The 451,241-nt window shown below is 70.6% G+C and carries 418 protein-coding genes, 6 tRNA genes and 13 pseudogenes (1 of these 437 cut by a window edge); 161 read left to right on the forward strand and 276 right to left on the reverse strand.

What is annotated here, in order from left to right; all coding sequences use genetic code 11:
- Positions 1–128: 128 nt before the first annotated feature.
- The 3 genes from ACH4U7_RS13440 to ACH4U7_RS13450 all read left to right on the forward strand — a co-directional run bounded on the left by ACH4U7_RS13440 (position 129) and on the right by ACH4U7_RS13450 (position 2,003).
- Positions 129–506: a DUF5753 domain-containing protein gene (locus ACH4U7_RS13440; RefSeq protein ID WP_398528101.1), complete on the forward strand. Its 378-nt coding sequence runs from the start codon at positions 129–131 to the stop codon at positions 504–506.
- Between the two features lie 14 nt (positions 507–520).
- A complete protein-coding gene (locus ACH4U7_RS13445) occupies positions 521–706 on the forward strand; it encodes a DUF397 domain-containing protein (protein ID WP_398528512.1) in 186 nt (61 codons plus the stop codon).
- 874 nt (positions 707–1,580) lie between these two features.
- Positions 1,581–2,003: a hypothetical protein gene (locus tag ACH4U7_RS13450; RefSeq protein WP_398528102.1), complete on the forward strand. Its 423-nt coding sequence runs from the start codon at positions 1,581–1,583 to the stop codon at positions 2,001–2,003.
- A 43-nt stretch (positions 2,004–2,046) separates the two neighbouring features.
- On the opposite strand, the gene ACH4U7_RS13455 is transcribed toward ACH4U7_RS13450, so the two are convergent.
- The 6 genes from ACH4U7_RS13455 to ACH4U7_RS13480 form a co-directional block, all read right to left on the reverse strand.
- Complete coding sequence (locus ACH4U7_RS13455; RefSeq protein ID WP_398528513.1) at positions 2,047–3,255, reverse strand: serine hydrolase domain-containing protein; 1,209 nt, start codon at positions 3,253–3,255, stop codon at positions 2,047–2,049.
- A gap of 73 nt (positions 3,256–3,328) precedes the next feature.
- Entirely contained in the window at positions 3,329–4,141 is an 813-nt protein-coding gene (locus ACH4U7_RS13460; RefSeq protein ID WP_398528103.1) for an energy-coupling factor ABC transporter ATP-binding protein, read from the reverse strand.
- Entirely contained in the window at positions 4,138–4,902 is a 765-nt protein-coding gene (gene cbiQ / locus ACH4U7_RS13465; protein ID WP_014176985.1) for a cobalt ECF transporter T component CbiQ, read from the reverse strand. Before cbiQ ends, ACH4U7_RS13460 begins: the two co-directional genes overlap by 4 nt.
- A 1-nt stretch (position 4,903) precedes the next feature.
- Positions 4,904–6,247 carry an energy-coupling factor ABC transporter permease gene (locus tag ACH4U7_RS13470; RefSeq protein WP_398528104.1) on the reverse strand — a complete coding sequence of 448 codons (1,344 nt, stop codon included), beginning with the start codon at positions 6,245–6,247 and terminating at the stop codon, positions 4,904–4,906.
- Positions 6,248–6,464: 217 nt separating this feature from the next.
- A complete protein-coding gene (locus tag ACH4U7_RS13475; protein WP_398528105.1) occupies positions 6,465–8,708 on the reverse strand; it encodes an MMPL family transporter in 2,244 nt (747 codons plus the stop codon).
- A 142-nt stretch (positions 8,709–8,850) separates the two neighbouring features.
- On the reverse strand, positions 8,851–9,453 hold the full coding sequence (locus ACH4U7_RS13480; protein WP_398528106.1) for a TetR/AcrR family transcriptional regulator: 603 nt from the start codon (positions 9,451–9,453) through the stop codon (positions 8,851–8,853).
- A 166-nt stretch (positions 9,454–9,619) separates the two neighbouring features.
- On the opposite strand from ACH4U7_RS13480, the gene ACH4U7_RS13485 reads away from it, so the two are divergent.
- The gene (locus ACH4U7_RS13485; RefSeq protein ID WP_398528107.1) at positions 9,620–13,252 is read left to right on the forward strand and encodes a S41 family peptidase; all 3,633 of its coding nucleotides are present in this window, start codon (positions 9,620–9,622) and stop codon (positions 13,250–13,252) included.
- A 49-nt stretch (positions 13,253–13,301) separates the two neighbouring features.
- On the opposite strand, the gene ACH4U7_RS13490 is transcribed toward ACH4U7_RS13485, so the two are convergent.
- The 4 genes from ACH4U7_RS13490 to ACH4U7_RS13505 form a co-directional block, all read right to left on the reverse strand.
- A complete protein-coding gene (locus tag ACH4U7_RS13490) occupies positions 13,302–13,508 on the reverse strand; it encodes a hypothetical protein (protein ID WP_398528108.1) in 207 nt (68 codons plus the stop codon).
- A gap of 67 nt (positions 13,509–13,575) precedes the next feature.
- Entirely contained in the window at positions 13,576–14,466 is an 891-nt protein-coding gene (locus tag ACH4U7_RS13495; RefSeq protein WP_398528109.1) for an SDR family oxidoreductase, read from the reverse strand.
- Positions 14,463–15,461 carry an alpha/beta fold hydrolase gene (locus ACH4U7_RS13500; protein ID WP_398528110.1) on the reverse strand — a complete coding sequence of 333 codons (999 nt, stop codon included), beginning with the start codon at positions 15,459–15,461 and terminating at the stop codon, positions 14,463–14,465. Before ACH4U7_RS13500 ends, ACH4U7_RS13495 begins: the two co-directional genes overlap by 4 nt.
- Complete coding sequence (locus ACH4U7_RS13505) at positions 15,458–17,008, reverse strand: flavin-containing monooxygenase (RefSeq protein WP_398528111.1); 1,551 nt, start codon at positions 17,006–17,008, stop codon at positions 15,458–15,460. The genes ACH4U7_RS13500 and ACH4U7_RS13505 overlap by 4 nt, the downstream gene beginning before the upstream one ends.
- Before the next feature lie 147 nt (positions 17,009–17,155).
- Here ACH4U7_RS13505 and ACH4U7_RS13510 point away from each other — a divergent pair, with 147 nt between their 5' ends.
- The 3 genes from ACH4U7_RS13510 to ACH4U7_RS13520 all read left to right on the forward strand — a co-directional run bounded on the left by ACH4U7_RS13510 (position 17,156) and on the right by ACH4U7_RS13520 (position 19,874).
- Positions 17,156–17,977, forward strand: a complete 822-nt coding sequence (locus tag ACH4U7_RS13510) for a MerR family transcriptional regulator (RefSeq protein ID WP_398528112.1) — start codon at positions 17,156–17,158, stop codon at positions 17,975–17,977.
- Between the two features lie 25 nt (positions 17,978–18,002).
- Positions 18,003–18,872: a YwqG family protein gene (locus ACH4U7_RS13515; RefSeq protein WP_398528113.1), complete on the forward strand. Its 870-nt coding sequence runs from the start codon at positions 18,003–18,005 to the stop codon at positions 18,870–18,872.
- A 126-nt stretch (positions 18,873–18,998) separates the two neighbouring features.
- Positions 18,999–19,874, forward strand: coding sequence for an SDR family oxidoreductase (locus ACH4U7_RS13520; RefSeq protein ID WP_398528114.1), 876 nt, complete (start codon positions 18,999–19,001; stop codon positions 19,872–19,874).
- A 9-nt stretch (positions 19,875–19,883) separates the two neighbouring features.
- On the opposite strand, the gene ACH4U7_RS13525 is transcribed toward ACH4U7_RS13520, so the two are convergent.
- From ACH4U7_RS13525 to ACH4U7_RS13550, 6 genes and pseudogenes are all read right to left on the reverse strand, one after another.
- Positions 19,884–21,554 (reverse strand): immunity 49 family protein, encoded by a 1,671-nt coding sequence (locus ACH4U7_RS13525; RefSeq protein WP_398528514.1) that lies wholly within the window; start codon positions 21,552–21,554, stop codon positions 19,884–19,886.
- A gap of 528 nt (positions 21,555–22,082) precedes the next feature.
- A pseudogene (locus ACH4U7_RS13530) lies at positions 22,083–22,346 on the reverse strand (NAD(P)-binding domain-containing protein); the annotation flags it as partial.
- A 107-nt stretch (positions 22,347–22,453) separates the two neighbouring features.
- Positions 22,454–23,392, reverse strand: a complete 939-nt coding sequence (locus ACH4U7_RS13535; RefSeq protein WP_398528115.1) for a carbohydrate ABC transporter permease — start codon at positions 23,390–23,392, stop codon at positions 22,454–22,456.
- Positions 23,389–24,375 carry a carbohydrate ABC transporter permease gene (locus tag ACH4U7_RS13540; RefSeq protein ID WP_398528515.1) on the reverse strand — a complete coding sequence of 329 codons (987 nt, stop codon included), beginning with the start codon at positions 24,373–24,375 and terminating at the stop codon, positions 23,389–23,391. Before ACH4U7_RS13540 ends, ACH4U7_RS13535 begins: the two co-directional genes overlap by 4 nt.
- A 237-nt stretch (positions 24,376–24,612) precedes the next feature.
- On the reverse strand, positions 24,613–25,857 hold the full coding sequence (locus ACH4U7_RS13545; protein WP_398528116.1) for an extracellular solute-binding protein: 1,245 nt from the start codon (positions 25,855–25,857) through the stop codon (positions 24,613–24,615).
- Positions 25,858–26,016: 159 nt separating this feature from the next.
- The gene (locus tag ACH4U7_RS13550) at positions 26,017–27,108 is read right to left on the reverse strand and encodes a LacI family DNA-binding transcriptional regulator (protein ID WP_398528117.1); all 1,092 of its coding nucleotides are present in this window, start codon (positions 27,106–27,108) and stop codon (positions 26,017–26,019) included.
- 132 nt (positions 27,109–27,240) lie between these two features.
- Here ACH4U7_RS13550 and ACH4U7_RS13555 point away from each other — a divergent pair, with 132 nt between their 5' ends.
- The 4 genes from ACH4U7_RS13555 to ACH4U7_RS13570 all read left to right on the forward strand — a co-directional run bounded on the left by ACH4U7_RS13555 (position 27,241) and on the right by ACH4U7_RS13570 (position 31,432).
- The gene (locus ACH4U7_RS13555) at positions 27,241–29,397 is read left to right on the forward strand and encodes a glycogen debranching N-terminal domain-containing protein (protein WP_398528118.1); all 2,157 of its coding nucleotides are present in this window, start codon (positions 27,241–27,243) and stop codon (positions 29,395–29,397) included.
- 85 nt (positions 29,398–29,482) lie between these two features.
- On the forward strand, positions 29,483–29,992 hold the full coding sequence (locus tag ACH4U7_RS13560; protein ID WP_398528119.1) for a winged helix-turn-helix transcriptional regulator: 510 nt from the start codon (positions 29,483–29,485) through the stop codon (positions 29,990–29,992).
- Between the two features lie 67 nt (positions 29,993–30,059).
- Complete coding sequence (locus ACH4U7_RS13565) at positions 30,060–30,296, forward strand: hypothetical protein (protein ID WP_398528120.1); 237 nt, start codon at positions 30,060–30,062, stop codon at positions 30,294–30,296.
- Positions 30,297–30,385: 89 nt separating this feature from the next.
- On the forward strand, positions 30,386–31,432 hold the full coding sequence (locus ACH4U7_RS13570; RefSeq protein WP_398528121.1) for a helix-turn-helix domain-containing protein: 1,047 nt from the start codon (positions 30,386–30,388) through the stop codon (positions 31,430–31,432).
- Between the two features lie 12 nt (positions 31,433–31,444).
- Here ACH4U7_RS13570 and ACH4U7_RS13575 read toward each other — a convergent pair whose 3' ends face one another.
- The 3 genes from ACH4U7_RS13575 to ACH4U7_RS13585 are packed head-to-tail and all read right to left on the reverse strand — an operon-like array spanning position 31,445 to position 34,001.
- On the reverse strand, positions 31,445–32,635 hold the full coding sequence (locus ACH4U7_RS13575) for a barstar family protein (protein WP_398528122.1): 1,191 nt from the start codon (positions 32,633–32,635) through the stop codon (positions 31,445–31,447).
- A gap of 23 nt (positions 32,636–32,658) precedes the next feature.
- The gene (locus ACH4U7_RS13580; RefSeq protein ID WP_398528123.1) at positions 32,659–33,171 is read right to left on the reverse strand and encodes a tetratricopeptide repeat protein; all 513 of its coding nucleotides are present in this window, start codon (positions 33,169–33,171) and stop codon (positions 32,659–32,661) included.
- 32 nt (positions 33,172–33,203) lie between these two features.
- Positions 33,204–34,001 carry an exodeoxyribonuclease III gene (locus ACH4U7_RS13585; RefSeq protein WP_398528124.1) on the reverse strand — a complete coding sequence of 266 codons (798 nt, stop codon included), beginning with the start codon at positions 33,999–34,001 and terminating at the stop codon, positions 33,204–33,206.
- Between the two features lie 65 nt (positions 34,002–34,066).
- Here ACH4U7_RS13585 and ACH4U7_RS13590 point away from each other — a divergent pair, with 65 nt between their 5' ends.
- On the forward strand, positions 34,067–34,543 hold the full coding sequence (locus ACH4U7_RS13590) for a GNAT family N-acetyltransferase (RefSeq protein ID WP_398528125.1): 477 nt from the start codon (positions 34,067–34,069) through the stop codon (positions 34,541–34,543).
- Between the two features lie 95 nt (positions 34,544–34,638).
- On the opposite strand, the gene ACH4U7_RS13595 is transcribed toward ACH4U7_RS13590, so the two are convergent.
- Positions 34,639–35,181 (reverse strand): DUF1269 domain-containing protein, encoded by a 543-nt coding sequence (locus ACH4U7_RS13595; protein ID WP_398528126.1) that lies wholly within the window; start codon positions 35,179–35,181, stop codon positions 34,639–34,641.
- 87 nt (positions 35,182–35,268) lie between these two features.
- Positions 35,269–36,438 carry a trypsin-like serine peptidase gene (locus ACH4U7_RS13600; RefSeq protein WP_398528127.1) on the reverse strand — a complete coding sequence of 390 codons (1,170 nt, stop codon included), beginning with the start codon at positions 36,436–36,438 and terminating at the stop codon, positions 35,269–35,271.
- A 285-nt stretch (positions 36,439–36,723) separates the two neighbouring features.
- Here ACH4U7_RS13600 and ACH4U7_RS13605 point away from each other — a divergent pair, with 285 nt between their 5' ends.
- Positions 36,724–37,380 (forward strand): TetR family transcriptional regulator, encoded by a 657-nt coding sequence (locus tag ACH4U7_RS13605; RefSeq protein ID WP_398528516.1) that lies wholly within the window; start codon positions 36,724–36,726, stop codon positions 37,378–37,380.
- Complete coding sequence (locus ACH4U7_RS13610) at positions 37,377–37,751, forward strand: VOC family protein (RefSeq protein ID WP_398528128.1); 375 nt, start codon at positions 37,377–37,379, stop codon at positions 37,749–37,751. The genes ACH4U7_RS13605 and ACH4U7_RS13610 overlap by 4 nt, the downstream gene beginning before the upstream one ends.
- A 30-nt stretch (positions 37,752–37,781) precedes the next feature.
- On the opposite strand, the gene ACH4U7_RS13615 is transcribed toward ACH4U7_RS13610, so the two are convergent.
- Positions 37,782–38,384: a DUF4240 domain-containing protein gene (locus ACH4U7_RS13615; protein WP_398528129.1), complete on the reverse strand. Its 603-nt coding sequence runs from the start codon at positions 38,382–38,384 to the stop codon at positions 37,782–37,784.
- 47 nt (positions 38,385–38,431) lie between these two features.
- On the opposite strand from ACH4U7_RS13615, the gene ACH4U7_RS13620 reads away from it, so the two are divergent.
- A complete protein-coding gene (locus ACH4U7_RS13620) occupies positions 38,432–39,460 on the forward strand; it encodes a hypothetical protein (RefSeq protein ID WP_398528130.1) in 1,029 nt (342 codons plus the stop codon).
- A gap of 40 nt (positions 39,461–39,500) precedes the next feature.
- Here ACH4U7_RS13620 and ACH4U7_RS13625 read toward each other — a convergent pair whose 3' ends face one another.
- Positions 39,501–39,926, reverse strand: a complete 426-nt coding sequence (locus tag ACH4U7_RS13625) for a DUF6210 family protein (protein WP_398528131.1) — start codon at positions 39,924–39,926, stop codon at positions 39,501–39,503.
- 132 nt (positions 39,927–40,058) lie between these two features.
- On the opposite strand from ACH4U7_RS13625, the gene ACH4U7_RS13630 reads away from it, so the two are divergent.
- Together ACH4U7_RS13630 and ACH4U7_RS13635 are read left to right on the forward strand one after the other, a co-directional pair.
- Entirely contained in the window at positions 40,059–41,309 is a 1,251-nt protein-coding gene (locus ACH4U7_RS13630) for a hypothetical protein (RefSeq protein WP_398528132.1), read from the forward strand.
- Positions 41,310–41,442: 133 nt separating this feature from the next.
- Positions 41,443–42,123: a hypothetical protein gene (locus ACH4U7_RS13635; protein WP_398528133.1), complete on the forward strand. Its 681-nt coding sequence runs from the start codon at positions 41,443–41,445 to the stop codon at positions 42,121–42,123.
- A gap of 40 nt (positions 42,124–42,163) precedes the next feature.
- On the opposite strand, the gene ACH4U7_RS13640 is transcribed toward ACH4U7_RS13635, so the two are convergent.
- The 3 genes from ACH4U7_RS13640 to ACH4U7_RS13650 are packed head-to-tail and all read right to left on the reverse strand — an operon-like array spanning position 42,164 to position 43,592.
- On the reverse strand, positions 42,164–42,538 hold the full coding sequence (locus ACH4U7_RS13640) for a hypothetical protein (RefSeq protein WP_398528134.1): 375 nt from the start codon (positions 42,536–42,538) through the stop codon (positions 42,164–42,166).
- 8 nt (positions 42,539–42,546) lie between these two features.
- Positions 42,547–43,254, reverse strand: coding sequence for a hypothetical protein (locus tag ACH4U7_RS13645; protein ID WP_398528135.1), 708 nt, complete (start codon positions 43,252–43,254; stop codon positions 42,547–42,549).
- On the reverse strand, positions 43,251–43,592 hold the full coding sequence (locus ACH4U7_RS13650) for a PadR family transcriptional regulator (RefSeq protein WP_398528136.1): 342 nt from the start codon (positions 43,590–43,592) through the stop codon (positions 43,251–43,253). The genes ACH4U7_RS13645 and ACH4U7_RS13650 overlap by 4 nt, the downstream gene beginning before the upstream one ends.
- An 82-nt stretch (positions 43,593–43,674) precedes the next feature.
- Here ACH4U7_RS13650 and ACH4U7_RS13655 point away from each other — a divergent pair, with 82 nt between their 5' ends.
- From ACH4U7_RS13655 to ACH4U7_RS13665, 3 genes are read left to right on the forward strand one after another with little or no spacing between them, the layout of a single operon-like run.
- Complete coding sequence (locus tag ACH4U7_RS13655) at positions 43,675–44,220, forward strand: hypothetical protein (RefSeq protein ID WP_398528137.1); 546 nt, start codon at positions 43,675–43,677, stop codon at positions 44,218–44,220.
- 5 nt (positions 44,221–44,225) lie between these two features.
- Positions 44,226–44,474 (forward strand): hypothetical protein, encoded by a 249-nt coding sequence (locus ACH4U7_RS13660; RefSeq protein WP_398528138.1) that lies wholly within the window; start codon positions 44,226–44,228, stop codon positions 44,472–44,474.
- Position 44,475: 1 nt separating this feature from the next.
- Positions 44,476–45,171: an HD domain-containing protein gene (locus tag ACH4U7_RS13665; RefSeq protein ID WP_398528139.1), complete on the forward strand. Its 696-nt coding sequence runs from the start codon at positions 44,476–44,478 to the stop codon at positions 45,169–45,171.
- Positions 45,172–45,262: 91 nt separating this feature from the next.
- Here the strand turns inward: ACH4U7_RS13665 and ACH4U7_RS13670 are convergent, their stop codons facing one another.
- A complete protein-coding gene (locus ACH4U7_RS13670) occupies positions 45,263–45,406 on the reverse strand; it encodes a hypothetical protein (protein WP_398528140.1) in 144 nt (47 codons plus the stop codon).
- Between the two features lie 306 nt (positions 45,407–45,712).
- Here ACH4U7_RS13670 and ACH4U7_RS13675 point away from each other — a divergent pair, with 306 nt between their 5' ends.
- Entirely contained in the window at positions 45,713–45,925 is a 213-nt protein-coding gene (locus tag ACH4U7_RS13675) for a GntR family transcriptional regulator (protein ID WP_398528141.1), read from the forward strand.
- A 96-nt stretch (positions 45,926–46,021) separates the two neighbouring features.
- On the opposite strand, the gene ACH4U7_RS13680 is transcribed toward ACH4U7_RS13675, so the two are convergent.
- Positions 46,022–47,188, reverse strand: coding sequence for a nuclear transport factor 2 family protein (locus tag ACH4U7_RS13680; protein WP_398528142.1), 1,167 nt, complete (start codon positions 47,186–47,188; stop codon positions 46,022–46,024).
- Between the two features lie 95 nt (positions 47,189–47,283).
- Here ACH4U7_RS13680 and ACH4U7_RS13685 point away from each other — a divergent pair, with 95 nt between their 5' ends.
- Complete coding sequence (locus tag ACH4U7_RS13685) at positions 47,284–48,189, forward strand: LysR family transcriptional regulator (RefSeq protein ID WP_398528143.1); 906 nt, start codon at positions 47,284–47,286, stop codon at positions 48,187–48,189.
- 126 nt (positions 48,190–48,315) lie between these two features.
- Entirely contained in the window at positions 48,316–48,669 is a 354-nt protein-coding gene (locus ACH4U7_RS13690) for an antibiotic biosynthesis monooxygenase (protein WP_043486995.1), read from the forward strand.
- 78 nt (positions 48,670–48,747) lie between these two features.
- Here ACH4U7_RS13690 and ACH4U7_RS13695 read toward each other — a convergent pair.
- From ACH4U7_RS13695 to galU, 7 genes and pseudogenes are all read right to left on the reverse strand, one after another.
- Positions 48,748–48,821: transfer RNA gene (locus ACH4U7_RS13695), tRNA-Ala, on the reverse strand.
- Between the two features lie 88 nt (positions 48,822–48,909).
- Positions 48,910–50,091 carry a gephyrin-like molybdotransferase receptor GlpR gene (gene glpR / locus ACH4U7_RS13700; RefSeq protein ID WP_398528144.1) on the reverse strand — a complete coding sequence of 394 codons (1,182 nt, stop codon included), beginning with the start codon at positions 50,089–50,091 and terminating at the stop codon, positions 48,910–48,912.
- A 150-nt stretch (positions 50,092–50,241) separates the two neighbouring features.
- Positions 50,242–50,844: a GNAT family N-acetyltransferase gene (locus ACH4U7_RS13705; RefSeq protein WP_385625121.1), complete on the reverse strand. Its 603-nt coding sequence runs from the start codon at positions 50,842–50,844 to the stop codon at positions 50,242–50,244.
- Between the two features lie 170 nt (positions 50,845–51,014).
- Positions 51,015–51,515, reverse strand: a pseudogene (locus ACH4U7_RS13710) (molybdenum cofactor biosynthesis protein B); the annotation flags it as partial.
- Complete coding sequence (gene moaC, locus ACH4U7_RS13715; RefSeq protein WP_089505281.1) at positions 51,512–51,994, reverse strand: cyclic pyranopterin monophosphate synthase MoaC; 483 nt, start codon at positions 51,992–51,994, stop codon at positions 51,512–51,514. The gene moaC and the pseudogene ACH4U7_RS13710, both read right to left, overlap by 4 nt.
- A 71-nt stretch (positions 51,995–52,065) precedes the next feature.
- Positions 52,066–53,328, reverse strand: a complete 1,263-nt coding sequence (gene glp / locus ACH4U7_RS13720) for a gephyrin-like molybdotransferase Glp (RefSeq protein WP_398528517.1) — start codon at positions 53,326–53,328, stop codon at positions 52,066–52,068.
- A 166-nt stretch (positions 53,329–53,494) separates the two neighbouring features.
- Positions 53,495–54,397, reverse strand: coding sequence for a UTP--glucose-1-phosphate uridylyltransferase GalU (gene galU / locus ACH4U7_RS13725; RefSeq protein WP_398528145.1), 903 nt, complete (start codon positions 54,395–54,397; stop codon positions 53,495–53,497).
- 84 nt (positions 54,398–54,481) lie between these two features.
- Here galU and ACH4U7_RS13730 point away from each other — a divergent pair, with 84 nt between their 5' ends.
- Complete coding sequence (locus ACH4U7_RS13730; protein ID WP_398528518.1) at positions 54,482–55,075, forward strand: 5-formyltetrahydrofolate cyclo-ligase; 594 nt, start codon at positions 54,482–54,484, stop codon at positions 55,073–55,075.
- A 138-nt stretch (positions 55,076–55,213) separates the two neighbouring features.
- On the opposite strand, the gene ACH4U7_RS13735 is transcribed toward ACH4U7_RS13730, so the two are convergent.
- The gene (locus ACH4U7_RS13735) at positions 55,214–57,958 is read right to left on the reverse strand and encodes a penicillin acylase family protein (protein WP_398528146.1); all 2,745 of its coding nucleotides are present in this window, start codon (positions 57,956–57,958) and stop codon (positions 55,214–55,216) included.
- A 210-nt stretch (positions 57,959–58,168) separates the two neighbouring features.
- Between ACH4U7_RS13735 and ACH4U7_RS13740 the strand changes: the two genes are divergently transcribed.
- The 5 genes from ACH4U7_RS13740 to mscL all read left to right on the forward strand — a co-directional run bounded on the left by ACH4U7_RS13740 (position 58,169) and on the right by mscL (position 62,554).
- Positions 58,169–59,677, forward strand: coding sequence for a potassium/proton antiporter (locus ACH4U7_RS13740; protein WP_398528147.1), 1,509 nt, complete (start codon positions 58,169–58,171; stop codon positions 59,675–59,677).
- Between the two features lie 181 nt (positions 59,678–59,858).
- Positions 59,859–60,209 carry an FmdB family zinc ribbon protein gene (locus ACH4U7_RS13745; protein WP_398528148.1) on the forward strand — a complete coding sequence of 117 codons (351 nt, stop codon included), beginning with the start codon at positions 59,859–59,861 and terminating at the stop codon, positions 60,207–60,209.
- 99 nt (positions 60,210–60,308) lie between these two features.
- Positions 60,309–61,169, forward strand: coding sequence for an S-methyl-5'-thioadenosine phosphorylase (locus tag ACH4U7_RS13750; protein ID WP_398528149.1), 861 nt, complete (start codon positions 60,309–60,311; stop codon positions 61,167–61,169).
- Between the two features lie 416 nt (positions 61,170–61,585).
- Positions 61,586–62,026: an RcpC/CpaB family pilus assembly protein gene (locus ACH4U7_RS13755; protein ID WP_398528150.1), complete on the forward strand. Its 441-nt coding sequence runs from the start codon at positions 61,586–61,588 to the stop codon at positions 62,024–62,026.
- A gap of 57 nt (positions 62,027–62,083) precedes the next feature.
- Positions 62,084–62,554, forward strand: coding sequence for a large conductance mechanosensitive channel protein MscL (gene mscL / locus ACH4U7_RS13760; RefSeq protein ID WP_398528151.1), 471 nt, complete (start codon positions 62,084–62,086; stop codon positions 62,552–62,554).
- A 19-nt stretch (positions 62,555–62,573) separates the two neighbouring features.
- On the opposite strand, the gene ACH4U7_RS13765 is transcribed toward mscL, so the two are convergent.
- Together ACH4U7_RS13765 and ACH4U7_RS13770 are read right to left on the reverse strand one after the other, a co-directional pair.
- Positions 62,574–62,771, reverse strand: coding sequence for a hypothetical protein (locus ACH4U7_RS13765; protein ID WP_398528152.1), 198 nt, complete (start codon positions 62,769–62,771; stop codon positions 62,574–62,576).
- A 21-nt stretch (positions 62,772–62,792) separates the two neighbouring features.
- Positions 62,793–63,323 (reverse strand): AMP-binding protein, encoded by a 531-nt coding sequence (locus ACH4U7_RS13770; protein ID WP_398528153.1) that lies wholly within the window; start codon positions 63,321–63,323, stop codon positions 62,793–62,795.
- A 154-nt stretch (positions 63,324–63,477) separates the two neighbouring features.
- On the opposite strand from ACH4U7_RS13770, the gene ACH4U7_RS13775 reads away from it, so the two are divergent.
- A complete protein-coding gene (locus ACH4U7_RS13775; RefSeq protein WP_398528154.1) occupies positions 63,478–64,698 on the forward strand; it encodes a P1 family peptidase in 1,221 nt (406 codons plus the stop codon).
- Between the two features lie 57 nt (positions 64,699–64,755).
- Positions 64,756–65,817 (forward strand): pyridine nucleotide-disulfide oxidoreductase, encoded by a 1,062-nt coding sequence (locus ACH4U7_RS13780; protein WP_398528155.1) that lies wholly within the window; start codon positions 64,756–64,758, stop codon positions 65,815–65,817.
- A gap of 100 nt (positions 65,818–65,917) precedes the next feature.
- Here ACH4U7_RS13780 and ACH4U7_RS13785 read toward each other — a convergent pair whose 3' ends face one another.
- The 3 genes from ACH4U7_RS13785 to ACH4U7_RS13795 all read right to left on the reverse strand — a co-directional run bounded on the left by ACH4U7_RS13785 (position 65,918) and on the right by ACH4U7_RS13795 (position 69,870).
- Positions 65,918–68,074 carry a fructose-specific PTS transporter subunit EIIC gene (locus tag ACH4U7_RS13785; protein WP_398528156.1) on the reverse strand — a complete coding sequence of 719 codons (2,157 nt, stop codon included), beginning with the start codon at positions 68,072–68,074 and terminating at the stop codon, positions 65,918–65,920.
- A gap of 93 nt (positions 68,075–68,167) precedes the next feature.
- Positions 68,168–69,112 carry a 1-phosphofructokinase gene (gene pfkB, locus ACH4U7_RS13790; RefSeq protein WP_398528157.1) on the reverse strand — a complete coding sequence of 315 codons (945 nt, stop codon included), beginning with the start codon at positions 69,110–69,112 and terminating at the stop codon, positions 68,168–68,170.
- Positions 69,109–69,870: a DeoR/GlpR family DNA-binding transcription regulator gene (locus ACH4U7_RS13795; protein WP_014179044.1), complete on the reverse strand. Its 762-nt coding sequence runs from the start codon at positions 69,868–69,870 to the stop codon at positions 69,109–69,111. Before ACH4U7_RS13795 ends, pfkB begins: the two co-directional genes overlap by 4 nt.
- Before the next feature lie 267 nt (positions 69,871–70,137).
- On the opposite strand from ACH4U7_RS13795, the gene ACH4U7_RS13800 reads away from it, so the two are divergent.
- Positions 70,138–70,875: a 3-oxoacyl-ACP reductase family protein gene (locus ACH4U7_RS13800; protein ID WP_385625081.1), complete on the forward strand. Its 738-nt coding sequence runs from the start codon at positions 70,138–70,140 to the stop codon at positions 70,873–70,875.
- 145 nt (positions 70,876–71,020) lie between these two features.
- Here ACH4U7_RS13800 and ACH4U7_RS13805 read toward each other — a convergent pair whose 3' ends face one another.
- Positions 71,021–72,022, reverse strand: a complete 1,002-nt coding sequence (locus ACH4U7_RS13805) for an RNA polymerase sigma factor RpoD/SigA (protein WP_014179042.1) — start codon at positions 72,020–72,022, stop codon at positions 71,021–71,023.
- A gap of 444 nt (positions 72,023–72,466) precedes the next feature.
- Between ACH4U7_RS13805 and ACH4U7_RS13810 the strand changes: the two genes are divergently transcribed.
- On the forward strand, positions 72,467–72,898 hold the full coding sequence (locus tag ACH4U7_RS13810) for a hypothetical protein (RefSeq protein ID WP_398528158.1): 432 nt from the start codon (positions 72,467–72,469) through the stop codon (positions 72,896–72,898).
- Between the two features lie 112 nt (positions 72,899–73,010).
- Positions 73,011–74,186, forward strand: coding sequence for a questin oxidase family protein (locus tag ACH4U7_RS13815; RefSeq protein ID WP_398528159.1), 1,176 nt, complete (start codon positions 73,011–73,013; stop codon positions 74,184–74,186).
- A gap of 42 nt (positions 74,187–74,228) precedes the next feature.
- Here ACH4U7_RS13815 and ACH4U7_RS13820 read toward each other — a convergent pair whose 3' ends face one another.
- On the reverse strand, positions 74,229–75,032 hold the full coding sequence (locus tag ACH4U7_RS13820) for a dioxygenase (RefSeq protein WP_398528160.1): 804 nt from the start codon (positions 75,030–75,032) through the stop codon (positions 74,229–74,231).
- A gap of 111 nt (positions 75,033–75,143) precedes the next feature.
- Between ACH4U7_RS13820 and ACH4U7_RS13825 the strand changes: the two genes are divergently transcribed.
- On the forward strand, positions 75,144–75,644 hold the full coding sequence (locus tag ACH4U7_RS13825; protein WP_398528161.1) for a MarR family winged helix-turn-helix transcriptional regulator: 501 nt from the start codon (positions 75,144–75,146) through the stop codon (positions 75,642–75,644).
- A 140-nt stretch (positions 75,645–75,784) separates the two neighbouring features.
- On the opposite strand, the gene ACH4U7_RS13830 is transcribed toward ACH4U7_RS13825, so the two are convergent.
- The gene (locus ACH4U7_RS13830; protein WP_398528162.1) at positions 75,785–77,293 is read right to left on the reverse strand and encodes an MFS transporter; all 1,509 of its coding nucleotides are present in this window, start codon (positions 77,291–77,293) and stop codon (positions 75,785–75,787) included.
- 246 nt (positions 77,294–77,539) lie between these two features.
- On the reverse strand, positions 77,540–78,193 hold the full coding sequence (locus ACH4U7_RS13835; protein WP_398528163.1) for a TetR/AcrR family transcriptional regulator: 654 nt from the start codon (positions 78,191–78,193) through the stop codon (positions 77,540–77,542).
- Positions 78,194–78,551: 358 nt separating this feature from the next.
- Here ACH4U7_RS13835 and ACH4U7_RS13840 point away from each other — a divergent pair, with 358 nt between their 5' ends.
- Positions 78,552–79,877 (forward strand): M6 family metalloprotease domain-containing protein, encoded by a 1,326-nt coding sequence (locus tag ACH4U7_RS13840; RefSeq protein WP_398528164.1) that lies wholly within the window; start codon positions 78,552–78,554, stop codon positions 79,875–79,877.
- Here the strand turns inward: ACH4U7_RS13840 and ACH4U7_RS13845 are convergent.
- Positions 79,843–80,598, reverse strand: a complete 756-nt coding sequence (locus tag ACH4U7_RS13845) for a TetR family transcriptional regulator (protein WP_398528165.1) — start codon at positions 80,596–80,598, stop codon at positions 79,843–79,845. The two genes, ACH4U7_RS13840 and ACH4U7_RS13845, sit on opposite strands and share 35 nt — an antisense overlap.
- Before the next feature lie 148 nt (positions 80,599–80,746).
- Here ACH4U7_RS13845 and ACH4U7_RS13850 point away from each other — a divergent pair, with 148 nt between their 5' ends.
- The 10 genes and pseudogenes from ACH4U7_RS13850 to ACH4U7_RS13895 all read left to right on the forward strand — a co-directional run bounded on the left by ACH4U7_RS13850 (position 80,747) and on the right by ACH4U7_RS13895 (position 91,529).
- A complete protein-coding gene (locus tag ACH4U7_RS13850) occupies positions 80,747–80,902 on the forward strand; it encodes a hypothetical protein (protein ID WP_398528166.1) in 156 nt (51 codons plus the stop codon).
- Between the two features lie 3 nt (positions 80,903–80,905).
- On the forward strand, positions 80,906–81,208 hold the full coding sequence (locus ACH4U7_RS13855) for a DUF4190 domain-containing protein (protein ID WP_398528167.1): 303 nt from the start codon (positions 80,906–80,908) through the stop codon (positions 81,206–81,208).
- 119 nt (positions 81,209–81,327) lie between these two features.
- A complete protein-coding gene (locus ACH4U7_RS13860) occupies positions 81,328–82,470 on the forward strand; it encodes a Rieske 2Fe-2S domain-containing protein (protein WP_398528168.1) in 1,143 nt (380 codons plus the stop codon).
- 122 nt (positions 82,471–82,592) lie between these two features.
- The gene (locus ACH4U7_RS13865) at positions 82,593–83,669 is read left to right on the forward strand and encodes a PDR/VanB family oxidoreductase (protein ID WP_398528519.1); all 1,077 of its coding nucleotides are present in this window, start codon (positions 82,593–82,595) and stop codon (positions 83,667–83,669) included.
- A gap of 172 nt (positions 83,670–83,841) precedes the next feature.
- Complete coding sequence (locus ACH4U7_RS13870; RefSeq protein ID WP_398528169.1) at positions 83,842–84,876, forward strand: ABC transporter substrate-binding protein; 1,035 nt, start codon at positions 83,842–83,844, stop codon at positions 84,874–84,876.
- Between the two features lie 35 nt (positions 84,877–84,911).
- Complete coding sequence (locus tag ACH4U7_RS13875; RefSeq protein WP_398528170.1) at positions 84,912–85,868, forward strand: siderophore-interacting protein; 957 nt, start codon at positions 84,912–84,914, stop codon at positions 85,866–85,868.
- Positions 85,869–86,041: 173 nt separating this feature from the next.
- Positions 86,042–87,634: a pyridoxal phosphate-dependent decarboxylase family protein gene (locus tag ACH4U7_RS13880; RefSeq protein ID WP_398528171.1), complete on the forward strand. Its 1,593-nt coding sequence runs from the start codon at positions 86,042–86,044 to the stop codon at positions 87,632–87,634.
- Positions 87,635–87,661: 27 nt separating this feature from the next.
- The gene (locus tag ACH4U7_RS13885; protein ID WP_398528172.1) at positions 87,662–89,008 is read left to right on the forward strand and encodes a lysine N(6)-hydroxylase/L-ornithine N(5)-oxygenase family protein; all 1,347 of its coding nucleotides are present in this window, start codon (positions 87,662–87,664) and stop codon (positions 89,006–89,008) included.
- Positions 89,005–89,565 (forward strand): annotated as a pseudogene (locus tag ACH4U7_RS13890) (GNAT family N-acetyltransferase); the annotation flags it as partial. The gene ACH4U7_RS13885 and the pseudogene ACH4U7_RS13890, both read left to right, overlap by 4 nt.
- A gap of 167 nt (positions 89,566–89,732) precedes the next feature.
- Positions 89,733–91,529 (forward strand): IucA/IucC family protein, encoded by a 1,797-nt coding sequence (locus ACH4U7_RS13895; RefSeq protein WP_398528173.1) that lies wholly within the window; start codon positions 89,733–89,735, stop codon positions 91,527–91,529.
- A gap of 1 nt (position 91,530) precedes the next feature.
- On the opposite strand, the gene ACH4U7_RS13900 is transcribed toward ACH4U7_RS13895, so the two are convergent.
- Positions 91,531–92,553 (reverse strand): hypothetical protein, encoded by a 1,023-nt coding sequence (locus tag ACH4U7_RS13900; RefSeq protein WP_398528174.1) that lies wholly within the window; start codon positions 92,551–92,553, stop codon positions 91,531–91,533.
- Positions 92,534–93,052, reverse strand: coding sequence for a SigE family RNA polymerase sigma factor (locus ACH4U7_RS13905; RefSeq protein WP_398528175.1), 519 nt, complete (start codon positions 93,050–93,052; stop codon positions 92,534–92,536). Before ACH4U7_RS13905 ends, ACH4U7_RS13900 begins: the two co-directional genes overlap by 20 nt.
- A 201-nt stretch (positions 93,053–93,253) precedes the next feature.
- Between ACH4U7_RS13905 and ACH4U7_RS13910 the strand changes: the two genes are divergently transcribed.
- Positions 93,254–93,326: transfer RNA gene (locus ACH4U7_RS13910), tRNA-Arg, on the forward strand.
- A gap of 197 nt (positions 93,327–93,523) precedes the next feature.
- Here the strand turns inward: ACH4U7_RS13910 and ACH4U7_RS13915 are convergent.
- Positions 93,524–93,820 carry a GYD domain-containing protein gene (locus ACH4U7_RS13915; RefSeq protein ID WP_398528176.1) on the reverse strand — a complete coding sequence of 99 codons (297 nt, stop codon included), beginning with the start codon at positions 93,818–93,820 and terminating at the stop codon, positions 93,524–93,526.
- A 157-nt stretch (positions 93,821–93,977) separates the two neighbouring features.
- On the opposite strand from ACH4U7_RS13915, the gene ACH4U7_RS13920 reads away from it, so the two are divergent.
- Positions 93,978–94,367 carry a VOC family protein gene (locus ACH4U7_RS13920; RefSeq protein WP_398528177.1) on the forward strand — a complete coding sequence of 130 codons (390 nt, stop codon included), beginning with the start codon at positions 93,978–93,980 and terminating at the stop codon, positions 94,365–94,367.
- 572 nt (positions 94,368–94,939) lie between these two features.
- Here the strand turns inward: ACH4U7_RS13920 and ACH4U7_RS13925 are convergent.
- From ACH4U7_RS13925 to ACH4U7_RS13955, 7 genes are all read right to left on the reverse strand, one after another.
- Complete coding sequence (locus ACH4U7_RS13925) at positions 94,940–95,506, reverse strand: hypothetical protein (RefSeq protein ID WP_398528178.1); 567 nt, start codon at positions 95,504–95,506, stop codon at positions 94,940–94,942.
- Between the two features lie 110 nt (positions 95,507–95,616).
- Positions 95,617–97,422 (reverse strand): alpha/beta fold hydrolase, encoded by a 1,806-nt coding sequence (locus tag ACH4U7_RS13930; protein WP_398528179.1) that lies wholly within the window; start codon positions 97,420–97,422, stop codon positions 95,617–95,619.
- A 170-nt stretch (positions 97,423–97,592) separates the two neighbouring features.
- Positions 97,593–97,850, reverse strand: a complete 258-nt coding sequence (locus tag ACH4U7_RS13935) for a hypothetical protein (RefSeq protein WP_398528180.1) — start codon at positions 97,848–97,850, stop codon at positions 97,593–97,595.
- A 125-nt stretch (positions 97,851–97,975) separates the two neighbouring features.
- Positions 97,976–98,698: a ferritin-like domain-containing protein gene (locus ACH4U7_RS13940; protein ID WP_398528181.1), complete on the reverse strand. Its 723-nt coding sequence runs from the start codon at positions 98,696–98,698 to the stop codon at positions 97,976–97,978.
- A 254-nt stretch (positions 98,699–98,952) separates the two neighbouring features.
- On the reverse strand, positions 98,953–100,443 hold the full coding sequence (locus ACH4U7_RS13945) for an FG-GAP-like repeat-containing protein (protein ID WP_398528182.1): 1,491 nt from the start codon (positions 100,441–100,443) through the stop codon (positions 98,953–98,955).
- Positions 100,444–100,607: 164 nt separating this feature from the next.
- Complete coding sequence (locus tag ACH4U7_RS13950; RefSeq protein WP_398528183.1) at positions 100,608–100,931, reverse strand: hypothetical protein; 324 nt, start codon at positions 100,929–100,931, stop codon at positions 100,608–100,610.
- Positions 100,928–102,103, reverse strand: coding sequence for a Shedu anti-phage system protein SduA domain-containing protein (locus tag ACH4U7_RS13955; RefSeq protein ID WP_398528184.1), 1,176 nt, complete (start codon positions 102,101–102,103; stop codon positions 100,928–100,930). Before ACH4U7_RS13955 ends, ACH4U7_RS13950 begins: the two co-directional genes overlap by 4 nt.
- Positions 102,104–102,484: 381 nt before the next feature.
- Here ACH4U7_RS13955 and ACH4U7_RS13960 point away from each other — a divergent pair, with 381 nt between their 5' ends.
- Positions 102,485–103,615 carry an FAD-dependent oxidoreductase gene (locus tag ACH4U7_RS13960; RefSeq protein WP_398528185.1) on the forward strand — a complete coding sequence of 377 codons (1,131 nt, stop codon included), beginning with the start codon at positions 102,485–102,487 and terminating at the stop codon, positions 103,613–103,615.
- A 33-nt stretch (positions 103,616–103,648) separates the two neighbouring features.
- On the opposite strand, the gene ACH4U7_RS13965 is transcribed toward ACH4U7_RS13960, so the two are convergent.
- The 6 genes from ACH4U7_RS13965 to ACH4U7_RS13990 form a co-directional block, all read right to left on the reverse strand.
- Positions 103,649–104,440, reverse strand: coding sequence for an ABC transporter permease (locus tag ACH4U7_RS13965; protein WP_398528186.1), 792 nt, complete (start codon positions 104,438–104,440; stop codon positions 103,649–103,651).
- Positions 104,437–105,447 carry an ATP-binding cassette domain-containing protein gene (locus tag ACH4U7_RS13970; protein WP_398528187.1) on the reverse strand — a complete coding sequence of 337 codons (1,011 nt, stop codon included), beginning with the start codon at positions 105,445–105,447 and terminating at the stop codon, positions 104,437–104,439. The genes ACH4U7_RS13965 and ACH4U7_RS13970 overlap by 4 nt, the downstream gene beginning before the upstream one ends.
- Before the next feature lie 411 nt (positions 105,448–105,858).
- Positions 105,859–106,287 carry an SHOCT-like domain-containing protein gene (locus ACH4U7_RS13975; protein WP_398528188.1) on the reverse strand — a complete coding sequence of 143 codons (429 nt, stop codon included), beginning with the start codon at positions 106,285–106,287 and terminating at the stop codon, positions 105,859–105,861.
- A gap of 22 nt (positions 106,288–106,309) precedes the next feature.
- A complete protein-coding gene (locus ACH4U7_RS13980; RefSeq protein ID WP_398528189.1) occupies positions 106,310–106,576 on the reverse strand; it encodes a hypothetical protein in 267 nt (88 codons plus the stop codon).
- Entirely contained in the window at positions 106,573–106,935 is a 363-nt protein-coding gene (locus ACH4U7_RS13985; protein WP_398528190.1) for a DUF2089 domain-containing protein, read from the reverse strand. Before ACH4U7_RS13985 ends, ACH4U7_RS13980 begins: the two co-directional genes overlap by 4 nt.
- A gap of 124 nt (positions 106,936–107,059) precedes the next feature.
- Positions 107,060–107,605 carry a hypothetical protein gene (locus ACH4U7_RS13990; protein ID WP_398528191.1) on the reverse strand — a complete coding sequence of 182 codons (546 nt, stop codon included), beginning with the start codon at positions 107,603–107,605 and terminating at the stop codon, positions 107,060–107,062.
- Positions 107,606–107,681: 76 nt separating this feature from the next.
- On the opposite strand from ACH4U7_RS13990, the gene ACH4U7_RS13995 reads away from it, so the two are divergent.
- Positions 107,682–108,185, forward strand: coding sequence for an SRPBCC domain-containing protein (locus ACH4U7_RS13995; RefSeq protein WP_398528192.1), 504 nt, complete (start codon positions 107,682–107,684; stop codon positions 108,183–108,185).
- Between the two features lie 67 nt (positions 108,186–108,252).
- Here the strand turns inward: ACH4U7_RS13995 and ACH4U7_RS14000 are convergent, their stop codons facing one another.
- The 3 genes from ACH4U7_RS14000 to ACH4U7_RS14010 form a co-directional block, all read right to left on the reverse strand.
- Positions 108,253–108,660, reverse strand: coding sequence for a hypothetical protein (locus tag ACH4U7_RS14000; RefSeq protein WP_398528193.1), 408 nt, complete (start codon positions 108,658–108,660; stop codon positions 108,253–108,255).
- A gap of 156 nt (positions 108,661–108,816) precedes the next feature.
- A complete protein-coding gene (locus tag ACH4U7_RS14005; protein ID WP_398528194.1) occupies positions 108,817–110,607 on the reverse strand; it encodes a hypothetical protein in 1,791 nt (596 codons plus the stop codon).
- Positions 110,608–110,662: 55 nt separating this feature from the next.
- Positions 110,663–110,881, reverse strand: a complete 219-nt coding sequence (locus tag ACH4U7_RS14010) for a hypothetical protein (protein ID WP_353587927.1) — start codon at positions 110,879–110,881, stop codon at positions 110,663–110,665.
- A gap of 128 nt (positions 110,882–111,009) precedes the next feature.
- On the opposite strand from ACH4U7_RS14010, the gene ACH4U7_RS14015 reads away from it, so the two are divergent.
- Together ACH4U7_RS14015 and ACH4U7_RS14020 are read left to right on the forward strand one after the other, a co-directional pair.
- Positions 111,010–114,150 (forward strand): AfsR/SARP family transcriptional regulator, encoded by a 3,141-nt coding sequence (locus ACH4U7_RS14015; RefSeq protein ID WP_398528195.1) that lies wholly within the window; start codon positions 111,010–111,012, stop codon positions 114,148–114,150.
- A gap of 310 nt (positions 114,151–114,460) precedes the next feature.
- Positions 114,461–115,498, forward strand: coding sequence for a S8 family serine peptidase (locus ACH4U7_RS14020; RefSeq protein WP_398528196.1), 1,038 nt, complete (start codon positions 114,461–114,463; stop codon positions 115,496–115,498).
- A 270-nt stretch (positions 115,499–115,768) separates the two neighbouring features.
- Here ACH4U7_RS14020 and ACH4U7_RS14025 read toward each other — a convergent pair whose 3' ends face one another.
- Positions 115,769–116,344 carry a TetR/AcrR family transcriptional regulator gene (locus tag ACH4U7_RS14025; RefSeq protein ID WP_398528197.1) on the reverse strand — a complete coding sequence of 192 codons (576 nt, stop codon included), beginning with the start codon at positions 116,342–116,344 and terminating at the stop codon, positions 115,769–115,771.
- Positions 116,345–116,454: 110 nt separating this feature from the next.
- On the opposite strand from ACH4U7_RS14025, the gene ACH4U7_RS14030 reads away from it, so the two are divergent.
- Positions 116,455–117,339, forward strand: a complete 885-nt coding sequence (locus ACH4U7_RS14030) for an SDR family oxidoreductase (RefSeq protein WP_398528520.1) — start codon at positions 116,455–116,457, stop codon at positions 117,337–117,339.
- 150 nt (positions 117,340–117,489) lie between these two features.
- Here the strand turns inward: ACH4U7_RS14030 and ACH4U7_RS14035 are convergent.
- Positions 117,490–118,612: pseudogene (locus ACH4U7_RS14035) on the reverse strand (IS630 family transposase).
- A gap of 96 nt (positions 118,613–118,708) precedes the next feature.
- Between ACH4U7_RS14035 and ACH4U7_RS14040 the strand changes: the two are divergent.
- From ACH4U7_RS14040 to ACH4U7_RS14055, 4 genes and pseudogenes are all read left to right on the forward strand, one after another.
- Positions 118,709–119,260 (forward strand): hypothetical protein, encoded by a 552-nt coding sequence (locus ACH4U7_RS14040; RefSeq protein WP_398528198.1) that lies wholly within the window; start codon positions 118,709–118,711, stop codon positions 119,258–119,260.
- Between the two features lie 63 nt (positions 119,261–119,323).
- Positions 119,324–119,551 (forward strand): annotated as a pseudogene (locus ACH4U7_RS14045) (prevent-host-death protein); the annotation flags it as partial.
- Positions 119,479–119,901, forward strand: coding sequence for a PIN domain-containing protein (locus tag ACH4U7_RS14050; RefSeq protein WP_398528199.1), 423 nt, complete (start codon positions 119,479–119,481; stop codon positions 119,899–119,901). The pseudogene ACH4U7_RS14045 and the gene ACH4U7_RS14050, both read left to right, overlap by 73 nt.
- Before the next feature lie 94 nt (positions 119,902–119,995).
- A complete protein-coding gene (locus ACH4U7_RS14055; RefSeq protein ID WP_398528200.1) occupies positions 119,996–120,646 on the forward strand; it encodes a hypothetical protein in 651 nt (216 codons plus the stop codon).
- Positions 120,647–120,669: 23 nt separating this feature from the next.
- On the opposite strand, the gene ACH4U7_RS14060 is transcribed toward ACH4U7_RS14055, so the two are convergent.
- Complete coding sequence (locus ACH4U7_RS14060) at positions 120,670–121,098, reverse strand: ATP-binding protein (protein WP_398528201.1); 429 nt, start codon at positions 121,096–121,098, stop codon at positions 120,670–120,672.
- 180 nt (positions 121,099–121,278) lie between these two features.
- On the opposite strand from ACH4U7_RS14060, the gene ACH4U7_RS14065 reads away from it, so the two are divergent.
- The 3 genes from ACH4U7_RS14065 (at position 121,279) to ACH4U7_RS14075 (ending at position 123,382) form a co-directional block, all read left to right on the forward strand.
- The gene (locus tag ACH4U7_RS14065; protein WP_398528202.1) at positions 121,279–122,193 is read left to right on the forward strand and encodes a Scr1 family TA system antitoxin-like transcriptional regulator; all 915 of its coding nucleotides are present in this window, start codon (positions 121,279–121,281) and stop codon (positions 122,191–122,193) included.
- Positions 122,156–122,284 (forward strand): DUF397 domain-containing protein, encoded by a 129-nt coding sequence (locus ACH4U7_RS14070; protein ID WP_398528203.1) that lies wholly within the window; start codon positions 122,156–122,158, stop codon positions 122,282–122,284. Before ACH4U7_RS14065 ends, ACH4U7_RS14070 begins: the two co-directional genes overlap by 38 nt.
- A 282-nt stretch (positions 122,285–122,566) precedes the next feature.
- Positions 122,567–123,382, forward strand: a complete 816-nt coding sequence (locus tag ACH4U7_RS14075) for a hypothetical protein (RefSeq protein WP_398528204.1) — start codon at positions 122,567–122,569, stop codon at positions 123,380–123,382.
- Between the two features lie 331 nt (positions 123,383–123,713).
- Here ACH4U7_RS14075 and ACH4U7_RS14080 read toward each other — a convergent pair whose 3' ends face one another.
- Entirely contained in the window at positions 123,714–124,142 is a 429-nt protein-coding gene (locus ACH4U7_RS14080; protein ID WP_398528205.1) for a hypothetical protein, read from the reverse strand.
- 560 nt (positions 124,143–124,702) lie between these two features.
- Between ACH4U7_RS14080 and ACH4U7_RS14085 the strand changes: the two genes are divergently transcribed.
- Positions 124,703–125,713 (forward strand): ArsR/SmtB family transcription factor, encoded by a 1,011-nt coding sequence (locus ACH4U7_RS14085; RefSeq protein ID WP_398528206.1) that lies wholly within the window; start codon positions 124,703–124,705, stop codon positions 125,711–125,713.
- Positions 125,714–125,845: 132 nt separating this feature from the next.
- A complete protein-coding gene (locus ACH4U7_RS14090) occupies positions 125,846–128,773 on the forward strand; it encodes a hypothetical protein (protein ID WP_398528207.1) in 2,928 nt (975 codons plus the stop codon).
- 3 nt (positions 128,774–128,776) lie between these two features.
- Here ACH4U7_RS14090 and ACH4U7_RS14095 read toward each other — a convergent pair whose 3' ends face one another.
- Both ACH4U7_RS14095 and ACH4U7_RS14100 read right to left on the reverse strand, forming a co-directional pair.
- A complete protein-coding gene (locus ACH4U7_RS14095; protein ID WP_398528208.1) occupies positions 128,777–129,238 on the reverse strand; it encodes a pyridoxamine 5'-phosphate oxidase family protein in 462 nt (153 codons plus the stop codon).
- 152 nt (positions 129,239–129,390) lie between these two features.
- Positions 129,391–129,846, reverse strand: coding sequence for a nuclear transport factor 2 family protein (locus ACH4U7_RS14100; RefSeq protein WP_398528209.1), 456 nt, complete (start codon positions 129,844–129,846; stop codon positions 129,391–129,393).
- A 114-nt stretch (positions 129,847–129,960) separates the two neighbouring features.
- On the opposite strand from ACH4U7_RS14100, the gene ACH4U7_RS14105 reads away from it, so the two are divergent.
- The 4 genes from ACH4U7_RS14105 (at position 129,961) to ACH4U7_RS14120 (ending at position 132,855) form a co-directional block, all read left to right on the forward strand.
- Positions 129,961–130,578, forward strand: a complete 618-nt coding sequence (locus ACH4U7_RS14105) for a TetR/AcrR family transcriptional regulator (RefSeq protein WP_398528210.1) — start codon at positions 129,961–129,963, stop codon at positions 130,576–130,578.
- 151 nt (positions 130,579–130,729) lie between these two features.
- Positions 130,730–131,371 (forward strand): GNAT family N-acetyltransferase, encoded by a 642-nt coding sequence (locus ACH4U7_RS14110; protein ID WP_398528211.1) that lies wholly within the window; start codon positions 130,730–130,732, stop codon positions 131,369–131,371.
- A gap of 130 nt (positions 131,372–131,501) precedes the next feature.
- Complete coding sequence (locus ACH4U7_RS14115; protein WP_398528212.1) at positions 131,502–132,377, forward strand: GyrI-like domain-containing protein; 876 nt, start codon at positions 131,502–131,504, stop codon at positions 132,375–132,377.
- 178 nt (positions 132,378–132,555) lie between these two features.
- A complete protein-coding gene (locus ACH4U7_RS14120; RefSeq protein WP_398528213.1) occupies positions 132,556–132,855 on the forward strand; it encodes a hypothetical protein in 300 nt (99 codons plus the stop codon).
- A gap of 9 nt (positions 132,856–132,864) precedes the next feature.
- Here the strand turns inward: ACH4U7_RS14120 and ACH4U7_RS14125 are convergent, their stop codons facing one another.
- Positions 132,865–133,596, reverse strand: coding sequence for a TSUP family transporter (locus ACH4U7_RS14125; RefSeq protein ID WP_398528214.1), 732 nt, complete (start codon positions 133,594–133,596; stop codon positions 132,865–132,867).
- A gap of 47 nt (positions 133,597–133,643) precedes the next feature.
- Positions 133,644–134,588: a beta-ketoacyl-ACP synthase III gene (locus ACH4U7_RS14130; protein WP_398528521.1), complete on the reverse strand. Its 945-nt coding sequence runs from the start codon at positions 134,586–134,588 to the stop codon at positions 133,644–133,646.
- A gap of 136 nt (positions 134,589–134,724) precedes the next feature.
- Here ACH4U7_RS14130 and ACH4U7_RS14135 point away from each other — a divergent pair, with 136 nt between their 5' ends.
- Positions 134,725–135,339 (forward strand): TetR/AcrR family transcriptional regulator, encoded by a 615-nt coding sequence (locus ACH4U7_RS14135; RefSeq protein WP_398528215.1) that lies wholly within the window; start codon positions 134,725–134,727, stop codon positions 135,337–135,339.
- Here the strand turns inward: ACH4U7_RS14135 and ACH4U7_RS14140 are convergent, their stop codons facing one another.
- Positions 135,340–135,915 (reverse strand): TetR/AcrR family transcriptional regulator, encoded by a 576-nt coding sequence (locus ACH4U7_RS14140; protein WP_398528216.1) that lies wholly within the window; start codon positions 135,913–135,915, stop codon positions 135,340–135,342.
- 92 nt (positions 135,916–136,007) lie between these two features.
- On the opposite strand from ACH4U7_RS14140, the gene ACH4U7_RS14145 reads away from it, so the two are divergent.
- Positions 136,008–136,652: an NAD(P)-dependent oxidoreductase gene (locus tag ACH4U7_RS14145; RefSeq protein WP_398528217.1), complete on the forward strand. Its 645-nt coding sequence runs from the start codon at positions 136,008–136,010 to the stop codon at positions 136,650–136,652.
- Between the two features lie 35 nt (positions 136,653–136,687).
- Here ACH4U7_RS14145 and ACH4U7_RS14150 read toward each other — a convergent pair whose 3' ends face one another.
- Positions 136,688–137,194: a MarR family winged helix-turn-helix transcriptional regulator gene (locus tag ACH4U7_RS14150; protein ID WP_398528218.1), complete on the reverse strand. Its 507-nt coding sequence runs from the start codon at positions 137,192–137,194 to the stop codon at positions 136,688–136,690.
- A gap of 234 nt (positions 137,195–137,428) precedes the next feature.
- Between ACH4U7_RS14150 and ACH4U7_RS14155 the strand changes: the two genes are divergently transcribed.
- Positions 137,429–138,610, forward strand: a complete 1,182-nt coding sequence (locus ACH4U7_RS14155) for an MFS transporter (protein ID WP_398528219.1) — start codon at positions 137,429–137,431, stop codon at positions 138,608–138,610.
- Between the two features lie 20 nt (positions 138,611–138,630).
- Here the strand turns inward: ACH4U7_RS14155 and ACH4U7_RS14160 are convergent, their stop codons facing one another.
- The 9 genes from ACH4U7_RS14160 to ACH4U7_RS14200 form a co-directional block, all read right to left on the reverse strand.
- Entirely contained in the window at positions 138,631–139,095 is a 465-nt protein-coding gene (locus tag ACH4U7_RS14160; RefSeq protein ID WP_398528220.1) for a hypothetical protein, read from the reverse strand.
- Between the two features lie 81 nt (positions 139,096–139,176).
- On the reverse strand, positions 139,177–140,436 hold the full coding sequence (locus ACH4U7_RS14165) for an HNH endonuclease (RefSeq protein ID WP_398528221.1): 1,260 nt from the start codon (positions 140,434–140,436) through the stop codon (positions 139,177–139,179).
- Between the two features lie 42 nt (positions 140,437–140,478).
- Positions 140,479–143,037: a hypothetical protein gene (locus ACH4U7_RS14170; protein WP_398528222.1), complete on the reverse strand. Its 2,559-nt coding sequence runs from the start codon at positions 143,035–143,037 to the stop codon at positions 140,479–140,481.
- Positions 143,034–144,215, reverse strand: a complete 1,182-nt coding sequence (locus ACH4U7_RS14175; protein WP_398528223.1) for a formylglycine-generating enzyme family protein — start codon at positions 144,213–144,215, stop codon at positions 143,034–143,036. Before ACH4U7_RS14175 ends, ACH4U7_RS14170 begins: the two co-directional genes overlap by 4 nt.
- 28 nt (positions 144,216–144,243) lie before the next feature.
- Positions 144,244–145,626 (reverse strand): radical SAM/SPASM domain-containing protein, encoded by a 1,383-nt coding sequence (locus tag ACH4U7_RS14180; RefSeq protein ID WP_398528224.1) that lies wholly within the window; start codon positions 145,624–145,626, stop codon positions 144,244–144,246.
- Positions 145,627–145,645: 19 nt separating this feature from the next.
- On the reverse strand, positions 145,646–146,356 hold the full coding sequence (locus tag ACH4U7_RS14185; RefSeq protein ID WP_398528225.1) for a hypothetical protein: 711 nt from the start codon (positions 146,354–146,356) through the stop codon (positions 145,646–145,648).
- Positions 146,357–146,358: 2 nt separating this feature from the next.
- Positions 146,359–146,940 (reverse strand): effector-associated domain EAD1-containing protein, encoded by a 582-nt coding sequence (locus tag ACH4U7_RS14190; RefSeq protein ID WP_398528226.1) that lies wholly within the window; start codon positions 146,938–146,940, stop codon positions 146,359–146,361.
- A 5-nt stretch (positions 146,941–146,945) separates the two neighbouring features.
- Positions 146,946–148,007, reverse strand: coding sequence for a trypsin-like peptidase domain-containing protein (locus ACH4U7_RS14195; protein ID WP_398528227.1), 1,062 nt, complete (start codon positions 148,005–148,007; stop codon positions 146,946–146,948).
- A gap of 62 nt (positions 148,008–148,069) precedes the next feature.
- Positions 148,070–149,713, reverse strand: a complete 1,644-nt coding sequence (locus ACH4U7_RS14200; protein WP_398528228.1) for a serine/threonine-protein kinase — start codon at positions 149,711–149,713, stop codon at positions 148,070–148,072.
- A gap of 223 nt (positions 149,714–149,936) precedes the next feature.
- Between ACH4U7_RS14200 and ACH4U7_RS14205 the strand changes: the two genes are divergently transcribed.
- Positions 149,937–150,773, forward strand: coding sequence for a class I SAM-dependent methyltransferase (locus ACH4U7_RS14205; protein ID WP_398528229.1), 837 nt, complete (start codon positions 149,937–149,939; stop codon positions 150,771–150,773).
- Positions 150,774–150,853: 80 nt separating this feature from the next.
- Here the strand turns inward: ACH4U7_RS14205 and ACH4U7_RS14210 are convergent, their stop codons facing one another.
- Entirely contained in the window at positions 150,854–151,642 is a 789-nt protein-coding gene (locus ACH4U7_RS14210; protein WP_398528230.1) for a helix-turn-helix domain-containing protein, read from the reverse strand.
- 188 nt (positions 151,643–151,830) lie between these two features.
- Between ACH4U7_RS14210 and ACH4U7_RS14215 the strand changes: the two genes are divergently transcribed.
- On the forward strand, positions 151,831–152,778 hold the full coding sequence (locus ACH4U7_RS14215) for a 1-aminocyclopropane-1-carboxylate deaminase/D-cysteine desulfhydrase (protein ID WP_398528231.1): 948 nt from the start codon (positions 151,831–151,833) through the stop codon (positions 152,776–152,778).
- A gap of 87 nt (positions 152,779–152,865) precedes the next feature.
- Here ACH4U7_RS14215 and ACH4U7_RS14220 read toward each other — a convergent pair whose 3' ends face one another.
- The gene (locus ACH4U7_RS14220; RefSeq protein ID WP_398528522.1) at positions 152,866–153,786 is read right to left on the reverse strand and encodes an ATP-dependent DNA ligase; all 921 of its coding nucleotides are present in this window, start codon (positions 153,784–153,786) and stop codon (positions 152,866–152,868) included.
- Between the two features lie 283 nt (positions 153,787–154,069).
- On the reverse strand, positions 154,070–154,972 hold the full coding sequence (ligD, locus tag ACH4U7_RS14225) for a non-homologous end-joining DNA ligase (RefSeq protein ID WP_398528232.1): 903 nt from the start codon (positions 154,970–154,972) through the stop codon (positions 154,070–154,072).
- A 32-nt stretch (positions 154,973–155,004) separates the two neighbouring features.
- Here ligD and ACH4U7_RS14230 point away from each other — a divergent pair, with 32 nt between their 5' ends.
- Positions 155,005–156,024, forward strand: coding sequence for a Ku protein (locus ACH4U7_RS14230; protein ID WP_398528233.1), 1,020 nt, complete (start codon positions 155,005–155,007; stop codon positions 156,022–156,024).
- Positions 156,025–156,064: 40 nt separating this feature from the next.
- Here ACH4U7_RS14230 and ACH4U7_RS14235 read toward each other — a convergent pair whose 3' ends face one another.
- Entirely contained in the window at positions 156,065–156,886 is an 822-nt protein-coding gene (locus ACH4U7_RS14235) for an NAD(P)H-binding protein (protein ID WP_398528234.1), read from the reverse strand.
- 123 nt (positions 156,887–157,009) lie between these two features.
- Here ACH4U7_RS14235 and ACH4U7_RS14240 point away from each other — a divergent pair, with 123 nt between their 5' ends.
- Positions 157,010–157,621, forward strand: a complete 612-nt coding sequence (locus ACH4U7_RS14240; RefSeq protein ID WP_398528235.1) for a TetR/AcrR family transcriptional regulator — start codon at positions 157,010–157,012, stop codon at positions 157,619–157,621.
- Between the two features lie 216 nt (positions 157,622–157,837).
- Positions 157,838–160,000, forward strand: coding sequence for a GTP-binding protein (locus ACH4U7_RS14245; protein ID WP_398528236.1), 2,163 nt, complete (start codon positions 157,838–157,840; stop codon positions 159,998–160,000).
- A gap of 14 nt (positions 160,001–160,014) precedes the next feature.
- Here ACH4U7_RS14245 and ACH4U7_RS14250 read toward each other — a convergent pair whose 3' ends face one another.
- Positions 160,015–160,104 carry a toxin-antitoxin system HicB family antitoxin gene (locus ACH4U7_RS14250; RefSeq protein ID WP_398528523.1) on the reverse strand — a complete coding sequence of 30 codons (90 nt, stop codon included), beginning with the start codon at positions 160,102–160,104 and terminating at the stop codon, positions 160,015–160,017.
- 126 nt (positions 160,105–160,230) lie between these two features.
- On the opposite strand from ACH4U7_RS14250, the pseudogene ACH4U7_RS14255 reads away from it, so the two are divergent.
- The 6 genes and pseudogenes from ACH4U7_RS14255 to ACH4U7_RS14280 form a co-directional block, all read left to right on the forward strand.
- A pseudogene (locus ACH4U7_RS14255) lies at positions 160,231–161,054 on the forward strand (RNA-guided endonuclease InsQ/TnpB family protein); the annotation flags it as partial.
- Between the two features lie 77 nt (positions 161,055–161,131).
- On the forward strand, positions 161,132–162,844 hold the full coding sequence (locus ACH4U7_RS14260; protein WP_398528237.1) for a serine protease: 1,713 nt from the start codon (positions 161,132–161,134) through the stop codon (positions 162,842–162,844).
- 81 nt (positions 162,845–162,925) lie between these two features.
- Positions 162,926–165,271 carry a tetratricopeptide repeat protein gene (locus tag ACH4U7_RS14265; protein WP_398528238.1) on the forward strand — a complete coding sequence of 782 codons (2,346 nt, stop codon included), beginning with the start codon at positions 162,926–162,928 and terminating at the stop codon, positions 165,269–165,271.
- 195 nt (positions 165,272–165,466) lie between these two features.
- Positions 165,467–166,987: a VWA domain-containing protein gene (locus ACH4U7_RS14270; protein ID WP_398528239.1), complete on the forward strand. Its 1,521-nt coding sequence runs from the start codon at positions 165,467–165,469 to the stop codon at positions 166,985–166,987.
- A complete protein-coding gene (locus ACH4U7_RS14275) occupies positions 166,984–167,949 on the forward strand; it encodes a hypothetical protein (RefSeq protein ID WP_398528240.1) in 966 nt (321 codons plus the stop codon). Before ACH4U7_RS14270 ends, ACH4U7_RS14275 begins: the two co-directional genes overlap by 4 nt.
- Positions 167,946–169,298: an ABC transporter substrate-binding protein gene (locus ACH4U7_RS14280; protein ID WP_398528241.1), complete on the forward strand. Its 1,353-nt coding sequence runs from the start codon at positions 167,946–167,948 to the stop codon at positions 169,296–169,298. The genes ACH4U7_RS14275 and ACH4U7_RS14280 overlap by 4 nt, the downstream gene beginning before the upstream one ends.
- Before the next feature lie 83 nt (positions 169,299–169,381).
- On the opposite strand, the gene ACH4U7_RS14285 is transcribed toward ACH4U7_RS14280, so the two are convergent.
- Both ACH4U7_RS14285 and ACH4U7_RS14290 read right to left on the reverse strand, forming a co-directional pair.
- The gene (locus ACH4U7_RS14285; protein WP_398528242.1) at positions 169,382–171,376 is read right to left on the reverse strand and encodes an MFS transporter; all 1,995 of its coding nucleotides are present in this window, start codon (positions 171,374–171,376) and stop codon (positions 169,382–169,384) included.
- A 265-nt stretch (positions 171,377–171,641) separates the two neighbouring features.
- The gene (locus tag ACH4U7_RS14290; RefSeq protein WP_398528243.1) at positions 171,642–174,014 is read right to left on the reverse strand and encodes a D-alanyl-D-alanine carboxypeptidase; all 2,373 of its coding nucleotides are present in this window, start codon (positions 174,012–174,014) and stop codon (positions 171,642–171,644) included.
- 259 nt (positions 174,015–174,273) lie between these two features.
- On the opposite strand from ACH4U7_RS14290, the gene ACH4U7_RS14295 reads away from it, so the two are divergent.
- The 3 genes from ACH4U7_RS14295 to ACH4U7_RS14305 all read left to right on the forward strand — a co-directional run bounded on the left by ACH4U7_RS14295 (position 174,274) and on the right by ACH4U7_RS14305 (position 176,886).
- Entirely contained in the window at positions 174,274–175,020 is a 747-nt protein-coding gene (locus ACH4U7_RS14295; RefSeq protein WP_398528244.1) for a GPP34 family phosphoprotein, read from the forward strand.
- A 582-nt stretch (positions 175,021–175,602) separates the two neighbouring features.
- Positions 175,603–176,481: a helix-turn-helix domain-containing protein gene (locus ACH4U7_RS14300; protein WP_398528245.1), complete on the forward strand. Its 879-nt coding sequence runs from the start codon at positions 175,603–175,605 to the stop codon at positions 176,479–176,481.
- A gap of 195 nt (positions 176,482–176,676) precedes the next feature.
- Entirely contained in the window at positions 176,677–176,886 is a 210-nt protein-coding gene (locus tag ACH4U7_RS14305; RefSeq protein WP_385622728.1) for a DUF397 domain-containing protein, read from the forward strand.
- A gap of 114 nt (positions 176,887–177,000) precedes the next feature.
- On the opposite strand, the gene ACH4U7_RS14310 is transcribed toward ACH4U7_RS14305, so the two are convergent.
- Positions 177,001–177,852 (reverse strand): hypothetical protein, encoded by an 852-nt coding sequence (locus ACH4U7_RS14310; protein ID WP_398528246.1) that lies wholly within the window; start codon positions 177,850–177,852, stop codon positions 177,001–177,003.
- Between the two features lie 147 nt (positions 177,853–177,999).
- On the opposite strand from ACH4U7_RS14310, the gene ACH4U7_RS14315 reads away from it, so the two are divergent.
- From ACH4U7_RS14315 to ACH4U7_RS14325, 3 genes are all read left to right on the forward strand, one after another.
- Positions 178,000–179,181, forward strand: coding sequence for a PLP-dependent aminotransferase family protein (locus ACH4U7_RS14315; RefSeq protein WP_398528247.1), 1,182 nt, complete (start codon positions 178,000–178,002; stop codon positions 179,179–179,181).
- Between the two features lie 125 nt (positions 179,182–179,306).
- Positions 179,307–180,089 (forward strand): SDR family oxidoreductase, encoded by a 783-nt coding sequence (locus ACH4U7_RS14320; RefSeq protein WP_398528248.1) that lies wholly within the window; start codon positions 179,307–179,309, stop codon positions 180,087–180,089.
- A gap of 386 nt (positions 180,090–180,475) precedes the next feature.
- Positions 180,476–182,047, forward strand: coding sequence for a sodium:solute symporter family protein (locus ACH4U7_RS14325; protein WP_398528249.1), 1,572 nt, complete (start codon positions 180,476–180,478; stop codon positions 182,045–182,047).
- A gap of 34 nt (positions 182,048–182,081) precedes the next feature.
- Here ACH4U7_RS14325 and ACH4U7_RS14330 read toward each other — a convergent pair whose 3' ends face one another.
- From ACH4U7_RS14330 to ACH4U7_RS14345, 4 genes are all read right to left on the reverse strand, one after another.
- Complete coding sequence (locus tag ACH4U7_RS14330) at positions 182,082–182,609, reverse strand: DUF1772 domain-containing protein (protein ID WP_398528250.1); 528 nt, start codon at positions 182,607–182,609, stop codon at positions 182,082–182,084.
- 98 nt (positions 182,610–182,707) lie between these two features.
- Positions 182,708–183,145, reverse strand: a complete 438-nt coding sequence (locus ACH4U7_RS14335) for a nuclear transport factor 2 family protein (RefSeq protein ID WP_398528251.1) — start codon at positions 183,143–183,145, stop codon at positions 182,708–182,710.
- A 101-nt stretch (positions 183,146–183,246) separates the two neighbouring features.
- A complete protein-coding gene (locus tag ACH4U7_RS14340) occupies positions 183,247–184,389 on the reverse strand; it encodes an ADP-ribosylglycohydrolase family protein (RefSeq protein WP_398528252.1) in 1,143 nt (380 codons plus the stop codon).
- 250 nt (positions 184,390–184,639) lie between these two features.
- Positions 184,640–185,524, reverse strand: coding sequence for an NAD(P)-dependent oxidoreductase (locus ACH4U7_RS14345; protein WP_398528253.1), 885 nt, complete (start codon positions 185,522–185,524; stop codon positions 184,640–184,642).
- Between the two features lie 166 nt (positions 185,525–185,690).
- Here ACH4U7_RS14345 and ACH4U7_RS14350 point away from each other — a divergent pair, with 166 nt between their 5' ends.
- From ACH4U7_RS14350 to ACH4U7_RS14365, 4 genes are all read left to right on the forward strand, one after another.
- Entirely contained in the window at positions 185,691–186,263 is a 573-nt protein-coding gene (locus ACH4U7_RS14350) for a hypothetical protein (protein WP_398528254.1), read from the forward strand.
- A gap of 58 nt (positions 186,264–186,321) precedes the next feature.
- On the forward strand, positions 186,322–187,062 hold the full coding sequence (locus tag ACH4U7_RS14355) for a Clp protease N-terminal domain-containing protein (RefSeq protein ID WP_398528255.1): 741 nt from the start codon (positions 186,322–186,324) through the stop codon (positions 187,060–187,062).
- Positions 187,063–187,309: 247 nt separating this feature from the next.
- Positions 187,310–187,612 carry a hypothetical protein gene (locus tag ACH4U7_RS14360; RefSeq protein WP_398528256.1) on the forward strand — a complete coding sequence of 101 codons (303 nt, stop codon included), beginning with the start codon at positions 187,310–187,312 and terminating at the stop codon, positions 187,610–187,612.
- Complete coding sequence (locus tag ACH4U7_RS14365) at positions 187,609–188,337, forward strand: type 1 glutamine amidotransferase (RefSeq protein WP_398528257.1); 729 nt, start codon at positions 187,609–187,611, stop codon at positions 188,335–188,337. The genes ACH4U7_RS14360 and ACH4U7_RS14365 overlap by 4 nt, the downstream gene beginning before the upstream one ends.
- Positions 188,338–188,410: 73 nt before the next feature.
- Here the strand turns inward: ACH4U7_RS14365 and ACH4U7_RS14370 are convergent, their stop codons facing one another.
- A complete protein-coding gene (locus tag ACH4U7_RS14370) occupies positions 188,411–191,014 on the reverse strand; it encodes a bifunctional FO biosynthesis protein CofGH (RefSeq protein WP_398528258.1) in 2,604 nt (867 codons plus the stop codon).
- Positions 191,015–191,204: 190 nt separating this feature from the next.
- On the opposite strand from ACH4U7_RS14370, the gene ACH4U7_RS14375 reads away from it, so the two are divergent.
- Positions 191,205–192,740, forward strand: a complete 1,536-nt coding sequence (locus ACH4U7_RS14375) for a CehA/McbA family metallohydrolase (RefSeq protein WP_398528259.1) — start codon at positions 191,205–191,207, stop codon at positions 192,738–192,740.
- A gap of 90 nt (positions 192,741–192,830) precedes the next feature.
- Here ACH4U7_RS14375 and ACH4U7_RS14380 read toward each other — a convergent pair.
- The 8 genes and pseudogenes from ACH4U7_RS14380 to ACH4U7_RS14415 all read right to left on the reverse strand — a co-directional run.
- A pseudogene (locus ACH4U7_RS14380) lies at positions 192,831–192,947 on the reverse strand (LAETG motif-containing sortase-dependent surface protein); the annotation flags it as partial.
- 103 nt (positions 192,948–193,050) lie between these two features.
- On the reverse strand, positions 193,051–193,848 hold the full coding sequence (locus ACH4U7_RS14385; protein WP_398528524.1) for an SDR family oxidoreductase: 798 nt from the start codon (positions 193,846–193,848) through the stop codon (positions 193,051–193,053).
- 110 nt (positions 193,849–193,958) lie between these two features.
- Positions 193,959–195,698 (reverse strand): amidohydrolase family protein, encoded by a 1,740-nt coding sequence (locus ACH4U7_RS14390; RefSeq protein ID WP_398528260.1) that lies wholly within the window; start codon positions 195,696–195,698, stop codon positions 193,959–193,961.
- A 45-nt stretch (positions 195,699–195,743) separates the two neighbouring features.
- Positions 195,744–196,871, reverse strand: a complete 1,128-nt coding sequence (locus ACH4U7_RS14395) for an LLM class flavin-dependent oxidoreductase (protein WP_398528261.1) — start codon at positions 196,869–196,871, stop codon at positions 195,744–195,746.
- 101 nt (positions 196,872–196,972) lie between these two features.
- Complete coding sequence (locus ACH4U7_RS14400; RefSeq protein ID WP_398528262.1) at positions 196,973–197,755, reverse strand: SDR family NAD(P)-dependent oxidoreductase; 783 nt, start codon at positions 197,753–197,755, stop codon at positions 196,973–196,975.
- A 32-nt stretch (positions 197,756–197,787) separates the two neighbouring features.
- Complete coding sequence (locus tag ACH4U7_RS14405; protein ID WP_398528263.1) at positions 197,788–198,750, reverse strand: TIGR03619 family F420-dependent LLM class oxidoreductase; 963 nt, start codon at positions 198,748–198,750, stop codon at positions 197,788–197,790.
- A gap of 163 nt (positions 198,751–198,913) precedes the next feature.
- The gene (locus ACH4U7_RS14410; protein WP_398528264.1) at positions 198,914–199,516 is read right to left on the reverse strand and encodes a hypothetical protein; all 603 of its coding nucleotides are present in this window, start codon (positions 199,514–199,516) and stop codon (positions 198,914–198,916) included.
- A 94-nt stretch (positions 199,517–199,610) separates the two neighbouring features.
- Positions 199,611–200,837, reverse strand: coding sequence for an amidohydrolase family protein (locus ACH4U7_RS14415; protein ID WP_398528265.1), 1,227 nt, complete (start codon positions 200,835–200,837; stop codon positions 199,611–199,613).
- Positions 200,838–201,015: 178 nt separating this feature from the next.
- Between ACH4U7_RS14415 and ACH4U7_RS14420 the strand changes: the two genes are divergently transcribed.
- The 8 genes from ACH4U7_RS14420 (at position 201,016) to ACH4U7_RS14455 (ending at position 214,811) form a co-directional block, all read left to right on the forward strand.
- A complete protein-coding gene (locus tag ACH4U7_RS14420) occupies positions 201,016–203,913 on the forward strand; it encodes an AfsR/SARP family transcriptional regulator (protein ID WP_398528266.1) in 2,898 nt (965 codons plus the stop codon).
- 93 nt (positions 203,914–204,006) lie between these two features.
- Positions 204,007–206,484 (forward strand): ATP-binding protein, encoded by a 2,478-nt coding sequence (locus tag ACH4U7_RS14425; protein WP_398528267.1) that lies wholly within the window; start codon positions 204,007–204,009, stop codon positions 206,482–206,484.
- A gap of 111 nt (positions 206,485–206,595) precedes the next feature.
- A complete protein-coding gene (locus tag ACH4U7_RS14430) occupies positions 206,596–209,526 on the forward strand; it encodes an AfsR/SARP family transcriptional regulator (RefSeq protein WP_398528268.1) in 2,931 nt (976 codons plus the stop codon).
- A gap of 211 nt (positions 209,527–209,737) precedes the next feature.
- Entirely contained in the window at positions 209,738–210,058 is a 321-nt protein-coding gene (locus ACH4U7_RS14435; protein WP_398528269.1) for a hypothetical protein, read from the forward strand.
- Between the two features lie 654 nt (positions 210,059–210,712).
- Positions 210,713–211,564, forward strand: a complete 852-nt coding sequence (locus ACH4U7_RS14440; RefSeq protein ID WP_398528270.1) for a TIGR03619 family F420-dependent LLM class oxidoreductase — start codon at positions 210,713–210,715, stop codon at positions 211,562–211,564.
- 109 nt (positions 211,565–211,673) lie between these two features.
- The gene (locus tag ACH4U7_RS14445; protein ID WP_398528271.1) at positions 211,674–212,285 is read left to right on the forward strand and encodes a TetR family transcriptional regulator; all 612 of its coding nucleotides are present in this window, start codon (positions 211,674–211,676) and stop codon (positions 212,283–212,285) included.
- 111 nt (positions 212,286–212,396) lie between these two features.
- Positions 212,397–213,851: an FAD-dependent monooxygenase gene (locus ACH4U7_RS14450; RefSeq protein ID WP_398528272.1), complete on the forward strand. Its 1,455-nt coding sequence runs from the start codon at positions 212,397–212,399 to the stop codon at positions 213,849–213,851.
- Positions 213,852–213,974: 123 nt separating this feature from the next.
- Positions 213,975–214,811, forward strand: a complete 837-nt coding sequence (locus ACH4U7_RS14455) for an alpha/beta fold hydrolase (RefSeq protein WP_398528273.1) — start codon at positions 213,975–213,977, stop codon at positions 214,809–214,811.
- A 30-nt stretch (positions 214,812–214,841) separates the two neighbouring features.
- Here ACH4U7_RS14455 and ACH4U7_RS14460 read toward each other — a convergent pair whose 3' ends face one another.
- The 6 genes from ACH4U7_RS14460 to ACH4U7_RS14485 form a co-directional block, all read right to left on the reverse strand.
- Positions 214,842–215,228 carry a hypothetical protein gene (locus tag ACH4U7_RS14460; protein WP_398528274.1) on the reverse strand — a complete coding sequence of 129 codons (387 nt, stop codon included), beginning with the start codon at positions 215,226–215,228 and terminating at the stop codon, positions 214,842–214,844.
- Positions 215,229–215,302: 74 nt separating this feature from the next.
- Positions 215,303–216,025, reverse strand: coding sequence for a DUF3558 family protein (locus ACH4U7_RS14465; protein ID WP_398528275.1), 723 nt, complete (start codon positions 216,023–216,025; stop codon positions 215,303–215,305).
- 31 nt (positions 216,026–216,056) lie between these two features.
- Positions 216,057–216,281: a hypothetical protein gene (locus ACH4U7_RS14470; protein ID WP_398528276.1), complete on the reverse strand. Its 225-nt coding sequence runs from the start codon at positions 216,279–216,281 to the stop codon at positions 216,057–216,059.
- A complete protein-coding gene (locus ACH4U7_RS14475; protein ID WP_398528277.1) occupies positions 216,278–216,448 on the reverse strand; it encodes a hypothetical protein in 171 nt (56 codons plus the stop codon). The genes ACH4U7_RS14470 and ACH4U7_RS14475 overlap by 4 nt, the downstream gene beginning before the upstream one ends.
- A gap of 20 nt (positions 216,449–216,468) precedes the next feature.
- A complete protein-coding gene (locus ACH4U7_RS14480; protein WP_398528278.1) occupies positions 216,469–216,603 on the reverse strand; it encodes a hypothetical protein in 135 nt (44 codons plus the stop codon).
- On the reverse strand, positions 216,600–216,851 hold the full coding sequence (locus ACH4U7_RS14485; protein WP_398528279.1) for a hypothetical protein: 252 nt from the start codon (positions 216,849–216,851) through the stop codon (positions 216,600–216,602). Before ACH4U7_RS14485 ends, ACH4U7_RS14480 begins: the two co-directional genes overlap by 4 nt.
- 268 nt (positions 216,852–217,119) lie before the next feature.
- Here ACH4U7_RS14485 and ACH4U7_RS14490 point away from each other — a divergent pair, with 268 nt between their 5' ends.
- Positions 217,120–217,983 carry a helix-turn-helix domain-containing protein gene (locus ACH4U7_RS14490; RefSeq protein WP_398528280.1) on the forward strand — a complete coding sequence of 288 codons (864 nt, stop codon included), beginning with the start codon at positions 217,120–217,122 and terminating at the stop codon, positions 217,981–217,983.
- Between the two features lie 2 nt (positions 217,984–217,985).
- Entirely contained in the window at positions 217,986–218,195 is a 210-nt protein-coding gene (locus tag ACH4U7_RS14495; RefSeq protein ID WP_398528281.1) for a DUF397 domain-containing protein, read from the forward strand.
- Between the two features lie 22 nt (positions 218,196–218,217).
- On the opposite strand, the gene ACH4U7_RS14500 is transcribed toward ACH4U7_RS14495, so the two are convergent.
- Positions 218,218–219,816 (reverse strand): FadD3 family acyl-CoA ligase, encoded by a 1,599-nt coding sequence (locus tag ACH4U7_RS14500; protein WP_398528282.1) that lies wholly within the window; start codon positions 219,814–219,816, stop codon positions 218,218–218,220.
- A 111-nt stretch (positions 219,817–219,927) separates the two neighbouring features.
- On the opposite strand from ACH4U7_RS14500, the gene ACH4U7_RS14505 reads away from it, so the two are divergent.
- From ACH4U7_RS14505 to ACH4U7_RS14515, 3 genes are read left to right on the forward strand one after another with little or no spacing between them, the layout of a single operon-like run.
- Complete coding sequence (locus ACH4U7_RS14505; RefSeq protein WP_398528525.1) at positions 219,928–221,079, forward strand: lipid-transfer protein; 1,152 nt, start codon at positions 219,928–219,930, stop codon at positions 221,077–221,079.
- An 8-nt stretch (positions 221,080–221,087) separates the two neighbouring features.
- Positions 221,088–221,591 (forward strand): Zn-ribbon domain-containing OB-fold protein, encoded by a 504-nt coding sequence (locus tag ACH4U7_RS14510; RefSeq protein WP_398528283.1) that lies wholly within the window; start codon positions 221,088–221,090, stop codon positions 221,589–221,591.
- Positions 221,588–222,358 carry an enoyl-CoA hydratase/isomerase family protein gene (locus ACH4U7_RS14515; RefSeq protein WP_398528284.1) on the forward strand — a complete coding sequence of 257 codons (771 nt, stop codon included), beginning with the start codon at positions 221,588–221,590 and terminating at the stop codon, positions 222,356–222,358. The genes ACH4U7_RS14510 and ACH4U7_RS14515 overlap by 4 nt, the downstream gene beginning before the upstream one ends.
- A gap of 70 nt (positions 222,359–222,428) precedes the next feature.
- On the opposite strand, the gene ACH4U7_RS14520 is transcribed toward ACH4U7_RS14515, so the two are convergent.
- The 4 genes from ACH4U7_RS14520 to ACH4U7_RS14535 form a co-directional block, all read right to left on the reverse strand.
- Positions 222,429–222,986 (reverse strand): hypothetical protein, encoded by a 558-nt coding sequence (locus ACH4U7_RS14520; protein WP_398528285.1) that lies wholly within the window; start codon positions 222,984–222,986, stop codon positions 222,429–222,431.
- A gap of 157 nt (positions 222,987–223,143) precedes the next feature.
- Complete coding sequence (locus ACH4U7_RS14525) at positions 223,144–223,731, reverse strand: hypothetical protein (RefSeq protein WP_398528286.1); 588 nt, start codon at positions 223,729–223,731, stop codon at positions 223,144–223,146.
- Positions 223,732–223,847: 116 nt separating this feature from the next.
- Positions 223,848–226,631 (reverse strand): PQQ-binding-like beta-propeller repeat protein, encoded by a 2,784-nt coding sequence (locus ACH4U7_RS14530; protein WP_398528287.1) that lies wholly within the window; start codon positions 226,629–226,631, stop codon positions 223,848–223,850.
- Positions 226,632–226,826: 195 nt separating this feature from the next.
- Positions 226,827–227,723, reverse strand: coding sequence for a VOC family protein (locus tag ACH4U7_RS14535; RefSeq protein ID WP_398528288.1), 897 nt, complete (start codon positions 227,721–227,723; stop codon positions 226,827–226,829).
- A gap of 392 nt (positions 227,724–228,115) precedes the next feature.
- On the opposite strand from ACH4U7_RS14535, the gene ACH4U7_RS14540 reads away from it, so the two are divergent.
- Positions 228,116–228,763: a TetR family transcriptional regulator gene (locus ACH4U7_RS14540; RefSeq protein WP_398528289.1), complete on the forward strand. Its 648-nt coding sequence runs from the start codon at positions 228,116–228,118 to the stop codon at positions 228,761–228,763.
- 290 nt (positions 228,764–229,053) lie between these two features.
- Here the strand turns inward: ACH4U7_RS14540 and ACH4U7_RS14545 are convergent, their stop codons facing one another.
- Complete coding sequence (locus tag ACH4U7_RS14545; protein WP_398528290.1) at positions 229,054–229,554, reverse strand: nitroreductase family deazaflavin-dependent oxidoreductase; 501 nt, start codon at positions 229,552–229,554, stop codon at positions 229,054–229,056.
- Complete coding sequence (locus tag ACH4U7_RS14550; protein ID WP_398528291.1) at positions 229,554–230,924, reverse strand: acyl-CoA dehydrogenase family protein; 1,371 nt, start codon at positions 230,922–230,924, stop codon at positions 229,554–229,556. The genes ACH4U7_RS14545 and ACH4U7_RS14550 overlap by 1 nt, the downstream gene beginning before the upstream one ends.
- 151 nt (positions 230,925–231,075) lie before the next feature.
- On the opposite strand from ACH4U7_RS14550, the gene ACH4U7_RS14555 reads away from it, so the two are divergent.
- A complete protein-coding gene (locus ACH4U7_RS14555; protein WP_398528292.1) occupies positions 231,076–232,257 on the forward strand; it encodes a thiolase C-terminal domain-containing protein in 1,182 nt (393 codons plus the stop codon).
- An 85-nt stretch (positions 232,258–232,342) separates the two neighbouring features.
- Positions 232,343–233,044, forward strand: a complete 702-nt coding sequence (locus tag ACH4U7_RS14560; RefSeq protein ID WP_398528526.1) for a pyridoxal 5'-phosphate synthase — start codon at positions 232,343–232,345, stop codon at positions 233,042–233,044.
- A 64-nt stretch (positions 233,045–233,108) separates the two neighbouring features.
- Here ACH4U7_RS14560 and ACH4U7_RS14565 read toward each other — a convergent pair whose 3' ends face one another.
- The 3 genes from ACH4U7_RS14565 to ACH4U7_RS14575 all read right to left on the reverse strand — a co-directional run bounded on the left by ACH4U7_RS14565 (position 233,109) and on the right by ACH4U7_RS14575 (position 234,570).
- Complete coding sequence (locus tag ACH4U7_RS14565) at positions 233,109–233,552, reverse strand: hypothetical protein (protein WP_398528293.1); 444 nt, start codon at positions 233,550–233,552, stop codon at positions 233,109–233,111.
- 104 nt (positions 233,553–233,656) lie between these two features.
- Positions 233,657–234,121, reverse strand: coding sequence for a Zn-ribbon domain-containing OB-fold protein (locus tag ACH4U7_RS14570; RefSeq protein ID WP_398528294.1), 465 nt, complete (start codon positions 234,119–234,121; stop codon positions 233,657–233,659).
- Positions 234,118–234,570 (reverse strand): DoxX family protein, encoded by a 453-nt coding sequence (locus ACH4U7_RS14575; RefSeq protein WP_398528295.1) that lies wholly within the window; start codon positions 234,568–234,570, stop codon positions 234,118–234,120. The genes ACH4U7_RS14570 and ACH4U7_RS14575 overlap by 4 nt, the downstream gene beginning before the upstream one ends.
- Before the next feature lie 177 nt (positions 234,571–234,747).
- On the opposite strand from ACH4U7_RS14575, the gene ACH4U7_RS14580 reads away from it, so the two are divergent.
- From ACH4U7_RS14580 to ACH4U7_RS14595, 4 genes are all read left to right on the forward strand, one after another.
- Positions 234,748–235,902, forward strand: coding sequence for a flavin-containing monooxygenase (locus tag ACH4U7_RS14580; protein ID WP_398528296.1), 1,155 nt, complete (start codon positions 234,748–234,750; stop codon positions 235,900–235,902).
- Positions 235,903–236,106: 204 nt separating this feature from the next.
- Positions 236,107–238,338, forward strand: a complete 2,232-nt coding sequence (locus ACH4U7_RS14585) for an acetate--CoA ligase family protein (protein ID WP_398528297.1) — start codon at positions 236,107–236,109, stop codon at positions 238,336–238,338.
- Between the two features lie 97 nt (positions 238,339–238,435).
- Positions 238,436–239,260, forward strand: a complete 825-nt coding sequence (locus tag ACH4U7_RS14590; RefSeq protein WP_398528298.1) for an enoyl-CoA hydratase/isomerase family protein — start codon at positions 238,436–238,438, stop codon at positions 239,258–239,260.
- A gap of 166 nt (positions 239,261–239,426) precedes the next feature.
- Positions 239,427–240,092, forward strand: a complete 666-nt coding sequence (locus ACH4U7_RS14595) for a flavin reductase family protein (protein WP_398528527.1) — start codon at positions 239,427–239,429, stop codon at positions 240,090–240,092.
- A 319-nt stretch (positions 240,093–240,411) separates the two neighbouring features.
- On the opposite strand, the gene ACH4U7_RS14600 is transcribed toward ACH4U7_RS14595, so the two are convergent.
- Positions 240,412–241,728, reverse strand: a complete 1,317-nt coding sequence (locus ACH4U7_RS14600) for an MFS transporter (protein ID WP_398528299.1) — start codon at positions 241,726–241,728, stop codon at positions 240,412–240,414.
- A gap of 106 nt (positions 241,729–241,834) precedes the next feature.
- Here ACH4U7_RS14600 and ACH4U7_RS14605 point away from each other — a divergent pair, with 106 nt between their 5' ends.
- Positions 241,835–242,845: a GlxA family transcriptional regulator gene (locus ACH4U7_RS14605; RefSeq protein WP_398528300.1), complete on the forward strand. Its 1,011-nt coding sequence runs from the start codon at positions 241,835–241,837 to the stop codon at positions 242,843–242,845.
- Positions 242,846–242,868: 23 nt separating this feature from the next.
- Here the strand turns inward: ACH4U7_RS14605 and ACH4U7_RS14610 are convergent, their stop codons facing one another.
- The 4 genes from ACH4U7_RS14610 to ACH4U7_RS14625 form a co-directional block, all read right to left on the reverse strand.
- On the reverse strand, positions 242,869–243,918 hold the full coding sequence (locus tag ACH4U7_RS14610; protein ID WP_398528301.1) for a Zn-dependent alcohol dehydrogenase: 1,050 nt from the start codon (positions 243,916–243,918) through the stop codon (positions 242,869–242,871).
- 146 nt (positions 243,919–244,064) lie between these two features.
- Complete coding sequence (locus ACH4U7_RS14615; protein ID WP_398528302.1) at positions 244,065–245,588, reverse strand: aldehyde dehydrogenase family protein; 1,524 nt, start codon at positions 245,586–245,588, stop codon at positions 244,065–244,067.
- Positions 245,585–246,844 carry an acyl-CoA dehydrogenase family protein gene (locus ACH4U7_RS14620; RefSeq protein WP_398528303.1) on the reverse strand — a complete coding sequence of 420 codons (1,260 nt, stop codon included), beginning with the start codon at positions 246,842–246,844 and terminating at the stop codon, positions 245,585–245,587. The genes ACH4U7_RS14615 and ACH4U7_RS14620 overlap by 4 nt, the downstream gene beginning before the upstream one ends.
- A gap of 86 nt (positions 246,845–246,930) precedes the next feature.
- Positions 246,931–247,842 (reverse strand): SDR family oxidoreductase, encoded by a 912-nt coding sequence (locus tag ACH4U7_RS14625; protein ID WP_398528304.1) that lies wholly within the window; start codon positions 247,840–247,842, stop codon positions 246,931–246,933.
- 111 nt (positions 247,843–247,953) lie between these two features.
- On the opposite strand from ACH4U7_RS14625, the gene ACH4U7_RS14630 reads away from it, so the two are divergent.
- Positions 247,954–248,880 (forward strand): cyclase family protein, encoded by a 927-nt coding sequence (locus ACH4U7_RS14630; RefSeq protein WP_398528305.1) that lies wholly within the window; start codon positions 247,954–247,956, stop codon positions 248,878–248,880.
- Positions 248,881–249,192: 312 nt separating this feature from the next.
- On the opposite strand, the gene ACH4U7_RS14635 is transcribed toward ACH4U7_RS14630, so the two are convergent.
- From ACH4U7_RS14635 to ACH4U7_RS14645, 3 genes are all read right to left on the reverse strand, one after another.
- Entirely contained in the window at positions 249,193–249,756 is a 564-nt protein-coding gene (locus tag ACH4U7_RS14635) for an ATP-binding protein (protein WP_398528306.1), read from the reverse strand.
- Between the two features lie 507 nt (positions 249,757–250,263).
- A complete protein-coding gene (locus ACH4U7_RS14640; protein ID WP_398528528.1) occupies positions 250,264–251,346 on the reverse strand; it encodes an acyl-CoA dehydrogenase family protein in 1,083 nt (360 codons plus the stop codon).
- Positions 251,347–251,354: 8 nt separating this feature from the next.
- Positions 251,355–252,518, reverse strand: coding sequence for an acyl-CoA dehydrogenase family protein (locus ACH4U7_RS14645; RefSeq protein ID WP_398528307.1), 1,164 nt, complete (start codon positions 252,516–252,518; stop codon positions 251,355–251,357).
- Between the two features lie 137 nt (positions 252,519–252,655).
- Between ACH4U7_RS14645 and ACH4U7_RS14650 the strand changes: the two genes are divergently transcribed.
- On the forward strand, positions 252,656–254,242 hold the full coding sequence (locus tag ACH4U7_RS14650; RefSeq protein WP_398528308.1) for an AMP-binding protein: 1,587 nt from the start codon (positions 252,656–252,658) through the stop codon (positions 254,240–254,242).
- Positions 254,243–254,265: 23 nt separating this feature from the next.
- On the opposite strand, the gene ACH4U7_RS14655 is transcribed toward ACH4U7_RS14650, so the two are convergent.
- Positions 254,266–257,187: a protein kinase gene (locus ACH4U7_RS14655; protein WP_398528309.1), complete on the reverse strand. Its 2,922-nt coding sequence runs from the start codon at positions 257,185–257,187 to the stop codon at positions 254,266–254,268.
- A 145-nt stretch (positions 257,188–257,332) separates the two neighbouring features.
- A complete protein-coding gene (locus ACH4U7_RS14660) occupies positions 257,333–259,312 on the reverse strand; it encodes a protein kinase (protein ID WP_398528310.1) in 1,980 nt (659 codons plus the stop codon).
- Between the two features lie 284 nt (positions 259,313–259,596).
- On the opposite strand from ACH4U7_RS14660, the pseudogene ACH4U7_RS14665 reads away from it, so the two are divergent.
- Positions 259,597–260,857 (forward strand): annotated as a pseudogene (locus ACH4U7_RS14665) (serine hydrolase domain-containing protein).
- 49 nt (positions 260,858–260,906) lie between these two features.
- Here ACH4U7_RS14665 and ACH4U7_RS14670 read toward each other — a convergent pair.
- Positions 260,907–262,628, reverse strand: coding sequence for a glycerol-3-phosphate dehydrogenase/oxidase (locus tag ACH4U7_RS14670; protein ID WP_398528311.1), 1,722 nt, complete (start codon positions 262,626–262,628; stop codon positions 260,907–260,909).
- Positions 262,629–262,907: 279 nt separating this feature from the next.
- Here ACH4U7_RS14670 and ACH4U7_RS14675 point away from each other — a divergent pair, with 279 nt between their 5' ends.
- On the forward strand, positions 262,908–264,179 hold the full coding sequence (locus ACH4U7_RS14675) for a nucleotide sugar dehydrogenase (protein WP_398528312.1): 1,272 nt from the start codon (positions 262,908–262,910) through the stop codon (positions 264,177–264,179).
- Between the two features lie 149 nt (positions 264,180–264,328).
- On the opposite strand, the gene ACH4U7_RS14680 is transcribed toward ACH4U7_RS14675, so the two are convergent.
- On the reverse strand, positions 264,329–266,734 hold the full coding sequence (locus ACH4U7_RS14680; protein ID WP_398528313.1) for a DUF6049 family protein: 2,406 nt from the start codon (positions 266,732–266,734) through the stop codon (positions 264,329–264,331).
- A gap of 70 nt (positions 266,735–266,804) precedes the next feature.
- Positions 266,805–268,028: a rod shape-determining protein gene (locus ACH4U7_RS14685; protein ID WP_398528314.1), complete on the reverse strand. Its 1,224-nt coding sequence runs from the start codon at positions 268,026–268,028 to the stop codon at positions 266,805–266,807.
- Between the two features lie 381 nt (positions 268,029–268,409).
- Between ACH4U7_RS14685 and ACH4U7_RS14690 the strand changes: the two genes are divergently transcribed.
- Positions 268,410–269,075 carry a hypothetical protein gene (locus tag ACH4U7_RS14690; protein WP_398528315.1) on the forward strand — a complete coding sequence of 222 codons (666 nt, stop codon included), beginning with the start codon at positions 268,410–268,412 and terminating at the stop codon, positions 269,073–269,075.
- A gap of 98 nt (positions 269,076–269,173) precedes the next feature.
- On the opposite strand, the gene ACH4U7_RS14695 is transcribed toward ACH4U7_RS14690, so the two are convergent.
- From ACH4U7_RS14695 to ACH4U7_RS14710, 4 genes are all read right to left on the reverse strand, one after another.
- On the reverse strand, positions 269,174–270,301 hold the full coding sequence (locus ACH4U7_RS14695; protein ID WP_385614006.1) for a GuaB3 family IMP dehydrogenase-related protein: 1,128 nt from the start codon (positions 270,299–270,301) through the stop codon (positions 269,174–269,176).
- A gap of 59 nt (positions 270,302–270,360) precedes the next feature.
- Positions 270,361–271,863, reverse strand: coding sequence for an IMP dehydrogenase (gene guaB, locus ACH4U7_RS14700; RefSeq protein WP_398528316.1), 1,503 nt, complete (start codon positions 271,861–271,863; stop codon positions 270,361–270,363).
- Positions 271,864–271,974: 111 nt separating this feature from the next.
- Complete coding sequence (locus ACH4U7_RS14705; RefSeq protein ID WP_089509638.1) at positions 271,975–272,586, reverse strand: sigma-70 family RNA polymerase sigma factor; 612 nt, start codon at positions 272,584–272,586, stop codon at positions 271,975–271,977.
- Between the two features lie 257 nt (positions 272,587–272,843).
- Complete coding sequence (locus ACH4U7_RS14710) at positions 272,844–273,455, reverse strand: response regulator transcription factor (RefSeq protein ID WP_003948568.1); 612 nt, start codon at positions 273,453–273,455, stop codon at positions 272,844–272,846.
- Positions 273,456–273,843: 388 nt separating this feature from the next.
- On the opposite strand from ACH4U7_RS14710, the gene ACH4U7_RS14715 reads away from it, so the two are divergent.
- Positions 273,844–274,164, forward strand: a complete 321-nt coding sequence (locus tag ACH4U7_RS14715) for a WhiB family transcriptional regulator (RefSeq protein WP_398528317.1) — start codon at positions 273,844–273,846, stop codon at positions 274,162–274,164.
- A gap of 125 nt (positions 274,165–274,289) precedes the next feature.
- Here ACH4U7_RS14715 and ACH4U7_RS14720 read toward each other — a convergent pair whose 3' ends face one another.
- Positions 274,290–275,240: a LysR family transcriptional regulator gene (locus ACH4U7_RS14720; protein ID WP_398528318.1), complete on the reverse strand. Its 951-nt coding sequence runs from the start codon at positions 275,238–275,240 to the stop codon at positions 274,290–274,292.
- Between the two features lie 214 nt (positions 275,241–275,454).
- Between ACH4U7_RS14720 and ACH4U7_RS14725 the strand changes: the two genes are divergently transcribed.
- Complete coding sequence (locus tag ACH4U7_RS14725) at positions 275,455–276,177, forward strand: MOSC domain-containing protein (RefSeq protein ID WP_398528319.1); 723 nt, start codon at positions 275,455–275,457, stop codon at positions 276,175–276,177.
- Positions 276,178–276,225: 48 nt separating this feature from the next.
- The gene (locus tag ACH4U7_RS14730) at positions 276,226–277,020 is read left to right on the forward strand and encodes an SDR family NAD(P)-dependent oxidoreductase (protein ID WP_398528320.1); all 795 of its coding nucleotides are present in this window, start codon (positions 276,226–276,228) and stop codon (positions 277,018–277,020) included.
- A gap of 118 nt (positions 277,021–277,138) precedes the next feature.
- Here ACH4U7_RS14730 and groL read toward each other — a convergent pair whose 3' ends face one another.
- The 3 genes from groL to ACH4U7_RS14745 form a co-directional block, all read right to left on the reverse strand.
- Positions 277,139–278,761, reverse strand: a complete 1,623-nt coding sequence (groL, locus tag ACH4U7_RS14735; protein WP_398528321.1) for a chaperonin GroEL — start codon at positions 278,759–278,761, stop codon at positions 277,139–277,141.
- Between the two features lie 92 nt (positions 278,762–278,853).
- A complete protein-coding gene (gene groES, locus ACH4U7_RS14740; RefSeq protein WP_014178834.1) occupies positions 278,854–279,162 on the reverse strand; it encodes a co-chaperone GroES in 309 nt (102 codons plus the stop codon).
- Positions 279,163–279,436: 274 nt separating this feature from the next.
- A complete protein-coding gene (locus tag ACH4U7_RS14745) occupies positions 279,437–280,345 on the reverse strand; it encodes a polysaccharide deacetylase family protein (RefSeq protein ID WP_398528322.1) in 909 nt (302 codons plus the stop codon).
- 99 nt (positions 280,346–280,444) lie between these two features.
- Here ACH4U7_RS14745 and ACH4U7_RS14750 point away from each other — a divergent pair, with 99 nt between their 5' ends.
- A complete protein-coding gene (locus tag ACH4U7_RS14750) occupies positions 280,445–281,632 on the forward strand; it encodes an SAM-dependent methyltransferase (protein WP_398528323.1) in 1,188 nt (395 codons plus the stop codon).
- Here ACH4U7_RS14750 and ACH4U7_RS14755 read toward each other — a convergent pair.
- Positions 281,629–282,108 (reverse strand): ATP-binding protein, encoded by a 480-nt coding sequence (locus tag ACH4U7_RS14755; RefSeq protein ID WP_398528324.1) that lies wholly within the window; start codon positions 282,106–282,108, stop codon positions 281,629–281,631. The genes ACH4U7_RS14750 and ACH4U7_RS14755 overlap by 4 nt on opposite strands.
- A 164-nt stretch (positions 282,109–282,272) precedes the next feature.
- On the opposite strand from ACH4U7_RS14755, the gene ACH4U7_RS14760 reads away from it, so the two are divergent.
- Both ACH4U7_RS14760 and ACH4U7_RS14765 read left to right on the forward strand, forming a co-directional pair.
- The gene (locus ACH4U7_RS14760; RefSeq protein WP_398528325.1) at positions 282,273–283,127 is read left to right on the forward strand and encodes a Scr1 family TA system antitoxin-like transcriptional regulator; all 855 of its coding nucleotides are present in this window, start codon (positions 282,273–282,275) and stop codon (positions 283,125–283,127) included.
- A gap of 30 nt (positions 283,128–283,157) precedes the next feature.
- Entirely contained in the window at positions 283,158–283,361 is a 204-nt protein-coding gene (locus ACH4U7_RS14765; protein ID WP_385613982.1) for a DUF397 domain-containing protein, read from the forward strand.
- Here ACH4U7_RS14765 and ACH4U7_RS14770 read toward each other — a convergent pair.
- Positions 283,324–284,874, reverse strand: coding sequence for an MFS transporter (locus ACH4U7_RS14770; protein ID WP_398528326.1), 1,551 nt, complete (start codon positions 284,872–284,874; stop codon positions 283,324–283,326). The genes ACH4U7_RS14765 and ACH4U7_RS14770 overlap by 38 nt on opposite strands.
- 77 nt (positions 284,875–284,951) lie before the next feature.
- Between ACH4U7_RS14770 and ACH4U7_RS14775 the strand changes: the two genes are divergently transcribed.
- Together ACH4U7_RS14775 and ACH4U7_RS14780 are read left to right on the forward strand one after the other, a co-directional pair.
- The gene (locus ACH4U7_RS14775) at positions 284,952–285,704 is read left to right on the forward strand and encodes a TetR/AcrR family transcriptional regulator (protein ID WP_398528327.1); all 753 of its coding nucleotides are present in this window, start codon (positions 284,952–284,954) and stop codon (positions 285,702–285,704) included.
- An 88-nt stretch (positions 285,705–285,792) separates the two neighbouring features.
- Positions 285,793–286,170, forward strand: coding sequence for a hypothetical protein (locus tag ACH4U7_RS14780; RefSeq protein WP_398528328.1), 378 nt, complete (start codon positions 285,793–285,795; stop codon positions 286,168–286,170).
- A 34-nt stretch (positions 286,171–286,204) separates the two neighbouring features.
- Here ACH4U7_RS14780 and ACH4U7_RS14785 read toward each other — a convergent pair whose 3' ends face one another.
- The 5 genes and pseudogenes from ACH4U7_RS14785 to tsaB all read right to left on the reverse strand — a co-directional run bounded on the left by ACH4U7_RS14785 (position 286,205) and on the right by tsaB (position 289,691).
- On the reverse strand, positions 286,205–286,957 hold the full coding sequence (locus ACH4U7_RS14785; protein ID WP_398528329.1) for a hypothetical protein: 753 nt from the start codon (positions 286,955–286,957) through the stop codon (positions 286,205–286,207).
- 110 nt (positions 286,958–287,067) lie between these two features.
- Positions 287,068–287,313: pseudogene (locus tag ACH4U7_RS14790) on the reverse strand (hypothetical protein); the annotation flags it as partial.
- Positions 287,310–288,440 carry a tRNA (adenosine(37)-N6)-threonylcarbamoyltransferase complex transferase subunit TsaD gene (tsaD, locus tag ACH4U7_RS14795; RefSeq protein WP_358705994.1) on the reverse strand — a complete coding sequence of 377 codons (1,131 nt, stop codon included), beginning with the start codon at positions 288,438–288,440 and terminating at the stop codon, positions 287,310–287,312. The pseudogene ACH4U7_RS14790 and the gene tsaD, both read right to left, overlap by 4 nt.
- Complete coding sequence (gene rimI / locus ACH4U7_RS14800) at positions 288,433–288,963, reverse strand: ribosomal protein S18-alanine N-acetyltransferase (protein ID WP_398528529.1); 531 nt, start codon at positions 288,961–288,963, stop codon at positions 288,433–288,435. The genes tsaD and rimI overlap by 8 nt, the downstream gene beginning before the upstream one ends.
- A 59-nt stretch (positions 288,964–289,022) precedes the next feature.
- Positions 289,023–289,691: a tRNA (adenosine(37)-N6)-threonylcarbamoyltransferase complex dimerization subunit type 1 TsaB gene (tsaB, locus tag ACH4U7_RS14805; RefSeq protein WP_014178821.1), complete on the reverse strand. Its 669-nt coding sequence runs from the start codon at positions 289,689–289,691 to the stop codon at positions 289,023–289,025.
- 216 nt (positions 289,692–289,907) lie between these two features.
- Between tsaB and ACH4U7_RS14810 the strand changes: the two genes are divergently transcribed.
- Positions 289,908–290,483 carry a hypothetical protein gene (locus ACH4U7_RS14810; protein ID WP_398528330.1) on the forward strand — a complete coding sequence of 192 codons (576 nt, stop codon included), beginning with the start codon at positions 289,908–289,910 and terminating at the stop codon, positions 290,481–290,483.
- Positions 290,484–290,496: 13 nt separating this feature from the next.
- Here ACH4U7_RS14810 and ACH4U7_RS14815 read toward each other — a convergent pair whose 3' ends face one another.
- From ACH4U7_RS14815 to alr, 4 genes are all read right to left on the reverse strand, one after another.
- Complete coding sequence (locus tag ACH4U7_RS14815) at positions 290,497–290,718, reverse strand: hypothetical protein (protein WP_398528331.1); 222 nt, start codon at positions 290,716–290,718, stop codon at positions 290,497–290,499.
- A 207-nt stretch (positions 290,719–290,925) separates the two neighbouring features.
- On the reverse strand, positions 290,926–291,453 hold the full coding sequence (gene tsaE / locus ACH4U7_RS14820) for a tRNA (adenosine(37)-N6)-threonylcarbamoyltransferase complex ATPase subunit type 1 TsaE (protein ID WP_398528332.1): 528 nt from the start codon (positions 291,451–291,453) through the stop codon (positions 290,926–290,928).
- Positions 291,454–291,539: 86 nt separating this feature from the next.
- Positions 291,540–292,769: an alpha/beta fold hydrolase gene (locus ACH4U7_RS14825; RefSeq protein ID WP_398528333.1), complete on the reverse strand. Its 1,230-nt coding sequence runs from the start codon at positions 292,767–292,769 to the stop codon at positions 291,540–291,542.
- 2 nt (positions 292,770–292,771) lie between these two features.
- Complete coding sequence (gene alr, locus ACH4U7_RS14830) at positions 292,772–293,926, reverse strand: alanine racemase (protein WP_398528334.1); 1,155 nt, start codon at positions 293,924–293,926, stop codon at positions 292,772–292,774.
- A 65-nt stretch (positions 293,927–293,991) separates the two neighbouring features.
- On the opposite strand from alr, the gene ACH4U7_RS14835 reads away from it, so the two are divergent.
- Entirely contained in the window at positions 293,992–295,440 is a 1,449-nt protein-coding gene (locus ACH4U7_RS14835; RefSeq protein ID WP_398528335.1) for an NAD(P)H-hydrate dehydratase, read from the forward strand.
- A 205-nt stretch (positions 295,441–295,645) separates the two neighbouring features.
- Here the strand turns inward: ACH4U7_RS14835 and ACH4U7_RS14840 are convergent, their stop codons facing one another.
- From ACH4U7_RS14840 to ACH4U7_RS14865, 6 genes are all read right to left on the reverse strand, one after another.
- Positions 295,646–296,209 carry a GNAT family N-acetyltransferase gene (locus ACH4U7_RS14840; RefSeq protein WP_398528336.1) on the reverse strand — a complete coding sequence of 188 codons (564 nt, stop codon included), beginning with the start codon at positions 296,207–296,209 and terminating at the stop codon, positions 295,646–295,648.
- A gap of 310 nt (positions 296,210–296,519) precedes the next feature.
- On the reverse strand, positions 296,520–296,735 hold the full coding sequence (locus ACH4U7_RS14845; protein ID WP_398528337.1) for a DUF2283 domain-containing protein: 216 nt from the start codon (positions 296,733–296,735) through the stop codon (positions 296,520–296,522).
- 51 nt (positions 296,736–296,786) lie between these two features.
- On the reverse strand, positions 296,787–297,293 hold the full coding sequence (locus ACH4U7_RS14850) for a hypothetical protein (protein ID WP_398528338.1): 507 nt from the start codon (positions 297,291–297,293) through the stop codon (positions 296,787–296,789).
- Between the two features lie 43 nt (positions 297,294–297,336).
- The gene (locus ACH4U7_RS14855; RefSeq protein WP_398528339.1) at positions 297,337–297,846 is read right to left on the reverse strand and encodes a hypothetical protein; all 510 of its coding nucleotides are present in this window, start codon (positions 297,844–297,846) and stop codon (positions 297,337–297,339) included.
- Positions 297,847–297,911: 65 nt separating this feature from the next.
- Positions 297,912–298,811, reverse strand: coding sequence for a serine hydrolase (locus tag ACH4U7_RS14860; RefSeq protein ID WP_398528340.1), 900 nt, complete (start codon positions 298,809–298,811; stop codon positions 297,912–297,914).
- Positions 298,808–299,689: a LysR family transcriptional regulator gene (locus ACH4U7_RS14865; protein WP_398528341.1), complete on the reverse strand. Its 882-nt coding sequence runs from the start codon at positions 299,687–299,689 to the stop codon at positions 298,808–298,810. Before ACH4U7_RS14865 ends, ACH4U7_RS14860 begins: the two co-directional genes overlap by 4 nt.
- Before the next feature lie 129 nt (positions 299,690–299,818).
- On the opposite strand from ACH4U7_RS14865, the gene bla reads away from it, so the two are divergent.
- Complete coding sequence (gene bla, locus ACH4U7_RS14870; RefSeq protein WP_398528342.1) at positions 299,819–300,748, forward strand: class A beta-lactamase; 930 nt, start codon at positions 299,819–299,821, stop codon at positions 300,746–300,748.
- Between the two features lie 219 nt (positions 300,749–300,967).
- Here the strand turns inward: bla and ACH4U7_RS14875 are convergent, their stop codons facing one another.
- Positions 300,968–301,336, reverse strand: coding sequence for a holo-ACP synthase (locus ACH4U7_RS14875; protein WP_398528343.1), 369 nt, complete (start codon positions 301,334–301,336; stop codon positions 300,968–300,970).
- Positions 301,337–301,343: 7 nt separating this feature from the next.
- Positions 301,344–303,191 (reverse strand): glutamine--fructose-6-phosphate transaminase (isomerizing), encoded by a 1,848-nt coding sequence (glmS, locus tag ACH4U7_RS14880; protein ID WP_398528344.1) that lies wholly within the window; start codon positions 303,189–303,191, stop codon positions 301,344–301,346.
- 156 nt (positions 303,192–303,347) lie between these two features.
- Here glmS and ACH4U7_RS14885 point away from each other — a divergent pair, with 156 nt between their 5' ends.
- From ACH4U7_RS14885 to ACH4U7_RS14895, 3 genes are all read left to right on the forward strand, one after another.
- A complete protein-coding gene (locus ACH4U7_RS14885) occupies positions 303,348–304,169 on the forward strand; it encodes a hypothetical protein (protein ID WP_398528345.1) in 822 nt (273 codons plus the stop codon).
- 118 nt (positions 304,170–304,287) lie between these two features.
- The gene (gene coaA, locus ACH4U7_RS14890; protein WP_398528346.1) at positions 304,288–305,337 is read left to right on the forward strand and encodes a type I pantothenate kinase; all 1,050 of its coding nucleotides are present in this window, start codon (positions 304,288–304,290) and stop codon (positions 305,335–305,337) included.
- Between the two features lie 21 nt (positions 305,338–305,358).
- Positions 305,359–306,297: a DUF389 domain-containing protein gene (locus tag ACH4U7_RS14895; protein ID WP_398528347.1), complete on the forward strand. Its 939-nt coding sequence runs from the start codon at positions 305,359–305,361 to the stop codon at positions 306,295–306,297.
- On the opposite strand, the gene glmM is transcribed toward ACH4U7_RS14895, so the two are convergent.
- From glmM to ACH4U7_RS14920, 5 genes and pseudogenes are all read right to left on the reverse strand, one after another.
- The gene (glmM, locus tag ACH4U7_RS14900; protein ID WP_398528348.1) at positions 306,294–307,652 is read right to left on the reverse strand and encodes a phosphoglucosamine mutase; all 1,359 of its coding nucleotides are present in this window, start codon (positions 307,650–307,652) and stop codon (positions 306,294–306,296) included. The two genes, ACH4U7_RS14895 and glmM, sit on opposite strands and share 4 nt — an antisense overlap.
- A 156-nt stretch (positions 307,653–307,808) precedes the next feature.
- Entirely contained in the window at positions 307,809–308,312 is a 504-nt protein-coding gene (gene rpsI, locus ACH4U7_RS14905; RefSeq protein ID WP_398528349.1) for a 30S ribosomal protein S9, read from the reverse strand.
- A 40-nt stretch (positions 308,313–308,352) separates the two neighbouring features.
- Entirely contained in the window at positions 308,353–308,796 is a 444-nt protein-coding gene (rplM, locus tag ACH4U7_RS14910) for a 50S ribosomal protein L13 (protein ID WP_319687995.1), read from the reverse strand.
- Positions 308,797–309,066: 270 nt separating this feature from the next.
- Positions 309,067–309,424, reverse strand: a pseudogene (locus tag ACH4U7_RS14915) (ABC transporter ATP-binding protein); the annotation flags it as partial.
- 6 nt (positions 309,425–309,430) lie between these two features.
- On the reverse strand, positions 309,431–311,050 hold the full coding sequence (locus ACH4U7_RS14920) for an ABC-F family ATP-binding cassette domain-containing protein (protein ID WP_398528350.1): 1,620 nt from the start codon (positions 311,048–311,050) through the stop codon (positions 309,431–309,433).
- A 72-nt stretch (positions 311,051–311,122) separates the two neighbouring features.
- Between ACH4U7_RS14920 and ACH4U7_RS14925 the strand changes: the two genes are divergently transcribed.
- A complete protein-coding gene (locus tag ACH4U7_RS14925) occupies positions 311,123–311,992 on the forward strand; it encodes a hypothetical protein (protein WP_398528351.1) in 870 nt (289 codons plus the stop codon).
- A 61-nt stretch (positions 311,993–312,053) separates the two neighbouring features.
- On the opposite strand, the gene ACH4U7_RS14930 is transcribed toward ACH4U7_RS14925, so the two are convergent.
- Positions 312,054–312,821, reverse strand: a complete 768-nt coding sequence (locus ACH4U7_RS14930) for a hypothetical protein (protein WP_398528352.1) — start codon at positions 312,819–312,821, stop codon at positions 312,054–312,056.
- Between the two features lie 693 nt (positions 312,822–313,514).
- Between ACH4U7_RS14930 and ACH4U7_RS14935 the strand changes: the two genes are divergently transcribed.
- On the forward strand, positions 313,515–315,614 hold the full coding sequence (locus ACH4U7_RS14935; RefSeq protein ID WP_398528353.1) for a glycosyltransferase: 2,100 nt from the start codon (positions 313,515–313,517) through the stop codon (positions 315,612–315,614).
- A 4-nt stretch (positions 315,615–315,618) separates the two neighbouring features.
- Here the strand turns inward: ACH4U7_RS14935 and truA are convergent, their stop codons facing one another.
- The 32 genes from truA to rpsJ all read right to left on the reverse strand — a co-directional run bounded on the left by truA (position 315,619) and on the right by rpsJ (position 333,502).
- Positions 315,619–316,497: a tRNA pseudouridine(38-40) synthase TruA gene (gene truA / locus ACH4U7_RS14940; protein WP_398528354.1), complete on the reverse strand. Its 879-nt coding sequence runs from the start codon at positions 316,495–316,497 to the stop codon at positions 315,619–315,621.
- A gap of 121 nt (positions 316,498–316,618) precedes the next feature.
- Positions 316,619–317,134 carry a 50S ribosomal protein L17 gene (rplQ, locus tag ACH4U7_RS14945; RefSeq protein WP_398528355.1) on the reverse strand — a complete coding sequence of 172 codons (516 nt, stop codon included), beginning with the start codon at positions 317,132–317,134 and terminating at the stop codon, positions 316,619–316,621.
- Between the two features lie 132 nt (positions 317,135–317,266).
- A complete protein-coding gene (locus tag ACH4U7_RS14950) occupies positions 317,267–318,289 on the reverse strand; it encodes a DNA-directed RNA polymerase subunit alpha (RefSeq protein ID WP_003966937.1) in 1,023 nt (340 codons plus the stop codon).
- A 135-nt stretch (positions 318,290–318,424) separates the two neighbouring features.
- Positions 318,425–319,051, reverse strand: coding sequence for a 30S ribosomal protein S4 (gene rpsD, locus ACH4U7_RS14955; RefSeq protein ID WP_398528356.1), 627 nt, complete (start codon positions 319,049–319,051; stop codon positions 318,425–318,427).
- A gap of 28 nt (positions 319,052–319,079) precedes the next feature.
- A complete protein-coding gene (rpsK, locus tag ACH4U7_RS14960; RefSeq protein WP_009715860.1) occupies positions 319,080–319,484 on the reverse strand; it encodes a 30S ribosomal protein S11 in 405 nt (134 codons plus the stop codon).
- A 66-nt stretch (positions 319,485–319,550) separates the two neighbouring features.
- The gene (rpsM, locus tag ACH4U7_RS14965) at positions 319,551–319,931 is read right to left on the reverse strand and encodes a 30S ribosomal protein S13 (RefSeq protein WP_060945198.1); all 381 of its coding nucleotides are present in this window, start codon (positions 319,929–319,931) and stop codon (positions 319,551–319,553) included.
- Positions 319,932–320,125: 194 nt separating this feature from the next.
- Positions 320,126–320,239: a 50S ribosomal protein L36 gene (gene rpmJ / locus ACH4U7_RS14970; RefSeq protein ID WP_003956441.1), complete on the reverse strand. Its 114-nt coding sequence runs from the start codon at positions 320,237–320,239 to the stop codon at positions 320,126–320,128.
- A 28-nt stretch (positions 320,240–320,267) separates the two neighbouring features.
- Positions 320,268–320,489 carry a translation initiation factor IF-1 gene (gene infA, locus ACH4U7_RS14975; RefSeq protein WP_003956442.1) on the reverse strand — a complete coding sequence of 74 codons (222 nt, stop codon included), beginning with the start codon at positions 320,487–320,489 and terminating at the stop codon, positions 320,268–320,270.
- Between the two features lie 149 nt (positions 320,490–320,638).
- On the reverse strand, positions 320,639–321,475 hold the full coding sequence (map, locus tag ACH4U7_RS14980) for a type I methionyl aminopeptidase (protein WP_398528357.1): 837 nt from the start codon (positions 321,473–321,475) through the stop codon (positions 320,639–320,641).
- A 140-nt stretch (positions 321,476–321,615) separates the two neighbouring features.
- On the reverse strand, positions 321,616–322,272 hold the full coding sequence (locus tag ACH4U7_RS14985; protein WP_398528358.1) for an adenylate kinase: 657 nt from the start codon (positions 322,270–322,272) through the stop codon (positions 321,616–321,618).
- Entirely contained in the window at positions 322,272–323,585 is a 1,314-nt protein-coding gene (gene secY / locus ACH4U7_RS14990; RefSeq protein ID WP_398528359.1) for a preprotein translocase subunit SecY, read from the reverse strand. The genes ACH4U7_RS14985 and secY overlap by 1 nt, the downstream gene beginning before the upstream one ends.
- A 218-nt stretch (positions 323,586–323,803) precedes the next feature.
- Positions 323,804–324,262 carry a 50S ribosomal protein L15 gene (rplO, locus tag ACH4U7_RS14995; protein ID WP_014178784.1) on the reverse strand — a complete coding sequence of 153 codons (459 nt, stop codon included), beginning with the start codon at positions 324,260–324,262 and terminating at the stop codon, positions 323,804–323,806.
- Between the two features lies 1 nt (position 324,263).
- Positions 324,264–324,446, reverse strand: coding sequence for a 50S ribosomal protein L30 (rpmD, locus tag ACH4U7_RS15000; RefSeq protein ID WP_014178783.1), 183 nt, complete (start codon positions 324,444–324,446; stop codon positions 324,264–324,266).
- A gap of 2 nt (positions 324,447–324,448) precedes the next feature.
- Positions 324,449–325,054, reverse strand: coding sequence for a 30S ribosomal protein S5 (rpsE, locus tag ACH4U7_RS15005; protein ID WP_144380951.1), 606 nt, complete (start codon positions 325,052–325,054; stop codon positions 324,449–324,451).
- A gap of 46 nt (positions 325,055–325,100) precedes the next feature.
- The gene (rplR, locus tag ACH4U7_RS15010; RefSeq protein WP_398528360.1) at positions 325,101–325,484 is read right to left on the reverse strand and encodes a 50S ribosomal protein L18; all 384 of its coding nucleotides are present in this window, start codon (positions 325,482–325,484) and stop codon (positions 325,101–325,103) included.
- A gap of 3 nt (positions 325,485–325,487) precedes the next feature.
- The gene (gene rplF, locus ACH4U7_RS15015; protein WP_311726662.1) at positions 325,488–326,027 is read right to left on the reverse strand and encodes a 50S ribosomal protein L6; all 540 of its coding nucleotides are present in this window, start codon (positions 326,025–326,027) and stop codon (positions 325,488–325,490) included.
- Between the two features lie 21 nt (positions 326,028–326,048).
- Complete coding sequence (gene rpsH, locus ACH4U7_RS15020; RefSeq protein WP_014178779.1) at positions 326,049–326,447, reverse strand: 30S ribosomal protein S8; 399 nt, start codon at positions 326,445–326,447, stop codon at positions 326,049–326,051.
- 211 nt (positions 326,448–326,658) lie between these two features.
- Positions 326,659–326,844, reverse strand: a complete 186-nt coding sequence (locus tag ACH4U7_RS15025) for a type Z 30S ribosomal protein S14 (protein WP_003948630.1) — start codon at positions 326,842–326,844, stop codon at positions 326,659–326,661.
- 2 nt (positions 326,845–326,846) lie between these two features.
- Entirely contained in the window at positions 326,847–327,407 is a 561-nt protein-coding gene (gene rplE, locus ACH4U7_RS15030; protein ID WP_014178778.1) for a 50S ribosomal protein L5, read from the reverse strand.
- Positions 327,407–327,730, reverse strand: coding sequence for a 50S ribosomal protein L24 (rplX, locus tag ACH4U7_RS15035; RefSeq protein ID WP_319688008.1), 324 nt, complete (start codon positions 327,728–327,730; stop codon positions 327,407–327,409). The genes rplE and rplX overlap by 1 nt, the downstream gene beginning before the upstream one ends.
- A 3-nt stretch (positions 327,731–327,733) precedes the next feature.
- Positions 327,734–328,102, reverse strand: a complete 369-nt coding sequence (rplN, locus tag ACH4U7_RS15040; protein WP_003998823.1) for a 50S ribosomal protein L14 — start codon at positions 328,100–328,102, stop codon at positions 327,734–327,736.
- A 101-nt stretch (positions 328,103–328,203) separates the two neighbouring features.
- On the reverse strand, positions 328,204–328,494 hold the full coding sequence (rpsQ, locus tag ACH4U7_RS15045) for a 30S ribosomal protein S17 (RefSeq protein ID WP_014178775.1): 291 nt from the start codon (positions 328,492–328,494) through the stop codon (positions 328,204–328,206).
- Positions 328,494–328,718 carry a 50S ribosomal protein L29 gene (gene rpmC / locus ACH4U7_RS15050; RefSeq protein ID WP_065963002.1) on the reverse strand — a complete coding sequence of 75 codons (225 nt, stop codon included), beginning with the start codon at positions 328,716–328,718 and terminating at the stop codon, positions 328,494–328,496. Before rpmC ends, rpsQ begins: the two co-directional genes overlap by 1 nt.
- On the reverse strand, positions 328,718–329,137 hold the full coding sequence (gene rplP, locus ACH4U7_RS15055; protein ID WP_065963000.1) for a 50S ribosomal protein L16: 420 nt from the start codon (positions 329,135–329,137) through the stop codon (positions 328,718–328,720). Before rplP ends, rpmC begins: the two co-directional genes overlap by 1 nt.
- Positions 329,138–329,142: 5 nt before the next feature.
- Positions 329,143–329,976 (reverse strand): 30S ribosomal protein S3, encoded by an 834-nt coding sequence (rpsC, locus tag ACH4U7_RS15060; protein WP_361792261.1) that lies wholly within the window; start codon positions 329,974–329,976, stop codon positions 329,143–329,145.
- Positions 329,976–330,323: a 50S ribosomal protein L22 gene (rplV, locus tag ACH4U7_RS15065; protein ID WP_059148970.1), complete on the reverse strand. Its 348-nt coding sequence runs from the start codon at positions 330,321–330,323 to the stop codon at positions 329,976–329,978. The genes rpsC and rplV overlap by 1 nt, the downstream gene beginning before the upstream one ends.
- A gap of 46 nt (positions 330,324–330,369) precedes the next feature.
- Positions 330,370–330,651, reverse strand: a complete 282-nt coding sequence (gene rpsS / locus ACH4U7_RS15070) for a 30S ribosomal protein S19 (protein WP_014178772.1) — start codon at positions 330,649–330,651, stop codon at positions 330,370–330,372.
- Between the two features lie 12 nt (positions 330,652–330,663).
- Positions 330,664–331,500, reverse strand: a complete 837-nt coding sequence (rplB, locus tag ACH4U7_RS15075; RefSeq protein WP_065962996.1) for a 50S ribosomal protein L2 — start codon at positions 331,498–331,500, stop codon at positions 330,664–330,666.
- A 47-nt stretch (positions 331,501–331,547) separates the two neighbouring features.
- Positions 331,548–331,874, reverse strand: coding sequence for a 50S ribosomal protein L23 (rplW, locus tag ACH4U7_RS15080; protein ID WP_065962994.1), 327 nt, complete (start codon positions 331,872–331,874; stop codon positions 331,548–331,550).
- Positions 331,874–332,527, reverse strand: coding sequence for a 50S ribosomal protein L4 (rplD, locus tag ACH4U7_RS15085; RefSeq protein WP_014178769.1), 654 nt, complete (start codon positions 332,525–332,527; stop codon positions 331,874–331,876). The genes rplW and rplD overlap by 1 nt, the downstream gene beginning before the upstream one ends.
- Before the next feature lie 8 nt (positions 332,528–332,535).
- Entirely contained in the window at positions 332,536–333,180 is a 645-nt protein-coding gene (gene rplC, locus ACH4U7_RS15090) for a 50S ribosomal protein L3 (RefSeq protein ID WP_398528361.1), read from the reverse strand.
- A gap of 13 nt (positions 333,181–333,193) precedes the next feature.
- Positions 333,194–333,502: a 30S ribosomal protein S10 gene (rpsJ, locus tag ACH4U7_RS15095; RefSeq protein ID WP_003948644.1), complete on the reverse strand. Its 309-nt coding sequence runs from the start codon at positions 333,500–333,502 to the stop codon at positions 333,194–333,196.
- 725 nt (positions 333,503–334,227) lie between these two features.
- Here rpsJ and ACH4U7_RS15100 point away from each other — a divergent pair.
- Both ACH4U7_RS15100 and ACH4U7_RS15105 read left to right on the forward strand, forming a co-directional pair.
- The gene (locus tag ACH4U7_RS15100; protein WP_398528362.1) at positions 334,228–335,052 is read left to right on the forward strand and encodes a DUF3152 domain-containing protein; all 825 of its coding nucleotides are present in this window, start codon (positions 334,228–334,230) and stop codon (positions 335,050–335,052) included.
- Between the two features lie 99 nt (positions 335,053–335,151).
- Positions 335,152–335,637 carry a MarR family winged helix-turn-helix transcriptional regulator gene (locus ACH4U7_RS15105; RefSeq protein ID WP_398528363.1) on the forward strand — a complete coding sequence of 162 codons (486 nt, stop codon included), beginning with the start codon at positions 335,152–335,154 and terminating at the stop codon, positions 335,635–335,637.
- A gap of 49 nt (positions 335,638–335,686) precedes the next feature.
- Here the strand turns inward: ACH4U7_RS15105 and ACH4U7_RS15110 are convergent, their stop codons facing one another.
- On the reverse strand, positions 335,687–336,346 hold the full coding sequence (locus tag ACH4U7_RS15110) for an FMN-dependent NADH-azoreductase (protein ID WP_398528364.1): 660 nt from the start codon (positions 336,344–336,346) through the stop codon (positions 335,687–335,689).
- A gap of 149 nt (positions 336,347–336,495) precedes the next feature.
- Here ACH4U7_RS15110 and ACH4U7_RS15115 point away from each other — a divergent pair, with 149 nt between their 5' ends.
- Entirely contained in the window at positions 336,496–337,164 is a 669-nt protein-coding gene (locus ACH4U7_RS15115) for a nitroreductase (protein WP_398528365.1), read from the forward strand.
- A gap of 98 nt (positions 337,165–337,262) precedes the next feature.
- Positions 337,263–337,991: an SDR family oxidoreductase gene (locus ACH4U7_RS15120; RefSeq protein WP_398528366.1), complete on the forward strand. Its 729-nt coding sequence runs from the start codon at positions 337,263–337,265 to the stop codon at positions 337,989–337,991.
- 5 nt (positions 337,992–337,996) lie between these two features.
- Here the strand turns inward: ACH4U7_RS15120 and ACH4U7_RS15125 are convergent, their stop codons facing one another.
- The 3 genes and pseudogenes from ACH4U7_RS15125 to ACH4U7_RS15135 form a co-directional block, all read right to left on the reverse strand.
- On the reverse strand, positions 337,997–338,185 hold the full coding sequence (locus ACH4U7_RS15125; RefSeq protein ID WP_398528367.1) for a DUF397 domain-containing protein: 189 nt from the start codon (positions 338,183–338,185) through the stop codon (positions 337,997–337,999).
- Positions 338,182–339,002 (reverse strand): annotated as a pseudogene (locus tag ACH4U7_RS15130) (helix-turn-helix transcriptional regulator). Before ACH4U7_RS15130 ends, ACH4U7_RS15125 begins: the two are co-directional and overlap by 4 nt.
- A gap of 166 nt (positions 339,003–339,168) precedes the next feature.
- Complete coding sequence (locus ACH4U7_RS15135; protein ID WP_398528368.1) at positions 339,169–339,687, reverse strand: ATP-binding protein; 519 nt, start codon at positions 339,685–339,687, stop codon at positions 339,169–339,171.
- Between the two features lie 423 nt (positions 339,688–340,110).
- On the opposite strand from ACH4U7_RS15135, the gene ACH4U7_RS15140 reads away from it, so the two are divergent.
- A complete protein-coding gene (locus tag ACH4U7_RS15140; RefSeq protein WP_398528369.1) occupies positions 340,111–341,079 on the forward strand; it encodes a helix-turn-helix domain-containing protein in 969 nt (322 codons plus the stop codon).
- A 235-nt stretch (positions 341,080–341,314) separates the two neighbouring features.
- On the forward strand, positions 341,315–341,911 hold the full coding sequence (locus ACH4U7_RS15145; RefSeq protein ID WP_398528370.1) for a Uma2 family endonuclease: 597 nt from the start codon (positions 341,315–341,317) through the stop codon (positions 341,909–341,911).
- Between the two features lie 12 nt (positions 341,912–341,923).
- On the opposite strand, the gene ACH4U7_RS15150 is transcribed toward ACH4U7_RS15145, so the two are convergent.
- Together ACH4U7_RS15150 and ACH4U7_RS15155 are read right to left on the reverse strand one after the other, a co-directional pair.
- A complete protein-coding gene (locus ACH4U7_RS15150; RefSeq protein ID WP_398528371.1) occupies positions 341,924–342,769 on the reverse strand; it encodes an alpha/beta hydrolase family protein in 846 nt (281 codons plus the stop codon).
- A gap of 84 nt (positions 342,770–342,853) precedes the next feature.
- Complete coding sequence (locus tag ACH4U7_RS15155) at positions 342,854–345,208, reverse strand: PQQ-binding-like beta-propeller repeat protein (RefSeq protein ID WP_398528372.1); 2,355 nt, start codon at positions 345,206–345,208, stop codon at positions 342,854–342,856.
- A 267-nt stretch (positions 345,209–345,475) separates the two neighbouring features.
- Between ACH4U7_RS15155 and ACH4U7_RS15160 the strand changes: the two genes are divergently transcribed.
- Entirely contained in the window at positions 345,476–347,593 is a 2,118-nt protein-coding gene (locus tag ACH4U7_RS15160; protein ID WP_398528373.1) for a PIG-L family deacetylase, read from the forward strand.
- 102 nt (positions 347,594–347,695) lie between these two features.
- Here the strand turns inward: ACH4U7_RS15160 and tuf are convergent, their stop codons facing one another.
- The 14 genes from tuf to ACH4U7_RS15230 form a co-directional block, all read right to left on the reverse strand.
- Positions 347,696–348,889, reverse strand: a complete 1,194-nt coding sequence (gene tuf, locus ACH4U7_RS15165; RefSeq protein ID WP_358631128.1) for an elongation factor Tu — start codon at positions 348,887–348,889, stop codon at positions 347,696–347,698.
- Positions 348,890–349,112: 223 nt separating this feature from the next.
- On the reverse strand, positions 349,113–351,236 hold the full coding sequence (fusA, locus tag ACH4U7_RS15170; RefSeq protein ID WP_385613834.1) for an elongation factor G: 2,124 nt from the start codon (positions 351,234–351,236) through the stop codon (positions 349,113–349,115).
- 38 nt (positions 351,237–351,274) lie between these two features.
- Positions 351,275–351,745, reverse strand: a complete 471-nt coding sequence (gene rpsG, locus ACH4U7_RS15175; protein WP_014178748.1) for a 30S ribosomal protein S7 — start codon at positions 351,743–351,745, stop codon at positions 351,275–351,277.
- A 2-nt stretch (positions 351,746–351,747) separates the two neighbouring features.
- Positions 351,748–352,119, reverse strand: a complete 372-nt coding sequence (rpsL, locus tag ACH4U7_RS15180; protein WP_003948652.1) for a 30S ribosomal protein S12 — start codon at positions 352,117–352,119, stop codon at positions 351,748–351,750.
- Between the two features lie 349 nt (positions 352,120–352,468).
- The gene (locus ACH4U7_RS15185; RefSeq protein ID WP_398528374.1) at positions 352,469–356,368 is read right to left on the reverse strand and encodes a DNA-directed RNA polymerase subunit beta'; all 3,900 of its coding nucleotides are present in this window, start codon (positions 356,366–356,368) and stop codon (positions 352,469–352,471) included.
- 101 nt (positions 356,369–356,469) lie between these two features.
- Positions 356,470–359,952: a DNA-directed RNA polymerase subunit beta gene (rpoB, locus tag ACH4U7_RS15190; RefSeq protein ID WP_398528375.1), complete on the reverse strand. Its 3,483-nt coding sequence runs from the start codon at positions 359,950–359,952 to the stop codon at positions 356,470–356,472.
- Positions 359,953–360,541: 589 nt separating this feature from the next.
- On the reverse strand, positions 360,542–360,928 hold the full coding sequence (gene rplL, locus ACH4U7_RS15195) for a 50S ribosomal protein L7/L12 (protein ID WP_089509708.1): 387 nt from the start codon (positions 360,926–360,928) through the stop codon (positions 360,542–360,544).
- A 78-nt stretch (positions 360,929–361,006) separates the two neighbouring features.
- Positions 361,007–361,564 carry a 50S ribosomal protein L10 gene (gene rplJ, locus ACH4U7_RS15200; RefSeq protein ID WP_065962956.1) on the reverse strand — a complete coding sequence of 186 codons (558 nt, stop codon included), beginning with the start codon at positions 361,562–361,564 and terminating at the stop codon, positions 361,007–361,009.
- Positions 361,565–361,844: 280 nt separating this feature from the next.
- The gene (locus ACH4U7_RS15205) at positions 361,845–362,693 is read right to left on the reverse strand and encodes a hypothetical protein (RefSeq protein ID WP_398528376.1); all 849 of its coding nucleotides are present in this window, start codon (positions 362,691–362,693) and stop codon (positions 361,845–361,847) included.
- Positions 362,694–362,927: 234 nt separating this feature from the next.
- Positions 362,928–363,644: a 50S ribosomal protein L1 gene (gene rplA, locus ACH4U7_RS15210; protein WP_385613819.1), complete on the reverse strand. Its 717-nt coding sequence runs from the start codon at positions 363,642–363,644 to the stop codon at positions 362,928–362,930.
- A 73-nt stretch (positions 363,645–363,717) separates the two neighbouring features.
- Positions 363,718–364,152: a 50S ribosomal protein L11 gene (rplK, locus tag ACH4U7_RS15215; RefSeq protein WP_030412999.1), complete on the reverse strand. Its 435-nt coding sequence runs from the start codon at positions 364,150–364,152 to the stop codon at positions 363,718–363,720.
- Between the two features lie 160 nt (positions 364,153–364,312).
- A complete protein-coding gene (gene nusG, locus ACH4U7_RS15220) occupies positions 364,313–365,191 on the reverse strand; it encodes a transcription termination/antitermination protein NusG (RefSeq protein WP_398528377.1) in 879 nt (292 codons plus the stop codon).
- Positions 365,192–365,268: 77 nt separating this feature from the next.
- Positions 365,269–365,559, reverse strand: a complete 291-nt coding sequence (gene secE, locus ACH4U7_RS15225; RefSeq protein ID WP_043487404.1) for a preprotein translocase subunit SecE — start codon at positions 365,557–365,559, stop codon at positions 365,269–365,271.
- Positions 365,560–365,664: 105 nt separating this feature from the next.
- Positions 365,665–365,737: transfer RNA gene (locus tag ACH4U7_RS15230), tRNA-Trp, on the reverse strand.
- 182 nt (positions 365,738–365,919) lie between these two features.
- Here ACH4U7_RS15230 and ACH4U7_RS15235 point away from each other — a divergent pair.
- Together ACH4U7_RS15235 and ACH4U7_RS15240 are read left to right on the forward strand one after the other, a co-directional pair.
- Positions 365,920–367,158, forward strand: a complete 1,239-nt coding sequence (locus tag ACH4U7_RS15235; RefSeq protein ID WP_398528378.1) for a pyridoxal phosphate-dependent aminotransferase — start codon at positions 365,920–365,922, stop codon at positions 367,156–367,158.
- Between the two features lie 186 nt (positions 367,159–367,344).
- The gene (locus ACH4U7_RS15240) at positions 367,345–368,361 is read left to right on the forward strand and encodes an adenosine deaminase (protein ID WP_398528379.1); all 1,017 of its coding nucleotides are present in this window, start codon (positions 367,345–367,347) and stop codon (positions 368,359–368,361) included.
- A 194-nt stretch (positions 368,362–368,555) separates the two neighbouring features.
- On the opposite strand, the gene ACH4U7_RS15245 is transcribed toward ACH4U7_RS15240, so the two are convergent.
- From ACH4U7_RS15245 to ACH4U7_RS15270, 6 genes and pseudogenes are all read right to left on the reverse strand, one after another.
- The gene (locus ACH4U7_RS15245) at positions 368,556–369,611 is read right to left on the reverse strand and encodes a UDP-N-acetylmuramate dehydrogenase (RefSeq protein WP_398528380.1); all 1,056 of its coding nucleotides are present in this window, start codon (positions 369,609–369,611) and stop codon (positions 368,556–368,558) included.
- Between the two features lie 92 nt (positions 369,612–369,703).
- Positions 369,704–370,138 (reverse strand): MaoC family dehydratase, encoded by a 435-nt coding sequence (locus ACH4U7_RS15250; protein ID WP_089509716.1) that lies wholly within the window; start codon positions 370,136–370,138, stop codon positions 369,704–369,706.
- A 107-nt stretch (positions 370,139–370,245) separates the two neighbouring features.
- Positions 370,246–370,692, reverse strand: a pseudogene (locus ACH4U7_RS15255) (MaoC family dehydratase N-terminal domain-containing protein); the annotation flags it as partial.
- Positions 370,693–370,792: 100 nt separating this feature from the next.
- Complete coding sequence (rpmG, locus tag ACH4U7_RS15260; protein ID WP_065962933.1) at positions 370,793–370,957, reverse strand: 50S ribosomal protein L33; 165 nt, start codon at positions 370,955–370,957, stop codon at positions 370,793–370,795.
- A gap of 83 nt (positions 370,958–371,040) precedes the next feature.
- Positions 371,041–371,113 (reverse strand) — tRNA-Met (locus ACH4U7_RS15265).
- Positions 371,114–371,169: 56 nt separating this feature from the next.
- Positions 371,170–371,242: transfer RNA gene (locus ACH4U7_RS15270), tRNA-Thr, on the reverse strand.
- A gap of 222 nt (positions 371,243–371,464) precedes the next feature.
- Between ACH4U7_RS15270 and ACH4U7_RS15275 the strand changes: the two genes are divergently transcribed.
- A complete protein-coding gene (locus ACH4U7_RS15275; protein ID WP_398528381.1) occupies positions 371,465–372,763 on the forward strand; it encodes an amidohydrolase family protein in 1,299 nt (432 codons plus the stop codon).
- 15 nt (positions 372,764–372,778) lie between these two features.
- Here the strand turns inward: ACH4U7_RS15275 and ACH4U7_RS15280 are convergent, their stop codons facing one another.
- Positions 372,779–373,987, reverse strand: a complete 1,209-nt coding sequence (locus ACH4U7_RS15280; protein WP_398528382.1) for a hypothetical protein — start codon at positions 373,985–373,987, stop codon at positions 372,779–372,781.
- Positions 373,988–374,090: 103 nt separating this feature from the next.
- On the opposite strand from ACH4U7_RS15280, the gene ACH4U7_RS15285 reads away from it, so the two are divergent.
- Positions 374,091–374,750 carry an NAD(P)H-binding protein gene (locus ACH4U7_RS15285; RefSeq protein WP_398528383.1) on the forward strand — a complete coding sequence of 220 codons (660 nt, stop codon included), beginning with the start codon at positions 374,091–374,093 and terminating at the stop codon, positions 374,748–374,750.
- Between the two features lie 52 nt (positions 374,751–374,802).
- On the opposite strand, the gene ACH4U7_RS15290 is transcribed toward ACH4U7_RS15285, so the two are convergent.
- The 4 genes from ACH4U7_RS15290 to ACH4U7_RS15305 all read right to left on the reverse strand — a co-directional run bounded on the left by ACH4U7_RS15290 (position 374,803) and on the right by ACH4U7_RS15305 (position 378,289).
- Positions 374,803–375,276 carry a DUF3574 domain-containing protein gene (locus ACH4U7_RS15290; protein ID WP_398528384.1) on the reverse strand — a complete coding sequence of 158 codons (474 nt, stop codon included), beginning with the start codon at positions 375,274–375,276 and terminating at the stop codon, positions 374,803–374,805.
- A gap of 53 nt (positions 375,277–375,329) precedes the next feature.
- Positions 375,330–376,496 (reverse strand): cytochrome P450, encoded by a 1,167-nt coding sequence (locus ACH4U7_RS15295; protein ID WP_398528385.1) that lies wholly within the window; start codon positions 376,494–376,496, stop codon positions 375,330–375,332.
- Positions 376,497–377,529: 1,033 nt separating this feature from the next.
- On the reverse strand, positions 377,530–378,132 hold the full coding sequence (locus ACH4U7_RS15300) for a UTRA domain-containing protein (protein WP_398528386.1): 603 nt from the start codon (positions 378,130–378,132) through the stop codon (positions 377,530–377,532).
- Positions 378,133–378,207: 75 nt separating this feature from the next.
- A tRNA-Tyr gene (locus ACH4U7_RS15305) sits at positions 378,208–378,289 on the reverse strand.
- 192 nt (positions 378,290–378,481) lie between these two features.
- On the opposite strand from ACH4U7_RS15305, the gene ACH4U7_RS15310 reads away from it, so the two are divergent.
- Positions 378,482–378,970: a YajQ family cyclic di-GMP-binding protein gene (locus tag ACH4U7_RS15310; protein ID WP_398528387.1), complete on the forward strand. Its 489-nt coding sequence runs from the start codon at positions 378,482–378,484 to the stop codon at positions 378,968–378,970.
- Positions 378,971–379,085: 115 nt separating this feature from the next.
- On the opposite strand, the gene ACH4U7_RS15315 is transcribed toward ACH4U7_RS15310, so the two are convergent.
- From ACH4U7_RS15315 to ACH4U7_RS15370, 12 genes are all read right to left on the reverse strand, one after another.
- Positions 379,086–379,484 (reverse strand): YccF domain-containing protein, encoded by a 399-nt coding sequence (locus tag ACH4U7_RS15315; RefSeq protein WP_398528388.1) that lies wholly within the window; start codon positions 379,482–379,484, stop codon positions 379,086–379,088.
- Complete coding sequence (gene htpX / locus ACH4U7_RS15320; protein WP_089509729.1) at positions 379,481–380,344, reverse strand: zinc metalloprotease HtpX; 864 nt, start codon at positions 380,342–380,344, stop codon at positions 379,481–379,483. The genes ACH4U7_RS15315 and htpX overlap by 4 nt, the downstream gene beginning before the upstream one ends.
- Before the next feature lie 161 nt (positions 380,345–380,505).
- Positions 380,506–382,137 carry an NADH-quinone oxidoreductase subunit N gene (locus tag ACH4U7_RS15325; protein ID WP_398528389.1) on the reverse strand — a complete coding sequence of 544 codons (1,632 nt, stop codon included), beginning with the start codon at positions 382,135–382,137 and terminating at the stop codon, positions 380,506–380,508.
- Positions 382,137–383,864 carry a NuoM family protein gene (locus ACH4U7_RS15330; RefSeq protein ID WP_398528390.1) on the reverse strand — a complete coding sequence of 576 codons (1,728 nt, stop codon included), beginning with the start codon at positions 383,862–383,864 and terminating at the stop codon, positions 382,137–382,139. The genes ACH4U7_RS15325 and ACH4U7_RS15330 overlap by 1 nt, the downstream gene beginning before the upstream one ends.
- A 3-nt stretch (positions 383,865–383,867) precedes the next feature.
- Positions 383,868–385,883, reverse strand: coding sequence for an NADH-quinone oxidoreductase subunit L (locus ACH4U7_RS15335; RefSeq protein ID WP_398528391.1), 2,016 nt, complete (start codon positions 385,881–385,883; stop codon positions 383,868–383,870).
- Entirely contained in the window at positions 385,880–386,290 is a 411-nt protein-coding gene (nuoK, locus tag ACH4U7_RS15340) for an NADH-quinone oxidoreductase subunit NuoK (RefSeq protein WP_398528392.1), read from the reverse strand. Before nuoK (ACH4U7_RS15340) ends, ACH4U7_RS15335 begins: the two co-directional genes overlap by 4 nt.
- Positions 386,290–386,976 carry an NADH-quinone oxidoreductase subunit J gene (locus ACH4U7_RS15345; protein ID WP_398528393.1) on the reverse strand — a complete coding sequence of 229 codons (687 nt, stop codon included), beginning with the start codon at positions 386,974–386,976 and terminating at the stop codon, positions 386,290–386,292. Before ACH4U7_RS15345 ends, nuoK (ACH4U7_RS15340) begins: the two co-directional genes overlap by 1 nt.
- Positions 386,973–387,614 carry a NuoI/complex I 23 kDa subunit family protein gene (locus tag ACH4U7_RS15350; RefSeq protein ID WP_398528394.1) on the reverse strand — a complete coding sequence of 214 codons (642 nt, stop codon included), beginning with the start codon at positions 387,612–387,614 and terminating at the stop codon, positions 386,973–386,975. Before ACH4U7_RS15350 ends, ACH4U7_RS15345 begins: the two co-directional genes overlap by 4 nt.
- Positions 387,614–388,573, reverse strand: coding sequence for a complex I subunit 1 family protein (locus ACH4U7_RS15355; RefSeq protein ID WP_089509735.1), 960 nt, complete (start codon positions 388,571–388,573; stop codon positions 387,614–387,616). Before ACH4U7_RS15355 ends, ACH4U7_RS15350 begins: the two co-directional genes overlap by 1 nt.
- Positions 388,570–390,483: an NADH-quinone oxidoreductase subunit C gene (locus ACH4U7_RS15360; protein ID WP_398528395.1), complete on the reverse strand. Its 1,914-nt coding sequence runs from the start codon at positions 390,481–390,483 to the stop codon at positions 388,570–388,572. Before ACH4U7_RS15360 ends, ACH4U7_RS15355 begins: the two co-directional genes overlap by 4 nt.
- A complete protein-coding gene (locus ACH4U7_RS15365) occupies positions 390,480–391,124 on the reverse strand; it encodes an NADH-quinone oxidoreductase subunit B (protein WP_398528396.1) in 645 nt (214 codons plus the stop codon). The genes ACH4U7_RS15360 and ACH4U7_RS15365 overlap by 4 nt, the downstream gene beginning before the upstream one ends.
- Entirely contained in the window at positions 391,115–391,528 is a 414-nt protein-coding gene (locus tag ACH4U7_RS15370; RefSeq protein WP_089509737.1) for an NADH-quinone oxidoreductase subunit A, read from the reverse strand. Before ACH4U7_RS15370 ends, ACH4U7_RS15365 begins: the two co-directional genes overlap by 10 nt.
- A 191-nt stretch (positions 391,529–391,719) precedes the next feature.
- On the opposite strand from ACH4U7_RS15370, the gene ACH4U7_RS15375 reads away from it, so the two are divergent.
- The 5 genes from ACH4U7_RS15375 (at position 391,720) to ACH4U7_RS15395 (ending at position 398,727) form a co-directional block, all read left to right on the forward strand.
- The gene (locus ACH4U7_RS15375) at positions 391,720–392,919 is read left to right on the forward strand and encodes a sensor histidine kinase (protein WP_398528397.1); all 1,200 of its coding nucleotides are present in this window, start codon (positions 391,720–391,722) and stop codon (positions 392,917–392,919) included.
- Positions 392,920–393,084: 165 nt separating this feature from the next.
- Positions 393,085–394,425 carry a sensor histidine kinase gene (locus ACH4U7_RS15380; protein WP_398528398.1) on the forward strand — a complete coding sequence of 447 codons (1,341 nt, stop codon included), beginning with the start codon at positions 393,085–393,087 and terminating at the stop codon, positions 394,423–394,425.
- A 251-nt stretch (positions 394,426–394,676) separates the two neighbouring features.
- Positions 394,677–395,336, forward strand: coding sequence for a response regulator transcription factor (locus ACH4U7_RS15385; RefSeq protein WP_014178710.1), 660 nt, complete (start codon positions 394,677–394,679; stop codon positions 395,334–395,336).
- A 336-nt stretch (positions 395,337–395,672) separates the two neighbouring features.
- Positions 395,673–397,625, forward strand: coding sequence for a 2-oxoacid:acceptor oxidoreductase subunit alpha (locus ACH4U7_RS15390; RefSeq protein WP_398528399.1), 1,953 nt, complete (start codon positions 395,673–395,675; stop codon positions 397,623–397,625).
- Positions 397,618–398,727: a 2-oxoacid:ferredoxin oxidoreductase subunit beta gene (locus ACH4U7_RS15395; protein ID WP_385613757.1), complete on the forward strand. Its 1,110-nt coding sequence runs from the start codon at positions 397,618–397,620 to the stop codon at positions 398,725–398,727. The genes ACH4U7_RS15390 and ACH4U7_RS15395 overlap by 8 nt, the downstream gene beginning before the upstream one ends.
- Before the next feature lie 92 nt (positions 398,728–398,819).
- On the opposite strand, the gene ACH4U7_RS15400 is transcribed toward ACH4U7_RS15395, so the two are convergent.
- A complete protein-coding gene (locus tag ACH4U7_RS15400) occupies positions 398,820–399,236 on the reverse strand; it encodes a winged helix-turn-helix transcriptional regulator (RefSeq protein WP_398528400.1) in 417 nt (138 codons plus the stop codon).
- A gap of 100 nt (positions 399,237–399,336) precedes the next feature.
- On the opposite strand from ACH4U7_RS15400, the gene ACH4U7_RS15405 reads away from it, so the two are divergent.
- The 3 genes and pseudogenes from ACH4U7_RS15405 to ACH4U7_RS15415 form a co-directional block, all read left to right on the forward strand.
- Positions 399,337–400,194, forward strand: a complete 858-nt coding sequence (locus ACH4U7_RS15405; protein ID WP_398528401.1) for an SDR family oxidoreductase — start codon at positions 399,337–399,339, stop codon at positions 400,192–400,194.
- Positions 400,195–400,313: 119 nt separating this feature from the next.
- Positions 400,314–401,312 carry an EamA family transporter RarD gene (rarD, locus tag ACH4U7_RS15410; RefSeq protein ID WP_398528530.1) on the forward strand — a complete coding sequence of 333 codons (999 nt, stop codon included), beginning with the start codon at positions 400,314–400,316 and terminating at the stop codon, positions 401,310–401,312.
- 285 nt (positions 401,313–401,597) lie between these two features.
- Positions 401,598–402,581 (forward strand): annotated as a pseudogene (locus ACH4U7_RS15415) (M28 family metallopeptidase); the annotation flags it as partial.
- 159 nt (positions 402,582–402,740) lie between these two features.
- Here the strand turns inward: ACH4U7_RS15415 and ACH4U7_RS15420 are convergent.
- The 6 genes from ACH4U7_RS15420 to ACH4U7_RS15445 all read right to left on the reverse strand — a co-directional run bounded on the left by ACH4U7_RS15420 (position 402,741) and on the right by ACH4U7_RS15445 (position 410,025).
- On the reverse strand, positions 402,741–403,652 hold the full coding sequence (locus tag ACH4U7_RS15420) for an ABC transporter permease (protein WP_398528402.1): 912 nt from the start codon (positions 403,650–403,652) through the stop codon (positions 402,741–402,743).
- On the reverse strand, positions 403,639–404,661 hold the full coding sequence (locus ACH4U7_RS15425) for an ABC transporter ATP-binding protein (RefSeq protein ID WP_398528403.1): 1,023 nt from the start codon (positions 404,659–404,661) through the stop codon (positions 403,639–403,641). The genes ACH4U7_RS15420 and ACH4U7_RS15425 overlap by 14 nt, the downstream gene beginning before the upstream one ends.
- A gap of 22 nt (positions 404,662–404,683) precedes the next feature.
- Complete coding sequence (locus tag ACH4U7_RS15430) at positions 404,684–405,901, reverse strand: outer membrane lipoprotein carrier protein LolA (protein WP_398528404.1); 1,218 nt, start codon at positions 405,899–405,901, stop codon at positions 404,684–404,686.
- A gap of 284 nt (positions 405,902–406,185) precedes the next feature.
- Complete coding sequence (locus tag ACH4U7_RS15435; protein ID WP_398528405.1) at positions 406,186–407,196, reverse strand: polyprenyl synthetase family protein; 1,011 nt, start codon at positions 407,194–407,196, stop codon at positions 406,186–406,188.
- A gap of 311 nt (positions 407,197–407,507) precedes the next feature.
- Positions 407,508–408,710, reverse strand: coding sequence for an FAD-dependent oxidoreductase (locus ACH4U7_RS15440; RefSeq protein ID WP_398528406.1), 1,203 nt, complete (start codon positions 408,708–408,710; stop codon positions 407,508–407,510).
- A 55-nt stretch (positions 408,711–408,765) separates the two neighbouring features.
- Positions 408,766–410,025: an ATP-grasp domain-containing protein gene (locus tag ACH4U7_RS15445; protein WP_398528407.1), complete on the reverse strand. Its 1,260-nt coding sequence runs from the start codon at positions 410,023–410,025 to the stop codon at positions 408,766–408,768.
- 219 nt (positions 410,026–410,244) lie between these two features.
- On the opposite strand from ACH4U7_RS15445, the gene ACH4U7_RS15450 reads away from it, so the two are divergent.
- Both ACH4U7_RS15450 and ACH4U7_RS15455 read left to right on the forward strand, forming a co-directional pair.
- Complete coding sequence (locus tag ACH4U7_RS15450; protein WP_398528408.1) at positions 410,245–411,597, forward strand: fumarylacetoacetate hydrolase family protein; 1,353 nt, start codon at positions 410,245–410,247, stop codon at positions 411,595–411,597.
- A 49-nt stretch (positions 411,598–411,646) separates the two neighbouring features.
- Positions 411,647–412,144: a hypothetical protein gene (locus ACH4U7_RS15455; protein ID WP_398528409.1), complete on the forward strand. Its 498-nt coding sequence runs from the start codon at positions 411,647–411,649 to the stop codon at positions 412,142–412,144.
- An 87-nt stretch (positions 412,145–412,231) separates the two neighbouring features.
- Here the strand turns inward: ACH4U7_RS15455 and nuoN are convergent, their stop codons facing one another.
- The 14 genes from nuoN to ACH4U7_RS15525 form a co-directional block, all read right to left on the reverse strand.
- Complete coding sequence (gene nuoN, locus ACH4U7_RS15460) at positions 412,232–413,887, reverse strand: NADH-quinone oxidoreductase subunit NuoN (RefSeq protein ID WP_385613723.1); 1,656 nt, start codon at positions 413,885–413,887, stop codon at positions 412,232–412,234.
- Positions 413,884–415,533 carry an NADH-quinone oxidoreductase subunit M gene (locus tag ACH4U7_RS15465; protein WP_398528410.1) on the reverse strand — a complete coding sequence of 550 codons (1,650 nt, stop codon included), beginning with the start codon at positions 415,531–415,533 and terminating at the stop codon, positions 413,884–413,886. Before ACH4U7_RS15465 ends, nuoN begins: the two co-directional genes overlap by 4 nt.
- A 3-nt stretch (positions 415,534–415,536) precedes the next feature.
- A complete protein-coding gene (gene nuoL, locus ACH4U7_RS15470) occupies positions 415,537–417,432 on the reverse strand; it encodes an NADH-quinone oxidoreductase subunit L (protein WP_398528411.1) in 1,896 nt (631 codons plus the stop codon).
- A gap of 15 nt (positions 417,433–417,447) precedes the next feature.
- Entirely contained in the window at positions 417,448–417,747 is a 300-nt protein-coding gene (gene nuoK / locus ACH4U7_RS15475) for an NADH-quinone oxidoreductase subunit NuoK (protein ID WP_014178692.1), read from the reverse strand.
- The gene (locus ACH4U7_RS15480) at positions 417,744–418,700 is read right to left on the reverse strand and encodes an NADH-quinone oxidoreductase subunit J (RefSeq protein WP_398528412.1); all 957 of its coding nucleotides are present in this window, start codon (positions 418,698–418,700) and stop codon (positions 417,744–417,746) included. Before ACH4U7_RS15480 ends, nuoK (ACH4U7_RS15475) begins: the two co-directional genes overlap by 4 nt.
- Positions 418,697–419,353, reverse strand: coding sequence for an NADH-quinone oxidoreductase subunit NuoI (nuoI, locus tag ACH4U7_RS15485; protein WP_398528413.1), 657 nt, complete (start codon positions 419,351–419,353; stop codon positions 418,697–418,699). Before nuoI ends, ACH4U7_RS15480 begins: the two co-directional genes overlap by 4 nt.
- A complete protein-coding gene (gene nuoH, locus ACH4U7_RS15490; RefSeq protein ID WP_398528414.1) occupies positions 419,346–420,710 on the reverse strand; it encodes an NADH-quinone oxidoreductase subunit NuoH in 1,365 nt (454 codons plus the stop codon). Before nuoH ends, nuoI begins: the two co-directional genes overlap by 8 nt.
- Entirely contained in the window at positions 420,707–423,202 is a 2,496-nt protein-coding gene (locus tag ACH4U7_RS15495) for an NADH-quinone oxidoreductase subunit G (protein WP_398528415.1), read from the reverse strand. Before ACH4U7_RS15495 ends, nuoH begins: the two co-directional genes overlap by 4 nt.
- Positions 423,199–424,581 (reverse strand): NADH-quinone oxidoreductase subunit NuoF, encoded by a 1,383-nt coding sequence (gene nuoF / locus ACH4U7_RS15500; RefSeq protein ID WP_398528416.1) that lies wholly within the window; start codon positions 424,579–424,581, stop codon positions 423,199–423,201. Before nuoF ends, ACH4U7_RS15495 begins: the two co-directional genes overlap by 4 nt.
- Positions 424,581–425,423, reverse strand: a complete 843-nt coding sequence (gene nuoE / locus ACH4U7_RS15505) for an NADH-quinone oxidoreductase subunit NuoE (protein WP_398528417.1) — start codon at positions 425,421–425,423, stop codon at positions 424,581–424,583. The genes nuoF and nuoE overlap by 1 nt, the downstream gene beginning before the upstream one ends.
- 142 nt (positions 425,424–425,565) lie before the next feature.
- Positions 425,566–426,900, reverse strand: coding sequence for an NADH-quinone oxidoreductase subunit D (locus ACH4U7_RS15510; protein WP_398528418.1), 1,335 nt, complete (start codon positions 426,898–426,900; stop codon positions 425,566–425,568).
- Positions 426,900–427,634 carry an NADH-quinone oxidoreductase subunit C gene (locus tag ACH4U7_RS15515; protein ID WP_398528419.1) on the reverse strand — a complete coding sequence of 245 codons (735 nt, stop codon included), beginning with the start codon at positions 427,632–427,634 and terminating at the stop codon, positions 426,900–426,902. The genes ACH4U7_RS15510 and ACH4U7_RS15515 overlap by 1 nt, the downstream gene beginning before the upstream one ends.
- A complete protein-coding gene (locus tag ACH4U7_RS15520; protein ID WP_089509763.1) occupies positions 427,631–428,185 on the reverse strand; it encodes an NADH-quinone oxidoreductase subunit B family protein in 555 nt (184 codons plus the stop codon). Before ACH4U7_RS15520 ends, ACH4U7_RS15515 begins: the two co-directional genes overlap by 4 nt.
- Positions 428,186–428,222: 37 nt before the next feature.
- On the reverse strand, positions 428,223–428,582 hold the full coding sequence (locus ACH4U7_RS15525; protein WP_089509764.1) for an NADH-quinone oxidoreductase subunit A: 360 nt from the start codon (positions 428,580–428,582) through the stop codon (positions 428,223–428,225).
- Positions 428,583–429,300: 718 nt separating this feature from the next.
- Between ACH4U7_RS15525 and ACH4U7_RS15530 the strand changes: the two genes are divergently transcribed.
- Positions 429,301–430,125 (forward strand): C40 family peptidase, encoded by an 825-nt coding sequence (locus ACH4U7_RS15530; RefSeq protein WP_398528420.1) that lies wholly within the window; start codon positions 429,301–429,303, stop codon positions 430,123–430,125.
- Positions 430,126–430,423: 298 nt separating this feature from the next.
- Here the strand turns inward: ACH4U7_RS15530 and ACH4U7_RS15535 are convergent, their stop codons facing one another.
- The gene (locus ACH4U7_RS15535) at positions 430,424–430,840 is read right to left on the reverse strand and encodes a CBS domain-containing protein (RefSeq protein ID WP_385613697.1); all 417 of its coding nucleotides are present in this window, start codon (positions 430,838–430,840) and stop codon (positions 430,424–430,426) included.
- Positions 430,841–431,151: 311 nt separating this feature from the next.
- Here ACH4U7_RS15535 and ACH4U7_RS15540 point away from each other — a divergent pair, with 311 nt between their 5' ends.
- The gene (locus ACH4U7_RS15540; protein WP_398528421.1) at positions 431,152–431,937 is read left to right on the forward strand and encodes a VOC family protein; all 786 of its coding nucleotides are present in this window, start codon (positions 431,152–431,154) and stop codon (positions 431,935–431,937) included.
- A 15-nt stretch (positions 431,938–431,952) separates the two neighbouring features.
- Here ACH4U7_RS15540 and ACH4U7_RS15545 read toward each other — a convergent pair whose 3' ends face one another.
- From ACH4U7_RS15545 to ACH4U7_RS15570, 6 genes are all read right to left on the reverse strand, one after another.
- Complete coding sequence (locus ACH4U7_RS15545; protein WP_398528422.1) at positions 431,953–433,359, reverse strand: geranylgeranyl reductase family protein; 1,407 nt, start codon at positions 433,357–433,359, stop codon at positions 431,953–431,955.
- Between the two features lie 124 nt (positions 433,360–433,483).
- Positions 433,484–434,176 (reverse strand): demethylmenaquinone methyltransferase, encoded by a 693-nt coding sequence (locus ACH4U7_RS15550; RefSeq protein WP_398528423.1) that lies wholly within the window; start codon positions 434,174–434,176, stop codon positions 433,484–433,486.
- 66 nt (positions 434,177–434,242) lie between these two features.
- A complete protein-coding gene (locus ACH4U7_RS15555; RefSeq protein WP_398528424.1) occupies positions 434,243–434,692 on the reverse strand; it encodes an imidazolonepropionase-like domain-containing protein in 450 nt (149 codons plus the stop codon).
- A 49-nt stretch (positions 434,693–434,741) separates the two neighbouring features.
- Positions 434,742–435,941 carry a cyclic dehypoxanthinyl futalosine synthase gene (gene mqnC, locus ACH4U7_RS15560; RefSeq protein ID WP_398528425.1) on the reverse strand — a complete coding sequence of 400 codons (1,200 nt, stop codon included), beginning with the start codon at positions 435,939–435,941 and terminating at the stop codon, positions 434,742–434,744.
- Positions 435,942–436,097: 156 nt separating this feature from the next.
- Positions 436,098–437,822 carry a protein kinase gene (locus ACH4U7_RS15565; protein WP_398528426.1) on the reverse strand — a complete coding sequence of 575 codons (1,725 nt, stop codon included), beginning with the start codon at positions 437,820–437,822 and terminating at the stop codon, positions 436,098–436,100.
- Between the two features lie 322 nt (positions 437,823–438,144).
- Positions 438,145–439,080 (reverse strand): menaquinone biosynthetic enzyme MqnA/MqnD family protein, encoded by a 936-nt coding sequence (locus ACH4U7_RS15570; protein WP_398528427.1) that lies wholly within the window; start codon positions 439,078–439,080, stop codon positions 438,145–438,147.
- Positions 439,081–439,382: 302 nt separating this feature from the next.
- Between ACH4U7_RS15570 and ACH4U7_RS15575 the strand changes: the two genes are divergently transcribed.
- Complete coding sequence (locus ACH4U7_RS15575) at positions 439,383–439,586, forward strand: cold-shock protein (protein WP_009715975.1); 204 nt, start codon at positions 439,383–439,385, stop codon at positions 439,584–439,586.
- A 106-nt stretch (positions 439,587–439,692) separates the two neighbouring features.
- Here the strand turns inward: ACH4U7_RS15575 and ACH4U7_RS15580 are convergent, their stop codons facing one another.
- Positions 439,693–441,675: an AMP-dependent synthetase/ligase gene (locus tag ACH4U7_RS15580; RefSeq protein WP_398528428.1), complete on the reverse strand. Its 1,983-nt coding sequence runs from the start codon at positions 441,673–441,675 to the stop codon at positions 439,693–439,695.
- Positions 441,676–441,919: 244 nt separating this feature from the next.
- Here ACH4U7_RS15580 and ACH4U7_RS15585 point away from each other — a divergent pair, with 244 nt between their 5' ends.
- A complete protein-coding gene (locus tag ACH4U7_RS15585; RefSeq protein WP_256982053.1) occupies positions 441,920–442,426 on the forward strand; it encodes a matrixin family metalloprotease in 507 nt (168 codons plus the stop codon).
- Positions 442,427–442,434: 8 nt separating this feature from the next.
- A complete protein-coding gene (locus ACH4U7_RS15590) occupies positions 442,435–443,097 on the forward strand; it encodes a hypothetical protein (protein WP_398528429.1) in 663 nt (220 codons plus the stop codon).
- A gap of 33 nt (positions 443,098–443,130) precedes the next feature.
- Here the strand turns inward: ACH4U7_RS15590 and ACH4U7_RS15595 are convergent, their stop codons facing one another.
- The 3 genes from ACH4U7_RS15595 to ctaD form a co-directional block, all read right to left on the reverse strand.
- Positions 443,131–443,778, reverse strand: a complete 648-nt coding sequence (locus ACH4U7_RS15595; RefSeq protein ID WP_398528531.1) for a TetR/AcrR family transcriptional regulator — start codon at positions 443,776–443,778, stop codon at positions 443,131–443,133.
- Positions 443,779–443,928: 150 nt separating this feature from the next.
- Positions 443,929–444,294 carry a hypothetical protein gene (locus ACH4U7_RS15600; protein ID WP_089509778.1) on the reverse strand — a complete coding sequence of 122 codons (366 nt, stop codon included), beginning with the start codon at positions 444,292–444,294 and terminating at the stop codon, positions 443,929–443,931.
- Positions 444,295–444,300: 6 nt separating this feature from the next.
- The gene (ctaD, locus tag ACH4U7_RS15605) at positions 444,301–445,971 is read right to left on the reverse strand and encodes a cytochrome c oxidase subunit I (protein WP_398528430.1); all 1,671 of its coding nucleotides are present in this window, start codon (positions 445,969–445,971) and stop codon (positions 444,301–444,303) included.
- Positions 445,972–446,130: 159 nt separating this feature from the next.
- On the opposite strand from ctaD, the gene ACH4U7_RS15610 reads away from it, so the two are divergent.
- The gene (locus tag ACH4U7_RS15610) at positions 446,131–447,762 is read left to right on the forward strand and encodes a GMC oxidoreductase (protein WP_398528431.1); all 1,632 of its coding nucleotides are present in this window, start codon (positions 446,131–446,133) and stop codon (positions 447,760–447,762) included.
- 16 nt (positions 447,763–447,778) lie between these two features.
- Here ACH4U7_RS15610 and ACH4U7_RS15615 read toward each other — a convergent pair whose 3' ends face one another.
- Both ACH4U7_RS15615 and ACH4U7_RS15620 read right to left on the reverse strand, forming a co-directional pair.
- A complete protein-coding gene (locus tag ACH4U7_RS15615) occupies positions 447,779–448,906 on the reverse strand; it encodes an NAD(P)/FAD-dependent oxidoreductase (RefSeq protein ID WP_398528432.1) in 1,128 nt (375 codons plus the stop codon).
- A 272-nt stretch (positions 448,907–449,178) separates the two neighbouring features.
- On the reverse strand, positions 449,179–451,241 hold the 3' portion of the coding sequence (locus tag ACH4U7_RS15620) for an ATP-binding protein (RefSeq protein ID WP_398528433.1). The gene runs 628 nt beyond the window's last position; 2,063 of the gene's 2,691 nt are visible here — the last part of the coding sequence; its start codon lies off the right edge, out of view; its stop codon occupies positions 449,179–449,181.

The following is a 451,241-nucleotide window of genomic DNA, read 5'->3' on the forward strand; positions in this document are numbered from 1 at the left end:
AACAGCTCCTGTCTGTTGGCTGATTGGCCCGGGATGGCGTCGCATGCCGTCCTGGGGCGTTTCTGTGTTGGGACGCAGGGGCCCCGCCTGCGGAGTTGCGAGGCCCCTGCGCGCGCACCCGTTACGCGGTGACTGCCTGTTATGCGGCGATCATTTGGGAACCGGTGGTTACCCACCCGCTCGTTCCTCGCGACATCCACTTTGAACAATTGAAGCGCCTACTTGAAGTTGGAAAGCGGCAGAACGCCTCCATCCAAGTCCTGCCCTTGTCTGCTGGACTGAAAGCGGGAATGACATACCCGTTCTCGTCGTTTTCTTTCGATAGACAGCCGAATGTTGAAGCTGTCGCAATTGACAACCTAAGGGGCGCGTCAATCCTCGAAGGTGCTGAGGATCTAGCAGCTTACACACGCGCTTTTGATCAGCTACGATCTGCAGCACTGGCACCGGATGCGAGCGCAAGAGTCATCCGGCGCACACTGCGGAGCAGCAAGGAAGACGAATAGTGACCCCTGAAGTCATGGGCACCTTCGTTAGATCGTCCTACTCGGGTCAGAACAATAACTGCGTAGAGATTGCGGCTATGACCGGAGGCGGCCGTGCCGTGCGGGACAGCAAGGATCAGCGCGGCCCGCATCTGACGTTCACACATTGGGCATGGCAAGCGTTCCTCCTGGGCGTCAAGCAGCGGGAGTTCGACCGCTAGGCAGCGCAGCTCAGACGCACGAGGGCATCCTGCGAGCCGTTGCCGGGGGCGTAGCTCAGTCCACCACGCGCCCCCCGCGGGGGAAGGGTGCGGCCGACCCGGTGTCCAGGCTCCTTGGCCCGGTGGGTGGCTGGGCTCACGACAGGCTCCGCTGCGCTCCGCCGCGACTGCTGCCGCGCGGTGGCCGACCGGTCAGCCCAGCGGTGCGCTCGACTGGGGGCGCGGGAGCACGACGAACGGGCCAACGCTGCTGGACGGCATGGTCCGGTCGCCGAAAGCAGGCATCATCTCGCGCCTTCGGCGCAATGCGGCCAGCAGCGGGAAGGGAGGGGCGCCAGAGGCATCGTCGCCGTCCCGCCCAAGGGGTCGTCACCGGTTGGCGAGCGGGGCACGGTAGATGGTCGCCCCGGAGCGGTAGACGCCGGTCCGGTTAGGGGCCTCCCCTCACCCCCTCTCAAAAAATACTTGCGCTACATCAAACGTTTTTCTAAGAGGGGGTGGGGGAGGCCCGATCCCGTCCGGTAGCTCGCCCGTCCGTCGCACTCCCAGGCCCCGACTCAGCGCACCGCTGGACTGACAGACCGGCCACCACGCGGCAGCAGTCGCGGCGGAGCGCAGCGGAGCCTGTCGTGAGCCCAGCCACCACCGGGCCAAGGACCCGGGGCACCGGGTCGGCCTCCCCCTTCCCCCTTCTCGCTGGCGCTTTGGACCCGGAGGGTCCGAGACGAAAGCCGCACCCGTGCGAGCCGAATGCCGCGAGACGGCGCACAGGCGCAGCGCAGCCACCCGCAACGCGCAGCGCGGCCTGATGCGCCGCAGCTTTATGCGAGAGGCCGACGCCTCGAAACACACCCCCCGACTACGCTGCAGGCGCATGGACCCGATCTTCCGACTTCCGCCCAGCTCCCCGCTGGCCGTTACGGTTTCCGAGGACTGGGGCCTGATCCCGTTGCGTGTTCCGGCCGGTTGGAACGTCATCTACAACCAGTTGTCGGCCCGACGCTTGCCGGATGGAAGGGTCGAGGCCAACGACTCCGAGGATCTGTACTGGGCGCGTACGGCACCACCGCCGTGGCTGACCGCGGAGGAGGTGGCGGAGGAGGGCGGCCTGCGGGCTCGGGAGATCAACATAGACGCCGGCTGGTACGGCGGCTACGGCTTCCGCGTCGTGGTCCTCGACCCCGACTGGGACCATGAGCGGGCCTCCTACACCACTCCCGACCTCGGCGAGTTCGTCGCCACCCTGGAGGCGTGGATGTGGGTGATCACCCAGCGAGGGCAGTTCCCCAAGTCGTGAGCCGGGCACCGGTTTACCCCCGGGACCCCCCGGGAGTAGCGCGTCACCGCAGAGCGGCCCGCAGTGCCCGCACCAGCGCCTGTGGGCGCGGGTCGGCCGTCACGCCGCGCTGCATTCCGTTGGTGACATAGCCGAAGCCGATGCCCGATTCGGGGTCGGCGAAGGCGAGGGAGCCGCCGCGGCCCGGGTGGCCGAAGGAGCCGGGGGTCAGGAGCGGGGAGGCCGGGCCGTGCAGCATGTAGCCGAGGCCGAAGCGGGTGCCGACGACCAGCACCTCGTCCGGGCCCGCGGACTCCTCCGTACGGGCCAGGGTCAGCGTCGCGGGTGCGAAGAGGCGGCCGCCGGATCGCAGGGGGCCCGCCGAGGGCAGCGGGCCGATGAGCGCCGCGTAGAAGCGGGCCAGCGCGTCGGCGGTGGCGACGCCGCCCGAGGCGGGCAGTTCGGCCTCGAGGTAGGCGGGGTCGTTCTCGTCCGGCGCCGGGCTGATCGCCCCGAAGGCGCGCCGGGTGAGCGAGTCGGGGTTCTGGTACGCCTCGGCGACCGACCGCTTGGGCCGCAGCCGCGGGCCCTGTGCGGCGGGCACGGGCGGGGCCTCCACGGGCCCGATCCGGCCGACGCGGGCGCGCTGCTCGGGTGGCAGCCCGAGCCACAGGTCGAGCCCCAGCGGCCGGGCTATCTCCTCGGCTATCCAGCGGCCGATGGTTCGCCCGGTGACCCGTCGGACGAGTTCGCCGATCAGCCAGCTGTAGGTCTGCGCGTGGTAGCCGTGGGCGGTGCCCGGCTCCCATACGGGCTGCTGGGCGGCGACCGCCCGCGGGCCGTGGAAGCCGTCGATGGCCTGGACGGGGGCCAGCGGGGTGTCCAGTACGGGCACCCCGGCGCGGTGGCTGAGCAGATGCCGGACGAGGACCCGCTCCTTGCCGTTCGCCTTGAACTCCGGCCAGTACGTGCCGACCCGGCCGTCCAGGTCGAGCTGGCCGCGCTGGTGGAGCAGCAGCGGTACGGCGGCGGCGATGCCCTTGGTGACGGACCGGACGACCTGCGCGGTGTCCTGGGCCCACGGCTCGCCGTCGGGGTCTCCAGCCCCTCCCCCGCCGTGGGCGTCCTTCGTACCGCCCCACAGGTCGACGACCTTGTGGCCCTCCCGGTACACCGTCACGGCCGCGCCGCGGTCGCCGCGCCGGGCGAAGTTGTCCACGAAGGCGTCCCGGACCGGTTCGAATCCGTCGGCCACCGTGCCCTGGACGTCCACCACTGATCCGTACTCCCACCATGCCGAGGGCGAAGTGTGCTCCCCCCATGGTGCATCGCCCCCGCCGGATACCTCAGACCGGGGCCGTCACCGAGCGGGGGTCGAAGCCGAAGGGCAACTCCAGTCGATGTTCCCTCATCAGGGCCTCGTCGCACAGCAGGTCCTGGGTGCGGCCGTCGGCGGCGATCACTCCGCCGCTGAGCACCACGGAGCGCGGGCACAGCTCCAGCGCGTACGGCAGGTCGTGGGTGACCATCAGCACCGTGACGTCCAGGGAGCGCAGGATGTCGGCCAGCTCGCGGCGCGAGGCGGGGTCGAGGTTGGAGGAGGGCTCGTCCAGCACCAGGATCTCCGGCTCCATGGCCAGGACGGTCGCCACCGCCACCCGCCGCCGCTGTCCGAAGGAGAGGTGGTGCGGCGGGCGGTCGGCGAACTCGGCCATGCCGACCCGCTCCAGGGCCGTGATCACCCGCTGTTCCAGCCCCGCGCCGCGCAGTCCGGCCGCGGCCGGGCCGAACGCGACGTCCTCGCGCACCGTCGGCATGAACAGCTGGTCGTCGGGGTCCTGGAAGACGATCCCGACGCGGCGGCGGATCTCGGCCAGATTCCGCTTGGCGACCGGCAGCCCGGCCACGGTGACCGTCCCCGCGCCCGCGTCCAGGATCCCGTTGAGGTGCAGGACCAGGGTGGTCTTGCCCGCGCCGTTGGGCCCGAGCAGCGCGACGCGCTCACCGCGGGCCACGGTCAGGTCGACGCCGAAGAGGGCCTGGTGGCCGTCGGGGTAGGCGTACGCCAGGCCGGATACCCGGAGGGAGGGCGCGTGCGAGGGCGGGGCGGTCCGGGAGGTGTTCTCGGGAGTGGTCTCCGCGGGAGACGATCCGGTCATATCAACATCCATCCGGTCAGGCAGACCACCAGCGCGGTCAGGGGAAGGGCCGCGGCGGACAGCCACTGGGCCCGGGTCGCCGTCATATCGTCGATCACGGGCATGGTGCCCGCATAGCCCCGGCTGATCATCGCCAGGTGGACCCGCTCGCCGCGCTCGTACGAGCGGATGAACAGCGCCCCGGCGGACTTGGCGAGCACGCCCCAGTGGCGCACCCCGCGCGCCTCGAAGCCGCGCGACTGACGGGCGATCCGCATCCGCCGCATCTCGTCCGTGATGACGTCCCCGTAGCGGATCATGAACGACGCGATCTGGACCAGCAGCGACGGCATCCGCAGCCGCTGGAGCCCCAGCAGCAGGGCGCGCAGCTCGGTCGTGGAGGCCAGCAGCACGGAGGCGGCGACCCCGAGCGTGCCCTTGGCCAGAATGTTCCAGGCGCCCCACAGGCCGGGGCGGCTGAGCTCCATCCCGAGCACCGCGACGCGCTCGCCGTCCGCGACGAACGGCATCAGCACGGCGAAGGCCACGAAAGGGATCTCGATCAGCAGCCGCCGCAGCACATACCCCGCCGGAATCCGCGCCACCGCCGCGACCGCCGCCAGCGCCACGGCGTACGCCCCGAAGGCCCACACCGCCTCGCGCGGGGTGGAGACGACGACCAGTACGAAGCAGAGCACCGCGGCGATCTTGCACTGCGGGGGCAGGGCGTGCACCGGTGAGCGGCCCTCCCGGTACAGCTTGTGGGCGTGACCCGCGCCCATGTCAGACCGTCTCGGAGGGGTGCGCGGACGGAACGGCGGCAGGCCCGGCGGCGGCCTTCTTGGCGCGGCGCCGTACGACGATGAACAGCCCCGAGCCCACGGCGAGGGTCGCGCCGACCCCGATCACCCCGGCCAGGCCGCCGGAGAGCCGGGCGTCGGAGATGTCCTTGACGCCGTAGTCGGCGAGCGGGGAGTCCTTGCCGGCGTGGTCCTCGGTCTTCTTGTCGATGCCGTTGTCGTGGGCGACCTTCTCCAGGCCGTCCGGGCTGGCGGACGCGTAGAAGCTGACCACCCCGGCACACAGCAGCGCCGCCGCGACCCCGATCGCCCACACCCGCCGCGCCGACCGCCGCGCCGTCGGCGCGGAGGCCGGGGCTGCGGCGCCCCCCGACGCCGCACCCCCTGCTCGTGCGGCGGCGCCGAGCGGCACGCCGGGCGCCGCCGCAGGGCCGGAGGCCGCCGGGGCGGCCGCGTCGGCCGCGGCAGGCGCCGTCCCCGCCACGGCGCGTGCGGCCTGGCCGGTCGCGGGCGCCCCCGTCTCGTCGCCGGGTTCCACAGCCCGCCCGGCGGCCCCGCCCGCGGCCGATACGGCCGTCGCCGTGAGGCCCGGCGCCGCCGGGGTGGCCACGGCAGCCGTACGGATCTCCAAGGTGCGTGTCAGACCGCGCGCGCCGTATACGAGGTCGGGGCGGACGGACACCACCGCGCTGACCGTCAGGGCGGTGATCACGGCCTCGCCGATGCCGATCAGTACGTGGACGCCGACCATCGCGGTGAAGACCTTGCCGAGCGAGACATGCGTCGTGCCGCCGAGCGCGTAGATCGCGGTGAAGGCGACGGCCGCGGCCGGTACGGAGAGCAGCGCGGCGACGAAGGAGGCGACGGTCACGGAGCGGCGCCGGCGGGGCGTGAGCTTGAGGACGACGCGGAAGACGGCGTACGCCACCACCGTGGTGACCACCGCCATGTCCGTGATGTTGACACCGAGGGCGGTGAGACCGCCGTCCGCGAAGAGCACGCCCTGCATGAGCAGCACCACGGAGACGCACAGCACGCCCGTGTACGGGCCGACGAGTATCGCGGCCAGCGCCCCGCCGAGCAGATGCCCGCTGGTCCCGGCCGCGACCGGGAAGTTCAGCATCTGGACGGCGAAGATGAACGCGGCGACGAGACCGGCCAGCGGCGCGGTGCGCTCACCGCCCGAGCCGCCCAACCCGCCCGAACCGCCCCCGGCGTCCCCCAGCTCCCGCCGGGCGCCACGCAGGCTGACCGCTACCGCCGCCGCCGCGACCACGCCCGTCGCCACGGACACCGGGGCGTCGATAAATCCGTCGGGGACATGCATGACGGGGCTCCGCTTCTGCGCCGGGGGTGTCCGCTACATCCACGGAATCCGCCAATCCGGTTATCCGCCCGATGATGGTAACCCGTTATTGCAACCTATTCGCAAGAGCGCTCTACCCGCGAAAGTCAGCGCACACACGTGCCGCACACATCAACCCCGCACACGACGGCGGCCCTCCGCGCATTCGCGAAGGGCCGCCACAACATCGGGGCCGGGCTTACACCCGGGTCAGATCCGCATCGGGATCCCGTTCATCCCGCTCCACACGCACCGCCGAGTCCGGGGCGAGCTGCTTGCGCAGGCCCTCGCCTTCCACGTCCACGTTCGGCAGCGCCTTGTCCAGCCAGCGCGGCAGCCACCACGCGGCCTTCCCGAGCAGCGCGAGCACCGCCGGAACAATGGTCATACGGACGATGAACGCGTCGAAGAACACCGCGGTGGCGAGGCCGAAGCCGATCATCTTCACCATCGACTCGGACGAGCCGATGAACCCGGCGAAGACGCTCATCATGATGACCGCGGCGGCGGTGACCACCCGGGCCCCGTGCTTGAAGCCCGTGACCACGGCCTGGCCCGGCCGCTCGCCGTGGACGTACGCCTCGCGCATCCGGGTCACGAGGAACACCTCGTAGTCCATCGCCAGACCGAAGACCACACCGATCATGAAGATCGGCATCATGCTCATGATCGGGCCGGGCTCCTCGACGTTGAACAGGCTCCCGCCCCAGCCCCACTGGAAGACCGCGACGACCGCGCCCAGCGCCGCCACGACGGACAGCAGGAAGCCGAGGGCCGCCTTGAGCGGCACCAGCAGCGACCGGAAGACCACCATCAGCAGCAGGAAGGCCAGGCCGACGACCAGCCCCAGGTAGGGCAGCAGCGCGTCGTTCAGCTTCTGCGAGATGTCGATGTTCATCGCCGTCTGGCCGGTCACCAGCATCTCGGCGCCGGTCCCGGACTTGAGGGACGCGGCCTCGTCCCGGATGTGGTGCACCACATCCTCGGTGTCGACGCTGCTCGGCTTGTACTTGGAGATGACCGTCAGCATCGCGGTGTCATTGGCCTTGTTGAACCGAGCCGGGCTGACACTCGCGACGCCGTCGACGTCGTGGATGGCCTTGCGGGCCTGCTCCACGGCGCCCTTGGGATCGTCGCTGCCCTTGGCGTCGACGACCACCATCAGCGGTCCGTTGAAGCCCGGGCCGAAGCCCTCGGACATCAGGTCGTACGCCTTGCGCTTGGTGGTGTCGGTGGGCTGCGACCCGTCGTCGGGCAGGCCGAGCTCCAGGCTGGCCGCGGGGAGCGCGGCGGCGCCCAGGCCGAGCACGGCCACCAGCAGCACCATCACCGGGCGGCGCAGCACGAAACGGGCCCAGCGGGTCCCCGCGTTGGGCTTCTCCTCGCCCGCGGCCTCGTTCTCCGCGCCCTTCTTGGCGGCCTTGCGGACCTTACGGCTGAGCACCTTGCTGCCCGCGAAGCCGAGCAGGGCCGGGATGAGGCTGATCGCGATGAGGACGGCGATGACCACCGTGCCCGCCGCGGCGAAACCCATCTTGGACAGCATCGGGATGTTGACGACCGCGAGGCCGGCGAGGGCGATGACGACGGTGAGTCCGGCGAAGACCACCGCGGATCCCGCGGTGCCCACCGCACGCCCGGCGGCCTCCTCCCGCTCCTGCCCCTCGGCCAGTTCGGCCCGGTAACGGGAGACGATGAACAGCGCGTAGTCGATGCCGACCGCGAGGCCGATCATCATCGCCAGCGTCGAGGTCGTACTGGAAAGGCCCAGGGTGGTGGCGAGCGCGGTGATCCCGGAGATGCCGATGCCGACGCCGATGATCGCGGTGAGCAGCGGCAGTCCGGCGGCGACCAGCGAGCCGAAGGTGATCAGGAGGACGACCGCCGAGATCGCGATGCCGATGATCTCGGTGGCGCCGGTCTCCGGCATCTGCTGCAGAGCGTCACCGCCGATCTCGACCGTCAGCCCCGACTTGCGGGCGTCCTGGCCCGCCTCCTTCAGGGCGTCCCGCGTCTTGTCCTCCAGCTCCATGGCGCTGACCTTGTAGGTGGTCAGGACGTATGCCGTGGTGCCGTTCTTGCTGACCCCGCCCGCCTTGTACGGGTCGGCGACCGAGGCGACCTCGTCCGAGCCCGACTGGAGCTCACGGACGGTCTTTTGGACCGTGGCCTTGTTGGCCGCGTCGGTCATCTTCTCGTTGGCCGGTGCGCGGAAGACCACGCGCGCGGTGGCGCCCTGCGCGTTACCTCCAGGGAAGCGCTGTTCCAGCACGTCGAAGGCCTTCTGGGCCTCCGTACCGGGGATGGAGAAGCTGTCGTTGGAGGGTGGTGAGGCGGTGGCGGCCCCGACACCGGCGACCGCGAGGAGCGCCACCCATATCAGGGCGACGAACCGACGTCGCCGAAAGGCGAATCGGCCGAGTTTATAGAGGAACGTGGCCACGAGGAGAGGTGCTCCCGTCGAGTAGGCGTTACTGGCAGGGGTGGGGAACCAGACGGCGACGAGAGCGGCGCGCCGGCTGGAGCTCTATGGGGTTGTGTGGTGGTGGGGCCGTGGTGCGGGGAGAGTGTGGGGGAGGGGCGCCTCAGGGGGAGGCCGGGGACCGGACGCCGAGGGCGGGGAGGACGACGGCGTCGATGTAGTCGAAGAGATAGTCGGTGTCGGGCTCCTGGGCCTCGACCATGAGCCGGGTGGTGAAGGCGCCGACCAGCATGTGCACGGTGTAGCGGAGGGCGGGGCGGTCCGGGGCGACCTCACCGCGGTCGACGGCCCGCCCGAGCACCGTCTCGAAGGCGGAGAGTTCGTGTTTGACCATGAGTTCGCGCAGCGCCTCGAGCAGATCCGGGTTCTGGTGGGCGGCCAGGGCCAGCCCTCGCATCAGGGCCGCGTCCCGCTCCCGGGCCTGGTCCCCGCACCGCACCATCTCGCGCAGATCGCCGCGCAGCGAGCCGGTGTCGATGTCTTCGAGCGAGACGGGCTTGGTGTGCCGCAGCGCGGTGGCGACCAGCTGCGGCTTGCTCTTCCACTGCCGGTAGAGGGTGGCCTTGCTGGAGTGGGTACGGGCCGCGACGGCGTCCATGGTGAGCGCGTCATAGCCGACCTCGGTGAGAATGCCCATGACGGCTTCGTACAGCTCGCTCTCCCGCTCGGGGGACAGCCGGCTGCGGCGTCGGTCCAGTGCCTGCATCGTGCCCTCCTTCCCGAACATGGGAGCGTCGCGAACGAAACGGTTTCGTACACCAATAGCGTAAGCGCGGTTCTGAGTGGCACTGTACGAAACGAGCCCGTTTCGCTCGTGGGATGCGTCACAAGACCGAGTTGCCCTGAAGGGGCAGCCCCGGAAGGATGGTCAGGTGAAGGATGCTTTGTCGAACGCGTCGGGCCAAGGCGACGGCGCGTATCTCCGGTTTCCGCACCTGCACGACGACTTGCTCTGCTTCGCCGCCGAGGACGACCTCTGGGTGGCGCCGCTGGCCGCGCTGGGAGAGCCACCGGGGCGGGCCTGGCGGCTGACGGTCGACCGCACCCGCGTCGGGCATCCCCGCTTCTCCCCCGACGGCTCGCAGATCGCGTTCACGACCTGGCGCAGCCTCGACCCGGAGATCCATCTCGTCCCGGTCGACGGCGGCGCGGCGCGGCGCCTGACGTACTGGGGCGGCGTCGACGCCCGCGTCTGCGGCTGGACGCCGCCCGACCAGGACGGCACCTCGCACATCCTGGCCGTCTCCTCCCACGACCAGCCGCTCTCCCACTTCTCCTGGGCCTACAGCCTGCCCACCGACGGCAGCCCCGGCGGGCGGCTGCCCTGGGGCCCGGTCTCCGATATCGCGGTCACCGACGTCGGCGGCGAGCGCCGCACCCTCCTGCTGACCGGCACGCCCCCGCACGAGCCCGCCTCCTGGAAGCGCTACCGCGGCGGCGCGACGGGTCGGCTGTGGCTGCACGGCACGCGCCTGGTACCGGAGTTGAACGGACACCTGGCCTCGGCGATGTTCGTCGCGGGCCGGATCGCGTTCCTCTCCGACCACGAGGGCATCGGCAACCTCTACTCCGTTCTGCCCGACGGCTCCGACCTGCGGCGCCACACCGACCACACCGACTTCTACGCCCGCCACGCCTCGACCGACGGCTCGCGCATCGTCTACCAGTGCGCCGGCGACCTGTGGCTGATCGACGATCTGAGCCCGCGCGCCGAGCCGCGCCGGCTGGACGTACGGCTCGGCGGGGCGCGCACCGGGCGCCGCCCGTACCAGGTCCCCGCCTCCTCGCACGTCAACTCGCTGTCCGTGGACACCACGGGCCGGGCGAGCGCGGTATGCGTACGGGGCAGCCTGTACTGGCTGACCCACCGCGACGGCCCCGCCCGCACCCTCGCCGACACCCCGGGCGTACGGGTCCGGCTGCCGGAGATGCTGGGCGACACCGGGCGCGTGGCGTATGTGACGGACGCCGAGGGCGAGGACGCCATCGAGATCGCGTATCTGCCGCGCGCGAGCGGTCCGCGGGAGCGGCGGCGGCTGGCGGTGGGCCGGCTCGGGCGGGTGCACGAGATGGTCGCGTCGCCGGACGGCAAGCGGCTGGCGGTGGCGGCACACGACGGGCGGCTGCTGCTGGTGGACACGTCGGTGGACGCGGCGGAGGACGTGTCGGAGGAGACGGAGGAGACGGAGGAGGAGGACACGTCGGCGGACGCGTCGGAGAACGGCGCGCCCGAGGCGGAGGACACCTCGCCGGACAGCGCGGCCGAGGCGCCGGACCCCGGACCGGACGCAGCCGCGGACACCTCCCCGGAGGCGGCGTCGGACGCGGCGCCGGACACCGCGCCCGACCCCTCAACCGACCCCGCACCCGACCCCTCAACCTCGGCCGAAATACCGGACGTCGACGAGGTCAGCGAGTTGATCCGGTCGACGAACGGGCCGGTGCGCGACCTCGCGTTCTCCCCCGACTCCGGCTGGCTGGCCTGGTCGCACCCCGGTATCGGCCGCTCGCTGCGCCAGATAAAGATCGCCCGCCTCGCGGACCGTACGGTCGTGGACGTGACCAGCGGCCGGTTCGAGGACGAGGAGCCGGTCTTCACCCGCGACGGCCGGTATCTGGCGTTTCTGTCCTGGCGCGGCTTCGACCCGGTCTACGACGTGCACACCGGCGACCTGTCCTTCCCGCTCGGCTGCCGCCCCTATCTCGTACCGCTGTCCTCCGCGACCCCGTCCCCCTTCGCGCTCTCCCCCGAGGGCCGCCCGGCGGCGGGCGGCCTCGACCTGGACAGCGCGTACCCGGGCGGCAGCGACGACGGTGACGGCGAGGCCGCCGAGGGCACGGTCACGATCGAGGTGGAGGGCCTGCCGAGCCGGGTCACCGCCTTCCCGGTGGCCGCCTCGAAGTACTCGACGCTGTACCCGGTCAGCGGCGGCGGGCTGGTGTGGCTGCGCTGGCCGATCTCCGGCGCGCTCGGCGAGACCTTCGCCAATCCGGCCGAGACCTCCTCCCGCCCCACCCTCGAACACTTCGACCTGGTCAAGGCCAAGCGCACCGAACTCACCGACGACCTGGACTGGTTCGCGGTCAGCGGCGACGGCACCCGACTGGTGGTCAACGACGAGGGCGATCTGCGGGCGGTGCCCGCCACCGAGACCGCCGACAGCGACGCCACCGTCCATATCGACATGCGGCGCATCCAGCACACCGTCGACCCGGCCGCCGAGTGGCGGCAGGCCTACGACGAGGCGGGGCGGATCACCCGCGCCTACTACTGGGAGCCGGGCATGTGCGGCGTCGACTGGGACGCGGCGCTCGAGCAGTACCGTCCGCTGGTCGAACGCGTCGCCTCCCCCGATGAGTTCGCCGATCTGCTGCGCGAGGTGCAGGGCGAGCTCGGCACCTCGCATGCGTACGTCATGCCGGCCCGCCGCAACGAGGGCCCGGCCCACTACCAGCGCCCCATCGGGCTGCTCGGCGCCAACTTCGCCCGTACGAAGGACGGGCGCTGGATCATCTCCCGCATCCTGCCCGGCGAGTCCTCCGACTCCCGGGCGCGTTCACCGCTGGCCGGCACCGGCATCCGCGAGGGCGCCACGCTCACGCATGTCGACGGCCGCCCCGTGGACCCGGTGGCCGGCCCCTTCCCGCTGCTCACCGCCGCGGGCGGGACGACGGTCGAGCTCACCTTCCAGCCCGCCGACGAGGCCGGGGACGACGGGGCCGGTGACAGCAAGGCCGGGGACAGCTCCACCGACGGCGACGGGGCGGGTCCGCCGCGCCGCGTCGCGGTCCAGCCACTCATCGACGACCGGCCGCTGCGCTACCAGGACTGGGTGGCCAAGCGGCGCGCGGTGGTGCGCGAGTTGAGCGACGGGCGGTGCGGCTATCTGCACATCCCCGATATGGGCGGCTCCGGCTGGGCCCAGTTCAACCGCGATGTGCGCAGCGAGATGTCGCTGCCCGCGCTGATCGTGGACGTACGGGGCAACGCGGGCGGCAATATCAGCGAGCTCGTCGTCGAAAAGCTCACCCGCACCATCATGGGGTGGGACCTGACCCGCCACGCCGAACCCGTCTCGTACACCAGCAACGCGCCGCGCGGCCCGATCGTCGCGGTCGCGGACGAGGCGACCTCCTCCGACGGCGACATGATCACGGCCGCCTTCAAGATCCAGGGCATCGGCCCGGTGGTGGGGTTGCGCACCTGGGGCGGGGTGGTCGGCATGACCGGCCGGCACCGGCTCGGGGACGGTACGTCGATCACGGTGCCGATGAACGCCGCGTGGTTCGACGCGTATCGGTGGGGAGTCGAGAACTACGGCGTGGAGCCGGACATCGAGGCGCTGCGCTCGCCGCTCGACTGGGCGGAGGGCCGCCATCCGCAGCTGGGTGTCGCGGTGCGTACGGCGCTCGACCTGCTGGAACGCCATCCGGCGGCAACGCCGCCCGGCTACTCGGACGTACCGGACCTGCGGCGCCCGAAGCTGCCGCCGAGGAGCGGCTGAGCGGAGCGCGTGGGGCGCGCCCATGCCGCATGGGGGCGCCCCACCGAGGTCACATCTCCTCGTAGGGCTCCTGGTCCTCGATCCCTTCCTCCCGGTCCCGCATCGGGCGCTGCTCACGGCTCTCGCGCGGCGGCTGCTCACGCCGCGGCTGCTGCGCCTGCTGCGCCTCCCGGCCCCGGTCGTCCTGCGCCTTGCGCCTCGCCTGACGGGCCTTCTCGTTGAACTGGTCCTTGCTGGCCATCGTGTCGCCTCTCATGGGGTGGCGGAGGATAGGCCAAACCAGCGTGACATGTGCGAACATTCCACGCATTTCGGCCCGGAGGTCAATCAATCCCCCGCGCCTTGTTGTCCGCCTCGCCACCGGCCCCCACCAGCCCGGTCCGCCGCTCGCGCGTCGCCGCGAACCGAGGCTCGAAGCGCCGCACATCGCGCTGCGCGAAGGTGCCGATCAGCGCGGGCAGAGCCCCCCGCACGGGCTGCATACCGCGCAGCCACCACTGCCCGTACACATGCGCCGACCGGCGCTCGATCCCGGCCACCAGCCGGTCGACCGCCGGGCCGAGCGGACAGGTGCGGTTCACCGGCCAGGGCAACCGCCGCCGAAACTCCCACAACACATCGTCCCGCTCGAAGCCGCGCACCATGTCCGTATCGGTGAAGCTGAGGTAGGCCACGCCGACCCGTACGCCGCGGTGGCCCACCTCGGCGCGCAGACAGTGCGCGAACGCCTCGACACCGGACTTGGACGCGCAGTACGCGGACATCATCGGCCCGGGCGTGAGCGCGGCGAGCGAGGCGATCTGCAGCAGATAGCCGCGGCGCGCGACGAGCGCGGGCAGAAACGCGCGGGCCGTGGCGGCGCTGCCCAGCAGATTGACCTCGATGACCCGCCGCCAGGCCGTCTCGTCGGTGTCGGCGAACGGACCGGCCTGAGCCACTCCGGCGTTGGCGACGACGATGTCCACACCGCCGAAGCGCTCGACGACCTCCCCGGCCACGCGGGCCATCGCCTCCTGGTCGGTGACATCGGCGTGCCAGTGGGCGGACTCGGTATGCAGCCCCTCCGCCACCCGCCGCAGCCCGTCGGGCTCCAGCCCCACCAACGCCACCTTGGCCCCCCGCGCGGACAGCTTCCGGGCCAGCGACTCCCCCACGCCCCGCGCCGCGCCCGTTACGACGGCGACCCGGCCTTCCAGACTCCTGCGCGCATTCATGTCGTCGGCTCCTCGACGGTGTCGTCGTCCGTGGCGCCCAGCGCCCTCTGCCTCGTGCCCTGCGCCGTCCCCTCGTGCCCGTGTGCCTGCCCGTACTCCGCCACCAGCCCGCGGATCACCCCGCTCACCGCCGCCGGATCCTCGACGGGCGCCATATGCCCGAGCCCGTCCAGCTCCGTGAGGCCGACACACCGTGGCAGCGAAGCCGACAGGGCTCGGGCGTGGTCCAGTGGGGTCAACCGGTCGGCCGTGCCGGCGAGCACGGCGGTGGGCAGGGCCAGCCGGCCGACTTCCGCGTCGAGATCGAGGTCGCTCATGACCCGTCCCCACGCGGCCCGTACCGCCCGCGGGCAGGCGTACACGATGCGCGCGCACGCCTCCACCACGGCGGGGCCCGCCGCCGGGCCCATCGTCACGTACTTCAGCAGCCGTCTGGAGACCGGTGTCACCGGCCCGAGCGGCGCGCGCGAGCACAGCAGCGCGCGCTGCACCCGCGTCCGCAGACGCTCACCGCGCAGCGGTATGACGCGGCCCCGCGCGGGCAGCCGCGAAGCGCCGGTGTTGCACAGCAGCAGGGCCGTCGCGCGCTCGCGCAGCTGCGGCCGGTCGGCGGCGGCCATCAGCGTCATACCGCCCATGGAGTGGCCCACGACGACGGCCCGCTCCCCGGGCGCGAGCGTCTGGTCGAGCACCGCCGCCAGGTCGTCGGCGAGCGTGTGTGTGCTGTAGCCGCCGGGATCGACGACCGGGCTGCGGCCGTGGCCGCGCTGGTCGTACAGGACGATCCGGTGGTCGGCGGCCAGTTCGCGGACGATCGGCGCCCAGAAGGCGGTCGAGCAGGTCCAGCCGTGCACCAGCACGACGGCCGGGGCGCCTTCGGGCCCGTGCAGTTCGGCGTGCAGGCGGGTGCCGTCGGAGGAGATGACGGTCAGTTCGCTCACGGCGACGGGCGGCGCGTACGGACCAGCGGCCTGCCGCGCCGGACGGCGGCTCACCGGGCCTCCCGCCCCGCGCCCGTACCGACACCCACGACATCCGGCGCGGCGCCGGGCGGCGCTTCGCGCTCCGGCCGCAACACCCGGTACTCCGTGACGTCCACCCTCCGCGTCACCCTGCGGAACTCCGTCGTCGTCCCCGGCCACACCGTCGTATTGCGCCCGCCCATCAGGTACCAACTGTCGCAGCCGCCCACGTTCCACACCGTACGGCTCAGCCGCTCCTGCATCCGGTCGGTCCACGCCCGCACCGCCGACGGCCGGGCGTCCAGCGCCACCTTCCCGCCCAGCACGTCCAACTGCCGCATGAAGTCAACGAGATACGCCAGCTGCGCCTCGATGATGAGGATCATCGAGCTGGTGCCGAGCCCGGTGTTCGGCCCGATGATCGTCAGCAGGTTGGGGAAACCCGCCGCGCTGGTGCCGCGCAGCGCCTCCATACCGTCCCGCCACTCCTCCGCGAGCGTCGTCCCGTACGCCCCGGTCACCCGTCGCGCGATCGGCATATCGGTCACATGGAAGCCGGTCCCGAAGATGATCGCGTCCGCCTCCACCTCCGTACCGTCGCCGGCGACGAGCGTCGAGCCGCGTACCTCCTCCAACCCCGCCGCGACGACGTCGACATGCGGCTGGGCGAGCGCCGGGTAGTAGTCGCCGGACAGCAGGATGCGCTTGCAGCCGATCCGGTAATCCGGCGTCAGCCTGGCCCGCAGGGCCGGGTCCTCGATGGCCCGCCGCATATGGCGGACGGCCATCCGCTCCACCAGCCGCAGCGAATCTGGGCGTTTGGTGAACGAACCGGTCTGCAGCTCCCGCACCCCCCACAGCACCGCCCGCCGCAGCGCGCGGGTCGCGGGGACCTTGGTGTGCAGCCAGTGTTCGGCGGCGGAGATACGGCGGTCCATACGCGGCAGCACCCAGGCCGGGGTGCGCTGGAAGAGGGTGAGCCGGTCCACCTCCCGGTGGATGGCGGGCACGATCTGGATGGCCGAGGCACCGGTGCCGATCACCGCGACGCGCTTGCCGCGCAGATCGTAGCCGTGGTCCCAGCGCGAGGAGTGGAAGACCCGGCCGGGGAAGTCCGCCAGGCCCGGGATGTCCGGGATCTTGGGGTCGGAGAGCGGCCCTGTGGCGCTGACCACGACATCGGCGGTCAGCGCACCTGACGCGGTGTCGATCTCCCAGTGCAGCGCACGCGAGTCCCAGCGCATGGCCCGCACCTCGGAGTCGAAGCGCAGATGCGGGCGCAGCCCGAACGTATCGGTGACCCGCTCCAGATACGCGCGGATATGCGGCTGTCCGGAGAAGTTGCGCGGCCACTCGGGGTTGGGCGCGAAGGAGAAGGAGTACAGATGGGACGGCACATCACAGGCGCAGCCCGGATAGGTGTTGTCCCGCCAGGTGCCCCCGACCGCCCCGGCCCGCTCCAGGACCACGAAGTCGGTGATCCCCGCCCGGCGCAGCCTTACGGCCGCCCCCAGCCCGCCGAATCCGGCTCCGATCACCGCCACCCGTACGTGCTCTCGCGTCACCTCAGCGCCAGTCATATGGCCGCCTCCCGCAACACTCGGAACGTTGCCAGCAATTACTGGCACGGTTTGAGCGTAGGACAGGGTGCTACCGAGCGGTAGGGGCCGGATGGAGGGAAGTTACCGGCGGTTCACCGCTCTGTGGTGCGGGCATAGGCTGCTGACGTGGCGACGAGCGAAGAACGCAAGGGTGCGGACGGCCCTGACCTGGGCGGTCCTGACTTGGGCGGCCCCGACCCCAACAGCCCCGAGAAAACCCGCGAATACGGTGAATACCGCGAATACCGCATAGCAGAGCTGGCCGAGAAGGCCGGGATCACCGTGCGCACCCTGCGCTTCTACCGGGAGCGCAAGCTCATCCCGCCGCCGCGCCGCGAGGGCCGCGTCGCCTGGTACAACGACCACCACCTGACCCGGCTCCATACGATCGCCGCCCTCCTGGAGCGCGGCCACACCCTCGGCGGCATCGCCGAACTCCTCGCCGCCTTCGACAGCGGCGCCCGCGACGTCGCCGACCTCCTCGGTCTGCGCTCCACCCCCATCCCCGTCCCCGCCTGGTCGCAGGAGACCCCGGTCCGGCTCACCCCGGAGGCACTGGCCGACTACTTCCAGGGGCAGGCGACGCCGGAAAACCTCGCGGCCTCCCTCGACCTCGGCTATCTCGCGGTCGACGGCGACCAGTTGGTGCATGTCAGCCGACGTCTGCTGGACGTCTCCCGCGATCTGGTCGACCGGGGCCTCCCGCTCGCCGCCGTCCTGGGGGCGGCCCGCGATGTACGCCACCATGTGGACGCGATCGCCGAGGTCTTCGCCGCCCTCCTGCGCACCACGGTCCTGGCCGAGCCCGCCTCCCGGATCGGCGCGACGCTGGAGGAACTGCGGCCGATGGCCAAGGGTGTTGTGGACGCCGAGCTGTCGATGGCCATGGACCGCCGCATCCGCGCGGAACTGGCGGCGTGGGCGGAGGCAGATCAGGACCGGGGGTGACAGTGGCCCCTGCCATCATCGGCCCATGCTCAGTCTTCCCCTCCTCAGCGAGTTGGCGCACGAACGGCTTCCCTCCGGCCTCGCGGACCGGTTCTGCTCCCTGCTGGAGCCGAGAGGTCAGATCCTCTCGGCCGCCCGTCCCGGAGACGAACACGTCGGCGTGCTCGGCGGTGAGCCGCAGCTTCCCGAGGCCGTCGAGTGGCCGGTGTGGGAGGGGCACGGCCCTCTGTCGTTCGTCGCCTCGCTCGACTGCGCCCAACTGTCGGCCGCCGCCACCGGACTGGCCCTGCCGGCCGACGGCACCCTGCTGTTCTTCTACTTCGACGGACAGGCCGACGAATACGAGTCGTGGGTGAATCCCTCGAACCCCGAGTCCCGCCCTGGGTCCCGCATCCTGTACGTCCCCGCCGGCACGCCCGTTCTGCCGCGCCCGGCCCCGGCCCCGCTCAAGCCGTACCGCCGCGTGCCGCTGCGCACCGATGCGGCCGTCGACCTGCCGCAACTCACCAACGCTGAACTCCACGAACCGCTGGGCCTCGACTACGAGACGGTGTCCACCGACCCGGTGTACGTCGAGTTCCAGGACGCCGTGTGGAATCTGCGCCGGGTCCACCACCAGGTGGGCGGCGAACCCTCCAACATCCAGGGCGAGGTCGCGTACGAAGTCGGCGACTTCCCCGAGGACTGGGACCTGGACGAATTCAATCCCGACAACCCCCACTTCGACGACATCCTCGCCGAGGAGGCACGGTGGCGGCTCCTTCTCCAGATCGCCTCCGACGACGACGCCGACATGATGTGGGGCGACGCGGGCGCCCTCTACTGGCTGATCGACCCCGAAGATCTCGCCGCCGGCCGCTTCGACCAGGCCCGCTTCACCTGGCAGTGCCACTGACGGCATCCGTCATATCGAGCACTTCAATGACGGTTTCCCGTATCTGGGCCCGGCTGGCTGGCACCGCTCCCTTCGTACGCCGATCGTGAAGCCGTGAGAACGGACGTACGGGCAAGGAGAGCGCGGATGGCTGCCGAGAGGACGATCCTCGTCACCGGGGCGAGCGGGAATGTGGGGCGGCAGGTGGTGTCCCAGCTCATGACCGGGCACATCGGCGAGGTGCGGGCGCTGACCCGCGATCCTCGCGCCGCCACCCTGCCCGGCGGGGTCGACGTACGCCAGGGCGACCTGGCCGACCCGGCCGCGCTGGAGGCGGCGTTGAAGGGAGCGGACGCCGTGTTCCTGATGTGGCCCTTCCACGGCGCCGATCCGGCCCCCGCCGTCGTGGACGCCATCAAGTGGCATGTCGGCCGGGTGGTGTTCCTGTCGTCCGGCGCCGTCCAGGACGGCGTGGCGCCCGAACGGCAGGCGCACCCCGTGGGCCGGTCCCATGCGTGCGTGGAACAGCTCATCGAGGGGTCCGGACTCGTCTGGACCCATCTGCGCCCGAGCACCTTCGCCGTGAACACCCTCTGGTGGGCCGACCAGATCCGCGCCGGGGACGTCGTGCGGGGCGCGTACGGGGCCCTGCCCATGGCTCTGCTCCACGAGGCGGACATCGCCGCCGTGGCGGTGCGGGCCCTCACCGAGGACGGCCACGGCCGCACCGCCTACGCCCTCACAGGACCCGAAGTCCTGACCCAGGCGGAGCAGGTGCGCACCATCGGCGAGGTGCTGGGGCGTCCCCTCCGGTGGCAGGAGCTGTCCCGGGAGGAATCACGTCAGCGGCTTCTGGCCGATGACTCCTTCCCCGACTCCTTCGTGGACCCGCTCCTCGACGGCTACGCCACGATGCTCGACGCCCCTCCCCCGGCCATCACCGGGGCCGTCGAGGCGGTCACGGGCGCACCGGCCCGCACCTACCGCGCCTGGGTGGCCGACCACGCCGCCGACTTCAGCTGACCCTGCGGCTCACCTGACGAGCAGACGCGGCGGCAGATAGGGGGAGACGACCCGGATGTTCCAGCCCCGGCGGCGGGCGTGGCAGGCCAGGGCCAGGATGTCGAGGTCGATGGCGGCGTCGGAGTCGTCGGCCCGGTCGGCGACCCGGTAGTGGTCGCGGTGCGCTTCGAGGGCGTCGATGAGGGCGAGGTTGAAGCTCTCCTCGTCGCCCTCGACGAGCTGGGAGAAGAGGACGCCGGGCGGCGGGAAGAAGCCCCAGGTCCTGGCCTTCTCGCAGTCCTCAAGCGCACGGTCCGTGGCGGGTTCGGGGTCCACGCCCCGGAAATAGTCGTGGAGCGCCCGGCGGTACGAGGCGAAGGCGGAGCCGTCGCCCTCCAGTCGGGCGGAACCGCTGAGGACGAGCGCGGCGATGTCCTCGCGCCGGCCGCCGATCAGGGCGAAGTTCATGGCGGTGTGCCAGGCGCCGGGCCCGGCCTGATCCCCGTGGTAGGCGGGGTAGCTGAGCGTGCTGCCGCCGATCGTCACCTCGACGTCCGTACCGGGCTCGGCGAGCGTGGCGCGGAAGAGGGCCGCGCCCAGTTCCGCGGCGAGGCGCAGGTTTTCCAGCTGCTGGTCCGTGACATCGGCGGTGAGCGAGGCGCGGGCCTTGAACAGGATGTCCTGGTAGCGCACGGCATCCGACAGGTTCCAGGCGGAGAGCGGCTTTCCGTCCTCCGACGTCAGGGCCTCCCTGGTGTACTGCTCGAACAGGGCCTCGCTCTCCGGGTGCATCTCCTGCGGGGCTTCGGGCCGCTCGACCACCACCGGCCCGGCGGCCAGCGCGGCGACCGCGTCCGGCCGCCGTACGCGGCCGTACGCCTGGACCCGTGGCCCCGCGGTCTCGAACCCGGTCACCAGCGCCCGCGGGAGATACCCGGTGTCGATGGGCGGCTGCCAGCCCTCGCGGCGGTACGCGAGCGCGGCCAGCGCCAGCGGCAGGAGCGGCAGCAGGGTGCGGGGCCTGGCGCCGGGGCCGGGGATGGCGCTGTGCGGAAGCAGCAGCTTGGCCAGCGCGGTGCGGAAGGAGTCCCGGTCTCCGGTGGTCAGGGCGCGCAGCGCGGCCAGCCCGATGGACTGCGGCTGGTCGAGCAGCCCGCCCTCGCCGGGCGCGGCGTCGAGGGCCCGTATCCGGGCCAGCGCGGCATCCAGCGCGGCGAGCTTCTGTTCCCTGGTCGGCGGGTATTCGGCGTCGTCTCCCGTATCCCCGATGACATACGCCATGAAGCCCTTGATGAGCTCGACGGCGGGCCGCCCGGCCCCGTCCTTCTCGAACGGCTCACGGGCGAAGTGGAACGCCTCGCCGTGCCATGAGGCCCTGTCGGCGAGGACCGCCAGGCAGAAGGCGTCGAGCCAGCGGTGCGCGGAGATGGACTCCGGGTCGCCCTCGGAACCGGGGTCGTAGGTCATCCCGAAGTTCACATAGTCGAGGAAGACCTGGAAGTGGTTGGTCGGGTAGTACGCGGCATACGCCACGGCACCGGCGGCGGCCTCGGTGGCGTTGTCGAGGACGGCCTTGGCCTCCGGGGTGTCGAGGTCGGGGGTCCCGACGGACAGAGCGCCCAGGTAGTCGAGGAATTCCTCCGCGATCAGGTCCCACTCGTAGGTGGAGATCCGGCCGGCCCTCGACATGGAGTGGACCATCGAACCGATCCGGTTGGCGAAGTCCTCAAGAGCCGCCGAAACCGCGGCCTCGCCTATCTGGTGTCGCTCTATCCGCACTGCCTTGCTCCCCGCTCACACAACTCTCGCGCCAACCTGTGCGGGGACGATTGTGTCCTAGGCGTTCGGCGCGCCCGGCGCCGCCATGGGTACTGGGAACGCGAACCGGGGTTCCGCGCCGTTCAGCCACATTCCGATGGCGAGGGCCGCCGTCGCCTCCACGTACACCGCGCGGGCGAGCCCGCCGCAGGGGATGGGCGTGCAGCCCATCGAGGTGATGAGCGCGGCGGTGCGGTCGAGGGCGCCCGGGTCGTCGCCGCAGTACGGGACGGCCAGCGGGGCACCCTCGAACGTCGGCTGCGGCAGGGTCCAGATGGAGTCGTGGCAGAGGTTGAACGCCTTGACCACATGGGCGCCCGGCGCGGCCTCCGCCATCCGCAGGGCGATGGAGGTCGTGCCGTTGGTGGACAGCGTCAGGCCGTCGTCGGTGGGCACGAGGGGGTTCGTGCAGTCGATCACCGTACGGCCGTCGAGGACGTCCACGAACCCCTTGACCAACTCGGGCGCCACGTCCGCCGGGACCGCCGCCAGGACGACGTCGCCGTACGCCGCCGCGTCGGCGAGCGTGCCGTGGCCGGTGGCGCCGATGCGCTCCGCCGTGGCCTTGGCCGCCGCGTGGTCGCGCCCGCCGACGAGGACGTCGTGCCCGGCGCGGACCCACGCGCCGCCCAGTGTGGTGGCTATCCCGCCCGTGCCCAGAATGCCGATGCGCATGGTGCTCCCGTCGTGAGAAACCGTGGTGACGACGGAGACTTTAGGCAGGCCGACGCACACCGCGCGGTGTGCGTCGGATCGGGCAGGATGCGGGCAGCGGCGGGCCACTACTCCTTGACGGCCCCCGAGTTCGCCCCCTGGACGAAGTAGCGCTGGAAGCAGAAGAACAGCGCCGCCACCGGCACCGTCGCCAGCAGGGCCGCCGCCAGTTTCAGCGGGTACTGCGTACCGCCGCCGAGGCCGCCCGAGATGAACCGCGCGAGCCCGGTCGTCAGCGTCTCGTACTCGCCGGACTGGGTGGACACCAGGAAGTGCGTGAACTCGTTCCACGAGCTCTGGAAGGACAGGATCGTCAGGGTGAGCAGCGCGGGCCGGGCCATCGGCAGCACCACCGACCAGAAGGTCCGGATCACCCCGGCGCCGTCCACCCGCGCGGCCTCCTCGACCTCCCGGGGGATCGACTCGAAGAACTGCTTCATGATGAAGATGCCCGCCGCGTCCACCAGCAGCGGAACGATCATGCCGGTGTAGGTGTCGAACAGCCCGAAGGTGTTCAGCACCAGGAACTTGGGGATCAGCAGCGCCACCCCGGGCACCGCCATCACCGCGAGGACGAAGCCGAACAGCAGTGAGCGGCCCCGGAAGCGCAGCCGCGCCAGCGCGTACCCCGCCATCGAGTCGAACAGCACCCGCCCGGCCGTGACCAGGACCGCGACAAACGCGGAGTTGCCCAGCCAGCGCAGGAACGGCACTCCGTCCCCGGCCTGGCTCAGCCCGAACAGCCGCTGGTAGGCGGCGGTCGTCGGGGTGGTGGGCACCAGCCCGAGGGGGTGCGCCGCCGCGTCGGGGTCCGTCTTGAACCCGGTGACCAACTGGAGGACGAACGGCAGCAGATACAGCAGCCCGAGCCCCACCACCAACGCATACCCCAGCACCCGCAGCGGCAGCGGGAACCGGCCGAGCACCGGGCGCCCCTGCGCCCGGGCGGCGGCCGCGGACTTGGCGTCGGACTTGGCGTCGGCCCGGGCGTTGGCCTTGGCGTTCATCGGTTCCTCCCGGGGCGGGGGCCGCGCTCCCGCAGCGCCCAGCGCTGCAGGGCGGTGATGCACAGGATCAGCGCGAGCAGGATGAAGGCGATGGCCGCGCCCTGCCCGAAGTCGGCGCCGTCGAAGGCCGCCGAGTACGACATGAAGGCCGGCGTCAGCGTGGTGTTGCCCGGGGCGCCCTGGCCCATCACATACACCTGGTCGAAGACCTGCCAGGTGGCGATCGTGCCCAGGGTGAGGACGAGGAAGAACACCGGACGCAGCGCGGGCAGCGTGACGTACCGCAGCATCTGGCGCCGGTTCACGCCCTCCAGGGCGGCCGCTTCCTCCAGCTCGCGCGGGATGTCCTGGAGGGCCGCGAGGAAGATCAGCATGAAGGTGCCTGAGGTCGTCCACACGGCGAGCAGGATGATCGTGCACATCGCGACGGACGGCCCGGACAGCCACTCGTACCAGGAAAGACCCATGAAGGAGTGGTCGGCCAGCGCGCCCGTGGGGTGGTCGGGGTCGACGATCCCCAGGCCGCCGAGCAGCAGCGAGAGCACCCCGCGCGAATCGGCGAACCAGTTCGGTCCCTTCATCCCGATCCAGGACAGCAGCGTGTTGACGGCCCCGCTGCCCTGGAAGAGGAAGAGGAAGACGGTGGAGACCGCGATCGAGCTGGTGACGGACGGGAAGAAGAAGGTGGTGCGCAGGGCGCCCCGCGCGCGCAGCAGCCGCTGGTTGACGATCAGCGCCAGCACCAGCGCGAGCCCGGTCTGCAGCGGCACGGTCAGCAGCACGTAGTAGGCGTTGTTGCGCAGCGAGGTCGCGAAGAGGGTGCGGTCGAGGCCGTCCTCGGTGAGCAGCGCCCGGTAGTTGTCCAGGCCGACGAACTTGGCCTGGCCGTCGAAGGGGTTCGACTGCCCGTCCCAGTCCAGCAGGCTCACCCACAGGGCCATCAGGATCGGCAGCACCAGGAACAGGCCGAGGATCAGCACCATGGGGCTGACGAACAGCCATCCCCAGGCGCCCTCTCCGCGGCGGCGCCCCGCGGACGGGGTGTTTGGGGTGCGGGGCGCCGCCTTGGGGCCGGACCCGCCGGGCGCGTCAGGTGCGCCCGGCGAGCCGACCGTACGGGGACCCCCGCCGCCGGCCTCAGGGGCCGGGCGGGGGCCGGACGACGCGCCGCGAGGGGTGCGGCGGGCCGTACGCGGGGTGGGGCGGAAGGGCATGGCGGCTCAGTTGCCCTTCGCGAGGGCCTGTTCGCCGTTGCGCTGGAGGTTGGCGAGGATCTTCTTCGGGTCGGTGGTGGGCAGCGACTGCAGTTCGGTGTTGAACTGGCTGAGCACCTTGTCGAATCCGGCGATGGTCACCGGGCCCTGTGCGTAGGAGTTGGCGTCGACCCAGGCCTTGGCGTCCGGCTCCTGCTTCGCGTACTCGGCGAGAGCGCTGGTGCGCGAGGGCATCACGCCGAAGCCCTCGGCGAACTTCAGCTGCTGCTCACCGGAGCTCAGGTACTTCACCAGGTCCACCGCCGCCGACTGGTGGGCGCTCTCGGCGGCCACGCCCCAGCAGTTGCTGAAGGCGAGCGTGCCCTTCCCGGCCGGGCCCGCGGGCAGCGGGACCACCTTGTACTTGACGTCCGGGTAGTCGAGCTTCATGGCGCCGGTCAGCCAGTTGCCCTCGATGGTCATGGCGGCCTTGCCCTTGCCGAAGGCCTCACCGCCCCAGCTGGTGTCGACCTGCTTGGCGTACTTCATCGAGCCGGACTTCAGCAGGGACTTCACAAAGCCGAGCCCTTCGGCGTTCTTCGCGCTGTCGGCGGTCATCTTCGTCTGCCCGGCGTCGGTGATCCACCCGCCCGCCTGCTTCATGAAGACGCCGAGCCGCTGGTACTCGTCGCTGGTGACCAGGCCGGTGACCCCGTCCCCGGTCAGCTTGCCCGCGACCTTGCGCAGCTGCTCCCAGGAGGTCGGGTAGTCCTTCTCGGTCAGCCCGGCCTTCTTCCACAGGTCGGTGTTGATGGCGAGGGCGAGGGTGGAGGTGTCCTTGGGCAGGCACACCAGCTTGTCGTCGTAGGTGAAGGAGGAGCGCAGCTGCTCGGCGAAGTCGTCCGCGTCCTTGATCTTCTCGCCGTACGCGTAGAGGGAGCCGCCCTTGGCGTAGTTGGCGAACATGTCGGAGTTGACATAGAAGACGTCCGGCGGCTTGTGCCCGGCGAAGGACTGCGCGAGCTGCTGGTTCATGTCCTTGGCGGCCTCGACGGTCACCTTGTTGCCGGACTTCTTCTCGTACGCGGCCGCCGCCTCCTTGACCGCCTTGGTCTCGGCGTCGCCCGAGGTGGCTATCAGCACCTTCAGGTGCTGTTTGGCGCTGGTGTCCTGCTCCTTCTCCTTGTCGCCGCCGAAACTCGACGAGCATCCGGTGGCGGTCAGAAGCGCCGCGCAGGTGAGGAGGGCGGCGGCGGCCGTGCGGGGGACCATGATTCCTCCGTGGATTCGGGGTGGTACGTGCGGCTCGAGGGGGGTGGAGGAGAGGTGATGTCGGTGGCGCGGCGCGTCGGGGCGTGCCGGCGTTTCAGGGGACCGGCGCGTCGGTGCGCCGGGGCGTCGGCGTGTCAGGGCATCGGACGCGTTGGTGCGTCAGGGGGCCGGTGTGTCAGGGGTCGGTGCGTCGGAACCCGGCGCCGTGGCGCTGTCTCGGACGACGAGGGACGGCTCCAACAGGACGCGCTCCGGTGCCGCGTCCTGGTTGGCCATCCGGGCCAGCAGCAGCCGTACGCACTCCCGGCCGACCGCCTCCAGCGGCTGGGCGACGGAGGACAGGGAGGGCGAGAGGATCCCGGCGGTCGGCGAGTCGTCGAAGCCGACCACCGCGACGTCCCGGCCCGGGACGGCGCCCCGCTCGCGCAGCGCGTGGTAGCAGCCGAGCGCCAGCATGTCGCTGGCCGCGACCACGGCCGTGGCACCCGCGTCCAGTAAGGGCTTCACGGCGATACGGGCCGCCTCGACGTCGCCCACGCTCTCCGCGCGCCGCCCGCGCGTCGGCAGGTCGTGCCGGCGCATGGCCCGCTGCCAGCCCTCGGCTCGGTCGTCGCCGACGCCGGAGCCGCGCGGCCAGCCGAGGAAGGCGATTTTGCGGTGTCCGAGGGCGACCAGGTGCTCCACGGCGGCGTCCGTGCCCGAAGCGCCGTCGACGTCGACCCAGTCGCCGATCTGCCGCCCCGACCACATCCGGCCGAAGCCGACGAACGGCACGCCCCGCTTGGCCAGCCACGCCTGGCGCGGGTCCTGGCGGGCGGTGTTGCTGAGCACGAAGCCGTCGACGTCGTGCTGGGCGAGCAGTTCGTCGTACCCCTCCAGGCTCGGGCCGCCGGGCGGGCAGGAGAACAGCAGGATCCGGTACCCGGCCTCGTCGGCCGCCTGGGAGAGGGCGTGCAGAAAGCGGTCCATGACCGGGGCGGTGTTGCCGCCCGGGGCGGGCTGGATGCCGTAGCCGATCAGCTTGCTGGAGCGGGTGCGCAGCGTCTGCGCGGCGCGGCTCGGGCGGTAGCCCATCTCGTCGATCGCCTGGCGGACCCGGTCCAGGGTCTCGGGGCGCAGCAGCTCCGGCGAGTTGATCGCGTTGGACACGGTCTGCGTGGAGACACCGGCCCGGCGGGCGACCATCGCGAGGGTCACCGGGCCGCCCTTGGTGCTGCCCTTGGGCGAGGAACTGCTGGTGGAGCGGGGCATACGGGTCTCCGGCCTACGAGGTTGCAAGCCCAGTCCCAAGGGCTTGATTTGAGCGTTACAAAGGCATTGTCAGCGCCCTGAAGAGGCCGTTAATGTCTTTTGAACGATCCAACGCTGAGAGGTTCTACTCTTTTGGACACCACTGTCAAGCCCCAGGACACCAACGACTCGGTCACGGCAACCACTTCGGTGGCCGCGGACCTGCAGCCGTTCCTGCACGACGCGGTCGTCACGCTGTACGCGCCGAGCTTTGTGATCTCGCGCGCGGACGGGCAGCTCGGCGGGGATGCGGACGGCTTCTACCACGGCGACAGCAGGGCGCTGTCCCATCTGACCGTCACGGCCGGGCCCATCGCCCTGGCCCCGGTCGGCGGCGGGCTCAGGGGGGCCGACCGGGCGGACTTCCGGTCGATCCTGCGGGGCCTCGGCGAGGTGACGCCCGACCCGGCGGTCACCCTGCTCCGCCGCCGGACCGTCGCCTCCGGGCGGTTGGAGGAGAGCTTCGAGGTCACCAACGCGGGCACCCAGCGGGTCCGCTTCCGGCTGACGGTCACGGCGGCCACGGACCTCGCCCTGATGGAGCGGGTCAAGTCGGGCCACGTCCTGGAGCCGGTACGGGCGCGGGTCGAGAGTGACGGACACGGTCTGGTGTGGTCCCGTGACGGGTTCTCCGTACGCCTGACCAGCGAGCCGGCGCCGGACGTGCTGGAGGCGGCGGAGGGCCGGGCGGCGGAGGGCCGGCTGTCGTACGACATCGAACTGGCCCCCGGCACCTCGTGGACGGCGAGGCTGCGCTGCACGGCGGCGTACGCGGACGGCGACCAGTTCCCGGCGCCCCCGGCGGACGCCGTGCCGTGGCGCACCCCGGCCCTGCGCAGCGCGGACCGCCGCTTCGACCAGTGGCTGGACCAGTCGGTCGCCGACGCGGACCGGCTGCGCCTGATGGACCCGCGATCCGACGAGAGGGGCGGGGCCGGCACGGGCGGTGTGGATCAGTTCCTGGCCGCGGGCGCCCCGTGGTTCCTGACCCTCTTCGGCCGCGACTCGCTGTGGGCCGCCCGGATGCTGCTGCCGCTCGGCACCGACCTCGCGGCCGGCACGCTGCGCACCCTCGCCCGCCGCCAGGGCGCGGCCGTCGACCCGGCCACGGAGGAGCAGCCCGGCAAGATCCTGCACGAGGTGCGGCGCGCCACCCAGGACTTCACGGACACCTTCTCCCTCCCGCCGGTGTACTACGGCACGGTGGACGCGACCCCCCTGTGGATCACCCTGCTCCACGACGCCTGGCGCTGGGGCCTGGCCCCGGCCGAGGTGGAACAGCTGCTGCCGCACGCCGAGTCGGCGCTCGGCTGGCTGCGCGACCAGGCGGACGCGGGCGGCGACGGCTTCCTCAAGTACGTCGACCGGACCGGCCGGGGCCTGGCCAACCAGGGCTGGAAGGACTCCGGCGACGCCATCCGCCACCGCGACGGCCGCCTCGCCGACCCGCCGATCGCGCTGTGCGAGGTGCAGGCGTACGCGTACGAGGCCGCGCGGGGCGGGGCGGCGCTGCTGCGCGCGTTCGGGCGGCCGGGCGCGGACGCATGGGAGGAGTGGGCGGAAGGGCTCGCCGACCGCTTCCGTAAGCGCTTCTGGGTGGAGGACGCGCGGGGCCCGTACCCGGCGGTCGCGCTGGACCGCGACGGCCGGCCGGTGGACTCGGTCACCTCGGGCTTCGGCCACCTCCTCGGCACCGGCCTGCTGAACCAGGAGGAGAGCGCGGCGCTGGCCGCCCGGCTGGCCGGCCCCGACCTCGACTCGGGCCACGGCCTGCGCACGCTGAGCAGCGACTCGGTGGGCTTCAACCCGTACGGCTACCACATCGGTTCGATCTGGCCGCACGACACCGCGATCGCCGTCCACGGCCTGGTCAGGGCCGGTTTCCCGGACGCGGCGGCGTCGCTGGCGGCGGGCCTGCTGACGGCCTCGGCGGCCTTCGACGCCCGGCTGCCGGAGCTCTTCGCCGGCCACGGCGCCGACGCGGGCCCGCGCCCCGCCCCCTACCCGGCGTCCTGCCGCCCCCAGGCATGGGCGGCCGCCGCCTCGGTCCAGGTCCTCGCGTCGGCCCTCGGCCTGGACGCGGACGTCCCGGGCGGCACGGTCACGGTGGCCCCCACCTTCGCCCGGGCGTACGGCCCGCTGACGGTGACCGGGCTCCAGGTCGGCGGCGGGCGGCTGGACGTCACGCTGGCGGCGGACGGGTCGGTGAGCGTGACGGCGCCGGAGGGGCTGACCGTGGTCACGGCCTGACGACCGGCGCGGTGGCCCGGGGCTCCGGGTCCGGGGCGGCCGATGCACACCGCGTGGTGTGCATCGGATCGGGCAGGATGCGCGTATGGAGAAGCCGAGCTGCCCGCGGGACGCCGCGCACGCGAACGCTACGCACGCAGACGCCGAGAACGCTGCGCATGCAGACGCTGAGAACGCTGCGCACGCAGACGCCGCGCACGCCGCCGACACGGGGGACACGGCGTACACCGCGGACTGTCATGCGCGTATCGCGTTCGAGGTGCTCGCGAACCGCTGGGACAGCGTCGTGGTCTACACGCTCGGCGCATGCGGCCCGATGCGGCCCCGGGCGCTGGTCGCCCGGATCGGCGGCATCAGCCCCAAGGTCCTCAACGACGCGCTGCGGCGCCTGGAGTACAACGGCCTGATCGAGCGCCGTACGTACGCGGAGGCGCCGCCGCGCGTCGACTACGCGCTGACCGAGGCCGGAACCGCCCTGCTCGTCCCCATGCGGGCGATGGGCGCGTGGGCGAAGCGTCATGCGGACGACGTGCTGGCCGCACAGGACCGGTTCGAGGCGCAGGGCCGCGCCCCTCGGCGTGCGGCGGGTGCCTGACGCCCGGGCCCTGTCCGGACCGTAACTCACGTGCCCGGGCCGGGCGCCGCCGGTACCGTACCGGGGCATGACAAAACGACTGTCATCGGAGGAGGTCTACGCGCTCCTCTACGAGCTGTGTGTCGACCTCGGTTTCTGTCTTCCACCGCACGACATACGGCGGCTGCGCGAAGCGCCGCCCGCCGATGTGGACAAGTTCACCGATTCCGTCTTCAAGGCGGAAGGGCTGGACCCGGGCGGCGAAGACGGGTGGCTGCGGCCTCGGGTGCGCGAGGTCGTCGAACGGCATATGCGCGGCAAGTGACCCTGATTCTTGGCGAGTTTTCATGGCAAGCCCTTTAAGCTCCCGGGGAGGACCGAGCTCCGACACAACAAAACACACGGGGGGCCGAGGTGGACGGAAGGATTCCACTGCCACACGACGTCAAGGACTCCACGGAGTTCGTGGCGGTGATGCGCCAGCTGCGCCAGTGGGCGGATCTGAGCTATCGCGAGTTGGAACGCCGGGCCGGGGCGGCGGGGGACGTGCTGCCGCGCGCCACCCTCGCCGGGGCGCTGAACAGACAGGAGCTGCCCCGCGAGGAGTTGGTGGCGGCCTTCGTCCGGGCCTGCGGCGGTGACGAGGCCACGGTCGAGGCGTGGGTGGGGGTCCGCAAGCGCCTGGCCGTCGAGGTCGAGCAGGAACCCTCCGACGCCGAGGAGCCGTCACCCACGGTGGAGGCGGAGTCGGTGGCCGAGGACCGTGGGCCGGTGGCCGAGGACCCCGGGCTGGTGGCCGAGGACCGTGGGCCGGTGGCTGAGGGTCCCGGACCGGTGGCTGAGGATCCCCAGCCGGTGGCTGAGGACCCCGAGCCCGTACCCCGAGATCCCGAGCCGCTGGCCGAGGATCCCGAACCCGTGGCCGAGAACCCGGACCCCGTACCGGCCCCGAAACCGGAGCCGCACCCCGAGGGGCCAACGCAGCCGAAGGGGCTGAAGGCGGCCGGGCGCCGCCTCCGGCGACCGGGCGTGATCATCGCCGCCACGGTCGCGATCGTGCTCCTGACCGCCGCGGCCACGGCGATTCTGCGCCCCGGCGACCGCCCCGACGAGCCGCGCGAGAGCAGCCGTACGGAAGCGCCGGCGAGCACGACCCCCTCGGGCACACCAAGCCGCCCCTCGGGCGGTGCCACTTCCAGCGCCGCCGACGCCAAACCCGTCAAGGACGAACCGTCGCCCACCGAACCGCGGGAGACCTCGTCGACGCCCACGCCCGCGAAGACGACGGCCCCCAAGGAGCCGAAGCCCACGCGGAGTTCGCCGACATCGACGTGGACCCCGTACGACCCGCCGTCGCTCCCCGACGACCCGCCGCCCACGACGGGCACCTCGCCGACGTCCGACGGTGGCGACCCCTTCCCGGAGGAGACCTGCTGGGACGCCACCAACGACTGCACCTGAGGCGGCTCGGGCTCAGTCCCTCAGCCGCACCTCGACCCGGCCGTCCTTCAAGACCTCAAGCACCAGGTCGAAGTAGCTGTACGGATCCCCCTGCGAGTCGAGGACCCGCCCCAGGCTCCGCCGCGCGATCCGCGCGTCGTGCCAGACCAGCGTGAACGGCGTGGTGACCCCGAAGCCTCCGCCGAGGCAGTCGTCCAGGGCGTCGGCGTTGCAGCCGTAGTAGCCGCCGGGGCCGCGCATGGCCTCGCCGAGCGCGAGATAGAGGCCGGGCACATCCGTGATGTGCCGCCCGTCCAGCTCGTACACGCGCCCGGGCGGCGCGGCCGGAACGGACGGGGCACACCCTCGTTCGAGCACGCAGTCGAGCCAGAGCTCACGGTCGCGGGTCCCGTACCCGGCCCATTGGTTGGGGGCCGTCGGCGGACCGTCGTACCACCGCTGCCAGAAGGGGCGGGCCCGCGGGGGCGGCGGGTCCCAGAGGCCCTGGGTGAGGCGGATGTCGAGGAGGCCGGGGCCGAGCGGTGAGGGCTTCCAGTCGGCGATCTCGGCGGTGACGTACCGGTACGCGTCCTCCGCGCCGTTCCGGTCGAGGACGAGCAGCTGGGCCTCCCCCAGCCGCAGCCGGCGGCGGGTCCCGGCGGCGAGGGCCGACCGGAGCCGGTCGCCGGGGGCACAGCCGAGGAGACACAGCGGGGTGTCCGGCGGCTCGTCGTCAGGGGCGTCCGGCGCGACGATGTCGGAGAAGTCGGCGCAGGTGCCGAGATGTTCACGGCCGTTGTGCAGCAGCAGGCCCGCCGCCAGGTACGGATCGTCGGGCGGGTCCGGGTAGCCGTCGGCGCCCTCGATGAAGACGTCGGTCAGGGCGGGGTCGGCGGGGTGGGGGCGATGGCCGATGACCCGTACGTCCTCCAACCGCCACGCATCGAGCCGTTCCGAATCCTCCGGGCACCGTTCGTCGCCGACGGGCCGCAGCCACAGGTCGCCCAGCGGCCGCGGCTCGTACGGCGCCTTTCCGCTCTCGTACAGCGCTTCGCGCAGCGGACCGGCGGGGGCGCAGGCCAGGAGCTGGTAGGAGCAGACGGGCGGGTCGACGAACAGGCCCGAGACATCGGCGCAGACCCCCCAGGCGCTCTGGTCATCCGAGTCGGCCAGGGCGAACGCGGGGGTGTCCCCCCGACCGACCCCGTCCGGCCAACGGTGCACACGCGCGCCGCTCGGCGCGGCGCTCAGCGTCCTGCTCCGTCCGCCCCGCCCGCGAGTTCGTCGGCGTAGCGCGCCAGCGAGCGGTTGTACATGGGCAGATGGCGGGACAGGGCCGACAGGGCGAGGCCCACCGCCTCCCGCTCCCGCCCGGCGTCGACGAGCGCCAGCGCGAGGAACGCGGCGACGGCGTCGTCGAGTTCATCGGATTCCGCTTCCCGTTCCGCGGTGAGCAGCGCGACGCCCTCCTCTGGCCGGCCGAGGTTGCGCACCGTGCTGGCCAGCTGGATCACCGCCTGGCGGCGCCGCGGCCCGGTGAGTCCGGCGGCCAGGGCCTCCCGGTAGCGCGGGGCGGCCTCCTCCTCGCGGTCGGTGGCGTCGTACGCCGAGGCCAGTTCGAAGGACGCGACGGGGTCGCCGGCGGGGAGTTCGGCCGCCAGTGCCGTCATGGCCGCCAGAAAGCCGGCGGGGTCGTGGTCGTCGAAGGCGGTCCACAGGTCCGCGACCCGCCGTTCCCAATCCGATGCCGCAGTGTTCACCGGCGCAGCATCTCAGCCCGGGGCCACCCGTGTCAGCCGCCGAAGACCGCCGTCACCGGGGCGTGGTCGCTCCACCGCTGGTCGTAGCTCGCCGCCCGCTCCACCTGCGCCTTCACGGCCCGCTCGGCCAGCCCCGGCGTGCCGACGAGCAGGTCGATGCGCCACCCGGCGTCGTTGTCGAAGGCCCTCCCGCGGTACGACCACCACGAGTACGGCCCCTCGACATCCGGGTGCAGCTTGCGCACCACGTCCACGTACGCCGCCTCGTCGTACACCCGGCTCAGCCATGCGCGCTCCTCGGGGAGGAACCCGGACTTCTTCCGGTTGGCCTTCCAGTTCCTGAGGTCCGGCTCCTGGTGCGCGATGTTCCAGTCGCCGCACACCAGCACCTCGCGCCCGCCGGCCGCGGCGCGCTCCCGCAGCTCCTTCAGATACGGCAGGAACTCGCCCATGAAGCGCTCCTTCTCCTCCTGCCGCTCCGTGCCGACCTCCCCCGACGGCAGATACAGGCTGGCGACCGTCACCCCGGGCAGGTCCACTTCCAGATAGCGGCCGCTGCCGTCGAACTCCGCGGACCCGAAGCCGACCCGTACGCCCTCCGGCTCGCGCCGCGTGTAGACGGCGACCCCGGCCCGGCCCTTGGTGTCCGCCGGGGCGTGCACGGTGTGCCAGCCGTCGGGCTCGCGGACCGGCGCGGTCAGCTCACCGGGCTCGGCGCGCACCTCTTGCAGGCACACCACGTCCGCGGCGGTGCCCGCGAGCCATGGCAGGAAGCCCTTCTTGGCTGCGGCGCGCAGCCCGTTTACATTCACGGTGGTCACGGTGAGCATTCCGGCACGATACGCCAGAAAAAACCGAGCGCCCCGCAGGTTCGCATGGAAGTACGATCTCTCGCATGAATATCCAGTCCGTCCCCTACGACCACCCCGACGCCGTCAAGCTCAACGACGAGGTGCAGGCCGAATACGTCGAGCGCTACGGCGACCCCGACCTGACAGTCATGGACCCGACGCACTTCGAACCGCCCCGGGGGCTGTACCTCCTCGCCTACGACGCACAGGGCCGCGCGGTGGCCAGCGGCGGCTGGCGCAGCCAGGAGCACAGCGAGGACGGCCACGTGGACGGCGACGCCGAGATCAAGCGGATGTTCGTGGTCCGGGAGGCGCGGGGGCAGGGGCTGGCCCGCCGGATCCTGGCCGCGCTGGAGGACAGCGCCCGGGAGGCGGGGCGGCAGCGGATGGTGCTGGAGACGGGGACCGAGCAGCCGGAGGCCATAGCGCTCTACACCTCCTGCGGCTATGTGCCGATCACCAAGTTCGGGCTGTACCGCTTCGAGGAGTCCAGCCGCTGCTACGGCAAGCCGCTGGCGTAGGCCGCAGCAGCGGGCTCGCGGCCGGGTGGCTGCCGGCGGGCTCGCGGCCGGGTGGCTGCCGGCGGGCTCGCGGCCGGGTGGCTGCCGGCGGGCGCCTAGGAACGTTCGGCTTTAGCCGACTCGATCTCCCTGCGCACCCGCCCGGCCGGATACCGGGCGACCGGGTGACCGTACGGCGCCAAGGCCCGGTCGGCCGCGTCAGGAGACGGCTCGCGTACGTCGGCGACCAGCACGGTGGTGCCCGGCGGGACCTCGGCGGCCAGCATCTCCAGGGCGGCACTCACGCCCGCCGCCCCGCCCGCACCCTCACCCTCACCCCCGCCTCGGCCCGCGCCCATACCCTCGCGGGTGTCCCGCGCCGCGCCGACGAACCCGCCCTCCCCGAAGCCGATCATGAGGCCAAGCGGCCCGCCCAGAACGCCCACGAGCCCGCCCATCAGGTCATCCATGGTGAAGCAGCGGGCGCCGCTGCTGTCCACACAGTCCGGCAGATCGAGCGTCCCGTCCACGGCCCGCGCGATCACCGCGCCCTCGCACAGCACCAGTTCGCCCTCGTCATCCGCGCGGAGCAGTGCGTCGAGCGCCCGAGGGGCCGCTTCCGGCCCCGGAAGATCCATAAACAAGATGTTCTCGGCCATACCCCCACTCTTGCCGCAGACCGGCCCCCACGCACCTCGTGACCACCGCATAAGCAGGGCACACGAGGTGCGCGGGGGCGCCGCCGGTCAGCCGTTGGCCGCGAACTTCCGGCTGATCGCGTCGAACACGCCCTTGGCCTCACTGCCCAGGTGCGGCCCCGCGAGCCAGGTGTGCGCATTGGAGCTGATGGAGGTGTTGGACACCAGCGCCGTCTTGCCACCGCGGTTCACCAGCCACCCGCCACCGGACGAGCCGCCGGTCATCGTGCAGCCGATCCGGTACATCGTCGGCGCGGTCGGCGAGAACGACAGCCGGTTGGGCCGGTCCAGGCAGTTGAACATCAGCGCCCCGTCGTACGGCGGCGCGGCCGGGTAGCCGTACGCGCCGATCGAGCTGACCTGGTTCGCCGACGGCGCGTCGAACCACACCGGGACCGCGGCCCCGACCGTCTCCTGCAGCGACTTGCCGCCGCCGTTCTCCGGCTTCAGATGGAGCACCGCGAAGTCGTACGACGAGGCGACATTGCCGGTGTGGGCGCCCCCGTCGATCCACTGCGAGGAGGTCTGCGACCAGTCCGCCCACCACACGCCGTACGGGGCGACGTCCTGGCTCGCGGCGGTCTCGGTCCGGTTGGCGGGCAGCCCGTTGTCGTTGTACGACGGCACGAAGACGATGTTCCGCATCCAGCCGCCCTGCTTGCCGGAGTGCACGCAGTGGCCCGCCGTCCACACCAGGTTGGACTTGCCCGGGTGGGCCGGGTCCTCGACGACCGTGCCCGAGCAGACCATCGGCCCGTCGGGGCTGTCGAAGAAGATCCTGCCGACCGGCGCCATGTTCTGGTGGTACGGCCGTGAGACCTGCTTGGCCTGGATCGCGGACGGCTCGGGGTCGGTGGCCGCCTGGCCCGCACCGGCGCTCTGCGTGGCGACGGTGCTCGGCGAGTCCTTGGCCTTCGCCATCCGGGACGGCTGCCAGAAGTCCTTGATGACGGGGTTGGCGAAATCGGAAGCCTTGCGGGCCCAGTCGTCCCAGTTCTTCCAGCCGCCGTCCTTCCACTTCTTCAGGTCGTCCAGACTGGTCGGCACCCCGTCCGGAATCCTCAGGCCTTCCTTCTCCTTGCCCTTGTCCCCGGTGGTGGCCGAAGCGCTCGGCTCGGACCCGGCGTTGTCGTCGCTCGGCCCGCAGGCCGTGGCGGTGACCGCGAGCAGGGCGGCCATGGCCGCGGCGGCCGCGGCGGAGCGGCGTATGGATGGCATGGAGCCTCGTCCCCCTGTGTGCTGTTGTGCCGCGCTTGTTGCTTGCGCGTGAAGCCGTCTTCCAGCTGCCCCTTCTCGGACAGACCCCCCACTATGCCCGCGCCTCAGGCCACAGCCGTCACCTGGTTCACAGCCCGCACACAACACAAACGGGGTCGGCACGATTCCATGACATCGCTTCAATGCGCATTGACGGAGTGAGTACTCACTCCGTACGGTGGGCGCATGGCAGAACCACCGGCCCGGCGACGTGCACCGGGCATGAGCACCGAGCAGCGCCGGGCGATGATCGTCGCGGCCGCGCTCCCGCTGGTCGCCGAGTACGGCGCCGCGGTGACCACGGCGCAGATCGCCCGCGCCGCCGGCATCGGCGAGGCGACGATCTTCCGCGCCTTCAAGGACAAGGAGGAGGTGCTGGCCGCCTGCACGGCCGAGGCGATGAACCCCAGCCATGTACTGCGCGAGCTGGCCTCCATCTCCCTCGACCAGCCGCTCGCCGACCGGCTGACCGAGGCGGCCGAGGCGATGCGGGCCCATCTGACGCGGATGGGCGCGGTCGCCGGGGCCCTCCATGCCTCGGGCCACCGCCGCGAACGCACCCCCGCCGCCCGACCAACCGGCGGCCGACCAACCGCCGCCCAACCGACCGCCGCCCGACCAACCGGCGGCCGAACCTCGACCTCCGACAACCCGCACGACGGATCCGACCGACCGGCGGACAGCCGGGAGACATCGATGCGGGCGACCCGCGACGCCCTGACCGAACTCGTCGAGCCCGACCGGGCGACCCTGCGCCTGCCCCCCGAAAGAGTCGCCTCGATCTTCCTCGGCATGCTCTTCACCCAGCTGCACTTCGGCGCCGAGGGCGCCGACGTCGATCCGGTGGAGTTCGTCGACGTCCTCCTGCACGGCACCCTCAACCAACCCGGGAGCGGCACATGAGCGTCACGCTGAACCACACCATCGTCCCCGCCGCCGACCACCGCGAGGCGGCCCACTTCTTCGCCTCCGTCATGGGCCTGGAGGAACTGCACCCCGCGGGCCGCAACGGCCACTTCGCCCCCGTACGGGTGAACAACACGCTCACCCTGGACTTCATGACCGTGACCGACCCCGAAGGGCACCACCTGGCCTTCGACGTGGACCCGGCCACCTTCGACGCGATCCTGTCCCGGATCCGTACGGCGGGCATCCCGTACGGCAACGACCCCACCCAGCCCGACAACAGCCGGATCGACCACCCCCTGTGTCCCCGGGGCCTGTTCTTCCAGGACGAGACGGGAAATCTGTACGAGGTGATGTCCTCGGCGTGACGGGCACGAGGCCCGTCATGCGGCAGCGTCTCAGGCCACGAGCTCATTCAGACACAGCGCCGCGAGGCGCGGCAGACGGCGGCTCATCTCCTCGCCGTCGTCGAAGTCGAAGTCCTCACCCATGTCCGCCTCGGCACCCGCCCCGAGGCCGCCGTCCCCGCTCTCCCCCTGAGCGCACCGATGACGCTTCCACTCCTCGTAGAAGTCCTCCCCGACCGCCGCGACCCGCTCGAACGCCGTGCTCGCCACGTAGTTGACCTCCTCGTAGAACAGGGCCTCATAGCCGCCGTCGGCCGCGGCCTCGATCACGGCCGGGTGCTCCGCGAGGCTGTCCGGGTCGGCGGCCGTGCGCTCGTACCACTCGCGGCCCAGCGCGATCAGCCCGGCGCGGAAGTCCATGAAGCTGTCGTCGGAGCAGCCGCCGCCGATGAGATAGGCGGCGGCCCAGACGTCCCATCGATAGACGGCGTCGTGTATCTCGTCGAACCGCGTCTGGAATTCGAGGATGTCTTCCTTCGAGAGCGCGGCGAGCAGGTCGACCAGCGCCTCGTCGAAAGGCTTGTCGCCAGGCTTTCCGTCCGGGCCGCCAGCCCGCGCGGATTCGATGACGGTCCAGAAGCGATCCGTGTCCATGTGGTCGACTGTGCCAGGGGGGTCTGACAACGCAGGGAGGACGCAGGGTGAAGATCGGCTCCGCACGTGCCGCCGCGGCCCGGTGGGTGGACCAGTACGCCCGCCCCGAACCCGGTTTCCGCGGGGCGTACTTCAGCGGCTCGACGGTCGGCCTGCCCGACGACGCCGAGCTGCCGCCGACCTCCGACGTCGATGTCGTGGTCGTCACCGCCGAGGACGATCCCCCGGCCAAACCGGGCAAACTCCGCCACCACGGCGCCCTGCTGGAGATCAGCTATCTGCCCTGGTCGCGGCTCGCCCCGCCCGACGCCGTGCTCGCCTCGTACCACCTGGCCGGCAGCTTCCGCACCGACACGGTCATCGACGACCCCACCGGCCGGCTGAGCGCACTGCACGCCCGCGTCTCGCGCGACTTCGACGCGACGCCCTGGGTGCGCCGCAGATGCGAGGACGCCCGGCGCCGGATCGAGCGCGGGCTCGCGGCGATCGACACGTCGGCGCCGTTCCACGAACAGGTGACGTCCTGGCTGTTCCCCACCGGCGTGACCACCCATGTGCTGCTCGTCGCCGCCCTGCGCAACCCCACCGTACGGCTGCGCTATCTGGCCGCCCGCGAAGTCCTCGCCGCCCACGGCCGTCTCGATCTCTACCCCGAACTCCTCGGCCTCCTCGGCTGCGCCCGCCTGCCCGCCGAGCGCGTCCGGCGCCAGCTGCGGGAGCTGGCCACGACGTTCGACGCCACCGCCGCCGTCGCGAGGACGCCGTTCCTCTTCAGCAGCGACATCACCCCGGCGGCGCGGCCCATCGCGATCGACGGCAGCCAGGCCCTCATCGACCGCGGCCGCCACCACGAGGCGGTCTTCTGGATCATCGCGACCTTCGCCCGCTGCCACACCATCCTGGCCACCGACGCCCCCGAGACCCACCAGGCGCTCACCCCGCCCTTCCGCGCCGCCCTCGCAGACCTCGGCATCGCCTCGACGTCCGACCTCCTCCACCGCGCCGAGGAGGTCGGACGCTTCCTCCCCCGCCTCTGGCAGACCGCCGAGGCCATCACCCGCGCATCGGCGCGCTGATCGCCCCGGCGAGGATCACGGCGGGATCAAGTCATGCGGCTCAGTCAGAGTTGCACCACAGCAGCACGCCCGGCCCGTCCGGCGTCGTGACGGGGACCCACGCCTCGTCGGCCTCGGCGAGCCGGTCCTCGTCGAGCCGCAGCGAACGCGGCTCCTCGTTCGTACCGTCGCAGGCCCAGAAGGTCACGCCCGCGACGATCTCCCGCAGCTTGGCCGACTCGTCGGCCGTCCACTGGTGATTCCAGGTCCCGGCCCCTCGGAAATGCCCCTCGAACATCTCGCACAGCCCGTCGAGCTCATCGGGCGCGTACACCGGCACCAGATACCCCTCGACCCGCCCCTGCCGACAGGCCGTTCCGCCGTACTGCTGCTGGTAGGACACCCCGGTGGCCGCCTCGACCACCACATAGATCCACTCCTCCGACGCCCCATCGGGGTCGAGGAAGACAAAACGCTGACCGGCCATGCCCGCAGTCTGTGGCCCAGCGCCCAGTGCCTCAACAGGATTTCCGCGGGCGGCACTGCGAGCCATCGGCACTGTCAGTGGTCGGACTGTCAGCCACCGGCACTGTCAGTAGCCGGGTGCACCATGGGCGACATGGCACGTACCGACTCGACCGCCACCGCCCCACCCGCGTGGGGCGTCCAGCACACCCTGTGTCTGCCCACCGAGGACGCGGCGCGGCAGGCCGCCGCGGAGCTGGCCGCGGGCGGGCATCGGCTGGTCGCGATACGGGCCCATGACCACTTCCGGTCGAATCCGTCGAGCTTCTGGTACGGCAAGCCGTCGCTTGACCCCGAACTGGCCGGCTGGTGGCAGGTGTTCTCGCTCGCGGTCCACTCCGGCCACGACCGGCGGGCGCTGGGGCCGTTCCTCCGGCATGAGCACATACGGATCGCCGGGGTCGCCCGGTCCCGCGGCGGGTTCCATCAGGGCCGCGCCGAGGGGCACGCGGTCACCCTGCAGCAGGTCTTCGCCCGGGACGGCCTGGTGCACGAGCGCACCACGGCCGAGGTCGCCCCGCCCGTCCCGCTGCCCAACGATCCGGCCCCGCCCGCCCCGGGGCCGCGGTGGACCGGTCTGGCCTCCGCCGAACCGCACCGGCCGGAGGATGTCGTCCGGGCTGTGGTGGCGGTGGCGGAGCGGATGTACGGCAGCTCGGACGGGGCCCCCGAAGCCGTCGGGTGGCTGCTGGAGGAGGACTTCGCCTTCGGGGAGCCGTACGAGACCACGGGCGCGTTCCTGGGCGACCTGGCCGATGCCGTGGCCCACCAGGGCGACTGCACCGATGACACCGTCGATGCAGTCCCCTTCCTGGCCGAGTTGGCGAGCGACGGCGCGATTCCGCCCGCGGCCCGGGTGATCGTGCTCGGCGACCTGCTCCAACTCTCGTCAGCCGGCGCCTCGCTCGCCGTCTTCACGGCCGACCGCGTCGCCGCGCTCGGCGGCGTATGGCAGGAGCCGGCCGACGTGCAGATGACGCGGCGGGCGATCGGCCGCGCGCTGCCGCGTCTCCTGGACCGCTGGGACGAGGAGACCGACGCGGCCCGGTTCGTACTCGCCGCGCTGGCCGCCACCACGGCACCGGAGGGCGTCGGCACCCACCTCGTCCCCCGCCTGAAGGATCTCCCCGCCCCGGCCGGCTCACCCCGCGCCGACACGGTCGCCCTGATCGCCGCGCTCCTGGACAACGAGAGGGGCCTCGGCACTGCCCTGCACCGCCTGACCTCCTGGCGCCCCGCCCTCGCGGAGCGGACCGCCTCGCCCCACGCCGTTCCCCGGCAGGTGGCCGTGGCCGTGCTCCCGGCCCTCGTCATGGAGGATGTCGGCCCGGCCGTCCACTCCTGAGCCTTCTACACCAAAGCTCTGGCCAGGGCCGATGACAAAGGTCTGGACCTCGTTGAACGGTTCGCCGCGCACGGCCGTATCTCGGCTGCGAAAGGCACCGCACAGCACGGACCGATCCAACGAGGAGTTCCGCATGTCCCGGAAGCGTCGTGTGACCCGGCCCCAGAAGCTAGCCCTGACCATCGGCGCGGTAGGTCTCGTGGGCGGCGGCCTCGCCGTCGGCGTCGGGGTCAGCCAGGCCTCGGAGACCACTCAGGCCAAGGCGCCCACGGAGAACTGCGCGGGGCTCGACACCGCGCTGCGGAACAATCTGAACTTCATCGCCGGCCAACAGGCCAACCCCGACGCCCAGTCGGAGGCGAGGATCGCCAATCGCCAGGAGGTGGTGACCCAGATCCAGCAGCGCCGCCAGGTGGCGGGCTGCACCGAGACCGTCACGCCCTCCACCCCCACCACCGCCCCGACCTCCGCCCCGACGGCCGCGGACCCCGAGACCACCGCCCCGGCCACCTCCCCTGCGACCGGCGGCGGCCAGCAGCCGGGCGGTGACACCGGCGGGGCCTCCGGCGAGGTGGTCTGCGCCGGCTCCACGGTCACCCTCTCCGGCGAGGAGGGCGCGCCCGCCGCCTCCAGCAACCAGTTCCCGATCGGCACCCGGCTCAAGGTCACCAATCTGGACAACAACAAGTCCACCACGGTCAGCGTGACCTCGGCCTCGGGCAGCTGCGCGCTGCTCAACAACGCCGCGTTCGAGCAGGTACGCGAGCCCGGGAAGTTCCTCATCCGCCGAGCCGTCATCGAGCGCGTGGGCTGACCGTCCGCGGATCAAGGCCGTTATGGCTCGTCATAGCCCGTCATGGCGCGGAGACGTCCATGGCGCGGACCCCGAGCACCACGGCGACGACGAGGCAGCCGACGGCGACCCCGGCGGCTGCCCGCCGCAGCGGCACCTTCCCGGGAAGCAACCGGCGCGGCAGGACGAGACTCAGCGCCGCGCCGACCCATGCGAGGGCCACCAGCCGCGGAAGCCATGCCTCCGCTCGGTCGTTCACCTGGTAGCAGTGCTCGGCTCGCGGTCCGGTCTCGCCGTAATAGAAGAGGCAGTCGCTGCCGAAGTTCTCGGTGCCGACCCCGGCGATCCCCCACCACACGGTGGCGAGGAAGGCCGCGGCCACCGCGATTCCGACGGCCGCGCGGTCGCTGCCGGCACGCGCCGCGGAGGTGCCCATATGCCGCCTCAGCCGCGCTGGGGAGAGATCGCGTACGGCACGACGACGGGAAGTCGGGCGCACTCGCGACAGGCGCGGGCGGAGGCCGCGATCCGTACGTGCGAGGCGATGGTGACGACGCCGACGCCCGTGCTGACCAGCCAGTTCCCGGCCAGAGCCGACGCCGTGGTGAGCGTCAACGCGCTGATCGCCAGGGCCGCACAGGCGGCGGTGCCGGTCCAGGCGACCATCAGCGGAAGCCGCCGCGGGGTGGGCAGCCGGCGGGCCAGGGCGCCGGTGGCGGCCAGCGACACCGCCGCCAGCAGCGCGGCGGCGGCCGCCACGCCGCCCACGTGGGCGGCCAGGACCTCGACGGGGCGGGGCAGGACCCGGCCACGGTCGACGATCACCAGCACATACCAACAGAGGATCAGGAACGGCACGATGAGCGCGACGCGGCGCGCGGTGTGGCGGGCCTGGGCGATGGTGAGCTCCCGCTGGAAGGCGGGCGCGATGTCCTTGACGCTCCCGAAGTCGTCGACCGCCTGGCGTGCGGCGCGGCCGTCGACGCTCCCCCCTTCGGCGATGTCGGCCGCGGCGTCGATGAGCGCGTCACGCGCCTCGGTCAGCATCCGCTCCTTGACCCGCACCGGACCGTGCAGGGCGCCCGCCAGCGCGGCGACATGCTCGTCGATCGGGTCGAGGCCGGGCGCGGCGCCGCGGTCGAGCGCCGTCATACAGCCGGCCTCGGCGCCGGGGCGGGGTCCAAAACAGCACCGATCGCGGCGGTGAGCTCGCGCCAGGCCGTACGCTCCTCGGCCAGGCTGCGCCGTCCGGCGTCGGTCAGCTCGTAGCAGCGGCGGCGGCGTTCGCCGACCGACTGCCAGTCGCTGCGCAGCAGCCCGAGCCGCTCCAGCCGGTTGAGCGCCGGATACATCGTGCCCGTCCGCAGTTCCAGGGCGCCGCCGCTGCGCTGCTGAACCGCCGTGATGATCGCGTAGCCGTGCAACGGCCCCTGCTCCAGCACGGACAGCAGCAGCGCGTCCAGGTGCCCGCGTACCGCATCTCCCTTCACAGTAGGCAGCCTACCTATCCACCTGTAGACGCGCTATATATTGGCAGCCAACATGTAGGCTGCTTACTCAAACGGAGTCGCAGTGACCAAGCTGCTGTTGTCCGTACACGTCCTGGCCGCGATCCTGGCGATCGGCCCGATCGCCGTGGCCGCCTCGCTCTTCCCTCGCTTCGCCCGAGACCCCGGCGACGCCCCGGAACCAGACGACCGGGAACCAGACGCCCAGGCCCCTGGCAACGCCCAGGAACCAGACGACGCCCGGGAACCAGACGACCGGCGCGACCCGGCGATAGCCGCGTTCCTGCACCGCATCTGTCGCGGCTACACCGTCGTCGGCCTGGCCGTCCCGGTCTTCGGCCTCGCCACCGGCGCCCAGCTCGGCGTCCTGGGCGATGCCTGGCTCATCACCTCGATCGTGCTGACCACCATCGCCGCCGCCCTGCTGGCGCTGGCCATCCTCCCCACCCAACAACGCCTGCTGGCCGCGCCGGACGGCACGGATACCGCCGGGAACACGCGGGCAGCGGCGGCGACCCGACTGGCCATGACCACCGGAATCTTCAATCTGCTGTGGGCGATCGTGGTCGTCCTGATGATCGTCCGCCCCGGCTCCACCACAGGAGCGTGACCGCCATGCGCACCCTGCGGATCGCGGCCGCCGTCGAGGCGATATCCCTCGTGGCCCTGCTGCTCAACCTGGCCACCATCCACACCAAGGCCATCACCGCCCTCGGCGGCCCCGTGCACGGCATGTGCTACCTCACCGTCATCGTCTGCACCTGGATGGCCCCCACTCCCACCCCCACCGCCCGCTGGCTCGCCGCCATCCCAGGCATCGGCGGCCTGCTCGTCCTCCGCCGAATCCAGCCCCAAGGAGCATGAGATGACCGACAAGGAACCTGAGATGACCGACCCGTACGCCGGGCTGCCGTTCCCGCGCACCGACCTGGCCCTAAAGGCCCTGCGCCACGCCCGCGACCTCGAATCCCCGGCGATCTTCAACCACAGCCTGCGCACCTATCTCTACGGGCGTTTCCTCGGCGAGCGTCAGGGCCTGCAGCCCGGCCACGACTACGACGACGAGTTGTTGTTCGTCGGCTGCGCACTGCACGACGCCGGACTGAGCCTCGAAGGCGATGGCGACCAGACCTTCAACGTCGACGGTGCCGACCTGGCCGCCCGCTTCCTCACCGACCAGGGGATGGCCGCCGACCGCGTCGAGGTCGTCTGGGACGCCATCGCCCTCCATCTGCACCCCGACCTGGCCGCCCGTAAACGCCCGGAGATCGCCCTGGTCACCGCGGGCGCCGGCTACGACCTCGGCCCGGACCCCGAACACCCCCTGCCACCCGGCTACGCCCACCAGGTCCACGCCGCACTCCCCCGCCTGCACGCCGCCGCCGTGCTCTACGACACGATCGTCGACCAGGCACTCGCCAAACCGCACAAAGCGCCGCCGTTCACCATGCCCGGCGAACTCCTCCGCCAGAAAACCGGCACCCCCTGGCCCACCTGGCAGCAACTGATGGCCCAAGAGCCGAGCTGGCACGACTACAACCAGTACCCGCCGGCCACCTGAACGCCACTGGTATGAGCCGAACCCCGCCTCCCGTCCGGCCGGTCGACGCGGCCTCAGCCGGACGGGAGCCAGCCCGAAGGGGCCGGGTGGGTTACTCTTCGCTGGCCCCGTCGCCCCCGGCGTCCGTATCCGGTACGGGAAGGCGGAGCCCGCGCGACTCGGCGACGCGCAAGGCATCGCTGAGGCACTCGGCAAGCCGGATTCCGGAGTACCGCACCTCGGTGTAGGGGGACATGGGATCACCCAGCACCTTGCGGGCGAGGCGGCGCGCGGGGTGGTGTCGGCAACTTGCGGGTCGGACGGGTGCCTGCGCGATGGGTTCCCGTCCCGGGGGTGAGCAGAAGGCTCAGCCAATGGGCGGCGTGGCGGATAAGGTTCCGCATGTCGACGCTCCTTGTCAGCGTTGGCCGCGCCCCGGGAGGTCTAGCCACCTCGCCGGGGTCTTCACCGGCCCGAGGCTGCATCGGGATATAGCCCCCTGTATACAAGTACAGAGGGATCTACTCGATTGTGTAGGTCGATGGATGCCTATGTTGGACAAATGAGCGATGCAGAGGAGACGAAGTCGTCCTTGGACCCGATGAGCGCGAGGCCGCTCTACGTCCAGCTGGCCGACATCATCGCCGGGAAGATCAAGTCCGGGGAGCTGGCCCCGGACAGGCCGATCCCCTCCGAGAACCACCTCGCCGACGAGTACGGAGTGGCACGCCTCACCGCACGGCGCGCCGCACAGGAACTCCGCGGCGAGGGCTGATCATCACCGTACGTGGCAAGGGCTCGTTCGTTATGGAGCCGCCAGTTGCCGACACTCCCGATGAGGACGAAACCGCCGACTAACGGCTCCACTCCTTCAGGAGTGCCGGTGATACGCCTTGTTGGCGATGCGCCAGCGGTCGTCGACGCGAGCCAACAGGAAGATGTCGGTGAATGTATCCGGACCGTGCCGGAGCGTCATGGTGGCGGTCGCGACGGTGCCGTGGACATCGATGGCGTCGATGCGGCGGGAGCGGGTCGGTTCATCCAAGGCCGGCCGTCCCTGGAAGAGAGCGCAGTACTCCTCCAGGCGCCACGAGACGAATGCGCCCTCCCGGATTCCCTCGATGTGGGCAGTGGGCAGGAACGCGTCGCGGAAGTGGGCGGGGTCGCCAGTGGCGTGTCCGCGGATGTACGCGCGAAGCGGTTCGAGCACGGCGTCCTCGACGGCGGGGACCGTGGCGGCGACCGCGATGTCAGCCTCACAGTCAGCAGGGGTGTCGGCCAGGCCGGCTGCGCTGCCCAAGGGGGTGCTCGACGCGGCGTTCAGCAAAGCCATGTCCTTGGCCAGCGCACCAATCGTGAATTCGGCCGTGGCAGCGGGCGGCTCGCCGAGGAGGAAGTGTCGCTTACGGCCCACGAGCTTGCCGAGCTGGCCGAGTTCGAGGACATCCAGCACCTGGGCACGGGGCAGACCGAGGGCGTCGCCTTGCCGCAGTGAGTCACGCAGCGCGAGGACGGCGCCGGCGAGGCTGTTGTTCGCGATCAGCTTGAGCGCGGCGGCGGTGGAGGCGTCGTTGACGCGTTGCACGGTGCCGAGCGTTTCCAGAACCGGTCGGACTCTGTCGAGCGTGTCCTGGTCGGTGGCGGCAAGGATCTGCAGGGTGCCGGCAGCAGCGGCCGGTACGGAGCCGAGCACGGGTGCGTGGACATAGGACGGGCCGAGTTGTCGGGCCAGTTTCGACGCCTCGGCGGGGGCGATCGTGCTCGTGTTCAGCACGATCGTGTCCGTGCGCAGCGAGTCGCGGACGTCGTCGAGGACCTGCTGGCAGGCAGGTCCGTCGAACAGTGACAGGAGCACGAGGTCGGCCTTCGCCACGGCGGCGCTCGGATCGCCGGTCACCTTGACGATGCCTGATGTGCGCCCGGAGCGTGTCCAGCCGACGATGTCCCAGCCCTGGGCGGCGAGTCGTGTCGCGAGCGCGGTGCCCATGCGCCCCAAGCCGAGGACGGCGAGGGTGCGGGGCGTGTGTGGTGCGGTCATGCGCGCCACAGTGGTTCACCGCGACGGCTGCGACAAGCGCAGATTTCGCAGGCCGGCCCTGCGAGATACGCATACCAGCTGCGCATACTGGCTCCATGGAACTGACCGTGTGGCGGACCTTCGTGACCGTGTGCCGACTCGGGTCGCTGTCGGCGGCGGCCACCGAGCTCAACCACACGCAATCGGCCGTCTCCCGGCAGATCGCCGGGCTGGAGCGGCAGATCGGCGTGCCTCTGGTGGATCGCCATGCGCGCGGTGTGCGTCCGACTGCCGCCGGCGAGGTGTTCCGGCGCCACGCCCTGGCCACGCTCAACGAGGCCGACCGTGCCGTACGCGCCGCACGAGACGTTCACGACGGGCCGTGCGGTCGGCCGCTGGCTGTCGGTGCCGCCCCCTCTCTGGCCTCCGGGGTCGTCCCCGAGGCCATCCGGGGCTTGCTGAAGCAGGCCGGATCCATCCGGTGGAGCCTGGTCCCCGGCCTGAGCGCGCCGCTGCACCAGCGTGTGATCGCCGGCGATCTCGACATCGCCGTCGTCACCGATGCACCGCCAGGGCTGCCCCATGACCCGCGGGTCGATCGGCGGTTCCTCGGCCTGGACGACATGGTCGTCGTGCTGCCCGTCAGCCATCCGCAGGCCGGGGGCGGTCCGGTGCACATACAGACGCTGGCCGACCAGACCTGGGTCGAGGACAACGACGGCTCGGCGGCACTCCTGCGCCAGCACGCCGCCCGTGCCGGAGTCAGCGCCCGCATCGACCTCACCGCGGCCGATCTGCACGGCAAGCTGGCCCTGGTCGCGACCGGTCATGCCATCGCGTTGATACCCGGGGTGCTGACGTGCGCGCTGCGGACCGACGTCACCACAGTGGGTCTCGTCGATCCCCCGACCAGGGGCATCTACACGGTCACACCACGGCGCGATCCCCACCCCTGTGCGGGGTCTCTCCACGATCAGCTCGCCGCCGCCTTCGCCTCGGGGATCCGCCTTCAGACCCCTTGATCCGTAGGCTGGGCGGTGGCCGGAGAACGTCAGCTCAGAGAGCTTTGGTCAAGAGCCGGATCCCTTATGTATCCCGTTCAGGAAAGACGCTTGATGGTTGGGCGCGTCCCGCCTCACAGTGTCGCCATGAGCAATCACTCCGAAGCGCCTGTCACGCCCGTCGAGGCCTTTGAACCCCCCTACTACGCCGCTGTCTTCACCGCGGTGCGCACCCAGGACCAGAGCGGCTACAGCGAGACCGCCGCACGCATGGAAGACCTGGTGAAGGACGTCCCTGGGTTCCTGGGGATGGACCAAGCGCATACTCCTGGTGGGCTTTCCATCACCGTCGGGTACTTCCGCGACGCCGACGCCCTCACGGAGTGGCGGACCAACGCCGAGCACCGCGCGGCGCAAAAGCGCGGGCAAGCCGAGTGGTACGAGAGCTACACGCTGCATATAGCGAAAGTGGAGCGGAGCCACGGGTTCACGCGAGCGTAGGTGCCCGCAGAGCCCAACAGCAGGCTGAGCAACTGAGAAAGCCCCCGCCGGATTTCCCGGCGGGGGCTTTGAGCTGTGTGGACCTGAGGGGATTTGAACCCCTGACCCCCTCGATGCGAACGAGGTGCGCTACCAGTCTGCGCCACAGGCCCTTGCAGCGAGTGAAACTCTAGCATCCCCTCCGGGGTGCTTGGAAATCCGTTCCTCGCGGCCCCCGGGCCGGTCCCCGCTGGTCAGCGGTCACTCGTTGGCGGCGCGCGGGCGGTCCTCGTCCGCGTACTGGTCGAAGAGGGGGGTGCGGCCCCGCTCGCGGGGGCCGCGGGCTGCGGGGGGCTGGTGGGTGGCGGGGTCGGGGGCGTGGGTGGGTTCGGCGGTGCTGGAGCGGGCGGAGCTCCAGGCGTCGGGGGCGCCCAGGTCGACGTTGCCGGTGGCGCGGGGGGCGACAGGCGCGGTGACGTAGGTGGGCAGCGGGACGGGCACCGGCTCCCAGCTCTCGCCGGTGGACGGGCCGCGGTCACGCTCGCGCTGCAGGTCCACCCACTCCGCATGGTCGGTCTGCTCGACCAGGGCGCGGCGGCCTGCCGCGTGCGGGGAGCCGGCCGGGGCCGGGCGGGCGGCCTCGGCGCGGGCGGGCGGCTCGGCGGGGCCGTCGTCGTCGGTGGGGTCCTCGGCGGGCGGGCGGGGGTGCGGACGGCGCTCACGGAGGCGCTGGGCGGCCAGCTCGGCGCGGCGCTGGTCCATGGTGAAGGCGAAGCGGCGGCGCTCCTGGGTGCGCAGATAGGCGATGTACGCGCTCAGCAGGACGGCCGGGAGGGCCGGGGCCCACAGGAAGGTGAGGCCACCGACCGCCGCGACGACCGCGCCGAGGGTGAAGGCGAGGAAGAGCACGATGGTGGTGCGCCGACGGCGCGCGAGCACCTTCGCGCGCCCACTGCGGGCCGCGGCCGTGGGAACCGACCCCGAAGGCCCGGAAGAACCGGAGGGCCCGGAAGGGCCAGAAGGACCGGAAGGGCCGGAGGAGGGGGCCGGGGCGGGGCTGTCGGCGGGTGGGGCGGGGGGTGGCACCGGCGTGCGCATGGTCACGGGGTCGGCGAACGCCCGGACGTCGACCGCGTCGGTCACGGCGTCCGGGTCGGCCACGCGCCGGTCCGGGGCGACGGGGTCTGCCCCGGCCTCGGGGCGGTCCGTATCGTCGGCGCGGCCCTCCTGGTCCTCCAGGCCCCCCAGGACCTCGAGCTCCGCCCGTTCCTTGGCGTATCGACGCTCCATTCCCGCGCGCCCGGACAACAGCCGGATGGCGGTACTGAAGCGCTCCGTGGGACGGGCTTCATTGAGCTCGTCCTGCCTACGGAGCCACATCGGCACCAAATAGGCGGCCCAGGCCCCGACGATGACTGCGTAGATGAGGCCACTGCTGCTCACGGTCACACGGTAGAGGGGTCTGCGCGAGGCCATCTGCCAATTGGCGCGGTGTGTCGCACGATCTGGCTGATATCTCGAGCTTTTTTTGTGATTGGTGGGATGACCAGGTTGGGAATGTGCTCAAATGCCGGGCGTTTTCGAACACATATTTTATTTCTGTGATGCGCTGGGCCTCATCCGGTGCCACCGGGCCAACAATCCCTCCGGAACCTCCTCCGCCGTGAGGGCGAAGACCAGGTGGTCACGCCAGGCGCCGTCGATGTGGAGGTAGCGGGGGCGCAGCCCCTCTTCGCGGAATCCCAGTTTTTCGACCACTCGCCGGCTCGGCCCGTTCTCGGGCCGGATACACACCTCGATGCGGTGCAGTCCGACCGTACGGAAGCAGTAGTCGGTGGCGAGCGCGACGGCGGTCGGCATCACTCCGCGGCCGGCGACCGCCTCGTCGATCCAATAGCCGATATGGCCCGAGCACATCGAGCCCCAGGTGATCCCGGCCACGGTCAGCTGTCCGGCCAGCCGTCCCCGGTATTCGACGACGAACGGCAGCATCCGCCCGGCGTGTGCCTCGGCGCGCAGATGGCGGACCATCTGGCGGTAGGTGGGCCGGTGGGTGACGGGGCCGGCGGGCGGGGGCGGCGGAATGGTGGCCTCCCAGGGGCGCAGCCATTCGCGGTTGCGCTGGTTGACCTCGCGCCAGGCGCGCTGGTCACGCAGCTTTATGGGGCGGAGGACCGTATCGCCGTCCGCCAGCATGACGGGCCAGGGCGCGTTCAGCTCGCGCTCCCAAGAGAACCGGCAGGACCCGGAAGACCAGCAGGACCCGCAGGACTCGTGGGGTCGGCAGGACCCGCAGGACTCGTGGGGTCGGCAGGACCCGCAGGATCCGTGCGGTCGGCAGCACCAGTGGAGCCGGCGGGATCAGGAGGGTCCGCGGGTCTGGGGTGGTCGCCGCCGTGCAGTTGCTCGACCGCGTGGACCAGGATCCGCCCCAGGACCGCGAGCCCGTCCCGTACGCCGCCGGTCGACCCGGGCAGGTTGACGATCAGGGTGGTGCCGGCGACCCCGGCCAGGCCGCGGGAGAGCGCGGCGGTGGGCACCTTGGCCAGCCCCTCGGCGCGGACTGCCTCCGCGATGCCCGGAATCTCGTAGTCGAGCACGCGGCGGGTCGCCTCGGGGGTGTGGTCGGTGGGCGAGATCCCCGTGCCGCCCGTGGTCACGACCACATCGTACGAAGCGGCCACCGCCTCGCGCAGGGCCGCTTCCACCGGGTCGCCGTCGGGGACCACCCGCGGCCCGTCGACCGCTAGGCCCAGCGCCGCCAGCCCGTCCACGAGCAGCGGGCCGCCCTTGTCGGCGTAGACCCCGGCTGCGGCGCGGTTGGAGGCGGTGACGACCAGGGCGCGGTAGGTCGGCGAGCCGTTCATGTCCGGCTCCAGTCGCCGGACTTGCCGCCCGTCTTCTCCTCCACCCGTACGTCCGTGATGACCGCGGACTTGTCCACGGCCTTGACCATGTCGATCACCGTCAGCGCGGCGACGCTGACCGCCGTCAGGGCCTCCATCTCGACACCCGTACGGTCGGTGGTGCGGACCGTGGCGGTGATCTCCACGGCATCGTCGGCGACCGCGAGGTCCACGGTCACGCCCGAGAGCGCGAGCGGATGGCACAGCGGGATCAGGTCCGGGGTGCGCTTGGCGCCCATGATGCCCGCGATGCGCGCGGTGGCGATGGCGTCGCCCTTGGGGACGCCATCGCCGCGCAGCAGCTCCACGACGCGCGGGGCGACGAGCACGCGGCCGGTGGCGCGGGCGGTGCGGGCGGTGACGTCCTTGTCCGAGACGTCGACCATGCGCGCCGCGCCCGATGGGTCGAGATGGGTGAGATGGTCCTGGGCGCTGCTCATCGTTCTCCCGGTCCGGGCCAGGTGGCTCCTGTGGGACGACACCGTACCCGCCGCGGGCGGCGGCCAGGCGCCTAGGTGAGCAGGACGACGTCCACTTCGGCACCGGCGGCGACCTCCGTGGTCTCCTCGGGGACCACGATCAGCGCATTGGCGTGCGCGAGCGCCTTGATCAGGTGGGATCCCGTGCCACCCACAGGGGTGACGAGGCCGGTCTCGGCGTCCATCCCCGGCGGCTCGTACCAGCCGCGCAGGAACTGGCGCCGCCCCCGCGGGGAGGACCCGACGCCCTCGGGGCAGCGCGCCCGCACGATGGGGCGGTGGACGGGGCCGGTGCCCATCAGGGTGCGGATCGCGGGCCGTACGAACAGCTCGAACGAGACATAGGAGCTGACCGGGTTCCCGGGGAGGGCGATGAACGGGACGCGGTCCGGGCCGACCCGCCCGAAGCCCTGGGGCTTGCCCGGCTGCATGGCCAACTTGCGGAAGTCGACCTCCCGCATGGCCTCCTTGACCACGTCGTACGCGCCGACGCTGACGCCACCGCTGGTGACCACGATGTCCGCCCGGCTCAGCTGGTCCTCGACGGTCGCCCGCAGCGTCCCGGCGTCGTCGGCGACCGCGCCCACCCGGAAGGCGATCGCCCCGGCGTCCCGCGCGGCGGCGGTGAGCTGGAAGCTGTTGGAGTCATGGATCCGGCCCGGGCCCGCCTCCTGGCCGGGCTGGACCAGCTCGCTGCCGGTCGACAGCACCACCACGCGCGGCCGCGGCCGCACCCTGACCGTGGCGCGCCCCAGTGCGGCCAGCAGCCCGATCTGCGGCGCCCCCAGGAGCGTGCCGGCGCCCAGCGCCAGCTCGCCCGCCCTGGCGTCGCAGCCGCGGGGACGCACATGCTGCCCGGTCGTGGCCGGGCGGTACACCCGCACCCTGCCGCTCGCGCCCTCAGGGGCCTCGCTGTGGGCGGGCATGGCGGTGACCGGCCCCTGGCCGAGGCCGCCGTCGGTCCACTCGACGGGCACGACGGCCTGGGCGCCGGGCGGCAGCGGGGCGCCGGTCATGATGCGCGCGGCCTCGCCGGGCGCGACGGCGGGCGAGGTCTCGCTGCCCGCCGCGATGTCTCCGATGACGGTGAGCACCGCGGGGTAGTCCTCGGTCGCCGCCGCGATGTCGGCCGTACGGACGGCATAGCCGTCCATGGAGCTGTTGTCGAACGGCGGGAGGGCGGTGGGGACGGTGATGTCCTCGACGAGGACGCAGCCCTGGGCTTCGAGTAGCTGCAGCTCGATCGGGTCGAGGGGATGGAGATGGTCGAGGATGTCGTCGAGATGCTCGGCCACCGTCCAGAAACGGTCCGCGCCCCGGCTCTCACCCCGGTCCTCGCCGCTCCGGCCCCCGCCCCGATCCTCGCCCCGCCCCGGCCCGGACGTGCCGGGCCGCGGGCCCGGCCCCGGCTCCTGGTCCGGGCCCTGGTCGGTGGCGCGTGCTGCGGTGCTGCTCACAGTGCTACATCTCCTCGGTGACGTAACGGCGAAGCCAGTCCCGGAAATCCGGGCCCAGGTCTTCACGTTCGCACGCGAGTCTGACAATGGCACGCAGATAGTCGCCACGGTCGCCTGTGTCGTAGCGGCGCCCCTTGAAGACGACCCCGTGGACCGGCCCGCCGAGGTCCGGATCGGCGGCGAGCGCCTGCAGGGCGTCGGTGAGCTGGATCTCGCCGCCGCGCCCGGGCTCGGTGGCGCGCAGCACGTCGAAGACAGCGGGGTCGAGGACATAACGGCCGATGACGGCGTAGTTGCTGGGCGCGTCGACCGGGTCCGGCTTCTCGACGAGCCCGGTCACCCGCACCACGTCGCCGTCCAGGGTCGGCTTGACCGCGGCGCAGCCGTAGAGGTGGATCTGGGCGGGGTCCACCTCCATCAGGGCGATGACGCTGCCGCCGTGCTCCTCCTGCACCTCGACCATATGGGACAGGAGCGGATCGCGGGCATCGATGAGGTCGTCGCCGAGGAGGACGGCAAAGGGCTGGTCACCGACGTGCGGGGCGGCGCAGAGCACGGCGTGGCCGAGGCCCTTGGGGTCGCCCTGGCGGACGTAGTGCATGGTCGCGAGATCGCTGGATTCCTGCACGCGGGCGAGTCGGGTCTCGTCGCCCTTGCGGCTCAGGGACTCTTCGAGCTCGTAGTTGCGATCGAAGTGATCCTCCAGAGGCCGCTTGTTACGGCCCGTGACCATGAGCACATCGGACAGCCCGGCGGTGACGGCTTCCTCGACGACGTACTGGATCGCCGGCTTGTCGACGACCGGCAGCATCTCCTTGGGGGTGGCCTTCGTGGCCGGCAGGAAGCGGGTTCCAAGCCCGGCAGCGGGGATGACAGCCTTGCTGATCCGAGTACGCGCTTGAGTCATGTACTGAACCCTATCGGGTGCCTTTAAGCGGTTGATGAGGATTCGGTGAATATGACATGAGACAGGAAGTTTGTGCACTCAGTGATCAATGCCGAAGGTAGTAAGCCGGAGTTGCGGCGAAGCCTCATCGCGGTGAGAGCCAGGTTGACGGCGGATGACATCGCGAACGCCCAGGCGCGTCTGGCGTGTCGCGCGCTGGAGCTGCCGGAGCTCGCGGAGGCGGGGACGGTGGCCGCGTATGTCTCGGTGGGCAGCGAGCCCGGCACACGGGACCTGAGGGAGGCGCTGCGCGCACGGGGCGTACGGGTGCTGCTCCCGGTTCTGCAGGAGGACAACGACCTCGACTGGGGCCAGGACGAGGGCCCCGAGCGGCTGGTGCGCGCCAGGCGGGGGCTGCTGGAGCCGGACGGACCGCGGCTGGGCCCCGAGGCGGTCACCAGGGCGGACGTCGTGCTACTGCCCGGGCTCGCGGTGAACCGGCGCGGGGTGCGCCTGGGCCGCGGCGGCGGTTCGTACGACCGGGTGCTGGCCCGGCTGGACCGGGCGGGGGCACGCCCGGCGCTGGTGGTGCTGCTGTACGACGGCGAAGTGCTCGACGAGGTCCCGGGTGAGGCCCACGACCGTCCGGTGCACGCGGCGGTCACGCCCTCGGCGGTGCACCGCTTCGAGTCCCTTTAGGCGAGCCTCTAAACGACTTAGGCAAGCCCCTATACGGCTAGGCAAGCCCCTATACGACCGCACGCCCCCCGCGAAACCTGTCCGCCGCATGGGCAGGGGTCTCGCGGGGGGCGTGCGGAGGCGTGCCGGCGGGAGGGGTCAGGGCGTGAGCGCCAGCTCGTCGTCCGTCGACTTCTTCACCGCGCTCTTGCTGAAGGACCAGGGCAGCAGCTCGCCCTTCGCCCACTTCTCCGTCTGGTCGGTGTAGTGCGCGTTGTAGGCGTGTCCGGAGGCGCCGGTGAGGTTGATCCACCGCGACTTGTCCAGATTGTCGAGGTTGACGACCATCCGCATGGACGGCACCCAGGTGACGCCGTAGCCGCCCGCCGCGTTCCACCCGGTGGCGTTGACCGCGGCCTCGCCGCCGGACAGGTTCCAGGGGCCGCGGTTGAGGAGCCACTGCACCACACCCGGGCCGTCGGTGCCCAGGGTCTGGTTCTTCAGCGTCAGCCGGTGCAGTCGGCCCCAGCTCCAGCTGTTGATGTCCTTGCCCAGCTTGGCGGTGAGCTCGGCGCGCGCGTCCTTCATGGCCTCGGCCAGGAGCTCGTCCCGGTTGGTGGCGGCGGGCTCCAGGCGGCTGCCGGTGGTCTTCCACCAGTGGTTCTTGGGGTCCTTGATGATCTTCCGAAGGACCTCGTACCAGCGGTCGCCGCCGTCCGGCTGGGCCGACGCCGCGTCGCGCTGACCGCATTCGCGCACCAGCCGCGCCTTGCCGTTCAGGTCGTCGGCGGGGCCGGAGTCATCGGCGGGCCGGACGCGCAGACACTGGCCCTTCACCCGCAGCTCCTTCGGAAGTTTATTTCCGAACGCGAGCATAAGGACGTTGCGATAGACGGCGTTGAAGTAGGCGGCGGCCGGGGAGTCCGAATCCTGGGTGTAGTCCCAGCCCTCCAGGAGCTTCTGCGCCTCCCTGACGAAGTCGTCCTTGACGCTGATCTTCAGCAGGTAGGGGGTCAGCAGTTCGGCGATCTCGCTGCTGTTGTCCATCTGCATGGACTGCATGTCATCGGTCGAGATCTTCCCGTTGTCCTTGATCTTCGACTCGATCAGGTCGGTTATCCGCTGGCTGCGCGCCCCGTATCCCCAGTCGTCGGTCAGCTTGTATTTGTAGTCCTTGCCTATGACGGCCTGGTTGGCGGTGACGATGTAGCCCCGCTTGGGGTCGTAGTCCCAGGGCAGCTCGGACTGCGGGATGTAGCCGTTCCAGTCGTAGCGCGAGTCCCAACCGGGCGCCGGGTAACGCCCGTCCCCCTTGGCGCGCGTGGGGATCTTGCCGGGCGCCTGGTAGCCGATGTGGTTCTTGGTGTCGGCGTAGATCAGGTTCTGGGACGGGACGGCGAAGTCGCGGGCCGCCTTGCGGAACTCGGTGAAGTTCTTGGCGGTGTTGAGCCCGAAGACCGCGTCCATGGTGTTGGACGGGTCCAGCGCGGTCCAGCGCAGCGAGACCGCGTAGCCGTCGCCGCGGTCAGGGGCCACATCGCCGACGTCGCTGCCGACCGGTGCACTCTTGCCGACATCCCCGAGCTCGTCATCGCGGTCGGAGACGATCGGGCCGTGCCGGGTCGAGCGGACGGTGATCGTCCGGGACTTGCCGCCGGCGACCTTGATGGTCTCCTCGCGGGTCTTGAACGGCGTCTGCTTGCCGTCGTAGAGGTAGCCCTGGTTGGTGACCTTCTCGAGGTAGAGGTCGGTCACGTCGGCGCCCAGGTTGGTCATGCCCCAGGCGATGTCCTGGTTGTGGCCTATGACGACCCCCGGCATACCGGAGAACGTAAAGCCCGCCACGTCGTACGGGCACGCGGCGCTGACCTGGTTGCAGTGCAGGCCCATCTGGTACCAGACGGACGGCAGCTGCGGGGCCAGATGCGGGTCGTTGGCGAGCAGCGGCTTGCCGGTGGTCGTGTACCGGCCCGCGATCACCCAGGAGTTGGAGCCGATGCCGGTGCCGTTCGGGCCGAGCAGCGCCGGTACGTCGTCGAGGGTCTTGGAGAGCGAGTTGAGCTGGGTCTGGAAGCCCTGGGTGGCGTCCGCGACCCCGTTCGCGGTGGAGTCGGCGGAGGTGCCCGTCGCGGTCGCCTTGGGGTCGAAGGCGCCGGCGGTCTCGTCCACCGCGCCCGCGTCCACGATCGGCTTGTTGCGGCTGTACGGGTAGGCCGGGTACAGCTCTTCGATCTCCTTGGCGGTCAACCGGTTGGAGGCCAGCGCGCGGTCGACCTCGTCCTGCATATTGCCGCGCAGATCCCACGCCATGGCCTTGAGCCAGGCCACCGAGTCGATCGGGGTCCATTTCTCGGGCTTGTAGTCGTTCTCGAACTCCAGAGCCGCGTACTCGACGGACAGCTCCTTGCCCTGGTGGTCCGCGAGATAGGCGTTGACCCCGTCGGAATAGGCCCGCAGATACTTCTTGGTGGTCGGCGACAGCTTGGTGTCGTACTCCTGCTTCGCGACCCGGTGCCAGCCCAGGGTGCGCAGGAACGCGTCGGTCTCCACCTGTCCGGAGCCGAACATCTCGGAGAGCCTACCGGCCGTCATGTGGCGGCGTACGTCCATCTCCCAGAAGCGGTCCTGGGCCTGGACGAACCCCTGGGCGCGGAAAAGATCCTCAGGGGTGTCGGCGTAGATCTGCGGTATCCCGTAGCCGTCGCGCTTGACCTGTACGGGGCCGGACAGCCCCTTGAGCTGCAGCGATCCCGTGGTCTCCGGGAAGGAGGCACGCACCGTACTGATGCTCCAGTACGTGCCGTATCCGACGCCCCCCACGAGCAGCAGCACGACTGCGATCACGATCAGGCGGGCACGTCGGCCCTTCTTCTTGCCAGAAGGGCCGTTTTTGTTGGCGGGCATCGCTGTCCTTCGGAGGGGCAGGGTGATCCTGGAGTGCTGGAGCAACCATAGGCGCAGCGCTGTCGCCGCCCCTACGCGGAGTCATGACTGGGGCCGCCCACCGGCCACCACCCGCAAAAAATCCATGTCAGCCACCCGCGTCAAGAACCCGTAAAATGTTAGGTAAGGCAATGAAGTTCCGGTCGGTCGGGGAGCCTTCCGGCCGCTCCCGTGAGAAAGGTTCGGCCGCTGACTGTCCACCACCTCAACGAACTCCTCCTGATCTGCTCTCTCGTCCTGCTCGTAGCGGTGGCGGCCGTCAGGGTCTCGACGCGCAGCGGGCTGCCGACCCTGCTCATCTACCTCGGCCTCGGCGTCGCGATCGGGCAGGACGGGATCGGCGTCGTCTTCGAAGACGCCGAGCTCACGCAGGTCCTCGGCTATGCCGCGCTCGTGGTCATCCTGGCCGAGGGCGGCCTCGGCACGAAGTGGCGGGAAATCAAACCCGCCCTCCCCCTCGCCGCGGTGCTGTCCACCATGGGGATCGCGGTGAGCGTCGGGGTCACGGCGGTGGCCGCGCACTATCTGGTCGGGCTCGACTGGCGGCAGGCGCTGATCATCGGCGCGGTGGTGTCGTCCACGGACGCGGCGGCGGTCTTCTCGGTGCTGCGCAAGGTGCCGCTGCCCAGGAGGCTCACGGGCACCCTGGAGGCGGAGTCCGGCTTCAACGACGCCCCGGTGGTGATCCTGGTGGTCGCCTTCTCCGCCCAGGGCGCGATAAGCCCTTGGTACGTGATGCTCGGCGAGATCGCCCTGGAGCTGGCCATCGGCGCCGTGGTGGGGCTGGCGATCGGCTGGCTGGGGGCGTACGGCCTGCGGCATGTGGCGCTGCCCGCCTCGGGCCTCTACCCGATCGCGGTGATGGCGATCGCCGTGATCGCGTACGCGGGCGGGGCACTGGCCCACGGCTCCGGCTTCCTCGCCGTCTACCTGGCCTCGTTGATCTTGGGGAATGCGAAGCTGCCGCACTGGCCGGCCACGCGCGGCTTCGCCGAGGGGCTTGGCTGGATAGCGCAGATCGGGATGTTCGTGCTGCTCGGCTTGCTGGTGACCCCGCACGAGCTGGGCGACGACGTCTGGCCGGCCATCGGCGTCGGAATGGCGCTGACCATGGTGGCCCGGCCGCTCTCGGTGCTGGTCAGCGCGGCGCCCTTCCGGATTCCGTGGCGGGAGAAGGCGCTGCTGTCATGGGCGGGGCTGCGCGGCGCGGTGCCGATCGTGCTCGCCACCATCCCGATGGTCTCGAACGTGCCCGACAGCCGCCGCGTCTTCAACATCGTCTTCGTGCTGGTGATCGTCTACACCCTGGTCCAGGGCCCGACGCTGCCCTGGGTCGCGCGCCGGCTGCGCCTGGGCGAGGAGGAGGCCGCGGCGGACCTCGGCATCGAGTCGGCGCCGCTGGAGCGGCTGCGCGGGCATCTGCTGTCGCTGTCGATCCCCAAGGACTCCAGGATGCACGGCGTGGAGATCGGCGAGCTGCGGCTGCCGACGGGGGCCGCGGTCACCCTGGTCGTACGGGACGGGAAGAGCTTTGTGCCGCAGCCCTCGACCGTGCTGCGGCGCGGCGACGAGCTGCTGGTCGTGGCCACGGACCCGGTGCGGGACGCGGCGGAGGAGCGGCTGCGGGCGGTGGGCCGGGGCGGCAAGCTGGCGGGCTGGCTGGGCACGAGAGGCGAGTGACGGGGCGGGCTGCGCGGCCGCCGGGCCGGGGCGCGTGGCCAAGCGGTCGGGCCGTGTGGCTGCCGGGCCGGGCCGCGTGGCCTGGGTCACCGTATGGCCCGCCGCAGTGGACTGGCGGGCCGGAATACTGCACTATGGAGCGTCGTTAGCACTCATTGAGTGAGAGTGCCAGGAGGAGTAAGTGCCGACCTATCAGTACCAGTGCACCGAGTGTGGCCAGGGCCTCGAGGCGGTGCAGAAGTTCACCGACGACGCGCTCACCGAGTGCCCCAACTGCAAGGGACGCCTGAAGAAGGTGTTCTCGGCGGTCGGCATCGTCTTCAAGGGCTCGGGCTTCTACCGGAACGACAGCCGCGGCTCCTCGTCCAGCAGCACGAGCGGCGGCTCGTCCAAGTCGACGCCCGCGAAGAGCGAGGGCTCTTCGTCCTCCTCCTCGGACACGTCTTCGTCGTCGTCGAGTTCTTCGTCGGGCTCGGGCTCGTCGTCGAGTTCTTCGTCGTCCACGTCGAGCAGCACCTCGTCGGCCGCCTGACGCGCGACCGTCTCAATCGCATACGACATCCCGCCGCTCTCCCTTGAGGGAGAGCGGCGGGATGTCGTATGCGCGGACGGCGCTGGCTAGGGTGATCGCATGGCGGAGACCACCAGCAGCACGTATGCGGAGATGGCGGAGATAGGGGTCATCGGCGGGTCGGGGTTCTACTCCTTCCTCGACAACGTGACCGAGATCACTGTCGAGACCCCCTATGGCGCACCGAGCGATTCGCTCTTCCTCGGCGAGGTCGCCGGGCGGAAGGTCGCCTTCCTCCCGCGCCACGGCCGTAAGCACCACCTGCCCCCGCACCGGATCAACTACCGCGCCAACCTGTGGGCGCTGCGCTCGGTCGGCGTGCGGCAGATCTTCGGCCCGTGCGCGGTGGGCGGGCTGCGGCCAGAGTACGGACCGGGCACGCTGCTGGTGCCGGACCAGTTGGTGGACCGTACGAAGGGCCGCGTCCAGACCTATTTCGACGGCGAGGCGCTGCCGGACGGGCGGGTGCCGAACGTGGTGCACACCACCTTCGCCGATCCGTACTGCCCGACAGGGCGGCAGATCGCGGTGGCGGCGGCACGTGGGCGCGACTGGGAGCCGGTGGACGGCGGCACGCTGTGCGTGATCGAGGGGCCGCGCTTCTCCACCCGGGCCGAGTCTCGGTGGCATGCGGCGCAGGGGTGGTCGGTGGTCGGCATGACAGGGCATCCGGAAGCGGTGCTGGCCCGTGAACTGGAGCTCTGCTACACGTCGTTGACGCTGGTCACGGACCTGGACGCGGGGGCGGAGACGGGCGAGGGGGTCTCGCACGGGGAAGTGCTGCGGGTGTTCGGGGAGAACCTGGAGCGGCTGCGCGACGTGCTGTTCGACGCTGTGGGCGCACTGCCGGCCACCGAGGCGCGGGACTGTCTGTGCGCGCATGGGCACGACGGCTGGGACCTGGGGATCGAACTGCCGTAGCGGACGGCGGACTTACCCGCAGGGGTGACGGAGTTATCCACAGCCTGGGGGTTGTGCACAGGCTCCAGCGGGATCCGGCGAGGACGGGCATCGTGAAGGGGCCAGAAGCTCCCGACCTCTCACGACAGGCGGTGATTGCCGTGTCCGACCCGTTCCTTCACTCTGCATCCCCTTCACCCTCCTCGCCCCCTCTATCGCCTCCATCCCTTCCGCCCCTTCCGTCCTCTCTATCGCCTGTTCCATCCCTCTCCTCACCTTCGGCGTCTTCGCCCGCATCCCGGCCCCGCTCGGCTCCGTCCTGGGCCGATCGGTCCCGTCGCACTCCCCCGACGTGCGCGGTGCCGCGGTTCGGCCCGGTGCGGGTGAGCCGAGGCGGAGATCGGCTGCGGCGCGCGTTACGGCGGCGACGGCGCTCGATGGCGGCGGGTCTGGCGATGAGCGCGGCCGCGCTGGCTGCCGCCGCGCCCTCCGGCGGCTCCGACCCGCGTCCGGCGGCGTCGTCGCCACCGGACGACGGCCGACGCGAGCCGCCTCCGGCCGTGGTGTCCGCGCCGGTGCGGATCGCCGACGCGGCGTCCGTACGGCTGCTGCGCCCCGGCGACCGAGTGGATGTGCTGGCCGCCCCGGGGTCCGATCAGGCCCGTGGCCCGGCCACCGCGCATGTGGTCGCTCGTGGCGCGCGGGTGACCGATGTGCCGCGGCCGGGGCGTGTGGCGGCGGCGGACGTCGAGACCGGAGATCTCGGACCGGCGGGTGGCGGAGCGCTGGTGGTGCTCGCGGTGCCGCGGCCGACCGCGGCGGCCCTGGCCGGTGCGGAGGCCACATCGAGGTTGGCGGTGGCGCTGTGCCGCTCTTGACCGTAGGTTGCGGAGCCGTCCGCTCCAGAATCGGTGCGGCAAGAGAGAGGCAAAGGGTTGAGCGAGGAAAAGAAGAGCGTCATGGAGGGCTTCAAGGCTTTCCTGATGCGTGGCAACGTCATCGATCTGGCTGTCGCGGTCGTGGTCGGAGCCGCGTTCACGAGTGTCGTGAACTCCATAGTGAAGGGCCTGATCAATCCGGTCGTCGGCGCCTTCGGCACCAAGGACCTGGAGAAGTACCGCTCCTGCCTGGAGGCCCCCTGCGAGGCGAACGCCGCGGGCGAGGTCACCAAGGGCATCCCCATCCTCTGGGGGACCGTGCTGAGCGCCGTGCTCACCTTCCTGATCACGGCAGCGGTGGTGTACTTCCTGATGGTGCTGCCGATGTCGCGCTATCTGGCGCGGAAGGCCGCCAAGGAGCGGCAGGAAGAGGAGAAGCAGGCCGAGACGGAGAGCGCCGAGATCGCGCTGCTCCGCGAGATAAGGGACGAGCTGATCGCGCAGCGCGGCAGCCGATCGAGCACCTGAGCCCTCGGGGTTCCAGAGCTCAGAGGTGGTGGGGCGGCTTCTCGTCGAGGAAGCGGGCCAGGTCCGCGGCGCTGTCGGTGCCATCGCCGGCGTCGCCGCCGGGCGACCGCTCACCCCAGCCGCGGTCCGTGTCGTCCGAGGACTGCTGCGCCAGCGGATCGTCGAAGATCAGCGCGGCTGCCGGGTCGCGCGGTCCGGGGTCAGGGGCGGTGCTCATGCGTCAAGAGTACGGCCGGTCTCACGGCGCGTCGGCGAGGGCGGCGGCCAGCTGCTCGTGCCACCACAGGTCCCGGCCGGGCGTCCAGGACACGGGGCGGGCCAGGCGGTGGACGACCAGGACCTTGGGGATCCGCGTGCTGCCCGCCAGCGCCCGGTCGATCAGCGGCTTGAGCGACTGCGGCTCCCCGCACCGCCAGTCGCCGTCCGCGGTGATCAGCACCTTCGCGTCCATCCCCGCCAGCCGGTCGCGCAGCTCATGGGCGCGCAGCCCGACGGGGAGGGTGGAGCGTACGGCGTCGAGGCGGCCGCAGGCGAGCGTGGCGATCACGGACTCGGGGATCAGCGGCAGATGCACCGCCACCCGGTCCCCCGCGCCTACGCCGAGCCGGGTCAGGGCCGCCGCCGCCCGACCCGCCTGGTCCAGCAGTTCGGCGTGCGTCAGCTCTTCCTCGCAGTCCGGCTCACTGATCCAGCGGAGGGCCACCCGGGGTATCTGCCGCGCGGCGGCGGCCAGGGTCGGGGGCTCCTCCGTCCGAGACGTACTGGGCACGTTGGTCTTCCTTCGGACGCGGGCGAACGGCATATCGCACAGCCTGCCGTCGGCCAATCAACGTCTGATGAACGTCCTGTTGATGAGGGCCCCGTCCAAAGGCTCCCGTGCCCGCGGGCCCTTCGCCACGGCTTCCGTGCTACGCATAGCGCCCATGGATACCGACCGGACAACACCCCGACCCGCCCGCCCCGGCCAGGTCGACGCCCTGACAGATGTACCCGGACTGCGCATCGGCCATGCGCAGCGGACCGACGGCGGATGGCTCACCGGCACAACCGTCGTACTGGCCCCCGAAGGAGGTGCGATCGCCGCGGTCGACGTCCGGGGCGGCGGCCCCGGCACCCGCGAGACCGACGCCCTCGATCCGCGCAATCTCGTCCAGCGCGTCGATGCCGTCGTGCTGACCGGCGGCAGCGCGTTCGGGCTGGACGCCGCCTCCGGAGTGGCCGCCTGGCTGGAGGAGCGGGGCCGCGGCTTCCGGGTCGGACCCGACCCGGCCCAGGTGGTGCCGGTCGTACCGGCCGCCGCCCTCTTCGACCTCGGGCGCGGGGGCGACTGGCGGGCCCGGCCGGGCGCCGCGCTGGGGCGCGAGGCCATCGACGCCGCAGCCGGTACGGACATGGGCGCGCCGGTCACGCAGGGCAGTGTGGGGGCCGGCACGGGCGCGGTGGCGGGAGGAGTCAAGGGAGGCATCGGATCGGCGAGCGTGGTCCTGCCGTCCGGGATCACCGTGGCCGCCCTTGCGGCGGTCAACGCGGCGGGCTCGGTGGTCGATCCGCTGACGGGTGCGCTGTACGGGGAGTGGTTCGGCGAGCCGTACGAGCCGTACGGGCCAGCTGAGTTGGCGCGGGACGGCGGCCGGGCGCGGCGCCCCGGCGAGGCAGAACACGCCAGGGCGCAGCGTCGACTGGCCGCCGCGCGGGCCGAGTCGGAGCGGCGCTCGGCGGCCTCCGTACGGCCCCCGCTGAACACCACGTTGGCGGTGGTTGCCACGGACGCGGTGCTCACCCGCGCCCAGGCGCACAAGCTCGCCGGCACGGCGCATGACGGCCTGGCGCGCGCGGTGCGGCCGGTGCATCTGCTGTCCGACGGCGACACGGTCTTCGCCTTGGCGACGGGCGACCGCCCGCTCGTGCCCGAGGGCGCCGACGGCGGGCAGGACCCGGCGTTCGGGGTGCATATGGAGGCCGGGGCGCTGAACGACGTGTTGACCGCAGGGGCGGATGTACTGACGCGGGCGGTGGTCAAAGGGGTACTGGCGGCCGAGGGGGTGGACGGGCCGGGGGGCGTGTTCCCCTCGTACCGCGACCTGTACGGCCCCGGACAGACCGGACCGGAGGACGAGACGGAGGACGGGGTCGGAGCCCCGTAGAGGGACCCGTAGGGAGAGCCCCGCGGAGACGGGGCGAGGGGAGTTGAGGGGAGCCCGATGACGGACACCACCGCGGCGGACACCACCGCCATGGATACCTCCGCTGTGAATACCACCGCTGTGGAGGCCGACTTGATCGTCGTCGGCGGTGGCCCGGCCGGCTGCGCCGCCGTGGTGATGGCCGCGGGCCTCGGTATGCGGTCCGTGCTCGTCGATCCGGGTGAGGCGCTGTGCCGGACGCTGGAGCGCATCCCGGTGGTCGGCAATGTGCTGGGCTTCTCCACCGGCCCGGCTCTGGCGGCGGCGATCACGGCCGATGTCGCCCGCAGCGGCCTGTGCCGGGTGGAGCTCGGTCGGCGCGCCGTGCGGATCGGTGCCTATGAGGACCGGGTGGAGGTCACCACCGTGCCCACGGAGGCGTCCGGTTCCGGTCTGCTGCTGACCGCGCCGTACGCCGTGGTCGCCACCGGTGTCGGGCCGCTGCGGCCGGAGGACGTGGGGTGGATCGACGGTCGCGAGGGGTTGGCGCTGCCTCCGCTGTGGGAGGCGGACCCAGCCGCGCTCACCGGCCGTACCGCGCTGGTCCTCGGCGCCGACCGGCCGCTCGGCACATTGCTGCGGGCCCATCCGGGCCTGGAGAGCCGGTTCGTCGTGGCCTGTCCGCCGGGTGACGCGTACAAGGCCGAGGAGATCGCCCAGGACCCGCGGGTCGAACTGGTGCCGGTGCGCCATCTGACCCTCGTACCGCCCTCGCCCGGGGATCCCCCCGTGCCCGAGGCACCACTCACGGCCGAGGCGCCACTCACAGCCGAGATGCCGCTTACGGCCGAGGTGTTGACCGTGGACGGCAACCGGCGGACCCTGACCTGCGACCGGGGGTTCCGGAACCTCGGCAGCGGCCCGACGCCGCCCGGCGGGGACCTCTCCGCCGACGCCTCGGGCTACTGTCCGCCCTCCCGTCAGCACCCGAGGGTCTTCACCGCGGGCGATCTGCGCTCCGCCCGCTTCCAGCGGATCGCGACCGCCATGGGGTCGGGCAGCGAGGCGGCGCTCGGCGCCTACTACGCATCGCGCGACCTGCCGACGGAGGTGACGGATGATGTATCGCCTCGCGCATGACTCGGCGGTGAGACGGAGGGGGTCCGTCTCACCGCCGAGGGGAGCACGCCGCGGATGGCGGCGGTGGATGTGGCAGTGGTTGTGGCGGAGGCCGACCAGGTCAGACCGTGACGGGCACCTTGGTCTCGCCGCCGGCACCGGCCCCGGTGGCGGGCTCACCGTCGGCGGCCGGGGTGGCCGTCTCGGGCCCGGTGGTCTTGCGCATCCCCTTGAGGACGATGACCAGACCGGCCGAGACCGCCGTGCCCGCCGCGATGGCCAGCAGGTACAGGAACGGCTGGCCGATCAGCGGGACCACGAAGATGCCGCCGTGCGGGGCGCGCAGCGTGCAGTCGAAGAGCATCGACAGCGCGCCGGTGACCGCGCCGCCCACCATCGAGGAGGGGATCACCCGCAGCGGGTCCGCCGCCGCGAAGGGGATCGCGCCCTCGCTGATGAAGGAGGCTCCCAGCACCCAGGCCGCCTTGCCGTTCTCCCGCTCGGTCTTGGTGAACAGCTGCCCGCGGACGGTGGTGGCCAGGGCCATGGCCAGCGGCGGGACCATACCGGCCGCCATCACCGCGGCCATGATCTTGAGGCTGCCGGTGCTCGGGTCCGACACCCCGATACCGGCGGTCGCGAAGGCGTACGCGACCTTGTTGACCGGGCCGCCCAGATCGAAGCACATCATCAGGCCCAGGATGACGCCGAGGATGATGGCGTTCGTGCCGGAGAGGCCGTTGAGCCAGTCGGTCATGCCCTTCTGCGCGGAGGCGATGGGCTTGCCGATCACCACGAACATCAGGAATCCGACGATTGCCGAGGAGATCAGCGGTATCACCACGACCGGCATGATGCCCCGCAGCGACGCCGGGACCTTGAACCGCTGGATGCCCATGACGACCGCGCCCGCGATCAGACCCGCGACCAGGCCGCCGAGGAAGCCCGCCTTGATGGTGGTCGCGATGTAACCGCCGACGAAGCCGGGCACCAGGCCGGGCCTGTCGGCCATGCCGTAGGCGATATAGCCCGCCAGGACCGGCACCAGGAAGGTGAACGCGGCCCCGCCGATCTGGAAGAGCAGCGCCGCCCAGCTGTCCTTCTCGGCCCACACGAAGTGGTCGGCGACGGACTTGGCGCTCGCGATCTCGTAACCGCCGATCGCGAAGGCCAGCGCGATCAGCAGACCGCCCGCGGCCACGAACGGGACCATGTAGCTGACGCCCGTCATCAGCCACTTGCGCAGCCGGGTGCCGAAGCGGTCGCCGGACTCGCCGGCCCGGTCCATCGGCGCCGAGCGGTCGGCGCCCGCGGAGGCGGCGACCGGTGCGCTGATCTCGCCGCGCGCGGCCTTCTCGCGCACCTCGGCGATCAGCTCCGCCGGGCGGTTGATGCCCGCCTTCACCCCGACATCCACGGTCGGCTTCCCGGCGAACCGCTCCTTGTCCCGCACCTCCACGTCATGCGCGAAGATCACCGCGTCGGCGGCGGCGATGGTCGCGGGGGCGAGTCTGTCGAACCCGGCCGAGCCCTGGGTCTCGACCACCAGCTCGATCCCGGCGTCCTGAGCCGCTCTCTCCAGCGACTCGGCTGCCATATAGGTGTGGGCGATGCCGGTGGGGCAGGAGGTGACGGCCACGATCCGGAAAGGCTCGGAAGCCGCAGCCGCCGCGGGCTCGGACCCGGCACCGGAAGCGGCCACACCCGACGCGACAGCCGACGCGACAGCCGACGCGACAGCCGGCTGGCCGCCCGACGTGGCGGTGGCCTGGTCGCTGGAGGCGTCGGCCGCCGGGGTCTTGGTGCTCGCCTCGGCGTCGGCCGCCGACGGCTCCGGCTGGTCGCCACGGATCAGGGCGGCTGCCTGTCGCGGGTCCTCGGCCGCGCGCAGGGCACCGGTGAACTCGGCGTTCATCAGCTGGCGCGCCAGGCTGGACAGGATGGTCAGGTGATCGCTGTCCGCGCCCGCGGGGGCGGCGATCAGGAAGATCAGGTCGGCCGGCCCGTCCGGGGCGCCGAAGTCGATGCGCGCGGCGCTCCGCCCGAAGGCCAGGGTCGGCTCGGTGACATGCTCACTGCGGCAGTGCGGTATGCCGATGCCGCCGTCCAGGCCGGTCGGCATCTGCGCCTCACGGGCTGCCACGTCGGCGAGGAAGCCGTCGAGGTCCGTGACGCGGCCGGCCGCGACCATGCGTTCGGCGAGCGACCGGGCAGCCGCTTCCTTGGTATCGGCGGACAGGTCCAGGTCGACCAGGTCCGCGGTGATCAGCTCACTCATCTCGCGGCTCCCTTGCGTGCGGTACCGCCCCGGGGAAGGTGGGCGGCAGAGTGGGGACTGGGGGTGGGAGGGGGTGGGACGGGGTCGGGCTGGTCACGCGGGCTCCGTGAGTGCGCGGTCCAGCGGGACGTCCGCGGTCGTGGTGACGGCGGACGGGTCCAGATCGGCCGGGGTGGGCATGACGCTGCCCGGCAGTTGTACGGCGGCCGCGCCGTGGGCCACGGCCGAGGCCAGGGCGGCCGGCCCGAGGCCGCCCGCCGCGAGGAATCCGGCGAGGGAAGCGTCGCCCGCACCGACATTACTGCGGACGGCGGCGACCTGAGCCACGCCGAAGTAGGTGCCCGTCTCGTCGACGAGCAGTTGGCCGTCCGCGCCCAGGCTGGCCAGGACGGCGCGCGCGCCGAGAGCGCGCAGCTCCTCGGCCGCCTTGACCGCGTCGCCGACGGTGGCCAGCGGGCGGCCCACGGCCTGGGCCAGCTCCTCGGCGTTCGGCTTGACGACGTCGGGGCGCTCGCGCAGGGCCGCCGTGAGCGAGGGGCCGGAGGTGTCCAGGGCGATCCGGGCGCCCGCGCGGTGGGCCCGCGCCACGAGCTCGGCGTACCACTCGGGGGCGAGCCCGCGGGGCAGGCTGCCGCAGCAGGCGATCCAGTCGGCGTCGGCGGACTGCGTCCGTACGGCCTCCAGCAGTGCCTCCGCCTCGGCGGCGGTCAGCTCGGGCCCGGCCGCGTTGATCTTGGTGAGGGTGCCGTCGGGCTCGGCCACGGAGATATTGACCCGGGTCGAGCCCTGCACGGGGACACCTGCGGCCTCGATCCCCAGCCCGCCGAGCAGCCGCGCCAGCAGCGCGCCCTCCGGCCCGCCCAGCGGCAGCACGGCGACCGTGCGGTGCCCGGCCGCGGCCACGGCCCGCGAGACATTGACGCCCTTGCCGCCGGGGTCGACCCGGTCGGCGGCGGCGCGCAGTACGGCGCCGCGCTCCAGCGCCGGAATCTCGTAGGTACGGTCCAGGCTGGGATTGGGGGTGACGGTGAGGATCATACGCGTGCTACTTCCGTGCCCTGCCGCTCGATGGCGAGGGCGTCCTGCGGGCTGAGCCCGGTGTCCGTGATGAGCAGATCGACGTGGCCGAGGTCGCCGAACCTGGCGAAGTGCTCCTGGCCGAACTTGGACGAGTCGGCGAGGAGGACGACCCGGCGGGCGGCGGCGACCATGGCGCGCTTGACGGCGGCCTCCGCGAGATCGGGGGTGGTCAGGCCGCCCTCGAGCGAGAAGCCGTTGGTGGCGAGAAAGACGACATCGGCCTTGATCTCGCCGTAGCCGCGCAGCGCCCATGCGTCCACCGCGGCGCGCGTGCGGTGGCGGACCCGGCCACCGACCAGGTGGAGGGCGATACCGGGGTGGTCGGCGAGCCGGGCGGCGATCGGCAGCGCGTGGGTGACGACCGTGAGGTCGGACTCCAGTGGGACCGCGGCGGCGAGCCGGGCCGAAGTCGAGCCCGCGTCGATGATCACGCTGCCGTCGGCGGGCAGTTCGGCGACGGCGGCGCGGGCGATGCGGTCCTTCTCGTCGGCGGCGGTGCTCTCGCGCTCGGCGAGGTCGGGTTCGAAGTCGAGACGGCCGGCCGGGATGGCGCCCCCGTGCACGCGGCGGACCAGGCCCGCCCTGTCGAGCGCCCGCAGGTCGCGCCGCACCGTCTCGGCAGTGACCTGGAACTCCTCGGCGAGGGACAGCACATCCACCCGGCCGCTCTCGCGGGCCAGCCGGAGGATCTCCTGCTGCCGCTCCGGTGCGTACATGTGGGTTTACGTCCTTTCCATGCCCGAACCTGTGATTTCGCGGCCAGATTACGTCCCTAAAGCCGGGAAGTAAACAGACTCGGGCAGGAAACAATCCCGTACGGACACCCTCGGACCGAAGCCGGACGCGATCGGGCATATGTGGCGCGCCAGCGCGACGTCCGAATGCCGCCGGAATCCCCGCTCCCGCTCCACGAGGATCGAGCCATGTCCTCCAGGACGGCTCAATCCACAACAAAGCAACTGAAGACAGGACGAGGAACACACATGGCACTCGACGGCAAGGCGGCACTGGTCACAGGCGGCAGCCGGGGCATCGGCGAAGCGGTGGCGCTCCGGCTCGCCGAAGACGGCGCCGACGTCGCGCTGACGTACCAGAACAACGAGGAGCGGGCGGCGGCCGTCGTCGACCGGATCAAGGCCCTGGGCCGCCGGGCCTTGGCCGTCCAGGCCGACAGCGCGGACCCGCGCGCGGTGCGCGAGGCCGTGGCCGCGGCCGCCGCGGAGTTCGGGCGGCTCGACATCCTGGTCAACAACGCGGGCGCCGGCGTGCTCGGCCCGTTCGGCGATCTGACGCTGGAGGACGTGGACCGCGTCCTCGCCGTCAATGTCCGCGCACCCTTCCTCGCGGCTCAGGCCGCCGCCCACCATCTGACCGACGGCGGGCGCATCATCAACATCGGCAGCTGCATGGCCGAGCGCGTCGCCTTCCCCGGCGGCTCGCTGTACGCGATGAGCAAGACGGCCCTCACCGGCCTGACCAAGGCGCTGACCCGCGAGCTCGGCCCGCGCGGCATCAACGTCAACCTCATCCACCCCGGCCCCATCGACACCGATATGAACCCCGCCGACGGGGAGAGCGCCGCCATGCAGAGCGGCTTCACCGCGCTCGGCCGCTACGGACAGCCGTCGGAGATCGCCGCGACCGTCTCCCACCTCGCCGGGGACGACGGCCGGTACATCACCGGGGCGTCGATCGCCGTGGACGGCGGCTTCGCCGTCTGAGCAGCCCAGGGTTGAGCCCCGGCGCCTGGGGGGGGGGAAGAGGCGCCGGGGCTCGGCCATGGGCGGCCACTGCGGACAGAGACCGGAGAGACGGACAGAGACCCAGAGATAGGGAAACGGGGAAAGGGATACGGGGGACGGTGGCTCAGGCCGCTTCGTCGAAGCCGGTCTGGCGCGCCATCTTCTTCAGCTCCAGCAGCGCGTGCTTCTCGATCTGGCGGATCCGCTCGCGCGTGAGGCCATGCTGCTTGCCGACCTCGGTGAGCGTGCGCTCCCGCCCGTCGTCGATGCCGTACCGGGCCTTGATGATGGAGGCCGTGCGGTCGTCGAGCCGGCCGATCAGATCCTCCAGCTCCTCGCTGCGCAGCAGTGTCATCACCGACTGCTCGGGCGAGACGGCCGAGGTGTCCTCCAGCAGATCGCCGAACTGGGTCTCGCCCTCGTCGTCCACAGACATGTTCAGACTGACGGGGTCGCGGGCCCAGTCGAGCACATCCGAGACCCGCTCGGTCGTGGAGCCCAGCTCCGCCGCGATCTCCGAGTGCTCCGGCTCACGGCCGTGCTCACGGTTGAACTCGCGCTGCACCCGCCGGATCCGGCCAAGCTCTTCGACCAGATGCACGGGCAGCCGGATGGTGCGGGACTGATCGGCGATCGAGCGCGTGATGGCCTGGCGGATCCACCACGTGGCATACGTCGAGAACTTGAAGCCCTTCGTGTAGTCGAACTTCTCCACCGCGCGGACCAGGCCCGCGTTTCCCTCCTGGATCAGGTCGAGAAGCGGCAGCCCGCTGCGCGGGTACCGGCGCGCGACGGCCACGACCAGGCGCAGGTTGGAACGGATGAAGACGTCCTTGGCGCGGGCGCCCTCGGCGGCTATCGCCTCCAGCTCCCCACGGCTCGCACCGGCCGCCGGGGCGTCCTCGATCTCACCGTCCAGGATCTGCTGGGCATAGACACCCGCTTCGATTGCCTGAGACAGCTCGACCTCCTTGGCCGCGTCGAGCAGCGGGGTGCGAGCGATCTCGTCGAGATACATGCCGACCAGGTCGCGATCGGCGATCTCCCCGCCTGTGGCGCGAACACTGTTGGCCCCATCAGCGCCACTGCTGGTGGCCTGATTGCGGGCGACGGCACGGGTTGCCATGCGTGCTCCCTTACAGATGGATCGGGCGCGGACTATGGACGGTGTTCCTGCCGGGTGCCCCGTCCGATGGAAACAACGACTGGAATCCGGACAGAATTCCCATGGCGCGCACACGTTTTCGCGATCATGCAGTACCCTGTCCCGACACACGGGGTCGATTTGCCCTCATAACACCCGGAAGTGCAGGTCAGGACGGGTGTCAGCCACGGCCATCACCCCCGTTTCCGACCGTTCACCGTCGGGCTGCGGCGCCCGCGATTGCTCTCACCTCCGAAGACGTCCGCGGCCGGATTCTGGTTGCGCGACCACTCCACCACGCAACACCTGGGCAACACCTACGCCGCGTCGACGCCCGCACCGGGCACCCGACCGAGTTGCCCGGCCCGTCACCCGGGTGTGCGCTGGAGGGAGACAGGTCAGGGCGTCGAGGAAGGAGAGCCCGCCATGAACGCTCCCACCGCCGCTCCGGCGCGCCACCGCCACCACCCGCACCTCCGCGTCCCCCACCCCCACGCCCAGGTCCGGCTGCATCCCTCCGCGTCCTGGGTGGTCCCGCTCGTCCTGGGCATCTTCGTCGGCGGGTACGCGATCTTCATCGACCACAATGAGGGGACCCCCATCCTCCCGGCCGGCCTGCTCGGCCTGGCGGCGGCCGTGGTCGTCGGGGCGCTGTGCTATCTGGTCGGCCGGGTCCAGTCCGCCCTGATGCCGGAGCTGAGGTCGGCCGCGTACGGGGCGCTCTTCGGCTGCGCCTTCGGCTTCCTGTACAGCCTGAGCGAGCACTCCGTGTTCCGCTCCTCCATGATGGGCCTCGGCGGCGGGCTCGCGATGTACGCCGTGTCCTTCTATATCTTCCGCACCCACCCGGCCGACTGAGAACGGCTGTCAGGCCGGTGGACCGGGGCCGCGCGGCGTAGGTCCGCGGACCCCACTCCCGTACATCGCCGGACCGTTACGAGGCCCGGCGCCCCTGCCTAGCGTGGCGTGCATGGACGACACGAGCGGCACACTCGACGAAGCACTGGACCGGCTGCACACCACGGGCCCCGAGCGCGGCGGCTGGCTGACCAACCACGCCCCGATGGCCGTCGAGGCCCTGGTCCGGCATGGACAGGGCCCGTCGGTGCACCGTTGGCTCGACCTCTACGCCAACAAGCTCGAGGACATGCCGACCCCGTACGCCACCGTCACCGCGGACAACTGGTCCGAGGCGCTCGGCGACCCGCGCCGGATCGCCGACTGGACCGCGTACTTCACCCGCGAGCTCGCCGACCGCCCCTGGCGCCAGGTCCTCGCCGAGTGGTGGCCGCGGCTGCTGCCCGGGATCGCCGGCGGGGCGACGCACCCGGTCATCCGCGTCGGCCACGCGGTACGCACCCTCCTCGGCGAGACGCACTCCGCCACTGTCCTCCAAAGCGCCCACTCCCCCGCCACCGTCCTCCCGAGCGCCCACTCCCCCGCCGACGAGTTCGCGACCGGCCCACGGGCCCATGAGCTGGCCCACGCCCTCGGCTACTGGGCCGCCCGCCACGCCCCGCTGCCCCCGCTCGACCGGCTGCCGGGGCCCGCCCCGCGCACCGCCGCCGAGGCGATGGCCGCCGTACCGCGCGTCGCGGACCAGAGCGGCGGCATCCGCGACCGGCTGGCGCAGATCACGACGTTCCCGGTGTGGCCCGGCCCCGCCTCCGGAGCGCTCGACCCCGCCTCCGGAGCGCTCGGCCCGGATCAGGCGCGCGAGCTGCTGACCGAGCTTGTACGGGCCGCCGCCCACCGCTACGCCACCCACGCCCACGGATCGCCGATCATGCTGGTCCACGCCGTGACCGCGCCCAACGCCGTGCTGCGCACCCTCCCCGCGCTCCCCCGCGAGCTGTGGGCGACCAGCCTGGACGCGGCGTGGGCGGCGAACGCCGCGGTGCTGGCCGCGTACGCGCCGCCCACCGGCCTTCCGCACGGCGAGCTGCCGTCCGTACCGGCCGGGGCCACGCCCGCCGAGCGGGCCGAGGAGATCTTCACGCGCGCCGCCGCGCACGGCGACGAGCACGCGATCAAGCTGACCGACACCGTGCTCGATGTCATGGCGACGGCCGGCGGGGGCGGGGGCGACGACCTCGCTGTGGCGGCGGCCCTGCGCGCATGCGCGCTCATCGAGCCGATCGCATGACCCCACGCGCGACCCCACGCGCGAACGCGCAACCTCGCGACCTCAGCCGAACTGCACCGACCGCTTGGCCAGCCCCATCCAGAAGCCGTCGATGACACTGCGCTGGTCGCCGAGGTCGGACTCCGCGGCGCCCAGGGTGACGAACAGCGGCGCGAAGTGCTCGGTGCGCGGGTGGGCCAGGCGGCCCGCCGGGGACTTGCGCTCGAAGTCCAGCAGCGCGTCGACGTCCTGGGCGTCCAGCGCCCGCTGCCCCCAGTCGTCGAACTCCGTCGACCAGCCGGGCGGCGTCGGGCCCGCGTTCCGCAACGCGGCCAGGTTGTGGGTGAAGAAGCCGCTGCCGACGATCAGCACGCCCTCGTCCCGCAGCGGGGCGAGCTTGCGGCCGATGGCCATCAGCTCGCTCGGGTCGAGGGTCGGCATCGACACCTGCAGGACGGGGATGTCGGCGTCCGGGTACATCTCGACGAGCGGGACGTAGGCGCCGTGGTCCAGGCCCCGGTCCGGTATGTCCTGGACGGGCGTGCCCGCCGTACGCAGCGTCTTGCGCACGCGCTCGGCGAGTTCGGGCGCGCCGGGGGCGTCGTACCGCACCCGGTAGTAGTGCTCGGGGAAGCCCCAGAAGTCGTACACCAGCGGCACGGCCTGGGTGGCCCCGAGGGCCAGCGGGGCCTCTTCCCAGTGGGCGGAGACCATCAGGATCGCCGTGGGCCGGGGCAGCCCCGCCGACCAGGCGGCGAGCTGACCGGGCCAGACCGGGTCGTCGGCGAGCGGCGGAGCACCGTGGCTGAGGTAGAGGGCAGGCATGCGCCCACCCGATACGGACGAGGACGGCGTGGCGGCGGACATGGCGGCTCCCGTAGCCATAACTTGAAGTCTCAAGAAAACTTTTCGGGACCACTGTAGCGTCCAGTAGTTTAAACTTCAAGAAATAGCTCTTACAATAAGATCGTGGAAGCGATGACGACCCCCGCAGACGCCGAAGAACCCCGCTGGCTGACCGACGATGAACAGCACGCCTGGCAGTCCTACCTCCAGGCGAACATGCTGCTCGAAGACCATCTCGACCGTCAGCTGCAGCGCGACGCGGGCTTGCCGCATGTGTACTACGGCCTGCTGGTGAAGCTCTCCTGGGCGCCTCGCCACCGGCTGCGGATGACCGAACTGGCCGCGGCCGCGAAGATCACCCGGTCCCGCCTCTCGCACGCCATCACCCGTCTGGAGAAGAACGGCTGGGTACGGCGCGAGGACTGCACCTCCGACAAGCGCGGGCAGAACGCCGTGCTGACGGACGAGGGGTTCGAGGTGCTGAAGAAGGCCGCGCCCGGCCATGTCGAGGCCGTGCGCGCGGCCATATTCGACCGGCTCACACCGGAGCAGATCGGCCAGTTCGGCGACATCTGCCGCATCATCGCCGACGGTCTTCAGCCGGAGGGCGCCGACCTCCCCTGGCTGCGCTGAACCCGGCCACTGAACCCGGCCAGAACCCGGCTGCGCTGACCTGAGCGCCGAAACGGGCGCCAGAACAGCGGAAAGCCCCGCTCCTCCCGAAGGAGCGGGGCTTTCCACGTCGCACAAGCGACGGCCGTGCCGTGCGCGTATCAGTGCGCCATGACCGGGATCGCGTCCTCGGCCGCGCCCTCGCCGGAGCCGCTGGCAGCGGAGCTGCCGTCCTGCCGCCCGGCGTTGACGAAGGTCACGGCGATCGCCGCGGCGACCACCAGGATGCCGACCGCCCACCAGATGGCGGTGGTGTAGCCGTGCACCTGGGACTGCAGCTGCAGCAGCTCGGGCGACTTGGCCGTGGCCGCGTGCGCCTTGCCGTACTTCTCCCCCGCGCTGGTGGCGATGGTGTTGAGAAGCGCGGTGCCGATCGCGCCGCCGACCTGCTGCGAGGTGTTGACCATCGCGGAGGCGACACCCGCGTCACGCGGCTGGATGCCGAACGTGGACAGGCTCATCGCCGGCATGAACGCCGTACCCATACCGAGGCCCAGCAGCAGGAACGCGGGCAGGATCAGGAGCGGGTACGAGGTGTCCAGGTCGATCTGGGTCAGCAGCAGCATGCCGACCGCGGCGACCAGGAAGCCCGGGCCCATCAGCATCCGGGCCGGGACCCGAGTCATCAGCCGGGTGCCGATCTGCGTGGACCCGGTGATCATGCCGACGATCATCGGCAGGAAGGACAGACCGCTCTTGACCGGGCTGTACCCCTTCACCATCTGCATGTAGTAGGTGAGGAACAGGAACAGACCGAACATGCCGATGACGGCCAGACCCAGCGCCATGTAGACACCGCCGCGGTTGCGGTTGGTGACGACGCGTAGCGGCAGCAGCGGCGCCTTGACCCGGGACTCGACGACCGCGAAGGCGGCCAGCAGCACGACGGCCGCGACGAACAGGCCCAGGGTGATGCCGGCGGTCCAGCCGTCGCTCTCGGCGCGGGTGAAGGCGTAGACCAGCGAGACCAGGCCCAGCGTGGCCAGCAGAACGCCGGGGATGTCGAGCTTGGCGGGGTTACGGCTCTCGGCGGGCTCGCGGATCACGGCGATCGCGCCGACCGCGGCGACGATGGCGAACGGGATGTTGACGAAGAACGTCCAGCGCCAGTTCATGTACTCGGTCAGCACACCGCCGAGGATCAGACCGACGGCACCGCCACCACCCGCGATGGCACCGAAGATGCCGAACGCCTTGGCGCGCTCCTTGGCGTCGGTGAACGTCACCGCCAGCAGCGAGAGCGCCGACGGGGCGAGCAGCGCGCCGAAGATGCCCTGCAGCGCACGGGCGCCCATCAGCATGGGCGAGTTGAGCGCGGCGCCGCCCAGCGCCGAGGCGGCCGCGAAGCCGATCAGGCCGACGATGAAGGTCTGCTTACGACCCCACAGGTCGGCGAGGCGTCCGCCGAAGAGCAGCAGACCGCCGAAGGCCAGCGCATAGGCCGTGATGACCCACTGCTTGTTGCCGTCGGAGATGTCCAGGGCGTCCTGGGCGGAGGGCAGCGCAATGTTCACGATGGTCGCGTCGAGCACGACCATCAGCTGGGCGAGGGCGATGAATATCAGCGCTTTCCAGCGCCGGGGATCGACGAACTGTGCCGTTTCAGGCATGGGTGGGCCTACCTAGCGGTGCGGAGAGTGGAAAACGGGACGCTTGATGGACTAAAGGACGTACGTAAGGAAGTACTAGCGCAACGGACTGACACAACAACGACGTAGCGGCGCACCGGAAGGTGACAACGCGCGGCGGCGCTACGGGTGGTTTCTGCCTAGGGGCCGTTACTGACGACGAAAAGACTGACTGGCGAGCGAACGGGAATTAATCGGTCCAGGTCACCGGACGACGCGTGATGTGCGTCACGGGCGACGCTTGAGATCCTCCAAAGTGGCGGCGGAGCCGGACAGTACGGAGCGCCCCGGGGCAGCCAGTCCGTCCAGGAACAGCTGTAGGTGCCGGTGCACAAAGATGTCGAAGTTCACACAGGCGCCGCCGGGCAGCGGCCTGGTGAGCTGAGTCAGGGCGACCATCAGATCACCGGCGTCGATGTCGGCGCGCAGCTGGCCGGAGTCACGCCCGGCGGCCATCAGGGCGTTGATGGCGCCGTCCAGGCGCGTATGCGCGGCAATGTGGTCAGGGTGCTCCTTGTCGATGCCGTCGGAGAGCAGCGGGCACAGTGCGCCGACGCGCTCGTCGGCCGCCGCGTGCACAAAGCGACGCAGCGCCGCGAAGGCGTCGGGCTCCTCCGCCAGGGCGACTTCGGCCTGGTCGGCGATGCGCTCCATCACCGAGACGGTGACATGACGCACCAGCTCGCCGCGGTCCGCGAAGTGCCGATAAAGGGTGGCATTGCCGACCCCTGCCCGTCGAGCGATTTCATCGAGCGAGATCTCCGCCCCGTGCTCGACGAGCACCTCGCGGGCCGCCGCGACGATCCGCTCCCTGTTGCGCAGGGCGTCGGCGCGCAGCCTGGGCCGCGCGGGCTGCTGGGTGGTGACGGCAACGGCTCCCACGACGGCACTCCTTCCGGCACGAAGATTCGGCGTTCAACATTTCCGGGGACTCGCTCCCCGTTTCGTACATCCGGTTGAACGGGGAGACCGTCCCCGGAAATTTCGCGAGCGGAGGTGACCTGCCTCACACCTGTCCGGCGGCCAAGCCGCCCGGACGGAGCAGCCTTTTCCCCCGCCCGGCCGCACCCCACGGGCGCCCGGACGGACGCGGCCACACGGTGGACTCGCCATGAAGCACTCACGCGAGACGCCCCGGAAGCACTCGGGCGAGACAACCGGCAAGCGCTCGGGCGAAACGCCCCGCCGTCGAGCGCGTGGCCGAGCTCGCCATCGAGCGCGCCACCGGATACCCCAGCGTATGCGCCACCGCGCGCGCCACCGAATACGCAGGCCCCGCCGGGGCAGCGCCTTCGCCGTGGCCGCCCTGGTCACGCTGGCCGCGGCGGCCACCCCGGCGGCGGTCCCCAGCCCGCCCTCCGCCCCCGCCCGCCCCGTACGCGCCCCGGCGCTGTCGGCCAATCCGGCGTACGGCGCCGCCCTCGCGCCCTGCGCGCTGGCCCCCGTCAAGAGGCTGCAGATGACCGAGGGACTGCCGACCGGGCACGGCTACGTCCGCAGCACCGGGACGGTCAAGGCCCTCACCCTCATGATCGACTTCCCGGACGTCAAGGGCCAGGGCACCGCCCGCAAGCGCTACGCGGAGTTCTTCCCGCAGACCTCGCGGTGGTTCAAGCGCAGCTCGTACGGCCGGCTGAAGTACCGGCCCGCGACCCCGATCAACCACTGGCTGCGGATGCCCCACACCTTCCGCAGCTACGGCATCAAGCGCGGCAGCCCCTTCGAACCGGGCTACCGCAAGCTGGTCGCGGACATCGCCAAGGCCGCCGACCCGCATGTCGACTTCGGCCGCTACGACCTGGTCAACGTCCTGGTCACGCCCAACGCCGGACCGCCCGCCGCACGCGCCGTGCTGTCCGTCACCTACGCCGACAACCAGCGCGCGCCCGTCGCCGACGGCGTGCCCCTGGCCAATGTCTCCTTCGTCTACAGCCGCCAGGACGACGGCTCCGGCACCCTCGCGAAGACCGGCTACCGCGTGCTCCCGCACGAGAACGGCCATGTCTTCGGGCTCCCCGACCTCTACACCAGGCACGGCGGGGACAGCGCGGGCCACTGGGACGTGATGTCCGAGGACTGGGGCGTCGGAAACGACCTGCTGGCCTGGCACAAGTGGAAGCTCGGCTGGCTCGGCACGGGGCAGGTCGAGTGCATCGCCCGCCCCGGCATCACACGGCGCACCCTGAGCCCGCTCGGCCGGCGGGGCGGAACCAAGCTGATCTTCGTCCCGGTCTCGAAGTACGCCGGGTACGCCGTGGAGGCCCGCACCAACAAGGGCAACGACGAAGCGGTCTGCAAGGCCGGCGTCCTGGTCTCCTGGGTGGACACCCGCATCGACTCAGGCCAGGGACCGATCACCGTCGTGGACAGCACCCCGGGCAGCGGCGGCTGTACGGACGAGCACAATGTGCACCCTGGGCTGAGCGACGCGGCCTTCGCCCCCGGCAAGACCTTCACCGGCGGCGCGCAGGGCACCGGCGTCCGGGTCCGGGTCACCGGGCGCGACGCCCGGGGCGACTACCGCGTGGAGATCACCCGGTACGCCAGTGGCGGCGGCCAAGGCTGATCAGCAGCAGCTGCCTGCGAGCGGTGGCCGCCACCCGCCGTACGGCCTCGGGGTCGCCGGCCCCTTCGCCGGGCTGTGCCGGCTGAGCCTCGGGCTGATCGCCTGGCCGAGCTCCGGGATCGCCGGGCTGGGCCCCGGACGGCTCACCGGACGGCTCACCGGACTGATCACCGGACGGCTCACCGGGCTGGGCCTCCAGGAACGCTGTCGCGGTCATCACCATATGGTCCACATACAGCTCGGCCAGCATCCGGACGTCCTCCAGCGACCAGCCCTCCGCCGTGAGCTGCGGGGCGAACGCCTCGGCGACCTCGTCGGCGAAACGACTCAGCTCGGCGGCTATCGCCTCCCGTACGGGCCGTACACCGCCGTGGCGCTCGCGCGCGATGAAGCGGATATGCGCCGGATAGCCACGCACCAGCTCGGCGACGGCCTCGACGGTGGCGTCGATCAGCTGCTCGTCCCCGTCCCGCTCGGCGAGGATCACCCGGACCACCCCGTGCAGGCTGCCCAGGGACTCCTCCACGAGCGCCACGCCGAGGTCGCTCATATCGCGGAAGTGCCGGTAGAAGGCGGCCGGAGCCACACCCACCACGCGCGTCACCTCGCGCAGGCCCAGGCTGCTGAGGCTCTGGTCCTCCAGCAGCCGCAGCCCCGCGTCCAGGAGCGCCCGCCGGGTCTTCTGCTTCTGGGCCTGCCGGACCCCGAGGGTGTGACTCATGTCATTCAGTAAACAACCGTTCGCCGACTTTTTCCAGCGGTGTGCAGGGGTATCCTGAAGTCAGTGAACAGTTGTCATCTCAAGTGTTCACTGAAGCTGCACCCGCACGCCATCCGCACCTCAGATCCGGCTCCCGAGAGAGGCACCCATGCTCTTCATCGTCGCGGCTCTCGCCCTGGTGGGGATCCTTCTGGGAGCGGCGGCCCACACCCCGCTCCCGATCTTCCTCACCGCGTCCGCCGCCATCGCCACCTGGCTGTTGATCTTCTTCATCCGCGAACGCGCCGGGCACAAGGAGAGCTGACCCATGGCACTGACCGCACCCACCACCAACACCCCGTCGGCCACCCCCTCGGCCGCCCCGTCGGCCGCGCGGCGCCGGGACGCCGACGGCATGGCCGTGGCCTCGTTCGTCCTCGGCCTGATCGGACTGCTGCTCTTCAACGCCGTCTTCGGACCGTGCGCGATCGTCCTGGGCGCACTGGCGATCGCCCGGCAGACCCAGCGCCGCGGCCGGGCCCTGCTCGGCCTCGCCCTCGGGGTCGCCGATGTGGTCCTGCTGATCACCCTGGTGACGCTGGACAACTCGGTCTTCTGGCAGTTCGGCTGACCCTCCGTAAGCCCCGAAGGCCCCGCAGGCCCTGTCGCCCCCCTGTCTCCGCCCAACGGCCCTTCCACCCAGCGGAAGGGCCGTTGCCCGTACGTGACGCACGTCACCACGCTGATGCCATGACCGCATTCGCACGGAATCAGTGGTACGTCGCCGCCTACGGACGCGAGATCGGCCGCGAACTGCTCGGCCGCACCATCCTCGGCGAGCCCATCGCCTTCTACCGCAGCGAGTCCGACGGGGCGGTCGTCGCCCTCCATGACCGCTGCGTCCACCGCCGCTATCCGCTGTCGGCCAGTCGGCTCGACGGCGACCGCGTCGTCTGCGGCTACCACGGCTTCACCTACGACACCACCGGCACCTGCGTCTTCGTCCCCGGCCAGAAGCGCATCCCGCGCACCGCCCGGGTCGCCTCGTACCCGGTCGTGGAGCAGGACTCCCTGGTGTGGGTGTGGATCGGCGACCCCAAGTCGGCCGACCCCACCGCCGTACCGCGCGCGCCGTGGCTGGCCGACCCGCGCTGGACGACCGTCGGCGGCATGGAGCCGATCGACGCGGACTACGGGCTGCTCGTGGACAACCTGATGGACCTGTCCCACGAGACGTATCTGCACGGCGGCTACATCGGCACCCCCGAGGTCGCCGAGACCCCCATCACCACCACCGTCGACGAGGGCGCGGGGGTGGTGCGGGTGAGCCGGCACATGGACGACGCTGAGTGTCCGCCCTTCTACGCCCGCTCCACCGGCATCGAGGGCCGCATCACCCGCTGGCAGGACATCGAATACCACGCCCCCTGTCTGTATCTGCTGCACAGCCGCATCGCCCCGGTCGGCGTGCTGCCCGGGCCGGACGGCGACGACTCCAACGCCTTCCATGTCGAGATCACGTACGCGATCACACCGTCCACGGAGCACTCCGTGTACGACTTCTGGGCCGTCTCACGGGACTTCGCGCAGGACGACGAGGACGTCACCACGTTCCTCCACGACTTCAACCGCACCGTGGTCATGCAGGACGTCGACGCGCTGAACCTGCTGCAGCGGGCCCTGGACACCGAGCCCGAGGACTATCAGGAGCTCAGCATCAACATCGACACCGGCGGCCTCGCCGCGCGCCGTATCCTCGCCCGCCTCGCCGCCGAGGGCGCGGGCGAGGGCGAGCGCCCGGTCGCCGCCCTGGACGCCACCCAGCCTGCCTCTCCCAGCACACCCGGCGCACCCGGCGCACCCGCCGCATCCGCCTCGGTGACCGGGCGATGAGCGGCCCGCCCACCGCCGAGGTCTACCGGATCGACTGGCTGCCGGGCACCGACCTTCTGCACGGCGTCTGCCACTGCGGCGCCGAGCGCTCGGCGGAGGACCCGGTGGAGCTGTGGAAGTGGATGCTGGCCCACCCCACGGGCCACGACGGCCTCACCACCGTCCCCTCGCGGCCATCGGCAGGCCCGGAGGGCGAGTTCACCGACACCCTCGTCGTCACCGGCAGAGCCGACGCCGCGACCGACGTCGTCATCCTCACCCTTCGCCACCCCACCGGCCGCGAACTGCCCGCCTGGCAGCCCGGCGCGCATATCGACCTCCTCCTCGGCGAGTCCCTGACCCGTCAGTACTCGCTGTGCGGCGATCCCGCCGACCGCGCCCGCTGGCAGATCGCGGTGCAGCGCGCCCCCGACGGACGCGGCGGATCCGCGTACGTCCACGAAGCCCTCACCGAGGGCGCCGCCGTCCAAGTGCGCGGCCCGCGTAACCGCTTCGCGCTGCGCCCCGCCGCCCGCTACCTCTTTATCGCAGGCGGCATCGGGATCACGCCGCTGGTCCCGATGACGGCCGCGGCCGAGGCGGCGGGTGCCGACTGGACGCTGCTGTACGGAGGGCGGACCCGCGCCTCGATGGCCTTCGCCGGCCAACTCGCCGACCGCTACGGGCCGAAGGTACGGCTCGTTCCGCAGGACGAGTCGGGCCTGCTCGACCTCGCGTCCTTCCTCGCCGCGCCCACCCCGGAAGCCCCGAACACCCCGAACAACCCGGACACCCCGCACACCCTCGTCTACTGCTGTGGCCCCGAGCCGCTGCTGCGGGCGGCCGAGGAGCGCTGCCGCGCCTGGCCCTCCGGCTCGTTGCGCACCGAGCGCTTCCAGCCCCGTACGGAAATCGCGGGCCCCGAGACAGCGGACGGCCCCCAAGCCAAGGCCGGATCCTTCGAGTTGGTCCTCGCCCGCTCCGGGCTGACCCTGACCGTGCCGCCGGAGCGGAGCGTGCTGCGGACGGTCGAGGCGGCGGGGGTTTCGGTTCTGTACTCGTGCGGGGAAGGGACGTGCGGGACGTGTGAGACCGATGTCGTCGAGGGCGAGGTGGACCACCGGGATTCCGTACTCACCGACGAGGAGCGGGAGTTGGGCGAATCGATGATGATCTGCGTCTCGCGCTGCCGCGGCCGCCGCCTCGTCCTCGACCTCTGACGGACCCCTGACGGGCCTCTGCACGAATTTCCGACGTACCCCTGACGCGCCGCATGTGATGCGTACCGCCTCGGGCCCCTGCCCACTGGACATCAAGGTTGGTTAGGCTAACCTAACTATGACCTCGGGCGATGTCCGTGGCTGCCCCCGTACGCATCGAGAGAGGCGTCCCATGCCCCACCCCAGAGCCCTCCCCCTCTCCCGCCGCGGTCTGCTGGCCGCCGGCGGCCTCGCCGGACTCGGCGCCCTCGTCACCGCGTGCGGCAGCAAGGACGGCTCGGGGTCCTCGGGCAAGGAGGGCAAAAGCGGCGGCGGGTCCTGGTCGTTCACCGACGACCGCAAGACGAAGATCGACCTCGGCGGCCGCCCCGAGCGCATCGTCGCGTACATCGGCTCGGCGGCCGCGCTGTACGACTTCGGCATCGACGACCAGATCGTCGGCGTCTTCGGCCCGACCAAGCTGAAGAACGGCAAGCCGGACGTGCAGGCCGGGGACATCGACGTCGACAAGGTGACCATCCTCGGCAGCGCCTGGGGCCAGTTCAACGTCGAGAAGTACGCCTCGCTCAACCCGCAGCTGCTGATCACCAACATGTACGACCCGGGCGCCCTGTTCTACGTCCCGGACGACTCCAAGAACAAGATCCTCGCCCTGGCCCCCAGCGCCGCCCTCACCACCGGCCGGGTCTCCATGGTCGAGCCCATCAAGCGCTACGCCGAACTCGCCGCCGCCCTCGGCGCCGACCTCAACGCCAAGAAGGTCACCGACGCCAAGGCTCGCTTCGAGGCCGCCGCCGAGACGCTGCGCAAGACCGTCAAGTCGAAGAAGATCAAAGTCCTGGCCTGCTCCGCCAGTGCCGACCTCTTCTATGTCTCCAGCCCGTCGGTCAACGCCGATCTGATCTACTTCCGCGAGCTCGGCGTCGACTTCGTCGTCCCGCAGAAGACCGACAAGGGCGGCTACTTCGAGAGCCTGAGCTGGGAGAACGCCGACAAGTACGGTGCCGATCTGCTGTTCCTCGACAACCGCACCGCCACCTTGCAGCCCAAGGACCTGACCGCCAAGCCGACCTGGTCCAAGCTCCCCGCGGTCAAGGCCGGCCAGATCGTCCCCTGGAGCAGCGAGCCGCGCTTCTCGTACGCGGGCGCCGCACCGCATATCGAAGCCCTCACCAAGGCCATCCAGGACGCGCAGAAGGTCAGCTGACCAGGCAGGGCAAGCGAAGGGAAGAGACCGCTCCCATGACCACCGCCGCCACCCCCCACACCTCCACCGCATCAGTCGAGACCCCGTCCCCGTCCCCCGCCTCCGTCCCGTTCCGCTTCTTCGACGTACGGGTCGTCCGCACACAGGTCCTCGGACCGTCCATGGTGCGGATCACCTTCGGCGGCGACACCCTGAAGGACTTCGCCTCCGGCGGCCGTGACCAGCGCTTCAAGCTGTTCCTGCCGCACCCCCACCAGGACGCCCCCATCGTGCCGGTCGAGGCGGGCGAGGAGTGGTTCCCGGTGTGGCGGGCCATGGACCCCGCCGTACGGGCCGTCATGCGCTCGTACACCGTGCGCGAGCAGCGGCGCGAACCCGAAGAGGTCGACGTGGACTTCGCGCTGCACGGCGCCGACCCGACCGGCGCTGATGCGTCGGGCGGTCCGGCCGGCGGTCCGGCCTCCCGCTGGGCCGTGCGCGCCCGGCCCGGTGACCGCGCCATGCTCCTCGGCCCGGTCGCCCCCGACAACGGCGGCGTCGACTTCCGCCCGCCGCCCGGCACCGACTGGGTGCTCATCGCCGCCGACGAGACCGCGCTGCCCGCCGTCGCCGGAATCCTGGAGTGGCTGCCCGCCGGCATCGGGGCCAAGGTCTGGATCGAGGTGCAGCACGCCGAGGACCTGCAGCAACTGCCCACCGATGCGGACGCCGAGATCGTCTGGCTGGTCCGCGACGGCGCCGACCCCACCGCCCCGCGCTCGGCCCTCCTCCTGGACGGCGTACGCGACGCGGCGCTCCCCGAGGGCACCCCGTACGCCTGGATCGCGGGCGAGGCCGGTACGGTCCGCGCACTGCGCCGCCACCTCGTACGCGAGCGCGGCTACGACCGCAAGGCGGTCACCTTCACCGGCTACTGGCGGCTGGGCGCGACCGACGACCAGCTCGTCGAGGAGGCCGTGAGCGGCACCGGCCCAGCGTCGGACGACGACTGACCAGCGCAGAACCAGCGGCACACCAGCACCACAGCACCAGGCACCCCGCACCGCTCAACCACCCCCGCACCGCTCGTCACTCCCGCACGCCCGCACCCCCGTCCAGGGCACACCCATGCCGTGTCCAGGGCACACCCATGCCCGCAAGCAGCCCAACCCAGAAGGGACAGACCGTGAGTCTCCTCGCGCACCCCGCCGCTGAGGACCCGTCGTCAGGGCCGATACCCGGGGCGGCGGATGGCAGGGCCCACCTCTTCAACGACCGTACGGTGGAACGCTATCGGCGGTCAGTGTCCGACGGCGTCGGACTGGTGGCCTCCACCGTCGCCCGCACCACCCGCCCGTTCACCGGAGTCACCCCGGCCGAACTCGCCCCCGAGATCACCGGGATCGACCTGGAACGGCCGCTGGGCGACCCGGCCGCCGCCCTCGACGAGCTCGAACGCGTCTATCTGAAGGACGCCGTCTACTTCCACCACCCCCGCTATCTCGCCCACCTCAACTGCCCCGTGGTCATCCCCGCGCTGCTCGGCGAGGCGATCCTCTCCGCCGTCAACTCCTCACTGGACACCTGGGACCAGAGCGCCGGCGGCACGCTCATCGAACGGCGCCTGATCGACTGGACGGCGGCGCGCCTCGGGCTCGGCGAGGCCGCGGACGGCATCTTCACCAGCGGTGGGACGCAGTCCAATCTGCATGCGATGCTGCTCGCCCGCGACGAGGCCTGCAAGCTGGTGGAGAAGGAGACGGCGGCGGCCGGGACGCCGCTCACCAAACCACAGATCCTGCCCCGGCTGCGCATCCTCGCCTCCCAGGCGAGCCACTTCTCCATCGCCAAGGCAGCCGCCGTCCTCGGGCTCGGCTACGAGGCGGTCATCGCCGTGCCCTGCGACCAGGACCGGCGGATGCGCACCGTCGCGCTCGCCCGCGAACTCGACCGCTGCCGCCGCGAGGGCCTGGTCGTCATGGCGGTCGTGGCCACCGCCGGGACCACCGACTTCGGCTCCATCGACCCGCTGCCCGAGATCGCCGACCTGTGCGCACGGGCCGGGGCCTGGCTGCACGTCGACGCGGCGTACGGCTGCGGCCTGCTGGTCTCCCCGCGCCGCCGGCACCTCCTCGACGGCATCGAGCGCGCCGACTCGGTCACCGTCGACTACCACAAGTCCTTCTTCCAGCCGGTCAGCTCCAGCGCGGTCCTGGTGCGCGACCGTACGACCCTCAGCCACGCCACGTACCACGCCGACTACCTCAACCCGGCCCACAGCGTGGAGCGGCTGATCCCCAACCAGGTGGACAAGTCGCTGCAGACCACCCGGCGCTTCGACGCGCTCAAGCTGTGGCTGACGCTGCGGGTCATGGGCGCGGACGCCGTCGGGAAGCTGTTCGACGAGGTGGTGGACCGGGCGGCCGAGGCGTGGCGGCTGCTGGACGCCGATCCGCGGTACGAGGTGGTCACCCGGCCGCAGCTGAGCACGCTGGTCTTCCGCTACACCGGTGGGCCGTCAGCCGCACTGCTCGACGCCGGACTACTGGACCGGGCGAATCTGTACGCGCGCGAGGCGCTGGCCGCCTCCGGCGAGGCCGTCGTGGCCGGGACGGTCGTGGACGGGGCGCACTACCTGAAGTTCACGCTGCTCAACCCCGAGACCTCGCTCGGCGATATCGCCCACGTCCTCGACCTGATCGCCGGCCACGCCGACCAGTACCTGTCGTCCTCCCCGCACGCCGCCGAACCGGAGTTCACCCGGGCCCGGGCCAGCTGACCGCCTTCCACCCCACCGGAGACCCACGTGTCCACCGTGTCTTCCCCCGCCCCCGACTCATACGACTTCATCGCCATCGGCCTGGGCCCCTTCAACCTCGGCCTGGCCGCGCTCACCGACCCGATCGACGAGCTGAACGGGCTGTTCCTGGAGCGCAAGCCGGACTTCGACTGGCACTCGGGGATGTTCCTCGAGGGCAGCACGCTCCAGACGCCGTTCATGTCCGACCTGGTCACCCTCGCCGACCCCACCTCCCCGTACTCCTTCCTCAACTACCTGAAGGAGAACGGCCGCCTGTACTCCTTCTACATCCGCGAGAGCTTCTATCCGCTGCGGGAGGAGTTCAACGACTACTGCCGCTGGGTGGCCGCCCGGCTCGACTCCGTCCGCTTCGGCCAGGAGGTCACCTCCGTCGAGTACGACGAGGCCGAGGGCCGGTACGTGGTCCACACCACCGAGACCGCGACCGGTGAGCGCCACACCTGGCGGGCCGGGCGGCTGGTGCTGGGCACCGGGACACCGCCGTACGTCCCCGAAGCCTGCCGTGACCTGGGCGGCGACCTGATCCACAACTCCCGGTACCTGGAACACAAGGAAGCCCTCCAGGCGAAGGAGAGCATCACCGTCATGGGCAGCGGCCAGAGCGCCGCCGAGATCTACTACGACCTGCTCCAGGACATCGACGCACACGGCTACCGGCTCGACTGGATCACCCGCTCGCCCCGCTTCTTCCCGCTCGAATACACCAAGCTCACGCTGGAGATGACCTCCCCGGAGTACGTGGACTACTTCTACGGGCTGCCCGCGCACACCCGCGAACGGCTGAACACCTCGCAGAAGAGCCTCTACAAGGGGATCAACTCCGATCTCATCAACGCCATCTTCGATCTGCTCTACATCAAGAACCGGCGAGGCCCGTGCCCGACCCGGCTGATGACCAACACCGCGCTGCGGCATGCGTCATACGACGCGGCCGACGGCGACCCGGTCGGGGGCACGTACACCCTCGGGCTGCGCCAGGAGGAGCAGGGCCAGGACTTCACCCTCACCACCCAGGGCCTGATCCTGGCCACCGGCTACCGCCACCAGGTGCCGGAGTTCCTGGCGCCCGTACGAGACCGCATCGCCTGGGACGAGGCCGGGCGCTTCGCGGTCGCCCGCGACTACAGCGTCAACACCGCCACCGCCGGGCGGGAGATCTACGTACAGAACGCCGAGTTGCACACCCACGGCTTCGTCACCCCCGACCTCGGGATGGCCGCCTACCGCAACTCGTGCATCATCCGCGAGCTGCTGGGGGGCCGCGAGCACTACCCCATCGAGAAGACGATCGCCTTCCAGGAGTTCGCGGCCCCAGAGGGGGCGCTGCGATGACCACGGCGCTCTTCACCCACCTCGACGCGGCGCTCGGCCGCTTCTCCGTACGCCCCCTCGGCCCGGCCGCCGACGCCGAGCTGCTGCACCACTGGGTCACCCACCCCAAGGCGTCCTTCTGGCTGATGCAGGACGCCGACGTGGCGCAGGTCGCCTTCGAGTACCGCAAGATCACCGAGCATCCGCACCACGACGCCTTCATCGGCCTCCACGAGGGCCGCCCCGCCTTCCTCATCGAGCGCTACGACCCGGCCCGGGTGGAGCTGGCGGGCCTCTACCCCGCCCAGGAGGGCGATGTCGGCATGCACTTCCTGTGCGCGCCGGCCGACGCCCCGGTGCACGGGTTCACCCGGGCGGTGATCACCACCGTCATGGAGTTCCTCTTCGCCGATCCGGCGACCCGGCGCGTCGTGGTCGAGCCCGACGTCCGTAATACGGCGGTGCACAGGCTCAACGCGGCCGTCGGCTTCGAGATCGCGGGCACGGTGGCCAAGCCGGAGAAGGACGCGTACCTCAGCTTCTGCACCCGCGCCCAATTCCGCGCGGCGACGGCGGGCGCGTCCTCCGGCAAGACCGCGACGGCACCCGACACAGCCACAGCACAGGCCGCACCCGCCACACCGGACACACCGGACACACCGAACACACCCACAACATCCGACACACCGGCCACACCCGCCACACCCGACGCAGCCGACGCAGCCGTTCAAGGAGCAGCCCCCCGATGAGCCCCCGAGACGCCGTCGCCCATCTCACCCCCGCCCTCTGGAAGCGGGCCGGCCGCCTCCTCGTCCGCAAGGCGCTCGCCGAGTTCTCCCATGAGCGCCTGCTCGCCCCCGAGCCCCTGCCCGACACCCCCGGCCACTACGCCGTCACCAGCGACGACGGCTCGGTGACCTACCGCTTCGCGGCCCGCCTGCTGGCCCTGGACCACTGGATGGTCGAGGCGGACTCCATCACCCGCCACGACACCCGGGACGGCTCCCAACTCCCCCTCGACGCGCTCGACTTCTTCCTGGAGCTGCGCGGACGGCTGGGACTCGGCGACCAGATCCTCCCCGTCTATCTGGAAGAGATCAGCTCCACCCTCTCCGGCACCGCGTACAAGCTCAGCGGCGAGCCGGTCAGCGCCGCCGAGCTCGCCAAGTCCGACTTCCAGACGGTCGAGACCGGCATGACCGAGGGCCACCCCTGCTTCGTCGCCAACAACGGCCGCCTGGGCTTCGGGGTCCACGAATACCTCTCGTACGCCCCCGAGACCGCGAGCCCCGTCCAGCTGATCTGGCTGGCCGCGCACCGCGAACACGCCACCTTCACCTCCTCCACGGACCTCGACTACGACGGGCTGATCCGCGCCGAACTGGGTGAGGCCACCCTGGCCCGCTTCGCCGACACCCTGGCCGGCCTCGGCCTCGACCCGGCCGACTACCGCCTCATCCCCGTCCACCCCTGGCAGTGGTGGAACAAGCTGTCGGTCACCTTCGCCGCCGAGCTCGCCCAGCAGCGCCTGGTGTGCCTGGGCACGGGCGACGACGCGTACCTCGCGCAGCAGTCGATCCGTACCTTCTTCAACACCGACGACCCGGCCAAGCACTACGTGAAAACGGCCCTGTCCGTTCTCAACATGGGCTTCATGCGCGGCCTCTCCGCCGCCTATATGGAGGCCACCCCCGCCATCAACGACTGGCTCGCGGGCCTGATCGCCGGCGACGACCTCCTCCGCGCCGCCCGCTTCTCGATCATCCGCGAACGCGCCGCCATCGGCTACCACCACCGGCAGTACGAACGCGCCACCGACAAGTACTCCCCGTACCGCAAGATGCTCGCCGCACTCTGGCGCGAAAGCCCCGTCCCCACCCTCGAACCGGGCCAGCGCCTGGTCACCATGGCCTCCCTCCTCCACACCGACCCCGCCGGCGGCTCCTTCGCCAGCGCCCTCATCGAGGAGTCCGGCCTACCCCCCGCCCGCTGGCTGCGCCGCTACCTGGACGCGTATCTGCGACCGGTGCTGCACTGCTTCTACGCGTACGACCTGGTCTTCATGCCGCACGGCGAGAACGTCATCCTCGTCATCGAGGACGGCGCGGTGCGGCGGGCGATCTTCAAGGACATCGCCGAGGAAATCGCCGTCATGGACCCGGACGCGGTCCTTCCGCCGGCCGTCACGCGGATCCGGGTGGAGGTCCCGGAGGACAAGAAGCTACTGTCGATCTTCACCGATGTCTTCGACTGCTTCCTGCGCTTCCTCAGCGGCATCCTCGTCGCCGAGGGCCTGCTGGAGGAGGAGACCTTCTGGCGGACGGTGGCGGAGTGCGTCTCCGACTACCAGGCGTCGGTGCCGGAGCTGGCGGAGAAGTTCGAGCGGTACGACATGTTCGCGCCCGACTTCGCACTGTCCTGCCTGAACCGGCTCCAGCTGCGGAACAACCAGCAGATGCTCGACCTGGCGGACCCGGCCGGGGCGCTCCAGCTGATCGGGACGCTGGAGAACCCCATCGCACGCTTCGGGGGAGCGTCGTAGGTCAGCGGGGGGAGGTGGGGTCCGCGTTACCGCCGGGGACGGCGGAGCCGAGTATGGAACGGACCTGCTTCAGGGTGACGGCGGAGGGCCGGTTGAGGCAGGCGGAAGCGATGATCACCCCCCGCGCCCCGGACGGCGTGGACAGCTCGGACGACTCGGACGGCTTGGCCGACTTGGACGGCCTGGACGACTCGGCCGACTTGGACGACCTCGACGGCCTGGACGCCCCAGGCGAACTGGTCGGCTGGGCCGCCCCGCCCGCCCCAGACGACTCCGCCGCCCCGCCCGACCCAACCGACTTGGCCGACCTGGCCGCCACACCAGACCCAGGCCCAACCCCAGACCCGGACGCCGCCCCAGAGGTCCCATCCACCCCATTCACCCCACCCGCCGCAGCACGCCAGCCCAGCAGCTCATGCGTACCGCCCGCGAGGCGGCAGGAGTCCCCTGGCCGGGTATCCACCAGCGGCACCCGCTGGTCGGTCGCGCCCAGAGCCTTCTTACTCTCCAGCCGGAGGACCAGCAGCCCTTCCCCGCGCCGCAGCTCGTGCGACGCCAGACAGTAGCGCTGGATCCCCGCCGCACACCCCTCCTCGTCCACGGCTGCGGGCCGGCTCCCGGCCAGCCCCACCGTGCCCGCCTCCTCCCCACCCCATACGCTGCGGCCGCTCCAGCCGTCCGGCAGCCGTACGGTCAGCCCGCCCAGCCCGGGGTAGCGGAAATCAGACCCGGTACCGGTGGGCGAGGCGGCCGGCACCTGATAAGTGGCGCCGTGCCCCCTGGACCCCCCGCTCGGCGCATGCCCCAGCACCCCCAGCGTCACGGCAGCGGCCACTCCCCCAGCCACCCCGGCGGCCCCGACCGCCCCGGCCACGCGCCGCCGCCGTCGCCGTACCACCAGCTGCTGGACCCGCCGCATCCGCTGAGCGGGAGCGGGCAGGCGGGGCACACCCCGTTCGAGCAGCACCCGCAGCTCCGCCTCACGGAGGGCGTCGCGGCTCTCATCACCCTCCACGGCGCTCACCACCCTCCACCAGCGCGGCGGCGGGCAGCAGCCCGTGCAGGGTACGCAGCGCCTTGGACGCCTGGCTCTTGACCGTGCCGGTGGAGCAGCCCAGCACATCGGCGGTGTCCTCGACGCTCAGGTCCTCGAAATAGCGCAGCACCACCACCGCCCGCTGCCGCACCGGCAGCCCCCGCACCACCGCCGCCAGCGACTGCTCCAGATCCACCCCCTCGAACGGATCCGGCACGGCCCGCGTATCCGGCACCTCGTCGTGCGGCACCTCCCCACGCCAGCGCCGCCGCCACCACGAGGCATGCGTATTGACCAGCGCCTTTCGTACGTACGCCTCCGGATTCTCCCCCGCGATCCGCCGCCACTTCGGCCACACCTTGGCCAGCACCGTCTGCAGCAGATCCTCGGCCAGATGCGCATCCCCGGTAAGCAGCCAGGCCACCCTCAGCAGCCGAGGCCCGCGCGCGGCGACGAACTCCTCGAAGCCGGGCGTCGCGCCCGTCACTGTCGTGTCCTCGCCATGGCGCCCCTGTCCGAACCGTGTCTTTCACACATGGTGAACGCCATGACGCCAGGACGGGGTTGCCTCCAGCCCAGAATCCGCCAACCGGCGGTCAACCAGCACCCCCACACCTCAGCGCCCTGCGCCCCCTACGGCGCAACCGCTACACTGACGCCGGTGCGCGCTGCGGGAGCAGAGCGTCGCGCCTCCGTAGCTCAGGGGATAGAGCACCGCTCTCCTAAAGCGGGTGTCGGCAGTTCGAATCTGCCCGGGGGCACAGAAGAAAGGGCCAGCTCAGGAGGATGATCCTCCCGGACTGGCCCTTCGCCGTTTCCACTGCCGTGCCCCTTACGCGCCACTGCGCTTCCACAGCCGCCCGACGAGGCTGTCGGCTGTGCCGCTCACCGGTCAGACCAAGACCTCACCCGTCGAAGCCGTACCCGAGCACGTACGAGGCCTGGTCGAGCGTGATCGTCAGCCAGCCGCCTTGGCGATGATGCGCTCCATCTCCTCCCGGCCAAAGGCCCGCAGAGTCGTGGAACGGACGTTGCCCACCCCACCCAGCTGCAGGAGCGCTGCCGTGGCAGTCTCGTCGTCAGGCGCCTCGACGACGGCCACAACGTCGTATGGACCGATGGTCCAGTAGATGCTCAGAAGCTTGGCCCCGAGCTTGTGCACCGCTGAGCCGAAAGTCTCGGCGCGCTTCGCGGTGTCTTTGTAGTTTTGGGCCCCTTGATCAGTCCAGCTCAGCAAGGCGACGTACGTCGGCATGTTCTTTCACCTTCACGAGGAGACACATCCCGAGGTCAAGGCTGGACGCCTGGCCTGGGACCCGCACGAGGTGCGCGCCCAAACGAGCAATACGAGCGACCACAGGCATCGAGGGGCAGGCCCACATGCACGCCTGAGGGCCGCCTACTGTGCTGGCATGACGATGATCGGGCAGGTCTCGTTGGGCGTGAACAATGACAAGCGAGCGGGCGAGTTCTGGCGCCATGCACTGGGATACGTGCGGCGACCTCCCCGCTACGAGGGTGACGACTGGATCGTCCTGAAGCCTCCGCCAGGTGAGTCCGGGGTCGCCATCGCCATGGATGTGAGCGAAAGTCCGGCAGAGGAGTTCCCCCGCCTCCACTTCGATCTTGATGCTGGTGACCGTGACCTTGACGAGGAAGTGGATCGTCTTGTGGCGCTGGGAGCGCAGCGGGTCGACTGGCAGCACTATGCCGAAAGCCTGCCTCTCGGAGGGCGGCCGTACGTCGTACTGGCCGACCCGGAAGGCAACCGATTCTGCGTCGAAGGCCGTCGTCACGGCTGACCTTCGCCGCCGCCCTACCGGGTACAGGACAGTGCCTAGTGCGATCGGTGGGCTTAGCGGGCTGCCCTCGAGCTATGAGTCTGCCGAGAGGTACCCGCACTCCGCCCTACCGGCTGGTAGCTGACGAACTGCGGCAGCAGATTCGCTCTGGCCGCATCAAGCCGGGCGAACGGGACCGTGGTGCAGGGAGGGACCACCGAGCGGTTGACAGCAACCGTGACAGCAGCGAAGGCACATGACGCCTCGTAGTGGCTCAGATCAAGCACCGGCCCAAAGGGCCATGCGGGCTAGTACCAGTTCCGTGCCTGAACCTACGGATCAAGAGGTCTGGAGTCGGGACGATTGTCCGCTGAGCCGGGGCCTGACGGCAGTCGTTGACGGCAACAGGGGTGCACATCGCCGTATCGCGCGAGTCGTCCGCGCATCGCGCAGGCTGGGGCGAGGCGTCGACGGGCTGATCACCGCATCAGCGCGACGAACTCCTTGAAGCGGGTGTCGCAGGTTCGAATCTGCCCGGAGGCATCATGTGATGTCGCAGGACATCGGAATGACCCCGAACCCACGGCTGGGTTTCAAGAGAAAGTATCGATGCTCTTTCTGTGGTGGGTTCCTACGACGTCATGAAACGCGGAGGCGAAGAGCGCAGCCGGCTCTTCGCTCTCGTCACTCCCCGCCGAGGACACCAGCAGGAACTGCACCTGCTCGGCGTTCGGCACGCTCTTACAACGGCTCGTGACGAAGTTCAGCAGACTGAGATACGGAACGGTCAGCTGGACGTACTCCACGCGCCGCTCCTCACGCAGCACCGCTGTGAGGTCGGTGACGATGTCGAGCAGCGCCTTCTCGGCCCGCAGCCCCGGGTGCCAGACCATGTGACTCGATGATCTGGCCTGCGTCATCGGGAATTCCGTCCACTCGCTCACGCTGCCGTCGGCGAGCCGGTGCCGCATCAGGAGATGCGTATCGGTACTGCCGGGGTTCGGTGCGAAGAAGGTTGAGATGGGGAGGGATACGTTGGCGGGATCGAGCGTGTCGAGGAAGCGCGGCCGCTTCTTGAACTGCTGGGCGACGGTGAGACCGAACCAGGACAGCAGAAGTCCGTACAGGCCGTACCGGGGGATGGACGTACGGAGGGCCATCAGGGTCTCCTCACTCGTGTCGGTGCTTGTTCCGTTGCTCAGTCATGGGCGCGTTCTCAGTCATGGGCGCGTTCTCAGTCATGGGCGCGTTCTCAGTCATGGGCGCGTTCTCAGTCATGGGCGAGTTCAGATGTGCGGGCGCGGGTGCGGACCCACTCGATGCCCTCGACGACCCTGGGCGCGTGTTCCGGTGCCATCACCAAGGCGTTGTGCCCGGCGTCCGTCACGAAGTCGTGCCGCGAGACCGTGGACAGGGCTGCCAGCTCTCGCTGGAGGGCGGTGTGCGCCGGATCCGCCCGGACGGTCTCTCCGGCGGTGAGCACCGCCACGGGCTGGGAGGTCGCCGACAACCGTGCCGCGTCGGGTGACCACGAATGCTGCCAGTAGCGCATTTCCTGACGGGTCGCCCACCAGGTGCCCGGTGCCGCCATGCGCCTCTCGGTCGCCTCGGCCATGCCGTCGGGCAGGGAGCCGAACGGCCGGTACTCCTCACGCTGGTGCAGCGTTCCGGCCATGGCTCTCAGCCATGTGGCGGTCACTCGCTGCCTGACCCATGGCAACGTCTGTCGCTGCCCCGGTGACCGCCTGAGCTGATCCGGATGGGAGGAGTCGACGAACACGAGCCCTGCGACGAGTTCGGGGTGACGGCGCGCGAAGCACCGGATCAGGACCCCTCCGACCGAGTGGCCGACGAGCAGGAACGGCGGCCGCGCATCGACTGCGGCGAGCAACTCGCGCAGTCCCGCGCTGCTCCACTCCGCGTCGTGCGGCACCGACGCCGCCGCGCTCCAGCCGATCCCGGGCCGGTCATAGGCCACGTAGCCGGTGCCGGAGCCGAGCTCGGCCAGCACCCATCCCCATTCGGTGGCCGGGCAGGCCATGCCGTTCTCGAAGACGACCGTCGGCCCCGTGCCGCCGACGCGGGTGTTGGCCAGCACATGCACATCACGCCCGTGCACCCGGACCAGCCGCCCGGGCACCGATGCTCTCATCCGCCCCCGTCGGCGCTTCACCGCGCGGTGCGCTGCCATCCCCGCGACCACCGCAGCCCCTGTGGCCGCGAACACGCCGTTACGCGTCACACCGTTACGCGTCATACCCTTCCTGGCCATCGCGGCGGGCGGAGACTCAGCGGAGCCGCGCCCCAGCGTGCGGGACACATGCACAACAGCCGGGTAGGTGGCCCCGAACGACCACACGAACCGATTGAGTCCCATGAAGCGCGCATTGCCCAGATGAAAGGCCGTTCCGGCGGCCAGGATTCCCCGGGCGACGGGCCTCGGAGCCACCAGGACCAGCGGGAAGGCCATCTCGCCGGCGATCGTGGACCACGCCACCGCCTTGGCCAGCCACGGGCGGTCGCGGACCGTCCGGTAGAAGAGGCTGTCGCCGTAGGTGGCGGTGCGGAAAATCCGCGGGATGGCGCTTCCGTCGCGCCACACCGGTGAGACCAGCTTGGCGGCACCGGAGGTGAAATAGGAGAGGCAGGCCTGCGCGGCGAGGAAGGTGACCACGGCTTCTCGGGCCCGCTCATCGTGGGGGAACGCCTTCTCCAAGGCCGCACAGGCGTAGTTCAGGAACGCGAAGTGGTCGGAGCCGTCGAACCCGTACGGCACGCGCGTCTGCAGTCCGTACCCCGTCGCACACATCGTGGCGGCGAGGACGCCTCGCTGGGCGCGGCTCGCGCCCGGGAGGAGCAGTCCGAGTCCGGCGAGGCCGCGGGTGTGCACCATCGCCATGACATTGGGGTAGCCGAAAACCTTGTCCAGGTGGTTGTCGCCCGCGGCGCGCCACCACTGGGGCACCCGGAGCTTTCCGATGGGCCAGCTGAAGAGACCGGCGTCGGCGAACTGGGCGGAGGTGGCGATCTGTTCAAGGCTGCCGATGGTCTGGCCAATGGACGTCAGTAATTCCACCTTGCGAAGTACGGCGTCAATGGCATCGCGCTCGCCGACATGCATATGCCCTCCGGAGGAATGTCGCGGCGTGGGGGCGGGCGGCACCGACGTGCCGGGAAATCGCCGCTCGACGCCCCCGACCGGGAGTTCCGCCGGAGACGTCGAGCGGTCGGTTACGGATCTACCGGTCAGATCAACCCGGGGTGGCCGTGCAGCAGGTCCTGAACGGAGCCGCCGGCGGCCAGGCCGGTGCCGGGAACGCGCTTGTCACTGCCCTGGTAGCCGACCCAGAAAGCGGTCGGGACCTCGGCGGGCGCGGCTGTGGCCACGTCGGTGGCGCCCAGCGCGGGGACGGTCTCCGGGGTCTGCGGCACGTGGTAGTCGCTGTACTCCGCGGCGTTGTTCTGTGCCCAACGGGCAATGCGGGATTCGTGGGTTACGGACATCGGATCACACCTTCCTGGTTGTACAGGTTTCTCTTCGTGTGCGGACGTTCCGCGCCGGTGCACCGCAGGCGATTCTGCTACCTCTGGTTTGGATTTTTTATGCTTTGAGCTTGTCGCCCCATATCTCAGGGAAATGCATCTGGGCGGGGCGACAGCACCGCGGAGACAATGTCGCCGGACGAGGCCGCGATATCAGCCATGAATCGCAGGCGTCCGATGTCGAGTCGTCGCAGCGCCGGACCGTGGTCGACGGCGACGACGAGGGAGACCGCGAGCAGAAGAAGCTGCCACAGGGCCATCACCGGGCGGCGCGTCACGCGGGGCAGTTCCGCCAGGGAGGTGTGCAGCCGCTCGCAATGGAACGGGACGTGGCGCTGCTCGTCAGACAGGATCCGCCCCGCCACATCCGAAGTGAGCGGGTCGTCGGTGCCATCGCGCAGGGCCCGGTAATAACGCAGTGCCACCACTTCAGCGATCATCAGCACCAGCAGTTCCATGCGCAGGCCCATGAGACGCCGCAGCCGGACGAAGACCGTGTCGCTCCAGTGGCCGGTCAACGTCGGTACGCCACCTGCGGCCAACAGCCGGGCGAGGAGACGGGCGTGGTTCTGCTCCTCGGCGACAAAGAGCCGGACTGCCTGCGCGTAGTCGCCGTCGCCGGCCTCATCGGCTTTGCCGACGAGGTTGGCGCCGTCGCCGTCCTCGCCGACCTGGAAGCGCTGGATGCTGGCCCACACCGCCGGATGCAGCGTCGCGCGTTGCTCCCAGTCCGGGTCACCCTGGGCGCGCCTGCGCTCGCGCTCGTCCTCGAACCGCCTTGTCCACTTGGCGAAGCCGCCCGTGTCCATCCGGTCTCCCCTTCTCCGGGGCACAGCCACCGTGCCCCGGAGGGGGACGACGCTGACGAACGGCAAACCGTTCCCCTGCTGCCCGCGCCGCGCACATCATGAGCCGTGGCCCCTGGCGGGAAGCCAGGGGCCACGTGAGTGAGGCCGGCCGTACGGGCCCCGTGCCGTCCTTAGGCCCGGACGGTCAGCGCAGGACGGTCAGCGCAGGACGGTCAGCGCAGGACGGTCAGCGCGGGACGGTCAGCGCGGGACGGTCAGCGCAGGCTGGTCCCGAACTGCGCCTTTGTGGCGGGCGCGGACAGGTCGTCGGGGCCGAAGGCGAGGGCGGAGTTCGTGGTCAGGCCGGTGGACGTGCCGCGGAGCAGCCAGACCGCGCCGTTGTCGCCGTTCTCGGTGGTGGAGGCGACGGCGATGTCGCGGTGGCCGTCTCCGTTGACGTCGAGGAGCGCGGTGGTGGCGCCGAACTTGTCGCCCGATTCGGCCACGCCGGGCACCCCGGGGGTGTCCTGGTGGAAGACCTGGCTGCCGGTGCCGGTGAAGCCGGAGGCGCTGCCGGGGACCAGGGCGAACGAACCGGCGTCGGTGAGGCCGCTGAAGTCCTCGCCGGGGATGCCGAGGGCGATGTCGGCGTAGCCGTCGCCGTTCACGTCGTCCACGGAGATCGCCGTGCCGAGGCCGTCGCCCTCCTCCTCCGCGCCGTAGAGGCCGGGCAGGCTCTGGTCGAACGACTTCGTGTTCGCGTCGGACAGGCCGGAGGCCGAGCCGTAGGCGACGCGGACCTTGCTGTCCCAGCCGTCGCCGCCGACCACCACGTCGTCGAAGCCGTCACCGTTCACGTCGCCCACGCCGGTGCCCGAGACGTCGCCGCCTGCGCCTTCGCCGGGGACCCAGGACTTGGTGAAGCCCGACGCGCCGCCGTTCAGCAGCCGGTTGCCCCAGGTTCCGTCACCGGTGTAGATCCACTGGACGATGTCGTCCTTGCCGTCGCCGTTGACGTCGCCGACATGGCCGTTGACGATGGGCCCGCTGATCGAGTCGCCGTCCTCCTCGCAGCCGCCACCCGTGGCGCAGGAGGCGTCGTCCTCGTCGTAGCCCCACCACTCGGACTTGTCGAGGATGTTGAGCACGGCGGCGGGCGTGCCGGTCCGGGAGATCGGGCCCTTCCACAGGGCGGCCTTGGCGCTCGGCGGGTCGTCACCCGCGACGGTGGTGTGGGCGAACAGCGCGAGGTCGGTCTTGCCGTCCCCGTCGAAGTCACCGGCCTGCGGGGCCTGCCCGTACCCGGCGAGGTTCGTGCCGCCGGTGAGCCCGGAGGCGGAGCCCCACAGCACGACGGAGCCCGCGGGGCCGCCCGCGATCACGAGGTCGCCGTAGCCGTCGCCGTCCAGGTCGCCCTTGGTGAAGGTCAGACCAAAGCGCTCGCCCGCGGTCGCGGAGCCGGGTACCCCGCTGGTCGACCGGCTCACGATCTTCTTGTTGGCGGTGGACAGTCCGCTCGCCGAGCCGTACGTGATGGCCACGTAACCGGCCTTCGCCTTGTCGGACACCGTGGCGTTCGGCGCCCCGATGACGAGGTCGGCGTAGCCGTCGCCATTGAAGTCGTCCTGGGCGTCCACCGACGCGGGGGCGGCCTGGGCCGAAGCTCCGGTGAGGGCCCAGGCGCTGAGCCCTCCGGCGAGCAGCACCGCGGCGGCCAGGGGCGCGCCCAGCCGTGCGGTACGGATCCTGCGTCCTGCTCGGGACATACAACTGCCTCTCAGAGTGGTCGAGTTCAACACGGCACGCGCCGCGCCCCCACACAGTCCGACAAGGAAGGCAGGTCTCCGGTTGTACGCCTGAATATCATTGTTGTGTAACCAGCCGTACGCCCGATCCCGTCCTGACCACGCTGAGAGGAGTGAGAAGTTCGTCAGGCACGCCCCTGGCGCAGGTGACGAGAAGCGGCCAGGCAGGAGGACAACCACGTTGCTTCCGTGCGATTGATGATCAGGTCGTCGACGGTAAGCATCCCGTCCACCATGCCGCCGACCCGTATCGAGTGGTCGCCCACGCGGAACACCTGCCAGTCGGCGTCGCTGTGCCAGAGCCGCGCGGTCTTCTCGCCCCGGCGTTGAGCGAAGACGAGTTCCTCACCGTGCTCGTTCTGGAAATAACCGACGTAGTCCTTGCCCGTGATGGCACCACCGCACAGACGGGCCAGGAGCGGTTCGATCTCAGGACGGGTGTTGTTCATGCCGCGGGCTCCTCGGTCGAACCGGAGTCCTGCCGTGACGAGGAGAGTGCCAGCATCCGGGTCGCCGAATCCAGCAGAGTCTCGTACGTGATCACCTCTATACGTGCCGCATGCGTGTTGTAGGTGCGTAGAGTCTCCGCGACCTCCTGGGGTGTGATACCGCCGCTCACGTACCGTGAGTGCCCAATAACGACGGTCGCCGAGGCCCTACGGGTATCGACGCCGTGATCCGTGAGGATGGTCCGCCGGTTCTCGTCCATGGCCCGGAGATAGTTCTGCGCCTGGGAAACCGCGTGATGTGGCGGAGCGCCCAGCATGAGGTGGCCGCTGCGTCGGATGACCAGATCCTTGACATTGGCGCGTTTGAGTTCCACCACGTGCAGGGATCCGTCAGCACGGAGCAGCGGGATGTCGAGGATGGTGTCCGCGGTGTACTGACGGCGCGCCAGCTCGGCCACATATGCTCCGCCGAAGATCCACTCTTGGTTCTTCAGACAGGCGTGGAGGGCACTTTCGGAGCTGTTCGGGTCCTCCACCGCGGCACGCAGGGCCACGAGGGCGGCCCGCCTGGCTTTCAGCTCGAGCAGTTGGGCCAACAGCCCCGCATCGGCGTCGGCCAGGACGTCGCTCATCATCCGTACGGCCTCGACGGAGGCCGGCGGCGGCAGGCTCCGAAGCAGGATCTCCATGTGCCCGTACTCTTGGAGCCGCCTCACTTCCTTGGTGGACAACCGGATCCCGCCCCCGCCGCTCCCGAGACCCAGGTAGTCCGCGGACTGAGCAATGCCGCGAAAGAGGTCACGGGCATCAGTGGCGGTGGCGTCAGGCTTGTCCCGGCACAGGACGTCCAGGGCAGCGACCGCTCGGTCGGCACCCATGGCGACCATCCGCCGCATCTGTTCCTCGCTGCGCTGCCTCGCTTCGTCGTCGTAGTAGTTTTCCAGGATGTCGAGAAACAGCTCGCCTCCGGCGTAGGCGGCGAAACGCTGAAAGCGCTGAGCGAGCCCGAAGTCCTCATGGAGGATGGCCGCTTGAGCTACATCCTCCAGTGCGTCCACCAACGGTCTGCCCTTGCCGTACGTTCCGCGGTGTCCATCCATGATGTGCAGCACCGCGTCGATGCGCTCCAGCACGCCTGCGTGCTCAGTGAGTTCCCGTGCCGCCTCGACCATGCGCCAGAGTGTGAAGCCGGATCGGAATGTCCCCATACGGGTCACCCTAGGACCGGGCACTGACATCCACTCGCGGCGAAAACCCACGATTGGGCCCCAACCGTCGACGGAGGGGAAGTTGACGACCGTGCCGCCGCCGACGGCACGCAGTGCGGGCGCCGACGGCACGCAGCGCGGGCGCGCCTTCCGCGGTGACGTTGAGGGTGCCGAGGACGCTCCAGCCGGTATAAGCGGCGGGCCAGGTGTTGTGACGGATTTGCGGTGTCGGTCGCCCGTCGGGGGCCGTCGGTCGGATGTCGGTGGCTCATCGGCGGGGTCCGGCACCTTTCCGGAGACGGCCGGCCGGAACTCACCGGGCGGCCCGATCCCGAAGGAGTCACAATGCGCACTCCCGTCACGATCATCGGCGCCGGACTCGGCGGCCTCACGCTGGCCCGCGTCCTGCACGTCCACGGAATCCCGGCCACGGTCTACGAGGCGGAGCCCTCCCCGTCGGCGCGCACGCAGGGCGGGATGCTCGACATCCACGACTACAACGGGCAGCTCGCCCTCGAGGCGGCCGGCCTGATGGACGAGTTCCACGCCATCATCCTGGAGGGCCGCCAGACGATGCGGGTCCTCGACCCGGACGGGACCGTCGTGCTCGACAAGGCCGACGACGGCACGGGCGGGCGCCCCGAAGTGCAGCGTGGTGAGCTGCGTCAGATCCTGCTCGACTCGCTCCCGGCCGGCACCGTCCGGTGGGGGCACGAGGTCAGCGGCGTCCGTGCCCTCGGCGAGGGCCGCTACGAGGTGACGTTCGCCGACGGCGGCACCGTCGTCACCAGCCTGCTGGTCGGCGCGGACGGCGCGTGGTCACGGGTCCGGCCGCTGCTCTCCCCCGCCACACCCGAGTACGCCGGCACATCGTTCGTCGAGACCTACCTGTTCGACGCCGACACCCGGCACCCGGCCGCCGCGAAGGCGGTCGGCGGCGGGTCGATGATCGCGCCCTCGCCGGGCAAGGAGATCTTCGCTCACCGGGAAAGCGGCGACACCCTGCACACCTACGTGGCGCTGTCCAAGCCGCAGGACTGGTTCGCCGCCATCGACTTCACCGATGCCGCCGCGGCCGCCGCCCGCATCGCGCAGGAGTTCGCCGGCTGGGCACCGGAACTCACCGCGCTGATCACCGAAGGCGACACCGCGCCGGTCCTACGTCCCCACTACGCCCTGCCGACCGAACACCGGTGGGACCGGCTGCCGGGGGTCACCCTGCTCGGCGACGCCGCCCACCTCGCGGCCCCGAACGGCGAAGGCGCCAACCTGGCCATGCTCGACGGCGCCGAACTCGGCAAGGCCCTCGCCGCGCACCCCGACGACATCGAGGGCGCGCTCACCGAGTACGAGCAGGCCATGTTCCCCCGCAGCGCCGAGGTCGCCACGTTTGAAGGTGCCGAGGTACAGGGGATCGACGCCGACAACAACACAGCGCACGACCTGATCAACATGATCACCGGCAAGGGCCAGTGAACCACTCCGTAGGCGGGGCCTGGTGCGTATGGGCTACTTCGGGTCGCGGTTGAACAGCGACATGGACCAGAAGTAACCGAGCAAGGTCAGCCCCACGCACCAGGCGACGGCCAGCCACCCGTTGTGGCCGATCTCGGTGCCCAGCAGCAGCCCGCGCAGCGTCTCGATGGCCGGGGTGAACGGCTGGTACTCGGCGATCGGCCGGAACCAGCCCGGCATCGTGTCGGCCGGGATGAAGGCGCTCGAGATGAGCGGCAGGAGGATCAGCGGCATGGCCGCGTTGCTGGCCGCTTCGGGGTTCGGGCTGGCCATGCCCATCCCGATCGCGATCCAGGTGAGCGCCAGGGCGAACAGCGCGAGCAGCCCGAACGCCGCCAGCCACTCCAGGACGGTGGCATCCGTGGACCGAAAGCCGATGGCCACGCCGACGGCACCGACGAGGACCACGCTGGCAATCGACTGCAGCACGCTGCCGACGACATGCCCGATGATCACAGAGCCGCGGTAGACCGCCATCGTACGGAAACGGGCGATGAGGCCCTCGGTCATGTCCATGGCTATGTACACCGCGGCCCCGATCACGGTGCTGCCGATGGTCATCATCAGGATGCCCGGGACGATATAGGCGATGTACTCGGAGCGGTCCGCGCCGCCGCCACCGATGCCCGCGCTCATCACGTCGCCGAAGATGTAGACGAAGAGCAGCAGCATCATGATCGGCGTGAGCAGCAGGTTCAGGGTTCCGGACGGGTAGCGCCACGCGTGCAGCAGATTGCGGCGCAGCATCGTGTTCGAGTCGCGGACGGCGAGGGAGAGGGCGCTCATCGGACGTTCTCCTTGGGCTGGTTGTTGACGTCGGCCGGGCCGGTCAGGGCGAAGAACACGTCGTCGAGGTCGGGGGTGTGCACGGTCAGCTCGTCCGCCTCGATGCCGGCGGTGTCCAGCCAGTCGAGGATGGAGCGCAGTTCGCGCTGGCTGCCGTCGCTGGGGATCTGCAGCGACAGGGCTTCGTCGTCCCGGGTGACCTCACGCAGTGTGGTGGCGGCGTTCCGGTAGGCGGTCGGGTCGGTGAAGCGGAGTCGTATGTGCCCGCCGGGGATCAGCCGCTTCAGCTCCTCCGCGGTGCCCTCGGCGGCGATCTTGCCGTCGTTCAGCACGGCGATACGGTCGGCGAGTTCGTCGGCCTCGTCCAGGTGCTGGGTGGTGAGGAAGACGGTGACGCCGCCGGAGACGAGCTCGCGGATGATCTGCCACATGTTGTGCCGGGAGCGCGGGTCGAGGCCGGTGGTCGGCTCGTCGAGGAAGATGATCCGCGGGTTGCCCACCAAGGTCATGGCGATGTCCAGGCGGCGTTTCATGCCGCCGGAGTAGGTGGAGGCGGGCTTCTTCGCGGCCTCGGTGAGGTCGAAGCGCTCCAGCAACTCGGCCGTGACGCGTCGCCCTTCGCGTTTGGAGAGGTGGTGCAGGTCGGCCATGAGGAGCATGTTCTCCTCGCCGGTGATCAGCCCGTCGACGGCGGAGAACTGCCCGGTGACCCCGATCGCGGCCCGCACCCCGTCGGGGGAGGTGGCGATGTCGTGGCCGGCGACCTGGGACTGGCCGCCGTCGGCGGTGATGAGGGTGGACAGGATCTTCACGGCGGTGGTCTTGCCGGCGCCGTTCGGGCCGAGCAGCGCGAACACCGAGCCGGCGGGGATGTGCAGATCGATGCCGTCGAGGACGGTCTTGTCCCCGTACGACTTGCGCAGACCGACGGTGGAGATGGCGGCCGGCGGCTGCGTACCGTCGGCACCGTCGCCGCGCCTGGATGTGGGCATGACAGATGAAGGCATGGAGCCCTCCCGTTCGAAGCCTGAAGTGGCTGAGGCAGTAAGTGAGTTGGGGCCGGCTCTTCCGGGGTGCGGGGCCCCACTCTGGGTGACGTCGAGCCATACGGCGGTGCCCGCAGCGGTGCCGGCCTCCAGATCCCTCCAGATCACCGATCGCGGTGCCGAGAGCGGCCGAACCGCGGGCCACTGGGCCGAGGCGAAATGCTGCCGTTGGACGTCGAAGTCCAGATCGAGAAACTGGCGGCCTTGGTGTGACCGAAAGGCCGCCGCTATGTCCGCTATATCGTCGGCGGATTCTCCGGCGCCCGCCGCGACGGGTTGAGCGCCCGGGCCGTCAACCGGCCCCGGGCCGTCAACCGGCCGGACGACCGCGCGACCCCGTGGTCCGTGCGGGCGTCCGGGGCCGTGGCGGTGTTATTCGCAGAAGACCTGCACCTTGGAGTCGGGGTCGTCGATGTCGATCTTGACGTCGTCGAGATGCTCGATGAGTTCCTCGAGGTGCTGCGGCTTGAGCTCCCCGAGGTCGATCGGTACCCCTGCCTTGCTCAGCTCCGCGTTGACCTTGGTGACCGCCTGCGGAGGGATGAGGCTCGTGAGCCGGACCCCGGCGCGCAGCAGTTGTAGTGGGATCTGGACGTTGACGCGGCTTGACCCCTCGCCGGAGCCGTCCGCCGCGTCCACCACCACGCGCAGGTACTTGGGCCGGGGTTTCGGACGGGACACGGCCCCCGGCGGCGACTCGGGCTGTTGTCGCTCCAGGGCGTCGATCAGCCGCTCCGCCTCAGCCGCGGTGATCTTGCCATCGGCCAGCATCTCAAGGATCTGGCGGCGCTGCTCGTTCATTGTTGCTCCATACTCCTCTGACTCATCTGACGCTCACCAGTAAGGCCGTTCGGCCTTCCTCGTACTCGAACCGGGTGCCGGGCAGCGCCCACAGCAGCCGTCCCGCAGCGCGCAGCGCGCCCAGCGGGCTCACCTTCACCCGGGTGACGCGGCATGCGATCACTCCGCCCAGTACGGCGAGCAGCAACAGCGGCGACAGCACCAGCACCACCGGCACGACAGGGACGTACAGCCGCCGTCGGCGGCCGTTGGAACGGCGATAGCGCACCGTCACCAACTGCGGGATCATCGGGTCTGCTCCAGCTCGGCCAGCGCCTCCTGGGCGCTGATCTCCCCCCGCTGTAGGCGGTCAATGACATCGGCGCTGGTGGGTGCCGGGTTGGTGTCGACGAAGTCGAGGTGCTCGGCGATCCGCTTCAGCCGGGACTTGATCGTCGGGTAGCTCACCCCGAAGATCCGCTCCATCTCCTTGATCGAACCGTGCGACCGTACGAACGCGGCGATGAACACCTGGTCGTCGATGCTGAGCTGAGCCAGCTGCGGCGGCTCGAACTGCCCCTCGACCACGATGCCGCTGTCGGCGAGGCGGACCCGTTCGACCACGAACGGCTGTCCGCGTGTCAGGTCCGTCAGCTCCTGCCAGTCCACCCTCGGCTCCCTTACCCTCGGTGACGCGCCTACCATTCATTTGTACCTTGAGATTTTTAAGATCGCAACGCGAGAACCTTAATTTTTTCAATCTTGCCTTCGATGCGGGTCCGATCGCCGCCGATCACGAGGGGCGTGACACCTCAAAAAGGGCAAGATTCTCAATCACGACATCAGCGGCATCCTCTTCCCCCACGCTCAGCAGCCAGTCCACGAACCGCCAGCCGTGCTCCTCCATGGGGCTCCGCTCAAACGTGGGCGCCGCGGGCCCGAAGTTCCGCTCCAGCCAGGTGAGGTACGCCTGGCGGGTGTCGAGGTACGTCTGGCGGGTGGGGGCGGGACCGTCGAACTCTTCGTCGAGGAGGCCCCAGAACAGATCCCGCAGATTGTGCGCGACGACGTAGAGATCCCCCTCGTCGCCGAGGAAGAGGACGGGCAGCGTGGCGAGGTCCGCCCGGTCGTCGAACCGCCACAGCGCGTAAAGGGAACCGGATGTGGTGGCCTGGGCGAAGGGAATTACTCGGTCATCGAACTCCGAGTTCTCCGATTCCAGCCAGAACCCTTTATGGTACTCGCGCAGTTCGAAACCTGGCGAGTAAAAGTCCGCGCATTCATCATCAAACTCTTTGAGCAGATTCAGCTCGGGTATCGGTGAGTACGTGTCGCTCACGGGGCCGCCTCGGGAAGAGATCAGACAGATGGGCCCGACCCTACTTCCCGCTCCTGGTCGGCGCTATGTTGGCGTCATGTACTCCACGCGGGTCTCCCAGCATGTGAATGCCTCGCGTTCGGCCGTCTACCGGGCGCTTACGGACGCGGACGCCCTCGCGAAATGGCGGGTGCCGACCGGTATGAGCAGCCATGTGCACACATTCGACGCCCGCGAAGGCGGGGCGTTCCGTATCTCGCTCACCTACGACCACGACCACGACCACGACGAACCGGTCAGCACCGGCAAGTCGGCTCCGCACACCGACACGTACCACGGCCACTTCGCGAGGCTCGTGCCTGACGAGCAGGTGGTCGAGGTGTTCGCGTTCGAGACCGCGGATGCCGCGCTGCGCGCCACGATGACGATGACGACCACACTCACCGACTCGGACGGCGGCGGCACCGATGTCCTCGTCGTACACGAAGGCATTCCGGACGCCGTACCCGCCGCCGACAACGAGACCGGTACGCGTATGGCGCTGGCCAACCTCGCCCGAATCGTTGAGGCGGAGGAGGCGGGGGAGGCGGAGCTTGGGTAGGTTCCCGCTCATGGTGACCGCGACAGTGCGAGAATGGCACGACGAGGAAGGCTGGGGCTGACGAAGGCTACGCCCCGCCCTTCAGCCACCGCGCGAAGGGATCGACCTCCGACAGCTCGGAATTGATCGACTTCAAGCCCCTGGCGAAGTCATGGGCCAATTTCGAGAGCATCGCGACGAGCTCGCCGTGTTCCAGGCTCTCGCATTCCGGGTCCGGAATCCAATCGGTCCGCGATTCGCACCGAATCACCGTGAGATTCCCGACCGGGCGAAAGGTCAAGGTCCTCTCGACACCCTGTGAGTACAGATCCACTACGACTTCGCGCCGTTCGCGCACGCCCGCAAGCAGCGGCGGAAGTTGCTCGATGAACGTAGACATGTCGTACGCGACATCGAGCGGCCACTCATCGGTCCCGAATCCGCTGATGTGGAATGTGCTGCCACCGGCGTCGGAGAGGGCGTCGCACGCCTCCATGACAAGGGTCTCGTAATCGTCGTCAGGCTCCGGACTCTGACCCGGACCCGGACCCGGACCCGGACCCGGACTCGGCCTTGCTGGAGCGGGAGCCACCGCGCCCTCCGATGGAGTGGCCGGATCGAACGACACGGAGAAGCCCACCGCTCCAACCTCCTAGTCCGGGCCGACGACGGGGTAAGCCGTCTTGTACAGCCCGTTCGGACTCGGGACGATGGTAGCCGCCCGCGCCGGGACGATACTGCCGTCCGGCAAGATGACCTGCCCCAATCCGTTCGGAATCCGCACCGACCTGGGTCCGGCCCCTTCGAGATGCGCCTTCTTCAGGAACTCCGCGGCGGCATCGTTGTCCAGCCACTGGCCCTGCTGATTTCCGGTGCTGCGAGCACGGTCGGTCAGACTCTTCGTGTTCTTCGCGCCCGCGCCATGGGTCTTGAAGGTGTGACCGAATGTCTTCACGCTGGTGGCGGACCAGTTGACGCAGTTTCCGGTGCGCTCGGCGGCCGCCGGAACTCGCCTTGCGAGTTGGGGAAAGGTCTGGGCGGCGGCGTTGGTACGGGTACCGCTACCCGTACCCGTACCCGTACCCGTACCCGTACCGGCTGAGCATGTCTCGCCGCGGCGCTCCCGCCCCACCTGATCGACGACCCGGTCCACCTCGCCCACGGCCAGGGCGCGGGCGTCGATGAGGGTGTTGGCCCGCGAGTAGAAGCGGAGGGTCACCCGTTGTCCGCCGGACGCCCGGGACTGCTGTTCGGCCTGGGCCTTGTACTTCGCGTCGATCGCGGCGAATACGGGGCCGGCCTCCGGGGCGGAGCAGGACAGGGAGCCGGAGACGGAGCTGCCGGTGAGGGGGAAGACGCGGCTGGGGACCGTGCAGCTCCCGGCGGGCTGACCGTCGATGGTGATGGTCGCGCTCATGGTGGCGGTGACGGTGCCGCCGGTGATACGGGCCTTGGCCTCGGTGGACAGCTTTCCGGTGAACTTCTGCAGGACCGAACATCCCCCGGATCCGCAGTTCAGCTTGCCGGCGCCGTCCAGCGTGAAGTCGACCCCGTCGTCCACCGCGCCGTTCAGCTGCTTGGCGTATTTCTCCAGGGTGTCGTACATCGCGTCGGCCTGCTCACCGACGAGCGGGGACAGCTCCATCCCCTGGGAGTCGCCGTCCTTCAACGGCCCGGTGGTCACCCGCGGAGCCACGGACGGCGTCGCCCCCGCTTCGAGCTGCTTGCGCTGATCCTTGATCAGCTCGCGCAGGTCGTAGGGTTCAAGCCGCAGCACGCGGTAGGGCTTGTTCTTGGCGACGACGAGGCGGCCCGCCGAGGTGTCGGCCCGTAGCGCGGGCACCCCGTCCACGGTCAGGGGCGGCAGGTCGGGGTCGTTCGGGTCGGGCAGTTGGTCCTGCTGGTCCAGCTGGTCCAGCGCGTCCCAGAGTTTGAACGCCAGATCGCTCGGCGGCAGGTACTGGGCCATGACCGGGTCGAGGGTGTACGACTCTCCCGGGGAGCCGACGGTCCATCTGCCCGGGGCGTCCGGGTCCTTCTGCTTCCCGTCCGGTGCCTCGTAGTCCCTCCCCTTCTTCCAGCGCGTATAGGTCTTGCCGCCGATGCGCAGGACGTCCCTGTCCAGACTCTCGACGCCATCGCCCGTGGAGCCGAACACCGTGCCGGACTCGGTCACCGTGACATCCCGCTCGGTGATGCCGACCATCGCCGTGTCCTTGTAATGCAGGCCCTTGGCTGCCGCGAGTTCGGACAGCGCTTCGACGAACGGCACCCGGTTGCGCTCCGACGCCTTCGAGTCGCCGCCGTCCGGCGCGGCCATCCAGACCAGCAGCCCGGCCACCAGGGCCAACACCACACCGGCGGCACCGCCGAGCAGCAAGAGCCTCCTGCGCTCCACCCATTGCGGCCGTGCGTCAGCCGACGTGCGCTCTTCCCCCGTCACGCCTGTTCCTTTCTGAACCGCTCCGCCGTGTCCGTGCCCGTGTCAAACGCCCGTGTCAAACGGCGCGGACGAACTGCATTTCCACTGATGCGAGGAAGGGTTGGACCCCGACGCATTGCCAGCCCACCGCCTCGATGGCGGAGACGAGTTCGTCCACGGCTCCGCGAATCTTTCTCATGGAGGGGTTGGCTCGTGGATTGATGTCAATGACGGCTTCGAATGTGAAATCGCCCCGATTGAAGGCGAACCTGGCGTCGGAGACGACTCTGTTCACATGCCGTCTTTTCATCCCAGCCATGGACCCCACGCTTCCAGCGGTACTCAGTCGTGTCTTGCCAACCATCGCCGCAGGCGCTGCAATGCAGATGAAATTTCGATGATGCGGGGGGCGGAGGCTTCGAGGTGGACGGGGGAACGCCTCAGGGGCGACCGCAGCGGCTTCGGATCGCGGTGCTCGGGCCCGTCCGGGCCTGGCGGAACGGTACGCCGCTGGATCTGGGGCCGGTGCGGCGGCAGGCGGTGCTCAGCGCGCTGGTGCTGCGGCCGGGCGTACTGGTGAGCCATGAGCAGTTGCTGGACGGGGTGTGGGGGTCGAGCCCGCCGAAGTCCGGCCGCCGGGTGCTTCCGAGCTATGTCTACCCGCTGCGGAAGGCGCTCGACGCGGGAAGCGGGCAGGAGCAGTCGGTCATCCGCAGCGACCGGGGCGGATACCGCTTCGTCGCCGATGGGGTCCGGCTCGATGTGGTCGAGCTGGCCGAGCGGGCCGACGAGGCACAGCGTGCGAAGGCATCCGGCGATCTGGCCGCCGCCGCGGACGGGTTTTCGCAGGCGCTGGCCCTGTTCCGGGGCGAGCCCCTGGCCGGGCTGCCGGGCCCGTTCACGCAGGTCGAGCGGCGGCGGCTGGCGGAGCGTCAGCGCAAGTTCCAGTTGGAGCGGCTGGAGTGCCTGGTGCTGCTGGACCGGTCCGGCGAAGCCCTGGACGACCTCGCCGCGCTGTCCGTCTCCGATCCGTACGACGAGTCGCTGCTGGCGCTGCGTATGCGCGCGCTGTACGGCAGCGAACGTCAGGCGGAGGCGCTGAACGCCTTCCAGGCCATGCGCGAGCGGCTGCGCGACGAGCTCGGGGTCGATCCCGGCAAGGAGTTGCACCGGGTGCACGAGGCGGTGCTGCGCCGCGACGACGCGTACCTCCTCGGGCGCGAGCCGGTACGCGATCCAGTACGCGAGCCGGTGCCGGTAGAGAGGCCCGTACGGGATCCGGTGCGGGATCCGGTGCGGGATCCGGTACGCGAGCCGGCCGGGAAGCCCGTACGGGATCCGGCACAGGATCCCGTATGCGAGCCCATACGGGAGCCCGTACGCGATCCGGCACAGGATCCCGTACGACGCCCCGCCGCTCCGCCCGCCCAGCCCCGCCCCAACCGCCCCGCAGTCAATGAACTGCCGGGCGACGCGGGCCACCTCATCGGCCGGAAGCCCGAACTGGCCGTGCTGACCACCCCACTTCCGCCCGACTCCATGGCGATCGTGACGGTGGACGGCCCCGCCGGGGTCGGCAAGACCGCCCTCGTCGTACGCGCGGCCCAGAGCCTGCGCGCCCACTACCCCGACGGCTGCCTGTTCGTGGATCTGCGCGCGCACAGCGCAGGGGGGCGGCAGAAGCCGGCGCCGCAGCGCGTGCTCCGGCGGTTGCTCCGCTCGCTCGGCGCGGCCGACAGCGAGGTGCCGAACGACCTCGACGAACTCACCGCCGCCTGGCGCGCCGCGACCAGCTCGCTGCGGCTGCTGCTCGTACTCGACGACGCCCTGGGTACGCGGCAGATCCGGCCGCTGCTGCCCGCCGGCCCCGGCAGCCTGGTGCTCGTGGCCGGCCGACGGCGGCTGCCCGGCCTGGACGCCGATCGGCGGGTCACCCTGGAGCCCCTGGAGACGGGCGCCGCGGTGTCCCTGCTCCGGCATATCGTCGGCGAGGACCGCGCGGACCGGGAACCGGACGCGACGCATGAGCTGGCCCGGCTGTGCGACGGGCTGCCGCTGGCGCTGCGCATCGCCGGGACGCGGCTGCAGACCCGCCCGGCCTGGACGCTGGCGTACCTGGTGGACCGTATGGCGGACGACGAGCATCGGCTCGGCGTGCTGAGCGCCGGGGACCGCAGCGTGGAGGCGGCGTTCCGCCTGTCGTACGACCAGCTCACGCCGGAGCAGCAGCGCGGGTTCCGCACCCTGGGCGTGGCCCCGACCGTCGAGTTCGATCTGCTGCTGGCCGCCGCGATGCTGGACCGGCCGTCCCGCGAGGCCGAGCGGACGCTGGAGAGCCTGGTCGATACGAGCCTCCTCCAGCAGCCCCGCCCCGGCCGCTACCGACTGCACGACCTGGTCCGGGCGCATGCCCGCCGGCTCGCGGAGGCCGCCCCCGCCGAAGCCGCCGAAGCCGCCGCGGCGCGCACCGCCGCGCTCCGCCTCTTCCTGGACGCGGGCCGGATCACCAGCGACTGGGGCCCCCGCGGCTTCCCCACCGGGCCGCGGCCCGCCGAAGCGCCGTTCGCGGGCTGGAAGGACGCGGAAGCCTGGCTGGACGCGGCCAGCGCGGAGCTCGCCGACGTCGTCGGCCACGCCGCGGCGCTCGGCGAAGCCGACTACGCCTGCTGGATCGCCGAGGCCCTGACCGACCACTTCCTGGGCCGGGGCCGCTACCACGAATGCCGTACGGCCCTCGAAACCGCGCTGGCGCACGCGGACCGGGCCGGCGACCAGCGGATGGCCCTCGCGCTGCGCAACTGCCTGGGCATCGTCGACGTCTACCAGGGCCGCTACCCGCAGGCGCGCGCCTGGTTCACCGAAGCCCTCGACGTAAGCCGCCGCCGTGCGGACCGCCGCGAAGAGGCCCGTGCGCTGGGCGGCCTGGCCGCCGCCGAGCTGAATCTGGGCCGGGCCGACCAGGCGATCCCCCATCTCACCGCGGCGGTGGAGCTGTCCCGGCAGCTCGCCGACGACTGGCTGATCTCGATGGGCCTGTGCCTCCTCGGCGCCGTTCACCACCTCCAGGGCCGGAACGAGGAGGCGCTGCTCGCCTTCGACGGCGCCCACACCCACGCCAAGGCGAACGGCAGACCCCGCATGCTCAGCCGAGTCCTGGCCCTCGCCGCCGATGTCCACGTCGGCCTAGGCGACTACGGCGCGGCCACGAACCTGCTCCGCCGGGCGGCCGACCTGGTCGAACAGGCCGGGGACATCTTCATGCACGCCCTCGCCCTGACCCGCCTGGGCACGGCGGAGCAGGGCGCGGGAAACCTGGACGACGCCATAGCCCTCCACCACCAGGCGCTCTCCCAGCACCAGGAGCTGGACCCGCTCACCGAACCCCACTACGACCGGGTCGAGATGGACATCCGCTGCCGCCTGGGCCGCGCTTACATGGCGGTGGACCGCGTCGGCGAGGCACGCGAGCAGTTCCGGATGGCGCTGGGCGTGCCGGGGGCCGCGGCGCACCCGGCGGAGCGGGCACAGGCGCTCGCGGGTCTCGATGAATGCGAGGTTTCTTAGTACTCCAGTCCGGCGCGCTGGCGAGCGATGGCCAAAGCGGTGAGATCGCTGCTCCATTCGAAGCAATTCCGATGCCTGGTCGAATATACGGATTAATCCTAAGGCATCGACTAAATTCATGAGACGTATAAACATACTGCGGTTCCTGCTGGGAGCAGTGCCCCTGGTAGCGACCCTGGCCTTGGCCCCTCCAGGTGCGAACGCCCTGGCAGCAAACAGGGCGGGGAAGGCGGTGGCCTCCGAGAACGTCTGCAGCCCCGCGCCGGATACCGTCACATGTCTGGCCGAGCTGCGAACGGACATTCCGGCGATGTCGAACTCGTCGCCGGACGGCGACAACCCGCCCGGCTACCACCCTCGCGACATTCAAAGCGCATACCAACTGCCCCGTAACGGCGGCTATGGGCGGACAGTGGCGATTGTCAGCGCGTTCGACAATCCCAACGCCGAAAGCGACCTGGCGGTCTATCGCCGTACGTTCCATCTCCCGCCGTGCACCACCGCCAATGGCTGCTTCCGGAAGATCAACCAGAACGGCGGCGACACACCGCCACCACTCACCGATCCCGGTTGGGCGACCGAGACCGCCGTCGACATCGAGGCTGTCAGCGCTGCCTGCCCCCGCTGCAGAATCCTGCTGGTCGAGGCAGACACCAACTCCCTCAGCAACATGCTCACGGCGGTGACGCAAGCCCGTACCCAGGGCGCGAAGTTCATCTCCATGAGTTGGGGCCTCTCGGAGGCTGCCGGACAACTCGCCCTTGACCAGACCTACTTCAACTTCCCCGGCATCGCCTTCGTCGCCGCCGCCGGCAACGGCGGCTACTCCGGCTTCCTCTATCCCGCGGCTTCCCAGTACGTCACCGCTGCCGGGGGTACCAGTCTGGACCGCTCGCTCCGGCGAGAGCCGGGCCCCCAGGCGAAGCGTTCCGGCTGGTACGAGAGCTCCTGGAGCCGTTCCGGCTCCGGCTGCTCCCAGATCCAGCCCAAGCCACCGTTCCAGACCGACCCCGACTGCCCCATGCGCACCGTCGCCGACGTCTCCGCGCTCGCCGACCCGGCCACCGGCTTCGCCTTCTACTCCACGTTCAGCTCCCCGGGCTGGAGGGTGATCGGCGGCACCAGTGTGTCCACCGCACTGATCGCCGCAATGTACGCGCTGGCGGGAAACCCGGGCCCGGCGGACCGCCCGAACTCCTACCCGTACGCCCACCGCCGGGCGTTCTGGGATATCGACCAGGGATCCACGGGCTCCTGCGGCGGCACCTACCTCTGCACCGCCATGATCGGGTACGACGGCCCGACCGGCATCGGCACCCCCCGAGGAGTCCTCGGCCTGCGGCGCTGAGCCAACCCTCCAGGCAGTCCCGTCCCTGGATGGCCACCGTCTCTGGATGACTGCCGTCTCTTGATGACCAACCAGGCCCAGGTCGCCGACCTGGGCCTGTGTCATGAAGCGGTGACGAGAAGCGGAGACCGAGCTCTCACTCTCCGGCAGCAGGTTGGTCATGTCGGTGGGCTCGCTAGTGCTGTGACCGGGAAGGTTCGCCGGGCTGACGGTTGAGGTCAACGGGATCCGCTCCGGCAGTGTCCTCAACGGTGCCCGCGCGAGCGGAGTTCATCTGAGTGCGGCGGCTGCAATGCGCAGTTCATGGAGTGCATGACGTGCGAGGTCGGTGAGGGGCTGCTGGTTTGCCGGATCGACCCACTGGCCGAAAGCGGAGTAGAAGGCGCGGATGCCGAGCTCGGCGGCGAGGCTCGCGGTCGGCTCCGGCACGTCGCGCTTGTGGAGCGCGTCGGTCATCGCCGCGGCCAGGCCGGTGCGTTTGAATGCGGCGCGCTCCTGCAGCTCGCCGTTGCTGGCGATGACTGCCTGGAGTCGGGTGCCAAGCCCTCGGCGGTCGTCGGTGAAGGTGGCGCAGAGGGCGTCGAGAGCCGCGGCCACCGCCTGGACGGCGGTGGCCGCGTCGGGGGCCGCGCTGATCGCTTCGGCCAGGATTCGGCTGTGCATGTCCTGGCCGGCGAACAGCACCTCCCGCTTGTCGGGGAAGTGCCGGAAGAACGTGGTCTTGGTCAGTCCGCCGGCCCGCTCGGCGATCTCGTTGACGGTGGTGGCCTCGTAGCCCTGCTCAGAGAACAGGTCGAGTGCGGCACGCACCAGTCGTTCCCGTGTGCCCGGTTCCCATCGGCCCATGGGAACAGCATAAGTGATGTGACTTAGTAACATCACACCGCTATGGTGACGTTACCAAGTCACATCACCTCGTGTACTTCAACGGCGCAAGCCACCTTGAGGAGTTACTCATGCGAGTCTTCGTCACCGGCGCCAGCGGCCACATCGGCTCGGCCGTCGTCCCAGAACTGATCCAGGCCGGACACGAGGTCATCGGCCTTGCCCGATCCGATGCTTCGGCCACCGCCGTCGAGGCAATGGGCGCCGAGGTGCGGCGTGGCGACCTCACGGGCCTGGACGGCCTGCGCGAAGCCGCAGCCGACGCGGACGCGGTCGTCCACCTCGCGTTCGACCACGACGCCATCGCCGCCGGGAACTTCCCCGGCGCAGTGGCTGCCGACCTGGCCGTCGTGCGCGCCTTCGGCGACGCACTGGTCGGCACGGGCAAGACCCTCATCGGGATCGGCCTGACCCGCACCGGCGATGCCAAGCGCGACGCGGCCATCGACGCCAACCCCCGCTCCGCTGTCGCGCGCGCGATCGCCGATTACACCGATCGCAACGTGCGCAGCATGCTCGTCGCGATTCCGCCGGTCACCCACAGTGTGCGAGACCGACACGGCTTCATCCCGCAACTCATCAAGATCGCGCGTGAGAGCGGCGTGTCCGGCTACGTCGACGACGGCGCCAACCGCTGGCCCGCCGGTCACGTCCTGGACGTCGGCCAGCTCTACCGCCTGGCGCTGGACAAGGCCCCGGCCGGATCACAGCTCTACGCCGCCACCGAAGAGGGCATCACCGTGCGCGAGATCGCCGAGACCATCGGCCGCCACCTGAACATCCCCGCCGTGAGCATCCCGGCCGAGCAAGCCGCGGACCACTTCAAGACCTTCCCGTTCATCACCCTCGACATCACGATGTCCAACATGGAAACCCAAAGGCTTCTGGACTGGGAGCCGGCCCATCCCAGCCTGCTCGCCGACCTCGACGACGGCCACTACTTCGCCGCCGGCTGATCGCCGGACCCGGAACGCCTGCAACACCTCGGCGAGCCTCCCGGCTGCCGCAAACAGCCAGGCCCGCGCCCCACCAGTCCAACCGGTGGACGAACCTTCCCTGGGCTGGTGCCGTGCGCAATGCCATGGCAGGAAAAGTCGCCGAGTTGGTCAAGCTGCGGCCGTGAGCGGTCGTCCGCCCCAGCGCATGCCTTTCTCGCTGCGGATGCGGGCGCGCTCGCGCCGTTGGGCAGCCAGCACGTCGGGGTGGCGGGCGTTCTGGTTCCGCCAGCGCAGGTAGGCGTGCAGGGCCCGGGTCTGGACAGTGTGGTTGCGGTGGTTCGAGTTGGCGACGGTGAATTGCCGCAGTGGCCCGAAGTGGGCCTCGATCGGGTTGGCCCAGGACCCGTAGGTCGGGGTGAAGCACAGCTCGACCCGGTTCTTCCTCGCCCAGCGCCGGATCTCGTCGCCCTTGCGGGCGGACAGGTTGTCCAAGATCACGTAGATCGGGGCGCCATCCGGACGGGCCGCCCGGATCGACCTCAGCGCGGGCAGGGTATTCGCGGCACCCTTCTTCCGGCGGTTGACGCCCCACAGGGTGTCGTCGCCGACGGAGTAGCAGCCGTGGAAGTAGCGAACCCCCTGGGGTGCGGTGGTAGGTCGCGGGGTGCCGCTCGGGTTGTCCCTGTTCGGCCCAGCACGACCCGCCGGTGGGCCGGATTCCGAGCGGCCCGAACTCGTCGAACGCAAACACACGATCCGGGAAGCGCTCCAGCACCTCCTCGATGCGGTCGAGCTTGGCGTCACGTTCGGGGTCCGGGGACTCCTTCCACGTCTTGGTGCGCTGAAAGGTGACGCCTCGGCGGGTGAGCAGGCACCGTAACGCCTCGCGGCCGATCCGAATCACGCGACCGTGGACGCGGCACAGGTAGGCGGCGAGTTTGCGGAGGGACCAGCGGGTGAAGGGCCGGCCGAGCTTGGTCGGACGGGTGGTAGCCGTCTGGATGACGAAGTCCTCGTCGTCAGGGCTGAGCAGGCGGGGACGACCTCCCGCCCACCGAGGGTCCAGACAGGCCAGGCCGATCTCGTTGAACCGATGGATCACGTCGCGGACGGTGTCCTCGTCGGCCTGCACCAGCTTCGCGATCACCGGGACCCGGTTCCCGCCGGCTGAGGCCAGCAGCATCATCGCCCGCCGGTACCGCACCGAACTGGTGCGGTACCGGCGCACGATCTGCTGCAGCTTCTGCCCCTCCTGATCGGTCAACCTGCGCACACGGACAGGCTCAGCCACCGCACCCCCAACGGTCGGACAGACGTCACCGCACATCCAACCGCCGGAACCACCCACCCGGCGAACCTCCCCGGTCAGAGCACCAGCGTGCCGGGCATGACGGACGACGCGCGTAACGCTGCCGAACTGGCTGGGGACGAGGGCACATTGGCCGAGAAGCCTGCCGCCGAGTGGCGGGTGGAGTGGGACACCGGGTCCCAGCCGGACCCCCGGCTCCGGTCGGTGCTGCGCGGCCACACGTACAGCGTGAACGCGGTGTCGGCCGTCGTCGTCGAGGGGCGGCACCTTGTGATCAACGTGGACGCCTCGGACGGGACCATACGGATGTGGGACCCGGCCACCGGCCGACCGGCCGGCGAGCCGCTGGTCACCGGCACGGGCTGGAGGCTCGCAGGTCTTCGTCACTACGCAGACCGAGGACACCCCCGGACGTACGACGTTGACGCTCCACGCGCTCGATCCCCGGTCCGGCGAAGAGAAGTGGCGCTCTTCTGTCACCCCCGAAGGCAAGCTCCGCCTGGTGAACCTTCTGGTCGCCGACTCCACGCCGCAGCCGGTTCCGGGCGGGTCTACGTCGCCATCGGAGACAGCATCACCGCGCTGTCGGCCACCGCGGCGGCGGGCCGCGCGGGCGAGGCGCGCGAGTAGTTCCGACACGAGGCCATTGACACCCTGTAGCACCAGATGACACGGACGGCTAGCGTGAGCAGTATGAGCGGAAAGCCTGAAATCACCCAACGCGATCTGCGCACCAGATCCGAAGAGATCACGGACGCTGTCCAGGACGGCCAAGCCTTCACCGCCACGCGCGACGGGCACCGCATCGGCGAGCTGGCCCCACTGCGGCGCAGCAGGCGGTTCGTCCCGTGCGGCGAGTTCGCGGCCATGTCCCGCACCGCTCCCGACATCTCGCTGGACGCCTTCCGCGCCGACCAGGACTGGCAGAGCTCTCCGCAGGTCCCCACGAGGTCCGCCGGAGCGAGGAGCAGGACGACTACGACGAGCACGCCGAGCGCGCCCGACGCATGGATATGCTCCAGCGCGCCGAGAACGAATTCGACCCCATCCCCTTCGATGCGGAAGCGGCCCGCATCCACGGTCGAGTCTGCGCAGCCGTGATCAGCACCGGCCGCAAACCACGGTGCAGAGTCGCCGACTTGATGATCGCCGCCGTCGCGATCGCCGAAGACCTCCCTCTTTTCACCACCAGCCCTGACGACTTCAAGGGGCTGGACGACCTGCTCACCGTCATCCCCGTCACCCGGCCGCGATTCCTCCACGACCGCTGACGGAGCTCCACACCCCGCCGGTTTCCTGGCCCGTGCGCGAGAGAACCAATGACGAGCCGCTGTGGTGATTCCCCCGCCGACGGATAATGAGTACATGGCAGCTTCCGGACCGGCTTCCCTTTCGATGTCGATGTCGATCGTCCTGGCGCGTCGTAATTCCGCGTCACTCGCATACGACCTCGCCTCAGCCAAGGGGGCCATGTACCAACTCGTAGATGCGCTGGAGGACTCCCGGACCTACCGAAATGGCAAGCGGACTGACAAAGCCCGCCGCCAAGCGAAGAGAGTCGCGCGCCAATTGCGCCGCATCAGCCGTCGGTCCTACACAGGACCGTGCGAACCTGCCCGAAGGCACAAACAGCTTGGCAGATACGTCAGCGTCCACGACCGCGATGCTCTCGATGACGGTGGCCTCAGGGCCGTCGCCAGGCAGCTCGCCCGCCTGGCCCGACTGCTACGGAAGTTCGAGCCCGGGTCCGGCGCCTCCATGGTGGTACGGGACAGCTCAGGAGAGAGCACCGCATCCAGCATGGGTGAAATCGGCCAGTCGCTCGCAATCGTACTCACCGAGATTGTTGTCGACTTGACCGCCGCCGACCTCACTGGCCTCGGGCCCGACCGGCTGCCTGGGGTGAACGCGATCTGGTCATCCGCCACTGTCTGGCCCTCCGGCGTCGCCGACCGGATACGCACCCCCTCTGTGGAGGTCGGCCCCGGCGTCTTCCTGGTGCGACTGCCTGGGTGAAGGGGCGTTCAGTCGGGAATACATCAAGGCGCCTCCACGGCGTATTCCGCCCACACCGTTTTCCCGACCGGGTGACGAGGGGTCACCCCCCACCGCGTGGCCAACAGCTCCACGAGCAGCAGCCCGCGCCCCGTCTCGTCCTCCGCCGAGGCGGTCGGCGGCCTGACCGGGAGCCGGTCCTCACGGGCGTCCGAGACGTCGATACGAATCGTGCGCGTCGGCACTTCGACGGTGATGCGGAGCCGGAAGTCCCGCCCGGGTACGCGCCCGTGGCGTACGGCATTGGAGGCGAGCTCCGCCACCAGCAGCGCCACGGTGCAGGAGGTATCCGAGGCGGGCGGATACCCCCACTCCCCCATGCGCCGCACGGCGAAGCGTCGGGCGAGCCGCGCCCCGCGCGGGGTCGAGGGGAGCCGCACGCCTTCGTCCGGGAGGGTGTTTGCCTTCAGCACGGTTGTTGTCCATTTCTGTCCATCGCTCTTTCGTACGATTCGCAGCGTGTGCGCATCGTGACTTTCCGTACTCAAGGGTCGCCTGGCGAGGCTACGCTCAAAAGGCCGTAACGCATTACCTCTCATCCCGTAAGGAACGGAAGTGATGTTTTGGCCAAAGGTATTGATCCCCAGTCGTCCATGGCCGCGCTTTTCGGGTCGCAGGTGCGCAGACTCCGGCTGGCCGCAGGGCTGACCCAGACCGGGCTGGGCGCGAAGACGCACGTGGTCGGCTCCCGGATCGCTCAAATCGAGCGGGCCTTGGGAGCGAAACCGACCTTCGAGCTGACGCAGAGGCTCGACACCGTCCTCGGGGCGGACAACCTGCTGATCGACATGTGGCCGTACGTGTACCGCGAGGCGTTCCCGGACTGGTCGCGGGCGTTCATGGCGTACGCGGAACGGGCGGTGTCGATCAGGCAGTACGCGGCGCATGTGGTGCCTGGCCTGTTACAGACGGAGGACTACGCGAGGGCCGTCCTGAGCCTCGACGCGCTGCTCAGCGGCGAGGAACAGTTGGAGGAGCGCGTAACCGCCCGCCTCGGTCGTCAGCAACGGCTCGCGTCCCCCGACCGCCCGGAGCTGTGGGTGATCCTGGACGAGGCGGTGCTGAGACGCCCGGTGGGTGGCGAGGCGGTCATGCGGGCCCAGCTGGCCCAACTACTGAAGGCAGCGGAGCAGCGCCACATCACTGTGCAGGTGCTGCCGTTCGACCACGGCGAGCACGCGGAGATGGGCGGATCCCTGACCGTGCTGACCCTGCCGGATGGTGCGGAAGTCGCCTACAAGGAGGGCGCGGACTTTGGTCAACTCTTCGAAGAACCAAGCCACGTTAAGCGTCTCGCGGTGACCTACGATCGGCTGCGGGCAGTGTCTCTGCCCCCATTCATGTCGCTTGACATGATCCGATCCGTGATGGAGGGCAACCACCGTGGAGCGAGTGTCCCGTCCCGATCTGAACGGCGTCGCCTGGCGCAAAAGCAGCTACAGCAATCAGGCCGGTGGCGACTGCGTGGAGGTGGCCAACGGGATACCTGGCGTCGTACCGGTCCGTGACAGCAAGAACCCTCAAGGCCCGGCGCTGCTCTTCCCGACCACGTCCTGGGCGGTCTTCATAACCAGATTGAAGACCGGCCACCGCCCCTGAGCCCACCGGGAGCCGGTCGTAGTCAGCCGTAGTCAGCGTTCCTGCCTCGCCGGGACCTCGTAAGCGGGGGCCCGGTGGGCCACGAACTCCCCTAAAGAACCAGAGGTAAAGAACCCCCCACCCACCCTCCCTTCCCACACGTCACCCGTACGAGTGACCGGCTTGCGGGTGTGGGATGCAGGCGGTTACGTTCGCGGCAACAACCCCAGACAGACGACGGCCCCCGCAGGGACGGCAATCCCGAACGAGGGCCTGACCGATCAGGAAGAGAACACCTTCCCGATGGCTGACACGCAGTCTAACGCGCATGCGCGCGCCGACGCCGGAGCATCAACCTCCGGCGTGATCCACATCCGTACCCGCCTCACTCGCGACTTCACCGTGATCGCCAACGCCCTCGCACAGCGGCGTGGAAGCGCGGTCACGATCGGCGTGGCGGCCTACGTCCTCTCGCTGCCGGATGGCGCGCCCGTGAGCATCGCCGCACTGTGCGAGCACTTCACGGAGGGCGAGATCCTGATCTCGCGGGCGCTGCGGGAGCTGGAGGCCGCCGGTTATCTGGAGCGGCGCCGCGAGCGCGGGCCCGGCGGGCTGATCCGTACGCGTACGTACGTCCGCGACGTACCGCAACGGGACCTGCCCACCCCACCACCGCACCCCCGAAACCCCACCCCACCAGCGCCGGAACCCACCCCCGCAGCCACTCCCCCGCCGCCACTCGCCGAGGCCGACGAACAGGCCGTCGCCCTCCTCGCCTCGCTGCGGATCGCCGACCCACGGCTGATCCTCTCCAGGCGCGAGGTGGCCGAGCTGGCACCGGCCGTCACGCAGTGGCTCGCGGCAGGCGTGAGCCCCAGGCAGATCACCGGCGCGCTCACCACCGGCCTCCCGGACCGCTTATTCGCCCGCCCAGCCCGGATCCTGGCGTGCCGCCTCAGCGAACCGCCCCTTGCCGCTCCTGAGTCCGCCGCTGCCGTGCCCCGGACATCGCCAGTAAATCCCCTGCCGTGGCAGACCTGCGACGGCTGCGAACGCGCCTTCCGCGCAGCGGAGCCGTCCCGCTGCCGCGACTGCAGAGAGCTGTCTGTGGCGTGCTAACCAGACAGCGGCCTTGGTAGTAGTCGTCGTCCTCGGACGAGTTCACGACGTACGGGCTTTTCACAGGTGTGTTGTGCATGGTGATACTCCTTCGGAAGTTGATGAAGTGGAGCCGTGGAGCCGCCGACACGGGGCGGTGAGAAGAAGCCTCGGAGTGTCCGGCGGGCTCGGCAACGATTTCGGGTGTCCGGGACAGTCCAGGAATGTCCGCGCAGGTCAGCGGGGGTGTCCGGGACAGGCTCAGCGCACGCTGACGAGCGAGGCCGGCGAGGGCCCACGCCCTGTGGAGCGTGGGCCTCTCCGGCGCCGTCCGAGGAGCGGCCGAGCTGGATCAGCGGGCGTAGATGGACCGCGCCTTGATGCGGAGGTCGTCGCCCCACGTCGTGCACAAGGTGGTGCCGCCGGGCTTGTACTGCTTGGTTCCGTTCGCCTGGATCCGCCAGCCGGGGTAGGCGATGAAGCCGCCGCCCTTCTTGTACAGGCCGCCGTTGCCGCCGACCGTGTAGCCCGGCAGGTAGTAGTGGGTGCCGCGCGAGGTCACGAGGTACGGGCACCCGTCCCACTTCTGAAACTTGCCGTAGAACTTCGACTGGCTCAGCGGCTGCGCCGCCGCCGCGTTGACGGCCGTTTCGGTGACGACCGTGCTCGAAGCCGAGGTCGGCGCGGGAGCCCCGATGGCCTCCGCGGCCGGGCCAGCGGCGACCGCCGCGCCGCACATGACGGCTGCGATGGCGAGCCCGGTACGCCTGTGTGTGTTCATGATGAATGTGCCCTTCCAGATGAGTGGAGATGTGAAAACCGGTTGGGGTGAACGCCCGTTGGTGTCGGCCCCGGTTGGTGCCTGACATCGAGTTCAGCGGCTGCGGAATTGAATGGCAGCCCTCTCCTGCCGGTCTGATCAATGCCCGCACACCAGGTCATGGGGGTGCTGCTGTGACTGAGCGCCGTAGTTGGCAAGTGCGCGCTTTAGCTGGCGGGCCGTGAGCGTTGCACTTGGCGGGCGGGCCGCCTCTCGTGGTCTGGCTCCACCCAGGCCGGCCTCCTTTAGCCGCACCGCACATGGCGGTCGCGATGGCGAGCTGGGCGCGCCTGCGTGCGTTCGCGGTGAACGTTCCCTTCGAGATGCGTGGAGTTGAGCTCCGGTCTCGGTGAACGCCTCTTGACGTTCGCCCGGTCGGCGCCCGGCGTCGAGTTCAGCGGCTGTGGAATTGTTTTGCATATCGCCGCTCGCCTCGCGAAAAAGGATGGCTGGTCGGCTGGTCGAGGATCGACGTGATTTGACCTGGCCCGAAAAACGACATCCTGGACATGCTCTGTGTCATGCCGCTACGCATCCACTTCACTGCCGAAGACTTGGCCCGCACTCATATGGCGGAAGCACCCCGTCCCCTTCTAGAGCTGAACATCGCACTGCGGCAGTTACAGGAAGGCAGCCATCCAACTCGGTTCGGACGCTGGAGACGGGAATCGTTCCGACGCCTGTCACCGGGAATAAAACAGCTGTTCGATCTCATCCCGTCAACGGGCTGGGCGGTGGGCTTCCTCGGCCGCTCGGCAGCTGACAGCATCGAAGAGGTGCTGGATCAGATCCGGGCCATGCCCGCTGCCCGAATCCGCAAGGACATGGCGGTCTGGGCAGGTCGCCCCCATCAGCGGCCGGTGCCGGCCTGGACGCGGTCACTCGGCAGTGACAAAAGGCTGATGCTGGAGTTGACCGACACTGCGGCCCACGTCCACCAGCACGTCATCGCTCCCTACCAGCAGCGCATCGATACGCTCAGCGCTGCGGACCAGGCCCTGCGCAGACGCCAGGCCGCCCACGGCGGACTCCAAGCCTTGCTGTCCGGACTCAACCCCCGCTGCATCAAGTGGAAGCCGCCAGTTCTGGAACTCACCATGCCCGACGGCAGAGACGACGACATCCACCTCGCCGGCCGCGGGCTGCTCCTGATCCCGTCGGTCTTCGGGGCCGCATCACCCGTACTAGGCGAACACGCCGAACCCCAGCCGTGGCTGACCTACCCCGTCCGCCTGAACGACGCCGAACTAGCCCTGCCGCCCACAGAAACCGCACGGGCCCTCAGCACCGTCCCCAACTCCCTGACCACGCTCCTCGGCAACACCCGAGCCATCGTGCTATGGACCATCGCCCACCACCCCGCATGCACCACCACCGAACTCGCCCGCCACGCCGGTATCTCTCCAGCCAGCGCCAGCCAGCACGCCACCGTACTGCGCACCGCTGGCCTGACCACCACCACCCGCCACCACAACACCGCCCTCCACGCCACAACACCGCTAGGCATCAGCGTGCTGAACAACGCCGCATGAGAGCTACTACGGTTGCTCAGACCCGCCAACCACGGTGCTCAGTCATAGCCGCGCCGCCCGATTCAAAAATGTCCCGTCTTGCCGACCCGACAGGACCGTCCGTAGCTTGGCCGTCCGGGGGAGGAGTGACCGATGGCGGGGCGTCCTGAGAGTCCGCTGGATCCGAGCGCGGGTCCGGCGCAGCGGTTGGCGTTCGAGTTACGGAAGCTGCGGGCGGAGGCCGGCAGCCCTACGTACCGGGCCATGGCCGCGCGTACCGACCACGGTGCGAGCACGCTGTCCCAGGCGGCCGCCGGGGAGCGGCTGCCGACCCTCCCGGTCGTGCTGGCTTACGTACAGGCCTGCGGCGGCAACCCTGAAGAGTGGGAAGAGCGGTGGCGGCAGGCGGCGGCGGAGGAAGCCGCCGAGCCGCGCGCCGATGAGGACGCCGAGCCTCCGTACCGGGGCCTGGCCCGCTTCGAACCGGATGACGCGGCCTTGTTCTTCGGCCGCGACCAGCTCATCGACGACCTGCTGCACCTGACCGCCCACCACCGGATCACCGCAGTGGTCGGCGCCTCCGGCAGCGGCAAGTCCTCCCTGCTGCGGGCCGGCCTCATCCCCCGCCTGCGCACCACCGACAACGCGGACTTACGCCCAGCAGCCCTGCGGGTCATCACCCCTGGCGGCCACCCCCTACGCGACCACGAGCAGCGGCTGGTCCCGAAAGAGGGCGAGGAGGGGGACACGTGGCTGGTCGTGGACCAGATGGAGGAGCTCTACACCCTCTGCACCGACTCGGAAGAACGCACCGCGTTCATCGACCGCCTCCTGACCGCCGCCGCCCCGGACAGCCGGTTGCGGGTGCTGATCGCCGTACGGGCCGACTTCTTCGGACACCTGGCCGGCCACCGTCCCCTCGCTGACGCGCTACGCGAGGCCACCCTCCTGGTCCCGCCGATGAACCGCGGCGAACTCCGCGAGGCCGTCGTCAAACCCGCCCAGGCCGCGGGCCTCATCGTCGAACGCACCCTGACCGCCCGCATCATCGACGAAGTCGACGGCGAACCCGGCGCCCTGCCCCTGATGTCCCACGCCCTGCTGGAGACATGGCACCGCCGCAAAGGCCGCGCCCTCACCCTCACCGCGTACGAAGCGGCCGGTGGCGTCCACGGCGCCATCGCCCAGACAGCCGAAGACCTGTACACCCACCTCACCCCCGACCAGGCTTCCTACGCCCGGCGGATCCTGCTGCGCCTGATCACCCCGGGAGAGGGCGCGCAGGACACCCGACGGCCCGCGCCCCGGGAAGAGCTGGAGACCGACAGCTCCCCCGCCACCGCTGAAGTACTGGAGCGCCTGGCGAAAACACGACTGGTCACCCTCGATGGCCACACCGTGCACCTCGCCCACGAAGCCCTCATCGCCGCCTGGCCCCGGCTACGCAAGTGGATCGACGAGGACCGCGACCGCCTGCGCCTCCACCGCCAGCTCACCGACGCCGCCCACACCTGGCAGGACCTCGGCCGCGAGCCCGGCGCGCTCTACCGCGGCACCCGGCTCGCCGCCGCCGAGGAGTCCTTCCCCACTACCGATGCCGACGGCGACCTCACCCCTCTGGAACGCGACTTCCTCAGCAGCAGCTCCATCGCTCGTCACCGCGAGGAAGCAGCAGCCGCCCGCGCCACCCGGCGCCTGCGCCAGTTCGCCACCACCGTCTCGGTCCTGCTCATCCTCGCCCTGACCGCCGGACTGATCGCCTGGCAGCAATACCGGACCAGCGAGCAACAACGACACCAGGCACTCACCGCCCAGCACATCGCACTTTCTCGTCAGCTGTCCGCCCAGTCGGCCGGTCTCCTTGATTCCAACCCCGACCTGGCTTCGCTCCTGGCGGTCCAGGCGTACCGGACCAGTCCCACGAAGGAAGCCACCGCCAGTCTTTTCATCGCCGCGGCTCTTCCTCTCAAGCGCCGGCTGACCGGGCACAGCGGCTTCGTGGGATCGGTCGCCTTCAGCCCTGACGGCCGCACCCTGGCCACCGGAGGGGGCGATGGGAAGATCCGGTTGTGGGACGCGGCGACCGGCGAACGGCGCGCCACCCTGAGCGGACGTACTGATGCTGTGGTGTCGATGACGTTCAGTCCTGACGGCCGCACCCTGGCCACCGGCAGCAACGACACGGCACGCCTATGGGACGTGACCACGGGCAGGCCACGCACCACCCTGACCGGACACGCCAAGGGCGTGGGATCAGTGGCGTTCAGCCCCGACGGTCGCACCCTGGCCACCGGAGGGTGGGATGGAAAGTCCCAGTTATGGGACGTGGCAACCAGCAAACGGCGCGCCACCCTAAGCGGACACACCAAGGGTGTGGAGTCGGTGGCGTTCAGCCCCGACGGTCGCACCCTGGCCACCGGCAGCGGGGACAAGACAGTGCGCCTGTGGGACATCGCAACCGGCAGGCCGCGCACCATCTTGAGCGGACGCACCGATGCGGTGTGGGCTGTGGCGTTCAGTCCTGACGGTCGCACCCTGGCCACCGGTGGGAGGGATGGGAAGGCCCGGTTATGGGACGTGACCACGGGCAGGCCACGCACCACCCTGACCGGACACACCAAGGATGTGTGGTCGGTGGCGTTCAGCCCCGACGGCCACACCCTCGCCACCGGCGGCATCGACAAGGCGGTGCGCCTATGGGACGTAGCGACCGGCAAACGGCGCGCCACCCTGACCGGCCACAGCGACTTCGTAACGTCAGTGGCCTTCAGCCCAGATGGCCGCACGCTCGCCAGCGGCAGCGACGACACGACGGTGCGCCTATGGGATGTGGCAACGGGCAGACCGCGCACCACCCTGACGGAACACAGCGCGGTTGTCCGGTCGGTGGCGTTCAGCCCGGACGGCCGCACCCTGGCCACCGCCAGTGACGACAAAACAGTCCGGCTGTGGGACGTTTCGCTCCCCAACCCAGCCTCCTCAATCAAGAAGGTCTGCCAAGCAGTCCAAAGGTCCTTCACCCAGAGTGAGCGGTCGCTCTACCTCGCCGACCAACCCACCAGTCCCGTGTGCCGATCATGAGACTCAACCGTCGGTCCACTGTCCGTCACGCATCACATGCCTGCCCTTGATCTCATGCTCCCCCTGCCAGGCCTGTATTGCCTGCGGAAGCACCTTGAAATACGCGTAGGAGGCGTGATCCTTGCGCGGGTCCCAGCCCCACTTCCGCACGAACGCGTCCGCCGCGGCGGTCGGCACCTCCTGAGCGGTGAAGGTCTCCACCCGTCCGTCGATCAGGACGACATCCCGTGTATGGCCCAGCGCAAGGCGAGCCCGGCCCGTTTCCCGCAGGTTGCGCCCGGTGGGGTTGGTGAGTCTGGTCGACATCCACATCGCCGCGCCGTCCCAGAGGAACCACAGCGGCACCAGATGCGGCAGTCCGTCCGCGCTGGCTGACGCAACCCAGATGTCTTCCTCTGTCCGCAGTCGTTCGAGCACGTCACGCCGCCGTTGTCCAGCGCTGCGCGGTTCCTTGGCGATGTCCATGTCTCGCGACGGTACTGGCCACGGGGCCCGGGCACCTCGGGCCATGGCCCTAGGACTGCAAGACCCCGACCAGCTACCTTGCCGGACTCCACCTCCGCTGCGTGGTCATATCGCTCCGCAGCCTCCAACGAAGATCTGAATCGGCACACGCTTTAGGCCGAAGTGGCACCGCTCACCTGCACGGCTGCGACAAGTGTGTCGAGCTGCCCGCGAACGCGGGCGGCGGTGACGTGGTCGAAATAGTCGCGGGAGCTGATGATCTCACCGTCGCGCACCCGAAGGACGAAGATGCCGGGCAGCGCGAAGGGTTCTCCGGTCTCTGCGACTGTTCCCTGGTATTCGAACTCGGCGACGATGACCTCGGGGTCGGTCGTCTCATGGATCGTGATGTTGGTTGCCCGACGGTGCAGCTGGGGGCCGGCGCCGGTCGGCCTGAAGTGTTCGCGCAGTTCGTCGCGCGTACGGAGCGCGGCGGCACGAAGCGGGTCGAACGGGTGCACGACATGGGTCTGCTCCGCATACAGATCGGGCAGTTCCTTCCAGCGGCCCTCCGCGACACCGTTCACGAGCGCGAGGAAAACCTCTCGCGGGCTGAGGACTTGGGTCATGGCACTCTCCTGTCGTCTACGCCGACATGCAGTGGTGTCGAAGTACTATCCGAAGTGCGGACTCCGATTATACGGAGTCGCGACTTCGGATAGCGACATACGAGTGAAAGCGCGATGAGCACCCCAGGTAACCGAGAGACGGGCAGCAGCCGACCGCAACGCGCCGACGCGCGAACCAACCGCGAGCGGATCTTGAACGTCGCCGAGGAGGTCTTCGGCAAGGGTGGCCAGTCTGCGTCCACCGAGGAGGTGGCCCGCCTGGCCAACGTCGGCATCGCCACAGTCTTCCGTCACTTCCCTACCAAAGCCGCGCTACTGGAAGCCGTTCTCGTGCAGCGGTTCGATCGCCTGCGCGCGCAGGCCGAAACGCTGTTTCACGCCACGGACCCGGGTACGGCGTTCTTCGACTTCTTCAGCCACCTCGTCGCCGACGCGGCCGGCAAGATCGCCATAGGCGAGGCCCTGCTCGAGGCCGGTGGTGACAACCCGAGCGACGCCGCTCAGGCATCGGACGGACTGCGTCGAGCCGTCGGTGCTCTGCTTCAGCATGCCCAACGCGCCGGTGCCGTCCGAGATGACGTCGAACTGCCCGAGGTGTACGCCTTGCTCGTCGCCACATCACGAGCCTCCGCACACGCCCGCCTCAAGGAGGAGGTACGAGACCGGATGCTTGCCATCGTCTTCGACGGCCTCGCCCCACTCCGGAACTCGCGGCCGCAGCTGAAGATCTGAAACCGGCCAAAGCTCTGGAGCCACAGCCCGAGTCCGCCCTCCTGTGGTGCTTTCTGCTGACGGTGACAGCCTTAGCCCTCAATGCGTCCCACACGTCGCACACGTCGCACACATCCCACACGTCCCACCGAGGCCGGAGCCGAGAATCACCATGCGCCAAACCCTGGCCACCATCCTGAACGCGGCGGCACACGGGCACTTCCCACCGCCCGACGGCGGCACGACCGTGGTGCCGCAACCGAGCCACCGCGATGCCGGGGTGATCTCGTTCACCGCGCACTCCGTGGTGTTCACCAATGAGGATCCGCAGTGGGTGCGCGCCACGCTGGCCTCCCTCGACTGCGACGAGTTGGCGGCCACGATGAATCCGCGCTTCTTGGCGGCGTTTCTGGACCGTACGGGGCGGTCGACCGACACCATAGACCTGCTCACCGTGGCGAGTGCCCTGCCGGGCGACCCCCCGCTGGCGCTGCGCGAGCTGGCCGACCCCGATCATCCGCGCGTGTCCAGGGCGCGTAAGCGACGGGACGATGTCCGGGTCTGGGCAGCTGACGGGGGTGTGGTCATTCTCGGCCGGGGCGTGGCCGGGCGCTGGGAGACGGCGATCGAGGTGGACGAGGGCGTACGTCATCGGGGACTGGGCCGGGCGCTGGCCACGGCCGCGCGGCATCTGGTGCCGGACGGCGGGTCGGTCTGGTCGCAACAGGCCGCGGGCAACGCGCGCAGCGTGCGCGCCTTCCAGGCGGCGGGTTTCCGACCGGTCGGCGCCGAGGCGCTGTTCACCGCGGCGTAGGCGCATCTGGCGTCAGCCGGGCGTGAACGCGAGGGTCCGGAGCACCCGACCTGATCGGGCACAGGATGTCGGGTCCCGGGGGATGCGTGCTGCCTAGCGTGGTGAGCGCACGAGAGGAAGGAAACCGGACGTGCTGGATCGGCTCAACCAGGCCATGGAGCACATCGAGCGCCACCTCGACCAGTCCATCGACGGGGCGGGGCTGGCGCGTATCGCGGCCACCTCGGAGTACCACCTGCGCCGGATGTTCTCGGCGCTGGCGGGGATGCCGCTGTCGGAGTACATCCGGCGGCGCCGGCTCACCGTCGCGGGGGCCGAGGTGCTTGCGGGGGATGAGTCGCTGCTGGAGATCGCGGTGCGCTACGGCTACGGCTCGGGTGAGGCGTTCGCGCGGGCGTTCCGGGCGATGCACGGTGTCGGGCCGGGTGAGGCACGGCGCAGCGGTGCGGCGCTTGTCTCCCAGCCCCGGTTGACCTTCCGACTCACCATCGAAGGGAGCAGCAGTATGCGTTATCGCGTTGTGGACAGGCCGGCTTTCAGTGTCGTCGGCTTCAAGGCCCGGGTACCACTGGTGCACGTGGGGCCGAATCAGGCGCTCATCGACTTCATCCGCGGGATCGAGCCAGGGACCCTGAAGCGTCTGGAGAAGCTGTCGGACCTGGAACCGCAGGGCATCGTCGCCGTCTGCGACGACCTGGACCCGAGCCGCGCCGAAGGTACCGAACTCGACTACTACCACGGGGTGCTCACCTCGGCGGTCGCGCCGCCCGAGGGTGCGGCCGTCCTCCCCGTTCCGGCCGGTAGCTGGGCGGTCTTCACCACCTCCGGGCCGGCGCCGGAGGCCATCCAGTACCTGTGGCACGACGTGTTCACGGAGTGGTTCCCGTCGAACCCGTACCGCAGCCGCCCCGGCCCGGAGATCCTGCGCACCCGGCTTTCGCCGGACCAGGCCGAAGCGGACGCGGAGTTGTGGCTTCCGGTGGAGCGGGAGCAGGAGCGGAGCTAGCGTCTGTTCGAGAACCAGCGCCAGGTCGAGCACTACCTGGACGCGAGACGGAGAGAGTACGGAGAGAGTAACCGGAGACGCCATGACCCTCTCGGGACGAGGCGAGACAGTGACGAAACCGCCCGGTCGTGGCTGTGCGGGTTGCGTGGTGGTCGCGGCCCAGCTGGTCCTAGTCGCGATGCTCTTCGTCGGGGCCTGGGCCGAGGAGTACTTCTCCTGGGATCCGGAGCACATACCAGGATCCGTCGGCCCGTACATCGTGAAGATGGGTGTGGTGGCCGTCGCCGCCGCCGTGGCGGGGGTCGTAGCCGGTGTACGCGGGGCGGGGGCGGCGGCCTATCGGCAGGCGGTGGTCGTGGTCATCGCCCTCATCGCCATGGCGGTGACGAACGCGATGGGTGAGAGCGCGCACAAGGAGTCGCATCGGCGGGAGTGCTATGCGACCCCGGCCGCCCGGGAGTGCGCCGACGTACGGTGAGGGCCGCCGTCACAGCTCCCATACCCCCTTGACCAGCGTGGACAGCCCGCCACCCAGCGCGATCAGGAGGACGAGCAACCGGGCTCCCCGCTCCGGGACGCGCTCGGCGAGTGCCCTGCCGATGACCGCGCCCGCCGCCATTCCGGCCATGGCCAACGCCCATACCCCCGACTCCAGTCGGGGAACCCCGTTGGCGGCGATGGAGAAGGCGTTCACCACGATCCCGTAGAACTGTGCGTTCGGTACGAACTCGCGGACGGCCCAGCCCGCGTTCAGGGCGTACAGGGACACGGGTGGGCCGCCGACCCCGGCCGAGGAGTTCATGAAGCCCCCGGCGGCGCCCGCGGTCAGTGCTCCCTTGACGCCGCTCAGGGCGGGTACGCGTGTGCCGCCCATGACGAGCAGGACGGCCACGGTGACGAGGCCGCCCATGACGGCGAGGAGGACGGGTTCGGGCAGGTGGGCGGCGACCCAGGTGCCGGCCGGGACGGTGCAGGCGGAGGCGGCGACCAGGGGGACCATCGCGTTCAGCCGCACCTGACGCCAGCCGCCTCCGGCGAGGCCCACCGCGCAGATGGCGCCGGCCGCGCAGTTGGCGAGGGCGACGCCCGACGCCGGGCCGAGCAGCAGGACGAGGGCGGGCACGGCGACGAGGGCGAATCCCATCCCCGTCAGCCACTGCACGGACGCGCCCACCAGGACGACGCCGCCGAGTAGCAGTTCCGCCGCTCCAACGTTCATGGCCGGAAGCTTCTCATGGCCTGTTCCTCGGGGCTCAGGGGCAGAGCTCAGGGGCAGGTGACCACCTGGCCCGCCCATGACAGGCCGCCGCCGAAGGCGAGCAGCAGCACCGGGGCGCCCGAGGGGAGGTCGCCGCGGGCCTTCAGCTTGGACAGGGCGAGCGGGACGGACGCGGCTGAGGTGTTACCGGATTCGACGACGTCCTGGGCGATCACCACCTGCTCGGGGAGGTCGAGTTGGCGTACGACGGCCTCGATGATGCGGAGGTTGGCCTGGTGGGTGACCACGCCCGCGAGGTCGGCGGGGGCGAGGCCGGCGCGGTGGCAGGCTTCGCGGGCGATGGCGGGGAGTTCGCCGGTGACCCAGCGGAAGACGGTCTGGCCTTCCTGGGCGAAGTACGGGTGCCAGTCGTCGACCAGGCGTACGGCGTCGCCGCGGGTGGGGTCGGATCCCCAGGCGACGGGGCCGATGCCGGTGTTCTCGGCGGCGCTGATCACGGCGGCGCCCGCGCCGTCGCCGAGCAGTACGCACGTGCTGCGGTCGGTCCAGTCCGTCACGTCGGACATCTTCTCGGCGCCGATGACCAGGGCGTGGCGGGCGGCGCCCGCCCGTACGGAGTGGTCGGCGCAGGCGAGGGCGGTGCAGAAGCCCGCGCAGCCGTTGTTCAGGTCGAAGGCCACGGCGGACGGGATGCCGAGGCGGCCCGCGACCTGGGCGGCGATCGACGGGCAGCGGTCGATCGCGGTACAGGTGGCCACGGTGATCAGACCGATGTCGGAGGGCTGAAGTCCGGCTCCGGCGAGGGCCTTGCCCGCGGCGGCGGTCGCCATGTCGGTGACGGACTCGCCGGTCGCGGCGATCCGGCGGGTGGCGATGCCGGTGCGGCGGCGGATCCATTCGTCGCTGGTGTCGACCATCGTCGACAGCTCGTCGTTGGTCAGTACGCGCGAGGGCTGGTAGTGCCCCAGGGCGGCGATGCGGCTTCCCGACAGCGATGGCAACGGTGGCAGCTTCGGCGACAGCGACACGGCGGTTCTCCTCGGTTCGACGTACGGCAGACCGTGCCAACGGAATATAGCAACCGATCGGTCGGATGCTAAATGGGATCCGACTGGGTATCCTGACGCCATGAGCCCACGCAAGTCGGTCGCCGAGGCCCGCAGAACTCGGGAGCGCATCACGGAACGCGGTGTCGCCATCGCCTCCGTCGAGGGCCTGGAAGGGCTGACCATCGGGCGCCTCGCCACCGATCTGGGGATGAGCAAGGCCGGTGTGCTCGGCCACTTCGGCACCAAACAGGCGCTGCAACTCGCCACCCTGGACGCGGCAGCGGCCATCTACTCCCGGCTGGTATGGGAGCCCGCGCAGGGCGCGCAGCCCGGGCTGCCCCGGCTGCGCGCCATCTGCGAGGCGTGGATCACCTACCTGGAGACGGCCCGCGACACCTTCCCCGGCGGCTGCCTCTTCACCACCGCCTCCATCGAGTTCGACGCCCGCGACGGGCTCGTACACGACGCGGTGGCGCGGCTGTTCGGGCTCGGGCGGCGCCGGCTCGCCGCCGAGGTGCGTACCGCCGTCGCGGCGGGCGATCTGCCGGCCGACACCGACCCGGAGCAGATCGCGTACGAGCTGGTCGGCCTCTACATGGCCCTCAACCAGGAGATCCAGCTCTTCGCCGCGCCCGAAGCCGCGGAACGCACCCGCCGCGCCCTGGACCGGATCCTCGCGCCGCGCCAGCCGTGATCACAGCAGCGGTCTGACCACCGCACGGGCCAGAGCCTCGGCCCGGGAGCGCGGGGCGGCGTCGGCTTCCGGGCCCTGGGCGTAGTAGCGCAGGAACGCCTCCTGGAAGCATGCGCCGATCAGCAGCGTCGCGGAGGCCTCCGGGTCCGCGTCCGCGGCGATACGGCCGAGGTCTTGTTCGGCCCGCAGATAGGCGGCGAAGCCGGCCACCGCCTTGTCGGGGCCGCCGCCGTGCCGGTCCATCGCCACCCGGTGTGCCGCCATGCGCTGCGGATCGGCCAGGAGAGCGCCGAGCATCGGGATCGACCGCTGGTAGAAGTGCAGAACCGCGTGGGCGAGCTCCGCAAGGTTCTCCTCGACGTCACCCGCGCCCGGGCGGACCGAGACGCCGGACAGGCCGGGCAGCCGTTCCTCCAGGACGGCGAGCAGCAGCCGCTCCTTGTCCCCGAAGTACTTGTAAAGCGTGGGCTCCGACACGCCTGTGGCCTGCGCGATCTCCTTGGTCGTGGCGTGTACGACACCACGGGTACGCAGGATGTCCGCCGCCGCGTCCAGGATCCGCTCCCGTGTGCTCACCACTGCTCTCCCAGTCTCGGTTTGACAGTTAGTAAACACTAGCCCACCCTGGGGGTTAGTGTTCACTAGCCCACGGGATCCAGGAGGTCATCGTGCGTATCACTGTTTTCGGTGCGACCGGCGGAACTGGGCAGCACCTCGTAAACCAGGCACTTGAGGCCGGTCATCACATCACCGCGGTCGTCCGGAACCCGGCCCGCCTGCAGCAGGCCGACCACCCGCGGCTCGAGGTCGTAAAAGCGGTCGTAAAAGCCGACCTCCAGCACCTCGAAGCGATCACGGAGGCGGTGAAGGGACAGGACGCCGTCGTATCGGCCCTGGGCCCGCGCGGCAAGGACGACATCACGGTGTGCAGCGACGGCGCCCGCGCGATCATCACCGCGATGCGGGCCACCGACAGCCGCCGGTTGATAGTCGTCACGGCCAGCGGCCATATCGTCGACGAGGGCGACGGGCCGTTCACCCGCAGCATGATCAAGCCCATGCTGCGGCGGTTTCTGCGGGACGGCTTCGCCGACTTCGCCCGCACCGACCAGGCCGTCAAGGCCAGCGGACTGGACTGGACGATCATGCGGCCGCCCCGCCTCACCGATGGCCGCCGCCGCGCCTACCGCACCGCCACCGACCGCAATGTGCGCGGCGGCATCACCATCGCGCGCGCCGACCTCGCCGACGCCATCCTCACCGCGGCGGCCGACCCGGCCACCGCCGGCCACACCATCGCCCTGGGGTACTGAGCGCCAGGCTCTCCGCCCCTCCCAGGTGCCCGCTCTCAGGTGATGGACGTGTCGCCGTGGGCCTCGAGCACCTTGCGCAGGCCGGCGGCGATCTGCTCGCACTCGTCGCGGTCGAGGGAGCCGAGGATCTCGGCGTAGTTGCGCAGATGCGCGGCCATCGCGCCCTCGATGAGCTCCCGGCCGTGCTCGGTCAGCCGGATGAGCACGGTGCGCCGGTCGCCGCCCTCGCGCACCCGCTCGACCAGCCCCTTGGCCTCCATACGGTCGATGCGGTTGGTGATGGCACCGGAGGTCACCATGGCGGCTTTGAGGAAGGCACCCGCGGTCAGGGCGTAGGGCGGACCCGAGCGGCGGAGCGTGGTGAGGACGTCGAACTCGCCGGGCTCCAGGCCGTGTTCGGCCCAGAACACCTTGAGCGACTTGTCGATGATGCGCTGCATCCGCTGTACGCGGCCGAGCACGTGGACCGGCCAGAGCTCGTCCGCCAGCTCGGGGCGCTCCTTCACCCACTGCTCGGCGATGAGGTCGATGGCGTCGCTCATCGGCGCTCCCCTCGGCTTGCTCGTTTTTCCTCAGCGTAGACCTTCTCAATGTTAAGACACTTGACGCCACACAAGCAGGCTTGCTTTTATCTCAACGTTGAGAGAATCAACCTTGAGGCAAATGAGACGGGGGAATCGTTGTCCACCACCGCAAGACCGGACCCACGCGGTGCCGCTGCCAGCACGAGCACCACTGCCACCGGCACGAGCACTGACCGAAACCGTCGAGTCCCCGTGCTGTGGCTGGCGTTGCTGGCCACCCCGGTCGCCGCCGGGGCCAACGCCCCGGTCCTCATCCTCGACGACATGGGCCGTTCGCTGGGCGTCGGCACGGCGACCGCCGCCTGGCTGGTTACCGCGTTCGCGTGGGCCATGACGGTGGGGATGCCGCTGATGGCGACGCTGCTACGGCGGCGCGGGGCGCGGGCGGCGCTACGGGCCGGGGCCGGGCTCGTGCTCGGCGGCACCGTGGTGCTCGTCGCGTCGCCGTGGCTGCCACTGACCCTCGTCGGGCGCGCCGCGCAGGCCGCCGGCGCGGCGGGGCTGATCGCGGTGGCCATGAGCCTGGCGGGCGACGCCCGGCGGATGGGTGTGATCAGCGCCGGGTTCGGCATGCTGGGCGCCTCCGGTCCCCTGCTCGGCGAGCGCATCACCGAGGCGGTGTCCTGGCGGGCGGCGCTGGCGGTGTCGGTGCTGGCGCTGCTCGCCGTACCGGCCGTCGGGCGCCACATCGCCAAGGCCACGCCCGCCGAGGGTCCGCCCGCCGAGGGCTCGCCGGCCGAGGGCCGCTTCGACACCCGGGGCGCGCTGCTGCTCGCGACCCTGGCCACCGGTCTCATCCTGCTGCCCACCTATCCGCTGCCCGCCATCGGCGTGGCGGTGTGCGCGGCCGTACTGCTCGCCCTGCACATCCGCCGCCACCCGGACGGGTTCGTACCGACGACGGTGCTGCGCACCCCCGTCTTCCGTACGGCAGCGCTGCTCGCGCTCACGCTCTCCACGTCGTACTTCGTGCTGCTGTTCTCGGTGCCGCGGCTGATCGCCCGACGGGCCGACTGGTCGGCGGGCGCGGTGGCCACGGGCCAACTGGTGGCCCTGCTCACCGGTTCGGCCCTGGCCCTCGGCTTCGCGGCGATCTCCGCGCGGCTGGGGCGGGTCCGGGTGCGGGCGGTGCTGCTCACGGTCGGGACCCTGGCCGCGACCACGGCGGCATGGGCCCACAGCGCACCCGCGCTCCTCGCGGCGGCGGGCGCGGCAGTGTTCTGCGCGACGGGCGCCAACGCCACCCAGTCCATGGACGCCGCCTCCGCCGTCCCACCCACCCAACGCCCCACCGCCATCGGCCTGTTCACCCTCGGCTACCAACTGGGCGGCGCACTCGGCCCAGCGCTCGCGACACTGCTGGTGCTGGGCTGAACACCCGCGCCGCCTGAGGGTCATCTCCGGATACGGGGGCGACCGCTCGCCAACTCCTCGCGAGCCGCTTCCATAAAGGCGTGCCGACGCTCGCGCTTGGCCGGCGGGCCACCGGTCGCGGCAGCGTCTCGCATACGCGCATGCAGCGCCTTGGTGTAGTCGTGGGCGGCCTGGGCCGCCTCATGGGAGCAGGTCAGCTCGACGGCCTTCTTGGCGAGCCACAGGTCGTGCAGCTTCTCGTCCTCGGGATCTTCGGGAGCCGGGAGGCCGAGTTCCCTGCGATCCAGGACCAATTCGACCCGCTGGGCGGCCGCGAGGAACCCCGAGATGGCCTCTTTGCGCTCCGTACGCCCCGCGTCCGCGCGTTGCTGCTGATCGCGTCGCACCTCGACACGCGTCGCCAGGTGCTGGCCCACGAGTGTGCCCGTGGTCCCCAGCAGGACGCCGATCAGGGCGAGAACCGTGCTTCCAGTGACTCCATCCACGACGGACATCCTGAGCCCGGCAGGCGAGCGGTGCCAGCGGGCCGTTCGCTTACCCGCCCTGGGGTTTACCCGCCCTGGGAGTTACCCGCCCTGGGGGTTGCTCCATCGGGCGTGGTTTTCCCGCGCCACGTCCAGCAGCGTCGCTCGGAGCTCTTCCCGGGTGCGGCCGCGGGTCTTGATGGCGTGGCAGTTCGGGCAGAGCGCGACCATGTGGCTCGGGTGGTCGCGACCGCCCTGGGCGAGGTCCATCACATGATCGACTTCGAGTATGGGGGCGCCGGAAGCGGTCACATCGGCGGGCTGTCCGGTGCAGCGCGGGTTCTCGCAGCGGCCCTCGCTGCGCAGCAGGACGGCCCGGCGGGCCGATCCCGATCTGATGGGGTTGGTCGAGGCACGTGTGGTGCGCCGTCCGCGGTTCTCGCTCTCGCGGTGCTCAACGATCCGGCACCATCGTTCGTACTGGGCCGCTACGACAACCGCGTGCGGTACGCCGGTGTCACGGGCGCCTCCGTCGGTGGAATCCGCGTCCGCGTCGGTGGAATCCGCGTCCGCGTCGTCGGCCACTGCCTCGTCGTACAGCCCGACGTCCATGAGCAGCGGGCCGTAGTCCAGGCCATTGAAATACGTGCACAACAGGGCATCGATCACTGCGACACGCGCCTCGCCCGAGCGCCTGAGGAGGTCGTACACGGGCTCGGGCACCCCGCTGAGCGGCTGGTTCTCGGCGAACCAGCGCCTCAGCGCGGCGTCGCCATGAGCCTTGGGTACGGGGCCGGAATGATCGTGCAGCACCCACAGCCCCGCGTGGTGCAGGGCTGAGACAGGGTAGTCGGGACGCGGGCGCTCGCCTCGCATGCCGTGGCGCTCGAGGAGGTCACGGAGCGCTTGCTCGGTCTCGCCCCACGGAAGCAGCCGCCGCTCGCCGCGGCGGGCCCGCCCGGTGGCCCAGAGCAGCGCGATCGGCTGGTAGAGGGCCGGGCGGCCGGATGCGCGGTTGACCTTGAGCCCGGCGAGGCGGTCGAGGAGATGGTCCTGCGGCGCCTGCTGCGCGCGGCTTGAGCCGGGGTCGTCCACGACGGTGAAGCCGAGCCGTCGGAGCAAACCGACCGCGTGCCTCTCGCCGCCGGAGAAGTCTTTCGCCGTGAGAGGGGACTGACCCGGAAGATAGCCATGAGCAGTGCCGACGATCGCCTTGGAGTCGTAGAACCTGCCCTCGTGGGCGAGCAGATAGCGTCGCGCGCGGCCGAATTCGTACATCCGCAGGAACCTTTCGCGGCCCAGCAGGTCGAACTCCTCGATGGCCCGGATGACCTCGGAACTCGTGATGTCCGTCAGCGCCATGCGGTCGACGGTACGCGATACGGCACTCGCCCGCGCGCCCCGTCACCCGCGGCGGCGCTCGATCCGGTCCAGTAGTTCCAGGGATCCGGTCAGCCGGGGGTCGCCGATGTCGCGCTGGAGGGCGATGGTGCGGGTCAGTTCGGCCAGGGCGGCTGCGGGGTCGCCCTGGCGGTGGTGGGACTGGGCCAGGAGGTGGCTGGCGCGGGACATGGCCCAGACGTGGTGGCAGGCGGGGTCGGAGGCGGTGTGGAGGGCGGTGGTGGCGAGGGTGGTGGCGGTGTGGGGGTCGTCGGAGAGGGCCAGTTCGGCATTTTCGAGGAGGAGGGCGAGGCGGTGGAGGCCGAAGCCGCACTGCTCGGCGGTGCGGAGGCCCTCGCGGAGTGCGGTGGTGGCGAGGGTGGGGTGGTGCTGGGCGCGGGCGAGGCGGGCGCGGGCGAGGTGGAGGAGGCAGAGGTGTTCCTGGGAGCCGGAGGTGACGATCCACTGGGTGGCCTTGTCCAGCAGGCTCTGGGCCATGACGAGGTCGCCGGAGTGGCAGGCGAGGGTGGCCTCGATCAGGTCGTAGCGGGCGACCTCGTCGTTCCAGTCGACGTCACGGGAGGCGTCGGCGAGCTCCGAGCGGGCGCGGGAGACGTAGACGCGGGCCGGTTCGGGGAGGCCGGCCTCCAGGAGGCATTCGGCCGGGGAGAGCGGGAGGCCGAACCAGACGGGGGCGTCGGCCAGTTGACCGATGGGCAGGGCGCCGGTGAGGGCGCGGGAGACGGCGAGGATGGGGTCGCGGCGGCTGCCGCGCAGGAGGTCGGCCACCTCGACGAGGCGGCCTCTGAGGGTGCCGATCATGGCGAGCCACCAGCTGTCGTCCGGGTCGATACGGGCCAGGGCGGCGGGGAGGTCGCCGATCGCGCGGTAGCACCAGAGGAGGCCGCCTGGGTCGGGACAGGTGGGGAACTCCTCCAGGACGCGGACGCACCGGCTGTACTGGCCGATCTGCCAGGCGAGGTGCTGGTAGCCACCCATGCGGAGCCGGTAGACCTCCTCGGCCTCGGCGACATGGCCGGCCGCGAGCGAGTGGTGGACCAGCTCTTCGAGGAGGTCCAGGGTCTCGGGGTGGTCGGGGGGCAGTACGCCGGGGCCGGTGACCAGGGCGCTGTAGTGGCGGCGTATGGCCTGGTGGACGGAGCGCGGGTCGGTGAAGGAGCGGTAGAAGTGGTCGCGGACCGCCGGGTGGACGGTGAACAGGCCGGCGGATTCGTTCAGGACGAGGTGGAGTTGGCGGAGGTGGCGCAGGGCTGCGAGGACGTCGCGCAGGCCGAGGCCGCGCAGCGGGCCCGCGATCTGGGGGTTGGCGGCGCGGGTGAAGACGGAGTGCAGCTGCTCGGCGGACGCGCCGAAGCGGAAGATGCACAGCCGGGCGAGCAGGGCAGTCTCCCGCTCGCTGAGCGCCGTCTCGTACGCGTCGAGCACCCGCGCCAGGCGCCGCTCCTGTGGCTCTCCGGAGTCGGCGCGCGGCTCGGGCAGGGAGGCGGCGCCGGCCGGGTCGGCGGCGGCGTATTCGACGAGGTAGCCGCTGAGGTGGTCGAGGGTCAGTGCGTGGGCGCCGTACTCGTCGATCAGGGCGTGCAGCGCGTCGTCGCCACCGCGTACGCCGCGGTCGCGGATCAGGGACACCGCGTCCTCGCGGCACAGCTGGTCGATGTCGAGCCAGGCGTAGCCGCGGCCGTGCCAGGGCGCCAGCCGGGGCAGCGGGAGGCGGCTGGTGATCAGGCACTTGGTGGCGCCCAAGCCGTCGGCCAGGCGGTCGATGACCTGGGCGAGCAGCCGGTCGGTCAGATCGCCGAAGACGCCCTGGCGGTCGGTGGCCGGGCGCTGCACCCGCTCCAGGCCGTCCAGCACGAGCAGCCTGCGGCCGGGTCCGGTGAGGAGTTCGGTGAGCAGGTAGAAGGTGCCCATGGGGCTGCCGCGCGCGATCGCGCCGCCGCTGAAGTAGGCGTAGGCGACCTCCAGGAACTCCTTGACGTCCTGGTTGAGGTAGAAGCTCCAGATGAACAGCTCGTCGGGCGGCGGGTCTCCCTGTCGCCGCAGCCGGGCCAGGAACTCCCCCGCCAGCGCGGTCTTTCCCGCGCCGCCCAGCCCGAGCAGCGCCAGCACGCCCGGCTCGCCGTCCTGCCAGAAGCGGCTGAGCGCGGCCAGTTCGTCCGCGCGGCCGACGAAGCTGGGGGCGGGAGGCAGGGCGTGGATGATGCCTGCCGTCAGGGGGCGTTTCGGCGGTGCGGGCTCGGGGGCCGCGTCCTGTGAGTCCCGTGAGGGCGCGGCTAGCGCTTCGGCGTGCGCCACGACTGCCTGCGCGTTGATCTCGGCGACGCGGGCGACAAGCGCCCCGAGCTCGCCCCGGTCGTGGCACCAGGCGACCAGCCTGCGGATGCACTCGCGGCGGCTCATGGCCGCCGCCAGCTCCCGGTACACCTCGGGGTAGTGGTCGAAGCACAGGTCCCGGATCTCGTCCTCGGACAGCGCCCGGTCGATCAGCGCCCGTACGACGCCCGCGTTGCGCACGGCACCGTACGCGTCACGGTGGCGGTCGCTGTGGGGGTCGCCCGTCATGGCGTCGCCGTGGGCGCGAGGCCCTTGCGGCACAGCCGGAAGCCGATGTTGGGGGTCATATGCGCGCCCCAGCCGCCCTGCCGCCAGCTGCCCGCCTCACGGGACATCCGGAAGGACACCGTGACCGCCTCGGCGCAGTCCGCCCAGGAGCCGCCGCGCAGCACCCGCTCCTGGCCCCGGTCGGGCCCGGTCGGGTTGGTCCCCGGGCCGGTCCGGTAGTACGACGCGTCGTACCAGTCGGCCGTCCACTCCCACACCCCTCCGCTCATCCCGTACAGCCCATAGCCGTTGGGCGGCAGGCGCCGCATGGGCAGGATGGCGAACTGGTCGAAGCGGTCGAAGTCGCAGCGCTCGGGGGTCGGGGGCGCGTCGCCCCAGGGGTAGCGGTGACCGGGCAGGCCGCCACGCGCGGCCCGCTCCCACTCCGCCTCGGTCGGCAGGCCGTATCGGACCTCGCGGGTGGACAGCCGCTCGCACAGTTCCTCGGCGTCCTGCCAGGACACGCTGACCATGGGTTTACGGTCGTACGCCCATGGGCGCCGGGGGTCGTCCCGGCGCGGGGTGCCGAACAGGGTCCGGGAGTCGACCCGCTCGCCGTCTCCGCTGACCCAGTCGTGGCGCGGCGCATGGGCGTGCCAGTCGGTGGCGCGGACGGTCGCGTCCTCGCAGTACTGGAGGCGGATCTTGTTCGCCTCGTGCAGAAACCAGCTGGGGTCCACCGCCCCGCTCCGCTTCCGCTTCCGCTTCTCCCGGGGCATTCCGGCGGGCGCCGGCTCCCAGTCCATGAGGTCGCAGAAGGCCGCCCAGCTGACCGGGGTCTCGGACAGCCAGTAGTCGTCGAGCCGGACCGGGTGCACCGGGCGCTCGTCCGGGTCGCCGTCGGCGGAGCCCATCGCGAAGGAGCCGGCCGGGACATAGCGGAAGAGGATGCCGTGCTCCTCCACTGCCATCCGGTCCAGCAGGGCGCCGCGGGCCTCGGCGATCTCGGAGTCGGCCGGGGCGACCATGCGCGCGCGGTCGTACGCGGTGGCGGCGGTGCGCAGATCGCCCTGGGCCTCCAGCTCGCGGGCGAGCCGCAGCAGCTCGGGGGCGCTGCCGGTGGCGGTGTGGTCGGTGCGCAGCCATTCGTACGCGGAGCCCGTCCCGTACGCGGAGCCCGTCCCGTGTTCGGATCCCATGTCGTGTGCCGATCCCATCGCCTCGCCCTTACCCGCACGATCCGTGGCAGCCGCGCCCGCGCGGGCGGGCCGATACATCGAGGATGACGAGCGGATTGCGGACCGCCGATCCCGAGCGCGCCTCCGCCTGGACCTGTTCGGCGATCCAGGGGTCGGGGGCGTTGACCGAGCCGGCCAGGACGAGGGAGCGGGCGCGGCAGCCGCCCGCGAAGGTGGCGGTCTGGCCGTGGCCGCTGGCCGGATCGGTGTACGGAAGGGCCCGTATCGCCCGGAAGCCGGCGCTGTGGTGCCAGATCTCGGCCAGCGAGGTCTCCCGTACGTTGGCGGCGACGAAATCCGGGCCGAGGAAACTGCACGGGTTGACGTCGCCGGACACGGAGACGGAGCACACGAGGTTTCCGGCGCCGCAGCCGTAGTTCTGGTGGATGACGGACTGCGTCTCCTGCCGGGAATGCGGGCTGAACGGGTCGATGTGATGCAGATCGAGGGGGTCGTCGAGGCTTTGGCTGCCCAGCCGCGACAGGCCGTTCAGCGCCTCGGTGTAATCCGCGAAACTCGGCATCAGCTCCTGATTCCGCTCGGCGACACCGACCGGGTACAGCGGCCGGAACACCGCTGTATCCGAGCCCACTTCATGCGCGAGTTCGGCGCAGGCGTCGATCTCATCGAGATTGGTCCGCATGATGGTGAACGCCAGGGTGAAACGGGCGTGTTCACGGAGGACGGCGAGGCGGTCGAGCACCTTGGCGAAGGTTCCGGGCCCGCGCACCCGGTCGTTGGTCTCGGCGGTCGCGCCTTCCAGGCTGACATTCAGCCAGACCAGTTCGCGCTTCCCGAATTCCTTGGCGATGTCCTCCGTGATGAGCAGGCCATTGGTGGTGATACACGGGGCCAGGCCATGGGCCAGAGCCATGTCAATGATCTGGAAAATATCCTTCCGCAGCAGCGGTTCACCGCCTGTGAGGCCGAGCCGGAAGGCGCCGAGCCGTGCCATTTCGGCGAAGAGCCGGTCGATCTCCTCCAGGTTCAGCCGCTTCTCGCGGCGCGGGAGGTCACCGGCGAAACAGTGGGTGCAGCCCAGGTTGCAGGAGGCGATGACCTCCAGATGGACCGCCAGCGGGCCGGTGAGATGGTCCGGCGGCACGTCCAGGTCATCGTGGACGGCACCGGCGAACCGGCCGTCGACGGTGAAGAACCCCAGGTCGTAGAAGTGCTCGAAGAACCGCTGGATCCGGCCGCGCCGGTCCGCGTCGTCCGTCTCCGCGAGCAGGCGGTCGACGGGGTGCGCACGCAGCCGCCTCAGGACGTCCGTGGCCTCGGCGTCGAAGGGCAGATATCGCGACGTACGGCGGTCGAAGACCAGGCTGCCGAAGAATTGCGGGATGAGCACCAGCGGGGCCCGTTCCGGCATCGTTAACCTCCGTGAGTTGTCAGGCCGCGCCCGGATCGGAAACGTTGAAGACCTTACGGACCCAGACCCGGCCGCCACCGCCACCAGCACCAGCACCAGCACCGCCACCGGCACCTCCACCGGCACCGCCACCTCCAGGGGCACCGGCACCGGGAATCCCCAGGCCGGCCGCGCCGAATTCCCTCAGCTTTCGCACCCGATAAGGCTCGGCATTCCGCTCCGGATCCTCCGGCGGCCGCCGCTCGGACCGCTCCACCATGGGCCGCCAGCCGTCGTCGTCGAAACCGGGGCGCGTCCAGGCGTCGTCCTCCGGCTCGTCGAGGCAGTATTTCCAACTGCCGTCCGCCGCCGAGAGCACGGACGTCTGCTCGCCCCTGTCAGAGGCCGTGGTCCGCGCGTGGATGTCTTCATCCTGCTTGTAGAGCCCGGCGAACATCAGCGTGGTGTACGCGGGGTCGTACGCGGCTATCTCGAACGCGAGGACGTGCGTACCGAAAGAGACCAACGGGCGGGACGAGGAGGGCGCCGTGCCGTCGAGATACATCTCGCCCGGGCCGTCCGTCTCCAGCCACATGGTGAAGGGAACTCCGGCCCGCGGATTGCGCCACCGCAGCACCACGCCGCCGCATCCGGCGGGCACCTCGCAGTGTCCGTGTTCCTCGAGGATGAAATGCGGTGATGTCTTGGCGTACCGCGACAGGGAATTGAGTTTCAGCTCACGCTCGTCCATGCTCACCTCTCGTCTCGGTTTTCCAGGCGGTCGGTGAACTCGCGGTGCCTGACGGGGTTGACCTCGCCGACCCGTCCTACGAGGTCCGGTAGCCGATCACGCCGCGCACAGTACTCGATCAGCCGTAGCGTCTTTTGTGATTTGCTCATGCCCTGGGCGAACTGGCCGTACACCGAAGGAAAATGATCGAGGCAGAGTGCGTTGAGTTCATCGTCGTCCAGAGCGTCCATGACCAGTCGGCGTACGTCGCCCGGCTGATAGGAGAGGGGTGCGGAAGCCGCAGATATGGCGCCGGTCGGGGTGGCGGCGAGCCGGGCGATGATCCCGTACGCCGCGCTGTTGGGGTCCTCGGCGATCAGGCCGACCAGCCGCCGCAGCCTCCCCTGGTCCGCCGCCCGGCGCAGGACCTGCGGCCACACCTCCGCCATGGGCGCCGTCCACGCGAACTCGGCGGCGCGCATCCCCGCCGCCAGCACGAAGGCCCGTACCTCGGCCCCCTGGTCGTACGCGGTGAGGAGCGCGGTGAGCAGTTCCCGCGCCTGCGGGTCGTCGGCGGCGAAAGGGGCGTTGTCCAGCAGACTCATATCGCTCACAGCACCCCCGCCGAGACAAGCCCCTCCGCCACCCGGGATATCCGGCGTCCCTGATTACGGAATTCCCGCTTCCCGAACTCCTCGACGGCCACCCATCGATGGTGCAGCCCGACCAATTGCCACCGTTCATTGAAGACGGGCGAGCCGGAGGAACCGGCCTCCGTATCCGTCCAATACTGGATCACATCGTCATCGACATGGCGGACGATGTTGTGGTGCATCCCTATCTTCTTCACCCCGCCCTTCGGATGCTGAATGATGGAGACCCGCTCGCCGACCAGGACCGGTTCGGCATCCGCCAATTCGACGACGGGAATATCGTCCGGCAGCGGCCCGTCCGCCCGGATCACGGCCCAGTCGTGCGCCGGGTCGCCGGTGATCGTCTCGGGGCGGCAGCGCACCACCGTATGGGCGCGGTGCCGGGCGGCGGTGTCGAGCTCGTAGTGCAGCCATGCCTCGACGCGCGTCGCGGGGCCAGGACCGGGGCCAGGGCCGGGGCCGGGGCCGGGGCCGGGGCCGATGTCGTAGAGGACGTGGTGATTGGTCAGCAGCAGGTCCTCGCCGATCCGGAACGCGGTCCCGTAGGCCCGGCCGCTCTCCAGCGTCACCAGCAGCCGCACCACGGCCGGGGCGAGCTCGACCCCGCGCCGCATGAACGCCACATCGAGCAGGGTCGGCTGGTCGAAGATCTGCCGCTCCCATGCGTCACGGGCGTCGAACCCTTTCCAGACGACCCCCGAATCGACGGCCGCCGGGGCCTCCACCACCGGCTCCGCCGCCGTCAGCTCGCGCAGCCGCAGCGCCACCGCCTCATCTTTTTCCGCCACTTGTTCGAGCAGAGCGCGGAGCCGATTCTGGTTACGGGCCTTGGTGATCAGGTCGTGCCAGACGGAATGCATCGGCCGATCCCATGCGACCGTCGCCGGTTTCACCCCCGCCCGCACCGCGAACTCGACGACCGGCCCTTCCCGGAAATGGATACCCGCGAGGAAGTCGTGCAGTTCACGCGACTCCGGCCTGCTCCAGTCGAAGGGCAGTGTGTCGAGAAAATGCGGCACGGTTCCCAGCATAGGGGAGACATACGACGCGTCCCGGGCCGGAACCGTAACGGATCAGTGGCTCAGTGGGTGACCGACAGGGTCACGTCGAGGGTTCCTTTGTTGTCGTCCAGGCAATCATCATTGATCCGCAGCTCCAATGCCCCGCTACGGGCCGCCCGGAAGCTCCACTCGGGCGCCACGATGCGGGCCGGCCCGGGCTTTGCGTCTCCCCAGAAGCGCCCCAGCAGCGTTCCGAACCTCGCTCCGGGGTTCACCTTGCAGCTTTTGGCGAACTCCAAGGTCTGGTCGTCGGCTGCGGAAAGGCCGCGCGCGCCGACGTAGGGCAGTCCTCGTTCGCGGTGGTCCACCGTCCAGGTGCCCGTGGTGTAGCGCACGGTCACTCTGTCGCCCTTGCGGATGGGTGTCGTCACCGCCGCCCGCTGCCAGCCCATGGTCGCCCGCACCGTCACCTTGGTCTTCGTGGTGGTCGGGCCGTCGTCCCGCCCGAACGGGGGCGTACCGGTGACGAACAGACCGGCGACGAGCCCGCCCGTGAGCACAACGGCCCCGGCCGCCACCGCCCACCACGTCCGTTTCCGGCCGCGTCGGCGATCGTCATCGCGGCCGGTTGGCAGAGGGCCGGCGCTGATGGCGGTCGGCTCCCAACCGCCCGCCCAGTGGGCCGGATCGCCCGCATGCGTCCGGGTCTCCGCGTCCGCGATGAGGTTCGACGTCCGTACGGCCTCGGGCTGCGCGGTCGGGGCCGACGGCACGGTCGGCAGAGGCCGAACGTCCGGTGGCGGCCCCGCGTACGCTGGCGGCCCCGCCTCCGGCGGTGACGCCGCGTACGGCGGCGGCGGGCCGGGGTCCGCGGCGCCGTCGGCGACGCGCCGCAGGGCGTCCCGCACCGCGGCCGCGGACGGGCGCTGCTCGGGCGCCTTGCGCAGCAGGGCCTCCAGCACTGGCCGCAGCGGCCCGACCCGCTCCGGGATCATCGGCTCCCCGAACGCCACGGCGTGGAGCGTGGCGACGCGCGAAGTACGCCCGAAGGGCGACTCCCCCGAGCTGATGACACACAAGGTCGCGCCCAGCGACCACAGGTCGGACGCGGGCCCGACCGCGTCGCCGTTCAGCCGCTCCGGCGCCATGAAGTCGGCGGATCCGACCAGCTCTCCGGTGGTCGTCAGGAACTCGCCGTCGTCCAGGATCGCGATGCCGAAGTCGGTGAGCACCGCGCTGCCGTCCCTGCGCAGCAGCACATTGGCGGGCTTGACGTCGCGGTGCAGCGCTCCGGCGGCATGGACGGCCTCCAGGGCGCCGAGCATTTGCAGCCCGAGGACGGCGGCCCGCTGCGGCGGCAGCGGCCCGTGATCCGCGAGCAGGCGGACGAGCGAAGGGCCGTCGATGAGTTCCATGACGATCCATAACCGGTCCTCGTGCTCGACCAGGTCGTGCACCCCCACCACATGGGGGTGGGGCACCCGGGCGACCGTACGGGCCTCCCGGACCGCGCGCCGCAGCAGCCGTCTGTGCTCCTCGCCGCCGTCGGTGAAAATGTGCAGTTCCTTGACGGCGACCTCGCGCTCCAGCACCTTGTCACGCGCGCGCCAGACAGTCCCCATACCGCCCCTGCCGAGCCGGTCCAGGAGCAGATACCGGCCGGCGATCAGCCGTCCGGCGCCGCGCTCGCCGTGCGTCGCGATCTCGCCGTCCCCCGGCCCCATGCGATCTCCTCCCCCTGTGGCGGTGGTGCGCCTCGTGCGGCCGTCCAACGCGCCCGGGCGGTGTGCCGAGCATAGTCCGGCGCCCAACTTCCGCCCCAAGTCCAGATTTGATCTCATACGGCGTGGGCGCCCACACCTGGCCCGGTCGGACCATTAGCGTTCGCGGCGGTATTCGCCCGGACATACGGCCGGAAGATGGACAGCCGGAAGGAGCCAAGGAATCGTGGCGGACCAGGACAAGGTGACCGTACGACTCAGCAGCCTCCCCGAGACCCTGTTGTGGAACCTCTACCACCGGGCGTACGAGGCCCGGCAGCCCCGCACGGTGCTCCACGACCCCATGGCCATCGAGCTCGTCGACCGCCTCGACTTCCCCTTCGAGAAGACCTTCGGCCCGCCCCACCCGCTGCTCGCCCAGGGCCAGGCGCTGCGCGTGCGGACCTTCGACGCCGCCGTACAGTCCTTCCTCGCCGACCACCCGACCGGCACCGTCGTCAACCTCGCCGAGGGCCTGGAGACCCAGTTCTGGCGGATCGACAACGGCCGGGCGCACTGGCTGGGCGTCGAGCTCCCGGAGACCGCCGAGCTGCGCCGCGCCCTGCTGCCGGACACCGAGCGGCGGCGCACCCTGGCCCAGTCCGTGCTCGACCTGTCCTGGATGGACGAGGTCGACACCGAGGGCGGTGTGCTGCTCACCGCCCAGGGGCTGCTGATGTATCTGCGCCCGCCCCAGGTGCGGGAGCTGATCGCGGCGTGCGCCGAGCGGTTCCGGGGCGGGGCGCTGGTCTTCGACGCCGTGCCCCGCTGGCTCAGCGCCGGCACCCAGCGCGGCGAGAAGCGCCCCGCGTCGGGCTACCGCATGCCCGGCATGCCGTGGGGCCTGAACGCCGGTGAGCTGGCGAAGGTGCGTACGGCCCACCCGGGCGTCGTCGATGTGCGTGAGCTGCATCTGCCGCGCGGCCGGGGCCCGTACTTCGGGGCGCTGACGCCGGTGCTGTACCGGCTGCCCGCCCTGCGGAACATGCGGCCGACGATGACCGCCATCGCCCGGTTCGCCTGACGGGCCGCGTACGTTCAGGCATCCGGGGCGGGGCCGCTGTTCGACGGTCCCGCTCAAGGCGCCCCGCCCGGTCACTCCGGTCACTCCGGCGGGACGCTGTACCGTTCCAGGGCCGCCTTGGACGTCGAGGTGTCCATGAGCCTCAGCTCCCACGGTCCGGTGTTGACGTCGAAGTCCTTGCCGAACCCGACCCACTTGCCCGCCATGCGTCGGCCGGTGGGCTCCACGAGCAGCTGAACCGCACCGTGGTAGGACGCGCCCTGGTAGTAGCCGTCCCTCGCCGTCTGCTCGGTCCAGGTACCGGTAACCACGTTCCGGTCCACGGTGAGGTCCAGGGAGAGCGGCGAATCCGGGTTCAGCGACGCCCCGTTGAGAGAGCGCCCCGTCAGCCGGTTGCCGTGCTGGACGAGCACGACATAGTGCCTGCCCTCGAACGAGTCGTCGCGACCCGAGGAGTAGAACTCGTACCGCGACAGCCATACGCCGCTGTAGTTGGCCCCGGCCGTCTCGGCAGCCGTCGCGGCTGACTCGGTGTCCGCCGCCGTGGAGGCGACACCCTCCGGGCCCGGTGCCATGTCGTGCCCCCCTCGACCGTCGCCCTGGACCCTGGCCAGGGGCACCTGTGGGGCGAACCCCAGAGCCTCGGCCGGCATGCCCGTCACCCTCTCCAGGGCGCGTGCATACACGGGCCTCGGCGATCTGCTGATACCGGCTTCCCACCGCTGGACGAGCCTCTTGCCGGCGTCGTTCGGCTCGCCCAGTTCGACACCCGCTCGGCGGAGCGCCTTGGCCAGGTCGTCCTGACTCATCCGCAGGCCGATGCGCACGGCCCGCAGCGCGTCGTTCGGTACGTGCACCTCGGTCGTCATGACACCCAAAGCTAGCCCCAACCCGCACCTAATGACACCTAAATGACGCCTATTGAGGGACACCCGAACAACGCCCTCTCTGTCGTCGCAATGCCACGGCGACCGGCGGCACCATCACGACCGGACGTGACAGAGAGGGCGATCCAGTACGCGTGCCTGACCAGGCAGAGACGCCGCAGAATGGACAGATGACCGCGCCCATCGACCCCGCCGTCGCCCTCGCGCCCCGGCTGCCGTCCCCGCTCCAGCGGGTGCACGACGACCGGCTGGCCCGGCGGGGCGTGGAGCTGTGGCTGAAGCGGGACGATCTCGTGCACCCTGCGGTGCCCGGCAACAAATGGCGGAAGCTGGCCCTCAATCTGACGGCCGCCCTCGACCAGGGGCACTCGCGGCTGCTGACCTTCGGCGGCGCGTACTCCAACCACATCCGCGCCGTGGCCGCCGCCGGGGCCGCGGTGGGGCTGGGGACGGTGGGGGTCATACGGGGCGATGAGCTGGCTCGGGCGGAGCGCAACTGGTCCTTGGCGCGGGCCGAGGGGTACGGGATGGCGCTGGCGTTCTGGGACCGGGCGCGGTTCCGGGAGGCGCTGCGCGGGCTGGCGGAGCCGGAGACGGTCCGGGGTCTTGAGGAGCGGTGGGGCCGGTGTTACGTGCTGCCGGAGGGCGGTACGAACGTGGCGGCGGCGCGCGGGGCCGCGGAGATCGTCTCGGAGCTCGTCGCGGACCTGCCCGGTCTGGGGGCGGGCGATGTGGTGTGCTGCGCGGTGGGCACCGGGGGCACGCTGGCCGGGATCGCCGCCGCGCTCCCCGAGGGCGCCCGGGCGCTGGGGGTCGCGGTGGTCAAGGGCGCCCGGTATCTGGACGGCGAGGTGGCGAGCCTGCACGAGCGGGGGTGGGGGCGCACCTTCGCGAACTGGCGGATCGACCACGACCACCACGGCGGCGGCTACGGCCGCGTCCCCGCCGAGCTGGCGGCCTTCGCCGAGGACTTCGAGGCGCGGCACGGTCTGGCCGTGGAGCGCCGCTACGTCGCCAAGATGCTGCGGTGCGTGTACGACCTGGCGGGTGGTGAGCGGCTGCCGCCGGGGAGCCGGGTCACGGCCGTGATCACGGGGCCGGCCGACCCCGTCCAGTGAGTTTGTGGTGAGTTCGGGACGGCGAGACGCGGTGGCCTCAGCGGGTCGCCGTCCCAAAGCCACCACAGATTCCGGCACAAATCCCGGCTACTCCGGCGCGCGCAGCCGCACCACCGTGGTCGCCGCGTGGCGGGCGGTGCTGTCCCGGCGTACCTCGACCGTCAGCTCCGGGGCCACCGGCCGGTACGAGATCTCGGTGCCGACCATGTCCATGGCGGTGGGGGCGAGCTCGGTCCCGGGCGGCTCCGCGGGGGCGGGCAGGCCGCGCAGCGCGGCCGTGATCTGGGCGCGTACGGCAGGGGAGAGCGGGGTGGAAACCACGGGGTCGTCGGCGCCCGGCAGCACCAGCGCGAGCGAGCGCGGGTGGTAGCGGGGGCCGACGACGCCGACCACCACGGCCTCCCGCGTCTCGGAGTGGCGCAGCTTCCACCAGTGGCGGCCCGCGCGGTAGGGCTGGCCCAGGCTCTTGATCACCAGGCCCTCGACGCCGCTGGCCGGAAGGGTGTCGTACCAGGTGGCGGCGAGCTCGGGGTCGGTGGTCATGGGGACGGGCTGCAGCGGCGGCCCGTACGGCTCCAGCAGCGCGACGAGCCTGGCCCGGCGCCGCTCGTAGGCCAGGGGGCGCAGATCCTCGCCCCCGGCGGCCAGCAGGTCGAAGGCGGCGTAGGAGGCGGGGAGTTCGCGGGCGAGCCGGGCGGCGCGGGCGCGGGTGGCCGCCGCGCGCTTCTGGACGGCGGCGAAGTCCGTACGGCCGCCGGTCCACACGACGACCTCGCCGTCCAGGACCGTACCGGCCGGGAGCCGTTCCGCGGCGGCCCGCAGATCGGGGAACGCCGTGGTGACGATGCGGCCGGAGCGGGCCTGCAGCAGGACGTCGTCCTCCGTACGGAAGATCAGTACGCGGTGGCCGTCGAACTTCGGCTCGTAGGCCAGCCGCTTCCCCGCCGGGTCGGGAAAGGCGTGGACGGGGCGGGCCAGCGCGACCTCCACGGGCGGCAGCAGCGGCATCCGCGAGGGCGGGCTCCAGCGCGGGATCACCACGGGGCTCCGGGAGGCGCGGTGGGGGTTGGTGCGGCTCCGGGGGGCGCGATGAGGGCTGGCGCGGCTCCGGAGGCCGGCCGGGCCCCCGGCATCGGCGCGGCTGCGGCGGCCGGTACGGCCCTGGGTGCCGACACGGCCCTGGGTGCCGACACGGCCCCGGGCGCCAACGCGGCCCCAGCGGGCCGCACGGCCCCGGCGGCAGGCGCGGCGGCGCTCGGCCCTGCCGCCGCGCCCGGCCCGGTCGCGGCCGTCACGGTCCGTCCCCCGCGGGCAGCGGGCGGGCCAGCTCCGGGTCCAGAAGGGGCTCCAGCAGATCCCCGTGGCGGTCGAGCCGGGGCGTGATGTCGTCGATCCGGAAGACCAGCTGCGCGGGGTCCTCGCATCCCTCGACCTCGTTCCAGGTGACGGGCGTGGAGACGGTCGGCTCGCGGCGCGCGCGGGCGGTGTAGGGGGCGGCGGTGGTCTTCGCGGCGGCGTTCTGGCTGAAGTCGACGAACACCTTCCCGGGCCGCTGCGAGCGGGTCATTTTGGAGGTCACCAGGCCGGGCACGGCGGCCGTGGCTTCCAGGGCGAGCTTTCTGGCGTAGCCGGTGGTCTCCGGGGAGGGGGTCGGCTCCACCGGGATCAGCAGATGCAGCCCCTTGGAGCCGCTGGTCTTGGCGTACGCGGACAGGCCGTCGGCGTGCAGCCGCTCGCGCAGCCATTCGGCGACGGCGCAGCAGTGCACGATCGTGGCGGGCGGGCCCGGGTCGAGGTCGAAGACGAGGCGGTCGGCGAGACCGGCGGCGCGATCGGCGCGCCACATGGGGGCGTGGAATTCGACAACCAGGTTTCCGGCCCACATCAGCGAGGCGAGGTCCTGGACGAGGATCTGACGGGAGGTCTCCCCCTCGTGGCGGGGCACCTCGGCCGTCGCCACCCAGTCGGGCGTGCCCGGGGGCGGGTTCTTGGTGAAGAACGTCTGGCCGTCGGGGCCGTCCGGGAAGCGGAGGAACGCCAGCGGCCGGCCGCGCAGATGGCGCAGAAGCGGCCCGGCGACGGCCGCCAGGTAGTGCAGCAGCTCTCCCTTGGTGGTGCCCGTGGCCGGATAGAGCACCTTCTCGAGGTTACTGAGCGCGATGCGCCGCCCCTCCACCTCCGCGATCGGGGACATACGATAAGAATCTCACGAAAGGGATCAAAAGCATGCGGTCCATCTGGAATGGGAACATTTCCTTCGGTCTGGTCAGCATCCCGATCAAGATGTATCCGGCGACCGAGGACCACTCCGTCTCCTTCCGGCAGGTGCACACCAAGGACGGCGGCCGGATCCGCTACCGCAAGGTCTGCGAGCTCGAGGACAGACAGATCGACGCGGACGAGATCGGCAAGGCCTACGAGGACGCCGACGGCACGCTGATCCCGATCACCGACGAGGACCTGGCCCACCTACCGCTGCCCACGACCCGCGCCCTGGAGATCCAGGCGTTCGTCTCGGCGGCGGACATCGACCCCCTCCAGATGGGCGACGCCTACTACCTCGGCGCGAACGGCCCCGCGGCCGCCAAGCCGTACGCCCTGCTGCGCGAAGCGCTCAAGCGCAGCGAGAAGGTGGCCATCACCAAATACGCCCACCGCGGCCGGGAGCGCCTGGGCATGCTGCGCGTGGTGGGCGACGCCATCGCGATGCACCGGCTGCTGTGGCCGGACGAGGTGCGCAACCCGGTCGGCGTGGCCCCCAAGGAGAAGGTGACGGTACGGGAGGCGGAGCTCGACCTCGCCGACACCTTGATGAACACGCTCGGCGAGGTGGATCTGACCCAGCTGCACGACGAGTACCAGGAGGCGCTGGACGCCCTCGTGGCGGCAAAGATGGCCGGCGCCACACCCACCGCCGAGCCCGGCGAGGCCCCGGCCGGGGCCCAAGTCGTCGACCTGATGGCGGCGCTGCGGGACAGCGTGCGCAGCGCCCGCGCGGCCCGGGGCGAGGAGGCCGGGGAGGCCGCGGAAGAGGAAGAGGCGGAGGCCACGGTCCACCCGCTGCCGGCCCGCAAGAAGGCCGCAGCGCCCGCGAAGAAGACCGCGGCGACGAAGAAGAAGGGCACCGAGAAGGCCGGCGCGAAGACAGGCGCCGCGAAGACCACGGCGAAGAAGGCCGCGGCCAAGAAAGCCCCCGCCAAGAAGCAGGCCACCGGCAAACGGGCGGGCGGCCGGACAGCCTCCTGACAGCGGCCGACCGCTCCCGAACCGCGGCCCCAGCCAAGCGTCAGCTGAACGCGGCCGCGTGGTCGCTCGCCCACTGGGCGAACGTACGCCCCGGCCGCCCCGTGATCCGCTCCGTCTCCGGGGAGATATCGGCCGGGCGGTCGACGGCCCCCGCGAACATCCGCAGCAGCGAGTCCGCGATGTCCGCCGGCACACCGCCGCCGGTCATGGCCTCCCTGGCCGCCTCTGCCGGAATCTCCTCGTACCGCAGCGGGCGCCCGAGGGCCGCGCCGATGATGGCCACCTGCTCCGCGAAGGTCAGCGACTGCGGCCCCGACAGCACCGGCGCCTGGCCGGCGTACTCCTCGCTGAGCAGGGCGCGGGCGGCGACGGCCGCGATGTCGGCCTCGTCGATGGGCGCCGTGTGGGCCTGGGCGTACGCGCCGTGGACCACGTCGCCCTTGCGGATCTGCGGCACCCACTGGAGCGCGTTCGAGGCGAAGGCGCCCGGCCGGACGTGCGTCCAGGCCAGCCCCGATGCCTCGATCTCGGTCTCCAGCTCATGGTGGTGGTTGCCGATGGGATTGCCCGGGCCGGCGAACAGCACGGCCGAGGAGGAGAGCGTGACGATACGCCGCACCCCCGCCTGCTCGGCCTTGCGCAGCAGCTCGCCCGCGCCCTTCCCCCACACCACCGCCGGGTTGAGGAAGACCGCCGTGGCGCCCTCCAGCGGAAGGTCCGCGGTGCGCGCCACCTGGACCCCCTCGGGCAGCCGCGCCGACTCGGGATCGCGGGTCAGCGCGCGGACCTCCGCACCCGCCGCGACCAGCTCGTCCACCACATGCCTGCCGACGTTTCCGGTGGCTCCGGTCACCACGATCATGACGAGTTCTCCTTGCTCTGCCGTCTCGTTGGGTTGAACGGGACCCACGATTCATCTAACCGGATGAACTTGTCAAACAAATAGATGGGTGAAGTCCGAGACGGCTGCGGATAGCCTGATCAGGTGAAGGAGAAAGCGCCGCAGGCACCGCCGAAGAAGACCCGCCGCGCCCCCGCGCCGACGGAGCGCAAGCTCGACCCCGAGCGCTCCCGGCGACTGCTGCTGGACGCCGCGATGGACGAGTTCGCCGAGAAGGGATTCGCGGGCGCCCGCGTCCAGGACATCGCGGACCGCGCCGGCCTCAACAAGCAGCTGATCAGCTACTACTTCGGCGGCAAGGAAGGGCTCTACCGCGAGCTGCACCAGCAGTGGCTGCGGCGCGAGGAGACCATCGCCGACCCGGCCCTCCCCCTCGACGACCTCATCGTGCGCTACCTCGACGCGGCCTTCGCCGACCCCCGGCCCACCCGCCTCAACCTCTGGCACGGCCTCACCGGCGGCGTGGTCGAGCAGGACCCCGAAGACCTCTCCGGGCTGCGCCGCCGCCAAGCGGACGGCGAGCTGGCCGACGACCTCGACCCGGCCGCCGCGCTGCTGCTGTTCATCAGCATGGTCTCGGCGCCCACCGCGCTGCCGCACCTCGTACGGCAGCTCTTCGGCGTCGAGCCGGACTCACCGGAGTTCCGCGAGCGCTACACCGAGCAGGTGCGCCGGATCGTCCGCCACCTCGCGTAGCCACCTCGCGTAGGCCGTAGGCCGTAGGCCCCCTGCGGGCCCCCGCCCCGTACGGCGGGCCCCGCCCCGTACGGCCGTAATTCGCTTGACCGTGCCGCATGCGCTGACAGGATGGCGCAGTCCGTCCGACGACAAGTCAGGAGCATGCGATGCGCCGATTCCTCGGAACTACTCAGCGCCCCCACCGGACGACAGTTCTCGAGGACTTCAGCACGCATGCCCACGTCGCACACCCCGCGCACATCGCGCACATCGCGCACCCTGAACATCGGCATCCTGGCGCACGTCGACGCCGGTAAGACCAGCCTCACCGAGCGCCTGCTCTTCGACCACGGCGCCATCGACCGCCTCGGCAGCGTCGACAGCGGCACCACCCAGACCGACACGGGCGACATCGAGCGCGAGCGCGGCATCACCGTGCGCTCGGCGGTCGCCTCCTTCACCGTGGGGTCGGCTCAGATCAACCTGATCGACACGCCCGGCCACTCGGACTTCATCGCCGAGGTCGAACGCGCCCTCGGGGTGCTGGACGGCGCGGTCCTGGTGCTGTCCGCGGTGGAGGGCGTCCAGGCACAGACCCGCGTGCTGATGAAGACCCTGCGGCGGCTGCGGCTGCCGACCCTGCTCTTCGTCAACAAGATCGACCGCCCGGGCGCCCGCGACGAGGGGCTGCTGGCGGACATCCGGCACAAGCTGGCCCCGCACGTCGTCGCGCTGACGGCCGTACGGGACCTGGGCACGCGGCACGCCCGCGCCGTGCCCCGGTCACTCGACGACGCGGACTTCCGCGCGCAGGTGGCCGAGGCGCTGGCCGAGACCGACGACGTGCTGCTCGCCCGCGTCCTGGACGGGCCCCCGCCCACGCCCGCCGAGCTGCGGGCGGCGCTGGCCGGTGGCACGGCGGACTGCCGCGTCCACCCGGTGTTCTTCGGCTCGGCGCTGAGCGGCCAGGGCGTCGGCGCGCTCGCCCGCGGGATGGCGCGTCTGCTGCCGCCCGCACCCGTCGGCGCGGAAACGGCCCCGTACGGGACGGTCTTCGCCGTGGAGCGCCGGGGCGGAAGCGGCGGGAAGACGGCGTATCTGCGGCTGTTCGCGGGCGAGTTGGCCGTACGGCAGAAGGTGACGCTCCACCGCCGCGGGCCGGGCGGCACGCTCGTCGAGTACGGCGGCCAGATCACCTCGCTCGATGTCGTCGGCCGGGCCGGCGCACAGGCGGGCGCCGGGCGGCTGACCGCCGGGAACATCGGCAAGGTGCGGGGCCTGCCCGAGGTACGGGTCGGCGACCGGCTCGGCGGGGCCGACGCCCACACCAACGGCAACACCGGCACCAACCTAAGCACCAACACCGACCCAAGCGCCGAAAGCGGCACCGGCCACGCAAACGGCCGCGGCCCCGGGCACCCGCCGCCGGACCAGCCGCACTTCGCCGCGCCCAGCCTGAGCACGGTCGTCCGCGCGCGCGAGCCCGGTCCGGGCCCCGCCGCGCGGCTGCACGCCGCGTTGCTGAGCCTGGCCGAACAGGACCCGCTGATCCACACCCGCGCCCTGCCGGGCGGCGCCACCTCGGTGCTGCTGTACGGCGAGGTCCAGAAGGAGATCATCGCGGCGACGCTCGCCCGGGACTTCGGCATCGAGGCCGACTTCGAGCCGAGCCAGCCGGTCCACGTCGAGCGGCCCGTGCGCGTCGGCGAGGCGTGCGAGGAGATGGCCCCGCGCCATCACACCGGCCTCTGGGCCACCATCGGGCTGCGCGTCGAGCCCGCCCGGACCGGCTCCGGGGTGATCTTCCGGTACGAGACCGAACTGGGCGCGCTGCCCCGGGCGTTCCACCACGCCATCGAGGAGACCGTGCACGACACCCTCCTCCAGGGCCACGACGGCCGGCCGGTGACCGACTGCCTCGTCACCCTCATCCGCTCGGGCTTCTCCAGCCCGCTCAGCACGGCGCGTGACTTCCGCGAGCTGACCCCAGTGGTGCTGGAGCGGGCGCTGCGCGCCGCGGGGACGCGGGTGTACGAGCCCTGCCACGCCTTCGAGCTGGAGATCCCGCACGACGCGCTGGCCCCGGTCACCGGCCAACTCACCGCGGCCGAGGCCGACATCACCGCCGTCGAGGAGACGGCGGGCGGGCTGCCGGCCTGGCTGCTCGAGGGCCGGATCCCGGCGCGGGAGGTGCACGGGGTGAAGCGGTGGCTGCCGGGGCTCACGCGCGGCGAGGGCGTGTGGTGGTCCCGGCCGTCCGGGGACCGCCCGCTCGGCCCCGGACAGGACCGCCGCACCGGCCCCGGACAGGACCGCCGCACCGGCCCCGCCCCGGGCTCAGATCCGGGCCCTCACCCGGGCCCCGGCCCCGGTCGGATGCCGGGAGCCGCGGTGTAGGTGAACGGGATGATCTAGGAGTTGAGGGACCGCCGGTCCGCAGCAGCTTGAGCAGTCACCCGTTCGTGTAGGTCTGCCAGGATCCTGAGTGAGAAACGAACGATGACGCTACGTTAGCGGCGTGATGACGCCACGTGAAGCCGACGAGTCCGGGCACGCCCGGTACACGTACCGGCTTCGCGCGTCGTCGACCGCCGGTGCGGCTCCGCTGGCAGAAGGGGGACCGCGATCGGCTGCGCCTGGCGGGCGGGATCGTGCTGACGGTGGTGTGGTCGCGGGACCTGCCCGCCGCGACCTCCTCGGTGCGTGTGTACCAGGACAGTGTCGGGCACTGGTACTGCTCGTTCGTGGTCCCCACCCAGATGCAGCCGCTGCCGAAGACCGGCCGGGCGCTGGGCGTGGACTGGGGCGTGAAGCAGACCGCGACCACCACATCCCACGCCCACGACCTCCCGCACACCCAGCACGGCCGCAAGGCCCAGGCCAGGCTGACCCGGTACGACCGGATGATGGCCCGCCGCAGACCGAAAAAGGGGCAGGCCGCCTCGAAGGGCTGCCACGAGGCCAAGCACCTGCGTGCGAAGGCGTACAAGAAGGTCGCCCGGCAGCGGCAGGACACCGGCCGAATGGGGTCTCCCCTGCTCGAGCGAAGCCGAGAGCTTGGGGAAGGGCGAAGAAGGTCGTGACCGACCACGACGCCATCGCGGTGGAGGACTTCAAGGCGAAGTTCCTCGCCAGGTCCTCGATGGCGCGCAAGGCGGCGGACGCCGCGATCGGCGCCACGAAGAAGGCCCTGATCGAGATGGGCCGCAAGCACGGGCGGGACATCCGCCTCGTGCATCCCGCGCACACCACCATGGACTGCGCATCGTGCGGAGCGAGAACCAAGCACGCACTACCGCTGTCCGAGCGCACCTACACCTGCACCACATGCGGAGCCGTCTCCCCCAGAGACAAGAACTCCGCCCACGTAATGCTCCACCGGGCAGGTCTGAACCCGGCTGGTGCCGAGGGCGTAAGACCTCCGGGAGCGCTGCTCCCGGAGGAAGCCTGAGCCAGGAATCCCCTCCCTTCAGGATTTTGGGAGGGGAGCAGTCAATTCCGTACGTCTCGGGCGTATGCTCGGGCCGCATGGGGGCGGAAAACGGCAATACCGCCAATGCGCCCGCCCGTGACGGGACTTGGCGGGTTCGGATCCGTAGTACGACGGGCGATGTTCTGGGCGCGGGAATCCTTCTGGGCAGCGAGACGGTGTTGACCTGCGCTCATGTGATCCCCGAGGACGGACGGCCGCTTCCGGCCACGGAAGTGCGGGTCGACCTGGTCGGTGTGCCCGACGCTGAGCCCGTCAGCGCGCGCGTCGCCCCGGGCTGCTGGGTGCCGCAGCGCGCCGACAGCTGCGGCGATGTGGCGCTGCTGAGGCTGAGCCGCCCCCAGCCCGCCGAGCACGCCGCGCCCCTGTTCCGGCTGCCCCCGGTGTCCCGGCGGCCGGTGCGGATGTGCGGCTTCCCCGACGGCAACGACGACGGCATGTGGTTCCTGGGCAGCCTCGCGGGCGCCGCGGGGCCGCGCGCGGAGTGGGTGCAGGTCAACCCGGAGACGCCCGGTGACGTGGTGCGCTACGGCTTCAGCGGCGCCGGGGTCGAGGACGAGCAGACCCACCATGTCATCGGCATGGTGGTCAGCCGCTACGACGACTCCGACAGCGTGCCGAGCGCCGAGCGGCGCCGCTTTTCGTACATGATCCCCGTCGAGACCATCGTCCGGCATCTGCCTCAGGTCGCCCGCTGGGTGGGCGGCGAGGCCGGGGTGGACCCGCGGCTGGTCTCCCCGCTCACCGACGGCGTCCAGGACATCGGCTTCGCCCAGCGGCTGGCCCTGTGGCTGCGGCGGGAGAGCCTGGCCGGGCGGGAGGGGATCGCGGACGTCGAGACGGTCGTGATCGAGGACGACGACAGCGACCGGAACGGGGCGCTCAGCCGGGCCGTGACGCTCGCGGACCGCGAGCTGTCCGGGGGCGGCGCCGAGGAGGCGGTGTCCACCGCGCCGCGGGATACGGTGCCGCCCATCGGCAGCCTGGACCTGGCCATCGACGTCACCGGCCGCACCGACACCGACGTGGCCAAGCGGGTCGCCGACCGGATGGACCTCAAGTCGCTCGGCGACACCTCGCCGCTCAGCCGCATCCGGGCCAACGCGGTGCCGCTGACCATCGTGGCCGTGAGCGTCGACCGGGCCCATGACCCCGAGGCCCTGGTCCGCTTCATGAAGCTCCTCGCCGATCAGGGCAGCCGGCTGATGCTGGTCTTCCGCGATGGGCAGGCGCCCGGCCTGCACCTGGCCGAGCGGCTGTTCCGCCCGGACCGGGCGCGGATCGACGCATGGCTGGACGAGCTGGCCGGGCAGGTGACCCGCGCGGAGGGCCGCGAGCGCGAGGCGGCCGAGCGGCGCGCGCTGCTCTCCCCCGCGCTGAACCCGCCGTACACCCGCAACGCCTCGGCGCTGCGCATCAATCTGCTCAGACTGCGCGACGACCCCGGGCTGCACACCCACCACATCATCGCCAAGCTGGCCGTCTTCGAGCATTCGGTGGCCACGGTCCTGCGGCACGCCGAGGCGGCGCTGTGCGCGGCCGACGAACAGCTGAAGCGCATCCCGGAGCTGCGGAACCTGCTGGCCCCCTACGCCGTGCGGCTGGGCGCCATGGGCGCGGCCGAGCTCCCCGAGCTGATCCCGCTCCAGCGCGCGGCGTTCGACCTGCTGCGCTCGGTGCCGTACGACGTGCCGGCCGCGCAGGAGGCGGTCGACCGGTTCGTCCGCGCCGTCAACGAGATCCGGCCGTGAACCGCGAAGGCACAGACAGGCACAGACAGGCACAGACAGACAGAGACGGGCAGAGACGGGCAGAGACGGGGAGGAAGAGGGATGACGGACGGGACGAGCGGCGGGGCGGCGGTCTGCGACCGGCCCGACTGCCCCGGTGCCGGCCGCGGCCGGATCAACATCCGCGGCTTCTGCTCGGAGTGCGGCCGCAAGGCCCGGGGCCGGGCCGCCGGCAACCCCTCCCCCGACGCGCCCGCGCCCGCGTCCGCAGCTGCGTCTGCCGCTGGCTCTGCCATCCTGGAGTCCGAGTCCACCGCCACCGCGGCCCGCGCACGACGGCGCGCCGTGGCCCGGAAGTTCACCGTCCGGCCCGCGGGCGACGGCCTGCTGGATCTGCCGCGCGTCGAACTCCCCTCCCTCCGCGACCTGGTCATCGACAATCCCCAGCCACCCCCGCAGGGACAGCCCTGCGCGGGCTGCGACGAGACCGTGGGCGCGGCATACGCCGGGCAGCCCGCGCTGTGGACCGGGGTCTGCCACCGCTGCCGCCACCCCTTCGACTTCACCCCGCAGCTGCGGCCCGGGGATCTGCTGGGCGGCCAGTACGAGGTGGTCGGCGGCGTGGCGTACGGGGGTCTGGGCTGGGTCTATCTCGCCGAGGACACCCAGCTGGACCGCCAGCCCGTCGCCATCAAGGGACTGATCAACGACGATGACGAGACGGCGCAGCGCGCGGCCATCGAGGAGCGCCGCTATCTGACCATGCTCGACCACCCGGGCATCGTCAGCATCATCAACTATGTGCGCCACCCGGCCCGCGGCAGCGGTCGGCCGCAGGGCTACATCGTGATGGAGTTCGTCGCAGGGGTGACCCTCTCGACGATCGGGGACTACATCGCCCGCGCCGATCCGCACTTCGACGGACCGCGCGTCTACCAGCACATCCTCACCTACGGCGCCCTGGCCCTCGACGCGCTGGAGTATCTGCACGGCGAGAAGCTGGTCTACTGCGACCTCAAGCCGAGCAATGTCATGCACCACGAGGGCCGGGTCAAGGTGATCGACCTCGGCGCGGTCCGCCAGCTGGGGCAGCGGGACGGCCACCCCGTGATCACCGAGAAGTTCGCCGCCCCCGAGGTGGTCCATCGCGGCGCCCTCCTCACCGAGCTCCATGACCTCTACGGCGTCGGGAAGACCCTGAAGAACCTCTCCGACAAGGTCAGCCGGGCCGCCCAGCGGCCACCGGGCCTCGGCCGCGAGTCGTACGACAGGCTCCTGGCCCGCGCGACGGCCTATGACCCGCGGCAGCGGTTCGGCTCCGCCCGCGAGATGGCCGAGCAGCTGCGCGGGGTGCTCCGCGAGATCCATTCGCTGCGGCTGGAGCGGGAGCAGCCCGAGCCCTCCACGCTGTTCGCCCCGACCGCGGCCCTGCTCGACTCCGGGCTCGGCCGGATCCCCGGTCTGGAGCGCTGGCTGACCGGGGAGGCCCGTCCGGTGCTCGCGGACGGCCGGCCCGGCCCGAAGAGGGTGCCGCTCGGGCTGCCAGTGCCGTTCCCCGACGCCAAGGACCCGGGCGCGGCGCTGCTCAACACCCCGACCGACAGCGGCCCGCGACGGCTGATCGAGCAGTTGCGGGCCTTTCCCCACGAGTCCGCCGAGATACGGTTCCGCATCTGCCGCGCCCATCTCGAACTCGACGAGGTGGACGAGGCGAAGGCCCAGGTGAAGGCCGCCGAGCGGATCATCGGCGGGGACCGGGCGCCGTACGACTGGCGGCTGAACTGGCACCGCGCGCTGGTGCGGCTCGCCGAGGGCGCGGTGGCCGGGGCCCGGCGGGAGTTCGACGCGGTGTACGGGGCGCTGCCCGGGGAGTACGCGCCCAAGCTCGCCCTCGGGTACTGCGCCGAGCACCTGGCCGACCACGGCGCCGCCGAGCGGTTCTACCAGGCGGTCTGGCAGCGCAACCGCTCCCAGGGCAGCGCCGCCTTCGGCCTGGCCCGGCTGCGGCTGGCCGCGGGCGACCGCACCGGGTCGGTCGACGTCCTCAGCGAGGTACCGAAGGTCTCGCGCCACCACGACGCCGCCCAGATCGCCACGGTGCGGGTGCTGGCCGGCCGGCTGGGCCACCCGGACGGGCTGCCGACCGAGGCGGACTTCGCGGAGGTGCTGACCCGGCTGCCGCGGCTGTATCTGGACGACGGACGGTCCTCGGGCCACGCCCGCGAGCGGCTGACCGCCGAGGTGTGGGAGGCCGCCCTCGACTGGGTGCTCCGGTTCGGGAACAAGGACGAGGCCGGGGCGCTGCTCGGAGAGTACGACGAGGAGTCCACGGTGCGCGCCAAGCTCGAAGAAACCCTGCGGGCCCTGGCCCAGCAGGCGGACAGCCCCGAGGCCGTGGAGGTGCTGGTCGACCGGGCCAACGCCGTCAGGCCCATGACCCGCGTCTGACAGGGGGATCGGATGAGCGAGGACACAGGGGACACAGGGGACACAGCAGGCACAGCGGACACCGCAGACACCGCAGACACCGCGGGAACGGATCGGGCGACCGCGGATCGGACGACTGCGCATCGGGCGACCGCGGATCAGGCGACAGGGGACGGCGGCGCGGACGAGGGCCGCGGCGCCGCCATCACCTTGCGCGTGGACCAGAACGAGTACCTTCCGGCCGCCGCGGGCCGCGCCGAGATGCACGCCATCGTCAGGGTCGAGGCCCGGGGCCTGGGCCCGGCCGCGGCCCGCGCCGCGGCCTCCGAGGTCATCGTCATCGACTGCTCGGGGTCGATGACCTGGCCCCCGACAAAGATCATGGCGGCCCGCAAGGCCACCGTCGCCGCCGTCTCCGCCCTGCGCAAGGGCACGCGTTTCGCGGTCGTCCAGGGCACCGAGCGGGCCGAGGTCGTCTATCCGCCCACCGGCGGCATGGCGGTCGCCGGGCCCGACACCAAGGCCGCCGCCTCGCGCGCCGCGATGAAGCTCGCCGCGCTGGGCGGCACCGCGATCGGCACCTGGCTCGATCTCGCCCGCCGCCTCCACTCCGAGCAGCCCACCGCGCTGCGGCACACCCTGCTGCTGACCGATGGCAAGAACGAGCACGAGGACCCCGGCGAGCTGGCGCGGGTGCTCGACGCCTGCGCCCCGTCCTTCACCTGCGACGCGCGCGGCATCGGCGACGGCTGGGACGCCACCGAGCTCAAGGAGATCGTGCGGCGGCTGCGCGGCCGGGCCGACGCGGTCCTCGACCACTCCGACCTGCCGGCCGAGTTCGAGGCGCTGACGCGCGGCTCGATGGCCCGGGCGCTGGCCGCGCTGCGGATCCGGATCCGGACCCGCGCGGGCGGCGCGGTCGGCATGGTCAAGCAGGTGTACCCGACCCGGGTGGACCTGACCGCCGAGGGCGCCCGGCCCGACCCGCGCACCTGGGAGTGGCGCAGCGGGCCGTGGGGCGACGAGGTGCGCGAGTACCAGGTGTGTGTGACCGCCGACCCGGAGGGCGACGCACAGGACGAGGAGATCGAGCTCGCCTGGGTGGAGCTGGCGCTGGATGGGGCGTCAGCGGACAGTGCCTCAGCGGGCGGCCCGTCAAAGGACGACCGGTCAGGAGTCGGCGCGGCCGACATCCGGCTGCCCGCCGCGCAGTCCGTCCTGGTCCGGTGGACGGACGACCCGCTGCTGTCGTCCCGTATCCACCCCCGGCTCGCCCACTACGGCGCGGACGACGCCCTCGGCCTCGCCGTCACCGCGGCCTACGACGCGTATGTGGCGGGCGAGCCGCGGCAGGCCCTGACGCACTGGGGCCGGGCGGTCCGGCTGGCGCATGAGCTGGGCAACGAGAAGATGCTGGACCGGCTGCGCGGGCTGGTCGACATCGTGGACGCCGCGGCGGGCGAGGTGCGGCTGCGCGAGCGGATCCGGCCGCTCGATCTGAACTCGGCCATGGTGCTGTCCGATGAGAGCAGCCGCTTCCGTGGCCCGGGCCCGGGCGCCGCCGACCCCCTCGCCCCCGCCGTGCCCACCGCCCCCGCCATGTCCGCCATGCCGCCAGGACCCGCCCTCGAATGCCCCAACTGCGGGCGCATGGCCCCCGCCACGGCCGCCTTCTGCCAGCAGTGCGACACGACCCTGCACCCCGGCGGCCCCGGCACCCCGGCCGGTGCCGTATGACCGGCACCCGCGCCTTTCTGATCCGCCGTCTGGTGACGCTGCTGGCGCTCTCGGCGGCCACCGCGGCCGCGCTGTTCACCGCGTACTACGGAGTGAGCCGCAACGCCCAGGCCGTACGGGACGAATCCGCCCCCGCGATCCTCCAGGTGGCCGCGGCCGAGGTGGCCCTGAACGATTCGTACGAGTCCGCGGAGAGCAGCCTCACCGGCGACACCGGCGATATCGAGGGCCTGGGCGAGGACTACCGCACCGCGCTCTCGACGGCCACCCAGGCCCTGGCCCAGGCCCTCAAGTCGACCACCGCGGGCACCCCGGCCCGCCAGTCGCTGCTCACCATCACCGGCCTGGTCTCCTCCTACGGCGACCTCGTCCAGCAGGCGTACGTCAACCGCGACAACGCGGACCTCCGCGACGCCTACCTCGGCTACGCCGAAACGATGCTGCGGGGCGACGACGGCTCGCCCAAGAAGGTGCGGGACGGCGACAGCGACATCCTCGCCCGGCTGCTGAAGGTGCAGGGCAAGCAACTTCGCCTGCTCGACCAGCAGACCTCCTTCGGCTGGCTGCTGTCGCTCGCCTGGTGGGTGCTGGTCCCGGCGGCGTATTTCGCGCTGGCCGTGCTGCTGGTGCGCACCCAGCGCTTTCTGCGCCACCGCTTCCGCCGCCGGTTCAACCCCAGCCTGCTCGTGGCCACCGGGCTGTTGCTGCTCGCGGTGCCGACCCTGGCCGTCTTCACCTACCAGACGCAGGACCGGCTCTCCCAGGCCCGCACCAGTCTGCGCCAGCCGAACATCGGCAGGGCCCCGGACACCACCAACAAGAGGGTGAGCACCAAGATGGAGGAGACCCACTGGCGCACCGGCGCCGTGGTGTGGATACCGATGGGTGGCGCGCTCCTCGCCGCGCTCGTGTTCGTCGGGCTCCAGCCGCGTATCGACGAGTACCGGTTCCGGGCCCGATGAGCACCACCACCCGCCCCCGGAACGTCACCGCCGCCGTGCTCGGCCTGTGGCTGGTGCTCCTGTGCGCCCTGGGCACGGGCGACGCGGGCGCCCAGCAGTCCGGCGGCACGATTCGCGTGCTCGCCTCCTGGACCGGCCCCGAGGAGGACGCCTTCCGCCAGGTGCTGGACGCCTTCACCAAGAAGCACCACATCCGCGTCGAGTACCAGGGCACCACCGCGCTGCGCGAGGTGCTGCTCTCCGACGTACGGTCCGGCACCCCGCCCGATATCGCCGTGCTGCCGAGTTCGGGGGAGCTGACCGCCTATGCCGAGCAGGACTATCTGGCCGCGCTCGACGAGGTGGTCCCCCGGACCGAGTACAACCCCCTGTGGACGCCCCGGCTGACGGAGAACGGGCCGATCTACGGCGTCGCCGTCAAGGCCGACCTCAAGGGCATCGTCTGGTACGACAGCGCGCGCCACGGCTCCGGAGACCTCCCCGCCCTGGCCGCCGACAGCCGCCAGTGGTGCGTGGGCATGGGCGACGGCGCCACCTCCGGCTGGCCCGGCACGGACTGGATCGAGGACATCCTGCTGCGGCAGCAGGGCAAGCAGGTCTATGAGCAGTGGGCCGAGGGCGAGCTGGCCTGGGACGATCCACGCGTCGCCGAGGCGTGGCGGACCTGGGGCGAGGGGTTCTCGGGCGCGGCCGCGAAGACCGCACTGCGCACCGACTTCCGGGCGGCTGGCAAGAAGCTGTTCGCGAAGCGCCCGTCGTGCGCGCTGGAACACCAGGGCTCCTTCATCCGCGGCAGCTACCCCGGCCCCCACCGGGCCAAATTCGTCTACTCCGCCGATCTGCTCAGGCTGTCCGGCTCACCGTCCGCCGCGCATGAGGTGTCCGGGGCGCATGAGGTGTCCGCGGCGCATGAGGTGTCCGGGGACTTCGCCGCGCTGTTCAGGAACACCGGCCACACCGAGCAGGCGCTGGAGCTCATGCGCTACCTCGCCCAGGTCGAGGGGCAGCGGACCTGGGCCGAGCACACCCCTCCCGGCTCCGCCAAGCCGTTCTCCGCGAACAGCAAGGTGCCCGTGTCCGTCCAGGGGAACGACAAGGTCGCCCAGTCGATCGCCCGGACGCTCAAGTCCTCCTCGCTGTGCCTGGACGCGTCCGACGCCATGCCGCCGCGGATGCGGCTGGCCTTCCAGCGCGCCGTGCTGCAGTTCCTCAGCTATCCGGACGCGGAGAGGCAGCAGCGGCTCGGCGGGCTGCTGGGCAGCCTGGAGAAGGTCCACCAGAGCACGGAGCACAGCCAGGGCCGGGACCAGGGACCGGACCAGCCCTGGCCGTCGACGGTATGCCACTGAGAAGGCCGGCCCGGGGACTCCCGGGCCGGCCTTCTCGGCTTTGTCTGCTTTGTCTGCTTTTTCAGGCTATTCGCTCTACGCGGCTACGGAGCCATCTCGTCCGGGCAGGGCGTGCCGCGCGGCAGGTCGTACTTGCCCGCTATCCGGTAGGTGCCGGCGTGCGGAGCGTGCAGCACGGTCCACTCGTCCTCCGGCTCCCCCTCCTTGCTCGGCTCGAAGACCTGCTTGGTCAGACAGCCCTTGCGGTTGACCGGCAGCCCGCCGTCCTCATCCGCCTCCGGCGCCTTGATGCGGTGGCCCTTGGCGTCCACCAGGCCCAGCCATGGCGAGTACGGGATGCGGATGAGCACCGGGCCCTTGGCGCGCACCTTCAGTATCAGCTTGTCCGCGTCGGCCCGCTCCACCGTCGCCGGCGGGTCGGCGATCGGGGTGGGGTCCTTGACCTCGTACAGCTTCCAGTTGTCGTCGCCCCACACCTCACGCAGATACGGCAGGCCCTTGGAGATGAGCTCGGCTTCCAGCCGCGCGGCGTGGTCCGGCTCGTCGGCCGGCAGCACCACGTAGTGCACGGCCATGCGCTTGAGCCAGGCGTGGTAGTCGTCCGGGCTGAGCGTGTCCTGGTAGAAGAGCGGGTTGCGCTCCATGTCCGCCTGCCGGGTCCAGCCCCGGGCCAGGTTGACGTACTGGGGGAGCGCCGAGGACTCGCGGTGGCTGCGCACCGGCACCACCTCGACCCGGCCCCGGTTCGCCTTCACCTGCTTCAGGTGGTGGACCAGCGGCGCGAGCTCGCGCGCCCAGGACGCCGACGGGGTGGTGTGGATGACGTCGTCGCCCGTCTTGACGCCCTGCCACACCGTGACCGTCACCAGAGACAGCACGAGCCCCGTCCACATGCGCCCCACGCCCGTGGTGAGCCACTTCTCGCGCGGCGGCATCCGGCGGTTGGTCAGCGCGGCGATCAGCACCACCCCACCGAAGATCATGCTCAGGCGGGAGATGTTGGTGCCGATCTGGGAGGGGATCAGCCAGGTCAGCACCACCCCGATCGTGTAAAGCGCCCCGCCCACCCGGACGGTCCGCCAGCCGCGCGGCGCGAACAGGAAGACCCCGAGGCCGACGATGCCCGGCAGAATCGTCGACGGCCAGGTCATCGGCTGCTCGCCGGAGAACGGGAAGAAGTAGGAGGACAGCCCGACCACGATCACCGGCGTGATGCCGAGCGCGTACGAGGCCGGATGGCGCCGGGTCAGCCACAGCGCGGCGGCCACGATCCCGACGAACAGCCCGGCCACCGGGCTGGACATGGTCGCGAGCGCGGACAGCAGGGCGGCCAGCAGCGCCCGCGCGATCTTGTGGTGCCAGAACCGGGACCGCCACTTGGTGGGCCACGCGAAGATGACCGCCACGGCGGCGAGGCCGAACATCGCGCCGAGCCCGAACGTGACCCGGCCCGAGATCGCGTTGCAGACCAGCGCGAACGTGCCGTACAGAGCCGGCCACAGCGGCCGCCGTACGACCCGGCTGCGCACCAGCAGCAGCGCGAGCAGCCCGGCGGACAGCGTCCCCGCGATCATCATCGTGGTGCGGACGCCGAGCACCGCCATCAAATAGGGCGAGATGACGCTGTACGAGACCGTGTGCATCCCGCCGTACCAGGCGAGGTTGTACGCCGAGTCGGGGTGCTGCAGGGCGAACTCCGCCCATGCGTCCTGCGCGGCCAGGTCGCCGCCGCTGTTCGCCAGCAGCGCCACCCACAGGATGTGCAGCACCCCGGCGACGACCAGGGCGGCGGGCACGGGGTGGCGCAGGAAGCGCCAGGCGCGCACCGCCCAGCCGACCGTCTGCTCCCCCTGCTCGGCCTGCTCCTGCTGCTCAGCGCTGTGCGTGAGCGCCGCCGCACCCGCGCCCTCAGCCGGGTCGGCGCCCGCCGGCCCGCCCGCCTCCTCGGCGGGGCTTACGCCCTCCGCGGCGTCCGGGCCCTCAGCGGACCAACGCTGCGTAGGCAGTCTTATTCGCGCCGCGGTGTTCTCCTCGGAACTCCCGCTGTTTTCGGCCCGTGTCGGATCCACGGTGGTCACTGCGGCTCTCCCCGTCTTCCCCGAGGTCTGCCCCCATGTTCCTTCAACCCTGTACCGGTTCCCCCCGGTTCGTTATGGGAGGACCGGGACCGGAGGCGCAGGCGACGCTAGCACGCGAAGGGCCCCAAAAGGCCTTCAGGGCGGGCGGTCGGGGGTGCTGTGGACAACTTGCTACATACGGCCGATCGGTGGCCCGACGCGCCGAGCGCCGGGCCACCGCACCAGGCGGTGTGTCTCCCGCCGGATCAGGCAGTCTCCCGCCGGATCAGACGATACGGACCAGCTTGGAGCCGAACGACGGCTCGGACAGATCGTTCTGCAGCGCGACCGGCACCTTCACCTGGGCCGAGCCGCTGCCCACGGCCAGCTGGCCGACAACCGTGCCCGCCTTGGCCGTATGCGGCACGACCTTGCCGCCGTCGATCAGCTCCAGCTCCACCTCGAGGCCACCCCAGCCGACGGCCGTCACGTCCTTGGTCGCGACGACCGGGGTCGTGCCGCCCAGGCCGTCGTCGACGTGGCCGACGACCTCGCCCTTCTTCGCCACCGTGGCGGAGGTGAGGCCGTCCTGCACCGCCGTGATCAGCTTGTAGCTGTTGGTCTGCACCAGATCCAGGCTGTTCTGGAGGATGCCGGGCGCCCGCTGCTCCAGGACGACGCCGAGGATCAGCCGCTTGTTGCCGTCGATGGTCTTCTCCGCGCCCCACATCAGCGCACCGCCGGCCGGGGTGCTCGAACCGGTCTTGATGCCGACCACACCGGGCTTCACCAGCAGATTGTTGTTGTTGTAGATCTTGCTGCCAGGAGTCTTGAGGCCGGGAACGCTGATGTTGGGCGTCGCCACGACCGACCGGAACGCCTCGCTCTTCATCACCGCCCTGGCCAGCTTGAGCTGGTCGGACGCGGTGCTCTTGGTGGTCGCCTTGAAGCCGCTGGGGTCGGTGTAGACGGTGTTCTTCATCCCCAGGTCCTTGGCGGCGTCGTTCATCTTCTTCACGAACGCCTCCTCCGACCCCGAGTCCCAGCGGGCCAGCTGCCGGGCGATGTTGTTCCCGGACGGAATGAGCAGCATCTGGAGCATCTGGAGCTCGTTGTACGTCTGCCCCTCGTCCACCTGGACCCGAGACTCGTCCTCGGAGCCCGACTCCTTGCCCGCCTGGGCGTCGATCTTGATGGTCGGGCCCCCGTCGGACCCCTTGAGCGGGTGCTCATTGAGGACGACGTACGCCGTCATCACCTTGGTGACACTGGCGATCGGCACCGGCTTCTGCGCCCCGGAGGTGCCCAGGCTGCCCAGCCCCTCCACCTCGACCGCGGACTGCCCCTGCTCCGGCCAGGGGAGCGACATCTTGGCGCCGTCGAAGGTGTATGTGGCGTCGGCCACCTTCAGCTCGGGGTCCGGCAGCGGACGCACCGACTGCACCACGCCGAGGATGACGATGAGGAGCGCCGCGAGCGGCGTCCAGATCTTGACCCGCCGCACAGCGGTCCGCAGCGGGGTCTCCGGCGGGGGCGGGGTGTTGGTCAGCTGCGCGAGCAGATCGAGCGGCGCGGGCTGGCCGACGGGCGGCAGCGGCTGCTGCTTGGTCCGCTCCGACTCGGGCAGCGGCTGCTGCTTCGTCCGCTCGGACTCCGGCAGCGCGGGCTGCGCGGAGGGACGCGCCGGGGGCCGGGTGGGCGGGGCGTCGGCCGATCTCAGGGGTACGAAGCGGCTGGTGCGCTCGTTGGCGCTTTCAGGCCGCTCGGCGCCGGGGGCCTTCTTCTCGTCCTTCTCGTCGGGCTTGCCGGCCGGCTTCTCCGCAGGCTGGGCGGCAGGCTTTTCGGCGACCTTGGCGTCAGCCTTGACATCAGCGGGCTTCGCTTCGGCGGCCTTGCCGTCGGCGGGCTCGCCTGCGTCAGGCTTGTCTGCGTCAGGCTTGTCTGCGGTGGGCTTGTCTGCGGTGGGCTCTTCCTTGGCAGGGGTCTTGAGGGTCTTGAAGACGGCGGTCGGCCGGTCGATGCCCGTACCGGCGGCGGGCTCGCCACCCTTCTCGCCACCTTCGTCCGACTTATCGGCCTTATCCGCTTCATCCACCTTGTCGGCCTTTTGGGCCCACCGGGGAGCTTCCTTGTGCCGCAGCAGCCCGAAAGCCGCCGTAGGCCGATCGACGGGCGTATCCGAGCCCTCGTCATCCGACCCGGACCCCGATGAGACCTTCTCGTCGGCTGCCTTGCCGTCGGTTGCCTTGCCGTCGGCTGCCTTGCCGTCGACGGGCGTGCGCTTCAGCGTGCGGAACACCGCCGTACGCCGGTCCACCGGCTCGCCCGACGACCCCTCATCCGACTCGCCGGACTCCTCGATCGACTCCTCGGCCGACCCCTCAGTCGCCTTTTCGTCCGATTCGTCCACAGATTGGGCGTCGTCAACGGATTTGCCGGTTTCGACGGAATCACTGGATTCGCTTTCGCGAACAGCGGATTCCGCTTCCCGTTCCGCTTCAGCCGCCGCCTCCGGCTCCTCGTCCGCGACGGCGACCGCCGATTTGCCGCCCTCGGCCTCCCCTTCATGGAAGACCGCGAGCCGTGGATCGCGCTCGCCGCGAGTCGTCTCCCCCGACGACTTCCGCTGCTCCGACTTGTCGGGGGACTCGCCCGCCACCGATGCCTCCTTGTAATACCTTTTACGGGACGCCAGCCGCCTTCCGGCTTCACGTCCCGCCGCCCCAACCATCTACCAGTGTCCCGTGTGCCCCGAGTGCTGCCGCGCCACGGCACCCTGACGGAGCGCCTTCAACGGGGCGCCCACCCGATAGACGAGAAAGACATACCTATCGGTTCCATATCAAATCCCCCAGGCACTCTCGACAGACCAATGTGAGAGGGGTCACCCTGTCATTCATCCACGCGGGGAGGCATGGATGGGCAGGAGCCGCAGAACAATTCCGGAGGAGCTTCTGCTGCTCGCCTTGGACCCGACCACGGGAACCACGGCGCAGCCGCAGTCGCTCGACCTCGGTCTTGCCGGAGCCCAGCTAGTAGAGCTGGCTCTGGCCGGACGGATAGCCCCAGACGGGGATCGTATCGCCGTGGTGCTGCCACGGCCGACCGGAGATCCGACACTGGACTCCGCGCTGGAGCTGCTGCGCCGTCGCGGCAGCCCGGTCCGCGCGGTCCACTGGATCGGCGGGCCCCGGCTGGGGCTGCGCCAGACGTATCTCACGCACCTGGAGCGCTGCGGCATGGTCCATGCCGTGGAGGGCCAGATGTGCGGGGTACTGCCGACGACTCGCTACCAGGCGACGGAGACGGCTATCAGCCGGGAGATCAGGGCTCGGCTGGACAGCGCGATCCGCACCGGCGTGCCGCCGGACCCGCGGACCGCGGCGCTCGCCGCCCTGGCCCATGCGGTCGGGCTCGGCAAGCACCTGTATCCCGGGAACGAGGGGCGCTCCTCGCGCTCCAGGCTCCGGGATCTGATCAGGCACGACCCCATGGGCGGACTCGTGGCGCACGCTGTCATGGACGTGCAGAACGGTGTCGCGGCGCAGCCACGGCGCGCACCGGCCCCAGGCCGCCAGCCGGGAGCGCGGCCCTCCGTGCCCGCGTCCGGAGTTCCGGCACAGCCGTCCCGCCGCGGGAGCATGGCCCGCGTCGGAGCGCGCTGAGCCCGGCGCACACCCGCTCCACCCGCTCAATCCGCTCCACCCGACCGACCGCACCACCCGACCGACCGCACCACACAGTCCCCACCGACCCGGTTCGGGAGCCGCGCAGGCCCTGTCCGGGCGGTCTTTGAAACCGTGACATAAGCGTCTGACGCCGCGGGGCTCGCGGCGTCAGATGCGGTCCACCGCAAGGCGGAGGATCGTCCTCGTACTGGGTGTACTTGGGCGATCCGACAACGCAGCGAGGCCGTGTCCCCAGCTACCGCTGGGCGGTGCCCCCTGGCGTCGCGGGCCCGATAAGACCGCCCGGACAGGGCCTACGCGCGCGGGGCGGTGGGCCGGCCTGTCCTCTGAGGACGGCCGGCCCGCCGCCCCGCGCGCTCGTGCTTGACAAGCCGCGGGCGGCCGCCTGGGCGGCCCGAAGCCGACGCGAGCCGCCGCATCGTTGGCCGCGCCTGCCGCACGCGTCGGGTGTGCCCCGAGAGGCACCCTGTGCGGCCATTTCCCAGCGCGGCGCCGACCGGTAGTGGCAGGCTGCTGAACAGCATGAATCAGCAGTACGAAGCCGGAGGTGCACGTCCCGTGACATCGAACGTCGGCCCCACGGTCAGGCGACGCCGATTGGGCCAGGAACTCCGCAGGCTCCGCCAGGAGAAGGGGATGACGGCGGAGGAGGTGGCCGAGGAGCTGATGGTCTCCCAGTCGAAGATCAGCAGACTGGAGAACGGCCGCCGCAGCATCAGCCAGCGCGACGTACGCGACCTGTGCCGCACCTACAAGGTCGAGGACAAGGCACTCGTCGATTCCCTTATGCAAATGGCCAAGGAGTCCCGCCAGCAGGGCTGGTGGAACGCCTTCGGCGACGTCCCGTACAGCGTCTACATCGGATTCGAGACCGACGCGGCATCGCTGCGGGTCTATGAACCGCAGGTGCTCCCGGGCCTGTTGCAGACCCCGGAGTACGCCGAGGCGGTGATCAGCGGCGCGCTGCCGGAGGCCCCGCAGGAGCAGATCGCCCAGCGGGTCCAGGTCCGCCTCAGGCGGCAGGAGCGGATCACCGACCCGCTCACACCGCTGCGGCTGTGGGCGGTCGTGGACGAGGCGGCGATGCGCCGGGTGGTCGGCAGCCCGAAGGTCATGAGCGATCAGCTGGACTATCTGGTGCGGATGAGCCACGAGCCGCATGTGACGGTGCAGGCGCTGCCGTTCGGCATGGGCTCCCATCCGGGGATGAGCGGGCAGTTCACCATCCTCGAGTTCTCGGACGAGTCGGACACCAGCGTCGTCTACCTGGAGGGCGTGACCAGCGACCTGTATCTGGAGAAGCACACCGATGTGCAGAGCTACAGCATGATGTACGAGCATCTGCGGGCCCAGGCGCTGAACGCGGACCAGAGCCGTCAGTTCATCACGGAGGTGGCGCGGGACCACGCGAGCCGGCGCGAGGAGGGACGCGACTGAACCGAGAGCTGAACCGCGCGCTGAGTGGACGCCAAAAGACCGGACCCTACACCTCCGCACCACGGCGCGGAAGGGGCCAATGGAATATGCCATCCGGTCGAGTGAACAACCGGCTTTCCCGACGATGTTGACGAGTAACGTCGGTCTCGCCTCCAAACGGGGTGCATCTCATCAACAAAACGTATCGGAGCAAAAGTGTCCATTCAGCAAGGAAAGACGAGTATGTGGGTGAAATCCTCGTACTCGGCGGGAAATGGCGCCTGTGTGGAAGTAGCCTCTCCCGTCGTCGACGAGGTGGCCGTACGCGACTCCAAGGACCCGCACGGGCCGACCCTCAGCTTCGCTCCGGGTTCGTGGTCGACCTTCGTCTCCGACGTCCGCCGCGGGGCCTTCGACCTCGGCTGACCTCTGTCACCCGCCCTTCGGGCACCGAGCCCTCTCGTCCGGCCGCCGTCCCTGCCGAGAGGGCTCGCCGCTGTCCGGACGCGGTCGAGCGGGCGCGGCCTGTGGCACACGGCCTCACCGCAGTTCGTCGACGTAGCGGTCGGTGCCGGGCACCGTCGGGATGAACGGCGCCACCAGTTCGACGCGGCCGAGCCCCGAGCGGGCCACGTCCTCGTCGAGCCCGGTGAAATGCCCCTCCCAGCACTCGCGCGGGTCCCGCTGCAGGAACCACAGCAGCGTCAGCCGCGTGTCCACCCCCTCCACCTGCTTCACATACGACATCCGGTCCAGCGGCAGCGGCGTCGGCCGGAAGACGGTGACCATCGCCGCGGGCGAGCCCACCAGGCGCTTGGGCAGATGTCTGGCCCGCAGCCACTCCAGAAGCTCGGCGCGGGCCTCGGGGCCTTCGGCGTCCACGACCTCGACGACCAGCCCGGCGTAGGGGTGGTCGAGGGCGTGGAAGTCGCGGGGGCCCGCCGCGCCGTCCCGGTAGACGGTCGCCTCATGGTCCTGGAACGCCGTGAAGACATGCGTACGGTCCTGGTAGACGCGGCCGTCCCGGTTGAGCCGCTTGTTGATGCCGACGGTCCACTTCATATGCTCCGCATAGCGCCCCTCGGTGAGCCAGTAGACCGTGATGTAGCAGCCCGCGGTGACCGGCTGAGCGACCGCGGACTTCCCCGGGTAGCGCAGCTGCCGCAGTTCGCGGGTGGCGACCCAGCGGCGGCCCGCGAACATCCACGGCATGGCCATGGCCCCGGCGATGAAGTGGTCGTCCTCGTACCAGCGGTTGTAGGCGTATTCATGACCGGGGTGTGGCTCGACCATGGTGATCAGGGCGTGTCCCGGGCGCACTCCGTACGGGCCGGCGGAGGCCAGTTCCGCGTACGTTTCGGCGCGCGTGTCCTCACTCGAGTCACTGCTCATGTCCCCCATATGTAGCTGACGTCACGTCAGATGGGGAGGGTCGCGACCGTATCGCGGACAAAGCGGTTGCCCTGTGCACTGATCTCTTTAGGCTGCACACGACAGCGGAAACGTCCGCGCCGACGTCCGTACCAGCGAAGGAGCCCCATGCGTGCCGACCTCCCCGCCCTCGCGACCCGCGCCGCCTCGGTCGCCGGCTCCCCGGTACGGGACATCCTCGCGCTCACCGCGCGCCCCGAGGTGATCTCCTTCGCCGGCGGGCTGCCGGCGGCAGAGCTCTTCGACGCGGAGGCGATACGGGCGGCCTTCGACCGGGTCCTCGCCGAGGCCCCGCGCGAGGCCCTCCAGTACTCGACGACCGAAGGCGACCCCGCCCTGCGCGCCGCCACCGCGGCCCGCCTCACCGGGCGCGGGCTGCCGACCGACCCCGACGCGCTGCTCGTCACCAGCGGCTCGCAGCAGGCGCTGACCCTGCTGGCCACGGCGCTGCTTGAGCCGGGCGACACGGTCGTGGTCGAGGACCCCACCTACCTGGCCGCGCTCCAGTGCTTCTCCTTCGCGGGCGCGCGGATCGTGTCCGTGCCGAGCGACGAGGACGGCCTCGATCCGGCCGCGCTCGACGCGCTGGTCGAGCGCGAGCGGCCCAAGCTCCTCTACACCATCCCGACCTTCCAGAACCCCACCGGCCGCACCCTCCCCGCCGAGCGCCGCCGCGCGGTGGCGGAGGTCGCGGAGCGACGCGGGCTGTGGATCGTCGAGGACGATCCGTACGGGGAGCTGCGCTTCGCCGGCGAGCCGGTGCCGTGGATCGCAAGCCTCCCGGAGGCCGCCGACCGCACCGTACTGCTCGGCAGCTATTCCAAGATCATGGCGCCGGGCCTGCGCCTCGGCTGGCTCCGCGCCCCCGCGCCCCTCCGCCGCGCCTGCGCCATCGCCAAGCAGGCCGCCGATCTCCACACCCCGACGGTCACCCAGATGGCCGCCGCCCGCTACCTGACCGACGCCGACCTGGACGCCCACCTCGCCCACGTCCGCGACGCCTACCGCGACCGCCGAGACGCCCTTCTGGCGGGCCTCCCCGAGGCCCTGCCCGACGGCTCCCGCTGGAACCGCCCCGACGGCGGCATGTTCGTCTGGGCCTCCCTGCCCGAGGGCTACGACGCGACGGAGCGACTGCGGGTGGCGGTCGAACACGATGTGGCGTACGTGCCGGGTGCCCCGTTCTTCGCGGGCGCCCCGGACCCGGCGGCGATGCGACTGTCGTTCGTCACCCACACACCGGACGAGATCGCGGAGGGCCTGCGCCGCCTGACGAAGGCCCTGCACTAGGCGACTCCCGACGGCGTGGGTATGGCCTTCTCGGCGTGCGCGTCCTAGCCTGACGCACCCGATCTGACGCTACGTCAGCTCGCTGGCGCCGTCGGGTCATCGCGATCACCCCGGGGAGGCGCCCCATGCTGCTGCGCGACAAGACCGTCATCGTCTCGGGCGTCGGCCCCGGTCTCGGCCTGCGGGTCGCGGCGGCGTGTGTGCGGGACGGGGGCAACGCCGTGCTCGGGGCGCGGACGGAGGCCCAATTGGCGAAGGCCGCCGCCGAGGCCGACCCCGGGGGCGGGCACAGCGCGTGGCGCGCGACCGATATCGCGGACGAGCGGCAGTGCGAAGCCCTCGCCGCGCTCGCGGTCGAGCGGTTCGGGGGAATCGACGCCGTCATCCATGTGGCGGCGCTGGACAGCTATATGGGCGGGCTGGAGGACGCCGACTTCGCCTCCTGGAGCCGGGTCGTCGACACCAACCTGTTCGGCACGCTCCGGATGACCCGCGCCTGCCTGCCCGCACTCAAGCGGCGCGGCGGCTCGGTGGTGATGATCGGCACGCAGTCGTCGGTCGCCGCGCCCACCCAGGTGCAACAGGCCGCGTACGCCGCGTCCAAGGGCGCGCTCGTCTCCGCGATGTATTCGCTCGCGCGCGAGCTGGGCCCGCACCGGATCCGGGTGAACACCGTGCAGCCCGGCTGGATGTGGGGCCCGCCGGTTCAGGCGTATGTCACGTTCGCCGCGCATTCCGAAGACGTACCGGAGCCCGAGGTGCTGGCCCGGCTCACCGATCGGATGGCACTGCCCGAGCTGGCGACGGACGGGGATGTGGCGGAGGCCGCGGTGTTTCTGGCCTCCGACCGGGCGCGAGCGATCACCGGCCAGTCATTGCTGGTCAATGCCGGTGAACTGATGCGGTGACGCGAGCGTCGCCACAGGGATTGCTACAGAGGGGTTGCACAGAGGGATTGCACGGGGGTTGCGCCCTCCTTCTCCGGCCTGACGGGATCCCGCTCCCGTACGGCCCGTCCGTTGGTGCGGTCGAGCGTGGGCGTGCGTCTGGCGAAGTGCCCGCTCATCGTGGGTTCGCGGACGCGTTCACGACAACCGTCGGGTAGGTCAAGAAAGCGCAAATTCGTTCTGTGCTCTGATTTGTGTTCACATTCGTGACCGGAAACATCTTGACCGGCCGCCCGAACAAGCGGTTCAATCCCGGAAGTACCCCGCTCCCGCTCGGGGGAACCCGCCCATGACGAACGTCGCGGCGAAGTGCGGTCCTGTTCATAAGACGGACCCCTGGAGGGGGCATGAACAGTCTCGACTGGGCCGTACTCATCGGCTACTTCGGCGTGATGGTCGCCATCGGAGTCTGGTCCCACAAGCGCGTGGACAACGTCAGCGACTTCTTCACCGCCGGCGGCAAGATGCCGTGGTGGCTCTCCGGTATCTCCCACCACATGTCCGGCTACAGCGCGGTCATGTTCACCGGCTACGCGGCCATTGCCTATCAGTACGGCATCACGTCCTATGTCACCTGGTCATTCCCGATCGCCATCGGCATCGCGATCGGCTCCCAGCTCTTCGCGCCCCGGCTCAACCGGGTGCGCAGCAAACTGCGCGTCGCCTCGCCGCTCGAATACCTCAAGAACCGCTACAACCTGCCCACCCAGCAGGCGCTCGCCTGGTCCGGGGTGCTGCTGAAGATCGTCGACGTGGGTGCCAAATGGGCGGCCATCGCGACCCTGCTGTCCATCTTCACCGATATCTCCCTCAACCAGGGCATCCTGATCACGGGTGCGGTCACCGCCGTCTACTGCACGGTCGGCGGGCTGTGGGCGGACGCGCTCACCGAACTGGGCCAGTTCGTCATCCAGTTCATCGCGGGTATCTCGATGCTGGTGGCCGTGCTCCACGAGCTGGGCGGCATGAGCGCGCTGTGGAACGTCTGGGACGACCTGCCGGACACCCATCATGAGCCGACGGTCGGCCCCTACACGATGACCTTCCTGCTCGCCTATCTGTTCATCAAGACCTTTGAATACAACGGCGGGATGTGGAACCAGGCGCAGCGCTATATGGCCACCGACAGCGCCGCCTCCGCCAAGCGCTCGGCCCGTCTCTCCGCCGCCCTGTGGTTCGTATGGCCGCTGGTGCTGTTCTTCCCCATGTGGGTGGCGCCGCTGATCATCAAGACCGACAAGCCCGCCGACTCCTACGCGCTGATGGCGCAGGACCTGCTGCCGCACGGCCTGCTCGGCCTGGTCGTCGTCGGCTTCTTCTCCCACACGATGGCGATGTGCTCCTCCGACGCCAACGCCATCGCGGCCGTCGTGACCCGGGACATCATGCCCGCGATCTTCAAGTCCGTACGGGAGTGGAGCACCCGCACCGGGCTGCTCGCGGCGCGCTATGCCACGCTGCTCTTCCTCGCCCTGTCCATGGCCATCGCCACGCAGGTCAACTCGGACTTCTTCGGGGACATCATCACCGTGGTGATCAAGTGGGTCGCCGGGCTCATGGGCCCGATCGCGATCCCGCTGATGCTCGGCCTGCTGCGGGTCTTCCGCAAGTCGGGCCCCACGGCGGCGCTGGTCAGCTGGGCACTGGGGCTGGTCGCCTTCTATCTCGTCAACTACCCGATCAACGACGCGATCGACGGTGGTGTGAACCTGGAGTACCAGGTCTCCGTCCCGCTCGCGGTCTCGCTCGTGCTCTTCATCGCCATCGGCTTCATCAAGCCGGAGGACACCCCGGAGCGCGATGCCATTCTCGACTCGCTCAACTCGGGTGACGACGGGCCGGGTTCGGCGAGTGCCGCGCTGTCGGTGCCGAAGCAGGGCGCGACCGACCGGAGCTCGGTCGCCGGCGCGACGGACTGAGGCGCGGCGGCAGGCACCTGCGGGGCGGAACCGCTCATCCCGTCCCGCGGGTGCCCCCGCGGACGCTCACCACCAGGGCCCAGACGAGCAGGCCGAACGCCGCGGTGGAGGTGATCGCGCGCACCACGTTCCAGCGCACCCACCGCTCCTCGAACCGCTCACGCACCGCCGCCAGATCGAGGTCGCCGATCCGGTCCGGATGACCGGCGTCGGCCAGCGCGTCGTTCAGCGGCACATTGACCCGGAAGGTGATCACCAGCATCACCAGGTAGAGGGCGACGGCGGCCACGATCAACGGCAGCGCGGAGCGCCCCGCTCCGCGTAGATGCGCCACGGCGGCCAGCACGGAGAGCAGCAGCGCGCCGCCGAAGATCAGGGCGAACCAGCCGTTGAGGATCGCCACGTTGATCCGCTGCATCGCGTCGACGAAGGTACGGTCGTCCGCCTGCCCGAGGCCGGGCATCACGGAGCACGCGTATCCGTAGAAGAGGCCCGCGCTCAGGCCGGTGGCCACGGTGGCGGCGATCAGCACGGGGGTCTGGAGGGCGTGGTTGTACGTCATGCCATACAGCCAAGCGTGGCGCGGCGAGACGGGCCATGGCCGAAAGGCTCGATGGCATAAGCGAGCGTCTCAGGTCACGGCGAACGGTATGAGGTCGCTCAGGCGTCGGGGGTGCAGGCCACGGCGAACATCCGGCTGTCCTCGTATACGCAGTAGCGGACGATCAGCCCGTCCTCGACGGTCACCCGCACCGCGAAGGGAGACCGGTAGCGCTTGCCCGTGGCGCGTACGGTGCCGGCCAGGGTCCCCGTCACCATCGCCTCGGCTTCCTCCACCACGATGACGTCGATCGTGTTTCCCTCCGGGTCCGGGGCCAGGCTCTCGCCCAGCTCGCGGAAGTGGGCGACGGCGTCGGCGCGGGTGGCGCGCGGGCGGATCCACGGCACGTCCGGGTTCTCGGCGATCTGCCAGTCGATCCGCTCGGCGAACAGTTCGCCGAGGCCCTGAAGGTCGCCGGCCGCCATCCGCGCCAGGAACTGCTGGACGGTGGCGCGGGTGCGCTCGCTGATGGTCATGTCGGCGGCGGTGGCGGCCATATCGGTCTCCTCGGTGCTGTTGCCGTGCGGTGCTGTGCACGATGCTCGCGCGGTCGAGGAGAGACGTCGATTACCCCTGAGGTAATGGCCGCAAGGGCGGACTACGCACGCGGGTAGCGGGCCAGCCAGGCGGGGGCGGAGGCCGCCGGGCCGTGCAGGGCCGGGCCCTGCGTCATCTCCATCGCGAAGTCGTCGGCCAGCTCCAGCATCGTGCCGCGCCCCTCCAGCTCCGCCAGCCACGCGGGCGGCAGCGCGGTCTCGCCGTGCAGCGTGCCCAGGATGTTGCCGCACACCGCCGCCGTGGAGTCGCTGTCCCCGCCGTGGTTGACGGCGAGCAGCAGCCCGTGGCGCACGTCCTCGGCGACCAGCGCGCAGTACAGCCCGATGGCCAGGGCCTCGTCGCCGGTCCAGCCCTCCCCCAGGGACGCCACCCGCTCGGGCGTGGGCAGCCCCTGCCGTACGGCGCCGAGCGCGTATCGCAGCGCGTCGGTGGTCTCCTCGTGGCCGGGCCGGGTGGCCAGGTGGGCCAGTGCCCGCTGCACCGCCCCGTCCAACGCGTCGCCGCGCGCGAGCCCGTGCACGATCAGGGCGAAGGCCCCGGCGGACAGATAGCCGGTGGGGTGCCCGTGGGTCTGCGCCGCGCACTCGATGGCCAGTTGGAAGACCAGCTGCGGCTCCCAGCCCACCAGCAGCCCGAAGGGCGCCGAGCGCATGACCGCGCCGCACCCCTTGGAGTCGGGGTTCTTGGGGCTGTCGAGGGTGCCCATGGTCTCGTCGGCCAGCCCGGTCAGACAGGCCCGGCCGGGCGCCCGCTGGGCGTACAGCCACTCCTCGCGGGCCAGCCAGCCCGCGTCCTTCCGCCGCTCGTCAGGCCCCCAGTCGCGCTGGGTGGCGTACCAGCGGCGGTAAGCGGCGTGGATGTCGGTGGGCGGGTGCCAGGCGCCCGTGTCGCGCCGCACCTGGGCGCGGATCAGCCCGTCCACGGTGAAGAGCGTCATCTGGGTGTCGTCGGTGACGCGGCCGCGCCGCCCGTACGCCGGGAGGAAGTCGGTGACGCCCTCCGGACCGTGCTCCGCCCGGATGTCGGCGAGCGAGGAGAACTCGACCGCGGCGCCCAGGGCGTCCCCGAGCGCACCGCCGAGCAGACAGCCGCGCACCCGGCTGCGGAAGTCCTGCTGCTCGGCGCGGCCCCATACGCCGGTCGCCGCACTGGCGGTTGCCGTCACGACGTTGCCCCTTCCCATCGACGCACGTACGGCCATTGGACTGGCTTTCGCACTGTAATCGACACCGAATGATCGCCTTCAGTCCGCCGATGATTGTGAAGGCGTCGACACGGAGGGCACTCGGGATCGCCGCATTCCGAAACACCGGGCTAACGGAAGGGGACTGTTCGGGCACGCGGAAGAGGCCGGGCCCGGACTTCCGGACCCGGCCTCCTCGGGCCGCGCGGTAGCGCGTGTCGCCGGGACGGCAGGGCGGCAGGGCGTGCCGCTAGGCGACAGGCTTCCTGATGTCCTCGATGACGCTCGCGAAGCCGTCGCCACCGCGGCCATCGGCGATCGCCCGCCCCATCAGGGCACGGACGGCCGCGAGCGGCCCGGAGTCCAGGCCCCGGGCCTCGCTCGTCTCCAGGATGTGGTCGACCCCCGCCGCCTCCATCGCCAAATTGCCCAGATCCCCCGGATAGTCACGGCTGTCGATACCGTCCGCGACCTGGTCCGCCATTGCGGGGAGAAGGGCGAAGAATTCCTTGATGTACGGCAGGAATTCCTTGGCCGTGACACCGTCCGCGCCCACCAGAGCGAGGGAATGGACCATGGCGGCCATACTGGAATAGAAGACATTGAGCAGCGCCAGGTCGTACAGCGGCGCGACTCCGTGGTCCGCGCCGAGATAACGGTTGTTTCCGCCCAATGCCTTCAGCGTCGTCTCATACGCCTCGAACACGGCCCGCGACCCGCTGTACAGAAGCAGGGCCTGCGGCGAACCGATGACCGGGGTCGGCACCATGATCGCCCCGTCGAGGTAGTCAATACCGCGCCCCGCCGCCCACGCGGCGGCCTCGCGGGCCCGCTCCGGGGTGTCCGAGGTGAGGTTGACCAGCGCCCGCCCCGCCAACTCCGCACCCAGCGGCTCCAGGATCGCCTGGCTCACCTCGTAGTCCACGACGCATACGACCACGAGCTCGCCGGCCTTCACCGCCTCGGCGGGCGTCTGCGCCCGCACCGCCCCGCGGGCGACGAGGGCATCGGCCTTGTGCGCGGAGCGGTTCCATACGGTCGTGGGATGGCCCGCCGCCAAGAACGCCCCGGCCAGCGCCTGACCCATCGCGCCAAGACCGATGACCGTCACCGGCGCTCGGTTTTCACCTGCCATGACAGCACCACCTATTTCTTGCTTTCGAGTCCGTGATAAATCCCCTGCGCGCGCTGGGCTCTCATCGATCCTGATATCCGCCGGGGCCGGACTCAAGTACCCACAAAAAAGTGCGTACTTACCCCCAGGTATGCGGATGCGCGGCCACCCCGCTACGTTGGCCCGCATGTTCGACAAGAGCTTCTACGATCTGGCCTTCGGTGTGGACCCGGGCGGAGCCCGCAGGGACGCCCATTTCGTCACCGCCAGCCTGGACGAGGTGAAGCGCGAGCTGGCGTCGGACCTCGCCCAAGGGATCAACCTGTACCTGCTGTGCCGGTACGGCGCACGCCTGACGCTGGACGTCTACCAGCAGGGGGAGTTGACGGAGTCCATAGACCTCCACCCCTTCATCACCATCTCCGTCGAGGGCTATCCGGACGTCACCTTCACGGGTCCGGGCGAACCCGTCGGCTACGACTTCCGAGGTGACGAGGGAGACATCGAGGACGACGAAGACGACGCGGACGAAGACTTCGAGGACGAGGACGAGGACGAGGACGAGGAAGAAGCCGAGGAGGACAACCTCGCCGACCGGATGTTCGCGGACGATCTCGGCGACACGGTCAAGGTCTCGGTCGACTGGGACCGCATCCCGGTGCCCTCGCTCATCGGCGAGGTCGCGGGGCCGGACGACGAAGCCGTACTGCTGGCCGGGGATCGCCTCGCCGAGTACGGCTATCAGGACTTCGAGGAGTGACGCCACACCGTGTCAACCTTCGGTTGACACGTCAGGGGTGTCAACCTAGGGTTGCCTCATGACGAATCCAGTCGGCATGACGACTCCCGTCCGCCTCGACGACCTGATCGAGGCCATCAAGAAGGTCCACCCCCAGCCCCTCGACCAGCTCTCCGACGCGGTCATCGCCGCGGACCACCTGGGCGACGTGGCCGACCATCTGATCGGCCACTTCGTCGACCAGGCGCGCCGCTCGGGCGCCTCCTGGAGCGAGATCGGCCAGAGCATGGGCGTCACCCGGCAGGCGGCCCAGAAGCGCTTCGTCCCCAAGGACCCGGGCGAGCCGTCCGCCCTCGACCCCAACCAGGTCTTCGCCCGCTACACCCCCCGGGCCAAGAACGTCGTGATGGCCGCGATGAACGAGGCCCAGGCCGCCCGCAACCCCGAGATCCGCCCCGAGCACCTGATGCTCGGCCTCCTCAGCCAGCCCGGAGCCCTCGCCGCGAAGGCGATCATCGCCCAGGACGTCCTCCTGGACACCGTCCGCCAGGCCGCCACCGCGGCCCTGCCCCCCGCTGCCGACGAGATCCCCGACCTCATCCCGTACGACGCGGCCTCCCGCAAGGTCCTGGAGCTCACCTTCCGCGAGGCCCTGCGGCTCGGCCACAACTACATCGGCACCGAGCACATCCTGCTCGCCCTCCTGGAGTACGAGGACGGCGCGGGCATCCTGGCCGGCCTCGGCATCGACAAGCCGGCCGCCGAGGCCCACCTCGCCCAGGAGTTGGCCGCCGTGCTGAAGGCCAAGTCCCAGGACTGACCTCACCACCTCCGGGGGCCCGCGAAGCGGCCGTCGGGCAGCGGCCCGCCGGACGCGTCCTCGGCCGACTACGCGGTGCGCTGAGCCGAGCCGGCCACACGGCATCACGGTGGGTCCCGACGGTGCGCTCTGGGCCGCTCTTGAGACAGGAGCGGTCGCGCGGCTGGCGGCTTGAGGACATGCGGGACGCACTGTCCCTGCGCGCCGGGATCCGAACGGGCGGGCGGCCGGGCGTATCGTTCCCGCCATGCGTTGTGCGATATGCGGATCCGGGCGGCTGAGCCCGGTCGGGGAGCTCACGTCATCCGATTCGATGCACGACCGGCTGCGGCTGAGATTTCCCCGTCCAGGGACGTTCAAGGCGCGGCCGACGTTCCACGCCGGTTTCGCGCGGGCCTGTCGGGACTGCGGGGCGCTGCTGCCGTTCCTCGGTGAGGAGGACCGGGAGCGGTTGGACGCGGTGGCCAAGGGGCTGGAGCGGGTCGAGGGCGGGCCGGCCGACCCCGATTCCGAGGGTTTCGAAGGTTTCGAAGGCAAGGGCGCGCCGTGACCTCGCCTCGTGTGCTGGTCGTCCGCAACGCCGAGCGCAGCGGGCCGGGCCGGCTGCTGCCGTGGCTGCGCGACGAGGGGCTGACCGTAGAAGAGCTGGCGGGCCCCGAGGCTCCGGCCGATCCGGCCGGGTACGACGCCGTGGTGCTGCTCGGGGGCGGCTTTCTGCCGGACGACGACGCGTACGCACCGTGGCTGCCGGCGCAGCGCGATCTCACGCGCCGGGCGGTGGCCAAAAGGGTGCCGTTGCTCGGGATCTGTCTGGGGGCCCAGGTGTTGGCCGTGGCGGAGGGCGGCCGGGTGGAGGGGTCGTACGGGGTGCCGGAGCGTGGTTCGTGCGCCGTCGAGTTGCGTGCGGAGGCCGGAGAGGATCGGCTGCTGGCGGGGCTGCCGCGGCGGTTTCGGGCCATTCAGAACCACCGCGACCAGATCACACAGCTCCCGCCCGGCTCGGCTCATCTGGCGCGGAGCGACGCGTGCCCGGTGCAGGCGTTCCGGGTCGGGGAGTGTGCCTGGGGCGTCCAGTTCCATCCCGAGGCCGGCGCGGACCGGCTCGACGGCTGGGACGAGGCTGCGCTGGCCGAGAAGGGTCTTGACCTGGCCGCCCTCCGCGCCGAGGCGCAGACGGCCGAGCCCGCGTCAACGCGCGCCGCGCGCCGGCTCGCGGCCAACTTCGCCGCCGTCGTGCGCGCCCGGCCGGCCCTGGCCCCACCCCACCTCTCATAAAGACGCTTGACCGGAAGCAAGCGTCAAGCCAAGCGTTTTCAAAAAGGGTGGGGTGTCCCGCGGCCTCGCGCGCTCAGTCGCCCAGCACCGGCAGCAGCTCCGGCAGATGACCGTCCGAGGCCAGGGCCGCCGCCTGGCGGTCGGCTGGAACCTCGCCGTAGGTGGTGGTGCGGGGGCGGGCCGGGCGGCCGGCGGACTCGGCGATGGCGACGAGGTCCTGGATGGAGCGGTACGAGCCGTAGGACGAGCCCGCCATACGGGAGATGGTCTCCTCCATCAGGGTGCCACCCAGGTCGTTGGCGCCGGAGCGCAGCATCTCGGCCGCGCCCTCCGCGCCCAGCTTGACCCAGCTGGTCTGGATGTTGGGGATATGCGGGTGGAGCAGGAGCCGGGCCATGGCGGTCACGGCGCGGTTGTCGCGGGCGGTGGGGCCGGGGCGGGCGATGCCGGCGAGGTAGACGGGGGCGTTGGTGTGGATGAAGGGGAGGGTCACGAACTCCGTGAAGCCGCCCGTCTCCTGCTGGATCTCGGCGAGCAGCCGCAGATGGCCCAGCCAGTGGCGGGGCTGGTCCACATGGCCGTACATCATCGTGGAGGAGGACCGGATGCCCACCTCATGGGCGGTCTTGATGACCTCGACCCAGGTGGCGGTGGGCAGCTTGCCCTTGGTGAGGATCCAGCGGACCTCGTCGTCAAGGATCTCGGCGGCGGTGCCGGGGATCGTGTCGAGACCGGCCTCGCGCGCGGCGGTCAGCCATTCGCGGATGGACAGGCCGGTGCGCGTCGCGCCGTTGACGACCTCCATCGGGGAGAAGGCGTGGACGTGCATGCCCGGCACGCGCTCCTTCACCGCCCGCGCGATGTCGAAGTAGGCGGTGCCGGGCAGGTCCGGGTGGATGCCGCCCTGCATGCACACCTCGACCGCGCCGACGTCCCACGCCTGCTGGGCGCGGTCGGCCACCTGGGACAGCGAGAGGGTGTAGGCGTCGGCGTCGGTGCGGCGCTGGGCGAAGGCGCAGAAGCGGCAGCCGGTGTAGCAGACGTTGGTGAAGTTGATGTTGCGGGTGACGATGTACGTGACGTCGTCACCGACCGTGGCGCGGCGCAGGTCGTCGGCGATCCGGCACAGCGCGTCCAGCGCCGGGCCGTCGGCGTGGAGGAGGGCCAGCGCCTCGGCGTCGGTCAGCCGGGTGGGGTCGTCGGCGGCGACGGACAGGGCGCCGCGGACGTCCGCGTCGATACGGGAGGGGGCCATTCCGGGCGCCGCCGCCTCGCGCAGGGCCTCCCAGTCGCCGTACACCTCGTCGAAGTCGTCGCGGCGGTCGCCGGTGCGGCCCTCGGTGTCGATGGTGCGGTGCAGATCGGTGCGGCCGGAGGCGGTGAACCCCTCGTCGGGCTCCTGCCAGGGCAGGCCGACCGGCAGCGCGTCCTCGCGGGCCAGGCCGGTGGCCGGATCGGCCAGGGCGCTGACATGGGGCAGCAGCCGCGGGTCGAGCCAGGGCTCGCCGCGCTGTACGAACTCGGGGTACACCGCGAGCCGTTCGCGCAGCCGGAAGCCGGCGGCGGCCGAGTGCTCGGCGAGCTCGTCCACCTGCGGCCAGGGGCGCTCGGGGTTGACGTGGTCGATGGTGAGCGGGGAGACGCCGCCCCAGTCGTCGATACCGGCGCCGATGAGCCGCGTGTACTCCCCCTCGACCAGGTTCGGCGGCGCCTGGATGCAGGCGGCCGGGCCCAGGATATGGCGGGCGACGGCGACGGTGGCGACAAGGTCGTCCAGCTCCGCGTCCGGCATACCGCGCATCGCCGTGTCCGGCTTGGCGCGGAAGTTCTGGATGATGACTTCCTGGATGCCGTGGTAGGCGCGCGCGACACGGCGCAGCGCGAACAGCGAGTCCGCGCGCTCCTCATAGGTCTCCCCGATCCCGATCAGCAGCCCGCTGGTGAAGGGGACGGAGCTGCGCCCGGCGTCCTCCAGGACGCGCAGCCGCACGGCCGGCTCCTTGTCCGGGGAGCCGTAGTGCGGGCCGCCGGGCTCGCTCCACAGCCGCTCGGCGGTGGTCTCCAGCATCATCCCCATGGAGGGGGCGACGGGCTTGAGCCGCTGGAAGTCCGTCCAGGTCATGGCGCCGGGGTTGAGATGCGGCAGCAGCCCGGTCTCCTCCAGGATGCGGATCGAGATGGCCCGTACGTACGCGATGGTGTCGTCGTAGCCCTCGGCCTCCAGCCACTCACGGGCCTCGGGCCAGCGGTCCTCGGGGCGGTCCCCGAGGGTGATGAGCGCTTCCTTGCAGCCCAGTTCGGCCCCGCGCCGGGCGATGGCGAGGACTTCGTCGGGGGACATGAACATCCCGTGGCCGGCGCGGCGCAGCTTGCCGGGGACGGTGACGAAGGTGCAGTAGTGACACCTGTCCCGGCACAGACGGGTCAGCGGGATGAAGACGCTCCGCGAGTACGTGATGACCCCGGCGCGGCCCGCGGCCTCCAGCCCCGCGTCACGGACTCGGGCCGCGGAGGCCGTCAGATCGGCGAGATCCGCCCCGCGCGCCTGGAGCAGCACAGCCGCCTCGGCGGCGTCCAGCGCCACGCCGTCGCGGGCGCGTTTGAGCGCGCGGCGCATGGCGTTGGGGGTGGGGGCAGCCTGGGCGGACGGCTCGGATCCCTGCGCGCTCGTGGTCATTCTCCGAGCATACGAGGGGTATGTGACACCGCCAGACCGCCCCACAAGGTGGGCCCGGGGCGTGTGGACGGCCGCGCGTATGTTCCCTCACGGCCATAGAGTTATCCACAGGCCTTTCCGTGCGTGTCACTCCCGCGTACAACGGTGTGAGCGCTGGTGACGGACGCCACGACGGCCACAGGGGGCACTCATGCAGCGACGCGACGTACTCAGACTCTCCGCCCTTGCGGGTGCGGCGGGCGTGCTGACACTCGATCCGGTGACCTTCGCCGAGGCGGAGGAGCGCGACGGCGGCGAAGGCGCCGGCGGGGCCGGCAGCGAGCAGACGAAGACGGTCACGGGCCATCTGCCCACCGGATCGCCCGACTTCGTCTATCTGCCGGTGGAAGTTCCGGACGGTGTCCGCGAGATCGCCGTCTCGTACTCGTACGACAGGCCGACGGTCCCGGCCGGCACCCAGGGAAACGCCTGCGACATCGGCATCTTCGACGAGCGCGGCACGGACCTCGGCGGGCGCGGCTTCCGCGGCTGGTCGGGCGGCGCCCGCACCGAGTTCGCGATCAGCGCCGAGCAGGCGACGCCCGCGTATCTGGCGGGGCCGGTGAAGGCGGGCACCTGGCATATCGTGCTCGGTCCCTACACGGTGGCTCCGCAGGGGCTCGACTACAAGGTCACCGTCACGCTGCGGTTCGGCGAGCCGGGCGAGACGCCGAAGCCGGTGTATCCGCCGCAGCGGACCAAGGGGCGCGGCCGGGCCTGGTACCGGGGCGACTCCCATCTGCACACGGTCCACTCCGACGGCAAGCGCACCCCGGCCGAGGTGGCCGCCGCCGCCCGGGCCGCCGGGCTCGACTTCATCACCACCACCGAGCACAACACCACGTCCTCGCATCCGGCCTGGGAGGGGCTGTGGGGCGATGACCTGCTGATCCTCACCGGCGAAGAGATCACCACGCGCAATGGCCATGTGGTGGCCCTCGGCACCGACCCGGGCGTCTTCATCGACTGGCGCTACCGCGCCCGGGACAACGCCTTCGGGAAGTACGCCCGCAAGATCCGGCAGGCGGGCGGCCTGGTCATCCCGGCCCATCCGCACGGCACCTGCGTCGGCTGCAACTGGAAGTTCGGGTTCAACGACGCGGACGCGGTCGAGGTGTGGAACGCGGACTTCACCCCGGACGACGAGGTCACGGTGCAGGAGTGGGACAACACGCTGGTGGCCGCCGCCCGCGGCGACGGCCGCTGGCTCCCGGCCGTCGGCCACAGTGACGCGCACCGTGAGCCCCAGGTCGTCGGATTGCCGCAGACGGTGGTGCTCGCCGACGATCTGTCGCGTACGGCGATCCAGGACGGCATACGGGCCGGGCGCTGCTGGATCGCGGAGTCGTCGGCGATCGACCTCTCCTTCGAGGCGGTCGGCGGCCGCGGGCAGCACGCGGGCATCGGCGAGCGGCTGAAGGTCGGCCGGCAGGACGAGGTGACGGTCCGGCTGAAGGTCTCCGGCGTCGGCTCGGGCTGCACCATCCGGCTCATCACCGACCAGGGCCAGCTGTACGGCACGGCGATCCCCGACTCCGGGGCCGGCACCGCGGAATGGCGTACGACGGCGTCCTACGCGGCGTATGTACGGGCCGAGGTGCGCCACGCCCCGGCGGACGGCGGAGCGTCCGGGGTACCGGGCCGGATGGCGGCGATGACGAACCCGATCTGGCTGGGCGAGCGGTAAAGCGAGCGTTGCCTTGGGAGCGGGCCGGGGGCAACCGGGCACTGCCGCGCGGGTGCGGCTGACGCCGGGACACCCCGGCCCGCCTCCGTGCTACGCCACGGGGGAGCCGTTCCGGCGGCGCCGCACCACGATCACCGCACCCGTACCGGCCACCACGGTCAAGCCGGCGACAGCGGCGATCGTCGGCAGCGCGGAGGACGACCCGGTCTTGGCGAGGCTCCCGGTGGCGGAAGGGCTCGGGGTGCCGCTCTGCGAGGCGCCGGCGGTCGGCTTGGGTGTCGCGGTCCCCCTCTCGCGCGGCCGTCACGCGTCAAGCGGGGCGGAGCGCCGCGCGGACGCGTCGGCCGCCGTCCACCACCAGGTCGGTGCCGGTGATCCAGGACGCCTCGTCCGAGAGCAGCCAGCGGACCGCCCGCGCCACGTCGTCCGGTTCGCCGATGCGGCCGAGAGGGAGCGCGGCGGCGAGGGCGGGTTCGTCGGCCTCCCAGACGAAGCGGGCCATCTCGGTGCGTATCAGGCCCGGGGAGACCGCGTTGACGCGGACGTGCGGGGCCAGCTCTGCGGCGAGTTGACGGGTGAGGCGGAGGAGGGCGGTCTTGCTGGCGCCGTAGGCGCCGATGCCGGGACCGACGCCGTGGGTGCCCTCGGTGCAGACGTTGACGATCGCGCCGCCGTGGTCGCGCATCCAGCCGCGCCAGGCCGCCTGGATCAGGCGGAGCGGGGCCTCCACGTTGACCGTGAAGGCCGTCCGCCAGACGAGCGGGTCCGCGTCCATCAGCGGGCCGAGCGGAGCGTTGGTGGCGGCGTTGTTGACCAGGATGTCGAGGCGGCCGAATACGGAAAGGGCGCGGGATACGGCCTCGTCGAGGTGGGCCGGGTCCGCCACGTCGCCCGGGCACGCGATGGCTCGCGGGCCCAGGCGGCGTACGGCGTCGGCCAGCCCATCCGGGTCGCGCGCCGTGACACACACCGCCGCCCCGGCCTCCGTCAACGCCTCCGCCACGGCGAGGCCGATCCCGCGGGAGGCCCCCGTGACCAGGGCGGCACGACCTGCGAGGGCGGCACCGTCCGCGAGGGCGGCACCGTCCGCCGGGGCGGCGCGGCCCACGCGGGCGGCGCGGCCGCCACCGGGCCCGCCCGTAGCGCTCACCACCGCGTCACCCTTTCGCGCCCGGCTCGCGCTCACCTCGTCGTACTCACCTCGTACTCACCTCGTACTCACCTCGTGCTCACCGTCTCCGTGTCGCGCCCCGACCGCAGCACCATGCCCGGGAGCGCCCCCGTGACCTGGTCGTCGCGGATGGTCTCGACGCCGCCCACCCGTACGCTCACGACGCCGATCGCCCGTGAGTCCAGCCGCGGGCTGTCCCCCGGCAGGTCGTGCACCAGCTTCGCCTGGCCCGCGTCGATCCGTTCGGGGTCGAAGAGCACCAGGTCCGCGTGGTAGCCCTCGGCCACGCGGCCGCGCTCCCGCAGGCCGAACAGCCGGGCCGGGTCGTCGGTGAGCATCCGCACCGCCCGCTCCAGGCCGACCAGCTTCCGCCCGCGCAGACAGTCCCCCAGGAAGCGGGTGGTGTACGGCGCGCCGCACATCCGGTCCAGATGCGCCCCGGCGTCCGAGCCGCCGAGCAGCACGTCCTCGTGCTCCCAGGTCTGCCGCCGCAGCTCCCAGCTCGCCGGGTCGTTGTCGGTCGGCATCGGCCACAGCACTGTACGGAGCTCGTCGGCGGCGCAGATCTCCACCAGGCAGCCGAAGGCGTCCGTCCCGCGCTCGGCGGCGATGTCCCGTACGACGCGCCCGGTCAGCCCGGCGTTGGCCGCGGAGTAGGTGTCGCCGATGACGTACCGCTCGAAGTTGGCCAGCCGCCGGAAGACCCCGGCCTCGGGGCTGTGCGCGCGGCGCAGCATCTCTTCCCGTACGGCGGGGTCGCGGAGCTTGGCGATCCGCTCGGGGACCGGCAGCCCGAGGATGTCGCCCCACCCGGGGATGAGGTTGAGCGCGCAGAAGGTGCCCAGCGACATGTTCATGGGGGTGAGGATCGGCATGGTCAGCGCGACGATCCGGCCGCCCGCCTTACGGGCCCGCTCGCTCGCCTCCAACTGCCGCGGCACCCGCTCCGGCACGGCGGCGTCGATCGTGAGGACGTTCCAGTTCAGCGGCCGCCCGGAGACCGTGGTCATCTCCACGAACAGATCGATCTCGTCGTCCGAGAACCGGTCGAGACAGCCCGCGACGATCGCCTCGATCTGCGTCCCCTCGTGTTCGCCGACCGCCCGCGACAGCGCGATCAGCTCCTCGGGCCGGGCGTGGCGGGAGGCCACCGGCTTGCGGTCGCCGTCCGAGTGGGTGGAGGACTGGGTGGTGGAAAGCCCCCAGGCGCCGGCGTCCATGGCCGCGTGGAGGAGCCGCAGCATCTCGTCCATCTGCGCGGCCGTGGGCTGCCCGCCGATCGCGTCGGGGCCCATCACATGGCGGCGCAGCGCGCAGTGCCCCACCATGAAGCCCGCGTTGACCGCGATCCGCCCGTCCAGCGCGTCCAGGTACTCGCCAAAGGTGTGCCAGTTCCATGGCGCCCCCTCCTCGAGCGCCACCAGCGACATGCCCTCGACCTTGCTCATCATCCGCCGGGTGTAGTCGGCGTCCTCGGGCCGCTCCGGGTTGAGCGGCGCGAGCGTGAAGCCGCAGTTGCCGCCCGCGACGGTGGTCACGCCGTGGTTCAGGGAGGGGGTGGCGTACGGGTCCCAGAACAGCTGCGCGTCGTAGTGCGTATGCGGATCGACGAACCCGGGCGCGAGCACGAGACCGGTCGCGTCCTCGACGCTCCGGGCCTGCTCGGTCACGGTGCCGGGCTCGGCGATGACCGCGATGCGCCCGTCCCGCAGGCCGACGTCGGCGACATGGGCGGGGGCGCCGGTGCCGTCCACGACGGTCGCGGCGCGTATGAGGTGGTCGAGCACGGTGGTTCTCCCTTCACGCTCGGTTCTGCTCACGCTCGGTTCTGCTCAGTCGCGGGACGCCTGGCGGAAACGGGTCGTACGGTGCACCGGGTCGGTGTCGATCTTCGGGATGACGTGCTCGCCGATCAGCTTGATCGTGTTCATGGTGTCCTCGCTGCTGATCCCGATCGGCAGCCCGAAGGACAGCTGGTCCGCGCCCGCCTGCTCCCACCGCTTGCACTGCCGGAAGACCTCGTCCGGATCGCCGCAGATCATCAGCTCCTCGGCGATCAGCAGCTCGATGATCTCCTCGGTGTACTCGGGCAGCAGCTCGGGCCACTCCGGAATGCCCTCCGGCCGCGGGAAGGTGTCGTGGTAGCGGAAGAGCAGCGACTGCAGATAGTTGAGCCCGCCGCCCACCGCGATCTCGACCGCCTTGGCGTGGGTCTCCGCGCAGATCGCCGTGGACGTCACCATCACGTTGTCGTTGACGAAGCCGCCGACCGGCTCGGCCTCCTTGACGGCGTTCTTGTACGAGTCGAGGACCCACTCCATGTCCGAGACCTTCTGGATGGAGAAGCCGAGCACGCCGAGCCCCTTCTTCCCCGCCATCGCGTACGAGGACGGCGACCCGGCCGCGTACCACATGGCCGGATGCGAGGCCCCGTACGGCTTCGGCAGCACCTTGCGCGGCGGAAGCGTCCAGTGCGTGCCCGTGAAGCCCTGGTACTCGTCCTGCAGCCACATCTTGGGGAACTCGGCGATCGTCTCTTCCCAGATCTCCTTGGTGTGGTTCATATCGGTCACCCCCGGCAGGAACCCGAGGATTTCGTGGCTGCCCGCCCCGCGCCCCGACCCGAACTCGAAGCGGCCGCCGGAGAGGTGGTCGAGCATGGCGACCTTCTCGGCGACCTTGACGGGGTGGTTGACCTGGGGCAGCGGGTTGAAGATCCCGGAGCCCAGGTGGATCCGCTCGGTGGCGTGCGCGAGGTAGCCGAGGAAGACGTCGTTGGCCGACAGGTGGGAGTACTCCTCCAGGAAGTGGTGCTCGGAGGCCCACGCGTACTTGAAGCCCGACCGGTCCGCCTGGATGACGTACTCGGTCTCCTCGATCAATGCGTGGTGCTCTGCCTCCGGGTCGGCCTCCTGCCGACTCCTGGGCACATATCCCTGCACAAAGAGTCCGAATTCCATGGAGGGTCACCGCCTCAAGTTCCATCTGACGCTCCGTCAGATTCTGATTGACTCTGACACCACGAGGTTTGACCGTCAAGGGCCGCCTGCGGAAGTCCGCACTAGAAGACCGAGACCCCCGCCAGCCACCCCCCGTCCACGACGAACGGCTGGCCGGTGATGTACGAGGAGTCGTCCGAGGACAGGAAGAGCGCCAGCCGGGCGACCTCCCCCGGCTTCCCGATCCGTCCCAGCGGCACCAGCTTCTTGTACAGCTCGTCCACCGCCGCCGACGCCTCGGCGAGGTCGGCGCCCGGGTCGAGCTGGGCGGGGTTGGTCATCGGTGTGTCGACCGCCCCGGGGCACATCGCGTTGACCCGGATCCCCTTCGGCGCCAGTTCCATCGCCGCCACCCGTGTCATCCCGACGACGGCGGCCTTGGTCGCGGCGTACGAGGTCAGGAACGCCATGCCGGACAGCGCGACATACGACGCGGTGTTCACGATCGTCCCGCCACCGGCCGCCGCCAGCTCCGGCGCCACCGCCCGCATCCCGAGGAACGCCCCGACCTGGTTGACCTGGACGACCGCCAGATACTCCTCCAGCGGGGTGCTGACCAGCTCGTTGAAGCGCAGGATGCCCGCGTTGTTGACCAGCCCGTCGAGCCCGCCGAAGGCGTCCTTGGCGGCCGAGACGGCGGCGGTCCAGTCCTCCTCCCGCCCCACGTCGAGGTGGATGTACCGGGCCGCCTCCCCCAGCTCCTTGGCGAGCGCTTCGCCCTGCTCGTCCAGCACATCGCCGAGCAGGACCCGCGCGCCCTCGGCGACGAACAGCCGCGCCTCCTGCTCGCCCTGTCCGCGCGCCGCACCCGTGATGATGACGACCCGCCCGTCCAGCTTGCCCACGTCTTCCTCCCTGATCAGTCGTCGAGATGCGGTCAGTCGTTCAGAAGCGGGGCGACATGGGTGCCGAAGGCCGCCATCTGGTCGATCAGCTCGGCCCGGTCGCGACAGCGGAACCGCACCTGGATCTGGTCCACCCCCATCGCCGCGTATGCGCGCAGCGACTCGGCGAGCCGGTCAGGGTCGCCGGTCAGCGTCCGCCGGCCGACCTCCCAGCCGGGGGCGCCCACGTACAGGGGCTCCGCGATGGCCCCGATCTCGGCGGGCTCCGCACAGCCCGGATCGTGCCGGGCGGCCCGTTCGCGCAGCTCCCGCAGCCGGGCGAGCTGCCCCGGCAGCCGGTCCCGCGGATCGCCCTGCGGCAGCCAGCCGTCCCCGCGCACCGCCGCCCGGCGCACCGCGGCGGCCGAGGACCCGCCCACCCAGATCGGCGGCCGCGGGGTCTGTACGGGGCGCGGGGCCTGCCCGAGCCCGCTGAACGCGAACCGCTCGCCGCCGAACTCGGGGAACTCCTCCGGCCCCAGCGCGGCCTTCAGCGCGTCGATCGTCTCGTCCAGGAGGGCGCCGCGCGCGGCGAAGTCCACGCCCAGCGCCTCGAACTCCTCGCGTACATGACCGGCCCCGACCCCCAGGATCAGCCGCCCGCCGCTGAGGTGGTCGAGCGTGGCGTACTGCTTGGCGATCAGCAGCGGATGCCGCAGCGCGGCGACCGCGACATGGCTGAGCAGCCGCACCCGCTCGGTGGCGGCGGCCAGATAGGCGAGGGTGGCCACCGGGTCGTACCAGACGGTGCCCATGGCCTGGGCCAGCCGTCTGGGGATCGCGACGTGATCGCACACCGCGATGTATGCGAAGCCGAGCCGGTCGGCGGCGCGGGCGATCTCGACGAGATCGGCGGGGCCGGCCCGCACCTCCCACGGCTCGGCGTAGATGGTGGATTGCGACTGGATCGGAAGCTGAATTCCGTAGCTCAGCCGCCCTTTGGGCAGGATGCGCACGCCGCCGCCTCCTTCGCGGTCGACCGCGTTACTGACGGACCGCCATCGTCGTATCTGACGGACCATCAGACAAGAGGGCGGGCGCCCCGGCCTCAGTTCCTGGGAGGCGCCCGCCCTCAGCTCTTCGGACGCGGCCCGGAGCCATACCCCCCGGAGCCGTACCTCAGATCCTCGGGCGCACCTCGATCGCCACCTGGTCGTACGCCCCGTACGAGATCCACTCGGTGCCCATCAGCAGAATCACCCAGGACCCGCCCCGCTCCCAGACCAGGCACTGGTCGGCGTCGTCCGGCTTGACGATCCCCTCGGGGAGCGGCTCGCCGAGCCGTTCGCGCAGCAGCCGCGCGGCACGCTCGTACTCCGCCTGGAAGTCCTCGCGGGGGGCGTCCGGCCGGCAATCGGGGCGACCGAGGAAGGGGCCCAACTCCCGTTCCCACTCGTCGGGGTCGTCCGGGTCGGCGAAGTAGGCGAAGGGCATCAGAACGGAGCAGTCCGTACGGCACTCCGCGTGCTCGCACACCACCTCGCGGCCGTCCCGGCAGCCCGGCCACTCGCCGAGCACCAGCCACCAGTCGTCCACGCCCTCCTCGCCGGCGATCGGCCACGGCTCGTACCAGCCGATGACGGCCTCACCGTCCTCCCCCGTCGCATGCCAGCCGTTGCGCACGAAGGCGTCCTCGTACGCCTCGAGGCTCCACGGCAGGTCCGCGAGCTCGATCATCCGGTCCACCAGGTCGCCGTCGAGGGGCCGCACGGTCATCGCCATGGCGGGCACGCTACCGAGGCGGCCCGGGGAAGGGATCACGGGGTGTCGCGGGTGGGCGGGGGCGGGGGAGGTCCCGCCCACCCGCAGCCCGCGCTCAGGCCCCGGGCCCGGCCCAGAGGCCGTCCTCCGTGAGCCCCAGCAGCTCGATGGCGTTGCCGCGCACGATCCGCTCCACGACGTCCTGCGGCAGATGGCCCATCTGGGCCTCGCCGACCTCGCGCGACTTGGGCCAGGTCGAGTCGGAGTGCGGGTAGTCGGTCTCGTACAGGACGTTGCCGACCCCGATGGCGTCCAGGTTCCGCAGCCCGAAGGCGTCGTCGAAGAAGCACCCGTACACATGCTCCGCGAACAGCTCGGACGGCGGCCGCAGCACCTTGTCCGCCACCCCGCCCCAGCCGCGGTTCTCCTCCCAGACCACGTCGGCGCGCTCGAGGATGTACGGGATCCAGCCGATCTGGCCCTCGGCGTACATGATCTTCAGGTCGGGGAACCGGTCCAGTTTGCCGCTCATCAGCCAGTCGACCATCGAGAAGCAGCAGTTGGCGAAGGTGATCGTGGAGCCGACCGCCGGGGGCGCGTCCGCCGAGGTCGAGGGCATACGGGAGGACGAGCCGATATGCATGGCGACGACCGTCCCGGTCTCGTCGCAGGCCGCGAAGAAGGGGTCCCAGGCGTCGGTGTGGACCGACGGGAGCCCGAGGTTCGGCGGGATCTCGGAGAAGCAGACGGCCCGCACCCCGCGCGCGGCGTTGCGGCGCACCTCGGCGGCGGCCAGCTCGGCGTCCCACAGCGGGATGAGGGTGAGCGGAATCAGCCGCCCCTGCGCCTCGGGCCCGCACCACTCCTCCACCATCCAGTCGTTGTACGCGCGCAGCGCCAGCAGACCGAGCTCATGGTCCTTGGCCTCGGTGAAGGTCTGCCCGCAGAAGCGCGGGAAGGTCGGGAAGCAGAGCGCGGACTCGACGTGGTTGACGTCCATGTCCGCGAGCCGGTCGGGCACGGAGTAGGAGCCCGGCCGCATCTGCTCGTAGGTGATGGCCTCGAGTTTCACCTCCTCCCTGCTGTATCCGACGGCGGTGTCGAGGCGGGTGAGCGGCCGGTGCAGGTCCTCGTACACCCACCAGTCCGCGATCGGCCCGTCGTCGCCGGGGGCGCCCATCTTCGGGGCGAACTTGCCGCCGACGAAGGTCATCTCCTTCAGGGGCGCCCGGACGATGCGCGGGGCGATGTCGCGGTACTTCGACGGGAGGCGGTCCCGCCAGACGTGAGGGGGTTCGACCGTGTGGTCGTCCACCGAAATTATCTTCGGGAAGCTCTCCATGTCTGCCACGGTAGCGCTGATCTGACGGTTCGTCAGCTAACTGTTCGCCGACGAGGGCGATCAGGCCCCGTCCTGACTGAGGAGCACTCTGCTTACGAGACGCACTGTCCCTACTGACGTAAGGGGCATCGGCAAGACAAACTGGCCCGCAGTTGCGACGCATGGGTGGGGAGAGACCATGGCCGGCGAGAAGGGGCAGGAGTGGGAGCAGCCCTTGCGCTTCACCGTGCTCGGACCAGTAAGGGCCTGGCGGGGTGATGAACCGATCGCCACCGGCCCGCCGCAGCAGAGAGCCATGCTCGCAGCCCTGCTGTTACACGGAGGACGGACCGCGACAACGCCGGAGCTGATCGATGACCTGTGGGGCGACGACCCCCCGGACGCGGCCCTCTCCACGCTGCGCTCGTACGCCTCCCGACTGCGCAAGGCATTCGGACCGCACTCCAACGTGCTGGTCAGTGAATCGGGGGGCTACGCGATCCACATCGGCGTGGGCGCCCTGGATACCGACGTTGTCGATCAGTTGGCCGCGGAGACGGACAAGGCACGACACTCCGGCGACCGGGCCCGTGCCCACGAGCTCATCGGCAAGGCGCTGGATCACTGGGGCGGCGAGCCCCTTGCCGGCCTGCCGGGCCCGTACGCGGCAACACAGCGCACGCGGCTGGTGGAGTGGCGGCTCGCCCTCTTGGAGACAAGGCTCGACCTCGATCTGGAGCTGGGCCATCACGCAGAAGTCGTAGCCGAGCTGACGGCGCTCACCGCCCAGCACCCGTTCCGTGAGCGGTTACGCGAGTTGCTCATGCTGGCGCTGTACCGCAGCGGTAGGCAGGCCGAAGCACTGGCCGTGTACAACGACACGCGGCGCCTGCTGGCCGAGGAACTCGGCGCGGATCCGTGCGCGGAACTGTCCGAGCTACAACAGCGAATACTGCGGGCGGACGCGGAGCTGACCGCCCCCGTGGGCACTCGCGCCACCGCTGGCTCCACGCTTGTAAGGCCCGCCCAGCTGCCGGCCACGGTCGCGGACCTCACCGGCCGCGTCGCCCTTATCCACGAACTGCGCGACCATCTGACCTCCACGAAGCGGCATGTCATGGCAGTGTCAGCCGTCGCCGGCATCGGCGGTGTCGGAAAGACGACGCTGGCGGTCCACATGGCGCACGAGACGCGGCACCACTTCCCGGATGGCCAGCTCTACGTCGACCTCCAGGGCGCAGGCCCGGCCCCGGCCGAACCCGAGGCCGTTTTGGGGGCCTTCCTGCGCGCGCTGGGCACCCTTGACTCCGACATTCCCGACGGCGTTGAAGAGCGAGCCGCCCTCTACCGTTCAACGCTGGACGGCCGCCGCGTGCTGGCGCTCCTCGACAACGCCCGTGACGCCGCCCAAGTGCGGCCGCTGCTACCAGGCACGGAGGGCTGCGCCGCGCTCATCACCAGCCGCACCCGCATGGTCGACCTGGAAAGCGCACACCTTGTCGACCTGGACGTCATGAGTCCCGAGGAGGCTCTGGCCCTCTTCGCCCGAGTTGTCGGCCAAGAACGCATCAAGTCGCAGCCGGAAGCGGCCATGGACGTCGTCGCCGCTTGCGGCTTCCTGCCCCTGGCCATCCGCATCGCCGCCTCCCGGCTGGTCTCGCGGCGCACATGGACCGTGTCGTTCCTCAGGCGCAGGCTGGCTGACGAGCGCCGGCGGCTGGACGAGCTGCGGGCCGGGGACCTGGCCGTCAAGGCCAGTTTCGAGCTGGGCTACGGGCAGCTGGAGCCACGGCAGGCGCGGGCCTTCCGGCTGCTGGGGCTGGCCGACGGACCCGATATCTCGCTGTCGGCGGCAGCGGCCGTTCTGGACCTGGACGACGAGGATGCCGACGAACTCCTCGCTTCCCTGGTGGACATCTCCCTCCTGGAGCCCACCGTGCCGGGGCGCTACCGCTTCCACGACCTGGTGCGGCTGTACGCACGGGCGTGCGCGGAGCGGGACATCCAGCCAACGGCCGAGCGGGAGGCCGCGCTGTCGCGGCTGCTGGACTTCTACCTGGCCACGGCGGCCCAGGTGTACGCGCTGGAGCGCCCCGGGGACAGCACGATCGGCCATTTCCAGGCCACCGGCCATCCAGGGCTGCGTTTCGACTCCTCAGGAGCCGCGCTCGACTGGCTTTTCACTGAGGCCGACTGCCTGATCGCATGCGCGCTGCAGTGCACCGGCGCGAGCACCCGCCGCGCCGCCGATCTGCTGATAGCCGCCCTCGACCTCGCCGAGTCCGGAGCCAGATCGCCTGAGTACGAGACCGCGGCCCGATCGATCAGCGATGCCGCTCACACCGCAACGGACTTCCGGACCGAGGCCCGCGCACGTTCCGCGCTGGGACATCTGTACAGCTTCGCCGGTCGCTTCACCGAGGCCGACCGGGAGCTGCGACGCGCCCTGGAGCTGGCCCCCGACGACCCGGTGGTCGCCAGCCGCGCCCCCAGCCAGCTCGGCACCGTCGCCTACAGTCAGGAGCGGTACGAGGACGCCGAGACGTTCGTGAGCCAGGCGCTCGCCGCCTACCGCACCGAAGGCAACGAGGCCGGCGAGGCGAGCGCCCTGTCCAACCTGGCCCGCCTCCATGTGCACCGCGGCCGCACCCAGAGAGGCGTGGAGCTTGCCGAGCAGGGCGTCTCCATCTACCGTCGGCTCGGCGCCCCGCTGCGGCTCGCCAACGCGATGTACACACTCGGGATAACTCTGGCGAGCGCCGGCCGCGTGAACGAGGCCCTTGATCAACTGACCCAGGCACTCAGCGCCTTCAAGGAGGCGCGTCAGCCACTGTGGGAAGGGATGGCTCACTTTCGGCTGGCCGAAACACATCTGGCCGCAAACCGTCCCGCCAAGGCGGTGGTGCACGCCGAGCGGTCACTCGCCCTCGGGGGCCTCGGCGGTGAACGGCGCCGTCTGTCCTTTCTGACGGTGCACGGCGACGCCTTGACGGCGTTGGGCCAACACTCCCGAGCGCAGGAGTCCTGGCGCGAGGCGCAAGCCATCCAGGAACGGCTTGACGCGCCTACCAGTTCGCGATCGGTCCGCAGCAGCTAGGGGCGCCCCCGGGCAATGGGCACTCTTTACTGACGTATGAGCCGGGGCAGGGCAGACTGGCCAGTGCAGGGAAAAGTACGTGCGGGGGGCACCATGGTCGGCGACAAGCGCCTTGGAAATCGGGAGGGTTGCACCGCGTCAGGACCCGAGGGCACCTGGCGCGACGAGGAGGCGGCTCTTGCCCTCTCCGAGGCCCGGATCGAACTGGAGTGGGAAAGGAGCAGGGGCGCCGAGATCGTCACGGAGCGCCGGGGCACCCCAGGGGGCGCCTCCGGGGGCGATGCCACCGTCCCAGCGGGCACGGTCTCCAGCACCGCGGTCTCCAAGGGCGCCGTCTCCGGACACCGGCAGCACACCCTCCGCGCGGACGCCGAACTTGCCGAGCTGCCCGTGCGCCGCGATCACTTCCTGTCCGGCGCATCCGTCGTACGCCCCGCCCAGCTGCCCGCCTCGGTGGCGGACTTCACTGGCCGCGCCGAGGCAGTACAGGAGCTGAGCGAGCTTCTGACGGCCAAAGGCCGCGAGCCGGCTGTCCTGACCATCGCCGGCACCGGAGGGATCGGCAAGACAGCCCTAGCCGTCCACGTCGCTCACGCCGCCCGACGTCACTTCCCCGACGGTCAGCTCTACATCGACCTCTGCGGCGCAGGCTCCTCCCCCACCGAGCCGGAAGCCGCCCTGAGCGCATTTCTGCGCTCAGTGGGCACCCTCGACACCACGATCCCGGACAACATCGAAGAGCGTGCCGCTCTCTACCGTTCGGCGCTGGAGGGCCGCCGGGTCCTGATCCTGCTGGACAACGCTCGCGACGCCGCCCAGATCCGCCCACTCCTCCCGGGCGATGACGCTGGCGGCTGCGCCACACTGATCACCAGCCGGACCAACATGGCCGGCCTGGAGGGCTCCCACCTCGTCGACCTGGACGTGATGAGCCCGGCGGAGGCGTTCGCCCTCTTCGCCCGCATCGTCGGCGAGGAGCGGGCGAGCGTGGAGCGCGAGGAGGTCATGGGCGTCCTCGCGTCCTGCGGCTTCCTGCCGCTCGCGATCCGCATAGCGGCCTGCCGGCTCGCCTCCCGGCGCACCTGGACGGTCTCCGTCCTCGCCCGCAAGCTCGCCGACGAGCGGCGGAGGCTGGACGAGTTGCGGGCCGGGGACCTGGCGGTCAAGGCGAGTTTCGAGCTGGGTTACGGGCAACTGGAGCCGCAGCAGGCGCGGGCGTTCCGGCTGCTGGGGCTGGCCGACGGACCCGACATATCGCTGTCGGCGGCTGCGGCATTGCTGGACCTTGGTATCGAAGAGACGGAAACTCTCCTCACCTCGCTGATGGACATCTCGCTCTTGGAGTCCGTCGTGCCGGGACGCTACCGCCTTCACGACCTCGTACGGCTCTACGCCCGAGCCTGCGCGAATCAGGACCAACTGACCACGTCGGAACGAGAGGCAGCACTCTCACGACTACTGGACTTCTATCTGGCCACGGCGACTCGGGTGTACGCCATGGAGCGCCCGGGCGACCGGACGGTCGTACACCTCGAAACCACCGCCTACCCCGGCCTGACCTTCGAATCGTCCAGGGCAGCGCTGGACTGGTTGTTCACCGAAGCGGACTGCCTGATCGCATGTGCTCGGCAGTGCATCGGTGACGGCAAACGCCGACGCGCCGCTGATCTCTTGACGGCCGCGCTCGACCTCGCTGAGTCCGGGGCGAGATCACGCCAGTACGAGAGTGTGGCCAAGGCGATCAGTGACTCCGCCTGCACGGTCGGGGACTTGCACACGGAGGCCCGCGCACGGTCGACATTGGGGAATTTGTACTGCTTCACCGGGAGGTTCGACCGCGCCCGCCTGGAGCTTGGTCGCGCCTTGGAGCTGGCGATGGCCGGTGGTGATCGACTGCTGGTCTCTCGCGCCCCCAATCGGCTTGGCGTCATCGCCCTCTACCAAGGCCGCTACGCGGACGCCGAAGCGTACTTCAAGCAGGCAATTGACGCCTTTCGCTCCGACGACAACGAGCCAGGCGAGGCAAGCGCTCTTTCCAACCTCGCGCGTGTCCACCTGAACACGGGCCGCACTGAAACCGGGATGAAACTGGCCGAGCATGTCCTCAGGATCTATCAGAGGCTCGGCTCGTCGCTTCGCGTGGCCAATGGCATGTACGGGCTCGGCATAGCCCTCACACGCATCGGGAAGTTCGAGGAGGCAGACGCCCAACTCACACGAGCGTTGGCGATTTTCGTGGAGAACCGTCAACGACTATGGGAGGGAATGACCCACTTCCGGCTGGCCGAAATGCATCTGGCGGCATGCCGCCCCACTCAGGCGGTAGAGCATGCAGAGCGCTCGCTGGCACTAGGCGGCATCGGCGGCGAATGGCGTCGCGGCACATTCCTGACTCTCCTGGGGAAGGCATTGATGCGTATGGGACAGACAGAACAAGCCCAGGAGTGCTGGCGCCAGTCGCGGGCGATCTACGAGCAAACGGGCTCGCCCGAGGTAGAGGAAGTTCGCCAGCTGTTGTCAGACGCATGGCCGAAAACCCAGCTCCGTGCTGACGGTCCGTCGGCACGATGACGTCGGACAAGTGTGGCAGGCCTTGTGGAGAGACGCTGTCCCTGCTGACGTAGGGGGTCTGGACAAGGCAAACTGGCCCGTGCGACTCAGAAGCACAGGCAGGGGGAGACCATGGCCGGCGGTAAGGGGCAGGTGCAGGGGCATCAGTTGCGCTTCACCGTGCTCGGACCGGTTCGGGCCTGGCGAGGCGAGCAACAGCTCGCCACGGGCGCACCGCAGCAGCGCGCGCTGCTCGCGGCTCTTCTGCTGCGCGGAGGACGTACCGCTACGGCGCCCGAACTCGTCGACGCCCTGTGGGGCGAAGATCCGCCGGACGCCGCTATTGCCGCGTTGCGGACGTACGCCTCCCGACTCCGGAAGGTATTCGGGCCGGACTCTCAGGTACTTGCCAGCGAGTCCGGCGGGTACGCGATCCGCATTGGGATGGGCGCCCTGGACCTCGACGCGGCCGAACACCTCGCCGCAGAGGCAGAGAAAGCCCAGCATTCTGGAGATCGGCCCAAGGCGCGCAACCTGATCGCCCAGGCGCTGAACCTGTGGGATGGTGAACCGCTGGCGGGGCTGCAAGGGCCTTACGCGGAGACCCAGCGCATCCGGCTGTCAGAGTGGCGGCTATCTCTCATTGAGACACGCCTCAGTCTCGACCTCGAGCTCGGGCACCACGCGGAAGCCGTCTCCGAACTGACAGCACTGACCGCCGCTCACCCACTGCGTGAGCGGCTTCGTGAACTGCTGATGCTCGCGCTGTACCGCAGCGGCCGTCAGGCGGAAGCTCTGGCCGTATATGCCGACACACGGCGGCTCCTGGCTGAGGACCTGGGTGTGGACCCATGCCCGGAACTTTCGGAACTGCAACAGCGCATTCTCCAGGCCGACGCCGAGCTGGCGGTTCCCACCACCGCCTCCGCCGATCTCGGCACCCGCGCCGCTTTCGTACGTCCCGCCCAGTTGCCCGCGACAGTCGCCGACTTCACCGGCCGGGCCGCCTTCATCGACGAACTGAGCGATCAACTTGCCACTACCGAGGGGCATGTCATGGCCGTGTCAGCCGTCGCTGGAATCGGCGGCGTCGGCAAGACCACCCTGGCTGTCCATGTGGCACACGCGGCCCGTCGTCACTTCCCGGATGGCCAGCTCTACGTCGATTTGCAGGGTGCGGGCCCAGTCGTAGCCGACCCTCATGCCGTACTGGGGGCCTTCCTGCGCGCCCTGGGCATCATGGACTCGGCGATCCCGGACAGCCTTGATGAACGGGCAGCGCTCTACCGCTCGACGTTGGACGGCCACCGCGTCCTCGCGCTCCTGGACAACGCCCGCGACGCTGCCCAGGTACGTCCGCTGCTACCCGGTACGGCGGGCTGCGCGGCGCTGATCACCAGCCGCAATCGCATGGTTGACCTGGAGAGCGCCCATCTTGTCGACCTCGACGTCATGAGCCCCGAGGAGGCTCTGGATCTCTTCACCCGCATCGTGGGGGAAGAACGTGTGAGCGCGGAACGCGACTCGGCCATGGACGTCGTTGCCGCGTGCGGATTCCTGCCACTGGCCATCCGCATCGCCGCCTCCCGGCTGGCCTCGCGACGGACGTGGACACTATCTGTTCTCGCACGGAAGCTGGGCGACGAGCGACGGCGGCTGGTGGAACTGCGAGCCGGAGACCTGGCAGTCGAGGCCACCTTCGAGCTGGGCTACGGACAGCTGGAGCCGGCGCAGGCCCGGGCGTTCCGCCTGCTGGCGCTCGCCGACGGGCCGGACATCTCTCTGGCTGCCGCCGCAGTCGTTCTCGACATGGATGTCGATGAGGCAGAGGAGCTGATCGAGTCCCTCGTCGACGCCTCGCTCCTCGAATCTGCCGCACCCAGCCGCTACCGCTACCACGATTTGGTGCGACTCTACGCGCGTGACCGAGCGGAGCGGGACGAACTGCCGCCAGAGGAGAGGGGAGCGGCTCTCGCCCGATTGCTCGACTTCTACCTCGCCACTGCGGCGCAGGTCTACGCCATTGAGCGGCCGGGCGACAGGCTTGTCGACCATCTGGCGCCGACCAAACGCCCCGGGCTCACCTTCGCCGACCACGACGCCGCCCTGGACTGGTTGTTCACCGAGGCCGACTGCCTCCTGGCATGCGCCCAGCAGTCCGCTCACGGGGATACACTGCGCCGTGCCGCCGATCTGCTGGCGGCCGCCACCGACCTCGCCGAGTCCGGAGCCAACGCACGACGCTACGAGGCTGTCGCCCAGCACATCAGCGAAGCGGCACAACAGGTCGGAGATCTGCAAGCCGAGGGGCGCGCACGTTTCTTCCTGGCCAAGGCTTGCACCCTGGCGGGGCGGTACGCCCAGGCAGACGAAGAGGCAAAGGTCGCCGTCGTGGTGGGCATGGCCGCCGAGGACCCGGTCCCGGTCGGCCGCGCCTCGGTCCAACGCGCCATTATCGCTCTCGGTCAGAAGCGGTTGGCGGACGCGGAGGCGCACGCCCTACGGGCGATCGACGCCTATCGCGCCGACGGCGACCTCCCCTGCGAGGGCAGTGCACTGTGCAACCTCTCTCGTGTTCATCTCGAGACCAACCGAATCGCGAGCGCCGTGGAGATTGCTCGGCAGGGAGTCGACATCTACGAGAGCCTGGGCCGCACTCTGCGCCTGGCCAATGCTAAGTACGCTCTTGGCGTGGCCCTGACCCGCGCGGCCAGGACGACCGAGGCTCTTGATCAGTTGACCGAGGCACTCGCCATCTTCCGCGAGAGCCGTCAGCCCCTGTGGGAGGGCATGGCCCACCAGCGGCTGGCAGAGGCCTACTTGGCCTCGCAGCGCCCCGCCCAGGCGGCCAGCCACGCCGAGCAAGCACTCGCCCTCCGCGGGATCGGCGGCGAATGGCGACGCGCCATCCTTCTGACGGTGCTCGGAAAAGCGTTGATGGGCATCGGGCAATCCGGTCGTGCTGAAGCCTGCTGGCGCGAGGCGCTTTCCTTGCATGAGCAGGTGGGGATGCCCGAGGCCGACGAGGTACGACGGCTGCTGACCCCCGCGGCCGTGGCCTAGCGACAGCCCGCCAGCCCGACGTTCATCAATCGTTTATCGCCGTCGTGCAGTCTTTATCACGATCGATCCGTCCCCGCGGGGGGCAGGCGGATCGGTCACCCGGCCGCATGGTTAAGGTGAGCGGCCCTGAGGCGCCCGTCCGGCGACCCACGGGGGAGTCGCCGGGCGGGCGTACGAAAGACCTGCCCACTGTTTTAGGGAGTTGATCCTGTTGAGCCAGGACAAGAAGCCTGCGTCCGACGCCTACCGGCCGTTGGAGGACCACCCGCCCGTACCGTCGGCGCTGGCAACCACCGAGGACCACGCACCTGTTCCGCCCGCTCTCGCCACCACCGAGGACCACGCACCCGTTCCGCCGTCGCTGGCCGGGGAGGACCACCCGCCGGCTCCGCCCACGGGTCGGGCCAAGGGCAAGGCTGCGGGGGGCGAGGGCGTCGATCCGAGTTCGATCAGCGTTATGGAAGACCACGCGCCGGTCCCCAAGCCGCTGGCCGCCAAGGAAGACCACGCGCCATCGGAGAGCTCCAGGTAACGCTGCTGGCTCACACCAAGTGAGTTAACCCATGGGGCCGATGTTGATGGCATGGAGGGGAAGCCATCGACATCGGCCCCAACTGCTGCGCGCCTGGACTTACCTCCGACGCACAATAACTTCCTTATATTTCGCGCCAGGCGCTCGAACATCCATACCTTTTGCCGGTACGTTTGCATTACCAAATGAAGGCTTGGCTCTCCCGCAAAGGATCCGGAATGACTCGCACCAGAAGGCCCCTTGCCACACTGGCCATAGCAGCCGGCATCGCCATCAGCATCGCGACCCCGGCAATGGCAGTTGCAACGATCTCAACCGGAAACCACGTGTCCGCCACCAGCGCATCAGGTCAGGTCGAGACCACAACGAATGTCGTCATGTCCACGCTCGAAGACCACTTCCCGGGGCCCGTCCCGAACTAAGGGCCTACACGCGCCAACCGGGGCCGGGCCAGAACCCGGCCCCTTCGCGTTACCCAGCCACGTCTGATTCCCGCCCTTGGCAAGATCAGGCCCGTTCGACGGGCTGCGATGGGCCGGATCACACGACCGCCACCTGTCCGAGTCGCGCATTGACCCTCGCATTGATGTCAGGCTCTACAAAGGCTCCGAAGGGCCGCCGCACCGGCCGCCCCGCACGCCAAGGAGCCCCGCCGTGCAACTCCACGTCATCCTGCCCGCCGAGTCGCCCGCGACCGACATCCACGAGCTGGCCGCCCTCGCCCAGGAGGCCGAGCGCCTCGGATACGACGGCATCTGGCTGCCCGATCATCTGCTGCCGCCCGGCCCGTACGGGCCGGAGAAGTACGGCGGCGTCTACGAGCCGCTGACCGCGCTCGCGTATCTCGCGGCGGTCACCCGCAGGGTCACCCTCGGCACCTCCGTCCTCATCCTGCCGCTGCGCGACCCGCTGCTCGTCGCCCGGCAGGCGGCGACGCTGGCGCGGATGAGCGGCGGCCGGTTCGTGCTGGGGGTGGGGGCCGGGTGGGAGGAGTACGAGTTCGACGCCGCCGGGGCGGACTTCGCGACCCGGGGCGCCCGGACGACCAGCGCGCTGCGGCTGATCCGGCAGCTGCACGAGAGCGGCGGCGGGCCGTACGAGGACGCATTCCACTCGTTCGACGAGCGCGCCGTCTTCCAGCCCGTACCCGAGCACCCCGTGCCGTTCCTCATCGGCGGCAACTCGAACGCCGCGCTGCGCCGGACCGCGCAAGTCGGCGACTGGTGGCAGGGGGTGGGGCTGAGTCCGCGGGAGTTCGCCGGGCACCGGGCGAGGCTGCGGGAGCTGAGCGGTGGGCGGGAGATCCGCGCGGGGGCACGGATCGGGTGGGACGACGACGGGCGCGATACCGGGAAGGCGCGCGAGGAGGTGCGCGAGGAGGTGGAGGCGTGGCGGGCCGTTGACGCGGACCATCTGGCCGTGTGGTTCGGATCCCCGGAGGGCGACGGCTTCCGTCGGCGGATGCGGGCACTGGCCGAGGCCGTGGGCCAGGGCGACCGGCACTGAGCGGGCGGGTGGTCCGGGCGCGAGGGCAGCCCCGCAAAAACTGCGGGGCACGCATCTTTTCGCGTCACGCATCTTTGCGTGCCGCGCAAGTTTCGCTATCCTTCTCGGCATGGGGTTGCGAGAGCGGAAGAAGGCCGAGACACGCGCGTCGCTCAGCTGGGCGGCGATCCGGCTGACCGTCGAGCGCGGGTTCGACAGCGTCAAGGTGGAGGACATCGCCGAGGCCGCGGGGGTCTCGCCGCGCACGTTCAACAACTACTTCTCCAGTAAGGGCGAGGCGATCGCCGCCCGCCATCTCGACCGGTGCCTGGGTATCGCGGAGGCGCTGCGCGAGCGCCCGGCGGAGCCGCTGTGGGACGCGGTCCTCCACTCCGTACTGCCGCAGTTCGAGCCCGACGCGGCGGTGGCCGCCCATCCCGTTCCCGACGCGGCGCAGTGGACGGCGGGGGTGCGCCTCATGCTCGCCGAACCGGTTCTGCAAGGCGAGATACTGCGGGCCGGGGCCATCGCCGAGGCCGAGATCACCGCGGCCGTCGCCGACCGCACCGGCATCGATCCGCAACAGGACCTGTATCCGCACCTCGTCGCGTCCGCGGTCATGGCCGCGACGAACGCGGCCATGGCACACCACCTCCGCACCGATCCACCGGTGCCGATGAGCCGTCTGCTCACGGACGCCTTCACCCTGATCGCGGCAGGGCTGCCCACCCCCACGCCCTAGGCATCCCTCTCCACGCGCAAAGCCCGGCGACCGACCGGGCCGATACCCCCTGCCCAAAAACCCGAAAGCCTCAAAACCCGAAAGCCCGAAAGCCCGAAAAGGACTCTGCTCATGATCGATGTTGTCATCGCGGGCGCCGGACCCAACGGCCTGATGCTCGCCTGCGAACTCGCCCTGGCCGGCATCCGCCCCCTCGTCCTGGAACGCCTCACCGAACCGTCCACCGAGCAGCGCGCGAACGGCATGGTCGGCCAGGTCGTGCGGGTACTCGACCGGCGTGGGCTGTACGAGCGGCTGACCTCGCCCGGCGCCACACCCGAGCCGGTGCCCAGTTTCGTGTTCGGCGCGTTTCCGCTCGAGCTGAGCGACCTGCCGGACAACTCCCTCTACACCTTGTCGGTGCCACAGCGCCGGATCGAGCAGATGCTCGCCGAGCGCGCCGCCGAACTGGGCGTCGAGATACGCCGCGACCACGAGGTCATCGGTCTGGCGCAGGACGAGAAGTCGGTGACGGTCGAACTGCGCGGGCGCGAGCCGATCGAAGCGGCGTTCCTGGTCGGCGCCGACGGCGGGCGCAGCGTGGTCCGCAAGACCACCGGGATCGGCTTCCCCGGTGTGACCGCCGACGACTCGGTGTCGCGTGTGGGACAGGTGAGCGTGGACCCGGGCACGGTCGGCGCCGACGGCGGCCTGGTCGTGCCCGGCTTCGGCGCCGTACCGCCGTTCCGGCATCTGCGCACCGAGCGCGGGCTGATCGCCTGGGCGCCGTTCCCGGGCCGCGATCCGCTGCTCAGCACGGTGGAGTGGGACCAGCCGGCCGAGGGTGAGGCTTCCCTCGACGAGCTGCGGGCCAGCGCCTCCCGGGTGCTCGGCACGGACGTACCGCTCGCCCCGCCGACCGGGCCGGGCCCGCATGTGATGAGGCGGCTGTTCGGCGGCAACACCCGCATCGCGGAACGCTACCGCGCGGGCCGCGTCTTCCTGCTCGGCGACGCCGCGCATGTGCACTCGGCGATCGGCGGCCCCGGGCTCAACATGGGCCTCCAGGACGCGGTGAACCTCGGCTGGAAGCTGGCCGCGGAGCTGCGCGGCCACGCACCCGACGGACTGCTGGACAGCTACGAGGCGGAACGAGCCCCGGTGGCGCGGCGCGTCGCCATGCACACCCAGGCGCAGTCGCTGCTGATCCGCCCGGGCGGCGAAGTGACGGCGCTGCGCGAACTGTTCGGCGAACTTCTCGCCCAGCCCACGACCCGGCAACACCTCGCGGATCTGATGTCCGGCGCGGACATCACCTATGACATGGGTCCGGCGACCGGGCCGCTCGTCGGCCGCTGGGCACCCGATCTGCCTGGCCTGCGCGAGGCGACGCGCACCGCCCGCCCCCTCCTCCTCGACCCCACCGGCACCCTCGACACGGGCCCCTGGGCGCCGCACGTCGACATCCTGACCATCCCGGAACTCGACACCGCGCTGCTGCTGCGCCCCGACTGCTACGTCGCCTGGCAGGGCACGACGGACGACGGTCTGCGCGATGCGCTGGGCAGGTGGTTCAGGGCGGCTTGAGCGATGAGGGCTGGGCGACGGCGGCGCGGCGTGGTCCCGCACGCACGAAAATTCCCCAGCACCCCAAACCTAGGGCTGTTAGGTTAAACCTAGACTCCCTAGGAAGAGAGGCGGGGCCCAGCCATGCCCAAGCCCACAACCGGCACCCTCGACGTCCCCGGCGCCACCCTCCACTACGAGACCCGCGGCCGCGGCCCCGTCCTCCTGCTGATCCCCGGCGGCGCCGCCGACGCCGGGCTGTACGAGGGCATGGCCCCCGACCTCGCCGCCCACCACACCGTCGTCTCCTACGACCCACGCGGCCTGTCCCGCAGCCCCCTCGACGGCCCGCTCACCGACCAGCGGGTCGACGTATGGAGCGACGACGCCCACCGGCTGCTCGAACTGCTCTCGCCCCACGAGAGCGCGTACGTACTCGGCTGCAGCTCAGGCGCCGTCGTCGCGCTCGACCTCCTAGCCCGCCACCCCGAGCGGCTGCGCCGGGTCGTCGCCCACGAGCCCCCGCTGATCGAGGTCCTGGACGACCCCGCCCCGCACCGCCGCCTCTTCGCCGAGGTGCGCGAGACGTTCCGCAGGGACGGGGTCGGCCCCGCGATGGCGCGGTTCAACGAGGGCCTGGGCGGACGGCCATCGGACCGGCCGACCGAACTTCCGCCCGAGATCCAGGAGATGGCCGCCCGCATGCACGCCAACCTCCCCGTCTTCCTGGAACACGTCCTGTGCCCGTTCACCGCGACCGTCCCCGACCTCGCCGCCCTACGCCCCGCCGCGGACCGGCTGATACTGGCGGCCGGCCGGGACTCCCGGGAACAGGAGCCGCTGTACGGGCCGGCCCGGCGGCTGGCACAGCTGCTCGGGCCCGGCGGCGAGGTCGTGGAATTCCCGGGCGGGCATGTGGGCGCCACGGAACACCCGAAGGAGTTCGCGGGGCAGCTCCTGGCGGTGCTCGACCGCGGCTGAGTCCCCTACCCGATCGCTGACGTCGAGCCTTCAGCCAATCCGTGCTCGAAGGCGTTCGCTGAGCACGACATCATGCGGCAACCGCTCCAGTTCCCGCGCGTCCACGCTCACACCGTGCCACGCGATGATCCCGGCCAGCGAGGCCCAGTGGTCGGCCGCCATCTGCTCACCGGTCTGGCCGTCGCCCGGCTCGTCCGGCCCGACCACCATCCGGGCGTCCCTCTCGACATCCTCGACCGAGATCAATTTCCGGACATCCACCGGGCCCCAAAGGCTCCAGCCTCGATCGTCGAGCAGGACCAGGCTGCGGCCATCCGCGAGTACGGCCACAAGCCGTGCCGACATCGACATCTGCCCTGCGCGCGTGGCACCGTCGTCCAGATCGACGTGCGTGACCAAGCCCGTCACACCAGTCATGCCGCCCCTCTCGGCCAGCCCGACCCGCCTGGCCCAAGCCGTTCCGCTGGACGGTCACGATACCCGGGACCCGGTCACCGGATATGGGTCAGAGCCGCGGCGGCGACCGACGCCCCTGCGGGACACGTTCCATCCTGCGATTCCCCGGGGTCCGGAATCGTCGTGGTGCCGATCAGGCGATTGACATCGTGCACCGCGACGAAGATGAAGCAGATTCCCTGGAATTCAGCCTGCACAGCCTTGTGCTTCCCCACCGGCACCTGCGTGACGCGCCCGTTCTTGGTCATGGTCCGCGCGTAGGACAGTGGTAGATCCAGTGCGAGGCTGACGTTCTGCCCCTCCAACTTCCACGCGCACGCGGCCCCGTGCTTACCGGCCTCCTGTTTCCCCCGGCCGCTGATTCCCAACGCGGCGAGGTCACGCTCATCGAGGGCAAGGCACGGCCGCGACGCCAGCTGCGCCTGGGTGTACTTGCTCGGTTGCGATGCGGCGGAGGGCGAGGACGTGGCGGAGGCGGAGGGCGAGGACGTGGCGGCGGACGAGGCCGAGGATGCTGGACGGGAGGACGACGGCCGCGGCGCGGCCTGCCTGCTCGAGCACCCGGCGCCGAGGAGGCTCACGGCAAGTACGAGCACCAGTCCGGCTTTTCCGTGGGGGTGCCTTCTCCGGGCTCGCTGATCACGATCGAATCGCGGCATACCGGCACGGTAGTGACGCCGCGCCGGGACCGGTCCGCGGACGTCTGCCCGCCCTGCCCCCACCCCCTTACAAAAAATCGTTTGATGAAGAGCAAGCATTTTTTTGCGAGGGGGTGGGGGGCAGGGGCCTCTATGCCGACGCCTCCTCCGGAAACTTGACGTTCCCGGCGTCGGTCATCCACTCCCGCCCGCCTGCAGCCGGACGCAGGAAGGCGACGCGGGGCCCCGCCATCCTGTGGTCGAAGACGAGATCGTCAACGTGACAGACGTCCTGGAGGACACCGACACGCCCGGTGGCGGCGTCGTACGCCCCCTGGCCCACCTTCGGACCCTTGTACGGCGTCGGCCGGCTCATACGGGTACCCCCCAACGGGCCGTACGGCTCGACGTTTCGTGGGACGGATGACGGCGGCGCAAGATCTCGTACGCGGTCGCCTGGCCGTAGTCCCCGTCCTGCTTGGCCTTCTCGCGCAACGCGGTGTACTCCCCGCACTTCGCGCAGTCTTGGATCCCAGCGGTCATGCCCCGCACCATCAACGACCTCACCGCCGCGTCCCTCGCTCCAGATGCTTACGGATCGCCTTGGCCAGAGCCTCCGCGCGCCGCTCCAACTCCTTGAGAGTGGGGCGCGGCCCGGAATCCCCCGGCGTCTCCTGTGGAGACGTCTCCGCGCTCACCTCGCCACCCCCAACGCCCGCTCCCGCTCGTACCGGACGACGTACAACCCCACAGGGTCGGCATCCCAGACAATCGGGAAGCGCTCGTGCTCCGCGCTGCGCCGCCCCCGGCCGGCCGCGCTCACAAGCCCTTTCAGTGCCCACTCCGCGAGGGTGCGTACGCCTGCACGAATTAGCTCTCGAACGTTTTTCGGAATGGTGGCGACGGAAACGCGCATGCGCTTCAGCCCGGTAATGACAGTGGCCATAAAACTGACTCCCATCACTGAGAAGTTGCTGGGCAGACGGGTTTCTTGGGCACAGAGATCGGCTGGCTTCAGCCGCCGCCCCGACCCGGCCCTCGGTCGCACAACTACTGTTCTGCACTTGCAACCTAACTTGCAAGCTAAAGTGCCGCTATCGTGAAAGTGGTACATGCCTCTGCGTCAACAGGGGCTGTTTCAGGGGGATCTGGGGATGACAGACTCGGCACAGCAGCGTGCCGAGGCCCTACAGAGGCACGTGGAGGGAACACAGATGGCCGCACGACGAGGTACTACGTTCCGCCGCCGGGAACTCGGTAAAGAGCTTCGCCGCCTGCGCGAGAAGACCGGCCTCACCATCCTGGAGGCGGCCAAGGGGCTCGGATGCTCGGAGGCCAAGCTCAGCCGAGTGGAGACGGGTAACAACAGCCTCCCTCGGGTTGCCGACATGGAGGCGCTGCTGGACCGCTACGGCATTACGGACATCGATGATCGACAGACCCTGCTGACACTTCACCGCGACTCGCTCACCAGGGATTGGTGGACCCCTTACCGCAACGTTTTGCCATCGGGCCTGCACACATTCATTGGACTGGAGATGGACGCCCGTGCGATGCGCGCTTGGAATGCGCAGGTCGTCTTCGGGCTGTTGCAGACCGAGAACTACGCGCGTGCGATGTTCATGACCGCGAAGCCCGTTGAGGAGACGACAACGGCGTTCGTAGAGGACAACACGCGCGTACGCATGGAACGCAAGCAAGTCATCACGCGCCAGGACGACCCGCTTGAACTTCGGGTCGTCCTCGACGAGTCGGCGCTGCGCCGAGTCATCGGTGGCCCGGAGATCATGCGGGAGCAGTACGAGACCATCGCCGAGTTGTGCAGTCTCGACAACGTGACCGTCCAAGTCCTGCCACAGTCCCTTGCCACGTACAGGGCAGAAGACAACTTCATCGTTCTCGATTTCGACGGCGGCCTCGACTCAGTCGTCGTACTCGACAACAGCACCAACAGCTACACCGACAAGAATGGTGAGGCCTGGAAACACAACCGCCGCTTCGATGCCATGCGCGAGGGCGCACTACCTCCGACGGAAACGCCTCGCTTCCTCAAAGAACTAGCACGAGAGTTGGTATAGCCATGAACGTCCGTAAAGAAGCCACCTGGTTCAAGTCGTCCTACAGCGGCCAAGAGCCGAGCGCCTGCGTGGAGATCGCTGACCTGACCACCGCGGTCGGCGTCCGCGACTCGAAAGACAAGACCCGCCCCGCCCTCCTCATACCCCCCGCCGCATGGGCCGAGTTCGTGAGCGGCGTCCGTACGGGGCGGATCGGCGGCCCCGCCGAGTAGGCCAGGGCCAGGGCGAAGGCGATCAGCCAAGCCGCGGACCGCGCGAGCGCAGGTGCGTCTTGAGCACCTTCCCGCTCGCGTTCCGCGGCAGCTCCATCAGGAACTCCACCTGCCGGGGCACCTTGTAGTTGGCCATCTCCCGCCGTGACCAGGCGATCAGATCGTCCGCCGTCAGCGTCGCCCCCGCGCGCCGTACCGCGTACGCCTTCCCCACCTCGCCGAGCCGCGGGTCCGGGATGCCGATGACCGCGACATCGGCGATATCGGGGTGGCGGGCGATCAGCTGCTCGATCTCCGCCGGGTACGCGTTGAAGCCGCCCACGACGAACATGTCCTTGATGCGGTCGGTGATCCGCAGATTGCCGTCGGGGTCCATGACGCCGACGTCGCCCGTGCGCAGCCAGCCGTCCGGGGTGATGGCCCGGGCCGTGGCGACGGGGTCCTCGAAGTAGCCGCGGGTGATGTGATATCCGCGGACCCAGACCTCACCCGGCTGCCCCGGCGGGAGCTCCGCGCCGCCGGCGCCGACGACCATGATCTCGGTGTCGGGGATGGCGCGGCCGGAGGTGGCGGAGACGACCTCGGGCGGGTCGCCGCGGCGGCACATGGTGACGGTGCCGGAGGCCTCGCTGAGGCCGTAGGCGGTCAGGACGGTGGCGACGCGGAGTTCGCTGCGGAGCCGTTCGACCAGTTCCAGGGGGACGACGGCGGCGCCTGTGATGACCAGGCGCAGGGTGGACAGGTCGTGCGCGGCGCGGGCCGGGTGGTCGAGGAGGGACTGGTACAGGGTGGGCGGGCCGGGGAGGACGGTGATGCGCTCGGCGGCGATGTTGGCGAGGGCGGTTTCCACGTTGAAGACGGGCTGCGGGACCATCGTCGCGCCGCGCGTCAGACAGGCGATGATGCCCGCTTTGTAGCCGAAGGTGTGGAAGAACGGGTTGACGATGAGGTAGCGGTCGCCCTCCGTGAGGCCCGTGACCTCGCTCCAGCTGGTGTAGACGCGCACGGTCTGGGCGTGGGTGATCACGACGCCCTTGGGGTTGCCGGTGGTGCCCGAGGTGAAGGTGATGTCGGAGGGGTCGCCGGGGCGTACGGCGGCGGCTCGGGCGCGTACCGCCTCGGAGGAGATGCGCTCGCCCGCCGCCAGGAAGTCCTTCCAGGCGCGGAAGTCGGCGGGGGCGTCGTCGGCCAGGACGACCACTTCGCGTAGGTACGGCAGACCGGGCAGCGGGCCGCGGCCCGGCCCCTCCCCGGCCGCGCGGCGCAGCGAGGCCACGTACGAGGTGCCGAGGAAGGTGCCGGTGACGAAGAGGTGGGTGGCGCGGGTGCGCCGCAGGACGTACGCCGCCTCCGCGCCCTTGAAGCGGGTGTTGACGGGGACGAGCACCCCGCCCGCCGTGACCGCGCCCAGCGCCGCCACGATCCAGTCGAGGGTGTTGGGCGCCCAGATCGCGATCCGGTCGCCCGCCTCGACGCCCGAGGCGAGGCACGCCGCCGCGGCCCGCTCCACGCGCTCGCCGAGCTCCGCGTACGAGATCCGGGTGCGGCCCTCGACGGCCGCCTCGGTGTCGCCGTAACGCTCCACCGCCGCCCGTACCAGCGCCGGGATGGTCTCGCGCATCGGGTCACCTCCCGCAGTACCGGTCCGCGTAGCTGACTGTCCGTCAGATTAGCGGTAGCCTTCCCCGCTGTCAGCATCGATGCGCCAATGAACGCGACCACGGAGGTGGCGATGGGGGCGACCTTGAAAGACGCGACCGCGATAGCCGGCATCGGCCAGACCCCGTTCGCCAAACGCCTCCCCGAATCCGAGAAGACCCTGGCCTGCCGGGCGATCCTCGCCGCGCTCGACGACGCGGGGATCGCCCCGTCCGAGGTGGACGCCTTCGCCTCGTACACCATGGAGGAGACGGACGAGGTCGAGGTCGCCAAGGCCATCGGCGCCGGGGATGTGACCTTTTTCAGCAAGGTCGGCTACGGCGGTGGCGGCTCCTGCGCGACCGTCGCGCATCTGGCCGCCGCGATCACCACCGGCCAGGCGAGCGTCGGGGTGGCCTGGCGCTCGCGTAAACGCGGCAGCGGCCCGCGGCCGTGGACGAACACCCGCGTACAGCTGCCGACCCCCGCGCAGTGGACCCGGCCGTACGGGCTGCTGCGGCCCGCCGACGAGATCGGCCTGCTGGCCCGCCGCTATATGCATGAGTACGGCGCCACCCGCGACCACTTCTTCAACGTCGCGCTGGCCTGCCGCAACCGGGCCAACCAGAACCCGGCCGCGATGATGTACGAGCGGCCGCTGACCCGGGAGATGTATATGACGGCCCGCTGGATCAGCGAGCCGCTGTGCCTGTTCGACAACTGCCTGGAGACCGACGGCGCGCTGGCCTGCGTAATCGTCTCCGCCGAGCGGGCCCGCGACTGCCGGCGCCCGCCCGTGTACATCCACTCCGTGGCCCAGGGGCTGCCCGCCCAGCACCACGGGATGGTCAACTACTGGAACGACGACCCGCTCACCGGGCCCGCCTGGACCGCCGCCCGCCAGCTGTGGAAGTCGGCCGACTTCGGGCCGCAGGACGTGGACGTGGCGCAGATCTACGACGCCTTCACCCCCCTGATCCCGCTGTCGCTGGAGGGCTACGGCTTCTGCGCGCGCGGCGAAGGGGCCGCGTTCACCGAGGGGGGCGCGCTGGAGATCGGCGGGCGGCTGCCGCTCAACACCGGCGGGGGCGGCCTCAGTGAGGCGTACGTGCACGGTTTCAACCTCATCACCGAGGGAGTCAGACAGCTGCGCGGGACCAGCACCGCGCAGGTGCCGGACGCCGCGACCTGCCTGGTCACGGCGGGTGAGGGGGTACCCACCTCCGCTCTGCTGCTGAGGAGTTGATCGAGGAGATGACACAGTCCGGTATCCGGGACGGCTCCGGTGGCGCGGAGGAAGACCGGCGCGCAGACGGGCGCGCGGACGGGCTGCTCGCGCCCGTGGCCGACGACGACGGGGCGCCCTTCTTCGGCTACGCGGCGCGCGGCGAGCTGCGCGTCCAGACCTGCGCCGACTGCGCCGAGCCCCGCTTCCCGCCCCGCCCCTGCTGTCCGCACTGCCAGTCCTTCGACAGCGAGTGGATCCGGACCAGCGGCCGTGGCCGGATCTGGTCGTACGTCGTACCGCATCCGCCGCTGCTGCCCGCGTACGCCGCCCAGGCGCCGTACAACGTGATCCTCGTCGAGCTCGTGGACGCCCCGCGCATCCGGCTGGTGGGCAATCTGGTCACCGCCGCCGACGCCGCGCTCGACTCGGTCGACCCGGCGCGGATCCGCATCAACGCCCCGGTGCGGGCGGTCTTCCACCAGGCGGCGGGCGGTGTCGCGGTGGTGCGCTGGGTCCTGGAGCGGCCATGACGGTGCGTACGGAGGTCAGGGAAGGCGGCGTCGCGGTCGTCACGCTCGACCGGCCCGAGCGGCACAACGCCATCGACCTGGAGACGGCCGCGGAGCTGGCAGCCGTCTGGCGGAGCTTCCGGATGGACGATTCGGTGCGGGCCGTGGTGCTCACCGGGGCGGGCGACCAGGCGTTCTGCACCGGTCTCGACCGCGCGGTGCGGGTGCCACAACCCTCGTCGCCGTATTCGGTCGACGATCCGCTGGTGAGCATCGGCCCGAAGGCGAACGACCTGTGGAAGCCGGTCGTCGCCGCGGTGGGCGGAATGGCCTGCGGCGGGGCGTTCTACCTGCTGGGAGAGTCGGAGTTCATCGTCGCGGCCGAGCACGCCACGTTCTTCGACCCGCACACCAGCTACGGCATGGTCAGCGCCTACGAGGCGGTCTACATGGCGCAGCGGATGCCCGTCGGGGAGGTCGCGCGGATGGCGCTGATGGGCACCGCGGAACGGGTCACGGCCCGGCGGGCCCATGAGATCGGCCTGGTGAGCGAGGTGACCCCGGCCGGCGCCGACCCGGTCGCCGCCGCCTTGCGCGCGGCCGCCGTCATCGCGTCGTATCCGTCAGCGGCGGTGCAGGGGACGGTACGGGCGGTGTGGGCGGCCAAGGAGGCGGCGCTGACTCAGGCGCTGGCGCACGCCCCGCAGTTGATCGCGCTGGGGAATCTGCCACCGGAGCGCCAGGCCGGGCTCTTCGCGGCCCGGACTCCGGGATTCCGTACGCGCTGAGGGGCGCCGGCCGGGGTACGTTTGCTCAGTTCGCTCAGTTCGCTCAGTTCGCTCAGTTCGCGCAGCTCGCTCAGCTCGGCACCTTGATCACCGAGTCGACGGTGCAGGTGAAGGACGTCTGCTCGGTGAGGTAGCGGTAGGCGGTGGCGGTGACCGTCTGGGAGCTGCCGCCCGCTACGTAGACGGACTGGTAGTCGATGCCGAGCTGGCTGGAGCTGGAGGAGTCGGCCCACTTGACGCTGATCGAGTAACGCATGGCCTGCGTCTCGGGGTTCCTGACACTGAGCGTGTACTGGAACTCGTGCGTGGACTCGTCGTAGTCGCAGTCGCTGGCGGAGACGTCGTACCTGCCGTCCGAGTTGTAAGTGGGCGACGGGGTGTAGCTGTACGAGGGCGACGGGGTGTACGACGGCAGGTCGGAGGGGGTGTACGACGGGAGGCCCGACGGCAGATCCGTGGGCAGGTCGGTGGGCAGATCGGTCGGGAGGCCGCTGGGGCTGGACAGCGGCTCGTTGCCGCCGCTGCCGCCGCCGGAGACGAAGCCGCCGGACCCGCTGCTGTGCCTGCCCTTCTTGCCGCAACCGGTCAGGGCCAGCAGCCCGATCGCGGCGACGGCGACAAGGCGCATGGAGCGGCGATGCATGAATTACCCCCGTTGGAAAGACACATTCAGGCCGACACCGGGCCGTTGACGAGTACACGCCACCCTAGTGAAGGCGGCTCCCTACCCCAAAGTCACTTCAGGAAGGGTTCTGCCCCGGCCAACCTGGCCCGCCCCGGCCCGTTCAGTCGACGGAGACGACCTCACACGTCACTACGGTTCCCACAACCCCAGGATCATCCAGAGGAACTTTCACGGTCTTCGTCTGCTTCGCGGCGAAGCGCGCGTACGCGCTGCCCGAGGTCACCTTCGAGTCCTTGTCGCGGAAGTCCATGGTGACGATGTACGTCTGAGACCTGTCGGTCTGGTTGGTCACCTTCACGGTCGCGGCCGGCTCGCCGTTCTTGTCCTTGCCGGCGCACTTGACGACGGCCACGGCCGGCGCAAGCTCCCCCGGCTTGGAGGAGGAGCCGGACGACGAACCGCTGCTCGACGAGGAGTCGTTGTCGTCGTAGCGGTCGTGGTAGCGGTAGCCACCGGAACCCGAACCGGAGGAGCCGGAGTCTGAGTCGTAGTCGTCGGAGCTGGAGCCGGGGTCGGAGTAACCGCCGGAGCCGGAGCCGGAACTGGAGCTGGAGTGGCTCGAGTTGGAGCTGGAGCAGCCGCCCCCGCCGCCCGAGCCGTGCCGTCCGTGCCCCCGGCTCTTGAAGCCGGTCAACGCCACCAGCACCACCGCGAGTACGGCCGTCAGCCGCAGACCACGCCGCATCATGTGTTCAGCCCCCGATTCCCCGTCGACCTTCCCGGCCCCCACCGGGTCCGGGCAGCGCCCGCCACCGTAGCAGGAGCTGTCAGGTACACGACGGACTACCCTGGCCTACCCCTGGCCTACCCCTGGCGCGCCGACGCCCGCGACTGGCCGGTGCCCTTGACCGCGTCCAGCGCGTAGACACAGCGGTCCTTGCTGCACGCGTACACCACGCCGCCCGCGGCCACCGGCGAGCCCGTGATCTCGCCGCCCGTCGCGAGCTTCCACCGCAGCTGTCCGCCCGCCGCGTCCACCGTGTAGAGGCAGTGGTCGGCCGAGCCGAAGTGGACCCGGCCGTCCGCGACGACCGGGGAGCCGATGACCTCGCCGCCCGCCGCGAAGCGCCACTTGGGCGTGCCGGTGACCGCGTCCAGCGTGTACAGCGCGGAGCCGCTGCCCAGATGCACCGACCCGTCCGCCACCAGCACCGGCTCGATCGACTGACGCGCCTCGGTGGCGATCCGCCAGCGGTCGCGGCCGTTCGCCGCGTCCAGGGCGTAGACCGTGCCGAGGTAGTCGGCGATGTACACGCCGCCGCCCGTCACCGCGGGCCCCGGCGCGTACGCGGGGGCGCACAGGAAGACGGCGGGCGCCTCGAAGCGCCACCGCACCTCCCCGCGCTCGATGTCGATCGCCAGCACGCGCGTGCCCGCCGCCACGTACACACACCCGTCGGGGGCCGACAGCAGCCGCACCGGGACCCCGCCGCAGGACGCCGCGTCGCCGATCGGGTACGACCAGCGCTCCACGCCCGTACGCGCCTCCAGGGCGCGCAGCCGCGCGTCCGCCCAGACGAAGACCGTACCGTCGTAAATGGCCGGCCCCGACTCGGGCGTCTCGAAGTCGGTCTGGACGCCCTGCATCTCCCACAGCAGCTCGCCGTTCGCGGCCTCCCATGCCTGGACGCCGCCGCCGCGGGTGCCGGTCACCACCGTGCCGCGGTCGACCTTGAGGGAGTAGACCCAGCCGTCCGTGGACAGCCGCCATCGCTCGGCGCCGTCCTCCGCGTCCAGCGCGTACAGCGTCGGGCCGTCCGAGGCGTGGATCCGGCCGTTCGAGACGGCCATGGCCCAGGCCACGTCGCGGGTCTTGAACTGGCGCCGCCCCGTGGCCACATCCAGCGCGTGGACCTCGAAGGACGTCACGTACAGCAGCTCGCCCGCGACGGCCGGAGTACCCCATACGTCGTTCGACATACGGAACCGCCAGGGGCGCCAGCGGCCGTGCGCCCCGCCCCCGCCGGGGGCCTCGGAGGCGTCCGGGGAGGGGGCCGAGGTGGGCGGGGACGACGGTGGCGGAACGGCGCCGGTCACGATGGAGCCCTCGCCTCCGTTCCCGCCGCCGGTCAGGCCGGTCGGCGGGCGCACCCAGCCGGTGGCGGGGCCCGTCTCATGCTGCGGCTGCGGCTCACGCCCGTCGGTGGCCCGGCGGCCGGGGCCGATGGGCACCTTGGAGCCGGGCAGCCGGACCGACGCGTCGGCTCCGATGGGCGCCGGGCCCGTGGCACCCGCGGGACGCCCCGTAGGACCTGTCGGGCCGGCGGCTACGCCGGGGCCGGTGGGGCCGCCGGGGCCTGTGGGGCCGCCGGGTCCTGTGGGGCCTTGGACGGAGGGCGGCGCGGCCTGGGAGCCCGGCGGGCCCGCCGCCGCGGGCGCGGCGTGGCGCCCGGGGCCGATGGCGCTCATCGGGCCCGGCGGATGCGGCGGATGCGCCGGGTTCCCCATATCGGTGCGCAGCCCGCCGCGCGGGTCGCCCGCGGGCATGGGTTCCCAGCCGGAGGCGCCGGCGGGCGCGCTGTGCCGTCCGCGCCCCGCGCCCGGTCCGTGCGCCGAGTCGTACCCCGGCGTGGGCGGGCGCTCCGGCGGCAGCGGCGCGGACGGCCGGCTCGCACCGCCACCGCCACCACCGCTCGCGCCATCGCCGCCATGGCGGCCGTCCGCACCACGCGCGGGGCGCGCGATCTGGTTCCGCCCGTTGCGCTTGCGTTCGATCAGCGCCACCGCGCCGGCCGGCAGCCAGGCCGAGGCCGTACCGCTGTCCTCGGCGTTGGAGGCGAACAGATGCGGGGCCAGTTGCGACTGCAGATCGGCCGGGGTGGGCCTGCGCTCTGGCTCCATCTGCATACAGGACTCGATGAGCGGCCGCAGTTCGTCCGGCAGACCGGTCAGATCCGGGCCCTCGCGCAGCAGCATGAACACGGTCTCGACCGGGTTGGCGCCATGGAACGGGGCGTGGCCGGTCGCCGCGAAGGTCAGCGTCGAACCGAGCGAGAAGATGTCGCTCGCGCCCGTCACGCTGCGCGAGTCACGCGCCTGCTCGGGCGACATATAGGCCGGGGTGCCCACGGCCACGTTGGTCATCGTCAGCCGGGTGTTCGAGACCCCGGACGCGATACCGAAGTCGATTACTCGCGGGCCGTCCTCGACGACCAGCACGTTCGACGGTTTCAGATCCCGGTGGACCAGACCCGCGCCGTGGATGGACTGCAGCGCCTCGGCGACCCCGGCCGCCAGCCAGCGGACCGCCTGGGCCGGCATCGGCCCGCACTCATTGACTATCTCCTCGAGGGAGGGAGCCGGGACGTACGCGGTGGCCAGCCACGGCACCGCGGCCCGCGGATCGGCGTCCACGACGGCGGCCGTGTAGAAGCCGCTGACCGCGCGCGCCGCCTCCACCTCGCGGGTGAAGCGAACACGGAACAGCTGATCCTCGGCGAGCTCGGTCCGCACCGTTTTGATCGCGACCCGCCGGCCGGACGCCGAGCGGGCCAGATAGACCAGCCCCATACCGCCCGCGCCAAGCCGGCCGAGCACCTCAAACGGTCCGATACGCCTCGGATCGTGCTGCGTCAGCTGCTCCACCACTTGCCTGCCACCTCCCCGTGGGGCTTGAAAAAATACAGCCCCGCTGCAGCGTCTCACCGACAAACCAACCGGCGGCACGCAACCTGCATTCTCTCTGGCGAAGGCGGCGGTTGCGAACCCGGGGGCGATTTCGTCGTGTCACCTGGCGGCGCCCGGCCGACCTCCACTTTGCCGTACGCCGGGCTCCCGGCCCCGCTACGCTCCGCTTTCCGTGCGCGAAGACCCCGCCCCCGAGGTGTCGACGACGGCGAAGTGCGCGCCCTGATTGTCCGCAAGCGCCACGAAACGCCCGTACGGCGTATCTTCGGGGTCATTGAGCAGGCGCCCGCCGAGCGCGTGCGCCCTCCGCGCGACTTCGTCACAATTCGCTACCACGAAGTAGGTGAGGAAGTGCGCGGGCATCTCGGCCGGAAATCTGTCGCCCATGGTGGCGCGGGCGCCGATCGCGTGCCCGGGCTCCGCGGGCTTCCCGCGCGGCGTCCAGAACACGATGTCGGCCTCCTGCCGCCGCCCATCCACCCCTGCCCCTCCACTCGGCCCCCTCTCCTCGCCCGGCCTCTCGCCCTCACCCGGCTGCCCGCCCAACTCCCTTTCCTTCCCCAGACGCACCGTCCCGTATCCGAAGACCGCCCGGTAAAAGGCGTCCACACGCTCCGGATCCCGGGTACGGAGCTCGATCCAGCCGTACGAGCCCGGGGTGCCGCGCTCCTCGAAACCGGGGTGGCTGCCCGCCTGCCAGACGCCGAAGACCGCGCCCCCGGGGTCCACGGCCGTCACCATGACGCCGAAGTCCCCGATCGGCATGGGCTCGGTGATCAGCTGACCACCGGCGGCGCGGATGCGCGCGGCGGTGGCGGCGGCGTCCTGGGCGGCGAAGTAGATGTTCCAGACAGTCGGCATCCGACCGTCCGGCTTGGCGGCGAGGGCGGCGACGTTCCGCCCGCCGTGGAACGCCTGGGTGTAGTGGCCGTAGCGCGGCTCGCCCGCCCCGAAGGTCCAGCCGAACAGCTCGCCGTAGAAGCGCTTGCCCGCCTCCAGGTCGGGGAGCATCGCGTCCACCCAGCAGGGCACGCCTTCCGCGAATGCGGCCATGGTTCCGGTCCTCCCGCACGAATGCCCCACTACGCCACACACAAAGCTCTTTGCGTCATTCGCCACGCTAACGGTTCATCGCCGGTAAAGCCCGATTCGAGACGCGGGCATGGGGCTTGATTCGGGCGCATCCCCAGGGTCTATTTCAGGCCGCTCGCCGATTCCCCAGCCTGCACCGCTGTCGCTCTGTCCACCGAAGTTATCCACAGGCTGTTGATAATATGAATCACACGAACGGGTTAGTCGTCCGCGGACGGCCGAGAAGCCGCCCAGACGGGCCTCGATGAGTCGTTGTCCCTGATCAGCGCGGCCTCAGGAGTCCCAAGCCGAGCACGGTCCCCATTTGCACGCAGCCGAATCGCGCTTCGATCACCCCTCGGTAAGCTGACGTCATGACAGGACAAGTACGCACCGTCGACGGGCGGGTCGCCGGTCGCCGCGGGCAGGCGACGCGGCAGAAGCTGCTCGACTGCCTCAGCGAGATGCTCAGCACATCCCCGTACCGAGACGTCAAGGTCATCGATGTCGCGCGCAAGGCCGGCACCTCGCCCGCGACGTTCTACCAGTACTTCCCCGATGTCGAGGGCGCCGTCCTCGAGATCGCGGAGGAGATGGCGAAGGAGGGCGCGGGCCTGACCGACTTGGTCGCCGGGCGCTCGTGGGCCGGAAAATCCGGCGCACAGGCCGCGGAAGAGCTCGTCGAGGGCTTCCTCTCCTTCTGGCGCAAACACGACGCCATCCTGCGGGTTGTCGATCTTGGCGCGGCGGAGGGGGACAAGCGGTTCTACAAGATCCGCATGAAGATCCTCAACGCCGTCACCAATTCCCTGACCGACGCCGTCAAGGAGCTCCAGACCAAGGGCCGGTACGACAAGGACGTCAGCCCGGCGGCCGTCGCGGGCTCGATCGTCGCGATGCTGGCCGCGGTCGCCGCCCACCAGAAGGGCTTCCAGAGCTGGGGCGTCAAGCAGGCCGAGCTCAGGCCCGCCCTCACCCTTCTGATCCACCTCGGCATCACGGGCAGGAAGCCGCCCAAGTAGGCCGAGTAACACGCACCGCGCGCGTCGGCGTCGCGAGCGCCCGGGCCCCGACCCTTCGGGCCCGCCATCGCTCGCCCACCGCAGCGGGCCGGTCGGCTCGGGGGTCCCGCACGTCCTGTCACCCCCCACGGCGAACCCCCGACCCACCGGCCCTACGCGCCCTGGCCCACCACCCCTGCGCGCCGTGACCCACGCGCCGTGACCCACTGGCCTTACGCGCCGTCCGATCCCTCCCCGTCCTGTGTCGGCGTCACGCGGAACGAGCCGGCCTCACGCGGAACGTGTCGGCGTCACGCGGAACGTGTCGGCGTCACGCGGAACAGGCGGATCTGACGCTCCACCCGCGCCTGGTACGTCGCGTACGGCGGCCAGAAGCGGAGCGCCGCCGCCCAGGCCGCCTCCCGCTCCTCACCCGTCAGCAGCCGCGCCCGGACCGCGATGTCGCGGCCCTTCCAGCTGATCTCCGCGTCCGGATGGGCCAGCAGATTCGCGGTCCAGGCAGGGTGGCCCGGCCGGCCGAAGTTGCTGCCGATCAGCAGCCAGGTGCCGCCGTCCTCCGGCATACAGGCCAGCGGAGTGCGGCGCGGCAGACCGCTTCTCGCACCCGTCGTCGTGAGGATCACGCCGGGCAGCATCCGGGCGCTGGGCAGCACCTTGCCGCGCGTCAGCCGGTGCACGGCGCGGTCGAGCGCCGGGACGATATGCGGCGCGACCTTCGCGAAGGCTCGGCCCGACGACACCTTCTGGATCAGCCGGACTCCGTAGCCCGGACGCGTTGTGGGCGACTCCATCACACCGCCACCGCCTTCCGGGCCCGGTGCCCGTCGGTGCTCGCGGTCGCGGTTGCGCTCGCCGCGTCCGGCTCCGCGAACAGCCCTTCCCGCTCGGCCGCGCGCGCCCGCAGCCGGTGCACCGGGCCGAAGAGCAGCTCGTCCGAGGCGGCCCGCTTGAAGTAGAGGTGCGCGTCGTGCTCCCAGGTGAAGCCGACACCGCCGTGCAACTGCACCGCCTCCCCCGCGGCCGTACGCTGCGCCTCCAACGCCTGCGCGAGCGCGAGCCCGCTCGCGACGGCCGCCCCTGCCTCGGCACCCGGGCCCGCGCCTGACTCGTGCGCCGCCGCGGACCGCCCCACGGCCCACGCCGCGTAGTACGCCGCCGACCGCGCCGCCTCGACCTTCACGTACACCTCCGCCAGCCGGTGCTTGACCGCCTGGAACGACCCGATCGACCGGCCGAACTGCATCCGCGTCCGCACGTACTCGACCGTCCGCTCCAGCGCCGCGTCCGCCGCCCCCACCGCCTCGGCGGCGAGCGCGGCCGCCGCCGTCGTCCCCAGCCGCGCCAGCGCGCCCACCACCTCCACGCCCTCCGCGCCCTCCGCGCCCTCCGCGCCCAGCGGCTCGGCCGGTACGTCCCGCAGCTCGATCCGGCCCTGCGGCCGCGTCTCGTCCAGCGCGGTCAGCCTCGTCCGGACCAGGCCGAGCGCCCCGGTCCGGACGAGGAAGAGCAGCGTCCGGCCGCACGTATAGCCGCCCGTGCGGGCGGCGACGAGCAGCAGCCCCGCGGTGTGCCCGTCGAGGACCTGGTCGACCTGCCCGTAAAGCCGCCAGCCCCCGCCCGGCCCGCCGCTCCCCCCGTCCCCACTGCCCCGGCTCTCCCGGCTCTCCCGGCCCTCCCGGCTCTCCCGCGCCTGGACGCCCCCCGCGCGCCCGCCGCCCGCCCAGCCGCCGCCGTCCTCGTCCCCGCCCGTCAGGCCGAGCGCCCTGGTCAGCTCCCCGCCGGGCACGGCGAGCGACGCCGTGAGCTCGCCGCCCGCGATACGTGGCAGCAGCTCGGCGCGCTGCGCGCCCGTCCCAAGCCGGTCGATGAGGGGCGCGGCGAGCACCGAGGTGGCCGTCAGCGGGGACGGGAGCAGCGCGCGCCCGGTCTCCTCGCAGGCGAGGGCCAGCTCGGTGGGCCCACAGCCGACGCCCCCGGCTTCTCGGGGGAGAGCGAGGCCGGGCAGCCCGAGCTGTCGCGCAAGCAGCCGCCACAGCGCTTCGTCATGGCCCGGCGCGGTGCGGACCGCCGCCTTGACCTCGTCGGGGCCGCACCGCTCCCGCAGCAGTCTGCGCAGCGTACGGCGGATCTCGACCTGTTCATCGGTGAACGCGGCGTCCATCGCAAGCACCTCCGTCTCTGACGGTCCGTCATATTAGGGACGAGGTGCACACTTTCCCACCCCTACACACGGTCTCCCTCGCAATCTGCCCCACCCTCCCCTCCTCCGGCCGTGCCCCCACCCCTCACACATCTGATGTACCGTCAGATTCATGCCCGCAGCGAAGTGCAAGCGCGCCCGCAAGGTCGCCGTCGTCGGTGTCTCCCTCTCCGACTGCGGCCGCGTCGACAGCGCGACCCCCTACGCCCTCCACGCCCAGGCCGCCCGCCGCGCCCTCGCCGACTCCGGCCTCGACCGGTCGGCGGTCGACGGCCTCGCGTCGGCCGGGCTCGGCACGCTGGCCCCGGTCGAGGTGGCCGAGTATCTGGGCCTGCGTCCCACCTGGACCGACTCGACGTCCGTCGGCGGCTCCACCTGGGAGGTCATGACGGCCCACGCGGCGGACGCGATCGCCGCGGGCCACGCTCGCGCCGTCCTCCTGGTCTACGGCTCCACCGCCCGCGCCGACATCCGCGCGGGCCGCCGTACCTCCAACCTCTCCTTCGGGGCGCGCGGACCGCTCCAGTTCGAGGTCCCGTACGGCCACACCCTGGTCGCCAAGTACGCGATGGCCGCGCGCCGCCATATGCACCAGTACGGCACGACCCTCGAACAGCTCGCGGACATCGCCGTCCAGGCGCGCGCCAACGCCGCGCACAACCCGGACGCGATGTTCCGCGCCCCGATCACGGTGGACGAGGTGCTGAGCGGCCCGATGATCGCCGATCCCTTCACCAAGCTGCACTGCTGCATCCGCTCCGACGGCGGCTGCGCCGTGCTGCTCGCGGGCGAGGAGTACGTACCGGAGACGGCGAAGCCCCCCGTGTGGGTGCTGGGTTCGGGCACCGCGATCTCCCACACCACCATGTCGGAGTGGGACGACTTCACCGTCTCGCCCGCCGCGCTCTCCGGGCGGCAGGCCTTCGGGCGGGCCGGGGTACGGCCGTCGGACATCGACGTGGCCGAGCTCTACGACGCGTTCACCTATATGACGCTGGTGACCCTGGAGGACCTGGGCTTCTGCGCGAAGGGCGAGGGCGGGGCGTTCGCCGGCAAGGGGCGGCTGACGCTTGCGGGCGACCTGCCGACGAACACGGACGGCGGCGGGCTCTCCGCCTGCCACCCCGGTATGCGCGGGCTGTTCCTGCTGGTGGAGGCCGTACGCCAGCTGCGCGGCGAGGCGGGTGAGCGGCAGGTCCGCAAGGCGGGCGGGCGGCTGCCGGAGCTGGCCGTGGCGTCGGGGACGGGCGGCTGGTTCTGCTCGTCGGGGACGGTGGTGCTCGGGCGCGACTGAGGGCGCCCCGCAAGCGTTCCGCTCGCCCCCGTGTCACCCTGGCTCACTCGGGAACGAGAAGAAGGCAGGGGAGCCGATGGACCCGATGCATGGAACCGGCGACGAGGCCGCCGAGGAATTCCGTGAGCTGCTGCACGGGCTGCGCGTACACGACGCCGGCGAGCTGCCCGCCTTCGACCCGGGACAGGCTCCGGACGAGCCGCTGTCGCTCTTCCGACGGTGGCTGCGCGAGGCCGCCGAGGCGGGCGTGCCGGGCCCGCACACCATGATGTTGGCCACCGCCGACGCGGATGGCCGCCCCTCCGCGCGTACGGTGATGCTGCACGACGTGGACGCGCGCGGCTGGCACTTCGGCACCCACCGCACCAGCCGCAAGGGCCGTGAGCTGGCCGCGCAGCCGTACGCGGCGCTGGGGTTCCACTGGACCGCGGTGGGTCGGCAGGTGCGGATCGGCGGGCGGGTCACGGCGGCCGGCCCCGAGGAGAGCGCGGCGGATCTGCACGGGCGCTCACCGGCGGCGCTGACGGCCGCGCTGGCCGGGGGCGGGCGGCAGAGCGAGGTCCTGGGCTCGTACGAGGAGTTGGAGCGGGCCTTCGAGTCGGCGCGGGAGCGGGTGGAGCGGGAGCCGGACGCGACGGCGCCGAGCTGGACGCTGTATGTACTGGCCGCGGACGAGGTGGAGTTCTACCAGGAGGAGGAGCACCGTCGGCACGTACGGCTGCGCTACCGCCGCGCGGCCGAGGAGGACGAGGGCGGGGGGTGGCGGCGCGAGTTGCTGTGGCCGTGAGAGGCGGGGCGGGGCGGTGCCGGCCCGGGCTCGGGATGCCGGTCCGGCACCGCCCGCTGCCCGGTCAGGAACTGTTGCGCCGCGATCCGGTGCCGTGACGGGTGGGCTCTTGGCCGTCGATGGACCTGCCGTCGAGCACGTAGACGGTAGTGTTGCTGCACTTGGTGGACACACCACCGTTGGAGGCGGCAGCGCTGCCACCCGCGCCACCGGTGAAGGTCCCCTCCAGAGTGGCTGTGTTCGCCTGGCCGATCTCGGCGCTGTTGCTACCTCCGTTTGACGTTGACTGCTCGACCGAAGCGTCATTGCTCTGGTCCACGGATCCGGCGAGGCCACCGGCGCCGCCGTTGGCCACCGACGTGGAATACGACTTGCAGATGTTGTTGTTTTCGCTTTTGTTGCCGTACAGCCCAGGGTATGGAACGTCGGCCCAAGCCGTTCCCGTGCCCACGGCGAGCAGCGCGCCAGTGGTCGCGGACAGAGCCGACAACATCTTGCTGAAGGTCATGAGCCCTCTCAAGGCAGAAACTGAAGTTGCCGGGCTAACGAGCCTTCCCTCATGAGTGTGTCGATGTCCGGTACGGCTTCAGCCTTCCGGCCGCACCCGGCCGGTCACGCGGCGGGGCGGAAGACGGGGATCGCCGGGGCGCCCTCGTGCGCGGCGCGGAAGTCGACGCGCAGATCCATGCCCACACGCAGATCCATGTCCGTGCGCAGGTCCATGTCCACACTCTGGTCCAGGCCCGCGTGGCCGACCAGCTCGGTCATCATCCGTGGGCCCTCGGCGAGTTCGACGACGGCGGCGGTATAGGGGACACGCGCGCCGAATGGAGGCAGGTCGTTGCGGTGCACCACGGACCAGGTGTAGAGGGTCGCGCGGCCGCTCGCCCGCTCCCAGACGACGCTCTCGCTCCAGCACCGGGGACAGAACTCACGGGGGTAGTGGTGGGCTTGGCCGCAGTCCGCGCAGCGGCGGATCAGCAGCTGCCCCTGCGCGGCCGCGTCCCAGTAGGGGCGGGTGAAGTCGTCGATCTCCGGCAGGTCGAAGCGGGGCGTGCCCGCGGGGGGCGCGCTCACAGGAACAGCCCCCATGACTCGTCCAGCGCCCAGGTCTGCCAGCTCATGCCGAGGAGGGCGACCAGGGAGATGAGCACCATCATGGAGTTCTGCCCCTGCTCGGCCCAGTCGTGGATCATCAGCAAGAAGTAGAGCAGGTTCAGCAGCACGCCGCCGATCAGGGCGATCGGGGTGAGGAAGCCCAGGACCAGGCCGAGGCCGATGGCCAGCTCGGCGTAGAGGACGACATACGCCATCAGCTTGGGGCGGGACCCGACGACGGCGGCGAATCCGCCGCGTACGAACGCCCAGCGGTGCTTGGCGGCGATCCCGGCCGCCCAGGTGATGCCGGTGTTCCGTTCCAGCCAGGCCTTCTTGTCCTTGTGCCGCCAGCTCTCCAGCCACCACAGGCCGAGCCCGATGCGGAGCACGGCGAGCCATTCGGGCCCGCTGAGCCAGATCGTACGCATCTCTCCCCCCTCTCCGTCCGCCCCATCGGGCGCCGACGACACAATCTGACGGTACGTCAGTTCAGCGGACGCGGGCACAGGCGCGCAAGGGGTCGCGCAGCGGCCTGTGATCGATCCGCAACCGATTCGGAATAAATTTGTCGGAAACCTGTCAAATATCTGGCTACGCTCACGCCCATGGCCGACACCTTCCCCGAGCACTCCTCACCCGTGTACGTGATCGGCGCCGGCCCGGGCGGGCTCGCCACAGCGGCGGCCCTGCGCGAACGCGGCATCCGCGCGGTGGTCCTGGAGAAGTCGGAGGCGGTCGCCGCCTCCTGGCGCGCCCATTACGACCGGCTGCACCTGCACACCACCCGCCGCCTGTCCGCCCTCCCCGGGCTCGCGATCCCCCGTGCGTACGGGCGGTGGGTCGCCCGCGACGACGTGGTGCGCTATCTGGAGCAGTACGTCGAGCACCACCGGCTGGAGATCGTCACCGGGGTGGAGGTCTCACGGATCGACCGGGCCCCGGACGGCGAGGGTTGGGTGCTGCGGGCCACGGGCGGGCGGGCGCCCTCCTCGCCCGTCGTGGTCGTGGCCACCGGTTACAACCACACCCCGCGCGTGCCCGACTGGCCTGGCCGGAAGACCTATACCGGCGAGCTGCTGCACGCGAGCCGCTACCGCAACGCCCGCCCCTACGAGGGCCGGGACGTCCTGGTCGTCGGCATCGGCAACACGGGCGCCGAGATCGCGGTCGACCTCGTCGAGGGCGGCGCGGCCCGGGTGCGGCTCGCGGTGCGCACCGTGCCGCACATCCTGCGCCGCTCCACGGCGGGCTGGCCCGCACAGGCCACCGGCATCATGGTGCGGCGGCTGCCCACCACGCTGGTGGACCGGGCGGCGCGGGTGATGAACCGGCTCACCATGCCGGACCTCGCCGAGCACGGACTGCCCTTGCCGGAGACCGGCCTGTACACCCGGGTGCGCCAAGGCGCGATCCCGGTGCAGGACGTCGGCCTCATCGACGCGGTCCAGGCCGGGAAGGTGGAGGTGGTGGCGGCGGTCGAGTCCTTTGAGGAGGACAAGGTGGCGCTCGCCGACGGCTCCCGCATCAGCCCCGACACCGTGGTCGCGGCGACCGGCTACCGGCGCGGCCTGGACGACCTCGTCGGCCACCTGGACGTGCTCGACGCGCGCGGCAAGCCGCTGGCCCACGGCCCGCGCACCGCCCCCTCGGCTCCGGGCCTGCACTTCACGGGCTATACGAACCCGATCAGCGGCATGTTCCGCGAACTCGCCATCGACGCACGCAAAATCGCCAAGGCCATCGACCGCACATCGGCGTGATATCGCCGCTCTCGCCCGGCGTGACCCCTGGATCCGCCGGGCACCATCACCTCACCGCCTCAAGAGCGGCCCCCGTCACCCTGCGTTTTGTCCACGCACCCCCATTCCTGACATGGTGTCAGTTCCGTTAATCTGACTCCTGAGTAATCTGACTGGACGTCAGCTATCTGGCTTGTCGCCAACGAGCAGGAGTGGCGGATACCGATGCTTGGATCGACTCACGGCACCCTCACCACCAACTCCCGTCACGCCCGCGTCGCCGCCTGCGGCCGGCCTCCCGGCCCCGCCGTCCATGTCCACGGCAGATCGGCGGCCGCGGAGGACGTGGACGTCAGCGGCCGCCCGCTGCACTCCGGCGTCCCCGATCTGGACCGGTTCTTCCGCCCCGAGTCGGTTGCCGTCATCGGCGCCTCCGACGCCGAGGGCCGCCCCAACACCGGCATCACCCGGCAGCTGATCGCCTGGGCCGAGCGCGTCGGCGCGCGCCTGCACCCCGTGCACCCCTCCCGCTCCGCCGTCTTCGGCCTCCCCTGCGTCCCGTCCGTGGCCGATCTGCCCGAACCGGTCGACCTCGCCGTCCTCCTCGTCCGTGACCCCCTCCCGCTCGTCGATGAACTCGCCTCCGCCAAGGTCAAGTTCGCCGTCGCCTTCGCCTCCGGCTTCGCCGAGACCGGCGCCGAGGGCGCCGCCGCCCAGGCCCGGCTGTCCGCCGCCGTACGGCGCGGCGGACTGCGCCTCCTGGGCCCCAACACCAACCTCAACGCCTTCGAGGAGTTCCGGGAGGACCTGGAAGGGCCGGCGATCGCCCTCATCACCCAGTCCGGGCACCAGGGCCGCCCCGTCTTCACCCTCCAGGAGCTGGGCATCCGGCTCAGCCACTGGGCCCCCACCGGCAACGAGGCCGACCTGGAGACCGCCGACTTCATCTCCTACTTCGCCTCCCGGCCCGAGGTCGGCGCCATCGCGATGTATGTGGAAGGGCTCAAGGACGGGCGCAGCTTCCTGCTGGCCGCCGACCGCGCCGCCCGCGCCAAGGTGCCCGTCGTGGCCGTCAAGGTCGGCCGCACCGAGACCGGGGCCCGCACGGCCGCCTCCCACACCGGCAAGCTGACCGGCTCGGACGCGGTCGTGGACGCGGCCATGCGGCAGTTCGGCGTGATCCGGGTCGACGGCCTCGACGAGCTGCAGGACACGGCCGCGCTGCTCGCCCGCGCCCGGCCCCCGCGCGCCGAGGGCGTCGTGGTCTATTCGATCTCCGGGGGCACCGGCGCCCACTTCTCCGACCTCGCGACGGCCGCCGGGCTCCCGCTGCCCACACTCGGCGCCGAGAAGCAGGCCGAGCTCCACCAGTGGATACCCGACGACCTCAGCGTCGCCAACCCCGTCGACAACGGCGGCCACCCCGTCGGCGACTGGCGCGGCCGGAAGATCATCGACGCCATCCTCGCCGACCCGTCCGTCGGCGTGCTGATCTGCCCGATCACCGGGCCGTTCCCACCGATGAGCGACAAGCTGGCGCAGGACCTGGTCGACGCGGCGGAGGAGACGGACAAGCTGGTGTGCGTGGTGTGGGGCTCGCCGGTCGGCACCGAGGCCGCCTACCGCACCACCCTGCTCGGCTCCTCGCGCGTCGCCACCTTCCGGACCTTCGCCAACTGCATCACCGCCGTCCGTGCCTATCTGGAGCACCATCGCTTCACGGCCGGCTACCGCTCCCCCTTCGACGACGCCCCGCGCACCCCCTCCCCCTCGGCCCGCAAGGCCCAGGCGCTGCTGCGCCCGGGAGAGCAGCTGAGCGAGCACGCCGCGAAGCAGCTGCTGCGGGCGTACGGCATCCGGGTGCCGCGCGAGCAGTTGGTGACCAGCGCGGCGGCGGCCGTCCGCGCCGCCGGCCTGGTCGGCTACCCCGTCGCCATGAAGGCCTCCGCGCCGCAGCTCGCCCACAAGACCGAACTGGGCCTGGTCAGGCTCGGGCTCACCTCCGCGAGCCAGGTCCGCGACACCTATCGGGACCTGACCGACATCGCCCGCTACGAAGGCGTCGAGCTGGACGGCGTGCTGGTCTGCCAGATGGTCGAGCGCGGTGTGGAGATGGTCGTCGGCGTCACCCACGACAGCCTCTTCGGACCGACCGTCACCGTGGGCATCGGCGGGGTGCTCGTCGAGGTGCTGCGGGACACGGCCGTACGCGTGCCGCCCTTCGGCGAGGACCAGGCGCGAGCGATGCTCACCGAGCTGCGCGGCCGGGCCCTGCTCGACGGCGTACGCGGCATGCCCCCCTGCGATGTGGACGCCCTGGTCGAGGTCGTCCTCCGCGTCCAGCGCATGGCCCTGGAGCTCGGCGACGACCTCGCCGAGCTCGACGTCAACCCCTTGATGGTGCTGCCGCGCGGCCAGGGCGCGGTGGCCCTCGACGCCCTGGCCGTGTGCCGCTGAGGCACCCGGCCCGCGCGCCCGGCCCTCCACCCGAGTCGGTGCCGCCGCCTCGCCGCCGTCCACCCCGGCCACGGCCCCAGCCCAAGGGAATTCCCCCATGACTTCCTCCCCCGAAGAATCACCTGAATCCGTTGTACGGCACGCCACTGACAACGGCGTGGCGTGGATCACCCTCAACCGCCCGGCCGCGATGAATGCCATCACCCCTGACCAGCGCGAACGCCTGATTTCGCTGCTCGACGACGCCTCCGCCGACCCGGCGGTCGGGGCCGTGGTGATCACCGCCACCGGCAAGGGCTTCTGCGCCGGGGCCGACCTGCGCGGCGGTGCCCGCACGGGCCCCGGCGGGGACGAACGGGTCGCCGGCGATGTGGCCCGGCTGATCCGGCGCGGGGCGCAGCGGCTCATCGCCGCCGTGCTGGACTGCGAGAAGCCGGTCATCGCCGCCGTGAACGGGACCGCGGCCGGGCTCGGCGCCCATCTCGCCTTCGCCTGCGATCTGGTGATCGCCGCCGAGTCGGCCAGGTTCATCGAGGTCTTCGTACGCCGCGGGCTGGTCCCCGACGGCGGCGGCGGCTATCTCCTCCCGCGCCTGATCGGCCCGCAGCGGGCGAAGGAACTGCTGTTCTTCGGCGATTCGCTGTCCGCCGCCGAGGCCGAGCGGATCGGCCTGGCCAACCGGGTCGTCCCGGACGGCGAGCTGGCCAAGACCGCCCGCGAGTGGGCCGAGCGCCTGGCCGCCGGCCCGACTCGCGCCATCGCCCTCACCAAGCAGTTGGTGAACGGCTCGCTGGAGGCCGATCGCGCGGCCGCGTTCGCCGCCGAGGCGGCGGCCCAGGAGATCAACATGACCACGGCGGACGCGCAGGAAGGCGTTCGCGCCTTCGCCGAGCGCCGCGCCCCCGAGTACCGGGGCCGCTGACTACCGGGCCGCTGACTACCGGGCCGCCGAAGGGAGCGGAGGGAAGCGAAAGGGCTTGTGAAGGGAGTCTTGTGAAGGGAGTCGACAGGCCTTCGAAGGGCACCTTCCGGGACTTCCCATCTGACGCGGCATCAGATTCAATGGAATCATGATGGGACACGCCGGGATGGCAGCCACCGCGGTCCGCTATCTGCGCTCGGTCGGCTCGCCGGCCGCCGCCACGCGCCGCGACGACCCCCTGGCGCGGGCGGCCTCGGCGCCGCACCGGCCCGGCCGTCCCGCCCTGCGCGCCGTGCGCGCGGACGAGCGTCTTCCGCTGGACCCGGCGGAGTTCCGGCGGGTGCTCGGCCACTTCGCGAGCGGCGTCACGGTCATCGCGGCCGTGGACGAGGAGGGCCCGGCCGGGTTCGCCTGCCAGTCCTTCTCCTCCCTCTCCCTCGACCCGCCGCTGATCGCCTTCATGGTCGCCCGTACGTCCACGACCTGGCCGCGCATCGCCCGCGCCGGGGCCTTCTGCGTCAACATCCTGGGGGCGGACCAGGGTGAGCTGTGCCGGGGCTTCGCGGTGAGCGCATCCCGGCGGCCGGACAAGTTCGCCGGCGTCCGGCACCAGCCGACCCCGGCGACCGGCTCGCCGCGGCTCGCGGACGTCCCCGCGTGGATCGACTGCACGGTCCACGCCGTGCACACCGGCGGCGACCACCTGGTGGTCGTGGGCCGCGTCCGTGCCCTCGGCACGGACGACCTCACCGCCCGGTCGGGCCCTCTCCTCTTCCACCGCGGCGAGTTCACCACGCTGGCACCGCACGGCCAGGACCGGGCTCAGCCCTAGGGCCCGTCTTCAAAGGGGCGCCCTGCTCACGACGCCACAGTGACATCAGCCTCCCCCAGCTACCGCTGGGAGGTGCCCCCTGCCGCGGCGGGCGGCACCTCGCCGCGTTGTCGGAACCGCCCGCCACGCCGCGCCAGCGGCACATCGACCGCAGCGCCCGGTACGAGGGCCCGCGGCGGCAGCCGCCGATGTCACAGCCTCCGCCTTGCGATGCTCCCCCAGCTACCGCTGGGAGGTGCCCCCTGCACCAGACGCCGCTCGCGGCCGGACGCCCCCTTTGAAGACGGACCCTAGCTAGGCCCTGTCCGGGCGACAGGACCTAGGCGATGCGGGGGACCTCCTCCCGCTCCCGCCGAATGACCAGGGCCATCAGCGCGGCCACCGCGCACAGCGCGCCCGCGCTGTACCAGACCATGTCGTACGACCCGAAGGTGTCCCGCGCCACGCCTCCGACGAAGGCGATCACCCCCGCGCCCACCTGGTGCGAGGCCAGCACCCATCCGAAGACGATCGCGCTGTCCTCGCCGTAGTGCTCGCGGCACAGCGCGATGGTGGGCGGCACGGTCGCGACCCAGTCGAGCCCGTAGAAGACGATGAAGAAGAGCATCGGGGGGTGCACGGAGTCCGACAGGAGCATCGGCAGAAACATCAGCGAGAGCCCACGCAGCGCGTAGTAGACGGCGAGCAGCCGCCGCGCGTCGAACCGGTCGGTGAACCAGCCGGAGGCCACCGTGCCCACGATGTCGAAGATCCCGATGACCGCGAGCAGGCTGGCGGCGGCCGTCACGGGCATGCCATGGTCGTGCGCGGCGGGCACGAAGTGCGTCTTGACCAGGCCGTTGGTGGAAGCGCCGCAGATCGCGAAGGTCCCGGCCAGCAGCCAGAACGGGCCGGTGCGCGCGGCCGAGAGCAGCGCGGTGATCGCCCGGCGGGCCGCTCCCCGCTGCGGTGCGGGCTTGGGCGCGGGCGGCCCGTCGGCCCCGTACGCGGCCAGCCCCACATCGGCCGGGTGGTCGCGCAGCAGCAGCCAGACGAAGGGGACGACGGCGAACGCGACGACCGCCACCGTGACCGCGGCCGGGCGCCAGTGGTGGTGCTCCACGATCCACGACAGGGCGGGCAGGAACACCAGCTGCCCGGACGCGCCTCCCGCCGTGAGAATGCCGGTGACCAGGCCGCGCCGCTCGACGAACCACCGATTGGTGACCGTCGCGGCGAAGGCCAGCGCCATGGAGCCGCTGCCGAGGCCCACGAGGACTCCCCAGCACAGGACGAGCTGCCAGGCTTCGGTCATGAAGACCGTGAGCCCGGCCCCTACGGCGATCACCGTCAGCGCGCAGGCAACGACCTTACGGATGCCGAAGCGATCCATAAGGGCGGCGGCAAACGGCGCGGTGAGCCCATAGAGGGCGAGATTCACGGACACCGCGAAGCCGATCAGCCCCCGCGACCAGCCGAACTCCTCGTGCAGGGGGTCGATCAGCAGACCGGGGAGCGAGGCGAAGCCGGCCGCGCCGACGATCGTCACAAAGGTGACGGCGGCGACCCACCACGCACGGTGAATCCTCCGCCGCCGGGCGGGAAGGGGTTGCTCGTCCTGACCTGGAGTCCCTGGGAGTTCGGTTGTCTGCGTCACCTGACCAGCATCAACGCTGCGATCGGCCCGTACGAGTGGCCCGAGAGACAGCATTCGTTAGGATCGGGCCACGAGATATGCACTGGAGGCCCGTATGCCCTCGTCCATGGACGCCGACAGCCGGCACCGGATCGCCGTGCTGGTCCTGCCCGGTGTGATCCCCTTCGAGCTGGGCATCCCCTTCAGGATCTTCGGCGGGGCCCGCTCCGCGGAGGGCGAACGCTTCTACAAGGTGTTCAGCTGCACTCCTGAGCCCGGCGAGGTGTCGACGGACGCCGACTTCCCGATCGTCGTCGAACGCGGCCCCGAGGCGCTGGCCGAAGCCGACACCATCGTCGTACCCACCAGCTACGAGATGGGGCAGGTCTATACGGAGGGCACACTTCCGCCGGCGCTCGCCGCCGCCCTGCTCCACGCCCGGCCCGGCGTCCGCTGGATGTCCATCTGCACCGGCAGCTATGTGCTCGCGGCCGCCGGGCTGCTCGACGGCCGCCCCGCCACCACCCACTGGCGGAGCTCCGCCCACTTCCAGACCCTCTTCCCCTCCATCGCGGTCGACCCGGACGTGCTCTTCGTGGACGACGGCGATGTGCTCACCTCCGCGGGCGTCGCCTCGGGCATCGACCTGTGCCTGCACGTCGTGCGGCGCGATCACGGCGCGGCCGTCGCCAACGAGGTCGCGCGGCGCAGCCTGGTGCCGCCGTACCGCGACGGCGGCCAGGCGCAGTACATCGAACGCCCGCTCCCCGAACCGCAGCAGGCGACCACGACGACGGCGCGCGCCTGGGCGCTGAGCCGCCTGGAACGCCCGATCTCGCTGCGCGAGTGGGCCGACCAGGAGTCGATGAGCGTACGGACCTTCACCCGCCGCTTCCGCGAGGAGGTTGGGATCAGCCCCGGGCAGTGGCTCGTACAGCAGCGTGTGGAGCGGGCCAGGCATCTGCTGGAGGGCACCGATCTGTCGGTGGACCAGGTGGCGCGGGACGCGGGCTTCGGCACGGCCGCGTCGATGCGGCAGCACCTGCAGACGGCGCTCGGCGTCTCGCCCACGGCCTACCGGCGCACCTTCCGTGCCACGGCCATCGGTGCCATGGCCGACGCCTTCGGCGGCAGGTAGTCCCGCGGGCACCAACGCAGCGATCAGAACGTGAGCACGGCCCGCGCCACCCGGCCCGCCCGCGCGTCGTCGGAGGCCTTGGGGAAGTCCTCGACGGGGTAGGTCTGGGTGACCAGTTCGTCCAGCAGCAGCCGGCCCTGGCGGTAGAGGTCCGCGTACAGCGCGATATCGCGCTGCGGCCGGGCCGAGCCGTAGCGGCAGCCCAGGATGGCCTTGTCCAGATACATGGAGGAGACCAGGAAGGACGCTTCGGCATCGGCGGGCGGCACGCCGAGCAGCACCGCCTGGCCGTGCCGGTCGAGCAGGTCCACGGCCTCCCGGATGAGCCGGGTGCTGCCGACGCACTCGAAGGCGTGGTCGGCGCCGGACGGCAGGATCTCGCGGGCGGCGGCCGTCGAGGCGATGAAGTGCGTGGCGCCGAACTGCCTGGCCAGCGCCTCCTTGGCGGGGTTGGAATCGACGGCGACGATCGGCCCGGCCCCGGCGATCCGGGCGCCCTGCAGCACATTGAGCCCGATTCCGCCGGTGCCGATGACGACGACCGACTCGCCGCGGTCGACCCGGGCGCGGTTGAGCACGGCGCCGACGCCGGTGAGGACGCCGCAGCCGATGAGGGCGGCCGAAGCGAGGGGGATGTCCTCGGGAATCCTGACCGCCTGCACGGCCTTGACCAGCGTGCGCTCGGCGAAGGCGGAGTTCGAGGCGAAGTTGTACAACGGCTGCCCGGCGCGGCTGAACGGCTTGCCCGGCCTGCCGATCGCCTTGCGGCACATGGTGGGGCGGCCGCGGCCGCAGTCGGCGCAGGTCCCGCAGTTGGCGATGGTGGTCAGGGCGACATGGTCGCCGGGGGCGACATGTGTGACGCCGGCGCCGACCTCCATCACCGTGCCCGCGCCCTCGTGGCCGAGCACGACCGGGACCGGAAAGGGGATGGTGCCGTCGAGGACGGACAGATCGCTGTGGCACAGGCCCGCTGCGGCGACGCCGACCAGCACCTCACCTGGGCCGGGCGCCCGGATCTCCAGGTCGTCGACCACGCGAGGTTCGGTGCCGTCGAAGATGACGCCTCTCATCACCACTTCACCACTCTCTTTTCCTGTCGCACGTCTGCCCCTGCTTCTCAGGACCGCTCAGTACTGCTCCGGCCTGCTCCGACCTGCTCCGACCTGATCAGGACTGATCAGGACTGCTCAGGCTTCTCGGGAAGCCCGGACCACTTTCAGGAAGCCCAGACCACCGACTGAAGTTCGCTGTACGCGTGCAGGCCGAACGAGCCGCCGTCGCGGCCCACCCCGCTGTGCTTGAAGCCGCCGAACGGCGTCTCCGGGTGGCGCTGGGCGGTGTTGATGCCGACATTGCCGCTGCGCAGGCGGGCGGCGAGGGCCCAGGCGCGGCCCGCGTCGGCGCTGAAGACGTAGTCGTACAGGCCGTACGGCGTGGAGCAGGCGATACGGACCGCCTCGTCCTCGTCGTCGAAGGGGAGGGCGACGACGACCGGGCCGAAGATCTCCTCCTGCGCGACGGTCATACCGGGGGCCGCGTCGGTGATCAGGGTCGGGGCGACGTAGAAGCCGGGCTCGACCGCGGGGCGTTCGCCGCCCACCACGATCCGGGCGCCCTGGTCACGAGCCCCGGCGAGGTACGCCTCGACGCGGTCGCGCTGGGCCGCGGAGATCAACGGGCCGACGATCGTGGAGTTATCCACAGGGTCCCCGACGATCAGTGACTTCGCATACCGTGTGAGTGCGGCGATGACCTTCTCGTACAGCGATCGATGGACGAGCACACGGGTCGGCGCCGTGCAGATCTGCCCGCTATGGAAAGACCAGGTCGAACCGACCGCCCCGACCGCCGACTTGATCACGGACTCGTCGGCGTCCCCAAGGACGATGGCCGCGCCCTTGCCCCCCAGCTCCATCAGGGTGCGCTTCATCGAGTGGCCTGCGGACTCGGCGATCCTCTTTCCCACGGCGGTGGAGCCGGTGAAGCTGACCATGTCGACGCCCGGGTGCGCCACAAGTGCCTCGCCCACGGCCGCGCCCGATCCGGTGACGACATTGAAGACACCGTCCGGGAGCCCGGCCTCCTTCAGCAGGGGGCCGAGTTCCAAACAGCACAGAGGGTCCTGCGGGGCCGGTTTGGCGACGACCGTATTACCCATCGCCAGGGCTGGGGCGACCTTGCCCGCGAGGTTGGCGAGGGGGAAGTTGTAGGAGGTGATACAGCCCACGACACCCACGGGGCGGCGGACGGCGGCCGCGCCGATGAGTCCGCCGGGGGCGAGGGGCGAGGCGGCAACGGGCAGGGGCGCGAGCGGGACCGTGTCCGGCTCGACGGCGCCTCGCGCATACCGCCGGAAGCGGTCGGCGGCCGGGGGCACCTGCATGGCCTTGGCGACGCGCATCGTCGCGCCCGTCTCGGCCTGGGCCAGCGGGATCAGCTCCCGGGCGTGCTCGGCGATCAGGGTGGCGGCGCGGTCGAGCACGGCGGCGCGCTCATGGGGGGCAGTGCGCGCCCACCCCTCGTAGGCGTCCCGTGCCGCGCTCACGGCGGCGTCGACGTCGGCCGCGTCGGCCTCCGGGGCATGGCCGACGATCTGCTCGGTGGCGGGATTGACGACCGGATAGTGCCCCTGCCCGGGCCGCCGCCGACCGCCCCCGATCCAATGCCCGTACGCCGTCTGCCGGCCCACCCTCTGCCCGTCCGCCTTCTGCCCGTCCGCCGTCGGCCCGTAGGTCTTCATCCGCGTGATTCCTTAGGGAGGTTGAGAACGCGCTCGGCGATGATGTTCCGCTGGATCTCATCCGAGCCGCCGTAGATCGTGTCGGCCCGGGAGAAGAGGAAGAGGCGCTGCGCGTCGTCGAGTTCGTACGGGCGCTCGGCGGTCCACCGCCCGGGGCCGAGGGCGGCCGCGGCGCCGCGTATCCGCACGGCCAGTTCGCCCAGCCGCTGGTGCCAGCCGCCCCACAGCAGCTTGGCGACGCTGGGCGCGCCGGGGCCCGATGCCTCGCCCAGGGTCCGCAGCGCGTTCCAGCGCATGGTCTTCAGCTCGGCCCACTGCTCGACAAGCCGGTCGCGCAGTACGGGGTCGTCGGCGGCGCCCGTGCGCAGCGCCAGCCGGACGACCCGGTCGAGCTCCTGGGCGAAGCCGATCTGCTGGGCGAGGGTGGAGACGCCGCGCTCCACGGCGAGCAGGCCCATGGCCACGCGCCAGCCCTGGCCGGGGCCGCCGACGAGGTGTTCCGGGCGCGCCACCGCGCCGTCGAAGAAGACCTCGTTGAACTCGGCGTCGCCGGTCAGCTGGCGGATCGGGCGCACTTCGACCCGTCCGGGCTGGCCCATCGGTACGAGAAGAAAGGAGAGACCATGATGGCGTTGTGAGCCGTCCTCGGTGCGCGCCAGGACAAAGCACCAGTCAGCTTCCTGGGCGAGGGAGGTCCAGATCTTCTGCCCGGTGACGCGGTACGTGCCGTCGCCCGGGTCGCGGACGGCGCGGGTACGCACCCCGGCGAGGTCCGATCCGGCCTCGGGCTCGCTGTAGCCCTGGCACCACAGCTCCTCGCCGCGGGCGATGGGGGGCAGAAAGCGGGCGCGCTGGGTGTCGTTGCCGTACGCGAGCAGGGTCGGAGCGAGGAGGTTTTCGCCGATGTGGCCGAGCCGGGCGGGGGCCCCGGCGCGGGCGTACTCCTCGGCCCAGACGACCTGCTGGGTGAGGGTGGCGGGCTGGTTGCCGTAGGTGCCGTGCGTACGGTCCCAGCCGAGCCCGATCCAGCCGCCGGCGCCGAGTTCCCGCTCCCAGGCGCGGTGTGCGTCCGCCGGTGCCGGTGGGCCGTCGTGGTCGGCGCCGGACTGCGCCTGCAACTGCGCCTGCGCCTGTGGCTGTGGCTGTGGCTGTGGCCGCCGGGCGAGTTGGGCCGGGGCGTCGGCAACGTGCTCGTCGAGCCAGTCGCGGGCTCGGGTGCGAAAGCGTTCGTCCTCCGGTCCGAAAGCGAAGTCCACGGCTTCTCCCGTCTCCCGTCTCCCGACCCGCTCCCCCGGCCGCCGCCGGCCGCCGCCGGGCGGTGCCCCCGCCCCGCGGGTGCGGGTCACGCGTTGGGGCGTTGGCCCTTGGCCGCCGCCTTGGCCATGGCGTCGAGCTGAGCGAGCATCGGCATGGGGTCGGTGCCGACCGTGCCCGGGAGGAAGTCGGCGATCTTCTCCGGGGTCCAGGCGCCTTCCGCGTATCCCGCGCGCAGTTCCCGGGGCTGGGCCCAGACCGCGATCTTGGGGCCCGCGATCGTATAGACCTGTCCGGTGATCTTCTCGTCCCGGGCCCGTTCGCTCAGCAGATAGACCACCAGCGCCGCCACGTCCTCCGGCTCGCCGATCTCCTTGAGCTCCATGGGCACATTGGCGGACATCCGCGTCCGGGCGACCGGTGCGACGCAGTTGGCGGTCACCCCGTACTTGTGGAGGCCGAGTGCGGCGCTGCGTACCAGGGAGATGATCCCGCCCTTCGCGGAGGCGTAGTTGGCCTGCGCGACGCTCCCCTGGTGGTTGCCGCTGGTGAAGCCGATCAGGGTGCCGGAGCCCTGCTTGCGCATCACCGCGGAGGCCGCCCGGAAGACAGTGAAGGTGCCCTTGAGATGGGTGGCGACGACCGGGTCCCACTCCTCCTCGGTCATGTTGAAGAGCATCCGCTCGCGCAGGATCCCGGCGACGCACACCACGCCGTCGAGCCGTCCGTAGTGTTCGAGCGCGGTGTCCACGATCCGCTGTCCGCCAGCCATGGTCGAGACGTCGTCGGCGACGGCCACTCCCGCTCCGCCTGCCGCCTCGATCTCCTTGACCACCGCCTCGGCGACTTCGCTGCTGGGTTCGCCGCCCTCGATCGACACCCCGTAGTCATTGATGACGACCTGGGCTCCTTCGGCCGCGCAGGCCAGTGCCACGGCTCGGCCGATGCCCCGCCCGGCCCCGGTGACGGCGACCACCTTGCCGCCCAAGAAGTTGCCCACGTCGCGTCCCCTCCCGGAGTTTCTGACGGTCCGTTAGATTTTTGAGCAGACGCGGCCCGAGTACAACCCCCCGAGCGGAATCCCGCCCGGAAGCCGAACCGAGGAGGTTTCATGACTCTGCCGCCCGAATTCCACGACATCGCCAAGCGCATCAACAACTGGGGCCGCTGGGGGGAGGCGGACGAGATCGGGACGCTCAATCTGATCACCGACGAGGTGGTCAGGAGCGCCGCGGCGGCCATACAGAGCGGCCGCCGCGTCCCGCTCGCGGTCCCGCTCCAGCAGGACGGGGTGCAGACCGGCGTGATCCCGGGCCGGGTCAACCCGCTGCACACCATGATCGCCGTCAATCTGGAGATATTCGGCCCGGACACCGTGGCCACCAGCGACGACGCCGTGACGATGGGGCTACAGGCGGGCACCCACTGGGACGGGCTGACCCATGTCTCGCACTCGGGTCGGATCTACAACGGCCGCCCCGCCGACTCCGTCACCCCTCATGGGCGCGCCACTTTCAGCGGCATCGACAAGGCGCGGCACATCGTCTCGCGCGGCGTGCTCCTCGATGTCGCCCGCGCCCACGGACTCGACCGGCTCCCCGAGGGGCATGTCGTCACACCCGAAGACCTGGACGCCGCCGAGGCGCTGGCGAAGACCACCGTCCGCCCCGGCGATATCGCGCTGGTGCGCACCGGTCAGATCCAGCGCTATCTCGCGGGCGAGAAGGAGGCTTATGCCTTCCCCTCACCCGGCCTGTCCCTCCGTACCCCCGAGTGGTTCCACGCCCGGGACGTGGCCGCGGTGGCCAACGACACCCTCACCTTCGAGATCTTTCCCCCGGAGATAGAGAACCTGTGGATGCCGGTCCACGCCCTCGATCTCGTGGAGATGGGTATGCAGCAGGGCCAGAACTGGAATCTGGAGGAGTTGGGGCAGGCCTGCGCCGAGGAGGGGCGCTACACGTTTCTGCTGTCGGCCACACCTGAGCCGTTCGTCGGCGGCGTGGGGAGCCCCGTCGCGCCCGTGGCGATTCTGTGACCCGTGGCGATTCTGTGACCCGTGGCGTCTCATGACGCGCCGCGGTTCCGTGACGCGCGGCCCACGGGGCCGCGGCCCCGCCATACAGCGGGGCGAGGGGCGGGTCTGTCGGGCGGCGGTGCGCTCATGCACACCCCGAGCACGGCACGGCGCACCGCCACCCGGCTCCGGCGCCGATGCCCTGTCACGCGCCGGGCAGCGACCCGCACTCGCCAAGGAACCGCCCCGTGAGCACACGGCTCACAGGAATCACAGAGCCCTCGGCGTCCCCTCGCAACGAATCGCTGATCCTAGAGTGATCAAGCCGCCACATCACGTCAACACCTGGTCTGGACTTTGTCGACTACACCCGATTTGTGATGGCGTATGAGAACCCGCATGCCCCGTCAGGACCGGTTCTTCATGACTTCCGTACCCCCCATGACCCCCACGGGCGCCCCGGTCCACCTCGCACCAAATGCGCTTGCCCGCGCCCTCCGGATGCCAGCCCCAGCGGTCCGCCAAGCCGTCGACCAGTTCAAGACCGCGCCCGTTGGTGGCCTCTTCGCCCGCGCACCGCCGCCGCGGCGCCCGGCCGCTGGCGTCGGCGACCTCGACCCGGACCGTACCGGAGCCCGGCCCCCGCCCCCCGCGGCCGCCCGCACCGGGCCCGCCGCCGTCGCCCTGCGCGGGGAAGAGCATGCGCAGCACCGCCGGACAGCCCGTGTGCACCACGGCGTTGGTCACCAGCTCCGAAATCAGCAGGATCAGGGTCTCGGCAAGCGGCTCGTCCACCCCTATCCCGGACCCGGCGAGCCGCGAGCGCGCCCATCGGCGGGCCCGGCTCACCTCCGCGGGGTCGGGCCGGACCTCCATCTGCATCTGAAGCACCTGCACCGCTCACACCATCCGAACCGGCGGACACATCGCCTCGTACCTCCAAGAGGTCACGGAACGTGACTCTCCCCCAGCTACCGCTGGGAGGTGCCCCCTCCCAGCGACAGCTGCGAGGTACCCCCTTGCGAGACAGCATGGTTGACGTACAGTCACCCCAACAAGCGCTTCGGTCATATTCCAGCGCCAAGGAGTATGCGTGCGGCATACTGTGCGACGCGCGCCGTTGGGAGTCGAACACCGGGGCGCAGAGCCTGCGCACCCCGCGCGAGCGGGGCACATTGGCGTGCCCGGAGTCGCCCCATGGGCCACGCCGGGATAGTTGCACCCCAAAACCGTTCGCACGCAACGGAGAGTACCCGAGCATGGGCCCGACTCCCCCCTGTGACGAGTCACACCTAGGAAACAACCCGGTATCAACGCTCGGTCACCTCGAAGACTCTGAGGATTCCCCCAGGAATCGCGACACCTGAACAATTCAGGCGTATCCACGAAGTCGGGTCACAAACCTCATAAGCCGGCGAGCAGCCCGGCCGCAAGCTCCTCCTCGGCCTCGGCCGCCGTCTGCCACTGCTCGGCCCTCACCCAGGCCCGCTTGAGGTGCAGATGGACATCGGCCTCCCAGGTGAAGCCCATCCCGCCATGGATCTGCAGACAGTCCCGCGCGTTACGGACGGCGGCCTCGTCGGCGAGCAGCTTGGCGGCGGCCACTTCACCCGCGTCTTCGGTGACGGCGGCGGCGTAAACCACACTTCTGGCTGTTTCCGCGCGTACCAGCATCCCGGCGCACAGATGCTGTACGGCCTGGAAGGCGCCGATCGCCCGGCCGAACTGGGAGCGCTCCTGGGCATGGCGTACGGCCAGCTCGACCGTACGGGCCGCACTGCCCAGTTGCAGGGCGGCGGTCAGCAGCACCGCCTCGCGTCTGAGCCGGGCCGCGGAGCGGCGCCCGGCCGGGTCTGCGGCCGACCACCACTCCCCCCGGCCCGGACCGCCGCCACGGTCCAGCCGGTGCAGCGGCGTCGCCGGGTCCACGGACCGGATCGGCCGCGCGGAGCGCGCGAGTCCGGCCGCGGACCGCACGCCGATCCCCCCGTCACCCCCGTCATCCCCGCCGTCGCCCCCGCCGCCCCCGTCACCCTCGCCTCCATCGCCCTTGTCGTCGCCGATCACCAACACGGCATCCGCCGACGCCAAGTGCTCGACCAGCGGCCCGGCCGAGCCCGACGCCGCCTGCCCCGCCGCCTGCCCCGCCGCGTCCAGCGCCGTGACCACGGCCCGGCCCTCGGCCGCGCCCGCCACCACCCCGGCCGCCAGATGCGTCGCGACCAGGGGCCCGGTCAGCAGCGCCCGGCCCGCCTCCTCGAAGACCAGCACCGCCTCCGGCAGACCGAGCCCCACCCCGCCGTCCGCCTCCGCCAGCCGCAGCGCGAAGAACCCGGCCCCGCCCAGCTCCCGCCACAGCGCGCGGTCCACCGCGGGCGAGCCGGCGTCCACCACCGCCCGCAGCCGCTCCCGCGTAAACCGCCCCTCCAGCAGCTCGCGGACCCCCGCCCGCAGAACACGCTGGTCGTCCGTGAGCCGGAAGTCCACGGGCCCGCTCACCGTCCCTTCGGCAGGCCGAGGATGCGCTCGGCGACGATGTTGTGCTGGATCTGGGAGGTGCCCGCCGCGATGGTGTACGAGAGCGAGGACAGCCGGTCCGCCACCCACGCGTGGTCGGCGTCCAGCGCCTCCGCGCCCAGCACCTCGGCGGCCGCGTCGTACAGCTCCTGACGGACATGCGAATAGCGCAGTTTGAAGACCGAGCCGCCGGTGCCCGGCACCCCGCCGGTGCGCTGCGCCTCGCTCACGTTCCACTGGGTGAGCCGCCACAGCGCGGCGAACTCGGCCGCGAGCCGCCCCAGCCTGCGGCGCAGCACCGGGTCGTCCCAGCGCCCGTTGGCCTTCGCCTCGCGCGCCAGGGCCTCAAGCACCTGGCGGCAGGCCACGACCTCGCCCACGAACGCCGTGCCGCGCTCGAAGGAGAGGGTCACCATGGTCACGCGCCAGCCGTCGTTCTCCGCCCCGATCCGGTGGGCGACCGGCACCCGCACCTCGTCCAGGAACACCTCGGCGAACTCCGCGGTCCCGGCGAGGGTGCGCAGCGGCCGTACGGTGACCCCCGGCGCGTCCATCGGCATCGCCAGCCAGGAGATCCCCCGGTGCTTGGGTGCCTCGCCGCTGACAGGTGCGGTGCGGACCAGGAGTTCGCACCAGTCGGCGACCTCGGCGTGCGAGGTCCAGATCTTGCTGCCGGTGACGACGTACGAGTCGCCGTCCCGCACCGCCCTGGTGCGCAGCGAGGCCAGGTCGGATCCGGCCTCCGGCTCCGAGAAGCCCTGGCACCAGACCTCGTCCCCGCGCAGGATCGGCGGCAGCCAGCGCGCCCGTTGCGCCGCGTCGCCCTCGGCGGCGATGGTGGGGCCCGCGTGCAGCAGACCGACGAAGTTGGCGCCCACATAGGGCGCCCCGGCCCGTTCGGTCTCCTCCAGGAAGATCAGGTGCTGGGTGGGGGTCGCCCCCTGGCCGCCGGCGTCTTTCGGCCAGTGCAGCCCGGCGTACCCCGCGTCGTACAGCGCGCGCTGCCAGCCGCAGTCGTAGGCGCGGCGGCCGGGCCAGTCGGCGGGGTCCGGGGGATCCGGCAGCTTGGGCAGGACGTCGGCGAGCCAGGCGCGCAGCCGCCGCCGGAAGTCCTCCTCCGCCTCCGTGTAGTCGAGGTCCATCCGCGTCCCCTCGCAGACACAAATCTGACGCTACGTCAGATAAATCACAAGGCTAGCCCCGCGGACTCTGGACCGACAAGGCGCCGAGCTCTACGCTTCCCGCACAATCTGACTGAGCGTCAGTTGGAGGTTCCGGTATGACCGACACCGCCCAGGAATTCGGCACCGCGCATGAGCTCGGCACCTCGGCGACGCTGTGGGAGCTGGTCGAGCGGCGCGCCGCACTCACCCCCGACGCCCCCGCCCTGCTCCAGGCCGCCGCCTCCGCCCGCGACGACCGGCGGATGACCTTCCGCGCCCTGCGCGCCCGCGCGGAGCGCACCGCTGCCGGGCTGTACGGGATGGGGGTGCGCCCCGGCAGCCGCGTCGCCTGGCAGCTGCCCACCCGTATCGAAACGGCCGTCCTGACCATGGCCCTGGCCCGGCTGGGCGCCGTGCAGACCCCGCTCATCCCCTTCTACCGCGACCGGGAGGTCGACTTCGCGCTGCGCGCCTCCGGCGCCCGCTTCCTCGCCGTCCCCGGTCGCTGGCGCGGCTTCGACCACACCGCGATGGCCCACCGCCTCGCCGCGCGACTGCCCGATCCGCCCCTGGTCTTCGAGGCGTACGACACCCTCCCCGAGGCCGATCCGGACGCCGTGCCGTTGCCCCCGCCGCCCACCGACGGAACCGCCGTCCGCTGGATCTACTGGACCTCCGGCACCACCTCCGAGCCCAAGGGCGTTCTGCACACCGACCGCAGCCTCATCGCCGCCGGGGCCTGCCTGGGCCATGCGCTGCGGCTGCGTCCGGACGACGTCGGGTCCATGGCCTTTCCGTACGCCCATGTGGCCGGGCCCGACTACACGGTGATGCTGCTGATGTACGGCTTCCCCGCCGTGCTGCTCGAGCACTTCGCGCTGCCCGCCTCGCTCGCCGCGTACCGGAGGCACAAGGTGACGGTCGCGGGCGGCAGCACCGCCTTCTACTCGATGTTCCTGGCCGAACAGCGCAAGGACCCCGGCCACAAGCTCATCCCCACCCTGCGGCTGCTGGCCGGCGGCGGCGCCCCCAAACCGCCCGAGCTGTACTACGAGGTCGTCCGCGAGCTGGGGTGCCAGCTCACCCACGGCTACGGCATGACCGAAGTTCCCATGATCACCATGGGTGCGCCGGACGACACCCCGCAGCACCTCGCGACCACCGAAGGGCGGCCGCCGGCGGACATGGAAGTCCGCATCGTGGACCGGGACGGAAAATCGCTGCCCTCAGGGACCGACGGCGAGGTGCGGTTGCGCGGCGAGGCCGTCTGCGCCGGGTATCTGGACGAGGCCCAGACCCGTGAGGCGTTCGATGCCGACGGCTTCCTCATCACCGGCGACCTCGGGCATCTCACCGCGGAGGGACATCTCGTCCTCACCGGCCGCTCCAAGGACGTCATCATCCGTAAGGGCGAGAACATCTCCGCAAAAGAGGTCGAGCAACTGCTCTACGAGCACCCCGACGTCGGCGATGTGGCCGTGATCGGGCTGCCGGACGCGGAGCGCGGCGAGCTGGTGTGCGCGGTGGTCGAACAGCCCGCCGGCACGGAACCGCTCACCCTTGAGGCCGCGATCGCGTATTTGCGCGCCCAAGGGCTGTCCGTGCACAAGCTCCCCGAACGGCTCGAAGTGGTCGACGCGCTGCCGCGCAACGACACGCTCCGCAAGGTGCTCAAGTACAAGCTGCGGGAGCGGTTCGCGTAGCGAGCCGCTGACCTGCGGCGGAATCAGCCGGACGTGCTGTACGTCGCCGTCGCCTGCTCGAAGTAGCGGGCGACCGCGCGGCGCTCGTCGGCCGGGCCGATGACCAGGACGACGTGGTACCGGCCGTCGATGAGCATCACCAGATTGCGGGCGTACACATTGCGGCCGCTGCTGTCCCGCCAGCTGAACTCCCCCTCGGCCATCGCCGTCTGCCCCACGTCGATCCGCCGCAGCCCGGAGGACGAGGCCCAGGAGGAGGAGCGGAAGGCGGACAGCTCGGGCTCCTTGTTCTGCTGGTAGGCCATGGGGTCGGAGCCGAACTCCGACTCCTTGTCCCGCCCCGCCACCACGACCAGTTCGAAGTCGCCGCCGATATAGCGAATCTGGCCGCGGGAGTTCTCGCCGCGGCGGGTCCAGCTCTCGTGCACGGCGACCTTGAACCCCTTGGGGTCCTTGCGCACCGCGAAGCCCTTCGCCAGGCCCGCGGGCGGCGTCGACTGCGCCTGCTGGTCGTCCGGCGAAGACGTTCCCGAACCCTCGCCGCCCCCGCTCGAATTCTGCGGATCGTGCTGCGACGGCTCCCGCGAGGCGGTCGGCGCATCGCTCTGCGCGCCCGCCGTGCCCGTACGGCCCTGGCCTTTCTCCTCGTCGGCCCGCGGCATGAACATCATCGCGTACAGCACCGCCGCCGCCAGAACCAGCAGTATCAGCGCCAGCAGCACCCGGCCCAGCCTGCGCGGGCGGCGCTCGCCCGGCTGCTTGCCCCGCTTGTGCCGCCCGTGCGCGGCGACGACCGGCGCGCCGCCCCCGCGGCCCCTGCGCACCAGCCAGCCACGACGGCGCACAATGGGCAGCCGCCGGGGGTCGGACGGCCCGCCCGGCCCTATCGACGGCACCGTGACCGTGCTGCTGCCGACATCCGGCTCAGGCGCCGAGCGGATCAGCGACCGCAGCCAGCCGCGCAGCTCCTCGAAGTCCGGGCGCTCGGTGGGGTCCTGGCGTAGCAACGACTCGACGACCGGGCGCAGCGGACCGCACTCCTCCGCGTACGCGGGCGCCTCGGAGCACACCAGCTGCACCAGCTCGGCGGCGCTCTCCTCCGGGTACGGGGCATGCCCCTGTACGGCGCGGTAGAGCAGCACGCCCACCGCCCACAGGTCGGCGGCCGGGCCGACGGGAGGCGCCAGCCGCCAGTTCTCGTGGACCGGAACCGCCTGCTCAGGCGCCCACCGCTCGGTGACGGCCCCCACCACGACGATCCGCGCCTGCCGCGCGCGCTCGGCGGCCAGCGCGGTCGCGGGCCCGCGCCGCGGACCATGGGCGGCCGCGGCGTCGTCGTCCCACGAGCCCGCCTTGGGGACCCCGTTCGGGACGGCCGGTCGGCCCGGGTCGATGTACAGCGCGCGGGTCGCGTGCGGGTGCCGGTCGGCCTGAGTGCCCAGGTCGGTCTGCCGGTTTGGGTCGGCATACGGGGCCGGGGCCGAGCGGTTCGGGTCCGCGTCGGCGTACGGGGCTGGGGCCTTGACGAGGCCCGGGGCGGTGCCGTTGGCGTCGGGGGCGGGGCGCAGGGCGCCTTCCGCATGCTCGGCGGCGGGCCCGCTCGGGACTTCGGCCGCGCCGGGGCGCGCGCTACGCGGCGCGGAGCCCTCTACGTTCGCCCGCGCGGCGGCCCGGGCGCCCGCCGCGTAGGCGGCGATCGCGCTGGCTCGTGCGGCGCGCTCGGCGGCGCCCTGCGGGTCGCCGGGCGCCGGGGCGGACGGGCGGCCGTCGGAGGCCGGTTCGCCCCGCCGCGCTCCCGGTACGCCCGGCCCGGCACCGTGCGTGCTGTCCGGGGCGCTCAGGCCGTTGGGGTCGTCCGTCCGCCCGCCTTCGATGCGCTCGGCGGGGCGCCACTCCGAGCCCGGGGGCAGCCGCAACCCGGGGCCCGGACCAGGCTGTTCGAGCGCACCGCGCGGCCCTGGGAGCCCGCCTGCCGAGCCAGGCCGCGGCTCGCCCTCGCCCGGCGCCGCGCCCGAAGCACCCGCCGCGCCCGAAGCACCCGCCGCGCCCGAAGCACGCGGCGCGGGAAAGCCACCCGCCGCGCCCTGGTCGCGGTACAGCGGCTGCGTCCGACGGGTGCCGGGACCGCCGCCGGGAGGCAGAGCGCGCCCCACCGCGGAACGCCCCTCGACAGCCGGTCCCCCGACGTCGCCGCCCCCGACCTCACCGCCGTCGGTGTCCGCGTCAGCGCCGGAGCCGGCGTCAGCCTCCTCCGCCGAGCCAGAACGCCCGCCCCCCTCCGGCCTGTCGACCGGACCGGCGGACGGCCGGGGCACCGGGTCGTACCCGCACAGCGCCTCTTCCGCGGCGCCCGCCGCCAGCCCGGTGAGCATGGCGCGCCCGTCGTCGCAGACGAGGACGGTCCGGGCGGTGATGTTGCGGTGGATCCAGCCGTCGGCGTGCAGGGCGCGCAGCGCGGTGAGAATGTCGTGGGCGAGCTCGGCGGCGCGGTACGGGGACAGCGTCCGCTCCGCGAGCAGCGCAGCCAGCGGGCGGCCGGCGACCAGTTCGCTGACGATCCACAGGCTCCCGGCCTCCACGAAAACATGGAAGACCTGGTCGAGCCGCGGATGGTCGGGCACCTGCGCGGCCGCCGTCGCGGCCTCGATGGCGCGGCGCACCGCCGGGTCGCCGCCGACACGGGCGCCGCGGCCCATCCCGTTCGTACGCCCTGAAGCCCCCGAGTACTCCGAGTACCCCGAGACCCCGGCCCCGCCCGCCCCGTAGCGCCCGTCGTCGCCGACGACCTCCGCCTCGACGGTCTCCGGCAGCGGTATCTGCCTGAGGTGGACTTCCTGCCCGCTGTAGGTGTCGAAGGCGCGGGTCTCGACGAGTTCGTACTCATCGGCCGGGGGCAGGGGCAGGCGATAGCGGTCGGCGAGAACCCGACCCGCGTATTCGTCCACGACGCCTCCCCGAGCGCGCGATCCACTCCCTCATCCGCACCGAACGAAACCGTCAATCAAGGGCGTTTTGCCCGCGCTTGCCGCTGCGTACGGTTCTCGGCCTCTCACGATACGTGCCCGGGGCGCGCCGTGCCGACCGGTGTGCTCAGTCCGTGATGTCGAAGGTGTCGAACGCGGTCTCGCGGAGCGTCTTGCACTCCTTCTCGTCCCACTTGCTCTTCTCGCAAGTGATCATTATGGCGAAGCCATGGCTGTCGTCCGCCCGGAAGCCGCGGTTGAGCACCCGGACCCGCTTGCCGTCCTTGTCGCGCTCGAACTGCCAGTCGGCGACCGTGGGGTAGCCGTGCCACTTCACCGACTCGATGCTGATCAGCTCGTAGCCGGGCGTGCTCCTGCTCACGGCGGGTTCGCTTTTGCGCCACTCAGCCGCCGCGTCCGACTTCGGTGACGTGGTGAAGTCGATCTGGATCCGCGGGATATCGGACCCGCCGTAGTAGATCTTGCTGCCGGAGTAGGTCCCCGCGTGGGCCTTCCACCCCTTGGGCATCGCCATGGTGAACGGGAAGTCGGAGCTCTTGACGGTCGCGTACCCGTCCGGCTGCGAGCCCTTGCCGCCTCCGCCGTCCTTGCCCTTGTTGCTGTCATCGCCGCCGTCGTCCGAGCCGCCGGAGCCGCCCTTGCCCTTGTTGCCGTCGTCCGTCGGCTTCTCGGTGGACGTCTGCGGCTCCGGGGACTTGCTGGACGACTGGTTGGCAGAGTCCGTTCCGTCCTTCGTGTCGGCGCCCGTACTGGCCGAAGCCGTCCCGCGGTTACCGGACTTGCCCTGGTCACCGCCGTCGTCGCCGCCGCTCAGCGCGATGGCGAGCACCGTGCCGACGACCGCGAGCGCCACGATCACCGCGATGATCACCAGCGTGCGCTTGGGCACCACGTCCGTCAGCGGGGCGCGCGGCGGCGGAGCGGGCGAGCCCGCCGAGTCCGCAGAGCCCGAGGAGCCCGCGGCGGGGGCCGCGGCCTTGGCCTTGCCGGACTTGGCCGGCTTGGCGGGCTTGCCATCCGAGGACTTCTTCGCGGCGGAGGCGGCCGAGTCGGCGGACGCCCCGGCGCCACCCGATCCGGCGGCGGCACCGGCCGACGCCGACGCCGCCGATGCCTTCCGTACGGAGCGCAGCGCGCCGCGCACCCGGTCCGAGGGCGCGGCGGACGGGGCGTCCTCGGGCGGGGCGGGCGGCAGGGACATGGTGCGGGTGGCGTTGGCCGCCGCGGCCTTCGACCGGCCCTCGTCGGGCGCGTCCAGCGCCTGGGTCAGCAGCGCCCGCGCGCCCGCGTCGTCGAGCCGCCGCTCGGGGTCCTTGTCGAGCAGGCCATAGATGACCTCCTCCAGCACGCCCGCGTTCTTCGGCTGGTCGACGGGCTCGGTCATCACGGCCGTGAGCGTCGCTATGGCGGTGGCCTTGTCGTACGGCGGCACGCCCTCCACCGCCGCGTACAGCAGGCCGCCCAGCGACCACAGGTCGGCCGGCGGGCCGGGCTTGTGGCCGCGGGCGCGCTCGGGCGAGATGTAGGAGGGCGCGCCGACGAGCATGCCGGTCGAGGTGACGGAGGGATCGCCCTCGACCTGGGCGATGCCGAAGTCGGTGAGCACGACGCGGCCGTCGTCCGCGATGAGGACGTTGGACGGCTTCACATCCCGGTGCAGGATGCCCGCCTGATGCGCGGCGCGCAGTACGTCGAGGACGGCGAGCCCCACCTCGGCGGTGCGGCGCGGGGTGAGCGGGCCGTCGTCCCGTACGACGTCGGCGAGCGAGCGGCCCTCGATGAGCTCCATGACGATCCAGGGGCGGTCGTCCTCGTCCACCACGTCGTAGACCGTGACGGCGCCGTTGCTGCGGATACGGGCGATCGCCTTCGCCTCGCGCAGCGTACGGGTGATGAGCCGTCTCTTCTCGTCCTCGTCGACGCTCGACGGGAAGCGCAGCTCCTTGACCGCGACGGTGCGCCCCAACGTTTCGTCACTCGCACGCCAGACCGTGCCCATCCCGCCCTGGCCGAGAACTTCCCCGAGCCGGTACCGCCCGGCGAGGAGGCGCCCGGTCGAGCCCTGCGTCCGCTCCGCCTCCGACATGCGTCCCCTCTGCAAATCAACCCGCCCTGAACCCACCCTGGGAGAGCCCCCATTGTCTCTCATCCGCGGACCGGGGGAAGTCCCGGGGTCCGGGGCCGGGCCTGGCGGCCGCGGCCACACCTGTGAGCATCTGGGGGTTCGCAGCCGATGAGGGCTTCACGAAATTCCAACGAGACCCGACGAAAACCCGGCGAGACCCGAGGCAACCTTAGGCGACCCGGGACGCCTCAGGACGACCCGAGGAGCAGAGAAACAGAGGAACAGTCAACGAAAGGGCTCCCGATATGCCGATCCGCGCCCCCGGGCGGACGAGGCGGGGCCGCGCGCGGGCCGCGGCGCTCGCGCTGGCGGCGCTCCTGGGCGCCGCGGTCCCCGGCTGCGGCGCCCCTGCGGACCCCGGCGCGGCTCCCACGCCCGTCGCCGCGACGGTCCGGCACTCCGGCGGGCGGGACGCCGAGGCGGCGCTGCACGCGGCCGTACGGCGGCTGGTGGCCGGGGGCCGGGCACCGGGGGCCGCCGTGCTCGCCCTGGACGGCGACGGGACGCGCTTCGCCTCGGCCGGGCTGGCCAATGTGCGCACCGGTCGGCGAATTCACGAAAGCGACCGCTTCCGCGCGGGCAGCATCACCAAGACCTTTGTCGCGGCGGTCGTCCTCCAGTTGGCCGAACGGCGACGGCTCGACCTGGACGACACGGTCGATGAGCACCTTCCGGGGCTGGTGCGCGGCCAGGGCAACGACGGCCGGAAAATCACCCTCCGGCAGCTTCTCACCCACACCAGCGGTCTGTTCGACTTCGCGGGCGATCGGCGCGTGGTCCGTCGGCTGGCCGGCCCGCCGGGCGCCTCCCCCCTGACGCCACGGCAGCTCGTACGCATCGCCGTCGCCCACCGCCCGCAGTTCGCCCCGGGAGCCCGGTGGCACTACTCCAACACCAACTACGTCCTGCTGGGCCTGGTCGTCGAGCGCGTCACCGGCCGCCCCTACGCCGCCGAGACCGAGCACCGCGTGCTCACCCCGCTCGCCCTGCGCGGCACATCCTTCCCCGGCACGCGCACCACCCTCCACCCCGCACGGCCGCGCCTACGCCGCCCAAAGCGGCGCCCGTCACCATCACACGCCCCGCGACCGCGCCCCTGGCGACCGCGCCCCGCGCGACCGCACGCCCCACGACCGCACGCCCCGCGATGTCACCGACCTCGACCCGTCCCCGGCGAGCGCCGCGGGCGAGGCGATCTCCACCCTCGACGACCTGGCCCGCTTCTACGCCGCACTGCTGCGCGGCGAGGTGCTGGGCCCGGCGGGGCTGCGGCGGATGCGCGACACCACCGCCTCCGAAGGGCGGTACGGGATGGGCCTCTTCCCGGTGCGGCTGTCCTGCGGGGTGACGCTGTGGGGCCACAACGGCCGGATCAGCGGCTCCTACGTCCAGGTCGTCGCCACCCCGGGCGGCCGCCATGTGCTGGCCTACCGCCTCAACAGCGATGTGCTCCCGCCCTCGGCGGCGGAGCGGGACCTCCTCAAGGCCGAGTTCTGCCGGACCTGATCCGCCGCACCTAGTCTCTTGTGCCCCGCGTACCCCCGCACCCCGGAGCTCAGAGCGGGATGATGTCCGGCGCCCCCAGCCGGGCCGCGTCCGCCGTCAGATCGTCAGGCTGGAGCTGCGACTCGCGCTCCGCCTCGACCCGCTTCTCGTAGTGCCGGACCTCCTTGTCGATCTGCTCCGGCCCCCAGCCCAGCACCGGCGCGATCAGCTCGGCGGCCTCCCGGGCGCAGCGGGTGCCCCGGTCGAAGGTCTCGATCGAGATGCGGGTGCGCCGGGTCAGGACGTCGTCCAGGTGGCGGGCGCTCTCGTGGGAGGCGGCGTAGACGATCTCGGCGCGCAGATAGTCGTCGGCGTAGGTGAGCGGTTCGCCCAGGGATGGGTCTTCGGCGATCCGTTCCACGATCTCCTCGGCGAGCGAGCCGTAGCGGTTCAGCAGATGCTCGACGCGGGCCACATGCAGCCCGGTGCGCTTGGCCATGCGCGCTCGCGCGTTCCACAGCGCCTGGTAGCCCACGGCGCCGGCCAGCGGCACCTCTTCGGTGACGCAGGGGCCGACCCACTGGTCGAGGCCGTGCACCGCCTCGTCGACCGCGTCCTTGGCCATGACCCGGTACGTGGTGTATTTGCCGCCCGCGACCACCACCAGGCCCGGCGCGACATGCGCGACCGTGTGCTCGCGCGAGAGCTTGCTGGTGGCGTCCGACTCGCCGGCCAGCAGCGGGCGCAGCCCGGCGTACACGCCCTGGACGTCGGCGCGGGTGAGCGGGACCGCCAGCACCTCGTTGACATGCTCCAGCAGATAGTCGATATCGGCGCTGGAGGCGGCCGGATGGGCCTTGTCCAGGCTCCAGTCGGTGTCGGTGGTGCCGATGATCCAGTGCCTGCCCCATGGAATCACGAACAGCACGCTCTTCTCGGTGCGCAGGATCAGCCCGGTCGTGGAGTGGATCCGGTCCTTGGGCACGACGAGGTGGATGCCCTTGGACGCCCGTACGTGGAACTGGCCCCGCTCCCCGATCAGCGCCTGCGTCTCGTCCGTCCACACCCCGGTGGCGTTCACCACCTGACGGGCGCGGATCTCGAAGTCGGCGCCCTTTTCCCCGGAGGGCGTCTCCATGTCGCGCACCCGGGCACCGACGATGCGCTCCCCCTCCCGCAGGAAGCCCACCACCCGCGCCCGGTTGGCGACATGGGCGCCGTACGAGGCGGCGGTGCGCACCAGCGTGGTGACGAAGCGCGCGTCGTCCACTTGGGCGTCGTAGTACTGCAACGCCCCGACCAGGGCGTCCTTCCGCAGACAGGGGGCGACCCGCAGCGCCCGACGCCGGGTCAGATGGCGGTGCGCGGGCAGCCCGCGGCCGTGCCCGGAGGAGAGCGACATGCCGTCGTACAGCGCCACGCCGGTGCCCGCGTACAGGCGCTCCCAGGCGCGGTGTTTGAGCGGATACAGGAACGGCACCGGCTTGACCAGATGCGGGGCGAGCCGCTCCAGCAGCAGCCCGCGCTCCTTCAGCGCCTCCCGTACGAGGACGAAGTCCAGCATCTCCAGATAGCGCAGGCCGCCGTGGATCAGCTTGCTGGACCGGCTCGAGGTGCCGGCCGCCCAGTCCCGCGCCTCGACCAGGCCGGTCTCCAGGCCCCGGGTGACGGCGTCCAGGGCGGTGCCGGCCCCGACCACCCCGCCGCCCACGACCAGCACGTCCAGCTCCTGGTCCGCCATCCGGGCCAACGCCTCGCCGCGCTCGGCCGGCCCCAGTGTCGGTGTCCTCACGGCTGCCTCCCGTGGCGATCGAGACGGTGATCGAGATCACAACGTTCGTGAACGATTTTCCTGGGTTTCCGTCCGTGACGCCATGCCGGTGCAGCGTCGGTGCCTGCCCCGTCCACAACGAGCAACGGCACGACGCCACGGCACGTCGCAACACCGCGCATCAACACCCCGCATCAACACCCCGCATCAATACTGAATACGAGTCATATTTCCGCTTAGTCTGTATTCACGCAATTTCGCGCCATCCGGAATCGCCTCGGGAAGGGTCGGCACGAAGTCATGCCCGCAGATCTCGCCGTCATCGGACTCGGCCACCTCGGCATCCCCCTCGTCCAGGCCGCCACCGCCGCCGGCGTCCTCACCCTCGGCTACGACCCCGACCCCGGCGCCGCCGCCGATCTGCGCGCGGGCAGGCTGCCGTGCGGGGCGTGGGACGGCGCGCTGTCGGCCGCCGACCTGCGCCGGATGGCCGCCGGGGGCTTCCGGACCACCAGCGACCCCGCCGAGCTCGGCCGCGTCCACACCGCCGTGATCTGCGCCCCGACCCCGCTCGGCGCGGACCGGACGGCCGGCTTGTCGGCGGTCGGTGAGGCCGCCCGCGCGCTGGCCGCGCAGCTGCGCCCGCACACCACCGTCGTGCTCGAATCCGCCGTGTACCCCGGCACCACCGAGGAATTCCTACGGCCGATCCTGGAGGACGGCTCCGGACTGCGGGCCGGGCGCGACTTCCACCTCGCCTACTCCCCCGGCCGCCTCGACCCCGGCAACCGCGCGTACGGCTACGCCAACACCCCCAAGGTCATCGGCGGGCTGACCCCCGCCTGCACCGAGGCGGCCGCCACGTTCTACGGCCGCCTCACCGAGAAGGTCGTACGCGCCCGGGGCCCGCGCGAGGCCGAGACCGTCAAGGTCCTGGAGACCAACTACCGGCACGTCAACATCGCCCTGGTCAATGAGATGGCGATGTTCTGCCAGGACCTCGGCGTCGACCTGTGGGACGTGATCCGCTGCGCCGAGACCAAGCCGTTCGGCTTCCAGGCGTTCCGGCCGGGGCCCGGTGTCGGCGGCCACGGTGTGCCGATCGCCTCGGACTGCTCGCCGTACGGCGGGCGCGGCCCCGGCCGCCCGCTGGCCATGGTGGAGCTGGCGCAGCAGGTCAACGGGCGGATGCCGGGCTATGTCACCCGGCGCTGCGCGGCCCTGCTCAACGAGCACGGGAAGTCGGCGCGCGGCGCCCGGGTACTGCTGCTCGGGGTGAGCTACAAGCCCGACGTGGGCGACCAGGAGGGCGCCCCGGCCCGCGAGATCGCCTCCCGGCTGATGGAGCTGGGCGCCCAGCTGAGCTTCCACGATCCGTTCGTGGCGCGGTGGCGGGTGCTCGGCCGACCGGTGCCGCGCGCGGACGCGCTGTACGAGGCGGTGGCCGACGCCGACCTGACGGTGCTGCTCCAGCACCACCGCAGCTACGACTTGCAGGGCCTGGCCGTGAAGGCGCAGCTGCTGCTGGACACGCGCGGCGCCAGCCCGGCGGGCACGGCGTACCGGCTCTGAGCCCCCGCACAGTGCCGCCCCGCCGTACCGGCTCCGAGCCCCCGCGACCGTGTCAGCTCTGAGCCGCCGCGCCCACAAACCCGCGCCACCCCCGTACGCCCGGGGACTCACACCCGTACGCCTGGGGATTCACCCGTACGCCCGGGGATTCACCCCCGTACGCCCGGCGGTGGCGCACCACCGCGCGCCTGCGCGCGGCGCAGCCGGAACGCGGCGGCCAGCATCATCAGCCCCACCCCGCCCGCCACGAACGCCACCGCCCCCGAGGGCACCGAGCGGACATCGGCCGTGAAGATGATCGGGCGGCCCCAGGGCCTGCCGTCGGAGCTGGTGTAGAGCTGGGCGGTGAGCCGCACCGGCCCGTTGGCGTGCGCCCGCACCCCGACCCGTACCGTACGGCTGACCGCCCGCGACGCCTGTACCCCGACTGCCCGGTCCACCGCGGCAAGCCGCTCCGGCCGGCTGGAGGCCACTCGCAGCTCCACTCCGGTCAGGTCCTGCTGCAGCCCGTTGTCGACCGTGACCGGGATGGTCGCGGACTGGCCGGCGACCGTCACCTTCGATTTGGGCACCAGCCGGACCGAATCGATCGAGGCGGTCAGATAGCGGCTCACACCACGCCGGTACGAGCGCGCGCCCGCCGGGTTCCCGCGCCAGCTCGTGGAGACCGCGCGCGCCATCGCGGCGTACGCGGAGGCGGTGGTGCGCCCCGGGTCGGACAGCACCTTCGAGAGAGTGCCAAGACGCCGCTGGTCCCGGGCGACCGCCGCCAGCGAGCGCGCGGGCAGTTCGGAGGCGCGCAGCGCGACCGGGTAGCCCCCGGCCTCGCGCAGCTGCCCCGGCTCCGGGTCCTGCGCCGCCGCCTCCAGCCGGGACGGCTCCAGCCAGCCCGCCCCCAGCCCCTCGGACACCGCCTCGGACACCGCCCGCGCCGCCCCGGCCGACATCCGGCGCGGGGGGACGACCATCAGGGCCCGCGGGGCGTACGGCAGCTCCCGGACGGCCGTCAGGCTCTCCGCGAGCAGCCGCTGCCGCACCCTCAGCCGGAGCGGCGCCCCGGCCGCACCCGCGCCCGGCCGGCTCTGGGCCAGCAGCGAGGCAACGGTCGTGTCGTACGTCAGGGCGGTCATCCGCTCGCCGAGCCCGACCGCGCGGTCGTCCGTGGCCCCGCCGGTGACCAGCGCGCCGGAGGAACGGCGCAGCCTGGCGACGGTGCTGCCGGAGGCCAACACCGTCCCCAGGCCCAGCCGCTCGGCGTACCCGGCGATCCCGGCGTCCACCACGCCGCCCGCCGGCCAGGCCACATCGGCGCGGGCGTCGGTGTCCAGCTCCCGGTCCACCACGTCCTTGCCCGCCCGGGACGCCCGGCGCAACAGCCCCGCCAGCGCTTCGCCGCCGGGGCCGCCGCGCGCGAGCGAGGCCAGGTCAGGGTCCGCGTACGGCAGCGCGATGACGTCCTGTCCGCGCACCGCGCGCTTGAGCGCGGCCAGCCAGGCCGCCGCCGCCCGCCCGCCCCGGCCCGCGGTGGTCCGCCGGGGGTCGGTGGCGCCGGGGGTGCGGGCCACCCGGTAGCCGTCCGCCATCGCCCGCGCCTGCGCCACCAGGTCCGGGTCCACCGCCCAGGTCACCGGCAGCCGCGCGCCCGTCTCGACCAGCCGCCACAGCCGCCCGCCCCCGGCGAACGCGGCGGCCAGCGCGTCATCGCGGAACACCGGCCGCACGCTCTCCGGGGTGCGCAGGGTCAGCGCCTCCATATGCGGGATGTCGGTGATCGGCCACAGCACGGTGGTGCGCAGCGGCTGGTACGCCGTGCCCTCCGGATAGACCGGCAGAAAGGTGCGGGCCAGCCCGAGAACGGCCCCGTCCTCGCGGGCCACGTCCACCGTCAGCCCGTACGCCCCCGCGCCGTCCGCCCCCAGCTCCGGCACCGGCACCCGCAGCCGGAAGTCGCGGCGGGCGCCGGGGGCGAGGGAGGGCAGCCGGTGGACATGGCCGGAGATCTCCTCGCCGTCCGCGCGGGTCAGGTCCGTGCGCCCGGCCGCGACGGCGAGGCCGCTGCGCGTGCCGAGCGCCGCCGGCCCGGTGCGCACGCCCACATGCGCACCGGTGACGCGCTGCCGTGAGTGGTTGACCACGGTGCCGCTGAGCGTGAGCCGGCCGTCCGGGCGCCGCAGGACGGCGGGGCTCGCGGACGCCAGCCGGACGGTCACGGCGTACGAGCTCCGGTGGCCGCCGACACGGTCACGCCCAGAGCCATGGCCAGGGCCGGACGGGGTGGCGCGGGGGCTCTCGTACGAGGGCACGGAGGGCACAGCCGCCAAAGGCACGGAGGGCACGGCCGCCGCGGCCGGTACCGGCGGCAGAACCGGCATGACCAGGCCCGCACTTAGGACCGTGCCCAGGCCCGTGCCCAGGCCCGCGCTCAGGGCGACGCTCAGGACCACGCTCAGGGCGGCGACCGCCGCGACGATCGCTCGCGTACATCTCCCGTCGCGTGCCACTACCGCCACCTCGACGTCGGTCCGTACCGCCCCCGTGAACGGACGCGGTGTCACCAGACCACCACGGGCGGGCCCGTACCGCACGTCCGAGGGCCCCGCCCGAGCGGGCCGTCCGCGCCCGGCCTCAGCCCCGCGCGGTGGCGGCCAGCCCCCAGGGCCGGGCGTCCAGCACCGTGCGCAGCGACGCGAAGTCCTCGACGCAGCGGCCGGTGCCGAGGGCCACACAGTCCAGCGGGTCGTCGGCCACCAGCACCGGGATGTCCAGTTCGCGGCTGAGCCGGACGTCGAGGCCGCGCAGCAGCGCCCCGCCCCCGGTCAGCACGATGCCGCGGTCCATGATGTCGCCCGCCAGCTCCGGCGGGGTCTCGTCCAGCGTCGACCGCACCGCCGCGACAATGCTGTCCACGGGCTCGGCCAGCGCGTGCCGCACCTCATCCGCCGTCAGCTCCAGGACCTTCGGCAGTCCGGTGACCAGGTCCCGGCCGCGGATGGTGCAGCGGTCCGGCGGCAGCAGCGTCTGCGTCTGCTCCGGGTCGGCAGCCTTGCCGGATCCGTCGAGCCCGTCACCGTTGCCGGGCTTGTCGAGCGAAAGGCCCTCACCGCTCCGGGTGGCCGACACCACCTCCACATTCCGCTCGGGGCGCCTGACGGACGATCCGCTGCCGGGCGCGGACCAGGCACCGACCGCTGTGGCGGAGCCGATGCTCACCTTGATCTCCTCGGCGGTCCGCTCCCCGATCGCCAGGGCGTACTGCTTCTTCACATGCGTGCTGATCGCGGCGTCCATCGCATCGCCCGCCATGCGCACCGAGCGGGCGGTGACGATCCCGCCCAGCGAGACCACGGCCACCTCGGTCGTGCCGCCGCCCACGTCGACCACCATGCAGCCGGTCGGGCAGCTCACCGGCAGCCCCGCGCCGATCGCCGCCGCCATCGGCTCCTCGATCAGATGCACTTGGCGCGCCCCGGCCTGTGACGCGGCCTCCATGACCGCACGCCGCTCGACACCCGTGATGCCGGAGGGCACACACACCACGACGCGAGGGCGGGAGAGCCGGCGGCTGCCCGTGACCTTCTTGATGAAGTGCCGCAGCATCCGCTCGGCGATCTCGAAGTCGGCGATGACCCCGTCCCGCAGCGGGCGGACGGCGACGATGTTGGAGGGGGTGCGCCCCATGGTCTCCTTCGCCTCGGAGCCGACCGCCAGCACGCTTCCGTCCGTCGTGCTGACCGCGACGACTGACGGCTCATTGAGCACGATCCCCCTGCCCCGCACGTACACCAGGGTGTTCGCCGTGCCGAGGTCGATTCCGACATCACGTCCCGTGAACGTCTTGTTCTGCGCCATAAGTTGACATTATTGCTTATGCCGGATTCTTGCCGGGCACTGATGTCGACCGCACCCTCGTACGACCGGATCGCTGCTACCTTGCGTTCATGATCACGTGACAGGAGGGGACACCGGAGCGGAACGACATCGCCTGCTCCGCCGTTTACAGAGGTGGAGAGTTACCTCAACGACAAGCACGTCACGGAATAGTGGCCGTCAAATCACCATAAGAACGGACAGGTTGTCTCTGTCCGGTCGCAGGCGTGTCACGGACGACAGACACGACTTGTCTGATTGTCGTGCCCGGCTGTTAGTTTTATGGCTCGAACTCTTCGTTCGCGCTCCCATCAGCACGAATCCCCGGAGCGCGGACATCACCTTCATCCCCGGGGGATCTCCATGAGCCAGAACTGGCAGCAGCCTCAGCAGCCGCAGCCGCCCCAGCAGCCCGGTGGTTACGGCTACCCGGCTCAGCCGCCGCAGCCGCAGTTCGGCGGCCCGCAGCAGCAGCCGCAGTTCGCGGGCGGCTTCCCGCCGCCGGCGCCGCCGGCCGGCCGCCAGGGCAACCCCGCGCTCGCCGTCCTCGCCGCCGTCGTCGCCGCTCTGGTCGGCGCGTTCCTCTACGCCTTCCTGCTGAGCGCGCTGGCCGACACGGACAGCCAAGAGCCGAAGATCACCCAGTTCGCCTACGCGGGTGTCGCCGTCGGTGCGCTCGTGGGTTTCGTCATCGCCAAGCTGGGCGGCCGCAACCCCGCACTGTGGGTCATCGGTGCGATTCTTGCCCTGGTAGCGGTGTTCATCGGTGAGACGTACGGCTACGCGATGGTCATGAGCGACTGGTTCAGCAACTTCGAGAAGCAGCTCAGCGGCGCCGGCATTGAGCCGCTGTCCGCGAACGAGATCTTCTTCAGCCACTTCAACTCGCCTGTGTTCGAGGTGAACGGGCAGTCCTCCCCCAGCCTGTTCGACGCGTGGAAGGACGACGCGGACGCGCTGACCTGGATCTTCATGGCGCTGTCCCCGATCGCGGCGGTCTCCACCGCCTACCGCCTCAGCAACCGCTGACGCCGATAGCGCGCTACAAAGCCACAAACGGGTTGGGCCCCGACCGCATCGCGGTCGGGGCCCAACCCGTTTGTGCTGCACCCGTTTGTGCTGCGCGCTCAGCGCTTGTCGTGCTGCGAGGGAGCGACCGTCACCTCGACCCGCTGGAACTCCTTGAGCTCCGAGTAGCCCGTCGTGGCCATCGCCCGGCGCAGCGCGCCGAAGAAGTTCATCGAGCCGTCGGGCGTGTGGGAGGGGCCCAGCAGGATCTCCTCCGTGGTGCCCACCGTGCCCAGGTTCATCCGCTTGCCGCGCGGCACCTCGTCGTGCACGGCCTCCATGCCCCAGTGGTGACCCCGGCCCGGCGCGTCCGTGGCCCGCGCCAGCGGCGAGCCGATCATGACCGAGTCCGCACCGCAGGCGATGGCCTTGGGCAGATCACCGCTCCAGCCGACGCCGCCATCGGCGATCACATGCACATACCGGCCGCCGGACTCGTCCATGTAGTCCCGGCGGGCGGCGGCGACATCGGCGACGGCGGTCGCCATCGGCACCTGGATGCCCAGCACATTGCGCGTGGTGTGCGCGGCGCCGCCGCCGAACCCGACCAGCACACCGGCCGCGCCCGTCCGCATCAGATGCAGCGCGGCGGTGTAGGTGGCACAGCCGCCCACGATGACCGGGACGTCCAGCTCATAGATGAACTGCTTCAGGTTCAGCGGCTCGGCGGCGCCGGAGACATGCTCGGCCGAGACCGTGGTGCCGCGGATCACAAAGATGTCGACCCCGGCGTCCACGACGGCCTTGGAGAACTGCGCGGTGCGCTGCGGGGAGAGCGCGGCGGCCGTCACCACGCCCGAGTCGCGCACCTCCTTCAGCCGCTGTCCGATCAGCTCTTCCTTGATCGGCGCGGCGTAGATCTCCTGCATGCGCCGGGTCGCGGTCTGCTCGTCCAGCTCGGCGATCTCCGCGAGCAGCGGCTCCGGGTCCTCATAGCGGGTCCACAGGCCCTCGAGGTTCAGCACCCCGAGACCGCCCAGCTCGCCGATGCGGATGGCGGTCTTCGGCGAGACCACCGAGTCCATCGGGGCGGCGAGGAACGGCAGCTCAAAGCGGTAGGCGTCGATCTGCCAGGCGATGGAGACCTCCTTCGGGTCCCGGGTACGACGACTCGGCACAACGGCGATGTCGTCGAACGCGTACGCCCTGCGGCCGCGCTTGCCGCGCCCGATCTCGATCTCAGTCACGTTGGGTGCCTTTCGCTCTTCAGGTCTGCCGTCCCAGTATCCCTGCCCCTTCGTACGCGCTAACGAGCGGAGTAGTTGGGTGCCTCGGTGGTCACCTGGATGTCGTGCGGGTGGCTCTCCTTGAGCCCGGCCGCCGTGATCCGTACGAAGCGGCCCTTCTCCTTGAGCTCCGCCACATTCGCCGAGCCGACATACCCCATCGACGCCCGCAGACCGCCCACGAGCTGGTGCGCCACCGAGGCGAGCGGGCCCCGGTAGGGCACCTGGCCCTCGATGCCCTCGGGCACCAGCTTGTCCTCGGAGAGCACATTGTCCTGGAAGTAGCGGTCCTTGGAGTACGAGCGGGCCTGGCCACGCAACTGCATCGCGCCCAGCGAACCCATGCCCCGGTAGGACTTGAACTGCTTGCCGTTGATGAAGACCATCTCGCCCGGCGACTCCTCGCACCCGGCCAGCAGGCTGCCCAGCATGACCGTGTCCGCGCCCGCCGCGATCGCCTTCGCGATATCGCCCGAGAACTGCAGGCCGCCGTCGCCGATCAGCGGCACCCCGGCCGCATGGCACGCCTGCGCGGCCTCGTAGATCGCCGTCACCTGCGGCACACCGATGCCCGCGACCACCCGGGTGGTGCAGATCGAGCCCGGCCCGACGCCGACCTTGACCCCGTCCACACCGGCGTCGATCAGCGCCTGGGCCCCGTCCCGGGTGGCGACATTGCCGCCCACCACATCGACCCTGATGTTGGACTTCAGCTTGGCGATCATGTCGAGGATGCCCCGGCTGTGGCCATGCGCACTGTCGACCACGAGGAAGTCCACCCCGGCCTCGACCAGCGCCTGCGCCCGGTCGTACGACTCGTCTCCGACGCCGACCGCCGCGCCGACGATCAGCCGCCCGTCGGTGTCCTTGGCCGCATGCGGATACTTCTCGGCCTTCACGAAGTCCTTGACGGTGATCAGGCCCTTGAGCACGCCCGCGTCATCGACCAGCGGCAGCTTCTCGATCTTGTGGCGGCGCAGCAGCTGCATCGCGTCCTCGCCGGAGATCCCGACCTTGCCGGTGACCAGCGGCATCGGGGTCATGACCTCGCGGACCTGGCGGCCCCGGTCCGTCTCGAAAGCCATGTCACGGTTGGTGACGATGCCGAGCAGCTTGCCCGCCGCGTCCGTCACCGGGACGCCGCTGATCCGGAACTTTCCGCACAGGGCGTCCGCCTCGGCCAGCGTCGCATCCGGCCGGACCGTGATCGGGTCGGTCACCATGCCGGACTCGGACCGCTTGACCAGGTCGACCTGGTTGGCCTGGTCCTCGATCGACAGATTGCGGTGCAGCACGCCCACACCACCCTGACGGGCCATGGCGATGGCCATCCGGGACTCGGTCACCTTGTCCATGGCGGCGGACAGCAGCGGCACATTGACCCGGACGTTTCGAGAGACTCTGGACGAGGTGTCGACCGCGTTCGGCAGCACCTCGGAGGCGCCCGGCAGCAGCAGCACATCGTCGTACGTCAGCCCGAGCATCGCGAATTTCTCAGGCACTCCGTCGACGTTGACAGTCATGACACCCTTCCAATGGTCTTGCCCCAGCGCGGACTCCCATGCTAACGGGCGCGACAGGTGTCCCATTCCTCCCTGTGGAAAACCCCATGGCCTGCTGAAACCCGCCGAAACCTACTGCTCGGCGAGCGCTCGCAGCCTGCTCAGGGCCCGGTGCTGGGCTACCCGCACCGCACCAGGCGACATCCCGAGCATCTGCCCGGTCTCCTCCGCGGTCAGCCCGACCGCGACCCGCAGCAGCACCAGCTCGCGCTGGTTCTCGGGGAGGTTCGCCAGCAGCTTCTTGGCCCACTCGGCGTCGCTGCTCAGCAGCGCCTGCTCCTCGGGGCCGAGCGAGTCGTCCGGCTGCTCCGGCATCTCGTCCGAGGGCACAGCCGTACTGCCCGGGTGGCGCATGGCCGCGCGCTGGAGATCGGCGACCTTGTGCGCGGCGATGGCCACGACGAACGCCTCGAAGGGCCGGCCGGTGTCGCGGTAGCGCGGCAGCGCGCACAAGACCGCGAGGCAGACCTCCTGCGCCAGGTCGTCCACGAAATGGCGGGCATCGCCCGGCAGCCGCGAAAGCCGCGTACGGCAATAGCGCAGGGCCAGCGGATGCACATGGGCGAGCAGATCGTGGGTGGCCCGCTCATCCCCCTCTGCGGCGCGCCGGACAAGGGCGCCGATGGCCCCTTGGGTCCCGGAGCCGCCGACCGGCGGGGACCCCTGGGTCTCGTCGTCGCGCATCCGTCCATGGTGCCTTGGCGCCGAGGCTTCCGCGGCACCGCGTCCGTAGTTGTGCGCTGAAGCGTTATGAGCAGGTGCGCCGGCTGTCGTCACGTCCTGCGCTCTCCCCTCACGCCCGACCGACATGTCCCCGAGGAACTCCACACCTTCAAGGATGCGGCATCGCCCGGCGAACCAACATAAGCCGCCGCCCTTCGCCCCGCCCGCCACCCGACGGGCGGGGACCGTCGGCCCCCTGTTTTGGGCTCTTATCCGGTCTAACGGACCAGGCCCCAGCGGAAGCCGAGCGCCACCGCGTGTGCCCGGTCCGAGGCGCCGAGTTTCTTGAACAACCGTCGGGCGTGCGTCTTGACGGTGTCCTCGGACAGGAACAGCTCACGGCCGATCTCCGCATTGGACCGGCCGTGGCTCATGCCCTCCAGCACCTGGATCTCACGGGCGGTGAGCGTGGGCGCCGCGCCCATCTCGGCGGAGCGCAGCCGGCGCGGGGCCAGCCGCCAGGTCGGGTCGGCGAGCGCCTGCGTCACGGTGGCGCGCAGCTCGGCGCGCGAGGCGTCCTTGTGCAGATAGCCACGGGCGCCGGCGGCCACGGCCAGCGCGACGCCGTCCAGGTCCTCGGCGACCGTGAGCATGATGATCCGGGCGCCGGGGTCGGCCGAGAGCAGCCGCCGCACGGTCTCGACACCGCCGAGGCCGGGCATCCGCACGTCCATCAGAATCAGATCCGAACGGTCGGCCCCCCAGCGGCGGAGGACTTCCTCGCCGTTGGCCGCCGTCGTCACACGCTCGACGCCGGGCACGGTCGCCACCGCACGGCGCAGCGCCTCTCGGGCAAGCGGGGAGTCGTCGCAGACGAGGACGGATGTCATGACCGCCCTCCGCAGCTGATGCGCGTCACCTTGAGCCTCCAGGCTGGTACATATCGTCACCTGTGCGATTGACAGCCTCGGACATCCGTCCGAGAGCTTTACCCATCAACCGCCTCCGCACTCTCAACGACGGTCACCCGAAAGAGTTACGGGGTCCAGCGGCCACCTTCGACACTCTACGTGAGGGAACGGACACAGAGCTGCTTCATCGCAGCCGCCACGCCCCACCCCGACTTTCGCCCTCTTCGATGGCATTTGGCGACCTTGCTTCCAATTTGCCGGTCTCTGTGGCTAGATTCGCAATGAGTCATATTTACATCTACTTACACAGTAGGTGTACGACCCAGGACGCAGCGTCCGCACCAGATCGCTTCGAGGAGATAAGGCAATGGCAGATTTCTCCCGTCTTCCCGGTCCGAACGCCGACCTGTGGGACTGGCAGCTGCTGGCCGCGTGTCGCGGGGTCGACAGCTCGCTCTTCTTCCATCCGGAGGGAGAGCGCGGCGCTGCCCGCAGCGCACGCGAGATGTCAGCCAAAGAGGTGTGCATGCGATGCCCCGTACGCGCGCAGTGCGCGGCGCACGCGCTGGCGGTTCGTGAGCCGTACGGCGTGTGGGGCGGACTGACCGAGGACGAACGCGAGGAGCTCATGGGGCGGGCACGCCACCGGGCCGTGGCCACCTCGGGCGCCGGAGCTCCCGGCGCCTGATCGCGCCCGCGATCGCCACAATTCTGAAGAAACGTATCGGCACCGACCGCGGAGCCTCCTTCTGAGGGCTCGGCCGCCGCTGCCGTCCGCCCAGGCCTGCCTCCGAATCGCCATTCAGCCGCCCGTCACGGCCGCGGTTCGCCTTGCGCCGCCGACTCCAGCCGCTCCAGCATCGCCGCCACCGCCGGGACCCGGGCGAGGTCCGGCAGGGTGAGCGCGACGACCTCCCGCCGCACGGCCGGCTCCACCGCCACCATCGCGGCGCCCTTGGCCCGTACGGACTCCAGCGCCAGCTCCGGCAGCACCGCCACCCCAAGACCGGCCGCCACCAGCCCGATCACCGCCGGATAGTCGTCCGTCGCGAAGTCGATCCGGGGCGTGAAGCCCGCCGCCTCGCACACATCGACCAGATGCCTGCGGCAGCGCGGGCAGCCCGCGATCCACGGCTCCTCGGCCAGCTCCCCGATGCCCACCGCACCGGCCCCCGCCAGCCGGTGCCCCTCGGGCACCACGCCCACCAGCCGGTCGCTCAGCAGCGGCCGTACGACCAGGTCGTCCTTGCCCCACGGGCCCTCGGCCGGAGCGATCAGCTCCTCCGCGTCCGCCACCGCCGGCTCGACCTCCGGGTAGCGGAAGGCCACGGCGATCTCGACGTCGCCCGCGCGCAGCAGCTCCACCGAGCGCGGCGGCTCGGCCTCCACCAGCGAGACGCGGGTCCCCGGGTAGTCCTTGCGCATCTCGGCGAGCGCGGTCGGCACGAGCGTCGAGCTGCCGCTGGGAAAGGACGCCAGCCGCACCCGGCCGGCCCGCAGCCCGGCGATCGCGGCGACCTCCTCCTCGGCGGCGGTCAGCCCGGCCAGGATCCCCGCCGCGTGCCGCACCAGCGCCTCGCCGGCCTGCGTCAGCCGCATCTCCCGGCCCGTACGGATCAGCAGCGGCGTGCCCGTGGACTGTTCGAGGGCCTTCATCTGCTGGCTGACGGCGGGCTGGGTGCAGCCCAGCTCACGGGCGGCCGCGGAGAAGGAGCCCGTGGCGGCCACGGCGCGCAGCACCCTCAGATGACGAGGCTCGATCATGCTTCGAGTATAAGCGACCCTTGGATACGACCTCGAATATCGCGGCGATGCTTTGGTCGATGCTTTGAAGCTCGAACCGAAAGCCGGAAAGGCCTGAACCAGCGGACCGTCGGAACCAGCGGAACCGGCGGAACCGGCGGAACCAGCGGAACCGGCGGAACCGAGGGCCGAAACACCTTTGAACCGCGCCGCCGCGGTCCCTTAGCGTGCTGTCATGACCCGCATCCCCGAGGCCGGGCCCGCGCACCCGCCGACCGCGACCGTGCTCACCGTGAACGTCGGCCGCCTCATGCCGGTCGAGTACACCGACGCCCCCTCCGGCGGCACCGGTATCGACAAGCGCCCCGCCGACGGGCCGGTGCGGGTGGTGGCCCCGGGCCGCAAGGGCGAGGCCGGGAGCGGACTCGTCGGCGATATGGTCAGCGACACCCGCCACCACGGCGGGAACGATCAGGCGGTGTACGCCTACGCGCGCGAGGACCTGGACGCCTGGGCGTGCGAGCTGGGCCGCGAGCTGCCGAACGGCGTCTTCGGCGAGAACCTCACCACCCAGGGCCTCGACGTGACCGGCGCCCGGATCGGCGAGCGCTGGCGGATCGGCCCCGACCTGCTGCTCGAAGTGGCCTCCGCGCGCATCCCGTGCCGGACCTTCGCGTCCTGGCTGGGCGAGGAGCACTGGGTGAAGCGGTTCACTCAGGCCGCCGTCCCCGGCGCGTATCTGCGGGTCCTCGAGCCGGGCGAGATACGCGCCGGGGACCCGGTCGAGATCGTGCACCGTCCCGACCACGAGGTGACCGTCGGCTTCACCTTCCGCGCCGCCACCACCGAACGCGCCCTGCTGCCGCGGGTGCTGGCCGCGGGCGACGCGCTCCACCCCGAACTGCGGGAATCCGCGCGTTCTTTCACCGGAACTCTTTCCATCACATCGAAGAACTGATCCGGACGTGTGCGCTCCGACCCCCTCCATGGCCGCTAACGTGCGCGTATGACGACTGCGTTGATTACGGGAACCACAGCGGGCATCGGCGCCGCCTTCGCGAGCCGGCTCGCGGCGGACGGGCACAACCTGGTGCTGGTGGCTCGGGACGAGAAGCGGCTGCGCGAACAGGCCGCCGACCTCCACGACCGCCACGGGGTGGAGGCGGACGTACTGCGGGCCGATCTGTCCGAGGACGACGGCATCGCGGCGGTCGAGGCGCGCCTGGGCGACCGCAAGCACCCGATCGATCTGCTCGTCAACAACGCCGGGTTCGGCAACAAGGGCCGCTATCTCGAGGTGTCCCTGGCGGATGAGCTGCGGATGATGAAGGTGCACTGCGAGGCCGTCCTGCGGCTCACCACCGCCGCGGCCGAGACCATGCGGGCCCGTGGGCGCGGCGGGGTGATCAACGTCGCCTCGATCGCGGCGTTCTTCCCGCGCGGCACGTACGGGGCCAGCAAGGCCTGGGTCGTGCAGTTCACCCAGGGCGCGGCGCGGGACCTGGCGAGCTCGGGGGTGCGGCTGATGGCGCTGTGCCCGGGGTTCGTACGGACCGAGTTCCACGCGCGGGCCGGGATCAAGCCGGACAGCGTGCCGAGCTGGATGTGGCTGGACGCGGACCGGTTGGTGACGGCGGCGCTCAAGGACTTCGCACGGGGCAAGGCACTGTCGATCCCCGATCCGCGGTACAAGGCCATGACGGGGCTGGCGAAGATCGCGCCGCGGGCGGCGGTCTCGGTCGTCTCGTCGAACGTGGGACGGCCCCCCAAAGGACAGCCGAAGGGACAGTCCAAGGAATAGCCCGAGGGACGCTGACCCCCAGACCAGAACCCCCAGGCCTGAAACCGCCCCGGAACGCATCAGGCGCGGCCACCCGCGAGGGGTGACCGCGCCGTGCGTGGAGTGCGCGGTGGGCGCGTCAGTGCGAGTGACCGTGGCCGTGGCCCGCGGCCTCCGGCTCCTCCTCGGCCGGCTTCTCGACCACCAGCGTCTCGGTGGTGAGCAGCAGGGAGGCGATGGACGCCGCGTTCTCCAGGGCGGAGCGGGTGACCTTGACCGGGTCGATGACGCCGGCCTTCACCAGGTCGCCGTACTCGTCGGTGGCCGCGTTGTAGCCGTGGCCCTTCTCGAGCTCGGCCACCTTGGAGGTGATGACGTAGCCCTCAAGGCCCGCGTTCTCGGCGATCCAGCGCAGCGGCTCGACCGCGGCGCGGCGGACGACCGCGACACCGGTGGCCTCGTCGCCCTCCTTGCCGAGGTTGTCCTCCAGCACCTTGACGGCGTGGACGAGCGCGGAGCCACCACCGGAGACGATGCCCTCCTCGACCGCGGCGCGGGTCGCGGAGATGGCGTCCTCCAGACGGTGCTTCTTCTCCTTGAGCTCCACCTCGGTGGCGGCGCCGACCCGGATCACGCAGACGCCGCCGGCCAGCTTGGCCAGCCGCTCCTGCAGCTTCTCGCGGTCCCAGTCGGAGTCCGTGGCCTCGATCTCGGCCTTGATCTGGGCGATCCGGCCGGTGACGTCCTCGGACTTGCCGCCGCCGTCGACGATGGTGGTGTCGTCCTTGGTGACGGTCACGCGGCGGGCGGTGCCCAGCACGTCCAGGCCGACCTGGTCGAGCTTGAGGCCGACCTCCTCGGCGACGACGGTGGCGCCGGTGAGGGCGGCCATGTCGCCGAGCATCGCCTTGCGGCGGTCGCCGAAGCCGGGGGCCTTCACCGCGACGGCGTTGAAGGTGCCGCGGATCTTGTTGACGACGAGGGTGGACAGGGCCTCGCCCTCCACGTCCTCGGCGATGATCAGCAGCGGCTTGCTGCCACCCTGGATGACCTTCTCCAGCAGCGGCAGCAGGTCCTGGATCGAGGCGATCTTGCCCTGGTGGATCAGGATGTACGGGTCCTCGAGAACGGCCTCCATGCGCTCCTGGTCGGTGACCATGTACGGAGACAGGTAGCCCTTGTCGAAGGCCATGCCCTCGGTGAAGTCGAGCTCCAGGCCGAAGGTGTTGGACTCCTCGACGGTGATCACACCGTCCTTGCCGACCTTGTCCATCGCCTCGGCGATGAGCTCGCCGACCTGCTTGTCCTGGGCGGACAGCGCGGCGACGGCGGCGATGTCGGACTTCTCGTCGATCGGGCGGGCGGTGGCCAGCAGCTCGTCCGAGACCGCCTTGACGGCCGCGTCGATGCCCTTCTTCAGGGCGGCCGGGGAGGCGCCTGCGGCCACGTTCCGCAGGCCCTCGCGGACCAGCGCCTGGGCCAGCACGGTGGCGGTGGTGGTGCCGTCACCCGCGATGTCGTTGGTCTTGGTCGCCACCTCCTTGACGAGCTGGGCGCCCAGGTTCTCGTACGGGTCCTCGACCTCGACCTCACGGGCGATGGTGACACCGTCGTTGGTGATGGTCGGAGCGCCGAACTTCTTGTCGATGACGACGTTGCGGCCCTTGGGGCCGATCGTCACCTTGACGGTGTCGGCGAGCTTGTTGACGCCGCGCTCGAGGGCGCGACGGGCGTCCTCGTCAAACTTCAGGATCTTCGCCATGGGTTGCGTATGTCCTCTCGAACGAACCGCGCCCCGGCCCCGGTATGGGACAGGGGCACCGGGGCGCGGCTCACAGGCAAAACTTCGGTGACTTACTTCTCGATGATCGCGAGGACGTCGCGAGCCGAGAGGACGAGGTACTCCTCGCCGTTGTACTTCACCTCGGTACCGCCGTACTTGCTGTAGAGCACGACGTCGCCGACGGAGACGTCGAGCGGGAGACGGTTGCCGTCCTCGAAGCGGCCCGGGCCCACGGCCAGGACGACGCCCTCCTGGGGCTTCTCCTTGGCAGTGTCCGGGATAACCAGGCCAGAAGCCGTGGTCTGCTCGGCGTCGAGCGGCTGGACCACAATGCGGTCCTCGAGCGGCTTGATGGCAACCTTGGAGCTGGCGGTCGTCACGATCCGACCTCCCCCTTCGGAGATCTCACGGGGTTAACTGTCTGAGGTGGCGACCAGGTGGATCCGTCGTCGCGGGTGCCGGACCTGCCCGTCGCTGTGTTTGGCACTCATCGATGCCGAGTGCCAGCCACGACATTATGACGCGGTTAGCACTCAGTCAACCAGAGTGCCAAAGCGGCGGGGTGACGCGGCGCCCCTCAGGCACCCCTCAGGCGCCCCGGCAGTGCCCCTCAGGTGCCCCGGCAGTGCCCCTCAGGCGGCCCGCGGACGTCCCTCAGAGATAGTCCTCCAGCCGCGCCACGGCGAAGCCCTGCGACTGGATCTCCCGCAGCAGCGAGGTCATCACATCGGTCATCGTCCGCCCCTCCTGCTGGGCGGGGCCGCGGAAGTGGGCCAGGATGATGTCGCCGGAGTGCAGCCGGTCGCCGGCCGCGTACTCAAGACCGCCGGCCTTCATCTCGGCCGACCACATCACGAGCGCCCGCACCCCGCAGGTCGCCGCCGCGCGCACGGTGTCGTCGTCGACCGCCCCGTACGGCGGGCGGAAGAGATACGGCCGGGTGCCGAACTGGCGGGTGAGGGTCTCCTGCTGGCCGCAGATCTCGTAGACCTGATGCTCGTACTCCAGATCGGGCAGCCTCGGATGGGTGAGCGTGTGGTTCTGCATCCCGTTGCCGAGCCGGCGCAGCTTGTCGAAGTAGCCGTAGTCGCCGGCCACCACGTCGTCCGTCAGAAAGCCGGTGAACGGCAGCCCCAGGTCATGGGCCTGCTGCAGAAAGGCCGGGTCCTTCTCGGCGCCGTCGTCGATGGTCACGAAGACGACCGGTTCACGGGTCGGCACACGGTCGATGATCGGCGGCCCGGCGGGCGCGCCCGCGGCCGGCGGTACGAGGGCCGGTTTGGCCGAGGGCGGCGGCGCCGTCTCCAGCGGCCCGTCGAGCCCCCAGCGGTGGTAGCCGTCCGGAGCCGCGGCGGAGGGCGAGGGCAGGCCGGAACCGGAGCCCGAGTCCGACACATGGGGCGAGTCGTGGCCCGCGCCTGGGGCGTGGGTCCCCGACCCGGACGACGACGTGAAGGACGGCGAAGACGATGCGGCGCCCGAGCCCTTGTCCACCCGCGCGGTCCCGGCACCGGCTCCGTCGACATCCGAGCAGCCCGCGAGCAGAGCCGCGGCCGCGACCAATACGAAACACCTTGAAAGGCCAGTAAGGCCATTCTTGATCATCATCACATAAGCGATCTTCAGCCGGGTGTCGCGAACGCGCTCGCTGGAGCGAGGAGAATGGGCGACGTGGACGTTGACGCCTTCGACTCACTGCTCCGCGACGAAGGGCAGGCACTGCTCCGCGAGCTCCAGGACTACGACCCGGCGCGAGAGCTCGCCACGGCGACCCGGCTGCGCCGCGCCCACCCCGCGGGCCTGGTCTCGGCGGCCCTCACCCAGGCGCGGCTGAGGCAGCGCGCGGCCGCGAAGTTCGGCGCCGGCGACGCCCACCGCATGTACTTCACGCCCAACGGCGTGGAACAGGCCACCCGCGCCTCCGTCGCCGCCTACCGCGCCGACCGCTTCGTCGAGCTCGGCGTGCGCCGCGTGGCCGACCTGTGCTGCGGCATCGGCGGCGACGCGGTCGCGTTCGCCCGCGCGGGCATCCCCGTCCTGGCCGTCGACCGGGACCCGCTGACCTGCGCGGTGGTCCGGGCCAACGCCGAGGCCCTGGGCCTGGCCGAGCTCATCGAGGTGCGCCACGCGGACGTCACCGAGACCGACACCTCCGGATACGACGCGGTCTTCGTGGACCCCGCCCGGCGTGGCGGGCGCGGCCGCGTCTTCGATCCCGAGGCGTACTCCCCGCCGCTGTCCTGGGCCGTCCAGGCCGCCCGTACGGCCCCGCACGCGGCCCTCAAGGTCGCCCCGGGCATCCCGCACGAGGCGGTCCCCGAGGACGCCGAGGCCGAGTGGATCTCGGACCACGGCGATGTGAAGGAGGCCCTGCTGTGGTTCGGCACCGCCCGACCGGGCATGCGCCGCGCCACGCTGCTCCCGAACCGCCACTCCCTCCTCGGCACCCCGCTGCTGCCGGACCCCGAGCCGGGGCCGGTCGGCCGCTGGCTGTACGAGCCGGACGGCGCGGTGATCCGCGCGCACCTGGTCGCGGACGTCGCCGCCCGGATCGGCGGCCGCCTCATCGACCCGACCATCGCCTACGTCACGGCGGACGATCTGCGCCCGACGCCGTACGCCCACGCGTACGAGATCACGGATGTGCTGCCCTTCAACCTCAAGAAGCTCAAGGCTCTGCTGCGCGAGCGGAAGGTCGGCGTCCTGACGGTGAAGAAGCGGGGCTCGGCGGTCGAGCCGGAGGAACTGCGGAAGAAGCTCCGCCTCGAAGGGGTGAATTCCTGCACGGTCTTCCTGACCCGGGTCGGCGGCGCCCCGACGATGCTGCTGGGACACCCGGCGCAGGTCTAGGGCGTCGCGCCCCCGCCCCTCGTCCGCAGCTCGAACCAGACGCCCTTGGCGTACATCCCCGCCGGGTCCCCGTCCGCCGTCCCCCACTCGTCGGCCAGCGCCGCGACCACCCCCAGGCCGCGCCCGTACATCCGGTCGCCCTCCGGGAGATACGCACCGGTGGGGAGCTCGCTGCTCGCGTCGTACACGCTGATGCGCAGCCGCGGCTGCTCGATCATCACGCGCAGCATCAGGGAGTCGCCCTCGGCGTGCAGATAGGCGTTGGTGGCCAGCTCCGAGGTGCAGGCGGTCGCGGTCTCGACGAGGTCTTCATGGCCCACGGAGTTCAGTACGCAGGCGACGAAATCCCGGCAGATCTTGGGTGAGGTGGCCCGGCGGGTGCTCTGCAGCGTGTACACGTACGGCTCTTCGGGGCCCGGGGAGGGCGAACTGCCCGCAGGACTGTCGTCAGGCTCGTGGTCGGGTCCCAATGTCAACGTCAACTCCCTGCGACGGGGCCGTTGGTGCGCGTACCGTTACGATGATCAACGCTTCGTAGCGGCGACACCACCTACCGTAGGACAGCGCTGCAAACAAGTGCTACGGATTCGTTGAATTTCCCCGACAAATAGCCCGCGAGGGTGACACGTATGGGAGGAACATGCCACCCAGGAGCGCCCCAACCGCCCGGCAACAGCGGTTGGGCACCGAGCTGCGCAGGATGCGGGAGGACGCGGGCCTCAGCATCCAGGAGGCCGCCGACCGGCTCGGCATCAACCGGACCCACATCACCAATCTGGAGCTGGCCCGGTTCGGGGTGAGCGAGGAGCGGGTACGCACCCTCGCCGCCATCTACGCCTGCCCGGACACCGCGTACATCGACGCCCTCGCCGCCATGACCCATGAGCGCAAGGGCGGTTGGTGGGAGGAGTACCGGGGCCTGATCGCCACCGGCGGACTCGACCTGGCCGAAATGGAGTACTACGCGGTGAGCCTGCGCGTAGTCGGACTCATCCACATCCCGGGGCTGCTGCAGACGGAGGAGTACGCCCAGGCGGTGATGGGCCAGGCCGTGCCGCCATGGTCACCGCCGGAGCTGCGCCGCAGGCTCTCCCACCGGATGAAGCGCCGGGACATCCTGGACCGGGACGCCCCTCCACTGTGCAGCTTCATCATCCACGAGGCCGCCCTGCACACCCGGTTCGGCGGGACCCGGGTCCTGCGGGCTCAGCTGGAGCGGCTGCTGGAGGCGTCGGAGCGCGAGAACGTCACCGTACGCGTCATCCCGCTCGTCACGGACGGATTCCCGGTCGCCGGTTCCACGGTCACCTATGCCTCGGGGCCCGTGCCCCAGTTGGACACCGTGCAGTTCGACTCGGCGCTCGGCTCGATGTTCCTGGACGCGGAGTCACAGCTGCGGAAGTACCGAGGGGTCCTGGACCACACCGTGGAAGTGGCCCTACCCGTCGAGGAGTCGCGGGACCTCGTACACGCCGTCGCGCGACGCCTCAGATGAAGGCAACAGGCAAGGCAACAGGCAAAGGGAATGTGCACCATCAACTGGCAGAAGTCCTCCTACTCCGGCCAGGGCGAAGGAGACGCCTGCGTCGAGGTCGCCTCCATGGGCGATGACATAGCGCTCCGCGAGAGCGATGACCCCGACAGAGTCGTGATCACCACCCCTGCGAAGCTCGGTTCGCTCCTCGCCGGCATCAAGGCCGGCGAGTTCGATCGGCTGGCGCCGCCGTGACCTTGCCGTCGCTGCCCAGAACGCCGGACACATCCGGCGCCGCCGAAGCACCCGTCGCGGCGCCCGCCGAAGCACCCGCCGCGGCTCCCGCCGAAGCACCCGTCGCGGCACCCGTCGCGGCCTCCTCGCCCCGCGCCCGCCCCGGGAGCAGCAGCGCCGCGCTCAGGGCGGCCACGGCCAGCAGCGCGCCCGAGACGCCGAAGGCCGTGGCGTAGCCGCTCGCGAGGGACCGTGGATCGTCACCGCCCGCCGCATGCGCGGCCACCGTCGCCAGCACCGCGAGCCCCAGCGAACCCCCGATCTGCCGCGAGCTGTTGACCAGGCCCGAGGCCATGCCCATCTCCGGTGCCGGCACGCCCGTCGTGGCCGCCGTCCCGAGCGGGACGACGCACAGGCCGACGCCGACGCTCGCGACCAGCGACGGGCCGAGCACCGAGTCGGCGAAGCCGCCGTCCACGCCGATCGCCAGCCCGAACCAGCCCATTCCGGCCGCCCCCAGCAGCCCGCCGCCGACCAGCAGCGTCCGCACGCCGAGCCGGGCGACGGCGCGGGTGGCGACGAGCGACCCGATCACGTTGCCGGCGCAGAACGGCAGAAACGCGGCCCCGGTCGCGATCGATCCGTATTCGAGGATCTGCTGCATATACAGCGAGGCGAAGTAGAAGGCCCCGAACTGGCCCGAGAAGAGCAGCAGGACGAAGAGGTTCCCGGCCAGCACCGGCCGCCGCCCCAGCAGCCCGAGCCGCAGCAGCGGCCGCTCCACCCGGCGCTCGACCACGACGAACGCGGCCAGCAGCACCAGCGCCGCGCCCAGCGTGCCCAGCGTCGTCGCCGAGCCCCACGCATAGGTCTGGGTCCGTACGAGCGCGAGCACCAGCGCCGTCATACCGCAGGTGCCCAGCAGCGCCCCGGCGACATCGAGCCGGGGCCGCGGGCCCTCGCGCCGGTCGGGCTCCACCGCGGCCCGGGCCGCCGCCAGCGCGAGGACGACGATCGGCACGTTGATCAGCAGAACGGAGCGCCAGCCCGCCCATTCGGTGAGCACCCCGCCCACCAGCACCCCGACCGCCCCGCCCGCCGCCGCGGCCATGCCCCACAGCCCCAGCGCCCGGGAGCGCGCGGGCCCCGCCGGGAAGGCCACGGTGATCAGCGTGAAGGCCACCGGCGCGAGCGCGGCAGCGCCGACGCCCTGGACCGCGCGGGCGGCGATCAGCGCGCCCGGCGATCCCACCAGGCCGCCGCCGAGGCTGGCGGCACCGAAGAGCGCGAGCCCGCCCATCAGCGTCGCCCGCCGGCCGACGATGTCGGCGAGCCGCCCGCCGAGCATCAACAGCCCGCCGAAGGCGAGTGCGTAGGCGTTGACGACCCACAGCAGGGCGTCGGGTGTGAAGCCGAGGTCCTCGCGCATATCGGGCAGCGCGACATTGACCACCGACATGTCCAGAGCCACGACGAATTGCACGGTGAGCGCCACCGCGAGCACCAGGCGGGCGTGTCCCGCACGGTCGTTCATGAGCTGCCTCCCTCTCGGTCCCCCAAGGCCAGGGAAGTTAGTATACGCGTACACAAACTCGAAAGGCGATGCCTCGGGTGGACAATGAGGCGGTGACGAGCGAGACGGGCGACACGGCGGGCGATACGGCAGGCGATACGGCGGGTGGCACGAGCGGGGCGCGGGCCGAGGGCAGACGGGGCGGCGGGCGGCCCCGTCGGCTGGAGCTGGAGACGATCGTCGGCACCGCGCGCCGCATCCTCGAAGAGGAGGGCACGGCGGCCCTGTCGATGCGGCGGCTGGCCAAGGAGGTCGGCTCCACGCCGATGGCCCTCTACCGCCACGTCCGTGACAAGGACGAGCTGCTGATCCTCGTCCTGACCGGCGTCTCCAAGACGCTCCCCCGCCCCGAGCTGCCCGAGGAGCCGCGCGAGCGGGTGTATGTGACGGCCCGCCACATGTACGAGGCGCTACGGGAGCTGCCGTGGGCGGTGGAAGTGCTCAGCCTCGGCGAGCTCACCGACCGACACGCGCTGTGGATCGTCGAGGAGATCGTCGACTCGGCCATGGCCTGCGGGCTGAGCGAGCGCCAGGCCGTGCACGCCTACCGCACCCTGTGGCACTACGTCCTGGGCACGCTCACCTTCCAGGCGGCCCTCGCCGGCCGCTCCCAGGACCCGGAACGGCGGCCCCACTTCCCCGACATGCTCTCCGAGCTGGACGCCTCCGAGCTGCCACGGCTGGCCGCGCTGGGCGGGCGCTGGCAGGCCATCACCGACGCGTACGACGTCACGGACCAGCTGCGCGCCCTCGTGGACGGGCTGCTCGGCCGCCCGACCGCGCCCAATTGACGACGTAATCCCTCCTACGGGGCCGCGCAGGCCCCCGCCCATGGCACGATCATCCCGCTAATGGGCGGATGAGAGGGTGGCAGGGGGCATGGGCAAAGAAAAACTGTCCGTATCGGATCAGGATCTGACAAGCCTGATCAAAGACCTGGAGGGGATGCAGAGCTACGTCGAAACGAAGATCGAACGGCTGAACCTCCTGGTCGAGTCCGTCGACAAGGACGGGAAGGGGCCCGCGGCCACCGCCTACAAGAAGCTGCAGCGCGATGTGAGCATGGACGCGGTACGGATCAGGCAGATGCTGAACGCCGTCGAGGAGGCGACGAAGGCACAGGGGGCGGACCCCGACCCCCGGTATCTGGACCTGCTGAAGCGGTTCCAGGCGCTCCAGAAGTCACCGGAGGGGCAGCACGGGCTGCACCCCCTGGAAGCCGCTGACGGCGACGACGATCCGGAGCCCGCGGCCTGACCCTCCCCGAGAGGCGCCCACCAAGGCCGGGCGCTCAGCGCATGTCGTCCGGCCGACCGCCCGCTGGGCCCGCTTCGAACTCCTCGGGCACCTCGGGCTCTTCGCACCCTTGGGGCTCTTCAAGCCCTCCGGGCTCTTCGGGCTCCTCAGGTTCTTCGGGCTCCTCAGGTTCTTCGGGCTCCTCAGGTTCTCCGGGCGCGGGGGTGAGTTCGCGGCTGACCAGGCGGTAGTAGCCGACCGCCTTGGCCATCCCCAGCGCTCCCGTCCCCGCGGCGACGAGGGCGAACCCCAGGGTCCGGGCGGAGCCGTCCGCGGCCGCCACGGCCGTCGAGGCCGCGCCGAAGCAGCACAGCACGAGAGACGGCAGCAGCCAGAAGAGGGCGCGGCCCGGGGAGTGCCACAGGGCCAGGGAGTCCCGGTCCCGCGCCGACCCGGCCCAGGCGCGCAGCCGTTCGCGCGCCTCCAGGTCGTCACGGACGCCGGAGGCCACGGCCAGCGTCGAGGGCACCACCAGCCCCACCGCCACGGCCAGGAAGAAGGCGCCCACCACGACGCTGACCACATCGTCCATCACCACATAGCGGCACCCCACCCAGATCGCCGCCCACCCCGTCGCGACCAGCCCCGCCGCCAGCCACAGCAGCAGCGCCCGCCGCCGCGCCAGATACGACGGGACCAACTCCCGCAGCACCTCTGCCCGCTCGGCGAGGCGGTCGGCCCGCCCGGCCGGCGGGGACGGTCTGCCCGAGGCGGGGTCGGGCGGGGACGGGAGGCTGGAGCCCGGCACGCGGCTCACACCTCGGGCGCGGAGGGCTCGACGGACACGGCCGATCCGACGGGCTCGACGGGCTCGACGGGCTCGACGGGCGCTCCCGACCCGACCGGACCGTCGTACGCGACCGACTCGAACCGCCAGCGGTGCACCGCCCGGCGCACCAAGTCCTCCCCGGGCTCGGGCAGTTCGGGCAGCTCGGCGTCGTACGGGGCGTCCCACCAGGTGATGACCAGCACGCGGTCCGCGGGGGCACGGAAGGTCTCACGGCGCAGCGGCGCGGGGTCGAGTTCCTGGCGGCGGGCCCAGGACAGCAGCCGCTCGCCGCCGCCGTCGACGGCCCGCGCCTCCCACATCAGGGCGACGGTCATGCGTAGAGGTTCTTCCGGCTCAGCTCGTGCACGTGATCGTGGTCATGTACGTGTTCGTGGTCGTGATCGTGGTCGTGCCCGGCGGGGGCCGGGACATGCGGATCGGTCACCGGCAGCGAGGAGTCCGCCGACAGGCCCCAGGACGACGCGGCCCGCCCGCGCGCCACCATCTCGGCGCCCAGCGCCGCGACCATCGCGCCGTTGTCCGTGCACAGCTTGGGCCTGGGCACGCGCAGCGTGATGCCCGCGTCCTCGCAGCGGCGCTCGGCCATCGCGCGCAGCCGGGAGTTGGCGGCCACGCCGCCGCCGATCATCAGGTGGTCGACGCCCTCGTCCCGGCAGGCGCGTACGGCCTTGCGGGTCAGCACATCCACGACCGCCTCCTGGAAGGAGGCCGAGACATCGGCGACCGGCACGTCCTCGCCCGCCGCCCGTTTGGCCTCGATCCAGCGGGCCACGGCGGTCTTGAGACCGGAGAAGGAGAAGTCGTACGCGGCGTCGCGCGGGCCGGTCAGCCCGCGCGGGAAGGCGATCGCGTCCGGGTCGCCCTCGCGCGCGATGCGGTCGATGACCGGGCCGCCGGGGAAGCCGAGGTTCAGCACACGGGCGATCTTGTCAAACGCCTCGCCCGCCGCGTCGTCGATCGTCGAGCCGAGCGGGCGGACGTCGGAGGTGATGTCGGGCGCGAGGAGCAGCGAGGAGTGGCCGCCGCTCACCAGCAGGGCCATCGTCGGCTCGGGCAGCGGGCCGTGTTCCAGCTGGTCCACGCAGATGTGCGAGGCGAGGTGGTTGACGCCGTAGAGCGGCTTGCCCAGCGCGTACGCGTACGCCTTCGCGGCCGAGACGCCGACCAGCAGCGCGCCCGCGAGCCCGGGCCCGGCGGTGACCGCGATGCCGTCCAGGTCGGAGGGGGCGACCCCGGCCTCCTTGAGGGCGCGCTGGATGGTGGGGACCATCGCCTCCAGATGCGCCCGGCTGGCGACCTCGGGGACCACGCCGCCGAAGCGGGCGTGCTCGTCGACGCTGGAGGCGACGGCGTCGGCGAGGAGGGTGTGGCCGCGGACGATGCCGACGCCGGTCTCGTCGCAGGAGGTCTCGATGCCGAGTACGAGCGGTTCGTCAGCCATAGGTCTTCGTTCCTTGTACGGGGCCTGCTGGTACGGAGGACGGCGATACGGAAGCCGGACGCGGGCCGACGGACGTCGGGGGCGCCGGATCGGTCAGGCGCATCACGAGCGCGTCGACGTTCCCGGGCTGGTAGTAGCCCTTGCGGATGCCGATGGGCTCGAAGCCGAAGCGCTCGTAGAGGCGCTGCGCACGCAGATTGTCGACGCGCACCTCCAGAAGCACCTCACGGCATTCGAAGGCGGTGGCGGCCGTGATGAGGTTCGTCAGCAGCCGGGCGCCGAGCCCGGTGCCCCAGTGGTCGCGGGCGGCGGCGATGGTCTGCACATCCCCGGTGCGGTCGACGGCGGCGAGCCCGGCGTAGCCGACCAGCCGGCCGCCCGTCTCGGCGACCACGTAGTGGCGGGTGGCCGCCGGGCCGCGCGCATGGGCGAGCTCGGACCAGAACATGCCGGGCGACCAGGCGTCGTCGGGGAAGAGGTCCGCTTCGAGCCGGAGCACGGGCTCGATGTCCCACCAGCGCATCTCGCGGATGTGCACCACCGGGGTCCGGGGTGTGCCCGGGGTCTGGGGTGTGCCGGGGGTCACCGGGGCGTGACCACCTTGTAGTTGGCGGGCACCTGGGCGTCCGGTCGGCGCAGGTACAGCGGCCGGTTGGGCAGCAGCTCCGCGCCGCGCGCGAGCTGCTCGGCGGCCAGCGCCGCCAGCGCCCCCGCCGACTGGTGCTCGGGCATTCCGGCCGGTACGTCCCCGAAGGCGTCCGGGTAGAGCAGGGCGCCCGCGCCGACGGCCGGCAGCCCGGCGACCCGCTCCCCGAGGTCCGCGGGCCGGTCGACGGCGGGCTCGGTCACGCGGGTGCGGGCGTCCTCGTACCGCGCCCAGTAGACCTCCTTGCGCCGCGCGTCCGTGGCCACCACGAAGGGACCGGTGAGGCCCGCCTGCCCGGCGGCGTACGCGATCCCGTCGAGCGTGCACAGCCCGTGCACGGGGATGTCGAGGGCCGCCCCGAAGGTGGCCGCCGTCACCAGGCCCACCCGCAGCCCGGTGTACGGCCCGGGCCCGACGCCCACGACCAGATCGGTCACCTCGCCGAGCGCGGCGCCCGCCTCGGCGAGCACCCGGTCGACGGCGGGCAGCAGCAGCTCGCCGTGGCGCCGCGCGTCGGTCTGACGCGATTCGGCGAGGACGGCGGTGCCGTCGTGCAGGGCGACGGTGACGGCGGGGGTAGCGGTGTCAAGCGCGAGCAACAGCACGAGGACAGCCTACGGCGGCCGTACGGGAGCGGGAGCACGGGCGGGAGCGCACAACTGTGGCGTAGACGGTGCACGAGCCAGAGCGTGCACGACACTGCGCACCCGCGCGCCGGTGCTACGGTCGGCTTGCCCCCTGTCCCCACGGCCACCGCGGTCCTCCTCGCGGCGGGCCCGCGGCGACAGGGAGATCCGGACCTGAGGAGAGGGTGGCAAGCCGTGCCAAGGAGCAGCACCGGGACCGTCGTGGCAGCGCTCACCGCCGCCGCACTCGGCGGCGTCGGCGTCCTCACCTACCAGGCCGCGGCCACCGCTCCGGACCGCCCCGCCCACTCCCGGCACGACTCACAGGCGGGCGACTCCAAGTCCAAGCCGAAGGACAAGGGCAAGGACAAGGACGGCGAGAAGAAGTCCACCGCGCTGCCGGGCGACTCCGGCACCGGGCTGCGCGTGGTGTACGCGCTGGAGGACCGGCGGGTGTGGCTGGTGGGCGCCAATGAGCAGCCGACCCGCACCTTCGAGGTCTCCCCCAGCACGGCGAGCCCGAGCCCGGGGACGTACGAGGTCACCTCGCGGGTGCCGAGCACGATCGGCTCGGACGGGGTACAGATCGAACACGTCGTCGTCTTCGACACGGAAGACGGAGTCGTCTTCGGCTTCAGCGCGGCGGTCGACGGCTCGGCCCCCGACACGAGCGCGGCGAAGAAGACCGGCGGCATCCGGGAGAGCCGCGCGGACGCCACGGCGATGTGGGAGTTCGCACAGGCCGGCACGAAGGTCGTCGTCATCGCCTGACCGATCGCTCCGCCTACGCCGCGTCGCGCCGCCGCTCGTCCTCCCCCTCGCACGCGGAGTCCTCCGCGGACGCCGCGGTCGGCGAAGTGGACTCCGGTGAAGTGGACACCGGCGGAGTGGACACCGGCGGAGTGGACACCGCGTTCGCCGCCGCGCAGGCCGCCAGCAGCTCCCTCATCGTCGGGGGCCGGTCATCGCGCCGGCCCGCCTCGGCAGCGGGCTCTTGGGACGGCATGGATGCCTCCTGAGGGTCCTCGGGCGGTCGAGCAGGCACAGCAGGCGGCCAACTTAGGCACGCCTAACCTGCCCTCCCGTCCCATGTGACCACGAGGGATGCCCCTCGCGCAACATTTTGCCGACGGCCTGTCGGAATCTTGTCGCCGCCCGGCCCTCAGCCCGGCCCGGACCCCAGCCGGGCTCGAACCTCAGCCCGGCCCGGACCTCAGCCCGCCAGCGACGCCAGGTCCTCACCGGCCCAGCGCGACCCGACCCCGGTCACCACCACACCCCGTACGTCCTCGGGCGCGGCCGCGGCGTCGTCCCCGACCGCCCGCTCGATGACGACGTGCAGCCGGTCCTCCGAAAGCCCCTCGACCTTCCCCTCGCCCCACTCCACCGCGATCACCGAGTCCGGCAGCGATACGTCGAGGTCCAGGTCCTCCATGTCGTCCAGGCCGCCGCCCAGCCGGTAGGCGTCCACGTGCACCAGCGGCGGGCCGTCGCCCAGCGGCGGGTGGACGCGCGCGATGACGAACGTCGGCGAGGTGACCGCCCCGCGCACCCCGAGCCCTTCCCCCAGACCGCGCGTCAGCGTCGTCTTGCCCGCGCCCAGCTCGCCGGTGAGCAGCACCAGATCGCCTGGGCGCAGCAGTTTGGCGAGTCTGCGCCCCAGGTCCCGCATCTGCTCGGGGGAGGTGACGGTGATGCGCTGGGCAGCGGCGTACGGGTCGTCGGCGTGCGGGTTGTCCATACCCGCCGATGTTACGGCTCGGACCCGGGCCCTGACCGAAGTCGCCTACCGCGGCATGGGGCGGCTGCCCGGGCGCCGGGGGGCGGCTATCCGCGCGCCGAGCGCCGTCGGCCGTTCCCGCTCCCGCCGGACGCGGCCCGCGGGGTGTCCGTGCCGACCGCCTGCGCCAGCAGGTCGATCAGATGTCCGTTCACCACTTCGGGGTGCTCCAGCATCACCAGGTGCCCGCCCTCCTCGACGATCACCAGACTCGCGCCGGGCAGCACCTCCGCGATGGCCTCGCTGTGCTCCATCGGGGTGATGAGGTCCTTGTCGCCCGCCAGCACCAGCACCGGCAGCCCGTCGAAGACCGGCAGCGCCTCCGCCTTGTCGTGCTCGACGAAGGCCGGGTAGAACTCCGCGACCACATCGATCGGCGTCCCCTCGATCAGCCGCTCCGCGAACCGCGCGACCCCCGGGTCCACATCCTTCGACCCGAACGAATAGCGCTTGATCACGCCCGCGAACAGATCGGCCGTGGCCCGCCGCCCCCGTTCGACCAGCTCCGCCTGCCAGCCCAGCGCCTTGAGCAGGCCCGGCAGCAGCCGCCGCACCGCGTTCACCCCGACCACCGGCAGGCCGAAGCTGACCTCGCTGAGCTTGCCCGACGACGTGCCCACGAACGCCGCGCCGATCACCCGCTCCCGCACCAGCTCCGGGTACTGCGCGGCCAGCGCCATCATCGTCATGCCGCCCATGGAGTGCCCCACCAGCACCACCGGCCCCTCGGGCGCGGCCGTCTCGATCACGGCCTTCAGATCGCGGCCGAGCTGGTCGATGGTGACCTGCGTGCCGTCCGTCTGGGCGCGGCCGCGCGCGGACCTGCCGTGGCAGCGCTGGTCCCAGTAGACGGCGCGGACCTCCCCGCGCAGCACCGCCCGCTGGAAGTGCCAGGAGTCCTGGGCCAGGCAGTAGCCATGGCTGAAAATCACCGTGACCGGGGCGGGGGTGCGCCGCCCGAACAGCCGCTTGCGGCGCGCCGGCGCCTGCGTCTGTATCTCCTCGATTTCGTAGTGCAGCTCGGTGCCGTCGTCGGCGATCGCCGTGCCGACGACGCCGCGCAGCGTGCCGAAGGGGCCCGCGGCGTCCAGCTCAAGACGCGCCTTGCGCCGTACGCCACGGCCCACCGTCAGCCGCTCAAGACCGACGCCGACGGCGGCGCCGGCCGCGACGACGCCGATCGCGACGCCCGCGAACCCCGCGCCACGCCGCCACCCCACGGCCGTCGCCCCCGCCGCCACCCGTGCCGCCGTCTCTGCCGTGCGCTCGCCTTCCATGGTCAGTTCCCTGTGCCCTCAGCCTGGCCGACATAAACGCGCGGCACACGCGCCGAGATCCGGGTGACGATCTCGTACGCGATCGAGCCGACCGCCCGCGCCCAGTCCTCCGCGGTCGGCTCGCCCCGGTCACCGGGCCCGAACAGCACCGCCTCGTCCCCCGGCGCCGCGGCGTCCCCGCCGAGGTCCACCACGAACTGGTCCATCGCCACCGTGCCCGCGACCGTCCGCCACTTCCCCGCGACCAGGACCGGACCGGTCCCCGAGGCGTGCCGCGGGATCCCGTCCGCGTAGCCCACCGGCACCAGCGCGAGCGTGGTCGGGCCGGGGGTGATGTAGCGGTGCCCGTACGACACGCCGTGTCCGCCCGGCACCCGCTTCACCGAGGCCAGCGAGGCGACCAGCGTCATCACCGGCCGCAGCCCGAAGTCGCCCGGATGGCCGACCTCGGGGCTCGGCGAGATCCCGTACATCGCGATCCCGGTCCGTACGAGGTCGAAATGCGACGCGGGCAGGGTCAGCGTCGCCGGCGAGTTGGCGATATGCCGCACCTCCGGGCGCAGCCCCGCCTGCTCAGCCTGTGCCAGCAGCGTCCGGAACGCCTCCAGCTGCGCGGCGATCGAGGGGTGTCCCGGCTCGTCCGCGCAGGCGAAGTGCGACCACACGCCGGTCACTGTGACCGTACCCTCCGCCTCGGCGGCGCGCGCGGCGGCGACGAGTTCCGGCCAGTCCTCGGGCGGGCAGCCGTTGCGGCCGAGCCCGGTGTCCGCCTTCAGCTGAACGCGCGCGGTACGGCCGCACGCCCGGGCCGCCGCCACGGCCTCCCGCAGCGCCCACACCCCGCTCAGGGACACGTCGACATCCGCCTCGATCGCCTCCCGCCACGGACCGCCCGGCGTCCACAGCCAGCACAGCAACCGGCCCGTGTCGCCCGCGGCGCGCAGCGCCAGCGCCTCCTCGGGCGTGGCCGTGCCCAGCCAGCTCGCACCCGCCTCGCGCGCGGCGCGCGCGCACGGCACCGCGCCGTGGCCGTAGGCGTCCGACTTGACCACGGCCATCAGCTCGGCCCCGGGCGCCGCGGCGCGCAGCGCGCGCACATTGGCCCGCAGGGCGGCCAGATCGACCACGGCACGGGCACGCATCGGTGTCTCGTTCATCAGCGTCAGTCTCTCAGGCCCGCGGCGCCCAGCGGGTGTGGGCAGGGTCCGGGAAACTGGTCGCCATGAGGATTGCCTACAGCGTCGAGACCGTACGGGCCGCGGAGCGGGACTTGATGGCGCGGCTGCCCCAAGGAGCGCTCATGCAGCGCGCGGCCGCGGGCCTGGCAGCCGCCTGCGCGGGGCTGCTGGGCCGCGTCTACGGGGCCCGGGTGGCCCTCCTGATCGGCAGCGGCGACAACGGCGGCGACGCCCTGTACGCCGGGGCTCGGCTCGCCCGCCGCGGGGCCGGGGTGACGGCCGTACTGTTGGCCCCCGACCGCGCCCACGCGGGCGGGCTGCGGGCGCTGCAGGACGCGGCCGGCCGCGCGCTCCCCGCCTCTGCCGACTCCGCCGAGGCGGCCCTGGCCCAGGCCGACCTGGTCCTGGACGGAATCGTAGGCATCGGCGGCAAGGGCGGTCTGCGCCCCGACGCCGAACGCCTGACCCGGGCCGTACGCGGCACCATGGTCGCCGTCGACCTGCCCAGCGGCGTGGACGCCGACACCGGAGAGGTCCGCGGCCCCGCCGTACGCGCCGACGCGACCGTCACCTTCGGCACCTACAAGCCCGGCCTGCTCATCGACCCCGCCCATGAACACGCGGGCGCGCTGCGCCTGATCGACATCGGTCTGGCCCCCCACCTGCCGCCCGTCCCCGACGCCGAGGCCCTCCAGCACGCCGATATCGCGGCCCTCCTCCCCCGCCCCGACGCGGAGAGCGACAAGTACCGCCGCGGCGTCGTCGGCGTCGTGGCCGGTTCGGCCCGCTACCCGGGCGCCGCCGTCCTCGCCGTCGCGGGCGCCCTGCGCGGCGGGGCGGGCGCAGTCCGCTACGTCGGCCCGGCGGCCGAGGCGGTCATCGCCCGCTTCCCCGAAACCCTCGTCCACTCCGGCCCGCCCCACAGGGCGGGCCGCGTCCAGGCGTGGGTGGTCGGCCCCGGCCTCGGCGACGACGCGGCCGCCCGCCAGTCCCTAGACGACGTCCTCGCCTCCGACGTCCCCGTCCTCGTCGACGCCGACGGCCTCCGCCTCCTCCCGCCCGGCGACCTGCGCTCCCGCACCGCCGCCACGATCCTCACCCCGCACGCCGGGGAGGCCGCGGCGCTGCTCGGCGTCCCGCGCGAGGAGGTCGAAGGAAGCCGCCTCGCCTCCGTACGCGCCCTCGCCGAGCGCTACGGCGCGACGGTCCTCCTCAAAGGCTCCACCACGCTCGTCTGCTCCGGCCCCGGCCCCATACGCGTCAACCCCACCGGCACCGGCTGGCTCGCCACGGCGGGCAGCGGCGACGTCCTCTCCGGCCTCACCGGCTCCCTCCTCGCCACCGGCCTCTCCCCCCACGACGCCGCCTCCACCGGCGCCTACCTCCACGGCCTCGCCGCCCGCCACGCCACGGGCCCCACCGGCGCGCCCATCGCGGCGTTCGACGTGGCGACGGCCCTGCCGGAGGTCTGGCGGAACGTGCTGCTGGGCTGAGCGCGCTTGGGTGCGGGCGTGTGGGTGGTGCGCCTGCTGTTCGTGGTGGGTGCGGGGGCGGGGCCTCCGGGGCTGTCACCCTGGACCGCATATTTACGGCGCCGGTGCCCGGAAACGCGGAGCGGGCCGGAACTTGGCGCCACAAATATGCGTAAGCGTCCAGGGCGCCACCCCTGCACCCTCACCCCCTCCCGCCGTCTCGCGGCTAACCGTCCGCCCGCAGGTCGAGGACCATCACGTCATGCAGGTCGGCCCCGTCCCACGGGTGCGCCTCCCCTACCTTGCGGTACCCCCACGACCGGTACGCGGCCTGCGCGGCCGCGACGTCCGGCCGCGCGTTGAGCAGCACGCGCTCCACGGTGGTCTCGGCCAGGACTGCCTCATGCAGCCGCCGGGCCACGCCCAGGCGGCGCCAGGGCGCGCGTACGGCCAGTTCCATCAGCCCGAACGTCCGCCGCCCGTCCTCGCGACGCAGTTCATCGCTCACCGGTGTGGTGAGCCGGTCCCACCAGCCGGTGCTCGGGCTGAGCGGATAGCCATAGGCGATGCCCACAGGTTCACCGCCGATGGTGCGGGCTAGGGCTCCCCGAAAGGTCGCCCTGCGGACCTGTGAGCGGAACCCCCGGAAGCTCGCATCGACCGAGTCCGGAGTCTCCTCGTACGGCTCCTCCGCGAAAACCTCTGCGTAGACGAGCCTGAACTCCGCCTCGGCCTGCGCGGCAGCCGGGCCGTCCATGCGCTCGACAACGATCGTCTCCGACTCGGTCATGAACAGCCTCCTCGTATGGACTCACGGATGCGAGCAGAAGTGTCACGCGCCACTGCGGTGTCAATAGCCGTGGCTGCCTTCTGGTGGCCAGGCCATACGCATGCTCAACCACTGACGCCGCTTCCCATAACCGGCCCACCTTGATGTCGATCAACACGAGCGTTTCCAACGCCGAAAGCTGCAAGAGACCGTCACCGATGAGTTGGGCGGCGGTCAATGGCTCCACGGCGGCGGCGCGTGTCTCCCCGATCGGCCCGCCGTCATAGCCGCGCAGCTCGGAAAGATCAGCGTCTTGATCAACGGACGCGACTCACCCGATTTTCTCGGCGATGGCCATGAGATCGGGGTGCAACCGGCTCCTGGCGTCGAAAAGCTCGACGCCCAGAAGCCGTCCCTGCGCGTCGAAATCGAGGACTGCGGCCATGTCGTCCCCAGCGATTTCCTGGCGGACGGCTTCGCCTGAACCGATCTCCTCGACAAGGTAGATGTACGCCATATTCGCCTCAGCGTCGTATGTGACTCGCATTGCCTCCCCCTCGTTCGCCCGCAACGCCGGTCCGGTGATCCATTGGGTTCGCTATCCGAAGTGGAACAGCGCACCCTCGCCACGTTCGGCGACCGCCAGGATGAAGGTGCGGAACTCTTCAAAATCCTGCTCACTGACGAACCCGTAGTCGTCGTGGACGAAGCCGTCGTCGTCCGCCTCGTCACACACGTCCCTGAACCGTACGCCGCGCAGCCAGTCGGCCAGCGTGGCGATCAGGTCGGGATCAAGCTCCATGGCCTGGCTGGGGTCCTCGTCCTCGTCTTCCTCGTCGTCTTCCTCGTCGTAGTCCCAGTCCAAGTCGAGGTAGTCCCCGCCCATGAACACGTTCACCGGCGCGTCCCAGACCAGGCCCTCCCACAGGTCGAGCGAAAACCTCTGAATGGAGAAGGTGCGGCGTTGGACGCTGAGATTCGAGTCGAGCGGGGTCTCGTCACCTTCCGGGGTCTCGTTGAGGAGACGCGCGGCGTACGAGGGGTTCTGCCTAGCGCGGCCCAACTGCTCTGCGGTGACGCTTCGGAAGGATGCGGTAACGCCCATGTCTCACCTTTAAGGGTTATACAAACGGAAGGCCGACAGCAGGTCAGATACACCCGTCCAGCGTCGAGTTGCGGCCGTACCGCAGCTCGCGCCCGTCGAGCACAACGCCAACCCCTGTCGGCAGCACCGGAGCGTCCAGTTCCGGCAGGGCAAGGCCATCCCAGTCGACGCTTACCTCGATGACCTGAAGGGATTCCGACGCGATCTCGTACATCTCCTGAGGCAGCACTTCCCAGATGGCGCCCTCGTCCATCCCGTCGTACGGCCCACCCGGCTCCGGTACGCCACCGCGCGCTCGCCCGTCCTCGGCGGACCGCATCGCCGTCAGCCCGGGAACCTTCACCGTCAGGAACGGGTCGAGCTCCCTTTCGACCAGCAGCTCGCCCTGGCGATACACCCTGACCACGAACGTATGGCCGGCCGCCCACGAACCCGTGCGCACGTAGTACGCGACCGAGGCGTCGAGCTCTTCGAGGTTGTTGCCGACCTCAAGGTGCTCCCAACCGCCGCCGCCTTGCCAGCAGGAGCCCTCGAACATGTAGAAGCTGTACACGCCACACCCCCGAAACAGTCCGCACCATCCGCGCGGCTGCCGACGATACCGCTCGACCAGCGCGCCTACAGCTGCCGTAGGTGATCACGGAGCATCCGGGCGACCTGGGCCATCAGAGCCTCGGCGCCGGGCTGAATGATGGCGGGGACCAGGGACTCGGTCAGGACGGCGACGGCGAAGGCCTGGCCGTCGGAGTGCTCGACGACGCCGATCTCGTGGCGGAGGTTGAGGAGGGTACCGGTCTTGGAGGACCAGGTGGTGGCGTCGGAGCCGAAGTCCGGGGCGAGGCGGTGGCGTAGCACGTTGTTGGCCATGAGGCGGCGCACGCGCTCGGCTACGTCCGGGTGGATCGTCGACGGCGTCCACAGGGCCTGGAGCAGTTCGACCCAGGCGCGTGCGCTGCCGGTGTTGGCGCGGGTGGTGTCGAGCTGTGGCACCCGGTGTCCACGGCCGTGGGTGCCGGCGTCGATGGCGAGGGCGTGGGCGAGATGTGCCTGTGTGGTGTCGAAGCGTTCCACGGGCGTGTCACTCAGCTCGTCCGTGATGTGCCGGACGGTGATGCCGTGGAGGTCGAGCTCGTGGAGCAGGTCCGCGACCTGGGCGGGCGGGGTGAGGCCGAACAGCGCGTCGGCGGCCGCTCCGTCGCTGATGCAGGTGGACAGATAGAGCAGGTCGTCGATCGCGATCCGGGCGGGGTGGCGGAATCGGCTCAGCCCGGTCGGGCCGGGCGTGGTGATCCGCCCGGGTCGTACGTCGAGCATCGTGGCCCCGTCGAGCTCGCCGCGCCGGATGCGCTCCATCGTCGCCAGCGCGAGCGGCACCTTGACCAGGGACGCGGACGGCAGCTGGACATCCGAATCGATGCCCAGCTCTTCGCCGGTGTGCAGATCCCGTACGAGGAGATACCCGCGCAGGCCACCGTCGTGCAGTCGCCCGCGCATCTCGCGGAGCAACGCCTCGGTCATGCGACCGCCCCCTCGGCACCGAGGCAGCGTGCGATCGCGCCGCCCAAGCGAGCCTGGATGTGTTGTGGATCGCCGGCCGCCGCGCCGGTGAGGGCATACCCCCGGGTGAGCGCGATCTCGCCGATGGGGCGCCAGCTCAGGGCGAGTTCCCGGGCCTGCGCGGGCGAGCACAGCAGCAGATCGCGTGAGCACAGCACCTCCGCCGCGGCGGTCGTGAGGTCGTCCGCGACGACGAGCTGCGCGGGCCGCAGTCCGACGGCGTCGCGCAGACGCGTCAGCGGGTCGCGGACGTGCGGGACGTCGTCTTCCGGCTGGATCCAGACACGGCGGGGCGGGCCGGGGTCGGCCCGCCCGATCCGCAGCGTCTCGACGTAGACGCGCTTCACGCCGGGATCCCGGGCGCCGGCCAGCCCGAGCGGTACGGACCACGCCGCCTCGTCCGGCGGCACCGGAAGCAAGGCGGCGCGCACCTGTTGGGAGCGGACGAGCTCCAGCCGCCGCGGCGAAGGCCCGACGCGGAGTTCGAGGGTGACGCCGTGTCCTCGCGCGTCGGCGACGAGGCGGGCCAGATCGACGGTGGAGCAGATTCCGGGCACCGCGAGCCGCCACGGCTTGCGCTTGGCGGCTTCCGCCTCGTGTTCCAGTACGTCGGCGGCCAGGACGAGCTGACGGGCCGTCGGCAGCATGTCCCGGCCGAAGGGCGTGAGGACGGCCCGCCGCGAGGTGCGCTCGAACAGCTGCTCACCGAAGCGCTCCTCCAGGGCGGCGATACGGCGGCTGGCCACCGGCTGGGACATCCGAGCAGCGGCCGCTCCGACGGTGAAACTGCCGCGCTCGCTCACGCTGACGAACGCGCGACACGCTCCCACCAGATCCACAGCCAGCACCCCCTATGCCAAGACGCTATGCCAAAACAGCATGGAACCCCACCCGATCGTATTGGATCGTATGGCTGCCGCGAGGCGAAAGTGGCTCCACCAGCCACACCCCCGCAGGAGGTTCGGACCATGCGGCACATCCGCGCCCGGCGCGCCATTCGCGGTGCGCTTGCCACACTCACCCTCGTCCCGCTCGCGGCCTGCGGCCAGGACGGTTCCAAGGCCTCGCCCTCTCCGTCCTCTCCGTCCTCGAAAGCGGCGAACACTCAGACGGGGTCGTATGCCCGTGAGTTCAGGGATCTCGAGCACAAGTTCGACGCGCGCCTGGGCGTCTACGCCATCGACACGGGCACCGGCCGTGAGGTGGTGTACAACGACGGCGAGCGCTTCGCGTACAACTCCACCTTCAAGGCCATGGCCGCCGGTGCCGCCCTGAAGAAGTTCTCGCTCAGCGGGATGGACAGGAAAATCACGTACTCCAAGGACGTGCTGATCGCCAACTCCCCCGTGACCGAAAAGCACGTGGACACCGGGATGACCCTGGGCGAGCTGTGCGACGCCGCCGTCCGCTACAGCGACAACGCCGCGGCCAACCTGATCCTCAAGGAACTCGGCGGGCCCAAGGCCCTCGACGCCACACTCGAGAAGTTGGGCGATGACGTCACCCGGATGGATCGCCCCGAGCCGTATCTGAGCGAATGGGTGCCGGGTGAGCTGCGGGACACCACCACTCCGCGGGCGTTCGCGAAGGACCTGCGCGCGTTCGTCCTCGGGGACGTCCTCGCCAAGGGCGAACGCGCGCAGCTCACCAAATGGCTGCGGACCAACAAAACCGGCGACAAGGTCATCAGGGCCGGTGTGCCCAAGGGCTGGGTGGTCGGCGACAAGACCGGAACCGGCAGTTACTACGGCGGTCGCAACGACATCGCCGTGGTGTGGCCCCCCGACAAGGCCCCCATCGTGATCGCGATCCTGTCGCACCGCGGCAAGAAGGACGCCGAACCCGACGACAGGCTGATCGCCAAGGCGGCGTCCGTGGTCGCCGACACGCTGTCGTAGGGGCCACCGGCGGAGAGCCGCCGAGGCGTGGGAGGGGGCGGGGGTGCAGGGGTGGTGCCCTGGACGCTTACGCATATTTGTGGCGCCAAGTTCCGCCCGGCCCCGCGCTTCCGAGTGTCGGCGCCGTAAATATGCGGTCCAGGGTGACAGCCCCGGAGGCCCCGCCCCCGGCACCACCCACGAACAGCACGCGCCCCCACGCTCCCGCAGGGCAACCGCTCACCCCTCCGCGATCACCACCGCCGACGCGACCCCCGCGTCATGGCTGAGCGACACATGCCACGCCCGTACGCCCAGCTCCGCCGCCCGCGCCGCCACCGTCCCGCGCACCGCCAGCCGTGGCTGCCCGCTGGCCTCCGTCTCCACCTCCGCGTCGGTCCAGCGCAGCCCGCCCGGTGCGCCGAGCGCCTTGGCCAGGGCTTCCTTGGCCGCGAACCGGGCGGCGAGCGACGCGATCCCGCGCCGCTCGCCGCTCGGCAGGGTCAGCTCGGACGGGACGAACAGCCGGTCGGCCATCCCCGGTGTGCGCCGCAACGCATCGTCGAAGCGGTCGATCTCGGCCACGTCGATGCCGACCCCGATGATCATCGGCCGCTCACTCCACGGTCACGGACTTGGCCAGGTTGCGCGGCTGGTCGACCTCGTTGCCGCGCGCCGTGGCCAGTTCGCATGCGAAGACCTGCAGCGGCACGGTCGCGACCAGGGGCTGCAGCAGGGTCGGGGTGGCGGGGATCTCGATCAGGTGGTCCGCGTACGGGGCCACCGTCGTATCGCCGCGCTCGGCGATGACGATCGTCCGGGCGCCGCGGGCCCGGATCTCCTGGATATTGGAGACGATCTTGTCGTGGAGGACGGACCGGCCACGCGGCGAGGGCACCACCACCACGACCGGCAGATCCTCCTCGATCAGCGCGATCGGCCCGTGCTTGAGCTCACCGGCCGCGAAGCCCTCGGCGTGCATATAGGCGAGTTCCTTGAGCTTGAGCGCGCCCTCCAGGGCGACCGGGAAGCCGACGTGGCGGCCCAGGAACAGCACGGTGTTCTTGTTGGCCAGCGTCCGCGCCAGCTCCCGCACCGGCTCCATGGTCTCCAGCACCTGCTCGACCTGCGTGCCGATCTCGGACAGCTCGCGGATCACGGACTGGATCTCGTCGCCCCACTTGGTGCCGCGCACCTGCCCGAGGTACAGCGCCACCAGGTAGCAGGCCACCAGCTGGGTGAGGAACGCCTTGGTGGAGGCGACCGCGACCTCGGGCCCGGCGTGGGTGTACAGCACGGCGTCCGATTCACGCGGAATCGTGGAGCCGTTGGTGTTGCAGATGGCGAGCACCTTCGCGCCCTGTTCGCGCGCGTGCCGCAGGGCCATCAGCGTGTCCATGGTCTCGCCGGACTGCGAGATGGCGATCACCAGCGTCCGCGGGTCCAGGATCGGGTCACGGTAGCGGAACTCGCTGGCCAGCTCGGTCTCGCAGGGGATACGGGTCCAGTGCTCGATGGCGTACTTCGCGATCATCCCCGCGTGGTACGCGGTGCCGCAGGCCACGATGACGACCTTGTCGACCTCGCGCAGCACCGACGCCGGGATCCGGACCTCGTCCAGGGTCAGGTTCCCCGCCACGTCGATCCGCCCCAGCAGCGTGTCGGCGACGGCCTTCGGCTGCTCGGCGATCTCCTTGAGCATGAAGTAGTCGTAGCCGCCCTTCTCGGCGGCGGAGGCGTCCCAGTCCACGTGGTACGTACGGACCTCCGCGGGCGCCCCGTCGAAGTTTGTGACCGTCACACCGTCCCGGCGCGCCTCGACGACCTGGTCCTGGCCGAGCTCGATGGCCTCGCGGGTGTGGGCGATGAAGGCGGCCACGTCGGAGGCGAGAAACGCCTCGTCCTCGCCGACGCCGACGACCAGCGGCGAGTTGCGGCGCGCGCCGACCACCACATCGGGCGCGTCCGCATGCACCGCGACCAGCGTGAAGGCGCCCTCCAGCCTGCGGCAGACCTGCCGCATCGCCTCGGCGAGGTCGCCGCAGGACGAGAAGGACTCGGCGAGCAGATGCGCCACGACCTCGGTGTCCGTCTCGGAGGCCAGCTGGTGGCCGCGCTCGGCCAGCTCGGCGCGGAGCGCGGCGAAGTTCTCGATGATGCCGTTGTGGACGACGGACACCCGGCCCGCGTTGTCCAGGTGCGGATGGGCGTTGGCATCCGTCGGACCGCCGTGGGTGGCCCAGCGGGTGTGGCCGATGCCGGTGCCACCGCTGGGCAGCGGGCGGTCCGCAAGCTCCTTCTCCAGGTTGGCAAGCTTGCCGGCCTTCTTGGCCGCGGCCAGCCCACCGTCGGCGAGCACGGCGACGCCCGCCGAGTCATAGCCGCGGTATTCGAGCCGCTTCAACCCGGCGAGGACGACATCGAGGGCGGACTGCCCTCCCACATAACCAACGATTCCGCACATGCAGTGCAGCGTACGGCCCGTGGCCGCACCCGCGAGCCACCCCCCACCCGCAATCCGCCACCTGCCGGTCATCCGTCGCACGTCCGGCATCCACGGCGATGCATAATGCGCATGGGCGGCCGGGAGGCCGCCCATCTCATCTTTCAGGGGGGAATCATGCGCCGCGCCACCACTCATGCCCTCAGAGCCTGCGCCACCGCGACCGCGCTGCTCACGCTCGCCACCGGATGCTCCTCCGACGAGCAGGACGACACGAAGTCCGCCGCGAAGAAGGACCCCGGAAAGACGGCCACCGAGGCCGTCCGCGCCGCCGTGGCGAAGGTCCGCGGCACGAGCGCCGACATCCACGAGACCGTGGCGATCGCCGAAGGGGAGACCCGGTACACCATCTCCGCCGACGGCCCCTTCGACCTGGCCAAGGACAAGGGAAAGCTGTCGGTGGACTTCCCGGGGGGCGCGATCGACCACGTCGACGAGATCTTCGACGGCGACACCATCTACCTCAGCCAGGTCCAGGGCACGGACGACGGCACCTGGGGTTCGGTCGCGCGGGACAAGGTCGAGGCCCACTATCTGCTCCGCGCCCCGCTCAACGACCCCGAGCACTACCTCCGCCAGATCTCCGCGATGCGCAAGGTGGAGCGGTTCGGCTCCGACGAGACCGTCGGCGGAGCCCTCACCACCCGGTACCGGGGCTCGATCGACCACGCCACCCTCACCCTGCGCCTCGCCGACAAGCCCCGGAAGGGCGCCGAGAAGATACGGGATGCTCAGGGCACCGACCTGCCGGTCTTCGCCGACGCCTGGGTGGACCACCAGGGCCGGCTGGTGCGGCTGAAGATGACCTACCGCATGGCGACGGTGTCCGTCACGACCACCATGACGCTGTCCGCGTTCGGGAAGCCGGTGAAGGTCGCCGCGCCCGGCGCCTCCCGGACCGTCCCGGCGACCTCGAAGGGCGGCGTCCTGCTCGGCTGACCGAAAGCCTCGGCCGGCCGAAAGCCGCGCGTGGTGAACGCCACGCGAACGCCACGCGTGATGGACCCCACGCTCCGCCCGCCCCCACGCACCCGCGCCGAGCCCCGACAATGAGAGGATGATCACGTCTCCCGCGCAGGACGCGCACCCCGCGCACCCCGCACACCCGGAGCACGACTCACCGCCCCAGCACCCTCCCCGCACCCCACGGCGGCCGGAGCCGAGCCCGTACGTGGATCTGTCCCGCGCCGAGTGGAGCGCGCTGCGGGACAAGACCCCGCTGCCGCTCACCGCCGAGGAGGTCGAGCGGCTGCGCGGTCTCGGCGACGTCATCGACCTCGACGAGGTACGGGACGTCTACCTGCCGCTCTCCCGGCTGCTGAATCTGTACGTGGCCGCCACGGGCAGTCTGCGCGGCGCGCTCAACACCTTCCTCGGCGACACCAAGAAGGGCAACGGCACCCAGCCCGGTACGCCCTTCGTGATCGGCGTGGCGGGCAGCGTCGCGGTCGGCAAGTCCACCACCGCCCGGCTGCTCCAGGCGCTGCTGGCCCGCTGGCCCGAGCATCCGCGCGTCGAGTTGATCACCACAGACGGCTTTCTGCACCCCAACGCCGAGCTGCACCGGCGCGGCCTGATGTCCCGTAAGGGCTTCCCGGAGTCGTACGACCGCAGGGCCCTGACCCGGTTCGTCGCGGATGTGAAGGCGGGCAAGGAGGAGGTCTCGGCGCCCGTCTACTCCCACCTCATCTACGACATCGTGCCGGGCGAGCGGCTGACCGTACGCCGCCCCGACATCCTGATCGTCGAGGGGCTGAACGTGCTCCAGCCCGCGCTGCCCGGCAAGGACGGCCTCACCCGTGTCGGCCTCGCGGACTTCTTCGACTTCAGCGTGTACGTGGACGCCCGCGCCGAGGACATCGAGCGCTGGTACCTGGGCCGCTTCCGCAAGCTGCGCGAGACGGCCTTCCAGGACCCGTCCTCGTACTTCCGCAAGTACACCCAGGTCTCCGAGGAGGAGGCGCTGGACTACGCCCGGATGATGTGGCGCACCATCAACAGGCCCAATCTGCAGCAGAACGTGGCGCCCACCCGTGGCCGTGCCACGCTGGTGCTCCGCAAGGGCCCGGACCACAAGGTCCAGCGGCTGTCCCTGCGCAAACTCTGACACACGAACGGGAGCACCACCGTGCTGCATCTGCGGCTGATAGTCCCGGCCGACCGCACCGACGAGGTGGTGCGCACCGTGGAGAAGACGGTGGGTACCACCCACCTGGTGGTGATGCCTGGCGTCGCGCGCAACCCGGCGGGAGACGTGGTGCTGGTCGACGTGGCGCGCGAGGCGGGCGACGCCCTGCTGGGCGAGTTGCGCGCGCTGGGCCTGGACACCTATGGCTCGATCGCCGTCGAGAACATCGATCTGTCGCTGTCCAAGCGGGCCGACAAGGCGGAGGAGGAGGCGCCGGGCGAGGGCGCGGACGCCGTCCTGTGGGAGCAGCTGACCGAGGCCACCCACGAGGAGTCCACGCTCTCCGTCACCTTCCTGGCCTTCCTCGCCATCGCCACGATGATCGCGGCCTGTGGTGTGGTGCTGGACAACGCGATCCTGATCGTGGGCGCGATGGCGGTCGGCCCGGAGTTCGGCCCGCTGGCCGGGCTGTCCACCGCGCTGGTCCAGCGGGCCCCGCGGCTCGCGGCGCGCTCGCTGATCGCGCTGGTCGTGGGGTTCGCGGTGGCGATGGTGCTGACGACGGGCTTCGGCGTGCTCATGGACGCCTTCGGGCTGTTCTCCAAGGACCAGCTGGAGCGGCCGCGGCCGAACACCGGCTTCATCTGGAAGCCGGACATGTTCTCCTTCGTCGTGGCCCTGCTCGCCGGGGTCGCCGGAACGCTCTCGCTGACCTCGGCGAAGTCCGGGGCGCTGGTCGGCGTGGCGATCTCCGTCACCACGGTGCCGGCCGCGGCCAACGCGGCGGTGGCGCTCGGCTACGGCGAGATCGCCCAGATGTGGGGTTCGACGGAGCAGCTGCTGCTGAACCTGGCCGGGATCGTGGTCGCGGGCACGCTCACGCTGCTGGCCCAGAAGTATCTGTGGGCCAAGCAGCGAGAGCGCGCGCTCGGGCGCTAGCCGAGCGCGGACTTCACCGCGTCCGCGAGGCGCTCCGCGACCGACCGGGCCTGGTCGATGTCCGCGGCCTCGACCATCACGCGCACCAGGGGCTCGGTCCCGGACGGCCGCAGCAGCACCCGCCCGGTCTCGCCCAGCTCGCGCTCCGCGTCCGTCACCGCCGCGGCCAGCTCGGCGCTGGAGGCGACCCGGGACTTGTCCACGTCCCGGACGTTGATCAGCACCTGGGGCAGCCGCTCCATGACGGCCGCGAGGTCGGCCAGCGTACGGCCGGTGGCGGCCACCCGGGCGGCCAGCAGCAGCCCGGTCAGGGTGCCGTCGCCGGTGGTGGCGTGGTCGAGCACGATGACATGGCCGGACTGCTCGCCGCCCAGGGCGTAGCCGTGCTCCTTCATCTCCTCCAGCACATAGCGGTCGCCGACCGCCGTCTGGACCAGTTCGACGCCCTCGCGCCGCATGGCGAGTTTGAAGCCGAGGTTGGACATCACGGTGCCGACGACCGTGTTCTCCCGCAGACCGCCCGCCTCGCGCAGCGCGAGCGCGAGCACCGCGAGGATCTGGTCGCCGTCGACCTCCTCGCCCACCGCGTCCACGGCCAGGCAGCGGTCGGCGTCGCCGTCGTGTGCGATGCCCAGGTCGGCCCGGTGCTCGACGACGGCGGCCTGGAGCCGGTCCAGGTGGGTGGAGCCGTAGCCGTCGTTGATGTTGAGCCCGTCCGGCTCGGTGCCGATGGTGATGACCTCGGCGCCGGCCCGGGTGAACGCCTCGGGGGAGACCCGGGCGGCCGCGCCGTGCGCCCCGTCGATGACGACCTTCAGCCCGTCCAGCCGGTTGGGCAGGACGCCGATGAGGTGGGCGACGTACTTGTCGAAGCCCTCCCCGTACTCGCGCACCCGGCCCACGCCGGCGCCGGTCGGCCGGACCCACGGCTCGCCGGAGGCATGCGCGCGATAGGTGGTCTCGATCCGGTCCTCCAGCTCGTCCGCGAGCTTGTGGCCACCTCGGGCGAAGAACTTGATGCCGTTGTCGGGCATCGCGTTGTGGCTGGCGGACAGCATCACGCCCAGGTCCGCGCCGCGCGCGCCGGTCAGATACGCCACCGCGGGCGTCGGCAGCACGCCCACCCGCTCCACGTCCACACCCGCACTGGCAAGACCGGCCACCACGGCGGCCTCCAGGAACTCTCCGGACGCGCGCGGATCCCTCCCGACCACCGCCACCGGCCGATGGCCTTCGAAGGTTCCCGCTTCGGCGAGCACATGCGCCGCGGCGACCGACAGACCGAGCGCCATCTCAGCCGTCAGGTCGGCGTTGGCGACACCGCGCACACCGTCCGTACCGAAGAGTCGTCCCACTGGTGTCCTCCGAGATTACGAGCTGGGGGGCGGAAGCTTGCTTGTAGGTATACGCCCCCTGGTGCGAATAGCCGAACGCCCCGGCGGCACGGGTGGTGCCGCCGAGGCGTTCGAACAGGCGAGCGAAGCCGCCGTATGGGCAGCGCAGCCGCGCGATTAGCGCTTGCTGTACTGCGGCGCCTTACGGGCCTTCTTCAGACCGGCCTTCTTACGCTCGGTGGCGCGGTCGTCACGGGTCAGGAAGCCGGCCTTCTTCAGCGGGCCGCGGTTGTTGTCCACGTCCGCCTCGTTCAGCGCGCGGGCGATGCCCAGGCGCAGCGCACCGGCCTGACCGGAAACGCCGCCACCCGTGATGCGGGCGACGACGTCGTAGCGGTCGTCCAGCTCGAGCACCTTGAAGGGCTCGTTGACTTCCTGCTGGTGCACCTTGTTGGGGAAGTACCCCTCAAGGGTGCGACCGTTGATCTTCCACTGGCCGCTGCCCGGCACGATGCGGACGCGGGCGATGGCGTTCTTGCGACGCCCGGTGCCGGCGGCCGGCTGCGGCTCGCCGAAGCGGGACGCGAGCGACTCGGAGGTGTACTCCGACTCGATCGTCTCCACGCTCTCGGTGGTGTACTCCTCGACATCGAGGGGGGTCTCGGCGGTGGTCTCGGCCACGATGCTCCTCAGATTCTCTTCGTCTTAGGGGATGGCCGGACTACTGCGCGACCTGGGTGATCTCGAACGGGACCGGCTGCTGAGCGCCGTGCGGGTGCTGGTCGCCCGCGTAGACCTTCAGCTTCGAGAGCATCTGACGGCCCAGGGTGTTCTTGGGGAGCATGCCCTTGATGGCCTTCTCCACGGCCTTCTCCGGGCTCTTCTCCAGCAGCTCGTCGTAGCGGATGGAACGCAGACCACCCGGGTAGCCGGAGTGGCGGTACGCCATCTTCTGGGTCCGCTTGTTACCGGAGAGGTGCACCTTGTCGGCATTGATGATGATGACGAAGTCACCAGTGTCGACATGCGGCGCGTACACCGGCTTGTGCTTGCCCCGGAGAAGGGTGGCGGCCTGAGAGGCCAGGCGGCCCAGGACGACGTCGGTGGCGTCGATGACGTGCCACTGACGCTGGACGTCGCCGGGCTTGGGGCTGAACGTACGCACGGTCGTTGCCTTCGCTTCTTCAGTGATGGGGTCTCCCCAGGTCCGCCAGGACCGAGGGGACGGGTCCGAACAAGGCCACCCGGACGATCACGACAGCCTTGGCCGCACATCGGTGACGCAAACCGAGTGCCTGCCGCTGGTCATCGGCCCGGTGGACCGGCGTAACGGCCTCTCACGTGAGAACGAGCAAGCCAATACGCATAACGAACTGGCAGAATACCGGCCCGCCCCCGTACGGGTCAAAACGCCCCCGGCACGTTCCCGCACCGCTCACCTCTTACGGGCCACCCGTCCCTCGTCCCAGACCGGCTCCGGCGCCTCCCGCACCACCCCGTCCGCCCCGAAGACCAAAAAGCGGTCGAAGGACCGGGCGAACCACCGGTCGTGCGTAACGGCCAGCACCGTCCCCTCGTACCGCTCAAGCCCCTCCTGCAGCGCCTCCGCGCTCTCCAGGTCCAGGTTGTCCGTCGGCTCGTCCAGCAGCAGCGCGGTGGACCCCGCAAGCTCCAGCAGCAGGATCTGACCCCTTCCTTCTGGGGGACACCCCCAGACCCCCGTAGGCCTGCTGCCCACCCGACAGCTTGCCGAAGCGCTGGTCACTCTGGCGCTCCAGCTCACAGCGGCGCACCGCGGCTCACCTCTTACGGGCCACCCGTCCCTCGTCCCAGACCGGCTCCGGCGCCTCCCGCACCACCCCGTCCGCCCCGAAGACCAAAAAGCGGTCGAAGGACCGGGCGAACCACCGGTCGTGCGTAACGGCCAGCACCGTCCCCTCGTACCGCTCAAGCCCCTCCTGCAGCGCCTCCGCGCTCTCCAGGTCCAGGTTGTCCGTCGGCTCGTCCAGCAGCAGCGCGGTGGACCCCGCAAGCTCCAGCAGCAGGATCTGGAAGCGGGCCTGCTGCCCGCCCGACAGCTTGTCGAAGCGCTGGTCGCCCTGGCGCTCCAGCTCATAGCGGCGCAGCGCGCTCATCGCGCCGCCCCGGTCCTTGGCGTGCTCGGTCCACAGGATGTCGACGAGGGGGCGCCCGTCCAGCTCGGGGTGGGCGTGGGTCTGCGCGAAGTGTCCGGGCACCACCCGCGCCCCCAGCTTCCAGACGCCCGTATGCGCGACCCCGTCGCCCGCCAGCAGCCGCAGGAAGTGCGACTTCCCCGAGCCGTTGCTGCCGAGTACGGCCACCCGCTCCCCGTAGAAGACCTCCAGGTCGAACGGTTTCATCAGCCCGGTGAGCTCCAGCCCCTGGCAGGTCACCGCGCGCACCCCGGTCCGGCCGCCCTTCAGCCGCATCCGGATGTCCTGCTCACGCGGCGGCTCCTGCGGCGGGCCCGCCTCCTCGAACTTCCGCAGCCGGGTCTTCGCGGCCTGGTAGCGGCTGGCCATGTCCGAGTTGTACGCCGCCTTCTGCTTGAAGGTGAGCATCAGCTGCCGCAGCTTGGCGTGCTCCTCGTCCCAGCGCCGCCGCAGCTCCTCGAAGCGGGCGAAGCGCTCCTTACGGGCCTGGTGGTACGTGCCGAAGCCGCCGCCGTGCACCCATACGTCGCTGCCCGCCGGGCCCGGCTCCACGCTGATGATCTTCTCCGCGGAGCGCGCCAGCAGCTCCCGGTCATGGGAGACGAACAGCACCGTCTTCTTCGTCTCCCGCAGCCGCTCCTCCAGCCACCGCTTGCCGGGGACGTCCAGATAGTTGTCCGGCTCGTCCAGCAGCAGCACCTCGTCGGCGCCGCGCAGCAGCGACTCCAGCACCAGCCGCTTCTGCTCACCGCCCGACAGCGTCCGCACCTGGCGCCACTGCGCCCGCTCGTACGGGACACCGAGCGCGGCCATGGTGCACATGTCCCACACCGTCTCGGCCTCGTACCCGCCCGCCTCGGCCCAGTCGCTGAGCGCCTGCGCGTAACTCATCTGCGCGGGCTCGTCATCCTTGGTCATGATCGCGTACTCGGCCGCGTCCACCGCCCCGGCGGCCTTCCGGATCCCCGGCCGCGCGACCGACACCAGCAGGTCCCGCACCGTCCGGTCGTCCCGTACGGACCCCACGAACTGCGGCATCACCCCGAGCCCGCCGCTGACCGTCACCGCTCCACCGTGCGGCTTGAGCTCCCCCGCGATCAGCCTCAGCAGCGTGGTCTTCCCCGCGCCGTTGGCCCCCACCAGCGCGACCGCGGCGCCCTCACCGACCCGGAACGACACATCCCCGAGCAGCACCCGCCCATCCGGGAGGTAGTACTCGAGATGGCCCGCCTCCACATGTCCCATGCACCGGATTGTGACCTCTGGCGGTGTACCGGACCAACCGGTTTAGCACCCGACCGGATTAAGATGCGCGCCATGAGCTTTGGGCAAGGGGGGCCTTACGGGCCCGGGGGAGGCTACGGGCCCGGGGGATCCCAACCGCCGACGCCCGACTGGGCGGCGCTCGCCGACGACACCGCAAGGCGCGGCCGCCGCCGCAAGCTGCTGTTCATCGGCGGCGGTGTGCTCGCGACGGCCGCCGTGGCGGCGATCGTCGCCACGGCCGTGATCAGCAGCGGCGGCAAGGGCGACTCCGGCAAGTCCGACAAGTCCGCCAGTCAGCTGCCCGCGCCGCAGGACCTGCCCAGCGAGTCCCCCACCCCCGAGCCCACGTTCTCCGATGTGGCCCCACCGGCCCCGCCGAAGCCGCTGGACATCATCTCCAGCGCGAAGCGGGACAAGGCGCCGATCAGCACCGGCACCCTCTTCCCCGGTGACAAGGCCGTCGGGAACGGCCATGAGTACTCCAAGGCCGCGACCGCCGCCACGAAGAACTGCGCGACGGCGGCCCAGGGCGGCCTCGGCTCCGTCCTCACCAACAACGGCTGCCGCCAACTGTTCCGCGCGACCTTCTCCAAGGACGGCGTCGCGGTCACCGTCGGCATCGCCGTCTTCGACACCAAGGCGGCGGCGGAGCGGGCCAAGAATCAGTCGGGGCCCAATGTGGCGTCCCTCGCCGGCGACGGCGTACCCGTCTTCTGCCGCCAGGCCGACTGCCAGGCATCCGCCAACGCCATCGGCCGCTACGCCTACTTCACCATCGCCGGCTACACCTCCGGCACGGACGTGACCAGCAGCGACACCAAGGCGGTGGGGGCGGGACGCGATATCGCGGACTACGCCTTCCGCCGCATCCTGGAGCGCGGCAACCAGCAGGCGTCAGCGGCGGCGACGGCCACCGACTAGAAGCCGCCGCCCGGCCCGTACCCGGCTCCGCGGCCGGGCACTGGCGGACGGCGGCGCTCTGTTACGCCTTCAGCGCCTTCTCCAACTTGGCGACCTGCGCCGCGACCACGGCGTCCGGGAGGAGGGGCTTGGTGGGGTTCGCGATGTCGACGCCGAAGAACACGGACAGGTGCGTACCGGAGCGCACGACCGTGAACTTCACGGTGCCGACGTCCTCCGTGCCCGCCTCGGCCAAGGTGTAGGCCAGCGCCTCGTCGCCGAGCTTCGGCGCGGTCAGCGTCTCCACCTTCGCGACGTCCGCCTTCTCGCCGCTCCCGTCAGTCGCCTTGAACCCACCGGCGCAGGCCGCGAGAGCGCCCCGCAGGTCCGATACGGTCTGCTCGGCGCCGGCCTCCGCGTACGAGGACAGCCGGATCATGCCCGTGGCGGTCCCCGTGCCCTTGCCGCTGCCGGTCAGCGCCCCGGCCGAGGAGAACGTCGCGTACGCCGAGTCCTTCGGCGCCGGGTTCGTCTGAGCCCCCATCAACTGCGCCAGCGGCTGGCACTTGGCGTCCGCGGCCTTCGCCTCCCCGCCGTCCGAGTACTCCTTGTCCGTCATCTTCTCGACGTCGAAGCCCTTGATGTCGGCCTTCACGACCACGGCCTTCTCCAGCGCGGCCTTCGGCAGCGGCGCGGCCTGCTGCTCCGCCGCCGGCGTCTTCTCAGCCGACTTCTCCGACGACTTGTCGGACTTCTTGTCACCGTCGGAGTCGCCGCCGCACGCGGTCACCAACCCCAGCGCCGCCACGGCCGTGACCGCCAACACGACGCGCGACACAGACTTACTCACGTTTTGTCCATCCTTGGTTGACTCTCCCGCGATCGCGGTTGAGGTCATCAAACATCGGGTTGCACCTGGTCGAACAGAGATTTCCATGACAATCCGATATCGCCGAAAAGGTTGCGCAACGCCGAATCACGAGATCGCAACGGCCCGGCGGCACGGAATCCCCCGAGCATGGCAGAGGCCGTCCCGATCGTGAGCGAGATTCGGCCCTTCCCGCTGCCGGCCGCCTGTGCCGCGACGTGTGCGGCCGCGCGGGCGGCTCGTCCGGTCGCTCGCCTTGCACCGTGGAGGACACAGCCCGGCCTGCTGTGGTTCTGGTTCGGCCCCACCGGCTGGCGCACCTTGGTGATCGAGAACGGCTGGTCATGGGACCGGACCGAGAGCGTCCTCTACCGAACGGCAGTCGCCACTCCTTGCTGAATCGGTGCCAGTCCACCCTGTTTCCCGCAGCGGACCCGGGGATTCCCGGGATGCCCCGACACGCAACCCCCGCGGAGGGTTGTACCGGATAACTCAGATGTGGGGCATCGCATATCACCTGCCGCAAAAGCAACCTTTCCCTCGGTGCTCTGTCTTAACGAACAAAACCGCCCCGTACCGGCCCTGACCAAGCCGGGCAGGCGGTATCAGCGCAGAGACTCGGGCCGGAGGGGGGCCGACGCGCGGCGGGGTTGCCCCGGCCGTGCGCACATCACCATGAAGATCTCATTTCTGCTGCACAACGCGTACGGAATAGGCGGCACCATCCGCACGACCTTCAATATGGCAAGCGCGCTCGCGGCCCGCCATACGGTCGAGATCGTCACCGTCATGCGGACCCACAGCGCGCCCAGTCTCCCCCTCCACCCCGCCGTCCGGATCACCCCGCTGATCGACCGGCGCCCGGAGGCGAAGGGGAGCGACGCGGACAACGCCCTTCTCGAACAGCCCACTTCGCATATCCCGGCCGCCGAGGCGAAGGGCACCACGAACTTCAACGCGCTGACCGACCAGCGCATCGCCGCATACCTCGCGGACACCGACGCGGACGTGGTCATCGCGACCCGCCCCGGGCTGGTGATCTACCTCGCCGAGTTCGGGCAGCGCCGCTATGTGCGGATCGGGCAGGAGCACCGGATCTACGGCACCCACCAGGCGTCGCTCCGCGCCGCCTGCGACGCCGCGATCGCCCGGCTGGACGCGTACACCACCGTCTCGGAGGCCGACGCCGGGACGCACCGCGCCCATCTGCCCGGCGTGACCACCCGGATCGTCGGGCTGCCCAACGGGGTCCCCGCCACGGAAGTGGAGCCCTCGGACTCCTCGGCGAAGCTGGTCGTGGCGGCCGGGCGGCTCATCCCCGTCAAGCGGTACGACCTGCTGGTGGAGGCCTGGGCCACGGTCGCCGCCAAGCACCCCGACTGGCATCTGCGCATCTACGGCCGAGGCCCCCAGCAGCCCGTACTCCGCCGCCGGATCGACGAGCTCGGCCTGGCCGACCACATCACGCTCATGGGCGCCCACTCCCCCATCGAGACCGAGTGGGCCAAGGGCTCGATCGCCGCCGTCACCTCGCGCGAGGAGTCGTTCGGGATGACGATCGTGGAGGCCATGCACTGCGGTGTGCCCGTCGTCGCCACCGACTGCCCGCACGGGCCCGGCGAGATCATCACGCACGGCCGGGACGGCCTCCTCGTCCCCGTCGGCGACAGCGACGCCATCGCCAAGGGGCTGCTGAGCCTGATCGAGGACGACGAGCTGCGCCGCGCGATGGGCGCGGCGGCGCGCACGGCGGCGCGGCGGTATGTGCCGGAGCGCGTGGCGCAGGCGTACGAGCAGCTGTTCACGGAGCTCTACGAGGCGCGCGGCGCGGCCGTCCCGGCCACCCGCCGCGCACGCGGTCCGCTGCTGGGGCTCCGCAGCCCCTTGGCGATGGCGTCGCCCCTGAAGACCACCCTCAAGGGCGCGGTCAAACAGCTGATCCGCAAGCCGTTGCGCCCCAGCGCCTCCTGCCGCGTCGACGCGGACGGCAATCTGACCGTCCTGATCGACCGCACGGACATGCGCGGCACCGATCTCGCGCTCACCCTCACCCGCCGCGACTACCACGACGGCCAGGGGACGGCCCCGCTCACCCTGCCCCTGCGTCCCCCCGCCACCGACGACGCCCCCTGGACCGCGCTGCTCGACCGCCGCGCCCTCACCCTCGCCGAGGGCCGCTGGGATCTGCACGTCGTACGGCCGGGCGACGGCGCCCGCCGCCGCGTGGACTGCCGCTTCGCGGAGGGGCGCGGCCTGCTGGACCTCGAGCCGCTGCCCGACGCCCCGTTCTCCTGGTGGATCCCGTACCGCACCGTGGGCGGCCATCTCGCGCTGCGCACCTGGCGCCGCCGGGCCCACGCCGAGGCCCGTACGATCCACGCCGACGCCGAGGCGATCAGCGTGGCGGGCACCCTGCACGGCACCGCCTTCCCGGCGGACGCGGCCCCCACCGTCTGGGCCGTTCCGCGCGGCGGCGCGTCGAGCGCCTTCACCATCCCCGTCACGGCCCTCGGCCCGGCCGACTTCCGCTTCACCGTCCCGTACGAGCGGATCCGCGAAGCCGACGCGCACTCAGCCAAGGCGCCGGTATGGGATCTGACGCTCCGTCTCACCCCGGATGGCGCCGCGGTCGCGGGCGACGCCGCTCCGCTCCGGGTCGGCCGGATCCTGGGGGACATCGTCGACCGCAACAAGACGGACCTCTACCCGGTCACCGACGGGGTCCGCCCCTACCTGACCAAGGCGAACAACCTGGCCGTCACCCTCCCGGCGTGACACCTCAGCAGCAGCCCGCCCCTGGCGCAGGATGCGCCAGCGGCAGCGTCCGCTTGTTGCGCGCCTCGCGGTTGCGGGCGGCGAGTTGGCCATCGGCGGGGTAGCCGACCTCTTCGAGGGTCAGCCCATGGGGGCGGACGACATGGACCGCGGAGTCGCGCACCCCGGCGGCCAGCACCTTGGCGGGCCAGTCCGCCGGGCGGTGGCCGTCGCCGACGAAGAGAAGGGCGCCGACCAGGGCCCGGACCATGTTGTGGCAGAAGGCATCGGCCCGCACGGTCGCCGTGATGATGCCGTCGGGGCCGCGCTCCCAGCTCAGCCGCTGGAGGGTGCGGATGGTGGTGGCGCCGTCGCGCTTCTTGCAGTACGCCGCGAAGTCGTGCTCCCCGAGCAGCTTCTGCGCGGCCTCGTTCATGGCGTCCACGTCCAGCGGCCAGTCGTGCCACAGCACATGGCCGCGCAGCAGCGGGTCGACGCCGCCGGGGTGGTCGACGACGCGGTAGGCGTAGCGGCGCCAGATGGCGGAGAAGCGGGCGTTGAAGCCGGGCGGGGCCTCGGCGACGGACCAGACGCGTATGTCGTGCGGAAGCCGGCCGGCCAGGCGGCGCAGCAGCTTCTCGCGGTGCTCGGCCCAGACGGGCTCAGGGAGGTCGACATGGGCGACCTGGCCGCGCGCGTGGACGCCGGCGTCGGTGCGGCCCGCGACCGTCAGCTCCACCGGGTCCTGCATGCGCATGACGACCCGCAGGGCGCTCTCCAGCTCGCCCTGTACGGTGCGCACCGTGTCCCGGCCGCGCTGCTTGGCCCAGCCCGAGAAGTCCGTGCCGTCGTACGACAGGTTCAGCCGGACGCGTACATAGCCTTCGGGCGCCTCGTCCGTCACCCAGAAATCCTCTCCATGCGGGACGGGCCCGCCCCCAAGTCGCTGGGAGCGGGCCCGTCCGTCACCTCAAGCCGTCAGACGCTCAGGCGTCCGGCTCACCCCCGCGCAAGCGGGGACAGACTCAGGCGTCCTTGGACTCCTCCGCCGGGGCCTCAGCCTCGGCGGCCTCCGCCGGAGCCTCGTCCTTCTTCAGGCCCTCGAGCGCCTGGTCGCCGGCAGCGTCCTTCGCGGTGCGCTTGGTGGCGGCCTCGGCCTCGCCGACAGCCTGCTGCTGCACGGTCAGCGCCTCGACCAGCTCGATGATCGCCATGGGAGCGTTGTCGCCACGGCGGTTACCGATCTTGGTGATGCGGGTGTAGCCACCCGGCCGGTTCTCGTAGCGCGGGCCGATCTCCGTGAAGAGGGTGTGCACCACGCTCTTGTCACGGATGGTCTGCAGCACCAGACGGCGGTTGTGAAGGTCACCCTTCTTCGCCTTGGTGATCAGCTTCTCCGCGACCGGGCGCAGGCGGCGGGCCTTCGCCTCGGTGGTCTTGATGCGGCCGTGCTCGAACAGCGAGGTGGCGAGGTTCGCCAGCATCAGCCGCTCGTGCGCCGCGCTGCCGCCCAGACGGGCGCCCTTGGTGGGCCTCGGCATTGTTTCTCCTTTGGTCTGCACCGGCCGTATGAGGTACCGGTGTCAGTTACCGACGGGCGAACGCCCGCCGGAAGTCTTCAGGCACAGCCTCAGGGCCCCCAGCTCAGAACTCAGAGCTCGGGGCCCCAGGGCTCAGTACTGCTCGGTCTCGACGAAACCGGCGTCCGCGTCGTCGTCCGCGCCGAACGCGTCCGCGGCAGCGGTCGGGTCGAACCCGGGCGGGCTGTCCTTGAGCGCCAGGCCCATACCGGCCAGCTTGGCCTTGACCTCGTCGATCGACTTGGCGCCGAAGTTGCGGATGTCGAGCAGGTCCGCCTCGGACCGCGCCACGAGCTCACCCACGGAGTGGATGCCCTCGCGCTTGAGGCAGTTGTACGAGCGGACGGTGAGCTCGAGCTCCTCGATCGGCAGCGCCAGATCGGCGGCCAGGGCGGCGTCCGTCGGGGACGGGCCCATGTCGATGCCCTCGGCGTCGATGTTCAGCTCGCGGGCGAGACCGAACAGCTCGACCAGGGTCTTACCGGCGGAGGCCATGGCGTCGCGCGGACGCATCGCCTGCTTGGTCTCGACGTCGACGATCAGCTTGTCGAAGTCGGTGCGCTGCTCGACACGGGTCGCCTCGACCTTGTAGGTGACCTTGAGCACCGGCGAGTAGATGGAGTCGACCGGGATCCGGCCGATCTCCTGGCCGACCTGCTTGTTCTGGACGGCGGAGACATAGCCGCGACCGCGCTCGACGGTCAGCTCCATCTCCAGCTTGCCCTTGCCGTTCAGCGTGGCCAGGACCAGGTCGGGGTTGTGCACCTCGACACCGGCCGGCGGGGCGATGTCGGCGGCGGTGACCAGGCCGGGGCCCTGCTTGCGCAGGTACATCACGACCGGCTCGTCGTGCTCGGAGGAGACGACCAGCTGCTTGATGTTGAGGATGAGGTCGGTGACGTCCTCCTTGACGCCCGGCACGGTGGTGAACTCGTGCAGGACCCCGTCGATCCGGATGCTGGTGACAGCCGCACCGGGGATCGAGGAGAGAAGCGTACGACGCAGGGAGTTGCCGAGGGTGTAGCCGAAGCCCGGCTCCAGCGGCTCGATCACGAACCGGGAGCGGAATTCGTCGACGACCTCTTCGGTCAACGAAGGACGCTGAGCGATCAGCATGGTGTTTCGATCCTTCAGTCGTGGGCGCCCGCTATTTGACGCCCTCTGTACTGACGATGGTACGGGCGGCACGGGCCAAACGGCTCGTACCGCCCGTATCCGGAGCCACCCCGAGAGATGGCCCAAGCGTCGTGCTTACTTCGAGTAGAGCTCGACGATCAGCTGCTCCTGCACCTGGGTGTCGATCACCTGGCGCTCGGGCAGCGAGTGGACGAGGATCCGCAGCTGCGACGGAATGGCCTCCAGCCACGCCGGCACGGTGCGCTCGCCGGCCTCGGCCTGAGCCACCTGGAAGGGGGTCAGGGTCCGGGACTTCGGGCGGACCTCGACGATGTCGTTCACGGCGACGCGGGCCGACGGGATGTCGGTCTTGCGGCCGTTCACATTGATGTGGCCGTGGCGGACCAGCTGCCGGGCGTGGTCGCGGGACTTGGCGAAGCCGGCCCGGTAGATCACGTTGTCCAGCCGCGACTCGAGGATGCGAAGAAGGTTCTCACCGGTCTTGCCGGTCTTCTTGTTCGCCTCCGCGTAGTAACCACGGAACTGCTTCTCAAGGACGCCGTAGATACGGGTGGCCTTCTGCTTCTCACGGAGCTGCAGCAGGTACTCGCTGTCCTTGGTGCGCCCGCGACCGTGCTCACCCGGGGGGTAAGGACGGATCTCGATCGGGCACTTCGCGCTCTCGCACTTGCTCCCCTTGAGGAAGAGCTTCTGCTTCTCCCGACGGCAACGCTTGCAGTCGGCCCCGGTGTAACGCGCCATTTTCTGGTATCTCTCCTACTTCAGCTGGTCAGACGCGGCGACGCTTGGGCGGGCGGCATCCGTTGTGCGGAGTCGGAGTGACGTCCTGGATCGAACCCACCTCCAGGCCGGTGGCCTGGAGCGAGCGGATCGCGGTCTCACGGCCGGAGCCCGGACCCTTGACGAACACGTCGACCTTGCGCATGCCGTGCTCCTGCGCCCGGCGGGCGGCCGACTCGGCGGCCATCTGCGCGGCGAACGGAGTCGACTTGCGCGAGCCCTTGAAGCCGACGTGGCCGGCCGAGGCCCAAGAGATCACGTTCCCGGTCGGGTCGGTGATCGAGACGATGGTGTTGTTGAACGTGCTCTTGATGTGAGCGTGCCCGTGGGCGACGTTCTTCTTCTCCTTGCGGCGCACCTTCTTGGCGCCGGCCGTACGGCTCTTCGGAGGCATTCGGTGTATCTCCCGTGGAGGTGGTCGGTCCTACAGCCGGACCGCTTGAACAGCGTCCGGTGCGGACTACTTCTTGCCCGGCTTCTTCTTACCGGCGATGGCGCGACGCGGGCCCTTGCGGGTGCGGGCGTTGGTGCTGGTGCGCTGGCCGTGGACCGGCAGGCCCCGGCGGTGACGCAGACCCTGGTAGCAGCCGATCTCGACCTTGCGGCGGATGTCGGCCTGGATCTCGCGACGGAGGTCACCCTCGGTCTTGATGTTGTTGTCCACGTACTCGCGGATCTTGACCAGGTCCTCTTCCGCCAGGTCGCGAACGCGGGTGTCCGGGTTCACGCCGGTGTTGGCGAGGGTCTGCTGGGCAAGGGTGCGGCCGATGCCGAAGACATAGGTGAGGGCGACCTCGACGCGCTTGTCGCGCGGGAGGTCAACGCCTGCGAGGCGTGCCATGAATCTGGCTCCAGATGGTTGTCGGAGGTCTTCCGCAGCACCACTCCCGGCCGCCGCGCGGCGGCCGCCGGGTCCCCGGCCTCCGACCGGGGGTGTCGTCCCCGCGGGCACGGGAACGGGTGACTGCGTATGTACGTATGTGTATGCGTCGCGCGAAGATACTGCGAGGTGCAGGTCGTGCGGTCAGGCGTACGTCAGCCCTGGCGCTGCTTGTGGCGCAGGTTGTCGCAGATGACCATGACCCGACCGTGGCGGCGGATCACCTTGCACTTGTCGCAGATCTTCTTGACGCTCGGCTTGACCTTCATGGGTGTGAGGTTCTCCGGGTCGTGAGATCTACTTGTAGCGGTAGACGATCCGTCCGCGCGTCAGGTCGTACGGAGACAGCTCCACGACGACCCGGTCATCGGGCAGGATGCGGATGTAGTGCATACGCATCTTGCCGCTGATGTGCGCGAGGACCTTGTGACCGTTCTGGAGCTCCACCTTGAACATCGCGTTCGGCAGAGACTCGATCACGGTGCCCTCGATTTCGATGGCGCCTTGCTTCTTGGCCATGTCCTGCTTTCGGGATCGGCTACCTTGATCGGTTCGCGACATGCCGAAGGACACGCGTGAGCCGACGTGTCAGTCTACGTCAGCCCATCGAGAAACACGAATCCGGGGCAGCATGCCCCGAACCGGAGATCATTAAGCCGAACGGGATCTTATGCCAGGGGGTCCGGGGCCGTCTGTATCCCGTACTCGGCGAGCTTGGCCGCCCCGCCGTCCACGGCGGTCAGCACCAGCGGGCCCTCCTCGGTGAGCGCGACCGAGTGCTCCCAGTGGCTGGACCAGGTGCCGTCGTCCGTCTTGACCGTCCAGTCGTCGGACAGCACATGAGTCTTCGCGGTGCCCAGGCTCACCATGGGCTCGATCGCGATACAGAAGCCGGGCACCAGCCGCGGGCCCTTGCCGCGCTTCTTCGAGACATAGTTCAGCAGGTGCGGGTCCATGTGCATCTGGCTGCCGATGCCATGGCCGCCGTAGTCCTCGACGATCCCGTACTTACCGGAGGCCGGGCGCGGCTGGCGCCGGATGTAGCCCTCGATGGCCTTGGAGATGTCGACCAGGCGGTTGCCCTTGCGGACCGCGGCGATACCGGCCCACATGGACTCCTCGGTCACCCGGCTCAGCTCGTACAGCTCGGGCGCGTGGCCGTCGCCCACGAAGGCGGTGAAGGCGGCGTCGCCGTGCCAGCCGTCCACGATCGCGCCCGCGTCGATGGAGATGATGTCGCCGTCCTTGAGGACGGTCTCGCGGTCCGGGATGCCGTGCACCACGACATCGTTCACCGAGGTGCAGATGGTCGCGGGGAAGCCCCCGTAGCCCAGGAAGTTCGACTTGGCGCCGTGGTCGGCGATCACCTTGCGGGCGACGTCGTCCAGGTCCTTGGTCGACGCGCCGGGGACGGCCGCCTCGCGGGTGGCCTGGTGGATGGCCGCGACGACCAGTCCCGCCTCACGCATCTTCGCGATCTGCTCGGGGGTCTTTATCTCCACCACTGGGACTGCCTTCCCGCGTTTCCGCCGTTGCCGTCGTTCACCTGGCCGACCACCAGGCCGACGCTCCTTGCACAACTCTCTGCACAACAGTACGGCCGCGGCGCCCGATGGGCACCGCGGCCGTAAGCCCTTGACCGACCTCAGGCCGCCTTGGCCGCCAGCGCGTCCATGGCCCGCTGGGTGACCTCGGAGACCTTGCCGAGCGCCGGGATCGTCACGACCTGGCCCTTGGCCTTGTAGTAGTCGATGATCGGCTCCGTCTCGCGGTGGTAGACCTCCAGCCGCTTGCGGACGGTCTCCTCGCTGTCGTCCTCGCGCTGGTACAGCTCGCCGCCGCACTCGTCGCAGACGCCTTCGGTCTTCGGCGGCGCGCCGGTGACATGGAAGACATGGCTGCTGTCGTTGCGGCAGATGCGCCGCCCGGCGATACGCCGGACGACCTCGTCCTCGGGGACCTCGAGATCCAGCACCGCGTCCAGCGAGATCTGGTTCTCCCGGAGGAACTCATCCAGCGCCTCGGCCTGCACCAGATTGCGCGGGAAGCCGTCCAGCAGAAAGCCCGGCGCGGCGTCCGGCTGGCGCATCCGGTCTTCGGCCATGCCGATGGTGACCTCGTCCGGCACCAGCTGGCCGGCCCGCATGTACTCCTGCGCCTGCCGGCCGAGGGGCGTGCCCTGGCTGATGTTCGCGCGGAAGAGGTCGCCCGTGGAGATGTGCGGGATCGACAGGTTCTTGGCGAGGTACGCGGCCTGCGTACCCTTGCCAGCCCCAGGAGGCCCGACGAGGACGATTCGCATCAGCGGAGGAACCCTTCGTAATGTCGCTGCTGAAGCTGGCTCTCGATCTGCTTCACGGTCTCCAGGCCGACACCCACGATGATCAGGATGCTGGTCCCGCCGAACGGGAAGTTCTGATTCGCCTTGAGCGTCACCAGCGCCACCGTGGGCACCAGGGCGATCAGTCCCAGATAGAGCGAACCGGGCCACGTAATGCGGTTCAGCACATAGCTCAGATACTCGGCCGTGGGACGACCTGCCCGGATGCCCGGAATGAACCCACCATACTTCTTCATGTTGTCGGCAACTTCTTCGGGGTTGAAGGAGATGGCCACGTAGAAGAAAGCGAAGAAGACGATGAGCAGGAAGTACGTGGTGATGTAGTAGGGGTGGTCGCCCCTGACGAAATTGGTCTGGATCCACGTGGCCCAGCCCGCTTTGGACCCGCTGAACTGAACGATCAGCGCGGGAATGTAGAGCAACGAGGACGCGAAGATGACGGGAATCACACCCGCCTGGTTGACCTTCATCGGAATGTAGGTCGAGGTACCGCCGTACGAGCGACGGCCGATCATGCGCTTCGCGTACTGGACCGGGATGCGGCGCTGGGCCTGCTCGACGAAGACCACCAGGCCGACCATGACCAGGCCACACAGGACGACCAGGCCGAACTCCAGCCAGCCCCCCATGATCTTGCCCTGCTGCTTGATCGTCCACATGGCGCTCGGGAAGCCGGCCGCGATGGAGACGAACATCAGGATCGACATGCCGTTGCCGATGCCGCGGTCGGTGACCAGCTCACCGAGCCACATGATCAGCGCTGTACCCGCGGTCATCGTGATGACCATCACGACCGTGGTGAAGATCGCGTCGTCCTTGACGATCTGGTTGCCGACATCGCAGGCCTGGAACAACTGGCCGCTGCGGGCGGTGGCCACCAGACCGGTGCCCTGCAGAATCGCGAGCGCCACGGTCAGATAGCGGGTGTACTGTGTGATCTTCGCCTGACCCGACTGGCCCTCCTTCTTGAGGGCTTCGAGGCGCGGGATCACCACGGTCAGCAGCTGAAGGATGATGCTCGCCGTGATGTACGGCATGATCCCGAGCGCGAAGATGGTGATCTGCAGCAGCGCACCGCCGCTGAACATGTTGACCAAACCGAAGAGCCCCTGCTGACCCTTGGCCTGATCGATGCAGGTCTGGACGTTCTGATAATTGATGCCCGGGATCGGGATATGTTGCCCGAGCCGGAACAGCACGATGATGCCCAGCGTGAACAGCAGCTTCTTGCGCAGGTCGGGCGTCTTGAACGCCCGGGCGAACGCGGTGAGCACGGTGCCTCCTGCGCCCCCCGCGTCAGCCGCGAGAGGTGGTGGTCTTGAGAATCGACGAATGACTTACGGCCAGTACTGATGGTGCAAGGCCCGCGCGTGCACGGGCCGCGCGGAAGGTAACAACGCACGCCACCTTACCGGCGACCTGGCCCCCCTTGGAACGACCAACCGGGGATGCCCCGTATGTGGGGCATCCCCGGCCAGGTGTGCCACCGTTCTCAGACGAGCTCGGTGACCGTGCCTCCAGCGGCGGTGATCTTCTCCTTGGCGGAGCCGGAGACGGCGTCGACCGTCACCTGGAGCGCCACGGAGACCTCGCCGGTGCCCAGCACCTTGACGAGCTGGTTCTTGCGAACCGCGCCCTTGGCGACCAGGTCGGCCACCGTGACCTCGCCACCCTGCGGGTAGAGCGCGGCCAGCTTGTCCAGGTTGACGACCTGGTACTCGGTGCGGAACGGGTTCTTGAAGCCCTTGAGCTTCGGGAGCCGCATGTGGAGGGGCATCTGCCCACCCTCGAAGCGCTCCGGAACCTGGTAGCGGGCCTTGGTGCCCTTGGTGCCACGACCAGCGGTCTTACCCTTGGACGCCTCACCACGACCGACACGGGTCTTGGCGGTCTTGGCACCCGGGGCGGGCCGGAGGTTGTGGACCTTCAGCGGGTTGCTGCTGTCCGCCATGTCAGTCGACCTCCTCGACCGTCACGAGGTGCCGCACGGTCTTGGCCATGCCGCGGAACTCGGGGCGGTCCTCCTTGACAACCGTGTCGCCCAGCTTCTTCAGGCCGAGCGAACGCAGGGTGTCGCGGTGGTTCTGCTTGCTGCCGATGTACGACTTCGTCTGCGTGATCTTCAGGCGGGCCATGCTCACGCACCCACCCCGGCACGCGCCCGCAGCAGAGCGGCGGGGGCGACGTCCTCGAGCGGCAGACCACGGCGGGCGGCGATCTCCTCGGGGCGCTGCAGGCCCTGAAGAGCGGCCACCGTGGCGTGCACGATGTTGATCGGGTTCGACGAGCCGAGCGACTTGCTGAGCACGTCGTGGATGCCCGCGCACTCCAGCACGGCGCGCACCGGGCCACCGGCGATCACACCGGTACCGGGCGAAGCCGGCTTGAGCAGCACGACGCCCGCGGCTTCCTCACCCTGGATCGGGTGCGGGATGGTGCCGGCGATCCGGGGGACCTTGAAGAAGTGCTTCTTGGCCTCCTCCACACCCTTGGCGATGGCGGCCGGCACCTCCTTGGCCTTGCCGTAACCGACACCCACGGTGCCGTCACCGTCGCCCACCACGACCAGCGCGGTGAAGCTGAAGCGACGACCACCCTTCACAACCTTGGCGACGCGGTTGATCGCGACAACGCGCTCGACGTAAGCGGTCTTCTCGGCAGCTGCGCCGCCGTCCCGCCGGTCCTTCCGGTCCCGCCGCTCGCCGCCACCGGCGCCGCCACCGCGGCGCTGGGGTCCAGCCATTGGATTTACCTCTCTCGTTTATGTCCGCTGTGCGTAGGGACCTGGGCTAGAACTTCAGCCCGGCCTCGCGGGCGGCGTCCGCCAGAGCGGCGATACGCCCGGCGTACTGGTTGCCACCGCGGTCGAACACGACGGCCTCGACGCCCGCCGCCTTGGCCCGCTCGGCGACCAGGGCGCCGACCTGCTTGGCCTGCGCGCTCTTGTCACCCTCGCCGCCACGGATGGAGGTGTCCAGGGTCGACGCCGAGGCCAGCGTGTGGCCTGCGATGTCGTCGATGACCTGCGCCACCATGTGACGGTTGGAGCGCGTCACGACGAGGCGGGGGCGCTCGGGAGTACCGGAGACCCGCTTGCGGACGCGGATGTGACGGCGCTTGACGGCGGCAGCCTTACGGGCGTTGCCCTTGGCGATCTTCACACCGTATGCCATGGCTTACTTACCAGCCTTTCCGACCTTGCGGCGGATGACCTCGCCCGCGTACTTCACGCCCTTGGCCTTGTAGGGGTCGGGCTTGCGCAGCTTGCGGATGTTCGCGGCGACCTCGCCGACCTTCTGCTTGTCGATGCCCTCGACGCTCAGCTTGGTCGGGGACTCCACCTTGAAGGAGATGCCCTCGGGGGCTTCGACCACGATCGGGTGGCTGTAGCCCAGGGCGAACTCCAGGTTGGAGCCCTTCGCCTGGACGCGGTAACCGACACCGCTGATCTCGAGCGCCTTGCTGTAGCCCTGGGTCACGCCGGTGATCATGTTCGCCACCAGCGTGCGGGACAGGCCGTGCAGGGCCTTGTTCTGACGCTCGTCGTTCGGGCGGGTGACAACGAGCGTGTTGTCCTCACCCTTGGCGACCTCGATGGGCGCGGCGACGGTGTGCGAGAGAGAACCCTTGGGGCCCTTCACTGCGACCGTACGGCCATCGATGGTGACGTCCACACCAGCGGGAACCTGGATGGGCAGCCGTCCAATTCGCGACATGGCTCTTCCTCCGTTCCCTGGTTACCAGACGTAGGCGAGGACTTCCCCGCCCACACCCTTCTTGCCTGCCTGCTTGTCGGTGAGCAGCCCGTGCGACGTGGAGATGATCGCCACGCCCAGGCCGCCGAGCACCTTCGGCAGGTTGGTGGACTTTGCGTAGACCCGCAGACCCGGCTTCGAAATCCGCTTGATGCCGGCGATCGAGCGCTCGCGGTTGGGGCCGAACTTCAGCTCGAGGACGAGGTTCTTGCCGACCTCGGCGTCCTCGACCTTCCAGCCGGTGATGTAGCCCTCCTGCTGGAGGATCTCCGCGATGTGCGACTTGATCTTGCTGTGCGGCATCACGACGGAGTCGTGGTACGCCGAGTTCGCGTTTCGCAGACGGGTCAGCATGTCTGCGATCGGATCGGTCATGGTCATGATGGCCTTCGGCCTCTCTCGCCGGGGTTTCCTATCTGCGCCATCCCTCTCACCCAACTCAGTGGTGGGCACGGGTGCGGCGCGGGGACCTACGGCGTAGTAAGACGATTCTGGGCAGCGGGTGCCCAACCCCACAAGCCTACGGGATTGTGGGGCGGGCTCCCGCCATCCATTTGCTTACCGAGAGTCCTGGTTCATCCCGTTTCGGGGATTACCAGGAGCTCTTGGTCACGCCCGGCAGCTCGCCACGGTGAGCCATCTCACGGAGGCACACGCGGCACAGGCCGAACTTGCGGTACACGGAGTGGGGCCGGCCGCAGCGCTGGCAGCGGGTGTACCCGCGGACGCCGAACTTCGGCTTGCGGGCGGCCTTTGCGATCAGAGCCTTCTTCGCCACGGTCAGTTCTCCTTGAACGGGAAGCCGAGGAGACGAAGCAGGGCACGGCCTTCCTCGTCGTTGGACGCCGTGGTCACCACGGTGATGTCCATGCCCCGTACCCGGTCGATCTTGTCCTGGTCGATCTCGTGGAACATGACCTGCTCCGTGAGACCGAAGGTGTAGTTGCCCCGGCCGTCGAACTGCTTGGGCGACAGACCACGGAAGTCGCGGATACGCGGCAGCGCGAGCGACAGCAGGCGGTCCAGGAACTCCCACATGCGGTCACCGCGGAGGGTGACGTGGGCACCGATCGGCTGGCCCTCACGCAGCTTGAACTGCGCGATGGACTTACGGGCCTTGGTGACGGCCGGCTTCTGGCCGGTGATCGTGGCGAGGTCGCGGATGGCGCCCTCGATCAGCTTGGAGTCGCGGGCGGCGTCGCCCACACCCATGTTGACCACGATCTTGGTGAGACCCGGGATCTGCATGACGTTCTCGTAGGAGAACTGGTCCTTCAGCTTGCCCGTGATCTCTTCGCGGTAGCGCAGCTTGAGGCGCGGTGCAGTGGTGGTGGCAGTCATCAGATGTCCTCACCGGTCCGCTTGGCAACGCGGATCTTGTTGCCCTCGTCGTCGAAGCGGTATCCGACGCGGGTGACGACCTTCTTGCCGTCCTTCTCCACCACGAGCTGAACGTTGCTCACGTGGATCGGGGCCTCGGTCGTCACGATGCCGCCGGTCTTCGAACCACGAGCGGTCTGGCCGGCCTTGGTGTGCTTCTTGACCCGGTTGACACCCTCGACCAGAACCCGGTCCTCGCGGGGGTAGGCCTGGATGACCTTGCCCTGCTTGCCCTTGTCCTTGCCGGTGATGACCTGAACCAGGTCGCCCTTCTTGATCTTCATCGGTTACAGCACCTCCGGCGCGAGCGAGATGATCTTCATGAACTTCTTCTCGCGCAGCTCACGGCCCACCGGGCCGAAAATACGGGTGCCGCGGGGGTCGCCATCGTTCTTGAGGATGACGGCCGCGTTTTCGTCGAAGCGGATGTACGAACCGTCCGGGCGGCGGCGCTCCTTGACGGTGCGCACGATGACCGCCTTGACGACGTCACCCTTCTTCACGTTGCCACCGGGGATCGCGTCCTTGACGGTGGCGACGATGACGTCACCGATGCCCGCGTAGCGGCGACCGGAACCACCGAGAACACGGATGCAAAGGATTTCCTTCGCGCCCGTGTTGTCGGCGACGCGCAGTCGCGACTCCTGCTGGATCACGTCTATCTCCTGATCGTCTGCCGGTTCCCGGCAGGGGCCGTGGAGTACGGACCCCTGCCGAGCCTGGCGGAACTGGCCTGAGGGCTGCTGCCCTCAGGGGATTACTTGGCCTTCTCGAGGATCTCGACGACGCGCCAGCGCTTGGTCGCGGACAGCGGCCGGGTCTCCATCAGGAGGACACGGTCGCCGACACCCGCGGCGTTCTGCTCGTCGTGCGCCTTGAGCTTGTTCGTACGGCGGATGACCTTGCCGTACAGGGCGTGCTTGACGCGGTCCTCGACGGCGACGACGACGGTCTTGTCCATCTTGTCGCTGACGACCAGACCCTCACGGGTCTTACGGAAGCCGCGCTTCTCGTCGTTGTTCTCTACAGTCACATTCGTCTCGCTCATCAGGCGCTCTCCACCGTCTCGATGCCGAGCTCGCGCTCCCGCATCAGGGTGTAGATCCGGGCGATGTCCTTGCGGACGGCCTTCAGCCGGCCGTGGTTCTCGAGCTGTCCGGTCGCCGCCTGGAAGCGGAGGTTGAACAGCTCTTCCTTGGCCTCACGGAGCTTGGCAACGAGGTCCTCGTTGTTCAGCTCACGCAGCTCGGACGCCTTGGTACCGGCCGCCATCACGACTCACCTGCCTCGCGCCGCACGATCCGGCACTTCATCGGGAGCTTGTGAGCAGCGCGGGTGAGCGCCTCACGCGCAATCTTCTCGTTCGGGTAGGACAGCTCGAACATCACCCGACCGGGCTTGACGTTCGCGATCCACCACTCAGGCGAGCCCTTACCGGAACCCATGCGGGTTTCGGCCGGCTTCTTCGTCAGCGGACGGTCCGGGTAGATGTTGATCCAGACCTTGCCGCCACGCTTGATGTGACGGGTCATCGCGATACGCGCGGCCTCGATCTGACGGTTGGTGACGTACGCCGGAGTGACGGCCTGGATGCCGTACTCGCCGAACGCCAGCTCGGTGCCGCCCTTGGCCATACCCGACCGCTTCGGGTGGTGCTGCTTGCGGTGCTTGACCCTGCGAGGGATCAGCATGTCGGTCAGGCCTCCGTTCCGGTGCTCTCAGCAGCCGGAGCAGCGGTCGCGGCGGCCTCGGCCTTGGGGGCCTCGGCTGCGGCGTTCTGCTGCTGCGGCTTACGGCCGCGGCCACCGCGCTCGCCACCACGGCGCTGCGGGCGGTCGCTGCCGCCACCGCGCGACGGGCGGTTGCCGGCGCGGGCGGCGGCGTTCTCGGCGCGGACCTCGGCGATGTTCTTGACGTCGCCCTTGTAGATCCAGACCTTGACGCCGATGCGGCCGAAGGTCGTACGGGCCTCGAAGAAGCCGTAGTCGACGTTCGCGCGGAGCGTGTGCAGGGGCACACGGCCCTCGCGGTAGAACTCCGAGCGGGACATCTCGGCGCCGCCGAGACGGCCACCACACTGGATCTTGATGCCCTTGGCACCGGCCTTCATCGAGCTCTGCATCGACTTGCGCATCGCACGACGGAAGGAGACGCGGGAGGACAGCTGCTCGGCGACGGCCTGGGCCACCAGCTGAGCGTCCACCTCGGGGTTCTTGACCTCGAGGATGTTCAGCTGCACCTGCTTGCCGGTGAGCTTCTCCAGCTCGCCGCGGATACGGTCGGCCTCCGCGCCGCGGCGGCCGATGACGATGCCCGGCCGGGCGGTGTGGATGTCGACGCGGACGCGGTCACGGGTGCGCTCGATCTCCACCTTGGAGATACCGGCGCGCTCCATGCCCTTCGTCATCATCCGGCGGATGGCGACGTCTTCCTTGACGTAGTCCTTGTACAGCTTGTCGGCGTACCAGCGGGACTTGAAGTCCGTGGTGATGCCGAGCCGGAACCCATGCGGGTTAACCTTCTGGCCCATTACCGGGTTCCTTCCTTGCTGCTGACGACCACGGTGATGTGGCTGGTCCGCTTGCGGATCCGGTAGGCGCGGCCCTGGGCGCGCGGACGGAACCGCTTCAGGGTCGGGCCCTCGTCGACGTACGCCTCGGAGATGAAGAGGCTGTCGGCGTCGGTGTGGTCGTAGTTGTGCGCGGCGTTGGCAATGGCGCTGTCCAGCACCTTGCCGACCGGCACGCTCGCGGCCTGCGGAGCGAATCGCAGGACCGCCTGAGCCTCCGTGGCACTCATGCCACGGATGAGGTCCACCACGCGGCGGGCCTTCATGGGCGTGACGCGGATGTACCGCGCCTGGGCCCTGGCTTCCATGGTTGTCCCTTCGGTGTCTGTCTGAGTCATTCGCTTGTTCCGCTGATCAGCGACGACGCGACTTGCGGTCGTCCTTCTCATGGCCGCGGAAGGTGCGGGTCGGCGCGAACTCGCCGAGCTTGTGGCCGACCATCGACTCGGTGACGAACACCGGGACGTGCTTGCGGCCGTCGTGCACCGCGATCGTGTGGCCGAGCATGGCCGGGACGATCATCGAGCGGCGGGACCAGGTCTTGATGACGTTCTTGGTGCCGGCTTCGTTCTGGACATCCACCTTCTTGATCAGGTGGTCGTCGACGAAGGGCCCCTTCTTGAGACTGCGCGGCATCTAAACCCGCTCCTAGCGCTTCTTGTTCGTCTTGCGGCGGCGGACGATGTACTTGTTGCTGGCCTTCTTCGGCGAGCGAGTACGACCTTCCTTCTGGCCCCACGGGGAAACCGGGTGGCGACCACCGGAGGTCTTGCCCTCACCACCACCGTGCGGGTGGTCGACCGGGTTCATCACGACACCACGCACGGTCGGGCGGACGCCCTTCCAGCGCATACGGCCGGCCTTGCCCCAGTTGATGTTCGACTGCTCGGCGTTGCCGACCTCGCCGACGGTGGCGCGGCAGCGGATGTCGACCAGGCGGACCTCACCGGAGGGCATGCGCAGATGCGCGAAGGAGCCCTCCTTGGCCAGCAGCTGCACGGAGGCACCCGCGGAGCGGGCGAACTTCGCGCCGCCGCCGGGCCGCAGCTCGATGGCGTGGATCGTGGTACCGACCGGGATGTTGCGCAGCGCCAGGTTGTTGCCCGGCTTGATGTCGGCCCCGGGGCCGTTCTCGACCCGGTCGCCCTGCGACAGGCCGCGCGGCGCGATGATGTAGCGCTTCTCGCCGTCGGCGTAGTGCAGCAGCGCGATGCGCGCGGTGCGGTTCGGGTCGTACTCGATGTGTGCGACCTTCGCCGGGACGCCGTCCTTGTCATGACGGCGGAAGTCGATCACGCGGTACGCACGCTTGTGACCGCCACCCTGGTGGCGGACCGTGATGCGGCCGGCGTTGTTACGACCACCCTTGCTGTGCAGCGGGCGGACCAGCGACTTCTCCGGCGTGGACCGCGTGATCTCGACGAAGTCGGCGACGCTGGAGCCACGACGGCCCGGGGTCGTCGGCTTGTACTTGCGGATACCCATTTCTCAGTCCTCGGAAGATTCCGGACTTCTGGACGCTCCGGCCTCCGTTAGGAGACCGGGCCGCCGAAGATGTCGATTCGGTCGCCCTCGGCGAGGGTCACGATGGCGCGCTTGGTGTCCTTGCGCTTGCCGAAGCCGGTGCGGGTGCGCTTGCGCTTGCCCTGCCGGTTGATCGTGTTGACCCCGGTGACCTTGACCGAGAAGACCGCCTCGACGGCCTGCTTGATCTGGGTCTTGTTGGCGCCGGGCGCGACGATGAACGTGTACTTGTTCTCGTCGAGCAGCGCGTAGCTCTTCTCGGACACGACCGGCTTGACGAGAACGTCGCGGGGGTCCGTGAAGGTCTTGCTGGTGACAGCGGTCGCCTCACTCATCAGGCGGCGCTCCCTTCGGTCTTCTCAGCGGCCTTGGGACCAGCCACGAAGGACTCGAAGGCGGCCTTGGTGAAGACCACGTCGTCGGAGACGAGCACGTCGTACGTGTTCAGCTGGCCCGGCTCCAGGATGTGCACCTGGGGCAGGTTACGGGCGGACAGCCACGCGGCCTCATCGCTCCGCTCGACGACCAGGAGCAGGTTCTTGCGCTCGCTGATCTTGCCGAACAGGGTCTTGGCGGCCTTGGTGGAGACCTCGCCCTCGATCACGCCGGTCACGACGTGGATACGGCTGTGGCGCGCCCGGTCCGAGAGGGCACCGCGCAGCGCGGCGGCCTTCATCTTCTTCGGGGTGCGCTGGCTGTAGTCGCGCGGCACGGGGCCGTGCACGACGCCACCGCCGGCGAACTGCGGCGCGCGGGTCGAGCCCTGACGGGCGCGGCCGGTGCCCTTCTGGCGGTAAGGCTTCTTGCCACCGCCGCGGACCTCGCCACGGGTCTTCGTCTTGTGCGTGCCCTGACGGGCAGCGGCCAGCTGGGCGACGACGACCTGGTGGATCAGCGGAACGCTGACCTGCGCGTCGAAGATCTCCGCGGGGAGCTCGACGGTCCCGGCCTTGTCGCCTGCCGGCGAAAGGATGTCAATGGTGCTCATCGGTTACCTCAGGCCCCCTTGGCCGCGGTACGGACCAGGACGAGGCCGCCGTTCGGACCAGGAACCGCTCCCTTGATCAGGAGCAGACCCTTCTCCGCGTCAACGGCGTGGACGGTCAGGTTCTGGGTGGTGACCCGCTCGTTGCCCATACGGCCGGCCATGCGCAGGCCCTTGAACACGCGGCCCGGGGTGGCGCAGCCACCGATGGAGCCCGGCGAGCGGTGCTTGCGCTGGGTGCCGTGGCCGGCGCCCAGGCCCTTGAAGCCGTGGCGCTTCATGACACCGGCGGTGCCCTTGCCCTTGCTGGTGCCGGTCACATCGACCTTGACACCGGACTCGAACACCTCGGCCTTGACCTCCTGGCCGAGCGTGTACTCGCCGGCGTCGGCGGTGCGCAGCTCCACCAGGTGGCGGCGCGGGGTCACATCGGCCTTGGCGAAGTGGCCCTTGAGGGGCTTGTTCACCTTGCGCGGGTCGATCTCGCCGAAGGCGATCTGGACGGCGTCGTAGCCGTCCGAGTCAGCGGTACGGACCTGGGTCACGACACAGGGGCCGGCCTTGACGACGGTGACCGGGACGATGCGGTTGTTCTCGTCCCACACCTGCGTCATGCCGAGCTTCTCACCCAGGACGCCCTTGATCTGCTTAGCCATCTCGCGCGTCACCTCAGAGCTTGATCTCGATGTCGACGCCGGCCGGCAGGTCGAGACGCATGAGCGAGTCGACGGTCTTCGGCGTGGGGTCGAGGATGTCGATGAGGCGCTTGTGCGTACGCATCTCGAAGTGCTCGCGCGAGTCCTTGTACTTGTGCGGCGACTTGATGACGCAGTACACGTTCTTCTCTGTGGGCAGCGGCACCGGGCCCGCGACCGACGCACCAGTGCGGGTCACCGTCTCGACGATCTTCTTCGCCGAGGAGTCGATGACCTCGTGGTCGTAGGCCTTGAGCCGGATGCGGATCTTCTGTCCCGCCATGGCTGCTTCGTAGTCCTGTCTCTCGTAACGCTCCGGAACCCGGTCGGCTCCCGCCCTCTCCCCGCCCCACCTCCGACCCACGCGGTCGGGCGTGTCGCGCCCCTTCCGGTAAATCTCCACAGGAGACTTCCCTTGTAGAAGGGGGTTGTGGGGGAAAGGACACCCACCGGGTGCCTGGCTGGGGCCCCGCTGACACTTCCCGGAAGATTCCCGTACTTCCGCCCCTGATGAGGGGCGACGAGTACTGTGGGACTCGCTTCCGGTCCTCCCGGCGGGAGGCGCGCAGCATCGGCACTCAACCGAGCAACCCGGATAGTCTGCCACACGGGCCGTGCCGGATGCCAATTGGGAAGCGGTGAAGCGTACCCCTCACGGGGGGTTCTTCAAACTCGGCGCGCGGCCGGGGTCAGGCAACCTGGCACGTGCCAGGCTGCGTTCGAGGCGCCTCCCGATATGCCCTCCGGACACAACGGACAACCCGCCGCCCGTCCGCGGCCACCGGTGGGTGCCGCTCACCGGTCCCGCGCCCCTCTCGGCGCTCGCCGCGCCACGGCGTGTGACGCCTGACTCTGTGACTCCGGGCACAGCGGGGCACGAGACCCAACCCGCGCCACTCCCCGGACGTCTCTCCCCAGGGGAACACACGACGCATTCGCACTCCGGGGCACCAACATGCTCCCGCGGCCGATTCGCCCGCCCCGCTGACACCCCTGGGAAGCGCCCCCATGACCTCCACCGCGCAGGCCCGCAAGCAGCCCGCCGACCCATCCGCCTCGCCCCTACGGGGACGGCGGCGCGCCCGACGCACCCGCCCCCGGAACGTGGCGGTGGCGCTGGCCGCCGGTGTGGCCCTGATCGCCGGGGTCGTGTTCGCCTTACGCGACGACGGCGGCGACGGCAAGGGCGCACCCCGCGCCGCGGACCCGACGGCCCTGCCGCCCGACGCCATCTCGGCCACCTCCAGACCCCCTCGCCCGGGCTCCCCCGCCACCGCGACCGGCGAGTTCGTCACCGCGAAGTCCTCCGGCGCGGTGATCGGCAAGGGAAGCGATCTGCGGCGGTTCAAGGTCATGGTGGAGAAGGGCACCGGCGTCGACGCGAAACGCGCCGCGGCCGAGATCTCGGCGATCCTCGCCGACAGGCGCGGCTGGACCAGGGACGGCACGCACTCCTTCCAGCTGGTCGCCGACGGCCCCTCCGACTTCGAGGTGAAGATCGCCACCCCGGACACGGTCGACGAGATCTGCGGCGCCGTCGGCCTGGACACCCACGGCGAGGTCAACTGCGACGCCGGAACCCAGATCATGGTCAACCTCAAACGCTGGAACACGGGCTCGCCGGAGTTCTCCGGTCCCATCAGCGGCTACCGGGCGCTGATCGTCAACCACGAGGTCGGCCACCGCATCGGCCACGGCCACGAGACCTGCCCGGGGAAGGGCAAACGGGCGCCGGTGATGATGCAGCAGATATACGGGCTCAAGGGCTGTGTCGCGAACGAGTGGCCCTACAGCGCGAAGGGCAGGTACATCGAGGGCCCGGCTGTTCCGTGACGACCACATGACCCCACTCCGCAGCGCCGCCGAGCACACAGCCGCATTTGGTTTCAGGCGAAACCGTATCGAATGAATGGACAGCTGTACCGTGGCCCCATGACCGCAGACGCCCCTCGCCGAACCACCGCCGCGCACGCGACCGACCGCCCCGGGGATGCGTCGCCTTTCGCTCTCGGCTTGCTGCTGCGCCGGGCGCACTGGCACGCGGCCTCGGTGATGACGGAGGCGCTGCGGCCGCTCGGCATCGAGTTGCGGCATTTCGCCGTGCTGATCGAACTGGTCAACCATGGGGCGACGGTGCAGCGGGACCTGGCGGCGGCAACAGGGTCGGACAAAGCGGGAATCATGCGGGTCGTGGACGACCTGGAGCGTAAGGGGCTGGTCGTACGCAAGGCCGTTCCGGGGGACCGGCGGGTGCGGGCGGTGGAGATCACACCTCAGGGACTCGAACTCTTCGAGGCGGCTCATGTGGCGGCGGAGCCGCTGGCCGAGCGCCTGGCTGCCGAACTGGGGCCGGGTGAGCCCGAGCGGCTGACGGATCTACTGACCCGGTTCGCCCACCCCTCAGGGGGCAAGGCGTAAGCGCGCCCATGCGGCCGGCTGCCCGCCGGGCGCATGGGCGCGCTTCGTCTCACGCGGCTTTCGTGACGAAGCGCTCCGCGAGTTCCTTGGCCATGCCGGCCGCTTCCTCGAAGGCGCGCTCGCGGGAGGCCTCGTAGAGGGGGACCAGTTCTGACATGGCCGGGTTGCGGGGGGCCATGGTGAGCTCCGGGACGATGAAGTCGAGGTCCAGGCCGAGGGCGCCCTTGAGTACGGCCTCCAGGTAGTTCAGCACGAACTCGAAGCCCTCGCGCGGGGTGCCCGGCGCGTAGGAGCCGCCGCGGCTGGCGACGACGGTGACCGGGGTGCCCTGGGCGGAAGGGGCCTCGCCCGCGGTGCGGCCCATCAGGAACACGTTGTCCAGCCATGCCTTGAGAGTCGACGGGATCGAGTAGTTGTGCATGGGGGCGCCGATCAGGACGGCGTCCGCCTGCTCCAGTTCCTCGATGAGCTTCTCGCGCGCGGCGAACGCGGCGGACTGCTCCCCAGTGCGCTCGGACGGGGCGGTGAAACCAGCGGACCAGGCGTCGGCGGTGATGTGCGGCACAGGGTCGGCGGCGAGGTCGCGGTAGATCACCGCGCCCTGCGGGTGCTGCTCCTCCCACGCCTTGCGGAAGACGTTCGTGATCGAACGGGACGAGGACGCCTCGCCGGGGAGCACGGACGAGTCGATGTGCAGCAGCGTGACCATGGACTTTCTCCAAAGAGTGGTGCCCGAGGCGGGGAACCCGGGGCTGAGGATTCGCGCTCGATGTTAGTTACGGTCGCGACGGTATCGAATGATACGATTGTCGAGTGTAACGGAGACGGACACGTCGAGCAGCTGGGAGGCAGGCGATCATGGACGTCTATGAGGCGGTCACGAGCCGGCGGGCGGTACGCGGATTCGCCGACCGGCCCGTCCCGAGGGAGACGCTGGAGCGCGTGCTCTCCGCCGCGGCCTGGTCGCCGTCCGGATCGAACATTCAGCCGTGGCACGCCTACGTACTGACCGGCGGACCGCTGGCCGAGGTCAAGAAACGCGCCTGCGAGCGCCTGGCCACGGGCGACCCCTGGGACGAGCCGGAGTACGAGCAGTACCCGCCTGCGCTGAAGTCCCCGTACCGCGAGCGCCGATCCGCCTTCGGTGAGCAGCGCTACGGCGCACTCGGCATTCCGCGTGAGGACCTGGAGGCGCGCCAGAGGGCCGCTTCCGCGAACTGGAACTGCTTCGGCGCGCCCGCCGCGCTGTTCTGCTACATCGACCGCGACATGGGCTCGCCCCAATGGGCCGACGCCGGCATGTTTCTGCAGACCGTCATGCTGCTGCTCCGCGCCGAAGGGCTGCACAGTTGCCCGCAGATGGCATGGGCGAAGTTCCACCGCAGCGTCGCGGAGGTCCTGTCACCCCCGGACGAGCTCATCCTCTTCTGCGGCATGTCGATCGGGTACGAGGACGTCACGGTGGATGACGCCCGTACGAGCCGGGCGCCGCTCGACGAGACGGTCACGTTCGTCGATGGTCACTGACACCGCCCGCCCTCAGCTGATCGAGTCGCTGTTTCTCGCCGCGTCCGCATAGTTGTTCATGTGACGCATAACCCACATATCACAACGAAAGGCACATCATGAGGTTCGCAGTCATCGGCGGTACCGGGCTGATCGGGTCGCAGGTCGTCAAGAATCTGAACGCCGCCGGGCACGAGGCGATACCGCACTCGCAGTCCACCGGAGTCGACGTCATCAGCGGCCAGGGGCTGGACGAGGCGGTGGCGGGAGCCGACGTCGTCGTCAACCTGACCAACTCACCGACCTTCGACGAAGCCTCCCCGGCCTTCTTCCAGACCTCGATGGACAACCTCCTGGCCGCGGCCCACAAGGGCGGCGTCGGCCACTTCGTCATCCTCTCGATCGTCGGCACGGACCAGGTGCCGGAGCTGGCCTACTACCAGGCCAAGGCGCTCCAGGAGCAGATTCTCGCGGCCGGGCCGATCCCCTACTCGATCGTCCGGGCGACGCAGTTCATGGAGTTCATGGACGCGGCGATGTCCTGGACCGCCGACGCCGACACCGTCCGGCTGCCCGCCACGCCGATCCAGCCGATCGCCGCCAAGGACGTGGCGAACGCGGTGGCGGAGGTCGCCGCGGGCACCCCGCTGAACGGCATCCGCAACATCGCCGGCCCCGAGATCTTCCCGCTGGACGAGCTGGGCCGGATCACCCTGTCCCACAAGGGCGACAACCGCACCGTCGTCACCGACCCCACCGCCGGGATGTTCGCCGTCGTCAAGGGCGACGTCCTCACCGACAAGCACGCCCACCTCGCCCCCACCCGCTACGCCGACTGGCTCTCCTGACTCCTTCAGCGTGCGGACGTATACGCCACGAAGTGGGTCCAGGCCTCCGGGGTGAACTCGAGCCGGGGGCCCTGCGGGGCGGTCTTGGAGTCGCGGACGTGGATGGTGCCGGGGGTGGCGGCGACCTCGACGCAGTCGGGGCCGTCAGGAGTGCTGTAGCTGCTCTTTATCCACTCAAAGGGCTTGAGTGTCATGTCTCTCCCCGCATTTTCTCGATGAAGGCCAGCGACTCTCGTGGGGTGAGAGCCTGCGCCCGGATACTCCCATAACGGATGTCAAGGATCTGAGCTTCTTTGGGATTTGCGATTACGCGACTGACGAGCTGAATCTCGTTGTGCCCTACCGTGGTGCCGTCCTTGAGCCTAAGCAGGCGGAAAGAACCGTCGAGACCAGTGTTGTCCTCGCGGCTCAGCGGCAGGACCTGAAGTCGACGTTGCGCAACTGGTCTACCTCCAACAGGTGTTCGAGCTGCCTTCGCATCACCATTCTGCCCCCGATGGGGCGACGCAGCGTCGACTCACACTGCACAAAGCTGAAGACCGGTCGCGCCGTGGAGTCATCCACGATCTCCTGGCGGGCCATACGCGCGGCCACTCGCCTCTCCAGCTCATCCACCGTGAACGGCGGTCGTCGCGTCATGAACGACGCCCGCGCGTACTCCTCGGTCTGCAAGAGCCCCTGAATGACAGAGCTGTTGTACGCACACAGTTCGACCGCCTCCGCCTCCAGCTTCGCCAGATCCCGAACCTTCTTCGGATACCGCGCCTCCGCGACGTCCTTCTTCATCGCCGCGATCTTGCCGCCCGCTCCCAGCACTTCATCCGTCTTGTCCAGGAACTCCGGCCGGGGAATCCGCCGCGCCCGCTCGACGGCCGAAACCAACTCCTCCCCGTAACCGATCGCCGCCCCCAACTCCGCCTGCGTGAGCCCCGCCGCCTCCCGCCACAGCTTGATCTGACGGCCGACCGCCCTCATCACCGCGCCGCTGTCGTCATCCCACTCCTGATCCATGCCCCACCTCCGTGGTCCGGCTGTGCTCAACGCACCCGCCCAGGGCGCGTCACGGCGTACGGACCGGACAAGCGCCGGAGCACACCGGACGGTCACCGCCCGTATTGGCGTCGCTACTTTTCAGCCTAGACACACGCGGCCACGCTGAGTGACATGAGCCAACAAATCACTCGAACAGACACTTCTGCGGCGGCGCCCCGGCCAGCAGGTCCCGGTAGCCGGGCGTCCCGCCGAAGTACGCGTACATGGCGAACGCCGTCTCCAGGTCACGGATTCCGTAATACGCGGATGCGGTGCGGTAGTCGAACGGACGGAGCAGCAGGTCCAGCTCCGCCCGTCCGCGGAGCGCCTTCGTTCCTGACAGCAGATCCGCCATCACGGCCAGGGCGGAGCCACAGAGGATCGCCCGGCCTGACAGGCCCTCTCCGCTGTCACGGCTCTCGTCGACCAGTGCTTGCAGTGCTGACGGAATCTGGGAGCCGAGGGAGTGAGCAAGCAGGTATGGCAGCTCGTCCAACACCAGCAGCGGGGGACGGCCGGCGGCTGCCGGTACAGGGCTCAAGGCCGTACGCAGAGCCTCGTCCCAGTCCTGGAACCGCAGCTGCCGGAGCCCGAGACCACGACCGGTTGCGACCGCGTCGGCGAACCGCTGGAGGGCTGGCAGCGGTTCCTCCTCCTGCGCCATGTGGTACTGGCCGCCGTGGGCCCTGCAAAGACGACGGAGCAGGAAGCTTTTCCCGGCACGGCGGCGCCCGTACAGGATTTCAACCTAGACTAAGTCAAGTTAGTGCAACTCGAACTAGTTAAGGCTCGAACTCGCTTCGCCATATCGCCAGCGGCGTCACCGAAGCCCGGAAAGACGGTCCTCGGTGGCCCGTACGCCCCGGCCGCGGGCTGTCAAAGATAAAGAACCCCTGGAAAGAACCCACCCAACCCAACCAAACCTCACCCCCGTCACCCGCGCGGGTGATTCCGCCCAACCGGGCTGGCGCTCAAGCGGTTCGGCGGGGCAGGCTCGGGCTCGACAACCCCAGACATGCGACGGCCCCCGGCCGGGACTCGCAATCCCGATCGAGGGCCTGACCAACGAGGAAGAAGCACCTTCCCGATGGCTGAACAGCAGCTTAGCGCGCACTCGCGCGCCCGTTCCGTGGTTCGCCAATCCGCAGGCGGCGTCACCCAGATCAGTGACTACCAGCCCAAGCGATACACGATCATCGGCGATCACCTCACCCAGAACCGCGACCTCTCCCTGACCGCGATCGGGCTCGGCGCGCACATCCAGTCGCTGCCCGACGGGGCCGCCGTGGACATCCGCACGCTGGCCGGGAAGTTCACGGAAGGGCGGGACCGGGTCGCCGCCGCGCTGCGGGAGTTGGAGGAACACGGGTACATCAAGCGCGTCCGGGAGCGTACGCCCGAGGGGCGGATCGTCACCCGGACGCTCTCGTACAACGTCCCCCGAGCCACCGGCACCCGCCACGCGGCCGAGCCCGCGGCCGAGCCCGCGGCCGAGCCCGCGGCCGAGCCAGTCGCTGAGCCAGTCGCCGAGCGGCCCGCCCCGCCCGCGCCCGAGCGCGTCGTACGGCCCCCGGCGGCCACCCCGCCGCCACCGCCGCCGAGCAGCGGCACCCCCACGCCACCGCCCGCGCGGCCCAGCCGCCCCACACCGCCCCCGCTCCCCCAGCCCACCGCACCCACCCCACAGCACCACCGCTCCGCCGCCGCGCTCCTCGCCGAGCTGCGCCGCGACGACGCCCGGTTACTGCTCGCCGAGCGCGACGTACGCCGCCTCGCCCCGGGCGTCGCCGCCTGGCTGGAGCGCGGGGCAGCCCCCGACGCCGTACGCCGTGCCCTCACCACGGACCTCCCGCCGGACCTGCGCCACCCGGCCGCCCTCCTCGCACACCGTCTCACCGCGCTCCTCCCGCCGCCCCTCCCGGAGGCCCAGCCCAGGTCGCACCCTGTCCCCCTCCAGAACTGCGACGGCTGCGACCGCGCCTTCCGCGCCCCACGCCCCGGCCTCTGCCGCGACTGTCGAGAGACCCAACAGGCCCCGACGCGTGTCGCTGCCTGAGCGGGTCCGCACCTGCAAGAAGGAACTGGAGAAGGAGACGAACACCATCACCGGACATGAATCCGCAGAGCGGCGCTCGCGGACCGAGGCGCGAATGCGCCACTTCGCTCAGGCCCAGTCATGGGACGCACCGAGCTGGGTCTCATCAGCCGGAGTCGGAGCCGCCCGGCTCGTTAGCATGGCCGTGAAGCCTTCGACTGCCCGGCGGAGCCGACAGACAGAGGAGCGAGCTGCCATGACGATCGCCCCGGACCACGCCGACCGAGACGCCCTCCGCTATCAGTCGATGCGGGACATCGTCGAGCAGATACAGGAGAGCGTTCCCGGAAAACTGGAGATCACGACGGAAGGGATCGTGCACGACATGATGTCGCCGGGGGGCCCGCACGAGCTGACAGCGGCACGCGTCAGTCGTCGGTTGGAAAAGGTCATGCCGGACGGCATCCTCGCCCACACGGGAACGCCCGACGTCGAGGACCCGAACATCGGCGTGCTGCGCCACCCGGACGTAATCCTGATCGCCGAAGCGGACATGGAAGCCGAAGGGGCCTTCGATCCGCGCACGCTCATCGCGGCCATCGAGGTGGTGTCCCGCTCCAACCCGGACAACGACTGGGTGGGCAAGATGCGGGACTACCCCCTGCTCGGTATTCCGGTGTACGTCATCTTCGACCCGCGCGCGGGCGACGGCGCCGTCCTGTCCGATATCCATCGGACGCCGAGCGGCCCCCGCTACGCGACGAGGAAAGACTTCGTGTATGGCGAGGATGTGACGATCGGGGACTGGACGATCTCGACGGACAACCTCCCCCGCTACCCAGTGGAGCGCTGACGCCCCAAGCCGCTACTCCGCCACCGCCAGCCGCCGGTCCAGGAAGTCGACGACCGTGCGGGCCAGCGCCACGCGGTGGTCGGACAGGGCGTGGTCGCTCGGGAAGACGTGGTGTTCCAGCCGGGGCACCGGGTGCGCCTCGTATGCCTTCACCAGCGGTTCGTGGTGGATCTCGTGCGGTGTCGCGGTGTCGCGGCTGGTGCCGACGAGCAGTACGGGGCGGTCGGCCAGGCGCGGGGCGAGCCGAGCCAGGCTCCAGGCGTCCCCTGCCGCCTCCATCTCGGCGACGAGCGCTTCGCCGCTGGTGCCTCGGAGCGGCAGCAGCTCCTCCTCGAACGCCTCAACGTACCCGCGGCGCACCGCCGGATCGGTGAACGTGGGGGCGACCGCGCCGAAGTTGAAGCCGGACACGGACGCCACCGCGCCGATGGTGAGGTCGTCCGCCGCCGTCATCAGCGCCGTGAAACCGCCGAGGCTGTGACCGACGAGGGCCAGCCGCCGGGGGTCGAGGCGGTGGGCACCCGCGATCTCGTCCGTGCGGATCGCGGCGGTCACCTGGGCGGCGTCCTCCAGGACATGGCCCCAGGACCAGGTGCCGCCCATGCCCCATGAGCCCCGGTAGTGGAACACCAGAGCCGCGTAGCCCGCCCGGCGCAGCGCCTGCGCCAGGTCGAAGTTGCGCTCGTTGCCGGGGAAGCCGTGCAGGACGACGACGATCGGGTGCGGCCCAGGGCCCGCGGGTATGTGCAGGATCCCCTGCAAGGTCTCGCCGCCGCTGGTGAACCGCAGCGCCGGGGTGCTCGCCGCCGGCCTCAGCGCGCTCGACGGGTCGGATACGAGGAAGTCGGCCGTCATCATCTCTCCACTATCGAGATCCCGGGCTCCGAGGTGTCCATGTTCGAAACCCCACATGAGATCGAGAAGCCTCATTGTCTGCCCGGACTAGATCCTTGCTCCTGTGGCCGTATCCAGGACATAAATCGCTTCTTTGTTCTTGCTCATGACATACAGCACCCCGTCGCCGATCCGCAGGGAGCCGCCGCTGATGGCTGAGCCCCACTTCTTCGTACCGGTGGCCGCGTGGAGCGCCTGGACGTGAGGGTTGTCGGCGGTCTCGCTGACGTACACCACCTTGCCGGCGCCCACCAACTCCTGATGGTCAGGGCTGGTGATCGACCACTTCGTCTCCCCCGTGGCCGCGCTCAGGGCATACGTCTGATCGCGTCCGCGTACGTACAACGCCCCATCGATGAGGGTCAGCGTGCCGAAGCCCAGGTCGTCTCCGCCTTCCGGGCGCACGGACCACTTCTGCTTCCCGGTGGCAGCATTCAGCGCATGTACCGCCTGGTCATAATTCTTGGCGGAGGACCCGACGACATATGCCACCCCGTCGGCCACCTCCGTGCCCTTGTGCGCGCTGGATTCGCCCCCCGCAAACGCGTTGGTGGGGCTGACGAACTCCCATTTCCGCGCGCCCGTGGCCGCGTCCAGCGCATACATGGTGATGGGCTCAACGACCGTACGGGTGTACACCAGCCCGCCGGCCGTCCATAGCCCATCGGCCCAGCGGCCGGTCAACTCCCACTTCTTGCTGCCGGTGGCCGCGTCGAGCGCCCGCAGGTCGCCGTTGCCGTCGATGTAGACGTGCACTGCCCTGTCGTCCGCTACCAGATAGTCCCTGATGCCGACGATTCCGCGTCGCGTCGCCCACTTCTCGGTCCCGGTGGCCGCGTCCAAGGAGTGGATGGCGTCATCGTCCCAGACGTACACCTGCACCATCCCGCCGACCGTCGTCAACCAGGTGACGCTGCCGCCGGGGGCGTAGTCCCACTTCTTCTCTCCGGTGGCCGCGTCCAGAACGCAGAGTTTGTCGTCCGTGACCATGACGTACACCGCTCCGCCGATCACCGCCGGAGGCGGGACGTTCAGGGAGTCGCCCTCCTTGGCGCCGGCTTGGCCGTAGCCCCCGCTCTTGAGGGGGTGGGACCACTTCTTCTTCCCGGTGGCCCCGTCCAGCGCGTACACCGTGGCGTCCTGGAGGTCCTGCCCCTTGATGTACACCACCTTGCCGTCCACCACCGGGGGCGAGAGCTTCTGGCCACCGGCGGCGAACCATGCCCCGCTTGCCGACGTCCCGCGGTCGGGAGACTTCCCGTCGTCGGAAGGCGCCCCGTCGTCGAGAAGGGCGAAGCCGGTCGGGATGCCCGCACCGGCCGCGATGGCGGCGGCACCGAGCCACAAGGCCCTGCGCCGGGTGACGAACCCTGCCCGGCGCGGGGTTGGCCACGCAACGCGCGTCGGCGGTAGCCCGGCCGTCGCGGTGGGTGCGTCTGCCGTCGCGGGCGACGCGGGGCCGGCGGGTGGGTTGTCCCTGGCGTTCCTGGCATCCCTGGCGTCCCTGGCATCCCTGGCGTCCCTGGCCTCGGCGGTGCGCGTGACCATGTCGTGCAGGCTCGGGCCTGAGGCCGCGGGGGACTCGGAGGCCGCCGCGAACGAGAGGGCGCGGAGGCGGTCGTGGACCTGGGCCGCGGAGGCCGGCCGGTCCTCGGGCGCCTTGGCGAGCAGTTCCATGACGAGGTCGTCCAGGGCCGCCGGCACCCCGGGCCGGATCCGCCCCGGGGGCACGGGGGCCTTGGTCAGGTGGGCGTTCATCATCGACGCCGCGCTGGTGGCATCGAACGGGAGCTGCCCGGTGAGCAGTTCGTGGAGGACGCAGCCCAGGGAGTACAGGTCCGAGCGTGCTTCGCCGGAGTGGCCGTCGAACCGCTCCGGCGGCATGTACGGGAACGTCCCCATCACCTTGCTCGACGGCAGCGCCTCCATGAATCGGGCGATGCCGAAGTCAAGAATCTTCACCCGCCCGTCCGCGGCCAGATGCAGGTTCGCCGGCTTCAGATCCCGGTGAATGACGTCCGCCTCATGTGCTCGGGCCAGCCCGGCCGCCACCTGCGCGATCCAGTCGACTGCGGTGGACACCGGTGAGGGGCCGTCCTCGCGGAGCACCGAGGCCAGGTTCCGCCCCTCGAGCAACTCCATGACCAGGAACAGCGACCCCTGCGCCTCGTCCTCACCGAAGTCGTGCACGGTGACCACGGCGGGATGGTTCAGCGCTCCGGCGGTGTTGGCCTCGCGGCGGAACAAGTCGGCGGCGGCGGTATCGCCTCTGTCGTGCGGCAGCAGCTTGACCGCCACCCGCCGCCCGATCACCCGGTCACGGCCCTCCCACACCTCGCCCATACCGCCGCGGCCGACGAACCGCACCAGCTCGTAACGCCCGACCAGAACCCGCGCCACCATTCGTGCCCCCCAAGCGGAATGAGCGAAGCGTAACGGCCGGGCGCCAAGGGCGCAGCAGTCACTCCCGCCCCTTCGCCCTGCCGCGTCGGCCAAACGTCAACGGGGCCCGCCTCCTCTGCCCGGATCGGGCACCCGCAAACCAACTCTTGCCCGATTCGTGACCGACACCATGCCCAAGACGGACAACCTTCCAAGATCACCGACCGTCCCATAGCACGGAGAAGCAGCCGGAGACAACGTGCTGCACAAGGGGACGGGGTCACCAGGTTGAACAACAGTCGATCCGCCGCGCCTGCCGCCACGCGCAGGCAGGCGCTCGCCGCGCTGGCCGCGCTCACCGCCGCCACCACCGCGGCCTGCAGCGGCTCCTCGGGCGCCTCGCCCACCTCGGCCGTCCCGGTCCGGCCGCTGTCGCCGCGCCCCGCGGAGTCGTTCGCGAACACCGAGAACGCGCTGCTGCTGCAGATCCTCGCCCACCCCGACGACGACCTGTACTTCATGAACCCGGACGCCGAGCACATGCTGACCGCCGGGGTGCCCGTGGTCTGTGTGTACGTCACGGCGGGCGAGGCGGCGGGGATCAACCGGGAGGCCGGTACGCCCAGGCCGGGCGCGGACAAGGCCGCGTACTCCGCGGCCCGCCACCAGGGGCTGCGCCAGGCGTACGCGCAGCTGCTGGGGCTCGACAAGTTCACCCGCTGGCGGCGCTCGGTGCTCGAGCTGCCCGGCGGGGTCACGGCGGAGACGAACGTGCTGGGGAACGGCGGGCGCAGCGTGCGGCTGGTCTTCCTCAACATCGCCATGCTGTCCGCGGGGAACGTACGCATCCCCCAGCTGTGGAATCTCCCGGGCATCCTCATGCGTACGCTCATCGCCGCCGACTCCCCGGTCCGCACCCCCAGCACCTACCGCCACCAGACCCTCGTCGACGTGCTCGCCGGGATCATGGACCGCTACCGGCCCACCGTGATCCACACCCTGGACCCCGACCCCGACTTCCAGGTCCACGACGCCACCCACCCCCGCGACAACGACCAGCCGGGCTGCTCCGACCACCGGGACCACACCCCGGTCGCGCTGTTCGCCTGGAAGGCCATCGCGCAGTGGGCGGACGATGTGGCGCGGCGCGAGAAGCGGGCGCCGCGCTTCACGGTCACGTCGTTCCGCGGCTACTACAACCAGCGCTGGCCGCACAATCTGCCGCCCGCCGTGGTCGAGCAGAAGGCCCGCGCCGTGGCGGCGTACGGCGGCAGCCCGCAGTGGGACTGCGGCAACGCGGCGGGCTGCGGCGACTACGGGCAGGGCGGCACCCGGCCGCTGACCAACCGCAAGGGCTGGATCCGATCCACCCACTACCGCTACCCCAGCGCCCTGCCCACGCCGCTGACCGACCCCGACGGCCGCCTCGTCGCATACGGCGCGCTGGGCGCGCAGGCCGTGCGGTGGCGCGAGACCGCGCCCGGCAGCGGGCGCTTCGGCGCGCCGCAGGGCCTGGGTGGCGGGCCGCTGGCCCCGGCGCTGTGCGCGGTACGGGACGCCCGCGGCCGCCATGTGCTGGTCGCACTGCGCTTCTCCGCGCTGGACGGACAGGGCGGCGCCAACACTCGCGAACTGGTGGCGCTGGAGCAGCGCACCCCGGGCGGGCCGTTCCGGGCCTGGACCGGCCTCGGCACCCCCGACTCCGACCCCGAGCACGGCCGCCGCGTCGGCTGCCCGGCGGCCGTGGCCACCCCGGACGGCCGGGTCCATCTCTTCGTACGCACCGCCGACAAGGGCCTGGCCACCCGGATACGGGACGCGAACGGGGCGTGGGGCCCCTGGCAGCGGCTGGACGGCGGCGAGATCCAGGACGGACTGACCGTGCTGCTGGACCGGCAGGCGCGGGTCCATGTCGTCGCGGCGGGCCGTGACACCGTGCACCACTGGGCCCAGGACCGGCCGGACGGCCCGGTGGCGCTCCGGCCGCTCGCGGGCCTGCCGCGGCCGGGCGAGCAGCCGGGCGCGGTGCCCTCCCCGGACGGGTCGATCGCGCTGGTCTACCGCCCGCCCGCCGGTGCGGTGCCGTATCTGCACGATCTGCACGGCGCCGGCACCTCCGTACCGCTGCGCCACTTCGAGGGCTACGGGCCGGTCACCGCCCACGCCCTGGCCGCGTCCGGCGGCCGCCAGGGGCCGCTTCTGCTGCTGAGCCGGGATCTGAACGGCGAGGTCCAGGTCCAGTACGGCACAAAGCCCGCGGCCAAACCGCTGCGCCCCACGAGCCGGCTGGTCCCGGTGGGCACGCCGACGCTGCTTGCGGGCGAGGGGGAGCAGGTGCGCGTGGTGGGCATGTCCCCCGGCGCCACGCCCTGGATCTGGCGGCCCCGCGCCACGTCCCGGGCCTGACCGGCATACGCGAACACGCCAAAGGCCCCGCTCCACCGTCCTCGCGGACGGGGGTGCGGGGCCTTTGAGCAGCCCGCTCCGTAGAGCTGGAGCAGCGTCAGGTCACTTGACGATCTTGGTGACCTGGCCGGCGCCGACAGTCCGGCCACCCTCACGGATGGCGAACTTCAGGCCCTCCTCCATGGCGACCGGCTGGATCAGCTGGACCGACATCTCGGTGTTGTCGCCCGGCATGACCATCTCGGTGCCCTCGGGGAGGGTCACAACGCCCGTCACGTCCGTGGTACGGAAGTAGAACTGCGGACGGTAGTTGTTGAAGAACGGGGTGTGGCGACCACCCTCGTCCTTCGACAGGATGTAGGCCTGGGCCTCGAACTCGGTGTGCGGGGTGACCGAACCGGGCTTGATGATGACCTGGCCGCGCTCGACATCCTCGCGCTTGATGCCGCGGAGCAGCAGACCGACGTTCTCACCGGCCTGGCCCTCGTCGAGCAGCTTGCGGAACATCTCGATGCCGGTGACCGTGGTGGTGGTCTTCTCGGTCTTGATGCCGATGATGTCGACGGTCTCGTTGACCTTCAGCACACCGCGCTCGATACGGCCGGTGACGACCGTACCGCGACCGGTGATGGTGAAGACGTCCTCGATCGGCATCAGGAACGGCTTGTCGACGTCGCGCTCCGGCTGCGGGATGGCCTCGTCCACGGCCTCCATCAGCTTGAGGACGGACTCGCCCCACTCCTTGTCGCCCTCGAGCGCCTTGAGCGCCGAGACCTTGACGACCGGAAGGTCGTCGCCCGGGAACTCGTACTCGGAGAGGAGCTCACGCACCTCGAGCTCGACGAGCTCCATGATCTCCTCGTCGTCCACCATGTCGGCCTTGTTCAGGGCGACAACGATGTACGGAACGCCGACCTGGCGGGCCAGGAGCACGTGCTCCTTGGTCTGCGGCATCGGGCCGTCGGTGGCGGCGACCACGAGGATGGCGCCGTCCATCTGCGCGGCACCGGTGATCATGTTCTTGATGTAGTCCGCGTGACCCGGGCAGTCGACGTGCGCGTAGTGACGCGACTCCGTCTGGTACTCGACGTGCGCGATGGAGATGGTGATACCGCGCTGACGCTCCTCAGGAGCCTTGTCGATCTGATCGAAGGCCGAGGCCTCGTTCAGGTCCGGGTACTTGTCGTGCAGCACCTTGGTGATCGCCGCGGTAAGGGTCGTCTTACCGTGGTCGATGTGACCGATGGTGCCGATGTTGACGTGCGGCTTAGTCCGCTCGAACTTCGCCTTCGCCACTGGGGTCCTCCTGTGGAGTGGTTCTGTACGCATCCACACTTTGCGGATGGGTTCAGGTGGTCTTTCCGAACCGGCCAGGACCCCGAGGGGGATGCCCTTCGCCGTATTCGTGTGGGGGCCGGCGGCCGGGGCCCGTCACAGACGCCACGATGAGCGATCTGCGACGGAATGCCCCGATGCCTTTGCTCCAGCCTAAAGGGTGAGAAACGCGGATGAACCCGCCTTACTCGCCCTTGGCCTTCGCGATGATCTCCTCGGCGACGCTCCTGGGAACCTCGGCGTAGGAGTCGAACTGCATGGAGTAGCTGGCGCGACCGGAGGTCTTGCTCCGGAGGTCGCCCACGTAACCGAACATCTCCGACAGCGGAACCAGGCCGGTGACCAGCTTGGCGCCACTGCGGTCCTCCATGGACTGAATCTGTCCACGGCGGGAGTTGATGTCACCGATCACGTCGCCCATGTAGTCCTCGGGCGTGGTGACCTCGACCTTCATCATCGGCTCGAGCAGGGCCGGGGAGGCCTTGCGGGCGGCCTCCTTGAAGGCCATCGAGCCGGCGATCTTGAAGGCCATTTCGGAGGAGTCGACCTCGTGGTAGCCACCGTCGAGAAGCGTGACCTTGACGCCGGTCAGCGGGTAGCCCGCGAGCACGCCGAACTCCATGGCCTCCTGGCAGCCCGCGTCCACGGACGGGATGTACTCCCGCGGGATACGGCCACCGGTGACCTTGTTCTCGAACTCGTAGCCGTCGCCCTCGAGCGGCGCGATGGCGATCTGGACCTTCGCGAACTGGCCCGAACCACCGGTCTGCTTCTTGTGCGTGTAGTCGACCCGGTCGACGCTCTTGCGCAGCGTCTCCCGGTAGGCCACCTGCGGCTTGCCGACGTTGGCCTCGACCTTGAACTCACGCTTCATACGGTCGACCAGCACGTCGAGGTGCAGCTCGCCCATACCCGCGATGATGGTCTGGCCGGTCTCCTCGTTGGTCTTGACCCGGAAGGACGGGTCCTCCTCAGCGAGGCGCTGGATGGCCACACCCAGCTTCTCCTGGTCGCCCTTCGACTTGGGCTCGATGGCGACCTCGATGACCGGGGCCGGGAAGTCCATCGACTCGAGGATCACCGGGTTCGCCGGGTCGCAGAGGGTCTCACCGGTGGTGGTCTGCTTGAGACCCATGACGGCGACGATGTCGCCGGCACCCACCGAGTCGATCTCCTCACGCTTGTTGGCGTGCATCCGGTAGATCTTGCCGATGCGCTCCTTCTTGCCCTTCACGGAGTTCTGCACCTGGGTGCCGGTCTCCATGCGGCCCGAGTAGACCCGGACGAAGGTGAGCTTGCCGAGGTGCGGGTCGCTCATGATCTTGAACGCCAGGCCCGCGAACGGCTCGTCGTCCGACGGCTTGCGCTTGACGACCTCGTCGGGGTCCTTCACCGAGTGGCCCTCGACGGCCTCGATGTCCAGCGGCGAGGGGAGGTAGCGCACGACCGCGTCGAGCAGCGGCTGAACACCCTTGTTCTTGAAGGCGGTGCCACAGAACACGGGGGTGATCGTCGGCGAGCCCTCGGTGCCGGTGGAGGCGATGGTGATACGGCGGATCGCCGCGTACAGCTGCTCCACGGTGGGCTCCTCGCCCTCCAGGTACAGCTCCATCATCTGCTCGTCGTTCTCGGCGACGGCCTCGAGGAGCTTGCCGCGCCACTCGTCGGCGGCCTCGAGGTGGGTGTCCGGGATGTCGACGGTGTCGTACATCTCGCCCTTGGTCGCCTCGGCGGACCAGACGAACGCCTTCATGGTGACGAGGTCGACGACGCCCTTGAAGTCGGCCTCGGTACCGATCGGCAGCTGCATGACCAGCGGCACCGCGCCCAGGCGGTCCACGATCATGTCCACACAGCGGTGGAACTCGGCACCGGTGCGGTCGAGCTTGTTGACGAAGCAGATACGCGGGACGCCGTAGCGGTCCGCCTGACGCCACACAGTCTCGGACTGCGGCTCCACACCGGCCACACCGTCGAACACCGTCACAGCGCCGTCGAGCACGCGCAGCGAGCGCTCCACCTCGACGGTGAAGTCGACGTGGCCCGGGGTGTCGATGATGTTGATGGTGTGATCGACGTTCTCGAGCGGCCAGTGACAGGTCGTCGCGGCCGACGTGATCGTGATGCCGCGCTCCTGCTCCTGCTCCATCCAGTCCATGGTGGCAGCGCCATCGTGGACCTCACCGATCTTGTAGCTCACACCGGTGTAGAACAGGATCCGCTCGGTGGTGGTCGTCTTGCCCGCGTCGATGTGGGCCATGATCCCAATGTTGCGGACCTTGGCCAGGTCAAGTGAAGTGGTGGCCATATGGCTCAGTCTTCTCTCGGTTCTCGATGGGGTAGCGACTACCAGCGGTAGTGCGCGAAGGCCTTGTTGGACTCGGCCATCTTGTGGGTGTCCTCGCGACGCTTGACGGAGGCGCCCAGACCGTTGCTGGCGTCCAGCAGCTCGTTCATCAGACGCTCGGTCATGGTCTTCTCGCGACGGGCGCGGGAGTAGCCCACGAGCCAGCGCAGCGCGAGGGTGGAGGAGCGGCCGGGGCGAACCTCGACCGGCACCTGGTAGGTGGCGCCACCGACGCGGCGGGAGCGGACCTCGAGGGTCGGCTTCACGTTCTCCAGCGCGCGCTTGAGCGTGATGACCGGGTCGTTGCCGGACTTCTCGCGCAGGCCCTCCATGGCGCCGTAGACGATGCGCTCGGCGGTGGAGCGCTTGCCGTTCAGCAGCACCTTGTTGATGAGGGAGGTCACCAGAGGAGAGTTGTAGACCGGGTCGATGATGACCGGGCGCTTCGGGGCGGGGCCCTTACGAGGCATTCTTACTTCTCCTTCTTGGCGCCGTAGCGGCTGCGAGCCTGCTTGCGGTTCTTGACGCCCTGCGTGTCGAGGGAGCCGCGGATGATCTTGTAGCGAACACCCGGCAGGTCCTTCACACGGCCGCCACGCACGAGCACGATGGAGTGCTCCTGGAGGTTGTGGCCCTCACCCGGAATGTAAGCGGTGACCTCGATGCCGCTGGTCAGACGCACACGCGCGACCTTACGCAGGGCCGAGTTCGGCTTCTTCGGGGTGGTCGTGAAAACACGCGTGCAGACGCCACGACGCTGGGGCGAACCCTCGAGCGCGGGCGTCTTGTTCTTCTCGACCTTGTCCTGCCGGCCCTTGCGGACCAGCTGCTGGATCGTAGGCACCGTTTCTCCGGTTTCTGTGTGCCAGTCTCGATAAAGCTAACCTGGGGTTTCTCCGACCCACGCGGTCGGGTGTGTCGCGCACTGCAGACCCCCGCGCAGATTGCGGGAGAGTGCAGATTGTTGGTGTCGACACCTCGGTCTCCCGGGGAGGCCCCTCCGGGCCATGAGGCCGCTGAAGAGTGCGCATACGGGAGCCCAGGGACACCCCAGGCACAAGGTCAGAGCGTACCTACCGCATCGGCTCCGGTCAAAACAAATGCACACGCGGCAAGGCACACCGGCCCGCAAGCATAGCCGCAGGGCGGCCACCCCGCCATGGGGTAGCCGCCCTGCGCCCGCGGATACGGGATTACTGGTTGTACGGACCGTAGTCGTAGTCCTCCAGCGGGACCGCCTGGCCGGAGCCCGTGCCGAAGGGCGAGTAGTCGATGTCGTCGTAACCGACGGCCGAGTACATCGCGGCCTTCGCCTCCTCGGTCGGCTCGACCCGGATGTTGCGGTAGCGGGACAGGCCCGTACCGGCCGGGATGAGCTTACCGATGATCACGTTCTCCTTGAGGCCGATCAGGGAGTCCGACTTGGCGTTGATCGCCGCGTCGGTGAGCACCCGGGTCGTCTCCTGGAAGGACGCCGCCGACAGCCAGGACTCGGTCGCCAGCGAGGCCTTGGTGATACCCATCAGCTGCGGACGGCCGGAGGCCGGGTGGCCGCCTTCCTGGACCACACGACGGTTCTCGGACTCGAAGCGCGACCGCTCCACCAGCTCGCCCGGCAGCAGCTCCGCGTCGCCGGACTCGATGATCGTCACCCGGCGCAGCATCTGCCGGATGATGATCTCGATGTGCTTGTCGTGGATCGACACACCCTGCGAGTTGTAGACCTTCTGGACCTCGCCGACCAGGTGCACCTGGACGGCGCGCTGGCCGAGGATGCGCAGCACGTCGTGCGGGTTGGTGGCACCCAGGGTCAGCGGCTGGCCGACCTCGACGTGATCGCCCTCGTCCACCAGCAGACGGGCTCGCTTGGAGACGCCGAAGGCCGTCTCGTCGGAGCCGTCGTCCGGGGTGACGACGATCTTCTTGGTCTTCTCGGTCTCCTCGATCCGGACGCGGCCGGCCGCCTCTGAGATCGGGGCGACACCCTTGGGCGTACGGGCCTCGAAGAGCTCGACGACACGCGGCAGACCCTGGGTGATGTCGTCACCGGCCACACCACCGGTGTGGAAGGTACGCATCGTCAGCTGGGTGCCGGGCTCACCGATGGACTGGGCGGCGATGATGCCGACCGCCTCGCCGATGTCCACCAGCTTGCCGGTCGCCAGCGAGCGGCCGTAGCAGAAGGCACAGGTGCCGACGGCGGACTCGCAGGTGAGGACCGAGCGGGTCTTGACCGTCTCCACGCCGTGCCGCACGAGCTGGTCGATGAGCACATCGCCCAGGTCGACGTTGGCCGGCGCGATGACCTTGCCGTCCACAACGACGTCCTCGGCGAGCATGCGCGCGTACACGCTGGTCTCGACGTCGTCCGTCTTGCGCAGCACGCCGTCGGCGCCCCTGGTCGCGATCGCGAGCTTCAGACCGCGCTCGGTGCCGCAGTCCTCCTCACGGATGATCACGTCCTGGGAGACGTCCACCAGACGACGGGTCAGGTAACCCGAGTCGGCGGTACGCAGCGCGGTGTCCGCGAGACCCTTACGGGCACCGTGGGTGGAGATGAAGTACTCCAGCACGGAGAGACCCTCACGGAACGACGCCTTGATGGGCCGCGGGATGGTCTCGTTCTTCGCGTTGGACACCAGACCACGCATACCGGCGATCTGACGCATCTGCATCATGTTTCCGCGAGCACCCGAGTCGACCATCATGAAGATGGGGTTGGTCTTCGGGAAGTTCGCGTTCATCGCGTCGGCAACCTCGTTGGTCGCCTTGGTCCAGATCGAGATGAGCTCCTGGGTGCGCTCATCCTTGGTGATCAGACCACGCTCGTACTGCTTCTGGACCTTCTCGTCCTGCGCCTCGTAGCCCTCGATGATGGCCTTCTTGGCCTCGGGGACGACGACGTCGGAGATCGCGACGGTGACACCGGAACGGGTGGCCCAGTGGAAACCGGACGCCTTCAGATTGTCCAGGGTCGCCGCGACGATGACCTTCGGGTAGCGCTCGGCGAGGTCGTTGACGATCTCGGAGAGCTGCTTCTTGCCCACCGAGTAGTCGACGAACGGGTAGTCCTCGGGCAGCAGCTCGTTGAAGAGCGCGCGGCCCAGGGTGGTGCGCAGCCGGAAGCTGTCACCCGGCGTCCAGGCAGGCTCGCCCTCCTCCGGAACCGGCGGGGTCCAGCCACGGGGCGGGACGGTGCCGATCGGGAAGCGGATGTCGATCTTCGCCTGGAGCGAGAGCTCGCGGGCGTCGAACGCCATGATCGCCTCAGCGGTCGAGCCGAACGCCCGGCCCTCGCCGATGACCTTCCGCTCCTCCTCGTCGGTGGTGAGGAAGAACAGACCGAGCACCATGTCCTGGGTGGGCATGGTCACCGGGCGGCCGTCGGCCGGCTTGAGGATGTTGTTCGAGGACAGCATCAGGATGCGGGCCTCGGCCTGGGCCTCCGCGGACAGCGGCAGGTGCACGGCCATCTGGTCACCGTCGAAGTCCGCGTTGAACGCGGTGCACACGAGCGGGTGGATCTGAATGGCCTTGCCCTCGACCAGCTGCGGCTCGAAGGCCTGGATGCCCAGACGGTGCAGGGTCGGCGCACGGTTCAGCAGCACCGGGTGCTCGGCGATGACCTCTTCGAGCACGTCGTACACGACCGTGCGGCCGCGCTCGACCATGCGCTTGGCCGACTTGATGTTCTGCGCGTGGTTCAGGTCCACCAGGCGCTTCATCACGAACGGCTTGAAGAGCTCCAGCGCCATGGCCTTGGGCAGACCGCACTGGTGCAGCTTGAGCTGCGGGCCGACGACGATGACCGAACGGGCCGAGTAGTCGACTCGCTTGCCGAGCAGGTTCTGGCGGAAACGACCCTGCTTACCCTTCAGCATGTCGCTGAGGGACTTCAGCGGACGGTTACCGGGACCGGTCACCGGGCGGCCGCGGCGGCCGTTGTCGAACAGCGCGTCGACGGCCTCCTGCAGCATCCGCTTCTCGTTGTTCACGATGATCTCGGGGGCACCGAGGTCAAGGAGACGCTTGAGGCGGTTGTTCCGGTTGATGACGCGGCGGTACAGGTCGTTCAGGTCGGAGGTCGCGAAGCGGCCACCGTCCAGCTGCACCATCGGACGCAGGTCCGGCGGGATCACCGGGATGCAGTCCAGCACCATGCCGTTGGGGCTGTTGCGGGTCTGCAGGAAGGCGGAGACGACCTTGAGGCGCTTGAGCGCACGGGTCTTCTTCTGGCCCTTGCCGGTCCGGATGATCTCGCGGAGCTTCTCGGCCTCCTCGTCGAGGTCGAAGGACTCCAGGCGCTTCTGCAGGGCAGCGGCGCCCATGCCGCCCATGAAGTACGTGCCGAAGCGGTCACGCAGCTCACGGTAGAGCAGCTCATCGCCCTCCAGGTCCTGGACCTTGAGGTTCTTGAAGCGGTTCCACACCTCGTCGAGACGGTCGATCTCGCGCTGGGCGCGGTCGCGCAGCTGCTTCATCTCACGCTCGGCGCCCTCGCGCACCTTGCGGCGCACATCGGCCTTGGCGCCCTCGGCCTCCAGCTCGGCGAGGTCCGCCTCGAGCTTCTTGGCGCGGGCCTCCAGGTCGGCGTCGCGGCGCTGCTCGATCTGCTGGCGCTCGACGGAGACATGGGCCTCCAGCGAGGGCAGATCGCGCGTACGGCGCTCCTCGTCCACCCACGTGATCATGTAGGCGGCGAAGTAGATGACCTTCTCCAGGTCCTTCGGGGCAAGGTCGAGCAGGTAGCCCAGGCGCGACGGAACGCCCTTGAAGTACCAGATGTGGGTGACGGGAGCGGCCAGCTCGATGTGGCCCATCCGCTCACGGCGCACCTTGGCGCGGGTGACCTCGACACCGCAGCGCTCACAGATGATGCCCTTGAAGCGGACGCGCTTGTACTTGCCGCAGTAGCACTCCCAGTCCCGGGTCGGACCGAAGATCTTCTCGCAGAAGAGTCCGTCCTTTTCGGGCTTGAGGGTGCGGTAGTTGATGGTTTCCGGCTTCTTGACCTCACCGTGGGACCACTGACGGATGTCGTCAGCGGTGGCGAGGCCGATCCGCAGCTCGTCGAAGAAGTTGACGTCGAGCACTTGTCGTCAATCCCTCTTTCAGGGTCGTGTCTTCGGGTCTGACTGGGGGTCCGGGGAGAGGCCGGGGCGGTCGCGGTGGACGATCGTCCCGGCCAGACCCGTCAGACCTCTTCGACGCTGCTCGGCTCGCGCCGCGACAGGTCGATACCGAGCTCCTCCGCAGCGCGGAAGACGTCCTCGTCGGTGTCGCGCATCTCGATGGACATGCCGTCGGACGACAGCACCTCCACGTTGAGGCACAGGGACTGCATCTCCTTGATGAGCACCTTGAAGGACTCAGGGATGCCGGGCTCGGGGATGTTCTCGCCCTTGACGATGGCCTCGTAGACCTTCACTCGGCCGGTGACGTCGTCGGACTTGATGGTCAGCAGCTCCTGGAGGGCGTACGCGGCGCCGTAGGCCTCGAGCGCCCACACCTCCATCTCACCGAAGCGCTGGCCACCGAACTGAGCCTTACCACCCAGCGGCTGCTGGGTGATCATCGAGTACGGACCGGTGGAGCGGGCGTGCAGCTTGTCGTCCACCAGGTGGTGCAGCTTGAGGATGTACATGTAACCGACGGAGATCGGGTCCGGGAACGGCTCGCCGGAGCGGCCGTCGAAGAGCCGGGCCTTACCGGACGACTGGACCAGGCGGTCGCCGTCGCGGTTCGGGATCGTCGAGTCGAAGAGACCGGAGATCTCGTCCTCGCGGGCGCCGTCGAAGACCGGGGTCGCGACATTGGTGCCCGGCGCCACCTCATCGGCGCCGATCGCCTGCAGCCGCTGCATCCACTCCTCGGAGCCTTCGACCTTCCAGCCGCGGGAGGCCAGCCAGCCGAGGTGGATCTCCAGGACCTGTCCCGGGTTCATTCGGGACGGGACACCCAGCGGGTTGAGGATGATGTCGACCGGGGTGCCGTCCTCCAGGAACGGCATGTCCTCGACCGGCAGGATCTTGGAGATGACGCCCTTGTTGCCGTGGCGGCCGGCGAGCTTGTCACCGTCGGTGATCTTGCGCTTCTGCGCCACGTAGACGCGGACCAGCTGGTTCACGCCCGGGGGCAGCTCGTCGCCCTCCTCGCGGTCGAAGACGCGCACGCCGATGACCTTGCCGATCTCGCCGTGCGGCACCTTCAGCGAGGTGTCACGGACCTCACGGGCCTTCTCGCCGAAGATCGCGCGCAGCAGGCGCTCCTCCGGGGTCAGCTCGGTCTCACCCTTCGGGGTGACCTTGCCGACCAGGATGTCGCCGGCCACGACCTCGGCGCCGATGCGGATGATGCCGCGCTCGTCGAGGTCGGCCAGGACCTCCTCGGAGACGTTCGGGATGTCCCGGGTGATCTCCTCGGGGCCGAGCTTGGTGTCACGGGCGTCGACCTCGTGCTCCTCGATGTGGATCGAGGAGAGGACGTCGTCCTGCACCAGACGCTGGCTGAGGATGATCGCGTCCTCGTAGTTGTGGCCCTCCCACGGCATGAACGCCACCAGGAGGTTCTTGCCGAGCGCCATCTCGCCGTCCTCGGTGGACGGGCCGTCGGCCAGCACCTGGCCGGCGATCACCCGCGCGCCCTCGTCCACGACGACCTTCTGGTTGAAGGAGGTGCCCTGGTTGGAGCGGGAGAACTTGGCCACCCGGTAGGTGTTGTAGGTGCCGTCGTCGTTGGCCACCGTCACGTAGTCGGCGGAGACCTCCTGGACGACACCGTCCTTCTCGGCCTTGATGACGTCACCGGCGTCGACCGCGCAGCGGTACTCCATGCCGGTGCCGACCAGCGGGGACTCCGCCTTGATCAGCGGCACGGCCTGGCGCATCATGTTCGATCCCATGAGCGCGCGGTTGGCGTCGTCGTGCTCGAGGAACGGGATCATGGCGGTCGCGACCGACACCATCTGGCGCGGCGAGACGTCCATGTAGTCGACGTCGTCGCCCGGGATGTAGTCGACCTCGCCGCCCCGGCGGCGGACCAGGACGCGGTTCTCGGCGAAGTGCAGATCGTCCGTCAGCGGCGCGTTGGCCTGCGCGATGACGAATCGGTCCTCTTCGTCGGCCGTCAGGTAGTCGACCTCGTCGGTGACGACACCGCCGACGACCTTCCGGTACGGGGTCTCGATGAAACCGAACGCGTTGACCCGGCCGTACGAGGCGAGCGAGCCGATCAGACCGATGTTCGGGCCTTCGGGCGTCTCGATCGGGCACATGCGGCCGTAGTGCGACGGGTGCACGTCTCGGACCTCGAAGCCCGCCCGCTCACGGGACAGACCACCGGGGCCCAGCGCGTTCAGACGACGCTTGTGGGTCAGACCCGACAGCGGGTTCGTCTGGTCCATGAACTGCGACAGCTGGCTGGTGCCGAAGAACTCCTTGATGGAGGCGACGACCGGCCGGATGTTGATCAGGGTCTGCGGCGTGATCGCCTCGACGTCCTGAGTCGTCATGCGCTCACGGACGACGCGCTCCATACGGGCCAGACCCGTACGGACCTGGTTCTGGATCAGCTCGCCGACGTTACGGATACGGCGGTTGCCGAAGTGGTCGATGTCGTCGGTCTCGACGACGATCATCTGACCGTTCTCGCCGACCGTCTCGGTCTCACCGGCGTGCAGCTTCACCAGGTACTTGATCGAGGCGATGACGTCCTCGACCGTCAGGACGCCCGCGTCCAGCGGAGCGGCCGCACCCAGCTTCTTGTTGACCTTGTAGCGGCCGACCTTCGCCAGGTCGTAGCGCTTGGGGTTGAAGTAGAGGTTCTCGAGCAGCGTCTGCGCGGCCTCACGCGTCGGGGGCTCGCCCGGGCGCAGCTTGCGGTAGATGTCGAGCAGCGCGTCGTCCTGGCCCTGGGTGTGGTCCTTCTCCAGGGTGGCGCGCATGGACTCGTACTCGCCGAACTCCTCGAGGATCTGCTCGGTGGTCCAGCCCAGCGCCTTCAGCAGAACGGTGATGGACTGCTTGCGCTTGCGGTCGATGCGGACACCGACCATGTCGCGCTTGTCGATCTCCATCTCCAGCCAGGCACCCCGGGACGGGATGACCTTGACGGAGAAGATGTCCTTGTCGGACGTCTTGTCGATGGAGGAGTCGAAGTACACACCCGGCGAGCGCACCAGCTGAGACACCACGACACGCTCGGTGCCGTTGATGACGAAGGTGCCCTTGTTGGTCATGAGCGGGAAGTCGCCCATGAAGACCGTCTGGGACTTGATCTCACCGGTCTCGTTGTTGGTGAACTCGGCCGTGACGAAGAGCGGAGCGGCGTACGTGAAGTCGCGCTCCTTGCACTCGTCGATCGAGTTCTTCGGGGGCTCGAAGCGGTGATCGCGGAAGGTCAGGGACATCGACCCGGAGAAGTCCTCGATCGGGGAGATCTCCTCGAAGATCTCTTCCAGACCGGACTTGGTGGGGACGTCCTGACCGCTGTCCAGCGCAGCCTCGACGCGAGCCTTCCAGGCAGCATTGCCGAGCAGCCAATCGAAGCTCTCGGTCTGCAGCGCAAGGAGGTTCGGAACCTCGAGAGGCTCCTTGATCTTCGCAAATGAGATGCGCAGCGGGGCGGTGCTGGCGCCGTTGTTCGTATTGGCAGTCGAGGCGTTGCGCGAGGCGGCCAAGAGGGGGTCCTTCCGAGGGCTCGGACTCACTACGCGCGTGCCGGTCCCAACTCGAGCCAGAGAAGGAAATCCCTGGTCAGAGAGATATCCTCGGCCGTGCTCTCAGGTGGGCATGCCCCTGGTGACGGGCAGGAGGCAGCTAACAGGCAGCGCAAAGGGTCAGTGTAGCCACTTGGCACACTGATGTCCAGCTCCGAGTTTCTGAGACCGGCAGAGCCAATCTCTCCCTCCGGTGAGGGGGCCGCTCCCCCTCGTTGTCTTCTCGTTGTTTTCGAACGCCTGCAGCCACTCATGCGCCTCAAGCGCATATCGATACTGCCCGCTTCGCCGACGATCCATGCCTCGGACTTGGATCGGTGTGACGTCGCGTCCTGAGAATTGCGCGCTGCGTGCCGTTCGTCAAGGCCCCCCACTCCGGCGAGATCGTCACAGGGCGTGGCGACGGGCAACGAAGATCACCATACCCGCAGGGACCGACAAGGCAACGCAGCCGTGACGGAACCGCCGAAGGGCGACCACCCCAACGGGTGATCGCCCTTACGGAACGGGAGCGGGTCAGCGGGCCCGGCAGGGCCCCTGAACCCTCGGGTCACTTGACCTCGACGGAGGCGCCGGCGCCCTTGAGGGACTCGGCGGCCTTCTCGGCCTGCTCCTTGTTGACCTTCTCCAGGACCGGCTTCGGGGTGCCGTCGACGAGGTCCTTGGCCTCCTTCAGACCCAGCGAGGTCAGCTCACGCACGACCTTGATGACCTGGATCTTCTTCTCGCCGGCGCCGGTGAGGATGACGTCGAACTCGTCCTTCTCCGGCTCGGCCTCGGCCGCGGCACCCGGGGCACCCGGGGCGACGGCGATGGCGGCCGGGGCGGCGGCGGTGACGTCGAACTTCTCCTCGAAGAGCTTCACGAACTCGGAGAGCTCGATGAGGGTCATCTCCTCGAACTGGGCGAGCAGGTCTTCCTGGCTGAGCTTCGCCATGATGGCGGTCCTTCCACTAAATCGGCTGGTGCCGGATGTACATGTCGGCGGGCACGGGCCCGCTGGGCAGCGGGAGAGTTACTCCGCGGCCTCGGCGGGAGCCGGCTCGCCGGCACCGCCCTGCTCTTCCTTCTTGACGCGAAGCGCCTCCGCCGTGCGGACGAACTTCGACGGGAGCGCCTGGAAGAGCGCCGCAGCCTGGGACTGCTTGCCCTTCATGGCGCCCGCCAGCTTGGCGAGCAGCACCTCGCGGGACTCGAGGTCCGCGAGCTTCTTGATCTCGTCGGCGGACAGCGCCTTGCCGTCAAGGACACCGCCCTTGATGACGAGAGCGGGGTTCTCCTTGGCGAAGTCACGGAGACCCTTCGCCGCCTCGACCGGGTCACCGGTCACGAAAGCGACGGCCGACGAACCCGCGAACAGGTCGTCGAGCGTGGTGATCCCGGCCTCGTTGGCCGCGATCTTGGTCAGCGTGTTCTTCACCACACGGTACTGAGCGTTCTCACCGAGCGAACGGCGCAGCTCCTTGAGCTGCGCGACGGTGAGACCGGTGTACGCGGTCACAACAGCAGCGTTGGAGGTACGGAACTTGTCCGTCATCTCCTCGACGGCCGCGACCTTGTCAGGCCTCGCCATGAGCCTCGGCCTCCTTCCGGGTGATGAGGACCGCATCGGCCGGGCAAGGAGGCTGAACAAAACGAAACGCCCCGGCGCAGGCGCTCGGGGCGTAACTCGACCGTACGGGCTCGCGGCCCGATCGGGAGTCCATCCACAATCACCTGCGCAGGTCGTCCGCAGCTAGCGGATCCTTCGGCCGCCGCGCCCCCGGGGAGGCACAGCAACGACCAGCGGTCTTTGGCTTCGGTGGAAGGCTACGCGAACGGGCCGCGGCCAGGCAAATCGGCTCTCGGGCAGGTCACTGCTGGGCGAGGGCGTCCTCGAAGTTCATGGTGTCCGAGGCCAGCGGCTCCTCGACGGTGACCTTGGTGCCGTAGTCCGAGTAGTAGACCGTCGAGTCGTACTTCCCGTTGTTGCTGTCGGCCTGCTCCCGCTTCTTGACCAGCAGGTTCTTACCGTCGATCCACAGGTCGATGGTCTCGGTCTCCATGCCGGAGGTCTCCAGCTGCTTCTGCAGCGCCGTGAGGTCGCTCTCGGAGAGGTCCTTGGACTGCATCTTGGCCAGCTCGGAGACCTTCACCGTGCCGGTGTAGTGGGTCGCCTTGACGCCCTTGACCGACTCCGAGCCCACGCTCTTGACCTGGCCGGTGGCGATCAGCAGCTGCACCGAACGCGCCGGGTCGGTGTTCTGCATCTGGTCCTTGAGGAACTCGCCGGAGGCGCCGGCCTGCTTGGCCAGGGTGTCGTAGTCGTACTTCATCCAGTGCTTGCCGCCCGCCTGCGCCGCGAACTCGGGGCCGAGGTTCATGAACATCGCGTCGGGCGTGTAGCGAGCCTCCATGGGCTTGCCCGCCAGCGGCGAGTTCTGGACCGACCCGCCCTTCTGCGTGATGGTCATGTTGGCGCGCATACCGTCCGCCCAGTCCATCGCACCGGACATGGTCGAGTTCTGCGCACCCATCTGCGTGGTGCCCTCGACCTTGGCCGAGTGCTGCTGGTCCGTCTGCTGCGAGGCGAGCTTGAGGGCGGCGAGCGGGCCGCCCACCGACTCGGCGGCCTTGTCGGAGCCCTTGTTCGACTTGTCGCTGTCGGCCTTGTCGCTCCCACAGGCCGTGAGACCGGCCACCAGAACCACACCGCTGAGCACCGCCGCACTCCGAGCAGCGAAACGAGTACCGCGCACAGGTCCCCCTATGTCTTTGCTTCTTATTTATCTTTTACGACTGCTGAGACTGTATCTGAGGGGACGCCCAACGCAGTGAGCCGGGTTCCCGCCCTCCACTCGGGAGGTGCGGGAACCCGGCTCACAGGGGTTGAGTGCCGCCTCATACGGCACTCAGAGCGCGCTCAGCACGCGTTCTGGCGCGTGCTCAGAGCGTGCTCAGACGGCCTCGTCCTCGACCAGCAGGTTGCGGGTGCGGTTGGCGTCCAGCGGGATGCCAGGGCCCATGGTGGTGGTCAGGGTCGCCTTCTTGATGTAGCGGCCCTTGGCGGCGGACGGCTTGAGACGGTTGATCTCCTCGAGCGCCGCGGCGTAGTTCTCCACCAGCTTGGCCTCGTCGAAGGAGACCTTGCCGATGATGAAGTGCAGGTTCGAGTGCTTGTCGACGCGGAACTCGATCTTGCCGCCCTTGATGTCGGTGACGGCCTTGGCCACGTCGGGGGTGACGGTGCCGGTCTTCGGGTTCGGCATCAGACCACGCGGACCGAGCACCCGGCCCAGGCGGCCGACCTTGCCCATGAGGTCCGGGGTGGCGACGACGGCGTCGAAGTCCAGCCGGCCCTTGGACACCTCGTCGATCAGCTCGTCGGAGCCGACGATGTCGGCGCCGGCGGCCTCCGCGGCCGCAGCACGGTCACCGGTCGCGAAGACCAGGACCCGGGCGGTCTTACCGGTGCCGTGCGGAAGGTTCACGGTGCCACGGACCATCTGGTCGGCCTTGCGCGGGTCGACACCCAGACGCATGGCCACCTCGACGGTCGCGTCGAACTTGGCGGCGGAGGTCTCCTTGGCGAGCCGAACGGCCTCGAGCGGGGCGTACACGCGCTCCCGGTCGATCTTGGCGTCCGCGCTGCGGAGAGTCTTGCTGCGCTTCACTGCTGCTCCTGAAAGGTTGTGGAGTCGTGGTCCGGGCCGCGCTTGGCCCTGCCACGGTGGTGCTACGGGAGTGTCAGCCCTCGACCGTGATGCCCATGGAGCGGGCGGTGCCGGCGATGATCTTCTCGGCGGCGTCCAGGTCGTTGGCGTTCAGGTCGGGCATCTTGGTGGTGGCGATGTCGCGGACCTGGTCGCGGGTGATCTTGGCGACCTTGGTCTTGTGCGGCTCGCCGGAGCCCTTCTCCACACCCGCGGCCTTGAGGATCAGCTTGGCGGCCGGCGGAGTCTTGGTGACGAAGGTGAAGGAACGGTCCTCGTAGACCGTGATCTCCACCGGCACGACCATGCCGCGCTGCGACTCGGTCGCGGCGTTGTAGGCCTTGCAGAACTCCATGATGTTGACGCCGTGCTGGCCCAGCGCGGGGCCGACCGGCGGAGCCGGGTTCGCGGCACCGGCCTGGATCTGGAGCTTGATCAGCCCCGTGACCTTCTTCTTCTTGGGAGGCATGCTCTCTCCGGGTCTTAGTGAGAGGTGATTCGCCTCCGAACCGGATCATCCGGATGGAGGCATACCGCACAACAGTAACGGGTATAGCTGTGCGGCCTAAAACCGAGCAGGTCAGACAGGCCGCGAAAGCCCGTCTGACCTGATCGGAAGGTTCGTATGGTCAGTTCTTCTGGATCTGGTCGAAGCTCAGCTCGACCGGGGTCTCCCGGCCGAAGATCTCCACCAGGCCCTTGACCTTCTTCGAGTCGGCGTTGATCTCGTTGATCGTCGCCTGAAGCGTCGCGAAGGGGCCGTCGGTGACCGTGACCGAGTCGCCCACCTCGAAGTCCAGCACCTGGACCTCGACCTTGCGGCTCGGCGCCGGCAGACCCGCCTCCTCGGCGGCGGCCTTGGCGGCCTTCTCCTCGGCCTCCGGGGCGAGCATCTTGACGATCTCGTCCAGGGTCAGCGGGTACGGGTCGTACGCGTTGCCCACGAAGCCGGTGACGCCCGGGGTGTTGCGGACCACGCCCCAGGACTCGTTCGTCAGGTCCATGCGCACCAGCACATAGCCGGGCAGCTTGTTCTGGCGCACGGTGCGGCGGTCGCCGTTCTTGATCTGGACGACCTCTTCCTGCGGCACCTCGGCCTGGAAGATGTAGTCCTCGACGTTCAGCGATACGGCGCGCTGCTCGAGGTTGGTCTTCACGCGGTTCTCGTAGCCCGCGTAGGTGTGGATGACGTACCACTCGCCGGGGAGGGTACGCAGCTCCTCACGCAGGGCCTCGACCGGGTCGACCGCGATCTCTTCTTCGGCGGTCTCTTCCTCGGCCTCTGCGTCAGCCTCTTCTTCGGCCTCTTCTGCGTCGGCCTCGGCAGCGTCCTCGGCCGCCAGGACAGCGTCCTCGTCCTCGACGCGGACCGCATCCTTCTCGGCCGGCTCTCCCGCCTCAGCCTCCGCAGCCTCGGCCTGGTCCTCATCGGCAGCCTCGATGATGTCGAGCTCGTCCTCATCGGACTCGACGGCCGCGGCGGCCTCGTTCAGGTTCGGGTCAGACACGGTGGCTGCTTCTTCCTGGCTTCAAGAGGGGTGGAACGTACGAAGGGGCAACTCGGGACAGCGCCACCCTTCGAGGGTCAGCCAAAGACGTACTTGATGGCTTGGTTGAACCCATAGTCAATCACGGTAACGATGCCGATCATGATGAGCACAAAGACGATCACCACAGTGGTGTACGTCGACAGCTGGCCACGCGTGGGCCACACGACCTTGCGCAGCTCAGCGACGATCTGGCGGTAGAAGAGCGCGAGCCTGCCGAAGGGCCCCTTCTTGGCGCGCTTGCCACCACGACGGCTCTTCTTGGCCGCCACCTCTTCTTCGGGACGACCGCTTTCAGGCGTCGCGGTGGAGCCAAGGGCTTCCGTCACTACGTCCTCACCTGAATCCGGGTCGTGGCCGTGCCGCGTCCGGCCCGGCCGCACAGCGGTGCATTCTCAGTACGCGCCCACGCACCCTGGTAAACGTGCGTGTAGCAGGGCCGGAGGGACTTGAACCCCCAACCGCTGGTTTTGGAGACCAGTGCTCTACCAATTGAGCTACGACCCTTTGCGGCTCCACCCAACCTACCGCATCCACCCGGCTCCATGGAGTGCGCGAGGCGAAACGGCTGTTGAGCGGCCAACGACGGATGAGTGTACGTGGTCCAGGGCCGGGCGTCGAACGAGAAGCGCCCATGGCGCCCTTAAACCCGTGTGCCGCGCTATTCGTCGGTCTGGGACGATGCACATATGACCGCTGCTAACCCTCCTGCACAGTCCCCGACAGAGCGCCGTGTCTCCGCCCGTATCGGAGCCATTTCCGAGTCCGCCACGCTCGCCGTCGACGCCAAGGCCAAGGCCCTCAAGGCCGCCGGGCGTCCGGTGATCGGCTTCGGCGCGGGCGAGCCCGACTTCCCCACGCCCGACTACATCGTCGAGGCGGCGGTGGAGGCCTGCCGCAACCCGAAGTACCACCGCTACACCCCGGCCGGCGGGCTGCCCGAGCTCAAGGCCGCGATCGCCGCGAAGACGCTGCGCGACAGCGGCTACGAGGTCGAGGCGGCGCAGGTCCTGGTGACCAACGGCGGCAAGCAGGCGATCTACGAGGCGTTCGCGGCGATCCTGGACCCGGGCGACGAGGTCATCGTCCCCGCCCCGTACTGGACCACCTACCCCGAGTCGATCCGGCTCGCGGGCGGCGTCCCGGTCGACGTCGTCGCCGACGAGACCACCGGCTACCGGGTCTCCGTGGAGCAGCTGGAGGCGGCCCGCACCGAGCGCACCAAGGTGCTGCTCTTCGTCTCCCCGTCCAACCCCACCGGCGCCGTCTACCCGCGTGAGCAGGTCGAGGCGATCGGGCGCTGGGCGGCCGAGCACGGGCTGTGGGTGCTCACCGACGAGATCTACGAGCACCTGGTGTACGGGGACGCGGAATTCCACTCGCTGCCGGTCGTGGTGCCCGAGCTGCGGGACAAGTGCATCGTGGTCAACGGCGTGGCGAAGACGTACGCCATGACCGGCTGGCGGGTGGGCTGGCTCATCGGCCCCAAGGACGTCGTCAAGGCCGCGACCAACCTCCAGTCGCACGCCACCTCCAACGTGAGCAATGTCGCACAGGCCGCGGCCGTGGCCGCCGTCGCGGGCGACCTGGACGCCGTGGCGGCGATGCGCGAGGCCTTCGACCGCCGCCGCCGCACCATCGTGCGGATGCTGAACGAGATCGACGGCGTGGAGTGCCCCGAGCCCGAGGGCGCCTTCTACGCCTACCCGTCGGTGAAGGCCCTGATCGGCAAGGAGATCCGCGGCAAGCGCCCGCAGAGCTCCGTGGAGCTGGCCGAGCTGATCCTGGAGGAGGCCGAGGTCGCGGTCGTCCCGGGCGAGGCCTTCGGCACCCCGGGCTATCTGCGGCTCTCGTACGCGCTGGGCGACGAGGACCTGGTCGAGGGGATCTCCCGGCTGCAGAAGCTGTTGGGCGAGGCGCGCGACTGATTTCGCGCGCTTCCCCCTCTCTTTCGCGCACTCCCCCTCAGAGGCGCGTGACGCGGGCGCTCGGCGATGGCCGGGCGCCCGCGCCCCTTTGGACCCGCATTCAGGTAGACCCGCATTCATGTGCGGGCAAGCCCCCGTTCGGCGAAAGCGGTACCGGCGTGCTCCGGGCTGGGGCAGTATCTGCAGATGGCACGTGACGTACATCTGCTCCCCAAAGCGCATCTCCATCTGCATTTCACCGGCTCCATGCGTCCCGCCACGCTGCTCGAGCTCGCCGACAAGTACGGCGTCCACCTCCCGGAAGCGCTCAGCGGCGGCGAGCCCCCCAAACTGCGGGCCACCGATGAGCGCGGCTGGTTCCGGTTCCAGCGGCTGTACGACATCGCGCGGTCCTGTCTGCGCGAGCCCGAGGACATCCAGCGGCTGGTGCGCGAGGCCGCCGAGGAGGACGTACGGGACGGCGCCAAGTGGCTGGAGATCCAGGTCGACCCCACCTCGTACGCCCCGCGTCTTGGCGGTCTGATCCCGGCGCTGGAGATCATCCTGGACGCCGTGGAGACCGCCTCACGGGACACCGGGCTCGGGATGCGGGTGCTGGTCGCCGCCAACCGTATGAAGCACCCCTTGGAAGCGCGCACGCTGGCCCGGCTGGCGGTCCGCTTCGCCGACCGCGGCGTCATCGGCTTCGGGCTGTCCAACGACGAGCGGCGCGGCCTGGCCCGGGACTTCGACCGGGCCTTCGCCATCGCCCGCGACGGCGGCCTGCTGGCGGCCCCGCACGGCGGCGAGCTGTCGGGCCCCAGCAGCGTCCGCGACTGCCTGGACGACCTCGGCGCCCAGCGGGTGGGCCACGGCGTACGGGCCGCCGAGGACCCCCGGCTGCTGCGCCGGCTCGCCGAGCGCGGCGTGACCTGCGAGGTGTGCCCGTCCTCGAACGTGGCCCTGGGCGTCTACGAGAAGCCGGAGGACGTGCCGCTGCGCACGCTGTACGAGGCCGGGGTGCCGATGGCGCTGGGCGCCGACGACCCGCTGCTGTTCGGGTCGCGGCTGGCGGCCCAGTACGAGCTGGCGCGGGAGCACCACGGCTTCACGGACACGGAGCTGGCCGAGCTGGCCCGCCAGTCCATCCGCGGCTCGGCGGCCCCCAAGGACGTGGCGGCGCGGCTGCTCGCGGACATCGACGCCTGGCTGGTGGCCGGGTGAGCGAGGCGACGGCCACTCACCGTCGCGCCCCTCTGCAATGAGCGCTGGGCCGACCGGGCGTCTTCTCAGTCGGCCCTGTGCGCGCTCTTCACGGCGCGCATCGCGCTGTGGGCGGGCGCCGCGCTCGTCGACACGTCGGTGCCGCTGGCGCAGGGCCCGGTGGCCGGTCGGTCCTGGGGAGGCGCCGGCCGGTCTCAGAGGCTGACGCCGACCGTCACCGGCTCGTTGACGAGCGTGACCCCGAAAGCGGCCTCGACCCCGGCGACGACCTCGCGGGCGAGCGCGAGCAGGTCCTCGGTCGTGGCCTCGCCGCGGTTGGTCAGGGCGAGGGTGTGCTTGGTGGAGATGCGTGCCGGGCCGGTGCCGTAGCCCTTGGTGAAGCCCGCCTTGTCGATCAGCCATGCGGCGGAGGTCTTGATCCGCCCCTCCCCCGCCGGATAGGCGGGCGGGGTGACGTCGGGGCCCAGGCGCTCGGCGACGCGGGCCAGGAAGGCGGCGTGGGCCTCTTCGGTCAGGATCGGGTTGGTGAAGAAGGAGCCCGCGGACCAGGTGTCGTGGTCCTGCGGGTCGAGGACCATCCCCTTACCCGCGCGGAGCTTCAGGACCTCGTCGCGGGCGGTGGCCACGGGCACCCGCTCCCCCGCCTCCACACCGAGGGCGCGGGCGGTCTCCGCGTACTTGATCGGCGCGGACAGGCCGTCCGCGTCCTCCAGCGCGAAGCGCACCCGCAGCACCACATGGCGCCCCGGGTCGGCCTTGAAGCGGCTGTGGCGGTAGGAGAAGCCGCAGTCGGCGTTCGGGATGGTCACGACGGTCTCGGTGCGCCGGTCGTAGGCGACGACCTCGGTGATCGTGGCCGAGACCTCCTGGCCGTACGCGCCCACGTTCTGGATCGGCGTCGCCCCCGCGGAGCCGGGGATTCCGGCCAGGCACTCGATCCCGGCGAGTCCGGCCCCGACCGTACGGGCCACCGCGTCCGACCAGTTCTCGCCCGCCGCCAGCTCCAGCCGGCCGCCGTCGAGGGTGAAGCCGCTGGTCGCGATGCGCAGGGCGGTGCCGTCGAAGCCCTTGTCGGCGATGACCAGATTGCTGCCGCCGCCTATGACCAGCAGCGGGGTCCCGGCCGCGTCGGCCTCCCGGACTGCCGCGATCACCTCGCCGTCGGTGGTGGCCGTGAGCAGCCGGCCGGCCGGGCCGCCGAGGCGGAAGGTGGTGAAGGGGGCCAGGGGCGCGTCGTGGAGTTCCTGCACGCGCTCAAGAGTACGGGGGCGCCCCGGCGGGGCCTGGTCTGGCCTGGTCTGGCCCGTGGGGCGCCTCTCGTGCTCCCTGCCGCCGGGCGGTCTCAGGCGAGGCGGACGACGGCGCGGGCCCGGCCCAGCACCTTCTGCCCCGCGCTGGTCGCCACGACGTCGACGCGGACCGTACGGGCCTCGTCGTCCAGCTTGGCGGCGACCTTGGCGGTCACCTCGACGACCGAGCCCTTCTCGTCGTTCGGCACGACGACCGGCTTGGTGAAGCGCACCCCGTACTCCACGACGGCCGCCGGGTCCCCGGCCCAGTCGGTCACCACACGGCCCGCCTCGGCCATGGTGAACATGCCGTGCGCGATGACGTCGGGGAGGCCGACCTCTTTGGCGAACTTCTCGTTCCAGTGGATCGGGTTGAAGTCCCCCGACGCGCCCGCGTACTGGACGAGGTCCGCGCGGGTCACGGGGAATTCCTGCGCGGGCAGCTCGGTGCCGACCTCGACGTCGTCGTACGAGACCTTGGCTGTCATCTGCCGTCCTTTGCTGCCGGGGCGTCTGCTGCCTGGGCGTCCTGGGTCTGCGCCGGGATGTCCTGGACCGCCGCCGGGGTGTCCTGGGCCGCCGGGGTGACCTGGGCCTCGACGGCGCGGGCCACGAGGGTCGTGTAGGAGGTCACCACGTGCTCCCCGGCCTCATCGTGCACCTCGCCGCGGACGGACAAAATGTCATTACCGGCCAGCGACTTGATCGAGTCGATCGTCGAGGTGACCGTGAGGCGATCGCCCGCGTGCAGCGGACGGGTGTAGACGAACCTCTGGTCGCCGTGCACCACCCGGCTGTAGTCCAGGCCCAGCTGCGGGTCCTCGATCACCTGCTGCCCGGCGGCCTTGAAGGTGAGCGCGAAAACAAAGGTCGGCGGGGCGATCACATCGGGGTGGTCGAATGCCTTGGCCGCCTCCGGATCGAAGTACACCGGATTGGCGTCGCCGATCGCCTCGGCGAATTCGCGGATCTTCTCCCGGCCGACCTCATAGGGCGCGGTGGGCGGGTAGGACCGCCCGACGAACGACTGGTCGAGCGCCATCGACTCGGCACCTCCTGTGATGGTGGAACGAAACAAGGCCGCCCCCGCATGTGGGGGGCGACCTTGAATGCGGTCTATACGATCGATCTGACCGTCGTGTTTATCGCGTCTCGCGGTGCGCGGTGTGCGCGTTGCAACGCGGGCAGTGCTTCTTCAGCTCAAGACGATCCGGGTCGTTACGCCGGTTCTTCTTGGTGATGTAGTTCCGCTCCTTGCACTCCACGCAGGCCAGCGTGATCTTCGGGCGGACGTCGGTGGCAGCCACGTGAGTGCTCCTTGACGAACGGATGGATGAACGCAGAAATAGTAGCCGATCGAAGGACCGAACCCACAATCGGCTACAGTGAGTAGCGGTGACCGGACTTGAACCGGTGACACAGCGATTATGAGCCGCTTGCTCTACCGACTGAGCTACACCGCTGCGATGCGATTGATCCCCCACCCGACCTGAGCCGAGCGGGACATCTCACACATCAGAGCCCCAATACGGAATCGAACCGTAGACCTTCTCCTTACCATGGAGACGCTCTGCCGACTGAGCTATTGGGGCGAGCGATGAAGACATTACACGCTCGGGCGCCGAAGGTGAAATCCGTATCGGGGGTGCCGTCACGGTCCGCCACCGCCCGCTCAGGCACCACACCAGTACGACTATTCGGCTCCTCCCGGAAGCCGCCCGCGGCGCGCCCTAGGCTCGGGCTCGGATCACGCTGAGCGATCTTGAGCCCAGGACATCCACAGGACATCCATCCACCGGACATCCAGGAGCGCGATGCCCGACAGCCATCCGCAGCGGCAGCCCCATACCCCCGACGGCGCGGCCGGCACGGCGCCCGAGGACGCCCCCGCGCTGGTGCTCGGCGGCGTCCGGCTCGCCGACGGCCGCACCGTGGACGTACGGGTCTGCGGCGGCCGCATCGAGGCGGTCGGCACGGCGGGCAGCCTGATCCCCGGCACCCGCCTCGACCTCGACGGCTATCTGCTGCTCCCGGCCCCCGCCGAACCGCACGCCCACTGCGACACCGCCCTCACCGCCGACACCGTCGGGCCCGTCTCGCACACGCCCGAGGACGTCCAGCGGCGCACCACCGAGGCCGCCCTGATGCACCTCGGCCACGGGGCGACCGCGCTGCGGACCCATGTGCCCATCGGCGGGGTGCACGGGCTGCGGTCCCTGGAAGCCGTCCTGCGCGCCCGGGAGACCCTGCGCGGGCTCACCGACCTGTCCTCCGTGGCGGTGCCCCGGGTGCTGACCGGCGCGGCCGGGGCGGACGGCCTGGCGATCCTTCGGGACGCCGTGAAGATGGGCGCCGGGGTCATCGGCGGCTGCCCCGACCTCGACCCCGACCCCACCGGCCATGTGGAGGCCGTCCTCGATATCGCCGCCCGCCACGGCTGCGCCGTCGACCTGCACACGGACGGTGACGACCCGGCCCGCCTCGCCCGGCTCGCGGCCATGGCCGGCGGGCTGCGGCCGGGCGTCACGATCGGCCCCTGCGGGGGGCTGGCGCGGCTGCCGCGCGATGTGGTGGCACGGGTGGCGGACCGGCTCGCGGCGGCGGGCGTCACGGTCGTATGCCTGCCCCAGGGCGACTGCGGCGGACTGGAGGACCGGCGCGCACGAGGGGCGTACGCCCCGAGCTGCGCGCCGGTGCGGCTGCTGCGCTCGGCCGGGGTCCGGGTGGCCGCGGGCAGCGGGGCGCTCCGGGACGCCGCCAACCCGGTCGGGCGCGGCGACCCGCTGGAGGCCGCCTTCCTCCTGGCCTCGCGGGGCGAGGCCGAGCCCGAGGAGGCGTACGAGGCGGTCTGCGGGCGCGCCCGGGCCGCGCTGGGGCTGCCCGAGGTGCGCGTGGAGGCCGGGTTCCCGGCGGAGCTGCTCGCGGTGCGCGGGGACGGCCTGCCGGGCGTGCTCTCGCTCGCGTACAGCCGGGTGGTGGTCCACCAGGGGCGCGTGGTGGCGCGGACGAGCGCGGTGCGCGAGTACTGCGCCTCGGCGGCCGCGGCGGCGCTGGACCTGCCGCGGCAGGCGCGGACGGGCCACAGCGGCCGGCCGCAGCCGCCGGCGGACTGAACCGGGGGCTGGGGATCAGTGGTTCCGGGCGCTCACCGTGTCCGTCGGGCGCAGGACGCCGAGGTCGCCGAGGTCGACGGTCCGCCCGTCGATATCGCCGGCACCCCCGGGCTCCAGCGCATCGCCGTCCATGACGAAGTGATCTCCGGAGATCGCGTCCGCGGCGTCGGTCCCGTCGTCGATCCCGCCCAGCATCATTCCGCCGGCCGCCTCCATCAGCTCCTTGAAGTCGAGCTCGGTGGCGCCGGACGGGGCGGTGATCTTCCCGCCCTCCCCGAACGTCAGCTTGAGCGGCAGCTTGTCGCCCTTCTTCAGCCCCTCGGCGAACGGAGCGAGATCCGCGCTGGCCTCGGCGAGCGCGCCGTTCTTGATGGCGAAGTCGACCGCGATCTTCTTGTTCGGCACATCCTTGAAGTCCTTGGCGGTCGGCAGGTCCTCGCCGCCCGGGATCCCGTCGGAGAACGGCCGCAGCTCGGTGAAGACACCGGTCAGCAGGGTCCGTACGGGCCCCGTGGCCACCACATGGTCCGCCCCGTCACGGCGGCCCTTGTCCTTCAGGGTCACCTCGCGCGCGAAGAGCTTCTTGAGCGACTTGGTGATCTTCCGGCTGGTCTCGGGGGAGACCTCGGATGCGCCGTCCCCCTTCTTGCCCCCGTCCTTGGCACCGAACCCGTCGCGGGCCTTCTCCAGCTCGGCGGTGTCGACCTTGACCCACCCGCCGTCGAAGAGCTTCCGCAGCACCTTGCCGCCCGGCATGTCCTCGGGCAGTTCGTCGACGGACGGCACGGGCTCGCCGCTCAGCTTGCCGAACGCCCGCATGTCCAGCCGTATGTACGCCGTCTCGCCCATGATCCGGTACTCGACGAGATCGCCGTCGGGCCCGCTGAGCTTCACCCGGGCGCCGACGAGGTCCTTGTCCTTGGCCTCCGCCAGCGGCTTCTTGGCCTGCATGGACACGCTGACCCGCATCCCGGCCAGCGCCTCCGCCTCCTCGCGCGTCATCGGCTCCGCCGCGCTGTCGCTCTTGGAGAGGGCGATCAGCTGCTCGGGCGTCGCGTCGAGGTCCAGCTCCACCGAGAGGGAGCGGCGCTCGCCGAGCTTGTCGGCCGCGTTCTCCAGCTTCTTCCCCGCCGAGACGTTCTCGATCGTGCCGCACGCGGCGACGCCGGTGACCAGCACGGTCGTACAACCGACGGCGACGAGGGACTTACGGATGGCGGTCATGGCGGTACGGGGCTCCTCCAGTCGGCTGAACAGACGCCAGCGCCTGATCTCCCCATCAGACTCGCGAGTGCCGACGAGGGTTGCACGGCGTACGGTCGGGATCATGCGCATTGTCATCGCAGGAGGACACGGTCAGATCGCGCTGCGGCTGGAGCGGCTGCTCGCCCGGCGCGGCGACGAGGTCGCGGGCATCATCCGCCGCCCCGAGCAGGCGGGCGACCTGCTGGCGGCCGGGGCCGAACCGGTCGTCCGCGATCTGGAACAGGCCTCGGTGGACGACGTCGCCCAGCACCTGGAGGCCGCCGACGCCGCGGTCTTCGCGGCCGGCGCGGGCCCCGGCAGCGGCACCACCCGCAAGGAGACGGTCGACCACGGCGCCGCCGTGCTCTTCGCCGACGCGGCCGAGCGGGCCGGCGTACGGCGGTTCCTCATCGTCTCCTCCATGGGCACCGACCGCGAGATCCCCGAGGACACCGACCCGGTCTTCGCCGCCTACCTGCGCGCCAAAACCGAGGCGGACGCCGCCGTACGGGCCCGCCAGGCCCTCGACTGGACCGTCCTGCGACCGGGCCGCCTGACGGACGACCCGGGCACCGGCCGGGTCACCCTGGCCGAGCACGTCGAGTACGGCTCGGTGACCCGCGACGACGTGGCCGCCGTCCTGCTCGCCCTCCTCGACGAGCCCCGTACGGCGGGCCGCACGCTGGAGCTGGTGAAGGGCCCGACGCCGATCACGGAGGCGGTGCGGGCCACAGCGTCCTGAACGATGTCCTGAGCGAGGTCCCGCGTGATGTCCTGAGCGATGTACCTGGGCCCTAGAAATCCACCCGGGTGGCGTCATCCGCCCGGGCCACGGACTCCTGTGCGTACCGCCGCTCGTAGGCGTCCCGGATCCGCTCGATCTGCGGATCGTGCTCGCGCGCCTCGGACACCGGGTACAGCAGGATCAGCTCGTACGACCGCTCCCGCTCGATCGTCCCGTTCCGGTCCCGCCACTGCCCCCGCCCGTCCTGGATCGTCAGCCCTGACGGAAAGCTCGGCGTGACCTCCTCGTCGACGAAGGCCATGAACTGCTTGTCGGTCACGGGCGGCCCGCCGTCGGGCCGCTGCGTCCCGAAGAACAATCGGGTCTCGACGTACGGCTTGCCCCGGCTGACGGCGGAGGCAGCGGACGCGGCGGACGCGGGCTCGTCGTCGAGCGCGGCGTACGCGGCGACGGGCGTGGCCGCGGCGAGAGCGAAGGCCACTCCGACGGCGGCGAGCCGCATGCGCGGCTTCAAGGTCACCATCCCCTGATCATCCCGCCATCCCGCGCGCCCGCGACAGACCGCCTCCCGGCGCCTCAGAGTCGTACGGGCAGCCGCAGCAGGTGGAAGCCGTCCGCAGGCCAGTGCCCGAATTCCAGTTCGTCCCGCCGGACCGCGAGCGCCGCGGCCGGCCGCCGGATGAGCACCTGGTCGAAGACCACCGAGGCGACGAGACGGCCGAGGGCCGCGCCCAGGCAGTAGTGGGCGCCGTGGCCGAAGGCGAGATGGCCGTCGCCACGGCCGAACTCCCGGGTGATGTCGAGCCGTTCGGGCGCCTCCCCGTACTCCCGCGGGTCGTGGTTGGCGGCGAGCAGGGCCACGGTCACCGGCTCGCCCTTCCTCAGCGCGGTCCCGGCGAACTCGAAGTCCTCGGTGGCGTACATCGAGGCGCCGATCCGCACGAGGGTGACATAGCGGAGCAGTTCGGGCACGGCACGCCCCAGCAGCTCGGGCTCGGCGCGGAGCTGGGCCAGCTGGTCGGGGTGGTCGAAGAGGGCGAGGAGCGCGTGGGCGAGGAAGAGGGCGGGCGGGGTGATGCCCGTACTGATGAGCAGGAAGACCACCGAGACCAGCTCGTCCTCGGTGAACGCCTCGTCGCCGTCCCCGCCCTTGCTGTCCCTGCCGCCTTCGATCAGGGCGGAGATCAGATCGTCGGTGGGCTCGGCCCGCCGCCGCGCGATCAACTCCTTGACGTAGTCCACGATGCCCACGAGCCCGTCGGCCATCCGGCTGCCGTCGCCGTACGCGAAGTCGCGTATCCAGTCGCACACCCGGCCCCGGTCCGCCTCGTCGACGCCCACCAGCTCACAGATGACGACGGTGGTCAGCGGATACGCGAACTCACCCAGCAGATCCGCCTCGCCCTTCTCGGCCAGCCCACGGATCAGCTCCTCCGCGGTCCGCTCCACGAACGACCGGAGCGCAGCGACGCGCCGGGCGGTGAACGCCCGGGTCAGCGGGGCGCGGCGCCGGGCGTGGTCCTCGCCGTCGAACAGCGCCAGGTGACCGGCGACGTACTTCGCGTACTCGGCCGGAAAACCCTCGAACGCCGCCTCCACCAGCTCGGCCTGCGGATCCCCTCCCCCGGCCCCGCCGGGCACCTTGGAACGGTCCCGGATGAGCCGCGGCTCGGCCAGCGCCGCCTTGACGTCGGCGTAGCGGGTGACGAGCCGGGCCGGGGTCGTCAGCCCCGGCAGCACCACCTGGGGGAGCTGGTCCTGCGCACGGAATTTCCGCGTAGGCGCCGACCGGATCCTCGACGAGCTCCGGGGTGAGATGGACGGGGGCGGTGGCGGTGGTGGCGGTGCTGTGTTGTGAGGTCATACCGCAGATCCTGCGGACGGTGGCCTTCACCGCGGTTTCGGGGCGGTTTCACGGCGGCCCGGACGGCCGCGGATGCCGACGCGAATATCGGCTGCCACCACTCGTGCCCCCCGAAGGTAGGGGTGCATTCCATGCTCTCGGGGGAGGTGCGCGGCCGATGACCAGCGCAGAGTAGAGGCGAGGGAAGGATGGAGATATGAGCCTGCATTCATCGCGCTTTACCTCGCGTCGTTCCGCACTCATTATCGGCATCTTCTTCGCGGTGGTCGCCCTGGTCACTTTCGCGATCTTCTTCTACGCCGCAAGCGCAGATTCCTCACCCGGGACGACCACACCACGGGAATCCCACTCCTCGACCAAGTCGCCCGCTCCATCCAAATCCAAATACAAATCGAAATCCAAATCCCCCAAACACCGGTCCCACTCGGCCACTCCTCCTGAAGCGCAGCCGTCCACGCCGGATCAGCCCCCGCCCGATACGCCGTCCGACCAGCCATCAGACCAGCCACCGCCCGCGCAGCCCCCGCCCCAACCGCCACCGCAGGACACCCAGCAGCCTCAGCCGGACCCGAACCAATCCCAGCCCGACCCCAACCAACAGCAGCAGCAGCCCCAACCGGACCCCAACCAATCCCAACCGCAACCGGACCCCAACCAGCAGCAACAGCCCCAGCCGGACCCGAATCAGCAGCAGCAACCCCAGCCCGACCCGAACCAATCCCAACAGCCCCAACCCCAGCCGCCCCCGCCGCCTCCCCCGCCCCAGCAGCCGCCGCCCCAGCCGCCTCCACAGCAACCGCCCCCGCAGCCGCCTCAGCAGCCGACCGCGCCATGACGTCGCTCCGGACGACGCAAACGGCCCGTGAGCAGGCGCTGATCACGGGCCGTATTCCATGAATTGATTGCCCGTGGTCACCATCGCTTCAGCGGGGTCGTAAAGACAAGCTCGGTGCGATCCCCGGACAACGTGATGTCGGAGAATTCCACGACCCGGCCGTTGATGTCGACGGAGATCTTCCGGAGGAGAATCACCGAGACGCCCTTCTTCAGCCCGAGTTCTTCGGCTTCCTCCACGGTCGGCGGGCGGGCCGTAATCCGCTCCTCTACGCGATCCAGCTCGATGCCGAGCGCATAAAGCTGGCTCTGCGTACCGCCGGGCCACGGTTCATTCGAATCGTCGAGCAGTTCCGGATCGGCCGCCACCACATCGCGTACGAGATACGAGCGCACCAGTGCGAGGGGGAAGTCCTCACGGCAGTTGGTGCGGTAGATCCGCTCCAGCAGCCGCGTACCGACCGGCACCCCGAACACCGCCGCCCGGTCCTCATCGGCCGTGGCCTCGCGGTACTCGGCGCGGAAGACGAGGTCGGCGGTCTCCAGCCCGGTGTCGTGCTCCGTGGAGCCGGTCTTCAGACGCTCGGCCCGCGACTGACGCGCCCGGTCCTTCTCCCACTGGTGCCGGTCATTGTTCCGCTCCACCCGCCGCCGACGCGGCTCGCGGACGAAGATCCCCATGTCGTGCTCACCGCCCTCATGAACAACAACGGCCCCTGGCCGCGTTTTCGCAGCTCAGGGGCCGTTTTCCCAGCGTGGCGGCGCCAGGATTCGAACCTGGGTAGGCTAAGCCGACGGATTTACAGTCCGCTCCCATTGGCCACTCGGGCACACCGCCTGGGATGTGACCAGGAGCTCCGTTCCCACTTTCGGGGAACCCCCTGGCGACGACGTAAACAATACCCGATGACAGGGGGTGCTCCGCCACTGGGTTGATCCCGTCTCGATCATGGCTGGGATGACTAGGCTGACCCGTGCGGTCCGGCGGGCCGTGCCCCTGACAGATCTATGTACGAGGAGCCAACTCAAGATGGCCGACTCCAGTTTCGACATCGTCTCGAAGGTCGAGCGGCAGGAGGTCGACAACGCTCTCAACCAGGCGAGCCGCGAGATCTCCCAGCGCTATGACTTCAAGAACGTCGGCGCTTCGATCGAGTGGTCAGGCGAGCGGATCGAGATGCGTGCCAACTCCGAGGAGCGGGTCAAGGCGATCCTCGATGTCTTCCAGTCCAAGCTGGTCAAGCGCGGGATCTCACTGAAGGCGCTGGACGCGGGCGAGCCGCAGGCCTCTGGCAAGGAATACAAGATCTTCGCCTCGCTGCAGGAGGGGATCTCCCAGGAGAACGCCAAGAAGGTTGCCAAGATCATCCGCGATGAGGGCCCGAAGGGCGTCAAGGCGCAGGTGCAGGGCGATGAGCTGCGGGTGACGTCCAAGAGCCGGGACGACCTGCAGACCGTCATCGCGCTGCTCAAGGGCAAGGACCTCGACTTCGCGGTGCAGTTCGTCAACTACCGGTGAACGTCACCACTGCCGGCTAGGGACCGCTCCCCGGCTCTCCTTCGCATGGGCGGGCAGCCTGTTCACGGGCTGCCCGCCCTTGGCATGTGTCTGCCGCCGGCTTCCGCTGGAGCGGCTACCAGCGGCCGGTCGCGAAGGGGCGGTCCGTGGAGACGATCTCGTGGCCCAGGGGGGTCAGGGATATCGGGATCAGCTTGAAGTTGGCCAGGCCCAGCGGGATGCCGATGATCGTCAGGCACAGGATGGTGCCGGTGATGATGTGGCCGAGCGCCAGCCACCAGCCCGCGAGGACGAGCCACAGCACGTTGCCGATGCAGGAGGGCGCTCCGGCGTCGCGGCGGGGGACGGCGGTGCGGCCGAAGGGCCAGAGGGCGAAGCCCGCGATGCGACAGGAGGCCATGCCGAACGGGATGCCGATGATGGTGGTGAAGAGGATCAGACCGGCGATCAGATAGGCGCAGGCGAGCCAGAAGCCGGAGAGGACGAGCCAGATCAGGTTGAGGATGGTCTTCACGGTCGGCGTCCTGCCATCTCCTCGAGGCGGGCGATGCGCTCCGCCATGGGCGGGTGGGTGGAGAAGAGCTTGGCCATGCCCTCGCCGGCGCGGAAGGGGTTCGCGATCATCAGGTGGCTCGCGGTCTCCAGGCGGGGCTCGGGCGGCAGCGGGAGCTGCTGGGTGCCCGTTTCGAGCTTGCGGAGGGCGTTGGCGAGGGCGAGGGGGTCGCCGGTGAGCTGCGCGCCGGAGGCGTCGGCCTCGTACTCGCGGGAGCGGCTGACGGCGAGCTGGATGATGGTGGCGGCGAGCGGGCCGAGGATCATGATCAGCAGCATGCCGAGGAAGCCGGGGCCCTCGTCGTCGTCGGAGCGGCCGATCGGGATCAGCCAGGCGAAGTTGACCAGGAACATCACGACGCTGGCGAGCGCGCCGGCGACGGACGAGATGAGGATGTCGCGGTTGTAGACGTGGCTGAGCTCATGGCCGAGCACGGCGCGCAGCTCGCGCTCGTCGAGGAGCCGGAGGATGCCTTCGGTGCAGCACACCGCCGCGTTCCGCGGGTTGCGGCCGGTCGCGAAGGCGTTGGGGGCCTCGGTCGGGGAGATGTAGAGACGCGGCATGGGCTGGCGGGCGGCGGTGGAGAGCTCGCGGACCATGCGGTAGAGCTGGGGGGCCTCGAACTCGCTCACGGGCCGCGCGCGCATGGCGCGCAGAGCGAGCTTGTCGCTGTTCCAATACGCGTACGCGTTGGTGCCGAGCGCCACCAGGACGGCGATGATCAGGCCCGTACGGCCGAAGAGGCTGCCGACGACAATGATGAGCGCGGACAGTCCCCCGAGGAGTACGGCGGTTTTGAGCCCGTTGTGCCGACGATGCACGGTGTGCCCTCCAAAAGATGCCGCAAGGGAACCCTTTTTTCGCGGTGTCTCCACCTTCCAGTGGACCCTTCCGCATTGGTCAACGCCATATGAAGGTCGCTGGTTCCCTAGTGCACACGTGGCGGGCCGTTGGGCCGTTGGAGTGAGACCTCAGGCAGCGGTCACAGCAGGGCGCCGGAGGCGAAGCGCAGGACGAGTTGCGGGGCGCCGGAGAGGGCGACGCCGAGCACGGCGGCGAGGCCGATGACCGCGGTGAGGGAGGCGGGGACCGCGCGGGTGGCGAGAGCGGGGGTGGCCGGGGCCGTCGGCTCGGCGGCGGGCGCGGGGGCTCCGGCGGGCGCGCGGAAGAGGACGGCCGTCCACTGGAGGTAGTAGTAGAGCGCGATCACGACGTTCACGGCCATGACGACGGCGAGCCAGCCCAACCCCGCGTCCACGGCTGCCGAGAAGACGGTGACCTTGGCGAACAGGCCGATGACGCCGGGCGGCAGCCCGGCCAGGCAGAGCAGGAAGAAGCCGAGCGCGAGGGCGGCCAGGGGGCGGGTGGCGTACAGGCCGCGGTAGTCGCTGAGGCGGCCTGTGGGGTGGGTGCGCGACACCAGGGCGACGACCGCGAAGGCACCGAGGTTCACGGCGGCGTACATCAGGGCGTACGCGACCGTGGAGCCGATGGCGTGGGCCGCGTCGCCGGAGGAATCGGCGTAGCCGGCCGCGGCGATGGGGACCAGCAAATAGCCCGCCTGGCCGACGGAGGACCAGGCCAGCAGGCGTACGGCGCTGTGCGCGCGCTCGGGGCGCTGGCGCAGCGCGGCGACGTTGCCCGCGGTCATGGTGAGCGCGGCCAGCACGGCGACGGCCGGGCCCCATACGTCGGCGTACGCGGGGAAGGCGAGGACGGTGACCAGGATGAGGCCGGAGAAGCCGACCGCCTTGCCGATGACGGAGAGGTACGCGGCCACCGGGATGGGGGCGCCGACGTAGGTGTCGGGGACCCAGAAGTGGAATGGCACGGCGGCGGTCTTGAAGGCGAAGCCCACCAGGGTGAGCACGACGCCGGCCTGGGCGAGCGTGTCCAGCCGCGGGTCGACGTGGCCGAGGGCGGCGGCGATCCGGGACAGGTGGAGGCTGCCGGTGGCGGCGTAGACGAAGCTGACGCCCATCAGCATGACGGCGGTCGCGGTGACCGAGGAGAGGAAGAACTTGAGGGCGGCCTCGGAGGAGAGGCGGTCGCCGCGGCGCAGCCCCACGAGCGCGAAGGCCGGCAGGGAGGCGACCTCCAGGGCGACGACGAGGGTGGCGAGGTCACGGGAGGCGGGCAGGAGAGCCGCGCCCGCGGCGGAGGACAGCAACAGGAACCAGAATTCGCCGGCGGGAAGTTTGCCGCCCTCTGCGGCGTCCCCGGCGTCGGCGTGTCCGGCGGCCCCGGCTTCACCGTCTCCGGCGTCCTTGGAGCCGCGGTTGTGGACCGTGCTCATGGACAGCAGGGCCGTCAGAAGGGCTCCGCCGAGCACCAGGAATTGGATGACGACGGCGAATTCGTCGGCCCTGTAGCTGCATACGTCCGGGTCGGAGGTCAGGCAGAAGGTGCTGCGGTCCCCGGCGCGGAGCGGCAGCAGGAGGAGCGCGGCCAGGGCCAGGCCCGCGGTCGCGAACCAGCCCAGGAGGGGTTTGTTCCGCTCGGCGAGGAAGAGGTCGGCGACCAGGACGGCCAGGGCGGCGACGGCGGCGACGGTGGGCGGGGCGATCGCGAGCCAGTCGACGGACTGGACGTAGCCTCCGGCGAGCGCGGTCATCAGTGGCCTCCCGCGAGAAGTTGCTGCACGGCCGGGTCGGTGAGGCCGAGGAGGGCCGCGGGCCACAGTCCGCCGAGGACGGTGAGGGCGACCAGCGGGGTCCAGGCGGCGAATTCGTAGCCGCGTACGTCCGCCAGGGCGGGGCGGAGCGGCCCGGCGGGTGCCCCGGCTCCCCCGCCAGCCCCGGCTCCCCCGCCAGCCCCTGCGGCTCCGGTGGCCCCTGCGGCTTCTCCGGGCCCGCCTGTCGCCCCACCCGTGGCTCCGCCTGCGGGGGCGCCTGCGGGGGCGCCGGTGAGCGTGCCGCCCATCTCGGCCTCCGGGTGCTCGCCCATGCAGACGCGGCGTACGACGACGAGCAGATAGGCGGCGGTCAGCAGGGTGCCCAGGCCCGCGAGCGCCATGAAGGTGAGGAATGCGGGGCGGCTCAGCCCGTCGGCGGGCTCGAACGCGCCGAACATGGCGAGCATCTCGCCCCAGAACCCGGCGAGCCCCGGCAGCCCCAGGGAGGCGACGGCGGCAAAGGCGACCAGTCCGCCCAGGCGCGGCGCCCGGCCGTACAGGGCCGCTCCGCCGGTGCCGGAGAGCTGGTCGAGGTCGGTGGTGCCGCAGCGGTCCTTGAGGGCGCCGACAAGGAAGAAGAGCAGGCCGGTGATCAGGCCGTGCGCGATGTTGGCGAACAGCGCGCCGTTGACCCCGGTCGGGGTGAGCGTGGCGATGCCGAGCAGAACGAAGCCCATATGGCCGACGGAGGAGTACGCGATCAGCCTCTTGAGGTCGCCCTTGGCCCCGGTGCGAGCCAGGGCGAGGCAGGCGAGGGAGCCGTAGATGATGCCGACGGCGGCGAGGGCGGCCAGGTAGGGCGCGAAGGTGTGGGCCCCTTCGGGCGCGATGGGCAGCACGATGCGCACCAGCCCGTACGTGCCCATCTTGAGCAGTACGCCCGCGAGGAGGACGGAGCCGACGGTGGGCGCGGCGGTGTGGGCGTCGGGGAGCCAGCTGTGCAGGGGCCACATGGGGGCCTTGACGGCGAGGCCGACGCCGATGGCGAGGACCGCGATCAGCTGGGTGGTGCGGCTGAGCTTGGCACCGTTGTCGGAGGCGAGTGCCACCATGTCGAAGGTGCCGCCCTTGAGCCCGACGAGGAGGAGGCCGAGCAGCATGATCACGGAGCCGAGCAGCGTGTAGAGGATGAACCTCCAGGCGGCGCGCTCGCGTTCGGCGCCGCCCCATCGGTTGATGAGGAAGTACATCGGGATGAGCACCATCTCGAACGCCAGGAAGAACAGCATCAGGTCGAGGACGGCGAAGGAAGCCAGGGTGCCGGACTCCAGGAGCAGCAGCAGCGAGACGAACGCCTTCGGGGAGGGTCCGGCGGGCATGTTGAAGTAGCTGTAGAGGGCGCACAGGAAGGTCAGCAGCGCGGTCAGCACGAGGAGGGGGAGCGAGACGCCGTCCACGCCGAGGTGGATCCGGATGTCCAGCGCCGGGATCCAGCTGATGTCGGTCTGGGCCTGCATGGCGGCCGGGCGGTCGTGGTCGAAGCCCGCTGCGAGGGCGATGGCGACGGCCAGGACGGCCCCGGTGACGGTGACGCCGTGGCGCAGCACGGCCTGGTCGGGGCCGCGGCCGCGCAGCCCGGGCGGGGCGGGGAGGAGCGCGGCGGCCGAGCCGAGGAGGGGCAGGACGATCAGGGCCGCGAGGAGCGACTGCAGGACGGTGTGGTTCACGGCTCAGGCTCCCGCTGCGACGAGGACGGCGACGGCCAGGACGAGCGAGCCCGCGAGCAGCGCGCCGAGGTAGGTCTGCACATTGCCGGTCTGGGCGCGGCGTACGGCCGCGCCGAGCAGACGGGGTACGCCGCCCGCGCCGCGCACATAGGTCTCCACGACCTCCCGGTCGAGGAAGCCGACGAGCCGGGCGGCGGCGCGCACCGGGCGGACGAACACCGCGGCGTACAGGGCGTCGAGGTGGAAGCCCGCCGCGGCGTGCCGGTGGAGCGGGCCGAGGAGGAGACGGCCGGGGTCCGCCGGGTCGTGGGCCGCGGCGATATCGCCGTACGCGGGCTCGTGGGTGGCGATGGCCTCGGCCTCGGAGAGCGCGGGCTCGGCGTCCGGGTGGGCTGCCACAGCGCCCATCGGAGTGCGGGCGGCCAGCGCCGTGGTGTGCCGCCAGGCCCCGTACGTGACGAGGACGCCGACGAGGGCGAGCCCGGTGCCCAGTACGGAAGTGGTGAGGGTCGGGGCGAGGGACCCGCCGTCGAACCAGTCCGGGAGGGCGCCGAAGGCGAGGCCGAACGCGGCGGCGGGGATGAAGAGCGCCCATAGGACGGCGTTCATGACGAGGGGCTGGCGTCCGTGGTCGGGGGCTTCGGTGCCCTTGCCGCGGAAGGTCAGCAGCCACAGGCGGGTCGCGTAGCCGGCGGTGAGGAGGGCGGTGAGCAGCCCGGCGACCAGGACGGTCCAGCCGACGGCCGACGGGACGGCCGGGGCGTGTCCGGTGGCCGCGTGCTCGGCGGCGCCGAGGACGGCCTCCTTGGAGAAGAAGCCCGCGAACGGCGGGATGGCGGCGAGCGCGAGCAGCGCGACCGTCATCGTCCAGTAGGCGTCGGGGATGCGCCCCGCCAGGCCGCTCATACGCGACATCGCGGCGAGCGAGTTCGTCCCGGCCGCATGGATGATCACGCCGGCACCGAGGAAGAGCAGGGCCTTGAACGCGCCGTGGGCCAGCAGGTGGAAGACGGCGGCGCCGCGGTCGTCGACGGCGAGCGCGCCGGTCATATAGCCGAGCTGACCGACGGTCGAGTAGGCGAGTACGCGTTTGATGTCGTCCTGGGCCAGAGCCGCGAGCGCCGAGCCGACCATGGTGACCGCCGCCATGACGGCGAGCACGGCGAGGGCGGCGGCGGAGGACGCGAAGACGGGCAGCAGCCGGGCGATGAAGTAGACGCCGGCGGCGACCATGGTGGCGGCGTGGATCAGCGCGGAGACCGGGGTGGGGCCGGCCATCGCGTCGGGCAGCCAGGTGTGCAGCGGGAACTGCGCCGACTTGCCCGCGACCCCGGCCAGCAGCAGCAGCGCGATCAGGGTGGGGTGGTCGAGCTGGAAGTGCGCGGCGGAGGAGGTCAGCTGGGTGTAGATGCGGCTGATGCGGAACGTACCGGCGTCGGCGCCGAGCGCGAAGATCCCGAACAGGAACGGCACATCGCCGAGCTTGGTGACCAGGAACGCCTTGAGGGAGGCGGAGCGCGCGGCCGAGGTCTCCCAGTAGTGGCCGACCAGGAAGTACGAGCAGATGCCCATGATCTCCCAGCCGACGAGCAGCACGATCAGGTCGTCGGAGTAGACGACCAGCAGCATCGCGGCGGTGAAGAGGGAGACGAGCGCGGCGTAGGACGGGTAGCGCGGATCGTCGCGCAGATAGCCGGTGGAGTAGATCTGCACACAGCACGCGACGACGCCGACGAGGACCGCGACCAGGGCGGCGAAGCCGTCGATGTGCAGCGCGAGGTCGATGGGGAGCGAGCCGGTGTCGGTGAGCCGGGTCGCGGCGTCCAGCGCCCCCTTGCCGCCGCCCGCTCCCCCGCCCTGCCGTACGGCGACGAGGACGGCGAGGGCGGCCGCGGCGACGGTCGGCAGCACCGCGAGGGGGCGTACGAAGCCGGGGGCGCGGCGGCCGAGCAGCAGTCCGGCGAGGGCACCGAGGAAGGGCAGGAGGGGGACGAGGACGGCGGCGGTCGTGGTCGTCACGCGGTCTGCCTCCGGGCGGGGATTCCCTGGTCAGCGCTGGTGTCGGCGTCGCTGTCGGCGCCGTTGTCAGTGGTGCCTGGCACGCTGTCATCGGTGGGCGGGGGCTCGGCGAGGCCCCGGAGCTTGTCGATGTCGGCGGTGCCGCGGTCGCGGTAGACGAGGAGGACGATGGCCAGCCCGATGCCGATCTCGGCGGCGGCGATGGCGATGACGAAGAGCGTGAGGGCCTGGCCCGCGTGCAGGGTGTCGCGGAGCCAGACGTCGAAGGCGACGAGATTGAGGTTGACGGCGCCGAGCATCAGCTCGACGGACATCAGCACCAGGATCGCGTTGCGGCGGGCGAGGACGCCGTACAGGCCGGTGCAGAAGAGGAGGACGGCGAGCACGGCGGGGTAGGCGAGGTGCATCAGCCCTCCTTTTCGGCGGCGTCGGTGGCGGCGCGGGGGCCGGCGGTGCGGGAGCCGTTGGTGCGGGAGCCTTGTGCGCTGGGGCCGTTGGTGCGGGAGGACCCGTTGGGGCGGGGGCCGTTGGCGCCCGGGGTCCGCTGGGGGGATCGCAGCCGGGAGAGCACGATCGCGCCGACGAGCGCGGCGAGCAGCAGCACCGACAGCGCCTCGAACGGCAGCACCCAGTGCCGGAAGAGGCTTACGCCGGTGACCTTGGTGGAGCCCTGCACCTCTCCGAGGTCGATCCAGGTGGCCCGGAAGGCGTCCACGACCACCCAGACCAGGGCGGCCGCGGAGGCCACGGCCACCGCGAGGGCGGCCGGGCGGTTGCCCGAATCGGCGTCAGGCGACCGGCCGATGGGCGCCTTGGTCAGCATCAGCCCGAACAGGATGAGGACGACGACGGATCCGACGTAGATCAGCACCTGCACCCAGGCGATGAACTCCGCCGTGAGGAGCAGGAATTCGACCGCGAGCCCGCCGAGCGTGACCACCAGCCACAGCGCGGCGTGCACCAGTTGCTTGGTGGTGACGGTGACGACGGCCCCGCCCAGGGTCACCACCGCGACCAGAAGGAAGGTGATCTCCACACCGGTCGGTGACAGAAAACCGTGGCCGGCGGCCGCGAGCTGCGCCGCGGCAGTCATGACGCCGCTCCGTCCCGGCCGGAGGAGCCGGTGGGGCCCGAAGAGCCGGTCGGGCCATCGCCCTCCGCCGCGTCCTTGGCCTGCGCGGTTTGCGCTGCCTGCGTGGCCTGTGCCGCCTCGGCCGCGGCGATCTTGTCGGCGGCCTTGCGGGCGGCGGCGATCTCCTTGGGCTCCTCGGCGCTGGGGTCGAGCGCGGGCGGCGCGGGCACCGTCCACATCCATTCGCGGAGCTTGTCGCGCTCATGGGTGAGGTCGCGGATGTCCTCCTCCGCGTACTCGAACTCCGGCGACCAGAACAGCGCGTCGAAAGGACACACCTCGATGCAGATACCGCAGTACATGCACAGGGCGAAGTCGATGGCGAACCGATCCAGCACATTGCGGCTGCGCTCGCGCCCGCCGGGCGCGGCCGGCGGCACCGTCTCCTTGTGGGAGTCGATGTAGATGCACCAGTCCGGGCACTCGCGCGCGCAGAGCATGCAGACCGTGCAGTTCTCCTCGAACAGGCCGATGACGCCGCGCGTCCGGGGCGGCAGTTCGGGCTGCACGTCCGGGTACTGCGCGGTGTGCGCCTTCCGGGTCATCGTGCGCAGGGTGACGGCCAGACCCTTGGCCAGGCCGGAACCGGGGATGCCCATCAGGAGATCACCACCTTGACGACGCCGGTGAGGGCGATCTGGACCAGGGCGAGCGGGATGAGGCCGGTCCAGGCGAGCTTCTGCAGCTGGTCCTCGCGCAGCCGCGGATAGCTCACCCGCAGCCAGATCACCACGAAGGCGAGTACGGCCGTCTTCAGCAGCGTCCACACCCAGCCCAGGTCATGGGCGGCCGGACCGTGCCAGCCGCCCAGGAACAGCACGGTGGTCAGCCCGCAGAGGATGACGATGCCCGCGTACTCGGCCAGCAGGAACAGCGCGAAGCGCAGCCCGGTGTACTCGGTGTACGCGCCGAAGATGATCTCGGAGTCGGCGATCGGCGCGTCAAAGGGCGGACGCTGCAGCTCGGCGAGCCCGGCCGTGAAGAACACCACCCCGCCGACGATCTGCCACGGCACCCACCACCACTCGAACGCGTCGAGGATGCCGGGCAGCGAGACGGTACCGGCGGCCATCGCCACGGAGGCGGCGGTGAGCAGCATCGGCAGCTCGTACGCCATCAGCTGCGCGGCCGTACGCAACCCTCCGAGGAGGGAGAACTTGTTGGCCGACGCCCAGCCCGCCATGAGCGAGCCCAGCACGCCGACGCCCATCACGGCGAGCACGAAGAAGATGCCGGCGTCGATGAACCGGCCGACGGCGCCGGGCCCGACCGGGATCGCGACCAGGACCAGCAGATACGGCAGCAGCGCGACGGCGGGCGCGAGCTGGAAGATCCGCCGGTCGGCCCCCGCCGGTACGACGTCTTCCTTCTGCGCGAACTTCACGCCGTCCGCGACCAGCTGTGCCCACCCGTGGAACCCACCCGCGTACATCGGCCCGAGCCGACCCTGCATATGGGCCATGACCTTGTGCTCGGTCTGTCCCACGACGAGAGGCAGTACGAGGAAGGCGACCAACAGCGCGAGCAGTCGCAGCGCGACGTCGAGGACGTCGTTCACGCGGTGCCTCCCGCCGGGTCGTCGGTGTCTGTGTGGGGTGCATCGGGCTCAGCGGGCGCGTCAGGCTCACCGGCGTCCTCGGGCACCGCTGGCCGCGCCGGCTCTTGGGACCCCTCGCGGCGCGCGGGGTCTCCGGCCTTCCCGTCGTCCGCGACGGGCCGGGATGGCCCGGATGGCCGGGAAGCCGCCCGCGGCTCGGTGTCGGCCCCGGCCTCAGCGGCGGCACCGGACGCGGACTCGGTCTCGGACCCGGATGACTCCGACCCGGCGGCCGGCGCCCTTGTCTCGGCTTCCGCCGGCCCAGTGGCGCCGGAGGCCGTCGGCCCGCCTGTGGCCGTAGCCTGCGGCCCGGGCCCGGCGGCCCCCGAGTCCTGAACGTCCTCGCTTGCGGCGGTCCCGGGCGGCTCCCGCCGCTCCGCAACGTCCCGCCGCGACTCGGTGCCGGACTCTGCGGCGGCGGTCGCGCCGGGCGCGGACTCGGCATCCTCCGGTGCGGCGGCCGCACGGTCGGCCTCCGAGCGCGGCGGTTCGTCGGTGCCCGCGGCGGCGGTCCCTGTTCCGGCTTCCGCCGAGGCAGAGGAGCTGGAGGCCGTCGGCCCACCCGTAGCTGCCGATCGGGAGGCCTCCCGCCGCGGCTCGGCGCCGTCCCCCGCCGTAGCGGTGGCGCCGGGCGCGGGCTCGGGGGACTCCGCGTCGGGGGCCGTCGGCTCGTCCCGGGCCGGGCGGGCGTGGTGCCATGGGGCGTCGGTCGAGCGCGGGCGGGTGGTGGGGCGGTCCGGGCGCGCCTGGGCCTGACCGCCCGTCGCGGCGCGCCGACCTGCCGACCCCTCGCCGGCGCTACGGGCACGACGCGTGGGCCGGGCAGCGCCGTCCGACGCCTCCCCCGCGGCCGCCCCCTCCGCGGCCTCGCCCGCCGCTGCCTCCGTACTCGTGCCCCGCTGGCTCGCGGAGCCCTCACTCACACTGCGCGACCGGCGCGCGGGCCGGGCAGTCCCCTCCGCCGCTGCCGTATCCGTACCGGCGTCCCGCTGGCTCGTCGAGCCCTCGCTCGCGGTACGAGCGCGGCGTGCGGGCCGCGCGGAGTCGTCCGTCGGCGTCTCCGCGCCCGTGGTGTCGGTGGCGCGCTGGCTGGCCGAGCCCGCGGACGCGCTGCGGGCCCGGCGGGCCGGGCGTTCGCCCCCGGCGCCCGCGGCGCCTGCCGCGCCCGCCGTGCGGGTCGCGCGCGCCGGGCGGGCGGGGGCAGGGGGGAGCTGGCCCTTGAGGGGGCCCCATTCGTTGGGATCGGGGACGCCGGGCGGCAGCATCTGCCGCCGTCTGGGCGCGTGGGCGGCGTCGGACTCCCCCGGCTCCTTCGCGCCCGGCCATGCCTTGGCGACCCGCGCCGCCAGCACGAAGTCCTTGCGCAGCGGGTGCCCCTCAAAGCCGTCCGGGAGCAGCAGCGGCGCGAGGTGGGGGTGGTCGGCGAAGTCGATGCCGAACATCTCGTGGGTCTCGCGCTCATGCCAGGCCGCGCCCGCGTAGACGCCGGTCGCGGTCGGCAGGGCGGGCGCGTCGTGCGCCACGGTGGTGCGTACGAGCAGCCTGCGCACGGCGGGAACGGCCGCGGCGGTCGACGGCCCCAGGGCGACGACATGCGCGGCCACGCGGAAGCCCTCGCCGGGCTCGTCGACCGCGCTCAGCCAGTCGAAGTAGGTGCAGCCCAGCGCGTCGCGGGCGGTCTCCAGTGCGGGGATCCACGCGTCGGCGGGGACGTCGACGGTGAGCAGCCCGTACGCCTCCTCCGCCGTCGCGCCTTCGCCGAACAGCTCGGTCGCCGGCCGCGGCAGCCAGCCGACCGTCGGCTGCGCGGCCTCGGCGGCAGCAGGCACTTCGGCCTCGGCGGGGTGGTTCCGGTCGTCGGGCGCGGTCACGGCGTGCCCTCCCCCGCGGCCGGTCCTGAGGACGGGGTGGGCGGCGCGACCAGGCCGCTGCGCAGGGCTGTCGCGGACGGCCGAGAGGCCGCGCCGTCACGTCCGTACCGCTCGCCCAGCGACTCGCGCGCGATCTTCTCCTGAAGCTTCAGGATCCCCTGCAGCAGCGCCTCCGGTCGGGGCGGGCAGCCCGGCACATACACATCGACGGGGATGATCTGGTCGACACCCTTGGTGACCGCGTACGAGTCCCAGTACGGCCCGCCGCAGTTCGAGCAGGCCCCGAAGGAGATGACGTACTTGGGCTCGGGCATCTGCTCGTAGAGCCGCTTCACCGCGGGCGCCATCTTGTCCGTCACCGTGCCGGACACCACCATGAGGTCGGCCTGGCGCGGCCCTGGGGCGAAGGGGATCACGCCGAGCCTGATGAAGTCGTGGCGGGCCATCGACGCCGCGATGAACTCGATGGCGCAGCAGGCCAGCCCGAAATTGAAGACCCACAGGCTGTAGCGGCGGCCCCAGTTCAGGACCACCTTCATCGGCTCGGGCGCCAGCCTGGCGAGCGTCCCGAGGCGGCGCGGCTCCGGAAGGTCCACAGGTGTGGCGGCCGGCGTGGGGGCGGGGGTCGGTGTCACGTCCATTCCAGGACGCCCTTCTTCCAGGCGTACAGCAGGCCCACGGCGAGGAAGCCGAGGAAGATGAACATCTCCACCAGCGTCGTTCCGCCATAGCCCGGTGCGGCGAACACCGTCGCCCAGGGGAAGAGGAAGATCGAGTCCACCGCGAAAATCACATACAAGAAAGCGTAGACGTAGTAGCGGATCTGGGTGTGGGCCCAGCCCTCGCCGACGGGGTCGACACCGCACTCGTACGTCAGCAGCTTCTCCGGGGTGGGCACCACGGGCCGCAGCAGCCGCCCGGCCCCGAAGGCCACTGCGACGAAGAGCACGCCGACCACCGCGAGCAGGCCGACCACCGAATAGCCCTGGAAATAGTCGGCCGCGAGCGGCACGGCTGTGGTGCGCACGGTCGTCGCCTCCGGCACGTCCGCCCCTCGCTCCCTGTCCCGCCTGATGTTCGCCGATGTCGTATGTTCGACGCTACGTACGCACGGGAGTGTAGGCCCTGGAGCCGTCCAGGTGAGCCGCCGGTCCGCGATGCGGTGGGGTTACCCCTACCCGGGCACGGCGACGTACCCCATGGCGGGGCGGGGGCGGGCCGGGCAATCTTGGCCGTATGACCGTGAGTTCAACCGACGAGGGCGACCAGGGCGACCAGGGCCATGAGCGGCTGCCCCGGCCGCCCGCCTTCGGCTTTCCCGCGCAGACCTGGAAGGAGATCGCCCACCTCCTCGCCAATCTGCCCATGGGCATCCTCGGCTTCGTCTACTCCCTGGTGTGGCTCGTCATGGGCCTGGGGCTGGCGATCACCGTGGTGGGGCTGCCGCTGCTGGCCCTGGGGCTGCGCGGCAGCCGGCTGTACGGCGCGTTCGAGCGGCATCGCGCCCGCGCGCTGCTCTCGGTGCGCGTCGACGAGCCGAGCCGGCTGCGGCACCACGCGGACGGCGGCTTCTTCTCCTGGCTGTGGGCGCGGCTGCGGGACCCGGTGGGCTGGCGGACCACGCTGTACTCCTTCATGCGGCTGCCCTGGGCGGTGGCCACCTTCTGCGTAACCCTGCTCTCGCTCTTCCTCGCCTGGCCCGTGCTGCCCTGGATCGCCCGGGGCCTGACCAACGCCGACCGGGCGATGGTGCGCGGGCTGCTGTCCCCCTCGGACGAGCTGGAGCGGCGGATCGCGGAGCTGGAGTCGGACCGGGGCACGGTGGTCGACACGGCGGCGGCCGATCTGCGCCGTATCGAGCGCGATCTGCACGACGGGGCGCAGGCCCGGCTGGTCGCCCTCGCCATGGGTCTTGGTCTGGCGAAGGAGAAGGTGCTGGAGGACCCGGGGGCGGCGGCCGCGATGGTCGACGAGGCGCACGGCGAGGTGAAGCTGGCCCTCCAGGAGCTGCGCGACCTCGCCCGGGGCATCCACCCGGCGGTGCTGACCGACCGGGGTCTGGACGCGGCGCTGTCGTCGGTCGCGGCGCGCTGCACGGTGCCGGTGCAGGTCGGCGTGGACCTGCCGGAGCGGCCCGCGCCCGCCATCGAGGGCATCGCCTACTTCACCGTCTCCGAGCTGCTGCAGAACATCAGCAAGCACAGCGGCGCCCGGACGGCCACCGTCGAGGTGTGGCGGTCGGACGGGCGGCTGCTGATCCAGGTGCGGGACGACGGGCACGGCGGCGCGAGCACGGACAGGGGCAGCGGTCTGGCCGGGCTCGCGGAACGGCTCGGGTCGGTCGACGGCCTGTTCACGGTGGATTCGCCGGTGGGCGGACCGACGGCCGTGACCGCCGAGCTCCCGTGGCGCGACCGCGGAGCCGCGCGGGCCTAGCTGGGGCCGGTCCGGTGGTATGCCCAGGGCTACCCCGACGGTAGGGCTAGCCCCACGGTCAAGACGCCTACCTGCTCCATGGCTCGACCGGGCGCACTCCGGGAGCCTGGATGTACGCACCGCAGCACGGGCACCATGCCCCACCCTTCGGAGGACGGACGAGAGATGGCCACCGCATACGAACCGTACGGGCCGGAAGCCGAGCCCAGCGGCTCTCTGGTGCCCGCGGCGCTGCGTGCACCCTTCAAGGCCCGCGTCTGGCGCGAGTTCCTGTATCTGATGCTCAGCCTCCCGATGGCCCTGCTCACCTTCTGCTACGCGGTCACGATGCTCGCGCTCGGCTTCGGGCTCCTGGTCACCTTCCTCGGCATACCGGTGCTCGGGGTCGCCCTGGCGGGCTGCCGGGCGCTCGGGGCCGTGGAGCGGGCCAGAGCGCGCGGGCTGCTGCGGCTGGAGGTCGCCGATCCCGAGCCGGTGCGGGCGGTGACCCGCGGGTCGCGCAAGGCGGGTCCGTTCGCCTGGGTGGGCGCGCTGCTCAGGAGCGGCACCTCCTGGCGCCATGTCCTCTACTCGGTGATCCACCTCCCGTGGGCGATCTTCGCCTTCGCCGTGTCGCTGGCGCTGTGGGTGAACGCCTGGGCCTTGGTGAGCTATCCGCTGTGGCAGTGGGTCCTCCCCACCTACAGCAATCAGCAGGGCATACAGCTCTTCGAAGTCGACGGCCGCGGCTTCTTCCTCGACACCCCGTTCGAGATAGCCGTGACCAGCGTCGCCGGAGCGCTGCTGCTGGTGGGGACGCCGTTTGTGATACGGGGGCTGACCTCGGTCGACCGGCTGCTGGTGTCCGGGCTGCTGGGCCCCTCGCGGCTCGCGGCGCGGGTGTGGGAGCTGGAGTCGGACCGGGGCACGGTGGTCGACACGGCGGCGGCCGATCTGCGCCGTATCGAGCGCGATCTGCACGACGGGGCGCAGGCCCGGCTGGTCGCCCTCGCCATGGACCTGGGCCTGGCGAAGGAGAAGCTTCAGGAGGACCCGGAGGCGGCGGCGCGGATGGTCGACGAGGCCCATGGCGAGGTGAAGCTGGCCCTCCAGGAGCTGCGCGACCTCGCACGCGGCATCCACCCGGCGATCCTCACCGACCGGGGCCTTGGCCCGTCCCTGTCCGCCCTGGCGGCCCGGTGCACCGTGCCCGTCACGGTGACGGTGGACCTGCCGGAGCGGCCGGCGGCCGCCATCGAGGGCATCGCCTACTTCACCGTCTCCGAGCTGCTGCAGAACATCAGCAAGCACAGCGGCGCCCGGACGGCCGCCGTGGATGTGTGGCGCTCCGAGGACCGGGTGATGCTGCAGGTCTCGGACGACGGCCGGGGCGGGGCGGACGCCCGGACCGGGTCGGGGCTCGCCGGGCTGGCCGAGCGGCTTGACGCGGTCGACGGCCTTCTCGTCGTGCACTCCCCGGCCGGCGGCCCGACCTCCGTCACTGCCGAGCTCCCCTGGCGAAGGTGACCCGCGGGGCCCATCGCCGCCCCGCCCCCGCCGCCCCCCGCCTCGCCCATCTGTCTCCCTCTCCCTCTCTCCCCCTCTCTCCCGTCCGCCACACGGTCCGCCCCTCGGTCCGCGCCGCGCCCGCCCCCTCGTCCGCCCGCTGCCCCGTCCCACCCCGTCCCGGTGAGCGTGCCGGGGCCTCGGGCGGGTCCGATCCCTGGGATGCTGGGGGCAGAGAAACCGACGAGTGGGGGCGGGCTGTGGAGGACAGGGTGCGGGTGGTCATCGCCGAGGATTCGGTGCTGCTCCGGGAGGGGCTGACCCGCCTGCTGACCGACCGTGGTCATGAGGTGGTCGCGGGGGTCGGCGACGCGGAAGCGCTGGTGAAGTCGGTCCAGGAGCTGGCCGACGGGGGCGCGCTGCCGGATGTGGTGGTCGCGGACGTACGGATGCCGCCGACCCACACCGACGAGGGGGTACGGGCGGCGGTCCGGCTGCGCCGCGACCACCCCGGACTGGGTGTGCTGGTGCTGTCTCAGTACGTGGAGGAGCAGTACGCCACGGAGCTGCTGGCCGGCAACAGCCGCGGCGTCGGCTATCTGCTCAAGGACCGGGTGGCCGATGTCCGGGAGTTCGTGGACGCCGTGGTGCGGGTGGCCCGGGGCGGCACGGCGCTGGACCCGGAGGTCGTGGCGCAGCTGCTGGGGCGCAGCCGGAAGCAAGACGTGCTGGCCGGGCTCACCCCGCGTGAGCGGGAGGTTCTCGGCCTGATGGCCGAGGGCCGTACGAACTCGGCGATCGCCAAGCAGTTGGTGGTGAGCGACGGCGCGGTCGAGAAGCACGTCAGCAACATCTTCCTGAAGCTCGGCCTGTCGCCGAGCGAGGGGGATCACCGCCGGGTGCTCGCGGTGCTGACGTATCTCGACTCCTGAGTCTCGACTCCTGAGTCTCGACTCGTGAGACAGCGCGGGATGTAAGACGGGCATGGGGTGTCCGGGCCAGGCTGGTCCGATCCGATCCGGTCCGGTCCGGCCCGGTCGATTGGCAGTCGCATCCGTCGTACGTCCAAAGACCGAAAGGGGAGTATCGCTCGACATGAGTACGGGGGCGCATGCAGAGCATGACAATTCACCGCATAAAGGGGCAGTGTCAGGGCGTCCATTATGCGATCCGGTCAGGGAAGGCGACCCTTACCGACGTACGATGGCGATGGGACAACCGGTCGGCACCGATGTCCACGAGCGCCGCCTCAAGGGAGGTCCGAATCAGTGACCAGCCAGGTCAGTAGCCCGGCCGAGCAGGCCGAACCAGCCGATCAGCAGGACGGGCAGACGCACGTCGGGGGACAGCGAGCGTCGGACGGCGGCAAAGAGGTCCGCCGTCTGGACCGGGTGATCATCCGGTTCGCTGGTGACTCGGGCGACGGTATGCAGCTCACGGGTGACCGGTTCACCTCGGAGACGGCGTCATTCGGCAATGACCTGTCCACGCTGCCGAACTTCCCGGCCGAGATCCGGGCCCCTGCCGGCACCCTCCCCGGCGTGTCGAGCTTCCAGCTGCACTTCGCCGATCACGACATCCTCACCCCCGGCGACGCGCCGAACGTATTGGTGGCGATGAACCCGGCCGCGCTGAAGGCCAATCTGGGCGATGTGCCGCGCGGCGCCGAGATCATCGTCAACACCGATGAGTTCACCAAGCGCCCGATGGCGAGGGTCGGCTACGACCAGAGCCCGCTCGAGGACGGCTCGCTGGACGGGTACAACGTCCACCCCGTGCCGCTGACGACGCTGACCGTCGAAGCGCTCAAGGAGTTCGGGCTGTCCCGCAAGGAGGCGGAGCGCAGCAAGAACATGTTCGCGCTCGGTCTGCTGTCGTGGATGTACCACCGCCCGACCGAGGGCACCGAAAAGTTCCTGCGCCAGAAGTTCGCCAAGAAGCCGCAGATCGCCGAGGCCAACGTGGCCGCCTTCCGGGCCGGCTGGAACTTCGGCGAGACGACGGAGGACTTCGCGGTCTCCTACGAGGTGGCGCCCGCCTCCTCCGCGTTCCCCCCGGGGACATACCGCAACATCTCCGGCAATCTGGCGCTGTCGTACGGGCTGATCGCTGCCTCGCACCAGGCGGATCTGCCGCTGTTCCTGGGCTCGTACCCGATCACGCCCGCCTCGGACATCCTGCATGAGCTGTCCCGGCACAAGAACTTCGGCGTGCGCACCTTCCAGGCCGAGGACGAGATCGCGGGCATCGGCGCGGCGCTGGGCGCCGCCTTCGGCGGGGCGCTCGCGGTGACCACCACCTCCGGCCCCGGCGTGGCGCTCAAGTCGGAGACCATCGGGCTCGCGGTCAGCCTGGAACTGCCGCTTGTGGTGGTCGACATCCAGCGGGGCGGCCCGTCGACCGGTCTGCCCACCAAGACCGAACAGGCCGATCTGCTGCAGGCGATGTACGGGCGCAACGGCGAGGCCCCGGTGCCGATCGTGGCCCCCAAGACCCCGGCGGACTGCTTTGACGCGGCGCTGGACGCGGTGCGTATCGCGCTGACCTACCGCACCCCCGTCTTCCTGCTCTCCGACGGCTACCTCGCCAACGGGTCGGAGCCGTGGCGGGTGCCGGACCTCGAGGACCTGCCGGATCTGCGGGTCCGGTTCGCCAGCGGCCCCAACCACACCCTGGCGGACGGCACCGAGGTCTTCTGGCCGTACAAGCGCGACCCCGAGACGCTCGCCCGCCCCTGGGCGGTGCCCGGCACCCCCGGCCTCGAGCACCGCATCGGCGGTATCGAGAAGCAGGACGGCACCGGCAACATCTCCTACGACCCGGCCAACCACGAGCACATGGTGCGCATCCGGCAGGCCAAGGTCGACGGCATCGAGGTGCCGGACATCACGGTGGACGACCCCACCGGCGACGCCCGCACGCTGGTGCTGGGCTGGGGTTCGACCTATGGGCCGATCACCGCCGCCGTGCGCCGGGTCCGCGCCGCCGGAGACGCCATCGCCCAGGCCCATCTGCGCCATCTCAACCCCTTCCCGGGGAACCTCGGCGCGGTGCTGGCCCGCTACGACAAGGTGGTCGTGCCCGAGATGAACCTCGGTCAGCTCGCCACCCTGCTCCGCGCCAAGTACCTGGTCGACACCCGCTCCTTCACCCAGGTGCGGGGGCTGCCATTCAAGGCCGAGCAGCTTGCGACGGCCCTTAAGGAGGCCATCGATGACTGAGACGATCACGGAAGGGCTCTCCTCCGTCGACGCGCTTTCACTGGTGCCGAAGGCCGGCGCCAAGCAGACCATGAAGGACTTCAAGTCCGACCAGGAAGTGCGCTGGTGCCCCGGCTGCGGTGACTACGCGGTCCTCGCCGCCGTCCAGGGCTTCATGCCCGAACTCGGCCTGGCGAAGGAGAACATCGTCTTCGTCTCCGGCATCGGCTGCTCCTCCCGCTTCCCGTACTACATGAACACGTACGGGATGCACTCGATCCACGGCCGTGCCCCCGCCATCGCCACCGGCCTGGCCGCCTCGCGCCGCGATCTGTCGGTGTGGGTGGTCACCGGCGACGGCGACGCGCTGTCCATCGGCGGCAACCACCTGATCCATGCCCTGCGCCGCAACGTCAACTTGAAGATCCTGCTGTTCAACAACCGGATCTACGGCCTCACCAAGGGCCAGTACAGCCCGACCTCCGAGGTCGGCAAGATCACCAAGTCCACGCCGATGGGCTCGCTCGACGCGCCCTTCAACCCCCTCTCGCTCGCGCTGGGCGCCGAGGCCGGGTTCGTCGCCCGCACCGTGGACTCCGACCGCAAGCACCTCACCCAGGTGCTGCGGGAGGCGGCCGCCCACCCGGGCACCGCGCTGGTGGAGATCTACCAGAACTGCAACATCTTCAACGACGGCGCCTTCGAAGTCCTCAAGGACAGGGACCAGGCGCTGGAGGCCGTCATCCGTCTCGAGCACGGCAAGCCGATCCGCTTCGGCGCGCCGTTCAGCGAGGAGGACGGCGGCGACGGCCTCGGCTCCAAGGGCGTCGTCCGCGACCCGGCCACCGGCGACCTCAAGGTCATCGATGTGACCCGGGAGGGCACCGAGCGGGTGCTGGTCCACGACGCGCATGCCGCCTCGCCGACCACCGCCTTCGCGCTGACCCGCCTCGCCGACCCCGACACCCTGCACCACACCCCCATCGGGGTGCTGCGCAATGTCGCCCGCCCGGTCTACGAGGCCGAGATGACCACCCAACTCGAGGCCGCAGTGGAGCAGAAGGGCAAGGGCGACCTCGGCGCCCTGCTCACAGGCCACGACACCTGGACCGTCGTCGGCTGATCCGAAGTGCACGGAGGGGCACCTCCCAGCGGTAGCTGGGGGAGGGTGCCCGCCCGGAGCGTCTGACGACGCCCCGGGCGGGCACCCGTTTTTTATCGCGCCCTTTTATCGCGCTTGGCGGCGTCGTACGCCTCCCTGGCGGCCAAGACCTCCGGGACCTTCTCGTTCGTCCACTCGGCCAGCGCCCACACCCGCCGGGCCGCCTCCTCGCCGAGTTCGGTCAGCGAGTAGTCCACATGCGGCGGAATGACGGGATACGCCTCGCGGTGCACAAAGCCGTCCCGCTCCAGGGTCTGAAGGGTCTGCGTCAGCATCTTCTCGCTGACGCCACCGATCGCGCGCCGCACCTCACTGAAGCGGTGCGTCCCGTCCATCAGCACGCCGAGGACGAGAACGCCCCAACGGCTGGTGACATGCTCCAGCACCAGTCGTGACGGGCACATGGCGGCCTCGGGGCCGCCTATCAGCACGCCCCGCGTCTTCTCGGTGACCTTCTCACTAACCGGCATGCCCGTACCTTACTTCAAAGTGGGTACTTTCAAATGGTTAGCGTCGAGACTAGGGTGGTTCACAGATCGACACCAAGAGGATGAAAGCGAGAAAACAGACATGAGCATCGTCGTCACCGGAGCCACCGGCCACCTCGGCCGCCTCGTCGTCGAGGGTTTGCTGGAGAAGGTCCCCGCGGACCAGATCGTGGCCGTGGTGCGGGACGCCGACAAGGCGGCCGACCTCGCGGCGCGCGGCGTACAGCTGCGCATCGCCGACTACAGCCGGCCGGAAACCCTCCAGGGCGCCTTCGCCTCCGGCGACAAGGTGCTGCTGATCTCCGGCAGCGAGGTCGGCCAGCGCGTTCCGCAGCACCAGGCCGTCATCGACGCCGCCAAGGAGGCGGGCGTCGCCCTGCTCGCGTACACCAGCGTCCTCGGCGGCCCCGCGGCCGACTTCACCCTGGCCGATGAGCACAAGGTCACCGAGCAGGCCATCCAGGCCTCCGGCCTGCCGTACGTGCTGCTGCGCAACGGCTGGTACCACGAGAACTACACCGAGCAGTTGGCCCCCGTGCTGGAGCACGGCGCCGTCGTCAACAACGCGGCCGGCGGCCGCGTCGCCTCCGCCTCGCGCGCCGACTACGCGGCCGCCGCCGTCGAGGTGCTGACCGGCGAGGGCCACGAGGGCAAGGCGTACGAGCTCAGCGGCGACACCGCCTGGAGCTTCGAGGAGTACGCCGCCGAGATTGCCAAGCAGACCGGCAAGGAGATCGCGTACGGCCCCGTGCCGGCCGAGACCCACAAGGCCATCCTGACCGGCGCCGGCCTTCCCGAGCCGCTGGCCGAGATCCTGGTGGACGTCGACGCCGCGATCTCCCGCGGCCGGCTGGCCGGCACTCCCGGCGACCTCTCCCGCCTCATCGGCCGGCCGACCACCCCGATCGCGGACTCGATCGCGGCGGCCCTCAAGGGCTGAGCACCGGGGCTGAGCACCCTGAATCCCCCGGCGACCGCACGGCGGCCCGCTTGTCATGACCGTATGACGATACGTAAATGACAGGCGGGCCGCTTCGGCGCTACCTTCGACAGGTCGCCATGCCGCCGGGAGGACATGTGAAGCCGGAGAGCCAGCCTCAGCAGCGCAGCGGACTCGCCTACGGCTTCGCCGCCTACGGCATGTGGGGCCTGGTCCCCCTCTTCTGGCCGCTGCTCGAGCCCGCCGGGGCCGTCGAGATCCTTGCCCACCGCATGGTGTGGTCGCTGGTGGCCGTCGTCCTCGTACTGCTCGCGCTGCGCCGCTGGTCCTGGATACGTCCGCTGCTGCGACAGCCCGCGCGGCTGGGGATGATCGCGATCGCGGCGGCCGTCATCTCCGTCAACTGGGGCCTGTACATCTGGGGCGTCAACAGCGGCCATGTCGTCGAGACCTCGCTCGGATACTTCATCAACCCCCTGGTCAGCATCGGCTTCGGCGTTCTGCTGCTGCACGAGCGGCTGCGGCCGGTGCAGTGGGTGGCGGTCGGCGTCGGCGTGGCCGCCGTGGCCGTGCTGTCGGTCGGCTACGGCTCACTGCCCTGGATCGCGCTCACCCTCGCCTTCTCCTTCGCCACCTACGGCCTGGTCAAGAAGCGGATCGGCCTGGGCGGACTGGAATCGCTCGCCGCCGAGACCGCGGTCCAGTTCCTGCCCGCGCTCGGCTTCGTGATCTTCCTGGCCGCGCGCGGGGACAGCACCTTCGGCAGCGAGGGTGCCGGGCACTCGGCGCTGCTGGCGAGCAGCGGGCTGATCACCGCGCTGCCGCTGATCTGCTTCGGGACGGCGGCCGTACGGCTGCCGCTGTCGACGATCGGGATGCTGCAGTACATCGCCCCGATCTTCCAGTTCGCGCTCGGCGTCGCCGTCTTCCACGAGTCCATGCCGCCCGAGCGCTGGGCGGGCTTCTCCCTCGTATGGCTCGCGCTGGCCCTGCTCACCTGGGACGCGCTGCGTACGGCCCGCCGGGCGCGGGCACAGCTGCGCGCGGCCTCCGAGCGGGCCGCCGCGGCGACGGCGCAGAACGGCGGCACGGCGGCCGAGGACCCCGTCCTCGGCTAGAGGGCTTGCTGAGGAAATGTCGACGACCTGCTGAGGACCGGCAGGAAGCTCGGCGGTCACGCCCGTAAAAGGCCGCGCGGGATCGATATGCGGCGGCTGGTGTCCGGTTTATGCCCTTGACGCGGCGTCAACCGGACCCGGAGCATCTGCCTTTGCGACACTCCGCACCCACGTGCCACCTCTACACCGTGCCACCGCTTCAGCGCTCCCCGCCCCACCGGGTGCGTGCACCACACAGCGACACGTTCATTCCGTCCTGTCCTCGTTCGGAATTCGGAGCCCCCCATGTCGTCAACCGGAAGATCCTTGATACGCCGGGCCGCCACCGCCGCCACAGCGGCCGGTGCGATCGTCGCGGCCCTGGCCACCGCGGCGCCCGCCGCGCCGCTGCCACCGGCCGGACCGACGCCGGCCCCGGCGGCCGCGGCCGCCCTCGCGGCGCCCGACATCCCGGTCGCCAACGTCAAGGCCCACCTGAGCCAGCTGCAGTCCATAGCCACCGCCAACAGCGGCAACCGCGCCCATGGCCGCCCCGGTTACAAGGCCTCGCTCGACTACATCAAGGCCAAGCTCGACGCGGCCGGGTTCACCACCACCGTGCAGCAGTTCACCTCCGGCGGTGCCACCGGCTACAACCTCATCGCCGACTGGCCCGGCGGCGACGCCGACAACGTGGTGTTCGCGGGCGCCCATCTGGACTCCGTCACCGCCGGCCCCGGTATCAACGACAACGGCTCGGGCTCGGCGGGTGTCCTGGAGACCGCGCTCGCCGTCTCCAGGGCGGGGCTGCAGCCCACGAAGCACCTCCGGTTCGGCTGGTGGGGCGCCGAGGAACTGGGGATGGTGGGCTCCCGGTACTACGTGAACAGCCTGTCGACCGCGAATCGCGCGAAGATCGACTCGTATCTCAACTTCGACATGATCGGCTCACCCAACCCGGGCTACTTCGTCTACGACGACGACGCGCGCCTCGAGTCCGTGTTCAAGGACTTCTTCGCGACCAAGGGCGTGCCCACCGAGATCGAGACGGAGGGCGACGGGCGCTCCGACCACGCGCCGTTCAAGAACGTGGGCGTGCCGGTGGGCGGGCTGTTCAGCGGCGCCGACTACACCAAGACCGCCGCCCAGGCCCAGAAGTGGGGCGGCACCTCCGGCCAGGCGTTCGACCGCTGCTACCACCGGTCCTGCGACACCTCGAGCAACATCAACGACACCGCGCTGGACCGCAACACCGACGCCATCGCGTACGCCATCTGGACCCTCAGCAGCTGACCGCGAGCCCAGCCGACGGCGGACAGCTGAGCGGCGGTCGCGGGGTTCGCCACCCGCGGCCGCCGTCGTCGCCGTCGTCGTACGGCTCGGCTCAGCTCAGCTCGGCTCAGCTCGGCTCAGCTCGGCTCAGCTCGGCTCAGCTCGGCTCAGCTCGGCTCAGGCGGTGATGTCCTTCGCGGTGAACCGCGCCCAGGCGGCCGAGCCGAACACCGCCACATAAAGGGCCTGCAGCTCGAAGTTCTTGATGAGTTGGTCCCAGTAGACCGGGTCCCGGAGAACGTCCGCGAAGGACAGCCAGTAATGCGGGAACAGATACGGCTGGATCGCGTGCAGCTGCGGGATGGTGTCCAGGATCTGCACCGTTATCAGCAGCCCGACGGTCGCCGCCATGGCCGCGATCCCGCTGTTGGTGAGGGTCGAGATGAACAGGCCCACCGTCGCGATGCCGATGAGGGAGCACGCCACGACGCCCGCCACCGCCAGGGTCCTGAGCAGTCCGTCGGTGAACGAGACGGTGGTTCCCGAGATCAGCGTGACATCGCCGAGGGGGAAGAGCAGCGCCCCGGTCGCCAGTCCGGCCGCGGCCACCACACCCGTGGCGACCAGGCAGAAGGCGATCACGGTGGTGAACTTGGCGAGGAGGAGGCGGGTCCGCCCGGCCGGTGCGACCAGGAGATAGCGCAGCGTGCCCGAGCCCGCCTCGCCCGCGATGGAGTCACCGGCGATCACGCCGATGGCCATCGGCAGGAAGACGGGCAGCGTCGCCGCCAGCGAGGCGAAGACCAGGAAGATGCCGTTGTTGGTGATCTGGGAGAAGAAGGCGGGGCCCTGGCCGTCTCCCCCGTGTCCCTCACCGAACGAGCCGCCGTCGCTCGTCTCGATCTTCACCGCGATTCCGGTGAGGACCGGGATGGCCGCGAGCACGCCGAGCAGGGCGATGGTCCGCCAGCGGCGGAAGGTGGTGCCCAGCTCGCTGCGGAACAGGGCGAGCGTCCACAGCGGGCTCGGCCGCCGGGTGGGCGCCCCGGCAGCCCTTTCGACCTCAGCTTTGACCTCAGCCTGCGACATCGAAGCCCTCCCCGGTCAGTGCGACAAAGGCGTCCTCGAGCGAGGCCCGCTCCGCTCCGAAGGCCCGGACCCGCACCCCGGCGCGTACGAGGGCGGCGTTGAGGTCCGCCAGGTCGAACGGCGGGGCACTCTCGCCGGAGGCGGAAGTGGGCCCGGCCGAGGGCAGCTCCCCCGTGACGCGCTCGTCCAGGACCACGATGTCCGTCACCCCGTGTTCCTTCAGGACGCGGACCGCGTCCGCGGGGTCCGGGGTGGTGACGGACAGCCGGCCGCGGCTGCCGGCCGCCAGCTCGGCGACGGTGCCCTGGGCGATGAGTCTGCCCTGGGCCATGACCGCCGCATGAGTGCACACCTGTTCGATCTCATCGAGGAGGTGGGAGGAGAGAAAGACGGTGGTGCCGTCCTCGGCCAGCTCGCGCACCAGCGCCCGGATCTCCCGCATGCCCTGCGGGTCGAGGCCGTTCGTCGGCTCGTCGAGAACGAGCAGTTCCCGCGGCTGGAGTAGCGCCGCGGCCAGGCCCAGGCGCTGTTTCATGCCGAGGGAGTACGCACGGGCCTTCTTGCGCGCCGCGGCCGAGAGACCCACCCGCTCCAGGGCGGCCGAGACCCGCGCGGCCCGGGTGCGCGGGTCGGCGGTGGGGTCGGCGGCGTCGAAGCGGATCAGATTGTCCCGACCGTTCAGGAAGGGGTACAGGGCGGGGCCCTCGATGAGGGCCCCGACCCTGGGCAGCACGCTGCGGGCGGCGCTCGGCATGGGCGCGCCGAGCACCCGGGCTCTTCCCGCGGTGGGCTCGATCAGGCCCATGAGCATGCGGATGGTCGTCGTCTTCCCCGAGCCGTTGGGCCCGAGGAAGCCGAAGACGCTGCCGCGCGGCACGGTCAGATCCAGCCCGTCGACCGCGAGCTGTCCACCTCGGTAGCGCTTGGTGAGCCCGCGGGTCTCCACCGCCGCGCCCGTCGCGCGGGCGGTCGGTGCCCCGGCCGTGTCCTCGGCGGACGGCTCCTCCACGGGCTCCCCCTTCGTCAAGCGGTCACTTGGCCGCGTCCGCGGCGTCGATCAGGGCGTTCTTGTCGACCGCGCCGACGAAGACCTTGCCGTCATCGGTGATCAAGGCGTTGACCAGGCGAGTGCTGAGCACCGTGCCCGAGCCGAAGTCCCCCTTGACCTTCTTGCCCAGACCGCCCAGGAACTCGCTGGGCCCGCCCCCGCCGCTCGCGCTGGCGGGCAGGCCGCCGGGAAGGTCCAGCCGCGCCACCGAGTCCCAGCCCTTGCCGACCACATTCAGCTTGGACAGCTCGCGGAGGCCCTTCTCCCCGCCCTTGGCCTTGGCCTTGTGCTCGGCGCGGCCCTCCTCGGTGACCTTCGCGCCCTTGGGCGGGGTGAAGCGGAAGGCGCTCGCCTTGGGCTTGCCGAAGTCCACCTCGGTGAAGGCCACATCGATCGCCGCCTTGCCACCGCTCTTGGGCTCCAGGGTGAACTTGAGCGGCACCCAGTTGTGCGCGTCCACGGCGATACGGATGGAGCCAACCGTCGAGTGGGCCGCGTCGCTCTGCTTGGGACGGATCAGCAGCTGGTAGGCGTCCCGTCCGGCGACCCTGGCGGTGCCGTCGACCTTGACCTGCGTCGTGTCGTCCACGGCGGCGAGCGCCTTCTTGGCGGCCTCCCGCGGGGTGAGGCCGCTCAGGTCCTCGGGCACCTCACGACGGTGGTCGCCCTTGGCGGCTTTCTCGGGGGACTTGGCGTGGTAAACCGAGTTGTCGGCGCTGTTGTACGCCCACACCTCGTCGCCGTTGTGGATGACGCTGTACTCGGCGGCCTTCTCGATGATCGAGACCCGCTGCCGCTCCGGTCCGTCGGCGGCCACCCGCAGGGTGTGGGAGCCGGACGCGAGCTCGGCGAGCTTGGACTCCGGCGCGGCGTCGCCGTTCCCCTGCTGCCCGCCCGCGAGGTCGCCGAGCGAGACGCCTCCGGGGAGGGAGGGTATGCCCAGATCGGTCGTGATCTTCACCGAGCCGGACAGCTGCTCGGCGTCCGATGCGGCGATCTTGCTGATCAGCTCCTCTGCCGTGATCTTCGGCAGATCGGGCGAACCGGTGCTGGCGAGGGCCGGGACCAGCCCGATCGTCGCCGCCGCGATACCGGCCACCGCCACCGGGGCGGCGTACCGGACGGCTTTATGGCGCCCTTTCGGTCGGTCCTCATCCCAGAAACCGTCGTCGGCGACCTGTGTCGGTCGGATCCGTGCCATATGTGCTCTACCTCCGTCGTCGGCGGCGGTTGTCAGCCTCGCACTCGTCCACCTCTCGGGCCATTGTCACCCGATACCGCCATGTGGTGGTCCTTCAATCCCACCAAATCGACCGTCTTGGCGCGTCAGCCGACAGGATCACCTCTGGGTACCCCTGAGGTAGGACCCGATGCGCCGCAGGTCTGAACCGAAGAAGCCGGAAGTCCGGACCGAAGAACCCGGAAGTCCGGGCCGGAGCAGCCGGAAGACGAGGGCGCGGACGGCAGCGGGGAAGGCGGAGGCGGTCAGCCGGCCCGGTGCACCACCGCGTCGCACAGCCCCTCGAGCGCGGCCTTCGCCGCCCCCTCGGGCAGCGGCGCCAGCATCGCGCGGGCCTCCTCCGCATAGCGCAAGGTGTCCTGGCGGGCCTGCTCCAGCGCCGGGTGGACGCGCAGCCGCCGCAGCACCTCGCCGTGGAGCCCGTCGTCGCTGAGGTCTGCGGTCAGCAGTTCGCACAGCTCGCGGTCCTCGGCGGAGCCGGACGTCTCCGCCTGCGCGCGCAGATGGAGCACGGGGAGGGTGGCGATGCCCTCCCGCAGGTCGGTGCCGGGGGTCTTGCCCGACTCATGGCTGTCGCTGGCGATGTCCAGTACGTCGTCGGCCAACTGGAAGGCGATGCCCAGCCGCTCGCCGTACTGGGTGAGGATGCTGACGACGGACTCGTCGGCCCCCGACATCATCGCGCCGAACCGCCCGGAGACCGCGACCAGCGAGCCGGTCTTGCCCTGGAGCACGTCCAGGTAGTGCTCGATCGGGTCCTGGCCGTCCCTCGGCCCCGCCGTCTCCAGGATCTGCCCGGTCACCAGCCGCTCGAACGCCTCGGCCTGGATCCGCACCGCCTCCGGGCCCAGATCGGCCAGGATGTGCGAGGCGCGGGCGAACAGGAAGTCGCCGGTGAGCACCGCCACCGAGTTGCCCCAACGGGCGTTGGCGCTGGCCACACCGCGGCGGACGTCCGCCTCGTCCATGACGTCGTCGTGGTAGAGCGTCGCCAGGTGCGTCAGCTCGACCACGACGGCCGAGGGCACCACCCCGGGCGCGTACGGGTCGCCGAACTGCGCGGCGAGCAGCACCAGCAGCGGCCGGAACCGCTTGCCGCCCGCCCGCATCAGATGCTGGGCCGCCCCGGTGATGAACGGCACGTCGCTCTTCGTGGCCTCCAGCAGGCCCTCTTCGACGGCTGTCAGCCCGGCCTGGGTATCGGCTTCCAGAGTCCGGTCCCGCACGCTCAGCCCGATGGGCCCGACGACGCTCACGGGGTACTCCTGTCTGCCTGCGGTCACACGCAATGTCGATGTGTCGCTGTCTCCACTAAAGGCAGCGTATCCGGTCGGCTGGCGATCACCATGGGCGCCTTCCCGCCTTGTGCGAGCTATCACTTCCGGCGCTCTGCCGACCGGCTCCCCACGACATTCTCCGCGCTCACCGGCAGATCAAACGTGTTCAGGTCCCCGATCATTCAGTGATCGACTCTGGGTCGATCACTGATCAACAGTCGGTCAATCCTTGATCGGCTGTGCCATCCGCGGCCGACACGCCTTCCTCGGGCGGGTGGCCACACCGACCGTCACCCATGGGCCAACGCCACCGCCTTCGCCAGCCGGGGCGAGGCGTACTCGGTGCCGCAGACGAAGCGCATGACCGGCCCGAAGCTCGCTGCCGCGGGCAGCCCGGTGAAGTACAGGCCCGGTACGGAGGAGCCATAGCCCGCGTCCAGCCACGGCCCTCCGGCCCTGCTCACCACCTCGGCCCTCAGCTCCGGCCCGAGGAAGCCCAGCGCCGCCACATTCATCCGGTAACCGGTCGCGGCCATCACATGGTCCGCGGCCAGCTCACCGGCGCGCCCGCCACCGCGCAGGGAGAGCGCCACGCGCCCGCCGCTCTCCGCCTCCACCCGGGTGACCCGCTGCCCCTGTGTGACCTGCACCCGCCCCGCGAAGCGCTCCCGCAGCCACCAGGCGCCCAGCGGCCCCAGCACCGTGCGGACCAGATACCGCCGGGCCGGCGCGGGGAGCCGCCTGAAGGCCGCGGCGTGGTGCGAGAGCGCGTACAGCGACCAGGCGCGCCCGAAGGGCGACCCGGGGCGCAGCCGCGGCTGACGGTCCGGCGGCGCGCCGAACGCGACCGCGCGCCGCCCCCGCGCCACCACCCGCACCGCCGCGGCGCCCGCCTCGGCGAGCAGCACCGCGGACTCCAGCGCCGACTGCCCGGCCCCGACCACCACCACCTCACGTCCGGCGAACCGCCCCAGGTCGCGGTGTTGTGAGCTGTGCGATACGGGCCCGGTGGGAGAGGGCCCGTCGGGGACGGCGGCGGCGAACTCGGCGGGCAGATGGGCGAGCCCGGCCAGCCCGCTGGCGACCACCACGGCGCACGCGGCGAACTGCTCCCCCGAGTCCAGCTTGAGCTCGAACCGGCCGCCCCGCCGGTCGACCGACACCACCCGCACCTGCTCCAGCTCCGGCACCAGCCGCTCCTGGAACCACAGCCCGTACCGCGCGAAGGTCTCGACCGGGATGATGTCCCAGTCCGACTCATAGCGCTTGCCGCCCTCCGCACAGCAGAAGTCGAGCAGGGTGTGCCCCACCTGCGGGGCATCGATATTCGAGGCCACCGGGGTGGATTTGAGCAGCATCCCGGCCGGCATGTGCTCACGCCAGCTCACCATCGGTGTCCCGAAGACGCGGACCGACAGGCCGCGCGCACGCAGATGGGCCACCGCCGACAGGCCGTAAGGACCGGCCCCGATGACTGCTACCGGATCGTTCACAAGTCCCCTCCCCGAGACGTCACTTACTCGTGGTGCGACCTACTCATGGCGCGACTTACTGGTGGCGCGACCTACTGGTAGCGCGCCACCGCTGGTACAGGTGGACTGCGCCGGGCCGCACACAGCGCGCCAGCATCGTGAAGAACGGCTTCATGTCGTCGCGCGCGGCCCACGCCAGCTCGGTCCCGCCCGCACGGGCGGGCGCGTGCGGGGTGGTGTATCCGCTGCGGCGGTAGGCGAGCAGCGCGGGCAGGTCGATGTTCTCCACGACGAACCGCCGGTCCGCGCGCTGCTCGGCCTCCGGGACCTTGCGCCCCGTCAGGTCCAGGTGCTGGGCGCGGACCACATCGATGCCCGCCTCGCTCTCGAAGAGCCGGAACTGCGCGCCCATGCGGGGGTTGAAGTCGAGCAGTTTGTACCGCCCGTCCCGCCGGTCGAAGCGCCAGTCCAGATCGACGATTCCGGAGAAGCCGATCCGCTTGATGAACTGGGCGGCCAGCTCCGCCAGCTCGGGGTTGTCCACCGCATAGGCGCAGGCCGTCATGCCCGCATGCGGCGGCCAGGACCGCACCTTGACCCCGGTGAACATCGCCAGTGGCGTGCTCTCCGCGTCGAAGTAGGCGTGCACGATCCAGTCCTCGGCCTCCTCCCTCGGCAGATACTCCTGCAGGATCACCCCGGGCCGCCGACCCCACCCGGTCGCCAGCGCCAGCAGCTCACGCGGCCCGGTGATCCGCGTGGTGCCGCCGACCGCCGGCCTTCTGCGCCGCTCGAACGCCTCCCGGTTCTTGGCGACCACCGGGAAGCGCGCGGTCGCCGCGAACTCCTTGACGTCGGCGTACGAATCGGGGAACGCCGCGGACGGGGTGGGCACGCCGTGGTCCAGACACAGCTCGTACAGCCCCTGCTTACTGGCCAGCCGCCTGGGCAGCCCGGGCTCCGCACGCGGGAAGAGGAAACGGCCCTCTCCGGCGAGGGTGTCGGCGTGCTCGGCGATCAGCACCGCCGCCTCCTCGTCCGTCGGCAGCAGGACGGCCGGCCGCCGCCCGATCGCCCGCCCGATCCGCAGCAGCCCCTCCACCAGCCGCTCCGGCCGCTCCATGCCGGTGGTCGGCCAGACGAAGGCCCGCTCCAGATAGCGCGAGAGCGCGGCCGGAGTCCAACGGTCCTCGGTGACGGCGTACATGGGGATGCCCAGGCGGCCCAGGGACCGGATGGCGCCGACGCCCCCATGGTGCAGCGGGTAGTCGCCGATCTTCACGATCAGACCGGGCACTGTGCGGTCCACCGCGAACGGCACGTCACTGCTCGCCACGAGTCCCCCTCGGTCACCGCAGCGCAGTGGCCCCCCCCACCGTGCGTGACCCGATTAAGGACGCTACTGGGGAATTGACGACCAGGGCAAGACTATCCGGACATTACCATCTCTTTAGGCAACAGTCGGTACAGTCCTCCCTTCGCGCGCCCGCCCCCGTAGGGTGTGGCCCGGTGATCCCGGCAGCCCCCGGCGACGACGAGAAGGCGAGGCACACCCATGCCACCACTGAGCCCGCTCGACCTGCCCCATGACGATCCGTACGGCCCGCACAACCTCCCCTATGGCGTCTTCACCACCCCCGACGCCCCTGACCTGCGCCGGATCGGGGTCCGCTACGGCGACCATGTGCTGGACGCGGGCGCCGCCGCGGCCGCCGTCGGCTCCCCGCACGCCGCACTGCTCGGCCATCCGACGCTCAATCCGCTGATGGCCGCGGGCCGTTCGGTCTGGCAGGCCGTACGAGAAGAGCTGCGCGGCTGGCTGACCGAGTCGGCGCACCGGTCCGCCATCGAGCCCCTTCTGCACCCCCTCACCACCGTCACGCTCCATCTGCCCTTCGAAGTCGCCGACTACGTCGACTTCTATGCCAGCGAGCACCACGCGTCCAATGTGGGCAGGATCTTCCGCCCGGAGGGCGGCCCGCTCACCCCCAACTGGAAGCACATGCCCATCGGCTACCACGGGCGCGCGGGCACGGTCGTGGTCTCCGGCACGCCCGTCGTACGCCCCCGCGGCCAACTCCGCCCGCCCGCCGGCCAAGCCGAATCCGCCCAACCCACCTCTGATCAGCCCACCTCTGATCAGCCCACGTCTGGTCAATCCGCTCCCGCTCATTCCGCGCTCCCCCCGTTCGGCCCCACGCGCCGGCTCGACTTCGAGGCTGAGGTCGCCTTCGTCGTCGGTGCCCCTTCACCTTTCAATACACCGGTGCCGCTCTCCGGGTTCCACGACCACGTCTTCGGCGTCTGCCTGCTCAACGACTGGTCCGCGCGCGACATCCAGAGCTGGGAGTACCGCCCGCTCGGCCCCTTCCTCGGAAAGTCCTTCGCCACCTCCGTGGCCGCCTGGATCACCCCGCTGGACGCCCTCGCCGCCGCCCGTACCGCCCCACCCGCCCGCGACGTCCCGCTCCTCCCCTACCTCGACGACTCCGCCACCACAGCCGCCGAGACCGCCGGGGACGCCGAGACCGCCGGGGCCGCCGAGCCGGGCGGGCTCGACCTGCGCATCGAGGTCGCCATCAACGGCCACCCCGTCTCCCACCCGCCCTTCGCGGCCATGTACTGGACGGCCGCCCAGCAGCTCGCGCATATGACGGTCAACGGCGCCTCGCTGCGCACCGGCGACCTCTTCGCCTCCGGCACGGTCAGCGGCCCCGAGCCCGATCAGCGCGGCTGTCTGCTGGAGTTGACCTGGTCGGGCCGCGACCCGCTGCGACTGCCCGACGGCGAGCGGACGTTCCTGGAGGACGGCGACGAGGTGACCCTCACCGCCTGGGCACCGGGCCCCGGTAACAACCGTGTCGCACTAGGGGAAGTAACCGGTTGCGTCGTCCCGTCCACGCCCTGAGCGGCTGCTAGCTTGTCGTGTTCTCGTCCCCACAACCGAGGAGAAACACGTGATCAAGGCAGTGCGCATCGCCGGTGCGGCGGCCGCGGCCGCCCTGCTGTTGACCGGATGCGGCAGCGACAGCGACGGGGGCGACAGCAAGTCGGACCCGTCCAAGAAGGCCCCGGCGAGCGAGCAGTCGAGCGCCCCTGCGGAGGGGGGCGCGGGCGGCGCGGTGTCGGGCGCCTATATGTCCAAGTCCGGCGGCGAGGCGATGATCCTGTCCATCAGCGGCGAGAAGGCGGCCCTGATCGCGGGCAAGCACCAGTGCAGCGGCGAGTACGCCGACATGGGCAACAAGATGCTGATGCTCAAGTGCGCCGACGGCAACACGGACCGCACCATGGGCAAGGTGACGGCGAGCGCGGACGGCAAAACCCTCAAGGTCAGCTGGGACGCCGGCATGAACGACACCTTCACCAAGGTGACCACCCCCGCCGACATCCCGACCAACATCCCGACCGACATCCCCGGTCTGGAGAGCGTCGGCGGCATCACCGGCGGCTGACCTGACGGCTCTGAAGCGCGTCCGCCCGGCCCCCACACGGGGGACCGGGCGGACGGCCGCCGAGCGGCCGCACAAGGCGAGGGGCGCTCAGCGTACGAAGACCCCCGCCTGGCCGGCCAGATCGAGGAAGTACTGCGGGGCGACGCCCAGCACGATCGTCACCGCGACGCCGATCGCGATCGCCGCCGAGGTCAGCGGGGACGGCACCGCCACCGACGGGCCCTCCGTCCGCGGCTCGCTGAAGAACATCAGGACGATCACCCGGATGTAGAAGAACGCCGCGATCGCCGAGGAGATCACACCGATCACCACCAGCGGCCCCGCGCCCCCGTCGGCCGCCGCCTTGAAGACGGCGAACTTCCCCGCGAAGCCACTCGTCAGCGGGATTCCGGCGAAGGCCAGCAGGAAGACCGCGAAGACCGCTGCCACCAGGGGCGAACGGCGGCCGAGCCCGGCCCACTTGGACAGATGCGTGGCCTCGCCGCCCGCGTCGCGGACCAGAGTGACCACGGAGAACGCGCCGAGGGTCACAAAGGAGTACGCGGCCAGGTAGAAGAGGACCGAGGAGATGCCGTCGGGCGTCATGGCGATGACACCGGCCAGGATGAAGCCGGCGTGGGCGATCGAGGAGTAGGCCAGCAGCCGCTTCACATCGGTCTGGGTGACCGCGACGATCGCACCGCCCAGCATGGTGACGATCGCCACCCCCCACATCACCGGCCGCCAGTCCCAGCGCAGCCCCGGCAGTACGACGTACAGCAGCCGCAGCAGCGCGCCGAACGCCGCAACCTTGGTCGCCGCCGCCATGAAGCCGGTCACGGGGGTCGGGGCGCCCTGGTAGACGTCCGGCGTCCACATGTGGAAGGGGACGGCGCCGATCTTGAACAGCAGGCCCATCAGCACCATCGCGCCGCCGATGAGCAGCAGCGCGTCATTGCCCATGGTCCCGGCGAGCGCCGGGGTGACCTCGCGGACCGTGCCGTCGACGACATCGGCGATCCCCGCGTAGGTGACGGTGCCCGCGTAGCCGTACAGCAGCGCGATCCCGAAGAGCAAGAAGGCGGACGAGAAGGCGCCGAGCAGGAAGTACTTGACGGCGGCCTCCTGCGAGAGCATGCGGTGCCGCCGGGCGAGCGCGCACAGCACATACAGCGGGAGCGAGAAGACCTCCAGCGCCACGAAGAGCGTCAGCAGGTCGTTGGCGGCGGGGAAGATGAGCATGCCGCCCACCGCGAAGAGCAGCAGCGGAAAGACCTCGGTGGTGGTGAACCCCGCCTTGACCGCGGCCTTTTCGGCGTCTCCGCCCGGGACGGCGGCCGCCTGCGCGGCGAAGGAGTCGACGCGATTGCCGTGGGCCGCCGGGTCGAGCCGCCGCTCGGCGAAGGTGAAGACCGCGACCAGCGCGACGAGGAGGATCGTGCCCTCCAGGAAGAGCGCGGGTCCGTCGACCGCGATGGCGCCCATGGCCGCGATCCGCGCCTTGCTCGTGCCGTAGTCCCCGGCCGCGAGGCCCAGGACGGCGGCGAAAGCCGCGGCCAGGGCGACCACGGAGACGAAGAGCTGGGCGGCGTAGCGGTGGCGGCGCGGCAGCAGGGCCTCGATCAGCACCCCGACGATCGCGGCGCCGAGGACGATCAGGGTGGGCGCCAGCTGGCCGTACTCGATATGCGGCGTGGGGATCTTGTCGGGGGGCGACACCGCCGCTGTCGTCCACAGGCTGTGGACAGTGGCCGCATGGCTCACTTGGCACCTCCGGAAGCACGGTCGTGCATCGGGCTGTAGCTGAACCAGCCCGCGTCAGTGACGGGGTGATCGGGCTTGGGATCCTTCTTGTCCACCACGGACAGCGTGTGATCGACAGCCGGGTTGACGATGTCGGTCAGCGGCTTCGGGTAGACGCCGAGGAAGATCAGCAGCGCGATCAGCGGCGCCACCACCACCAGCTCGCGCACCTTCAGATCGGGCATGCCCCGCACCTCGGCCTTCACCGGGCCGGTCATGGTGCGCTGGTACAGCACCAGGACGTACAGCGCGGCCAGCACGATGCCGACGGTCGCGATGATGCCGAGCACCGGATAGCGGCTGAACGTGCCGACCAGGACCAGGAATTCGCTGATGAACGGCGCCAGCCCCGGCAGCGACAGGGTCGCCAGACCGCCGATCAGGAAGGTGCCGGCGAGCACCGGGGCGACCTTCTGCACCCCGCCGTAGTCGGCGATGAGCCTCGATCCGCGGCGGGTGATCAGGAATCCGGCCACCAGCATCAGCGCCGCGGTCGAGATGCCGTGGTTGACCATGTACAGGGTGGCTCCGCCCTGGCCCTGCGTCGTCATGGCGAAGATGCCGAGGATGATGAAGCCGAAATGGGAGATCGAGGCGTATGCGATCAGCCGCTTGATGTCCCGCTGGCCGACCGCGAGCAGCGCCCCGTAGATGATGCTGATCAGGGCGAGGACGAGGATCACCGGCGTGGCCCACTTGCTGGCCTCCGGGAAGAGCTGGAGGCAGAAGCGGAGCATCGCGAAGGTGCCGACCTTGTCGACCACCGCGGTGATCAGCACGGCGACGGGGGAGGTGGCCTCCCCCATCGCGTTGGGCAGCCAGGTGTGCAGCGGCCACAGCGGCGCCTTCACAGCAAAGGCGAAGAAGAAGCCGAGGAACAACAGCCGCTCGGTGCTGGTCGCGATGTCCAGGGTGCCCGCGGCCCGGGCGTCGGTGATCTGCTGCAGCGAGAAGGTGCCGGTGCCCAGGTCGTCGGCGGTGACCACGTACAGGCCGACCACCGCGGCCAGCATGATCAGGCCGCCCGCCAGGTTGTAGAGCAGGAACTTGACGGCGGCGTACGAGCGCTGGGTGGCCGACTCCTCCTCGGACCGCCCTCCGGCCCGGTCCCCGAAGCCGCCGATGAGGAAGTACATCGGGATCAGCATGGCTTCGAAGAAGATGTAGAAGAGGAAGACGTCGGTGGCCTCGAAGGAGATCACCACCATCGCCTCGACCATCAGGATCAGCGCGAAGAAGCCCTGGGTGGGCCGCCAGCGGCGGTTGGGGCTGGCCTCTTCCAGCGGGTCGGCGTCATGCCACCCGGCCAGGATGATGAAGGGGATGAGGACCGCGGTCAGCGCGATCAGCGCGACCGCGATGCCGTCCACCCCCAGCTCGTACCGCACGCCGAAGTCCTTGATCCAGGCGTGGGACTCGGCGAGCTGGAAGTGGGCGCCGTCCGGGTCGAAGCGCACCAGCACGATCGCCGCCAGGACGAGCGTGGCCAGCGAGAAGCCCAGCGCCACCCACTTGGCGGCGGCGCGCTTGGCGGCGGGCACGGCGGCGGTGGCGATCGCGCCCAGCGCGGGCACCGCGGCCGTGACCGTCAGCAGGGGAAATGACATGACTCAGACCGCCCTCATCAGCAGGGTCGCGGCGATGAGCACCGCCGTACCGCCGAACATCGAGACCGCGTACGTACGGGCGTAGCCGTTCTGGAGCTTGCGCAGCCGCCCGGAGAGGCCGCCGACCGAGGCCGCGGTGCCGTTGACCACGCCGTCGACCAGCTTGTGGTCCACATAGACCAGTCCGCGGGTCAGATACTCACCGGGCTTGACGAGGACGACGTGGTTGAAGTCGTCCTGCAGCAGGTCGCGCCGGGCGGCCCGGGTGAGCAGGCTGCCGCGCGGTGCAGTGCGCGGAACGGGCCGGCGCCCGTACTGCACCCAGGCGATCGCGACGCCGATCAGCAGGACGACCATGGTCCCGGCGGTGACGGTGGCGGCGCTGAGCGGAGAGTCCCCGTGGCTGTGGCTGGTGACGGGCTCCAGCCACTTCAAGAACGCGTCGTTGAGGCTGAACAGCCCGCCGGCGAACACCGATCCGAAGGCCAGCACGATCATCGGGATGGTCATGGACTTCGGCGACTCGTGGGGGTGTGGCTCATTGCCCTGCTCGTCGGGTTCCCAGCGCTTCTCGCCGAAGAAGGTCAGCAGCATCACGCGGGTCATGTAGTACGCGGTGATGGCGGCGCCGAGCAGCGCCGCGCCGCCCAGGATCCAGCCCTCCGTACCGCCCTTGGCGAAGGCCGCCTCGATGATCTTGTCCTTGGACCAGAAGCCGGAAAGCCCAGGGAAGCCGATGATCGCGAGATAGCCGAGCCCGAAGGTCACGAAGGTGACCGGCATGTACTTCCGCAGGCCGCCGTACTTGCGCATGTCGACCTCGTCGTTCATGCCGTGCATGACCGAGCCGGCGCCGAGGAAGAGCCCCGCCTTGAAGAAGCCGTGGGTGACCAGGTGCATGATCGCGAAGACATAGCCGATCGGGCCGAGCCCGGCGGCCAGGATCATGTAGCCGATCTGCGACATGGTCGAGCCCGCCAGGGCCTTCTTGATGTCGTCCTTCGCGCAACCGACGATCGCACCGAAGAGCAGCGTCACCGCGCCGACGGTGACCACAGCGGTCTGCGCGTCCGGCGCGTTGTTGAAGATCGCGCCCGAGCGGGTGATCAGATAGACGCCCGCGGTCACCATGGTGGCCGCGTGGATCAGGGCGGAGACCGGGGTCGGGCCCTCCATGGCGTCCCCGAGCCAGGACTGCAGCGGCACCTGGGCCGACTTGCCGCAGGCTGCCAGGAGCAGCATCAGCCCGATGGCGGTGAGCTTGCCCTCGCCCGCATCGGTGGCGTTCGAGAGCACCGGGGCGAAGGCGAACGTGCCGAAGGTCGTGAACATCAGCATGATGGCAATGGACAGGCCGACGTCGCCCACCCGGTTGACGATGAACGCCTTCTTCGCCGCCGTGGCCGCGCTGGGCTTGTGCTGCCAGAAGCCGATCAGCAGATACGAGGCGAGGCCGACGCCCTCCCACCCCACGTACAGCAGCAGGTAGTTGTCGGCGAGGACGAGCAGCAGCATCGCCGCGAGGAAGAGGTTGAGATAGCCGAAGAAGCGGCGGCGGCGCTCGTCGTGCTCCATATAGCCGATCGAGTAGATGTGGATCAGGCCGCCCACACCGGTGATCAGAAGCACGAAGGTCATCGACAGCTGGTCGAGCTGGAAGGCGACGTCCGCCCGGAAGCCGCCGACCGGGATCCAGCTGAACAGATGGCTGTGCAGGGCCCGGTCGTGCTCGTCCCGGCCGAGCATGTCGGCGAAGAGCACCGCCCCGATCACGAAGGAGGCGAGCGCGAGCGCGGTGCCCAGCAAATGGCCCTTGCCGTCCAGCCGCCGCCCCCCGCACAGCAGCAGGGCCGCGCCGAGCAGCGGGGCCGCGACAAGCAATCCGATGAGGTTCTCCACGTGAACGCGACCCTTCTAGAGCTTCATCAGGCTGGCGTCGTCGACCGAGGCCGAATGGCGGGCGCGGAACACCGACACGATGATCGCGAGGCCGACCACGACTTCGGCGGCCGCGACGACCATCGTGAAGAACGCGATGATCTGGCCGTCGAGATTGCCGTGCATCCGGGAGAAGGTGACGAACGCCAGGTTGCACGCGTTCAGCATCAGCTCGACGCACATGAAGAGGACGATCGCGTTCCGCCGGATCAGCACCCCGGCCGCGCCGATGGTGAACAACAGGGCGGCCAGGTACAGGTAGTTGACCGGGTTCACTTGGCGACCCCCTTCGAGTCCTCCGGATGGTCGGCGCCGCCCGGACCTGCCGCGCCGTTAGCACTGTCGTGGCGGTCGGCGCCCTCAGCACCCCCGGCGCCCTCGGCGCCCTTCGCGCCCCCGGGGCGCCCCGCGCCCTTGCCGCCCTTGGCGTCCCGCCCCAGCCAGCGCGCCGAGCGCTGCTCCAGGGCGGCCAGTTGGGCCAGCGCCTTCCCGGAGACGTCCCGGATCTGGCCGCGGCCGCGCAGCGTCGCGTTGACCGAGAGCTCGGCGGGCGTGCCGTCGGGCAGCAGACCGGGGATGTCCACCGCGTTGTGCCGGGCGTAGACGCCGGGCGCGGGCAGCGGCGGCACCTGTGTGCCGGTGCGCACTCGCCGCTCGGCCTGCTCGCGCTGGCTGAGCGCGCGCTCCGTACGCTCGCGGTGGGTCAGCACCATCGCGCCGACCGCCGCGGTGATCAGCAGCGCGCCGGTGATCTCGAAGGCGAAGACGTACTTGGTGAAGATCAGGGTGGCCAGGCCCTCCACATTGCCGCCGGAGTTGGCCTCGCCCAGGCCCTTGAAGCTCTTCAGCGAGGCATTGCCGATCCCGGCGCACAGCAGGATGCCGAACCCGAGCCCGCACAGGGCGGCGAGCCAGCGCTGCCCCTTCAGCGTCTCCTTGAGCGAATCGGCGGCGGTGACGCCGACCAGCATGACGACGAAGAGGAAGAGCATCATGATCGCGCCGGTGTAGACGACGATCTGGACGACGCCCAGGAAGTACGCGCCGTTGGCCAGGTAGAAGACCGCCAGAACGATCATGGTGCCCGCCAGGCACAGGGCGCTGTGCACGGCCTTGCGCATCAGGATCGTACCCAGGGCGCCGATCACGGCCACGGTGGCGAGGACCCAGAACTGCACCGCCTCGCCGGTGGAGGTGGTGGAGGCGGCGGCGGCCAGCATGCTGCTCATGCCCGCACCTCCCGCTGCGGCCGCTCGGCTCCACCGGACCCGCCGTTCTCCCCGGCACCCTCATCGGCAGCCGGGGCGGCCTCAGGGGTGTCCTCGGGCGCGGTCTCGCCCTTGCTGACCGCCACCTGGCGCTCCGTCCCGGGCGCGGCCTCGGTCACCAGACCTCGGTAGTAGTCCTGCTCGTCCATGCCGGGGTAGATGGCGTGCGGGGAGTCGACCATGCCCTCCTCCAACCCCGCGAGCAGCTCCTCTTTGGTGTAGATGAGCGATTCGCGGGTCCGGTCGGCGAGCTCGTACTCATTGGTCATGGTCAGCGCGCGCGTCGGGCACGCCTCCACGCACAGACCGCACAGAATGCAGCGCAGATAGTTGATCTGGTAGACGCGGCCGTAGCGCTCACCCGGGGAGTAGCGCTCCTCGTCCGTGTTGTCCGCGCCCTCCACATAGATCGCGTCCGCCGGGCAGGCCCAGGCGCACAGCTCACAGCCGACGCACTTCTCCAGCCCGTCCGGATGGCGGTTGAGCTGGTGGCGTCCGTGGAATCGGGGCGCGGTCGGCTTCTTCTCCTCGGGGTACTGCTCGGTGAGCCGCTTCTTGAACATGGCCTTGAAGGTCACGCCGAAGCCGGCCACCGGGTTCTGGAAGTCAGACACCGTCGGCCTCCTTTCCGTCACTGACAGTGTCGGGCCCGCCACTGACAATCAGCTCGCGGTCGTGTCGCGGGCGTCGGCGCGGTGCGGGCGGCAGGGTCTGGCCGGGCAGCGGTGGCACCGGGAAGCCGCCCGCCATCGGGTCGAAGGCGGGCTCCGGGCCGCCCTCGGCCTCCGCCTCGGCCCGCGAAGCGTCCCTGTCGCGGAAGATGTCGACGACGAACGACAGCAGCAACAGGACGAGGACCGCGCCGCCGACGTACAGCACGATGTCCTGGTAGTCGTAGTTCTCGTTGCGCAGCGCCCGCACGGTCGCGACCAGCATCAGCCAGACCATCGAGACCGGGATGAGGACCTTCCAGCCCAGCTTCATGAACTGGTCGTAGCGCACCCGCGGCAGCGTGCCGCGGATCCAGACGAAGGCGAACAGCAGCGAGAGGACCTTGCCGACGAACCAGAGCATCGGCCACCAGCCGTGGTTGGCCCCCGCCCAGAAGGTGCTGATCGGCCATGGCGCCCGCCAGCCGCCCAGGAAGAGGGTGACCGCGACCATCGAGACGGTGACCATGTTGATGTACTCGGCGAGCATGAACATCGCGAACTTGATGGACGAGTACTCGGTGTTGAAGCCGCCGACCAGGTCGCCCTCGGACTCCGGCATGTCGAAGGGCGCGCGGTTGGTCTCACCGACCATCGCGATGATGTAGATGATGAAGGAGACCGGCAACAGCAGCGCGTACCAGCGGTCGTGCTGGGAGTTGACGATCTCGGAGGTCGACATCGACCCGGAGTAGAGGAAGACCGCCGCGAAGGACATGCCCATCGCGATCTCGTAGCTGATCATCTGGGCGCAGGAGCGCAAGCCCCCGAGGAGCGGATACGTGGAACCGGACGACCAGCCCGCCAGCACGATGCCGTAGATGCCCACCGAGGCGGTGGCCAGGATGTAGAGGATCGCGATCGGCAGGTCGGTCAGCTGCATCGTGGTGCGGTGCCCGAAGATCGAGATCTCGTTGTCGGCCGGGCCGAAGGGGATGACCGCGACCGCCATGAAGGCGGGGATGGCCGCGACGACCGGCGCCAGGACGTAGACGACCTTGTCCGCGCCCTTGACGACGATGTCTTCCTTCAGCATCAGCTTCACGCCGTCGGCCAGGGACTGCAGCATGCCCCAGGGGCCGTGCCGGTTCGGGCCAATGCGCAGCTGCATCCAGCCGACGACCTTGCGCTCCATGACGATGGAGATCAGCACGGTCACCATCAGGAAGGCGAAGCAGAAAACCGCCTTGATCAGGATCAGCCACCAGGGGTCGCGGCCGAACATCGACAGGTCTTCTGCGGCGAGGTAGCTCAGGTTCATGAGGTCACCTCCGGTTCGGTCGCGGGAGCGCCGATCTTGACCAGTTCACCGGGGCGCGCGCCCAGGTCGTGGTACGCGCCGCCGCCCGTGGAGTTCAGCGGCAGCCAGACCACCCGGTCGGGCATCTCCGTCACCGCCAGGGGCAGCTGGAGCGACCCGGCCGGGCCGGTGACCCGTACGGTCTCCCCGTCGCGCACCCCCGCCTCCTCCGCGGTCGCCTCCGACAGCCGGATGACCGCCGCGTGGCGGGTCGCGGCGAGCGCGGCGTCGCCCTCCTGGAGCCGGCCCTGGTCCAGCAGCAGCCGGTGGCCCGCGAGCAGTGCCTCGCCCTCGCCGGGGCGGGGCAGCGGCCCGCCGGTCTCCATCGGCCCGATGCCGCGGGAGCCGGGCCAGGTGCCGAGCCGCGTCAGCTCGTCCCGTACGGCCTGGACGTCCGGCAGGTCGAACGGCACATCCATGGCGTCGGCCAGCATGTGCAGCACCCGGGCGTCCGGAAGGACATGGCGGCGGGTCATCTGGTCGGGCTTGATGGCCGCCTCGAACGGCCGGGCCCGCCCCTCCCAGTTGAGGAAGGTGCCCGCCTTCTCGACGACCGCCGCGACCGGCAGCACCACGTCCGCGTGCGCCGTGACCTCGGTGGGCCGCTGCTCCAGGCTGACCAGGAAGCCGACCGCCTCCAGGGCCTCGACAGCCCGTGCCGGGTCGGGCAGATCGGCGATCTCGACGCCCGCGACCACCAGCGCGCCGAGCTCGCCGTCGGCCGCGGCCTCGACGATCCGGCCGGTGTCCCGGCCCGTCCGGCCGGGCAGTTCGGCGACGCGCCAGACCTCGGCGGTCTCCTCGCGGGCCCGCGGATCGGTGACCGGGCGCCCGCCGGGCAGCAGCCCGGGGAGCGCGCCCGCCTCGATGGCGCCCCGCTCCCCCGCCCGGCGCGGGATCCAGACCAGCGTGGCGCCGGTGGCGGCGGCGGCCCGTACGGCGGCGGTCAGCGCCCCCGGTACGGTCGCAAGCCGCTCACCTGCGACGATCACCGCGCCGTCGAGGCGCAGCGCCTCGGCCGCCCGCTCCCCGTCGGCGTCAAGGCCGGTGCGGCCCGCGAGCGCGTCCAGCCACTCGGTCTCGGTGCCGGGGGCCGCGGGCAGCAGCGTGCCGCCCGCCTTCGTCAGGCCCCGGGTGGCGTAGGTGGCCAGCGAGAAGGTGCGCTGGCCGTGCTTGCGGTGGGCCTTGCGCAGCCGCAGGAAGACGCCGGGCGCCTCCTCCTCCGATTCGAAGCCGACCAGGAGGACGGCCGGGGCCTTCTCCAGCGCGGCGTACGTCAGGCCGCCGCCGTCCAGGTCGCGGCCCCGGCCCGCCACCTGGGTGGCCAGGAAGTCGGCCTCCTCGGCGCTGTGCGCCCGGGCCCGGAAGTCGATGTCGTTGGTGTCCAGGGCGACGCGGGCGAACTTCGCGTACGCGTACGCGTCCTCGACGGTCAGCCGGCCGCCGGTCAGCACGCCCGCGCGGCCGCGGGCCGCGGCCAGGCCGGTGGCCGCGGCCTCCAGCGCCTCGGGCCAGCTCGCCGGCTCCAGTTCGCCCGTCTCCCGGTCGCGCACCAGCGGGGTGGTGAGCCGGTCGGGGAGCTGCGCGTAGCGGAAGCCGAAGCGCCCCTTGTCGCAGATCCACTCCTCGTTGACCTCGGGGTCGTCCGCCGCGAGCCGCCGCATGACCTTGCCGCGCCGGTGGTCGGTGCGGGTCGCGCAGCCGCTCGAGCAGTGCTCGCACACACTCGGCGAGGAGACCAGGTCGAAGGGGCGGGAGCGGAAGCGGTAGGCGGCCGACGTCAGCGCGCCCACCGGGCAGATCTGGATGGTGTTGCCGGAGAAGTACGACTCGAACGGGTCGCCCTCACCCGTGCCCACCTGCTGCAGGGCGCCGCGCTCCAGCAGCTCGATCATCGGGTCGCCCGCGACCTGGTTGGAGAACCGGGTGCAGCGCGCGCACAGCACACACCGCTCGCGGTCCAGCAGCACCTGCGGCGAGATCGGCACCGGCTTGGCGAAGGTGCGCTTATGGCCCTCGAAGCGGCTGTCGGCCTGCCCGGCGGACATGGCCTGGTTCTGCAGCGGGCACTCGCCGCCCTTGTCGCAGACCGGGCAGTCCAGCGGGTGGTTGATCAGCAGCAGCTCCATCACACCGCGCTGCGCCTTCTCGGCCACGGGCGAGGTGAGCTGGGTCTTGACCACCATCCCGTCGGTGCAGGTGATCGTGCAGGAGGCCATCGGCTTGCGCTGACCCTCGACCTCGACGATGCACTGGCGACAGGCGCCGGCCGGGTCGAGGAGCGGATGGTCGCAGAAGCGGGGGATCTCGATGCCGAGCAGCTCGGCCGCGCGGATCACCAAGGTCCCCTTGGGGACGGAGATCTCGATTCCGTCGATGGTGACAGAGACCAGATCTTCGCGTGGCACCGCCGCCTCTCCGCCTCCGGAGGGTGCATTGGTGGTCACGGTCATGCGGTCACCCCCAGGTGAGTGGAGCTCGGATCGTCGGCCCATACGGTGGACTTGGCGGGGTCGAAGGGGCACCCGCCACCGGTGATGTGCTGCTCGTACTCCTCCTTGAAGTATTTGAGGGAGGAGAAGATGGGGCTGGCGGCGCCGTCGCCGAGCGCGCAGAACGACTTGCCGTTGATGTTGTCGGCGATGTCGGCCAGCTTGGCGAGGTCTTCCATGCGGCCCTTGCCCGCCTCGATGTCGCGCAACAGCTGAACCAGCCAGTACGTGCCCTCGCGGCAGGGCGTGCACTTGCCGCAGGACTCATGCGCGTAGAACTCGGTCCAGCGGGTCACCGCGCGCACCACGCAGGTCGTCTCGTCGAAGCACTGCAGCGCCTTGGTGCCGAGCATCGAGCCGGCGGCGCCCACGCCCTCGTAGTCGAGGGGGACGTCCAGGTGCTCCTCGGTGAGCAGCGGCGTCGAAGAGCCGCCGGGCGTCCAGAACTTCAGCCGGTGGCCGGGCCGCATACCGCCGCTCATGTCCAGCAGCTGCCGCAGGGTGATGCCCAGCGGGCCCTCGTACTGGCCGGGGGCCGCGACATGTCCGGACAGCGAGTAGAGCGTGAAGCCCGGGGACTTCTCGCTGCCCATCGACCGGAACCATTCCTTGCCCTTGGTGAGGATGGCGGGAACCGACGCGATGGACTCGACGTTATTGACGACAGTGGGGCACGCGTACAGACCCGCGACCGCCGGGAAGGGAGGCCGGAGCCGCGGCTGGCCGCGCCGCCCTTCCAAGGAGTCCAGCAGCGCGGTCTCTTCACCGCAGATGTACGCGCCGGCGCCCGCGTGCACGGTGATCTCGAGATCGGGCAGATCGGCCAGCCCCAGCTTCTGCCTGCGCGCGTCGGCCTTGCCGAGGTAGCCGGCCTCGTACGCCTCGCGTACGGCCTCGTGCAACCGGCGCAGCACGGGCACGACTTCACCGCGCAGATAGATGAAGGCGTGCTGGGAGCGGATGGCATGACAGGCGATGATCATGCCCTCGATGAGGGCGTGCGGATTGGCGAAGAGGAGGGGGATGTCCTTGCAGGTGCCGGGTTCCGACTCGTCCGCGTTGACGACCAGGTAGTGCGGCTTGCCGTCGCCCTGCGGGATGAACTGCCACTTCATCCCGGTGGGGAAGCCCGCACCGCCGCGGCCGCGCAGCCCCGAGTCCTTCACCAGCGCGATCACATCGTCGGGTGCCATGGCGAGGGCCCTGCGCATGCCCTCGTACCCGTCGTGGCGCAGATAGGTCTCCATGCTCCAGGACTTGGACTCGTCCCAGAACGAGGACAGCACGGGTGCCAGCAGCTTCTCGGGGCTGGACTCGCCCCGCTCGACTGTCACGGTCATCACTCCCCCTCCTCTGTGACCGGACCGGACGGATGGTGCGGGTCGGAGGCCGAGGTCCGCTGCGGCGCGTCATGGGAGCTCGGGTGCGTAGGCGCCTGCTCGTCCGCCTGCTCGTTCACCGGGAAGTCCGCGGACCTGGGCGATACGACGCGGCCCGGGGCCGCCTCGCCCTTGGCCAGCCGCAGCCCGACCAGCGAGGCCGGGCCGGCGCTGCCGCTCGCCTCGACCGCGCCCGGGCGCGCGTCGGGGAAGCCGGCGAGGATGCGCGCGGTCTCCTTGAAGGTGCACAGCGGAGCGCCGCGGGTCGGCTCGACAGTGCGGCCCGCCTGCAGATCGTCGACCATCTGCTTGGCGGAGTCCACGGTCTGGTTGTCGAAGAACTCCCAGTTGACCATCACCACGGGCGCGTAGTCGCAGGCCGCGTTGCACTCGATGTGCTCGAGGGTGATCTTGCCGTCGTCGGTGGTCTCTCCGTTGCCGACGCCCAGATGGCGCTGCAGGGCCTCGAAGATCGCGTCGCCGCCCATCACCGCGCACAGGGTGTTGGTGCACACCCCCACCTGGTAGTCGCCGGAGGGCTTCCGCCGGTACATGGTGTAGAAGGTGGCGACCGCGGTGACCTCGGCGGTGGTCAGTCCCAGCACCTCGGCGCAGAACCGGACGCCGGTGCGGGTGACATGGCCCTCCTCCGACTGCACCAGGTGCAGCAGCGGCAGCAGCGCGCTGCGGCTGTCGGGGTAGCGGGCGATCACCTCCTCGGCATCCGCCTCGAGCCGTGCCCGAACCTCGGCCGGGTAGTCGGGGGCGGGGAGCTGCGGCATTCCCAGCTGGACATCGGTCATAGCGTCTCCCTGTTCCCTTCTCCGCCCGCGCGGCGCAGAGGTGCGGCCTTCGTCGTCGTCTGCGGCCCGGCGTCCCGCCCGTCTCCCGCCACCGCCCTCAAGCGGCTGCGCTGCGCGCAGGCAGCTCTCATGCGTGCACCGGTCACCGGTCGACGCCTCCCATCACAGGGTCGATGGACGCCACGGCGACGATCACGTCGGCGACCTGGCCGCCCTCACACATCGCCGCCACGGACTGCAGGTTGGTGAAGGACGGGTCGCGGAAGTGCACCCGGAACGGGCGGGTGCCGCCGTCGCTGACCATGTGCACGCCCAGCTCGCCCTTGGGCGACTCGACGGCCGTGTACGCCTGCCCCGGCGGGACCCGGAATCCCTCGGTCACCAGCTTGAAGTGGTGGATCAGGGCCTCCATCGAGGTGCCCATGATCTTCTTGATGTGGTCGAGGGAGTTGCCGAGACCGTCCGGCCCCAGCGCCAGCTGCGCCGGCCAGGCGATCTTCTTGTCCTCGACCATGACCGGTCCCGGCGCCAGCCGGTCCAGGCACTGCTCGACAATCCCCAGCGACTGGCGCATCTCCTCCAGCCGGATCAGGAAGCGGCCGTAGGCGTCGCAGGTGTCGGCGGTGGGGACCTCGAAGTCGTAGTTCTCATAGCCGCAGTACGGCTGGGACTTGCGCAGATCGTGCGGCAGCCCGGTGGCCCGCAGTATCGGTCCGGTGATGCCGAGCGCCATGCAGCCGGCCAGGTCGAGATAGCCGACATCCTGCAGCCGGGCCTTGAAGATGGGGTTCCCGGTCGCGAGCTTGTCGTACTCGGGCATGTTCTTGCGCATCTTCTTCACGAAGGCGCGCACCTGGTCGACCGCCCCGGGCGGCAGATCCTGGGCGAGCCCGCCGGGCCGGATGTACGCGTGGTTCATCCGCAGGCCGGTGATCAGCTCGAAGATGTCCAGGATCATCTCGCGGTCACGGAAGCCGTAGATCATGATGGTGGTCGCGCCGAGCTCCATACCGCCGGTGGCGATCGCCACCAGATGGGACGAGAGCCGGTTGAGCTCCATCAGCATGACCCGGATGACCGACGCCCGGTCCGGCACCTGATCCTCGATGCCCAGCAGCTTCTCGACGCCCAGGCAGTACGCGGCCTCGTTGTAGAAGGGCGTCAGATAGTCCATGCGGGTCACGAAGGTGGTGCCCTGCGTCCAGTTCCGGAATTCAAGGTTCTTCTCGATCCCGGTGTGCAGATAGCCGATGCCGCAGCGGGCCTCGGTGACCGTCTCGCCGTCGATTTCCAGGATCAGCCGGAGCACGCCGTGGGTGGACGGGTGCTGCGGCCCCATGTTGACGATGATCCGCTCGTCGTCGGCCCGGGACGCGGCGGCCACGACCTCGTCCCAGTCACCGCCGGTGACGGTGTAGACGGTGCCTTCGGTCGTCTCGCGCGTGGAGGCGGAGGGGGTTGCGTGGGTGGCAGACATCAGCTGTACGACCTCCGCTGGTCCGGAGCCGGGATCTGGGCGCCCTTGTACTCGACGGGGATGCCGCCCAGGGGATAGTCCTTGCGCTGCGGGAAGCCCTGCCAGTCGTCGGGCATCATGATCCGCGTGAGCGCGGGATGGCCGTCGAAGATCAGGCCGAAGAAGTCGTACGTCTCGCGCTCATGCCAGTCGTTGGTCGGATAGACGTCGACGATCGACGGGAGGTGCGGGTCGCTGTCGGGGACGCTCACCTCCAGCCGGATCAGCCGGTTGTGGGTGATCGAGCGCAGGTGGTAGACGGCGTGCAGCTCACGCCCCTTGTCGCCGGGGAAGTGGACGCCGCTGACGCCCGTACACAGCTCGAAGCGGAGCGCCGGGTCGTCGCGCAGGGTCCTGGCCACCGTCGGCAGATGCTCGCGCGCGATGTGGAAGGTCAGCTCGCCGCGGTCCACGACGGTCTTCTCGATCGCGTTCTCCGGGACCAGCGACTGCTCTTCGAGCGCGCCCTCGAGTTCGTCGGCGACTTCGTCGAACCAGCCCCCGTACGGACGGGAGGCCGCGCCGGGCAGCCGTACCGGCCGCACCAGGCCGCCGTAGCCCGAGGTGTCGCCGCCGTTGTTGGCGCCGAACATGCCGCGCTGGACGCGGATGGGCTCACCCTGATCGCCGCGGCTGCCGGGCAGGTTCTCGGCGTTGAGGTCCTTGTCGGGGTTGACGCCATTAGCCTCAGTCAACGCAGCAGCCCCTTCATCTCGATCGTCGGGAGCGCCTTCAGCGCCGCTTCCTCCGCCTCGCGGGCCGCGCGCTCGCGGTTCACGCCGAGCTTCTCCTCGCGGATCTTCTGGTGCAGCTTGATGATCGCGTCCATGAGCATCTCGGGCCGCGGCGGGCAGCCGGGCAGATAGATGTCGACCGGGACGATGTGATCGACGCCCTGCACGATCGCGTAGTTGTTGAACATGCCGCCCGAGGAGGCGCACACGCCCATCGAGATGACCCATTTCGGATTCGGCATCTGGTCGTAGACCTGCCGCAGCACCGGAGCCATCTTCTGGCTGACGCGCCCGGCCACGATCATCAGATCGGCCTGTCGGGGCGAGCCGCGGAAGACCTCCATGCCGAAGCGGGCGAGGTCATAGCGCCCGGCGCCCGTGGTCATCATTTCGATGGCACAGCAGGCGAGCCCGAAGGTGGCCGGGAAGACGGAGGACTTTCGCGCCAGCCCCGCCGCCTGCTCCACGGTGGTCAGCAGGAATCCGCTCGGCAGCTTGTCTTCGATACCCATGGGACGGTTCTCCTCTCACTCAGTCCATTCCAGGCCGCTAGTCCCACTCCAGGCCGCCGCGTCGCCACACATACGCGTAGGCGACGAAGACGGTGAGCACGAAGAGGAGCATCTCCACGAGCCCGAACAGCCCCATGGCGTCGAAGGTGACCGCCCAGGGGTAGAGGAAGACGATCTCGATGTCGAAGACGATGAAGAGCATCGCCGTCAGGTAGTACTTGATGGGGAAGCGCCCACCGCCGGCCGGATGTGGCGTCGGCTCGATGCCGCATTCATAGGCCTCGAGCTTGGCCCGGTTGTAGCGCTTGGGGCCGATGATCGTGGCCATGAGGACCGAGAAGATCGCAAAGCCTGCCCCGAGGGCTCCCAGTACGAGGATGGGCGCGTATGCGTTCACCGTCCTCGCTCCCTTCAGTCGACGATGACTGGTTGGCGGACCACACGGACTGCGCGGACCGCACTCACGAAGATCGCGCACATGTGAGGCAGTTCACAAGCCCGTTTCGCCTGCATCCTATGCCCGCCGGTATGTGATCTGCGACACGGGGTGCAACAACGTCTTTGTGATCTCCACCACCTGACGAAGGATCATGAAGTCGGATGAGAAGTGATCTTGCACTCGAAGCATCCGATCGATCACGAGACGTGACATATGGATCCGTCGTCACAGGTGAGCGGCTTGCGCTCTTTACAAGCTATGGTACCTACACGCAAATTTGCGATGGACTTCCCCGTCTGATATGAGGCATCCATCCCGATGAGTGACCCGGCCGTGGACCGCGACGCCGTCACCCCCGCCCCGCCGCCCCCTGATCGCTACTACGCGCTTTCGTTCACGAGCCGGGTTCGGGAGTGAGGTATCCCACCCCGCGAAAGGTTGTGGATCTCAATTTGATGGGAATCCTTGGTGCGCCAGTCGGGTTGATGGTAGGCCGCGCGGGAGCCCGCCAGGGCCGCCAAATGCCGTGCGTACGGGCATGATCGAAAAATTCGGACACGGCGTCCGGGGCCCGGAACAAGATCGAGAGCCCGCCATTCCAGACGCGTACACGTCAAATGTGGCGCACTCCACTTTTCTTGATCCCGGCCTACGACCCCTGATAGCGGTTGGACTCATGTCCCAGACCGCACACATACCCAGCCACCGGAAGCCCCGCCGTGCCGCCTCCTCCACGCGTGCACTCCGCGCCGGGGTCACCGGTGGCTTCCTGACGCTCGCGGTCGCCGGCGCCGCCGCACCCGCTCTGGCCGCCGAGTCGGCCGCCGCCGAGACGACGCTCGAGATGCCGACCCTCGGCGACACCCTGGCGAGCACCGCGGCGCAGTCCGCCGACGCCACCCACCAGGCGGCCTTCGACTACCAGCTCCAGGCGCAGCAGGACCAGGCCGCCGCCAAGGCCAAGACCGCGGCGAAGAAGGCCAAGGTCGAGGCCGACCGCAAGGCCCGCGAGGCCAAGGAGGCGGCGCGCAAGGCCGCCGCCCGCCGCGCGGCGCAGGAGAAGGCCGAGCGGGCGTCCCGAGCCGCCGAGCGCACCACCCTCTCCACCGCGACGTCGAACGCCACGTCCACCGCGACGAAGGCGACCGGCAATGCCGCGACGCTGATCAACTTCCTGAAGGCCCAGCTGGGCAAGGCGTACGTGCTGGGCTCCAGCGGCCCCTCCTCGTACGACTGCTCCGGCCTGACCCAGGCCGCCTTCAACCAGATCGGCATCAGCCTGCCGCGCGTGTCGCAGGACCAGTCCAGCCAGGGCACCGCCGTATCGCTGGACAACCTCCAGCCCGGCGACCTGCTCTACTGGGGTAGCCGGGGCAGCGCGTACCACGTCGGCGTCTACATCGGCGACGGCAAGTTCATCGGCGCCCAGAACCCGAGCACCGGCATCGTCGAGCGCCCGCTGAGCTACGACCCGCCGACCGGCGCCGTCCGCCTCCTCTAAGAGCTGTCCCGTACTGCTGGGACAGTCCGGATTGCGAATACGGCATCCCAGGCGTGGTCCCGGCAGGCCGGGTCTCGCCCCCATAGCCTTCGGCATGGGAGGTACCCCCGGGGGTAGACATGTCGCCCACCGGAATCTGCCGAGCAGAGGCTGTGCTTCACCTGCGGTGAAGCACAGCTGCCACGAGTGTCCGGCCCGGAGGCGCGGACTGCCGTGGTTGACTCGACGGGGCGTCTTGCCGCCCTCTGTCCAGCTCAACGATGCTCTGCTGTCCGGGTCACGGCCACGCGGAGAATTACTATGCGTAAACCTTCTCCACGAACTCGGCGATCTGGGGTTCGGTGAGGTGGTGGGCAAGGTCGGCCTCGCTGATGATGCCGACCAGCCGCTTGTTCTTGTCGATCACCGGCAGCCTGCGGATCTTGTTCTGCTCCATCTCCCGGAGCACATCGCTGACGTCCGCATCGGCCGGTATCCAGCGTGGCGTGCCCTTGGCCAGCTCCCCCGCCGTCGTCCTGGAGCAGTCCTTGCCCTCGGCGACACAGCCGACGACGATGTCGCGGTCGGTCAGGATGCCGCACAGCCGCTCGTTCTCATCGGCGATCGGCAGCGCCCCGACGTTCAGGTCCCGCATCAGCTGAGCCGCGCGGTCCAACGTCTGGGACTTGGGGATCCACTGTGCGCCCGGGTGCATGATGTCTGCGGCCTTGGTCATGGTGTGTCCTCCTGACGGCCCACCGCCGGCGGAACCGACCCGCGGGCCCGATCCGGTGTCACCGCGGCCCGGCGCCACGGCGCCCCCTCTCCTTCAATGTCACCACCGCCCCGGGCGCCTCGCGACCGGCGGCCGCCCGCAAAGCCCTCCCGATCGGCCCCGGACCCGACCCCGGCCCGCCCCGGCCTCCCAGCGGCGGCCTCCGGTGCCCGGTGCCAGACTGAGAACTGCCGGGGCGGCCGCAGCCCCGCGGCGGCGCGGGATCCGGCCCCGGCGACCCCGGCTCACCAGGATCCGCCGAAGGAGCGCACATGCTCACCACCGACTACGTCCCTGGCGCCCCCAACTGGCTCGACCTCGGCACCCCCGACACCGACACGGCCGCCGCCTTCTACACCGGCCTGTTCGGCTGGACTTCGGAGTCGGCCGGTCCCGAGGCGGGCGGCTACGGCTTCTTCAAGAAGGACCGCAAGACCGTCGCGGCACTCGGCCCGCTCCACGAGGAGGGCGCGCGCCCCGCCTGGACGCCGTACTTCCACACCACCGACGCCACGGGCACCGCCGCGCTGGTCGCGGAGGCGGGCGGCACGGTGCGCACCGAACCGTTCGACGTCTTCGACGAGGGGCGGATGGCCCAGTTCACCGACCCCGGCGGTGCCCGGTTCGCCGTCTGGCAGCCCGGCAAGACCCAGGGCCTCGAAGCGGTCACCGAGCAGGGCACGTTGTGCTGGGTGGAGCTGCACACCCCCGACCCGGTCGCCAATATCGCCTTCTACCACACGGTGTTCGCCTGGACCGCCGAGGAGATGTCGTTCTCCGGCGGGACCTACACCGTGCTCTCCACCGCCGGGCCCGGCGGTGAGGGCTCCTTCGGCGGCATGGCACCGCTCCAGCAGGGGCACGACGTCCCGCAGTGGCTGCCGTACTTCGAGGTGGCGGACTGCGACCAGGTCGTCGCCCGGGCCGAACAGCTGGGCGCGTCGGTGCTGATGCCCGCCATGACGGCCGAGGACATCGGCCGTATGGCCTGGCTGGCCGACCCGGCCGGCGCGCACTTCGCCGTCATCACGAGCGCCAACCCGGCGACGGCCGCCTGATCGGCCTGAGCCGCGTCAGGCCTTCGGGGCCACCTTCGCCAGGCCGTTGATGATGCGGTCCATCGCGTCGCCGCCCGTCGGGTCGGTGAGGTTGGCCATCAGCTTCAGCGTGAACCGCATCAGCATCGGGTGGGTCAGACCGCGCTGGGCCGCCAGCTTCATGACCGTCGGATTGCTGATCAGCTTCACGAAGGCGCGGCCCAGCGTGTAGTAGCCGCCGTAGGTGTCCTTGATGACCTTCGGATAGCGCTGGAGGGCCAGTTCGCGGCGGGCGGCGGTGGCGCGGGCGTGGGCCTGGACGATGACATCCGCCGCGATCCGGCCGGATTCCATCGCATAGGCGATGCCCTCGCCGTTGAACGGGTTGACCATGCCGCCCGCGTCACCGACCAGCAGCAGCCCCCGGGTGTAGTGCGGCTGGCGGTTGAAGGCCATGGGGAGGGCGGCGCCGCGGATCGGGCCGGTCATGTTCTCCGGGGTGTAGCCCCAGTCCTCGGGCATCGAGGCGCACCACGCCTTGAGCACCTCGCGCCAGTCCAGCTCCTTGAAGGACCCGGAGGTGTTGAGCACGCCGAGGCCGACGTTGCTGGTGCCGTCGCCCATGCCGAAGATCCAGCCGTAGCCGGGCAGCAGCCGGTCCTGCGGGCCGCGGCGGTCCCACAACTCCAGCCAGGACTCCAGGTAGTCGTCGTCGTGGCGGGGCGAGGTGAAGTACGTGCGCACCGCCACGCCCATCGGCCGGTCCTCGCGCCGGTGCAGCCCCATGGCCAGCGAGAGCCGGGTGGAGTTGCCGTCCGCGGCGACCACCAGCGGGGCGTGGAAGGTGACCGGCGTCTTCTCCACGCCGAGCTTGGCCTGGACGCCGATGACGTTGCCCGTACGGTCGTCGATGACCGGAGCGCCCACGTTGCACCGCTCGTGCAGCCGGGCGCCGGCCTTCTGGGCCTGCCGCGCCAGCTGCTCGTCGAAGTCGTCGCGCTTGCGGACAAGACCGTAGTCCGGGTACGAGGCCAGCTCCGGCCAGTCGAGCTCAAGACGCACCCCGCCGCCGATGATCCGCAGGCCCCGGTTGCGCAGCCAGCCCGCCTCCTCGGAGACGTCGATGCCCATGGCGACGAGCTCCTTGGTGGCGCGCGGGGTCAGCCCGTCGCCGCACACCTTCTCGCGCGGGAACGCCGTCTTCTCCAGCAGCAGCACATCCAGGCCGGCCTTGGCGAGGTAGTACGCCGTGGCGGAGCCGGCGGGCCCGGCGCCGACGACGATGACATCGGCGGTCCGCTCCGTGGATGCGGTCTCGCTCACGCGGGTCTCCCGAAGGCTCGGTAACGGCGTGCCGGTCGCGCCGGGCACTGGACGGTTGCAGTCTATGTGGCGTGCTCCGGCGGATACGGAGGGCCACCCCTGGTCGTGCCTGCCGCGCATCCGGCTTGACGCCGCGATCGCCTGACGCCGTGGTGCTACGGCCTGACGTCGCGGTGGCTGCGGCCTGACGTCGCGGTGGCTGCGGCCTGACGGCGCCAGTGGTTACGGCCTGACGCCCCGGTGGTTACGGCTTGACGCCCCGGTGGAGCGCCACGATCCCGCCCGTCAGATCGCGCCAGGCGACCTTCGCCCAGCCCGCCTTGCCCAGCCGCGCGGCCAGCCCGGCCTGGTCGGGCCAGGCCCGGATCGACTCGGCGAGGTAGACGTACGCGTCAGGGCTGCTGCTGACCGCGGTCGCGACCGGCGGCAGGGCGCGCATCAGGTACTCGGTGTAGACGGTGCGCAGCGGCCGCCAGGTGGGGTGGCTGAACTCGCAGATCACGATGCGCCCGCCGGGCCTGGTCACGCGCAGCAGCTCGCGCAGCGCCGCATGGGTGTCCTGGATGTTGCGCAGCCCGAAGGAGATCGTGACGGCGTCGAAGACCCCGTCGGCGAAAGGCAGCCGGGTCGCGTCGCCCGCCGTGAGCGGCAGCCACGGATGGCGCCGCTTGCCCTCCCGGAGCATGCCGAGCGAGAAGTCGCAGGGGACGACGTACGCACCGGCGGCGGCGAACGGCAGCGAGGAGGTGCCCGTACCGGCGGCGAGGTCGAGCACGCGCTCGCCGGGGCGCGCGGCGACGGCCCGCGCCACGGCCTTGCGCCACAGCCGGGCCTGCCCGAGCGACAGCACGTCGTTGGTGAGGTCGTACTTGGCCGCCACGTCGTCGAACATCGCGGCGACTTCGTGCGGCTGCTTGTCCAGGGATGCTCGGGTCACGCCCCCATTGTTCACCTGGCGCCGGCACGCCCCGCGCGGGGCCCGCCCGTGTCGTTCAGCGGCGGTTCAGCGGCGGCGGTGCACCAGCCGGCCGGCCAGCACCGTGGCCACGCACACGCCGTCCGCGTCGAAGGCCGCGAGGTCCGCCCGGCCGGTCTCGACCAGCGCGGACGGGCGCGGCCGGTCCAGGACGGCGACGCCGCCCCGCCGCGCGGCCGCCAGCAGCTCGGGGTCGGTGACCCGCGCCGCGACGACGGCCGTCGCGCCCAGCCGCAGCAGCGCGTGGATCCGCTCGCGCGGGCTGGGCGCGTCGGGCACCGGCGCGTCGTGGACCAGGCCCGGGCCCAGCGTGCCGGGCCAGTGGCGCACCCGGGCCCGCGGATACGCCCGGAGCAGTTCGTCCAGCGGCCCGACCGCCGCGATCCGGTCGCCGTCGACCGCGACGGCGGCGTCACGCAGCGGCGCCGCGTCGTCGGGGGTGAGCCGGACGAGGGGCGCCGTGTGGAGGGTGAGCATCAGAAGTGTCGTATCAGGAGGTTTATCGGCAGACCTGTCAAGAGGCGTCTCAAGAGGCGTCGATCAGCTTGAGCTCCGGGTGGGCGGTGCCGCCCTCGAGCGCCGTCGACGACAGATGCGAGACGACATGGTCGTCGACCGGGTCGTTCGCCGGGTCGTCGTGCACGACCAGGTGCTCGTACGTGGTGGCGCGCTGCGCGGGCACCCGCCCCGCCGTACGGATGAGGTGGAGCAGTTCCATCCGGTTGGACCGGTGCCGGGCGCCCGCCGAGGAGACCACGTTCTCCTCCAGCATCACCGAGCCGAGGTCGTCCGCCCCGTAGTGCAGCGACAGCTGACCTGCCTCCTTGCCGACGGTCAGCCAGGAACCCTGGATATGGGCCACGTTGTCGAGGAACAGCCGGGCGATCGCGAGCATCCGCAGGTACTCGAAGATGGTCGCCTGCGTCTGCCCCTTCAGGTGGTTGTTCTCGGGCTGGTAGGTGTACGGGATGAAGGCGCGGAAGCCGCCCGTACGGTCCTGCACATCGCGGATCATGCGGATGTGCTCGATCCGCTCGGCGTTCGTCTCGCCGGTGCCCATGAGCATCGTGGAGGTGGACTCGACCCCGAGGTTATGGGCGGTCTCCATGATCTCCAGCCAGCGCTCACCCGACTCCTTCAGCGGCGCGATGGCCTTGCGCGGCCGCTCGGGCAGCAGCTCGGCGCCCGCGCCCGCGAAGGAGTCCAGACCCGCGTCGTGGATGCGGCGGATCGCCTCCTCGGCCGAGACGCCGGAGATCCGGGCCATGTGCTCGACCTCGGAGGCCCCCAGCGAGTGGATCACCAGCTGCGGGAATTCCTTCTTGATGGCCGAGAAGTGCTGCTCGTAGTACTCCACCCCGAAGTCCGGGTGGTGGCCGCCCTGGAACATGATCTGCGTGCCGCCGAGTTCGACGGTCTCGGCGCAGCGGCGCAGGATGTCGTCGAGGTCGCGGGTCCAGCCCTTGGCGGTGTCCTTGGGCGCGGCGTAGAAGGCGCAGAACTTGCAGGCCGTCACGCAGACGTTGGTGTAGTTGATGTTCCGCTCGATGATGTACGTCGCGATGTGCTCGACGCCCGCGTAGCGGCGGCGGCGGGCCGCGTCGGCGGCGGCGCCGAGCGCGTGCAGCGGGGCGGACCGGTACAGGTCGAGCGCTTCCTCCGGGGTGATACGGCCCCCGGCGGCGGCGCGGTCGAGGACGGCCTGAAGCGATGCGTTCTCGGTCACCGGGGCGTCCCTTTCGGCGGGTTGCGGACGGACTGCCCCAGCGTACGCCAGCCCTCACGGCCCCACGCCGAGGCCCCGCGGCGGCCTGCGTGGTGACTCCGTGGCGGCTCTGCGGCGGCTCCGTGGCGGGCCTTCAGCGGAGCGCGGAACGGGCGGTCAGTTCACCTTGCGCAGGGTGCCGCTCGGGTTGCCGCCCTCCTCGTCCGCCGTCTCGTAGCGCAGCGAGCCGTTGGAGGCGAGCGTGAACCGTTCATCGGACGAGCCGGTGCTACAGCCCGTCTGCCTCTCGTCCTTCTTGATCCGCGAGTCGAGGACCAGCACGGTCGAGGTGGCCGAGACCAGCTTCCAGCTGCTGTCGCAGCGGAGCACCAACAGCTCGACCCTGCCACTGCCGACCCTGTCCCCCGGCTTGCCCGGGCGGATGGTGATGGTCAGCTCGCCCCCGGGAGCGCCGGAGTCGGTCGTCAGGTCGCCTTTCCAGGTCCCGAGGAACGCCTTGGGCACGCCCTGGCCGGCACCGTCGCTGTTGTGATCCGTCGCGCTGGGCCCCGGGCTCTTGGTCGCGGAGACGTCGCTGTGGTCCCCGCCCGCGCCGGTGCCCGGCAGCACATGGAACACGACGGCCGCCGTCGTGGCGGCGGCCAGCGCGCCCGCGATCGACAGCACCAGCGTGCAGCTGAGCGCCTTGGGCCGCTTCCTGCCCCCGATGGCGGCGGACAGCGCGAACCTGCGTCCCCCGGCCGGCTGTCCCCCGGCCGGCTGTCCCTCTGGCGGGGCCGGCTCGCCGGGAGCCCGGCCCTCCGGCGCGGCGGCCTGGGCCGGGCCGCCGTACGACGGGTCCGGCGGGCCGAACGCTCCCAGGGGCGCGGGTGTGTGCGCCGACGCCGCCGGGGTCCCGGGAGCCGTGGGGATCACCGGGGCGGGCGGGGTCCCGGGGGTCGACCGAGCCGCCGGCGTGACCGCGGGGACCTCGGGCGCCGACGCGTCCAGGTCAAGGAGCTCCACCGCCCGCCGGCTGACCCGCTCGACCAGCGGCCCGGGCAGCCACCCCGGCCGCACCAGGCCCGAGGCGCCCCCGTCCGGGGCGAGGCGGCTGATGATCCGCTCCGGGGTGGGCCGGGCGGACGGGTCCTTGGCCAGGCAGGCGGCGACCAGGTCCCGCAGCTCCCCGGTGAGGTCGCGGCCGAGCCGGGCCTCCTCGTGGACCACCTTGTAGAGCAGCGCCGCCGAGCTGTCGCCCGGGAAGGGCGGCTCGCCCGTCGCCGCGTACGCCAGCACGGCGCCGAGTGAGAAGACGTCGGCCGCCCCGTCCACGCCCTTGCCCAGGATCTGCTCGGGCGCCATATAGCCGGGCGAGCCGATCGAGGCGCCGGTGGAGGTCAGGGACACCGTGCCCTGCGTGGCCCGCGCTATGCCGAAGTCGATCAGGCGCGGGCCGTCCAGGGCGAGCAGGACATTTGACGGCTTGACGTCGCGGTGGACCAGGCCCAGGGCGTGCACGGCGACCAGCGCCTCCGCCAGCCCCGCGCCCAGGGCCCGTACGGACGGCTCGGGCAGCGGCCCCTCGTCGGCGATGGCCTGGCTCAGGGACGGGCCCGCGACATAGCCCGTGGCCACCCAGGGGACGCGCGCGTCCGGATCGGCGTCCAGGACCGGCGCGGTCCACTTCCCGCCGACCCGCCGCGCGGCCTCCACCTCGCGCCGGAACCGGGCACGGAACTCGTGGTCGAGCGAGAAGTGTGCGTGCACGACCTTCACGGCCACGGTCCGGCCGCCCGCGCTACGCCCCACGAAGACCCGGCCCATACCACCCGAGCCGAGTCGGCCGAGGAGTCGGTATGCGCCGATGACCTGCGGGTCCTCCGCTCCCAGCGGCTCCATCCCGTCGCTCCCCCCTCGCCTGCGCCGCTCCAGCTTAGGTCCTGCCCCGGACATACCGCCCGGAGCGGGACCCGATGCGCACCAAGCCGTTACACCGCTGCCCAGGGCGGTCGGACGGCCGTTTCGCCTCTTTTCACGGCTCGGTTCTCCCCCAGCTACCGCTCGGAGGTGCCCCCGGGGGCGCTACAGCCCTGTCGACGGTCGACCGCGCTCGGCCCTTCACGCGGTAGCCGCATATCGACTGCAGCCTCAGGGCCTCCGCGCGCTCTCCCTTTCACCGTGACATCAGCGCCTCCGGCGCGGGCGACCGCGCCCCTTCGGCTCACTCGCCTTGACGGGAGCCCAGGTCCGCCGGGCGCACCCGTACGTCGGCGGGGTAGCCGGCCACCGGGCCGGTGCGGCGCGCGAACTCGGCGATGCCCTCCAGCTGGCGCTCGCCCAGGCTGAAGTCGAGGGTGGTGAAGTAGCGCTCCAGGACCGACGCCTCCAGCGCCTCCCAGCGCGCCGCCTGCTCGGCGACCTTGGTGACCTCCACCAGGGACAGGTCCCGGGAGTCGAGAAACGCCTCGTGCACCTTGCCGACGATCTCCGGCTCGCGCTCCATGTACTCGCGGCGCGCCGCCCACACCGCGAAGACGAACGGCAGCCCGGTCCACTCCTTCCACATCTGCCCGAGGTCATGGACCTGGAGGCCGAGCTTCGGGGCGTAGTGCAGATTGGCGCGCAGCGCCGCGTCGCCGATCAGCACCGCCGCCTCCGCCTCCTGCATCATCAAGCTGAGGTCGGGCGGGCAGGTGTAGTAGTCGGGGGTGATCCCGTAACGCTCGGCGAGCAGCAGCCGCGCCAGCCGTACGGAGGTGCGCGAGGCGGAGCCGAGGGCGACCCGGGCCCGGTCCAGCTGCTCGAGCGGCAGCTGTGAGACGATCACACAGGACATCACGGGTCCATCGCAGCCGACCGCGATATCGGGCAGCGCCACCAGGTCGTCCGCGTTGCGCAGGAACTCCACCAGGCTGATCGGGCCGATGTCGAGATCGCCGCGGACGAGCTTGTCGTTGAGGGCGTCCGGAGTGTCCTTGGTGAGCTCGACGTCGAGCAGGGCGCCGCTGGTCGCCAGGCCCCAGTAGAGGGGCAGACAGTTGAGGTACTGGATGTGGCCGACCCTCGGCCGGGTCCGGCGGCGGGGCGAGTGGGCACCGCCTGCGGCGGTCGTGGCGTCGTATGTACTCCGGGCGGGGGAACTCGGTGAATTGTCCACATACGGAGGCTAGCCCCGTGTGTCGCACACGACGGTGGCGGGGGCCGCCCGGGAGCCGCCGCGGGGTCGGGGCAGCTCGCCCCGACCTGGGGTCCTATCCAATCGGCCGACCAGGGAAACCCCTCGAATTCGTGATCTTCGGCTCCTTCCCCACGCACACGCAGCGTGCTAAGCTCGCCGCAAGTTGCAGTTTGGTTTCCTTGCAGTACAAAGCCTGCGGAGCATGTAACCGCGGGCTTTTGTAATTTTCAGACTTCTTGCAGGTTCTGGAGCAGGGCAACCCTTTGGCCCAAGGAGGGCTTATGGCTACCGGAACCGTCAAGTGGTTCAACGCCGAGAAGGGCTTCGGCTTCATCGCCCAAGACGGCGGCGGCCCCGATGTCTTCGTTCACTACTCCGCGATCAACGCGTCTGGTTTCCGCTCCCTGGAGGAGAACCAGGCCGTTACCTTCGACGTCACCCAGGGCCCGAAGGGCCCGCAGGCGGAGAACGTCAGCGCGGTCTGAGTAAGCAGTACCCAAGGAGCCCCGGCTTCCGCTTCGGCGGGGGCCGGGGCTCCTGCCTTGTTCTCGACCTTGAAATCTCCCCTATTCACTTAATCGTTTATTCACTTCAGATACCGGCATTGTTTTCTGTGCCATCCGCGATCTTCGCGTTCTTCGCGCTCTTCGCGTTCTTCGCGTTCCCCGCCGCGTACAGCGCCTCGATCTCCTCGGCGAAGTCCCGGGCGACCGCCGCCCGCCTCAGCTTCAGCGACGGCGTCAGATGCCCGGACTCCTCGGTGAACGACACCGGCAGCACGGCGAAGCGGCGGATCGACTCGGCGCGCGAGACCAGCTCATTGGCGTCGTCCACGGCGCGCCTGACCTCCGCGAGCAGCAGTTCGTCGGTGACCAGCCGGCGGATCGGCACGCCCTGCCGCTGCGCCATCCGCCGCCAGTGCGCCAGCCCGTCCGGGTCCAGGGTGAGCAGCGCCGTCACATACGGGCGGTTGTCGCCGATCACCATGCACTGACCGACCAGCGGATGGGCGCGCAGCCGGTCCTCCAGCGGGGCGGGGGCCACGTTCTTACCACCCGATGTGACGATCAGTTCTTTCTTGCGGCCGGTGATGGTCAGATAGCCCTCGTCGTCGAGCGCCCCGAGATCACCGGTGGCATACCAGGTCTCCGGGCCGCCCTCGGGCACGGCGCGCCCCAGCTGCGCGTCCCAGTAGCCGGAGAAGACCTGTCCGCCGCGCAACAGCACCTCGCCGTCCTCCGCGATCCGCACCGCACTGCCGGGCAGCGGCCAGCCCACCGTGCCCAGGCGCGGGCGCAGCGGGGGTGTGACGGTGGCGGCCGCGGTCGTCTCCGTCAGGCCGTAGCCCTCGAAGATCTCGATGCCCGCACCCGCGTAGAAGGCGGCGAGGCGGCGGCCGAGCGGGGAGCCGCCGCAGATCACATAGCGCACCTTGCCGCCGAGCGCGTCCCGGATCCGGCGGTAGACCAGCGGTTCGTACAGCGCGTGGGCGGCGCGCAGCACCGGCCCCGGGCGGCTGCCGCCGCGCCGGGCCTCCTCAAGCGCCACGCCGTACCGCCGGGCCACCCCGGCGGCGCGGTCGAAGGCGCCGACCCGGCCCATCCGCTCGGCCGTCGCCCGTCCGCTGTTGTAGACCTTCTCCAGCACATAGGGGATGGCCAGCAGGAAGGTCGGCCGGAATCCGGCCAGGCCCGCCAGCAGGTCCTCGGTGCGGAGGCTCGGCGCGTGGCCGAGCCGGACCCGGGCCCGGAGACAGCCGACCGCGATCATCCGCCCGAAGACATGCGACAGCGGCAGGAAGAGGAGGGTGGCGGCGGGCTCGTCGCTGACCGTTTTGAAGACCGGGTGGAGCAGTTCGATGGCGTTGTCCACCTCGGCGAAGAAGTTGGCGTGGGTGAGCGCACAGCCCTTGGGGCGGCCCGTGGTGCCCGAGGTGTAGACGATGGTCGCGAGGTCGCCGGGCCCCAGGCCGGTCCGCCGCCGCGCCACCTCCTCGTCCGGGATCGCCCGCCCGGCCGCGTCCAGCTTGGCGACGGCGCCCGCGTCGAACTGCCACAGATGGGCGAGGTCGGGCAGCTCCCGCCGTACGGCGCTGACCAGCCGCGACTGCTCCACGCTCTCGACGACGCAGGCGGCGGCGCCCGAGTCCCGCAGGATCCAGTGCGTCTGCGCCTGTGAGGAGGTGGGGTAGACGGGGACGGTGACCAGCCCGGCGGCCCAGGCGGCGAAGTCGAACAGCGTCCATTCGTAGGTGGTGCGGGCCATGATCGCGAGCCGGTCGCCGGGCCGCAGACCGTGCGCGATCAGGCCCTTGGCGCAGGCCAGCACCTCGGCGGCGAACGCGGCGGCGGTGACGTCCCGCCAGCTGCCGTCCGGGTTCACCCGGCTGAGGACGGGGTCGGCGGGGGCCTGGGCGGCGTTGTCGAACGGGATGTCGGCCAGGCTGCCGCGGGTGACGGGCGGGGCGAGCGGGGGGACGGTGGCCTGCCGTATCCGGCCGCCCGCGGCCTGCAGTTCGGGTGGGGTGAGGGCGGGCGCGGGGGCGAGCGCGGGAGGTGCTGACCGCTGCGGCATGACGACTCCTGACCCCTCAGTAACGTTACTTCAGAGTAACCATCCTTCGATTCCCCCGGGAAGACCTGTGCGAGTGCGCCGTGTGGCGGTGCCTGTTTACGGTGATGCCCTCGGGCCGTACACCGACGAGGGGTAAGTGCCCATGGCGATACGCCTCCCCACACGTCTCCCCACACGTCTGCCCACACGTCTGCCCATACGTCTGCCCATACGTCTGCCCATACGTCTGCCCATACGTGTCCCTGTGCGCCTTCTGACGACCGCGTCGCTGACGGTGGGGCTGTGCGCCGGGCTGCCCGCTCCCCCGGCCTTCGCGGCCTGCGAGGACGCCCCGAACACCGCCGGATCCGTGGACGGTTCGGAGCTGACCTACGATCTGCACACCAAGTACACGGCGGAGTGGGACCGGGCGCGCGCCGCCTGGAACGCGCTGGGCAAGGTCGACGTCCGGCCCGACACGGGCACGGCGTACGCGGATGTGGACGCGAGCGACGTCGACCGCAGCGACGTCGGCTGGTCCGGTCTGTGGGAGCCCCACGACCTCGGCTCCGACGACATCGTCCTCAACGACCACTTCCTGAAGGACTACTCCGCCGAGACCAAGAACGGCGTGGTCACCCACGAGCTCGGCCATGCGCTCAGGCTGGGGCACCACACCGACACCGGCGCGGTCATGTACTGCGACGACACCCGCACCGCCATCACCCCGTCGGCCGACGACATCGCGGCCTACCGGGCCATCTGGGGGTGAACGGAGCCGTGTTCACCGATCTTCACGCCAGCGGAGCAGCGCGCACGGCGCATCCGAAGCGCAGGGCGCGCGCAGGAGCGCGCACCAAAGCGATCGCGCTCGGCTCGGCCCTCCTGGTCCTCGGCGGCGGCGCGGCCGCGTGGTTCACCGTCCCGTACGGCACCACCCACTACCACCCCACCTACGCGGTACGGCTCGACACCCCGGAATTCGCCTCCGGTTGGGCCGACGACGTGTTCATCGGCAAGGTCACGGCGCGCGAGGGACTGCGGCGTACGAACGGCGACCGGCTGCTGTGGACCACCTACCGGGTCGAGGTGCGCAAAACCCTCAAGGGCGAGGTCAGCGGCAGCGTACGGGTCGCCCAGGAGGGCGGCGACGACCCGCTGCGGCGGCAGCGGATCGTGGTGGGCGAGGCCCCGGCGCTCGAACCGGGCAGGACCTATGTCCTGGCCACCCGGCTCGCCCCGGACGGCTGGCACACCGCCCCGTCCAACTTCCACCCGGTGGACCTGTCCCCCGCGGAGGGCGGCTCGGACAGCGGCACCGATATGTCCACGGTGTGGGAGAAAGGCGTCGCGCATCCGACCGCCCAGCGGCATACGCACCCCTCGGCGGTCTCCCGGGCCAAGGACCCCTCGGCGCTGTACGCCAGGGCCCACATCGGCTGAGCGCCGACCCTACGCCCCTACGCCCCTACGCCCCTACGCCCCTACGTGCCCGCCGGGCGACCAGCGCTCGCCCCGCAGCAGGTTGCCAAGACCCGCCCAGGCGAAGTTCATCAGCGTGGCCGCCGCCTCCTCGGCCGAAGGCCCTCCGCCCGCCCGGTCGCCCGCCCACTCGGCCAGCGACTCCGCCGCGCCCACCAGCGCATACGCGAGCCCGGGCGCCTCGCCACCGGTCATCCGGCCCGTCCGCGCCGCCCCGCATCCGTTCTCCCGCACGGCCGCCCGGAGCAGATGGGTGACGAACTCGACGATCTCCGCCCGCATCGCGGCGACCTCCCGCGCGAAGGGATCGCCGTGCGTACGGGCCTGGACGTGCAGCAGCGCCCACCCGTCCGGGTGCTCGGCGGTGTGTGTGAAGAAGCCGTGCAGCCCGCTCCACAGCCGGCGGTCGGCGGGCGCGTCATGCTCGACGGCGGCCCGTATCGCCGCCACCAGCGAGTCGGCCTCCCGCCGGATGCACGCCGCGAACAGCTCGTCTTTGGAGTTCAGATACAGATAAACCAGCGGCTTGGAGACCCCCGCCTGCTCGGCGATGTCGTCCATGGAGGCGTTTCTGTAGCCGCGCCGCGCGAAGGTTTGTACGGCCGCGTCGAGCATCTGCTGCTCGCGCACCGCCCTCGGCATCCGCCTGCTCTTCGTCGCCCCGCCCACGCCGGCCGCCCCCTTCGCCCCTGCCCGCCCGGCACCCCTCGGTCGCGGGGTCTCCAGGTCGCCTGGCCGCCGTCAAGCCTAAGGCTGGTGAAGACCCCTCACATCAGTTCCGGAAGATCAGGATCATGGTGTCACGCCCAGGGCCGCCCACAGCGCGACGGCGCCCACCACCGCCAGAGCCGTCATGGCCACCAGGATCCCCGCGACGCACCGGCACACCAGGCGCCGCCGCAGCTCGTCGTAGCGCGCCGTGTACTCGGCGCGCAGTTCCTCGCAGCGGTCGACGATGCGGCGCAGCATGCGCCGGGAGAGCTCGACGCGCTCCTCGGTGTACAGCCGGACCACCTCCTCGCGCTGGGCGGCGGTGAGCCAGGCCAGCCGTCCGGCGAACGCCTCGGCCTCCGCCCGGGCGTCGCCGAGCTCGCTCTGGCACAGCAGATAGCCCTCCAGCCGGGCGATGCCCGACTCGATCTCATAGGGATCGGGCACGTGTGCCTACGCCCGCTCGCGCTGCAACGACTCGGCGACGTCGGGGTGGTGCAGGTCGAAGGCGGGGGATTCGCTGCGGACCTTGGGGAGGGCGAGGAAGTTGTGCCTCGGCGGCGGACAGGAGGTCGCCCACTCCAGCGATCTGCCGTATCCCCAGGGGTCGTCCACGGTCACCTTCTCCCCGTATTTGGCGGTCTTCCAGACGTTGTAGAGGAACGGGAGAGTGGACAGGCCGAGCAGAAAGGCGCCGATGGTGGAGATGGTGTTCAGCCCGGTGAATCCGTCCGCGGCCAGATAGTCGGCGTAGCGCCGCGGCATTCCCTTGACGCCGAGCCAGTGCTGGACGAGGAAGGTGGTGTGAAAACCGGTGAACAGCGTCCAGTAATGGATTTTCCCGAGCCGTTCGTCCAGCATTTTTCCGGTGAACTTCGGCCACCAGAAGTAGAATCCGCCGAACATCGCGAACACCACGGTCCCGAAGACCACGTAATGGAAGTGAGCGACCACGAAATAGCTGTCGCTGACGTGGAAGTCGAGAGGTGGCGAGGCCAGGAGCACTCCGGTGAGCCCGCCGAACAGGAAGGTGACGAGGAATCCGATGGACCACAGCATCGGTGTCTCGAAGGACAGCGACCCCTTCCACATCGTCCCGATCCAGTTGAAGAACTTCACCCCGGTGGGCACCGCGATGAGAAAGGACATGAAGGAGAAGAACGGCAGCAGCACCGCCCCGGTGACGAACATATGGTGCGCCCACACCGTGGCCGACAGCCCGGCGATGGAGACGGTCGCGGCGACCAGACCCGCGTAGCCGAATACCGGCTTGCGGCTGAACACCGGAATGATCTCGGTGATCACCCCGAAGAACGGCAGCGCGATGATATAGACCTCGGGATGGCCGAAGAACCAGAACAGATGCTGCCATAGCACCGCACCACCGTTGGACGGATCGTAGACCCGCGCCCCGAACTTACGGTCCGCCTCCAGCGCGAAAAGGGCCGCGGCCAGCACCGGGAAAACCATGATCACCAGCACGCTGGTGAGCAGGACGTTCCAGGTGAAGATCGGCATCCGGAACATCGTCAGCCCCGGGGCGCGCATACAGATGATCGTGGTGATGAAGTTGACCGCGCCCAGGATCGTGCCGAACCCGGAGAAGGCGAGCCCCATGACCCACATATCGCCGCCCAGATTCGGCGAATGCGCCTTGTCCGACAGCGGGGTATAGGCGAACCAGCCGAAGTCGGCGGCCCCGTTCGGGGTAATGAATCCGGCCACCGCAATGAGCGAGCCGAAGAGATAGAGCCAGTACGCGAACATGTTCAGCCGTGGGAACGCCACGTCCGGGGCGCCGATCTGCAGCGGCATGATGGCGTTGGTGAAACCCGCGAACAGCGGCGTCGCGAACATCAGCATCATGATCGTGCCATGCATGGTGAACGCCTGGTTGAACTGCTCATTGGAGACGAGCTGGGTACCCGGCCGCGCCAGCTCCGCCCGCATCACCATCGCCAGCAGCCCGGCGAAGAGAAAGAAGACGAAGGACGTCACCATGTACAAGTTGCCGATCTTCTTGTGATCGGTCGTGGTCAGCCAATTGATGATGACCGTGCCGACTCTGTTCCGGCTCTCCCGCTCGGGCTCCCGCTGCTCCGCCCGCCTCGCCTCTACCGCCATCGCTCCTCCGCCCGACGCCGTACGCGTCCGACGTTCATAACGCGGCTGGGGCGGAAGAGGCGGCTATGACCCTTTGGTGGGCGTGTGACAGGAGTGGTCTATAAAAGACCATGAGTGAGCAGTATGGGCGGAACCCAGGACTCCGCACATGATGCGAGCATGACAGCAAATCTGACGCGTCGTCACATTCTTGGTCTGGCCGCCCTGCGCGGCGCCGCGGCCCTCGGGCTCACCCGGATAGCCCTCTCCCCGGCGGCCGCCGCCGACCGCCCCGCCCCCACGGCGAGCGCCGAATACGCCCCCGCCGTCGTCGTCGGCTCCGGCTACGGCGCGGCGGTCGCCGCCCTGCGGCTCGGCGAGGCGGGCGTGAAGACCCTGGTCCTGGAGATGGGGCGGCTGTGGAACGCCCCGGCCTCCGACGGCAAGGTCTACTGTTCGATGACCGCCCCCGACCGGCGCTCCATGTGGTTCAAGACCAGAACCGAGGCGCCGCTGGCCACCTTCCTGTGGCTGGACGTCATCAACAAGGACATCACGCCCTACCCCGGCGTCCTGGACCGCGTCCGCTTCCCCAACATGTCCGTCTACGTCGGACGCGGCGTCGGTGGCGGGTCGCTCGTCAACGGGGGCATGGCGGTCACCCCGTCCCGCGCGTACTTCCAGGAGGTGCTGCCCCAGGTCGACGCCGACGCGATGTACACCACCTACTTCCCGCTCGCCAACCGCATGCTCGGCGCCGCCACCGTCCCGTCCGCTTGGTTCGAGTCCACTGAGTGGTACAAGTACGCCCGCGTCTCCCGCGACCAGGCGAAAACGGCGGGCCTGAAGACCGTCTTCGTCCCCAATGTGTACGACTTCGACTACATGCAGCGCGAGGCCGCCGGGACCGCCACCAAGTCCGCCCTCGCCCAGGAGGTCATCTACGGCAACAACTTCGGCAAGCGCAGCCTCGACAAGACCTATCTCGCGGCGGCCCTTGGCACGGGGAACGTCACCATCCGCACCCTCAGCCGCGCCCGTGCCATCCGCAGAGCCGCCGACGGTACGTACGTCCTGACCGTGGACCGCCTCGACGACACCGGCGCCGTCGTCGGCACCGACGAGATCTCCTGTCGCTCGCTCTTCCTCGGCGCGGGCAGCCTCGGCACCACCGAGCTCCTGCTGCGCGCCCGCGAGACCGGCACCCTGCCCGCCCTGAGCCCGCAGATCGGCCGCGGCTGGGGCGGCAACGGCAACGTCATGCTCGGCCGCGCCAACCACATATGGAACCCGACCGGCGCCAACCAGTCGACGATCCCGGTGATGGGGATCGACGACTGGTCCAACGCCACCAACCCCGTCTTCGCCGAGATCGCCCCGCTCCCGGCCGGCACCGAGACCTGGGCCAGCCTCTACCTGGCCATCACCAAGAACCCCGAACGCGGCACCTTCACCTACGACGCCGCCAAGGACGCCGCCGCCCTGAACTGGACCAGCGCCCAGAGCGCCCCCTCCATCACCGCCGCCAAATCCCTCTTCGACCGCCTCAACTCCGCCAACGGCACCATCTACCGCTACGACCTCTTCGGCGACACCCGCGCCTTCGCCGCCGACTTCTGCTACCACCCCCTGGGCGGCTGCGTCCTGGGCCGCGCCACGGACGCGTACGGCCGGGCGGTCGGCTACGACAGGCTGTACGTGACCGACGGCTCGCTCATCCCGGGCTCGATCGGCGTCAACCCCTTCGTGACCATCACGGCCCTGGCCGAGCGCACCATGGCCCGTGTCCTGGCCGAGGACGGCGTGGGCTGACGGGTCACCGCCACTCCTACGGCCGCGCGGGCCCTTGGGAGCGCGGCAGCGGGTCGAGACCGTGCCGGCGCTCGCCCAGGACCCGCGCGCAGACCCCGGCCTCACCGGCCGGACCGAAAACGCCCCCGGAGACGGCTTCGGAACCGGCTTCGGAAGCGGCTTCAGAGGCAGCCGCCGACCTGCGGCGGGCCACGGCGGCGTCGGTGTCCTCGGCCACCAGATCGGCGTTGATCGCCGCCGCGGCCTGGAACCCGGCTGCCTGCGCGACCGGGACGTTGGCCAGCAGGTCGGTGACGTTCCCCGCCGCCCACACCCCGGCCACCTCGGTAAGTCCGCTCGCGTCCGAGGGCACATACGTCCCGACCCCCATGGGATGCTCCACCGCGCTCAGCCCGAGGCCCGCCAGGACCTCGCCACGCGCCACCATCCGCGTCGCCACCACCAGGGCCTCCACCGGCACCCGCCGCCCCGAGGCCAACCGGACCCCGGCCAGCCGGTCCTCCACCACCTCAAGACCCGTCACCTCGCCGTCGACCACGGCGATCCCCCGCGCGGCCAGCCGCTCCCACTCGTCCTCGGCCAACTCGGCACCGGTGTGCAGGAACAGCGTCACCCGATCCGACCACTGCCGGAACAGCAACGCCTGGTGCACGGAGAGCGGACTGACGGCGAGCACGCCGATGGGCGCGTCGCGGACCTCCCAGCCATGGCAGTACGGGCAGTGCAGCACATCCCGCCCCCACCGCTCCCGCAGCCCCGGCACCTCCGGCACCTCATCCACCAGCCCGGTCGTCACCAGCAGCCGCCGCGCCCGGAAGCGGCGTCCGCTCCCGGCCTCGACAACAAAGCCGCCCGCCACCCGCCGGGCGGAGACCGCCCGATCGGACACGACCTGCCCGCCGTACCCGGCCACCTCCTCCCGGCCGATCCGCAGCAGCTCCAGCGGCGACACCCCGTCGCGCGACAGCAGCCCGTGCGCCCCCGCGGCGGGCGCGTTACGTGGCTCACCGGAGTCGATCACCACCACGGACCGCCGGGCCCGCGCCAGCGTCAGCGCCCCCGACAGCCCGGCGGCGCCCCCTCCGACCACCACGACATCGAACTCTTCAGAAATCTTGTCTTCAGAAACCTTGTTCACGCTCATGCGCCCACCGTGCGCCGCGACTGGCCGAAACCGCGAACATCCTTGCCGCTTCGGCAAGAGGCTGCAGTCCTGAATCGCACAGCTTCGGGCGCGCCGGGGCCGCATGGCAGGGCGAGAACGAGCACATCGTGTTCGCGCTCGACGACAACTGAACACAGAGCCGAGGTCGGATTAGCCGGCCCGTCGGCGACTTCCGCACCGGACAACGGCGTCGAGGGCGACCTGACGCGGCCCTCGCCCGACGACTGGGCCTGCTTGGAGAGGGTCGGTCTTCAACTGGAGCTCGCAGGCCGGCGAAGCAGGTAGCCGGAGACAGAGCCGAGGCTCTCTTCGTCCAACCGGCAGGAGTCCGACCAATGACGCTGCTCAAGTGGTGCGAGTAAGGCTTCCATGGTGCACGACCACGCTTGGCACACGGCACGCATGAACAGGCCATAAAGGCCACCCGACATGCGCCACCAGAACTTCTGCCACGTGAGCGTGCGCTCATGGCGCGTGTGCTCGTATTCGCAGTCACGGTTCAGAACATCTGGGAACGCATCGGATATCGGCGAAACGAACATTGTTTGCCGAATAACAACACAATGGTCGGGGAGCTGTATTTCCTGACCCAACACGGGGTGGTACGCGTGCGGCGGACTGGTTCGCCAATTCAAAGACACTCCGGACGCTATGAAGATTTCATCGCGTTGCTCCACCCAGGCACCCACGTCAGCCGGGCGGAGCAAGCCTTGCGCCGTGATGGCAAAAGCGATGTCATCAGCAAGAGCCCCGAACACTTTATGAAAGGTGTAGGCCAGATCGAGCTGGGTCAGGTCATCGAAGTGCTTGGAATCACGGAGCCACTGTTCCTGGGTGCGCATCCAACGCCTGGCCTGGCCCAGATCAGCAACCAAGCCTACCTTGTCCCGTGAGGCCCGGCTGGGCTCGCCGACCAGGTAGCCCGCGAAGGCTATTGTTTCATCGGCCCGGAAGCCATTGGCCGTGACAATCCCACGCAAGTCATTTTGCCCGCGGTAGATCCGATTAGTCCAGATCGTGGCCAGCCCGATACGCCGTCCCGAGTCATCCAGCAACTCGGTTGCCCGTTCGACGAAATCATCACGTAGCTGGAGACGTTCTTTCTCCTGCCCAATACGCCAGCCTTCCGTCAAGGGTGGGTACAGGCGGTCAAAGACTTCATCGGGCGCCCCCGTAGCCAAGGCGAAGGGCGGAATGGTGTGAGGTTCGGCTGTATCCGGCTCCCAGATACGGATGGGGACCGCGTTCTCCAAGACCAGTCGCTGGATCAACTGGAGGAATCGGTCGTCACTGGTCTTATACAGCAGTCCTTTGACGTCATAGGGGTTGTCTTTGAGCGCGACGCGCACAGTAGTCCCTAATGCGGCCCGCCCCTGCGCAGATAGAGGAGTCAAGAGAGGGCGACGGGAGGAGCTCTCAAAGGAGAGATGACGGGCATCTGCCATAGAGGCGTCGTAGCGGCGGGTGGTCAACTCGACCTGATCGCCCAGCAGGAAGACCGAGAAGAAACCGACGCCGAAGCGCCCATTGGGCTGAAATCCCCCACTCGCCAAGCCGGGGAGTCGGCTGCGGACCCGGGTTGAGCTCCAGCCGCTGGTGCCGAAGTCGAGCAGGCCGTGGACGAGAGTCTCTTCGTCCATGCCCACCCCGTTGTCGCTGATCTCCAGGCACCAGGAGCCGTCACTTTCAGCGAGGCGCACATCGACTCGCCCGTCAGTGAAGTCAGGCTCCAGTGCGCGGCGGGCGAGCACGGCGTCCTGAGCGTTTTGGATCAGCTCACGTACGGCAACCTCGGGTTCCTTGCCGTACAGCTGCTCACCACCCAGACTCCCGACCAGGGCGGGGACATCCGTGACCTTGACCACGGCGTCGATGGGCCGCCAGTCCGACACAGGGAAGAGGTCGGCGAATCGCTCGGGGGAGTCGACTCCGGCCACAGCGCGGGCAGCGAGTCGGCTGCGCCCGAGGTCGTGCAGGAGGGCATCGACCTTCTTCAGTTCCTCGTCGATGCTGCGCAGATAGTCGAGGGCCAGCCACCAGGCAGCGGCATCATCCGGAGCAAAGGGGCGAAGCGAGGTATAGGTGATCCGGTCGCCGTTCAAGTGTGGACGGCTGACGTGCTCCTGGAACCGCCAGTGCTCCCGGGCAATGCCTTGCGGTTTACGCAAGGCGAAGAGAAACGTGGGGGCGCGGCGGCTGTCGATCTGAGTGGCATCGGCGAGTCGCAGGATGCTGGCCAGCTTCAGTGGTTCAATGATCCATTCCGCCGGCTGCCAGGTCAGAGACCCTTTCGCCTGGCGAAACCGATCGGCAA

It is taken from the genome of Streptomyces sp. NPDC020845, assembly GCF_044334165.1.
Classification (GTDB): Bacteria; Actinomycetota; Actinomycetes; order Streptomycetales; family Streptomycetaceae; genus Streptomyces.

What these genes read in the sequence shown, in the direction of transcription:
- ACH4U7_RS14055 (WP_398528200.1), top strand. Translation starts at nt 119,996, where the DNA reads ATGGCAGCTTCCGGACCGGCTTCCCTTTCGATGTCGATGTCGATCGTC.
- ACH4U7_RS13680 (WP_398528142.1), bottom strand. Translation starts at nt 47,188, where the DNA reads ATGACCGCACCACACACGCCCCGCACCCTCGCCGTCCTCGGCTTGGGG.
- rpsS (WP_014178772.1), bottom strand. Translation starts at nt 330,651, where the DNA reads ATGCCGCGCAGTCTCAAGAAGGGGCCCTTCGTCGACGACCACCTGATC.
- ACH4U7_RS13610 (WP_398528128.1), top strand. Translation starts at nt 37,377, where the DNA reads ATGAGCGTCACGCTGAACCACACCATCGTCCCCGCCGCCGACCACCGC.
- ACH4U7_RS14505 (WP_398528525.1), top strand. Translation starts at nt 219,928, where the DNA reads ATGGGGGCGACCTTGAAAGACGCGACCGCGATAGCCGGCATCGGCCAG.
- ACH4U7_RS13520 (WP_398528114.1), top strand. Translation starts at nt 18,999, where the DNA reads ATGGCTGCCGAGAGGACGATCCTCGTCACCGGGGCGAGCGGGAATGTG.
- ACH4U7_RS15350 (WP_398528394.1), bottom strand. Translation starts at nt 387,614, where the DNA reads ATGGGCATCCCCGGTTCCGGCCTGGCCAAGGGTCTGGCCGTCACCCTG.
- ACH4U7_RS14215 (WP_398528231.1), top strand. Translation starts at nt 151,831, where the DNA reads ATGACCGCGCCCATCGACCCCGCCGTCGCCCTCGCGCCCCGGCTGCCG.
- ACH4U7_RS15400 (WP_398528400.1), bottom strand. Translation starts at nt 399,236, where the DNA reads ATGCCGGTTAGTGAGAAGGTCACCGAGAAGACGCGGGGCGTGCTGATA.
- ACH4U7_RS13600 (WP_398528127.1), bottom strand. Translation starts at nt 36,438, where the DNA reads ATGCCATCCATACGCCGCTCCGCCGCGGCCGCCGCGGCCATGGCCGCC.
- ACH4U7_RS13495 (WP_398528109.1), bottom strand. Translation starts at nt 14,466, where the DNA reads ATGAATGCGCGCAGGAGTCTGGAAGGCCGGGTCGCCGTCGTAACGGGC.
- ACH4U7_RS15140 (WP_398528369.1), top strand. Translation starts at nt 340,111, where the DNA reads ATGGCTGAACAGCAGCTTAGCGCGCACTCGCGCGCCCGTTCCGTGGTT.
- ACH4U7_RS13960 (WP_398528185.1), top strand. Translation starts at nt 102,485, where the DNA reads ATGCGCACTCCCGTCACGATCATCGGCGCCGGACTCGGCGGCCTCACG.
- ACH4U7_RS15365 (WP_398528396.1), bottom strand. Translation starts at nt 391,124, where the DNA reads ATGGACGTGACACCGACCCCCGCCCCCACGCCGGCCGCCACACCTGTG.
- rplF (WP_311726662.1), bottom strand. Translation starts at nt 326,027, where the DNA reads ATGTCGCGAATTGGACGGCTGCCCATCCAGGTTCCCGCTGGTGTGGAC.
- ligD (WP_398528232.1), bottom strand. Translation starts at nt 154,972, where the DNA reads ATGTCCCCGATCGCGGAGGTGGAGGGGCGGCGCATCGCGCTCAGTAAC.
- tsaD (WP_358705994.1), bottom strand. Translation starts at nt 288,440, where the DNA reads ATGGCTGACGAACCGCTCGTACTCGGCATCGAGACCTCCTGCGACGAG.
- rplC (WP_398528361.1), bottom strand. Translation starts at nt 333,180, where the DNA reads ATGGCTAAGCAGATCAAGGGCGTCCTGGGTGAGAAGCTCGGCATGACG.
- ACH4U7_RS14460 (WP_398528274.1), bottom strand. Translation starts at nt 215,228, where the DNA reads ATGACTGGTGTGACGGGCTTGGTCACGCACGTCGATCTGGACGACGGT.
- ACH4U7_RS14925 (WP_398528351.1), top strand. Translation starts at nt 311,123, where the DNA reads ATGAGCTTTGGGCAAGGGGGGCCTTACGGGCCCGGGGGAGGCTACGGG.
- ACH4U7_RS15520 (WP_089509763.1), bottom strand. Translation starts at nt 428,185, where the DNA reads ATGGGTATCGAAGACAAGCTGCCGAGCGGATTCCTGCTGACCACCGTG.
- fusA (WP_385613834.1), bottom strand. Translation starts at nt 351,236, where the DNA reads ATGGCCACCACTTCACTTGACCTGGCCAAGGTCCGCAACATTGGGATC.
- rpsM (WP_060945198.1), bottom strand. Translation starts at nt 319,931, where the DNA reads ATGGCACGCCTCGCAGGCGTTGACCTCCCGCGCGACAAGCGCGTCGAG.
- ACH4U7_RS14000 (WP_398528193.1), bottom strand. Translation starts at nt 108,660, where the DNA reads ATGGAGGCGTGCGACGCCCTCTCCGACGCCGGTGGCAGCACATTCCAC.
- ACH4U7_RS14375 (WP_398528259.1), top strand. Translation starts at nt 191,205, where the DNA reads ATGCAGCGACGCGACGTACTCAGACTCTCCGCCCTTGCGGGTGCGGCG.
- groL (WP_398528321.1), bottom strand. Translation starts at nt 278,761, where the DNA reads ATGGCGAAGATCCTGAAGTTTGACGAGGACGCCCGTCGCGCCCTCGAG.
- rpsE (WP_144380951.1), bottom strand. Translation starts at nt 325,054, where the DNA reads ATGGCTGGACCCCAGCGCCGCGGTGGCGGCGCCGGTGGCGGCGAGCGG.
- rarD (WP_398528530.1), top strand. Translation starts at nt 400,314, where the DNA reads ATGCCGCCGGGAGGACATGTGAAGCCGGAGAGCCAGCCTCAGCAGCGC.
- ACH4U7_RS15275 (WP_398528381.1), top strand. Translation starts at nt 371,465, where the DNA reads ATGCCCGACAGCCATCCGCAGCGGCAGCCCCATACCCCCGACGGCGCG.
- ACH4U7_RS15510 (WP_398528418.1), bottom strand. Translation starts at nt 426,900, where the DNA reads ATGTCTGCCACCCACGCAACCCCCTCCGCCTCCACGCGCGAGACGACC.
- ACH4U7_RS13850 (WP_398528166.1), top strand. Translation starts at nt 80,747, where the DNA reads ATGCTCTTCATCGTCGCGGCTCTCGCCCTGGTGGGGATCCTTCTGGGA.
- ACH4U7_RS15615 (WP_398528432.1), bottom strand. Translation starts at nt 448,906, where the DNA reads ATGAGCGTGAACAAGGTTTCTGAAGACAAGATTTCTGAAGAGTTCGAT.
- ACH4U7_RS15110 (WP_398528364.1), bottom strand. Translation starts at nt 336,346, where the DNA reads ATGGTCACGCTGCTGCACATCGACTCGTCCGTGCTCCCCGGCGAGGCG.
- ACH4U7_RS13605 (WP_398528516.1), top strand. Translation starts at nt 36,724, where the DNA reads ATGATCGTCGCGGCCGCGCTCCCGCTGGTCGCCGAGTACGGCGCCGCG.
- ACH4U7_RS13935 (WP_398528180.1), bottom strand. Translation starts at nt 97,850, where the DNA reads ATGTCCGTAACCCACGAATCCCGCATTGCCCGTTGGGCACAGAACAAC.
- ACH4U7_RS14320 (WP_398528248.1), top strand. Translation starts at nt 179,307, where the DNA reads ATGCTGCTGCGCGACAAGACCGTCATCGTCTCGGGCGTCGGCCCCGGT.
- rpsH (WP_014178779.1), bottom strand. Translation starts at nt 326,447, where the DNA reads ATGACCATGACCGATCCGATCGCAGACATGCTGACCCGTCTGCGAAAC.
- ACH4U7_RS15375 (WP_398528397.1), top strand. Translation starts at nt 391,720, where the DNA reads ATGACCGTGAGTTCAACCGACGAGGGCGACCAGGGCGACCAGGGCCAT.
- ACH4U7_RS15545 (WP_398528422.1), bottom strand. Translation starts at nt 433,359, where the DNA reads ATGCGCGGCAGGCACGACCAGGGGTGGCCCTCCGTATCCGCCGGAGCA.
- ACH4U7_RS14265 (WP_398528238.1), top strand. Translation starts at nt 162,926, where the DNA reads ATGACGGACGGGACGAGCGGCGGGGCGGCGGTCTGCGACCGGCCCGAC.
- ACH4U7_RS14845 (WP_398528337.1), bottom strand. Translation starts at nt 296,735, where the DNA reads ATGCGAGTCACATACGACGCTGAGGCGAATATGGCGTACATCTACCTT.
- ACH4U7_RS13810 (WP_398528158.1), top strand. Translation starts at nt 72,467, where the DNA reads ATGAACGCTCCCACCGCCGCTCCGGCGCGCCACCGCCACCACCCGCAC.
- ACH4U7_RS14875 (WP_398528343.1), bottom strand. Translation starts at nt 301,336, where the DNA reads ATGATCATCGGGGTCGGCATCGACGTGGCCGAGATCGACCGCTTCGAC.
- ACH4U7_RS14080 (WP_398528205.1), bottom strand. Translation starts at nt 124,142, where the DNA reads ATGAACACACACAGGCGTACCGGGCTCGCCATCGCAGCCGTCATGTGC.
- ACH4U7_RS14190 (WP_398528226.1), bottom strand. Translation starts at nt 146,940, where the DNA reads ATGAGTCTGCTGGACAACGCCCCTTTCGCCGCCGACGACCCGCAGGCG.
- ACH4U7_RS15310 (WP_398528387.1), top strand. Translation starts at nt 378,482, where the DNA reads ATGGCCGACTCCAGTTTCGACATCGTCTCGAAGGTCGAGCGGCAGGAG.
- ACH4U7_RS14450 (WP_398528272.1), top strand. Translation starts at nt 212,397, where the DNA reads ATGATCGATGTTGTCATCGCGGGCGCCGGACCCAACGGCCTGATGCTC.
- ACH4U7_RS15530 (WP_398528420.1), top strand. Translation starts at nt 429,301, where the DNA reads ATGTCCCAGACCGCACACATACCCAGCCACCGGAAGCCCCGCCGTGCC.
- ACH4U7_RS14330 (WP_398528250.1), bottom strand. Translation starts at nt 182,609, where the DNA reads ATGACGTACAACCACGCCCTCCAGACCCCCGTGCTGATCGCCGCCACC.
- ACH4U7_RS14355 (WP_398528255.1), top strand. Translation starts at nt 186,322, where the DNA reads ATGACGAATCCAGTCGGCATGACGACTCCCGTCCGCCTCGACGACCTG.
- ACH4U7_RS15480 (WP_398528412.1), bottom strand. Translation starts at nt 418,700, where the DNA reads ATGAGCAGCATGCTGGCCGCCGCCGCCTCCACCACCTCCACCGGCGAG.
- ACH4U7_RS14075 (WP_398528204.1), top strand. Translation starts at nt 122,567, where the DNA reads ATGGCTGACACGCAGTCTAACGCGCATGCGCGCGCCGACGCCGGAGCA.
- ACH4U7_RS13645 (WP_398528135.1), bottom strand. Translation starts at nt 43,254, where the DNA reads ATGACGGCGCTCGACCGCGGCGCCGCGCCCGGCCTCGACCCGATCGAC.
- ACH4U7_RS14605 (WP_398528300.1), top strand. Translation starts at nt 241,835, where the DNA reads ATGGACGCCGACAGCCGGCACCGGATCGCCGTGCTGGTCCTGCCCGGT.
- rpsG (WP_014178748.1), bottom strand. Translation starts at nt 351,745, where the DNA reads ATGCCTCGTAAGGGCCCCGCCCCGAAGCGCCCGGTCATCATCGACCCG.
- ACH4U7_RS15405 (WP_398528401.1), top strand. Translation starts at nt 399,337, where the DNA reads ATGAGCATCGTCGTCACCGGAGCCACCGGCCACCTCGGCCGCCTCGTC.
- ACH4U7_RS14420 (WP_398528266.1), top strand. Translation starts at nt 201,016, where the DNA reads ATGGCCGGCGAGAAGGGGCAGGAGTGGGAGCAGCCCTTGCGCTTCACC.
- alr (WP_398528334.1), bottom strand. Translation starts at nt 293,926, where the DNA reads ATGAACGAGACACCGATGCGTGCCCGTGCCGTGGTCGATCTGGCCGCC.
- ACH4U7_RS14840 (WP_398528336.1), bottom strand. Translation starts at nt 296,209, where the DNA reads ATGACCGAGTCGGAGACGATCGTTGTCGAGCGCATGGACGGCCCGGCT.
- ACH4U7_RS13845 (WP_398528165.1), bottom strand. Translation starts at nt 80,598, where the DNA reads ATGAGTCACACCCTCGGGGTCCGGCAGGCCCAGAAGCAGAAGACCCGG.
- ACH4U7_RS13825 (WP_398528161.1), top strand. Translation starts at nt 75,144, where the DNA reads ATGACGACCCCCGCAGACGCCGAAGAACCCCGCTGGCTGACCGACGAT.
- ACH4U7_RS13540 (WP_398528515.1), bottom strand. Translation starts at nt 24,375, where the DNA reads ATGGTGCTGATCCTCGGCCTGTTCCTGGTGCTGCCGATCCTGATGGCC.
- ACH4U7_RS15115 (WP_398528365.1), top strand. Translation starts at nt 336,496, where the DNA reads ATGGACGTCTATGAGGCGGTCACGAGCCGGCGGGCGGTACGCGGATTC.
- rplR (WP_398528360.1), bottom strand. Translation starts at nt 325,484, where the DNA reads ATGGCATACGGTGTGAAGATCGCCAAGGGCAACGCCCGTAAGGCTGCC.
- ACH4U7_RS14360 (WP_398528256.1), top strand. Translation starts at nt 187,310, where the DNA reads ATGCGTTGTGCGATATGCGGATCCGGGCGGCTGAGCCCGGTCGGGGAG.
- ACH4U7_RS14485 (WP_398528279.1), bottom strand. Translation starts at nt 216,851, where the DNA reads ATGGCCACTGTCATTACCGGGCTGAAGCGCATGCGCGTTTCCGTCGCC.
- ACH4U7_RS14750 (WP_398528323.1), top strand. Translation starts at nt 280,445, where the DNA reads ATGGGCGACGTGGACGTTGACGCCTTCGACTCACTGCTCCGCGACGAA.
- ACH4U7_RS14180 (WP_398528224.1), bottom strand. Translation starts at nt 145,626, where the DNA reads ATGCCGGAACGGGCCCCGCTGGTGCTCATCCCGCAATTCTTCGGCAGC.
- ACH4U7_RS14565 (WP_398528293.1), bottom strand. Translation starts at nt 233,552, where the DNA reads ATGACCTTCAGCAAGATGTTGTCGGCTCTGTCCGCGACCACTGGCGCG.
- ACH4U7_RS13535 (WP_398528115.1), bottom strand. Translation starts at nt 23,392, where the DNA reads ATGAACGCCAAGGCCAACGCCCGGGCCGACGCCAAGTCCGACGCCAAG.
- nuoF (WP_398528416.1), bottom strand. Translation starts at nt 424,581, where the DNA reads ATGACCGTGACAGTCGAGCGGGGCGAGTCCAGCCCCGAGAAGCTGCTG.
- rpmJ (WP_003956441.1), bottom strand. Translation starts at nt 320,239, where the DNA reads ATGAAGGTCAAGCCGAGCGTCAAGAAGATCTGCGACAAGTGCAAGGTG.
- ACH4U7_RS13560 (WP_398528119.1), top strand. Translation starts at nt 29,483, where the DNA reads ATGGAGAAGCCGAGCTGCCCGCGGGACGCCGCGCACGCGAACGCTACG.
- ACH4U7_RS14200 (WP_398528228.1), bottom strand. Translation starts at nt 149,713, where the DNA reads ATGGGGCCGGGGGACGGCGAGATCGCGACGCACGGCGAGCGCGGCGCC.
- ACH4U7_RS14100 (WP_398528209.1), bottom strand. Translation starts at nt 129,846, where the DNA reads ATGACCCAAGTCCTCAGCCCGCGAGAGGTTTTCCTCGCGCTCGTGAAC.
- ACH4U7_RS14125 (WP_398528214.1), bottom strand. Translation starts at nt 133,596, where the DNA reads ATGAACGTTGGAGCGGCGGAACTGCTACTCGGCGGCGTCGTCCTGGTG.
- ACH4U7_RS13670 (WP_398528140.1), bottom strand. Translation starts at nt 45,406, where the DNA reads ATGTCCCCCTACACCGAGGTGCGGTACTCCGGAATCCGGCTTGCCGAG.
- ACH4U7_RS13945 (WP_398528182.1), bottom strand. Translation starts at nt 100,443, where the DNA reads ATGTCCCGAGCAGGACGCAGGATCCGTACCGCACGGCTGGGCGCGCCC.
- ACH4U7_RS13995 (WP_398528192.1), top strand. Translation starts at nt 107,682, where the DNA reads ATGTACTCCACGCGGGTCTCCCAGCATGTGAATGCCTCGCGTTCGGCC.
- ACH4U7_RS13705 (WP_385625121.1), bottom strand. Translation starts at nt 50,844, where the DNA reads ATGCTGGCGGACGGCGATACGGTCCTCCGCCCCATAAAGCTGCGTGAC.
- ACH4U7_RS13480 (WP_398528106.1), bottom strand. Translation starts at nt 9,453, where the DNA reads ATGCAGGCACTGGACCGACGCCGCAGCCGGCTGTCCCCCGAGCGGGAG.
- rplX (WP_319688008.1), bottom strand. Translation starts at nt 327,730, where the DNA reads ATGAAGATCAAGAAGGGCGACCTGGTTCAGGTCATCACCGGCAAGGAC.
- ACH4U7_RS13590 (WP_398528125.1), top strand. Translation starts at nt 34,067, where the DNA reads ATGAATATCCAGTCCGTCCCCTACGACCACCCCGACGCCGTCAAGCTC.
- ACH4U7_RS13595 (WP_398528126.1), bottom strand. Translation starts at nt 35,181, where the DNA reads ATGGCCGAGAACATCTTGTTTATGGATCTTCCGGGGCCGGAAGCGGCC.
- ACH4U7_RS14630 (WP_398528305.1), top strand. Translation starts at nt 247,954, where the DNA reads ATGACTCTGCCGCCCGAATTCCACGACATCGCCAAGCGCATCAACAAC.
- ACH4U7_RS14350 (WP_398528254.1), top strand. Translation starts at nt 185,691, where the DNA reads ATGTTCGACAAGAGCTTCTACGATCTGGCCTTCGGTGTGGACCCGGGC.
- ACH4U7_RS14885 (WP_398528345.1), top strand. Translation starts at nt 303,348, where the DNA reads ATGCGCCGCGCCACCACTCATGCCCTCAGAGCCTGCGCCACCGCGACC.
- ACH4U7_RS14615 (WP_398528302.1), bottom strand. Translation starts at nt 245,588, where the DNA reads ATGAAGACCTACGGGCCGACGGCGGACGGGCAGAAGGCGGACGGGCAG.
- ACH4U7_RS13800 (WP_385625081.1), top strand. Translation starts at nt 70,138, where the DNA reads ATGGCACTCGACGGCAAGGCGGCACTGGTCACAGGCGGCAGCCGGGGC.
- ACH4U7_RS14490 (WP_398528280.1), top strand. Translation starts at nt 217,120, where the DNA reads ATGGCCGCACGACGAGGTACTACGTTCCGCCGCCGGGAACTCGGTAAA.
- bla (WP_398528342.1), top strand. Translation starts at nt 299,819, where the DNA reads ATGCGGCACATCCGCGCCCGGCGCGCCATTCGCGGTGCGCTTGCCACA.
- ACH4U7_RS13515 (WP_398528113.1), top strand. Translation starts at nt 18,003, where the DNA reads ATGCTCAGTCTTCCCCTCCTCAGCGAGTTGGCGCACGAACGGCTTCCC.
- ACH4U7_RS13675 (WP_398528141.1), top strand. Translation starts at nt 45,713, where the DNA reads ATGAGCGATGCAGAGGAGACGAAGTCGTCCTTGGACCCGATGAGCGCG.
- ACH4U7_RS15280 (WP_398528382.1), bottom strand. Translation starts at nt 373,987, where the DNA reads ATGACCGCCATCCGTAAGTCCCTCGTCGCCGTCGGTTGTACGACCGTG.
- ACH4U7_RS14540 (WP_398528289.1), top strand. Translation starts at nt 228,116, where the DNA reads ATGACAGGACAAGTACGCACCGTCGACGGGCGGGTCGCCGGTCGCCGC.
- rpmC (WP_065963002.1), bottom strand. Translation starts at nt 328,718, where the DNA reads ATGGCGGCCGGTACCAAGGCGTCCGAGCTGCGTGAGCTGAACAACGAG.
- ACH4U7_RS13855 (WP_398528167.1), top strand. Translation starts at nt 80,906, where the DNA reads ATGGCACTGACCGCACCCACCACCAACACCCCGTCGGCCACCCCCTCG.
- ACH4U7_RS14560 (WP_398528526.1), top strand. Translation starts at nt 232,343, where the DNA reads ATGCATGGAACCGGCGACGAGGCCGCCGAGGAATTCCGTGAGCTGCTG.
- ACH4U7_RS14020 (WP_398528196.1), top strand. Translation starts at nt 114,461, where the DNA reads ATGTCGAACTCGTCGCCGGACGGCGACAACCCGCCCGGCTACCACCCT.
- ctaD (WP_398528430.1), bottom strand. Translation starts at nt 445,971, where the DNA reads ATGGCGGTAGAGGCGAGGCGGGCGGAGCAGCGGGAGCCCGAGCGGGAG.
- ACH4U7_RS14455 (WP_398528273.1), top strand. Translation starts at nt 213,975, where the DNA reads ATGCCCAAGCCCACAACCGGCACCCTCGACGTCCCCGGCGCCACCCTC.
- ACH4U7_RS14475 (WP_398528277.1), bottom strand. Translation starts at nt 216,448, where the DNA reads ATGACCGCTGGGATCCAAGACTGCGCGAAGTGCGGGGAGTACACCGCG.
- rpsQ (WP_014178775.1), bottom strand. Translation starts at nt 328,494, where the DNA reads ATGAGCGAGACGAATGTGACTGTAGAGAACAACGACGAGAAGCGCGGC.
- ACH4U7_RS14500 (WP_398528282.1), bottom strand. Translation starts at nt 219,816, where the DNA reads ATGCGCGAGACCATCCCGGCGCTGGTACGGGCGGCGGTGGAGCGTTAC.
- ACH4U7_RS13750 (WP_398528149.1), top strand. Translation starts at nt 60,309, where the DNA reads ATGGCGGAGACCACCAGCAGCACGTATGCGGAGATGGCGGAGATAGGG.
- rplJ (WP_065962956.1), bottom strand. Translation starts at nt 361,564, where the DNA reads ATGGCGAGGCCTGACAAGGTCGCGGCCGTCGAGGAGATGACGGACAAG.
- rplB (WP_065962996.1), bottom strand. Translation starts at nt 331,500, where the DNA reads ATGGGTATCCGCAAGTACAAGCCGACGACCCCGGGCCGTCGTGGCTCC.
- galU (WP_398528145.1), bottom strand. Translation starts at nt 54,397, where the DNA reads ATGACTCAAGCGCGTACTCGGATCAGCAAGGCTGTCATCCCCGCTGCC.
- ACH4U7_RS14295 (WP_398528244.1), top strand. Translation starts at nt 174,274, where the DNA reads ATGGGCAGGAGCCGCAGAACAATTCCGGAGGAGCTTCTGCTGCTCGCC.
- ACH4U7_RS14580 (WP_398528296.1), top strand. Translation starts at nt 234,748, where the DNA reads ATGGCCGACACCTTCCCCGAGCACTCCTCACCCGTGTACGTGATCGGC.
- ACH4U7_RS14280 (WP_398528241.1), top strand. Translation starts at nt 167,946, where the DNA reads ATGAGCACCACCACCCGCCCCCGGAACGTCACCGCCGCCGTGCTCGGC.
- ACH4U7_RS14715 (WP_398528317.1), top strand. Translation starts at nt 273,844, where the DNA reads ATGGCAGATTTCTCCCGTCTTCCCGGTCCGAACGCCGACCTGTGGGAC.
- ACH4U7_RS14550 (WP_398528291.1), bottom strand. Translation starts at nt 230,924, where the DNA reads ATGGACGCCGCGTTCACCGATGAACAGGTCGAGATCCGCCGTACGCTG.
- ACH4U7_RS15125 (WP_398528367.1), bottom strand. Translation starts at nt 338,185, where the DNA reads ATGACACTCAAGCCCTTTGAGTGGATAAAGAGCAGCTACAGCACTCCT.
- ACH4U7_RS14595 (WP_398528527.1), top strand. Translation starts at nt 239,427, where the DNA reads ATGGCAGCCACCGCGGTCCGCTATCTGCGCTCGGTCGGCTCGCCGGCC.
- ACH4U7_RS15240 (WP_398528379.1), top strand. Translation starts at nt 367,345, where the DNA reads ATGGCACGTGACGTACATCTGCTCCCCAAAGCGCATCTCCATCTGCAT.
- rpsC (WP_361792261.1), bottom strand. Translation starts at nt 329,976, where the DNA reads ATGGGCCAGAAGGTTAACCCGCATGGGTTCCGGCTCGGCATCACCACG.
- ACH4U7_RS13915 (WP_398528176.1), bottom strand. Translation starts at nt 93,820, where the DNA reads ATGCCGACGTACGTCGCCTTGCTGAGCTGGACTGATCAAGGGGCCCAA.
- ACH4U7_RS14555 (WP_398528292.1), top strand. Translation starts at nt 231,076, where the DNA reads ATGCCCGCAGCGAAGTGCAAGCGCGCCCGCAAGGTCGCCGTCGTCGGT.
- ACH4U7_RS14425 (WP_398528267.1), top strand. Translation starts at nt 204,007, where the DNA reads ATGGTCGGCGACAAGCGCCTTGGAAATCGGGAGGGTTGCACCGCGTCA.
- ACH4U7_RS13565 (WP_398528120.1), top strand. Translation starts at nt 30,060, where the DNA reads ATGACAAAACGACTGTCATCGGAGGAGGTCTACGCGCTCCTCTACGAG.
- coaA (WP_398528346.1), top strand. Translation starts at nt 304,288, where the DNA reads ATGATCACGTCTCCCGCGCAGGACGCGCACCCCGCGCACCCCGCACAC.
- ACH4U7_RS13940 (WP_398528181.1), bottom strand. Translation starts at nt 98,698, where the DNA reads ATGGACACGGGCGGCTTCGCCAAGTGGACAAGGCGGTTCGAGGACGAG.
- ACH4U7_RS14210 (WP_398528230.1), bottom strand. Translation starts at nt 151,642, where the DNA reads ATGACGACCGAGGTGCACGTACCGAACGACGCGCTGCGGGCCGTGCGC.
- ACH4U7_RS13470 (WP_398528104.1), bottom strand. Translation starts at nt 6,247, where the DNA reads ATGCATGTCCCCGACGGATTTATCGACGCCCCGGTGTCCGTGGCGACG.
- glmS (WP_398528344.1), bottom strand. Translation starts at nt 303,191, where the DNA reads ATGTGCGGAATCGTTGGTTATGTGGGAGGGCAGTCCGCCCTCGATGTC.
- ACH4U7_RS15100 (WP_398528362.1), top strand. Translation starts at nt 334,228, where the DNA reads ATGACCTCCACCGCGCAGGCCCGCAAGCAGCCCGCCGACCCATCCGCC.
- ACH4U7_RS14395 (WP_398528261.1), bottom strand. Translation starts at nt 196,871, where the DNA reads ATGGAATTCGGACTCTTTGTGCAGGGATATGTGCCCAGGAGTCGGCAG.
- cbiQ (WP_014176985.1), bottom strand. Translation starts at nt 4,902, where the DNA reads ATGGGCGCGGGTCACGCCCACAAGCTGTACCGGGAGGGCCGCTCACCG.
- ACH4U7_RS15540 (WP_398528421.1), top strand. Translation starts at nt 431,152, where the DNA reads ATGCTCACCACCGACTACGTCCCTGGCGCCCCCAACTGGCTCGACCTC.
- ACH4U7_RS13795 (WP_014179044.1), bottom strand. Translation starts at nt 69,870, where the DNA reads ATGTACGCACCGGAGCGGCAGCAGGAGATCCTCCGGCTGGCCCGCGAG.
- ACH4U7_RS13975 (WP_398528188.1), bottom strand. Translation starts at nt 106,287, where the DNA reads ATGAACGAGCAGCGCCGCCAGATCCTTGAGATGCTGGCCGATGGCAAG.
- nuoH (WP_398528414.1), bottom strand. Translation starts at nt 420,710, where the DNA reads ATGAACCTGAGCTACCTCGCCGCAGAAGACCTGTCGATGTTCGGCCGC.
- ACH4U7_RS14110 (WP_398528211.1), top strand. Translation starts at nt 130,730, where the DNA reads ATGCGCCAAACCCTGGCCACCATCCTGAACGCGGCGGCACACGGGCAC.
- ACH4U7_RS14690 (WP_398528315.1), top strand. Translation starts at nt 268,410, where the DNA reads ATGAGCCAGAACTGGCAGCAGCCTCAGCAGCCGCAGCCGCCCCAGCAG.
- ACH4U7_RS13925 (WP_398528178.1), bottom strand. Translation starts at nt 95,506, where the DNA reads ATGGCCCTCCGTACGTCCATCCCCCGGTACGGCCTGTACGGACTTCTG.
- ACH4U7_RS14730 (WP_398528320.1), top strand. Translation starts at nt 276,226, where the DNA reads ATGACGACTGCGTTGATTACGGGAACCACAGCGGGCATCGGCGCCGCC.
- ACH4U7_RS14610 (WP_398528301.1), bottom strand. Translation starts at nt 243,918, where the DNA reads ATGAGAGGCGTCATCTTCGACGGCACCGAACCTCGCGTGGTCGACGAC.
- ACH4U7_RS15575 (WP_009715975.1), top strand. Translation starts at nt 439,383, where the DNA reads ATGGCTACCGGAACCGTCAAGTGGTTCAACGCCGAGAAGGGCTTCGGC.
- ACH4U7_RS15290 (WP_398528384.1), bottom strand. Translation starts at nt 375,276, where the DNA reads ATGGTGACCTTGAAGCCGCGCATGCGGCTCGCCGCCGTCGGAGTGGCC.
- guaB (WP_398528316.1), bottom strand. Translation starts at nt 271,863, where the DNA reads ATGACTGTCAACGTCGACGGAGTGCCTGAGAAATTCGCGATGCTCGGG.
- ACH4U7_RS14150 (WP_398528218.1), bottom strand. Translation starts at nt 137,194, where the DNA reads ATGAGCGACGCCATCGACCTCATCGCCGAGCAGTGGGTGAAGGAGCGC.
- ACH4U7_RS14685 (WP_398528314.1), bottom strand. Translation starts at nt 268,028, where the DNA reads ATGGCGCAGAACAAGACGTTCACGGGACGTGATGTCGGAATCGACCTC.
- ACH4U7_RS15495 (WP_398528415.1), bottom strand. Translation starts at nt 423,202, where the DNA reads ATGACCGTGACCACCAATGCACCCTCCGGAGGCGGAGAGGCGGCGGTG.
- ACH4U7_RS15420 (WP_398528402.1), bottom strand. Translation starts at nt 403,652, where the DNA reads ATGTCGCAGGCTGAGGTCAAAGCTGAGGTCGAAAGGGCTGCCGGGGCG.
- ACH4U7_RS14135 (WP_398528215.1), top strand. Translation starts at nt 134,725, where the DNA reads ATGAGCCCACGCAAGTCGGTCGCCGAGGCCCGCAGAACTCGGGAGCGC.
- ACH4U7_RS15555 (WP_398528424.1), bottom strand. Translation starts at nt 434,692, where the DNA reads ATGCTCACCCTCCACACGGCGCCCCTCGTCCGGCTCACCCCCGACGAC.
- ACH4U7_RS15325 (WP_398528389.1), bottom strand. Translation starts at nt 382,137, where the DNA reads ATGACCGCGCTCGCCGGAGGCTACGTCCAGTCCGTCGACTGGCTCGCG.
- ACH4U7_RS14835 (WP_398528335.1), top strand. Translation starts at nt 293,992, where the DNA reads ATGAGGATTGCCTACAGCGTCGAGACCGTACGGGCCGCGGAGCGGGAC.
- ACH4U7_RS15345 (WP_398528393.1), bottom strand. Translation starts at nt 386,976, where the DNA reads ATGACTGCCGCGGCGCAGCTCGCGGCCGCCGGCCACGGTTTTCTGTCA.
- ACH4U7_RS13660 (WP_398528138.1), top strand. Translation starts at nt 44,226, where the DNA reads ATGCGCACCCTGCGGATCGCGGCCGCCGTCGAGGCGATATCCCTCGTG.
- ACH4U7_RS13980 (WP_398528189.1), bottom strand. Translation starts at nt 106,576, where the DNA reads ATGATCCCGCAGTTGGTGACGGTGCGCTATCGCCGTTCCAACGGCCGC.
- ACH4U7_RS15235 (WP_398528378.1), top strand. Translation starts at nt 365,920, where the DNA reads ATGACCGCTGCTAACCCTCCTGCACAGTCCCCGACAGAGCGCCGTGTC.
- ACH4U7_RS13840 (WP_398528164.1), top strand. Translation starts at nt 78,552, where the DNA reads ATGCGCCACCGCGCGCGCCACCGAATACGCAGGCCCCGCCGGGGCAGC.
- ACH4U7_RS14230 (WP_398528233.1), top strand. Translation starts at nt 155,005, where the DNA reads ATGCGGTCCATCTGGAATGGGAACATTTCCTTCGGTCTGGTCAGCATC.
- ACH4U7_RS14430 (WP_398528268.1), top strand. Translation starts at nt 206,596, where the DNA reads ATGGCCGGCGGTAAGGGGCAGGTGCAGGGGCATCAGTTGCGCTTCACC.
- ACH4U7_RS13550 (WP_398528117.1), bottom strand. Translation starts at nt 27,108, where the DNA reads ATGCCCCGCTCCACCAGCAGTTCCTCGCCCAAGGGCAGCACCAAGGGC.
- ACH4U7_RS14710 (WP_003948568.1), bottom strand. Translation starts at nt 273,455, where the DNA reads ATGACATCCGTCCTCGTCTGCGACGACTCCCCGCTTGCCCGAGAGGCG.
- ACH4U7_RS14315 (WP_398528247.1), top strand. Translation starts at nt 178,000, where the DNA reads ATGCGTGCCGACCTCCCCGCCCTCGCGACCCGCGCCGCCTCGGTCGCC.
- ACH4U7_RS13585 (WP_398528124.1), bottom strand. Translation starts at nt 34,001, where the DNA reads ATGCTCACCGTGACCACCGTGAATGTAAACGGGCTGCGCGCCGCAGCC.
- rplD (WP_014178769.1), bottom strand. Translation starts at nt 332,527, where the DNA reads ATGAGCACCATTGACATCCTTTCGCCGGCAGGCGACAAGGCCGGGACC.
- ACH4U7_RS14675 (WP_398528312.1), top strand. Translation starts at nt 262,908, where the DNA reads ATGCCCGCAGATCTCGCCGTCATCGGACTCGGCCACCTCGGCATCCCC.
- ACH4U7_RS15395 (WP_385613757.1), top strand. Translation starts at nt 397,618, where the DNA reads ATGACTGAGACGATCACGGAAGGGCTCTCCTCCGTCGACGCGCTTTCA.
- ACH4U7_RS15105 (WP_398528363.1), top strand. Translation starts at nt 335,152, where the DNA reads ATGACCGCAGACGCCCCTCGCCGAACCACCGCCGCGCACGCGACCGAC.
- ACH4U7_RS14545 (WP_398528290.1), bottom strand. Translation starts at nt 229,554, where the DNA reads ATGGAGTCGCCCACAACGCGTCCGGGCTACGGAGTCCGGCTGATCCAG.
- ACH4U7_RS13805 (WP_014179042.1), bottom strand. Translation starts at nt 72,022, where the DNA reads ATGGCAACCCGTGCCGTCGCCCGCAATCAGGCCACCAGCAGTGGCGCT.
- ACH4U7_RS14725 (WP_398528319.1), top strand. Translation starts at nt 275,455, where the DNA reads ATGACCCGCATCCCCGAGGCCGGGCCCGCGCACCCGCCGACCGCGACC.
- rplE (WP_014178778.1), bottom strand. Translation starts at nt 327,407, where the DNA reads ATGACTGCCACCACCACTGCACCGCGCCTCAAGCTGCGCTACCGCGAA.
- ACH4U7_RS15565 (WP_398528426.1), bottom strand. Translation starts at nt 437,822, where the DNA reads ATGGAGCCGCTGGGAGCGGAGGACCCGCAGGTCATCGGCGCATACCGA.
- ACH4U7_RS14025 (WP_398528197.1), bottom strand. Translation starts at nt 116,344, where the DNA reads ATGGGCCGATGGGAACCGGGCACACGGGAACGACTGGTGCGTGCCGCA.
- ACH4U7_RS14765 (WP_385613982.1), top strand. Translation starts at nt 283,158, where the DNA reads ATGTGCACCATCAACTGGCAGAAGTCCTCCTACTCCGGCCAGGGCGAA.
- ACH4U7_RS14850 (WP_398528338.1), bottom strand. Translation starts at nt 297,293, where the DNA reads ATGGGCGTTACCGCATCCTTCCGAAGCGTCACCGCAGAGCAGTTGGGC.
- ACH4U7_RS15300 (WP_398528386.1), bottom strand. Translation starts at nt 378,132, where the DNA reads ATGGGGATCTTCGTCCGCGAGCCGCGTCGGCGGCGGGTGGAGCGGAAC.
- ACH4U7_RS13970 (WP_398528187.1), bottom strand. Translation starts at nt 105,447, where the DNA reads ATGCCTTCATCTGTCATGCCCACATCCAGGCGCGGCGACGGTGCCGAC.
- ACH4U7_RS14340 (WP_398528252.1), bottom strand. Translation starts at nt 184,389, where the DNA reads ATGGGAAGGGGCAACGTCGTGACGGCAACCGCCAGTGCGGCGACCGGC.
- ACH4U7_RS15580 (WP_398528428.1), bottom strand. Translation starts at nt 441,675, where the DNA reads ATGCCGCAGCGGTCAGCACCTCCCGCGCTCGCCCCCGCGCCCGCCCTC.
- tsaE (WP_398528332.1), bottom strand. Translation starts at nt 291,453, where the DNA reads ATGGACAACCCGCACGCCGACGACCCGTACGCCGCTGCCCAGCGCATC.
- ACH4U7_RS13685 (WP_398528143.1), top strand. Translation starts at nt 47,284, where the DNA reads ATGGAACTGACCGTGTGGCGGACCTTCGTGACCGTGTGCCGACTCGGG.
- ACH4U7_RS14170 (WP_398528222.1), bottom strand. Translation starts at nt 143,037, where the DNA reads ATGACGGGCGACCCCCACAGCGACCGCCACCGTGACGCGTACGGTGCC.
- ACH4U7_RS15595 (WP_398528531.1), bottom strand. Translation starts at nt 443,778, where the DNA reads ATGCCGAGGGCGGTGCGCGAGCAGCAGATGCTCGACGCGGCCGTACAA.
- ACH4U7_RS13755 (WP_398528150.1), top strand. Translation starts at nt 61,586, where the DNA reads ATGGCGGCGGGTCTGGCGATGAGCGCGGCCGCGCTGGCTGCCGCCGCG.
- ACH4U7_RS15450 (WP_398528408.1), top strand. Translation starts at nt 410,245, where the DNA reads ATGCCACCACTGAGCCCGCTCGACCTGCCCCATGACGATCCGTACGGC.
- ACH4U7_RS14185 (WP_398528225.1), bottom strand. Translation starts at nt 146,356, where the DNA reads ATGGACGAGCGTGAGCTGAAACTCAATTCCCTGTCGCGGTACGCCAAG.
- ACH4U7_RS14720 (WP_398528318.1), bottom strand. Translation starts at nt 275,240, where the DNA reads ATGATCGAGCCTCGTCATCTGAGGGTGCTGCGCGCCGTGGCCGCCACG.
- ACH4U7_RS13445 (WP_398528512.1), top strand. Translation starts at nt 521, where the DNA reads ATGGGCACCTTCGTTAGATCGTCCTACTCGGGTCAGAACAATAACTGC.
- ACH4U7_RS13625 (WP_398528131.1), bottom strand. Translation starts at nt 39,926, where the DNA reads ATGGCCGGTCAGCGTTTTGTCTTCCTCGACCCCGATGGGGCGTCGGAG.
- ACH4U7_RS13785 (WP_398528156.1), bottom strand. Translation starts at nt 68,074, where the DNA reads ATGAGTGAGCTGATCACCGCGGACCTGGTCGACCTGGACCTGTCCGCC.
- ACH4U7_RS14445 (WP_398528271.1), top strand. Translation starts at nt 211,674, where the DNA reads ATGGGGTTGCGAGAGCGGAAGAAGGCCGAGACACGCGCGTCGCTCAGC.
- ACH4U7_RS14260 (WP_398528237.1), top strand. Translation starts at nt 161,132, where the DNA reads ATGGGGGCGGAAAACGGCAATACCGCCAATGCGCCCGCCCGTGACGGG.
- ACH4U7_RS15430 (WP_398528404.1), bottom strand. Translation starts at nt 405,901, where the DNA reads ATGGCACGGATCCGACCGACACAGGTCGCCGACGACGGTTTCTGGGAT.
- moaC (WP_089505281.1), bottom strand. Translation starts at nt 51,994, where the DNA reads ATGAGCAGCGCCCAGGACCATCTCACCCATCTCGACCCATCGGGCGCG.
- ACH4U7_RS13735 (WP_398528146.1), bottom strand. Translation starts at nt 57,958, where the DNA reads ATGCCCGCCAACAAAAACGGCCCTTCTGGCAAGAAGAAGGGCCGACGT.
- ACH4U7_RS14165 (WP_398528221.1), bottom strand. Translation starts at nt 140,436, where the DNA reads ATGGCGCTGACGGACATCACGAGTTCCGAGGTCATCCGGGCCATCGAG.
- infA (WP_003956442.1), bottom strand. Translation starts at nt 320,489, where the DNA reads ATGGCCAAGAAGCAAGGCGCCATCGAAATCGAGGGCACCGTGATCGAG.
- ACH4U7_RS13965 (WP_398528186.1), bottom strand. Translation starts at nt 104,440, where the DNA reads ATGAGCGCCCTCTCCCTCGCCGTCCGCGACTCGAACACGATGCTGCGC.
- ACH4U7_RS13780 (WP_398528155.1), top strand. Translation starts at nt 64,756, where the DNA reads ATGACGGACACCACCGCGGCGGACACCACCGCCATGGATACCTCCGCT.
- nuoE (WP_398528417.1), bottom strand. Translation starts at nt 425,423, where the DNA reads ATGACCGATGTCCAGCTGGGAATGCCGCAGCTCCCCGCCCCCGACTAC.
- ACH4U7_RS13460 (WP_398528103.1), bottom strand. Translation starts at nt 4,141, where the DNA reads ATGACCGGATCGTCTCCCGCGGAGACCACTCCCGAGAACACCTCCCGG.
- ACH4U7_RS13895 (WP_398528173.1), top strand. Translation starts at nt 89,733, where the DNA reads ATGAGCCCCCGAGACGCCGTCGCCCATCTCACCCCCGCCCTCTGGAAG.
- ACH4U7_RS13950 (WP_398528183.1), bottom strand. Translation starts at nt 100,931, where the DNA reads ATGAACAACACCCGTCCTGAGATCGAACCGCTCCTGGCCCGTCTGTGC.
- ACH4U7_RS14520 (WP_398528285.1), bottom strand. Translation starts at nt 222,986, where the DNA reads ATGCGCCTTGTCGCCGTCGCCGCGATCGGGCTGCTGGCCCTGACCGGT.
- ACH4U7_RS14645 (WP_398528307.1), bottom strand. Translation starts at nt 252,518, where the DNA reads ATGGACCTCGACTACACGGAGGCGGAGGAGGACTTCCGGCGGCGGCTG.
- ACH4U7_RS13630 (WP_398528132.1), top strand. Translation starts at nt 40,059, where the DNA reads ATGGCACGTACCGACTCGACCGCCACCGCCCCACCCGCGTGGGGCGTC.
- rpsD (WP_398528356.1), bottom strand. Translation starts at nt 319,051, where the DNA reads ATGGCGCGTTACACCGGGGCCGACTGCAAGCGTTGCCGTCGGGAGAAG.
- ACH4U7_RS13545 (WP_398528116.1), bottom strand. Translation starts at nt 25,857, where the DNA reads ATGGTCCCCCGCACGGCCGCCGCCGCCCTCCTCACCTGCGCGGCGCTT.
- ACH4U7_RS14985 (WP_398528358.1), bottom strand. Translation starts at nt 322,272, where the DNA reads ATGCGAATCGTCCTCGTCGGGCCTCCTGGGGCTGGCAAGGGTACGCAG.
- ACH4U7_RS14535 (WP_398528288.1), bottom strand. Translation starts at nt 227,723, where the DNA reads ATGGCCGCATTCGCGGAAGGCGTGCCCTGCTGGGTGGACGCGATGCTC.
- ACH4U7_RS14515 (WP_398528284.1), top strand. Translation starts at nt 221,588, where the DNA reads ATGACGGTGCGTACGGAGGTCAGGGAAGGCGGCGTCGCGGTCGTCACG.
- ACH4U7_RS13875 (WP_398528170.1), top strand. Translation starts at nt 84,912, where the DNA reads ATGACCACCGCCGCCACCCCCCACACCTCCACCGCATCAGTCGAGACC.
- ACH4U7_RS14950 (WP_003966937.1), bottom strand. Translation starts at nt 318,289, where the DNA reads ATGCTGATCGCTCAGCGTCCTTCGTTGACCGAAGAGGTCGTCGACGAA.
- ACH4U7_RS14335 (WP_398528251.1), bottom strand. Translation starts at nt 183,145, where the DNA reads ATGGCCGCCACCGCCGCCGACATGACCATCAGCGAGCGCACCCGCGCC.
- ACH4U7_RS14040 (WP_398528198.1), top strand. Translation starts at nt 118,709, where the DNA reads ATGACGGACGACGCGCGTAACGCTGCCGAACTGGCTGGGGACGAGGGC.
- ACH4U7_RS13490 (WP_398528108.1), bottom strand. Translation starts at nt 13,508, where the DNA reads ATGAGAGGCGACACGATGGCCAGCAAGGACCAGTTCAACGAGAAGGCC.
- ACH4U7_RS15150 (WP_398528371.1), bottom strand. Translation starts at nt 342,769, where the DNA reads ATGATGACGGCCGACTTCCTCGTATCCGACCCGTCGAGCGCGCTGAGG.
- ACH4U7_RS14815 (WP_398528331.1), bottom strand. Translation starts at nt 290,718, where the DNA reads ATGCCGTCCCAAGAGCCCGCTGCCGAGGCGGGCCGGCGCGATGACCGG.
- ACH4U7_RS14705 (WP_089509638.1), bottom strand. Translation starts at nt 272,586, where the DNA reads ATGCGCGACGACGAGACCCAGGGGTCCCCGCCGGTCGGCGGCTCCGGG.
- ACH4U7_RS14235 (WP_398528234.1), bottom strand. Translation starts at nt 156,886, where the DNA reads ATGATCGTGGTGACCGGAGCCACCGGAAACGTCGGCAGGCATGTGGTG.
- ACH4U7_RS14825 (WP_398528333.1), bottom strand. Translation starts at nt 292,769, where the DNA reads ATGGAAGGCGAGCGCACGGCAGAGACGGCGGCACGGGTGGCGGCGGGG.
- ACH4U7_RS13525 (WP_398528514.1), bottom strand. Translation starts at nt 21,554, where the DNA reads ATGGTCCACTCCATGTCGAGGGCCGGCCGGATCTCCACCTACGAGTGG.
- ACH4U7_RS14175 (WP_398528223.1), bottom strand. Translation starts at nt 144,215, where the DNA reads ATGGGATCCGAACACGGGACGGGCTCCGCGTACGGGACGGGCTCCGCG.
- ACH4U7_RS13775 (WP_398528154.1), top strand. Translation starts at nt 63,478, where the DNA reads ATGGATACCGACCGGACAACACCCCGACCCGCCCGCCCCGGCCAGGTC.
- ACH4U7_RS14860 (WP_398528340.1), bottom strand. Translation starts at nt 298,811, where the DNA reads ATGACCGAGGCGTTGCTCCGCGAGATGCGCGGGCGACTGCACGACGGT.
- ACH4U7_RS14345 (WP_398528253.1), bottom strand. Translation starts at nt 185,524, where the DNA reads ATGGCAGGTGAAAACCGAGCGCCGGTGACGGTCATCGGTCTTGGCGCG.
- ACH4U7_RS14065 (WP_398528202.1), top strand. Translation starts at nt 121,279, where the DNA reads ATGGCCGCGCTTTTCGGGTCGCAGGTGCGCAGACTCCGGCTGGCCGCA.
- ACH4U7_RS14935 (WP_398528353.1), top strand. Translation starts at nt 313,515, where the DNA reads ATGAAGATCTCATTTCTGCTGCACAACGCGTACGGAATAGGCGGCACC.
- ACH4U7_RS15380 (WP_398528398.1), top strand. Translation starts at nt 393,085, where the DNA reads ATGGCCACCGCATACGAACCGTACGGGCCGGAAGCCGAGCCCAGCGGC.
- ACH4U7_RS14120 (WP_398528213.1), top strand. Translation starts at nt 132,556, where the DNA reads ATGCTCTTCGTCGGGGCCTGGGCCGAGGAGTACTTCTCCTGGGATCCG.
- nuoK (WP_398528392.1), bottom strand. Translation starts at nt 386,290, where the DNA reads ATGCACCTCGCCTACCCCGCCGTGCTCGCCGTCCTCCTCTTCTGCACC.
- ACH4U7_RS13865 (WP_398528519.1), top strand. Translation starts at nt 82,593, where the DNA reads ATGCTGGCCCACCCCACGGGCCACGACGGCCTCACCACCGTCCCCTCG.
- ACH4U7_RS14650 (WP_398528308.1), top strand. Translation starts at nt 252,656, where the DNA reads ATGACCGACACCGCCCAGGAATTCGGCACCGCGCATGAGCTCGGCACC.
- ACH4U7_RS14770 (WP_398528326.1), bottom strand. Translation starts at nt 284,874, where the DNA reads ATGAACGACCGTGCGGGACACGCCCGCCTGGTGCTCGCGGTGGCGCTC.
- ACH4U7_RS14105 (WP_398528210.1), top strand. Translation starts at nt 129,961, where the DNA reads ATGAGCACCCCAGGTAACCGAGAGACGGGCAGCAGCCGACCGCAACGC.
- ACH4U7_RS14465 (WP_398528275.1), bottom strand. Translation starts at nt 216,025, where the DNA reads ATGCTTGCTCTTCATCAAACGATTTTTTGTAAGGGGGTGGGGGCAGGG.
- ACH4U7_RS13640 (WP_398528134.1), bottom strand. Translation starts at nt 42,538, where the DNA reads ATGGGCACCTCCGCGGCGCGTGCCGGCAGCGACCGCGCGGCCGTCGGA.
- ACH4U7_RS15465 (WP_398528410.1), bottom strand. Translation starts at nt 415,533, where the DNA reads ATGTCATTTCCCCTGCTGACGGTCACGGCCGCGGTGCCCGCGCTGGGC.
- rpsJ (WP_003948644.1), bottom strand. Translation starts at nt 333,502, where the DNA reads ATGGCGGGACAGAAGATCCGCATCCGGCTCAAGGCCTACGACCACGAG.
- ACH4U7_RS15610 (WP_398528431.1), top strand. Translation starts at nt 446,131, where the DNA reads ATGACAGCAAATCTGACGCGTCGTCACATTCTTGGTCTGGCCGCCCTG.
- ACH4U7_RS15285 (WP_398528383.1), top strand. Translation starts at nt 374,091, where the DNA reads ATGCGCATTGTCATCGCAGGAGGACACGGTCAGATCGCGCTGCGGCTG.
- ACH4U7_RS15535 (WP_385613697.1), bottom strand. Translation starts at nt 430,840, where the DNA reads ATGACCAAGGCCGCAGACATCATGCACCCGGGCGCACAGTGGATCCCC.
- ACH4U7_RS14275 (WP_398528240.1), top strand. Translation starts at nt 166,984, where the DNA reads ATGACCGGCACCCGCGCCTTTCTGATCCGCCGTCTGGTGACGCTGCTG.
- ACH4U7_RS14030 (WP_398528520.1), top strand. Translation starts at nt 116,455, where the DNA reads ATGCGAGTCTTCGTCACCGGCGCCAGCGGCCACATCGGCTCGGCCGTC.
- ACH4U7_RS14780 (WP_398528328.1), top strand. Translation starts at nt 285,793, where the DNA reads ATGGGCAAAGAAAAACTGTCCGTATCGGATCAGGATCTGACAAGCCTG.
- ACH4U7_RS13830 (WP_398528162.1), bottom strand. Translation starts at nt 77,293, where the DNA reads ATGCCTGAAACGGCACAGTTCGTCGATCCCCGGCGCTGGAAAGCGCTG.
- ACH4U7_RS14660 (WP_398528310.1), bottom strand. Translation starts at nt 259,312, where the DNA reads ATGTCGGAGGCGGAGCGGACGCAGGGCTCGACCGGGCGCCTCCTCGCC.
- ACH4U7_RS13820 (WP_398528160.1), bottom strand. Translation starts at nt 75,032, where the DNA reads ATGTCCGCCGCCACGCCGTCCTCGTCCGTATCGGGTGGGCGCATGCCT.
- ACH4U7_RS14760 (WP_398528325.1), top strand. Translation starts at nt 282,273, where the DNA reads ATGCCACCCAGGAGCGCCCCAACCGCCCGGCAACAGCGGTTGGGCACC.
- ACH4U7_RS13870 (WP_398528169.1), top strand. Translation starts at nt 83,842, where the DNA reads ATGCCCCACCCCAGAGCCCTCCCCCTCTCCCGCCGCGGTCTGCTGGCC.
- ACH4U7_RS15120 (WP_398528366.1), top strand. Translation starts at nt 337,263, where the DNA reads ATGAGGTTCGCAGTCATCGGCGGTACCGGGCTGATCGGGTCGCAGGTC.
- ACH4U7_RS14220 (WP_398528522.1), bottom strand. Translation starts at nt 153,786, where the DNA reads ATGCCGCTGCTGCCGCCCGTGGAGGTCGCGCTGGCCCGCCCCGTCCAC.
- ACH4U7_RS13665 (WP_398528139.1), top strand. Translation starts at nt 44,476, where the DNA reads ATGACCGACAAGGAACCTGAGATGACCGACCCGTACGCCGGGCTGCCG.
- ACH4U7_RS14245 (WP_398528236.1), top strand. Translation starts at nt 157,838, where the DNA reads ATGCCCACGTCGCACACCCCGCGCACATCGCGCACATCGCGCACCCTG.
- ACH4U7_RS14085 (WP_398528206.1), top strand. Translation starts at nt 124,703, where the DNA reads ATGCCGCTACGCATCCACTTCACTGCCGAAGACTTGGCCCGCACTCAT.
- ACH4U7_RS14470 (WP_398528276.1), bottom strand. Translation starts at nt 216,281, where the DNA reads ATGAGCCGGCCGACGCCGTACAAGGGTCCGAAGGTGGGCCAGGGGGCG.
- ACH4U7_RS15155 (WP_398528372.1), bottom strand. Translation starts at nt 345,208, where the DNA reads ATGGTGGCGCGGGTTCTGGTCGGGCGTTACGAGCTGGTGCGGTTCGTC.
- pfkB (WP_398528157.1), bottom strand. Translation starts at nt 69,112, where the DNA reads ATGATCCTCACCGTCACCCCCAATCCCAGCCTGGACCGTACCTACGAG.
- ACH4U7_RS14525 (WP_398528286.1), bottom strand. Translation starts at nt 223,731, where the DNA reads ATGATGCGGCGTGGTCTGCGGCTGACGGCCGTACTCGCGGTGGTGCTG.
- ACH4U7_RS15145 (WP_398528370.1), top strand. Translation starts at nt 341,315, where the DNA reads ATGACGATCGCCCCGGACCACGCCGACCGAGACGCCCTCCGCTATCAG.
- rpmD (WP_014178783.1), bottom strand. Translation starts at nt 324,446, where the DNA reads ATGGCCCGCCTGAAGATCACGCAGACGAAGTCGTACATCGGCAGCAAG.
- ACH4U7_RS13815 (WP_398528159.1), top strand. Translation starts at nt 73,011, where the DNA reads ATGGACGACACGAGCGGCACACTCGACGAAGCACTGGACCGGCTGCAC.
- ACH4U7_RS14370 (WP_398528258.1), bottom strand. Translation starts at nt 191,014, where the DNA reads ATGACCACGAGCGCGCAGGGATCCGAGCCGTCCGCCCAGGCTGCCCCC.
- ACH4U7_RS15135 (WP_398528368.1), bottom strand. Translation starts at nt 339,687, where the DNA reads ATGGCGCAGGAGGAGGAACCGCTGCCAGCCCTCCAGCGGTTCGCCGAC.
- ACH4U7_RS13615 (WP_398528129.1), bottom strand. Translation starts at nt 38,384, where the DNA reads ATGGACACGGATCGCTTCTGGACCGTCATCGAATCCGCGCGGGCTGGC.
- ACH4U7_RS15250 (WP_089509716.1), bottom strand. Translation starts at nt 370,138, where the DNA reads ATGACAGCCAAGGTCTCGTACGACGACGTCGAGGTCGGCACCGAGCTG.
- rplO (WP_014178784.1), bottom strand. Translation starts at nt 324,262, where the DNA reads ATGGCGGACAGCAGCAACCCGCTGAAGGTCCACAACCTCCGGCCCGCC.
- ACH4U7_RS13450 (WP_398528102.1), top strand. Translation starts at nt 1,581, where the DNA reads ATGGACCCGATCTTCCGACTTCCGCCCAGCTCCCCGCTGGCCGTTACG.
- ACH4U7_RS13955 (WP_398528184.1), bottom strand. Translation starts at nt 102,103, where the DNA reads ATGGTCGAGGCGGCACGGGAACTCACTGAGCACGCAGGCGTGCTGGAG.
- ACH4U7_RS13920 (WP_398528177.1), top strand. Translation starts at nt 93,978, where the DNA reads ATGACGATGATCGGGCAGGTCTCGTTGGGCGTGAACAATGACAAGCGA.
- rplK (WP_030412999.1), bottom strand. Translation starts at nt 364,152, where the DNA reads ATGCCTCCCAAGAAGAAGAAGGTCACGGGGCTGATCAAGCTCCAGATC.
- ACH4U7_RS14310 (WP_398528246.1), bottom strand. Translation starts at nt 177,852, where the DNA reads ATGAGCAGTGACTCGAGTGAGGACACGCGCGCCGAAACGTACGCGGAA.
- ACH4U7_RS14575 (WP_398528295.1), bottom strand. Translation starts at nt 234,570, where the DNA reads ATGCGTACGATCTGGCTCAGCGGGCCCGAATGGCTCGCCGTGCTCCGC.
- ACH4U7_RS13690 (WP_043486995.1), top strand. Translation starts at nt 48,316, where the DNA reads ATGAGCAATCACTCCGAAGCGCCTGTCACGCCCGTCGAGGCCTTTGAA.
- rimI (WP_398528529.1), bottom strand. Translation starts at nt 288,963, where the DNA reads ATGCGCTGGTGGGACATCGAGCCCGTGCTCCGGCTCGAAGCGGACCTC.
- ACH4U7_RS14415 (WP_398528265.1), bottom strand. Translation starts at nt 200,837, where the DNA reads ATGGAGAGCTTCCCGAAGATAATTTCGGTGGACGACCACACGGTCGAA.
- ACH4U7_RS13505 (WP_398528111.1), bottom strand. Translation starts at nt 17,008, where the DNA reads ATGACTGGCGCTGAGGTGACGCGAGAGCACGTACGGGTGGCGGTGATC.
- rpsK (WP_009715860.1), bottom strand. Translation starts at nt 319,484, where the DNA reads ATGCCTCCGAAGAGCCGTACGGCCGGCGCCAAGAAGGTGCGCCGCAAG.
- ACH4U7_RS14510 (WP_398528283.1), top strand. Translation starts at nt 221,088, where the DNA reads ATGACACAGTCCGGTATCCGGGACGGCTCCGGTGGCGCGGAGGAAGAC.
- rplV (WP_059148970.1), bottom strand. Translation starts at nt 330,323, where the DNA reads ATGGAAGCCAGGGCCCAGGCGCGGTACATCCGCGTCACGCCCATGAAG.
- ACH4U7_RS13765 (WP_398528152.1), bottom strand. Translation starts at nt 62,771, where the DNA reads ATGAGCACCGCCCCTGACCCCGGACCGCGCGACCCGGCAGCCGCGCTG.
- ACH4U7_RS14090 (WP_398528207.1), top strand. Translation starts at nt 125,846, where the DNA reads ATGGCGGGGCGTCCTGAGAGTCCGCTGGATCCGAGCGCGGGTCCGGCG.
- ACH4U7_RS14495 (WP_398528281.1), top strand. Translation starts at nt 217,986, where the DNA reads ATGAACGTCCGTAAAGAAGCCACCTGGTTCAAGTCGTCCTACAGCGGC.
- ACH4U7_RS14585 (WP_398528297.1), top strand. Translation starts at nt 236,107, where the DNA reads ATGCTTGGATCGACTCACGGCACCCTCACCACCAACTCCCGTCACGCC.
- ACH4U7_RS14325 (WP_398528249.1), top strand. Translation starts at nt 180,476, where the DNA reads ATGAACAGTCTCGACTGGGCCGTACTCATCGGCTACTTCGGCGTGATG.
- ACH4U7_RS13860 (WP_398528168.1), top strand. Translation starts at nt 81,328, where the DNA reads ATGACCGCATTCGCACGGAATCAGTGGTACGTCGCCGCCTACGGACGC.
- ACH4U7_RS14920 (WP_398528350.1), bottom strand. Translation starts at nt 311,050, where the DNA reads ATGGGACATGTGGAGGCGGGCCATCTCGAGTACTACCTCCCGGATGGG.
- ACH4U7_RS14590 (WP_398528298.1), top strand. Translation starts at nt 238,436, where the DNA reads ATGACTTCCTCCCCCGAAGAATCACCTGAATCCGTTGTACGGCACGCC.
- rplW (WP_065962994.1), bottom strand. Translation starts at nt 331,874, where the DNA reads ATGAGTGAGGCGACCGCTGTCACCAGCAAGACCTTCACGGACCCCCGC.
- ACH4U7_RS13635 (WP_398528133.1), top strand. Translation starts at nt 41,443, where the DNA reads ATGTCCCGGAAGCGTCGTGTGACCCGGCCCCAGAAGCTAGCCCTGACC.
- rplL (WP_089509708.1), bottom strand. Translation starts at nt 360,928, where the DNA reads ATGGCGAAGCTCAGCCAGGAAGACCTGCTCGCCCAGTTCGAGGAGATG.
- rplQ (WP_398528355.1), bottom strand. Translation starts at nt 317,134, where the DNA reads ATGCCGAGGCCCACCAAGGGCGCCCGTCTGGGCGGCAGCGCGGCGCAC.
- rplP (WP_065963000.1), bottom strand. Translation starts at nt 329,137, where the DNA reads ATGCTGATCCCTCGCAGGGTCAAGCACCGCAAGCAGCACCACCCGAAG.
- ACH4U7_RS14410 (WP_398528264.1), bottom strand. Translation starts at nt 199,516, where the DNA reads ATGGCGATGACCGTGCGGCCCCTCGACGGCGACCTGGTGGACCGGATG.
- ACH4U7_RS14095 (WP_398528208.1), bottom strand. Translation starts at nt 129,238, where the DNA reads ATGGACATCGCCAAGGAACCGCGCAGCGCTGGACAACGGCGGCGTGAC.